The following is a 461373-nucleotide window of genomic DNA, read 5'->3' on the forward strand; positions in this document are numbered from 1 at the left end:
GATGGCATATCTAGATCCGCCCACACTTTTGGTAAATCTTCTTTTTTGACACCTAGAAGGTCAATACGCTGACCGCCAGTCATTTTCACAAGCGGTATTTCATATTTGTCGACGACATCGGCTATTTTCCTCAAGTCATTTGCATTGGTGACGCCGCCGTACATTCGCGGAACAACTGAATAGGTACCATCGTTTTGAATATTGGCATGCATCCGTTCATTTACAAAGCGTGAGCTCTTTTCATCTTTGTATTCAAGTGGATAAAGCATGCCTAAATAATAATTCAGTGCAGGTCGGCATTTTGAACAGCCCTCTTCTGTATTCCAGTCAAGTACATTCATTACTTCTTTGACATGCTGCAAGCCTTTTTCTTTGATTTCATGAATGACTTCATCTCGTGAAAGAGTGGTGCAGGCGCAGATGGTTTCTTTTTGGGCTGTCCGGCTTGCATCCTCACCTAGCGTATGCCAAAGAATCTCTTCGACAACAGGCTGACAGCCTCCGCAAGATCGTGAGGCACTTGTACATTGCTTGACTTCCTGAAACGTTGTTAAGCCTTCTTTCTGAATGGCTTCTACAATCTGCCCTTTTGACACGCCATTACAGCCGCAAACGATATGGTCGTTTGCCATGCTGTCAATCGTGCTTTCTTGCGCCGAATCATTGGAGGTTAAGACAGATACCTTCTCCATATCCGACATATCTATTCCTTCTTTAATGTACGAGAATAAACGAGGTCCGTCGCTTGTTTCTCCAAACATGACGGCGCCTACTAATCGGTTTTGCTGGAAGACGAGTTTTTGATAGATGCCTTTTTGTTCGTCAAAAATTTTGATCGCCTTTTTCTCATCGTTTTCAATAAAATCACCAGCTGAAAATACATCAACTCCAGATACTTTCAGCTGTGTTGACAGAACAGAGCCTTCATATGGAGCAGGGTTCAAGCCGCATACATGCTTGGCAAGTACAGCCGCTTGATCGTATAAAGGAGCAACTAATCCGTACGTTTGTCCCCTGTGTTCCACACATTCGCCGACGGCATAAATGCCCGGTACACTTGTTTCCATGAAATCATTGACAATAATACCTCGGTTCACTTCAAGCCCGCTTATTTCTGCAAGCATTTTACTTGGTTTAATTCCCGCAGCCATGACGACTAGGTCTGTCTCAAGTGTAGTGCCGTCTGAAAATGATAATCCTTCTACTCTTGTATCTCCTAAAATCTCATTTGTCTGTTTTCCAAGCAGGAATTTCATCCCCTGTTCTTCTAATGCTTTTTGAAGAAGCTGGCCTGCAATAGGGTCTAGCTGGCGTTCCATTAAATGAGAGCTGAGATGAATGACATTCACTTCCATGCCTAAGTTTAATAGGCCGCGTGCTGCTTCAAGCCCAAGGAGTCCGCCTCCGATGACTGCTGCTTTTTTGTACATGGTAGAGGCATTGACCATTTCCTCAGTGTCTTGCAATGTACGAAAAGCCGTTACGCCTTTTTTATCACTCCCTGGAATTGGCAGGATGAATGGAAGGGACCCTGTTGCTAAAATCAATCGGTCATAATTCACGGTCCGTCCTTGATCACTGGTGACTGTTTGGTTCTCTGTATCGATCTTCACAATGGTCTCGTTTGTAAACAGCTGAATATCATGCTTTTGATACCAGTTCCAATCGTTTAACGTAATATCTTCGACTTTCGTATCCCCTTGAAGCACTTTCGATAAAAGAATTCGGTTATAGTTAGGATGCGGTTCAGTCCCAAATACCGTCATGTCGAATCGTTCGCCGTCTGTTTTTAAAATGTTTTCAAGGCTTCGAATGCCCGCCATACCATTCCCCACTAATACGAGTTTTTCTTTCATGAATAAACACCCCTCATGTGATCATTTTTTAGAAAATACCATAATCTAAACATAGATGGAAAATACATGTTAAAATTTCTCACATAGTTTTTCATTCACATAGGCTGACAGCTGTACAGGACAATATTTAAAGCCTGGCATTTTACTGTGCGGATCTAGTTGATCATCAATTAATAGATTAATTGATTGATGTTTGCTCCAATGAAATGGGACAAACACGGTATCTTTTCGAATGGTGTCTGAGATGCGGCATCTGATGATGACACTTCCTCTTTTTGACTTGATGGTCACGAGCTCCCCGTGCTGAAGTCCATACGTTTTCGCTGTATCAGGATGAAGCTCTGCATATGCTTCAAACTGTCTGGCAACAAGAGAGGTGCTCCTTCTTGTTTGAACGCCTGTTTGGTAATGAGCCATCACCCTGCCGGTCGTTAAATAAAGAGGGTATTCTTGACTGACGGGTTCCTTTGCAGCCTTTTTTTCGTGTGTGACGACGGCAAACTTCGCTAAACTGTCAGAATGTGAGAATGCATGTTCAAATAATCTTTCAGTTCCCGAATCTTCTAAATGAGTACAAGGCCACCTTATGCCTTGTTCCTTCCTCAGCCTTTCATAGGTTATGCCTGAATAATCAGCCTTTGCACCTTTCGTTACGGCTCTTAATTCCTCAAAGATCTCTTCTGCGGATGAAAAGGAAAAATGGCTTCCTTTGCCTAATACAGCTGCTATTTCACAAATGATTTGCCAATCGTGCTTTCTTTGGTGTTTAAGTGGATATGTTGCTTCTCTAAGCGTAACGCGGCCCTCTACGTTTGTCACGGTACCTTCATCCTCTAAATATGACGAAGTCGGTAAAATTACATCTGCCAGCGCAGCTGTCTCAGACATAAATAAATCAACGGCAACAAAAAAGGACAAGTTCTTGATGGCTTGCTGAATCAAGTGCGTGTTTGGCCCTGATTGGACAGGATTTGAGCACATTAAAAAGAGCGCTTTGATTTCACCTGCCTGCATTTTTTCAAACATTTCAAAAGCAGACACGCCCTTTCCTGGAAGTTCTTTTTCATCAATGTTCCATCGTTCAGCCATTTCTTTTCTGTGAGCAGGGTTTGAGATATCTCGATATCCTGGAAGCTGATCTGCTTTTTGCCCATGCTCTCTTGCTCCCTGGCCATTTCCCTGGCCGGTTATTGCGCCATAGCCGCATCCAAAGCGGCCGATCTTCCCAGTAACAAGCAGAATATTCAGGAAATTACGCACAGAGGCTGTACCGTCTATTTGCTGCTCAATGCCTCTTGCTGTAAAAATCATACCTGTCTTTTCTTGCGCGAATTTCCTTGCTATTTTCTGCATCACATCAATCGTCACGCCAGTTTGCTCAGCAATGTCTGGCAGGGAGATGCGTGAGATGTGCTCCTTTAGTTTTTGGAAACCTGATGTTCGTTGATGAATAAATGATTCATCGATTAAATGCTCATGCAGCATGATGTGCAATATGCCGTTTGCCAGTGCGGCATCAGACCCTGGTTTGAGGCTGACATGTAAATCGGCTAATTGGGCTGTCGGAGTTTTGCGCGGATCAATGACGATGAGAAAAGCGCCATTGTTTTTTGCCTCTTCAATGTAGGGCAGGAAGGTTGGCTGACATTCCGCTATATTCGTTCCAACCAATATCAACACCCGTGCATGCTTGATGTCGCTTAAAGGAAAGGTCAGGCCACGGTCAAGTCCGAATGTTTGATTTGCGGCAGTTGCTGCCGAAGACATACATAGTCTGCCGTTATAATCGATGTATTTCGTTTTCAGCGCCACTCTTGCAAATTTCCCGAGTAAGTACGCTTCCTCATTTGTAATTGATGCGCTTCCGTACACACTGATCACATCATGGCCATGCGACAGCTGAAGGGATTCTATGTTTGTTTTGATTTCTTCGAGAGCCTCCTGCCATGTCGCTTTTACAAATTGTCCGTTTCTTTTGATCAGCGGGTGATTCAGGCGATCTTTATGAAGCGCGTGCTGGTGGGCATGCTGTCCTTTCATACAAAGTCTTCCGTGCGTAGTTGGATTGTGTACACCAATCGTTTGGTAGCGTGTTCGCCCTTCCACATGCTGCTCGATTAATTGCATTTTGCACTGCATACTGCAAAAAGGACATTGGCCTGGGAATACTCGCTTTTGTTCTTCCTGCTTTGATTTTTGCTGGGCATATTGTAAAAAAGATTGACTCATACCTTCACTTCCTTATGTCTTACATTTCCTTGTCTGCTCTGGTCAAATTGCGCACAGAGCTCTTCTCTTATTTCCTCATCAAGTAACTTTTCTCGAATAGAAATGTTTCCTTGCCGTGACAGCCAATCGCCAATAGATTCTTGAAAGTAAGCATTTTTTCTATACTCTTCAAGCAGCGCTTTTAAAAAAGGAATAAGCTCACTTGAATGAGCCAAGGTGTAAAAAAGCTGGCCTCCTATATAAATGTTCCATTCACCCAGCTGCTTTTTCAGACAGATGTCATCAATTGGAGCAAGTTTACACGTGCAAGAAGCACCGGTGATATGAATGGAGGTGACAGCTGGTAAAAGTGTATCTTCCACTTGTCTTTCCAGCTCCATCACAAGTGACGTGACAGCTGGATCGTCACAGTCGCATGAAAGGATATGAGATAGTCTTCTTTTCTCATTAGGCATAATTGGCCAATGATTTTTGACAATTTGTGCCGCCTGTTTTGACACACCGATGAGCCGTATTCGTTTATGCTTTGTCAGCTCTGCCTGCTCAATCAGTCTGTTCTCTAACAAAGACGTAATGATTTTCAAAAAATCCAGATCAAGCCGGCCTCCATATAATTGAGGAATCAACATGTCTTCCTGTTCAGCAGCGCCGATTTTTTCCACCGATCCTTGAAATTGCTCGAGATAGTATTGAATGGCCGGCCGGCAGATGCCGCAGCCGTGATTCGTTTTCCATTGAAAATGTCTTTTTATTTCTTCAGCATTCACCGGCTGCTGCTTTTTAATAAACGAAAAAATGGTCTGCTCCTCTACTTCTGTACATGGACAAAAAAAGACCTGCGATTCCGTTTGTTCATGTGATGGTAGCTGGCAGCAAGCACGGACGAGCTCTTGACAGCCGCCGCACCCAGTTGCTGCCCCTGTCTGTTTTTTCACCTCGTCTAAGTTTGTCAGCTGATGAACCGAAATGCTTTTTAAAATCGTCTCTTTTGTAACGGTTTGACATTGGCAGACGAGGTCTTCCATTTTTAATGAATCTAGTGGGGATGATGGCTTTTCATGAAGGGCTTTCATGACCACACTTTTATCACGTCCCACTTTTACATCTTGCAAAAGCTGATCGGCATTCCCCAGCTCTCCGACGAATAAAATACCTGCCAGCGCCTGACGTTCAAAGACGAATTTTTTATACACCTCTTGCTCTTCATCTAAATAAGTCACAGTTGACATAAACGGAGAATGATGTTCAATACATCCAGCAGAATAAATCGGCAAATCAGGTACTTTTAATTTTGTTGAGTAAATGGGCTTTGGTGTATGTGTGATTTTTTCTCCTAAAAGATGCTTAGCGAGCACGCTTGCTTGTTCATAAATGGGCTGAACAAGGCCATGCACCATCCCTTGGTGCTCTGCACATTCTCCAATCGCATAAATATTCGGGATATTTGTCTCCATCACGTCATTGACAACAATGGCTTTTCTCGTGTGTATGCCATGATTCTCTGCAAGCTGTATATTCGGACGGATACCTGTTGTAAAAACAACAAGATCAGCATCCACGATGTCGCCATTTTTCAATAAAACGCCTTCTACCCTCTCACCGCCTAAGCATGCAATGGTATGGGCATTTGTTTTCACCTGAATGCCTTTTCTTATGAATTTTCGCTGTAATAATCCGGCTGCTGTTTCATCTAATTGGCGCTGCATCAGCCGCTCCGTATAATGAATGATGGTCGTTTCAAGCCCCGCCATCTGCAGACCAGCTGCTACCTCCACACCAAGCACGCCGCCTCCGATCACTGCTGCTTGTTGATAATGCACCGCATCCGCACAAATGGCCTCATAATCATCAATTGTCCGAAAAGCGTATATCCCTTTTTTGGACACACCCTGAATAGGAAGAAAATTCGGCGATGAACCCGTTGCAATGACGAGCTTGTCATAGGGAATTTCCCGTCGCGCATCTGTCATGACACACTTTCGATTTGTATCGATATGTACAACTGATTCTCCTTTGTACAATGTGATGTCATGCGCGGTGTACCATTCTTTTTCCTTTAGTTGAATTTCAGCGAATGATTCGCTTTTTTGTAAAATCGACGAAAGTTTTATTCGATTGTAGGCAGAGTGCTTCTCTTTTCCAATGACTGTTATGGCATAATGTTCTGGCTGCTTTTGAATGATCTCTTCGATACATTTCATACTCGCCATGCCGTTTCCGATAAACACAAGTTTGCGTTTTGCCATCTGAAATCAACCTTTCTAAGCCTCTTGCTCGAGCACATTGTATGGATTGATTATGGCACACACTTGTAAAAAAGTGTTTATTCATGTCAATTTTTCTCACATAATACTTTCATTACATAAGTGAACTCGCTATCTTTAAGTCAGAAAATTCAAAATAGAGGAGGCGTTTTATGAAACTCTCAGAATTAAAATCAAGTGGTCATCCTAAGACATTGTTTGGTTCCTTTTTATATTTTGATGTGAGCTTTATGATTTGGGTTTTGTTAGGGGCGCTGGGTGCTTTTATTGCACAAGATTTTGCTTTATCAACCGTAGAGAAAGGCATGATTGTAGCCATTCCAATTCTATCTGGTTCTTTTTTTCGGATTGTGCTTGGTTTATTCACCGATCGAATAGGACCTAAAAAGACCGCAGTGATAGGAATGCTTTTAACGACTATTCCGCTTATTTGGGGGTTTATCGCTGGTACAACCCTTTCAGAGCTCGTACTAATTGGGATTTTGCTTGGAGTAGCAGGAGCAAGTTTTGCTGTTGCTTTGCCCATGGCAAGCCGCTGGTATCCTCCTCACTTACAAGGAGTAGCCATGGGGATTGCAGGCGCCGGGAATAGTGGAACACTAATCTCCACCTTATTTGGTCCAAGGCTTGCGGAGATTTACGGGTGGCATGCCGTAATGGGGCTCGCTTTGATTCCGTTAAGTCTTGTCTTTTTGTTTTTTATTTTCACTGCAAAAGATGCACCAAATCAGCCCGCTCCTCAGCCGATCCGGTCGTACTTTTCAGTATTTCAAGTGAAATCGACATGGTTTTTCTGTTTGCTTTATGCGATCACATTCGGAGGATTTGTCGGGCTTTCCAGTTTCCTCAGTATTTTCTTTGTAGATCAATATGGGGTTTCGAAGATTCATGCTGGTGATTTTGTGACACTTTGTGTGGCGGCAGGCAGCTTCTTTCGGCCTGTGGGCGGTCTCATTGCCGATAAAATAGGCGGAATGAAAGTACTGCTTGCATTATTCGGAATCATCGCCATCTGCTTAGGAGGAGTGAGCAGTCTTCCAGCTTTACCTGTGGTCATTGCGCTTTTATTTGTGGGGATGATGTGCCTTGGGATGGGGAATGGCGCTGTTTTTCAGCTGGTGCCTCAAGTATTTCATAAAGAAATTGGGATTGTGACCGGAATTGTTGGGGCTGCTGGAGGCATTGGCGGATTCTTTTTACCTAATATTCTTGGCAGTTTAAAAGAATTGACTGGCTCATATACGTTTGGCTTTTTGACCATTTCCCTTTTTGTTCTGATTGTCTTCCTCTGTTTAGTCGTATCGCAGTTTAAACGTAAAAAGGTGTTGATCAACCATACCATTTCTGAATCATAAAAAGCCATGACCACACGTTGGTCATGGCTTTTCTTTATATTGTAACACCCTTTGTTGACCTATTTTGGCAGAACCGAACTCCCCATTAAATAACGGTCTACCTCGTGCGCCACTTGTCTGCCTTCATTAATTGCCCAGACAATCAAGCTTTGCCCGCGTCTTGCATCTCCCGCTGCAAATACGCCTTCTACATTTGTTGTATATTCCCCATATTTTGCGTCAATGCGATTGTTTTTGCTGTCCACGCCAAAGTGTTTCACAAGCGGCTGTTCAGTTCCCTCAAAACCAATTGCAATAAAGACGAGCTGAGCAGGCCATACCTTTTCTGTCCCTGGAATTTCATGAAATTCAAACTTCCCTTGTTCGTTTTTCACCTTTTCCATTTGAATGGTATGAAGCTCTTTTAATTTCCCATTTTTATCTGCCACAATTTTTGTGGTTTGAATTGAATATTGACGCGGATCTTCTCCGAATTTTGCTTGTGCTTCTTCATAAGCATAATCCAGCGAGAAGACATAAGGCTGTTCTGGCCACATGTTATCCCCTACACGTGTATCCGGAAGCTTTGGATGCTTCCCGAATTGAACAACACTTTTTGCTTTTTGGCGAAGTGCAGTTGCCACGCAGTCTGCACCTGTATCTCCTCCGCCAATCACAATCACGTCTTTTCCTTTTGCATCAATGAAGTTTTTGTCTTTAAATCCTGAATCAAGCATACTTTTCGTTGCAAGGGTTAAATAATCCATCGCAAGGTGAATCCCTTTTGCTTCCCGGCCCTCAATCAATAGGTCACGCTGCTTTTGTGCACCTGTACAAAGGATAACTGCATCAAACTGCTCTTTCAGTTCATCAGCAGTAATATCCACGCCGATTTCTGTGTTTGTCACAAAGTCAATGCCTTCTTGTCTTAGAAGTTTGACTCTTCGCTCGACCACTTCTTTGTCGAGCTTCATATTCGGAATCCCGTATGTCAGCAGTCCGCCAAGACGGTCAGAACGCTCGAACACTGTGACAGCGTGCCCTGCTTGGTTTAATTGATCAGCACTTGCAAGTCCTGCTGGTCCTGAGCCGACAATGGCAATTTTCTTCCCTGTACGGCTTGAAGGGATTCTTGGTGTGATCCATCCATTTTCAAAACCTTTATCAATGATTGTGCGTTCGATATTTTTAATCGAAACAGCCGGATCATTGATAGCGACTGTACATGACCCTTCACAAGGTGCAGGACATACTCTCCCAGTAAACTCTGGGAAATTATTTGTTTTTTGCAGTCTTTCGAGAGCTTCTTTCCATCTCCCGCGATAGACAAGATCATTCCACTCTGGAATTAAATTGTAGATCGGGCAGCCAGACACGCCGCCCCTGATCTCCATCCCAATTTGACAAAACGGTGTTCCGCAATCCATACATCTAGCGCCCTGCGTCTTCAATACGTCATCTGTATAAGGAGCTGAATATTCTTTCCAGTCATTTTGACGAGTGAGAGGGTCACGTTCATTTGGCTTTTCTCTTTTATAATCCATAAAACCTGTTGCTTTGCCCATTGTCCTCTCCCCTTTCTTAATGAGCGAGGGCTGCTTTTTGCCCGTTTGCCGTTTCTTGATTTTTCGGTTTTGTGTTTGCTTCAAAGGCAAACATCACCGCTTCTTCATGACTGAGGCCCGCTTGTTTTTGTTCTTCGATGCTTTGAAGCATCATTTTGTAATTTCTCGGGATGACTTTGATGAATTGATCCTTTTCTTGCTCCCAGTTTTCAAGAAGTGCTGCTGCTTTTGAGCTGTTTGTATAATCAAGGTGCTCCTTAATCATTTGTTTCACTTCTAATTCTTCTTCATGATCTGTGAGCTTTTCAAACATGATCATTTCCATGTTACACATTCTTTTGAACTGTTTTGCATCCGATGTATGGATGTAAGCCACACCGCCAGACATACCTGCACCAAAGTTTTTCCCAACGTCTCCTAAAATAACGACACGTCCGCCAGTCATGTATTCACAGCCGTGATCTCCAATTCCTTCAACAACCACATGTACACCTGAATTACGAACAGCAAATCGTTCACCAGCACGGCCGTTAATATAAGCTTTTCCGCTAGTTGCACCGTAAAATGCAACGTTTCCTACAATGACGTTTTCATGTCCATTTTGTACAAAATGATCAGACGTTTTGACAGCAATTTTGCCTCCTGAGAGTCCTTTGCCGATATAGTCATTTGAATCACCTGTTAAATAGAGAGACATGCCCTTTGGCACAAATGCGCCAAAGCTTTGTCCAGCTGAACCAGTGAATCTGAGTGTGATCGTATCCTCTGGCAAGCCCTCTTCCCCGTAGCGCTTAGACACTTCACTGCCAGTAATGGTTCCGGCCACACGGTTGATATTGCGAATGTTCAATGATAGATCAACCGGTGTTTGATGATTCAGCGCCTCTTGCACATAAGGAAGGATTTCATTCATATCCAGCGATTCGTCAATTTTATGATTTTGCGGTGTTCTGAATGTCCGCGCTCCTTCTGGCTGATAAAGCAGTGTTTCAAGGTTTAGCTGGCCTGCTTTCCAGTGAGCTTTTGCTCGTTCACTGACCGCTAGGACGTCCGTACGTCCGATTAATTCATCCATTGATGTAAAGCCAAGTTCCGCTAAGATTTCTCTTACTTCCTCTGCAATAAACATCATGAAGTTCACAATGTGATCAGGGTTACCCATGAACTTTTTGCGAAGCTCTGGGTTTTGTGTGGCAACACCGACTGGGCAAGTATCTAAATGACATGCTCTCATCATCACGCAGCCCAGCACGACAAGTGGAGCTGTCGCAAAGCCGTATTCTTCTGCTCCTAAAATCGCAGCCATCACAACGTCGCGGCCAGTCATTAACTTTCCGTCTGTTTCAAGAACGACTCTCTCGCGAAGACCATTTAACACAAGGGTTTGATGCGCCTCTGCCAATCCAAGCTCCCAAGGAAGCCCTGTGTGTTTAATACTTGTTTTCGGTGAAGCTCCTGTACCGCCATCATAACCACTGATGACAATGACGTCCGCAGTTCCTTTTGCTACACCTGCTGCAATCGTACCAACGCCGGCTTTAGATACAAGCTTGACACTGATGCGTGCATCACGGTTCGCGTTTTTCAAATCATGAATCAGCTGTGCCAAATCCTCAATGGAATAAATATCATGATGCGGCGGTGGTGAAATCAATCCGACACCTGGCGTAGAACCACGTACATCGGCCACCCAAGGATACACTTTATTTCCTGGCAGCTGTCCGCCTTCTCCAGGTTTTGCTCCTTGCGCCATTTTAATTTGCAGTTCATCTGCATTGACCAAGTAATGACTTTTTACACCAAATCGGCCAGAAGCGATTTGTTTAATCGCACTTCTGCGGTCATCACCGTGTTCATCTACTGTAAAGCGGGCAGGATCTTCTCCGCCTTCTCCGCTGTTACTTTTACCGCCAATTCGGTTCATTGCAATCGCAAGTGCCTCATGCGCTTCTTTACTTAAAGATCCAAATGACATGGCACCTGTCTTAAAGCGGCGCACGATGGATTCAGCAGATTCAACCTCTTCCAGACGAACCGGCTTTTGTTTTGGCTGAAATGCAAACAAGTTTCTGAGGAAGCCGATTCTTTCTTCATCCGCTGCTTTTGTATATTGTTTAAATAGATCGTAATCTTCATTACGGCATGCCCACTGGAGCGTATGGATCGTTTTTGGGTTAAAGGCATGATGCTCTCCATTTTTTCTCCACTGGAATTCACTGCCTGATTCAAGTGTCTGGTCAGTTGCTGCTTGATACCCTGCTTCATGGCGGAGTTTTGCCTCATGAGCAATGGTGTCAAGATCAATCCCGCCAAGCTGAGAAGCTGTTCCTGTGAAATACGCTTGAATGACGTCTTCACTAATCCCGACTGCTTCAAAGATTTGCGCGCCTCTATAGCTTTGCACAGTGGAAATCCCCACTTTGGACATGACTTTGACGACACCTTCTGTCACACTTTTACCAAACTTTGTAACAGCTTCATCAAAGCTGATCGAAATCGCTTCGTCTGCAATCAGCTGTTTATACGTTTCATAGACAAGGTAAGGGTGGATCGCATCTGCCCCGTAGCCAATTAGTGCGGCAAAATGATGGACCTCTCTCACCTCTCCAGATTCAACGATCAGACTGACCTTTGTCCGTAGACCTTGACGCACAAGGTGCTGATGAAGTGCACTTAGCGCAAGAAGTGGTGGAATCGGTACTTTTTGTGCTGTCATTTCACGATCTGAAAGGATTAATAAAGAGACACCTTCTCTGATCGCTTTTTCCGCCTCTTCAAACATCGCATCCAGTCCGCGCTTTATATCATCGGTGAAAAGTGTATGGATTGTTTTGCTTTTAAAGGCATTATGAACAATCGTTTTCAAGCCGTTAAATTGTCCGCTCGTTAAGACCGGTGTATAAAGTTTAATTCTTCGGCATGAATATTCATTTGGGTGTAAAATATCTCCTTCGGCACCTAACCAAGTCATGGTCGATGTCACGAGCTGCTCACGAATGGCATCAATCGGCGGGTTCGTGACTTGTGCAAACAGCTGCTTAAAATAATGAAAAAGAGACTGCGCACGATCTGATAACACAGCAAGCGGTGTGTCACTTCCCATTGACCCGATTGGATCCTTGCCTTCCTCTAGTAAAGGAATTAAATACTTTTGAATGTCTTCATACGTATAATGGAACGCACGCTGACGCGTCAATAAATCATCCATTATACTAGAATTTTCTGAATTTTCTTCCGAGCGATTGACGTGGACCATTTCTTCATCGAGCCATTTTTGATAAGGCAGTTCATTCGCAATGGTCGATTTCACTTCTTCGTCAGAAATAATTCGTCCTTCTTCTAGATCAATGAGCAGCATTTTACCAGGCTCAAGTCGATCTTTATACTTCACATCTTCTTCATTTGTGTCAATTACGCCAACCTCAGAAGAGAAAATGATATGATCATCATTCGTGACATAATATCTTGCCGGTCTCAATCCATTTCGGTCTAAGATGGCCCCGATTTGTTTCCCGTCCGTAAAGGAAATGGCTGTTGGTCCATCCCACGGCTCCATGAGAGAACTATGGTATTCATAAAATGCCCGTTTCTCTTTCGACATGTGCGTGTTTTCCGTCCAAGGCTCAGGAATCAGCATCATTGCTGTATGAGCAGGTGTACGGCCTGCAAGCACAAAGAATTCAAAGGCATTGTCTAAAATGGATGAATCACTTCCGTCTGCATTCAGCACTGGCAAAATCTTGTCTAAATCGTCTCCGAAGGCTTCAGATACGAATTGTTGTTCTCTTGCTCTCATCCAATTGATGTTTCCTCTTAATGTGTTGATTTCTCCGTTGTGAATTAAGTAACGGTTTGGATGGGCTCTTTCCCATGTAGGAAATGTATTTGTACTAAATCTTGAATGAACAAGTGAAAATGCAGAAACAAATGTTTCATCCTGTAGATCAAGATAAAAAGCATCGACTTGATCTGATGTTAAAAGCCCCTTGTATACGATGGTTTGACTCGACAGGCTGACAAAGTAAAATTGCTTTTCCTCTCTTGTTCCCCAGTTCTCAGCCTGCTTACGGATGACATATAATTTTCGTTCAAATGACAAACGATCTGTGATGTTGTCGTTTGCTCCGATAAAGACCTGTCTCACAACAGGACAGCTCTTCGCTGCGACAGTACCAATTTTTCCTGGATCGACAGGAACCGTTCTCCAGCCAATTAATGTTTGGCCTTCTTGTTTAATGAACCCGTTGATTTTCTGTTCGATGGCTTGACGCGTTTTTTCGTCATCATCTTTTGAAAAGAAGACCATTCCTACCCCGTAACGGCCTTTTTCAGGAAGTGCAAATTCTTTGCAGTTCTTTCTAAAGAAAGCGTCTGGCAGCTGTACCATTAAACCGGCACCATCACCTGTATACGGATCACTGCCTTGCCCGCCGCGATGATCAAGCTGGCACAGCATTTGTAATCCCTTTTTGACGATGCTATGTGTCGCCTCCCCTTTTAAATGGGCGTACAGTCCGATTCCACATGCATCATGTTCAAATTCAGGACGGTAGAGACCTTGTGGTTGTGGTAGTTGATTATAAGTCATCGTTTCTCTCCCCCGTTTAAAAGATCCGTTTTTTCACAGTAATAAAATCTCACAAACTCTGTAACTTATTTTAAGTTTTCAAATTGATATAAACAATATATAATTTAGATCAAAACAATCTCTTTTTGAGATAGATGGGTGTGAAGTGCAAAAATGGAGCTTCGTCAGTTACGTTATTTTGTAGAAGTCGCAGACCGTGAACACGTGTCAGAAGCGGCTGAAAACTTACATGTTGCCCAATCTGCCATCAGCCGGCAGATTGCGAATTTAGAAGAAGAACTTGGAGTGGCCTTATTCGAACGAGAAGGACGAAATATCAAATTAACGAAGATCGGCAGACAATTTTTAGATCATGTCAGAACTGCACTCAAAGCCATTGATTATGCGAAAGAGCAAATTGATGAATACTTAGATCCGCACAAAGGAACGGTGAATATTGGCTTTCCTACAAGTCTAGCAAGCCAAGTACTCCCTTCTGTCATCTCCGCCTTTAAGCAGGAATATCCAGAGGTCGATTTTTTACTTCGTCAAGGATCCTATAAATTTCTCATTGAAGCGGTCAAAAATCGAGATATCGATCTCGCCTTTTTAGGACCCGTACCGACAAACGATTCTCAAATAGAAGGAAATATTTTGTTTTCCGAAAGCATATATGCCCTTTTACCGGTTAGCCACCCCTTTAGCGGACAAAGGAGTATTCATTTAAGTGATTTAAGAAGGGATCATTTCGTGTTATTTCCTGAAGGGTATGTGCTGAGACAAATTGCGGTTGATGCTTGCAAGCAGGCAGGCTATGAGCCTACCATTTCATCTGAAGGAGAAGATTTGGATGCGATTAAAGGTCTCGTATCGGCAGGTATGGGTGTTACCTTATTACCCGAAAGCGCCTTTTATGAAACAACACCGCGATTTACAGTGAAAATTCCGATCGATTTTCCTCAAGTGAGACGAACGGTTGGCATTATTGCATCTAAAACGCGCGAAATGTCTCCTTCTGCCCATGATTTTTATGTGTTTGTGAAGGATTTCTTTTCTAAAATTGAACAATATAAATAATTCATTAAAAGAAGACATTTCATTTGTAGAAATAATCCCTCTTTGTATATGATGGGTTACAGAACAAAAGACTATATGGAAGAAAGGTATTCGTATGAAATCAATTTTATCGTTTTTAAAGCCGTATCGGCTGTCCGTAGTGTCCATTGTCATTCTCACCTTTTTAAGCAGTATGCTCCAGCTGTATTTACCGACGTTAACAGCAGATATCGTTGATGTCGGTATCGTCCAGGGAGATATTGCTTACATATGGAAGGTTGGCGGCTGGATGGTGGCTTGTTCTTTACTCGCCATTTTGCTCACCATTTGGAAGTCTTACTTGTCATCAAAGACAGCACTTGGCTTCGGCCGTGATATGAGAAGACAGCTGTTTGTGCATGTCGAACAATTTTCATTAGAAGAATTTCAAAAGATCGGCACATCTTCCTTTATTACTAGATCAACAAATGATGTGAAACAAGTCCAAGATGTGACGATTATGATTTTACAAATGATGACGCGGGCCCCGCTCATGCTTGTGGGCGGAATTATTTTGGCTGTTTCCAGGGATGCTGTCCTGTCTCTTATCTTTTTGGCAGCCCTCCCCCTTCTTGGCGGATTCATCTATTTGGTGTCAAGAAAAGCCATCCCTCTATTTGGCCAGCTTCAGAAAAAAACAGACCGGCTGAATTTAATTATGCGGGAATCTCTTTCAGGCATCCGCGTTATTCGTGCATTTAACCGTGTGGATGATGAAAAGGAACGATTCCAAGAAGCCAACACGTCCTATAAGGACACTGGTCTTAAAGTCAACCGATTAATGGCTTACTTGTTTCCATTTATGCTGATCATCATGAACTTCACGAATATCGGCATTGTCTGGCTTGGTGCAAACCGAATTGATGCCGGAGAAATGGAAGTTGGGAATCTCATTGCCTTCATTCAATATGCGATGATGATTTTAATGGCACTGATTATGCTGTCGATGAGCTTTATTATGGTCCCAAGAGCACAAGCGTCAGCTAAACGCATGAATGAAGTGTTAAACATGGAACCGAAGATTAAAGACAAAGAAGAGTCTATGACTGACCTTCACAAGCCCGCTCAATCCATTCGCTTTGAGGATGTGTCATTTTATTACTCAAATGCTGAGAAACCGGCCGTTCAAGGTATCACGTTTGAAGCCAAAACTGGTGAAACGACAGCCATCATCGGAAGTACGGGTTCTGGGAAAACAACGCTTCTCCAGCTGATGACGCGCTTTTATGAAGTGTCAGAAGGCCGGATTACACTAGATGGTGTAGATATTAGAAAGCTGCCACAAGAGAAACTGAGAAACCAAATGGGCTATGTCTCTCAAAAAGCTGTTTTATTCAGTGGAACCATTGCCGACAATGTGCGCTTTGGCAAGCAGGATGCAAGCGATGAAGACATCTGGCAGGCGCTGCGAACTGCGCAGGCCGAAGAATTTGTTTTGCAAAAAGATGGCGGAATTGATGCAGAAATTGATCAGGGTGGTTCCAATCTATCGGGCGGCCAAAAGCAGCGGCTTTCCATTGCAAGGGCGCTAGTGCGAAAACCATCATTCTATCTGTTTGACGATAGCTTTTCAGCACTTGATTACAAAACAGATGCAAAGCTGCGGACATCATTAGAAGCAGAAAAAGCTCATGCAGCCCTCATCATTGTGGCTCAACGAATCAGTACAGTGAAACATAGTGATAAAATCATTGTACTTGATGAAGGGAAAATCGCAGGTATCGGATCACATGAACAATTATTAAAGGACAATCTTGTATACCAAGAGATTGTCGCATCTCAGGAAGGTCAGGAGGTGAGCGAGGATGAGTAAGAAAATGTCTTCCGGCATGGGCCATAAAGGCGGCCACCCTAAAGGGCCAGCCGCAAAACCGAAGGAATTTAAGAAAACACTGCTACGTTTGACAGGCTACTTAAAACCAAGAAAATTTCAGCTGATCATCGTCTTTATTGCAGCGATTGGTTCAACTGTCTTTAACGTCATTAGTCCAAAGCTGCTTGGGGATGCCACCTCTTCCCTATTTGACAGCTTTACGAATGGAACAGGCGTTCAATTTGATGTCATTTCACGGATTTTATTGCTGCTTGTCGTGCTGTACGTCGTTGCTTCCCTCTTTTCATTCGTTCAGCAATATGTCATGGCTGGTGTCTCTCAACAGACCATTGCTGAATTACGGCAGGAAGCAAATGACAAGCTCACACGTCTCCCCCTTCGTTATTTTGATAAAACAACCCACGGGGACACGCTAAGCCGTGTGATGAATGATATCGATAATATTAATACATCGCTTCAGCAGGCGCTCACCCAAGTGATTACATCTGTGATTACAGTCATTGGGATTGTCGTCATGATGCTCTTCATCAGTCCGCTGCTTACGTTGCTTGTATGTTTGACGCTGCCACTCAGCCTGTTTGCGATTCGCGGCATTACGTCATTTTCTCAAAAGCATTTTAAAGCGCAGCAAAAAGAGCTTGGCACGATCAATGGACATATCAATGAGATGTTCACAGGACATCAGACAGTTCGTGCGTATGGCTACGAAAAGAAAGCAATCGATACATTTGATGAATTAAACGAAAAGCTGTATGAATCATCAAGGAAAGCACAGTTCATTTCTGGTTTAATGATGCCAATGATGACCTTTATCGGGAACCTTGGCTATGTGGCAGTCAGTGTAGCCGGCGGGATTCTTGTCATTAACGGGAACATTCGTGTCGGGGATGTGCAGGCGTTTATCCAATACACACAGCAAATGTCTCAACCTCTTGTGCAAGCATCAAGCGTCGCAAACTTAGTTCAATCGGCGATCGCTTCTGCTGAAAGGGTCTTTGAAATTCTTGATGAGGAAGAAGAAAGTACCGAAGAAGATGCGGCAATTGATCTTGCATCACTCTCAGGCGATGTGAGCTTTGAACAAGTTCAATTCGGATATGAAAAAGATCATCCGATTATTAAAGATTTGAATTTAGATGTGCAAGAAGGACAGACGGTTGCCATTGTCGGACCAACAGGCGCGGGAAAAACGACCATCATTAATCTTTTAATGCGTTTTTACGAATTAGATCAGGGCTCCATACGCATTGGCGGTGTCAAAACAACTGACCTCAGCCGTCAGCAAGTACGAGAATTATTTGCGATGGTTCTTCAAGATACATGGCTCTTTGAAGGAACGATTTACGACAACATTGCCTATGGCAGGCAGCACGTTTCCAAAGAGGATGTCATCAAAGCCGCCAAACATGCCTATGCAGATGATTTCATCCGCACGCTTCCAGATGGATATGACACACTGTTAACAGAAGATGCAGGCAACTTGTCTCAAGGTCAGCGCCAGCTGTTAACCATCGCCCGTGCCATTTTATCTGATCCAAAGATCTTGATATTAGATGAAGCAACAAGCAGTGTGGATACACGGACAGAGATGCATATTCAAAAAGCAATGAATGAATTGATGAAAGGCAGAACGAGCTTCGTGATTGCACACAGACTTTCAACGATTAAAGATGCAGACCTTATTTTAGTCATGAAGGATGGAAGCATCATTGAAAAAGGATCGCACAGCGAACTTTTAAAACAAAAAGGCTTCTATGCAGACTTATATATGAGTCAATTTGCTGAAAATCAAGTGGGATAACATCAAAAAAAGAGGATAGACACGCATGTCACATGCTGTCTATCCTCTTTTCAATTGTCATCTGCTCGCTTCTTTACTTTTACACTGAGCTTCGTTATATACTCTGCTTCATCTTTAGACATGAGCGAATGAAGTAAATACTCCTCAAATACATCTCCATCCAGCATCATGCCCTCTTTCTCGATTTCATCTAACAAATGCGAATAAGCAGATTCGATCTCATCAAATGTTCCTTGATCATACATCACCGCATAGAGCCCGCCAGGTTTTTTGACTGCCCCCGGGCCATCCATTCGGCAGAACAGCTGATCTGACTGATGATAGTGCCGCTTACGGAACTGCTCCTTTTTTAAGACAGAACCATTTGCCGCAGCTCCTTTTATGCCAACTCCCTTTAAAAATTCCCCTACAATACGTGATATTTCTTCTACAGGTGTATTGAAGTCGATCGGGTTTGATGCACTTAGTACAACAGGTTCTTCTGGCAGCTCTTGAAACAGGACCTCCCCTATTTTCACATTTGCTAATTCATGTGTCGTCTCCATCACCCGCATAAGAAAAGCCTGGATGTCTTGAAGTTTTTCAATCTCTTGTTTGACCTTTTTTATTTGGTCGGCCGCTAGGCTTTGCAGTCTTTCGCGGGAAGGTTCTGTGAAATATTGTTTTAACTCTTTGATCGGAAATTGAACAGCCCGCAAGGATTGAATCGCAATAAAATGGTCAAATTGCTCAATTGTATAGTAGCGGTATCCATTTTCGTGAACACCAGCCGGCTTAAATAAATCGATTTTATCATAATAAAGAAGCGTATCTTTTTTGACATCAAATAGCTTGGCAAATTCTCCAGTAAAAAACGTTTTTTGCACATCATTGATCATGAGGAAGGCTCCTTTCTTGACTATGGAGTAACTCCATCCTTTATTATAACATCCAGAAACATCACTACGCATGGAAAGGATAAAAAAATGAACAAAATAACTCAACATGAAGTAACATTAGCACAAGCAAATAAAGAGGACTTCCCTTCAATGAAAAAAGAGCTCCAGAAAGCTTTTACAGCTGGCGTGATCGATGCATTTGGCGATGCGCATGGTGGACCAATTCCTCCAGATGAAGTGATTGATGAATCCTTTCATTCAATTGAACACATTGTTTATCATATTATGCTAAATGGTGAAAAGGCAGGCGGCGTTGTGATCAAAATCAACCAAGAGACACATCACAACTCGGTTGATTTGCTATACATTTCATCATCCTTTCACAGCCGGGGCATTGGTCAGGCAGCATGGAAAGCCATCGAGGCGCAATATCCAGAAACGATTGTATGGGAGGTTGTGACTCCATACTTTGAAAAACGCAACATTCATTTTTATGTCAATAAATGCGGCTTTCAAATAGTTGAATTTTATCACTTACACCATCCAGATCCAAACGCACCTCATGAAGCACATCAAGGCAATGAACCTTTAGCACCAGAGGAATTTGAATTTTTTAAATTTGAGAAGGTCATGAAGAAAAATTGTGCAAACGTAGGATAACGTGTATTTCTTTTAAATAAAGTTAAAAACACTACCTCATAAAAAGGTAGTGTTTCTTGAATCTTTCTAGCTTCTAATCTGACCGTCACCACACAGAAGCAGCTTAGTTGTCGTGAGTGCAGGAAGTCCCATTGGCCCTCTGGCGTGCAGCTTTTGCGTGGAGATGCCGATTTCAGCTCCATAGCCAAGTGCACCGCCGTCTGTAAAGCGAGTCGATGCGTTATGATAAACAGCCGCCGCATCGACTTCGTTTAGAAACGTGAGTGCATTTTTTTCATCTTCTGTCACGATCGCTTCTGAATGTTTTGTGCCGTACTGATCGATATGGCTGATCGCTTCCTCAATTGAATCGACTACCTTTACTGCAAGATCCAGACTTAAGTACTCATCTGTCCAATCCACTTCTCCAGCAGGAACCGCGTTTGAAAAGTAAGACTCTGCTGCCTGGTCGCCATGTACAGTGACACGATGCTCCTGCAAAGCTTCATTTAATGAGGCTGCATTCTCTTTCAGCCAATCGCGATGAATGATCAGCGTCTCAAGTGCATTACATACAGCCGGACGATTCGTTTTTGCATTGATCACAATCTCAATGGCTTTTTTCACATTCGCGGTTTGATCAATAAAGACATGACAGTTTCCTGTCCCTGTTTCAAGCACTGGGATAGTGGATTCTTCTACCACTGTTTTGATTAAGGAAGCTCCGCCTCGCGGAATTAAAACATCGATCCATTCTTTTAGTTGAAACATCGCCTGAACCGATGAACGATCTGTTTGTTCAATTAATTGCACCGCATCACGCGGAATTGTTGTTTGATCCAATGCTTCATGGATCACACTGACAATGGCTTTGTTGGAAGAAATAGCGGAGGAACCGCCTTTTAAAATCACTGAGTTGCCTGCCTTTAAGGCAAGGCCTGCTGCATCGACAGTGACGTTCGGTCTCGCTTCATAGATCATCCCGATCACGCCGAGCGGTACTCTTCGGCTTTTTACGTGTAAGCCGTTATCAAGAGTCCATTCATCCAATATTTCTCCAACAGGATCTGTTAATCTCGTCACAAGCCGCAAACTTTCAGCAAACTCATGAATTCTTTCTTCGTTTAACATTAATCGATCCATAAGTGCCTCTGAGAAGCCCTTTTCTTTCCCAGCATCTAAATCCTTTTGATTCTCCTGTAAAATGAAGCGGCTGTTTTGCTCTAACGCCTCTGCCATTTTAAGCAGCGCGTCATTCTTTTCCTCTGTTTGAAGTAAACTTAGTTTTTTTGAAACATGCTTTGCTTTTTTCGCTTTTTCTTTGACCGATGTGACAACTTCAGCTGTCAGTGTCATGGAATTCCTCCCTTTGGTTAACAAACTGGAATGGATAAATCTAAATGACAAACAAATGCTTCAAGATCGACAACATGCACGATTTCATCTTGTAACAAGTCACTCTTACGTGCGAGTTCATCTGATGCATAATTCACAACGCCAAGCCCTATTTCTCTTCCATCTTGATCTAAAATACGGACAACATCGCCTTTTTTAAACGAACCTTTCACATTGACAATCCCATCAGAATCAAGGCTTCCCTCACGGTGCATGAGGAATTCCTGTGTTTTCTCTTGAACCACGATCTCACCCTTTGGTCCTGAATGAAAGGCAATCCACTGCTTCTTATAATTGAGCGGCGCTACATTTTCGTCAGCGGTAAAATAAGTACCGTCCTCTGTCCCATTGATGGCTTTGTCTAAAATGTCAGGCGTATCTGCTTTTCCTAAAAAGCCATTGATCCCTGCGGCCATTGATATTTTAAACGCATCGAGCTTTGATTTCATTCCGCCTGTACCTACGCTGCTGCCTGCGTCTCCAGCAGCTGCTTCGATGTCTTCTGTGATGTCTGTCACTTCGAGAATTCTCTTTGCATTGGGATTTGTATGAGGATTATCTTCATACAAGCCATCAATGTCAGATAAAATGGCAAGGAAATCCGCATCAATGAGTCCAGCTACTTTTGCAGACAATGTATCGTTGTCTCCAAACTTCAACCGATTGATCGTCACTGTATCATTTTCATTAATAATTGGGATGATGCCTCGATCTAATAACACGTTCATTGTGTTACGCACATTTTGATAGCGCGTTTCATCAGAAAAATCACTTCTTGTGATTAAGAGCTGTGAGGCAATATAACCGTGTGATAAAAATAAAGTAGAGTATGATTCCATTAAAAGCCCTTGCCCAATTGAGGCAGATGCCTGCTTTTCCGGCAGTGTTTTGGGTCTATCGATAAATCCTAGTTTTCGGTAACCAGCTGCAACCGCACCAGATGAAACCAAAATGACTTCGTGTCCTTCATCTTTGAGTTTCACAATTTGATTGACGAGGTTTTCTAGTTTTTTCAAACTAATCTCACCTTGAAAGCTAGTAAGAGAGCTGCTTCCGATTTTCACAACAATTCGTTTTCTCTCTTTATCTGCGTACACCTAATCACTCCTGTACCTGAGCTCTATTTATATAGATACTTTTTGTTTTTGCTGATTGCTTATCTCTTTTGATCGATTGGCAGCATGTTTGACAGCCTGCTTGATCGCTTCTCCTCCGCCAAAATCATCTAATGCATTGAGTCCTGCAGCAGTTGTTCCATTTGGTGACGTAATTTTCTCTCTTAGGACAGAAGGATTTTCCTCTGTTTCTTGCAGCATTTTTGCCGCACCGAGGAGTGTCTGCGCGCCAATTTGGCGAGACAATTCCTTTGATAAACCTGCCTCTTCTCCTGCTTCTTCGATTCTTTCCATTAAGAAATAAAAGTAGGCGGGCCCGCTTCCAGCAATTCCAGTGAAAATATCCATTTGCTCTTCCTGAATGGTATAGACTTCACCCATTTCAGATAAAAGAGCCTGGCTTATGCTCATATGGTCGTTTTTCACGTAACGTCCAGCAGATAAAGCAGTCGCTGATGCCCCGATCGTACTTGATGTATTTGGCATGACCCTCATAACAGGCTGGCCTTCGTGCAGCATGTCTTCAATATACGATAGCTTCACACCTGCAAGGACAGACATGATGAGCTGATCTGGCCGAATATGAGGTTTTAATGATTCAAGGGCTGCTTCAGCATCCTTTGGCTTCATGGCCAGGATCAACATATCCATTTCTTCAAAAGGAAATGAATCCATTGCGGCTGTTTGGATTCCGTATCGTTTCGTTAGTTCATTCAATCGAAGTTGATTTTGTCTGTTTGTTGCGTAAATTTGGTCTAGCGGCATCTGTCCTGATCGCACAATCCCTGCAATCATTCCTTCAGCCATAGAACCTGCTCCAATGAAAGCAACTTTCTTTTGATCAATGATATTGATCCTCTCCCTTGTTCGCTTTTTGTTCGTGTTTTTCGCACGTTAGTAATCGTAACATGATGAGAAATCGTGTCAAGAAAGAGCCAGCGCTTTTCAAAAGTCCCGAATGCATAGCCGGCAGCTTGCTACAAGTATGTTAGCCGTGTTTTTCAAATACAGTAATTTAGATCAAAAGAACTATTATCATTTGAATCATAGGACCCTTTCGTTCGACTAGATTCACCATTTTATTTTTGGTTTCGGTGACTTCAATTCTATTTTTTAGAAAGCGCTCTCATTTTAATAACTTTCTATTTTCCTATATAGTGAATGTGCTTGAATCTTTCGATTAGACTATTGACATATTTTAGAAAACATGTCCGTTGAAATGATATTTTACTGGTGATACCGTGAAAGAGAAATCATGTGAAAAAGGAGCGTTCATAATGAAAGTGAAAGAAAACTATGTCAATGTGATTCCAATGAAAGAAATTCGTTCTACCGATGACCTTCTTTTCCCATTCCCTATTTACAATGAGCTGCGTGCAGAAAGTGATATTAGATATGATGAGACAAGAAAGTGCTGGGATCTTTTTCGATATGCGGATATCCAATCTGTTCTAAAGCAGCCTAAAGTATTCTCTTCACAGCGAGGAAGAAGCACGTCTAAAACAAGTATTTTAACGATGGATCCTCCAAAACATACAAAGATGAGAGCGCTTGTGAATAAAGCGTTCACCCCAAAAGCGATCAAACAATTAGAAGATAAGATCAAAGACTTGACACATGATCTATTAAATCAAGTTAAGGATCAACGTACGTTTGATATTGTGCAAGATTTAGCAGCTCCCCTGCCAGTGATGATCATCGCTGAGCTTCTCGGTGCAGAGGTGCAGGATAGAGAGCTGATTAAAAAACATTCTGATGCCCTTGTGGCAGGTGCTAAGGATGAATCAAAAGAAGCCATTCAGGCTGTTATAGATATGCAGAAACGCGCTGAAGAGGAGCTGTCCGTTTATTTTGCTCATTTGATCAAAAAACGAAAAGAAACACCAGCCGATGACTTGATCTCGCTTCTCATTCAAGCAGAAATTGATGGAGAGCGTTTAACGGAAAATGAACTGCTTGGCTTTTGTATTCTACTACTCGTTGCAGGCAATGAGACAACGACCAATTTAATAACCAATGCCGTACGACTGCTGACAGAGCAGCCGCATATCGCTGAATCTGTTCGGCAGGACCCCTCTCTTATTCCTCAATTGACTGAGGAAACGCTGCGGTATTATCCGCCTGTCCAAGCCATTGGCCGAATCGCTGCAGAAGATGTTGAAATTGCAGGTGCGCGCATTGAAAAAGGAGACTATCTCATCAGCTGGGTTGCTTCAGCAAATCGGGATGAACAGAAGTTTGAAGATCCAGATACGTTCCGGCTTGACCGAAAATCAAATCCACATATGAGCTTTGGGTTTGGCATTCACTTTTGTCTCGGTGCACCGCTTGCCCGGCTTGAAAGCAACATTGCGCTTGACGTTTTACTCCATACGTTTCAAGACATCACCTGCGCTACAGATCAGCTAAAACCTATTCAAAGCACGTTTGTTTTTGGGGTAAAAGAATTTCCTGTACAAGTCACCCGTTTTTAAAAGTCCCTTTTCAGGGGCTTTTTTTCATTTTCTTCAATTCATCATCTCTTTCTTACCTTCCTCCTCCGAACATGCTAAAATAAAATCCATACAAAGTGATAACGGAATGCAGAAAGGAAGCCGAAAACTCATGACCGATTATACAGCGATGAAAGACGGAATATTCAAATCAGTTTGTTCGTTAGACTGCCCGGATCAGTGCGGTCTTTTAATACATAAAGAAAATGGAAAGATCGTGAAAGTGCAGGGAGATCCGGACCACCCTGTCACACAAGGAAACATATGCAACAAAGTGCGTAATGTCACAGCCCGTTTATATGATGAAAAAAGACTGACTACTCCTTTAAAACGTGTTGGCCAAAAAGGCGAAGGTCAGTTTACACCGATTACGTGGGAAGAAGCCATTGAAACCATTCGGCAAAAATGGACAAAGCTGATCGAAGAAAAAGGACCAGAAAGCATTCTGCCTTACAGCTTCTATGGAAACATGGGCAATCTCAACGCAGAAGGTATGGACCGCCGCTTTTTTTATCGTCTTGGTTCAAGTCAGTTAGACCGGACGATCTGTCAGTCTGCGGGAACGACTGGCTATAAATATACAATGGGTGCAAGCATTGGGACAGATCCTGAAGACACCATTCATACGAAACTATTTATCTTTTGGGGCATCAACGCCGTATCGACCAATATGCACCAAATCACCTTGGCACAAAAAGCGAGAAAGCAAGGAGCGAAGATCGTTGTAATTGATGTTCACAAGAACCAAACCGGCCGGATGGCAGATTGGTTCATTCCGCTTCGGCCTGGTACTGACAGTGCGCTTGCCCTTGGCATCATGCACGTCCTTTTTAAAGAGGAACGTACAGATGAAGCATTTTTAGAGGATTACACGGTCGGCCATAAAGAGCTGCGCGAGCATGTAAAGCAGTATGATCCAGACACAGTTGAGCGCATCACGGGTGTTCCTAAAGGCGATATCATTACACTTGCAAGAATGTACGCTGAGTCATCGCCCTCTCTGATTCGGATTGGGAATGGTTTGCAGCACCATGATAATGGCGGGATGAGTATTAGAACCATTTCCTGCCTCCCTGCCCTGACTGGTCAATGGCTGCAAAAGGGCGGCGGAGCGATGAAATCAAACTCTTCTTTTCTCAGCTATAATGAAACAGCTCTTCAGCGGCCGGATTTATTAAAAGAACGCACGCCTAGATCATTTAATATGAATCAGCTGGGCAGCGTGCTGACAAGCGCAGAGCCTTCCGTTGATTCTCTCTTTATCTTCTCGTGCAACCCAGCGGTTGTGACACCTGAAGCGAATAAAGTCAGAGAAGGTTTGCTGAGAGAGGACTTATTTACAGTGGTTCATGATTTATTCCTGACAGAAACAGCGGCGTATGCAGACATTGTCTTGCCGGCGACATCAGCCTTTGAAAACGAGGATTTCTATACATCATACTGGCATCATTATATTCAAATTCAGGAGCCCGTAATTGAGCGCTACGGAGAAAGCAAATCCAATACTGAAGTATTCCGCCTGCTTGCCCATGCGATGGGCTTTGAAGATGAAGCCTTCCGCGAGACAGATGCTGAACTGATGGAACAAGCTCTTCATCATGCAGAAAATCCGCATTATGAGGACATTTCATACGAGGCATTAAAAGAAAAGAAATGGATCAAAGCGAAACGTGGACCTTTCGAGGAATTAAAGCTTCAAACCCCAAGCGGGAAAATTGAGCTTTATTCTGAACAAATGAAAAAAGACGGGTATCCAGCACTTCCAACCTATGTGCCCCTTTATCAGGAAAGCGATTATCCGCTTACCTTTATACCGGGACCGAACCATAATTTTCTGAATTCCACCTTCTCACTTCATGAAAAGCATCAAAAGCTTGAGAAATTTCCGAAGCTTCACATGAATGAACAGGATGCAAAGGATAGAAAAATTGAAGATGGTGACATGGTACGTGTGTTGAACGATCGAGGAGAGTGTGAGCTTGTCGTGTCAGTCGGTCAAAATGTATTATCTGGTGTTGTGGTCAGTCAAGGATTATGGGCAGATCAAAAAGGCAAAAAGCATTTAGTGAATGGGTTAACGCCTGATCGATTGGCAGATATGGGCGGCGGCGCGACGTTCTTTTCTGGCAGAGTAGAAGTTGAAAAATTATCATAGAAAAAGTAAAAGCCAGCAAAAACTGCTGGCTTTTTGATAAGCTTTTATCGTCCAATAAACAGCTGGTTGGTCATCACATTCGCACTTCCGCTGCTCTGGTAGCCTTCTACAGTAAATGCTGTTTCATACATTTTGCCCATTGGCATTCCTAAGCTTTCCCATTTATTAAAATGCGCACTGACGGAGACCGTTCCGCTTGTACGTTTTGTTTGACGTACACTCCAATATTGCTTAAAGGTTGCGATCCCGATAATGGAAGGCTGATTGACACGGGTCGTTTCATAAATGTCATATGTGCCTCCATCTGCATAGAATGATCCTTTATACGCTCCTGTTGGACGATATGTGCCCCATGAATCAACAATGTAGTATTCTGCTAATGGAGATTGTGTCCAGCCATAGACACATAAATAGGAATTCCCGCCTGGGTTAAAGTTTGCGTTGTAATTGATGGAGATGTTGCCAAGCTGATGATGAGTTTTAGTGGAATCAAACTTCTTTCCTTTCCGAAATAAAGCATTTCCGATACTGTTCCAGCCTGCAGTAAATGCCCCGCCGTTATTGAGTGTCATTGAGGTGTTTCCATAATCCTTCCATAATTCATAATCGTATCCGCTATGTGTACCCATTTCATTATTATAAATCGTTTTCGCATGAGCTGGCACAGCCGTCAGTGTCAGCACAAATCCAATACACACCACAAACAAAAGCCTCAATCTTTTCAAATTCATTTTCCATCCCTCTCCTTTTTTCATCCGTATTGTTCTGTCATCCCTAAGGTGAAAAACCCATCACCTCCTTTCATGCAGCCTTCTCAGTTAGATGGAACGATACTGCTTTAACCCGGCATGGATATCTTTTGTTTGTGTATAAATCCTTTGATACAAATGAAATAGATCAGCATATACTTCCGCATGCTGCTGCTCTGGTTCATAAACAGCGGCTTGATGGATCAATTGATTAGCACATACTTCAAGTGACGGATACCATCCGCAGCCAACCGCAGCAAGCATGGCTGCACCTAAAGCAGGCCCTTGTTCATTGTCTAACTGGATGACTTCAGCCTGAAAAATGTCTGCTTGCATTTGAAGCCAAGTCCGGCTTCTCGCACCGCCACCAATGGACACAATAGAATCTATGTTTTTTCCTGCCTGCCGGAATAATGTGATAGATTCATTTAGCGAAAAGGTAATTCCCTCTAACACAGCTCTGACAACATGTGCCCTTTCATGCCTGCTGTCTAATCCAATCAAGCTGCCGCGAATGATCGAATCCGCATGAGGTGTTCTTTCCCCGACTAAATAGGGAGTAAAGAGCAATCCTTTCGCTCCTGGCGATACATGAGCCGCACCTTCTAAAAGTGATTGGAACGATTCCTCAGGTGCCAGTAAGTGTTTTGCCCAGTTAAGACTATATCCTGCTGAGAGGGTGACACCCATTGTGTAAAAAGCGTCTTTTTTTGCATGATGAAACAAATGTAAATTCCCTTGAAGCTCCCTTTCATGATCCTCTTCGTAGGAGAGAATCACCCCAGATGTGCCGATGCTGCATAACGTGCGGTCAGAGGACAAGATGCCAGCACCAATTGCTCCGCAAGCATTATCTGCCCCGCCGGCAAAAACCTTCGCGCCGTCTTTCATCCCAACATCACGTGCAATGTGCGGCAAAAGTGTACCAACCTCCGCCTCTGATGTGACAAGCGGCGGGCAAATATGAGGGGAAATATCAAATGCCTGACAAATCTCCTCACTCCACATCTGTTCACCGATATTTAAAAGCAAAGTGCCAGCCGCATCAGAATAATCCATATGGACAGCGCCAGTTAAACGAAATCTGACATAATCTTTTGGGAGTAAAAACATGTCGATTTGCTGATCAATATGTGGTTCATGTTCCTTTACCCATAATAATTTTGGCAGTGTGAATCCTTCTAACGCCTGGTTTTTTGTGATCTTTTGCAGCCGGTCTCCCAGCTTTTTTGTGATGTGTGCACATTGTACTGTCGTTCGTGTATCATTCCATAAAATTGCAGGGCGGAGCACTTCGCGAGATTCATTTAATAGAACTAATCCATGCATCTGGCCGGAAAAGCTGATGCCTTCAACTTGTCTTGAATGAACAGGCTGCTTTGCCATCAGTTCTTTCATCACAGCCATTGTCTGGTTTACCCAATCCTCGGGGTGCTGCTCACAATATCCAGGCTTCTCTTGAATGAGGCGGTACGGCTTAGAGGCTTCACAGCACACCTTCCCGCACTCATCCACTAATATCGCCTTGACCCCGCTCGTTCCAAGATCAATTCCCATCACATATTTCATGTTTTCACTCCTTCAAAACAGGTCAGCCCCTTCAATTAATCTTCTAACAAGTATTGATTTAAACGGGCTTTCAGCTGTTCCTCTCTTCCCGATTCGTTTCTGATCAAAGGATGTTTCAGCGCATATTCTTCTAATGTATGAAAGTTTGCCTTCCCTTCTGAAATGTCACGTCCAATTCCTTCAGAAAAGCTGCGATACCGGTGCTTTATAACATCCTCAAACACACGGTCTTCTATGAGTCTATGAGCGACCCGCAGTCCTTTTGCGAATGCATCCATCCCAGCAATATGAGCATATAAAATATCTTCAAGTTCAAAGGAAGCTCTTCTCACTTTTGCATCAAAATTAAGACCGCCTGCCCCTAGCCCGCCATTTTGCAAAATTTCATACATGGCAAGAGTTGTCGCATACAGATCGGTTGGAAATTCATCTGTGTCCCACCCAAGAAGCGAATTGCCCTGGTTTGCATCAACAGAACCGAGGAGCCCATGTATTCTTGCGACACGTAATTCATGCTCAAACGTATGGCCGGCCAGTGTCGCATGATTGGCCTCGATATTTAATTTAAAATGGGAATCTAATCCGTATTGTTTTAAAAAGGCGATGGATGTCGCTGCATCTGTGTCGTATTGATGAGTGGTTGGCTCCTTTGGCTTTGGTTCGATTAAAAATTGGCCAGTGTACCCAATTTCTTTTGCATAATCAACAGCCATATGCAAGAAAGCCGCCATGTGATCAAGCTCTCTTTTCATATCTGTATTGAGCAGCGTATCGTACCCTTCTCGTCCACCCCAGAAAACATAATTTTCTGCACCAAGTTCTTTGGCGGTTTCGATGCCTTTTTTAACCTGTGCAGCCGCGTAGGCAAAGACATCTGCATGACAAGATGTCGCAGCGCCGTGAACAAATCTAGGGTGCTTAAACATATTAGCTGTGTTCCACAGCAGCTTTACTCCGCTTTGCTTCATGTATTCTTTCATTCTTTCTAAAATGATGTCTAATTGTTGATTCGTCTCTTGAAGCGTCTCTCCCTCTGGCGCAATGTCACGGTCATGGAATGAAAAATACGGAACATCCAATAGGTCAAAAAGCTGAAAAGCGACTTCCAATCTAGCTTTTGCTAAATCCATTCCGCTATAGGAGTCCCATGCTCTTTGCATCGTGCCAGTTCCAAACATGTCTGTTCCATCAGCCGTCAATGTATGCCAATAAGCGACTGAAAAACGCAGGTGGTCTTTCATTGTTTTTCCGCCAATCACTTCGCTTGGATTATAGTATTGAAAAGCGAGTGGATTTTTTGATTGTTTTCCTTCATATTGAATTTTGCCGATTCCTTCTAGACTGTATAATGTTTTCATATTTGATTTAGCCATTCTTCATTCCTCCTGAGTACACTTTGTAAGTTGATACAACAAACTAATGATCAATCTATGAAAAAATCACTTTTAATTTTCCATATTTTTTAGTTTTTTAAAAATATTTTCGTTATAATAAAGTTAAAATCATCTTTCTTATCGAATACATGCGAAAAAAAGCAGCTCTTCTCAACTTAATCTAAAGACGAAACAAATGGAGTGGATAACGTGGATATCGCTGATCAGAACTTTGTCAAAAAAATAAATCAAAAACTATTATTAAAAGAAATTCTCCAGCATGCGCCCATTTCGAGAGCAAAATTATCTGAACGCACTGGATTAAATAAATCGACTGTTTCCTCTCAAGTAAGTACGTTAATGAAAGAACATCTTGTCTATGAAATCGGTCAAGGTGAGTCTAGCGGCGGGAGAAGACCGGTTTTATTGATGTTTAATAAACGTGCTGGCTGTTCCATCGGAATCGATGTCGGCGTTGATTATGTCAATGGCATATTAACTGACCTTGAAGGGTCTATTCTTTACGAAGAGCAGATCAAGCTCCCACCCAGCTCTCCTGAGGTGACGATACGTAAATTAATTGAATTAATACAGCAGCTCATCACACAAATGCCCTCTTCCCCATACGGGCTCATTGGCATTGGCCTATGCATACATGGTTTAGTGGATGCAGGTGAACAAATCGTGTTTACGCCTCATTCAAAATGGAAAAATGTTGATCTGAAAACCACGCTGCAAGAGACATTCCAAGTACCGATCTTCATTGAAAATGAAGCAAATGCCGGTGCATATGGTGAAAAAATCTTTGGTGCCGCTAAACATTATGACCATTTGATCTATGCAAGCATCGGCACTGGCATCGGGATCGGAATCATCATCAATCATCATTTATACAGAGGAGCGTATGGCTTTTCTGGTGAAATGGGACATATGACAATCGATTTTAACGGACCGACATGTAGCTGCGGGAACCGTGGGTGCTGGGAATTGTATGCTTCTGAGAAGGCCTTGTTTCAGTCTCTTCAAACAGATGATCAGCACATCTCCCATCAAGACCTGGAACAGCTGGCCAAGTTAAATGATATGAAAACGCTCAATGCCCTGCGCAACTTTGGCTTTTACCTTGGTGTCGGTCTCACAAACGTCCTGCATACCTTTAACCCGCAAGCCATTATTTTAAGAAACAAAGTGATCGAATCACATCAGGCGGTTCTACATGTGATTAAGGAGGAGGTATCCTCGCGAATGGATACGCAATTCAGCTCACATGTAGAGCTGCTCCCTTCATCATTAGGACACAATGCACCAGTATTGGGGATGACATCTCTTGTCATAGAAGCTTTTCTGCAAGATGCCACCCTCACAACCTAATCTATATATTTTTCAAAAAGAGGCAGCTCGTAGCGAGTTGTCTTTTTTATTCGTCTGTTTCCTCATAGCGAAAATAGTGAAAATCAGCAGGAAGACGCTCGCCGCTCGTATCTTGGCACTGCATACCGACAAATGCCCCTGTAAAAAACCCCCCACCTCGAATAAAATCATCGGATAAATGGATGGATTCAAACGGTACATCAATTTCCTTCCACTCTTTCTGATCAAATGAATAAGAATATTTATATGTCTCTTTCCGAACGGTCACTTTTAAATAGACATAAGTGACCTCGTCAGGAATGATGATTTTATGTGTCAATGGCTGAGAAAAGGCAAGATTTTGACAGACAGATAGTTCAAGCGTGCGGCCAAGTTCCTCATCATATGTCACCTGGAGTGCTGTCCAGTTTTCCGTATTATAATAATTCACAAGACCTGCGGCTTGCTGAAAGTTTTCTGGGAAGAACGAAACAGCTGTCTCTGCTTCAAAATAAAAGCTTTGCCAGCGTCTTGCAACAAATGCTTGGGTAAACTTAGACGTTAAAGATTCGCGGCCGAATAACCTTAAATGCTGAGGTTTCTCTGTTAACGAACCAATCTGATCGGTAAACGGAATTCTTAATGTTTGGAAGTGTCTATTTAGTGTTGATTCTTTAAATTCATCGACTGTATGATAGGTTGGTGCAAAAACCTTTTCTTCGATCTTTGGCGCTTCAACCTCTAGCGTCCCCTCTTTTCCGCCTACAACATAAGGCCAGCCATCCTTCCATTCAAGCTTTTGTATCGCTGTTTCTCTTCCTAAAGGGCACCACCCTCTCTGTTGAAAAATAGATTCCTTGCTTGATTGAATCGGGCGGCCAGTGAGATGAGCGAGATACCATTCATTTGTATGCGTTTGAACGATTGAAGCATGCCCGCATTTTTGAAGCGGATGTTCAGGCACATGGAAGGCACTTAAAATCGGGTTATCAGGATGAACCTCATAAGGCCCTTCAATATGAGAGGACCGGGCGATCGTTGCTGCATGCTCATACCGGGTACCTCCTTCTGCCGTTAATAAATAGTAGTAGTCACCGATACGGTACAGATGCGGCGCTTCTGTCAATTTAATCGGTGTGCCTTTAAAAATGACCTTCCTTTGTCCGATGAGCTTCTTTTCAGCCACACTATATTCCTGCAAGGCAATACCTGCAAACGAATGATGCTTTTCCCTATGATCCCACAGCATATTTAAGACGTATTTCTTCCCGCTGTGATCATGGAATAAAGATGGATCAAAGCCGGAGCTGTTGAGCAGGATCGGTTCACTCCAATCGCCGTCCACCTCGCTTGCCGTGACCAAATAATTATGACCGTCTTTAAATGGGCCATCTACTACTTTGATATCTGAATAAATAAGCCAAAACTGCCCATCAGCATAGCTTAAGCACGGCGCCCATACCCCGCCAGAGTCAGGATTCCCCTTCATATCCAGCTGCGACGTTTTTTGCAATGGACGCGCAGCAAGACGCCAATGGACGAGATCCTTTGAATGATAAATTTGCACCCCTGGAAACCATTCAAATGTAGAGACAGCCATATAATAATCTTCTCCTACACGGCAAATACTTGGATCAGGATTAAACCCTTTGAGCACTGGATTGGTAATCTTCATTGAACTTCCTCCTCTTTCAGAGACCTACATTTTAAAATCGTCCATATGATCGATATACACTTTGTCTCTATTCTCAAGCTCCCGTACGACTTTTTTATGTTTTTCTTCGTCAAGGTTATAAAAATTAATATCCACCATCGCTAAAATCAGTAAGCATACAGGAATCACCGTTGTCGTGATTAAAATGCCAAGTAAAGCTTCTGGTGATTGCATTTGGTTCGCAACATAGCCAAAGCGATCGAGTACAAGCCCTGGCACAATCCCGCCTAATGCCATCCCAAATTTAAAGAAGAATCCGATGATGGCATAGATGAGCCCGCCCATCCTTTTTCCTGTTTTATATTCGCCATATTCAACAGTTTCAGGAATGAGCGCCCACATGTAAGCACCGGCTGTAATACTTCCTGCAGCTGCAACGAGCCTAAAAATCAGTATTAAAGTGATTTGACTCGGCGGTATCACAAGTAATGCAAGAAGACCTACGATATTCAGCAATAATGAATAATTCAGCAGCTTTTTCTTTCCTAACAGCTTGTGCAGTTTTGGAATAAACGGCAGCACCATTAAAGCTGGCAGACTGCCAATGAGTCCGTACCATTTCACTAAATCTTCTCTGCCGAGGTTATACGTCACATAATAGATCCCAACAGAGTTACTGATCGAGTTCACGCCAAAAATAATAATAAAGAAAATGCTTAATACAACAAGCGGACGATTCACACGTAACTGCACAAAGATATCACTGAACTTAATTTTTTCCTCCGGCTTTTGAAGCGTGACACGTTCATTCGTGCTTTTAAAACAGAAAATAAGTAATGCACCGCCAAGAACGCCGAGAAAAGCCATCGTCATCTGCCAGCCGAGGGCTGTATTTCCTGTTTTATCGCTTAAAAAAGTCGCAAGAAAAGGAACAAAAAAAGCAACAACTAGACCTCCGAGATTAGCAAAAAGCATACGAACAGACGTAATACTGACAACCTCTTGGTTATTTCTTGTCATTGCAGATGTTAAAGCACCATAAGGAACATTGATGAATGTGTATGTAAGTGATAAACCAACATACGTGATGTAGGCATAAACGAGTTTACCCATTTCAGAAAGATCAGGTGTTGTAAAGCAAAGGATAGCAAGTACCACAAAAGGAAACGCACCGAATAACAAGTAAGGTCTAAACCTGCCAAAACGGCTGTTCGTTCGATCCACCAATGCACCAATAAACGGATCTGCAAGCGCATCAATGGCGCGGACAACTAAAAACATTGTTCCTGCTGCCGCCGCTGATAAACCATACACATCTGTATAAAAAAATAATAGATACGTAGAGACAGTTGCATAAATTAAGTTACATGCGAAATCTCCTGAAGCATATCCCACTTTTTCAGACATACGAATCTTTTTTAAATTCTCACTTACCATGAGCTTTCTCCCTTCTTCTCTTAGCCTCTTCTAATGAACAGATGATGGAGGGCAGCAACAGTCAATACAAAGAATATAAAGCGCTTTCAATTTGTTGTAAAAATGAAGCTGAACTTCTGATCCTTTCAGCTTAGCCCACATACACAGCAAATGATTTGAATGACGGAATCATCCCCTTTAATGACCGGATCATCACTTGGAATTCATCTTAGTTTATCGACTAAACAAACTAAGATGAATTCATTTTATAAAATCTGATCTGACTTTTCAATATTTTTTGAAAAAATAATCCAAATAATTGATTTCTTGTCATCTTTCTGCTGAAATGACGTGAAAAACTGAAGTAAAGCATTTAATGGTTGCAATTCCGATCACCTCATGCTATATTAATCAAGCGATGAGCTGAATTGTGTAAGTCGGGTAACATGTCTCCTTGAGACACACACGAATGTGGCGTGTGGTTATTCCGCCTCAATACGCAAAAGACATCTTCTCAGGAAGATGTCTTTTTTATTACCCTATTTTTGTTCCATTTTCAACAGGCTCATCTGTGGCTAGTAAAACCACGTCTTCTTTTGACGGCATGCCCCCTAAGACAAGCACTTCTGATTTGAACCCTGCAATTCTTCTTGGCGGAAAATTGACGACTGCTACGATTTGTCTGCCAATAAGACTCTCAGCCGTATAACGTTTTGTCAGCTGAGCACTGGATTGCTTTAGACCAACCTCTTCACCAAAATCAATCTTGAGTTTTAATGCAGGTACTCTTGCCTCTGCAAAGAATTCTGCTTCAATGATCGTCCCAACACGAATATCTAACGCCAAAAACTGTTCAATATCTGCCATCTGATTCTCTCCTCTTCATTCAAGGGTAGGTTCATTTACTAGATTCATCAATTGTTTTTTCATTGTAGCACATTCATTTCGTAAAAAAGTGAGTCAAAAAGCCGATTCACCGCAAAAACTACCCTTTAGTTTACATAATGTTTTTATCGTCATGTATTAAATATTTGCATCCTGAAAATGAATTCAGTAAAATGGCAAATAATCCTACTGCTTCCTCCCAAATATATTGGGGAGGGGTTAACACTTGTTTACATTATCAGATATGTGGACATTTTGCTGGTCGTTTTTCGTCATTCTTCCTATCGTTGCCATCTTGCATCAGCTTGGCCATATTATGGTCGCATGGATGTTTGGTGCAAAGGTTTCTTTTGCTCTTGGCAGAGGCAAAAAAGTATTGAAAATAGGTGTTGTTGAAATTAGACGAATCTATTTTCTAGATGCATTTTGCCATTATGAAGAAATGAGGAAAAATAACCGATTCTCGCACATTCTTGTCTACCTAGGCGGATCATTATGCAACCTGCTCAGTGTTCTCATACTGAATACAATGATCGCCAATGATATCCTGCCAGAACATCAATTTTTCTATCAATTTGCTTACTTCTCTGTCTACTATGTATTTTTTGCTCTGCTGCCAGTCCAGTATGCAGATCATCATCCGAGTGATGGGCAAGCGATTGTGAACATCATTCGGCACGGTGAACCATGTGACATCATTGACTAACAGGGTGACTTTCACTGTCAATTTGATAACGAATCGTTAAAAAGAGAATACCGAATAGCTTCATTTGATGAACGGCTGTGAGACTTTTATCTGTCTCCGGCTTCATATGAAAGCTTTCTTCCATTGGCAGTTTCATGGTGATAAAAGGCGTATGCAAATACAATCCTTCGTCACCGGTACTGCCTTTTGGACATGCACTTTTTAATAGAAAGTCCTCCTTTTCATTAAAAGGTTTTAAAATGGCGGTCATCTGAGAATATGGCAGCGGCAGCGCAATATTCATATAGCCCGCAGCTGCATCGTGATGATGAGCATAAAGTGCAAAAAAGACCTGCTCCCCTTTTTCGTTGTGACGAATCCACGCCCTGACATTCTTTCGCTCTTCTTTCGGATGTTGAAATGTAGTCAGACGTCCCTTCATTTCATACGGCATACGAGATGTTCCCAAATAGAGCTGCCCTATTTTCTTAAAAATGGGCTGAAGTAAAAAAACAAACGGCCTCACCCACCAATGAAAACAGATTGCTGCTTTTAACGTAAATGCAGTCGGATTTTCATAAAACCTTCGAATCACAGGTGACACCTTTTCAGCTGAGAACGTCGTTCCATTTAAATCATCAAGTGAATCGACTAAACCGAGCTTCTCTTGATCATACATTCTTTCCTTTTGAAAAGAGATCAAATGAAAACGGCCATGCACCCTTGATATCGGAAAATCCTTCTGCTTCAATTGATCCTTTGGCCCTTCGATCAACCATCCAATCAAATCTGGTAAAATAACAAAAAAGGCATTAATACTGCCATGAAACCAAATCATCTGATCAATGCTGATGTAGGTCACGCGCATGAGCATGCCAGCGGAATAAAGAAGAGATAGCACGATCGTTCCCATTAAGACGCAGCTAGAAAACACAATCAGCACTTTTGCCACATTCGTTCGAAACCTTGTTTTCATACAGAGAATTCCGTACAAGTAGAGTGCAATGACATATAGCGTGACGCTGAACGTATCAAATAGACGGGAGAAGCTAATCCCAACAGCAATCATCACAGGCGACAGCAAAATCACCCAGCCTGCCGCTTTGTATAAAGCTGTCTCTTTTTTTCTCTGTCTCCCTAAAAATCCATAGAAAAGCGGGATAAAAAAAGCCGAGTAGTGAAAATGAATAGCGGTCAAAAGCACGATGATTGGTGAAAAGGTCATCACCTGTATATCTGCCGTGTACAGCCAAAACCAAAGCCCTCCTAAAGCGAGATACATCCATGCACCATCGATGATCCATTCATGAAGCGGAAAGATTCCCCTTTTCAGCAAACGAGTACAGCCATATAACCCCAAAAGAATCGTATACAAAAACCATCCCGATGCAAACAAAGCAGAATGATAGATGAATGCAGCCGTTGCACAAAGAGTAGCTAATGGAAAGGCTTTCATTAAAAAGCCGAGCAGTATCCCCGGCTTACTCTCCCTCTCTTCCTTCACAAAAAAGGCTAAAATTGCAGGAAGGAAAAACAGAATGGCTATCAGTACAAATAACTCTGCTACCGGACCTGTCATCAAGCGGGTGGCGATAAAACAGCACATGAAGACGAGGCTTGATATCAAATGCCATTTATTCATCATGAGACATCACCCTTTCAGTAAACCGGCCTTTATATGTAAAAAGGGTCCCAAACAATCGGTTTTTCACATGCACATCAATAGTATACACACCCGCGTGCTCCTCGTAGCCTTCTGTGACATCTGACACACCGTAAAGCCATGAAGGCAGCGGCCACTCACGTCCTAACATGAGCAGCTTCTGACGGCCGGATTGAATGCGAAGGAACCCGTGCTTTGTTACTGTAAAATGAAGCTCTGACATAAGAAGTCTAGGCTTTCCAAAATAGTCTAGTACTTTATGACTCTTCTCATCAATGATCATATCTGCATCAAAGTGCCGTTCCTTCTTTGGGAAATAAAACGTACGAAACCAGTGCATGCCTTCCTCTCCCTTATTTGTCATAAAGGGTTTATTCACAATCCGGAAAGGAATGTTTTTTCCTCTCTCAGGGAAAAAACAGCGAAACAGTGGACCAATTTTGAAGAAAAATCGAATGAGCCTCGTTCCGCCGCCTATTTCCTCCATAGTGCCTTCTGCGGTAAACGCACGGTTGTATCTCTCTTTTAATTTTGGATGAAGCTTATCGTAATCCTTTACTTGATGACGATGAACGACCATGTCTACCTCCCCTTTTTCGTTTGATCGAAAATACGTCTATACAATCTTTTAAATTAATCATTCCTGCAATGGATAGGATCAAAAATGCACTCATCACAAGCGGCTCATGGAGTGTCGTTTGGGGGGATAGAATCCCGATACAAAGCATCAGCAGCAGAAACACACTTTGAAGAATGAACAAATATTTCTTTGATAGCTTAGGTATCAGCCATGATACGCCTATAAGGGCATAAAACAACCGAAATCCGGTACTATGATCAAAAGCAGAATGTGAAAAAGGGATAACCGCTTGGCATAGCCAGACGATGGCAAACAGCAAACAAATTCCATAATGGGCAAGTGTTCTCTCCAGTAACAACCGAGGGTGCGTACCCTTTTCAAGCCACGTCTTTAGTGCGCCAAAACTAAAGGCCGTCATAAACCCCATCATCGGGCGAAAAAGAAATCGATCTGCCCACGCCCATCCTTTTCCTTCTTTCGGTTCATAATCAAATTGCGTTTGAAACACAATATGATCGTTCGTTTTCACATATTTCCAATAACCGCCGCCTTCTTTGATAAAAGACAATGGGTGTGACGATTTGAATTTAAGCGAGGATGCCCGTTCATTCCGTTCATCCATCATTCTAGTTCGATATGCTCCTGTCCCTGTGACACTTACACCAAACCCAAGATGCTTTTCATACAAAAAGGTTTGGGGCTGTTCATCTTGAGGTCCATTTAATGAAATGGTTGAAAAGCGCAAATCCCACTGTTCATGAAGCTTTGGATTTTGCGTATATTCCCATACTTTCTCTAAAGGTGCATGAATGGTTGTTTCCACATAAACAGGCTTTCTTTTCATCTGCCTCTACTCCTCTATGTGAATTATTTCACATAATAAGCATACCATGTTTCACAAAACTGTCAAATCTTTATTCGTTTTTCTCGCTAAAAATTGTGCCAGACGGACGCTCCTTTATAATATCGATTTGCTATAAAAAAAGACCTGTCAAATAGACAGATCTTCTTTTTGCAATACACCTGTGATATAGAGCCGAACCGCATAGCTCACACTTTCTTCAAGCTGTTCTTTTCGTTGAAATCCCTTTTTATTAGAAATATCACCGAAGCCGTGCAGTAAGCTTCTCAATCCTCTGACGACATGCGTCATTTCTTCTTCTTTTACACCAAAGCGTGACATAATGGATTGAACAAACTGAACAAGGCGCTCTGCTGCAAGTCGTACTTCTTTTTCGTTCATATGTGAAAAGGCAGCTTCATAAAGACCGGGGTGTGTTCGGACAAATTGCACATATTGTCTGGCAAAGGCTAAAACAGCTTCTTCTTTTTCTAGCCCCTCTGTGACTTGCATCCCTTCCTCACAAAGCATGGAGAGCCCCTTTACTGCGAGTGCTGCCTGAATCTCATGAAGGCCGGATACATGATTATAAAGAGAAGGCGGCCTGATATTCAGTCTTTTAGACAATGTAGCAATAGTCAAAGCGGAGAAGCCTTCTTCATCAACAAATGCAGCCGCTGTATCCATAATTTTTTCTTGTGTAATTCCCATTCTTGGAGACACGGTTTACTGCCCTCCTTTTTTTAGCTGGTGCTGTCTTTTTTTAACGGCAGCTTGAAGCTTTTCATGAGGCTCTATAATAAGGTCACCATGTCCTGCAGCAAGACAGGATATGCGCAGCGCTAGTAATTTTTCAGCGCTTTTTAATGCGGTTTCTGCATCCCATGTGGCAAATGCCGGGAACGGGAAGCTCCACCGAAACTCACCCGTAACCGATAAGCCGCCTTTTGTCACAAGTGCATCCCCTGCAATGACAACTCCTGACCTTTCATCGTATAAAGAAATGCTGCCGGGTGTATGCCCTGGTGTTGCAATCACTTTGAGCGGCCCAATCTCATCTCCTTCTTCGACAAGCACATCTGGTTTTGTATGAATATTTTTCATAAAACTGCCTTTAATTTTTTGCTGAGGTTCATCAGGGAGCAAGGAAAAGTCACCTTCAAAAAGGCGTGCATCTCGTTTTGATAAATAGACAACTGCCTCTGGAAAAGCCTTCTTCACCTCATCTAATGCGCCGATATGATCCATATGGCTATGAGTGAGAATAATCTTATGAATTGGTTTGTTCTTTTTACGGGCAAATTCGATGATCGAGTTCGCCGCCATTTTTAAAGCAGCATCAATTAAGATGAGTCCTTCCTCTTCCTCAAATACATAGCAATTTACCGGAAATAATCGCGGCATCAATGTAAGCTGGTGCAGACGGTCAAAAGTTGTTAATCTCATGATTGCCCTCCTAAAACTAATGTCATTAGTTTTATATTAACTAATAGCATTAGTTTTAGCAATCATTTTTTCATCAACCGCAATATAAATATCAATTTGCGCTTCTTTTGGATCAATAGATCTTTCATCATACCATTCAAAATCACCTGTATAAGTGCGGTATTGACGCCGATCCCACGTCCAAATCTTGTGCCATGTTTCAAGCACGACCTCTTCAATCGGTCCTTTTCTCGTTTGAAATCTTGCGTAGGTGGACGCAGGAATCTCTTTTACATGTTCGATCTGCTGATCCGCGAATTGCCCAGCTGTAAATAAATAAGAACCATGTTCATCTTTTTCATAATCTGAATACAGCCCTATGACGGGAGCTTGTCCCCCATGTAGCTGCTGCGTAAAAAAATCCTGCCAGAGCGGCGCAATCTTACGCTCTTTTGTTTTCTCTATTTCATTTGTTGTTCGAACAGACAACCCTTTGACCCATTGTTTCTCTAATGTGACGATATCGTACATACATTCTCATCTCCTTTTCTCCCATCATATAAAAAGAAACCTGACAACAGTGTGTCAAGTTTCTAATCGCTTCATAAATTGTTTTAATTGGAGATCAAATGCTTCCTTGATGTGCTGAGGTGAAACAATGTCGACGTCCGGTCCTAAATGGAATAGGAAACTGTGCAGCCAATCATCTTGCGGCACAGTCAATGCTGCCAGATAGGTTCCGTCTAAACATATGATCAATTCGTTCTCATCCACCCATTCCTTCACTTTGCCAACTGATGCTTCCGTTAACCTGAGCGTGAGGGTTGTGACTGAAGGTTCTTCATGCCAAGAGTCATTCCAAGGCTTCTCTTCATTTTTGATTCTTTTCGGCCTGAAATATGCTGGAATGGTGATGAGGCCTGTCATTCTGGTCAGCTTGAATAGACGAAAATCATGTTTCACACAACAAAACGCATACAAGTACCAATGCCTTCCTTTTAAGACAAGCGTATAAGGCTCCACTTTACGTGGAAGTGTTTCACCTTTTGCGTTGCGATAAGTGAATTGAATGAATTGATGCGCGGAAGCAGCTGTATGGATCAGCTGAAGCTTCTTTTCTGCCTGGCTGTCTTTCCCCCATGAGCTTAAATCAATAAAGACATGGTGCTGTTTCTCGCTTTCATCGCTTTGTGGCGGAATGAGAGATTTGATTTTTTTCAGTACATGTTCACTTTCTTTAAAGGAGTATGCACTCGTCATGCTTTCAAGGGCAGTTAAAATAAGCTCAATGTCATCATCGGTAAATAATTTTTTCTCTAAACGATAGTCGTCAACAAGCGAAATGCCTCCGCCTGCTCCTTGTGTTGTCACAACAGGAATCCCGGCTTGATTGATGGTCTCAATATCGCGATAGATCGTCCTTACGCTCACTTCGTGAAGTTCAGCAAGATCTTTCGCTTGTATTTGCTTTTTGCTAATGAGCAGCATCACAATAGACAAAATACGATCGATTTTCATGCTTTTCCTCTTTTTCATAAATGTAGGTTTTGATTTGATAAAAAATGAAAGAATGGTAAAGATAAGGAACAGCCAGCATTCGTTTACATCCCTGCACGTGCAGGAGGAGGTTGCATCATGACACATCACGTGTGGCAGTTATTCATAATTGGGGGCATTATGCTGATCTGCATCATCTTTCGAATGAATCGAATGAGACGCTATCAGCTTGTGCGCCCGATCAGTCTTTTGATGAGAATGTATGTATTTGGACTCACTGCCCTTATTCTCTTATTAGAAGGCTGGCAAAATCACAGCATTTTCATCTATGCCGCTATTGGTATGCTCTTTGGAAGCAGTCTGGCCGTTCATGCCTATGAGACGATCCGCATGAAAGAAGAAAATGGCCGTCTTTACGTGAAAACGAGTAAATGGATTGAAAGCTTCATTTTATGCTTATTTTTATCACGACTTAGTTTTAAGCTGGGTGAGCTGACGAACCATTCGCTCACAAAGATTGGTGTCGTTGAACTGTATCAGCATATTGTGAGTGATGATGCCATGACCATGCTCAGCTTTTTTCTGTTAGCTGCTTACTATGTTGTTTTTTCTTATCAAATGATGAAAGCAGGTAAACGATCAACACGTATGCATCATGCGTAAAAACCTTCCTACTCATATAGGAAGGTTTTTATTAGTCATGCTGTGCATGATGAATCATTTGTTCAAGTACTTCCATCACATGCTGATCTTCAGGACTGTAAAAGATTGATGTCCCTGCTCGTCTAGATTTCACGAGACGAAGGTTTTTTAAAAAACGCAGCTGATGAGAAACTGTTGATTGCATGAGATTCAGCGTTTCTGCGATATCATTTACCGAGTATTCACCTTGAGACAAGAGGTGCAGAATACGAATACGTGTCGGATCAGATAAGGCTTTAAACGTTTGGGAGACAAGAAATAAACTTTCTTCATCCAGCTCCATCCGTTCCTGTTCTTGATTTGTATTCAGTTCTTCCTTCATTTCGCTTCACCTTTCTTGTTAGTCAAATCACGACTTATTCTATGTATCATCATATACTAAAACGTTCGGCGTGCAAAGCGGGCACACTTTAAACAAAAGATTTATTCAAATAGCATTGACACTTGGTAGCATTCTTTTTAAAATGAGCATTATTTATTCATTTTTAGAGGAGCTGATAGGCAAATTGACTGAAGAGCCAAGACTAAAACGCAGCCTGACTGTTTTTCCACTTGTTGTGATCGGGCTTGCTTATATGGATCCACTTGTCGTATTTGATTCATACGGCATTGTTGCTCAGCTGACGAAAGGACACGTCGCTGCAGCTTATATATTTACGTTACTTGCATTACTATTGACAGCGCTTAGCTATGGGAATATGGTGAAGGCTTTTCCAAAAGCAGGATCTGCTTATACATATGCGCAAAAAAGTATTCATCCTCATGTCGGCTTCCTTGTCGGCTGGACACTTTTACTGGATTATTTATTTCTGCCTATGGTGAATTTTGCGATCGGAAGTGCTTATTTAACCGCAGCCTTTCCTGATGTACCTCATTACATTTGGATCATCATACTTGCTATCGCCATAACGACTGTCAATGTCATCGGTATACGGCTTACAGCCAACATTACGGCGCTGTTTGTGACGTTTCAGGTCATTGTCGCCGTCACCTTTGTTGGGTTTGTTATTTATGGGCTCACGCAAAACGCTGGCAGTGGAGAGTTATTATCAGCCCGGCCTTTTTATTCAGCGAGCTTAGATCCAGCGCTTATTTTTTCAGGAGCGACCATTTTATGTTTCTCCTTTCTAGGATTTGATGCCATTTCCACAATGTCTGAGGAAACCATTAAACCAAAAAAGACGATTCCGCTTGCCATTTTCTTAACCGTTGCAATTGGAGGCGTACTGTTTACGTTGACGTCTTATTTTTTGCAGCAGGTGTTTCCAAATTTTCAGCAGTTCAAACATCCTGATGCAGCCTCACTTGAAATTGCAGAATTTGTGGGCGGCGCATTTCTCCACTCGTTCTTTTTAGCCGGCACAATGGTCGCTGTCATTTCTTCCTCCTTATCGTCACATGCGAGTGCAGCAAGGCTTTTATATGCAATGGGAAGAGATCAATCGTTACCAAAGCGTTTCTTTGGGTATATTCATCCGAGATTAAAAACCCCTGTTTTTAATATTTTGTTAATCGGAGCTTTCTCCTTAACCGCAGTCGTTGGCGAACTTGAAGTCATTTATTCCTTTATCAGCTTCGGCGCGTTAATTGGATTTACCTTTGTGAATTTGTCTGTTTTTGCGTACTTTTTCGTCAAACAAAAACAAAGAGGTATTCTGAATACATTGAGATATGCCGTGATCCCTCTATGCGGGACGGCGTTTTGCATTTGGCTGTTAACGAGCATCAGTACAAATGCATTAATCATTGGCATGATTTGGCTGATGATCGGTTTTGTTTATTTCTGCTTCAGGCTGAAAACAAGACCTGAATTTACGTTTGGATATGATTGATTATAAGGTTTTCACTTGGTATCCTGCACAGGATATGGCATAATGAAAAGGCTGTACTTCCCTTTTAAAAGCGGGGCAAAACAGGGGTGAACTGACCTTGAAAAAGAAAAAAACAGGATGTTTTGCCATTTCAGGCTGTTTCACGATTTTTCTCTTTGTTTTCGTATTAGCAGCCATTGCCATCTCCTTTAATCAAAAGGAGTTAAAAAAGCTGCCGATTGATACGGAATCAATTGTTTTGTCGAGATTGGATGATTACAAACCGCTTGTAGAAACAGAGTTAAGAGATCAAGATTTAGATCAGTATACCGGGTTAATCCTCGGTATGATGTATCAAGAATCAAAAGGCAGGGGCGGAGATCCAATGCAGGCCTCTGAATCTCTTGGTTTGAAACGAAATGAAATCAATGACCCTGAGAAAAGCATTAAACAAGGAGTCCATCATTTTTCGACTATGTACAAGCATGGGAAGAAAAAAGGCGTTGATTTGGAAACCATTATTCAAAGCTATAACATGGGAATCGGCTATATTGATTTTGTTGCAAAAAACGGGGGAAAACATTCCGAGAAACTGGCAAAGCAATACTCCAAAAAGCAAGTGAAACGAAACCCCGAGGTCTATACGTGCGGCGGCAATAAAGATAACTTCCGCTATCCGTATTGCTACGGTGACTTCACTTACGCTGAAAAAGTAAAAGAAAAAACGAAAACAGTTGAAGAAAAGATGAAATTGGCTTCTTCATCCACACCATCATCGTAAAAAAAGCACTTCCGTATAGGAAGTGCTTTTCATTTTATCGCTGTTCTTTCCCAATTTCCGGGAGGATCGTTTTTGCTAAATGCTGGTCCATTTCCTCATATTCATCATAATGAATCGTTTCATACAGCTCTTTTCTCGTTTGCATATCCCCAAGTATCCCCTGCTGCGTTCCCTTTTCCATGATTTCTGTAAATAAACGCTCATACGCTTTTGCAGCAACTCTAAGTGATGACACAGGGTAAATGACCATTTGAAATCCAAATACAGAAAATTCGTCTGCATGATAATAAGGCGTCTTGCCAAACTCCGTCATGTTTGCAAGGAGCGGACCTTTAATATGGTTTGACGCATGCGTGAAGTCCTCTGCTGTGATGAGTGCCTCAGGAAAAATAGCATCAGCTCCTGCTTCTACGTAAAGATTGGCCCGGCGGATGACATCCTCCATTCCATTTACGGACTTTGCATCGGTTCTTGCAATCACCAAAAGCGTTGGTGCCGCTTGTTTGATGGCTTTGATTTTTGCGACCATTTCTTCTACTGGAACGAGTGATTTCCCGTTTAAATGCCCGCATTTTTTCGGCATTTGCTGATCTTCAATTTGAACAGCTGCCACTTTGCTCTCAACCATTTCTTTTGCCGCTCTTGCTGCATTTAAAACACCGCCATAGCCTGTGTCCATATCGACCAAAAGCGGCAGCTGGGAAGCTCGAATAATCTCCTTCGCTTTTTCAGCCATTTCTGTTGAATGGATCATGCCGAGGTCTGGCAGTCCTTTGCTGGCACAAAAAGCGGCACCTGATAAATAGAGCCCTTGAAAGCCCATTTTTTTCGCATAGAGCGCAGACATTCCATCGTGAACGCCTGGAATTTGAAATAAAGCTGATTTGTTCATTTGTTCTTTAAAGGCTGCGGCTAAATCAGCCTGACTTCTTTCTTCATTCACGATCCACACGCTAGCTCCCCCTTATATGACGAATAAGTCCATAAATGCTGGCACTGTTGTTGTTTTTAATTGATTTGGATTTTGGCAGAGTGACACAATTTGATCCACTTGCTTTTGTGGAAATCTTGTCTTTAAATGATAGAGCCATTTCTTTTCAAGCAGCGGAATGCCTTCCTGTCTTCTTCTGCGATGACCGAGCGGGTATTCAATTTCAATTCGGTCTGTCATCGTCCCGTCTTTAAAGAAAATTTGTACACAGTTTGCAATCGATCTCTTTTTCGGATCTAAATAATCCTCTGTGTAACGTTTATCCTCTTTCACAATCATTCGATCACGAAGACGATCAATGGCTGGATTTTGCGCCGTTTCTTCTTCATAATGGTCAGCTGTTAGTTCACCATAGATCAGTCCAATGGCTGTAATATACTGCAAGCAATGATCACGGTCTGCCGGATTATAAAGCGGCCCTTTCTTATCAATAATCCGAATCGCTGACTCATGTGTCGTAATCTCTACCCGGTCAATTTCATCTAAACGATCTTTTACAGCGTCATGCAGCATCACAGCCGCTTCTGCAGCAGTCTGCGCATGGAACTCAGCAGGATAAGCAATTTTGAAAAGAACATTTTCTATGACGTATGATCCAAGGGGCTGGGCGAGCGTAAGTGGTTTTCCTTTCATCAGAACATCTTCAAAGCCCCACTTCTCTGCACTGAGGGGCGTTTGATAACCCATTTCCCCTTTACGTGTCATCATTGCCAGCCTCACTCCGCGGCTTGTTGCATCCCCCGCTGCCCATGATTTCCTCGATCCTGTGTTTGGGGCATGGCGATACGTCCTAAGCGGGGAATTATCAACAAACGCTTGTGATAAAACATGCTGGACCTCTTCCTTTGTTCCGCCAAGCATTGCACACACAACTGCACTTGTTGCCACTTTGACAAATAACACATGGTCCAATCCATTTCGATTTAGACAATTTTCTAAAGCAAGGACACCTTGAATTTCATGTGCCTTGACGATTGCATGCAGTACATCATTCATCGTTAGCGGCTCTTCTCCGTTTGCAAGGCGTGTTCTGCTGATATAATCACTTACAGCTAATATTCCGCCTAAGTTATCTGACGGATGCCCCCACTCCTGTGCAAGCCACGTGTCATTATAATCTAACCAGCGGATCATACAGCCGATATCAAAAGCCGCTTGAACGGGATCTAGCACAAACGAAGTGCCAGGAACTCTTGCTCCGTTAGGCACAACAGTTCCAGGTACGATAGGTCCAAGGTGCTTCGTACATTCTGGAAAATTAAGAGCCAGCATTCCGCACCCGAGCGTGTCTATGAGCACATACCGCGCGGTTTCAATGGCCTCTTTGCTCGTAATTTCTCCGTCTACTGCATAGGCAGCGATTTCTACTAATAGCTGATCTGTTTGATTGGCGACTGCTGTTTTGTTCATGTTCATTCCCCCGTTTTTCCATCATCATTTGAAACCTTTAATCCTCTTGGCCCTAGATACCGGACTCTCGGTCTAAAAATGCGATTATGCAAATGCTGTTCAATGACATGTGCGGCTAATCCGCTAGCTCTTGCAGCAAAGAAAATGGGTGTATAAAGTGAAATAGGGATTCCGAGCACGTAATAAATCGGTGCAGCATAATAATCAAGATTTGGATAAAGGTTTTTCTGCTCTTTCATATATGCCTCTCCTGCTACACACATGTCATATAGCGTTGTATCTCCCTTCGATTCGGTAAGCGTTTTCAATGAACGTTTTAAAAGAGCGGCTCGCGGGTCCATTTTTCTCATGTATACTCTGTGGCCAAAGCCCATCATTTTTTCTTTTGCGGCTAATTTTCGTTCAATGAGTGCAAGAAATCCTTCTGTTGTTTTTCCTTCAAGAAGCATGTGCATGACAGCTTCATTTGCTCCTCCGTGGAGGTCACCTTTTAATGAAGAGATCGCTCCAGTAAAAGCACCATACATGTCAGAATGCGTGGATGCAATCACTCTAGCCGCAAACGTTGAATTCGGCAGCTCATGTTCGCTATATAATGTGAGTGTTTGGTCAAAAGCAGTAATTTCGTCTTGTGTCGGGGTGCGTCCAGTTAGCATGGATAAAAAGTTTTCAGTGTAGGATTTGGTCTGATCTGGAGAAATAGCGGCGTCTTTTGTGAGAATATAATAGCTTCCAGCAACAATGGCCGGCAGCTGTCCTAGTAATCGAACTGCACGCCTTTTTTGGCACGCTTCAGATCGATCATGTAATGCGTCATCATACCCTGCAAGAGCAGATAAACACGTTCTCATCGCATCCATAGGGTGAGTGGATTTTGGCAGCTTGGTTAAAATGGTTTGGATGGTTGGATGTAAGCTCGTTTGTGAGGATATATCTTGCTGAAATTGGTGATATTCCATCTTATCTGGTAATCTTCCATAAATAAGCAGATAGGCTGTTTCTAAATATGTCTTGTTTTGTGCCAGCTCAATGAGGTCGTACCCGCGAATCACAATTTCCTCTTGCTCCACATCTAAGTATGATATGGACGTTTCGCTTGCCACAATGTCTTCAAGCCCCGGTTTATACTGCAATTGTTCAGTCATCATATAACCCCCGTTTCGTCCAATTGTTGATCTCCAAACGAGCAAACGGCCAGAAATGATGTGAATCTATAGATGGGAAGATACCGTGCTAGTCGGATATCCAATTTCCATTCTATCCAAAGCACTTCATCTTGTAAATAAAAGAACGTATGTCCAATTGGACATACGTTAGCTGTAATATGGAGAAATCATGATATAGACAATGACGCCAGTGAGACTAACATAGAGCCAAAGCGGCATCGTCCAGCGGGCAATTTTACGGTGACGCTCGACCTGCATCTGTGCGCCTCTAAATAGTGTAATCAGTGCAAGCGGTACAATAATAGCTGAGAGCACAATATGTGTAATCAAAATAAAGAAGTAAATCGGACGGATGATCCCTTCTCCTCCGAAGTGTGTATCAGCTGCCATTGAATGATATGTCACATAGGAAATTAAAAAGACAAGTGTTGTTGAAAATGCAGCAAAAATAAATCGTCTATGTGCTTTAATGTTCTTTTGTTTAATCATAATGAGTGCTGAAAGTAAGAAGATAAACGTAAAGCTGTTCATCACGGCATTCAGTAACGGCAGAAATGTAATATCCAGATGACTAAATTTATCTGTTTTTGGCATTAAAAATAATAAAGCGATTAATCCGTTTATGGCAATTGTTAAAATGACAACAATGCCGGTGAAATTTTTCGGTTTTTGATTCTGTTCGTTCATGTTTGAAAACCTCTCTTTATTAGTTCCGACTAAGAGTATGTTATTTAACTTTCTCTATAAAGTCAATGAATTCGCTGTCTTCGTCGAATTTTAGACAAACTTGCCGATAATCGGCATTCTAACGGCTTGAAAGATTCATCCACTTCCTTTAAAATTGGAATTTATGTGATTTTTATCATTTCTTATATGAAAGGAGTAATGGACTTGTCAATCTTACAGGAAACACCCAAAGATGTGAAGACGTTAGAGCAAGAATTACAGCAATTGCAGTTTCAAATGTATCGAATGCAAGAAAATATGAAAGATATTTCGAAAAAGGCAAAGATCATTGGCATTGATCAGGCGAAAGAAGATGAATGGATGATTGTCTCTGCCATTGAAAGTGCTGATACATGTAAAATCATGCTGACCGATTGTGAAAAAGCTTTTCGCGGACAATCTGATTTTTCCTTAATTGCGGAATATCCTGAAGAAGGAAAGATTCATATTGCTGATATTAAAGGCCCTCCCGATAATGGGTACGGCTCAATCTGTATGAAGCATTTAAAAGAAATCGCAAGAGAGCAGAACATTCCAGTTATTACAGGTGATCTCGTCAAAAGAGATTGGAATCACGTGGACCGATTGATTCACTTTTATGAAAAGCACCAATTTGATGTCCAAATCAATTGGAAAGAACAAAGCGGAGAAATTTATTGGGTGGACAGCTAACGACAAAAAAACAGCGTGTATGATGGAATATACGCTGTTTTTTGTCGAAAATGCGAATTTTTCTGAAAAATGTGTGTTTTTTTGACCAAAAAAAGGGTACAATAAAAGCATCAGGCCGCCACCTGATGCTTTCTTCCAAAAAACAATAAGTTACTAGTTAAGTACTTTCACTTTGACTGATTTTACGCCCCAATTTTTTGCTTGGGATTTGCTTGGTACATGAACATCAATTTTGTTACCTTTAATTGCGCCGCCAGTATCTGCTGCGATGGCTTCACCGTAGCCTTCAACATAAACCTTACTTCCTAATGGAATGACATTAGGATCTACTGCAATCACTTTCGCATTTGGGTTTTTGTTTAAGTTTACCCCTGTTGCAGTGATACCTGAGATGCCACCATCATTTGCTGTATAAGCCGTAGCCGTTACAGTCATTTCTTTTTGTACACTTTGACTAGCAGAAGATGATTCTGCTTTAGCTGTTTCCTTTTTAGGAGCAGCTTTTTTCGGTGCTTCCTGTTTAGGAGCAGCTTTTTGTGTTGTTTGCTCTTTTTGGACAGGCTCCTGTTTTTGTACAGGCTCTGAGCTTACCGGAGCTGAGCTTTGACCAGCAACACTTAGTGTTGAACCAATCATAATTATATCTGAGTTTAAGTTATTCCAAGACTTAATATCGCTAATTGACACATTGAATTTTTGAGCGATTTTCCAGAGGCTGTCCCCCTTCTGGACTTTATACTGCTCCTGAGTTTTCTCTTTTGAAGAGATTGTCAATTTATCACCTACATAAATCATGTCTGTTGATAAATTGTTCCAACCCTTTAGGTCCTTTAGAGACACATCATTTTTTTGAGAGATTCCCCAAAGTGTATCACCTTTCTTCACAGTGATTTCCTTTGCAGAAGCTTGCTGTGCTCCAAATGCTGTTGTAGAGATTGCTGCAACAGCAACCAAGGACATAATAGTCTTCTTCATAAAGTAAATCCTCCCTTGTTAGCTTTTTATGGCGGCTAACGAGTGCTATCGTAACATATGTAAATGTCAATTCAATAACAAAACGATATGTTTTAGATTACAGTTCCTTTACATGAAACATCTCTCTCCATTGGTAAATCAGACCACAAAACAGCTCGATTACCCGCCATATCAAGGTTTTGAAAGGATCAGAAACCTCCTGTTGAAAACGTGTCCAAACGCAGCGAAAAAAATTTATTTTTCTTCTTCAATCTTTTTATTTTTCTCTTTTTCTATAAATAAACGGATTTCTTCTAAAAAAACATCCCCGTATTTCTCTCTTTTTTGAGCGCCTATTCCCTTAATATGGAGAAGTTCTTCTTCTGTTTTAGGCTGAACGGCTGACATTTCCTTCAAGGTTTGATCAGAAAATACAACAAATGGCGGAACGCCCTGCTCTCTCGCCAGCTTCATTCTCACCGCTCTCAGCTGCTCAAATAATGCATCGTTTTCTTGAATCGCCTCTCTTTTAACTGCCTGCTTTTTATACACAGCCTCTTGCCCGACTAACACTTTCTTTCCTTTATGTGTCACTTTTAATGTTGGATAAGCTCCTTCAGACATGTGCAAATACTCTTCTGTAATTAAAAATTCGATGAAATCACTAATTTGCTGGGCGGATTGCTGCTTCATTAAAGCGTATGTAGGAAGACGGTCGAAACCGAGGTCAAGCACTTTTTTATTTTTAGAGCCTGCCAGTACTTGAGCAATCATCATTTTTCCAAAGCGCTCGTTCATTCTAACCGTACACGATAAAACCATTTGCGCTTCTCGAGTGACCTCTTCACGCTCTCTTTCATCAAGACAATTACTGCATTTTTGGCAAGGGGCACTTGCTGATTGATCAAAGTAGTCCATCACAAATTGCTGCAGACATTGCTCAGTGTGACAGTAATCGACCATTTGTCTAAGTTTAAGCAGTTCATGCTGAAAGCGCACTTCATCTTCTGTTGACTGTTCAATGAGGAATCGCTGCATTCGTACGCCCTGCGGCGAAAATAGTAAAATGCATTCACTTTGGAGCCCGTCTCTGCCGGCGCGTCCAGCCTCTTGATAGTAGCTTTCAATATCCCTTGGAATTTGATGATGTATCACAAAACGGACATTTGACTTATTAATTCCCATGCCAAATGCAGATGTAGCGACCATGACTTGGATGTCATCGTTTAAAAACAGGTTTTGCTGCTCTTCTCTTATATCGTCATCTAACCCGCCATGATAAATGCCCACTTTGATCTTTTGTTTCTTTAGCCGATTGTAAATATTTTCGGCTTCTTTTCTTGTAGCAGTATAGATAATGCCGGACTCAAGCTTATTTTTCTTCATATAATGTGTGATAAAGCGGTCACTATTTTCTCCTTTGACCACCTGAAAAGATAAATTTTCTCTAGCAAACCCAGTAAAAATGGTTTCTTCTTCGTTCATGCCAAGCTGTTCACATATATCTCGGTGAACCTTTTTCGTGGCTGTAGCAGTTAATGCGACAATCACTGGCCTTTTTGTCAGCCGATTTAAACATTCTTGAATAAAGCGGTAGCTCGGCCTAAAATCATGCCCCCACTCAGATATACAGTGTGCTTCATCAATTGCAATTAAAGGGATCGTTAACCGATCAAGCAGCTGAAAAAAACGTTCATTTTGTAAACGTTCAGGTGTGATATAAAGCAGCTGATATTCCCCATCTTCACATTTTTTCAGCCTTTTATTCATTTCAGCTGCGGAAAGTGTGCTGTTTAAAAAGGACGATCGTATGCCCATCTCATTTAGCGCATCGACTTGATCTTTCATTAAAGAAATTAGCGGGGATACAACGATCGTTGTTCCTTCCATCATCAGGGCAGGAATCTGGTAGCAAACCGATTTCCCCCCGCCTGTCGGCATAATACAGACGGTATCCTTCTGTTTGTTTACAATCGATTCAATGGCTTGCTTCTGTCCCTGCCTAAAGGCGTCAAAGCCAAAGTATTGTTTCAGGAGTGCTTCTGCTTGTTCTAACATCCAATTCCCTCTCCGTCTTTTGTTTTGTCTATTTTAACATACATTCATGCCTCTTCCGGCTGACTGTGCAATTTCGTTTTTTCACAAAATAAAAAGCCATTTTCCAAAATGGAAAATGGCTTGAATCATCCTAGGAAAAGCTGCGGATGCCGTAATCTAAGTAAGAAAGTTTTAAACCACCACTCCTCAAAGTGGGTGTTTGCAGAAACGTTCCTGTCTTCCTCGCTAAGGAGGCATGACATTCCGGCTTCAATATAAAACTCCCTATTACAGCTTAAAGGTTAAAACTTAATTAACATTACGCGCATCGCAGCCTTTAAACTATATTACACGAAAGTTTATTAAATTTCAAGAGATCTTTTTTCTATGAAATACTCATGTATACAAGTTATTTGTTCATGTGTACATAAGAAAAAATTATTCTGAAAAAATTTAACCTTCGCTTATGATCCTATTTTTCCTCATCTACATCAGCATCTTGCTCTTCCTCTAATCTTTCATACGTATCTGAATGCATCTGATCCATTGTTTCTCTATTTGTTAAATCGCGCATTTGATCGGAGAATGAACGGTCAAATTCGTTTGGATCTTGAGTGGTTTCTTCATTTTTCTTTGCATCTATTGAATAACGTGTATATGGAACTGCTTTTAAACGCTCGTATGGAATCTCTTTTCCCGTTTTCTCACATATCCCATATGTTCCGTCTTCCATTCGTTTCAGTGCTGCATCGATTTCATCTTCAAGCTGATCATCGACCTGATCCAGCGTTTGTTCTGTCATACGGTCTAAATAGATGCTCCCATGATCAGCGATATGATTCCCAACACCATTTGAAATCTCACTCGATTCAACGAGCATCGATTCTTCTTTCTTTTTTGATCCCTTCACATCTTCTTTTAATTGAATCAATCTTTCGTATAAATCAGCTTGTTGTTCTTTCGTTAAGCCCACGGCCAATCACTCCTTTCTCATTACCTTCCCGCTGAAAGGGAAAAGAAAACATCAAAAAAGCCGCCGCCTCTTTGGCAGCAGCTTTCTTTTCTTACAGATGGCGAAGTGCTTCTTCAATTGGTTTATCGCCTTTAATCAAGTCAAATGATTTATTTTTCACATTCGATTCTGTTAAGCTCTCCACAAGAACAATGGCTACGTCCTCTCTTGAAATCTCGATGTTTTGATCATCTGGAATATGTTCGGCAGCTTCAATCTTTCCTGTCTTCTCCTCATGCAGCAGGGCACCTGGGCGGACAATCGTATAGGAAAGACCAGACTGTTTTAAGTGCTCATCAGCTTTTCTTTTTGCTTCATAATAAGTTTCCATACTTCCTTGCCCTTTTCCTTGATTCGGATCATCTGCATTATAAGCACTAAGCATAACAAAATGCTGTATGTTTTCTTTTTTCGCTGTATCAACGAGGCGTTTTGCCCCTTCTTGATCGACCGCAATGGTCTTATCTGCACCTGTTTTTGAGCCTGAACCAGCTGCAAAGATGACAGCGTCTGCTTGTTTCACAGCATCTGTCACATCTTTTTCAAGATCACCGATGACAGGTGCTGCACCAAGTTCTTTTAGTGCATCAGCTTGTTTTTCATCTCGAATGAGAGCAAGCGGCTCATGTCCTTTTTCTTTTAAATAACGAACGACAAGTCTGCCTGTATGTCCATTTGCTCCTGCAACTAATACTTTCATTGTTCATTCTCCTTTCTGTATCTGTTTCATCTTTATCCTTTTTTGCTATCATTCAAACTCTTAAGCAGAAAAAAGCCCTTCCCATCAGATGGGAAGGGCTTAGCAATGTGCGATCTATAAAAATAAGAACGAAGAATGAGAAAAGTGCATATGATCTATGTAATCGCAAGATTGATCAGCAAAGATGTTTTGTCAAAATGGCTTGCACATCACTCAAATCCGTCTCTTTGGAAAAGTCGAGTTCAAATACTTTTGAGCTTGTGACAAGCAGCATACCTGTGTCCTGATCAAACACGCCAGCTTCTTGTATGGCAAAACTTTCAATTGATCGATACGGCAAGGAGACCCTGACTTTCTTCTTAGAAAATACGCGGTTATCGCCAAAGATCAGTCGTTTATTGGTAAAGCAAATTTGGTCGTGACGCAGTCTGTAAACAGCCTCAATTCTTTCCCCTTCAATCAATAAGGATTCGAATTTCTTATCATTTTGTTTACTGACAGAAAAAATACCCACGTAAACCCCCTCTTCCTGCATCAAATTCCTTTATGACAAAACGGCCACACGGCTCTGTGGGTACGTTTTATTCTCACTTATAGAATACGCTATAAATGGTTGTTATTCCATTACGAATAGATTAAATTTCATTTAACTTTTTCTTTTTGATCCGATGCTCTTTCCTCTACTTATTTAGACAGTTAAACCAGGAAAAAAGTTTCAGTTCTTTTCGAGAAAAATGCTGAATCATTCCAATAAAAAAACAGTGATTATGCCAAATCACTGTTTTTAAATGACTATTCGTCTTTTGGTGTATCAATCGTTCCCTCGGCATACACATCGGAAATCTGTTCAAGCGTAATCGCCATATCAGCGTCCTCGTGTTCATGCCATGCATTTTGATTTTTCTGCTCGTCATTTTGCTGCTTTTTCATCATCATCACCCTTTACTGTTTTTCTTAGTATGAGTGATGACCATCAAAATCATTCAGCTGAAATATCTTCGAAATACTCCTTGTAATACCCGCCTACTTTACCCGTATTGTCTACGACAAACAGGAATTCTTCTGTTTCATTTTTCACTTCATATGTGCTTCCAACCGTTAATGCCCGGTCGACCATATATTTTTTCGCATTTGTATGTACACATTTTACTTGTTTTAACGTTTGAGCCGTTTGCCAGTTTTGATGGATCATGATTTAAAAACTCCTTTTTTCATCTATACATTTATTGTAGCCAAATTTTCGCGAAATGCAATGAGTGTTATGGATTGCTTTCAAACAGGTCGTGTAATATGATAATTGTATACGTTTACATCTTTGTGCGTATACAATTTCGTTGCATGTCCGCTTTTCCCACCTAGAACTCGCAGAAAACAATCCATATCTTTAAGGAGGTTTGTTTATTTATGAGCTCTACAACACTTCAAATTAGTTCAAAACTCGAATCTTTTCTCCAAGGGACGAAAAAACTCTACATTAATGGTCAGTTTGTCACAAGTCACGATAACAAAACCTTTGCTACTCCTAACCCAGCCACAGGCGAAACCCTTATTGATGTTTATGAAGCAGGTGCAAAAGATATTGATGAGGCCGTAAAAGCTGCAAAAAAAGCCTTTCATGGTCCTTGGCGCTCAATGTCTGCCGCTGAACGCGCCCGCCTCATGTTCAAGCTTGCTGATTTAATGGAAGAAAATCAGGAAGAGCTTGCACAGCTAGAAACTTTAGATAACGGAAAACCAATTAATGAAACAACAAATGCAGATATCCCCCTCGCTATTGAGCACATGCGCTATTATGCGGGCTGGACGACAAAAATGAATGGACAAACCATTCCTGTCAGTCAAGGATATTTTAATTATACCCGCCATGAGCCGGTTGGGGTTGTAGGACAAATCATCCCATGGAACTTCCCGCTGCTCATGGCTATGTGGAAAATGGGCGCCGCACTTGCAACAGGGTGCACCATCGTTTTAAAGCCAGCCGAACAAACTCCACTCTCTGCTCTTTACTTAGCAGAATTAGTGGACAAAGCCGGCTTCCCAGAAGGCGTGATTAACATCGTTCCTGGATTTGGCGAAACAGCCGGAGAAGCCTTAACTGATCATCCTGACGTGAACAAGCTGGCCTTCACAGGGTCAACAAGTGTTGGGAAATTAATTATGGAGAAAGCGGCTAAAACCATTAAGAGGGTCACATTAGAGCTTGGCGGAAAATCACCGAATATTATTTTACCTGATGCCGATTTAAAGAAAGCCATTCCAGGTGCTTTAAATGGCGTCATGTTTAACCAAGGCCAAGTATGTTGCGCAGGGTCCAGAGTCTTTGTTCATCGGAGCCAATATGATGAAGTAGTCGATCAAATGGCCAAATATGCAGGATCCCTCAAACAAGGCGCTGGTCTTCATCAAGATACGCAAATTGGACCTCTTGTAAGTAAAGAACAGCACGAACGCGTGTTAGGCTATATTGAAAAAGGTAAATCCGAAGGGGCAACAGCCGTTGTCGGGGGCGATTGCCCTTATGAGGCTGGCTATTTCGTCTCTCCTACTATTTTTAAAGATGTAGAAGATGAAATGACCATTGCTAAAGAAGAAATCTTTGGACCTGTCTTATCTGCCATTCCTTACGATTCCATTGATGAAGTGGTCGAACGAGCCAACCAGTCTGAATATGGATTAGCAGCAGGACTTTGGACAGAAAACTTAAAGCATGCCCATGATATCGCTGCACGTCTTGAAGCAGGAACGATTTGGGTCAACTGCTATAATGTCTTTGATGCCGCCTCCCCGTTTGGAGGATATAAGCAATCAGGTCTTGGCAGAGAAATGGGATCATATGCCCTTAACAACTATACAGAAGTCAAAAGTGTATGGATTAATCTCCAAGACTAATGACGCCAAGAAAGCCGTGACCCTGTCATCGGCTCAGATCGTTGACAAAGTCTAAAATGATTTTTATTTTAGCACTTTGTCTTCTTTTCAGCGTGATAGAAAACCTTTGCAGTCTAGGAAGGACAGCTACTTTTGCGGAGCGAATTGACATTCGTGAGCACCAGCGCGCAGACCTGACACCGAATGCGAGGGTTTGTCTACACGCTGAGCCGGTGACCCTGTCATCGGCTTTTTTTGTGTTTGCATGTGACAGGCCGGCTCCTGAATATAGTATGAAAGGAAAGGAGCATGGCCGCATATGCAAGATTTTAAATTGAAAGTAAACGAATTTATTGAAGAATTGCACATGCAAATGCAGCGAAGACAACGAGAAGATGGTGCCTTTGTTTTCTGCTTTGAAGGTCCTATGATGACAAATGCTTTTTTGATTATGCTGTTAAAGGCTGTCGGCGATTCGGATCAGGCTTTGGTTCATCAATTAGCAGAAGCGATACGTGAAAAACAAAATGAGGATGGGTCTTTTTCTTTGTATCATGATCAAACGGGACATGTAACAGCCACTGTGCAGGGCTATTGCGGAATGCTTGTTTCAGGCAGGTTTCAACAAGATGAGCCTCATATGGAAAAAGCAGCGCAATATATTCGATCAAAAGGCGGATTAAAGAACGTTCACTTTATGACAAAGTGGATGCTCGCCGTCAACGGCATGCACCCTTGGCCGTATTTCTATGCACCACTTTCCTTTTTACTCATCCCTACATACTTTCCGCTGCACTTCTATCATCTTAGTGCATATGCAAGAATTCACTTTGTGCCAATGATGATTGCACTCAACAAACGATATACCTCTCATGAGAAATTCCCAAGCCTAGCACACCTTGATGCAAACATGACTAAAAATCCATTTGACTGGTTTATGGCAAAAGAAGAACGTTCCACTCATCACTTTCTGACTTACATGCGATCGTATACAGTACTTGACAGCCGGCTGGACTTTTTCGGATATGAAGCAGCAAAGCGATATATGTTTGACCGCCTCGAAAAAGATGGCACACTGTACAGCTATTTAAGTGCAAGTATTTTTATGGTCTATGCACTGATGAGTCTTGGATACTCGCCGGGACATCATCTCATTTTAAAAGCAGTCAAAGGCATGAAAAAGCTAGTCACTGTCTGTCAGGGCAGAATGTATGCAGAAAATTCCACATCCACAGTTTGGGATACAGCGCTTGTCAGTTATGCTTCTCAAAAAGCTGGCAAAAAACAAGAAGACCCAGTCATCACAAAGTCTTTCTTATACTTATTGAACCGGCAGCAAATGAAGAAAGCAGATTGGGCGATTCATAACCGGCATGCTGCTCCGGGAGGCTTTGGTTTTTCAGATATCAATACGAATAACCCTGATTGTGATGATACGCAAATTGTATTAAAAGCCATTCCGAAAACATACGCACCAGTTCAGTGGAAGCGAGGATTTCATTGGCTTCTTTCCATGCAAAACCGTGACGGCGGATTCTCTGCCTTTGAAAAAAATCAAGATCACTTCCTGCTTCGACATCTGCCGCTTGAATCTGCGGAGGATGCAGCAATTGATCCATCGACTCCCGATATTACAGGCCGCGTGCTTCATCTCATTGGTCTTGAACAGAAAAACATGTCACCGCCTATTCAGAGGCAAAAAGATCAATGTGTCAAATGGCTCCTAGATCATCAAGAGAAAAATGGTTCATGGTTTGGCAGGTGGGGTGTTTGCTATATTTATGGAACGTGGGCAGCATTAACAGGTCTAAAAGCTGCCGGCATCCCCTCCACCCATCCTGCTGTCCAAAAAGCATGCCGATTTTTAAAGCAGATTCAACGAGAAGATGGCAGCTTCGGAGAATCGTGTAAAAGTGCAGAGGTAAAAACGTATGTCCCTCTTCCGTTTGGCACAGTGGTTCAGACGGCTTGGGCAGCAGAGGCACTTTTACAATATGAGAAGCCAGATGACAAAACGATTTTAAAAGCCATCTCATTTTTGATCCATCATCAGCAGCATACGAGTGAAGCCTTGCACTATCCAGTAGGCATTGGCCTGCCAAAGCAATTTTACATCACTTATCATAGCTACCCATTTGTCTTTCCGATGATGGCTTGTTCCACATTTTTAGAAGAAATGAGGCGTAAGAATGAATAAGGAAGAGTACCGTTTGCAGCTCAAAGAGTGGCTTAGCTCCATTCAACCCGCGATTCAAGATGACAACATCCGTCAGAAAGTAGACCATTTATGGTTCTCAATGGATGATGAACATTCCAGTGAACAAGAGTGGTACGAACTGGCAGAACGTATTGCTGAGGACATGAACCCACAAGAAGACATGCGAGAGGTAGCAGCTGGAAGTCACAAGTTACCTCCTCTCCCTTACCGGTATGATGCACTAGAACCGTTTATATCAAAAGAAATTATGTATTTGCATCACCAGAAGCATCATCAATCATATGTAGATGGTTTGAACCAAGCTGAGCTTGCATTAAAAAATGCAAGAAGAACCAATGATTTTAAAATGATCAAACATTGGGAACGGGAGCTTGCCTTCAATGGTGCGGGGCACTATTTACATTGTATTTTTTGGTTTTCCATGAGTCCTTCAGGAAAACGAAAGCCTACTGGACAAATGCTTCGTCTCATTGAACAATCGTTTGACAGCTATGATGCATTTAAATCTCAATTTTCAGCAGCGGCCAAACAAGTAGAGGGTGTTGGCTGGGCCATTCTCGTATGGGCGCCCAGATCTCAGCGATTAGAGATTTTACAAGCAGAACGCCATCAATTTTTGTCACAATGGGACGTGATCCCCCTTCTAGCCCTTGATGTATGGGAGCACGCCTACTACCTTCAATATCTGAATGAAAAAGCGAAATACGTAGATCGTTGGTGGAATGTAGTCGACTGGCGTGAGCCAGAAGCTAGGCTTAAGCAGGCACAACAAGTGAGATGGACCCCTTTTTAAAACGATGCTCCATATAGGCTAATGCTTATATGGGGTATTTTTAGTTTACATAATTTTATTATTAACACCTTTATAAAGAATGGGTTGTTTTTTCAGAAAATTCGTTTAAAATAGAAAGGATATGTGAGGAAAGTGAGATGAAGCAATGAATGAACATTCTTTTAACCATTAGTCAATTTGCAGGAAGAACCTTTGCAATCTGGGTCATTATCTTTGCATGTCTTGGATTTGCTTTTCCTGACGTTTTTTCTCAGATTGGACCGTATATCCCTTTTTTACTAGGTGTCATTATGTTTGGGATGGGGCTTACGTTATCTGGTGAAGATTTTAAGGAGCTTTTTCGTAAACCTCTCTATGTGTTAATTGGGGTTTTGGCGCAGTACACACTCATGCCGCTGATCGCCTTTTTATTAGCTTACGGATTACGGCTGCCGTCTGAAATTGCAGTAGGCGTTATTCTTGTGGGCTGCTGCCCAGGCGGTACAGCTTCCAATGTTATGACTTTCTTGGCAAAAGGCAATATGGCATTATCCGTAGCGGTCACAACGATATCGACCCTTCTTGCTCCCTTTTTAACGCCTCTCTTTATCTATATTTTTGCAAGATCATGGTTACCTGTATCACCGGAGGCATTATTTTTGTCGATTGTCCAAGTTGTACTTATTCCTATTATCTTAGGGGTTATCGTTAAGGTATTTTTCAAAAAACAAGTAAACTATGCAGTTCAAGCATTGCCGCTTGTATCTGTTGCTGGAATTGTGTTGATCATTGCAGCGGTTGTCAGTGCAAATAAAGAGCAGATTCTTCAAACTGGATTGCTGATATTTGCCGTTGTTATATTACATAATGCACTTGGTCTCTTATTTGGTTACCTGATCGCAAAGTGGTGCAGAATGGATATCCCTTCTCGTAGAGCGATCTCGATCGAAGTAGGCATGCAAAACTCTGGGCTCGGTGCAGCGCTAGCAACAGCACACTTCTCACCGCTCGCAGCCGTACCAAGTGCCATTTTTAGTGTGTGGCATAATTTATCTGGTTCCTGGCTTGCGACGTATTGGTCAAAACGAGGACAACATGACAGTGAAAAGAAAAAAAGCTAGCACCTTAACAGGTGCTAGCTTTTTATAATTGAAGATTATCCTTCAAGTAATAGCTGCTCAGGATCTTCAAGCAGATTTTTAATCGTAACGAGGAATCCAACTGCTTCTTTACCATCGACAATGCGGTGGTCATAAGAAAGAGCTAAATACATCATCGGACGGTTTTCAAAACGTTCTTCATCAATCGCTACCGGACGAAGCTGAATTTTATGCATCCCCAAAATTCCAACTTGCGGGCTGTTTAAAATCGGAGTTGAAAGCAGAGAACCAAATGTTCCGCCGTTTGTGATCGTGAATGATCCACCTTGTAACTCATTAAGAGACAATTTGTTATCCCTTGCTTTTTTCGCAAGATGACCAATTTCTTTTTCAATCCCCGCAAATGACAATCTGTCTGCATCACGGACAACCGGTACAACAAGTCCTTCGTTTGCAGCAACAGCGATGCCGATGTCATAGAATTTTTTCAAGACAAGCTCATCACCTTGAATTTCTGCGTTAAGTAGCGGATATTTCTTCAGTGCTGCTACAACTGCTTTTGTAAAGAAGGACATGAAGCCAAGCTTGACATCATTTTGTTCTAGGAAGGCATCTTTACGACGCTTTCTTAAATCCATCACCGCTGTCATATCGACTTCATTAAATGTCGTCAGCATCGCAGCCGTTTGTTGAACTTCAACTAAACGTTTTGCGATTGTTTGTCTGCGGCGTGACATTCTTTCACGTTCAATAGGCTTTCCTGGTTGTTCAGTTTGCACCGCAGCATTTGCTTTTGGCGCGGCTTTCGGTGCACTTGCAGGTGCTTCATTCTTTTGATAAGAAGCGACATCCTGCTTTCGTACCCTGCCCAGCGGATCTACGGTTGGAATCTCAGATAAGTCTAATCCCTTCTCTCTCGCTAATTTTCTAGCTGCAGGAGAAGCGATGGTTCTGCCATTACCAGCTTTCGGCTCTTCTTTCACTGCTTCTTCTTTTTGAGCAGCTGCCGGTTCTTCTTTCGAAGCTGGTGCAGAAGCTTGCTCAGGTGCTGGAGCTGCGGACTCGCTTCCGCCAGCTTCACCTGCTGCAATCGTTCCGATGACCTCTCCAACTTGTACAGTGTCACCAGAATCTTTCAGCACTTCTTTTAATACACCAGATTCTTCAGCAGTCAGTTCGACATTGACTTTATCTGTTTCAAGTTCTAGCAGGTACTCCCCCTGCTCCACATAATCGCCCGGCTGCTTTAGCCATTGAGCAATCGTTCCTTCCGAGATTGATTCCGCTAATTCAGGTACTTTAATTTCCGCCATTTTTCATTTCCCCCTTAGTTTTTGCGAGTCAAGCTATCAGATACAATTCGTTCTTGTTCTTTTTTATGCACAGTTGGATCACCCTCAGCCGTACTTGAACGTCTTCTTCGGCCGATGTAACGTACTTTTACTTTTTCAGGCGCAATTTCACGCAAATATGGCTCAATGTATCCCCAAGCTCCCATATTTTGTGGTTCTTCTTGCACCCATACGATTTCTTCTAAGTTTGTCAGCTTTGTTAAAATTCCTTTAATATCTTTGGCTGGGAACGGATATAGCTGTTCCACTCTTGCAACGTGAAGCCAATCTTTCGGCTCTTCCATTTGAGTAAAACGATCACTAATATCAATGGATACCTTCCCGCTAGATAGCACGAGACGCGATACTTTTTCGTGATCATGTACAAGACCTGGCTGTTCAAGAACTGGACGGAACTGTCCATCTGTTAATTCTTGGACTTCAGACAATGTGTTCGGGTTACGAAGCAGACTCTTCGGAGTCATAATCACAAGCGGACGAATCTCTTCACGAAGCAGCATTTTCGCCTGTCTTCTAAGAATATGGAAATATTGCGCTGCACTTGTCAGGTTCGCAACTGTCCAGTTATTCTCAGCAGCTGATTGCAGGAAGCGCTCTGTTCTTCCACTTGAATGCTCAGGACCTTGTCCTTCATATCCATGCGGCAGCAACATGACTAAACCTGATTTTTGTCCCCATTTTGCACGGCCAGCTGAGATAAATTGATCGAAATACACTTGAGCCGCATTTGCGAAGTCTCCGAATTGAGCTTCCCAAATCACTAACGTTTCAGGAGAATAGACATTATAACCATATTCAAACCCGATGACTGAGCCTTCTGACAGTGGACTGTTATGAACTGTAAACGAAGCATTTGCATCACTTAGTTCATGAAGAGCAATAAATTCATCTCCCGTTTGACTGTCGTGAAGAACAAGGTTTCTTTGAGCAAAAGTACCACGCTCTGAATCCTGTCCGGTCATTCGAATTGGCGTACCGTCTTTTAATATAGATGCAAATGCGAGTGCTTCCCCAAGTGACCATTCTACTTTACGGTCATCTGTAAACACTTTTGCACGTTTTTCAAGGATCCGCTTCAGTTTACCAAATACTTGGAAATCATTCGGCCAGCTGATCAATTCTTCATTCAGCTTTCGCAATACATCAAATTCTACTGATGTATCCACTGCTGGGAAGCCGTTTGATACAGGCTCTGGCAGTTCGATTTCTTGAATCGTATGCTCTTTCTTTGAAGGCACCTTTTTATAAGCTTCTTCTATTTTTGCTGTCACAGCCTGCTCGATTTCTTCACGCTGCTCTTTTGTCAAAAGACCTTCTGAGACAAGTTTATCTGCAAAGATATTCTTGACCGTTTTGTGCTTTCTGACCGCATCGTACAGCATTGGCTGAGTTGTAGAAGGCTCATCCATTTCGTTATGACCGTATCTGCGGTAACCGATCAAGTCAATAAGGAAATCCTTCTTGAAGCGTTTGCGGTATTCTACTGCTAGCTGAACAGCCGCTAAACACGCTTCTGGATCATCTGCATTGACGTGAACAATAGGGATCTCAAATCCTTTTGCAAGGTCACTCGCATATTTCGTCGAGCGGGATTCATTGCTTTCTGTTGTAAAACCGATCATATTGTTGGCAATAATATGGATGGTTCCGCCCACTTGATAGCCTACAAGTTGGCTTAAATTTAATGTTTCTGCCACAATTCCTTCTCCAGGGAATGCTGCATCCCCATGAATTAAGATGGCTAACGCTTTTTCAACGTCTTGAACTGGATAGCCTTTTTGAGTACGTGATTCCTGAGCGGCACGCGTGCTTCCTTCAATGATTGGATCAATGAACTCCAAGTGGCTTGGGTTATTAGCAAGCGTAACTCTCGCACTCTTTGTATCTTCGTCTTTAATTTGACGGTCAGCTCCAAGATGGTACTTAACATCCCCTGTCCACCCATAGCTGATGCCAATAGAGCCTTCTGATGGAACCAGCTCTTTATTTGGCGCATGCTGGAATTCTGAGAAAATGATCTCATATGGCTTTCCTAACACATGTGCTAATACATTTAAACGGCCTCTGTGTGCCATTCCAATGTTAATATTTGAAGTCCCTTGTGTAACAGACTCTGAAATAATTTCATCAAGTACTGGGACAAGTGCGTCTAAACCTTCTATAGAGAAGCGCTTTTGCCCAACAAATGTTTTATGAAGAAACTGCTCGAACTGCTCAACTTCTGTTAATCTCTTGAATACAGAAACTAGTTTATCTGCTGGTTTTTTCTTAAATAGTTCACCAGATTCGATTGATTTTGAGAGCCAGTTTCGCTCTTTGAAGTCATGCACGTGATCAAACTCAAATGAAATGGTACGTTTATACGTATTTCTCAAATGGTTAATGGCTTCTATGCCGTTTGAAATGTGTTTTGGTGCATCCGGACTAATAATAGAAATCGGAATATTCTTGACATCTTCTTCTGTTAAACCGTACTCCTTTAAAGGAAACAGCTCTTGTAATTCCTTTTCTTTGCGAAGAGGATTGACGGAAGCATTTAAATGGCCATACGTTCTGATGTCTTCTGCCAGTTTAACGACTGATGCTATCTTTTGGATTTGTTCAGAAGTAACTACGCTATTTTCTTTTTTCCCAATTTCCTCCTTCATTTCACTCGGTGGTGCACCAAGTTCATCAAATATGCCTCTTAGATCTTCATCAACACTAGTAGGATCCTGGACATATTGATCGTAGAGCTCGAGCACATAGCCGAGGTTCGGACCATGAAATTCTTCCCAACTCAACGGTTGTTTCACATCATTTTGAAACATTTTGAACACTACCCCCAACTTTGATCATCAAGTGATTGAACACTATCTCGATATAACTTCCAGAACACAATGACCAAATTTATGTAATAAAACGCTTCCAATAATATTCTACCACTGTTTTGGATTACTTTCTACATTCTTTGTTCAATTAAAGATAAAAAATTCACAGAAAAACAAAAAATTTAAATCATTCCGAAAAATAATTTAAAGAAAGGGGCAAAAGCTTATGCCCCAATGCTTTTATGCAGCAGTTTCTTCAGTAATGGATATAAAACATCTGGCAATGTATCGACATCTGGTACAAAAATGCTGAACTTGCCGTACATATCTTGAATGGTTTTCATCTGCGCTTCTTCTATCGGCGAATTGGATAAAAACACATTGATCACCTCAATGCCCTTTTTCCTCGCTTCAAGAACTGCTTCATGCGTATCGACAATCCCATTTTGTTCGTAGCTGAACGCAGCTGGTTCTCCGTCTGAAAAGACAATCAGAAACTTTTGTTCTTCTCTTCGTTTTAAAATCATCTTTGTCATTTGGCGGATCGCATAGCCATCCCGGTTATCCTCTTCTGGCTCAAGAGACATAATAGAAGGCCCTGCGTCAAATAGAGAATCTTTAAACGACACAACTGTGTTGAAGTAGTTTGGCTGACTCGTTTCTGTTGCATCGTTTGTATCTTCCCAAAACCCAACAATTTGATGTGGGACTTGCACGGATTTTAACGCTTCATGAAAGAGAACAATGCCCTTTTTCGTCTCATCCATCTTGTCAAACATACTCGCTGAACAGTCTACTAATAAGGTGAAAACAGCATCAATCTGAGAAGACGGTGCCTGTTTTTTATAGAAAAGACGCGGGTTAGACTCTGTAAAGTAGCGAATCAGCTTTTTACTGAGACGTCCTGCATGAAGGTCTGTTTTAGGCCATGATTTTTTATGTTCAAGTGTTTTTTGGATCATTTGTTTTAAGCGTTTCTGATAAGGCTCAATTTCCTTCGCATGCTGCTTGTATGCATCGATTTGTTCTGGCTTAGGAGGATCTGGTGAAATCATGACTGGAAACGCATATTTGTTTTCTTTTCCATTCTCATAACCATCTGACCCGCTTTCTTCACCTTCAGCCTCTTCCAGCGCTTCAAGCTTTGAATAATCTTTTCGGTGTGTTTGCTTTGCAGAGCCCTGGACAGTTCCGAGTGCCTGATCTCCGTCATCACCTTCTCTTGCCGCATCCTTACCAAGATCACTTTTACCGCCGTGCTCTAAATCAAATTGAAGGAAGCTTTTGGATGGCGCTTCGGTTTCTCGATGCCACACTTCCATATACTCTTGGTGAATGTCTTCATCGCCTTCTTTTTCACGGTCGACTTTAATGTCCTCACTTAATTTAGGTTTTCTTTTTAAATCATGGAACAGCGGTTCTTTTGCCGCTTGTTCATAGTCCAATTCAGGGAAGAAAAAGTACGTATTCAGCATATCCTTTTCAAGCAGTTCATCGAAGCCTTCCATCAATTCTTTGACAATAGCTGCGATGTCTGATGTTGAACCCGCATCATACACACGTTCAAGACTTGACTCAATAAACGGAATCATTGGGTTGATCTGCTCATGAAGAGGCGGAATCTCTTCGAGCGGAGAATCAGCTGTCAGCTTCACATAAATCGCACAAAAGAGTGCATCTGTTAAAATACTTCGTTCTTGGTTAATCGTTAATTGTGTCTTAAAGTGACGCCGGTACAGCTCTCTTCTTCGTTTAAATACCTTTTTTGTTCCTGGGCGGTCATGTTTAATCCGCTCTTCAATGCGGATATCTTCAAACAGCATAAACAATTGTTTACATACATCAGGAATGGATAATGTATGAGCAAAGCGAATGATCTCCTGAAATACCGTAAGATCACTATAAACCGTGCCTACTGCACGAAGGAACACATCACTTTTCAGCCCTGCTAGCATATCTTCTTGTTTACGATCATCCCAAAAATGACTGATGAAAATTTTCTTTTCAAACGGTTCATAGTAGGACTGTACACCGTATTCAAGCTCGACATCATCACTTTTTGCTAACGTTTTGGCTAAATCCGTTAATTCCATAAATAAAAATGAATCGATTCTGCTGTCATTAAATTTGATGAATTTCAAAAGTCAGAACCTCACTCGAATAATGTTTGAGCGATATTTCTTACCGCTGCTTTTTCCCGGTCATCTTCCAGCTTTTCAACAATGCCTCGTTCAACGGCACGAAGCGGCGGGATGTACTGCGCAAGATCACAAGTATCCAGGAGTGCGCGGATGGATGCTGCTTCTTCACTCACCTGTCCGTTATGAGCTTGTGTAATGAGGTCTGATGAGAGCTGAACGAATTGATCAATTAACCGCTCATCCTTTAAAACAGATTGAGATTGCAGTACATCTTTCAGGATACCGCCGCCGATATATGGAACGTCAATGACAACAAAACGGTTTTTTAACGCTTCATTTAGAGGTACTGTGCCGACATATCCTTCATTGATTGCCGCAATGACGCCAAAGCCTTCTTCTGCTCGAACAACCTCACCTGTAAATGGGTTTGTCATCATTTTTCTGTAGTCGAGTACACCATTTAAAATAGGGAGTGTTTCTGGCTTCGCCATGTTGATTTCATCAATATATAAAAGATGGCCCTTTTTCATTGCTTTTGTCACAGGTCCTTCAATGAATTCAATCGAAGCCACCTGACCATCATTGTGAATGGTTTTATAGCCAATCAAGCTTTCAGCATCAAGATCAACCGAGCAGTTCACACTGTGCATCGGCTGCTGAAAAAAAGCGGATAATGTTTCTGCTAGTTTGGTTTTACCTGAGCCGGTCGGCCCCTTTAAAAGAACGTTTTTTCCTAATGCTAATGCAATCATGGCATCTTGAATGATAGAAGTATCCTGTGATTCATAGCCGCCTGTTCCAATAAGTGGACGAAATTCTTCTTCCAGCACTTTTGCTTTTGCTTCAATCATTGCTTGAATTTCTTCTGGGAGTGATTGTTCGTTAAACATGTATGATTAATTCCTCTCTTCGATCATTTTCCTCACCAAGTATACTAAAAAAACCTTTATGCACTCAATACATAAAGGTTAGACTTCTGTTATTTTACCATTTCTTTTGTGATCGATCCGCAAGCGATGCGTTTCCCTGAGTTTCCAGAAGGATTACTTAAATAATCATCTGCTTCTGCATGAATGATAAAGCTTCGCCCATTTTGATCGATTAATTGATTCTGGCCTCCCTTTAACGTCACATCTGGTACGTTCACAACCACATCAATTTGTCCATCTGCCCCTACCTCTAAATTAGGCATATCTCCAGCATGGTGCCCCTTTGGATTGTCAAAACCATGCTCTCTATGGGTTGGATTAAAGTGAGCTCCTGCCGTTTCAAAATCTGGCGTTTCACATATTCCTGTTTCATGAATATGAAAACCGTGGGGACCTGGCGGCAGCCCTTTCGCTTTCACATGCAGATCCAGCCCATTTTCTGAGGACTCTCTTATTTCAATGCTTCCTATTTTTTGCCCGCTTTCGTTTATGAGTGACGTCGTGACTGGTGCTTGTTTAGGTGCTGAAACTTCGCTTGTTTCTTCTGTCGTTTCTTTTTTCGGCGGTGCATGACATGCTGATGCGGTAAAGATCAAACATATCATGATCATCCACACTGACTTTTTCATTTATGACTGCCCCCTTTTGTTACCAGTATGGACAATCACAGCAGCTGGCAAACAAAAAAAGCCGAAAATCGGCTTTTTTTAGAAGAAACGTTTTGCACCTAAGTAGGCTTTTTTCCAATATGGGTTGCTTAAGTTCGAGATCCCTACTCCATTGTCACTTGCATGAAGGAAATCTCCTCCGCCAAGGTATAGTCCCATATGAGAAGGGCCTGCTTTGTACGTTGTAAAATAAACAAAATCTCCAACTTGTGGTGTGCTTACAGGAGTCATCATATTCCAGTAGCCAGCTGTGCTTAATCTGGATACAGATGAAACTTTGTTAATAAGATAGTAAACAAAGCCGCTGCAGTCAAATCCTGCTGGTGTATTACCGCCCCATCTGTAAGGAACGCCTGTCAGCTTTTTCCCCTCTTGAATCATTGTCGTGATCTTTGCATTCATTGGTACATCATTTTTGTTATTGTCGACTGGCTTTGTTGAACCGTTAGACGTAGAGCCATTCGATCCAGTTGAGCCGGAAGCTGCACCATTAATTTTTAATACTTGTCCAATTCTAAGCACATCACTTTTTAAGTTGTTGGCTGTGCGGATTGATTGAACCTGTACTTTGAATTGATTCGCAATTTTCCATAACGAATCGCCTGATTTTACAGTATAAGATGTTGTTTTCCCGCTAGAAGACTGGTTACTGTTTGAATTGCTTGGTGTAGTAGGTTTTGACTGACTTGGTTTTGATGCAGCCGTCCCTTTTACTTTCAATACTTGATTCGGATAAATCATATCAGATTTTAGTCCGTTCAATGTTTTGATTTCACCAATCGACATATTTAGCGAATTCGCAATTTTCCAAAGTGAATCCCCTAATTTAACCTTGTATGTACTTGAAGATGATGAACTATTTGAGTTCGTTGTCTTGTTGCTTGAGCTGGAATTTGAAGATGAGTTTGAATTTGATGACTGGCTTCCGCTCGTCTTCGTGCTGCCAGATACCTTTAGCTTTTGACCAGGACGAATCAGGTCGCTGTTTAAGCTGTTTAGGCTTTTTAAGCTTGCAACTGACATTTTATGATTTTTTGCAATCAGCCATAAAGAATCGCCAAGCTTTACAGTATAGCTGGAAGTCGTTGAAGCACTTGATTTCTTTGCTTTTGACCCTGTTGATGAACTGGATTTCTTGCTTTTTTCACCAGGAATTTTTAAGCTTTGCCCTGCAAAAATCATTGTCGTTTTTAATTGATTAAGAGATTGAAGCTCCGAAATAGTTGTATTGTACTGTTCGGCAATCTTCCAAAGTGAGTCACCGCTTTTCACCTTGATCGTCTGTGCTTCTGCCGGTGCAGCAAACACAGCTGAGCCAGCGATCGCTGAAACTGTAAGGCCGGTTACTACTTTTTTCTTCATAGAGGAATCTCCGCCTTTCGTGATTTTGTCCATTAAGACGTATGTACTAGTTTTTGAGTTTAGCATTTAATGGTTCTGCTTCTCTTGCACTATTTTATCTTTATTTCTATTATATTACTCGACATGAAGACGTTGGGCAATAACAAATAGGCTAAAGCAGCCAACTCAAAATGCTAAAAAACAAAGCCATATCGTTTCTATCGGCTGTTTGTTGTATTTATAAACATTTTTTAAGGAATTTTTAAGTTGACGTTTAGAAATTTGTCAAAACAAGCACACTGCTAGTTTCATAGTTCTATTCTACATGACAAATTTTTCTGTATCAAATGACTTTTTACTTAATTGGTCGATTTTTCTCCGCAAATAAAAAAGCATCCTTCCGAATGAAGAATGCAGCGTTCGTTTTTATTTTCTTATTTCCGGATCTTTTACGGTAAGCGGGTAAAGCACGCCTTCTTTCGCAAACGACATTTTTCCCGTTTCTTCTGATACGACAAGAACAAGTGCATCTGTCATACCAGAGAGTCCGATCGCTGCCCTGTGCCTTGTGCCAAGCGAAGGACTCACTTTTTTCGATGTAAGCGGCAGCACATTTGCAGCAGAAACAAGTGTATTTTCTTTGACTAAAAGAGCACCGTCATGCAGTGGATTTCCCGGGTAGAAAATGCTTTCTATTAAGGAAGCGCTAATTTTCGCATGAAGGTTTGTCCCTTTTTGAATAAAATCCTCAACCTCATCGCGTCTTTGGATCACAATGAGTGCTCCATGCTTTTGTTTTGATAAATTCTCAATGGCTAAAGAAAATTGAGCAAATCCTGGTGTGAATTCTTCCATATACGCTTGTAAATAAAACGACGAGGCCTCTGCATGCATTTCATTAAACTGATCATGCAATGCTTCGAGATCACAAAGTAAACACTGCTCTGTTTCATCAAGAGAATCAATGATGTCACTTGCATCCTTCATAATGTTCATCAAATGTGTTCTCATCCCGGCTTTAAATATCACTTCTTCGTTCGTCCGATGGATCATCTGATCTTTTCCCTCCTTCTTTCGCTTGTTGTTATAAAATAGCAAATTGTGCACATTCTATTTGTATGGAGGTGAGCTTAATATGACCATTCAGAAAATCATCCAATATGCTTGCAGCATTTTAGGTGTTGTCAGTCTTTCTTTTATTTATGCCCAAATGTTTAAAAAAACGAAGCCATCTAAGAAAAATAATCCGACGGAGAATTGATTTTTTTACATAGCATGATATAATTCCTCTCGTTATTTCTGTTCAGAGAGGAACTTATGATGAGAGAAACGAATAGCATTCGAGCAAAGCTGACACTATTTTTAACCATTTTGATTCCGATTTTAATCACCCAAGCAGGTCTTTCGCTTATTACCTTTTTAGATACGGTGATGTCTGGAAAAGTGAGTGCAGAAGACCTTGCGGGTGTTGCGATCGGTTCTAGTATTTGGACACCTGTTTATACGGGACTTGCCGGGATTTTGATGGCCGTTACTCCGATTGTGGCTCAGCTGATGGGCGCTGGGCATAAAGAAGATGTTCCCCGGGCTGTCTTTCAGGCGATTTATTTATCCTTTCTTTTAAGTATCGCGGTGATTGTCATTGGTACGATCAGCGTTCCTTACATACTAGGAGGACTTGGACTCGAGCACTCTGTAGAGGATATTGCCCGGCATTTTCTCAGCTTTCTTGCTTTTGGCATCATTCCGCTGTTTGGTTATTCGGTGCTAAGGTCATTTATTGATGCATTAGGGAAAACACGTGTGACAATGTTCATCACGCTCACAGCACTTCCTATTAACTTTGTTTTAAATTACGTATTGATTTTTGGGAATTTTGGCTTTCCAAAGCTTGGGGGCGCGGGTGCCGGTCTTGCATCTGCAATGACGTATTGGGCGATTTTCATCATGAGTATTTGTATTGTCATTAATGCAGAACCATTTGCCTCATTTCGTTTGTTTCAAAAACTGCCTCGAATGAATATCTCCCGTATAGGGCAAATACTGAAAATTGGCCTTCCTATCGGGTTTGCGATCTTTTTTGAAACGAGTATCTTTGCCGCAGTGACGCTATTAATGGGGCACTTTGATACCATTACTATCGCCAGTCACCAAGCAGCGATGAACTTTGCTTCTATTCTTTATATTTTACCGCTTAGTATCTCAATGGCATTAACGATCGTTGTTGGGTTTGAAGCGGGGGCTAAGAGGTATAAAGACGCGCAAAGCTACAGCTATATCGGCATTGGAACGGCGGTATTATTCTCATTATGTACGGCGGCCCTCATCTTGCTATTCAGACCAGAGATCGCTGGTTTATATACAGCTGAATCAGCTGTTTTACAAATGACACAGCACTTTTTGATTTACGCGATCTTTTTCCAGCTGTCAGATGCGATTGCTGCACCCATTCAAGGGGCTCTGCGCGGCTATAAAGATGTGAATTATACGCTGATTGCTGCTTTTGTCTCTTACTGGGTCATCGGTCTTCCTGCCGGTTATCTCATTGGCACATATACCTCCTTTGGGGCGTTTGGTTATTGGATCGGACTGATTGCCGGGCTTGCCGCAGGCGCCATCGTCCTCTTTATCCGTCTCAGATTGATTCAAAAACGTCAACTCAGGCATGTATCGAATCACTAAATACAACACAAAAAAGCAGCTGACATAGATCAGCTGCTTTTTTGTTTAGTCATTCCATTGATACGTCCAGAAAATTTCTTCATCAAACCATTTTTGGACAACTGGTTCTTTGTTTTTCAGCTTTTGTTCAAGCTCTCTCAGCATGCCCTCTGTTTGCGTTCTATGCGCTCTCAGTGCATTTAATTTGATATCTGCAACATCTGTAATATCAATCACAATATCCGCATGTCCAAGTACTTCTTCTCTATTTTTCGTAATGGCCATGCAGTATGTGACAGGACGGTCTTCTTTTTTCTTGCGGTAAAGAGCACGAATCACAGCTTCACCTGTCGCATCATGATCAGGATGTACACCGTGTCCTGGATAAAACGTCACAATGAGTGTCGGTTTGACTTCATCAATGATGGTTTCCATCACATCTGCCAAATACTCGTCGTCTTCAAATTCCAATGTTTTATCACGCAGGCCAAGCATACGTAAGTCTGTGATATCCATTTCTTTGCAGGCATTGATTAATTCCTGTTTTCTTAATTCAGGAAGTGTTTCACGGTTCGCATATGTTGGGCTTCCCATATTTCTGCCCATTTCCCCAAGTGTCCCGCATGCATACGTAACGGGAATTCCGCGTTTTCTGCTTTGTGCAATGAGACCAGCAACCCCAAAAGATTCATCATCGGGGTGAGGCAGCATCACTAGTACATGTTCGTTCATGACTTGTCACCCTTTCTTCTACACCTGAAATGGTGTTTCACTAATTTGTAATGAGATCGCTAGTTTGCCGTCTGGCAAGTGTCCAGCTAATAGCAGGCGGCCTTGGTCATCAAACACATAATCGGTTAATCCTTCTGCGTAAATCCAGCCATCTTCTGTTTTCATTCCAACACGGTATGGACCTTGTCCTTTTATTTTCGCCTGTGAATAGACGACTTTCGCGTTGCGGATATACGCAACAACCGTCATATTTTGTTCATTTACATGAGCTGAATAAGAACCAGTTGTCGTTTCAAGATGAACGAAGACTGGACGATTTAAAAACGATTCAAGATGTGCTGTGACATCTTCCGTTTGAATTGGTTTCATGAGTGGTTCCTTCCTTCATTTTGAATTAATTCTCGCAGCTTTTTCGTATGTAAGCTGATCAGCTGCAGCTGATGATCATGCTTAAGCTCACTTTCTAAAATTCTCTCCACAGCAAGCACATACTTTTGGTGTAATGATTTCCTTGCCCGCGGATGAGTTCGTGCATCAAGTAAATCATCACATATGGCCTCGTGTAAAGAAGACATATCATCAACATCAAGCTGACGATTTTTCCATAAAGATTGATAGGCGGCTGCAAGCTCATGAGCTGACGACATATGATCACCTCTACAGTTTTGGTAACAACTTATTATGACATGATCCGCCTGCAAAAAAAAGCAAACTGCTCGTTTGACTTAATGAGAATTCGCTGTTTTTTTCATGCGTAATTGAGAGGTGGTAAACAGTAAAATCGCCACCCAAATACAAAGGAATGTTACAATTTTAGCTGCGGATAAGTGTTCGTGATAGACAAACAGCCCTAAAAACAGCGTAATTGTCGGTGCAATGTATTGCAAAATGCCCACTTGATAAAGTGGAATTCTTTTTGCGCCTTCTGAGAATAAAAGAAGCGGCACAGCTGTAAAAACGCCTGCAAAAAATAAGAGACCGAGCGACCCGAAGCTGTTAGGATTCATAGTCACAACAGGTTCTTTTAAGAAAAATAATAAGTACACAAGTGCAGCCGGTGCGAGAAGCAGCGTTTCAATCGTCAAACCAATCGCGCTCGTGAAGCTCATCCTTTTTTTAATCAAACCATAAAAGCCGAAGCTAAGGGCTAATAAGAAAGCAACCACAGGAAATGACCCGTATTGAACTGTTGAAAGGATCACCCCAAATGCGGCAATGAGGATGGCAATGGTTTGCCATTTATTTAATCGTTCTTTTAAGAAAATAATGCCTAATAGAACGGATACAAGCGGATTAATATAGTACCCTAAACTTGCTTCTAGCATAAGACCATGATTGACTGCCCAAATGTAAACATACCAGTTGACCGAAATTAAAATAGCAGATAAAAGTAATGAAAAAAATGCTTTACCATCCAGTATGAGACCCTTCACTGTCTGCATTGCTGGGCGGACTTGTTTTAAATACAAAAGAATACCGCACATAAACACAAATGACCATAAAATTCTGTGCGCTAAAATTTCGCCTGACGAAATATGCTCCATCAGCTTCCAATATAACGGGAATAAACCCCAGAGTGTAAAAGATGCTGCCGTGTAGAGAACACCTTTTGATTGCTGTTCGTTCAATGTAACCATCCCTTTCTAAATCTAACGTATATTATAGCACGCACGCCGGCGAATGGGCATATACTAATTCAGGGCATTTAGAAAGGATGATTCACATGTTCGACTGGAACCGATTATTCCCTTTTCAAAAGCAGTTCTCAAAAGAAGCCTTAAAGAATTCAGATCCTAAAGACGTTGAGCAGTATGTCAATCAAGTCATGGAAAGTGTATTCGGCTCCAATTATCCTGCTCAGTTCCCATTTCAGGATCCCCTTTCTCAAAATCAAAAAACGAGAGAAAATGATGTCGAAAAAGAAAAAGAGCCAGAAGTCGAAGTGTTCGAGACGACTGATCATGTGTTTGTCAAAATTGAACTTGCTCGTCCGAACACAGAAAAAGTCAAAATCAAACATACAGCCAATCTGCTGTTTATTGATCATTTTCCTGAAGAAGGGACGCAGAAGAAAGTCGTTCTCCCTGCTGCTGTGAAACGAAAAGGAACGAAGGCGTCATATCAAGACGGCATTTTGGAAATTATGTTTTTAAAGCATGATGATCCAGGAATTTCTGAAATTGATATTCCATTATAAAAAGCCTGCTTTAAGAACGGAAGCAGGCTTACTCTTTTTTCTTAATAATATGGTGGATATCCGCCGCCATAAGGTGGTGGAGCAGGCGGTGGTGGCGGCGGGTAATATGGACGGGGATAATTAAAAATCGCACTTCCTAGAAATCCGCCAAGCAGTCCGCCGACTAAAGGAGCGCCAAAACCAAAAAACAAAGGGACTCTGGATTCATATGGCGGAATGCCAGGGGCGCCGCCTCGAAAATACGGAGTATGAGGGTACATGCATTTCTCCTCCTTTGTCATGTGCCTAACATCAGCATATTCATCAGGAGTCAAAATGTTTGGGCAAACCTGAAACTAGGCTTGCTCCTTTTTCCCGTGTGAGTCTGTATACTCCCCTGCCCACCGAGATACCTCATGAAACACATCATGTAACGCATTCCCTTTTTCAGTTAAACTGTAAATGACTTTGACAGGCGTCTCAGGTAGGACAGTCCGCTCTATAATCCCTTCTTGCTCAAGCTCTTTTAAACGCTCTGCGAGCATTTTTTGACTGATCGTCGGGATCGTGTCTGTAAGGTCTTTAAAACGCTTTGGTCCATCAAGCAATACATGTATAATGAGACCGTTCCACCTTTTGCCTAGGAGTAAAAAAGCTTGCTGAATGTGTGGACATAATTGGAATTCCATAAATTTCAGCCTTTCTTTTCATGATTGTTTGACAAACTAACGGTGTACAATTTAAAATAACTCTAGTTACAATAAGTAAGTTTCTCACTTTTTAGTTATTGTACCATATTATTTGCAAAAACGGGAGGAAATATCCATATGGCGACCGATCAAAAAACAATTGACATCTTAAAACAAAGAGCTTCAGTAAAAGAGTATGATACTTCTCATGAAATGACAAAAGAAGAGTTAACAGAGCTTCTTGAAATCACAACAAAAGCACCATCTGCTTGGAACCTTCAGCATTGGCATTTCACTGTTTTCCATAGTGCTGAAGCAAAAGCAAAATTACTTCCAATCGCGTACAACCAAAAGCAAGTATCACAAGCATCAGCTGTTATTGCTGTTCTAGGTGACCTTGAAGCTAACCAAAATGGCGAAAAAATCTACAGTGAACTGGCAGAACAAGGGTTCATTACTGAAGACATTAAAGAAACATTGATGACTCAAATCAATGGCGCATACCAAAGCGAGCAATATGCACGCGAAGCAGCGTATTCAAATGCTTCATTAGCTGCTATGCAATTAATGATTGCGGCCAAAGCAATGGGCTATGATACATGTGCAATGGGTGGTTTCAGTAAAGACGCGTACATCAAAGAATTCAATGTAAGCGGCCGCTACGAGCCGGTTATGCTGATTTCAGTTGGTAAAGCAGCGAAAGAAGCTCATAAAAGCAACCGTTTCGACATCGAAGAAGTATCTGATTTCCTTTAAAAATTGGCAAAGCCTCAGCCTTTATGCTGGGGCTTTTTTATTTGCTTTAAATATTATTTCTACATACTTTCTTTCACCTTCCTCCTCTTTACAACTTCACTCTTTCTCCTCTTTCAAGAATGAAAGCGTTATATTAGTATGATATTCACCAAAATGATTGTTTTTTCTGAAAATGGTCTTGTGATCTAATCTGACAACTGCTATTATTATGAAATTACAAAATATTCAGGAGGAAATCATGAACAAAAAATTGATGCTGGCACTACTAATCGCGATTCCATTCATCGGACAGCTCGCATTGCTGCCTTTTGCGAATCGCATTCATCCATTTGTCATCGGCCTGCCCTTTTTCCACTTCTGGCTCTTGCTATGGATTGTACTCACACCAATTTGCACATTTATCATTTATAAGATGCAACATTCAAATGGAGGAACTGACTAATGCAAGGAAATTTAACAGCTTTATTGATTACTGCAAGTATTATTTTCATCGTCGTGGTCATCGGATTTGCCGCTGGTCGTGACAAATCATCAAGACAGTCAGTAGAAGAATGGTCTGTCGGCGGAAGAAAATTTGGCGGACTGCTCGTCTGGTTCCTCGTTGGCGCAGACTTATATACAGCTTATACCTTTTTAGGGCTTACAAGTACAGCCTATACAGCTGGAAGCGTCGCTTTTTTCGCTATTCCTTATTCAGTCCTAGCTTATTTTATTGCTTATTTCTTTTTACCGAAACTATGGACGGTTGCGAAAAATCACAACCTTACAACACTTGCCGATTATGCACGTGAGCGGTTTGACAGCAAGCTGTTATCCAGTTTGATTGCGATTGTTGGAGTACTTATGCTGATTCCTTATATTTGTCTTCAGCTGAGCGGGATTCAAGATACGTTAACTGTCGCTGGAACGAATTATATTAATGTGAATGCAGTAGTTATTATTTCATTTATTTTAGTCGCACTTTATACATTTTTTAGTGGTATTAAAGGTCCTACATATACAGCCATTATTAAGGATATTCTCGTTTGGGTGATCATGCTGTTTATGGTCGTTTCACTGCCAATTATTCATTTTAACGGCTGGACACCGATGATGAACACGTTAGCCAAAGAAGCCCCTCAGCTTCTAACGATCCCTGAAGGCGGTCCTAAAGGCATTTTATGGTTCATTACTGCTTCAGGCGTTTCTGCTCTTGCTTTGTTTATGTGGGCACACGCAGCAACTGGGGTTTTTACAGCCAAAAGCGCAGATGCCATCCGTAAAAACAGCATGTTTTTGCCTCTTTATAATATTGTATTGATTTTGGTCATCTTCCTTGGATTTATTGCTTTTTTAGTCTTACCAGAAGATACAAATCCAAGATTTGCTCTTCTTCATTTAATTCAAACATCATATGGCGGTGTGATGCAGGGGCTCGCTTATTCAACGATTGCACTGGCTTCCCTCATTCCATGCTCCATCATGGCCATTGGCGCATCGAATTTATTTGCCAATAATTTATACCGTGACTTAATTCATCCGAATGTGTCACCTAAAAGATTGACCATCATTACACGTTCGATGGTGTTTATCGTCATCGGGCTCGCTCTTTTATTCGGGATGCTGTTCCCAACTGCACTTGTCACGCTTCAGCTCATTGGTGTTTCAGGAATGGTTCAAATCTTCCCAGCTATTGCCATCAGCTTATTCTGGAAAAAACAATCGAGAGAAGCAACGATTGCCGGGTTAGTCGTTGGAATCATCGTTACCTTTACAGCGAATATCTCACAAGTTACGTTCGGTCTTTATGAAGGTTTTCTTGGTTTACTAGCAAACGTCGTCGTCATCTTGATTTTGAATCCATTCTTCCAAAACAAGGTCACATCCAATTCTGTCATGAATGATCTATTTGAAAAGGATCATGAAAAAACAGAAGCGATCACAAACGAAGTGTAAGGATAAGAAAAAGCAGTCCCCTGATGAGGACTGCTTTTTTTATTTCATTTCTTTTTTCAAGACTTCAATGGCTTTTTTCATTTGTGTATCGTTGTTCTTTAGCTTATCTTGGATCTTTGTCATCAGAACGGTCGTTGTATCTCCTGTCAGAATACCGTCTGCCTTGAGATCGTTGTCTGTTTGGAAGCTTTTGACGATAGACTGGAATGCTTGATCGTACTCACCGTTTGCTTTTGCTTTGTAGCCAAGCGCTTGGAACATTTTTTGAGCTGCTTTGACTTCATCTCCATTGTCATTTAGCTCATATGATTTTTTCGGGCTTAAGTACGGCAGCTTTGCATAACTTGGGAGAGCTGCTTTCACCTGTGGTTCGATACCTTTTTTGTGAATCCAAGAACCGTCTGGTGTCAGCCATTTTGCAATGGTTAACTTGACACTAGAACCATCATTATAGTTTTGCGCATTTTGAACAGTTCCTTTGCCAAACGTCTTTTCACCCACAATTTGAATGCCTGAAGATTGGTGCAGAGCCGCCGCCATGATTTCAGCAGCGCTGGCTGAACCGCCATTTACAAGGACAACTGCCGGCTGATGGACTTTGCGTTCTTTTTCAGCCTTGTACACTTGTTTCTTCCCTTTTTCTTCAACCTGCATGATGACTTTCCCTTTATCAATAAAGTCATTGCTCATTTCAATGGCTTCTGTCATGATGCCGCCTGGATTATCTCTCAGGTCAATGACAAAACCTTTTGCCCCTTTTTTCTCAAGGTCATCAATTGCTTTATCCAGCTCTTTCGATGTGGTTTCAGCAAAGGACGTAATTTGGATTTCTCCTATTTTGTCTTTTGTGAGTTTTGCATACACCGTTTCAAGCGGAATCGTGTCTCTTGTGATGGTCACATCTACATTGCCGACTCCTTGACGGTTAAGATGCAGCTTAACATCCGTTCCTTTTTTCCCTCTAATGAGAGAGACTGCTTTATTGACCGACATTCCTTTGGTGCTTTTTCCATTCACTTTTAAAATATGATCATGCGGTTTCAAACCAGCTTTTTCAGCAGGAGAGCCTTTAATCGGCGCGACAATTAAAATTTGTCCATCCTTCTCTTCAACTTGTGCACCAATTCCTTCAAATGAAGAAGAAATGGTATTATTAAATCCTTCGGCTTCCTCCTGATCCATATATGTAGAGTATGGATCATCAAGTGATGCAATCATTCCTTGGATCGCACCATCTACTAGTTTTTGATCATCCGTTTTTTCGTAATACTCATCCTTTACCTTCGTATACGCAGCCATGAGTTTACTAAACTTCTCGTCTCCTGAGACGCTGACAGCACCTTGTTTTGTGATCACAAATGTAATCGCTGAGGACAGTGCAGCAGTCACGAGAATGGCTACCACGAACTTCATTTGTTTTTTCAAAAAAACACCACCTTTATCTCCTTTCATTATTATCAAGGACGAGGCTTCATCCGTCAACCAAAGGATCAACTTCTATTTGAAAAGATAAGCCATTTGCCCCTCTATTGCATAATCTTTAGAGAGGAACAGGATAAGGAAAGAAGGGATTATATGAGTGATTATGTAGAAATGCTTGCTTATTTTGGCGTATCAGGTGCCCATCCTGGCGGAATTGAGTTAACAAAAACGATGATTGAGCATATAAAACTGCCGCCTCATGCACGAATACTGGACGCTGGATGCGGTACAGGACAGACCGCCGCCTATTTAGGAAATATTGGTTATCAGGTGGAGGCCATTGATACGCATCCATTGATGATTGAAAAGGCGAACCTGCGATTCAAACGGGAGGAACTGCCGATCCGTGCTTTAGAGGCATCCATTGAGCAGCTGCCCTTTCCAGATCAAGCGTTCTCTCTACTCATCAGTGAATCTGTTTTAAGCTTTGCCAAGCTGCCTGATGCACTAGCTGAAATCAAACGTGTGCTTGCTCCTGGCAGTCAACTGATTGCAAATGAAGCTGTGTTAAAAGCCCCTCTTACCCCTGAAGAGCTGGCAGCTGTTCGAAATTTTTACGGCTTTCACTCGCTCTTGTCGCTTGAAGAATGGAAGGAACAGTTAACAGCAGCAGGCTTCCGTGACATTCAGATTCTTTCATTCGATGAACATATGGTGCAGGAGGAACCGACAGAGATGGAATTATCTGAACACATACCGCCTTCTCTTTACGAGACACTGCAAACACACTACGATCTCATTCAAGCACACCGAAAGCAGCTAAGCCACATTCTATTTGAATGTACCGTATAAAATGAGCGAATCTCCTATATGTTTTGTCCAAACTCTATAAAGTCTCTCGCATAGGATAAGAGTGAAAAGAGTTTGTCATAAGGAGGAAAAACATGGAGCGCTACTACAAGCTTTGTCAGCAGCATATGGGGAAAGTCGCTAGAATTACTGACCGTAATGGCAGAGTACACGTCGGACGCATTGAGCGTGTGACAAACCGCAAAGTTTATATTCGTCCAGTCGGCGGGTCTCGCGGAGGCTTTGGCTTTGGCTATTGGGGCGGATATTATGGCTGGGGTGCAGCGTATGGCATCGGCCTCGGTTTCATTACCGGCTTCGCATTAGCAGGATTGTTCTTTTTTTAAAAGAAGAATAAGAGAAGGCCTCCCGAATAGCTGGGAGGCCTTTAACTTGTTTAGATTTTCTTTACTTTGTTCATGTATTCTTCAAATGTTAAATCATGATCATGCATCGCTTTTGCGGCTTCTTTTCCCACATAGCGCAGATGCCACGGCTCATATTCGTATTTCGTAATGTCTTCTTTTCCTTTTGGATAACGGATGATAAAGCCATATTTATAGGCGTTTTTAGCCACCCATTTGCCATCTGGTGTTTCACCAAACTTTTCAGAGATCTCAAAACCGGCACTTTTTGAGGAAATGTCCATGGCTAAACCTGTTTGATGTTCACTTTCGCCTGGTAAAGCGACTGCTTCTTGTGCTTTTTCTTTGCCTTTTAATTTGACCTCACTATCAAAAATGACTTTTTGACGGTCATAGGAGCGATAGCCAGATACTGCAGCAAGCTCGAAGTTTTCTTTTTTTGCACCTTTGAATAACTTCTCAAGCGCTTCCGCTGCTTCTTTGCGGATATATCGCTTTTCAATATCTTCCGAAAAAGAGAATTCTACTTTTGGTACAACGAGATCAGAAGGTTTATAGGTTCCTGGTAATGCATATTCTTTGTTGACAAGTGCTAGCACATTTTCAGGATTTTGAATGGTTTTCAGACCGCTCACAACCTTGATGTCATTGAAATATTCACTCTTTAACGTCAGCTCTTGATTCGATGAATCTGCCTTATCGTTTGAGTTGTGCTGGGGAGATGAACTTGCTGCGTTTTTTTGTTCGTTTGTTTTGTTTGATTCAGATGTACCGCTTTTTTGATCCAGCAACTGGCAGCCTGATAGCGCGGCTGTCAAACCAAGAATCGATGCGATTGAGAGTATTTTGTAGCTTTTCTTCATGACATACCTTCCTTTTGCTCTTCTAAAAAAATAAAGATGCGCTACATTGTAGCACACCCTTTATACTATTATAAAACGGAGTCTAGCGCAATTAAGATCATTTCATCAAACGTTGTTTGACGCTCTTCAGCCGTTGTTTCTTCTCCTGTTAGAACGTGGTCACTCACAGTCAAAATGGATAACGCTTTTCGATCAAATTTTGCTGCAAGAGAATAAAGAGCGGTTGTCTCCATTTCGATCGCTAGGATACCATATTGAGCCATGAGCTCAAGTGGTTTTTCATTGTAAAATTGGTCTGCTGTAAATACATTTCCGACACGTACAGCGACATTTTTTGCTTCTGCTGTGTCGTAGGCTTTCTTGAGCAGGCCAAAATCAGCGCATGGCGCATAATCAATCGGTCCAAAAGCCACACGATTCATTTGTGAATCTGTTGATGATGTCTGGGCTAAAATGACGTCACGTACATTGACATCTCTTTTGATGGCTCCGCAAGATCCAACGCGAATTAAGTTTTGAACATCATAGCTTTGAATGAGTTCATTCACATAAATTGAAATAGACGGTACGCCCATTCCAGTGCCCTGTACAGAAACACGTTTCCCTTTATAGGTTCCAGTATAGCCATACATTCCGCGCACTTCGTTATAGCACTCAACATCTTCTAAATATGTATCTGCAATATATTTCGCACGAAGCGGATCGCCTGGTAGCAATACCGTTTCTGCAATTTGTCCTTTTTCTGCTCCAATATGTACACTCATTTTTTAGCCTCCACTTACGTTTACTATGTATTTTATCCTATTTATTATAAACGATCGAGCTTAAAAAAGAAAATACCAGCTGGATCTCCAGCTGGCATCATTCATTATCTATTTAACCTATCGTCATTAGTCGTTCACTGCGTTTCCACCCTGCCGGAGAGAGCTGATAATAGCACTTCCCCTTTTTCTTATCATCAATCACAACAATATCACCTGTTGTGATAAACCGCGCATTGTAATCATTAGGGACTGTATCATGTACATTAAATGTCGAGAATGCTTTTTCCAGTACATCAAGGTGTGTTCTGCCGCCAATCTTTGTCCGGTACACAGGCTGATGCCCGCTTGCAGCGCCATATTCAGGTGTCTGATAAATGGTTAAGTGAAATGCTGAAGGTTTCTTTTGAAAAAATCTCAACGTCAATTGCATTCAAATCCCTCCCCTTTTATATAAAATTGGCTGGGATCTGTCCATTTCCTTCTTCTATTTTTGTCGAATGACAGGCAATCTTTCGTCAATCTTTTTACAAATGAGAAATAGAGCGAGTCCTATCGCAAAGCCTCCTGCAACATCTGTCAAATAATGCACCCCGATATACATCCGGCTGATGCCAATGGCCAGAACGCAAAGCCCTGTGATCAAATAGACGATTTTTTGTCTTTCTTTCAGCCATGGGATCATTTCAACTAATAGATAAGCAATAAAAGGGTAGATGGTGGCTGCATTCATCGAATGTCCGCTCGGAAAGCTGTAATACGTTTCAACTACAAGGTGATCAAAGGCCGGACGCTCTCTAGCAAACAGCCCCTTTAATTCATGATTGATTGTTTTTTCTGTGAGATATAGTAGAAAAAGCATCATGATAGAGTAGTAGCGCTTATACATAAACAAGACCACACTAAAAATGAGCATGATTGGAACGAGCAGCGCGCTGATGCCAAAGTCAGTCAAAGCGAGCATGACATCATTTAAAAAAGGGAGTCTGATGCTTTCAAACCATAAGATAATCTGGTTGTCCAAATCTTGAAAAGCCCCAGATGCCATGAGCGCAGCAATAGCGCCAAATAAAATGATAAGAAATAGGATGTACACGCGAAGGATTCCCCTCCCTCTCTCTTCAGAATCTCTTCAAAGTATAGTGCCTACCACGCCTCTTCTTCAACTATCATTGCTTTTTTCAGCATATATTCAAATGTAATGTCAGCCAGCTCAAATGTTTCAAGCTCAGCAGGTATGTACCCTCTTTTGATCAGCTCCACGTAGAAGAACTCCGCAATTTCCTCTGTATCAATCACCAAATCTGCTTCTTTCATTGCATTCCGCCTCCTTTTTTATGATGTATGAACGCCGGCTGTTTTTTATTACAGTTTGTCATAATGGCTCATTCCATACATATAAATGCAGTAAACAAAAAGAAAAGGGGCTTGAAAGAATGAAATGGTTAAGCATATTAGATGGAGAAACTTTTGATCAGGTGATGGGCCGTATCTTGAGGGGATGGTTTTATGTGATTGCATTTTTCTGTGTGCCTTATTTTTTATTCGTGTTAGGACAAGTCTTTCTTTAACCAAAATGTTCGTGTAAACTTTCCAAAATAAAATCCATCATATCCTTATATTCTGGATCTTTGAAAAATTCATAGAGAATTTTATAATCGTTATAAATATCAAGAAGCTCATCCACTATAGATACAGCCAGAAATTCAAGTGAAGATTCGCTTTCTTGTTTCTCTTCTAGCTGCAATAGAGCCGTTTGGACCATATCTTCTTCTAACTCTTTTGAGGTTTCTCCGACGTAATGCACAAAAAGAAGCTGATGAACAAACTGGTCCATCTCATATTTTCTTAGGACAAGCGTTAAATCTTCCTCTTCTGTTTCCAGCCACTCTCCGTCTTTCAGCCTCGTGAGTTCGTAAATGACATCTTCCCAGCCATCTTCAAGATAGCGCCAAATTTCAGTCCGATGACCGATGATTTTAAATAGCTCTTTTCCGTAATCTTTTACATATACAACATCGCCAATGAGGAACTCATATTCAATGTCCAGCTTTTCTGTATCAACAATCACTCCGCTATACTCATCGTAAAGCTGAAGTGATGTTTCAAAATAAAGCACCTCATTATGATTGACCTCATATAAATAGTGCTGGTCAATTTGATGGACTTTTGTAATCGTTCCGACTGTGCCGTACATGACAACGACGACAATATCCCCTACTTGATATTTTGGTGCTTTCGCCTTCATTCTGTCTCCCCCTTGCCCGACTTTTGGTCTTAACGTATCGTATGCCGGCGCAAGGAATTCTGCATGGGCAACCACACCATGCAAAACGCCATTTTATTTCTCATGAAAAAACCGCTTCTCCATTCGGATAAGCGGTTGTGTGTTATTTTTTTTTGACTTCTACTTCGTATTGCTCAAACGCTTCGTCAAATGTTGTCATTGAGCTTAAATAATCACCATTTAATTCTAAATAAGCGCACAGCTCATGATAATCTGTGGAAGCTTTAGGAAAGCTGTGATCCTCATACGCAGCATTTGCGAAATGGCTGATTTCATCTTTCGGTTTTGGATGTCTGAACTTCATTAAATAATGGTAAAACGACTTCACCTGTTTTTCCCTCCGCGACACACTATTTTGTTGTTATATTATACAGCAATTTGATGACTTGTATAGGCGGAGGTACAACTTATGAGGAAAAGTCAAAGTAATTTCGCTTTAATAACCGCTCCATGCTCATTAATTCCTCATAGGAGATTTTTTCTGGAAGTTTTGTCTGATCCACTAAAATTAATTGATCTTCAATCTCTTTGACCGTCTCATCCTTTTGATAGATCATCCCGCAGTGCGTGCAGGAAATGGACGGCGTTTCGATGATTTCAATTGATTGTGTGCCCGTGATCAGTTCCCAATAGACTGTTGTCTGCTCCGCATTTGCTTTGTTTTCCTCACACCAATCACATGTCAGCAAGGCTATTTCTCCTCCTTTACGGTTTGTTCTTTTTTGAGCTGCGCTTGATATTTCTTCTCTTTTAATTCATCTCGTTTTTCACGTTTGTTTTTAAGTGTGTCGTGCTCAGGATTTGTCTCATATGCTTCTCTACGTTTCATTCGGCTTAAATTCTCAGGCGTAAACGATCTTGCTTCATCCTCAAATAGTGCGGTAATACCAATTGCCGGCTCTTTTTTCTCTTCATAAATTTCATTAAAATACGCATCTGCCTGGCCTGCGACGTAATGCTCTGGTTCTGGATAAGAGGTGATGACACCTTCAAAGTTACGAAGGACCACTTTGTCAGGGCTTTGCGATAATAAATAATTTGGCTGTAAGGCTATTTTCCCTCCGCCTCCTGGCGCATCTACAACAAAGCTTGGTACTGCATAACCACTCGTATGTCCTCTTAAGCCCTCAATGATTTCAAGCCCTTTTGATACCGGCGTTCTAAAGTGGCCAATGCCCTCAGATAAATCACATTGATAAATATAATATGGTCTGACCCGAATCTTCACAAGATCGTGCATCAGCTTCTTCATAATCGGCACACTGTCGTTAATACCTGCAAGGATGACGGCCTGATTCCCTACAGGAACGCCGGCATTCACGAGACGTTCGCACGCTTCTTTTGCTTCTTTTGTGATTTCAATACTTGTATTGAAATGGGTGTTCAGCCAAACTGGGTGATATTTTTTCAAAATCTCGCACAGCTCATCTGTAATACGCTGCGGAAAGACAACCGGCGCGCGGGTTCCAATCCGAATGATCTCAACGTGCGGAATATCTCGTAAGTTTTTCAAAATGTATTCAAGCACTTGATCATTGATTAACAGCCCATCTCCGCCAGAAATTAACACGTCCCGCACCTCAGGTGTTTCTCTAATATATCCAATTGCAGCATCTAACTGCTTTTTCGGCACACCCATACCAATCTGGCCGGAAAAACGTCTTCTCGTACAATAACGGCAGTACATGGAGCACTGATTTGTCACAAGAAACAGCACACGATCTGGATATCGGTGCGTGAGCCCTGGGACAGGTGAGTCCTCATCTTCATGCAGCGGGTCTTCCAGATCATATTTTGTTTTATGAAGCTCTTCTGCAATTGGCACAGATTGCATACGTATTGGACATCTTGGATCGTCTGGATTCATCAGTGAGGCATAGTAGGGTGTAATGTTGAGTGGAATGGTTTTGGTGGAAATCTTCACCCCTTCTCGTTCCTCTTCTGTTAAGTTTACGATTTTTTCTAAATCCTCAAGCGTTTTCACGGTATGCGTCAGCTGCCAAATCCAGTCGTTCCACTTTTCCTCAGGTACATCCTTCCAAAGCTCAATGTCCTTCCAGTGACGTGCCGGTTCATACAATTTCTGATTCATATCCATTCCCCCTATCAGCATTCACTTTATACTATGCAAGTTATGTGCCAACATGGGAAAATGCCCCTATTCTTTACAAAAGGAGCTTTTACCCGTCATATTCAATTGGTGTTGTGCCTATATTTCGGCATCTGCATATTTCTTTAATTTATATTGCAGCGTTTGTCGAGGGATTTTTAAAGCAGCGGCGGTTTTTTTAATATTCCCATTATGCTGATGTAAAGCTTCTTGAATCAAAGTTTGTTCAAATGAAGACACTTGATTTTTTAAGGAGGATTCAGATGTTTCTTTTTCCAGCTTTTGCTCACGTAAATGAGCCGGAAGGTATAGAGGGATGATCTCTTCCGCTTCCTTTGGCATCATCAACACAGCATGTTCTATTGTATGTTTTAATTCTCTGACATTCCCAGGCCAGTGGTGCGCCATAAACAATCGTTCCGTTTCTTCAGAAAGGCGTGTAACGTTTTTTGAAAACTGCTGATGATAGGTTTGAATGAAGTGGCGGGATAGCAGCGTGATATCTTGCTTTCTTTCACGAAGCGGCGGGATATGAAAAGATGATACATGCAGTCTATAAAATAAATCTTCTCTTAAAATTTGCTTTTTCACTGCTTCGAATGGGTCCATATTGAGCGCAGTAATGAGCCGAACATCCACTTGAATGGACTTTGCATCACCAATGCGGCGGACAACGCCATCTTCTAACACACGTAATAATTTCGTCTGCAGCGTGAGCGGCATCGCTTGCAGCTCATCAAGAAAAAGTGTGCCCCCATCAGCTAATTCGAAAAGTCCCTTGCGATCAAGCGCGCCCGTATAGCTCCCTTTGACAGATCCGAACAATAAACTTTCAAGTAATGATTCTGGGAGTGCTGCGCAGTTTTGCGGAATGAACACTTGATTTTTTCGATCAGATTCATGGACAATGGCTTGAACGAGCACTTCTTTTCCTGTCCCTGTTTCCCCGTAGACAACAACTGATGATGGATAAGCAGCTGCTTTTTTTGCCCTTTCAAGCATTTCTTTTAAAAGCGGATCATTTGTTAAAAATGAAGCAAAATCATGCATTTGTACGGCCTCAGCCGCATCTTGTGTCCGCTTTTTTTGATCTAAACGATTGGAAAGGGCTGACAGCTTTGAAACATCTTTTGCGACTTCGACCGCGCCTATTAACTCGTTATCTTCGATAATAGGCAATGTCGTGTTCACTGTTTCAATCCTTTCTCCATTTTTATTCAAATAGGTTTGCAGCGAATGATAAATGGGCTTTCCTGTTCGCAACACATGCATGAGCGTACTTGTTTTTTCTGTTAAAGAGGGATACACATCAAGGATGTACTTGCCAATCACCTCTTCTTTTTGTAAAGAGTCAAACTTAGCGGCATTATGATTGTAAAAAATCGTCATCCCTCGATCATCTACAACGTGAATGGCTTCATCAATAGCTTCTAAAATCAATTCAAACCAATCTGCTCTTTCGACAACCTTCCCCATTCTTTCCCCCTCACTTTCAGTGCCAAAAAACCGGCATCAATTGCCAAGTTTTCAGCGGCTTGATCGTTTCTTAAAGGTTCCTGTCCTTTTCATGTTTCGCTTTTTCCTTTCTACTTCCTGCAATCATTGCGAAAAAAGCACTCCTCTTATGAGGAGTGCTTTCGTCCGGATGTTTGATAAAGAGACATATCGAATTCTTGCAGCGATTCCCTATACAGCGGCACAATCGGCTTTCCTTCCTGAAAAAACGCAAATTGTGATGGGTACAGCTTAATCGGCTGATGATAAAAAGCAAATCGCTTCACGACCTCAGGATCAATTCGGCAAAAGGTATGATGCACAAGTAAATAAACATCTTGTTTCCATTTAAACAGGCGCCTGTTTGGCGGACTGAAAACTGGAGAAGCTTGAATGATGCTGCCATCCTCAAATGCCTGGAGCTGATCATTTGAAATCGTATAGATCTCCTTTGGGTGAAACTGAAAATATTGCACGTCACGTTTTGAAGCAAACCGTCTTTTTTTCTGATCTTCAATATAAAAGAACGTTTTCCCATAATCTGCGGTGACAACTGTATAATTGGGTACTGCCAGCTTCTCTTTCATTTCATATTTCATCTCACATAACAGCGGAACACGGATCGCACGCCTGTTCTTTTCATTGATCCAGCGTTTTTCAATTCCATGAAGTTTCCCGTCTGCGATTTGATAATAATCTCCTTCTTTTTCAATGACCGTTCCGTCAATTAAATCATACGGCATACTCGAAAACAGATGATGAAAGGAATGAGGCGTTTTATACGTTGTATCCAGTACATCTTTTAATGGAAAAAACGCAGCGAAGTGATTCAGCCTCATCCAAAATACAGAATCTGCATGATGCCAGTGCTTTGGCTCATCGTCCCAATATTGTCCGTATTTTTCATAAATCAGTGGAAGCAAGCAGCTTCTGTGCATGACCGAACAATGGTCCACTTGAAAGGACGCATGCTCTAAGATTTGATCTGCTTCTCGAATAAAACTCATCGTTTCCACTAAATGCTGATCAACATGCACGACCCGCTGCGAGGAATACACAATATCTATGTGAGGCATCGACCGAAAAACATCCACCATTTTAAGCAAACGATCTTTATGGTACACGGTATCATCGGTTAAATAACAAATGAGCTCACCTGTTATACGGGTTAATGCTTCATTAATAAGCGTCGCATATCGTGCGGTTAACAGCCGTTTTGCCGGATGAACTGTGTGCGAATACAGCTGAATGCGTTCATCACTTAAATAGGGCTGGATCTTTTGAATGGTGCCCTCTTCTGAGCCATCATCCATAATCAAAAGCTCCCAATGCGGATACGTTTGATCTACCATACTCTTTAGCACACGATCAATGAAATCTGGTTTATTGTAGCTTGTTAAAATCACCGATACTTTCATGATCATTATCCTTTTTGATTAGATTAAAAAGCCCCCCAGCTGACAATGTTCACATAAGGAACACTCACTCTTAGCTGATTTGTCGCGTTTTTAAAGACTGCAACCGTATCAAACAATTGCACGACAACCACGTTTTGAAGTACATCTCCATTGACTAAATGAACACGCGGCACTGGAATGCCAAGCTCAAGCCATGGACGAAGTAATTCTTTGATGTCTGACACATTCTCTTCCCCACTTTCTTCTAAAAGACGAAGAAGAAGTAAAATCAAGATAACTTCAAGCACTCCTTCCGACTCTAGTAATTCTTCGTTCCAACCATCTAATAATTGTTCAAATTCCATTCATAATCCCTCTCTCTTCACATTTAATCTTTACTAGAGTATGAGCGCCACTTCATTTAGCCTCAGCATTTGAAAACATTTTTAAAAATGTGTGAAGTGATTAAATGAAAAAAAGATCAGGAATCAGCGTTCTGCTTATGCCAAAAAAAATGAACGGCATATACATAGGGGTGAGTTTGAATTGATGAAGAAAGGATGGGGAAAAAATGAGCGAAAAGCGTGCTGAATTAAAAAAGGAACTATTGAAAGTGTTTTTCAAACCAATTACTCATGCATTAACAGCTAATCTCGAAGAAGGAGGAGTTCAAATGGAAGAAAAATTGAACGATTTATTAAGTGAAGTGGCAGCTGAGGCATCACCTTCAGATTCTGCAACAACACTCGATGTATCTCAGCCAGCAAGATGGATCTTTGCAAGACTTGCACCAGGAACAGTCATTAGCATTGTCACTGACTCAGGAGATTTAATTGGGCCAGTTCAATTTGTATCATTCGATGCTTCAACAGGTGTTGTATTTGTTACACAAGAAAGCTCTGTCACACCTACAGGCTCAGCAACGACTCTATTAGATGTAGATAAAGTTGAAAGTGTTACATTCACATCTTAATGTGAGAGGATCATCATGAAGCTTCTTTATATCAGTTCTGGCTACGGCGGAATCTATCACATGTTTGATCAATGGGTAGAAGAAAGCTTCATTGATTCCCCCTTTTCATGTGTAAAGATTGATAGAGAATCTCTACCCACTAACATGCACAAAATCCGGACATTTTCTCCGGATTTTGTTTTGATGATGATCGGTGATCATGTTCCGAAAGATGTACTTCATCAATTCAAACAAGAAAAAATCCCGATTGTTCTTTGGATGACAGAAGATCCCTTTTATACAGATATGTCAGCTGCTTGCGCACATGAAGCTCAGCTTATATTAACGATTGATGAAGGGGTTTTGCCATTTTATAAACAATTAGGCGCTCTAAATACGCACTACTTTCCCATTCCGGCAAATACACGTGTCTTTCAGAAAAATGAATCGCCAGAAGAGATGTGCGCGTATGACATTGCTCTCATTGGCTACCCTTATCCCAACCGCATCAAAGCCATTGATACACTCTTGCAGCAAAACAAATGGCGTATTCTCGTTGCAGGAAAGGAATGGCACCGTCACTTAAATAAATCACGGAGACATTATCGTGATTTCACACTGATAACGAATTGGCTGAGTCCTCAGCAAATGGCGGACATCTATCAGCAGACAGCCATTGTCCTGAATCCGCATAGGCCGGCTCAATTTGCGTATAACAAAAACAAAGCCATGATTCAAAATATGAGCCTCAATAACAGAGCATTTGACATTGCTGCAACTGGAAGTTTTCAATTGACGGATCTACATCCACCGCCTGCTTTTTCAAGCTTTGCTTTTTACAAAGATGAGGATGATTTGATAAAACAGGTGGAATACTATGGATCAAATGCCGGTGAAAGAAAGGCGGCCGCACTGAACAACTATGAGCAAGCCGTTCGCTGGAATACATTTGATACGATGCCACAAAGGCTTTATGACATTGTAAAAAGCGCCCTATAACTGGGCGCTTTCAAATTGTTGACAAAGGGCTAAAATATTCTTGATTTTAGCCCTTTGTCTTCTTTTCAGCGTGATAGAAAACCTTTGCAGCCCTAGGAAGGGCGAGTACCGGAGCGGAGCGAATTTGACATTCGTGAGCACCGGAGCGCAGACCTGACACCGAATGCGAGGGTTTGTCTACACGCTGAAAGCGCCCTATGACTGGGCGCTTTTTCTCGTTGAATGCCAGCTTATGCATGATCTTCCGCATCTCGGCGAGCTAATAAGATTTTCTCTGCCTCTTTCCGGTCTGCCTCCTGTTTCACCACAAGCGACTGCGTGTGATCCATCATATATGCTCCGACAGATCCTTCTAAAAAGGAATGAATGCATTCTTTGGCATAATGAGCATGAAAAGCATATACCGCACCATTTAGCCGGCCATACGTATATGGCTGCTCATGCCTTGGCATGAAAAAGTAATGATTGTCCTTATATAAAGTAGCTTCATTGTTTTCATGCAGTGTCCAAGTTTCATTTGGGTTTTCTAACGCCTCTGTAAAAGATGCGGTGCAGTCATATCTCCCCTCCACTAAAAGCTGCAAGCACTTCTCGATATCTGCCGGCTGTCTTAGAGGAGACGATGGATGCAGATACAGCACAATATCAAAGGTTTTTCCCTCCCGCTCTAAATAAGCAAGCGCATGCTTCACAGCTAACAGTGACGGCGTTTGTTCTGTCACATGTGTGCTTGGCAGTTCAATCACATTTGCTCCGTAGTGAGATGAAATGATTTGCGTATTGACATCCTCTGAGGAGACGATGACTTCATCTAATTCAATCATTTGCAGTAACGGCTGAATGGTCCAATAGATAAGCGGCCTCTCAGCCAATATGCGTATGTGTTCATCATGCCGGCCGTCGTGACTTCTAAATGCAGGTATCATGGCTAAAATACGATTTCCCCTATACATGTCTTCTCTTCTCCCCTCGCGCACAGCTCCCTACAATTTTCTTCTCTGCCCGAGCTGACCGCAGTACTGAAGTATTCAGGTCTCTCGTTTTTCTAGTTGATCTCTTATCTCTCCATATTCTATTAAGACGACAAGCAGATGGTTATAATTTGTTCACCTAATTTATACATGAAGTGGTTCTTTTCCTCAAACGAATGCCGCTCTTTCACATATGATGCAAAGTAGAGAAATGAGAGTTGGGGGATTAGATATGTCCAAACAGATAGAAACGACTTTGAAGACCTTTTTTCGTGACAAAACGATATTGGTTACAGGCGGTACGGGGTCAATCGGCCGGCAAATCGTGAATAAATTAACAAGTTGCTCTCCAAAGAAGATAATCGTCTTCAGTAAAGATGACAGCAAACAATACATGATGAAAAATGAGTACGCAGATCATCAAGAGGTCGTATTCGCTTTAGGAGATGTCCGGGATGCAAGCCGCGTGAGACAGCTCGTCAAGGGTGTGGATATCATTTTCCATGCAGCGGCCTTAAAACAAGTACCTACTTGTGAAGATAATCCGTTCGAAGCTGTTCAAACGAATATCATCGGCGGGCAGCACGTCATTGAAGCCGCTCTCGAACATGAAGTGAGTCATGTCGTCAACATTTCAACTGACAAAGCGGTTTCTCCAACGAATGCCATGGGTGCAACAAAATTGATTTCAGAAAAACTATTTTTCCAAGCAAACGAAAGTATTCCGAATCAAAAAACGAGGTTTTGCTCTGTACGCTTTGGCAATGTGCTTGGATCTAGAGGTTCCGTTATTCCGATCATGCTCCAGCAGCTATTAAATGAAAAACCTTTGACCGTGACTGATCCTCATATGACACGTTTTTTTATGTCCATTGAAGAGGCTGTTTCCCTCACACTTCAAGCAGCAATCATGATGAAAGGCGGCGAAACCTTCATTCTCAAGATGGAGTCCTTACAGCTTGCCGATCTCCTAAAAGCGTTTCATGAATATGCCGCTCAAATCAATGCTAAATCTCCGGATATTCTTGTAGTCGGAAAAAGACCTGGCGAAAAGCTTCACGAGGAGCTCACATTTCCGCACGAAGCAGATGCACTGTTTGAACATGAACAATTTTATGCCATTTTACCGAGACCACATTTGCACCCTGCCTTTCAAAAAGTCGACTTAACGAATTACACCTCAAAAGAAGCACCGCTCATTACAAAAGAAAAGCTGTTCCACATCATCGAACAATTACATCATACACATCATAAAAAATAAAAAATCGTCACACGGAAGCAGCTGCTTTCCATGTGACGATTTTTAAATGGATCAATCAAATAGATGTTTCAAATCCCCGTAGCCTTCTTTTTCAAGATCATCCTTTGGGATAAACTTTAAAGCAGCTGAGTTAATACAATACCGAAGACCGTTTGGCCCTGGTCCATCAGGAAAAACATGACCTAGATGAGAATCAGCAGTTTTACTGCGAACCTCTGTCCGCACCATTCCATGACTCGTATCAACCTTCTCTGCTACTTCTTCCTCTTCAAGCGGTTTTGTAAAACTTGGCCATCCGCAGTGGGCATCAAACTTATCTAAAGAAGAAAAAAGCGGCTTTCCTGAAATGATATCCACATAGATACCTTCTTCTTTATGATCCCAAAATTCATTTTGAAATGGCGGCTCTGTGCCATTATTTTGCGTGACTTCGTACTGCATGTGATTTAATTCTTTTATACGCTTTTCTTTTTCATTTGCCATTATTTATCACTCCAATGGGACTCAATAAAACCGGCTCTGCCCGAACCGACATGATATCGTTCGTAGTGCATTTTGTTTTTCTTATAATAATGCTGATGATATTCCTCTGCTGGATAAAAAGGACCTGCGTCTAAAATTTCTGTAACGATTGGCTTTTTGAAAATCCCGCTTTGGCTCAGCTGCTCTTTCGATGCTTCAGCTAGCTTTCGCTGCTCGTCATGATGAACATAAATACCTGTACGGTAAGATTCCCCTCTATCGCCAAATTGCCCGCCATCGTCTGTTGGGTCTATTTGCTGCCAATACAGCTCTAGCAGCTTCTCATATGGGAACACGTCAGGGTCAAACGTAATTTGAACCGCTTCTCTATGACCCGTTGTATTTGTACATACTTCCTCATAGGTCGGATTCACTGTATGTCCGCCAGTATACCCTGATTCAACTTTGATAATGCCCGGCTGTTCATCAAAAGGTTTAACCATACACCAGAAGCAGCCTCCTGCAAATGTGGCTAATTCTTGTTTTTCAGACATATTAGTGCCCCCTTCATTTAAAAAATGGTATCATCATATTATAACATGATAAAAAATAATGAAAATGATACGACTTGTATACCAAAATAAAAGAAAGCATTACGTCGTATCTTTAAAATATAATGGGGGTTTAATGATTGGAACAAAGAAAACAAATGATGTACGAAATGGACACTTTACTGAGAACCGTATTTAAGCAGATCCGTTATGAAATTAACAGCCTGCTCGAAAACGAATTATCTCGGAATGAATTTCTTATTTTAAATCTGCTGCGTGAGCAAGGTGCAAAAAAAGTAACGGAATTCGCTTCCATTCTTGGAGTGTCAGCAAGTCATATTACCGCTGTGACTGACACACTCGTAGAAAAAGGCTGGATCACCCGTATCCGCTCAAAAGAGGACCGCCGCATCATCAAAATCCACTTAACCGATAAGGGTAAGGAAATTACTGAGCATTTTGAGAAAAAGAAAACGGAATACTTTATGGAGCGATTTGAATCATTTGATGACGAAGAACTAAAAACCATGATCAAATTATTTAAAAAGCTGGATAAAAGTCAAAAGGATTAAGCATAGATTTTAGCGCTCAGGACATGCTACGGATAAAAAGAGGTGGAAATGAACCATGACAAGCCCTTACCTTTGTCCAAACTGTAAAACAAACAGAACGCGCTTTAATCTCATTGAGCAGCTTTCAGAACCTGTCAAGCTAGATCCAGCAACAGGAGCAGTTGTCGAAAGATACGAAGGAGAACAGCTGTCTCCTTTTCACTTGAGCTATCAAGGTCCTCAAATGAAAGTCCAGTGCGGTGTTTGTGGTTTAATTGAGGATGAAAAAACGTTCATTAAACTAGCTGAATATCATCAATATTCTTCTCCTTCTTAACATGCCGGCCTGACGGAATACGTCAGGCTTTTTTCTATGCTTCTTTTGCCTATACAGATCGTCTTTTTCATGCATACGCTACAAAAAACACCATTGCATGAGAAAGAAGGGATTGATGACATGCAGCAGCTCTTTTATCATGACTTTCCATATCGGCCATTCGCTGACACCTACGAGCATCTTCAAAGCAGCCCTTCATCAAAAGCCTTTATTCGATTATTTCACGCTGCACCAGATCTCAGTGAGCTTGCTGTTTATGTGAACCGGAAGCAGGTAATGAAACCAATGCCTTACAGCCATTTGACCGCTTATATGGAGTGGGATGAGGGAATGTATGAAATAGAAGTGTTCAAACTGGCTACAAATGAGAGAATTCTTCATTCCCGCATTCGATTTAAGAGCGGCGAGGTCTACACATTATGTATCACAGGTGCCCGTGCAGGCTTTGCACTGCTGACTGAGCAGCAGACTCCTTTGATCAAACAAGAAGACCTGTCAGCACTTACATTTGTGCAGCTGTCTCCGGACCTTCCTTCTATAGATATATATGAACGAGACCAAGGGATCATATCGAAGGAGCTTGATTATGTAAACAGCACCCACATTCAACATTTCTCTCCAAATAAATATCATTTTGAATTGAAAGCCGCCGGCACTCAAAGTGTACTGCTTGATATCCCAAAAGTTCATCTGCAAACAAAGCGTGCATACCTGATTCTGCTTCATGGTTTTGCTAACGGAGAACCTGAACTTATGGCAAAGGTGGTCTTGTCTCGGCAACTATAAAAAAGAGCCTTTCCTAAAATGGAAAAGGCTCCTTACGAGACATCTTCAGCTTTTTCTTGCTTTTGAAAATCAAAAGCAAGAATCATCGTGCCAAGAAATAATGCACAGTAGGCAATATTTAAGTAAAACTGATCGATATTTTCTGCTTTTAAAGCATTGGCAGCTGTTATGCCGAAGTACGCAGCAAATAAAAACGACAGTAAACTAAAATATTGATAGACTCGCTTCATGATAACACTCCTGACTCACACGTTCTATTGCTTTGGATGATAATATGAAAATTCAATTTCATCGTTCTGTAGATCAATTTTGTTTGCTTTCACATACATATCATTCGTCAGCGGCATTTCTGAAAGACGCACTTCAACCGTTTTTTGATCCGGTTTTACATGAACGAACTCTGGCAGCTCATAGAACTGACCCATGTAGCTTAAAACAAAACTAATCGGAATGCTCAATTGTCCAATTGAAAAGTCATCCACTTTCAAAAGCACATCACCATTATCTTCAACAGTTGGCGTAAATGAGACGTTTGCATCAATCGTTGAAGAGAAAGCTTTAATTGCGCCTGTTACTTTCACATCTTGATCGATTGCTACATGAAAGTCTGGCATATCATTTGATCCTTGATTTTTCAAATAATCATTCACAAAGCTGGTGAGTGATTCCTTTGAGCTGGATATATTAAAAGCATATTCGCTTTTCACTTCTTTGGTTGAAGCGGATTGACCGCCTGGCAGCAGCATCAAAATACCGCAGCCAATCACAATCAATAGATTGATTGCAAGTAAAATAAAAAATAAGCTTTTCCATTTTTTCATCTGTTTCACCCTATTCCTTCGGCAGTCCTTCTTTTTTCACTTCGGAGAATAAACGATTTGCCATAAGAGAGTACCCCTTTTGGTTTGGGTGGAAATCATCTTCTGCCAGTAATTTTTCATCAGAACCTTCTTCAAATAAATCTGCTACATTGACCATATCCGCATTGCCGTCTTTTTTGAGTTCCTTTTTGGCAGCGGCATTCCAGTCTTGAACGACTTCATCAATATCTCGCAGCTCAGACAAACTGAATTTAAAAGGATTGTACATGCTGACATACATGATTTTCGCATGGTCATTCTGTTCTCTCAGTTGAGCAAGAATGGTTTTAAAGCGCTCTTCAAAAGGACCCTGCTCTTTTTGAAAAGGAGCAAACGTCAAATTAAGCACATTTTGACGGACAACATGCATGAGATCATTCCCGCCGATCGTAAAGAAAATATAGTCAGCGTCTTTCAGTCCGTCCTGCACCTTTTTTTCTTTTAATCTTTTTAATAAATCTACTGTTCTACTGCCTTTAATGGCATAGTTTTTTAATGTGACAGACTGCACGCCGTCCACTGCTTCTATCTTGTCACGGGTCATACCTGCATAGCCTTTTTTATCTTGATCTCCGATTCCTTCTGTTAAGGAATCTCCAACCGCTGCGATGGTAATATGTTCTTTTACTTTTGGTGTGTCTTCTAGTTTATCCTTTATGCCAGCCTCTTGCGCGGAACATGCAGAAAGAACAAAAGCTAGAGACATCACAATCAAAATCAAACGAGCCTTCAAACGATGATGTCCCTCCTTTTTCTGATTAAAAAAGTGTATCATGTTTTCGCCCATTTGAACATCCTTATGCTAGCTTCGGTTCAGCGTTTTGATGTCCTTGATGATGTCATCATAAGGTGTGTTTTGCACCCCATCATAGTTTTTCATCACTTTCCCATCTTGATTGACAAGGAAAAACAGGGACTGATGAATCACTTGGTCTTCATCTTCAGGTTTTTTTACAATGGTTTTAAAACTTTTCATTGCGAATTTTTCAATTTCTGACTGTGAATACCCAGTGAGAAAATCCCAATTTTTAAAGGACAATGGATAGGCTTTTGCAAATTCCTTTAGCTTTTTCGGTGAATCGACCTCTGGGTCCACGCTAAAGGAAATGATATGCGCTTCCAATTTTTCTTCTTTTAACCGTTTTTGCAGCTCTGTCATATGAGCAGTCATCGGCGGACAAATCGTTTCACAGCTTGTGAAAATAAAATCAGCGACCCATACTTTCCCCTTCAAATCATCCAATGACACCTTTTGGCCATCTTGGTTTTCAAACTCAAACGGCTCTATTTGATAATTTAAAGCATCCTTGATTTGTCCATTTGAACATGAGACTAAAAGAAGCACGCTTACCATCATAAGCGCACCAAGTAAGGCTCCCCTTTTTCTATACATGATATGTCCATCCCCTTTTTCTATCAATCGGTATAAAAAGTAAAGCCTATTGCGCCCTTTCCAGTATGACACGAAATAATCGGTGTTGTGTAGGCGATGTCAATCAGTGCTTCAGGTGTGTGATCAAGCAGCGCTTTTTTTAGCTTTTCAGCGAGTTCTAATGCATCTGCATGTGCGATCCCAATGGCTTGAACTGTTTTTCCCTTCACCGCCTGTACATACTGTTTTGTCAGATGGCGGACAAGCGCAGAGTAGCTTCTCACATTCGCTTCTGGCGTATATACCCCGTCTGTTAAGCTGGCAATAGGTTTGATGTGAAGAAGTGAGCCGATGAGCGCCTTTCCTCTTCCAATTCTGCCGCCTTTGACGAGATTTTCTAATGTATCGATCGTGACATATAGCTTTGTTTGATGACGGATTTTATCTAATTCTGTGATAATATCTTCACGGCTTGCACCCTTTTTGGCTAGTTCTGCTGCTTTGATGACTTGAAATCCTAATCCATAGGAAATAAAATTCGAATCAATTACCGTGATATTTCCATCTACCATTTTCGAAGCGCTTTCAGCAGTTTGAACAGTACCACTCATTCCACCAGTTAAATGGATACTGATCACTTCACTTCCATCTACCGTCAGCTTTTCATATAATTCGACGAATTGACCGATCGCAGGTTGAGACGTTTTCGGCAGTTCCTCAGCGGCCTCCATTTTTTCAATAAATTCATCTGGCTGTATATTCACTCGGTCAATATAATCAACTCCAGAAATGGAGATATTGAGCGGAATCACGTGAATGGAAAGATCATTGATTTTTTCTTGCGGAAGGTCCACAGTTGAATCTGTTACAATTTTAATTTGTTTCACTATCGTCTCATCCTTGCTGTCTTAGTCTTTACTTATGATATTACCTTATTTCCTGCACACTTGAAAACAACTGACCTAACGTTTTTGAAATTGTCACATTTTCTTCTTGTCATGAAAAAAATCCTTGCCAAACTGAGCAGCTGCCATTTCAAAATGGCTACCTCCCCCTTTTGACAAAGATTTCTGCTTACGCATTGTGTTTCAGTGTAGGCTCCTGATAGATCTGTTCATATGTGCTCCACTTGACGTTACGTTTCACATCCTCTCTGAAAGAGTACACAGCTCTCTTTCCTTTAGATACATAGACTTTTTTCAAGAAAGCTTCAAGTCTAAAGGTGAGCATGAAACGATACGTCTCATCTCCCTTTAGAACAGGGACTTCTGTTACCTTGATCTGAGCTCCATCCATCCGTCTAAAACATATTGTTTTGAGCAGCACAAACGATCAATCCTCTTTTCCAATTATCTGTTAAGCCTAAATAAATAGGTGGAATAAATCTTGATCTTTATTCACTTCAACATAGTGGAAGCCTTTTTTATCCATCCGCTCAATCAGCGCTGCATAGTCATCTTTTTCTTTCAATTCGATGCCGACTAGCGCAGGACCTTTGCTTCGGTTATTCTTTTTCGTATATTCAAAGCGTGAGATATCATCATTTGGCCCTAACACTTCATCTAAAAATTCACGAAGCGCTCCTGCTCTTTGCGGAAAATTGACAATAAAGTAATGTTGAAGCCCTTCATAGATCATCGAGCGTTCTTTGATTTCCTGCATTCTGCCGATGTCATTATTTCCTCCACTGACAATACAGACAACATTTTTCCCTTTGATCTCCTCGCGATGAGCATCTAATGCTGCGATCGGCAATGCGCCAGCCGGTTCTGCTACAATCGCACATTGATTATACAGCTCTAAAATCGTTGTACATACTTTCCCTTCTGGTACAAGACTGATTTTATCGACAACAGACTGAAGCGATGTAAACGTCTTTTCGCCAATCCGCTGAACCGCTGCTCCGTCTACAAACTTATCAATCGAATCAAGTGTCACAACCTCGCCCTTCTCATGCGAGGCATGCAGTGAAGCTGCGCCAAGCGGTTCGACTGCAATGATTTCGGTTTCTGGTGAGATATTTTTGATATATGTACCAACACCAGATAACAGACCTCCACCTCCGACACTTGCAAATAAAAAGTGAGGCTCCACCTCGATATCATTTAAGATTTCGACAGCAGTCGTTCCTTGTCCTGCCATCACATCCAGATCATCAAACGGATGGATAAATTCGCGCTTCTCTTCATCTCCGCATTTTACGGCTTCATGATACGAATCATCAAACGTATCTCCGGTTAAGATAATTTCAACATATTCTTTTCCGAACAGCTCCACTTGTGATACTTTTTGCCTTGGCGTCGTAGCAGGCATAAAGATTTTCCCGTGGATGCCTAAATATTTACAAGAATAGGCAACACCCTGCGCGTGATTTCCAGCACTTGCACAGACAATGCCATTTTCTAGTTTATCTTTTGGAAGCTGGCTCATTTTATTAAAAGCGCCTCTTAATTTAAAGGAACGAACTACTTGAAGATCCTCTCTTTTTAAGTAGACATTGCATTCATATCGTTCAGAAAGTCGCTCATTTTTTTGAAGTGGTGTATGAATGACTACATCCTTCAAATTTTGATGGGCTTTTAAGATGTCTTTCACTTGAATTAGCGTATTTTCTTTGAGCAACGGTTTCATGTACAAGATCCTTTCTCTTTAACCTTATTTAATTTGTCATTATAACATGAATATTCAAAAAATAAACCAATAGATCACGATCCATCATAAATTTTATAAACTTTTTCGTTTTCCTGTACATTTGTTTTAATTGGGTGTTACAATTGAACCAATTAGAACCACAAAGAAAGGAATCACCCAATGGCCACTCAATCATTCGCATCTATCTATGGAGATCATCAAGATATCAAACATGCAATTCATCTGGCAAAACAATTTTCTAAAAACGAACAGCCGGTCTTGATAACAGGAGACATCGGCACAGGCAAAACGCTATTCGCCCAAGAAATGGCGAACGCATCACTGACACACATGTATTGCCCCATCTTGAATGAAGAAACCTTACAGAAAGCCTTCACAGAAAAAAACAATCAAATTCTTTATTTAGATGAGATCGGTGCATTAAGTATTTCTATGCAGCACCAGGTCATTCACTTTCTAGAAACGTCACCTGCAACAAAAGTAATCGCTTCTTCGTCTTTATCAATAGAGGCACTCAGGGTTTCTTCTACCTTTTTACCCGAGCTGTTTTATCGTCTGAATGTTCTTCATTTGGCCCTTCCAGCTTTAGCCGAACGAAAAACAGATATTCCTGTGTTAACAAATGCTTTCTTTCAAAAGCTGAACTTGGCACCGAATATTGATCCAAGTGTTTGGGAAGCCTTGCAGCAGTATCCATTTGAAGGAAATGTCCAAGAACTCAAAAATATTGTTCATTACGCTGCGTCCATACTCGAGGGCCACACGGTATTTTTACATCATTTACCGCCCTTTGTGTTAGCACCCCTTCCCTCAGCCGTGAAAGGTAAAAAGGAAGAACACCAGCTCACACTAATGGAAAAACAAGAGTTTGTTTTCTTGCTGGAAGCCATTAAATCTCTCAATGAAAAAGGAGAAGCTGCCAGCAGGCGTATCTTGTCTGAATTAAGCAAACAAGGAGACATCCCGCTGACCCCTCAGCAGGTGCGAAACCGCTTAGATGATCTTGAGAAAAAAGCATACGTGACGAAAGGAAAAGGCAGGGCCGGAACGAAGATTACACTTGAAGGTCTTTCATTCCTGAAGTCGCTTGATGGTTATATACCGGTTCAATAAAAGGAGGACATCCATTGTTTACTGTAAAAGAAGAAATTGCAAACGCCATTACACATGGCATTGGTGTTATTTTATCCATTCCAGCTATTGTGTTTCTCGTCTTATTCGCTGTTCAATACGGCACCGTCACAGACATTATCAGCTTTTCGATATTTGGTGCATCCATGCTGCTGCTCTATTTAAGCTCAACCCTGCTTCATAGCATTCGGCACAAAAAAACAAAAGATATTTTTGAAATTCTCGACCACTCGGCTATTTATGTATTGATTGCTGGTACATATACACCCTTTTTACTTGGACCACTAAAAGGTGCACTGGGTTATACACTCCTTGCGATTGTATGGGCGCTTGCTGCTGGTGGGATTGTCTTTAAAATCTTTTTCGTCAAACGCTTTATTATCGTATCTACCCTTGTCTATTTATTAATGGGCTGGATGATCATCATTGCCATCAAACCGCTTTATATCCAATTAACAGGTGCAGGATTTGGCCTCTTACTGTTAGGCGGCATTTTATATTCAGTCGGAACCATCTTTTATATTTGGCGGAAAATCCCCTATCATCATGCGATTTGGCACAGCTTTGTTCTCGGCGGCAGCGCCTCGATGTTCTTCTGTATTTTATTCTATTGTGTGAACGTTCCTGCTGCATAAAAAAAACCAGCATCCACTATTCGGATGCTGGTTTTTTTTATGCACGCTTTTGTGCGTAATCACTGATCATGACAGGAGCTTTAATATGAATATCCACATTAACAGGACGCAGTCTTTTCACGATCTTCCCAGTTAAAAGACGATCCGTTCCGCTAGTTTCAATCGGTACAAGCGGACAATCGTATTCTTCAGCAAGCGCTTCTGCAATGTGACGATATGCTTCTGAAAGCAAGATACTCTGCCCAGACATGACTCTTTCCTTTGCTTCTTCTAATAAGGCCTCATCCGTTTGATTCTGATGAATGACCGCCATTTTTTTGAGCCATTGTTTTAAAATCGGATACCGAAAGAGCTTCGGCTTTGCCATAAAAGCAAATGGCTTCTCAAGGTGGCCGATCAATAATGTCGTCGTGACTGGATTCAGCTCTTTTGTGACATAAATAACCGGGCCATCAGGCAGCTTCTTTTGCTGATGAATGGTCATGACTGATCCTGATTGATCAATACATCCCCGGGCAAACCTTTTTGCATGCTCATGAATGAGATGCATTCGTTTCGTATAGGAAATGCGTGGATCCGTTAATTCATGATCGTACAAATGCCTCATACTTTTTAAAAAGGATACAACAACATAAATCGTTAAAAACCAATAACGAAACAACCGTACTCCTCCTACTCACTTATCCTTTTTTGTCATAGACGACAAATTCATAATTGTAGGGGTTCTTTTCGTCACGATGGCCTTTTTCGCGTGATACAATCGTCCATTCATCTTCATTGTAATACGGGAAATAGCGGTCTCCTTCAAACGCATGGTGAATGTGCGTGATATAGAGACGATCCGCATATGGCATCATTTCTTCATACAGCTTAGACCCGCCAATGATAAATAGCTCTGCCTCACTTTCCGCAATTGCCAAAATGTCAGCAATTGAATGAACAACCTCGCATCCTTCTGCTTTAAAAGAAGAACTTGTGGTCAGCACAATGTTTCGGCGGTTAGGCAGCGCTCGTCCAATCGATTCAAAGGTTTTTCTGCCCATGACAATCGTATGACCGCCTGTGACTTTTTTAAAATACGCTAAATCTGCTGGTAAATGCCAAGGCATTTGATTATCTTGACCAATGACTCTATCTTTACCTGTCGCCACAATCATGGAAATCATACACTGACTTCTCCTTTAATATGCGGATGCGGATCATAGTTCTCAAGCACAAAATCATCAAACGTAAAATCAAAAATGCTCTTTACATCTCTTGTAATACGAAGTGTAGGAAGCGTGCGTTCTTCGCGCTCTAGCTGCATTTTCACCTGTGGAAGATGATTTTGGTAAATATGAGCATCTCCGAGTGTATGAATAAACTCTCCTGGCTCAAGGTTTGTGACTTTGGCAATCATCATCGTTAGAAGAGCATATGAAGCGATATTAAATGGCACGCCTAAAAAGATATCTGCCGATCTTTGATATAGCTGGCAGGAAAGCTTCCCGTTTGATACGTAAAATTGAAACAGACAATGACAAGGAGGCAGCGCCATTTGATCAATTTCCCCCGGGTTCCAAGCACTGACGATCAGTCGTCTTGAATTCGGGTTGTGCTCAATATCATGAATCAGCTTTGCGATCTGATCCACTGTCTCGCCGTCTCCGCTCGCCCATGATCTCCACTGTGCACCGTACACACGGCCCAGCTCTCCATTTTCATCTGCCCATTCGTTCCAAATCCGGACACCATTTTCTTGAAGATATTTGACATTTGTATCACCTTTTAAAAACCAAAGCAACTCATGAATGATTGATTTCAGGTGTAATTTCTTTGTGGTTAAAAGAGGAAACCCTTCCTGTAAATCAAATCTCATCTGGTAACCGAACGTGCTGATTGTACCTGTACCCGTTCTGTCACCTTTTTCATCCCCGTGCTGTAATACATGACGGCATAACTCTTTGTATTGTTTCATTTTTTTCATCCTTTATTTATGTTCTTGTTGTAGTTTACCTTATTTCAGCTTTTCTTGAAACCAAAAAAACATGCCTGCATGATGAGCAGACATGTTTTTCTTTTTATGCTTGATTCACTCGTTCCTGCTCTTCATCCTTAATATCTTGGTGTGAGTGAGCAATGCGGCTTGCAGCTGCTGCGGCAAGTGCAGCGACTAGGTCATCAAGGAAAGTATGCACTTCACCTGGACGGCCTTCATCTAATTCACGAATAATACCAAATTTCTCTTTATCTAAATAACCGAAGTTGGTCAAACCGATTGATCCATATACATTGACAATGGAAAGCGGAATAATCTCATCAATTCCATATAGCGGCTCATCTGTTTCAACTAAGTGCTGTAAAGGTTCTGGCAAAAGCTTTTTTTCTGCAAGCTGATCAAGGGCAAGTCCTGTTAAAACTGCATGGACAATTTCTCTTTTATTCAGCACTTTTTCAACATTTTCAATACAGACACTAAGTGGAAGGTTTGGATGATATTTTTCTTGGAGCTTCAGCACAATGTGTGCGATATCTTCAATTTTCACTCCGCGATCGTTTAACATTTGTTTTGTAATCTGCACCATTTCGTTCATTGTATATTTTTTCAATTGGCATGACATCTCCTTCTAGTGGCTCATCCAGCTCGGCGGGGTGTTTTTATCCCAGTAAATATTACCGAGTTCATGATGCGTCTGGAATCCATCTTCTGCTGTATGGTAATGAAAGTTAAACCAATATCCGCTGTGAGGCGGCTGATCTCTTCTGACATGAAAACGGAGCAAATCTTCTCCAGTCTTGCGGTTGTAAATGTGGAAGATTTTTTCGCCATTTCCGCTTGAAGGCTGATCAGTTATCACAACATCTTGAAATTTTTCGTCATCTTTGAAATTTGTTAAATAGTCGGTTAACACTTGTTCAATCTTCGGCTGAATTTCTTCTCTGTACTCGTCCTCAATGACAGGTGTGATTTTACGGCCAAATTTGAGAAAGGATTGATTTTCTGCACTTGACAGCACCTCTTGCTTATATTGCTCAAAGGAGTCTATCTGCTCTTTGCTTTCCTCTTGCGTTAGTTCCCAGCTGCGCAATTCATCTGATGTATCATAAACAGCTGTATAAGGCGTTTTATCAGATGAAGAAAGTTCAGAGGGCTTGTCTGTCATCAAAGCCGGCGGAGGAGAGACTAAACCAAAAGTTGCAATCGTAAAGAGCACAACAAGCGTTTTTCTCATCCACATCTTCATGATATCTAATTCCTTCCATAAGTTATCATACTGCTATTCTAGCATATAATGAATTTTCAGTCATTCAATTTGGTCACCGATTTAAGACTTTCTTTTTTATAATAAAACGTTTACAATGGCAGTAAAGGCGACTAAAATTTGGGAGGAATGGGTATGCTTGAAGGTTTTTTTATTACGGCTTCCTTGCTGACATTATTTTATTTTGTCTATATGGAGATTACAGATTAAAAGCCCTGAATAAGGGCTTTTTTAGATGCTCGACAAGGAATTAAAAAGAATTGTCTGCATAGCTGAACCTTTAGCGAGGGCTTTTTTCTTTCTCAATATATCCATAATGAAATTGGGCTGTTTTTCGTTTTAAAACGTGAAATTGATAGGAGTCTGCTAGAAATCGGGTGCTTTTCCAATGATCTTTTAAAACCACTCTTTTTCTCGCCACTCTCAGCGCTTCTTGGACGGCTGTTTCGTGGTCAAAGTAGTGCTCTGCCGCATGACGGAGCGGGGCGATACTTGCAGATTCTTGAATCGTCTCCTCAAACATCGGGTCAAAATAGACGACATCAATTGATTCATCAGAGAGCTTTTTTAGTTGCTCGATACTGTCTCCACTTACAACAGATATCCGTTTCATCGCTTCATCTGCCTCTCTTACCCCTGTCTCCCATGTGTTTAATCCTTCTCGGACTAGCAATGCTGTCATGGGATTCTTTTCGATTCCAATGACCTTTCCATTCGGACCTACTCGCATGCTGGCTGTAATGGCATCTGATCCTAGGCCAAGCGTACAATCTAAAAAGGAATCGCCTGGCCGAAGCTCCGTGGCTTCGATTAAAGGATCCTTTTCTCCGCGCATGAGCCGCTTCACCCTGAACATCGCTGAGCTTGGATGGAAGAAGAACTTTTCACCATTTGGCTGATACCATTCGAATCTTTCCTTCCCCACAACAAGGACGTCTCCTCGTTTCATCGCAAGCTGCTTGACGGATTGTTTGCGCCTTTCTACATACTCACCATGTAAATCCTCTGCAAGGGCTTTTGCTATTTCAATTGTTTGTTCATTTGCTCTAAAGCTTGTTGTGATAAGCATGCGGTTCCTCCATCATGATCAAGAAAAAATGCCCTGATTTGTTTACAGGACATTTCAACATGTGTATTAGCAATGTTTTTCGAATGCAGATAAGACGTTGTTCATGATGTCTTCCATTTCATGACCTTCAATTTCGTCACGCGGAATAAAATGAACGAGTTCATTTCCTTTTAAAAGTGCCATAGATGGAGACGATGGCTCTTCCCCTGTGAAGTATTCTCTCATTTTTGCCGTTGCTTCCCTGTCCTGACCAGCAAAAACTGTGACAATTCGATCTGGTGTTTTTTCTGCCTTCATCACAGCTTGTGTAGCAGCTGGGCGTGCTAAGCCGGCAGCGCACCCGCATACAGAATTGACAACGACAAATGTCGTTCCTTCTGCTTCTTGCATCGTTTGTTCTACTTCTTCTTCCGTTGTTAGTTCTTGAAATCCTGCACTTGTCAGCTCTTGACGCATCGGTACAACGAGCTGGCGCATATATTCTTCATATGCCATTGACATAAAAAAGCCCCCTCTATAATCCTTATGTTGTGAATAAAGGATACTATAGAGAGAGCCAATTTTCAAATGTTCGATATCAGATTAAATTTTCATGATGCCGCCTGTATTGGCTGATGTCACAAGTTTTGAATATCTAGCAAGATAACCCGTTTTTACTTTTGGCTCAAAGCCTTTCCAGTTTGCTTTTCTTCTTTCCCATTCTTCCTCTGGAACATCTACGCTTAAAATGCGCTGCTCGATATCGACAACGACATGGTCACCATTTTCAACAAAGGCAAGCGGGCCGCCCTCAGCTGCCTCTGGAGAGACGTGTCCAATAGACAATCCGCGAGAAGCGCCGGAAAAACGTCCGTCTGTAATTAAAGCAACCTTTGGTCCAAGTCCCATGCCGACAATTTGTGAAGTAGGTGCAAGCATTTCAGGCATGCCAGGTCCGCCCTTAGGTCCTTCGTAGCGAATGATGACAACATGTCCTGCTTCTACTTTTCTATTAATGATACCTTCAAGGGCTTCTTCTTGGGATTCAAATACGATTGCAGGTCCCTCGTGGCGTGTGATTCCGTCTTGTACCCCGCCCGTTTTAATGATGGCTCCATCTGGCGCAAGGTTTCCAAATAAAACGGCTAAGCCGCCTTTTTCAGTAAATGGCTTGTCAATTGGATAAATGACGTTATAATCTTTTACCTCATGCCCCGCAATGTTCTCGCCAAGCGTTTTCGCAGTGACAGTCATTGTATCTAAATGAAGAGCTCCTTCTTTTTTAGACAATTCATTTAGTGCTGCTGTAACGCCGCCTGCTTCATGTAAATCCTCAATATAAACGTCTGAAGCTGGAGCAAGTTTTGATAAATGAGGCACACGTTCTGCTACTTCATTGATACGTTCAAGTGAATATTCAACACCTGCTTCATTCGCAATCGCCAATGTGTGAAGAACGGTATTGGTTGAACCACCAAGTGCCATATCTAATGCAAATGCATTATCAATTGCTTTTTCAGTGACAATATCCCGTGGTTTAATATCTTTTTTGATGAGCTCCATGAGTTGTTTTGCAGACTTCTTCGCAAATTCTCTTCGTTCTGGTGATGTCGCCAAAATCGTTCCATTTCCAGGAAGAGCGATCCCGAGTGCTTCCGCTAAACAGTTCATTGAGTTAGCTGTAAACATACCTGAACAAGATCCGCAGGTTGGACAGCCAAACTGCTCTAATTCATTTAATTCCTCTTCATTGATTTTACCTGACTGGTATGCACCAACGCCTTCAAATACAGAAGAAAGAGAAATCTTTCTGCCATCACTTGTTCTACCCGCTTCCATCGGTCCCCCGCTCACAAAGACAGTCGGGATATTCACGCGCATCGCTGCCATCATCATTCCTGGTGTGATTTTATCGCAGTTAGGAATACAAACCATTCCATCAAACCAATGAGCAGATACAACGGTTTCCACAGAGTCCGCAATGATTTCACGGCTTGGCAATGAATATCTCATCCCGATATGACCCATGGCAATTCCATCATCGACGCCAATCGTATTGAATTCAAATGGAACCCCGCCAGCTTCACGAATGGCTTCCTTCACAATCTTCCCGAATTCCTGAAGATGGACATGTCCTGGGACAATATCAATATAGGAATTACATACGGCAATAAATGGCTTGCCGAAATCCTCATCCTTTACCCCCGCCGCTCTTAGTAAGCTTCGGTGAGGTGCTCTGTCGATTCCTTGTTTAATCATATTACTGCGTAGTTCTGCCATCTGTTTAAAAAGCCTCCTATACTACAAGTCTTGTTGACTGCATGATTTTGAGTTGATTTTATTTTACAAATTTTCTGTTTATTTAGCCACCTATGAATGACTGATGACTAACATGGCTGCTGAAGCAAGCGCTCAGCAAGGTTCGTGTCATAAAATCTGACCTCCAATATTCTATATTGGTACTACTATATAGAGTTTTTTCGCATATTTCAACAATATTCAAAATAATTTTTCTAAAAAAATTTTTCTGTCTATCGTTTTTAGAAAAACAAGCTGCTTTCATTGGCAGCTTGTTCATTTTTCTCATCATTCTGATGCATTCTTTCTACTTTCTGTCATTTGCTTCCATACTGAGCCTTTTGCTTCTTCTCCATGCTCAATGCGCTCAATCGCCATTTTCACTTGAAGACTGACTTCAAACTCAGGGTCTTGCTCTGCTTCTTTTAATGCTTCAAGTGCCGTTTCATCCCCTTCTTCATAAAGAAACATAGCTGCACGCCAGCGGACGAGCTTACTCGGGTCCTTTAATGCTGCGATCATGGCTTCGATAGCACTTGGGTCACCAAGGTCAGAAATACAGTCGCCAGCCGTTCTGCGGACCGTCACTGTTTTGTCTTCGAGCCCCTTATATAAAATAGGCAGAATGGCAGGATCTTCAATCATGCCAGCATTCACAACCGCTTGTCTGCGAATAGACGTTTTTGGATCCTCCATTGCTTTCATTAAAACAGGTATGTCCTTTAGCTCTGGCTGCATTTGCTCTAAATGGGCAAAACGTTTTTTCCAATCTTCCTCTTGCAGCATCTCTTCTGTTACATCATATGCCTTTCGGTTCACCTGTCTATCTACAGCTTCCTGACCTTCTTTAACCGCCTCTGTTAATCGGGCTAAACGCTCGTCATCATAGGCTGCTTGCAGCTCCTCTGTGACTTCCTGACCGATATCAGCAAATTCTCCAAAACGAACGCCGTGTTCTTTCCACACACGTTCAAACACGACATTGTCTGAGCTGCTTCTAAGCTTTAAAATGGCTGCTTGAAAACGTTCAGGCATGCCAAACCGTTCTTCTCTTTCACCGTTTGACAGTTTGACCTGCATTGGAATCCCATTAAACATTTGGACAAACACTTTCACTTCACCAAATGTGTCATCGCCTGACTGAGATCCTTCCTGAAGACCTTCTGTTTCTTGTCCAAAGGCTTCTCTGACCTGTTGTAAAATACCCTGCCAGTCAAACTTTGCATTTCGCTCAACCGCTAAGAAATCTGCAACATGATAAACCCCTTTTACACCTTCAATGCTTAAAATACGCTTGATCATTTCTGGTGCTTCGTCTTTTTGATCCTTTTTGTAGTTGTTGCTTTTACCGCCGGCAAGTGCTTCTGTCAAAATCACCTTCATAGTATTCGGACTTGGCGTTGGTTCTATTGCTGTTATTTTCATTGATATATCCTCCTTACACACATAAAGACCCTACTCATCTGTAAGGCCGCATTCTTCTTTCCACTTCTTGATAAATAAACTCATCAATTCATGCCGCTCATCAGCAAGCTGCTTTCCTGCATGAGTGTTCATCAAGTCTTTTAATTTGAGCAGTTTTTCTTCCATATGCTTTAGCACAGAGCCCTGCTGAGTGTCCTCTGTATAATGGGGCTCACCTGTAGCGCCAGCATACGTAAACACTCTAGCGATACCGCTTGCTCCTATCGCATCCAGCCTATCCGCATCTTGAACAATGGCCCCTTCTAACGTCATTGGCCTAAACTGCTTATGCCGATGTCGAAAAGACATCGTTGTAATAATGTCCATGATATAGCGTATATCCCGCGTGTCCAATTCCCACAAAAGGAGCTGGTTCTCAAGCTGCTTCTTCGTAAGCTTCCATTCACTTGACAGCTTTTCATCAATGACATCATGTACAATCGCTGCCATCTCGATGATAAAAAGAGAGCCGCCTTCCTGATTTGCAATACGCACGGCAAGCTGGCGCACACGCGCAACATGAGCCGCATCGTGTCCAGTCGGTTCATTCTTCAGCCTGTCTGAAACAAAGGAGGCTGCTGCCTCCAATTGTTTTCGCTGCATGACTGTCACCATCTTATTTGTTAAGCAGAGCGATGATTGAGCTTTCTAATTCTTTTGGTGGTGTTTTCGGAGAGAATCGTTGAGTGACTTCTCCGTTTTGGTCCACGATAAATTTGGTGAAATTCCATTTCACTGTTTTTGTCCCAAGAACACCTTTCGCTTCACTTGTTAAATGTTTGAACAGCGGGTGCGCCTCTTCGCCATTGACATCTACTTTCGCAAACATAGGGAAGGTCACTCCATAATTCAAAGAACAGAACTCTTGAATGGCTTCTTCTCCTTCTGGCTCTTGGTTCATAAATTGGTTACACGGAAATCCTAAAATTTCAAGGCCCTTTTCATGATATTGATCATATAGCTCTTGTAATTGTTTAAATTGAGGAGTCAGTCCACATTTGCTTGCTGTGTTTACAATAATGAGCACTTTTCCTTTGTAATCTGCCATCGATTTTTCCTGACCGTTAATGGTCTTGACCTGAATATCATAAATTGACATCTCATAGCCTCCTAGGATTCACTTTTTCCTATCGTAACATGCTTCTTTTAGAAAATCGCTTTTTATGCTCCCGTTTAAAAGAGTCCTGTCACACTGCCGTCTTCTAATAAATCCATTTCGAGAGCCGCAGGTTTTTTAGGTAAGCCAGGCATTGTCAAAATGCTTCCGGTTAAGGCTACAATAAACCCTGCTCCTACAGATGGCTTTAACTCTCGAATCGTAATGGTAAAGCCTTTAGGTCTGCCGATTAAAGCTGGATCATCTGAAAGAGAATATTGTGTTTTTGCCATACAAACCGGCAATTGAGCCCAGCCGTTTTCCTCAAGGGCAGCCAGCTGCTTTCTTGCTTTAGTTGTGAGCGTGACCCCATCTGCCCCGTAAACCACTTTGGCCACTTTAGATAACTTTTCTTCGATGGAATCGTTCTCTTCATACAAATAGGTAAAGTTGTTCTTTTTCTTTTCAATGAGTGCTGCTAGTTCCTCGGCAAGAGCTGTCCCGCCTTCTCCTCCTTCTTCCCATACATTCACGGCTTTGACTGGATGGCCATGTTTGCCGCACCAATCTTCTATCGCTTGAATCTCTTCTTTTGTATCCGTTATAAACCGGTTTACCGCCACAATATATGGAAGACCAAAAGCTTGCACGGTTTCAATATGCTTTTCTAAATTATGTATACCTTCTAATACGGCGTGTGCATTCTCTTCTTTGAGTTCGGTTTTCTTCATTCCGCCATGCATCTTTAATGCTCTCACTGTTGCGACAATGACAACTGCACTAGGTTTGAAATCACCAGCTCTTGTTTTAATGTGCAGGAACTTTTCTGCTCCAAGGTCTGCACCAAATCCAGCTTCTGTAACGACATAATCAGCTAATTTTGCTGCCATTTTGGTTGCAATTAAACTATTGCATCCATGTGCAATATTAGCAAAAGGACCGCCATGGACAAGGGCTGGGGTTCCTTCAATCGTTTGAACAAGGTTCGGTTTGAGTGCGTCTTTTAAAAGTAGCGTCAGAACACCTTCATATCCAAGTGCTCCCACTGTGATTGGCTCGCCTTCTTGATTATAGGCAACAACAATAGAAGAAAGACGTTTTTTTAAGTCGTTTAAGTCTTCTGCTAAACAGAGGATCGCCATCATTTCGGAAGCCACTGTAATATCAAATCCGTCTTCTCTAGGATACCCATTTAACTGACCGCCAAGTCCGACAACGACCTGTCGTAATGCACGATCGTTTAAATCAAGCACCCGCTTCCACACAATGCGCCGCGTGTCGATGCCGAGTTCATTTCCGTGATGGATATGGTTATCAATAAATGCAGATAAGGCGTTATGTGCAGATGTAATGGCATGAAAATCTCCTGTGAAATGAAGATTGATTTCTTCCATTGGCAGCACCTGTGAATATCCTCCGCCCGCTGCTCCGCCTTTAATCCCCATTGTAGGACCTAATGATGGCTCACGCATCGCAATGATCGCTTTTTTGCCAATTTTTTCGAAGGCTTGACCAAGGCCGACAGTTACGGTGGATTTCCCCTCACCTGCTGGCGTAGGGTTAATCGAAGTGACAAGAATCACGTGTCCTTCTTTTTGTTTCTTTAAACGGTCAAAAATAGTCAAAGATATTTTCGCTTTTGTGAAACCATAGCATTCTAATTCTTCGTCATGTATTTGCAGCTTTGCTGCGATGTCTTGAATCGGTCTCAGCTTAGCCTTTTGGGCAATGTCAATATCTGATAAATGCTTTGTGATCATAACAAAATGGCCTCCTTTTTTTACAGAAACAGCATTTTTTTTGCTCTATTTTTCATTGTAACATAATTGAAACATTGAAATATCGCCAGAAAGTTCCTATAATGAAGTGAAATTAGCTTTGGTTCAGGGGGTGGCGAGTTGCCTATTAACATACCAGTTCATCTGCCGGCAAAACAAATACTAGAGAGCGAAAATATTTTCGTCATGGATGAGACAAGGGCATTCAAGCAAGATATCCGTCCTTTGAATATCGTGATCTTAAATTTAATGCCAAAAAAAATACAAACTGAAACGCAGCTGCTGAGAATGCTCGGAAATTCTCCTTTACAAGTGTACTTTACGTTTTTGATTCCAAGTACACATACACCGAAGAATACGTCGAGAGAGCATCTAGATGAATTTTATACGACCTTTGAATCGATTCGCCATAAAAAATTTGATGGAATGATCATCACTGGCGCACCAATCGAGCACTTACCTTTTGAAGAAGTCTCTTATTGGAAAGAGCTGCAGGACATTTTGGACTGGAGTAAAACCAATGTGACGTCTACCCTTCATATTTGCTGGGGTGCACAGGCAGGTTTATATCACCATTACGGGATTGAAAAAATCAAGCTTCCCGAGAAAAAATTTGGCGTATTTGAGCATATTGTGAAAGAGAAAAAAGAAAAATTAGTCAGAGGTTTTGATGAAGTATACTATGTCCCACATTCTAGGCATACAGATATTAATACAGAACAATTAAAAAACACGCCGAATTTGAAAGTCTTGAGTATGTCTGAAGAAGCGGGTGTTTGTTTAATTGTTTCAGATGATGATAAACAAGTATTTTTAACTGGACATCCTGAATATGACACAGATACATTGATGCAGGAATATGAAAGAGATTTGTTGAAACATGATACAGTCCAAAAACCTGTCCACTATTTTATAGAAGATGGTGACACATTAATCCCAGTAAATCGCTGGAAAGCCCATGCAACCTTATTGTTTATGAATTGGCTTAATTATTATGTTTATCAAGAAACACCATACGTTTGGGAATAAAATAGACTGTGGTCTGATGATAAATCGTCAAAATGTGTTAAAATACAAATGGCTCTGTCTTCCATTATCAATTGAATCTGTTTGTTTTTTAAAATTAGTTTAATTCTTTCGTAACGAATGATATGCTCTAACTGTTTATATGTTATCTTTATGTATATGTAGACCTATGAGATTAATAGTTTTCGTACGAAGTTTTGTTGTTGTTGATTACATTTGAGGTGAATATTCTTGAATACCAATAAAAAAATATTAATCTTGACCGCAAATTATGGAAATGGACATATGCAGGTAGCAAAAACACTGTATGATGAATGCAAATCCCAAGGGTTTGAACATGTTGTAGTTTCTAATTTGTATCAAGAATCGAATCCCATTGTGTCAGAAGTGACTCAATATTTATACTTGAAGAGCTTTTCCATTGGGAAACAATTTTATCGCTTGTTTTATTACGGTGTAGATAAAATTTACAATAAACGCAAATTTAACATTTATTTAAAAATGGGAAATAAGCGTCTCGATGAATTAATTCAGTTACACAATCCGGACATCATCATTATTACATTCCCAATGATTGTGGTACCAGAATACCGAAACAAAACAGGTAAAGTGATTCCGACTTTTAATGTCATGACAGATTTTTGTCTCCATAAAATTTGGGTACATGAAAACATCGACCGATACTATGTTGCAACCGATTATGTGAAACAAAAATTAGTGGAAATCGGCACACATCCAAGCGATGTCAAGGTGACAGGTATTCCTATTAGACCACAGTTTGAAGCAGACGTGCCAAAATCGATGATCTATAAGAAATATGGATTATCATCAGGTAAAAAAGTTCTTCTCATCATGGCCGGTGCTCACGGTGTACTAAAAAATGTGAAGGAATTATGTGAGGCGCTGCTTCTCGACAGTGAAGTACAAATTGTTGTTGTATGCGGAAAGAACGCCGCGCTGAAACAATCGCTTAGCGTTCTTGAACAAGCACACCCAGATCAATTGAAGGCGCTTGGATATGTGGAACAAATTGATGAATTGTTCAGAGTAACAGATTGTATGATTACAAAACCAGGCGGCATTACTTTAACAGAAGCAACTGCAATCGGTGTCCCGGTCATTCTTTATAAGCCTGTCCCTGGTCAAGAAAAGGAAAATGCTCATTTCTTTGAGGATTATGGCGCTGCCATTGTCATTAACAGACATGAAGACATTTTAGAATCTGTGACCAACTTGCTTCAGGATGAAGAAAAATTAGAAACAATGAAACAAAACATGAAAAAACTGCACTTAAAACAATCTTCTCAAACCATTTTGGAAGATATCGTCGAGCAGTCAGATCTCATCATGAATAACAAAACTTATGCTCGCGCATTATCATAAAAAGGTGTCCGTCAATGACGGACACCTTTTCTTCATCCTTGATTTCCATTTGTTGTGTATACTTCTTCAAACGGCTGAACGACAACAAAGCCGCTTCCGGTAAACTTCATTTGAATGGACTCTCCGCTTCCCCTGCCAATAAAAGTTTTAAAGGAAACATCTGTCACAAATTCAGTTTTTAAATCCCCTGACCACGCAACAGTCGCATTCGGATCTGTATAAACAGAGTCACCCGGCTGAACAATAAGTGTCAACGGCTCATAATGACTTGTGATTGCTACTAAGCCCGGCCCTTCTAATTTGACATTAAATAATCCACCTGCAAGCATGCCAGACACTTTTTTCATCAATTTGATATCCCAGCGGACAGACGGTTCAAATGCGAGCAGGTCGTTTCCATTCACAAAAATGGATTCTCCTTGAGCCAAACGAAGAATCGAGATTTTTTTACCTTGATCTGCCACATATAATTTCCCATCACCTGTCGCCTTCATTAGTGAGGTGCCTTCTCCTGAGAGCATTTTTTTGAACATCTTTGAAACGCCGTGCTCAAAAACACCCTCACGTTCAAATTTGATTTTCCCTCGATAGGAAACCATGGAACCTGTTTTTGCCCAAATCGTGTCAGTCAAATTAATTTCTAAAAGTCTTGGTGTTTCAAGTTCGAAGACCCCTTCTCCTTTATCTTCTTGCTGCGTATTCTGAACAAATTCTTCAAGTGTATAACGATTCATGATTGCACCTCTTTCTGTATTTTTTTTATATACGGACAAGCTGCATGTGAGGTTCCGAAAAGAACGTTCTATATTTCATTGTTATTCACCAAAAAACAAAAAAATCAAACATTCTGCTCAAAATTTGGCTCGCCTGCTTGACGCTTTACTTTTGATGGTGTATAGTGGAACCATCATTTAACAACTGCAAAGTCGTTAGGTGATGAAAATTTTTTTTAGTACGCCAAAAGGTGTGCTACAGTACTAGGAGGAAAAAGCAATATGCAAAACGGTAAAGTAAAATGGTTCAATAATGAAAAAGGTTTCGGCTTCATTGAAGTTGAAGGCGGAGACGATGTATTCGTTCACTTCACAGCTATTGAAGGAGACGGCTACAAGTCTTTAGAAGAAGGACAAGAAGTTTCTTTTGAAATCGTTGAAGGTAATCGTGGACCTCAAGCTGCAAACGTAACAAAAATCTAATCAACTAAATCAATGATGAAACGACAAAATAAAGAGAGGCTTATGCCTCTCTTATTTGATTTTCAGCTGAATTTCAATGGCTAAAATATTTTGCTTCAGTCGTTGTTCAATTTCAGAAATATCTTTTTCGAGAAAAGGTCTTCCCTTCTTTGCTACATCTACTAGCTGCTCTAGATCGCTGTACACCTCTTGAAATGTTCGATGTAATACCGTTTCGAAATCCTTATTATCCATGCCGGCCTTCCCCTTTTCCTCTATTATCCGTCACTTAGTCAAAAAGTAACTCAACCAAAACTTTCTATAGTTATATCGGCTCATTTTTTAGAATATGTTCTTTTTTCACACATTCTCTTCGTGTTTTTTTCATGAACGGATGTTTGAGCAGGGAAAACCGGGTCACAGGTGCTTACTTTTTAAGCAGTGTCTGTCCGTATTCTTTTATTTTCTCTCCTACTGTGCATTGCTGAATACAAAAGGAATGGGCGTATTTTTTGCCATATTCCTTTCGGAAGTGCTTCTTAATCAAACAATCTGAACAATACGTGTCTTGGAGATCCGTCAATTCTTGTACTGCTGTTTTTTTATCCACATTATTCAGCTCCGTCTGCTTCTAATTTCAATTTACTTTCAATTGGAACGTCTGCAAGCATCTGCCTTGCAAGCTGATCCGCTTCTGCATTTTGTTTACGATCGATGACTTCATAGGTTGGCGTAAGCCTCAGCTCTTTTAAAGCCGATTCAATCCGGTCGAGCCATTTGTTATGTATATCATCATAACAAGGCCATTCTCCTTTTAATTGATTCATGACAACAAGTGAATCGCCTCTAATCGTGACAGAATTTCTGCTTGCTCCAAGGTCTTTTAATGCTTTGACTGCCTCAAATAAAGCCGCATACTCTGCTTCATTATTGGTGGTTCCTTTGAAGGGCTGATTTTTTCTCAAACGATAAGCATCTTCTCCGAGCTTATAGTAGACGACAACCCCAAGACCAGAGTCGCCTGTTTCTTTGTGAAAACTTGCATCAAAATAGACCTGAAGCTGATCAGATTCAAGCTTTAGTTCTTCATTTAGCTTTTCAAGTTCTTTAATAGACCACATCGCCCCTTTTTCATCTTCAAATGATAGGAGGGACTGTGGTTCTTTTTTATCGATATGTTTGGCTAAAATCAAGGCCTCTTTTAGCTCCATCCAATCTTCTTGGAAAAAAGCAATGGACCCAATCGATTTCACTTTCATTGTATAGTGTGCTCTTAATTTCATTGATCACATCGCCTTCCCGTGCTTTTAAGGTAAACATACGTTATGCTATAATCAAAAAGTTACATTTTACAATGAGAAAGGAAGTTCATGTCACTTGTTTAATGAAGGTATTTGGATCTTATTTGCGATCATTAATTTTATCATTGTTCTTCTATTTTATAAAGGATTTGGCAAGATGGGCCTTTTCGTCTGGATTGGCTTTGCGACGGTTGCTGCAAATTTACAAGTGGTCAAAACCGTTGAATTGTTTGGCTTAACGGCAACACTTGGAAACATTTTATACGGCAGTGTATTCTTTGCAACGGACGTATTGAATGAAAAATATGGACAAAATGAAGCGAGAAAAGCTGTCTGGATTGGCTTTGCCACCCTTTTAACGCTAACCGTTGTCATGCAAGAGGCTTTACTTTTCCATCCCGCTCCATCTGACATTTCTCAAACATCGCTGGAAACCATATTTGGCTTTATGCCAAGGGTCGCACTTGGCAGTCTTGCTGCTTATATCATCAGTCAAATGTTAGATGTTTATGTATATTCGTTTATTCGCCGGATATTTCCTTCTGATGGTGCGCTCTGGGTGCGCAACGCTGGAAGTACGATGATCAGCCAGCTGCTTGATACACTGATCTTCACAACCATTGCCTTTCTTGGCACCTATCCATTTCATGTATGGATCGAAATCTTCATCACGACTTATGTGATTAAATTTATCGTCGCCGCGATTGGGACACCATATGCGTATGCAGCGAAAAGAATGGTTCCGCTTGATGAAAGGGTGAAATAAATTGCCAGCTGAAATATACATTGATGGTGCTAGCGCAGGTAATCCAGGTCCTTCCGGCATCGGCGTTTTCATTAAATATGATGGAAAGGCAGAATCTTTCTCTATTCCTCTTGGATCAATGAGCAATCACGAAGCAGAATTTTCCGCTCTCATTGAAGGGATGAAAATCTGCGTAGAAAAAGGACTGCGATCCGTTTCGTTTCGAACAGATTCACAGGTAGTTGACCGTGCGGCCAATGCAGGATTTGCAAAAAATCCAGCCTTTCAGCATTTTATCAAAGAGATGATCGAGCTTCAAAGCCAGTTTGATTTATTTTTCATTAAGTGGATTCCAAGCAAGGAAAATCAAGTAGCAGATCAGCTTGCTAGAAAAGCGATTCACCTTTCTAAAGGATGAATCGCTTTTTTTCGGTTATGCTAATGTATGAGGTGATACTGATTGGATAAAGAAAATAAAGGTCGTGTCACAAATGGGACAACCCCTCAAGGTGATGCGCAAACAAAAGATAAACAACCACTATCTGAGCTCGAAAATAGAGCGAAGAAAAGCAATACAAAAAGATGACCTTAGAGATCGGCTTAGCTGATCTCTAACAAAGGGCTAAAATGATTTTTATTTTAGCCCTTTGTCTTCTTTTCAGCGTGATAGAAAACCTTTGCAGCCCTAGGAAGGACGAGTACCGGAGCGGAGCGAATTTGACATTCGTGAGCACCGGAGCGCAGACCTGCGGGCGAATGCGAGGGTTTGTCTATACGCTGAGAGATCGGCTTAGCTGATCTCTATTTTACTTAATCGATTCACCATCGGTTCAATCCCTTTGATTTGATGGTATCGCAGCATGGCAGCAGCCCGTTCTTGATTGATGTTCACCTTCGTCTCATCAATTGGACAGCTCAGCGGGACATCACATTTGATCTCTGCCAATAGACGGGAAAGCTTCAAATCTTTTAATCCTGCTTGCATTTTCTTTTGCTGTGCAGCCGTTAGTTCATGAACATTTTCTAATAATCCGTCAATGGTTTGATATGTTTGAATAAATTTTAATGCTGTTTTTTCTCCGATTCCTTTGACGCCTGGATAATTGTCACTTGAATCCCCCATAAGTGCTTTCATATCGATCAGCGCCTTTGGAGAGATACCCATTTCCTCTTCAAATAAGGCTTTTGTATAATGTTTATAGTTCCCGATTCCTTTTTGCATTAGAGCAACAGTCACTTGCTCATTCAAAATCTGAAGCAAATCTTTGTCTCCAGTTAGGACAGTCACACGTGCTTCATTCTGATAGAGTGCCGCCAGCGTGCCGATACAATCATCTGCCTCAAAGCCCTTTATACCAATGTTTACAATTCCTAGTTCCTCTGTCGCTTCTTTTGCTAAATCGAATTGTGGAATGAGCTCGACAGGTGCCTCTCCTCGATTTGCTTTATAATCTTGAAACAATTCATTTCGGTATGTTTGGCTTCCCATATCCCAGCAGCAAACAATATGAGTTGGCTCAAATGTCTGAACAGCGGTTAATAAATGCTTCAAATAGCCATTCACTCCATTTGTCGGGACACCGTGATCATTTATCATAAAATTGCGATGGACAGCCGTTGCATAAAACGATCTGAACAGAAGTGCCATGCCATCAACAAGCAGTACGTGTTTATTCATTCTTATAAACTCCCTTTTTCAAAACAATACTCCTATTCTATCATAGAACATCGAATTCGACATAAAAAAGGCGCCTTCTTCTTTTGGAAAGAAGTGGCACCCGGGGGATTACTTTTGACCGTATTGCATTTTTTTCGATTCTGCTTCTGCGTAGGACGGCATCTCTTTTTGTTTAGGGTGACGCTCATCCTGCTTTTTTGCATGCTGCTTTTTTGCATGCTGCTTTTTTTCCATCATCATTCCCCTTTCTCGGTTCACTTGTTAAGATGACCAAAAAAGAGAAAGTTACTCTTTACTTCTGTTTTCGTTCGACATACTCCCTGACCATATCAATCGTGACATGCTTACGCAGCGGAACAATTCCGCCTCGTGCAAGCTCATTCATCTTCGACGTAATTTCATTGATCTCGTCAGTTGTAAATGGTTCGTTTTGCTCACACTTCAAAACAGCAGTCTCTATTGCCTGCTCTCTTTTCTGCTCAAGCGCAAGAAAAGACTTGATATGAGCATTCTGTTTTTGTGAATGTGCGGAAATCTCTTCGTGTACGCTCGTCATTTTTTATCAACTGCTTTCTTTTTTATATAGTCTATCATGAATCAAATGGTTTTCAACTGGTTCTTCCATTCATTTGTTTGCTTGTATACTTGTTCTATCATCGCCTGCTCTTTCGCATCTGTCGTTAAGCTCATGATAAATGTTTGTTTTTGTTCACTTAGCTGCTTAAGCGCTTCTGATTCATATCTTTCAGTAAAGGTCTTCACCATCATATCGTATCTGCTCTGTAATTCTTCTTTTTCTTTATCTGCCCATTTCGTCGTTAACTGGAAAAGGACATCTCGAATCGCTTCAATAAACGCTGCCTTCCCGTTCTGTTCAAAGAAAGCTTTCGCTGATTTTTGCTTCTTTAAGAGCGGCTCAAACGGCGTCAGGTCCGCTTCCACTTCAATTTGTTTCAGCTCGGCATTTTTCTCATCTGGCGGCGACAAACGTAGAGAAAAGTAAGGATCTTCTGCACACGCAGCCTGTAATCCTTTCTCCCACTCCTCTTTGAAGTATTGAGTGATAAACGATTCCATTCGAATATCAAGCGCCTTTATCTCTTGTACAAATTCAAATTCATAATCCTTTAGCGCCTGTTCAAGCGCTTTTTTCAACTCCTGCCTGAAGTCCCCTTGAGATATTCCAGGATAAAAGGCTGTCTTTAACAGATCATTTGCATAAAGTGACAAGCGCTGAACAATGTGGTAAAGCTGTTCGTGCAAGTCCTTTTTCACACTTTCTGTCACTAGCTTAGATCGTTTAATATGGCTCATTTGATCAACGATCGCTTCATAGGATGTGTTTATCTTTTTCTTTTCTGCTTGCTTTTCATCTTCCGACTGATGTAGCGTCTCATGCAGCTTGTCGACTGTTCTACATAATGTACTCGCTTCAAAATACAGCAGCTCAATCGCATCTTTCGTTAATTCTTCCTCAATAAAATAGTCGAGCTGTGTTCTAAGCTGTGCATACTGGTTATAAGGCGACTGTCCCTTTCCTTCGATCTCTTCCTTGCTGGATACGTGATGAAGGTTTGGATGCCGGATGCCTTCTTTTGTGAGCTCATTTTTCACATAGTCAAAGACGGTTTCAAGCTCTGTTTGATCCTTTGCGAGGTCAGCTGCATTGATAATAAAAAACATTTTATCCATGCTAAAAGAATCTTTTACAAGCCCGAGTTTACGTAAAAATGACCGGTCTGCTTTTGAGAAAGAATGCTGGTAGTAAGTTAAATAAAGAAGGGCATCAGCATCCTTCATATATTGAAAGGCAATCTCTGTGTGACGTTTATTCATACTGCTGGCGCCTGGTGTATCAACAATCGTCAGTCCTTTATCTGTTAAAGGTGTACTTAAATAGACCGTCACTTCCTTCACCACACAAGAAACAGCCTCTTCTGCCACATATGGCTTTAATTCTTGCAGGGTGACATTGAGCGGCGTTTGTTTTTGAATCGAATCACGGAACTTTTCATGAGCGTTTAAAAAATGATCAACAATGATGCGGTGATCCTGTTCAAGCTCTCTTTTTTTCAGCGTTCGCTCGAGTTTCGCTTGAAACGTATCTCCCTTTTCTTCTGTTATAGAATAACCGAGAATTTGATCGAGCTCTTCTAATATTTCCTGCTCGGTTTTAAACACCACTTTCACACTTTCATGCGGATGGTCTTCTGTCGGCCGGGTCAGCTTATTGATCGTGGCCGTCGTTGGTGTAGGAGATGATGGCAGCACCTTTCTCCCAACAAGGGCATTGGCAAACGAAGATTTCCCCGAGCTAAAAGCACCGAATAAGGCGAGTGTAAATTCCTTCGCTTGCAGCCGCTTTGTTCGTTTTTCAAAGGACTTTCTTTGAGATTGAAGCGCGTTTAATGGCATTAAAATTTGAGAAAGCTGCTCAAACTGGTCAATCGACTGCGCTGTCGGGATATGCTGTGATTGTCGCATTTGATCAAGCTTTATCTGCGGCTGATTTTCATTTTCGCTTTCTTCCGTATGAGTTGATGTTTGATTCTGATTTAGCTCGTCATGCTGCATCCGGTGTTTTTTCACATAAAACCAATCTTCTTCGATCTGCTCATTTGTTCCGTTTTGCCATATATCCCATACATGCTCAATATCTTTTCTGATTTGATCATTTTTTTCCATGCATTGCTCCAGCGCTTGGAGCTCCTGTGCTGCCTGAACCCATTTATCTTGCTGCTTTCCCTTTTCATTCAGGAGCTGGGTTTTCAGCATCTCGGCCATTTGTTCAATCAATGGTATTGCTTTTTGTTTCGTCTGTCTTTTCAGTGCTTCACCAGCATCTTTTGCATATTGCAAAACGTATTCATTTGAAAATGTCGCACCGTGATGGATCACGTTTTCAAGCAGTGATTCTTCTACAGGCGTTTCAAACGCCATCACTTGATTTAATAATTCTTCACCAAGCTGATGCTTCTTGACTTCTTTTTTGAGCAGTTCAGCAATATGCCAGTCTACTTCTGCTTTCATTCTTGCTTTGACATCTGCTAAGAACTCGTTCGCCCGCTTTTCTTTTTCCTGCTCGGTTTTATTTTTCGCGAACAGCAGACCTACCTTAAAGCCAGGTGCTTTTGATTCAATATAATCACTTGCGAGCTCCCTCATTTTAAATGGGGTTAGATTTGCATTTTTTAAAATGTTCTCGACTTCAGAAGACACTTCATCTTCTAACTGTTTTGCTCCATTTTCAATGAAGCTACTTTTCGCTTCAAGTTCCTTCACTTCTTTTCTTTTTTCTTGAAGCTGTAAATCAAGACCCTCTTCCTGCAGCTCTTCTTTTAATGAGTCGATATGTTCTTTTAAAACGTGCTCTATTTTCTGCTCGGTATAGGCGCGAAGCGATGCTTTCGGCAATGTTTGTAATTCTTGCAGTTTCTCGATTAAACGAATCATTTCGTTTCTTGGATGCGCCTCATCGGTTACAGATGTAAAGTATAGGTGTTCTTCTTCAATGCCTTCTTTTTGAAGCATATCAACTACTTGATTTTTGTAGTCTTCAAACGCTGTCTCATGCTCATCATGTCGATCGACTTGATTTACGATGAAATAAAGATTTGGCACTTTCTCTTTAATGGAGCGAATGAAACGAATGTTTTCCTCTGAATGAACATGGTTGTAATGAACGACATAAAAAAGAGCATCTGCTTGATGAAGAATAGACGTAGCAGATAAAAAGTGAGTATGATCCGTTGAATCAATTCCGGGTGTATCAATCACTGCCACCTTTTCTTCCAGTCCTCTATAGTCCCCGCTAATTTCCACCATTTCAATCTGTTCTCCATCCTTACAAAAACGCTGAACTGCTTCTTTATCATAAGAACCGCTCATTTTTGCAAAACGGCCATCCGAGGTGTGTAGCTTTACTTCACTCTCCCCTTTCCTCACGACGACCAAGTTTGCACTTGTTGGAATTGGACTCGTTGGCAGGATGTGATCATGAAGCAGATGATTCACAAGTGATGACTTTCCAGCTGAATAGTGGCCGGTAAATGCGATATACACTTCTTCTTCTGCTTCCTTTTTGATAATCGATGCAAGTTTGGCTGCGCGTTCATGATCATCCCTTTTGAGAAGGCTTTGATATAAAGCACCTGTAGTTTGAACGAGCGAATCTCGAATAGACAAGTCTTCCATGACGATAAACCCCTTTGTTTTTAGAAAAGTCAGTTATGTATGTGATACCATTTTACACAAAATGAAGAGATTTTTCTTCTGATCTGAGGAAATAAAAAAAATCTGCTACCCGATCAGTCGCAATTGACTGCGATCAGGAAGCAGATTTTTTAGAAACACCTTTTAATACGAAGCCAATTAATAGGCTGTATACACAGACCGTACCGAGTAAGAAAACCATTGTCATGTGATCACCGTCCATCCTTCGTGATTGAGAATGCTTATCATTAATGAAAGTGTATCACAATTGATAATGATTTTCAATATTAATTTAACAAATACTGATTGAGCGCTTTCTCTTCTGTTTGAATTCTCACAGCCATCATCCATGCATTTAAACATGTGAACAAAATGGCGGTAAAATAAGCATTAAACAAAAGTGGGATCAGCATAAGCTCAATCGCCACCACTACATAGTTAGGATGCTTTAACCAGCGATAAGGTCCTTTTTTCACCATCATCGCATTTGGTACAACTAAAATCTTTGTATTCCAATACGTCCCAAGAGAACATAATGCCCAGTATCGAATCACCTGTGTGGCCAGCAGAAAAACGAGCAGCACAAGAAAATAGCGCGACGGCGTCTTGTTTAACCCCCATACCTCAACCATGAGTGAGAGAAAAAAGCCCGCATGCATTGCGACCATATAAGGATAATGACTAGCACCAAATTCTATGGCACCGATCGCTTTCACTTTCTTTTCATTTCTTTTAGCCACAAGCATTTCAATAAGCCGCTGACAAACGAAGAAACCAATGATCAGCCAAACGATCATGACATGACCTCCTCCCATTTCATGAGCAGAAGTTCTGAGGAAAAGCCAGGGCCAAGCGCTCCGCAAAGACCCATATCTCCCGCTTCAGCGGATTGACGTTCAAGATAATGCTTGATGACATACATAACTGTGGCAGAGGACATATTCCCGTGTTGTTTGAGTACTTCTTTTGATGAAAAAAGCTGATCCTCTTGTAAGGATAGACTATCAATATAAGCATCAATTACTTTTTTTCCTCCAGGATGGGCAAGAAAAACCGATAGGTCTTCTGCCGAATACCCTTGCTGCTCTAAAAATTGATCGACTTGCTCCTTTAACCAGCCTGAGATAATGGAAGGGATGTCACGGGAGAAAATAACCCGAAAGCCGTCACTTGTAAATTCCCAGCCCATCACATCCTCAGACTGTTTCATTGTGACGGATTGTGTACCAATCACTTTAGGAACTGTTTTTAGATCGGCGTATTCAGATACACCTTTTTCTCCAGTTAAGAGTACCGCTGCTGTCCCGTCTCCGAACAAAGATGTACCGATTAAATTGCTTTTTGATTGATCTTGCGGCTGAAAGGTTAAACTGCACAGTTCACAGGTGACAACCAGCACCTTTGCTTCTGGAAATGCCCTTATGTATTCGTAAGCCCGGGACAATCCTGCCGCTCCGCCCCCGCACCCTAATCCCCAGATCGGCACTCGTTTCGTATAAGGCGAAAAAGGAAGAACGTTCATCAGTTTTGCATCAAGACTTGGTGTCGAAAGTCCGGTGCTTGAAATAAAAAACAATGCATCGATCTCTTCAAACGGAATCGGTTTTTTCAGGAACGCCCTCTCATGAAGACAGTGTATGACCGCTTCTTTTGCATGAGCCAATGCTTTTTCCAAATAGAGATTGTTTTTCTCCTCAAAAGAGTGGTGCGTCTGATACCATTCAATTGGCTGCACAAATTGTCTGCTCTCGATTTCTCCGTTTTGAAAAGCTCTCAGCAGCCGGTCGATATCTTTAAACGATCGTTTAAATTGGGATCTAGCAAAATCAGCCGCCTTTTTCTGATCCACATGATGTTTTGGCAGACTCGTTCCAACAGAAAGAATGTACGCCATCGGCTTCACCTCTTTTTCCGATTAATATCCCCTATCGAAAAAAGGATATACATGCCAAAACGTCACAATTCAGTCAAAATATTTTCCTCCGGCTAACTTTTTGTCTTGACGACAATTGATAAATATTGGATAATATAGGTGAAAACATGATGTAGTTTTCCTCCTTCACAGGTTCGTTCTAAGCCAAGCGAACCTGCTTTTTTATGCAAAAAAACACTTCTAAAAGAGAAGTGTTCAGACCGTAGAACCCCCCCCTTTACTTTAAATAAAAGTGGGGTTTTCACTTTAATTATAAAGGGTTTACGCTGGACATAGTGTTTTCCATGTATGATTTTGACTTTGTGTACAGTTATCTAGAAAAGAACAAGTTTTACAAACCTCTGAACCGGACACATATTGTTTAAATCCTTCTCTAGTCGTTGTACGGTAAGCGAGAATTTGCCGATATGGGCACAATATGCGTCCATACACGCATTCATTCTTTTTAAAATAATCTGCTGCTATTCTCGGACGAATGTAAGGCTTGACAGGTTTTATCTCTTGATCCGTAAAAACTTAGCTCTGATTCAGTTGTACTGACTTTGATTTCTTTTGTTTCTTCTTTATTTTGTAGTGGTAAGAACTTTTCTCTATGTTTTTTTGAGATTAATCGCCTCTGTCTCCACTTTCCACATGAGCACCCTTTTTTCAATGAAATCGTCATTATACAACACTTTCATAAGGAATCTCCCTTTCGCTTCAAATTAATGGTCAAATCTGCTGCTATCTTAGCGTATAAATATTAACGTTTCGATCATTTTTCAGAATGATTTTATTTAAACATGAATGGATCACCTTTTTTTGCTGATCAACACAAAGTTCATTTGAATTTTCTATATAAAAAGGATTTTTTCCACTATATACATAATCAATATGAGTACCAGAAAAACAGTGAAAAAAGAAAGGATCTACAACATGGTTCAGCTCAAAATTTAATTGACTGGAGTGATTGTAATGAAAAAGGTTTCCAAAAAAAAGACACCCTACAACACGATACTTCTCTCAAAGGTAATTGGTTTAGTGCTTCTTACACTGTTTCTCTTTTTTATCTGGGATATGTCTAAACCCCATTTGCAGGCGACAAATGGGCAAGCAAAAAATGTTGCCAGCAGTGACTTCCGTGACACAAGCATCAGTCTGAAAGCAAAAGATCAGTCTACAAGAACATTGGATACACATTTTAAGACCAATCCAAACCAACAGGCAACGAATAAAACGGTCTTTTTAACATTTGATGATGGTCCTTCTGCTACATCAAATCAGCTGTTAAATGTATTAAAAGCACATCACGTGAAGGCGACGTTCTTCATGCTTGGACCGCAAATCCAAGCACACCAATCAGCTGTGAAAAGACTTTATCAAGAAGGACATCAATTAGGTCTTCATGGCATGACGCATGATATAAACCTCTTTTATCAGAACAGCGAGTCTCCCGCAAATGAAATGAGAGAAGCTCAGCGTATTCTTGCCTCTGTTACTGGCGTCTACAGCCGTCTTGTAAGAACCCCCTTTGGCAGTGTTCCAAATTTAACATATCATCAAAAAGTACGTTTAAACCAAAATGGCTTTATTTACTGGGACTGGACGATTGATAGCCTTGACTGGAGATATAAAAACTCACAATATGTTCCAGAGGTATTGAATCAATTGCAAATGTTTGAGAAAAATAAACCATGGGAACCAAAAGTTATATTAATGCATGATCAACCCTCTACCACAAACTATTTAGATAGCTTGATTATACAGCTAAAAGCAAGGGGCTATACATTTGCAGTCATTAACGAAACAATGCCGCCGGTACAACATGAATAGTGCTAATCACAAAAAGCCCGTATCCAAAAGATGCGGGCTTTCAGCTTGTAGACAAACCCTCACACGCTCCTTTCTAGGGTCCCTAGGACTTCAAAGGTTTTTTATCAAGCTAAAAAGAAGACAAAGAGCTAAAATAAAAGATCATTTTAGCTCTTTGTCCATCATCTGAACCCTTCTCCAAGAGAGGGGTTTACATAACAGATTGCTTAGGTTCTTCTGCCAGGTCATGCCCGGCTTCTTTTTTAAAAGGAATCATGTGATAAATAATATGAAGCAAAATAGCGGTAAAGCTTCCGGCCACAATGCCGTTACTTGTTAATAATTTCATCGAATCTGGCAGATGCTCAAACATTTGCGGTACGACAGTAACTCCTAAGCCGATTCCAACGGAGCAAGCGACGATCAGCAAGTTCTCCTGCTTTGCAAAGTCCACGCGCGAGAGCATTTTAATACCGTATGCAATGACCATGCCAAACATGGCAACCATTGCACCGCCAAGAACTGATTTTGGAATAATCGTCGTAAAGGCAGCGATTTTAGGAAAAAGACCAAATAACATGAGCAATGCTCCTGTGACGACAATGACTTGGTTTTTCTTAACGCCTGTTAACTGGATCAATCCAACATTTTGCGAGTAGGCTGTATACGGAAAAGCATTAAAGATTCCGCCTAATAACACAGCAATCCCCTCTGCCCGATAGCCTTTAGCCAAATCCTTCTCTTTTAATGACCGGTTTGTTAAATCACCTAGTGCAAAATAAACGCCTGTTGATTCAACTAATGACACAATCGCAACTAACGTCATGGTCATAATCGGTGCAAATTCAAAGGTCGGCATCCCAAAATAAAATGGCTCAATCATACGGAAAACCTGAGCTTTTGCCACCTCAGCTGTTTCCACTTTCCCCATAAACGCAGCAACTGCTGTCCCAAGAAGAATACCGATTAAAATGGCGATCGCCTTCATAAATCCTTTCGTGAATCGATAGAGCAGTACAATGATAAACAGTACAAGGAAAGCGAGTCCTAGATTTTCAAAAGAACCATAGTCTGCACTTCCTTCTCCTCCTGCCATATTGTTCATCGCTACTGGAATGAGGGTGATACCAATAATGGTGACGACAGAACCAGTGACAACAGGCGGGAAAAATTTCACAAGCTTTCCAAAGAAAAATGAAAGAAGAATGATAATACATCCTGAAGCGATAATACTTCCATAGATAGACGAAATTCCATACTTAGAGCCAATCGCAATCATAGGCGAAACCGCAGTAAATGTACAGCCTAATACAACAGGCAGACCGATCCCAAAGAAGCGGCTTTTCCATACTTGAAGCAATGTGGCAGCCCCGCACATGAAAATATCCGCCGAGATTAAGTAAGTCAGCTGTGCAGGCGTGAGCCCGAGCGCATCTCCAACAATGAGCGGCACAAGAACAGCACCGGCATACATCGCCAGCACATGCTGAATACCTAGTGAGAGCGTTTTGACTTTTTTAGCGGTACTCATGATTGTACCTCCCGTACAAACGTGACTTTCCCTTCCTCAAGTGATTCAATACGTGCGAGCGACTCAACGCGGTAGCCCATTTGCACAAGCGCATTTCTTCCAGGCTGGAATGATTTTTCAATGACAATGCCAAATCCGGCTACTTTCGCCTTCGCCTGCTTTGCAATCGCAGCAAGTCCTTTCGCAGCTTCACCATTCGCTAAAAAGTCATCGATGATTAACACACAATCATTTTCACTAAGATGCGTATTTGAGACAGCAATCGTGCTTTCTACTTTTTTTGTAAAAGAGTACACACTGGCTGTTAACAGGTTATCCGTTAATGTGAGTGATTGACGTTTTCTTGCAAACACAACAGGTACTTGAAGAGCAAGCCCAGCCATCACAGCAGGTGCGATGCCAGAAGATTCAATTGTGATGATTTTTGTAATGCCATCATGCTTAAATAATCTAGCAAACTCTTGCCCGATCTCATGCATTAACACAGGATCAATTTGATGATTTAAAAAAGCATCTACCTTTAATACTTGATTTGACAGAACGATTCCTTCGTTCTCAATTTTTTGACGTAACAATTCCATCATTCTTCCCCCTAGCATTTTGGCAAACATTCGATTTTTTGCATAAAAAAAGCATTGCTGTCCATGAGGAGCAAGCAATGCGAAAACGATCAACGGATCTTCAGCTCAAACAAGAGCTGTTTCATTTTGCTCACTCATAGTCGGACCGTATCGGTGTCCGGTAGAAACTTGCGTGCCATCATCACGCGATTATATGAGTGTTATAGTGTTCAAATTATAACAAGATTTCAGACGCTTGGAAAGCACTTTTCTAGAAAAATACCGAACTTAAATAATAGATCAGAACAAAATGTTCGTTTTTAGAATATTCAAGCATCAAAAAAGCACCCCTCTCATGAAAGGGTGCCCTTCTTTTATGATAAATACAGTTTCGTATATTTATCTGTTAAGTAGTCGATTAAATATTGCACATTTAATTCTTCGCCTGTTGCATCTTGAATGATTTCAGATGGCTTTTTCCGTTTTCCATGCTGATGAACATGTTCCGTCAGCCATTCTTTTATCGGTGCAAAAGACCCATTTTGAATGAGCTCATCAAAATTTGGTAAATCTTTGATCATTTGCTGCTTTAATTGCGCTGCATACATATAACCAAGGGCATATGAAGGGAAATAGCCAAAGCTTCCATCAGACCAGTGAACATCCTGCAAGATACCGAGTGCATCATTAGGAGGCGTAATACCAAGATACGCTTGATATTTTTCATTCCAAAGTGCAGGCAGATCTTCAACTGCTACTTCTTCATTGAAAATCGCTTTCTCAATTTCATAGCGGATGATAATGTGAAGCGGATATGTCAGTTCATCGGCTTCAATTCGAATGTAAGTCGGCTTCGATTCATTCACTGCATGCACAAAGTCTTCTAAAGAAACATCTTTAAATTGCTCAGGTGAAGCTTCTTGCAGCTTTTGATAATACGTTTTCCAGAAATCTTCGTGTCTGCCGATAAAGTTCTCAAAGAAAAGAGACTGTGATTCATGGATACCCATCGAAGTCCCATCACATAAAAGTGTTCCGCTCAGTGCTTCATCAATGTTTTGCTCATAAATCGCATGACCACATTCATGAATCGTGCCAAAGATCGCCATTCGAAAATCATGCTCATCATAACGAGTCGTCACACGTACGTCACCTCTGCTTAACGTTACAGCAAATGGATGGACTGTTGTATCAAGGCGGCCTGCGTCAAAATCATATCCTAATTCTTTTAAGAAAAAGAGACTCAATTCCTTTTGTTTATCGATTGGGAAGCTTTTCGATAAAAATGAAGTATCCGGCTTATTAGGTGAGTCTTCGATTTTTTTCACAAGAGGAACAATAGCGTCACGAAGTGCACCAAATTTTTGATCAAGCTGTTCAACCGTCATATCTGGCTCATAGTTATTGAGCAGCACATCATAAGGCGTTTTTTTCACGCCCCAATATTGGATGAAACGCTTGTTAAAGTCAATAAGCTGTTTTAAGTATGGTGCAAAGAGTGAAAAGTCTGATTTCTCCCTTGCTTCTACCCATACATGCTCCGCTTTTGATTGCAAAATCGAGTATTCTTTAAATTCTTCTTTCGGAATTTTACTGTTTTCATCATACTCTTTTTGTGATAATTCGAGCGCCTTCTGTGTATCTTTTGACAGCTCATCTCGATGTTTGTTTAATGCGAGAAGAAGATCTCTCATTTCATCAGAAGTCTTCATATTAAAAATATCACTTGATAATTGACCGATCGTTTCAGCTCTAAAATCCGCACTTTTTTTAGGTGCTTGTGTTCTAGAGTCCCAATAAAGTAAATGGAGCGCCTCTGTATAATGGGCGATTTTCCCTAGTAATTGATAAAACGCTTTCTCAGTTGCTTCAAGACTCATGCGTTTGTTCCCCCAATCAATAAAATATGTATGTACGTTTCAAGGCTACTTCAATGAATGTTCTTTTGTCAATGAAAAAGGAGGATACACCGTAGTATCCTCCTCATTTGCAAGCTTTCACCTATTTAAGATGTGATGATGGGCTTCACTGGCAGGACAGATTCAATTTTACTTTGAAGCTTAGTATCTTCCTGACGATCAAAGTAAATATGAATGCTTCCTGCGTCTTGGCTTGTCCGGATCAGTCTTCCGATCCCTTGGCGTAAGCGAAGCAGCATATACGGAAGGTCAACTTCAGCATGTGCATCCTTTGCTTCATTCCGTTTCGCTTCAAATACTGGATCATGCGGCGGATAAGGAAGTCCCCAGATGATCACATTCGTTAATGATTCACCTGGAATATCAAGCCCTTCCCACAGATGAACTGAGCATAACACGGATGTTTCATCAGCTTGGAACTTTTGAACAATCGTGCTGATTTCCTCGTCTCCCTCAAAATATACGTCAAACGGCAGTGATTCATTTGCTGCTTCAAGTTGTTTTCTAAAGAAATGAAGTTCATCAAATGAAGGGAAGAGAATCAGAGATCGTCCTCCATTTTCTTTCAGCTGAGTGATCACTTGCTGTGCTTTTGCCTCTTGCTCAGCGAGCTGCTGAATTCCATGGAAATAAATCTTCATTTGTTCATCGTAATCATACGGCGAAGCGACACTCATTGATAAGTAATCTTTAATCCCAAGACTTTCAGCTAAATAATCAAAGGATTGATTCTCAGACAATGTAGCGGAAGAGAAAATATATGGTCTTTTTTGCGAGAATACTTTTTCGCCAAGTACCTCTGCGACCGTCTTCGGCATCACAACAAATGTTGTATCTAATTCCTGTTTTTCCAGCCAGCTAATGGCATTTTTTTGATAAAGCGATAAAGAATACGCCATTTGTTCAATGTATTCTTCCACAACAGATAATTCGTATTGATCGATCGTATACATCTCAGATTCAAACACGAGCGCTTCTCCGATTTTTTCAAGCAAGTCACACAATTCACTTGCAGAACGCTTCACCTCATCGACACGCCCAATTTCAAGCCGGTGCGAGCCTTTGACTTCTTTGGCATGCGTTTTTAAGAGATAAAAGAACTCATCGTTTGTTGCAAGTGCATCTTCAACAAGCTCTGCAAATTCTTCGCGTATGTCGTTTTGCAAAAGACGTTCCAAAAATGTTTCGAGCGTTGATTGCTTCACTCGGTACGTTAACGCTTTTTGTGCGGCAAACTCGAGAAGATGTCCCTCATCAAATACGACGGAGCTATGCTCAGGAAGCAGCGGAAGCTGACCCTCACGTTTCCGGGATTCCTTCGTCCACACATGCTCCATGTAAAAATCATGTGAACAGATGATGAGATCTGTCGCTTTCCGGTAATGATCTCTTGATAAATTCAGACCGCAGCGATGACGCATATCGCACGTCAGGCAGTCCTGAAACGAGTCATAGCCAATTCGTGACCATTCATCATTTGATAACTCTGGATACTCTTTTCGATCGCCATACGGATAAAAGGTTTGCATGCCATGTGATTCATGGACAAATGAAGGCAGTGATTCATAAATATCGAGCCACTTTTCATCATCTTCACGCTGCATCGTTTTCTCCAGCTTTTTTAAGCATAAATATTGATCATGCGATTTACTTAATCTCGCATCTATTTGAATATCAAGGTGATTGGCAATTTTATAGATATCACCTTCTTGTTTAACAAGCTGTTCAATTAACGTTTCGTCTGCACATGCAATAATCGCAGGCTTCCCTGTATACCTTGCATATGTGACGGCAAATAATAGATAGACGATGGTTTTGCCTGTGCCTACCCCAGCTTCGGCAAACATCACACTTTTTTCTTTAAAGGCTCTTTCTAGTTGAAAAGCCATAAATATTTGTTCATCTCGAAGATCAAAGCCCTTTTCTGGCAAAATGTCATAAAACACATCACCAATCCAGTTGCCCAGTTCTTCGTAAAAATTGTGTTCTTTTGATAATGAAAAAGGCAAACGAGATGCTGTCACCTGCTTCAACCCCCAACTTTTGAATCATTCAGACATTCAATAGTACCATTTACGCTGGGGAAAAACAATCTTTTTTTATGAGCGCAGGCGATGTTGATAGCTTTCCTTCATTAAAAATGCATGCTCAGAACGTTCTATGTATGCCTGAGCCAGCGCCAAATCTTCAATGGCTGCCGTAAGCTGAGCAGATTGTCCACCTTCATGCCCTTCAATTTCTTGAGCAGTCGAAGCGAGTGCTTTTTGGATTAACTGAATTTGATCATAATGAATCATGAAGACACCTCTTTTTTTAAAATCAAGTTCAGTTTATTCCGCCTTGCTGAGAGTTATACCTTTTCTGCATAAAAAAGCCGCACCCCTCTTTCGGTGCGGCCATTTCTTACGATTCGGTTGGTTGCTTTCTAGGCGGGCGTTTTCCCCAATATTGATAATAGTCTGTTTTAATAAATCCATTAAACAGTTTTCTCTTTTTCGTCGCTTTTCTTCCGAAGCACTCTTCGAATTTTTCGTGTGACGTTAAGATGTAAATGGACCATGTATCTAGGTTCTTAAACGCTTCACCCATTCCTTGATACATTTTTTCAACTGCTGGTTTATCACTCAGTCGTTCACCATAAGGAGGATTTCCGACAATCACACCGTACTCTTCTTTTGTTTGAAAGTCTTTTACTTGCATTTGTTTAAACTCAATCAGTTCACTCAGTCCTGCTTCTTCTGCATTCATTTTTGCGATATCTATCATACGATGGTCGATGTCACTTGCAATAATGCGGAGCGGCTGATCATAGTTTGCTTTTTCTTCTACTTCCACACGCGCTTTGTTCCATACGTCTTCACCGATCCATTCCCATGATTCAGACGCAAAATCCCGGTTAAATCCTGGGGCAATGTTTTGTCCTATCATCGCTGCTTCAATGGCGATTGTTCCTGATCCGCAGAAAGGATCAACAAACGGACGGTCAGGTGTCCAGTTCGTTAATAAGACGAGCGCAGCAGCAAGCGTTTCTTTAATAGGTGCTCCGCCTTGATCCATGCGGTATCCGCGTTTATGAAGACCTACACCAGATGTATCAAGCGTAAGAACCGCTTTATCTTTTAAAAGAGCGATCTCGATTTTATATTCAGGTCCCGTCTCTTCAAGCCATTCAGACTGAATGTTGTAGGAGGATTTAAGCTTTTGCGCAATGGCTTTTTTGACGATGCGCTGACAGTCCGGCACACTGGCAAGCTGAGATTTAACAGATTTCCCGATGACAGGAAACGTACTGTTTTTTGGTAAAAAAGCAGCCCAGTCAATCGCTTTCGTCCGTTCAAAAAGCTCATCAAATGTTTTAGCCGAAAATTCAGCAACTTGTACCTTGATCCGGTCTGCTGTACGCAGCCAAAGGTTTGCACGGCAAATCGCAAAAGCATCCCCCTTGAAAATCACTTTTCCGTTGTCGACTGTGCACTCATAGCCAAGGTCTCTTACTTCTTTTGCAACAATTGCTTCAATTCCCATTGGAGCTGTTGCGATGAGTGTATAGGTTTTCATTGATTTATCACCTGTTTTCTCGTCCTTTTATGTATTCAAGATAAAAGCTCTCCATATGTTGAAATAGGAGAGCTTTGTTTCATTATGTTTATTATAACGGATTTAACGTTCTGTAAGCCATGTTTTGTTCCATCGTACTGCAAATGGCAAATGCCTCGTACTCAGGTGGTAATCATCTATCTACAGAATTCTCTGTCCTTCTCTCCGTTTGGTTCCTTTGAGAAAGTTCCCCTACCAAGTTTGGGTTTCTCGCTCGAGGGGTTTACCGCGTTCCACTCTCACCATTTCTAGTGAGACTTCGTCACTGTGGCACTTTCAAGGATACTTTGCCATATCCTAAAAAGGACGTAGGCATTTTTCCTGCCGTCAGCCTTTCCCAGGCTGCCCTGGCTTATTTTTTCGCCAGGCACGAACACTACGGGCATCTCAGCACCGTGCGAGCATGGACTTTCCTCTGCAATGCCCTAAATAGCATTACAGCGATTACCCGAACGTTAATCAATAAGCGTTATTATAAACGACAATGACATCTGACACAAGCTTTTTCAGCAACACTCAATCATAAAGTTTGCTGCCAAATACGTGTTTCTCAAGGTTCGATAGTCTTTTTAAAATATCAAAGTTTGTTGTATTAGACTGTGCAGGCTGTCTTTTCCCTTGTTCAACAGCTTCTTCAAGCTGTTTTGACAAGTGGAGGTTTTCTTGTTGAAGTTTTTCGATTTCTTGGTTGAATGTCTCATAGTCTTTAATGACCATATCTAAAAATTTATCGACTTCTTCTTGTTTGTACCCTCTGACACCTGTTTTAAATTCTTTTTCTAAAATTTCTTTCGCAGAAAGCTTTACTTTATCAGCAAGCATCTTTTTCACCTCATATCGTGAATTCATAGTATATTTTTTCAGAAATACGTGACGTTGTCAAATTTTCTCTTGCTTTTAATCAAAAAACGGATCTTCCGCCTCAACCTGTGCTCTTAGATCATCCATCGTGATGTACATAATCGGGTAATCGGTATAGGCTTCCGCCTCCCTGATCATATACTTCGGCGATCCCTCATGCTCGGGATCATATAAGACGAGAAGACCATCTGTTTTTTCAATAAAAAAGCGGTTCTTTTGTTTAAATTGTGCCGGACTTTCGTACGGTCTATGCGTGACACTTTCTACAAAATCGGCCTGTGCAAGAATTCCTTCATACAACTCTTTGTTTTGTTCATTCCAGCGCTCTTCCTGTTCATAAAATGGCGTTATGACTGCAAGTTTTAACGCTGGATATTCCTCCTGAAGCTCAAACACCACTTCGGCTGTCCAAATTTCTGCCCCAAGCTGGCCTGAGATGAGAACCCATTCCAGACCTTCTTCGATAAGGGCTGTCAGCCTTTTTTGAAGCTCCGCTTTTATGTATTGAAGTGCAGGCTCGTCTTGTTTGAATATCCCAAGCTCAAACGGCTTGTACCCTGTGACAGCAATAATTTTCATTTTTTCACCTGCTTTTAAAAAATGGGACTTATAAAAGTCCCATTCACTTTATCTGTTACAGCAAGGTCCACCGCAGTTAAAGTGTTGATGTGTTGTCGGGTCCACCTGAGAAAACGTATGCGGGAAGTAGTGAACATGTTTGAAATTATGGTGGTGAACATTTGTCACATGCTGCGGGTGGATATGCGGCACAATTGTTGTTGACTCGCTGTGTGTACAGCAATGATTCGTCGGATGAACAATTGGCTGTGTAACATTCGGATGGCAATGATGGTGATGATGGTACATGTAGCATTCCCCTCTCCTTTATTTTCTTACATTAACAATGTATGAATTAAGAGGTGTACATGTACTAATGCATTAACCTATTTTAAAAGTTGGCAAGAAAAATATCTTTATAGTTTGAAAACACAAAAGCGACCAAAATGACCACAAGAAAAAACAAGTAGAAAAGACCCTTATACATGCTATACGCTCCTCATTCAATATCTAACGTTATTTTACAGGATTCGCGGACTTTCTACAATAAAAGTGCTAAACAATTTTTATTTTCGGCCGAGAGCCGAACGTTGTCATTTTTTGCGCTTTCCCGGGTAATAATATTTCATTGCCCAACTTTTCTCAATAGCCGTTTTTTTCGCTTCTCAAGCTCTTTTGTGTCTCGCTCGCTTAACGATGAGAAAGATAATAAAGATTCCGTGATGGAAAGAGCTGACCTTGCATCTTTTTGGCGATGCTCTTTACACTTCGCAAGCTCTATACCCGCTTTTAATGCTAAATGGACATCACTTGATTCAAATAATGTTTCCCAAATTCGAACTGCTTCATCCCACTCGTTTAGACGTTTATATTGTAAGGAGAGATCAAAAGCCGCCTGATTGGCATGTTCAAAATCAGCACCTGTTAATTCCCGCAAATGCTTTGTAGCTTCCTGTACATCACGATGCGCGAGATGCCACCTAGCCAGTGCGTATTTCTCATCGTGCTCCTTTACCGCATCCATAGATAGAATTTTTTTGGATAGATGAATGTAGAGGCTAATTAACGAAAGGACGTCTAATTCATTATGAGTCAAAATCCCTTCAATGAGCTTCGGATTTTGTTCCTTTAAAAAATGAAAATAGATCATCGGTGCCAAAAAACCCGGTGTGTCTCCTTCCCGGTGAACGTGCAGCTCTTCTTTTTCAACCACAGATAGCGCCATTCGTTCATATTTATGCTTCCACAACCGTCTTGACCCATGCAGAAGATCAAAGTGGCCAAACTCTGGAAGCGCAGGGATTTGATCTCGTAGCAAAGTATGTCTCGTTTTCACTTGCGGCCAATCGAATGATTTTCCATTATATGTAACGAGCGATTCTACGTTCACTTCATCGAGAAAGCTTTTATAAAGAGCCGCTTCATTTCCCGGATTTGTGAGCAGGTGCTGTTTCACCACTACTTTGTCAGCAAAGACCCGCGCATGTCCTAGCAAGAAGATCATATTTCCCGTTCCACCAGATAATCCAGTTGTTTCTGTATCAAAGAAAAACAGTTCATGCGGCTTGTAACCTTTAGCCGATAGAGAATGCTGGATGCTGCTTTTGTTCCATGCCTCGATGATCTTTGGCAGTTCCGCAAACGAGTAGAGTCCATGCTTATCATCTAATGAATAGGTGACTTCTCGAATGAGACAAAAAGAATCCTCAAAGTGATAAGGAGCTGCACCCAATTGCTCCCATTCCTTTAAAAATGGAATGTTTTCGGCCGTCACAGGCAGAGGTTGCCCTTCCACTGGTTTTGGCCGTTTTTCGTTTGCCTGGTTGTGCGATAGGTGCTTCTTCATTCGATTTAATTTCCCTTTTAAAGACATGAGTATGTATCTTCCTCCTTCCCCTTAAAATACAGACATCAATTCTACAATGCTGCTTTTTCCGCTCACCTCTTTCATTTCCATGCCAATGCAGGATGGACAGCCGTTCTCACAGCGGCACCGCTCTATCAGCTGAATGGCTGCACCTGCTATTTCATCGAAACGAGCTTGGACTTCTTTGCTTAAGCCGATTCCGCCAGGGTAGTGGTCATATAAAAAGACTGTCGGTTTACCGGTATGTGCCGCTTTAATTTGTGAAACAACATGAATATCTGAGCGGTCACACATCACAAAAGCAGGTACAATGTGCTGAAGAACATTTGCGATGCCAAGCAGCAGCTGTTCAAGTGTTTTCTCTTCAAATCTCCGCTCTGCCTCGTGTAATTCAAACCAAGCCGCACTCGTATGAATTTCTTCTTCCGGTAAGTGAATCGGTCCAGACCCGATATTTTCACCAGTACTCAGACGGATTTTTTTAAATATCGTAGGCATTGCGTTGACAGTCACATCACCGTAGTGAACAGATACTGCTTCTTTCTCTGTCGTCTGATCGATTTCCAGTACCTTGAGCTGAACAGCTAAATTAGCATCTGTATAGTATTCTACATCTACTTGTTTCACATAAGCCTTCAAATGCTCGTAATCTAGCTTTTCTACTTGATACTGAACCCCTTCATGTAAATAAATCGCCTCATCATGAAGCAGTGTCATTGCACTGAATCGATCCATCTCTCCAATAATCCGAACATTCGCTACGTCGGATTGATCCACAATTACCACATTTTCTTGGCTTGCAGACCGCAGGCTGATGCCATGCGCTGGGAACGATTGATCTGACCAATAATACCGGTTCCCGCTAAAATGAAGAACCCCTTCCTCATGTAAGTATTGCAAAATGTCTTCTACTTCCATGCCGCCAAACTGTTCATCCGTCCGAAATGGCAGCTCGTAGGAAGCACATTTTAGATGATCCACTAAAATAATGAGATTTTCAGGATTGATTCTGGCTGCTTCAGGCGGTCTATTAAAGAAATATTCAGGGTGTCTGACAATATATTGATCAAGGGGTGAGGAACTCGCCACCATGATAATGAGCGCCTCCTCATGACGCCTTCCAGCACGTCCTGCCTGCTGCCATGTACTCGCTACACTGCCAGGATACCCCGTCATAATGCATACCTTTAGCTGACCTATATCTACCCCTAATTCTAGTGCGTTCGTGCTCACGACACCTAGAATGTCTCCTTCTCTTAACCCCTTTTCAATCACGCGCCGCTCTTTTGGCAAATAGCCTCCGCGATACCCGCGAATCGATTTTGGACCGATTTCTTTTTTCACAAGCTCTTGAATATGACTTAAAATCACTTCTACTCGTACTCTGCTTCTAGCAAAAACGATCGTTTGAATTTTTTCTTTTAAAAATGTTTTAGCCAATTGGTTGACGACAGTGGCAGCGCTTTGTCTAATATTTAATGGTTTATTCACCACTGGCGGGTTATAAAACACAAAATTCTTTTTACCGCTAGGCGCTCCGTTTCGTTCAATAAGATGCACTTTGCTCCCTGTGAGCTGCTGCGCCAGGTCTTTTGGATTTGCAATCGTTGCTGAAGTACAAATGAAAATCGGATCACTTCCATAAAATGCACAAATTCGTTTTAACCTGCGAATCACATTAGCCACATGACTGCCAAATACGCCTCGATATGTATGAAGCTCATCAATGACAATATACTTCAAATTCTCAAATAAACTGACCCATTTCGTATGATGAGGCAAAATAGCTGAATGCAGCATATCTGGGTTTGTGATGACAATATGTCCTGCTTGTCTGACTCGCTGCCGAATGGCCGGGGAGGTGTCCCCGTCATATGTTTCACTATGAATCGGAACATCCATCTCGTGGATGATCTCGTTAAGTTCACTCTTTTGATCCTGTGCGAGCGCTTTTGTTGGGAATAAATAAAGAGAGCGGTTTGTCTGATCTTCTGCAATCGACTGAAGAACAGGCAGATTGTAGCAAAGCGTTTTACCTGAAGCTGTTGGTGTAACCGTTACTACATGCTCACCATCCATTACTCGTTCAAAGGCTTCTTTTTGATGAATATACAGCTCTTTCACGCCTCGTTTTTCAAGCGCCTTTTTTAGCCTGTCGTCCACTCTTTCAGGAACGGGTGAGGTCTGTGCAGGCTTTGCTTCAATTTCATGCCAATGTTCTATCTGTTCGTCTTTCTTTAATTCTTCTATCAGTTCGTTCATTGTTTTCTTTTTCATATTGCGTCCACCTCTCATTCTAGTGTACCGAATATTTGTTTGCATGACTAGGCGGCAATTTTTTGATGCGGACTTATGAGCAAATACTTTGAACTGTTGTAACAGTATCGATTACACTTCTATAGTGAAATGATTTTATCAAGGAAGAAGATGATCAGATTGAAAAACGAATTTAAGCCTTTATTTGAACCTTTTACGTTTCCAGGAGGCGCCTCTATTGATGGCCGGTTAGTGGTTGCTCCAATGACACACTTCGGTTCTCATGACGACGGCACCATTTCAAAAGACGAAATTGACTTCATTACAGCTAGATCAAGTGACATGGGCATGGTGATTACAGCATGTGCGAATGTGACTCCAGATGGGAAGGCATTTGAAGGACAGCCTTCTATCGCAAGAGATGAAGATATCCCTGGCCTGAAAAAACTGGCTTCAGCTATCCAGGCAAAAGGAACAAAAGCCATCATTCAAATTCATCACGGCGGCTCTCAGGCTCTCCCTCATTTAGTTCCAAACGGTGATGTGGTTGCGCCAAGTGATGTGTTTAAAGATGGAAAACAAATTGCACGCGCTTTAAAAGAAGAGGAAATTACGCATATTATCGACTCCTTTAAAGAAGCGGCAAGACGAGCGGTTCAAGCAGGGTTTGACGGCGTAGAAATTCACGGGGCAAACGGTTATTTATTACAGCAATTTTACTCACCGCATAGCAATCAGCGTACAGATCAATGGGGAGGAAACGAAGAAAAACGTCTAGCTTTCCCTATTGCTGTTGTAGATGCAGTTAAAGAGGCCATCAAAGAGCATGCGGCTAAACCGTTTATCTTTGGATACCGGTTATCTCCTGAAGAGCCAGAAACTCCTGGTTTAACAATGACAGAGACGTTTACATTAGTGGATGTTCTCAAAACAAAAAGCCTCGATTATTTGCATATCTCTTTAATGGAGATTGGCTCTAAAGCAAGACGAGGCGCAGATTCTAATAAGACACGTATGGAACTGCTAAAAGAACGCTGCGGCGATGCTCTTCCGCTTATTGGAGTAGGCAGCGTCATTACAGCTGAAGATGCACTCCATGCTTACAATCAAGGAATTCCTCTCATCGCTGTCGCACGAGAGCTGATCGTCGACCCAGATTGGGCAAAGAAAATTAAAGAAGGCAGAGAACAAGAGATTGAAACCGTCATTAAACGCAGCCAAAAAGACAAGTATCTTATTCCAGAAGGATTGTGGTCTGTCATGGAAGCGAGTCAAGGCTGGGTTCCAATGGAGGATTAATGTTCTCACCTCAATAAAAAACTACCCTATCAATGGGTAGTTTTTTTCATGAACTATTTCATTTTCACTGTAAAGAGCTTGGACGTCTGCTTTTCTACAGAGCCTTTTGGTTCTTTATCAAGTCGTTCGATAAGGTCACCGTTCATAATCACAATCGGTGTCACTGTACTTGACGCTTTCTCTTCAATCAGTTCTAAATCACACGTAATAAGAGGATCCCCGATTTTCACCTTATCCCCTTCTTTCATGTGCGCTTCAAATCCTTCACCATTTAACCCAACTGTTTCAAGTCCGATATGAATCAGAAGCTCAAGCCCCGAGAGTGTTCGAATGCCAATTGCATGTTTTGTATGGAAGAGCTGAATGATTTCACCCTCTACTGGTGACACAATCGTCCCACTTTTTGGTTTTACTGCTACGCCGTCTCCCATCATCTTTTGAGAAAAGACGGGATCTGGTACATCAGTCATATCCATTAACTCTCCATCAACTGGAGAATAAATGACTTCTTCCTTTACATCATCTTGGTTTTTTCCGAAACCGAATAATTTTTTCAGCAATGTCAATTTGCTCCCTTCAAGCTTTGCTTCCTAAATCTATTTCGTGTATGAAACTTTACGCCCATACACCTTGCTTCATTCAACACTATTTAATCATAATTTTTTCCTCTCATCAATTGATAACCGCCTGAGCCCCCTCTGCATAGGCTGTAGATGAGAGGTGATTCAGATGAAACATGAAGGCGAAAAAAAACATGAAATGCTGGCAAATGAAGATATGATATATGAAGCGATTGAACAATTTTTTGCATCCTCCCCGTTTCACGAGATATTAAATAGTGCAGAGGCACTCATGACCACATCGCATTCACTTGTATCCATTACGACCGATGTGACAGAGGATGAACAGAATGTGTATATCGAGATTCAATTTCCAGACCATTTTGTCGAAGGAGACATTGCGCTAGAAGTAAAAGCCCAATATTTACACTTATCAGTACAGGAAAAAATCAAAACGAATACGACTACCTCGTATTCAAGTTTTACTAAAACGATTTTAATGCCGGCAAAAATAGATGAGACAAAAATGAAGAGTGTGTGGAAAGATCAATCGCTTCATGTGTCTGCGCCAAAGCAAACAACCCAATAGTTCAATCTATTGGGTTTAGCTATGCTTTAAAAATGCTTGTAAATCCTTTCGCCAATGAGCCTACTTGATTCATTGTACTCATCATTTGGCCAGCTGTATCAAACATTTTGTTAAAATCGTATTGCCCATTCGTCTTTTTGAATTGTGACAGCACACTTTTAAATTGAGATGGCTGCTGTTTTTGCGGCCTTGGCAATGGATAAGGGTTCATAGGCGGCTGCATGGGCATCATGCCTGGAGGCGGCTGCATTTGGGGTGGATTCATCGCTTCAGGCGGCTGCATAAGCGGCACGTTTTCTTGGTATCCATAAGGCGGCTGATAAACAGTAGATGGTGCCTGATTCATTCCCCCTCCACCTTGATACGGCGGCATGAAATAGTCTGGAGGCTGCGGAGGCTGCTGCATTTCTGGATACGGAAAAGGCCTTTGCGTGAATTGATTGAATTCATAAGGCTGCTGGTTTGAATAAGGGAACATCTATCTCGCTCCTCTCGCTCTCAACACATATTGATGTCACTCATATATTATGACCAAGAGCAGAAGATGTGCCTAAAGAAGCCATAAGAAAAACGCAGCATCATGTCTTTAGCTGCGCTTTTTGATTTCTTCTATTAAAAGATTCAGAGTGTAAACCACTGACTCAACTAAATTTTTTACACGGGGTGCGTGCTGTTTACCAAAATAAGATTGCAGGACAACCTCTTTACCATTTTCTTTTACGGCTTCAAGCTGTTCTTGGTGTAAATATCTAGGTTTGGCCTGCTCAATAAACGAGATCGCAGCGGTGAGCCACTCCTCTATTTTCTGATCAAATGTAACAACGGCCGGCTGAATATCCGTATAAAAATCATACGATGGGTACTCCTCTTCAGCCTTTCCCTTTTGGTACTGCTCATATGCTTCTTCGATCCATATTCTCAAGTTTTGTGTATGTTCAAGTAATGTTTGATTATCCAAAGTGTTCACCTCTATGAACCATCCTATCAAACGTTTACCTATTGCTCAAATAGAAAAGCTATCCGGCGTGATATGCCGGTCTTACTGCCAGTTTATACTCGGCTGCATGAAGCTTCACTTCACAGTCCTTTACTTCTGATTCAAGCCGGTCAATCATTTGTTCTTGCTCTTCTATCGCTGCACGTTTCGTCTGCTTCACAGCAAGAGACAGCTCTTCCTCCACTGCATCAATTTTTCGCTCGATTTCCTCTAACAACTGCATAATGGATTCTTTTGATACAAATTCGCTCATCATCAGATTCCTCCTTTATTGTCTCTCGTTACATTCTCTTTTCTTTCTCCCCCTCCTTCACACATGACAAAACTAGAAGCAAATCGCCAATCTAAGTGTAGATAAGCGCTATTTCTTCCTTTTCGACAGATGCTTGTCCTTCTTTGTATGATTGCGTCCGATTGTGTAAATTCTAAGGACAAAAGGAGGTAGATTTCATGAAAAAGCAGCCAGCACCAAAAGAGCAAAAGCCAAAAGGGAAAGAAAACAGTCCAGATCAGCTTGATAAAAAGCTCGGCGGTCCTAATCGTCCATCTACGTAAAAAAAGCAGGCACCCCCTGCTTTTTATTTATGCAAAAAATAATGCTCTAATGAGAAAAGAAAACGAAGCTGTCTTTTTTTATGGAAATACCAGTCGGTCAGATCAATCTGCTTTGGTAGCGGCTCTGCCTCAAATAAAGATGAACTCAATTTCTTTTGAAACCAATCTTCCCTTTGATCGTCTAATGAATGTGTCATCACCGGATAAACCGTCCGAAGAAAAGGTGTTGACCTTCTAGCGATCCCTAAAAACGGCTCAAAATCAAACCGAGACCCCGTATGCGGAACGGTATGCAAAAAATGATAAAAATCCGAAAACAAATCGGCTCGAAATAATAGTTTCGCTAGTTTTTTACCTAATGTAATGCGCTCCTTTACATTGGAAAACTTCCGTATGGTTAAGCCATACAAATGGCCGTCCACCGTTGGAAAAACAACGGTTTGGAAATGTCCCCACTCGCTGAAAAGATATTGAATCGAGTGAAAAACATTCTTTTTCAGAAGAGGATTTTGTATAATAGGAGATTGTATAGTATATTGTTCATTTATGATGAGTGCATATAGCAGACGCTCTGTGTCACGCTTTAGCCAGAAACGTTCCCACTCAGCGCTCATAAAACGAGACACGGAGAAATAAGGAAGCAGATGAAACAAAGGTTGACTGCACCTTTTAGACCATTCATACAAAAGAAGCTGAGGGTAAGCATCCGAAAAGATCAGCCAATTCGCTCTTTCATATGCTGTGAAAAAAAGGTGCCCCTGCTGATCCGTTAAACCTGGATGGAAGAGCTCGCCCTTTAAATCCGTCATGGACCACCCAGCATTTCTCGAGACAAAGGAAGCGAGCAGCGACCATTTCATCTCTGGATGCCGGTCATAAAAGCGCTTGTAAGCATTTGTCCTCGTCAGGTTGTCTTTATTTTTTGCTTTCGTTTCACGCAAAATTTGCTGAGTGATGATGTGCTCTTCTTGGGACAACATGGTGATCTCTCCAATACAAAATGCATTAAAAGGAGGCTGAAACTTGATGATTCGGTATCCAAACGGAAAATCGTATCAGCCCATTCAACAAATTGGGACAAAAAAAAGAATCAGCGGCGAATCCTCTTATAGTAACCGCGGGATGACGCTTGAGGCTGATTTAAATGAAACGAACCAATACTATTTGGTCAACGGGATCGCAGTCATTCATAAAAAGCCTACCCCAGTTCAAATTGTGAATGTGGATTACCCAAAAAGAAGTGCTGCTGTCATTAAAGAAGCCTATTTTAAACAATCATCCACAACAGACTATAACGGGGTGTATAAAGGCCGCTATATCGATTTTGAAGCAAAGGAAACCAAAAGCACTACCTCGTTTCCGCTCAAAAATTTCCACGACCATCAAATTGAGCATATGAAACAGGTTGAAAAGCAAGGCGGCATTTGTTTCGTTATTATATCCGCTTTTGGCTCCGTTTATTATTTGCCCGCTTCAGATCTCTTTTACTTCTGGGAGCGGCAGAAGAAAAACGGCCGTAAATCCATTAGCAAAGACGAATTAATGGAAGCTGGCCACATAATGACACTTGGATATTCGCCAAGAATTGATTATATTAAAGTAGTGGAGACACTTCATTTTTCGGATGAAAGCAATCAGCAATTACGTTCGAAAAAGGTTTAACACGAAAGGTTGAGATGTGATGTCTGATCAATTTACAAGTCGTGAACAGCGACGTAAAGCAAGTCAAGTTAACAATAAGAAGCAAAAGAACAAAAAAGGCAAAAAGAAAGCAGGTCTATTTAAAAAAATATTTTTATCTTTACTCGTGATCGGTCTACTTTGTTTAGTTGCCGGAATCACAACTTTTGCCGTTTTTGCATCAAGCGCTCCTTCTATTGATGATAGTAAGCTTAAAACACCATACTCTTCAAAGCTTTATGATAAAGACAAGAAAGTGTTTGCAGAAGTTGGTGCAGAAAAAAGAACGTATGTCTCGATAAAAGATATACCCGATGTGGTAAAAGACGCATTTATTGCGACTGAAGATGCACGTTTTTATAAGCACCACGGGATTGATCCAATCCGTATCGGCGGTGCCCTTGTCGCAAACGTTGAGGACGGCTTTGGTGCTGAAGGCGGAAGTACCATTACACAGCAGGTTGTGAAAAACTCCCTCCTAACCAATCAAAAGACGTTAAAACGGAAAGTACAGGAAGTATGGCTCTCGATTCAGCTTGAGCAAAAATACTCTAAAGATGAAATTTTGGAAATGTATTTAAACCGGATTTTCTTCTCTCCTTATGCTTATGGAGTTGGGAAAGCAGCTGAACAATTTTTCGGAGTCACAGATTTAAATAAACTAACCGTTGCACAAGCTGCTACACTTGCAGGTATGCCGCAGAGTCCTTCTGCCTATAACCCAGTGAAACATCCCGAGGCAGCGGAAAAACGCCGTAATATCGTTTTAAGCCTTATGAAAAAACAAGGCTACATTTCAGAAAAAGAATATGACGTTGCAAAAGCAACCCCTGTCAGCAAGACAGTTGTTTCAGCTAGTAAATATAAGAGCCAAAACTCTAGTAAGTACTCTGCCTACATTGAAGAAGTAATGGAAGAAGTACAGAAAAAAGCCAAAGTGGATGCATCAACTGACGGATTAAAAATCTATACTTCCCTTGATCGAAATGCACAGGATCATCTAAATGATATCATCAATGGAGATTCAGTTGGATTTACGAAAGGGATGCAGGCGGGTGTGACCCTGCTTGATACGAAAAATGGTGAAATACGCGCCATTGGCGGTGGACGTGATGTACCAGCCGGCGGCTTTAACTATGCGACGGATGCAAAACGCCAGCCAGGGTCCACAATCAAACCGATCTTAGATTACGGCCCAGTCATTGAAAACAAAAAATGGTCAACATATCAGCAAATTGATGATGCGCCGTATACGTACTCAGATGGTACACCGATTAACAACTTTGACAGAAGACATTTAGGTAAAATGTCGATGAGAAGTGCTTTGGCACAATCGCGTAACATCCCTGCACTTAAAGCATTCCAAGAAGCTGGTTCAGCCAATGCCGCTCAATTTGCTAATAATTTAGGCATGGACTTACCTTCTGATATTCCAGAATCTTATTCCATCGGTGGATTTGGAGATGGTGTGTCTTCATTAAAAATGGCAGGTGCATTTAGTGCATTCGGTAATAACGGATACTATAATGAACCGCACGCTGTCACATCTGTTGAATTTAATGACGGGACAAAGCTTGACCTTACGCCGGACTCAAAAGCAGCAATGAGTGATTACACAGCATTTATGATTACAGATATGCTGAAAACTGCTGTCCAATCTGGTACTGGTACACTTGCACAAGTACCGAACGTTCAAGTAGCTGGTAAAACAGGTACAACGAACTTCACACAAGACGATATTAATAAACACAATATCCCTTCTGGCGGTGCGAAAGATTCGTGGTTTGTCGGTTATACTCCGCAATATACAGCAGCCGTTTGGACTGGAATCGGCAATTCAAAAGATGCAGACGGCAAAATATGGCTGAATGATTACGAGCAGCGTGTGGCCAAAATCGTCTTCCAGCGATTGATTTCTCAAATTGACGATGGAAGCGGCTCATTTGAAAAACCAGACAGTGTCGTTGAAGCTACGGTTGAAAAAGGATCCGATCCTGCAAAATTAGCCGGACCGAATACACCAAGTGACAAGAAGACAACAGAATACTTTGTTAAAGGAACGGTACCAACAAAAGTCTCTGACACATACGAGAAAAAAGAAGCCGATAAGCCTTCTGATTTAAAAGCGGTGTATGATGAAGAGAAAAAATCCATCACACTGACTTGGGGCTATTCTGACGACGCTGATGCTACATTTAATGTCAAGCAAGCAGTTGATAATGGCGGCTATAAAGAGATTCAAAACAGCTCTGCTAAAGAAGCGGTTATCTCTGATGTGAAGCCTGGCTCCACTTATAAATTCCAAGTGACAGCCACTGTAGATGATGTCACGAGTAAAGCGGCTTCTACCTTCCTCACCATTAAGGATGACGCAGATGAGGAAGAAAAAGCGGATGATGAGAATAAAGAAGAAGAAGAACCGCAGCAGCCTGACGACGAACAGACAGACCAAACAGACGATAACAAAAATCAGCCCCCTGGCACTGATGAGCAAAAGCCTGATGACAAAAAAGATCAAGATAAGGATAAGGATCAGGACCAAGGTGGAAATACAGAAAACGGAAATAATGGTTCTTCAGAAAATGGCTCAGACAGTACAAATGGGAACAGCAACTCGCAAACTGATAATAAAGATAAAAAGAAAGATGATGAGAAAGCCAACTCTCAAAGTTCCAATTCGCAATCAAATGCTACTTCTCGAAAAGAAGATGAATAATGAAAAAGCACTTGCCTCCTTGGCAAGTGCTTTAAGATTGTTGACAAAGGGCTAAAATGATCTTGATTTTAGCCCTTTGTCTTCTTTTCAGCGTGATAGAAAACCTTTGCAGTCTAGGAAGGACGAGCATCGGAGCGGAGCGAATTTAACATTCGTGAGCACCGGAGCGCAGGACTGACAACGAATGCGAGGGTTTGTCTACACGCTTGAAAGCACTTGCCTCCTTGGCAAGTGCTTTTTTTAACGCTGCTGTCTGATTTTTTTTAGTGCTTCATATTTTCCATACTGCTTTTTTAATTCCGTGTATAGCTCGTCCAATTGAATAAAGCAGTGATATTGAGTTGGTTTTAGCAAAATGAACTCTATACGTTCCGTCCAATTAATCGGAGCAACAGGAAATGTCTCTTGCTTGATATGTTCCCATTCAAACGTTTGGACACTCTCCCCTTTGATCCAGTAAAACAACGCAATCATACTGACGATTCCTTGCAGCATATCATCTTCTTCACAGCGGGATTTTCTTGTTTGGAAACGAGGAAGCATTTTTTCTTTTAATTCGTCCCACAGCTCAAACATCACAGGAACAAATTCTTCCGTTTCCTGCCATGGAAACTCGTCTGTTAAAACTTCTGAAGATAGATCATATGCGAGCGGATTGGCTCTCAGTATATCTACTCGATCACCTTTAATCTCTACCTTTTTTTCTTTTAGCTTTTCGACATATGAGATGAAAACAGCTGCCCCGCTCATGCCAGCTTCACCAATCCTTTTTTCAGCCTCTTCTGCCCTTCTCTGCACATATCAAGAAGTGGACACGATTCGCACTGCGGCCGCTGCGCCTTACAATGATATCTCCCAAAAAAGATCAGACGGTGATGCGTCACAGACCAATCTTCTTTTGGCACCTTTTTCATCAAGGTTTGCTCTACTTCAAGCACAGAATCCTTCCAGCGGCAGATGCCTAGACGCTTGCTGACTCGTTCTACATGTGTATCTACTGCTATTGCCGGTACCCCAAAAGCGACTGAAACGACGACATTTGCTGTTTTCCGGCCAACCCCAGGAAGCTTAACAAGCTCGTCCCGGTCCTTTGGTACTTCACCGCCATATTCTTCAATCAGCATTTTGCTCAACTTTTGAATGTTTTTAGCCTTATTTCGATAAAGACCAATCGAGCGAATATCTTGCTGCAGTTCTTCAAGCGGTACACTTAAATAGTCTTCTGGTGTTTTATATTTTTGAAATAACGTTTTGGTGACCTTGTTTACAAGCACGTCCGTACATTGAGCAGAGAGCGCAACAGCAATCACAAGCTCAAATGGATTGGCATGAACAAGCTCACACTCAGCCTCTGGAAACATATCTCCTATAATATCTAAACACTCATTGATTTGTTTTTTTGATAACATGCCTTCTCCTTTATTGGTTATTGTTCCAGCCAATTATAAAAAGGAACTTGTCGTTTATAAGTGGACGTCTCTTCGTTTGAAGGTGGCGTTTTCTGCTGAGAACGGAAGTGCTGGCTATGTTTTTTTGCTTCTTTCGCTGTTTTCAGCCCTTTCTTTTTCCACTCAAATAAAATTCGATCAATATAACGGAAATTTAATTTCCCTGATAAAACGGCTTCTCTTAGTGCTAGCCGTATCATCTCAGCATCATGATGGTCTTGATCCATCCAGATCGAAAGTGTTTCTCCTTCAAGGGGTGACAGCGGTCTGCCGAATTCATCTTCAAATAAAGCATATAAAGATTTTTCAGCCTGCACCTGTTGTTTTTGAACTTCTTTCGCCTGTTTTGTTTCTAAAAAGTCATACAGAACGCCCCATAAAGGTTCTACCGAGTAACGGTCATGCTGAATACCAGACCTGTCTTCAAATGGCTGAATCGAGATAAATCCTTTTTGAATCAGATGCTGAACCATATACGCGCACTCTTCCGCTGAAATGGTCATGCCTTGAGAAAGCTCTTCAAATGTTTGAAAGAAAACGCCTTGTTCTTCATTCATTTTAATCTTGAGCATCACCATCATCTGTGATTCATTCAGTCCTAACTGCTCATAATGAGCAATCAGCAAATTAGGCAAACTTGTCGACCCCATTTGCTGCATATTAATAAATTGCTGCCTATTCATCGGATACACCTCTTCACTTTAAGTATATCACGTTTTATTTCACGTGCCTCTCTAAAAAGACGTTTGAAAAAGCCTCCATTTGTTGGAGGCTTTCACGTCTTAAGGGTATAAACGGTTTAATAATCTTGGGAAAGGAATGGTTTCACGCACATGCGGCGCTCCGCTAATCCAAGCAACTGTACGTTCAAGTCCAAGACCAAAACCTGAATGCGGTACAGAACCGTATTGTCTTAATTCTGTATACCATTTGTAAGTTTCCTGATCAAGCCCATGTTCTTTCAATCTTGCTTCAAGAAGCTCTAAATCATGAACACGCTCAGAACCGCCAATAATCTCTCCGTAGCCTTCTGGTGCAATCAAGTCTGCACAAAGGACAACATCTTCACGATCCGGTGCTGGCTGCATATAAAACGGTTTTAATGATGTTGGGTAATGAGTGATAAACACTGGTTTATCATAGCTTTCGGCGATCGCAGTTTCGTGAGGCGCTCCGAAGTCATCTCCCCATTCGATATCATCAAAGCCTTTTTCCTGCAAGAATTTAATCGCTTCATCGTAAGTGATGCGCGGGAATGGTGCTTTGATATTTTCTAATTTTGCTGTATCACGGCCTAATGTTTGCAGCTCCACTTTACAGTTTTCAAGTACACTTTGCACAACATGAGTCACATAATTTTCTTGATACTCAAGGTTTTCATTGAATTCGACAAAAGCCATCTCCGGCTCGATCATCCAAAACTCAATTAAATGACGTTTTGTTTTAGATTTTTCAGCTCTAAATGTTGGGCCAAATGAGAATACTTTTCCGAGTGCCATTGCTGCAGCTTCCATGTAAAGCTGGCCACTTTGAGAAAGGTATGCATCTTCATCAAAATATTTCGTAGCAAACAGTTCCGTTGTGCCTTCAGGTGCACTTCCAGTTAAAATTGGCGGATCTACTTTCACGAAACCTTCTTGATGGAAGTATTCATATGTAGCACGAATAATTTCGTTACGGATTTTCATAATGGCATGCTGTTTTTTAGAACGAAGCCATAAATGACGGTGATCCATTAAGAATTCTGTTCCATGCTCTTTTGGTGTAATTGGATAATCTGTCGCTTCATGAATCACTTCAATGGATTTCACTTGCAATTCAAAACCTAGCGGTGAACGCTCATCTTTTGTCACTTGACCTGTCACATAGACAGATGTTTCTTGAGTGACTGATTTCGCAAGCTTAAAGACTTCCTCTTCCACTTCTGCTTTTACTACGACTCCTTGAATAAAGCCTGTCCCGTCACGCAGCTGCAAAAATGCAATTTTTCCGCTTGAACGTTTATTGGCAATCCATGCGCCGATGGTTACTTCTTGATCGACGTGTTTGAACACTTGATTAATCGTTGTTTTCAACATAATTCCCTCCAAAGCCAGAAAGAAACTCACCTTTAGACAGGTGTGAATCTTTTTTCATACATTTTATTATAACCGTTCTAAATCAGCATGGTCAACGCAAGACAGGAGAAACTACGGTGTTAAATTTTTTTCCACGTGTCCTGTCGAGAAGTCGACATAGCTGAAGCTATATTGATTGTTTTCATTTAAATATGTCACTTCCCAAAGAAGTACGTCACCTTCTCTCGCTAATTTGACTTCTTTTAGCTTAGAGACCGTGTTCTCTTTTTGAACGGCTTGTACTGCTTGATTCGAGGTAATGCCTTCTTTTGCTTTTTTTGCGATCACTTTTTCTTTTTTGCTGGCAGGAACCCAAACGTAGGTCGTTTCATTCTGTTTGTTTTTCCCTTCAACAATAAATTGTTTTTCTTTCCCGACAAAGGTTTCCACTTGCTCCACTTGTACGATGTTTGCTTGTTCTTTTGCTCGTTCGATCGCTGCTTCATGCCCTTGTTCTCTTTGTCCCATGGCAATTTGATAAATCCACGTAAAGCTGATGATGCCAATAAGCAGAACGAGAGCCACTACAGATGAAATAATCCAGACTATTTTTTTCATGTCAAGCTTCCCCTATGTGCGATATATCGTAAATACCGCTTGATTTTGGTCTTCTTGATCTAATGCTAATCCAAACATGAGATCTTCTCTTTTAAGCGTTCTGTTCAATAAATCAACGATTTTGTATAGGTCTTCTGAATGCTTAATTTGAACAGTTGAAAGTACCTCTATTTTACTTTCCACTTCTAATTCCTCCTCGGTACGTAAATATTGTTAGTCATACTTTTCTGCACGGGAACCGATACTATTTTTACAACGGAACACAAAAAGCCGTTACGATAAATTAACTCCAAACCCACACCAGCTAAAGGCCGCTTATGACAGCGGCTTTTCGTTGTTAAGGTTTTCTATATACGCCTCAAGTGACTCTTTTGACATCTCGTGAACCGGCGCATGAGGGAGTGATTCTAAAAATAGTTTTCCATATGAAGCTGTTTTCACTCGGCGGTCTAAAATCAGCAATGTGCCTATGTCTTTTTCAGAGCGCAGCAAGCGTCCAGCTCCTTGCTTAAAGGTTAACACAGCTTCTGGTAAAGCGACGGCTTTAAACGGGTTTTTCCCTTGTTTTTTAGCTGCATCACATTTGGCTTCAATGAGAGGAGAATCAGGCGGTCTGAACGGAAGACGTGCCATGATGACTGTTGTCAGCTCTGAGCCCGGAAAATCAACACCTTCCCAAAAACTACCCGTACCAAGTAAAATGGCTTGTTTTGCTAATTTGAACATTTTCGTTAATTTTACAGGGCTTCCACCTGTCAAACCTTGAGCAAAAAGGGCTGACTGCATCCCTTCTGTTTTTAGCTCTTCATATACTGCTTTTAACATCTCATGTGAATTAAACAAAACCAATATTTTTGCATGCTGCTGCTTTTCCATAACCTTAATATATTGCGCAGCCTGCTTTACATAATCTCGTTCATCACGGTTTGTAATCGGCGGCATGTCTGCTGGAACAATGACCTTAAGCTGTTTTTCAAGTTCAAAAGGTGAATCAATTTGCACAAGATGAGGATAAAAATCTTGCAGGCCAAACCGTTCCAAGCAATAATCAAAGCGGTGATTGATGGTGAGTGTCCCTGATGTGAGGACAACACTCTTTTTGTTCATAAAGAAACGATCAGCCAAAAGCTCCCCAGTATCTAACGGCTGTGCATGCATAAAGACTGCGTTTTTGGCACCTTTTGCATCAATTTCAATCCAAACCGTTTCATCGTTTTTCGGTTCAAAGATAAACCGGTACAGTGTACTGCAAAAAGTATGCATAAACGACATGACTTGGTCGTATTCCTCTGCTTCAAAGGCAAAGTGTTCTGTCAGCTGATCACTTTTTTGAAGAAGCTCATTTTTTTGCTGTTCATACAGTTTCTCACAAGCAATTAACAAGGAACAAAGCTTACTTGCCGTTTCTTTAATCCGTTTCCACTGAGCATGCTTTGAATGATGACGTACTCTATGAATGAGACGATTGATGTCGGCTTTTGGTTTTGTCCTTTTCACAAATGAATGGACGGTGCTAAAGAAAGCGTCACTTTCCATTTGAAGCTGATTGAGATACTCATCCATTTCAATAAAGGTGTCTGTCTGTAACCCTGCATGATGAAATCTCTTTTTCAGTTTCTTTAACAGTCCGCTTTGCAAGGAGCCAAGCTGCGTTAATTTCGCGTGAAGCTGGATATAAGACGCACTATCCCCTAGTGCTTCATTGGCTGTTTTCTCAAATTGATGGGCTTCGTCTATCACATATACGTCAGCATGCTGAAAGATAGACGATGCCTCCGTTTGTGATAAAAGCAGACGATGATTCGTTAAAATTAAATCAGCTGTTTTTGCCCTTTTTTTGGCGCGCTCATAAAAGCAATACTCTTTAAAACGGCGCTTTTTCGATGTAAACGGCATATGCACACAGGAAATGCGGTCTTTTATATTGGCAGCTCCTGACGGTAAATTCAGTTCAGATAAATCACCTGTTTCTGTTACAAGGAGCCACATTAAAATTTGCGCCTTCGTTAAGACGACATCATAGTTATCATCTTCCTCATGAAGAACATGCTCAAACTTATCTAAACAAATGTAATGCGCCCGACCTTTAAATACACAGGCAGCAGGCTCAAACGGGAGCAATTGATTCAACATCGGCACATCGCGCTGAAGCATTTGCTGCTGCAAAAGGATGGAATATGTACTAATAATGACAGGTTTTCCTGATTTCCTCGCTTCTAGAGCAGCTGGGATGAGGTAAGCGAGCGTTTTCCCAATACCCGGTGCCGCTTCAATTAATGCATAGGCTCTTTCATGAAACACGTCTCTCACTTTATTCATCATTGTAAGCTGGCCTTCTCTTACCTCATACCCTTCTACCGTTTGCGGAAGCTTCTTTTTGATTTCCTCAAACAGCTGTTCATCATCTTCACTTACTGAATGTGTCGCCCTACTGATAGGATTGGTGACATCTTTTACAGAAAAAGAGCCGACTTCCACTAAAGAATCTTCCCGGCTATCATGGCTTGTTTCAAGCTGCTTAATTAAAAGTCCTATATCACTTAGGAGATAAGAGGATAATCTGCGCAGCTGCTTCAGCACATTTTTCGGTGTATGTTTTAATTGATGTAATAAAGTTAAAAATAACATGGCAGTAACTTCCGCATCACTATCCGCCCTATGCGGGTGGTCATGTGGAAGCATGAGCTCTTCACTTAATTCAGTGAGCTTATAACCTTCAAGCTCAGGATAAAGAATTCTAGAGATCTCAACTGTATCAATTGCTAGCACATCCAGCTCATTTTTCCCGCATGCTTTTAGTTCATCATTTAAAAAATTCAAGTCAAAATGAACATTGTGCGCAACAAAATAAGCACCCTGTATGAGATCATACACCTCTTGGGCAATGTCCTCAAAAAACACCGCATCGTCAACCATGTGCTGCTGAATGCCTGTCAGCTGTTCAATAAATCCTGGGATTGCTTTTCCCGGGTTCACATATTTTGAATACCGTTCGACAATTTGTCCATTTTCAATGACCACCGCAGCTATTTGAATGATTTTATCACCCTTTTTAGGTGAATTCCCGGTGGTTTCAATATCAACGACAACAAACCTTTGATCGGTCATAAAATGGACACCTCAATTCCTCGTTTCACCCTGAAGTGAAACACGCTCTGGACAAAATAGATGAAACAGAACAGCCTCTCTTCTGAAACTGTTCTGTTTCCACGGAGTCTGCGTTATAAAATCGTTCTCGCAGGCTCTTGCCCAATCATTTGTTCAATTTGATTTTGTTTATTTAACACGACCACTTTTGGTGTATGTGTCTTAGCTTCTTCTTCTGACAGCATCCCATAAGCGATAATAATGACTTCATCCCCTGGCTGAACGAGTCTCGCCGCCGCCCCATTTAGACAAATGACACCGCTCTTTCTTTCGCCGGGAATAATATATGTTTCAAGTCTTGCGCCATTATGATTATTGACAATTTGTACTTTCTCATTTGCCATCATACCTGCCGCATCAAGTAAATCTTCGTCAATTGTAATACTTCCTACATAATGTAAGTTTGCTTCTGTTACCGTTGCTTTATGAAGCTTAGATGTCATAAAGGTTCTATACATGTTTTTCACCGCTTTCAGGAACATGGAAAATCACATTATCAATCAGTCTTGCCCGTGAGAATTTGACCGCAACCGCCATAATGACTTGACCTGCTAACTGCTCAAGCGGCTCAAGTTCTGGATATGAGTAGATCTCAATATAATCTATTTCTCCGCACGTCTGAACAAGTTCCTCTTCAATCAGCTGGTACACACGACTGACATCATGTTCACCTTTTTCAACAGCTGACTGGCCTTTTTTTAATGCGCGGTATAAAGCGGGTGCTTCTTGTCTTTCTTTTTCTGACAAGTACACATTCCTTGAGCTTTTCGCTAAACCGTCTTCTTCTCTGACTGTCGGTACAGATACAAGGTGAAGATCAAAGAAGAAATCCTTGATCATCGCATCGATCACAGCGACTTGCTGTGCATCCTTTAGTCCAAAGTAGACATTTGTTGGTGACACAAGATGAAACAGCTTTGTGAGCACAGTGACAACACCGTCAAAATGTCCTGGACGTTTTTTTCCGCATAAGACATCTGTCCGCTTTTGAACCGTCATCGTAATAGATGGTTCATTTTGGTACATTTCCTTCACATCAGGTGTAAATAAAATATCCACCCCTGCTGCTTCTGCCAGACGCTGGTCTCTTTCCATATCCCTTGGATAGGATTCAAAGTCTTCATTTGGTCCAAATTGCAACGGATTGACAAAAATACTCATCACGACAATGTCATTTTGACCTCTTGCCTCTTTCGCAAGCGTCAGATGTCCTTCATGAAGAAAACCCATCGTTGGAACAAAGCCGATGGAATGCTGGTTTTCTTGATGCTGCTTGATTAACTCTTTTAGCTCGTGAATATGGGTGACAACGTTCATTTTTTGATTCCCCCATATAAGCCATCAAGGACTTCTTCTTTGATATGAAACGTGTGCATGTCCTCTGGAAATGTGCGTGCTTTTACTTCTTTTGTATATTGAATGAGCGCTTCTTCTAAAACAGTATCAATTTGCGCGTATTGTTTCACAAACTTAGGTGTTCTAGACACCCCGTATCCTACCACATCATGGTAAACGAGAACTTGTCCGTCTGCCTCAGCTCCTGCACCAATTCCGATCACAGGAATCTTCAGCATGTCGGTAATTCGTTTTGTCAGTTCGCCAGGTACACATTCCAGCACAAGAGCGATTGCACCGGCTTCCTCACATTTCAAGCTGTCTTCAATCAATTTTTGAGCACTTTCGTGGTCTTTACCTTGTACTTTATATCCGCCAAGTACACCAACTGATTGAGGTGTAAGGCCTAAATGACTGACGACAGGAATTCCGCCTCTTGTTAGAGCTTGAATGGATTCAAATACTCCATCTCCGCCTTCTAGCTTTAAGGCATCGGCACCACTTTCTTGCATGATGCGTGCAGCATTTTTCATTGTTTCTTCTAACGAATAATGGTAAGACATAAATGGCATATCAGTCACAACAAATGTGTCTTTTGCGCCTCTTTTCACTGCTTTTGTGTGATGGATCATATCATCCAGCGTGACTTGAACTGTGGAATCTAGTCCAAGTACAACCATCCCAAGTGAATCACCAACTAAGATCATGTCGACTTCCGCTTTTTCCGCTTGCTTTGCAGCTGGATAGTCGTATGCGGTCAGCATCACAATAGGTTCGTTTTGTTCTTTCATTTTGAAAAAATCTAGCTTTGTCTTCATTTGTTCCTCCTCATTCTGGAGAGGAGATGGCTTGCCTCACATCACATGCTTTGATTTCTCATGTGCGGCGAATCATCCCTCTGTCCAAGTCCCTTAGGATCAAGGCAGAAATTTATCGAATTTTTCTTCATAACAGGTACAGTTCTTTGCAGATACTGCCCACACGAAGTATATCAAAAATGTGCCGGGTGTTCCACTCAAGTTGACTTGATCTCAATGTCTGCGGAGTAGATTTTTTGGATACCGTCCTCCGTTTCAAGCAATAAAACACCTTCTTCATTGATGCCAAGCGCCTTCCCCGTATATTGCCCATTGACGGTGCGGGCCACAATATGTCGACCGATCGTCATCGCAAACGATTCCCATAAATGTTTAATCGGCGCAAATCCTTGCTTCATATAATCATCATATCTTTTTTCAAAAGTGGACATGATCTGTTGTATAAGTGCAGCACGATCCACTTTTTCATTCAGTTCCATCCGCAGACTTGTGGCGACATCCTTTAGGTCATCCGGGAAGTCATCAGCTGTTTGGTTCACATTTATGCCCGGTCCAATAATGACCGCATGAACCTGGTCAGCTTCTGCTTTTAATTCAGTCAGAATGCCAACGACCTTTTTTCCATTCAACAAAATATCGTTTGGCCATTTAATAGATGGACTGAGTCCTGTTTGCTGCGCAATCGCTTCTGCGATGGCTACAGATGCCAAAAGTGTCATTTGCGGCGCTTTATGCAGCGGAATTTCAGGCCTGAGAATGAGACTCATCCAAATGCCTGTCCCGTTTGGTGAATGCCACGTTCTTTGAAGACGCCCTTTTCCGTTTGTCTGATGATCGCTGACAACGATCGTGCCGTGGGGCGCACCTTCATTGACAAGATCATGGGCAATCAACTGAGTTGAAGCGACTTCTTTCTGAAAGTAAATATGCCTGCCGAAGCTCTCTGTTTCCAGACCAAACAGAATTTCGTCCTCACTAATTTTGTCCGGTTTACGAAGCAGACGGTATCCTTTTCTTCTAACTGCTTCTACCTCATACCCCTCTTTTCGCAAGTCCTCCATATGCTTCCACACAGCTGTTCGGGAGCAGCCAAGTTCATCACAAATCTGCTGACTTGAGACAAAATCCTCACTGGATGCTGTAAATAGTTCAATTAATCGTTTTCTAATTGCGGATCGCATGCTTTAAGCCACTCCTCTATGGCTTCTTTTCGGTTTTCTAAACGGTTTTGCAAAACGGCTTTTTTCACAAAATTGAGCTCCTCTGCAATCCATTTCCCAGACGTCTTTTGCCGAAAGGCCATTAAATCTTTTCCTGAAACAGCGAGGTCTTGGAGCTTTTTAATCGGCAGTGCATCATAAGAACGTTTCGCTGCCTCCAGCTCATCAAAGAAAATGCGGCGCTCATGTTTTAGCTGTGTGATCTTCAAACTAGATAAGAGCACGTGTTCACCAGCTTCAAACATGTTTTCCGCATCCCAGTCACAATCAACGTATTTACTAATGGCTACTGCTTCTTTCAAAAGCTTGGTTGACAGCTTCCATTCTTTTAAGAAGGCCGCAGCCTCCGCTTCATCTAGGCCGAGCAAATGGATGCAAGCCCCCCATACCTCTTCTAGTCCATCCAGTAAGTAATATGGAAAGGCTTGAAAGGATTCATGAAGACGCTCCTCTTTAAGACCTGGCAATTCTTCATATAATTTGGTTGAAATGAGCACTTGAATGGCCTGCTCGCAATGACGGCCTTTTAAAAGCTTCTCCATTTCAATTTTTTTGCGCTCAACTGATATGTTGGCAAGCAGATGCTTATCCTTTTTCATAGCTTCAGCCGTTTCATCAGCGAGTTCAAAGCCAAGCTGGCTTAAAAAACGGACAGCTCTCATCATGCGAAGCGCATCTTCTTGAAAGCGGCACGCAGGATCTCCAACAGTTTGAATTCGTTTCCGCTTAATATCCTGTTTACCACCTACATGATCAATAATTTCTCCATTTATATCCATGGCCATTGCATTAATCGTTAAATCTCTTCTTAAAAGATCTTCCTTAAGCGACGTAATAAACGCCACTTCTTTCGGTCTGCGAAAATCTTCATATTCTGATTCCGTTCGAAACGTCGTGACCTCATAGCTGACACCATCATGCAACACAATGACAGTGCCATGCTCCTTACCGACATCTACTGTTTTTTCAAATAAAGACTCAACCTTATCAGGTGTTGCATCTGTCGCAATATCGATATCACCGATTTCCCGTCCTAATAGAACATCTCTCACCGCTCCGCCGACAAAGTAAGCCTGATGCCCATGTTCGTGCAGTGTATGTAATATAGGGATCGCATGTGTGAATGGTTCATTCATCTTCATCATCACCTTCGATCAATTCTAGGTAAAGCTTCTCATATTCACTCACAATCTTATCAGAGGAGAAATGAGCCTGAACACTAGACTGAGCTGCCGCTGACACTTTTTCATGAAGCGCTTCGTCTTTCAGCAGAGACACTGCGTGCTTTGCTGCTCCGTCTATATCGCCGAGCGGGACAAGAAAACCTGTTTCTCCATGTGTAATGACCTCTGGAATACCGCCGACATCCGTACCGATACAAGGAACACCGCACGCCATTGCTTCAAGAAGCACAAGCCCAAAGCTCTCCTTCTCTGAAAGAAGCAGCTTCAAATCACTTATTGAATATAGCTCCTCAACCTTCTCTTGCTTGCCTAAAAACAACACGCGGTCTGTCAGTCCTAATTTTTTCACGAGTTCACATACAACCGATTTCTCAGGACCATCACCAATGAGCAGCAGCTTTGCCTGCACCTGTTCAGCAATCTTTTGAAACACATGAATCACGTCATGCACCCGTTTCACCTTTCGAAAGTTTGATACATGGATGATGACCTTTTCGTTCGGTAAAAGACCATAATGTGTCTTTAGCAAATCGTGATCTTCACGCAAATACACCCGTTCATCTACAAAATTATGAATCGTATCAATCTTTTTATCTGGTTTGATGAGATCGTATGTCTGCGCAGCTAATGAATGCGACACCGCTGTTACGCGATCTGATGATTCGATGGCGAACCGAATCACTTCTTTTAATGATGGATCATAGCCTAAAACCGTAATATCCGTTCCATGAAGCGTCGTAACGACTTTCACAGAGTGTCCAGTCATTTGTTTGGCTAAGAACGCACAGACAGCGTGCGGGACTGCATAATGCGCGTGAATAATATCAAGCTTTTCTCGTTTTGCGACTTCTGCCAATTTACTTGCCAGCGCAAGGTCATAAGGTGGATATTGAAAAACTGCATATTGATTCACATCCACCTCATGAAAATAAATATTCGGATATACTTTATTAAGCCTAAACGGAATGCTAGAGGTAATGAAATGAACATCGTGCCCTTTTTCAGCTAAACGTTTTCCAAGCTCCGTGGCTATAATGCCTGAGCCGCCGACACTTGGATAACAAGTAATTCCGACCTTCAGTTTTTTCATAATTACCCCCCAAGTAAGTCATCGTCCAACAAAAGTGGTTTCTTTGTGATAAACCCTTCTGCATAAGCTTTGTTGACTTCTCTTCCATACATAGACTCTCTCATTTTGACAAAATCAATATAACCGTTCACAAGAGGTGTCTCTACTGAGTTTACCGATTTAACAAATTGGCTTTTATACGCATGCAGGCTATCAATTTTTTGGTGCATTTCCTCAGAAATATCGATCACAAAATCTGGACGATGGTGCCCATTAATCATGTAATAATACATTTGGCTTATTTTATGCGCTGGCTGCTTGTATGAATCTTCAAATTTATGTATACCTGCAGAAAAAGCGGCCTCTTCTACAAGTGAGCCCGCATGGCCATGATCTGGATGCCGATCTTGGTGGTACGGAGCGAAAATCAGTTTCGGTTTGTAAGTTCGAATCACGCCCGCAATTTCCTTCATCGCTTCATCATTTAGATACAGCCCTCTATCTGGCAGTGTGAGCTGGATTCTCGCTCTGACACCTAAAATAGCGGCGGCGGCTTTTGCTTCTTCTTTGCGGCTCTCGACTGTTCCATTTGAAGATAATTCGGCCTGGGTCAAGTCGCAAATCCCGACGCGCGCCCCTTTTTTTACGTATTTTGCAATCGTTCCGCCCATTCCGATCTCTACATCATCGCTATGGGCACCGAATGCAAGGATATCAAGTCGTTTCATTTGTTCCTCCGTTTTTTGCTACATCTCGAAAATCAAACGTACCTTTATTTAAATTCCTGACTAAAATTTCAGCAGTTCCCATATTGGTGGCTAATGGAATGGTATACACATCGCAAAGCCGGATGAGTGCAGATACATCCGGTTCATGCGGCTGCGCAGTTAGCGGGTCTCTAAAAAAGAGCACAAGATCCATTGCATTATCAGCAATTAAAGCACCGATCTGCTGATCTCCCCCAAGTGGTCCTGATTGGAAACGATGAATGGGAAGCCCCGTCGCTTCTTTCACTCTCAAACCTGTTGTCCCTGTTGCGTAAAGTGTATGATCTGCCAAAATATCACGGTACGCAGTGGTAAACTGAATCATGTCACTTTTTTTCTTATCATGAGCGATTAAAGCAATGTTCATCAGGAATCCACTCCTTATTAGTCGATGATATTTTCTAAACCATAAACGAGCTGATCAATGTGCATGACCTGCTCTACTGAAAGCTTCACGCCTGACATAAAGGATGCACGGTTATAAGAATCATGACGAATGGTGAGCGTCTGTCCGTCCATTCCAAACAGCACTTCTTGATGTGCAATCATGCCAGGAAGTCTCACGCTGTGCAGACGGATACCATCATAATCAGCTCCTCGTGCCCCTTCGATCAATTCTTTCTCTTCTGGATGTCCCTGCTTTTTGCTTTCTCTTACTTCTGCAATCATTTCAGCCGTTTTTAAGCCCGTACCGCTTGGGGCATCTAGTTTTTTATCATGGTGAAGCTCAATGATTTCAACGTCAGGAAAATAATTCGCTGCCATTTTGGCAAATTTCATCATTAAGACCGCACCGACAGCAAAGTTTGGTGCAATAATACAGCCTATGCCCTTTTCTTCTGTTAATTGCTGAAGCTCTTTTAGGTCATCTTCTGAAAATCCAGTTGTTCCGACGACTGGACGCACGCCATGTTCAAGTGCTTTTTTTGTATGTACTTTCCCGATTTCTGGTGTTGTTAAATCAATTAATACATCTGGTGCTGTTTCTGAAAGACACACATCAATATCCGTATAAATTGGCGCATGAGATGTCGTATGAATCACATCAGATAATTTTTTTCCTTCATGCGTGTGATCAAGTGCTGCCACCAGCTCAAAATGGCCTGTTTCTTCCGCCAGCTTCACAGCCTCTATCCCCATTCTTCCTCTTGCTCCAGCGATTACTACTTTGATGGTTTCGTTCGTCATCGTCTCTACTTCCCTTCTTTTTTCGTCCAGCGGTCTTTATCTCTTGTGTTGAATTTATGCATCACACGATCATGTGCTTCTTCTAGTGAAATATCAAGTGAATTAGCAAGGCATGTTAACACAAACAAAACATCGCCAATTTCTTCTTCCATGCTTTTTTCTGTTTCCGTTGTTTTTTTCGGCTTTTCTCCATAGTAATGGTTAACCTCTCTTGCCAGCTCCCCTAATTCTTCTGTCAGGCGGGCCATCATGGCAAGCGGGCTGAAATAGCCTTCTTTAAATTGTCCTATGTAATCATCTACTTCTTGCTGCACGTGACGCAGCGTTTTTTCTTTCGTCATGAAGCTCATCCTCCTATCCATCTCTTACATGTTAGCGAAATCATAAATATTTGACAAATGTTTAAGACTCAGTTTGCTTGTTTCTCTCCCATACCATATAATATTATCGCTGTCTAAGCAAAAAAAGGAGTGGTCTCTTGCTAAAAGAAATTCGTCTTAAAAATATCGTATTTATTTTAATAGGATCTGCGATTTTTTCTTTCGGTCTTGTTCATTTTAATATGCAGAACAATTTGGCGGAAGGCGGATTTACAGGTATTACACTGCTTTTATATTTTCTATTTCACATTGACCCATCTATTTCAAACCTTGTCTTAAACATTCCGATCTTTTTTATAGGCTGGAAAATGCTCGGCAGAACGATGTTTACTTATACAATTGTAGGAACAGTGAGTCTTTCTGTCTTTCTTGCCATCTTCCAGCGCTTTCAAATACATATGCCTCTCCAGCACGATTTAGCCTTAGCCGCCCTCTTTGCAGGTGTATTTATCGGAACAGGCCTCGGAATCATCTTTAAATTCGGCGGTACAACAGGCGGTGTGGACATCATTGCAAGACTGATTAACAAGCATTATCAGGTGGCAATGGGACGAACAATGTTCATCTTCGACGCATGCGTCATTACCATCTCTCTGACCTACTTAAATTATAAAGAAGCGATGTATACACTTGTCGCAGTGTTTGTGGCTGCGAAGGTCATTGACTTCATGCAAGAAGGCGCTTACGCTGCCAAAGGCGCCATGATTATCTCTGAAAAAGACGACATCATTCAAAAGAAAATCACAGATGAAATGGAGCGCGGTGTCACCATCTTAAAAGGGGTCGGTTCCTATACGAAACAGGAGCGCAACGTTCTTTATTGCGTCGTTCCGAAAAACGAGCTTGTCCACCTTAAAAGCGTCGTGACCTCAGTCGATCCTCATGCGTTTGTATCTGTCAGTGACGTGCATGATGTACTCGGTGAAGGCTTTACATTAGATGAACACAAAAAGCCGCTCAATCCACATTAAAAAAGAAGCACCAGTTTTGGGCTTCTTTTTTTATGATTTAGGATAATCAGCCTGACGTTTTTGCTTCTTTTCTTTTTCTGCACGATATTTCCGAAATCCAACATACGTTAACGTTAATAAAATGATACTCCCGGTTGTTAAGATGACCCATAAAAGCGATGGATCCGCTTCATCTTCATCGACGTGAGCAAATACATTCGATAAATCCTCTTCCAGCTTCGTGAGACGTTCAAGCTTTGTCCCACTTGATGCTTTTAAAAATTCACCTTGCTCAATCACTTCCATGTGCTGCTTAATCGTCTGCAGCTTTTCAGGCGAAATATCAATGGTTAAACTTGGATAGATCATATCGTATAAAGAAACCAGCTCATTCCAAGTTTCATAAAATGTCGTCGATTCTGGATCTTTTACTTCTTTTTTCAAAGTAGGAAAAGAGCCCATAATAGGCTTCTCCAGCGAACCCCAAAGAGGCTCAGAATCCGACTGGATCGCATCAAGCAGCATTCTAAATTGAGAGGCATAACGAAGCTTTTCGCGCTCATTCAATTCTTCCTGCGGCAGCCCTTTTATCATATCTTGATAGCCAAGTGTAATTTGCCGAATCTGCGTATTCGTCAAAGTTCCACGCCAATTCTCAGCTTTAAATGTCTTTTCAACATACAATGCGACTTGTAACGCCTCATCATATTTAGCTTGTCTCGTTAATTGAAAGATGGAATCTGATAGTTCCGTTAATTCTTGCAGCGTGTTAGCAGCTGTTTCCTCACCTTTGACAACTGCTGGCTGTAATACGAGAAAAAATAATAGAATCATCGCGATTGGCTTTCGTTTCATGCAAGTCCCTCCTAGCCCTTCTCCTTACAGCGTATGAAGAAAAGGACAAGGTTAGACCAACATTGTTAAGGGAGTTCAAGCTTGACCGATTTTTTCGATAGAACGAGATAATACGAAACAAGAAGAACCGCAATACTTAGCCAAAACGTCACGTAGCCGATCTCGTTTGAGTAAGCAGACAGCATAGAATAACGGGGCATCATACCAAATACATAATCAATTACATCATTATGTAAGATCCAAATGCCTGCTACCACGAGATGACGCATTTGAAAACGATAGTATGGCGCAAACAATACAGCCTGAACCGCCATCGCAAAGTGAGACCCAATCAGCATGTATCCTTCCCACGGAAAATCATCAACAGAAAAAAGCACAAAGATATTCATTCCTACCGCCCATAACCCATATTTAATCAAGGTCACAAGAGCAAGTGCTTCAAAATAAGGAGCATTTCGTTTCATCAAAAACGCAAGTAATACAAATAAAAAGAAAAAGCTGGCCGTTGGACTGTCTGGTACAAAAGCTAAAAAGACAGCCGGTGTCTCTACGAGCTGCGGAATATACCAATAGTAGCCGTACACAGTGCCAAGGAAATTGATCATAAGCACCAGCACAAGCATGTAGCGCGTCGCTAGCAAATATTGAATCCATCTCATATGTCTCTTCACTCACGATCTGTTAAAATCAGAAAAAAGCTGACAGCGCCAGCTTTTTCTCTTTTGAGTATATCCTTGTACTTGCATTTAAACAACTGAATTATTTTGATTTGACCTCAGATAAATATTTAGAGAGCTTTTCAAGTTCTTCATCACTGCCTTTAAAGACACCCTTCGGCATGTTGCCTTTTCCTTCTACAGCGATTTTAGCGATCTCCTCAGGCGCAAGACCGTTGTCAACGAGTGACGGTCCGGCTGCTCCGCCCTGCATGTTATCCCCGTGGCAGGAGATACATGTCTGCTCTTGATAAATTTTATACTCTTCAGCTGAAGTATCAATCTCTGCTTCTTTCTTAATCTCACCTTGTTTTGCCGCTGCTTCCCAATCATGAGTTGCAACAGACTCCCACGTTAAATATGTTGCTGCGCCGACTGCAAGAATCATCATCCCGACTGCAATTGGTCTTCTATACGGTCTGCGTTCTGGACCTGAATCAAGAAATGGTGCGAGCAAAAGTGCACCAAACGCAATTCCAGGCATAATCATCGCGCCGACGACAGTGAAGTTTCCTGCAGCAAATTCATATTTTAATAACTGGTACAAAAATAGGAAATACCAGTCTGGCAGCGGAATATAGCCAGTATCTGTTGGATCAGCCATCCGCTCAAGCGGAGGCGCATGAACAACAGTTAGGACAAGAAATCCAATTAAAAAAACGGCACCTACAAGCCATTCCTTTAAAAGAAAGTTCGGCCAAAAGGCTTCTGTTTTTCCCGGATATTCGGAATAGTCTTTAGGTATGTTAGGTTTTCTTTCTGCCGGTATTCTGGAATCTCCGACAAACTTCATCCCTTTTCCCCTATGCAAAGTCATCCCCTCCTCATTGAACATTCATCAAACGCAGCATTTTATAGCGGTCCAGAAATTCCTTGCTTACGAATCATAATAAAGTGGGCAGCCATCAGCCCAAATAATGCCGCTGGCAAGAAAAAGACATGGATAGCGAAAAATCTCGTCAGCGTTTGTGCCCCTACAATGTCAGGATGACCTGCAAGCAGCGTTTTGATCTCTTTACCAATGAAAGGTGTTGCTTCTGCAATTTGAAGACCAACCTTCGTCGCAAACAACGCCTTCATATCCCATGGTAAAAGATAACCTGTAAAACCAAGTCCAAGCATCACAAAGAAAATGAGCACACCAACAATCCAGTTCAGCTCTCTAGGCTTTTTATACGCCCCTTGGAAAAAGACCCTTAGCGTATGTAAAAACATCATCACAATGACTAAACTCGCACCCCAGTGGTGCATCCCTCTGACAATCTGGCCAAATGCCACTTCATTTTGCAAATAATAGACAGATTCCCAGGCATTTTTAATATCCGGCACGTAATACATCGTTAAAAACATGCCCGAAAGGACTTGAATGACTGTCACAAAAAACGTTAAACCGCCAAAACAATACACAAAAGCGGAGAAATGATGTGCTGGGTTGACGTGCTCTGGCACCTCGTGATCCGCAATATCTCTCCATATTGGTGTAATGTCCAGCCGCTCATCTACCCAATCGTAAATCTTGTTAAGCATCGTTACCCTTCCCCTTTCGGCACAGCTTTTCCAAGATAGAGGTATCCGTCCTTCACTTGCTGCTTATAATGGTCAAGCGGTGCAAGCGGTGGAGTTCCGGGTACGTTTGTACCATCCTTGTCGTACAGCCCATAATGGCACGGGCAGAAAAATTTGTTTGGATTTTTCGGATCACTGTTCCAGTTCACTGTACATCCTAAATGTTTACAGATTGGCGATAAAGCGACAATTTCATCCCCTTCTTTGTACACCCATGCTGACCTAGATTCCTTTGACTCGTACCATGCATCTACTTGATCAATTTTAAAGTCAAAGCGCTTCGGTTCCTTTGTCAGTTCATCTACACTGACAACTTGAACCATATCCTGATCCTCTGTTCCTTTTAGCACAGGGTCAAGCGCAAAGCGAACCATAGGCATGAGCATTCCAGCGGCCATAAATCCCCCCACGCCGGTCAACGTGTAATTCAAAAATTGACGCCTGGACACTCCATGTCTCTTCTCGCTCATTTTTTTCTCCCCCCCTCAGGTCGTCAGCTACTTTATAACTGAATTAGAAAAAATTTCATAAAACTAGGACACCCTCATAATATATCAATCTATTCACAAGGTCAACATCCTAAAAAGCTATGTACAATGCAAATGTAAGGGTTTTTATGAAGGGTTCCATTTTTGTAACAAAAAGTTCAAAATTTGTTCTACACTGTCTTGAATGACTTTTTGCTTTAATTCAACCTTCAAATGCTCCAGCGGAACCGGCTTGAGCAAAAATAGCGATTCACTGATCTCAGTATGCTCTTTCCACTGGTGATCAGATGTGATCAATACGACATGCTGAAAATGATCCTTGAGCGACTGCTTCATTATGAGTATATCTTCTTGTTTCCGGTCACTCACTTCCAAATATGTATGTGGCGGAAAAAGAAAAACCCGCCCTTTTAATTGTCTTTCAAGTTCATCTGCTACAAGAATAGTAAACTCTCCTAAAGACACGGTTTGTTTCATTTGATCCGCATCAATCCCAACTAATGGAATGATAGCGGTATCAATGTAAGCTTTAGATTGCAAAAAGCGATCCGCGTCCTCTGCTTGAAACCTCATCAATTTCCCCTCTTTCATGACATAAGCCCTGCCTGTATAGGGCAAGGCTTATTCGTTCAGTTTATGACAATAGGCTTAATTCTTTTGCCAGCTTATTAAATGTTTCTTGATCATGACGGTCAAGTGCTTCATCTATCTCTTTCATGAGCCGTTCTTTTTGGAAAGTTGCGATTGAGTGCTCAAGCACTTTCTCAGCAAGATCCTTATCTTTTTCGTTCTCATAAAGATCCTTTGGAATATGAGGATTTGTTTCAAGAACAGCTGCATATTCCGGCGAACGATAAGCAGAACGGAAATTCAATTGAATAAACAAGTCCTGCTGTTTATTCAAACGAATATCATGAAATGACTTTTCAGCATCTGTCGTCATGATGTTTTCTTTATAAAATCTAAAGGGAACTTCATCCACACAGTGTGTTGACATGATGATTCCCCTTGGGCAAAATTCTGCTTGCTCTACAAAATGAACCTTTTCCATCAAAGAGTCGTGGCTCATTAAATAATTTAATATCCAAACACACTCTCTTCTCTTTAGCTGATAATGGTTTAAGAACCACCGGATAAATTCCTTTTTTTCATTGACAGAAACAGGGGTCTGCATGTTATTCCCTCCTCTATCGTAAATTAAATTGCTATACATGAATTATTCAACAAACCAGTTCTTCATTCCTGCAAACTATAAGGAAATTTCGTCTTCAATTCTTAAAATCGTTTCTTCAATTTCTTCATTCGTGCCATCTTTCTCTAGAACTTTGCGTAATAACGGCAATGCTTCTTTTTGTCTGCCCTCTTCTAAAAGGAACGAAGCGTATTCATATAAAAAGTCACGCTCCTCATCAAAATCAGGCAGGGCAAGCTTGAAATACTCGGCAGCTTCTTTGTATTCTTCTCGCCCGACAGAAGCAGATGCAGCATACCAATTCCATTTTGGGTCATCTTCCCCAAAGCTTTTTACCTCTTTAATAACATCCAGAATTTCATCAAACAGCTCTTCATTTAAATAGATCGCCAGCAATGTTTGAACTGCTTCAATATAACCCGGATCGAGAGCAAGTGCTTCTTGAAGCAGTTTTTTCGCATCTTCTGAATCCCCATTTTTCAAATCAATCTTGGCACCATATAAATATAATTCTTTGTTATACTCATCAACTTTAATACCCTCTTTTACTACCTCTAAAGCCTCGTGATATAGTCCTTCTTCCTCATAACTTTTCGCTAAAGGCATATAAAGTGACGAATAGGACGGATCAATATCTTTCAGTTCTGTAAGCTGCTGAATGGCTGTTTTCGTTCTGCCAGCCCTCATTGCTGTAAATCCGTAGCCAAAAAGAGTATTCGGGTCTGCTTGATCTTTTACTGCCTTTTCGTACCATTCAAGTGCATCCTCAAATTCTCCAGCTGTGCTGAGCGATTCAGCGAGCCGCTGATACACATTGACACCGCCAACCTCATGCTGCTGATCTGCCACTTTGTAGAAATAATCGGCCGCTTTTTTTGAAAGGCCTTGAGAAAAATACAACTCACCTAATGCAAAATCGATGATGGCTTCATTCGGAAGTAGTTCTTTCGCTTTTAAAAGCTTTTGTTCACTGACTTCAAATAGTCCTTGCATTTGATACAAATCTGCCATTAACAATAAACTCTCTGGGTACGCATCATCATCTTCAGGAATCGTTTCTAATACTGCAATCGCCTTCTCTTCTTCATCAGAGTCAATCAACAGCTCTGCATAAAAACACGTTAAACCTGTTTCCTCTGGATATAAATCATGTAAATCACTGATGAGATTCCGTGCTTTATCGATATCTCCCCAATCATAATATAATTGAGCCGCTTGCGCCTTTTCTTCATCATGCAAATACTTCTCTGCTTGAGCAAGTGTTTGGAGTCCTTTTTCAGTCTCACCCGCCTCAACTAATTTTATGGCTTCTTGTAATGAACTATTCAAATCAAACCGTTCCTTTCTGTTTCCAAAAACCTAAACTATTGTTACTTCATATCATAATCGACAGGTACACATCCAGCAAATATGTTGCTCTTTTAAAATGAACCCATTTTTGTGTTTTAAAGACTGTTTTTCATTTCATCCTATACGAAACTGATGATTTGTAAACTGCAGACACTATTTTTATCGGACAAAATGTTTTTTTTCAAGGTTTCACCTTGAGACAAGCTATGCTATATTTCTGACAAATATGCAAAAGGAAAGAAAAAGCCTGAGGACCTCCTCAGACTGTTTTCGTTAAATATTCAATGTGTTCAAAGAAATTCGGGTATGAGACACGAACAGCATCTGTATCTTCAATCTCAATTGCTTGCTTTGTCACACATGCGGCAATTCCCAGCATCATACCGATACGGTGATCTCCGTAGCTTGAGACGACTGCGCCGCCTTGAAGCGTTGTTTTACCATGAATTTTCATACCATCATCTGTTGCTTCAATATCAGCACCGAGTTTTTTAAGTTCTGATACGACTGTATCAATTCGATTGGTTTCTTTAACTTTTAACTCAGCAGCATCTTTAATGATCGTTGTTCCTTCTGCTTGGGTCGCAAGAAGCGCAATAATCGGAATTTCATCGATGAGTCTTGAAATCATGTCACCAGAAATTTCAATCCCTTTTAATGATGAAGTAGAAATCGTTAAATCACCATACGGTTCTCCGCCTTTGGCTTCTACTTCATTGATCTCAAGGTTTGCACCCATAAGTTTCAGCACATCAATAATACCTGTTCTTGTTTTGTTTAGCCCGACATTTTTTAAGACAATCCGGCTGTTAGGAACGATTGATCCAGCTACAAGGAAAAATGCAGCTGAAGAGATGTCTCCAGGAACAAATATATCGGTTGCTGTTAATGTCTGGCCGCCTTCAATGGAAACACTTTGTTCATCTTCATCTAGTTTTACACCAAACATAGAGAGCATTCTTTCTGTATGATCTCTTGATTTATGTGGTTCAGTTAATGTTGTTGTACCCTCTGCTTGCAGCCCAGCTAAAAGGACAGCCGACTTAATTTGTGCACTTGCCACCGGAGACTCATAAGTTATGCCTTTTAAATGACCGCCACGAATAGACAGTGGTGTATACTCGCCATTTGCTCTGCCGTCTATTTTGGCTCCTAGTTGTTTCAGCGGACCCGTCACACGTTTCATTGGTCTTTTGGCAATACTCTCATCACCAATTAGTGTACTGTGAAACTCACAACCAGCTAATATTCCCATCATTAATCGAATGGTTGTACCAGAATTGCCAACATCAAGAATGTCAGACGGCTCCTTGAGCTCTTTCAGTCCTTTACCATGAATGACAACATCTGTCCCTTTTTGTTCAATTTCAACGCCCATCTTTCTAAAGCAATCAATCGTACTTAAACAGTCAGCTCCAGGAAGAAAGTTTTTCACTACTGTGGTCCCTTCAGCAATTGCACCAAACATCACTGATCTATGTGAAATAGATTTATCACCTGGGATATGAATTTCTCCATTCATAGGAGCATTTTTATGAATTTTCATGTTTGTCACCTCAGTCAGCATAAAATGTATCGTAATTCGCTCTATTTTTTATACAGATTTCTGCACGCTTGCGGTCGTCGTCTGTTTGAAAACTAATGCGTAAAATCCCATTAATGTCTTCCCGCGTCTCAATAATACGGATATTTGTAATACTAATGTTTTCACTTGCTAGATGCCCTGTAATCTCCGATATGACCCCAGGGTGATCCGGAACATCGACATACAGATCATAAAAAGCAGGAATGGCACCTTTTTTCCTTAGAGGCAGTCCATCACGATATTCCTTTGCATCTTGAAAATAAGAGAACAATCCTTCAGCATCTTCTTGCTCTACGAAGGTTTCAATGCGGTTAATCTCTTTTTTCCATTCATGAAAACGGTCTAAAATCTTGTGTTTATTGTGCAGCAGGATATCCCGCCACATTGCAGGATTGCTTGAAGCAATTCGTGTGATATCACGAAAGCCTCCAGCAGCAAACCGTTTAACAAGTGGGAATTGTTCTTCAAAATGATGTGCTTGATGCACAAGGCTGGCTGCAACAATATGAGGAAAATGGCTAATTACACTCGTCACAGCATCATGTTCTTCTGGTGTCATCTCTATGAAATGAGCATTTGTCCCCTTTAGCAAATCCATCAACCGATCAACAGCTTGGCGGTTTGTTTCCTTTGCAGGCGTTAAAATGTAGAACGCATTTTCAAATAAAAAGTCTTTTGCTGCAATAACACCTGACTTATGAGATCCTGCCATTGGATGTCCACCAATAAATTGGTACTGCTCAGGTAGCGCTTTTTCAGCAAAATGGACAACCTTTTGCTTTGTGCTGCCGACATCAGTAATTGTGAGCTCTCTTTCAATTCCAGAGTCTGCAATATCACTAAGCATCTTTACTGTTTGCTGGACAGGTGTTGCCAAAATAATGGTCGAAGATTCTTCTAAACCAGCCAGAAACGAATCAGCTGTTGCATCAATAATTCCCAGCTTTGTTGCAGCAACCATTTGCTCTTTGGAAACATCAAATCCTACAATTTTTTTATGAGGATACTCTTTTTTAATCGAGAGTGCAATGGATCCCCCAATTAAACCGAGTCCAGCGATTAATATTGTTTCGTTTGCATCATTCATATTCATCACCTGATTTTTCGCGAAAATTAAACAACTTATTTCAACAGCTTATATGTATTGAGGTTGGTACAATGAAAGCCATATCCTGCCTTAGGATATGACTTTATGGTTATGCTACGCACGAATGCCTTGCAGTAAATCGGCAAGTGTACTTAGAATGTCTTCATTTTGCTCTTTTGTTCCGACGGTAATACGTAAAGAAGTCGGAAAACCAAGTGCTTTCCCGGAACGAACAATGTAACCTTTTTTCAATAATGCATTGAACAATTCATCTGCATCTCTTTTAAAATCAATCAGCACAAAGTTTGTTTGAGATGGATAGATATATAGTCCAAAACGGTCTGCAAAATCTTGATATTGCTTGAGACCTGCTTCGTTTTTCTGTCTGCATGATTGTATGAAATCTTGATCTTTGATCGCTGCACGAGCAGCTGCCTGAGCGATACGGCTGGTATTAAACGGCTCTCTCGCTGGTTCAATGGCAGTAATCAGCTCTTCTGATGCAATTCCGTAGCCTACTCGAAGCGCTGCAAGTCCATATGCTTTAGAAAACGTTCGAAGTACAATGACATTTTGATAATTGTGTAATAAAGATAAACTGTTTGGAAAATCTTCCGCACGAACGTATTCAAAATACGCTTCATCTAGAACAACAAGCACGTGAGCTGGCACTTCGTCTAAAAACGCCACAATCTCAGATTCTGACAAATGATTTCCTGTCGGGTTATTTGGATTACATACCCAGACAACCTTCGTGTTTTCATCGATCGCATCCAGCATGCCCTTCAGATCGTGAGCTCCTCCTTCTAAAAGAGGCACTTCTCGAATTTCAGCATGTTCAATCACTGCATTGTGACGGTATTGCGGAAAAGATGGAGATGGGATGACGGTATTTGTATGTTGGTCAAGGAAAGCTCTCGCAATAATTTGCACAAGTTCATCTGAGCCATTCCCGAAAATTAATTGCTTTTCACTTACTTGAAGAAACTCAGCAAGCTCCGTTCTTAAACTTGCGCTGTATCCATCAGGATAAATCGCTAAATGTTCGAGCTCAGCTTGTATTGCCTCTCTTGCATGTACAGAACATCCAAAAGGGTTTTCATTTGAAGCCAATTTCACAATTTTGTCTAATTGATATTCTTTTTTGACCTCTTCAATTGGTTTCCCAGGTTGATACGGTTTTAGCTGTTTTAATTGATCTTTGATTTGCAAAATGTTTCACCTCATTTGAATGAATAGAGGGGACTAAATGTTTTTGCATATGTTTCAAATTCTCTTAAAGCCTCTTGACGTGTATCACTTGCCAGCAATTGTTCTTGAAGCTCTTCAATTTTTTTCACAAGTACACTTCCGACAACAACACCGTCACTCAGTTTATTCATTGAATCTACCTGCTCTCTTGTTGAGATTCCAAAACCGACCGCAACCGGTATGTGACTCAGCTGTTTCACTTGTTGAATAAAATCTGTAATTGACGCGTCAAAGGATTGTCTGACACCTGTTACACCAAGAGATGAAACACAATACACAAAACCTTCTGCCTGCTCTACAATGTTTACTAATCGTTCCTTGCTTGTTGGTGCAACGAGTGAAATATATGAAATGTCATGTGTTTGACAGTTCTTTTGCAGCTCGCTGCTCTCTTCAAACGGCAAGTCGGGTGTTAAGAGTCCCGAAATATGATTTTTGCGCAGTAAAGCGAAAAAGTATTCTGTGTCTAATTGTAACACAGGATTATAATACGTAAATAGAATTACAGGAATTTTTACACCGTTTTTTTTCATCTTCCCTGCTAATTCTATCGCTTTTACGATATTCATGCCATGATTTAGAGCTCTTTTGGAGGCTCTTTGAATGACAGGACCGTCTGCTAATGGATCGGAATAAGGAACACCGAGTTCAATCGCATGTGCACCGGCTGCTTGAAGGGAGATAGCTAAATCAATCGTAATGTCTTCTGACGGATCTCCAGCTGTGATAAATGGGATAAATAATTTTTCGCCTTGCTCTAATTGAAATCTAATCATTTTGTTTTCCCCTCACTTTCGAGCACGTTCATTAATGTATGCACATCCTTATCGCCTCTTCCTGAAAGGCAGACAAGGACGATTTCGTCTTCATTCATCGTCTTGCTTACCTCAAATGCTTTGGCTAGCGCATGTGCAGATTCAATTGCTGGCAGAATTCCTTCTTTTTCAGTCAGCAGCTTTAGTGCATCTAGTGCTTCTTGATCTGTCGCACTCACATATTGAACCCTCCCGCTCGCATGTAAATATGCGTGTTCTGGTCCAATTCCCGGATAATCTAAACCAGCGGAGATAGAATATGGCTCAATAATTTGGCCAAATTCGTCTTGGATTAAATAGGTCAAAGACCCGTGGATCACACCTTTGGTTCCTTTCGTGATGGTTGCAGCATGGAGCGGCGTATCGATTCCTTTTCCAGCTGCCTCTACACCAATGATATCTACTTCTTCATCTAAAAATGCCCGGTACATTCCAATGGCATTACTTCCGCCGCCAACACAGGCAATGACTTTATGAGGAAGCCTTCCTTCTTTTTCAAGCAGCTGCTCTTTTGCTTCATCACCAATCATGCGCTGGAACTCGCTGACGATTTGAGGATACGGATGAGGGCCTACAACGGAGCCAATCATATAAAAATGATCACTGCAGTGCTGAACCCAATAGCGGATGGCTTCGTTAGTTGCATCTTTTAGTGTGCCATTTCCGCTTGTGACAGGTATGACTTCAGCGCCAAGCAGTTTCATTCGGAAGACATTGAGTGATTGTCTTTCCACATCTTCTTTTCCCATAAATACCGTGCAGGATAACCCGAACTTAGCGGCCACCGTTGCAGCAGCTACTCCGTGCTGGCCTGCGCCTGTTTCTGCGATGATGTTTGATTTCCCCATTTTTTTCGCAAGCAGGGCCTGCCCAAGCGCATTGTTAATTTTATGAGCACCTGTGTGATTTAAATCTTCTCTTTTTAAATAGATTTTTGCGCCGCCGAGGTATGCTGATAATTGGTCAGCATATGTAAGCGCAGTTGGTCTGCCTGAATAGTTTCGAAGTAGTGATACATATTCTGCTTGAAAAGCAGGGTCTTCTTTTAATTCACGAAATGCCTGCTCGATTTCTGCAAGTGGCTGCATGAGCGTTTCCGGGACAAATTTCCCTCCGAATTCTCCGTATCTGCCAATCTCATTTGGATATGCGTACATCATTTAACATCCTTTCTTCGAGCGCTTCGATCTTAGCGCTGCTTTTCTTTCCGTTTTCTTCTATTCCGCTTGAAAGATCGATCGCTTCTGGACCATAGGCAAGGAGCTCTGCTATCGTTTCTGGTGTGATGCCGCCTGCAATTATGCAAGTTTTCTCCAGCCGTTTTGCATGCTGAACGTATGCAGGCACCGCCTCCCAAGCAAAAGCTGTTCCAGAGCCGCCTCTCATCCCTTTTACTTTCGCATCAATGAGGAAGCCATCGACAACAGGCGCAAATACCGTCATTTTTTCAAGCGTGTTTGTGATATTGGATTCGTGGTGGAACACTTTCCAAACGACAGCCCCTGTTTGTTGTTTGATTTCTTTAGCGTCATCCTGCGTTTCATCTCCATGAAGCTGTACGATATCTAAAGGTATATGTTTTGTGATCTCACACACTTTTTCGATCTTTTCATTTACAAATACACCAGCAATTTTTTTCTCACACTTTGTTTGGATGAGCCATTGTTTCACTTGATCTGGCTGGACTTGTCTTTTACTTGGAGCAAAAATAAATCCAATGGCATCTGCGTGAGATTGCGCAATACATTCCACATCATCTTGTGATACTGCCCCGCAATATTTTACATAAGGCTTCACCCTGTTCATTCTCCAAACAATGTCTGAACGGCTTTTTCTTGTGATTGTTCTCTCATTAATGATTCTCCTACAAGAACTGCACCCGCTCCATGTTTCTTCACAAAGGCCAGATCATCAAATGTTTGAATACCGCTCTCACTCACTAGTAAAACATCGTTTGGAACAAGGGGTGCGATCTCTTTTGTTTGTTCGACTGTTGTTGTAAATGTATTTAAATTCCGGTTGTTCACTCCAATGATTTCAGGAGTGAACAACTTTAAAATATTTTCCAGTGTATCTGCTGCATGTACTTCGACAAGGACATCAAGGCCTTTCTCTTTCGCTTCAGCATAGAGCTCTTGCAGCTTTTGCGGCTCAAGTACTTCTCCAATTAATAAAATGGCATCTGCCCCTATACGTCTTGACTCTTCTACCTGTATGGAGTCAATGATGAAATCTTTTCTTAGAATTGGACGATCTACGTGTTTTTTAATGAGGGATAAGTATTCGTTTTTCCCTTGAAAGAACGGTTCATCCGTTAAAACAGATAAGCAATCAGCGTTTGATTTTTCGTAAGCTTTTGCTGTTTGTAAAGGATCAAAATTCGGTTGAATGATTCCTTTGGAAGGAGACGCTTTTTTCACCTCCGCAATGAGACCAATTGAGCGATGAGGATTCATGAGTGCTTCTTTAAATGATCGTCTTTCAAAGTGTCCATCTACTGGTAACTGCAATGTTTGAATATGTTCTTTTTTGCGGGCAATGATTTGATTAAGCATAGATCTCTTCCTCTCTCGTTTTTTGTTTTAAACGAGCCAATTGTTCTTTGGCTGCGCCGTTTTTAATCGTTTCAATCGCTTTTAATGTCCCGGCCATGAGGCTTTCTGACTTCCCTGCGACATATAAAGCCGCTCCAGCATTCAGGGCTGTAATATGAAGCGGCGCCCCTTCTGTTTGATGATTCAATATATTCTGAATCAATTTAGCACTCTCTTCCGGTGATTGGACCTGAATTTCTGATAAATATCCTTTTTGCAGCCCAAAGTCTTCTGGATTGAGTGTATATTCTGTCATGACATCTTTTTTGAGTTCAATCACATATGAATTTGCTGTAATCGTTAATTCATCCAGTCCATCTTCTCCGCAAACAAACAGCACATGTTCTGGCTCTAACGGTGCAAGGGCTTCTGCCATTAATTTTGCCTTTTCCTTTGAGTAGACACCGATGATTTGCTTTTTGGCTTGCATTGGGTGGCAAAGCGGGCCTAAGAGATTAAATACCGTCCGGAAGCCGAGCTGCTTGCGGACTGCGGCTACTTGTTTCATAGATGAATGATACAATGGTGCAAATAAAAAGCCCATGTTTTTCTCTTGTATTTGTCTTCTTGTTTCTTCTGGTGTGGATTGAATATGAATCCCAAGACATTCTAGTACATCGGCACTCCCGCTTTTAGAAGAAACTGATCGATTTCCGTGTTTGGCGATTTTGGCTCCAGCAGCGGAAGCGACAATGGCAGCGGCAGTTGATATATTAAAGGTGGAGAGTCCATCGCCTCCTGTGCCGCAAGTATCTACAACATCAAGCGCTTGTTCCATTGGTGCTGCATTTTGCCGCATGGCTTTCACAAAACCCGTCATTTCTTCAGCGGTTTCTCCTCTATGCGCTAAAATCGAGAGACTCGCAGCGACTTCAGCATCTGTTAAAAAGCCGCTCATCATATCATGCATGAGTTTATTTGCTTCATTTTCTGATAGAAAGCCTCCATTAACAAGAGCTGATAGTCGGTGATTCATCCTGCACACTCTCCTTTTCTGAGAAAATATGTTCCGCAAGCTGAATGGCTTTCAGAAGTGCTCCTGCCTTGTTACAAGTCTCTTCCCATTCATTTTCTGGGACAGAATCAGCCACAATGCCGGCGCCTGCTTGTATAGAAGCGGTATGATTTTTGACGCTCATCGTACGAATCGTAATACAAGAGTCGATATTGCCGTCGAATCCAATATAAGCAATACAGCCGCCATACGTTTCCCTAGGCTCAGGCTCCATTTCATTTAATAATTGCATCGCTCTTATTTTCGGGGCACCTGTTAATGTGCCTGCTGGGAATGCGGACATGAGCGCATCAACTGGATGTGTATCCCGCTTTAGCTTTCCTGTCACAATGGAGATGATGTGCATGACATGAGAGAAGTTCACTACTTTTGTAAAGGTTGGTACGGACACACTGCCGTATTCTGCCACACGGCCTACATCATTTCTGGCAAGATCCACTAACATGTAATGCTCGGCTTTTTCCTTTTCATCTTCAAGCAGCTCTCTTGCTAGTTCAGCATCCTCTTCTCTTGTTGTTCCTCGTTTTCTTGTGCCAGCAATAGGATGAATTTCTAAATGCCCATTTTTGGCATGGATTAATCGTTCTGGCGAGCTACCGACTAAATCACGATCTTTTAATTTCATAAAATACATATAAGGAGATGGATTCACAATCCGAAGCACGCGGTATAACTCAAATGAACTCACTGATACAGGGATATCAAATCGTTGCGAGAGTACGCCTTGAAAAATGTCACCCGCTCGAATGTATTCTTTGATTTTTTCTACGTCTTTTAAAAATTGCGCTTTTTCATAAGTTGACGTCACATGTTCAAAGGATGGCGGCTCATTCATATTCCCTGATAAAATCAGTTCTTTCATATCAACCTTTGAATGGAGCTTGTGAATCATCTGTTCAAGCTGTTTTTGATTTTCTTTGTAAGCTCGAATTTTTTCGTCTTCTCTTTCATGTCCGGCCAGCTGAGTGTATTGGATAAAATGAACATGATTTGTTTCATGATCAAAGGCAATCATCGTTTGGCAGACAAATAATGTGCAATTTTCTACCAGCGATGCGCTGCGGTGAGGCCTGACAGAAGGTTCAATGTTTGGGATCAGATCGTAGCTTAAGTACCCAACAGCCCCGCCTGTAAATGGGATATCAATATCTGGCGTTTTGATTTGATATTGCTCTTTCATCCAATCCAGCAGTTCTTTCAGCTCTTGCTTTTGCATGACTTCCTGCCCCGCAGCGTTACGTGCAACGTATTTGTTTTGGTCATCATGTAAGGTTAAAAACGGGTGTAATCCAATAAAGGAATATCTCGACCAGCTGGAAGACTCATCTTTGCTTTCTAGCAAATACACAATATCTTGTTTGAGTTTTTCAACAATTTGAATCGGTGAGAGCGTATCGACTGTAATGGTTTCAACAATTGGGATCGTTTTGTAGGACTCACTGTCCTTTAAAAATTGGGTCAGGTTTGATTGGGAATTCATAAGCACACTCCTTAAATGGGATTAAGGAGAATGAGGGGACATATAGAGGGTTTGTATGAGTATACGAAATAAGCCTAAAAGAGGGTTGCTCTTTTAGGCAGTATGATTAAATAGAAGTATCGTATCTCTGCTCAACTCTACTCATCTCAACTACCCTAGTCTCATTCTCATCTTCTCTAAGCTTGCAATGCCGTTTACACCTGTGTGTAAACTTCGGCTGTTCATATCGTATTATAATTCCTTGTTTTTTGTCAACTGTAAATCAGGGCGAAGCGTCACAGCTTCTTCCAAGTATACATGCTGTATGTCTTCCTGCTTTGTATCCGTCTGGACAGTCATTAAGACACGAATACATTGCTTTAAACCGCCATCAATGTCCAGTTCCTGCATGCAAGTAACTGGTACATATGTCCATCCTTCAAACTGACGAAGTGCTTTTGCCGGAAAAACGGAGTGAATATCTTGTGTAGCTGAAATCAAGATCTGCACGACACGTTCTGGATCTACTTGGTTTCTTGAAATGATCGCTTCTAACAGCTGTTTCGTTTTGTTTAACACTTCTGTTTCTGTATCTTCTATTACAGTTGTAGCCCCACGTATCCCGCGAAACATCATAGACATCCCTCCTCCCGTTTCCATTCTTCGAGCCAGTAGTGCAGCTCATCTTTTGTGAAAGACTGCAAGGTGACGTCTCCAACCTGTTTTAATAAAACAAATTGAACACTACCGCCCCTTGCCTTTTTATCTCCAATCATCCGGTCAACAAAAGTTTTTGTGGAAATATCTTGTGTGACTTGTACAGGGAACCCGAGCTCTTTCATCCACTCTTTTAGTTCCAAACGATTAAGGCTGAGCCCCAACTGCTTTTCGCTCACATACAGCGCAAACTGCATGCCGATTGCAATGGCATCTCCGTGCGTGATGGCGCCATATCCATACTCTGCTTCAATGGCATGCCCGAGTGTATGGCCTAAATTCAAAAATGCACGCACTCCTTGTTCTTTTTCATCTTCTTGAACGATTGACGCTTTGACTTGAATGCCTTGATACAGCATATGTGCCAGCTCGCTTTTTGATAAATCCGTCAAAGAACGAATGGCCATGAGTTCTGATAAAAATGCTTCACTTGAAATCAGTGCATGTTTGATGACTTCTGCAAAACCTGATCTTCGTTCAATTTGCGATAGTGTCTCAAGCATACTAGTATCATAGATCACAGCTTTCGGCTGATGAAACGCACCGATTAAATTTTTACCGAGCGGATGGTTGATCCCTGTTTTCCCGCCAACTGCACTATCATGTGCCAGCAGCGTCGTCGGCACTTGGATAAAATCAATGCCTCTCATATAAGTGGCAGCAGCAAAGCCAGCCAAATCTCCAATTACGCCGCCTCCCAGTGCAATGATGCAGGAGGAACGATCAAGCTGAAATTGAATGGCTTTCGTATGAATATGCTCAAATTCGGCAAAGGATTTTGACTGCTCTCCGCTTGGCACAACCACTTTGTTCACAGGCCACTTCTGCTGAAGTAAGCGAACCATCTCATCACCATAAATGGCATCAACAGCTGCATCTGTGACGATTAAGAGCTTCGTATAGGAATGCCCAGTGGAAGTTATCAAGTCGACGATATTGCGTTTAATCCCATCACCGATAAATACAGGATAAGTGGCTGAAGACGTCTTAACTTCCAGTGTTTTCATTAAAATTCCCTCTGAAGCTGGCGCATTTTCTCAACATTTTCTTTAATGCGGTCGATTTGGTCAAGGCCAAACTGCTCTACTACTGCATTGGCAATTTCCCATGCAACGACTGCTTCTGCAACAACACTTGCAGCAGGAACAGCACAGCTGTCAGATCGTTCAATACTTGCAGAGAAAGGTTCTTTTGTTTCAATGTCAACGCTTTGAAGCGGCTTATAAAGCGTTGGGATTGGTTTCATAACCCCTCTTACGACAATTGGCATACCCGTTGACATTCCGCCTTCAAGACCACCTAGGCGATTTGTTTTTCTCGTATAGCCCTTTTCTTCATCCCAGATAATTTCATCATGGACCTCACTGCCATTTTTAGAGGCTGCCTCGAAGCCAATACCGAATTCAACCCCTTTAAAAGCGTTGATACTAAGTACAGCGCCAGCAAGCTTGCTGTCCAATTTACGGTCGTAATGAACATAGCTGCCAACCCCAACCGGCATCCCTTCAACGATGACTTCAACAATTCCGCCAATTGAATCGCCGTTTTTCTTCGCTTCATCAATTGCATCCATCATTTTCTGACCCGCTTCACTGTCATAGCAGCGAACAGGTGATTCTTCTGTTACCTTCTGCAAATCTTCAATAGACTCATATGCTGTATGAGCTGCTTTCACTCCGCCAATTTCAAGAACATGGCCAGCTACTTTAATCCCTAGATGCGCCAAGATTTGTTTGGCAACTGCGCCTGCTGCTACGCGAACAGTTGTCTCGCGGGCTGATGAGCGCTCTAATACGTTTCTCATATCACGGTGTCCATATTTGATCGCCCCATTTAAATCCGCATGTCCTGGTCTTGGACGGGAGATTTGACGCTTCATTTCACTTTCTTCTTCTTCCGTGATCGGCTCTGCCCCCATCACCTTTGTCCAATGCTTCCAGTCGTTGTTTTCAACAACAAGTGCGATTGGGGAACCTAATGTTCTCCCGTGGCGAACACCACTTAACACTTTCGCCTGGTCTTTTTCAATCTGCATTCTTCTTCCGCGGCCATGACCTTTTTGTCTTCTAGCCAATTCATAATTGATGTCATCCTGCTCTATGTAAAGTCCCGCTGGAACTCCTTCAATAATTGTGGTCAGTTGTGGACCATGTGATTCACCTGCTGTTAAGTACCTCATGACTCAATCTCCCTTCATCGCATTAACGCTTTTAAGTAAAAATATAATAACACACTTGCTACTAAAAAGTCAGCTACATACCCTTCTTTTGATAAAAGAAAGTATCAGCAGATGTCAGTCCAAACTTTTCTGGGTGAAAAATTTGCTCTGTAGAACCAACAAATAATACGCCATTTTGTTTTAAACTGCTGCTCATTTTTAAGTAAATTTCTTCTTTTGCCTCTTCAGTAAAGTAAATCAGTACATTTCGGCAGACGATGAGGTCAAGCTGTTTTTCATATGGATCTGCTAAAAGGTTGTGCTTCTTAAATTGAATATGCTTTCGAACCTCATCCTTCACAGTGTAAAATGAAGAATCTTCTTTTGTGAAATATTTTTGCTTGATATGATCTGGCACCTCTTGCAGAGAGCGTTCATGATATCTGCCTTTTTGAGCTGACTGCAGAACTTTATCATCAATATCAGTTGCAATAATTTGGAAGTCTTTCACAAGAGGATGGCTTGACAGCAGCATGGAGAGTGTATATGGCTCCTCTCCTGTCGAACATGCTGCACTCCAAATCTTTAAGGTGCCGCCATTTTTCGAAAGCAGCGGCAGGATTTTTTGATCAAGTACTTCCCAGCGCTGATAGTTTCGGTAAAATTCTGACACATTTATCGTCATGCGGTCCATCGTCTCATCTAATAATGCTTTGTCCTTTTCAAGCGCGGCCGCGAATGCTTCAAAATCTTTATATCCTTTTTTATCATAAAGTGAGGTTAATCTTCGTTTCATTTGTGCTTCTTTATATAAATTCAGATCAACCCCGGTTAGTTTTTTCCATTTTCCAACAAATACTTGATATGGATCCATCAATGTCCTCTCCTGTCTCATCTATCTTTGTCCTAGTATAGCTGTTTTTATCGAAAATTTGTATCTTCTCATGAGAAATTTCGTGTAGAAAGTTCAATATAAAAAAAGCCAAAGTGCTCATTAGATGAACACCTTGGCTTGAATCTTAATAAATCCAGCTTGAGATGGTTTGATCCCAGCTTGTGAGTTCTTCTTGTTTGAAGAATAAGTTAATTTCTCTTTCAGCACTTTCTGGTGAGTCTGACCCATGGATAATGTTTTTCCCAACAGTCAATCCATAGTCTCCTCTTATTGTGCCTGGAAGCGCTTCCTTCGGATTTGTTTTGCCGATAATCTGTCTTGTCACGTCTACTACCTGTTCACCTTGCCATACCATTGCAAATACAGGTCCTGACGTAATAAAGTCAACCAATTCCCCGAAAAACGGTTTTTCTTTATGCTCTCCGTAATGGGTTTCTGCTACTTCCTTTGGAATACTCATTAGTTTTGCACCAACAAGCTGAAGCCCCTTTTTTTCGAATCTTGACACAATGTCACCGATTAATTGTCTTTCCACACCATCAGGTTTGACCATAAGAAATGTTTTGTCCATATACGTTTTCCACCCCGTCGTTATGTATGTATAGGCTTACATTGTTACAAAGTGATCGTATCATTTTTTTTTATAATAATCAATTTTTGACAAAAAATTTCACAAAAAAACCAATCAACATCACGTTGATTAGAATTTTCGTTTCCCAATATATTTTGCAATGGAGGCGAGTGACGTTCTCGCACGTCCTCGAGGAAGTTTGTCGAGCTGTTCAAAAGCTTTTTTCAAATACATTTCACTCACTCGAATCGAGCGGTCGATCGCATCTGTTTGTTTGAGGCTTTCAATGACAGGCTCCAGCTGCTTCTCCGTCGTTTCACTATTGATCAGCTTCAATTGACCTTGTAGCGTCGGATTTTTCAGTGCATATAAGACTGGGAGTGTGACATTCCCTTGTAAAAGGTCTCCTCCGACAGGCTTGCCCAGCTCCTCTTCAGTTGATGTGAAATCAAGGACATCATCAATGATTTGATAGGACATGCCGACATAGTATCCAAACCAATAGAGGGCTTTATGTGTTTTTTCATCTGTACCTGCTGCAATAGCGCCTAATTGACAGCTGCCTGCAATGAGCAAGGCTGTTTTTCGTTTGATTCTTCTTAAATATGTACGGAGGTTTTGATCCATATTATATTTATCTTTCACTTGCTCTATCTCACCAAGACAAAGCTCGACGACCATTTTTGACAAAATTTCATGTGCCATTGGGTGATTGATTTTTGTCATGTATTCAAGTGATCTCGCAAACATATAATCCCCTGTGTACATGGCAATTCTGTTATCCCATTTTGCCTTTATCGTTGGTTTGCCTCTTCTCAGCTCTGCATCATCAATGACATCATCGTGAACAAGTGATGCCATATGAATCAGCTCGAGGGCAACGGCAACATATTTAATTTTATTAATGTCATAGTCACCAAACATGCCTGAAAGGAGAACAAAAACGGGGCGGATTCGTTTTCCGCCCGCTTGCAGCAAATGAAGACCTGCTTCACTTAATAATGCATAATCAGAGCGAACTGTTTGTTCAAGCTCTTTTTCAATTATATCGATATCATGATTTAAAAAAGAGATCATTGCTTTTAGTTTCATTATCTTCACCCAAATATCGTTTATTCAAAGCTTCTTTCCGATATGTGTTGCTGCTACACCGCCTGTAAATGGATGATACGAGACATCAGACAACCCGGCCTCTTCGAACAGAGCCGCCAGCTCTTTCATGCCAGGGAACGTTTTGGCTGATTCTTGAAGCCATGAATACTCCTGATAGCTTTTGGCAAACAGTTTACCAAAGAGCGGCATAATGTATTTGAAATAGATGTAGTAGCCCTGTTTAAAGCCGATCATCTCAGGCTGTGAAGTCTCCAGACAGACAACCATTCCGCCAGGCTTCACTACTCTTGTCATTTCCTTGAGCACCGTTAAATAATCAGGAACGTTTCTAAGTCCAAAACCGATGGTGACATAATCAAATGAGTTGTCCTCAAAAGGGAGCTCCATCGCATTGCCATGAAGCAATTCAATTTGTTTGTAGCCCCCAGTCTTCACCTTCGTTTCTCCAACACTCAGCATGTTTTTACTGAAATCAAGGCCTTTGACCTCGCCTTTTTCTCCAACAGCATCTGCAAGCGCAATTGTCCAATCGGCTGTCCCGCAGCATACATCTAATGCTTTAGACCCTTTTTGCACATTCATAAGTTTCATTGTTTTATCGCGCCATTTTTTATGCTGTTTAAAGCTGATGACAGAGTTCATTTGATCATAGTTTTTATAAATTTTTTCAAATACACCGTGTACTCGCTGTTCTTTTGATTGCTGCATGACTTACCCTTCTTCCACTTTCTGATGGTACGCAGGCTCATTTTTCATATGATCCAAGCGATTTAATAGCTCTTTTTGAACGACCGGAGATGAAACAAGGTGCTCCTTGATCGTTCGTTTGGCCTTTTCATAGCCTTCATTCTCAAAATTGTCAAAGCACGAATAGGCGTCCGTATAACGATCGTTCAAAAAAAGTTTTAAATGTTTGTCATTTTCTGCTTGTTTCATGAAGCGTTTATAAACAAGAAAACGACTTGCAATCTCATTCCAATGCGTTAATTGAAAATGCTCAGAAATCCTTTGGAAAAGCGCAGATTCAACTGTAGCTACACTTTTGTAAAAGTGCGCTGCATCTTGAATGGACCGGTCATACAGTCTAATTTTATGTTCATTGATCTCTTTGATCGCCGTAGCGAGCGTGCGGATCATATAAATGTCTTTCATGTCAGAGAGAAGAGAATAATAGAGACCGCTGAAATAGTCTCCTGCCAGGATGGTCAGCTGACGATTTTTGAATTCGTCTTGCTTGATGGCTGCAGCAGTTGTGACTTCGTCATGGGTATCAAGGGCAATTTGCACAAGCATCGCCGTTAAAATATAATTTTCTTTTTTCTCTGCATCAATTTGAGCTTCTTCAAACATTGCATGAAAAAGAAGGAGCTTATCTTCATCGATGAGTGGTGCGCGTAAATGCTTCGCCAAATAAGGATGAGAAAGCTTTTTATTTAATTTTATATTTAGATTAGATAAAATTCCGTAGATGTCTTGCAAAGATATCACCCTTGTCCCAAAAATTACAGTTTCATATGTAGACCTGCACATTGTATAGAGATTTATTATACCATATCAGCTCTCACTTTTATGCTATCAAGTGCTACAAGTTCTTTATTTCTTTGCTTCGCTTTGAATTTCGCCGAAGCTTGTTTGAATGACAGCATCGCCTCTTACTTTGATCGCTGACGTATGCTCAGTAAATTGTGCAATGATCACTTCACCTTTATCGAGTTTCTCGGAATGGTGAAATCTTGTATCAGAGCCTCTTGTTAGGCCGATGACGTTTACACCATTATCAATGGCTTTAATCACCACAAAATCAGATGCTTTATTTTCACTCATTTTGTTCACCTTCCATCTATTGAATTAGTCGTTTTTAATAAAGGAAAGCACTTCTGCTCTTGCGGCTGCATCATTTGCAAATGTGCCGCGGACGGCTGATGTGACTGTTTTAGCGCCTGGCTTTTTCACTCCGCGCATCGTCATACACATATGCTCTGCTTCAACGACAATCATCACGCCATGCGGATTAAGTGTTTCCACCATACTATCTGCAATGGTTGATGTAATGCGTTCCTGAAGCTGCGGGCGTTTAGCCACGGCTTCTACAGCTCTTGCCAGCTTACTAAGTCCCGTTACTTTTCCTCCGCGCGGAATATAAGCAACATGGGCTTTCCCGTAGAAAGGTACAAGGTGGTGTTCACACATTGAATGGAAAGCAATATCTTTTACAAGGACGAGTTCTTCGTGGTCTTCGCCAAAAATGGTTTTAAAATGTTCTTTTGGATCTTCATTTAATCCCGAGAACACTTCTTCATACATTTTTGCGACTCGTTTTGGGGTATCAAGAAGTCCTTCACGATCCGGATCTTCTCCGATTGCTTTTAATATATCGCGTACCGCGTGTTCAATTAATTCTTTATTTATTTCACTCATGTATTATATCCTCCAAAGGCGATTACATTTCATTCAGATTCTAGCACACTTCAGATCCTAAAAGCAAAGGAGAGCGTTCTAAACGAACCTTTTGATTCAAAAGGAAAAGCCCCTTATGAAAGGGGCTTTTCTAGACCAGTGTGAAACTGTATATGTATAACTCCTTCAACAGGATCATTACACATAACGATTATTTACCTGCCACCGCGTCTTTAAGTGCTTTACCTGGTTTGAAAGCAGGTACTTTGCTTGCAGGGATTTCGATCTCTGCACCAGTTTGTGGGTTACGTCCTTTACGAGCTGAACGCTCACGTACTTCAAAGTTACCAAAACCAATAAGTTGGATTTTGTCACCATTTTTAAGTGCATCTAAAATTGTATCAAAAACAGAATCAACTGCTTTTGTCGCGTCTTTTTTAGATAACTCGCTTGCTTCAGCAACCGCGTTAATAAGTTCTGTCTTGTTCATGCCTTTCACCTCCTCCCAAAAATATGCATTCAATAGATTGTTATCATTTCTTCACAATTCATCTTCTTTCTATACCCTTTTTTAGAAAAAAGAGCGTCCTAGAAAGCGTTATACATGGCTTTTCATTAGAAAACATCTCTTTGAAGGAATGTTTGTCCAACAAAGTGAAGATTTTCTGTAAGTAGATTAACACATATGAAATACCATATCAAGCATTTTAAAGGGTAGAATCCTTATTCGTCAAGGATTAAGGGCACTTTTGCGAACGAATATTCCTAATTTCAACCTGAATCTGACTAATCTTTATACAATTGTCTTTTTATGACTCATTCAATACGCAAAAAAAGACCCCTATCAATGAGAGGTCTCACTTGCTATAAAATAATCGCAATCAAACCGCCGGATCCTTCGTTGATGATTCTTTCAAGTGTTTCCTTCAGCTTATATCTTGCATTTTCCGGCATGAGAGACAGCTTAGCTTGAATGCCTTCTCTAACAAGGGAGCTGAGGGAGCGGCCAAATATATCTGAATTCCAGATCGAAAGTGGATCATCTTCAAAGTCTTGCATTAAGTAGCGGACAAGCTCTTCACTTTGTTTTTCTGTTCCGATAATCGGTGCAAATTCGCTCTCTACATCTACTTTGATCATGTGAATAGATGGAGCGACCGCTTTTAATCTCACGCCGAATCTTGATCCCTGCCTAATGATTTCTGGCTCATCTAAACTCATATCTGATAACGCTGGCGCTGCAATCCCGTAACCAGTCTGCTTCACCATTTTTAATGCGTCTGATACTTGATCATATTCTGTCTTAGCATGAGCAAAGTCTTGCATGAGCTCTAGAAGATGGTCTTTTCCTCTAATTTCTACACCAACCACTTCTTTTAAAATATGATCATATAGATCATCTGGCGCATACAGGTCAATCTCCGCAATCCCCTGACCCATTTCAATTCCTGCTAAACCCGCTCTTTCGATAAAATCAAATTCACTGAATTGACCAACGACACGGTCGACATCTCTTAATCTTTTAATATCCTTTACAGTTTCCTTTACTGAATCCTGATAGCTCTCTCTCAGCCAGTGATCTTCTTTTAGCACCATCACCCAGCTTGGCAGGTTCACATTCACCTCTAGAACTGGGAATTCATATAATGCTTCACGAAGAACGCTGAGTACGTCTTGCTCTCTCATACTTTCTACGCTCATGGCGAGTACTGGAATATCATACTTTTGGCTAAGTTCTTGCCGGAGCGCTTCTGTTTCAGGATGATATGGCCTCACAGAGTTAATGACCATAATAAACGGCTTTCCAACCTCTTTGAGTTCATCAATTACACGTTCTTCAGATTCAATATAATCATGTCTTGGAATTTCTCCAATGGAACCATCTGTTGTAATGACTACACCTATTGTTGAATGCTCTTGAATGACCTTGCGTGTACCAATTTCCGCTGCTTCATGAAACGGGATTGGCTCTTCATACCACGGCGTATTGATCATTCTTGGGCCATTTTCATCTTCATACCCGCGCGCACCAGGGACAGTGTATCCCACACAATCGACAAGTCTGATGTTGACATCAAGGCCGTCACTCACGTGAATTGATGCTGCTTGATTCGGTACAAATTTTGGCTCTGTGGTCATAATGGTTTTTCCTGCTGCGCTTTGTGGCAATTCATCCTGTGCTCTTGCACGATCTGCCTCATTATTGATATTCGGGAGCACCACGAGCTCCATAAACTTTTTAATAAACGTAGATTTCCCTGTACGAACAGCGCCAACGACTCCTAAATATATATCGCCTCCTGTTCGTTCAGCGATATCCTTGAAAATATCGACTTTTTCCAAGTGATCCCCTCCCGGACTTGCTATCCTCGTTTTCAAATTAAATACTCTATTCTTCAATCAAACTGTGCTTGAAAGGTGTCTGGACAATATATGTGTATGACGTTGTCCTATTTGAATATGACACCTTTTTGTTTTGAGAGTATGTTTAGCCATAAAAAAACCTTTCTCCTCATTTATATGCAGAGGAAAAAGGTTCATTCTTGTTTATGACGTCTTTTTTTCTAAAAAGGCAGGCTCACCTTTTTTGTTGATGGTATATGGGACAGAAAACGCGGGTACAAACGGGGTTTCCTGCCAATATACATCTTGAATGTTTTCACCTGGTTTCAGCTTTTGCTTCGAATTCTTCAAAATATGAGCAAAATCACTGCGGTAGTCCACATAGATGTCACCGTTTGATGAAATTAGTAATGGGAGGGAATTCCCTGTCACAGGACTCATGACCGCAGGCGGCGATTTTAATCCTAATTTTTTTTCATTTAACGTATATAAATTGGCTGATACGACTTTGCCGTATGGCGGATATGTATGTTCATCTTGATACATCTTGATCCTAAGACGTAATTCATTGATGGTCTGCGTCATTTTGACATCAAGCAGTTTCACAGTGGGTTTCTTTTCGACGTCTGTAAGGACATAAATATATTCGCCCCCGCCTTCATAAGATGTAGACGGTACGTCGTGTAAATATCTTGGTGACAAGCGCTTAAAGTCGATGACATATTTCTGATAAACCGGCGTGTCTGCTTCTTTCGTTTCTATAGGCAAAAGACCATTTGTTGCTTTTTGAAATTCCTCAATCGCTGTCTGTACACTTTGCAGCTGCTCTTCATATGGCACCCGGTTCTCAGCTTTGCGATTTTCTGGATACAGACATCCTGTTAATAAAATAAGTGCTAACAGTGTGACACTGACTTTTGCTTTGATCATCACATTCTTCCTTTTTCTTTATTCATTGACCGGTCCGCTAAAGACAACTAAAAACACAATGATACCTGATATCAGCATCAAGCTGTATGCAACGGTCGAGGCCGTTATTTTAAGAAATTTGCTTTTCAGCTTAAACCTGCTGAGATAAATGGTTACTACGGCTAAAAACATGAGCCCCATTGAACCAAGCGCAAACCACATCTTGATTAAAGCAAAACTCATCGTGCCTGTCCCCCTTCAAAACGAACGAATTGTAAGCGTTTATATTTCATTTTAAACCAAAAATAAGGTAAATATCAATCATTTTTCCAATCATTCAGAAAAAAGCGCATAAAAAAACTGAAGCAAAGAGGGGGACTCTGCTTCAGTCATTGGATCGACTATTTTCCTCATTCTGTAGAGGCAAAGCTCTATTCAAACTTCATTGCTATGTTATGCAAGTCTTCCCCTTCTTGCATCCTCTACATGCCTAAGTTCAGTCTTTCCTTTTATTTTGTTTGGTTTTCAAACATGTTCACAAGGTCTTCCATCTCATGTGTTTTCACACGTGCCATCAATGATTCTACAGCATCGTCCACCTTTTTCCCTTCAAACAGGACGCCGTAAAGAGCCTCTGTGATCGGCATGCTGACCTTGTATTCTTTGGAGAGCTGATAAGCGCCTTTTGTTGTGCGGACGCCTTCGACAACCATGCCCATTTTTTCAAGCACTTCTTCGAGCTTATATCCTTTACCGAGTAAATTCCCGCAGCGCCAGTTACGCGAATGAACACTTGTACATGTCACAATTAAATCGCCAACGCCTGTTAATCCGGCAAATGTAAGGGGATTCCCTCCCATTTTTGTGCCAAGACGTGCGATTTCAGCAAGTCCTCTTGTGATAAGCGCCGCTTTTGCATTGTCACCATATCCAAGTCCGTCTGTAATACCAGCCGCAAGAGCAATGATATTTTTCAATGCGCCGCCAATTTCCACCCCAATCACATCAGGGTTTGTGTACACTCTAAAATGATTGTTCATGAATAAATCTTGAACAAATTGAGCTGCTTCAATGTTTTCTGACGAGACAGTGACAGTTGTCGGATGACGCAGACCTACTTCTTCTGCATGACTCGGTCCTGATAGGACAACGACAGCCTCTCTTTTCTCAGATGGGACTTCTTGTTCAATCATTTGAGAAATTCTAAGAAGTGTATCTGGTTCAATTCCCTTACTGACATGGACAAATGGCACCTTCGATGAGATCAGCTCATTTGCCTGCTTCAATACCTCACGAATGGCTTTTGTTGGCACAGCGACAATAACCGCCTCTGTCCCCTCTAAAGCCTGCTTCATATCGGTTGTCGCCTGAATAGACGCTGGCAGTTCGACATTTGGCAAGTAATCATGATTTTCATGTTTCTCATTGATTTGATCAATGAGCTCTTGTCTATGTCCCCACATGTGTACATCATGATGATTATCAGCTAATACAAGCGCAAGAGCTGTTCCCCAGCTGCCTGCTCCAAGTACTGAAATTTTCTTCATCCTGCTCACCCTTTTTATTTTCTCGCTCTCGCAAATATTTTAATTGGTGTTCCTTCAAAACCAAATGCATCTCGAATGCGGTTTTCTAGGAAACGCTCATAAGAAAAGTGCATAAGCTCTGGATCGTTGACAAACACAACGAAGGACGGAGGCTTAATGGCCACCTGTGTTGCATAGTAAATCTTTAGGCGCTGTCCGTTATGGGTCGGCGTTGGATTCATCGCCACCGCATCCATGATGATATCATTTAAAATATTGGTTTGAACGCGCATTGCATGGTTTTCGCTTGCTGTGATAATGGACGGCATTAATGTATGAATTCTCTTTTTCGTAAGAGCAGACATAAACAAGACAGGTGCATAATCAAGGAATTGAAAATGCTCGCGGATGTTTTGCTCAAATTCCTTCATCGTACGCTCATCTTTTTCAACAGCATCCCATTTGTTCACAATGATGACAACAGCTTTACCAGCTTCGTGTGCATAGCCAGCAATTCGTTTATCCTGCTCAATAATGCCTTCCTCGCCGTCAAGTACAACAGCGACAACATCAGAGCGGTCAATGGCTTTTAATGCACGAAGTACACTGTATTTCTCTGTTGTTTCATATACTTTCCCTTTTTTCCTCATACCTGCTGTATCAACAATGACAAAGTCACGCTGATTGTACGTAAACATCGTATCGACAGCATCTCTTGTTGTACCAGCGATGTTGCTGACAATGACGCGGTCTTCTCCGAGCATCGCATTCACTAAAGAAGATTTCCCTACATTCGGACGGCCAATTAAGCAGAACTGGACAACTTCTTCATCATATTGCGTATCCGGCAAATTCTTAAAATGTTCTGCCACTGCATCAAGCAGGTCACCAAGACCTAATCCGTGTGTTCCAGAAATCGGATACGGCTCGCCAAATCCGAGTGCATAAAAGTCATACACGTCGCTTCTCATTTCAGGGTTGTCCAGTTTATTGACAGCAAGTACAACTGGCTTTTTCGTGCGATATAAAATTTTTGCGACTTCTTCATCCGCAGATGTCACGCCATCTCGGCCATTCACCATAAAGATAATGACATCCGCTTCGTCCATTGCGATTTCTGCCTGATGGCGAATTTGCGCCAAGAATGGCTCATCTCCAATATCAATTCCACCAGTATCTATTAAATTAAAGTCATAATTTAACCATTCAGCAGAGCTATAGATTCGATCTCTTGTTACACCAGGTGTGTCTTCTACAATCGATATTCTTTCGCCTGCGATTCGATTAAAAATTGTAGATTTTCCAACGTTGGGCCTTCCAACAATGGCTACGACAGGTTTACCCATAGTACCCTTCCTTTCAATCCAGCCGCGATTCAATATGTTCATCATCATGTTTCAACCGGGATTTATAATTTTCATTCAGTTTTATGAAATAAACCCTTCAAACATGAAGGGTTCAACTTATATATTATATCAATTTTTAATCAGACCACAATGAATAACTTAAAAATGTTTGACAATCAAGTAAAGATCTTCTCCAATGCCGTGTGCAATTCCATCTAAAATGGCCTCTAAATTCATGGCATACATGTCGAGCTCTTCTTTATTTTCACAGAAAAAAACCGCTGTTCCGCCAATGACCCGCTCTTTATTAGTTGTTGCCACAGCCAATATAAATTGTTCAATAGTGTTCGCCATGCCCTATTACCTCACTTTCTTTTTAATGAAATCTGTCGGCATTCTTATGGCATTTTCTAAAATAGGCACCTCTTCTAATACACGGACAGCCAAATCTTCACGCTGCCATTGCGGTAAAATGAACACACCAAGTGTACCGGTATTCAGATCACGTTTTGCGAGCGGACAGAGCGATGGTTCACCAGAATCGCGGTACACGCCAAGCACGTTCGATAAATCAAATAAAATGGCTTGCCGCTGTCCAAGGTTAGCAATCGTTGTAGCAGAGTTGAAATTTTTCGGTGTCAAAATAAAACCCATACCATGCTCTAAAATGAGCTTTTGCTTTTCAGGCAGCCCGATATTCATAATGTATATATCATTCACATAAAGCCCTGCCCCATCAAAGCGAAGTTCCCCTTTTTGAATGCTGACGATATCCTTTAATTGACTGCCTGACATTAATAGCTTTGCCATGAAAAAACAAAGAATACCGACTACTGTTCCAACAACAAGCGAGAAGAAAATACAGGCTGTCGTTGTAATAAGTGCAGTGAGAATCGCAATATAATTTCGACTTTCAAAGGCAATGGCAATGCCCTCTATATATGTACTGCCTCGTGAGACAAGCTCATACGAATCCATTTGGGTTAACGTATTTCTTTCCATATTTCGGACATCTCGAAATTGCGTGGCTGCCAAAGTGAGAAAGGTAATCGCTGTAAATTCCTCCTGAATTAGTGCAGGCATAATGATCGCACCTAATCCTGACGCAATAAAACCAAGTGCAATGTGAATCACTTGTCCATGAATATACGTAGGGTATTGCCGGTAATCCGTTCTTAACATGTAAAGTCTGGCCGCCATCCCAAAGATGACACCAATAATCACAGGAAACGTATAATCTGTCATGTTGATTTTGCAGCCCCTTTTACTGATTTTCTTGATGAACGGGCGTTCAAGAGCTTTTCAAACTGATCGACACCTAATAGGAAGACGGCTCCTTGTACAACGAAGGAAAGAAAAGAGAGATCCCCTATGACAATTGATGATGTGAGGCGGTGAATCGTCAGCGCATAAAGGGCTTCGCCGAGACATACTGACATCATCCATAAGGTGATTCTTTCCGTTAACGGCTGTCCATATGTCATACACATTAAGATCAGCAGGGCAAATACGACCCAATCCACCTTTATTATCGTGAACCAAACAGGGTCATATAATGCAAATATCATAAAAAAGGCATACGCGCTCACCATCGAGCCCAATTGCATGATTCTCATCATTCGGTAACTAGGCCTGAATATGACGAAAGCAGCACATGCATATAAAAAAGTCATCAAGAAACCCGCATTGATGCTTATATCTAAAACGGATATCATGACATGACTGAATATAATATGGACAAGTACACAGATGCCCAGCACGGTGCGCCACAAACTTTTTTCCATGATAAATGTCACCATAATCCAAACGAACCATATAGACCAATAATAGTACAAAGCCTCCAACGCCTCATCACCTCAATTACATTATGGGAAAATCTCCATTTTTTAAACATGCGGATCGTTACCGGCTCTGTATGAAATAAACAAGAGGTGACACCCTAATAACCTGAGGAGGGATACATGATGGGAAAAGATAGACAGGAAAAGCGTTTAAAGGCGTCAAGAAGAGTGGAATCTGACCGCGATCAATCCATTCATCATAAGGGTGCAACAGCATTAGAAGGTCCAGAAAGCGCTCGAAAAAGAAATCAATAAAAAAAGGCATGTGATCATCACATGCCTTAGATTTGTTGACAAAGGGCTAAAATGATGTTTATTTTAGCCCTTTGTCTTCTTTTCAGCGTGATAGAAAACCTTTGCAGCCCTAGGAAGGACGAGTACCGGAGCGGAGCGAATTGTACATTCGTGAGCACCGGCACGCAGGACTGACGCCGAATGCGTGGGTTTGTCTACGCGCTGAGGCATGTGATATCACATGCCTCTCTTACTATAGTACGTTGTGTCAACGCCTCTTTCTTTGAGCCAATGACTTGTTTCCCCTGAGATCACAACTTGAGCCTGTCTCAGTTCTTCAATCGTCTTCACGCCAAGCACTGTCATCATCATCTTGATATCTTCTTGAAGTTCCATGATATCTGCGATGAGGCCGCTTTCTCCTCCACTGGTCAATGATTTTAAGAAAAATCCAGCTAGACCAGCAGCAGATGCGCCAAGAGCCATTGATTTGGTTACATCAAGAGCATCTTGAATACCTCCGGAAGCTAAAATCGTTTGATTCGGAAAGGCAGTATGTACTTCAGCAAGACTCGCTGCAGTTGGAATTCCCCATTGATCAAAATAACGAAGTGCTTTTTGGCGGCGGAGATTTTCAATCTTAGAAAAGTTCGTTCCACCAAATCCGCCTACATCAACGGCTGCAACCCCAGCATGGAATAACTTTCCTGCCGTCTCCTTGCTCATGCCAAATCCGACTTCTTTTACAACAACAGGCACACCAACAGATTCAACGATAGCTGCAATCCGCTCAAGCGCCCCCCTGAAATCGCGATCGCCTTCAGGCATGACAATCTCTTGGATGACATTCAGATGAATTTGGAGCATATTTGCCTCGAGCATGTTGACTGCTTCTTGAGCTTGCTTCATTGTCGCTTCACTGCCTAAATTCGCAAATACAATTCCATCCGGATTGACTTTACGAACGACTTCATATGTTCGTCTTTCTTCTTTATCTTTCAGTGCAGCCATTTGTGATCCAACTGCTACTGGTATATTGGTCTCCTTCGCTGCGATCGATAAAGAGCGGTTGATCTCATAGGTGGATTCTCCGCCTCCGCCAGTCATTGCATTGATAAAAATTGGCGAACCGAAAGTCAGTCCGCCAATTGTCGTATGTGTATCAATTTGTGATGTCGCAAGATCTGGTAAACTGGCGTGAACGAAGGAAACATCATCTAAACCTGTTGCTGCATGCTGGCCAGTGGACAGCGCATGCTCAATATGCTGCTTCTTTCTTTCTGCTCGCGTCAATTTTGATCACCAAATTATTTTAGTTTATTGAGTTTATCGCCGATCAGGTCACCAAGCTGGAATCCGCTTGTGTTTTCTTCTTTCGCCTGATATTGACGATAATCCTCTTCGATTTGTTTTTCAGGATTTTCTTCTAAATCACGGATGCTTAGTGAAATGCGCTCTTCGTCTTCATTCACATCAAGCACTTTCACTTTCACAGTCTGCCCTTCTTCAAGGACTTCTTGCGGCGTGCCGATATGTTTATGAGAGATTTGGGAAATATGCACAAGCCCTTCTACACCTGGCAGAATTTCAACAAATGCACCAAAGCTCACAAGACGTTGAACGGTTCCTTCAAGCACATCACCTTGTTTTACCTTTTCACCAATTTGGCTCCAAGGTCCTGGTAATGTTTCTTTAATAGATAGTGAGATACGTTCGTTATCACGATCAACAGCAAGTACTTTGACCTTGACTTCCTGTCCTTCTTCTACTACGTCAGATGGCTTTTCAACATGCGCATGGGATAGTTGAGAAATGTGAACTAATCCATCAATGCCGCCAATGTCAACAAATGCACCAAAATCAGTAAGCCTCTGCACTTTACCATCAATCACACTGCCTACTTCAAGCTTTTGCAGGAAGTCTTGCTTTTTGTCTAATTGCTCTTGCTCAACGACTGCACGGTGCGAGAGAATCACGCGATTTTTTTCGCGGTCAAGTTCTACCACGACAAGTGAGAGTGTTTTCCCTTTGTAATCTGTGAAGTCTTCTACATAGTGTGCTTCTACAAGAGATGCAGGAATAAATCCGCGCACACCAATGTCAACGACAAGACCACCTTTTACAACGTCTTTTACTTCAGCTTCAAATACCTCTTTTGTGTCAAACTTTTTCTCTAGGTCTTCCCAAGCGCGGTCTGCATCAACAGCACGTTTAGATAAAATCAAAGCATCGTCTTCGACCTTTGTTACTTTAAGCTCTAACTCGTCGCCATCTTTCACGACATCTGATGCTTTTTCAACGTGAAGACTTGATAATTCACTGATTGGGATGATACCAGGTTGTTTCACATTGACGATATCTACATTGACATGCTTGTCCTCAACTTTAGAAACAATCCCTTTCACTACATCTCCAACCTCTGGTACCTGAACATCGATTTGATTCATTTCCTCTGTCATTTCGATAACCTCCTTGGTCCAAACCTACACAGCTTAGTTAAAACGACTGGGCGAATATGTGTCTTAAGCATGATGATTGCCAGCCGAATATGTATTATAGAAACATTCAAATCAATATAATTGCTTGAATGATCAATAAAAATAGTATTAGTATAAACTTCTAATAAAAGACCTTGTTTGTCAAGAGATAAACCTCTAACTTATAAAAGTTTTCTAAAATTTCTTACTGTTTCTCCACGCGGTCTGCTGCATCTAAAATTTTCCCTGCCACCTCTTGAATAGAAAGGGAAGTGGTGTCAATCTCAATGGCGTCATCTGCTTTCTTCAAAGGTGAAACTTCGCGCTCAGAATCAAGCTTATCGCGTCTTGCAATCTCTTCGATCAGCTGATCGTAATTGACATCGTAGCCTTTTTTCTGATTCTCTTCAAAGCGGCGTTTTGCTCTTTCTTCTACTGATGCAAGCAAGAAAATTTTCACTTCAGCATCTGGAAGTACGTGAGTGCCTATGTCTCTTCCGTCCATAACGACGCCGCCTCGTTTGCCAAGCTCTTGCTGCCTGCGGACCATTTCTTCCCGAACAGCTCTGTGCTTTGCAACAACCGATACTTGGTTGCTTACGCGGTCTGTGCGAATATCCTCTGTGACATCCGTATTGTTTAGATGGACTTTTTGACCCTCGTCTGTTGTGACTAGTTCAATGACCGTTTTTTTCAGTAATGAATCAAGTGCCTGTTCGTCTTCAAGGTCTACACCTTGATTGAGTGCCGCAAGTGTAATCGCGCGGTACATAGCACCTGTATCAATATAAATATATGATTTTTTGGCTGCGACAATTTTTGCCACAGTGCTTTTGCCTGCTGCTGCAGGACCGTCAATTGCAATAGATAATTTCTTTTTCATAATACCTCTCCTTGATTGAATCTCCCTTATGAATTGTAACACGATCACCGCTCAAACGGGGGAATTTTCTATCAATCCTTCTGCTTAAACGTTTCAATCCATTCTTCAATGCTCATGTTGTTCACACCCTCATACTGCACGACTTTTGACAAAAAAAGTTCTCCTTTCGTCAAATGAAGTGTGATCTGAACGGTAAGCAATAAAACCAGCTGAATGAGCACCACTTTCAATAACCATCTTTCCATTGTCTTCATACAAAAAGCCTCCACGCTAGATTCTTCCCTCTCTAGTATGGAAGCTTTTTACACCCTTTATTCTTATGCTTTTTTCACACGTGTTAAAAGCTGCTGCTGGAAGCAGTATTTCATGATGTGCTGCTGGTGATCATTTGTGATCTCTGAAAACTCCATGATCGCTCTTTTTTTGCCAGACTGTTCATCTTCATATACTCGATTCATCTCTGCAACCGCTTTTATTTTCACAGGCTCTTTTAGGGGAAGTTCAAACTCTGTGACCACTTCTCCATATTCTTTCAATGACACGCCCTCAGGAACAGAGATCGCTACGCCGCCAGCACTCATATTTACAATAAACGTCTCAAAGGCCTCTTCGTCCGTTTGCATGATAGTAGCTTTGACCATCGTATCCACTCTCAGATATTCTCTTCGCTGAAGGCGAATCATTTCTTCCTTTGGCGGAATGGAAATAACAATCATCGGAATATCTTCTTTTCTTTTTCCGATGACTTCGCTTGTACATTTGTATGGAATTTGATTTTCGTCAAAAAAGAAGACGGTGATTTCTGTTTGCTGGTTTAAGTAGATGGTGCGTCCCGTTTCTTTATCCGCTGGATAATTAATGCAAATATCATCGTTATTATTTTCCAAAACCTTCGATTTTGCTGTTTTCACTTCTTTGTTCTCATTGACATATTCAATTGTGATTGCATCCCCTATTTGTAACATTCCTCATCACTCTTTTCATCTGTGAAATCGTATCCTCTCCTATATTAAACCATGTCTAAAACAAAAGGAAAAGACTTATTAGCCTTTTCCTCGTTTCCTTTTCTATAGGTCTTTATATATAGGTTCTGCGTTTTTTAGTTTATCTACTCGTTCTTCTTTTCCAGTATCTGCATTAATGAACATGCGATACGTATCGTTTTTTATCGTTCCGAGGAACTCATAGCACAGAACTTCCTCTGACATATCATTTTGCACAATCGCTAAATGAGTATCTTCGATCTTTACATGCTGATTTAATGTTTTTTTCGCTTCTTTTTGCGAGATTTTAGGTGCTTTAATGTCTCGTGTTTTATGATTCGTTAAGTAATCCTTCGCTGAAAACCCAACAACCTCACCATCGTCCAATGCGACTTTCATGCGTATACTATCTGGATAAAGCAGAACATTTTTCTGAAGAGGAACATAGGTAAATACACCGATATTATCAAATTGTGCACTTTCATCTAAATGGAACGATTCTGTGTCAAACCCTTGCTTCTTTAGGAAGCTGAGTGCTTTTTCTGATGCCTCATTCAAACTGATTTTCTGTTTTTTCACGTCACGATTCTGAAGTAGGTAGACTGGGTGTCCTCCTTTTTCAGTTAAGTCTAGATAAAAGTTTGCATGGCTGTCTGGATCAGACATCGATAAGCTGTACACGTCGCGATTGGTTTTGCTGCCGCTTTTTCTCACTTTAAAATGTTGATTATGGTCTGGTGTGAATTGCTGTGCAATGCGGATCGCTTCTTTTTTTGAAATCTTATCGCCTTTTAAATGATTGTAGCCTTGTGTTTCTTTTTCTGTGGACACATTTGTAGGCCCAAGATCGACATCTGCAAATGCATCTGCATTTCTCTCGACCGTTTTCAGCCCGTCAATGATGGTGTTGTCGTTCTTTCGATCGCCGTCAGCGAGCGCCATTTCAACATCCATCCATTTTAAGTTTTTATTAAGTACGAGGTGCTGCACTTGTCTAAGTTCGTTTTGGATATCTGACGCTTGATTATATAGAGCTGTAATGGTTTTGTGCGTATCTTTATTTAATGGTTCATCTGATAAAGATTTGACTGATGATTTGTAGCTAAAATCTCCGACATTCGCCAGGAATTCTTCCGTTTTATTAAAAGGCATCAATGTAAGTGGGAGCTGGCTGACATTGTTATGCGCTTCTGATGACATTCTCCATACATCTGCAAGTGCTGGTGAGATGGATGTTTGGCTGTTCATCGCAAGTGTTGCGCCCAGTTTATCATGTAGCTGATCCACCTGATACGTTAAATCATGGAATGCTCTTTGGTAGTTGTTCTCAGCATGAAGCAGTACGGCGTCTTTTTCTTGATGTTCTTTATAGCCCCAGTAACCTGTTGAGATGACAGCAATTCCTAAAATAGCAATCAATATTCCTCTGATCATTTATTTACACCTCTTTTTATTCGCAGAATATATGTTTCCCGATTCGTTTAATTTGTGGTCTTCCCCAAATCCATGGACTTGTTGCTGTATCAGGATTAAAGTAATAGATGGCGCTCTCAGATGGATCCCAGCCATTGATTGCATCAAATACAGCTTTTTTTGCCGTTTCATCTGGCGTCATATAAAATTGCCCATCTGCTACAGCAGTAAACGCAAGCGGTTCAAAAATGACTCCTGCGATCGTATTTGGAAAGGTCGGATTGTTCAAACGGTTTAAGATAACGGCCGCGATGGCCACCTGTCCTTCATACGGCTCACCTCTTGCTTCACTGTACACAGCTTGCGACAAGAGCTGAATGTCATTACTAGAAAAACCACCAGGCATGTTGGCTGCTGTTTGTTTTGGTGTTTGATTTCCCTGCTGGCTGCCTGACTGATTGCCAGACTTCCCAGATGATCCACTTTGACTTTTTTGATTTTCGTTTGTACCTTGGGCTGTCTTTTTTTGCGAACTTCTTTGCGCAGGAGCCTTTGTTTGCTGATCAAGAGGCTTCCCGCCATAATGAGTAAACTGGTTCCCTTCCTGCAGCTGCTTTTGAACAAACTCTTTGTAGTATTTCGTCTTTTGAACTAATAAGCTTTTTGTTTTCTCACCTACAAGTCCATCGACCTTCTTCATGCCGAATTGGCTTTGAAAGTTGCGAACGGCCCAGTACGTCCCCCAGCCATAGACGCCATCGATTTTGCCATTGTAAAAACCATTGTATTGGAGCCGCGCTTGCAGCTCGACTACATCTTCTCCTGTTGCCCCGCGCTGAATGACTTGGGCGGTGAAGGCTTCACTTTTACTGGATGTCAAAAGTGAAGACGCAAGAAGAACGATTGAGAAGATAAGAACAATTTGTTTCATGAAACGAGCTTTATCCATATTTGATCCTCCTGTACTTTTGATGTTTGAATATATGTTTCTTCCGATCCCTATTTTTATACATTCAACACAGGAGAGAATTGGATGGAAAAGACAAAAAAACGCCCTATAAACAAAAAGGACGTTTTCCAAATTAAATTTGCACCATTTTTACCGCACGGGCTTTTTTTGCTTTCCTTAAACCAAACCACCATAAAAAAATCATGAACGGCACCATGATATATCCCCAATTTTTCATCCCTAATAGAATGAAATCATACAGGCCGTGAAACAGCACAGGGAGCGTTAAAGAAAGGAACAGCCATTTGCGCTGCTCTTTTTTATCAGAGAAGCGGGCTTTTCCGATATAAAAACCCATCACAACACCAAATAATGCGTGACTTGATACAGGTAGTAAAGCACGGGTAAATGCATATTCGACCCCATGACCGACTAAGTAAAGGATATTTTCAAGTGTTGCAAAACCAAGTGAGACACTCGTTCCATACACAATTCCGTCATAGTGTTCGTCAAACTGGGCATGTGCATAAACGCTGACCATTAAAATAAACCATTTTAATGATTCCTCTAAAAAGCCCGACGTCACAAATGAAATCAAGATAGGGTTTGTTGCGATATTTTCCTCTTGAAGGACATATTGAATAAACATGGTTGGAAACACAAGTATGACACCTAGCATAAAAGATCTGATGACCATGTGAACCGGCTCATTGTCGTACTGATCTTTCAAATAAAAATAACTTAAAAGTGCGATGCCGGGAGCTAAACCTGCTGAGATGATTGCGATCATAACCAGACCTCTTTCCCTACATTATCCTTCATTATCGTACCATGATTTACCCTTTTTTTATATGACTCGGGCCTATTTTTCTAAAAATACCTTTCTATATAATCCCAATTTATATAAAAAAGAACCGAACCCCTTTGAAGGATTCAGTTCATTTTTTATCCGTTGATTCTTTTGTTGATTTCTTCTGCAATGAGTCTCCCATGAAATCTTCCATTTTCGATGAAAATTTCATTGGCATTATTTCCAGCAGCAATGACTCCCGCAATGAAAATACCTTCAACATTCGTTTCCATCGTCTGTTCATCAAATGCTGGACGGCCTGATTCTGGATCAATCGTGACACCCATTTTTTCTAAGAAAGAATGATCTGGATGATAGCCAGTCATAGCAAATACATAGTCACTTTTCACTCGATCTGTTTGATTTTGCTGGTTTGTAAAGATCACATCTTCTTCTGTGATTTCTTTCACCTGCGCACCAAACTCCATTCGAATTGTTCCATTACGGACAAGCGCTTCAAACTCTGGTAGTATCCAAGGCTTGATGCTTGATGAATATTCAGTTCCTCTATACAGCACAGTGACTCTGCTTCCGCATTTCACAAGTTCTAGCGCAGCATCCACACTGGAGTTCTTTCCGCCGATCACCGTCACATCTTTATCAAAATATGGATGTCCTTCTTTAAAATAGTGATATACGTGAGGAAGGTCTTCTCCTTTGACGTTCATATAGTTTGGATGATCATAGTAGCCAGTCGCAATGACGACGTAATCACATGAATAGTTGTCTTTTGATGTATTTACCGTAAAACGGCCATCTTGTTTCGTCACGGCGTTTACTTTTTCAAAAGCATGTACACGCAGTTTTTTTCGTCTGACGACCTCTCGGTAATAAGAAAGTGCCTGAATACGAACGGGCTTACGGTTCTCAGTAATAAAAGCGACATCACCGATTTCAAGCTTTTCACTTGTACTAAAAAAGGTTTGATGTGTTGGGTAATGATAAATACTGTTCACGACATTCCCCTTTTCAATCACAAGTGCATCAATCCCAATTTGCTTGAATGCGATGGCAGCTGATAACCCGCATGGGCCGCCTCCTATTATGATCGCTTTTTCTTGTTTCATTTGTTCCACTCCTGTCATTTCACTGCAATAACAATTGCTGGGCTGTTTGATTCTTTGTTCCATTCCATAAAAAAATCTCCTATTTAAGGATAGGAGATTTTAAGGCGCGATGCAAATCAGCCGCTTAAATCCAGCCTCTGAATCGAGAAGCTTCAGCCATTTTACGTACACCGACCATATATGCAGCAAGACGCATATCGATTCGGCGGTTTTGCGCCATTTCATAAATATTATTAAATGATTTCACCATCATATCTTCTAAACGAGTTTCAACTTCTTCTTCAGTCCAGTAGAACCCTTGGTTATTCTGAACCCATTCAAAGTAAGAAACAGTTACACCACCCGCACTCGCAAGTACGTCTGGAACAAGCAGTACACCACGATCTGAAAGAATTTTAGTTCCTTCCAGTGTCGTTGGGCCATTTGCTGCTTCTACGACAATTTTGGCTTTAATGTTTGCCGCATTATCTTCTGTGATTTGGTTTTCAATGGCTGCAGGTACTAAGATATCACAATCCAGCTCAAGCAGCTCTTGGTTTGTAATTGTATCGTTAAATAGTTTAGTGACGGTTCCAAAGCTGTCACGTCGGTCAAGCAAGTAGTCAATATCTAGACCATCTTCATCGTATAATCCGCCGTATGCATCTGAAATCCCTACGATTTTTGCTCCAGCATCATACATGAATTTAGCTAAGTAGCTTCCTGCATTTCCGAATCCCTGTACGACAACACGAGCTCCGTTAATGTCAATTCCTTTTTTCTTCGCCGCTTCTTTGATGCAGATCGTCACACCTTTTGCTGTTGCAGTATCACGTCCGTGTGATCCTCCAAGAACAATTGGTTTTCCTGTAATAAATCCTGGCGAGTTAAACTCATCAATTCTAGAATATTCATCCATCATCCATGCCATAATTTGAGAGTTTGTAAACACGTCTGGTGCTGGAACATCTTTTGTTGGTCCAACGATTTGACTGATGGCGCGAACATAGCCGCGGCTTAGTTTTTCAAGCTCTCTGAATGACATTTCTCTTGGATCACAGATAATACCGCCTTTTCCTCCGCCATAAGGAAGATCCACAATTCCACATTTTAAACTCATCCAAATTGAAAGCGCTTTTACTTCTTTTTCCGTAACGTTCGGGTGGAAACGGATTCCGCCTTTTGTTGGACCGACAGCATCATTGTGCTGTGCACGGTAACCAGTGAAAATTTTCACCGATCCATCGTCCATACGTACTGGAATTTTGACCGTTAATAGACGAATTGGCTCCTTCAGCAATTCATACACTTCCTGCGGATACCCTAATTTGTCAAGCGCTTTATGTATGACGGTTTGAGTTGACTTTAAAACATCTAGCTTATCTTCTGCGTTATGAGCGGCGTTTTGATCGGCTGCCATTAAAATAAACCCCCTAGAAATCTTTCATGATCTACTGCTCCCTTTCAAGCAATAGTATACACCTTCGTACTGGTAAAGCAAAGGTAAAAAGCGTTTTTTATCAAAATAAAATATCAGCGTTTATAAATATAAAAAAGGATATAAAAAAATACTGTTGTTTCATCACAACAGTATTAAATATAATAGAAAAAAGTGATTAAAAATACATTTGAATCGTTTTCACAGCATCGTCTTGCATGATCACTTTTCCATACTCTTTTAGCCGGTGAATGGTGAGTGTCGTAGGTGAACCAAACTCTGCTAAAATCGAAATGACTGTATCAGCAGATAATTCTCCAACATCATCCAGGCTGAGGTAATATTGACCTTCATAATGGTAAACTGTACCCCCTAAAAGTCCAATACGACTTAAACTATGGGACAGTTGAATCACATCTTCAAACGAGGCAAATTGATAGAGCACATGCTTACTCTCGTCGAGCTTGACTTGCATCTCAATGTAATCTTCATCAAACTCATCATCAGCATCTTCCTGCTGACTTTTTGTGACAATGACGACCATCCCCTGCGCCTGAAGAGAAAATACTTCAACAGCAATCGGTCCATTCGCTTCAAAACCGAGCTCCTGATTCGCTTCGTTCATCATGTCTTTAAACAGCTGATGGACTTTGAACGAATCTTTCCAAAGGTCTTCTTTCGTAAGACCTCGGTCTGTCAGGTCATCTAGTGTGAGAAAAATTTTGATTTTATTATAATTCAGACGCTCCAGTCGCATAACGTTCCCTCCTGCCTCTTCTAAACACACATCATACTGTAGTATATGAGATGATGAGTCATAGGTTCTTAATTTTGTATTCAGTTTACACTGTGTCAAGACGGAAGACAAGCATGAAGCTATGCTTACGGTGACTTTTATGGAAAATATTGAGGGTGCCGCAAGTTAACGCGTTTTTAGAGGCATTAAATAGATCAGATGGGTTTCTGGTTCTGCTCCGAGACGCATGGGAATTTTTGTTGTCCCGTAGCCATTACTAATGAGAAAGAACGCACCTTTGACCTGGCCTGTTCTTCCTTTTTCATATGGACCAAATTTCCCAATTCGGATCTGTCCCCCATGCGTATGACCGCTCAGGACAAGGTCGATTCCCTCTTCTTCACTCATCAAATGATGTACATCTGGATTGTGTGATAAGAGAATATTGACATCATCTTTCACAAACTCAGGCCGTATCGCTTCATAATCTGCTTTTTCAAGCCGAATATCATCAATTCCTCCGATTTTGATTCGCTGGCCATCGAAATTCCATACAGCCGTTTCATTTTGCAAAGTCGTGACATCGTATGCATGAAGAATCTCTTTAAACCTTTGCTGATGCAGCTCATGATCATTATTTCCCCAAACAAAATAAACCGGCGCAATTCTTGATAAACGTTTCACATTTTCTTCAATCCTTGCGTAGGGCACACCTTTTTCTGCTAAATCTCCGCCAATCATAATCACATCTGGCTCTTCCTGTCTGATTTCTGCTAATAAAGTGTCACTGATGAGACGTCTGTGTGTATCAGAAATAAAGAAAATGACAGCAGGCCGGTCTGATTGAAGTGCTTCTATTGTAAAGTAATGCTTTTTGATGTTGTTTTGTTTTGCCGTTTTCACCATTTTTGCCGTTACACACACACCTGTTGTAACAGCCGCAATGGCGGCAGTAAATCCGATGGCATATTTCATCACAAATGGCTCCCTTACATATCTTTCTTTCATAAGACGCTTGAATGAAAAAAGACGTTTCAACTGTTAAACGTCTTTTTTTCTCATTTATTTACTTTCATAATAGAGATTAATGTCAAATTGCTTCTGCATATAGTGAAAAACCGCCTCGCGCTCTTTCCACTGATTTGATTGCGGCCATAAGTCTGTGCTCTTTTGTATAATTTCACATCGAAGCCGATGATATTCATCCTCAGCCTTTTCTTCTTTTTTCTTATAGTAATAAGATGCGTAAAAAGCAAAGACCTCGGCCATGATCCAAAACAGAAATACTTCATGACCAAGCAGTGTGGCAATCATGGCTTCCGGCTGAAGCGAGCCGCCTCCCGCATTTGCCGTGATCACAAAATAGAACAAAAGAATAGCCAGCGATAGAAGGGCTGTCCATTGCCATCTTTTGCACTGCTTGGCAAAGCCCTCATATTTATGCTTTCTTTTGATCAATGTTTCCATCATCTTCTGTGTCGGCTGATCCATATATCGGCTGATTGTGTGCAATGTCATCACATACACCCTGTCCCTTTTTTCTACATATGTATGTGCATGCTTCTTCGTTCATGTCAGGTGATTAGTTTTCTAGTGGAATATTCAGCACTTGACCACTGTACACGCTGTTACCTTTTAAATGATTATAAACTCTAATTTTCTCTTCACCCGAACGGTTTTTGTAATACTTCATTGAAATTCGATACAGGTTTTCCTCTGGACCAACAGTGTGCTGCACGACACGGACTGGCTTTTCTTCCTGCTTCTTTTTCTCTTCGGCTTCTTTTCTTTTTTTCTCTTCCTGTTGCTTTTGCAAGGCTAGCTGCTGCTGTTCACGCTTTTTGGCAGCTTCAGCTCTCTCGCGTTCTTTTTCTTTCGCTGCTTGTTCACGCTCTTCTTTCTCTTTAGCAGCTTGTTCTTTTTTCTTCTGTTCAGCTTTTTCTTTCGATCGCTGTTTTTCTTCCTCTTTCTTTTGCTTCTCATCATCAGACGCATCCGCTTTATTAGCGCTTGAATCATTTTTCGTTTCGGCAAGTGCTGACGGGACTGGGTCTGTGTCAGCACTTGATGTAGAATCAATATTATATACATCTTGATTATTATTATGGTTGATTTCCTTTGATGTGTAGTAGATCAAAAGGAAGAACACTGTGACAACGATAATAGGAAAGATAATAGCCAGTGTTGTAAACAATGGATTGCGTACCTTTTTCGTGCGCTGTTTTTTATATTCATGAAAATCTTCTCGTGTAGGAAAGTGAGAGTCATCTGAAGGCTGAACTTCTTCTTCAAAAATTTCCTCTACATCATCATGGATGTTTGTCAGCTGCTCCTTCTTTCTCTTCATTCTCGACATTTCTTCCATGTTCATCCCTCCCCCTATATTTCAAACGAATTTGACAAGCAAAGACTAAGTCAATGACAAAATGGGTCATGACAGGAACAAATAAATTCCCCGTCCACTCGTATAAAAGTCCTAAAAAAATACTAATAGAAACCACAAGGATAAACAAGAGTATTTTTGATAAGTAGCGAAAGTGAAGGAGCGCAAACACAATACTGGCAATCTCCAGTCCAAATTGCTGCTGGACGATCCCTCGGAATAGAATTTCCTCTGAAAAGGCGATGAGCAGTGTTAACCAAACAATATGCGGGATGCTGCGGTTTTTGAACATTTTTTCATTTAATCCGCCATCATCATACATATGAGCAGGAAACACCTTCATGACAATCGCATCCACAATGATCACAACCGCAGCGCCGCCAATTCCATAAGTCAGTATCCGCGCATCTTGGATCTCCCAAAGAGATGTGAAATCTGTCCAATGATCAAACATAAATATACCTAGTAAAAAGGAAATGACCAGCATCAGCAGCTGCGTGAAATACAGCTGTTCTACTACTTGTCGATCGGTTAATTTTTCGATGATCCGGCGATGTTGTTCAATCAATGCTGCGCCTCTTTTGTCAGATGAAACATACGATTCAGCACGGTCTTCCAGTGTTTCATTTCATTCAGCTCCAATGGTTGATCTTTTTTTTCATAATCAGACAGGTCAAGTCCGCAAGAAGAGCAGCAGCTGCCAGAGGGTTCGCTCTCTGTTTGATCAAGCTGTTCGTAAAAGTATGATAACAGAGATTGTCTAAAGCAGCCATGATCTGTGATCCGCTCCTTAAATTGCCACACTTTTCTCAGTTTTTCTGTTTGTCTGTCCTGCAATTTCTCTTTCAGTTTCATCAGGAGCACACGCGGCTCGTCAGACTGATACATCCTGTAATAATGGATCAGCATTCTTGCACGTGTCTCCTGAAGCCCTGATTCCATTAATTGTTCACGTAATTTCTTTTCATCATTTGTCTGCATTTGTGTCAGCCTAGCTAAGAAGAAATCAATTTCCGGATCATCAAAGCCTTCTGCTTGTATTAAATGCTGTTGAATATCTGCATCTTCTTCTGTATATAAAAGAATGCTCACACTATTTTCCCCGTCCCGTCCTGCTCTTCCAATTTCCTGCATAAATGCTTCAATTGACTGCGGCGGGCTCATATGAATAACAAATCGTATATCTGCTTTATCAATTCCCATTCCAAAAGCACTTGTACAACAAATGAGATCAAGCTGTCCGCTGATAAATTGCTGCTGAATAAGCATGCGGTCTCCTGGATCCATCCCGCCATGGTAATACTCTACACGCTGATGGGTTTTTTGTTTCATAATGAGCGCCATATCTTCTGTCATTTGCCGGGTTGGGCAATAAATCAGGCCGGGGCCTTGCAGATATTCAACAAGCTCAATAGCCCGTTTCTCTTTTGCTTCTTTCGTTTCGTGCGCTTCTTTGACCAATGCGATGTTTGGCCGGTTGACAGAATGGATATGAAAGTCTGGATGCTGCAATCTTAACGTTTGCACGGTATCTTTCAGTGTTTGTTTCGTTGCAGTTGCCGTCAGCGCTAAAGCGACAGGTTGACCTAACGCTTCTCTCCATTCTCCCAGCTTGGAATATTCCGGACGGAAATCATGCCCCCACTCAGATATACAATGGGCTTCATCGACGACAAACAGACCAATATGCATCGATTTGAGCTGTTCTAGCAGCACCTCTGACATTAATGCCTCAGGGGCGACGAATAAAAATTTATATGATGGCAAATGCCGAATGATATGTCGTCTCTCCTGAAAAGACAATGTGCTGTTCAGTGCCGCCACTCGTTTTTCTCCGCGCATTTTCATTCGTTCGACTTGATCCTCCATAAGCGATAACAGCGGCGAAATAATGAGAACTAATCCATCTGTCATATAGCCGGGAATTTGATAGCAGATGGATTTCCCGCCGCCAGTAGGCAGCATGGCCACCGTATCCTTTTGATTCAGTACACTTTGAATAATGTCCTCTTGACCTGCTTTAAATGAGTCGTAACCAAAATATCGCATGAGCGTCTGATGAAGCTTATCCATTTGCTTTCACCATCCTTGTCAGAGCCAATCGTATTTGAAAATAAGTAAATCGATGTTCGAGTTTTTCTTTAATCAGCTTCATCTTATTTGTCTGAAGCTCTCTGGCTACTGCATGAATGGTCTGCTGCTGTTCTTCGCTCACATACGGCTCTATTGAGAAGCTCGGTTCATGTATAGAAAGCTCGACAATATGGTCTTCGATCGTTGCCTTTTTTAAAGAGCGAATGTGAGCAATTTGATCAATATCAAAGCCTTTTTGCACAAGCTCGAGCGTTTTGTGCGTAGAGGTTGTTAGCACGCGTTTGAATTCAAGGTCACCTACGAGCTTTTGCATGAGCTGCGCCTCACCTTTTTGGGCAGCATGAATAAAATAATGGAGGACATTCCAAAAAAGCAGGTACACATACCACACATCTTCTTTTAGCCACTCTGCCATTTGCTGATACGTACGCCCAATTCTTTCATTTGAGGTCAATGAATAAACAAATATCAGCGCCTCTTGATCACTTATACGGCTAAGGAGCTTTTCGAGTTCATGATGGAGCTCTTCCGAAAGCTTATTCTTCTCGTGATGCTGTTTTAAGAAGGATTTCGTCCAGCTTTGTACAGATACATCTCTTTGTATTGGGACATATTGATGCGATCCAGCCAGATGGTGAGACAGCACTTGTACAAGTAACGAGAGCCTCATCCATAACACCTTTGCTTTATCATGATATTTGGCACCATGAAAATAAGCGGGCATCGGTTTTTCTGAGAAATACTGGTTTAGCATTTGCTGTCCTGCATCTGTAACAATGAATGTCTCCCCTGTTTTTTTGATGTAGTGCTTTTCGTCAAGCTTTATAGTAGAGCAATTCAGCTGATCCCTCGTAAACCCCGGGTAACAGCCGAAATACTTTGAAAGCTGAAACAAACTGGCATCCTGTATGGTTTGTGATGATTTTTTTCCTTTAAAAAGATGGTAGACAGCACTTATGGAGCGTTCGCCGTTCAATTTATATACGCTGTCCATTAACATGACATCCAAGTAATGAAGAGTCATTCGCCAAAGCACCTGTCTTCCTGACAAAATTCGAATATTTTCTCCCTTTATTTTAACAGATTTCATAGAAGAAGAAATGTTTAAACTCAATTTGTGGGGGAAAGTTATGAACAAACCCTTATGTGATAAGCATTCTCAATCACTTTACAGTTGAAATGTGAAATTAAAATCATTACAATAAGGTTTGAGGAAATTGTTTTTTATCGGTGAAACTAAAAAGGTTAGACCATTTGTTCCATCGAACAATCTGGGAGGTATTTTTTTAACATGGCAAAATATACAATTGTAGACAAAGACACATGTATTGCTTGCGGCGCATGCGGTGCAGCTGCTCCAGACATTTATGATTATGATGATGAAGGCATTGCATTTGTTACGCTTGATGACAACCAAGGGACTGTAGAAGTTCCAGAAGTACTTGAAGAAGATATGCTTGATGCATTTGAAGGATGTCCAACAGATTCTATCAAAGTTGCGGACGAATCTTTCGATGGTGACCCGCTTAAGCATGAATAGTATAAAAGCCCCTTATGCAGGGGCTTTCAGCATGTAAACAAACCCTCGCATTCGGTGTCAGGTCTGCAAAGGTTTTCTATCACGCTGAAATGAAGACAAAGAGCTAAAATAAAGATCATTTTAGCTCTTTGTCAACAATCTAAAAGCCCCTTATACAGGGGCTTTTTTTAAATTAACTATTTTGAAGTCGGCGTTTATTTTCAAACCATGGACGCATTTTCACAAAAATGAGGCTAAACACGATGGTAATGATGATTCCTTTAATAAAGTTAAATGGTAAGATCCCTGCTGTAATGGTCGTCTTGAGCGCATGATCAGATAGTTCTGGCGCGTTTAAGAACCATGTGTAAGCTGGCAGGAATAAGAAGTAATTTAAAATACTCATCATCACAGTCATAAGCAATGTACCCGCGATCATAGACCATGCCATCCCTTTTGCTGATTTGATTTTTTTAAACATAAAGGCGACTGGCAAGATAAATAGTGTGCCTGCAATGAAGTTCGCGACTTGCCCAACTGGAACGCCGGACATACTGCCTTGAATGAGGTAATGCAGTACATTTTTTAATGCTTCCACAGCAATCCCTGCACCCGGTCCATAAATTAAAATTGCAATAATTGCCGGGATATCACTAAAATCAATTTTCAAATACGCTGGAAGACCCGGGAAAGGAAAATCCAATAAAATTAACACAAACGAAATACTGCTGAGCATACTGGTAACAACTAAACGCTTTACTTTACTTTGATTCAATATTCTCTCTCCTTTTCGATCAAATCTTTCGAAAAGAGGATTGTTCCATTTTAGCCACAAAAAAACCGCCCTTGAAAACAGGAGCGGGGAAATTGGGCTAGACAAATAAACGTGTGAACATCAATGTTTTCAACGTTTATGAACCTCCATCTTCTCCCATCCAGACTATACTGTCGGCTTCGGAATCACACCGAATCCTGCCAAAAAGGCTCGCGGGCTTAGAGACTATGCTCATCACCGCCGGTAGGGAATTGCACCCTGCCCCGAAGATTGATCATTATTCAATTCGACATCATTATATATGATATATGAGCATTTGTACAGATAAAAATCCTGAGCAAATTCATCAGTTTTAAGAAATCGTAAAAAACACAAAAATTCTAATGACAAATGCGCAAAAATTGGTTATCTTTTGTTTAAAGGTGTTCATTCTTTATAAAGACACAAAGAAATGTTCGTGTTTCCTTTTTCACTTTACTGCTTTAATTTGATTGACACAGTGAAAAGGAATATGGTAAATTATCAGATATTTATGACGTTTATTTTAGGAGGAAATCTAACGATGTTTCGAGTATTAGTCTCAGATAAGATGAGCAATGATGGTCTTCTACCACTTTTAGAATCAGATTTTGTTGAAATTGTCCAAAAAAATGTAGCAGAAGCAGAAGATGAATTACACACGTTTGATGCCTTACTTGTCAGAAGTGCCACAAAAGTAACGAAAGAGCTTTATGAAAAAATGACTTCATTAAAAATTGTCGGCCGTGCCGGTGTGGGAGTAGACAATATTGACATTGATGAAGCGACCAAGCATGGCGTCATTGTAATCAATGCACCAAACGGTAATACGATCTCGACAGCTGAGCATACGTTCGCTATGATTTCATCACTTATGCGTCATATTCCACAAGCCAATATTTCTGTCAAATCAAAAGAATGGAACAGAGGGGCATATGTTGGTGCTGAGCTTTACGGAAAATCTCTTGGGATTGTCGGTTTAGGCAGAATTGGAAGTGAAATCGCCCAGCGTGCAAGAGCATTTGGCATGACAGTCAACGTGTTTGACCCATTTCTCACAAAAGAACGTGCAGAAAAAATTGGCGTCAATGCGAAATCACTTGATGAAGTACTCGAAGTATCAGATATTATTACGGTACATACGCCATTAACAAAAGAAACAAGAGGACTTCTCAATAAAGAAACGATTGCAAAAACGAAAAAAGGTGTTCGCCTTGTAAACTGTGCGCGCGGCGGCATTATTGACGAAGCTGACCTTCTTGAGGCACTTGAAAGCGGCCATGTCGCAGGAGCTGCACTTGATGTATTCGAGGTAGAACCTCCAACTGATAATCCGCTTGTGGATCATCCACACGTCATTGCAACTCCGCATCTTGGTGCCTCTACAAAAGAAGCACAATTAAATGTAGCCGCGCAAGTATCTGAAGAAGTCCTTCAATTTGCAAAAGGCCTTCCTGTCATGTCATCTATTAATCTACCAGCGATGACAAAAGACGAGTTCAAAAAGATCCAGCCTTATCATCAATTTGCAGGAAAACTTGGACGTCTTGTCTCTCAATCCATGAGAGAACCTGTAAAAGAAGTAGGCATTTCTTACGAAGGCTCTATTTCAAAACTCGAAACATCCTTTATCACCAAAAGTCTCCTGTCAGGGTTTTTAAAAGAGCGTGTTGATTCGACTGTGAATGAAGTAAATGCTGGAATGGTCGCAAAAGAACGAGGCATTAGCTTTAGTGAAAAAATTTCTTCCAGCGAATCTGGTTACGAAAACAGTATTTCTATTGAAGTCAAAGGTGATCTTTCAACCTTTACTCTTAAAGCGACTTACATTCCGCATTTAGGGGAACGCGTCGTTTCTATTAATGGCTTTAATATTGATTTTTACCCAGATGGACACCTTGTCTATATCCAGCATACAGATGCACCTGGTGTGATTGGAAAGGTTGGACAGATTTTAGGCGACCATGATGTCAACATCGCAACAATGCAGGTGGGACGTAAAGAAAAAGGCGGCGAAGCCATTATGATGCTTTCTTTCGACAAGCATCTAGAGGACGAAATTGTGAAAAAATTAACTGAAGTGCAGGATATTCTTTCTGTCCGCCTGATTGATCTATAAAAAACAGTGATAAACCTCATGCTTTGCATGAGGTTTTAGATTGTCGACAAAGAGCTAAAATGATTTTCATTTTAGCTCTTTGTCTTCTTTTGAGCGTGATTGAAAACCCTTACAGCCCTGACAACGAATGCGAGGGTTTGTCTACACGCTGCCCTCATGCAAAAGCATGAGGTTTATTTAGTTGAAACCATTAAACGGTCTCCTGTTCGAATGAGGTGAGTGGTCAGCTCATTGATCTTTTTCAACTGTTCCACAGTCATTTCATGCGCCTTTGCTATCGACCAAAGGGTATCCCCTTGTTTAATGACATATGTATTTTTTTCATGTCCATTTACATGAAGAGCCGGCTCTCGGAAGCGTTCCACAGCAATCATTTTGAGCGGATCTATTGCATCCTCTTTGCTGACTGACCAATTGCCCCGATGTACTTCAAAATGCAAATGAGTGCCTCTGGAGGCCCCTGTGTTGCCAATTATGCCAATCGGCTGTCCCGCTTGTACATGGTCACCCTTTTTCACAAAACGCTCGTGTAAATGAGCATAGACAGTTTCGTATCCATTCGGATGCTGAATAAATACAACTTCTCCATATGTAGCCGATACATACGAACGCGTGACCACACCTTCACTTGCAGCAAAAATGGATTCTCCTTCTGGCGCAGCTATATCTAATCCCTTATGCGAACCGCCCCTTGTCCCAAACAAGTCAGTGACTTCTCCTTTCACTGGTTCCACCCATTCGGTTGTCTTCTGTGCATGGGCAAATGGCGCTAAGATCAAGAGCAAAAAACAGCTGGCACCTATGAAGCAATACCTTTTCATCAGTGACTCCCCTTCTTTGAGGTTCTTTTCATGACAGCTTAGTATACAGCAAGAAGATCATTTTCTATACATCAAAAAAGAACGCAATGAAATGCTTGCGTCCTTTAACGTTCTTTGATGACAACTGGATTCGGCAGAGCCGGCACCTCTATTGGTTCATTTAATTCATATGGTCCTACTTGATCTGTTCCTGCATATTGAATGGTGACATCTGTAAAACCAAAATCTTTCGCTGTGAGCAGCAGACCTTCAATGAGTAGAGTATGATCAATTGAGTCCGATAATTGTGCTGATGCTCCAAACGTGATGGTTACATGCTTACCTTTTGATGTCACTTCTTTAATGGGTTCTTCTTTAATTAATGGTTCAAGTCCAGAATCACTCGTGCGTTTCATGGCCTCTACCGCATCTTCATAAGTAGAATAATGTGTTTTTGAGGGCACCAAAAAAGTCCCGCTCTTATTTTCTAACACGTAATAAGCTTTCTTCGTTTGTTTATCAATGGATATCGTGCCAAAGCTGCTAGTCCCTAATTGAAGATGAGAACCTTTGACTGACCTGACCTCCACTTGTTTATACCTGCTCCATTTGAGCGTTTCTTTGACCATATCTTTAAATCGATTGGCTTCCTTTATCGTATCAAGGGACAAATCATTTTTTAACTGAAAAACAAGTGTATTCCCATTTTCACGAAGGTCCACCATCTCAAGATAAGATTGAAGAGGCTTTGTCATTTCAGGCAGCTGCACCTGTTCATATGTGTTCATCATTTCCTGCAAATGGCCATGTTCATTCTCTTTTTCAATACTTATGGGAACCACTTGAGATGTCGATTCATCTATGTATGCAACCGTCATATACTTTTGCTTGTCTTCATGAGAAACAACGTGTGTGGTACCATTTGCCTGTTTGACCGGCTCTAATGTGGCATTTGCCTGTCCTTTGTCAGCACTTGATTCCATTTTCATCTGTTGATGCTGTTCTTGAGCAGCCGGCTGAAATAAATGAGGAGAAATTAAAAACGCCATAAATAAAACCACAACGGTTGCCACCGCTGGACCGATCCATTTGACACTTTTCTTTTTCTTCCCGCTTGCCATCAGCACCTGCTGGTATATCTGCTTAGATGAACGGTTGTCCTCCACCTTTGGAAGCTGACTTAGTAACACCTTGATTCGTTCTTCGCTCCAATCGGACCTGTTCGTTTTCATTCACTAGCTCCTCCTTCAAAAGCTCCATATGTTTTCGGAGCACTTTCAGGCCTCGGTGCTGCGTTGTTTTGACTTTGCTTTCCGAGAACTTTAGCGCCTTTGCCGTCTCCATGATTGAGTAGCCCTGGATAAACCTTAAAATGATGACAGCTCTTTGATCAATCGTGCAGTGATCAAGCGCGGCATAAATTTCTTTAGTATTTTCATCCTGTACAGCCAGTTCGTCTGGGAGCAAGTCTGGGTCTTTTACATCCTGCTTATCCCAATCAAACGTGCCGAGTACCCGTTGTCTAATGGTTTGCTGCTTGCGAAACCAGTCAATCGCCACATGCCTTGCAATTGAAAACAGCCATGTTTTCTCGCTGCTTCTTCCTTCAAAAGTTTTATATGAGTGAAGTACCCGAATGTAAACCTCCTGTACGAGATCCTCTGCCTGATTTTTATCTTTAACCATGTAAAATAAAAACTGGTACAAATCTTGATGGTACGAATCATATATTTTTTGAAAGGTTTCATGCATAGGAAACCCCTCCGTTCACTTATTTTTGTCGAGTGACTCTTATAAAACGTTACATTACAACTTTATGACAAATATATTACAAGTTCGACAGTTTGGGAAGGGCTTTTTGTTTAACTTCTCCTTAAAAATTTGAAAATAGAAAAAACACTTCATTTTCTTTACGAAAAGAAGTGTTTCTCATGTAACAAGATTCTTCGTCAAGATTAGACGAGTTCCTGCTTTTTTCTCGGAATATAGAATGTGAAGTGTGTACCTGCACCCGCTTTGCTGTGAGCATGTATAGAGCCTTGATGTGCCTCGACGATGTTCTTCACAATCGCAAGGCCAAGTCCAGTACCAGAACGTCCTCTTGTCCTTGCTTTATCGGCTTTATAGAAGCGTTCGAAAATAAAGGGCAGATCCTCTTCCGGAATTCCGCTCCCCGAATCTTTTACATCCATTTTCAGTCCGTTCTCCACCGATTGAACCGAGAAGTGAACCTCGCCGCCCTCTGGTGTATGACGAATGGCATTATCAATGAGATTCGTAAACACTTGCTCAATCTTATCTGGATCGAATACAAAGTTCGGTTCATCCACTTGAATATCATACGTAAGGTCGATTTGTTTTTCTTTCGCAATCCCGAGAAACTTGCGGTAGATCTTCTCAGTCAGCTCTTCTGTATCTGTTGATTCAAGATTCAGTGTAATATGACCTGCTTCCATTCTCGCTAGATCTAGAAGGTCATTCACAAGACGTCCCATTCGAAGTGATTCATCATAGATAATTTGCGCAATCTCTTTCTTTTCTTCTTCTGATCCTGCAATATCATCTACAATCGCTTCACTGTACCCTTGCAGCATGGCAATTGGTGTACGAAGTTCATGACTGACATTGGCAATGAAGTCTTTTCTCAGTTTATCAAGTCTTCGTTCTTCCGTCATATCACGAAGGACTGCAACTGCTCCCCTGACATCCTGCTGATTATACAGCGGAGACATGAGAAGAACCCAGGTACGCCCTTGCAGCGTAACTTCGATCATTTGCTCTTTTTCTGTGCTGACAGCTGTATGAAATAGCTCGCGCGCTTCTGGCGGCAGTTCATCTCCATCTTTGATCTTCATATTTTGCTCATAATACCATGCCTGTAAAAATCGTTCTGCTGGAGGATTTGTCATCAAGATCGTTCCATCAATATTGATGGTGATGACGCCATCAGCCATACTGCTTAAAATATTAGATAAATGTTCTTTTTCTTGATTTAAGGCTGTGATATGAAATTTTAGCTGCTTCCCCATTTGATTAAAGGCGATCGCCAGTTCTCCAATTTCATCTTGCGTTAAAATAGGAATCTTTGTATCAAATTTCCCTTTCGCCAAATCTTGTGCACCCTCTCTCATCTTTCTGAGAGGATAGGTGACACGTGTTGACAAGAAGAAAGCGAATATAGTGGTCAGTACAATCGCAATTCCGGCGGCTAAAAAGATGTAGCGTGTCGTATGTTTCGTTGTTTGTTCTACAGCGAGGAGTGACTGAGAAAGAAAGACCATGCCTTTTTTTCCGTTCGCCTCATATGGAACACCGACTACAATCCGTTCATCTTTTTGATTGCCTGCATCAGGTTCTGCACGTTTACTGATTTTTTTACGATCTTTCAGTGCTTGATTTAAATCGCTGTCTGCTTCAATTTGTTTCTTTGTAATCGCAGGAAGCTTCCCGTCTTTTTCAGACGAATACCACTCTAGCCCGTCCTCTTGGATGATCGCAATACTCGTCAATTTGTCAGCGAGCTCTGATGTAATCGACCTTGCAAGCGATTGATCCTCATGGCTTTCTAAAATGACCGCTACTTTGTTTGCCATTTGTGTTAAATCAGATTTTGCTTCTTCTACATGATAATTCTCAATGAACTCTAAAAGAAGCACAGTTAAAATAGATAAAACGATCAAGACAAGGAAAAGAATGGTTAACCATAGCTTTCCTACAACACTTTTCCACAGTTTCATTCAGCGCCGACCTCAAATTTGTACCCGACACCCCATACAGTTACGATTTTTTTCGCTGCTTCTGGTGACACTTTATTCAGTTTTTCACGAAGTCGCTTGACATGAGTATCAACTGTTCGTAAGTCTCCAAAGAATTCATATTGCCATACTTCTTTTAGCAGCTTTTCTCTGTCATAGACCTTATCTGGTGTTTTTGCAAGGAAATATAAAAGCTCATATTCCTTCGGCGTGAGGCTGACTTCTTTGCCATCAGCCGTCACTCTATGTGCATCATGGTCAATAGAAAGATGAGAAAACACAAGAACATCCTTTGTTGTTGTCCCAGTATTCAAATAAGACGTTTGAGACGATCTTCTAAGCAATGCCTTTACACGTAAAACCACTTCACGCGGGCTGAAAGGTTTGACGATGTAGTCATCCGTTCCTGCCTCAAATCCTTGAACGCGGTTGGCTTCTTCTCCTTTTGCCGTCAGCATAATGATTGGAGTCGCTTTTTTGTCTCGAATTTGATTACACACTTCGATTCCATCTGTACCAGGCATCATTAAATCGAGCAAAATGAGGTCGTAATCGGTTTGAAGCCCTTTTTGAATCGCCTCATCTCCATTTTCCGCTTCATCGATTTCATAATTTTCACGTTCTAAATACATTTTTAAAAGGCGGCGAATTCTTGCCTCATCATCTACGACTAATATTTTCGTTTGAGTTGTGTGTTCCATTAGACAGTCCTCCTGCTTTCTCCGTTGTTACATTCATTTTAACAAAAAGCCGAATTGAATCATAAAAGTTGGCTTTTCCTTGTGATTATGCGTAAGAATGAAGCCCCGCAATGACAAGGTTGACAAAGATGAGATTAAACATAATAATGGCGAAGCCGATCACAGCAAGCCATGCGGACTTTTCACCATGCCAGCCTCGCGACAAGCGAAGATGAAGATAGGCAGCATAAAAGAGAAACGTAATCAATGCCCATACTTCCTTCGGGTCCCAGCCCCAAAACCTAGTCCATGCAATTTGCGCCCAGATCATGGCAAAGATCAGCCCGCCTAACGCAAATACAGGGAAACCAATCGAAACCGCCCTATACCCAATTTCATCAACTAAATCTAGGTTCACCTGTTTCACTAGCGGTTGAAGCAGTGCGCTCAGTCGTTTGCGAATGATCAATCGAATGAGTCCGTATATGATCAGCCCTACGCCAAATGACCATAACACCGTATTGACCTTTCTACCTGAAAAAACAGGCGGCAGCTCAACAAACGGTTCCAAACGATCTTCCGTCACAAGCTCCCCTTTATGAGGTCCGACAAGAGCTGGCAGCTCATAGACCATCTCACTTTTTTCTTTATTTTTATCGATCCAATGAAATGTCGCTTCATATCCTGTCATTCTAAAGATAGACGTGACAGCGATAAATGCAAGTGTGACCACAATCATAAACATGACAAGCTCTAAACCAAACGTCTTCTTCCCTGGCTTTGTTTGATCCACATGCTTTAATAGAAAGATGACACCTGCCACAAAGCTGATGGCTAAAATGGCTTGGCCAAGTGCTGCTGTTGTCACGTGAATATAAAGCCAATTACTTTGAAGTGAAGGAATCAGCGGTGAAATATCTGATGGGAACATACTTGCATAGGCAATAATCAATAAAGCGATTGGAAGTGTGAATAAACCAAGTACAGATACTTGATACACAAAATATAAAATGATGAATGCAAGCACCAGCATCATGCCAAAAGCCGTTGTGAACTCAAACAAATTACTGACTGGTGCATGGCCAGATGCGATCCATCTTGAAATAAAATAGCCCAACTGGCTCAAAAAACCAATGATGGTAAGCGTAATGCCAATGAGTGCCGCCTTATTCCTGCGCGGTCCTTCTTCTTTCTTTTTTCCCTTAATGGCACCACCAAAAAAAGGAACTGCCGCTAAATAAAATAGAAAAGCTGCAAATAACAGATTTTCACTGACTGCCGCCATCTAATCCTTCCCCCTTGCTTTTGCTGATACTTGTTGTATCAGGCAGTTCTTTTTGATCAACTGGCTGTTTGATGCCACTACCATTCAGTAACACTCCAATATCGGACTTTAAGCCGAACCAGTTTTTGTTTGTATGTCCTGCCACCAATACTTTTCCATCCTTTGCCGACAGCCAGATTCTTCTATGCTGCCAATACATCCCCTGCACGACACCAATCATGAAGATGATTCCGCCTACTATGAGCACGCCAAGTGTTAAATCCTTTCTAACTGTTAACCCTGTGACGTTTTTCGTTTCAACCCGATCAAACTTCATTTTATATAAATTATTATCAGAACCCTCTACTGTCTCTTGAATGGCGACAAAGCTTTTTTCACCTTTAGGTTTTTCAGGAGAAATCATTTCAAACACGAAAGCAGGATTATTCGGATTCCTTGTTTTCGTACTCGGCGTTCCATCATCGTCAAAATAAAAATCAGGCAGATATCTCATCACCTTGACTTTGTAACCGCTACCAAGATCATATTCTGACTTAGGCTCCAGCAGATTAATCTTCACTGTACCGAAAGATTTTTCTGTATCTTTACGAATCAGCTGAAAGACCATTTGATCGAGTTCATTTTGTTTAAAATCCACTTGATATAATGAGAAATTGTCAAACTTGAGCGGTTCATTCACTTTGATATCGTGTTCTGTTACCTGCTTCAGCTTGGGCTTTTCACCAAATACAACTTCTCCTTCACGTTTGTATAAAATGGCATCCGTTTTATAACTTTTCACCACTTGACCGTCGCCAGCTTTTTCAATGGCATTCTCAAACACTTCTTTTTCATTTCCAGTTTCATAGCGATCAATTGAAAACGCATTATTTTTCAAGAAGTATTGACCATCCGTACCTGGAATTGGTGCAGTTTCCCCTTCTCTGACCCAAAGCGTTTCATCCACGTACATGCCCGGGACAAACCGGAGCATCGCTCCAATGAGAAAGATGATTAGTCCAATGTGATTGACGTAAGGTCCCCAGCGTGAAAAACGTCCTTTTTCGGCTAAAATATGCCCATTTTCTTCTCGCACGCGGTAACGCTTTTGTTTCATTGCTCTTATGATGCCTTCATATGTATGCTGATCTAATGTTTTGTCTGTCTCGCTAAACAGACGCTGTCTTCTCATAAAGCCTTCTTTTTTGATAACCCCTTGGTTTTTGAGTGCTCGATAAAGAGGAATAACGCGGTCGAGACTGCAAATGACAAGGGAGATTCCGATTGATGCGACAAGAGCTAAAAACCACCAAGAATTATAAAGATCATGGAATCCAAGTGTGTAATACAGCTTGCCAAACGATCCATATTGCTCTTCATAATACGTGGAAGCAGAGGCACCTGGCGGAATAAATCGCTCCTGCGGAAAAATCGTTCCAAGCGAAGAAGCGAGCAGTGTAATGACAATCAGCCACACACCCACTTTAACGGAAGAAAAAAAATTCCATACTTTATCAACAATCGTTTTGTTGTATGTTTGCGAGCGTCTTGCACTGCCGTCATATCTCATATCAAGCAGCTTTGAAGAGTTCTTCTCTTTAGCCTCAATAGGATTCCCGCATGATTCACATAGAACAGTACCGATTGGATTAATATGTCCACACTCGCACTTTACCTCTTTCATTCTATGACCCCTTTGGTTTAATCAAATTCATATACTCATAGATTTGACGTTCTGTCATTGTTCCCTTTATGACTTTGATTACCTTGCCTTCAGGATTAAGTAAAAGCGTAGTTGGCAACTGCCCAATATCATACGCCTCTGTCACTTGTCGATCTTTGTCCATGGCAACAGGAAAATTCACGCCATAGGATTCCATAAAATTTTTCACGGCAATCTTGGATTCCGCAACATTGACTGCAACAATTTCCACACCGCGATCCTTGAACACTTCATATTGATTCGCCATATAAGGAAATTCTTGTTTACACGGCCCACACCATGTACCCCAAAAATTAAGAAAGACACCTTTGCCTTTTAAGTCCTTTAACTCAATCCGATCCCCATCGACAGATTGAAGGACAAAGTTTGGCGCAATAGATCCTTCTTTGACTCGATCCTGTTTGGCAAATACTGAGTTATACATTGTATAACATAGTGCAGCAAGCATCACGAGGAGAATGCCCGTCCGTATGAAAAACCGTCTTTTTTTCATCTGAAGTACCCCTTCCCCATAGACATTCAGGTAAATTATAGCATTCTCCTTCTTTTGATGCTTCTTCATTTTTTGAAGTTTATGTGAAAATTAAAAAGCGCTTTTCCCATGATCAGCAATTGCTCTCAGGCGCTTTACTTCATGCGGAGACAATTCTCTGCGGTCTCCTGGTCTCATACCTTCAATATGAAGGAACGAATATTGCTCCCTTTTTAGCTTTAACACATCATGTCCAATCGCTTCAAACATGCGGCGCACCTGTCTGTTTCTGCCTTCGTGAATGGTTAATTGAACAATACAAGTTTGTTTTCGTTTATCAATAGAAAGCATTTTCGCACGAGCAGGTGCTGTTTTTTTATGATCTAACATGATCCCTTTTTCTAGCTTTCTAAGCAGTTCCTTTGATGGAATGCCTTTTAGCTTCGCTGCATACGTTTTATCAATTTCGTATTTCGGGTGCATGAGCTTATGGGCAAATTCCCCATCATTTGTAATCAAAATCAAACCGCTCGTATCATAATCTAACCGCCCGATTGGATAAAGGCGCTGCGGGACATCATCAAAGAAATCTGTGACGACCTTGCGTCCTTTATCATCCTCGGCAGCCGAAATGACGCCGCGCGGTTTATAAAGCATAAAGTAAACCGGTTCTTCTCTTTCAAGCTTTAATCCATTGACTTCAATTTTATCTGAAGAGCCCACCTTCACTCCGAGCTCTGTCACTGTTTGACCATTAACGGTAACTCGTCCTTCTTTAATTAATTCTTCAGCCTTTCGTCTTGAAGCGACGCCGGCATGTGCAATTACTTTCTGTAAACGTTCCATTTGTCTTTCACCTCATGTACTATCTTACTTGCTTGACTTAAAACAAACAAGCATTCGTGGAAAAATAAGCGTTTCGTCTGTCTAATTTCAGCTAAAAAGCGATTTTCCATCCATGAAATACAAAAAAGCGCCTGATTAGGCGCCGCTAAATAACAAACTGACGATAATCACAGAGGCAATGACACCAATGAGATCTGCTAGCAAACCTACTTTCAGCGCATCTCCCATTTTTTTAATCCCGACTGCTCCAAAATAGACCGTTAAAATGTAAAGGGTGGTGTCTGTTGACCCTTGCATGACAGCTGCAAGCTGGCCAATAAAAGAATCTGGGCCATACGTCGCTATTAAGTCAGATGTCATTCCAAGTGCAGCCGTTCCTGATATCGGGCGAATAAACGCAAGCGGCACGACTTCTGGCGGGAAACCAATCGCTGTAAAGACTGGTTTTAATAGTCCCATAACAAAATCAAGCGCACCTGATGCACGAAATATCGTAATGGCTACAAGCATACCGACTAAATAGGGAATGATTGAAAAGGCAATTTGAATGCCCTCTTTTCCTCCCTCCACAAATGTTTCATAGGTTGGTACCTTTTTAATGGTTCCAGCAATCAAAATTCCTGCGATGATCAGTGGAATCAAAGCAAGTGACAGCCAGTTAATAAATGCCACAAGATCACCCCCGCCTGCTTCTGCGATAGTGGAAATAACGATCGATGATAATTGCACCGATTCCTGAAATGAGTGTTGCTAAAATGGTTGGCCCTACAATGTCTGTTGGCTGATCTGCCCCATAGGTCATTCTTATTGCAATGACGGTTGTTGGCACAAGTGTGATAGAGGATGTGTTGACCGCTAGAAATGTAATCATAGAACGGCTTGCCTCATTTTTTCCGCCGTTTAATGCTTTCATCTGCTCCATCGCCTTAATCCCAAGCGGTGTAGCGGCATTCCCGAGACCAAAGAAATTCGCCATGAGATTGGATAAAATATATCCCATCGCAGGATGATTAGGCGGAATATCCGGGAATAGCTTTGAAATAAAGGGCCGGCACAATTTACTAAAGAAATTTAACAGCCCTGCCTCTTCGGCAATCTTCATGAGCCCGAGCCAAAAAACGAGGACACTAATCAAACCAATTGAAATGGTAACCGCTTCTTTTGAGCCTTTAAATACAGCCTCGTTCACTTCCTGCATCGTTCCATTAAACATCGCATAGACAAGACCGATGACAGTGAGAAATACCCAAATTAGATTGACCATGAAGATCCGCCTATAGATGTCTGAAAGACAGACTTAAACATTTCTTGAAAGCTTTTTTGAGGCATGCGGTTTCGTTTATTTTCATAAAAAATCGGTAATTGCTCGATCACCTGTCCATCTAATAAAATCGTCATTTTTCCTACAACATCTGGGATGGCTTCGGCGTTTTTTTTCCATTTCTTTTTAGGGGTGAGCATTTCCGTTTCAATTTTGACAAGTTTTTTCTCATCTTCATTTAAAAAATAGTCCACATCACGCTTGATAAACGCTTTTTTTTCGTAAAAGGTCCCTTTTAACGAAGCAAGCCTTCCTTTTTCAGCAAGCACATACGTTTTATAGTGATCAAATGCATATTCAAACATAGAAATATGATCCTTCCAGTCGTCAGGTGCATTAATGGTCACAGCGATCAGCTGAGCATCACCCTTTGCAGCGGTGGAGACAAGTGTTCGTTTTGCAAGCTTTGTATATCCTGTTTTCCCTCCAGTGGAATATTCGTATAAACCGGTAAGCAGCTTGTTTTTATTTTTCCAATAGCCTTCCATTGTCTTCGCTTTATAGAAAGTTGTACCGGCAATTTTTTGATATTGTTTATGTTTCATCGCGTATTTTGTTAGGATCGCCATGTCATAGGCTGATGAATAATGATTTTTATGATCATCGAGTCCGTGCGGATTTTGAAAATTCGTATTCTCCATTCCTAGTTCAGCCGCCTTTTGATTCATCATAAAGATAAATCCTTCTAAGCTGCCGCCAACATGCTCTGCAATGGCAACAGCTGCATCATTTCCAGAACGCAGCATGAGCCCGTATGTCAAATCTTCTAAGCTCACCTTCTGCCCTTCCTTTAAATAAATGGATGAACCCTCCGCCTGAATCGCACGTTTTGATACTTTGACAGTATCTTTCATTTTTCCTGATTCAATGGCTAATACAGCCGTCATGATTTTTGTAATACTGGCGATTCTTCTTTTTTCGTGCTCGTCCTTTCCAAATAGGACTCTGCCTGACTGTCCATCTATTAAAATGGCGCTTCTTGCACTCACTGATAATGAAATGTCTGCTTTGGCATGTGAGGAAAAAGGCAGTAAGAGTGTAAATAGAAGAAGGACTGCTGTTCCAATTTTTAAATAGGGCATGTTCATTCACGTCCTTGTCCGTTTTGTACAAGTGTATGCTCAGCTGAAAAAGTTATGATGCCTCGTCCATAAAAAAAAGCGCCTCTACATATAGAGGCGCTTCTTCGACTTACTTATACCATTTTCACTTGCTGATGAGAAGTCGTATATTCCAGCTCTTCTCTCATCGCTAAAAAGTCTTTTTCTAATGAAGAAAATAATTGTTTCATATCAGCGGATACTTCATGGTGAAAAACAATGCTGCTTTTTCCTGTATAGGCCGAACGGCTGTCTTCATACCATGTATCCTTTTTAGGCGTGAAAAATTCTTCAATACATTGATGATAAATACGGTGGAGCATCTGCTGTGCGGCTTGCTGCGGGAATGTCTGCTGCTGGCCTATTTTCCTGCAAACTGCTGCTGCATCCTCGCTGTACACTGCAAGCTTCCGTAATGTACTCAATATGTCACAATAATAGGCTTCCGCTTCGGGGTTTAATCGTTTCAAGCTTGATAAGGTGGTTTCGTTCAGAAAACCATTCATTTCAATTGCAACCTTTGATAAAAAGACGCCTGCTTGATCAACTTGAGCCTTTACATTCATATGTGCCATTTGTTTCGTGTTTACCTTCCCCTCATGGCTTTGTCACCATTTTATCTGTCATCAAAAGATTTTAGACCTAAAATCTTTTTTATATTTTATCATACATTTTTCATTCTTTTGAACTATTTTATGTCTTCAAATGTTTGATTGAAGTTTTCAAAAAATAGATCGGCCTCTTCTTGTACTCCATCTGCTTCTACATTCTCTGGAAGCGGCGGTAATTCATCTAAAGCTTTTAAGCCAAATTGCTCTAAAAAGGTAGGGGTTGTCCCATAAAGAATCGCTCGTCCCGGACCATCGGCACGTCCTACTTCACAGAGCAGTGCTTTGGCTACTAAGCTATGAAGTACCCGCTCTGATTTGACTCCTCTAATCTCCTCTACCTCACTGCGTGTAATCGGCTGTTTATAAGAAACAATGGCAAGCACCTCCAGCGCTGCCTGCGACAAACCCTTGGATGGTGTCTCGACTAATTTTTTTAAATACATGCTGTATTCTTTTTTCGTCAGCAGCATATATGAATCTGCATATTCAATGAGCTCAATCCCTCGTTCTTGTTTTTGATATTCTTCCTTTACGGATGACATAATGTCGAGTAATACCGACTCATCTACTTCAAGAACAGACATGAGCTGTTTTCTTGTTAAGCCTTCGTCACCTGCTGCATACAGCAGCGCTTCTAAGATGGCTTTCCAATTCACGATATCAAGCGTCATGAATCGTTTCACTCCCTATGATATAAATGTCTTCAAAGTTCCCTTCCTGCTCTAGCATGATTTGATGACTTTTCATCAATTCGAGAACAGCAAGAAACGTCACGACAAGGTGTTCCTTTTGATCATGTTGAAATAGAGTCATGAAATTGGTCCGCTTTTTTGTTTTTCTTAAATGGTTCATAATCTCATTCATTTTGTCTTCAATCGGGATTTCTTGTCTTGTAATCTTTGATGGTGCTGGTTTCGTTATTTTCTTTCGATTTAATACCTTTTGGAACGCACCTAACATATCATACACCGTTACGTGTAAATTTGTGTCCTTCGCTTCTGATTCTTTTGCAAATTCGCTTAAATCACTCGGTGGTTTTGTAAAGGCATTTTGCCTTTCTTCTTCGCGTTCCTTTAGTTCTTGTGCTGCATTTTTATACTTGCGGTATTCAATCAATTTGCCAATCAGCTCTTCGCGAGGGTCTTCTTCCTCTTCGAGCAGGTCTTCATCAAACAGCTCTTCCTCTTGTTTCGGAAGAAGCATTCTGCTTTTAATACTCAGGAGGGTTGCAGCCATGACCAAATATTCACTCGCAACATCGAGCTCAAGCTCCCTCATCGTGTGGACATATAATAAATACTGCTCCGTAATTTTAGCGACGGGAATATCATAAATATCAATTTCCAACCGGTTAATTAAATGTAAAAGCAAGTCCAAAGGACCCTCAAACGAATCTATTTTCACCTGATATTCCAGCATCTTTTTCTCACCATTTCTACTGTCTTCTAAGTACCGTTTCACCGGCTAACCTTTAGTATAAGACAGGATAAAGCTCTCGTCCAATATAATTTCGGCCATGATGCCTTAGGCAAATCGAGAAAAACAGTGGATCCGCCCATACCAATAAGGGCATTTATACATAGAATACCATTGTAATCAGAACTGATGAAAAAGGAGGCCGTATCATTATGGGAGATGGCTATAACTTCGGCGGAGGATTCGCGCTTATTGTCGTGCTTTTCATCTTGCTGATCATCGTTGGCGCGGCTTGGGTTTATTAAAGAAACAGAGCGTCCTTTTCACTAAAGGGACGCTCTTTCTTCTTTTCTTTTCGATATGTTAGACTGAGAGTGGAAAAGGAGATGACCGCTGTGTATCCTGAAGCGTACGTGGCTTTTTTACACGAATTTCATACGACAAGAGATTATTTTGAGTGTCATGAAATTTTAGAGGAATATTGGAAAGAAGATCCCCCTGAGCAGCGCAAAGAATATTGGGTCGGGCTCATTCAGCTCGCTGTTGCTTTGTATCATCAAAGGCGGGGAAATGGAAAAGGAGCAAAACGGCTCATTTCTAACAGTCTTCATTTGTTAGAAGCAAACCGTTCAGTATTATCGAATCTCGGTCTGGATGATGAGGCATTTCTGATGCTTCTGAGAACGCTGAAAAAGAAAATGGATGAAGATACGCCCTATGAAAGTGTGATGCTGCCAATCAAAGATGAAGCACTTCTTTCTTTATGCCAAGAAATGGCCCAAAAAGAAGGACTGCTCTTTGGACAGGAAAGCAACTTATCCCATACATTTTTAATCGAAAAACATAGACTCCGTGACCGGACAGAAGTTTTGCTGGAACGAAAAAAGCAGATTGAACGTAAAAAAAGCAGAGGACTGTAGCCTCTGCTTTTACATGTGTGATATTTAATTTGATTCGCTGTGACACTTATGAAAGAAGCCTTGCGTTAATTCATTTGGAATGAGTGTTTTGGTTTTAAATATTTCTTCCACGGCTAAAACCATTTCCTTGCCGATTCCTTGATCACGATGGGATGGATTCACACTAATATGCTCAATTTGTACTTGGTCGTCTGTTTTCAACACACCAATAGCACCTACAATATCCTCGCCATCTTTCCATAGGAACAGCTGCCGATCTTCATCCATTTCATATGACTTCATCGTCTGCTGAAGCTGTTTGACGTCTTTCTCACCCGGCATAAAGGACAGAAGTCCCATGGCAATTTTTTCAAAAGACCTCTTGTAACGAATTAACATATATACCCCTCAATATTCAAATTATCCTAATTTCCAGCAAATGTCTTATGATTCATTTGCTCATCACACATTATAAACATTTTTATACCGTTTTTAAACTCTTTTTCACTAAATTAAGAGAATGTTCGATTGAGATTCGCCATTTCAATAGCAGCTGCAGCCGATTCGCTGCCTTTATTTCCTGCTTTTGTACCAGCTCTTTCAATGGCTTGTTCAATAGATTCTGTTGTGAGTACACCAAAGATAATCGGTACCCCTGTTGACATAGCACTCTGAGCAATTCCTTTAGCAGCTTCATTACAAACGTAATCATAGTGAGTCGTTGCGCCTCTGATCACGGTTCCAAGTGTGATGACTGCATCATATTTTTTGGTTTCTGCTAATTTTTTTGCCATGTACGGGATTTCAAAAGCGCCTGGTACCCACACAACATCGATATCATCACCATTTGCTCCGTGTCTGAGTAATGTATCTTCTGCTCCATCTAACAGTTTACTTGTAATAAAATCATTGAATCTCGCTACAACGATTGCAAATTTTAGTCCTTCTGCTACTACATGGCCTTGTATTGTATTCATATGTTGATCATCCTTTTTTGTGATTTTTATTTTGTTTCAATAGCGGCTGTTCGATTGTTGTTTAAATATGACTGTAATGCTTCGATTGTCAGCATCTTTAAATCATGCTGTTTTTGGATCTCCTTTAGTTCAGGGACGCGCGCCATTGATCCATCTGCATTCATAATTTCACATATGACACCCGCTGGCTCTGAGCCTGCCAGTTTAGCAAGATCAACCGCCGCCTCTGTATGACCTGGTCTTTCTAGTACGCCGCCCTCTTTTGCAATAAGCGGAAAAACATGACCTGGTCGGGCAAACTCTTCTGGTTTTGCGTCTTTATTTAACATGGCCAGCATGGTCGTGGAGCGCTCAAAAGCACTAATACCAGTCGTCGTTGTCACATGGTCGATGCTTACTGTAAACGCTGTATGGTGTGCATCCGTATTATGTTCAACCATTGGATGCAGATTCAGGTGTTTGGCGATCGACGCATGGACTGGCGTACAAATGAGGCCTCTTCCATGTAAAGCCATGAAGTTAATCACCTCAGGTGTGGCATGCTCAGCAAGTGCCACAAAGTCTCCTTCATTTTCTCTGTCTTCATCATCCACTACGATAATGATTTCTCCTTGTTTAAGGGCATTTACTGCCTCATTAACGGAATGATACATACAATCGCCTCCTAGAATCCGTGCTCTTTTAGAAATGATGGGGTCAATCGAGATGGCTGTTTTTCGCTCTGCTCTTTTGTTAAAAAGCGATAAATGTATTTACCGATCATGTCACACTCTATATTCACGATATCCCCCATAGATTTAGTCGGGAAAATAGTTCCTTCAAGCGTGTGAGGAATAATAGAGACTGTGACATGTGAATCTCGCAAATCGAAAATGGTCAAGCTGACACCATCTATTGCGATCGAACCCTTTTGGGTGAGCATATCTGTGAGGGTCTTGTTCATCTTTAAATCATAGTAAATGGCATTACTCTTCTTTTCTATCCGGGTAATGACAGCCGTTCCATCAACATGGCCTGAGACAAAATGGCCGCCAAATCGTCCATTTGAGGACATGGCTCGCTCTAAATTCACTGGACTGCCTTTTGTCAGCTGATCCAGCGATGTCGCTTTGACCGTCTCTGGCATCACATCTGCCGCGAACTGTTCTTTTGTGAAGCTAGTGACTGTGAGACATACTCCATTAATGGCAATACTGTCTCCGAGGTGAACATCTTCCAGCACACGGCTGCATGTAATGACAATTTCCATGGCATCTACTGACTTTTTACTTAATGACTGAACGGTGCCAACTTCTTCAATTATCCCCGTAAACATGTGATCCTCCCTTTCGTTTCATTTGTATTTCTCACTTTTAAAAAAAGCGATGTTAGGGACATGTGATCGATTGAGCACCTTCGTCGCTTTTTATGGTCCATACAAGGTAGATGAGGGATCACCTAATAAACACTGCATGCAGTCTATTAACGACAAAATCATACAGAAAGCCCCGGAAAAAATTCCGGGGCTTTGGTTTTTTTGCATCAGAAATAAGACTATGATCAACAAATATTTTTCGTTCATAGCTTTCTTTATCCTTCTCCCATCCAGACTTTCACTGTCGGCTTCAGCTTTTCACTGAATCAACCGTTAATAAATTAACGGGTCACGGGCTGTAAAGCATTTGCTTTATTACCGTCGGTCGGGATTTTCACCCTGCCCCGAAGGATACAATCGATATTTAGCTGTCCTTGGGGCTATTATAGCGATCCTTGTTGTCAAATGCAACAATCAAGATTTCTTCACACAAAAAAAGCCTCCTTATAGGAAAGGAGACATGTTAATTAACGACTTTTACTACTTTTATCAGTCCATCTATTCTTTTTTCATTACTAAAGTAGGCTTTAATACGATCGCCTTTTTTCAGATCGGCCACATCATCTTCAAATTTCTTACCATTAAAAATGATTTTTGTGCCATTCTTCGCTTGACCGTAATATTCATCTCCATCAATTTTCGTAATGGTATATTCATAGATGGTGTAATCTTTATCATTATTTGTTAAGCTTTCGCCAATAGCTGTTGGCACATCTTCAATTTTCATGCCATTCATGTATAAATAACCTGCGCCTAAACAAAGCAGTAAAACAAATAAGATCGCCATTTTTAATTTAATTTTCCCCATATTTAGAACCTCCATCATCTGCACTTCGCCTATTTGTATGTTTTATTCCTTCTTTTATTGAAATAAAACCAAAAAAGCTGATTTTCATTAATGGTTATTTATATAACGATTCAGATGGCCTTTTGGTTCCACCTCTTAATCATTACATATGATACGAATATGCGTTCTTTATTAAGGGGGTCTTTTTCCTGTTTATTAGTTCGTAACACACCATACTGCAAGCTTTTCATTATATTCTTTTTTCGAGTGCAAATAAGTCTTCCTCTAATAATTGTGACCGCTGAACAGCGATGCTGCGGCTGTCGCGAACCCCTTGATTATAGTAGTAGCTTCCAAGGTTTTTTGTGATAAATTCTAGTATATTAATGGCTGCTAATTCACCAATCTCTTCTTCTCGTTCTTCGGCAAAATAACGCTGAATGGCCATCGTCATTTGATTTTTCTCTTCTTTTGTGAGTGGTTTCAAAGTATCCCCTTCTTTCTTTCCGATTTCTTCATTTGCATCTGATGTGCTGGCACCCCGCAAATACGAATGTTTGTTCTCCTATCATATCATAAAAATACATTCTGCGCATGACTGCCCTATAAGAAAAAGCGTATTTTGATGTAATGGATCAAATACGTTTTCACTATGCTGTATGATTTTTTCATGGAAGCTGTCATAGCGTGTTGTCCATTTTATTTTAAAATGGATAGGATCGTCGCTACAGAATGATCTACAAATGAACGCTCTGGACGTGACTTCATGAGGACGGTAAGCCCGATGAAAGAAACGACCAGTGTCTGTGCTAAGGCTTTAGCATTCAAGCTGCTTTCAAGCTCACCCGAGCGAATACCTTGCACAATCTTTTCTTCAAATATGACCGAAAGATACATCTGATGCTCTCTTGTCAGAATTTCAAATTTCTCTTCGTGTGGAGCAAGTTCCACTATCGTATTAATGCAAAAACAGCCTTTACTCGGGCCATCTCTATATTCCTCTTCCACTACATCTGTAAATAAAGTATGAAATGCTTTCTTTACAGATTGATTGTTTTGAAGTTTTGTTCGAATATGGGCTGCATGCTGCTTTGTATATTTACGTAATGCAGCCTCAAATAACTCCTCTTTATCTCCAAAGGCTGAGTATAAGCTTGGCCGCTGTATTCCCATTTTTGCAGTCAAATCGCTTAACGTTGTAGCTCTATACCCCTTTTCCCAAAAAAGCACCATTGCATCATCCAACGCTTTTTCCTCATCAAACTCACGCTGTCGAACCATCCTCAATTCCTCTTTTCAACAATAAAATCATTTCACCAAAACAATTATTCATTTATTTGTAAGGATATCATTTTTTATTACCAATCAGTACATTATAATTTTATTTTATTCATGTAAGATTGTCAAACTGTCTTTCTGCTTTCAAGATCAACTTAGAATGACTGGATTAAACTCTTGACTTCAAAACATTTTGTTCGTTATCCTTAACAGGAATCATTTTATACTGATCGATATATTATACTTTTTAGTATAAAAAGGAGAGGGTGCAATGAATGGGCAAAGATAAAATAACTCCAAGAGATCATCCTGATATGAATTTTCGAATAAAACCTGAATCAAAGATGAGTCACTATATGGCACTACTTTTTGCAGCAGCGTGCGGGATGGCTGTTGCAAACATATACTTCGCACAACCGTTACTAGATTCACTGGCAGACGAGTTCGGTATCACGTATTCATCCATTGGTATTGTCATTACGATTACTCAGCTTTGTTATGCGGCGGGGCTGCTACTGATAGTACCGCTTGGTGATCTGTTGAATCGACGACGGCTCATTATCAGTCAGATGCTTTTATCTGTGCTTGCCCTCATTCTAGTCGGCATCGCTCCTATCGTCACCGTCCTATTTCTAGGATTAGCAGTGGTCGGACTGCTCGCTGTAGTCACTCAGGTACTCGTTGCGTTTGCAGCAAGTTGGGCTGCTCCAGAAGAACGCGGCCGTATCGTCGGCTTGGTGCAAAGTGGAATCGTAACCGGCATTCTTCTCGCTCGAACCTTTGCTGGTGTATTAACCGATTTTGCTGGCTGGAGGTCTGTTTATCTTGTTTCTGCCGTCATCATGCTTATCCTAATTGGCGTATTGTTCCGAGTGCTCCCGCGTGATGACAGCAAAAGAGAGTCATTATCCTATGTTCATCTGCTTCGTTCAATGTTTATATTGTTCATACAAGAACGAATCCTGCGCATCCGGGGGATTTTGGCTCTTCTGATTTTTATCGTCTTTGGTACGTTATGGACTTCACTCGTACTGCCTCTCAGTACTGCGCCATACTCTCTTTCACATACTGCAATTGGCGCATTTGGTCTTGCTGGAGCAGCCGGAGCGTTAGGGGCTGCTCGGGCTGGCAGCCTTGCTGATCGAGGTTTTGGACAGTTCACAACTGGTATAGCCCTTGTCCTATTATTCATTTCATGGTTTTTCATCAGTTTGACTGAACATTCACTTATTGCATTAGTCATTGGCATTATCATTCTTGACCTATCTGTGCAGGCAGTTCATGTGACCAACCAGAGTATGATTTTTACAGTACGGGCTGAGGCGAGAAGCCGGCTTACTGCGGCTTACATGATTTTTTACTCCATCGGCAGTGCGACCGGTTCAATTGTTTCAACCAGTATATACGCGACCTATGGCTGGGGCGGAGTATGTCTCTTTGGTTCCTCTATCAGCGCTTTAGCCATTTTGTATTGGTTCATCACCTACCGCCTAACGAAACAAATCACAGTCGTCTCACAAACAAAATAAAAAAACACCGCGATTAAGCGGTGTCTTTTATTGTTGACAAAGGGCTAAAATGAACTTGATTTTAGCCCTTTGTCTTCTTTCAGCGTGTTTGAAAACCTTTGAAGTCTAGGAAGGGCGAGCACTGGAACGGAGCGAATTTAACATTCGTGAGTACCGGAGCGCAGACCTGACACCGAATGCAAGGGTTTGTCTACACGCTGAAACACCGCGATTAAGCGGTGTTTTAGATTAAGCATCTACAACTTCAACTTTTTCCATGCCTTGGCCTTGCTCCATATCAAGTACAGCCTCGATACCAGATGTTACCTTGCCAAAAACAGTGTGAACACCGTTTAAGTGCGGCTGCGGGTCATGTACGATAAAGAATTGGCTGCCGCCTGTGTCTTTACCAGCATGTGCCATTGATAATGAACCTCTTTCGTGCTGATGAGGATTTCCTTCTGTTTCACATTTAATTGTGTAACCAGGACCACCCGTTCCATTACCGTTTGGGTCGCCGCCTTGGCTGACGAAGCCTGGGATCACGCGGTGGAATTTTAATCCATCGTAGAAGCCTTCATTCGCTAATTTTTCAAAGTTTGCTACTGTACCTGGAGCAGCCTCTGGGTAAAGTTCAAACTCAATTTTCTTTCCATTCGTTAATTGTATGTATCCTTTTTTCGCCATTTTTCACATTCTCCTTTCAGGTTAAACAACGCTCATTATAGCACATTTTCGGTGATGTTAAACATCCCCTGCTCTTCGATTGTCATTTACCTCTTAATTGATGATTGATAAAATAGGGTTGCTTGATTCTTTTTTCCTAATAAAATGATATTTGACTAAATGACATGTCTTCATTTATCGGAACAGGAACACATCTTAAAAAGAAAATTGAAACGTCAAGCCAATTTGTTACGTCTATATGATGGAGTGCACTACTTTACGTGTACTCAAAAGCTAAAGTTTCTCTTGAAAGGGGAACGCTTTCGACTTGAAGGAGGTCAACATGTTTAAAAAAATGATGCTTGGTATGATGGCAGCGCTCCTTTTCCTAATTGGTGCGCCAAAAGTCAGCTTAGCGGATGCAGCTGTCGGCGATGTCATCGTCACACTCGGGCAAGACCTAACACCGGCTGATCGCCAGAAGGTGCTTGACGAGTTGAATCCACCTGAAAATGCGACAAAAATTGAAGTAACCAATAAAGAAGAGCACGAATATTTAGGAAAGTATATCCCTCGTTCTCAAATCGGGACGAGAGCATTATCATCTTCATCGATCACCATTGAAAAATCAGGTACAGGTCTCACTGTGGATACACACAACATCAAGACCATTACAGATGAGATGTATTTAAATGCTTTAATGACAGCAGGTGTCAAAGATGCCAAGGTTGTCGTGACTGCTCCATTTGAAGTATCTGGTACAGCCGCACTGACAGGCTTACTAAAAGCGTATGAGGTGTCAAGCGACAAAGCCATTCCAGAAGATGTGAAGCAGGTGGCAAACGAAGAGCTTGTGACAACTTCTAAATTGGGTGACTCTATCGGGAAAGATAACGCTTCTGCCCTTATTGCAAAAATCAAAGATGACATTGCAAAAAATGGTGTCCCTAAAACCACAAAAGAAGTAGAAGAAAAAGTGGATCAGGCTGCTTCTGATTTGAATTTAAATCTGACGCAGGATCAAAAAGATCAGCTTGTCTCGCTATTTGATAAAATGAAAAACATCAATATCGATTGGAATCAAGTAGGATCTCAAATTGATAAAGCAAAAGACAAGATTACTAAATTCATAGAATCGGATGAAGGGAAAAACCTTCTTCAAAAGATTTGGGATTTCTTTGTCTCCATTTGGAATGCGATCGTTTCTGTATTCACTGGAGGAAAATAATTCATGAAAAAAAGCTGCCTGAACTCCAGGCGGCTTTTTTTAAGTAGATGATTTCACTTTTGATTGATACGGTAAATCAAGTTTCACAATGTCCTCATATGTTTCACGCTCAACCACAAGCTGCGCTTCCCCGTCTTCTACAAACACAACAGCTGGGCGCGGGATACGGTTATAGTTGTTTGACATACTATAGCCGTAAGCTCCGGTACAAAAGACAGCTAATAAATCCCCTTGTGATAATTCTGGCAGATCGATATCCCAAATGAGCATATCTCCGCTTTCACAGCATTTCCCGGCAATTGAAACCGTTTGATCATGCGTTTGGCTCATTTTGTTGGCACTTGCGGCTTCATATTTCGCTTGATATAAAGCTGGACGAATGTTATCACTCATTCCGCCATCTATCGCTACATAATCACGGATGCCAGGTACATGTTTTGATGATCCGATCGTATAAAGAGTCGTCCCTGCATCTCCAACAAGAGAACGGCCTGGTTCTATCCAAATCTCTGGCATATCGAACTGGTAGCGGGCCACGTTCTCTTTCACAGCTTGGATAATTTTTTCGACATATTCTGTCGCAGGAAGTGGTTCATCCTCTTCTGTATAACGAATCCCAAAGCCGCCGCCTAAGTTTAATACCGTAGAAATAAAACCAAATGATTCTCTCCATTCATCCAGCTTCAAAAAGATTTTATCGGCTGCAAGGACAAAACCAGCCGTATCAAAAATTTGTGAACCGATATGACAATGAACACCTAAAAGCTCGATCACTTCTGAACCAAGCACTTGTTTCACCGCTTCATCTGCTTGTCCATTGTGAAGATCAAAGCCAAATTTTGAATCCTCTTGACCTGTCGTAATGTAATCATGCGTATGCGCTTCGACACCAGGCGTGATGCGGAGCAATACTTTCACTTTTTTTGACAGCTCTTGACCAAGCTGTTCAATGAGCTTCATTTCATAGAAATTATCCACAACAATACAGCCGATCCCATGCTCTAAAGCCATTTTTAATTCTTCTCTGCTTTTATTATTGCCATGGAAATGAATTTTTTCTACTGGGAATCCAGCGCAAATGGCTGTGTGAAGCTCACCTCCTGATACGACATCAAGAGATAATCCTTCTTCTTTGGCAAGCTGAAACATGGCGATGGAGGAAAATGCTTTACTCGCATATGCTACCTGCGCCGTTAATTCTTCTTCTATAAATGCTTTTTGAAAGCTTTTTGCGCGCTCCCGTATTAAAGCCACATCATATACATAAAGTGGTGTCCCATACGTTTCAGCTAAAGAAACGGCATCAACACCACCAATTTCTAAATGACCAAGTTCATTTTGTCTGCAAGTGCCGTGTAAATACAATGTCATTCCCTCTTTCTCCGCTTCGGCTGAAAAAAGGCAGCTGCGTGAGCTGCCTTTTGCCGTGTCTCAAAGTTAAAAATACAATATCACAATCTTCAGCCACTTTCAATGAGCGTTAAGAATTTGGCGGAATTTTTGATCTGTTTTGAGGGTGAACGATGCTCGGCCTTACTTTTGAGCCAGGAACAGACGTCCGAATCAGCACTTGCCACAAAGCCTTTCCATTAAAAGGAATGAATGGCCACATATAAGGCGTCTGCAATGAACGAATAGATGTTAAATAAATGATTAACAACGTAAAACCAATGATGAGTCCATTCAGCTTAAAAATTGCCACTAGTGCTAGAATGATGAGCCTTACAATCTTATTGGCGACACTCAGCTCATAGCTTGGCGTTGTAAAGGTACCGATCGCCGCCAGCGAGACGTATAAGATGACCTCTGGTGTAAACAAACCGACATCAATAGCGATTTGTCCAATTAAAACAGCCGCGATCAATCCCATGGCGGTCGACAATGCGGTTGGCGTATGAATGGCTGCCATCCTTAAAAACTCCACCCCGAAATCAGCAAGAAATACTTGGAGAATGACAGGGATATGAGAAGGTTTGTTAAACCCAATATAGCTTAAATTGTCAGGCAGGAGATTTGGTTCGAGAATAAAAAGAAACCAAATCGGCAAAAGAAAGGTAGAACATAAAATGCCTAAAAAGCGTACCCATCTTAGGAACGTACCAACAGCAGGCGCCTGGCGGTATTCTTCTGCATGCTGAACGTGGTGAAAAATAGTGGTTGGTGTAATGATGACACTAGGGGATGTATCCGTAATGATGATGACATGCCCTTCTAATATGTGGTTAGCGGCGACATCCGGACGCTCGGTGTAACGCACTAGCGGAAAGGGATTATATCCTTGCTTAATTATAAATTCTTCAATCGTTTTATCAGACATCGTCAGCCCATCGACTTTGATTCCTGATACTTCTTTTTCTATAATATCTACTAAGTCAGGGTCTGCAATATCTTCAATATAGCAAACACAAACATCCGCTTTTGAACGTTCACCTACTTTGAGCATTTTGTATCTCAGCTTTTCATCCCGCACTCTTCTTCGAATAAGTGCTGTATTCACAATAATGTTCTCAACAAAGCCGTCCCTTGCTCCCCTGACCACCTTTTCTGTATCCGGCTCTTCAGGCATTCTGCCAGGATAGCTTCTAACATCAATGATAAAGGCGTAGTTTTCACCTTCTACAACGACTGCTACAAGCCCAGACAGTACTTGATCCACTGCTTCATCCAGCGTTTCTACCTTGGAGACCTGCTGATTGACAAGGCGGTTCTCGACTACATGTGCAAGATCATCGGATTCAGGCTCGTTGTCATTGATTTCGATTAGCTCTTTTAATAAGTAGATAATATACTGTGTATCACACAATCCGTTTACATAGTAAAGCTGGATTTCCTGATCGTGTATATAAATTTTCCGAACACCAAGGTCAAAGCTGAGACCCATTCCGACATTTTCCTTGAAGTAATCTTCATTTTTCTTCGGGTCTCGGTACACGTTTACCTTGTCTTTCTTCATGGAAACCACTCCTTTCTAATATTAATTCCACTGCTTTCATCGTGATTGGAGATCCCTTGCTCAGATCATCTTTCCGTCCCATCTTGCCAATATCTCCAATACCGACAACTAACGGAAGATTGAGGGAGTCAAGACAATACACTGTATCACCGCTCATTTTATGGGGCTCCATTTCGGGAAGACCGTGTTTGTCGACACCGTATTCTGTCAGTTCACCTTCCCTGTCAATGGAGACATGGACCTTTGTCCATTCGGCTTGGTGCGTTTTGGATGCAACTGCAATCGCTCCAATGACTTCGATTTCAGGGTGGCGCGCCACATGTTTCATCGCTGTCTCACCTGTTCCTTCACCTGTCAGTCCAGAATCATCAAACATCACAAAGACTGGATCATACGGCGTTTTTAAAATCATCTGAACAAGTTCAGGTCCTGTCCGTTTGCTTGGATTTCCTTTTGAGCTAGAAATACATCGTCCGCCAACGTTTTTAGCGGCAAGCTCAATGGTTTTGGCAGCATATATATCTCCGTCTGTCACTAAAATGACTTTCCGTCTTTGCCCCATATTCGGTTATCCTTTCGGTTTAAAGATAAGTGCGATAATAAATGAAAATAAAATCGCAGCTGATATTCCAGCAGAGGTTAATTCAAAGATACCGATACCGATGCCGATGAATCCGTGCACATCTGCCTGATGCATGGCCCCATGAAGCAAGCTATGACCAAAGCTGACAATTGGTACGGTTGCGCCCGCGCCTGCAAATTCAATAAACTTATCATAAATACCGAATCCGTCTAAAATGGTACCTGCCACAACAAAAGTAGTCATGACATGTGCAGGCGTGAGTTTGAGTACATCTAGCAAAAGCTGGCCAATGACGCAAATAAGTCCGCCTGCCACAAAAGCGATAAGATAATCCATTAGCTCTCTCCTCCTGCACGCTCAAATACGACACCGTGCGCAATGGTTGGAATGGTCTCTTTTTGCTGAACCATCATTGGGCTGAGTAACGCCCCGGTTGCCACAACGAGTACTCTTTGCAGATTCCCTGCTTTCATTTCTTGAAAAATATGACTAAATGTCACAACCGCTGAACAAGCACAGCCGCTGCCTCCAGCGAATACGTTTTGGTCGGGTGTATAGATGATTAAACCGCAATCATCGTGCTTTCGCCCAAGCTGAATGCCTTCTTCTTTCAAGAGATCCTTTAAGATCGGTGAACCAATGCCTGATAAATCTCCAGTTAAAATCAAATCGTAATCATCTACTGTTCTGCCTAAGTCTTCTAAATGCTGCTTGATGGTATCTGCCGCTGCTGGTGCCATGGCCGATCCCATATCAAATGGATCTGTAATGCCAAGATCCATGACCCTGCCTACCGTTGCGCTCGTAATTTGAATTTGAGAGGGCTCTTGGCTGATAATAACGGCTCCGCCACCAGTTACTGTACTTGTTGCTGTATCTGGCTTTTGTCCCCCGTATTCTGTCGGATTACGAAATTGGCGTTCTGCAGTCGCATTGTGACTGCTTGTTGCTGCGATGGCTCTATTTGCAAAGCCGCCATCAATGAGTGCTGACGCAATGGCGACCGATTCCATTGAAGTCGAGCATGCCCCAAACAAGCAGAGAAACGGGATCTTCAGCTCTCTTGCCACATAGTTTGCTGTGACGTTCTGGTTGAGTAAATCTCCAGCCAGCAAAAGATCAATATCGCTTTTTTGTAAATTTGCTTTTGATAAAGCGGTTGATATCGCATCATCCATGAGCTTCCTTTCAGCCATTTCCCAGTTCTTTTGATCACAGTGCATTTCATCGTACGTTTTATCAATTAAATGACCAATCGGGCCTTCTTTTTCTTTCGGTCCTGCAGCAGTTCCTTCTGCATTGACATAAAGCTTGTGCTCAAATACCCAAGATTGTTTACCTGTTAGTTTCACCTTTCATTCCTCCTACGAAAACATCTTTTCCAAGACGTATCGAATGATCCCTACGACATATGCCGAAACGACACCAAATACAATGACGTTCCCAGCGAGTTTAAACATATTTGTGGCAACACCTAAAACAAGCCCTTCACTTTTATGCTCAAGGGCAGCACTTGTCATACTGTTAGCAAAGCCTGTCACCGGGACAGCTGATCCGGCTCCAGCAAACTGGCCGATTCTATCGTAAATACCGATACCCGTTAATAGAGAAGAAATTAAAATGAGGGTCGCCACTGTCGGGTTCCCTGCTGTCTTTTCGTTAAAATCAAAAAAGTGGATATAGAAATGTTGCAGCCCCTCACCTATCAGACAGATTAAACCGCCAACTAAAAACGCCTTAATGCAGTTGAGGACATAAGGAGGTTTGGGCTGATATGTTTTCACCTTAGATGGATAGTTCTCTTTTAAACTCGACACGTGTTGTTCCCTCCAATTGATTAAATATAAATAAGCCAATGAAATAGTGAACCAAATACCTTTCCTAAGACGATGGCCATGAGCAGCAAAACAATTTTCCCGTCCATTCCAATTCTTTTCGTTAATATAGGAAGTACATTTAATACTTCAGTGAGTGCAGCTGCAAGCATGCCGACGAAGATGCCTGATAAAAGACCGACCGGCATCGCCAGCCATTTGGTTAAATGAAGATGTATTTGACTTAAGGTGGCCCAGCCCCCAACAACCGCCCCGCTAATAACAGCCGCCTCGTACCCTTGTATGAAGCGCTGCGTTTTGGTTAATTGCATTAAGCGGGGAATGATGCCAAGCACTGTAAGAAAAGCCACAAATCCTGCTCCGACCGTTAAACCGCCGCCAAGTCCAACGAGTACGACAAAAAGCCACTTACCGATCATGGATATCCTTCAATGTTTCTTTATTTTCATTGAGTGCGACATAATGATCGAGATCGAGCTGATATTTAAACATTTCCACTTCGAGCGGACTTGGTTCTTCATTTAAACGCTTTTTAAATACATGATTGAAAAACAAAATCATGCCAAAACCGAGTCCAAAGCTATATGGAATTTGTAATAAATACGGATGCTCAACCGTTTTCCCTGTGATCATTTCATATAGGCGGATATGAACGAGCCGCATACTGACATCCTCGTGGAAATTCATAATGGCAAGCGCCGCTCCAACAAATAATAGGAGCCATACAAACACAAATAAAACGGGAGAAAGCTGGCGTTTGCCTGTATCAATTTCAACAATGGCCTCAGAGCCGCCAACGGTTTGAATGTCGATATCTGGCCACGTTTTTTTGATCGTTTTGACGACATGCATGATATCAAGAACGGCGATGTGACGATCCTTTTTGCTGACATGATACACCGGCATTTTACTAAGCTTTTGCACAGCAAACTCATCACCAGTGATTTGGGCGATATCCTCTAAATAAATGAGCTGATCAATACCGGTCTTGATTCGATGGCGCAGCCGAATAAAGATTTGTCCGTCCATCCAAGTCACTTCCTATACGATGGGTTAAAAATAGTATGTGGTGAAAAATGGTTCTCATACTGATAGAACTTGATTTACCGGTAATTACCACACAAAAAAAGCCAGCCGAATTGGCTAGCTGTCTTTTTGATCCATTTGCATTTGGATTTGTTTTAAAATTTTCTTTTCAAGCCGTGAGACTTGTACTTGTGAAATGCCAAGTCTCTCTGCAACCTCAGATTGTGTCTGGTCTTTATAATACCTTAAATACACAATGAGTTTTTCCCGTTCTTCTAATTCCTTGATCGCTTCTTTCAGTGCGATTTTGTCAAACCATCTTTCCTCAGAATGATCGGCAATTTGATCAAGCAATGTAATCGGATCCCCATCATTTTCATACACCGTTTCATGAATGGATGAAGGGGAGCGCACCGCTTCTTGTGCGAGGACGACATCCTCTGGTGTGATATCAAGATATTCGGCAATTTCCTGAACAGTCGGCATTCTTCCATGAGACTTAGACAATTCATCCCTTGCCCGCCGAATTTTATTTCCGAGTTCCTTTAATGACCGGCTGACTTTGACCGTTCCATCATCCCGAATGAATCGCTGAATTTCTCCAATGATCATGGGGACGGCGTACGTTGAAAATTTTACATCATATGACAAATCAAATTTATCAACAGATTTCAGCAGTCCAATACAGCCAATCTGAAATAGATCATCTGGTTCATATCCCCTATTTAAAAAGCGCTGAACAACGGACCAAACAAGACGCATGTTTTTTTCTACGAGGAGGTCTCTTGCTTGCTGATCACCGTCTTGGCTTTTTTTGATGAGCTCTTTGACTTCATCATTTGACAGCTGGGCTTTTTTAGCTTGCTTTTTTACCTCCACATCCATATGAGCAGCTCCTTTAATTACAAAGCGCTTTGCTTTTTGATAGATGCTTTGTTAAACGGATGGTCGTGCCCATTTCTGGAGATGAGTCCACCATGACATCATCCATAAAATTCTCCATGATGGTAAAGCCCATTCCAGAGCGCTCTAAGTCTGGTTTTGTGGTGAAAAGCGGCTGTCTTGCTTCCTCAAGATCGGTAATACCCATCCCTTCGTCACGGATGGTGAGGTAAACGACATGATCATCTAATGTGACATGGATGTGCACCTTGCCATCTGGATTCCCATCATAGCCATGGATGATGGAGTTTGTCACTGCCTCAGATACGACGGTCTTGATTTCTGTTAATTCATCTAAAGTCGGATCAAGCTGAGCGATAAACGCCGCGACTGTCACCCTCGCAAACGATTCATTTTGGCTTAATGCCGAAAAAGTCAGGTTCATTTCATTTCTCATGATGCCACCCCCAATGTTTGCAAAGCCGTTTGCTCAGAAGGCTCCATCCGAATAATTTTAAACAAGCCAGACATATCAAATAACCGGTTCACTGCTGGCGAGATGGCACAGACGACCATTTCCCCGCCAAGCTGCTTAATTTCTTTATATCTTCCTAAAATCACTCCGAGTCCAGAGCTGTCCATAAACGATAAATCAGCCAGATTCAGCACAATGTGGCGAATGTCCTCTGTTTCCAAATAATTCGTCACCTTTTGTCTCAATGTTTCTGCGGAGTGATGATCGAGCTCTCCTGTTAACCGAATGCAAAGTACGCTCTCTTTTACTTGAAAATCAATACCAAGGCTCATTTTTTATTCCTCCTTGCTCTAATTTCGGATAATGAATGTTTCTCTTTTATATGAAGTAAATCCTTCACCATGACAAAACTAGTGACCATTCGTCACATTTAGATGTTCTTTTCTTTTTACTCATAGCAAAAAGACTGCCAATAACAGCAGCCTTTCGCCTTTTATTTCCATTTTACAAAATCAGCCATCGCCCGTTTGAAGAAAGTCCAAACGCTTGCCTTTTCCATTCCTTCTTTTGCTTCTACAGGACTTTCATGCAGCACTTTTCCATCTTTTTTCAAGACGATCGTACCAAGTTCCGTTCCTTTTGAAAATGGAGCCTTGACATCATGAGACAATTTGATTTCTTTTTTGATCTGATCCACATTTTCGCCTTTTTTCGTTAAAAGGGAGATCGGTTCAGAAGTAACGAGCTGAATGTTTTTCTTTTTCCCTTTGCTCACTTTGACCTCCGCCACATCTTGCCCTCTTTTGTAAAGCGGATGAGTCGTATATTGACTAAATGCGTAATCTAACATTTTGACTACCTGAGCGTTTCTGTCTTTCGGCGTGCTTGCGCCGAAGACAACTGCAATGACGCGCATGTTACCTTTTTTAGCAGATGCAGTTAAACAGTATTTCGCTTCACCTGTAAAACCTGTTTTCACCCCATCGACCCCTGGATAAAATTTAATTAGACGGTTTGTGTTGACAAGCCAGAATTTTTTATCTGTGTTTTGCCGTAGATAGTCTTCGTAGACACCTGTGAATTTGGTGATTTGTTCGTATTTCAACAGCTCTTTTGCCATTATTGCCATATCGTGAGCTGTGCTGTAATGGTCTTTTTCAGGAAGTCCTGTTGGGTTTTGAAAGACTGTTGAGGTGAGGCCAAGCTCTTTCGCTCTTTTGTTCATCTGCTCTACGAACTGTTCTTCAGATCCTGCAATATGCTCTGCCATGGCAACTGAAGCATCATTTCCTGAAGCAATCGCAATGCCTTTCAGCATTTCTTTCACGGTCATTTCTTCTCCTGGTTCAAGGAAGATTTGTGACCCTCCCATGGACGCTGCATAGTCGCTCGTTCTGACCTTGTCTGTCATTTTCAGTTTACCCTGATCAATGGCTTCCATGATGAGAAGCATCGTCATGATTTTGGTCATACTTGCGGGTGCAAGCTTTTCATCGCTGTTTTTGTTGTAAAGCACCTTTCCCGTGTCTCGTTCTATTAAGATCGCTGATTTGGCTTCGTGTGCCAATTCTGATGTTTGCTTTTCTCCTGGTTTTTCAATCTTTTCTTTTGCTATCGCTGATGGTGAAACCATTGAGATAAGGATCATTAAAATAAACAATGCACATATATGACGTTTCAAGTGGCAGACCTCCATTATCGTAATCCTTTCTATTTTTTCCTCATACAGGCTGTTTTATTCAGAGATCGTATGATTGCAAATAAAAAAAGCCTTCTGCTTGGGTAGCAGAAGGCTTCTGGACACATGCTATGAAAGTTGTTTGACAATATCTTTTACTAAATCAAGAAAACTTGCTTTCACTTTTTCCGTTACTTCGATCACTTCATCATGAGACAGCGGCTGATCCAAAATACCAGATGCCGCATTGGAAATGCATGAAATACCAAGCACTTTCATTCCTGCATGACGCGCAACAATAACTTCTGGAACAGTCGACATGCCAACAGCATCTGCTCCAAGTGTTCTTAAGAAACGAACTTCAGCAGGTGTTTCATATGAAGGACCAGTCATCCCTGCATAAACCCCTTGCTGTACAGATATGCCTAAACGCTGGGCTGTTTCTTCTGCAAGTGCCAGCAATTCTTTATCGTACGGTGCAGACATATCAGGGAAACGAACGCCTTGACTGTCATTTGGGCCAATTAATGGATTGGTCCCCATCATATTGATATGATCTGTGATCAGCATGAGATCTCCTGGACGGAATGACGTATTCACTCCGCCGGCTGCATTTGTGACAATGCATGTGTCAATGCCAATTTCTTTCATCACACGGACAGGAAACGTCACTTGCTTCATATCATATCCTTCATAGAAATGAAAACGTCCTTGCATCGCGCAAACGACAGTGCCTTTCAGCGTTCCGATCACGAGCTGCCCTGCATGTCCCTCTACTGTTGAAACAGGGAATCCAGGAATATCTTCATATTTTATTTTGATTGGATTTTCAATCTCATCTGCTAAAATGCCAAGCCCTGATCCTAAAATCAATCCAACTGTTGGTACAAATGTCGATGCTTGTTTAATGTATGCCGCCGCTTCTGAAAACTGTGCTCCCACGAGATTTCCCCCTATTTGAGTTTAGATAAAAAGCTTGTTCCGTATTTTGGCATCGCTATCTTGAAATTATCTGCAACGGTTGCCCCAAGATCAGCAAACGTTTTTGCTGTTGGCAGTTCATTTGCTTCCTGATGCTTTTTGCTGTAAGCAATGAGCGGAACATATTCTCTTGTATGATCTGTTCCGTGATGAACCGGGTCATTACCATGATCTGCTGTGATCACAAGAAGATCATCCTCTTTCAACAGGTCAAACACTTCAGGAAGACGTGCGTCAAATTCCTCTAGTGCTTTTCCATAACCCTCTGGATCTCTTCTATGTCCGTAAAGAGCGTCGAAATCAACAAGGTTTAAAAAGCTGAGTCCTGTAAAGTCTGTTTTAAGTGTATCGACCAGCTTGTCCATTCCATCCATGTTTGATTTTGTTCTAAGAGATGATGTGATCCCCTCGCCGTCATAAATATCAGAGATTTTTCCGATCGCAATGACATCGAGTCCATCATCTTTCAGTTCATTCATGACTGTACGGTCAAATGGTTTTAAAGCATAGTCATGACGGTTTGGCGTTCTAACAAATGCGCCAGGCTCTCCGACAAACGGACGAGCGATAATCCGTCCAACCATATATTTTTCATCTAATGTAAGTTCACGGGCAATTTCACAAATACGGTAAAGCTCATCTAATGGCACAACTTCTTCGTGCGCAGCAATTTGCAGCACAGAATCCGCAGATGTATAAACGATTAAATCACCTGTTTTCATGTGCTCTTCGCCAAGCTCATCTAAAATTTCCGTACCAGACGCAGGTTTATTTCCAATAATACCTCGGCCTGTTTTTTCTTTTAGTTCATTTAATAGTTCATCTGGGAATCCGTCTGGAAAGACTTTGAACGGTGTGTCTATGTAAAGACCCATTATTTCCCAGTGTCCTGTCATTGTGTCTTTACCATTTGATGCTTCTTGCATTTTTCCATAATACGCAAGCGGTTTTTCATCCGCTGGAATTCCTTTGATTTCTTTAATATGACTCAGCCCAAGCTTCGCCATATTCGGCATATGAAGCCCGTTCATTTTTTCAGCAATATGTCCAAGTGTATCTGCACCTACATCATTAAAATCAGCAGCATCTGGTGCTTCCCCAATTCCTACTGAATCCATGACGACGAGGAAAATACGTTTATACTGATAATCAGGCATTAAAAAGCGCCTCCTTCAATATTCTTGTCTTTTGACCTTACAAACAGTGAGAGGTCAGACATCTCAAGTATAAACCGTTTACAAGCCAGTTGACAACCATAAACGGTGTAAACATGAAAAAGCATGACACCCGTTCACTGTGTCATGCTTTACTTATGCCCTTGGATGGAATTTGTGATACACATCTTTCAGTCTTGTTTTCGTCACATGTGTGTAAATTTGTGTTGTTGAGATATCGGCATGTCCGAGCATCTCTTGTACGGCTCTTAAGTCCGCACCGTTTTCAAGCAGGTGTGTAGCAAATGAATGTCTGAGCGTATGAGGCGTCAGTTCCTTTTGAATCCCTGCTTCGATGGCTCGTTTTTTTAAGTTCTTCCAGAAGCCCTGGCGCGACATTTTTTTCCCGTGATGATTGAGAAATAGGGCATCGGACGGCTGTTTTTTTAACAGCTTGCTTCTTCCCTTTTCGAGATATTCTTCAATCGCGCTTGCAGCAGCTTCACCGATTGGCACAATACGCTCTTTTCTTCCTTTTCCAAAACAGCGGACAAAGCCCATTGTGAGGTGTACATCGGCAAGGGTCAGATCCAGCATTTCACTGACGCGAATGCCTGTTGCATATAAGAGCTCAAGCATCGCTTTGTCTCGGTAGTCAAAGGGAGTGTGCTGATTTGGTGTATCAAGCAGCTTTTCGACCTCTCCTAATGATAAAACTTTCGGTAAAGTCCGCTCTGTTTTTTGCGTTTCAATATTCCAGGACGGGTCATCCGTTGTCACTTTTTCCCGAAGCAGAAATTGATGAAAGGAACGGATCGATGATAGATGCCGTACAGATGTTTTGCTCGATTTCCCTTCCTCTTTTAGCTGCTTTAAATAATGAATGATATGCAGGCGCGTGACATCATTGATATCCGTCAGCTGTTCATGTGTCATTAAAAAAGACAAGTAGTTCTGTAAATCTCTTTTATAAGAAACAATGGTATTTTCAGAGAGTCCTCTCTCTACGGTCATAAAATGAATAAAGTCGGATAATTGATCGTTCAATGATTTCTACTCCCCGTTTTGATAAAAATAAATCAATCGATCTTGCCAGTTGTCTTGATTCGGCTGATCCATTTCCATCACTTTAATTGCTGCACCCTCTGGTTTATCATAACGATGGTAGCTTTCATATTCTGAATTTATCCATATCATAGCATAATAGAACAGGACGGTAAAACCAGTGAACAAGATAAATACTTTGATCACTTCACCTGTTGTTTTGAGCCATTTTCGCATGATCTTCAAGTCCTTTCTCACCTTCTCATTACTTCAGCATATGCCAGGTGGGACAAGGAATATACAACGAAAATGCAAAAAACCTCTTCATCTTAAATGAAAAGGTTCCAATTCGGATTATTTGCCGGATTCATCATCATGACACCTGTGGCAAATGCCGTGAAATGTCAATCTATGATCCTTAATTTTAAATTTCCAGTCACGTTCAATAATCTCTTCGACATCTTCTAATAAATCTTCTTCTATCTCATCGACTGTTCCGCATTCCATGCAGACAAGATGATGATGGAAGTGAGCGGCTCCTTCTTTGCGAAGATCATATCGCGAAACGCCGTCTCCAAAGTTAATTTTATCAACAACTTTCAGTTCAGTGAGCAATTCTAACGTCCGATAAACAGTAGCAAGACCAATTTCAGGAGACTTCTCTTTTACGAGGAGGTATACATCTTCTGCACTTAAATGGTCTTCTTCATTCTCAAGCAGTACTCTTACTGTTGCTTCACGCTGTGGCGTGAGCTTGTAGCTGGAAGAATGAAGCTGTTTCTTAATTCGATCAATCCTATTTTCCATTGACTTTCCCTCCTACGCCACATTACTTGATCATTATATCAAATGATGTGCTGAGAGCCAACTATAATCATTTTAAATTGATAAATAAATTGATTATTAATTAAGAACAATTATAAAAGAAAACCTGCCAGCTTTTTCATCAGCATGAATGATATGTACGATTCAAAAAAAGACGAAAGTGCAGCAAGCGCTAAAATCATCAGCAGAACAGATGCATACCGGCCAAACCACTGGACGGGTGCTTGACTGATGGTTTTTTTCATGAAGAGCTGTCCAATGAGACGGATGGAAAACGCAATCGCACAAGTGCCAATCACTAAATAGGCTGGAATGAGCAAAATGTTTTGCGGAAGCACCGATACGAATGAGAGAAAAAATCCACTCAGCCCCATTTGATTCACGAGAAAACCAACAGTAAACCCCACAACAATTCCTTTTAAAAAGATCATAAGAAAGATAAGCGGCAGACCAACGATGGAGATTCCCAGAATCCACATAAGGCCTAAATATTTCATATGATGCAGGAAGCTTTGTAAAAACATTTCTTTTGATTCTGCCGCTTTCTCATTTGTCAGCTGACCAAAAAATTGATTTAAATAATAGAATAAATCCTCTTTCTGGCTGAATGTCATGCTATTGACAATGATGGCCCCGAAGATCACACCCATTAAAAAGAGTACAGAGACAAATAAATAAATCGAGAGATGATCTTTTACGTGCTGAAGAAGATGCTCCTTCCAAGACTTTTTCCGCATGTGTCTTCCTCCCAAATAGTAAGGTTACTAGATTCTATGAGAGAGATTACGAAACATGACAGTTTTATTGAAAGAAAAAAGAGAAAGCAGCCTGCTCACTGCTTTCTCTTTTTCATTTATCGTGCGGCTTTTTGTACGTTCACAAGCCCGGCACCATAATAAAAAGGTTCTCCAAGCTTTGTCGCCGTTTTTGACAATCTCTCGCGTACTTCATCGTTTGTCAGATTCGGATGTTTTGATAGAATGACAGCCGCAGCGCCCGCTACATGCGGTGATGCCATTGACGTTCCGCTCATGTAGCCGTATTCGTTATGAGGAATGGTGCTCAGCGTTGAAACGCCTGGTGCTGAGACTTCGATTTCCTCGCCAACTGATGAATCAAAGGCTCTTTGCTTTTTTTGGTCAACAGAAGCAACCGCCATCACTGAGCTGTATTTAGCCGGATAGTCAATCGTATTGAGAGAGCCATAGCTTCCTTCATTCCCTGCAGAAGCCACAATGAGAATCCCTTTATCATACGCTCGATCTACCGCTTCTTTCAGCGCCTCAGATTCACTTGCGCCCCCCATACTAATATTGATGACATCCATGTCATTCTCAATGGCCCATTCAATCCCTTTTATGATCCAGCTATAGTAGCCGTCACCATTTTCATCTGCCACCTTGACAGCATAGATAGAAGCTTTTGGCGCAACACCAACAACACCTACCTTATTATCTAATGCAGCAATTGTGCCTGCCACATGCGTTCCATGTTCATGCGGATCAACAAGCGGATCAGACTCTGCCGGTACAAAGCTCACCCCGCCGGCGACATGTAAATCCTCATGTTTACCGTCGATGCCGCTGTCAAGAACGGCTACTTTGACATTCTGTCCAGCGTATCCTTGTTTATGTACCTTTTGTGCTTTGATGCTTTTGATGCCGTATGGAACAGTTTGACCGCTAGTTTTTGCTTTTTGGTCTTCCTCGATGAAGGTCACTTCTTTTGCTTCATTCAGTTTCTTTTTCGAAGTCTCATTCAATGACACTTTCATCATATCTATTTGCTCTATGGATTCTTTCACATGCCCGCCAGCTTCTTCTACAAGCTGTTTTTGTGTTTTGTCTTGAACGGAAGAAGAAAAGCCGATCATGTACTCTTTTTTTGCTTGCTCCTTTGCAGAAATATCTGACGCGCCAAACATGACCGATGCCACAAGCACACTTGCCATACAAAGCCCTGCTCCAAATGACTTGACGTTCACGATACTCACTCTCCCTTTCGTTTCTTTTTGTCATTTAACTACATTTTTAGACAAAAAGAAACGACCGTTTGTCCTATTTTTTAAAATTTTTCCATTTATTTGATCTAGTTGTCACAAAAAAGCAAAATAAAAATGCTTATGATCCTCTTGATAGTGATCATAAGCATTTCGTCCTTTATGTTTTTTCATCATATGCTGCAAGGCTTCTCGTTTTGTTTTTGTCTTCCTTTCGTGTGTGCTAAAATGCGGCATGTTTCCTCTCGACAGTTCTGGATTTCGGCTGTGCTGCCTTTGGATATGCTCTCGTTTTTTCTTTGCTTTGCTTTTTCCCATTTGGCAAAACCCCTTTCGTTGACGTTATGATACACGATGTTCCATAAAAAAGATAGACGTATACACGTCTATCTTTCTGTTTTCACCATATCAAGATGCGGAATCCCATCTTCATCATAAACATCTGAGACGGCCTTGAAACCAAATGATTCGTAAAATGACTTCAGGTAGGCTTGCGCCTGTATTTTGATACTTGTTTCACCTAATTCACTAAGCTTTTCTAACGCCTTGATGAGCAGCAGCTTTCCATAGCCTTTTTTCCGGCCGGCCTGCGTCACAAGAACGCGGCCGATGGACGCCTCTTTGTACATGATCCCGTTTTGGAAAATTCGGCAATACGCCACAATGACGCCGTTCTCTTTTGCGATGAGATGAAGCGCCTCTTGGTCCCTGTGATCAATTTCAGGGTAAGGGCATGTTTGTTCAACAACAAACACGTTGACTCTTTCCATGAGAATCAAGTAAAGATCCTCTTTTGACAATTGTTCAAATGTGTGACATGTCCATTTAATGTGACTCATGATTGATATCCACCTTACCGTACACTCCGCCTCCACCAGCGATGAGTCCGACTTCGCCCTTCCTTGCTTTGATGATGTAGCCTGCTGTCTTTTCTGGCAGAACGGCTTTTAGTTCTTGTTCTGTTGCTTGATGTAAAATATTCATCTCTGTGTGAAACACGGCTTTTAGCTTCTCCAGTGTTTTAGGTCCAACTCCCGGAATAAACTGAAGCGGAAGCTGATGAACATAAGGAGGTCTCGTTCTTTTTTCACTTTCTTGGTCAGCAAGCTCTTCTAAACGTTCACTTACTCCTTTTGTCATCCGTGTATGTCCGCATACATGGCACTCTTTTTGATCTGGTGCGTGAGGTCTAACCCCGCATTTCTCGCAGGTCGTATGATAATACTTCCCAAGCCGCGGAGCAAGTCCATAATTTCCTGTGACAGCTCGGCCATCTTTTTCTTCAAGGGCTAGCTTGAATTCGGCAAAAGAGGCATGATCCATTTTGATTTTTGTATATTCTCGCGCGATTTTCCCTAAAGAATGAGCATCTGAATTCGTTAAAAAGGGATACGGGTTCAGCTCACTCAACTGGGACGCCATTGACGTATCACAGCTAAGACCAAGCTCAACAGCATCAATAAGGTCAGGATCAAATACTTCCGTTAAAGAAGTGTTGACCCCTTTGCCGTATAGACTTTTATGCGGCGTAAAAATATGAGCAGGAATAAACAAACCTCCCAGCTCCTTAACCTTGCGCTGAAGTGTTTTCCCATCAACATAGAGGCGCTGTGAACTCAAATGCACATTTTTCATATGAAGCGAAAGCCAGGCGGAAAACTCAGACATTTTGTGTAGTGTGGGCATAAATGCCAGCACATGAATCGGCCCCTTTGAATGGTCATCATTGATTTCTAATTCACTGCCTAAAAGCAGCACTGTCTCTCCAAATGATAGACCGCCGTCATTTAGTTCAGTGTACCTGCCTTCCTCTACACCTTCTATTAATTCTTCTAGGACTTCTGGAGATTGTGCATCAATCACACCAATCATCCCCATCCCTTTACTTTCTGCTGCTTCAATAAGAATTTGATCAATTGTCAGTGACCTTGCACCTGTAATTTTGACAGCTCTGCCTGTTCTTGTTCTGCCAATATGGATATGGATGTCTGCAAAAAATTCCTTCATTTTGTTGACTCAAGTACCTCTTGCAGTTGTAAGTACTGAATGGCATAGGCTGTTTTTGCATCATAAATATGCTGCTCTTCAATGAGGTGCAAGGCTTCTTCTAATGAAACTTCCATTACTTCGACAAATTCATCTTCATCCAGTTCTCTTTTTTCTTCAAGCGGAACTAGCTGATCTGCTAGATAGATGTGAACAATTTCATCTGCAAAACCAGGTGATGTATAAAAGGCCGTCAGCTTTTGAAGCTGCTGAGTTGTATATCCTGTTTCTTCTTCTAATTCTCTTAATGCTGTATGTGCCGGCTCTTCCCCTTTTTCTAGTTTTCCGGCCGGAATTTCAACGATGGCTCTCTCTAGTGCTTTACGGTATTGTTTGACCAAGATAATTTTATTTTCGTCTGTACGTGCAATGACGGCTACTGCACCAGGATGTTTAATGATTTCGCGTTTGCCTTGTTTTCCATTAGGCAATTCTACATCTTCAAGAACCAAATCAATGATTTTTCCGTTATATAATTCTTTAGACGATAATGTTTTTTCTTCAAAGTCCTTCAATTTTGTCAGCTCCTCGTTCTACTTTCACTTTTTACTTCATTTATTTTAACATAGATGATTTAAGAGAAGCGAAAAGCGAAACGCTTGCTTCAATGCGCCATTTGAAATCACCTAGCTTGAATTCCTGATTTTTTTCACTTAATGTGAAAGGATAGGAGTGTGATGGAATTGAAAAAAAGACGAATTGGCACCTCAGATCTCTTAGTGAGCGAGGCGTCACTAGGATGCATGTCTCTTGGGACGGAAAAAGAAAAAGCGCTCTCTTTATTAGATGAGGCCATTGATCTCGGAATTAACTATTTGGATACAGCCGATTTATATGATTTTGGGACAAATGAGGAAATTGTCGGGGAAGCCATTAAAAACAGACGGCAGGATTTGATTTTGGCGACAAAAGGCGGCAACCGCTTTGAAAAAGGCAAACCAGGCTGGGACTGGGATCCTTCAAAAGCGTACATAAAGGAAGCAGTAAAACAAAGCCTCAAGCGGCTTCAAACAGATTATATTGATTTATATCAATTACACGGAGGCACGATTGATGACCCCATTGATGAAACGATTGAGGCTTTTGAAGAATTAGTAGAGGAAGGCGTTATTCGTTATTATGGCATTTCATCTATCCGTCCAAATGTCATTAAAGAATATGCCAAAAAGTCCAATATCGTAAGCGTGATGATGCAATATAGTTTACTCGACCGCCGCCCAGAAGAATGGTTCTCTCTACTTGAAGAACAAAGCATTAGTGTCGTCGCAAGAGGCCCTTTAGCGAAAGGATTATTAACTGAAAAGCCACTTTCTCAGGCAAGTGCAGCAATTCAAAAAAACGGCTATCTTCAATATTCATTTGAAGAGCTTCAGCAGATCATTCCTTCTTTAAAGAAAGTCGCTTATGACCTATCACTCACTGAACTGTCCATTCAGTATATACTAAAACATTCTGCGATCAGTTCCGTTGTATTTGGTGCAAGCTCAGTGGATCAGTTAAAAGAAAATATAGCAGCAGCAAATGCACGTTCTTTAAGTGATCAAGAAATCAAAGCATTGACATACTATACAAAACCATTTGTGTATGAGGCGCACCGGTTCAAATAAGAAAAAAGATCACATGATGTGATCTCTCAGATTGTAGAAAAACTCATGTTTTTCTACAATCTTTTTATTTTAGCGTATGTATGATACTAGTGTTTCTCTATTAAAAATGAGGAGGGGCTAAAAGCCCCGTTGTCCTTATCTTGCACTTTCATAATATGCATAATTTCCAGATTTGCCTTTAAGATAAAATGTAGTACCAAAGCGACTGAAACTATTTGCAAAAGAACCATTATCTGAATACATACATAGTCGATTACTTGCGCCTTTAAAAGGGGTTACAGAACAATCTACAATTGAAGTAGCCTTTGTACTCAAATCAGCATTCGTTAAATCATTTGTAGCAAGAGCTTGTCCAGAAACAGGTAAAAGCAATCCTAAAGATAAAGCGACTCCAGCCATTGTTTTTCTCAATTTCATGTGAATCATCTCCATTCCCAAATTTTGTAATACACCTTCATTATAAGGAGAATGATCCTCTATCAAAAGGGTCTTAATGACCATATTTTCAATAAAAAGGAATTTAAATAATTCAATACTCACTTTTTTACTTCTATCTTAAACATAAGTTATGGGATTTCGTTTCGTTTGACTGTAGATATCATACTGTCACGATTCTGAAATGAAGTGATGTGAAGGGGGAAGAAGTGCTTTTCTCTATTAGCACTTCTATGTTTCTGCTGTAGATCTATCTTAAAATGATGGTATGAAAAAAAGAGAGCATCATCGCCCTCTTTTTTAGCTTTTATACTTTCTCCAGTCTAAATGGCTTTCATCTAGCAGCTCTGAAAAACTTTTGTTTTTTTCTTTTTCTTTCTGCTGCCGAAGGAGGTCTTGTCGTTTTTGTTCTTCTCTTTTTTCTGTTTCGACGGCAAGGTTCTGCTTCATTTGAAGAAGCTGCTGTTTGACATCATCGTTTATGCCGTACTTTAATTTCGCTTGATCTTGTTTGGTCTTTTTCATTGTGCCTCTCTCCTTTTGACTTAGTGTATCATCCGTTTTATTTTCTGAGCAAGAGGCACGCCAATCTCCCAAGATGTGGTATGATCGTCATAGAAAAAACTCCGGAAAGGAAGAATCGGCTAGATGAAGAAATGGATCGCTATATTTGCCTTCATATTATGTCCACTCGCTGCAATCGGCATTTTTTTCACCAATAAAATGATGTATATTCGAAAATTAACGGATGAAGAGCTCATCAAACGAGAATCAGATGGAGGCCATTATCATCATGAGGAATTTCAACAGCTTAAAAAAGAGAAAGTGTGTATTCCTTCAGCATTTGGTTATGATCTCCATGGCTATTTTGTGCCGTATCCACATACAACACGCACAATCGTCCTTTGCCACGGTGTTACAGTCAGTTTGATTAACTCCGTTAAGTATATGAAATTATTCCAAAAGCTCGGATGGAATGTGATGCTTTATGATCATAGAAGACATGGAATGAGCGGCGGGAAAACCACAAGTTATGGATATTATGAAAAAGAAGATCTAGCAAAGATCGTAAAGTGGCTCAGACAAAAACTCGGAGAAAGTGCCATCATTGGGATACACGGAGAATCAATGGGTGCAGTCACGACCTTGTTATATGCTGCAAAGCCGGAAGCAAACGCCAATTTTTACATAGCAGACTGCCCTTTTGCTTCTTTTGAGGACCAGCTTCTTTATCGATTAAAAACAGATTTTCGCCTTTCAGGGCAATGGATTCTTCCACTAAGTGATCAAGTGTTAAAATGGCGGGATGGATACCGCATCCGGCAAGTTTCCCCTCTTGATGTGATCGACCAGGTGAAAGAACCTGTACTTTTTATTCATAGCCGCCATGACGACTATATCCCCTGTGAGCAAAGTCAGCAGTTATATACACGAAAAAAGGGTGACAAACAGTTATTTATTGCGCCACACGGTGCGCATGCAATGTCTTTTAGCGAAAATAAGGAAGCTTATGAGCAAGAAATTCAAGCATTTCTTCAAAGATTTGAATTGAATAAAAATAAAAGAGGAGAATGAACAGCAGTTCGTCCCCTCTTTTTGAGCTAACTTATACGATAGTCACCACTGTTGTATGGTGTCTGCCCGCAAGCTCCATATGGCTCTCTTCCGATTGCTGCTGACTCATGACCGATAATCCTGCAGTTGCTGCCAATAAAAGAACTATCAAACTCGTTTTCATATAAATGACCCCCATTTTGGATTTTTGATATGGCTTGAATTTTCCTTTCGTAAAACCGGGTAGATACTTCAAACAGTCCAAGCTCATTGTAATAATGAGCCGCATCAAGTGCCAATTCCTCAATATCTGGGTATAAGCGCTTGTCCTCGAGCAGGTCTAATGTATCGTCTATGATTGTTATGTCTGCATCAACGTATAATGCTTTTAAGAACTGAAATTTGCAGATGTAAATTTCATCTTCTAATTCACAGGCCTTCATAATACCTTGTTGATAGAGGGTTAACGACTCTTTTATTTGTTTTTGTTTAAACAGGATTTGTGTCAGCATAAATAGTGGGTCTAGAGAGCGATTAAGATGGGTTAAATTCTCCTTTTCAAACACTTCAATAGAGTCTTTCAGATAACGGCTTGCTTCCGCAAGATCGTTCATTTGATAATAACAGTTACCTAAGTTGAAAAGGGCCGAACCTATGACTCGAGGGTTTCCAATTGAGCGTGCTCGCTTTAGAGCATTTTTAAAGTAGGGCAATGCATGTTCATAGCATTTCAAATCATCATAGTTTGCACCAATGACAAATTCACAGTGGATGATTCTCAGCGTGTACGTTCTGTAGGCAGAATACGTATCTAACGCTTGCAAGGCATAGTGCATCGAAAAGTGGGTTTGTTTCATGTGGTAGTAAATTTCTGCTAATTTAAAGTAAAATTCTGCTCTTTCTATATCATCTGATATGAGATTGAGCTTTTTTTCTGCTGAGCGGTAATAAGCAATGGCACTTAAATAGTTTCTCTGTTCAAATTCAAACATTCCTGTGAAAAAATGAACATAGTATTCAAGCATATCCGTTAATTTCGTTTGTGAATGTTCAATCGTTTCTAGCAAATTCTTAATCTCTTCATCATTCGAGGCTTTCTTTGCCGGTTCAAAATATTCAAGCATCACCTTGTGGCGAAAATCCATCAGCTGGTAAAACAATAACAAGTTTTGATCCTGCTCCATCTCCAGGATTTCCTGCTCGATCTCCGCCTTCAGCTTCTCTGCTTTCATCACATGAAATCCGCAAATCTGCCTATACCATTCGTTTATTTTGATTCCAACCTGAGGCGATGACAGCTTGAGCTTCAATTCACTTTAGCACCTCCCTTCTCATATACGATACATGTTGTATTCTATCACATTTCCTCGAATGGAAGAAATATGAAATGTCAATTTTCGCAAAGTTTTCGGTATCCCGCAATTAACGCTGCAAATGCCTATTTTTCGGCATTTACAGCCATTATTTTTTTATTTCCAGCTTGCTCATTTTGTCGAATTGTTTGTTGAAAAACGGCTTTTTCCGTTCCCAAAAGATCATTTTCCGGATTAGACAGCCATGCGGTTTGATGAGATGATGAACGCACTAAAAAAACCCTTTCGAAAAAGGGCTTTTATAATACATCTGTTACTTGGTCCATATTCTCTTTGATCCAATTGACAGCTAATTCGAGCGTTGGAAATTCTTCTGTTTCAAATGTGACTTCATCTTGAAGAAGCCAAACGTCCTTTTTCACCGAATCCATTCCACCTATTGACCAGTGCAAAAGGCTATAGGGATGATTGTTATTTAAAAACGACACCCATGTTTTATTTTGTGCCGTATTTTGTATCACTTTTAGCTTTTGATCCACTACATTTCCACCTTACTTTACAAGTATACCCATTCTCGGGCTGAGTATTTGTTGAGGACTTTTCAACATGAGTGTGTTGGCTTTTTCGTTAAAATCAATCGTCATTTCCTCGTCAAAAAAGACCTTTTGTACTGTGTGTATGTACAGCTTAAAGAGCTGATTATGCTTGAGTTCTTCCCATTCGCCTGTTCTTTCACCTGTGAGCCAAATCATTGGGACACCGCTTACCGCACAGCCGCACCCATCTGAATCATATCGAAGGAGCAGTTCTTTTGATTCATGCCCTGCTTGTTGTTTTGTAAGGAACGCTGCTGCTTGTTCTGTTATATGAATATACATGCCGAACATCCTTTTTTCGTTGATTGTTACATTGTAACATATCAGTCATCAATTAAACATGTTCACGCCCTGTTAGCTCTTATGTCTGATCATTTGTCTTTAATTGGTCTGACCAATTGTACGCTTCTTGTTCAATTTCTTTAATGAGCTCATCTTTTCCTTTGATATAACTTGCCATATCTTCAGGATAGGCTTTTGCCAATTGACGCTTTTTATCTGCATAGGCTTTGGCACGATCAGGTGCAGCTCTTAAATAATCTCGGAACACCAAATGCCTTTTTACATCATCATGTCCGGCTTCATAGGCGTGAACGTGATGTGTTCGGTTCAAGCCACCTTTTCTAAAAAAACGTCTTCCCTTGAGTCCATTTTCTCCGAGCGGTTCATATCCAAGCTGGCGAAACAGGTGGTTACACTCATCTAAGGTGCTGATATGCTTCACCTCTAGCAAGATATCAATAATTGGCTTAGCCGCCATTCCTATGACTGACGTACTGCCAATATGGTGGCCATATACCCAGTTGTCGCCAACTATCTTTTTCAGATTGTCATGCTCATCTTGAAATTGTTTTGGCCAGCTCGATTGGTATTCAATCACTTCCACCTTTCGAAGCATCAAACGTTCCATCTTTGTTAACATCAGATTGTTTTCCACCTGCAAACGGGCCTTCTGTTTAAACCCTAGTTTTTCATAAAGCTTGATTGCTGGTGTATTTGCCTCTGCTGTTGTGAGCTCGATTGTTTTTTGATACTGGATAATGGATTGCAGGAGCGCTGTCCCGATTCCTTGATTGACATGTTGTGGGTGCACAGCTAACCGGCTGAGGATGATCCGATCATCATGCAGTTCATATGAAGCGATTCCTAACAAATGCCCCTCTTTTTCAAAGCCTATGAAAATCTCATCTGTTTCTATTATGTCTTGAACCGTTTCTTTTAAGGGCGGTAAATCTTGATAGCCAATTTGTTCTGCCTCCCGCTGATATGCAGCCAATTGGATATGTAACAGCTCTTTCGCTTGTTCTTCATTTTTTTGATCCAGTCTGATGATCATGTTTTCGCCTCCAGCTTTTTTACAAATAGCACCCGGTCTTCATGAATGCCGTCGTAATCTGAAAAAACTGAAATGCCATCCACTGTTTTATCTCCCTTTTCTATCTGAAAACCGAGCTTTGTATGGTAAGCAATCGAGACTTTATTGACAGGAGCTGTAATAGCCTTAATCGTTGTTCTTCCTTCCTTTTCAGCCGCTTCATAAAACGCTTGATAGAGAATTTTGCCAATCTTCAATTTCCGGTGGTCTGGATGTACCCCAACAAAGTGAATATACGCTTCATCTGAATGCGATTGCGATAAAAAACCGACTAAAAAGCCGATCAGTTCACCTTTTTCAACAACGACAAAACTTGTTTGCTGAAAATGTTCGAAAAATAGCTTTGGCAATTTCGCTCGTAAATCTCTGCCTCCCCACCAGCTTTGAATGACGGATGTGACCGCATAAAAATCTGACGGCTTCACTTGACGTATCATGATGGCCTCGCCCCTTTTCATTTTTAGCTGTACCGCTCTTTTTTCACAAAAAATCAACTGTTTCAATAGTCTACCTGTCTGATCAATTGTTTGTAAAGGTGATGTATCAGCCTTTTTTCCTTTCAGCTTTGTTGGTTCTTCGTTCTTTTGCTATCATCTCCTTTTAAATCTTCACACTTATTTCAAAAAGTTCACTTTTTATGCGAAAGATCCATTCTTTTGTTATGTTAAGATGGTTCATATAGGAAATGGAACAAACGTTTATTGGAGATGATGATATTGGTTTGGATTGTTACTTCACTTGTTGTGTTTAGTCTTTTAAAGCTGCTTGTCACTTCGCTGCCTTCGGGTGTTGTTGAACGCCTTTTTAGTCGTTATGCGGTGCATGCAAAAGTAACAAGTGATCAAACAACGATGACGTTTCAAGGACGTCCACTCGATGATCAGCAAACATCCGAAATTATTCAACATTTTAATGATGCGATCTTTATTGAACGCTATTATATTTATCCTGGTGACGAAGAGCGTTTTCTTCATCCGCAGGAAGGGCCGGCGCCGCTTACCATGCAAACAAAGCTTGGCAAGCATGATGTAACCCTTTATCTGTATCATTACGATGACCATGTGGATGTGGTGCGGCAGTTTACCCATAAGCCTAAGAAAAAACTAACGGCCTATCGTTTGCGTTCTGAGCCGCTCCAAACATCCAATAACTTAGCACATGCTTAAAATGACTCATTTTACCCAGATGAGACGAAGTGGAGACACTTCGTCTTTTTTGTATGGATTTACACTCTTCTCTTTGAATGATTTACCAGTATCAATTTCACCTTCTGGCGGTTAAAATGTATACAGAACATACGTTCTAAGAGGTGAAAATCATGAATGAACGAGCCATTCTGCTTGTGGATATGCAGTCGTTTTATGCGTCAGTCGAAAAAGTGGAGGCTCCCCATTTGAAGGATGTGCCGCTCATCGTCTCAGGAGATCCCGAGCGGCGGAGCGGGGTCGTACTTGCGGCCTGCCCGCTCGCTAAAAAACGGGGCGTACAAAATGCATCAAGATTATGGGAAGCAAAGGAGAAATGCCCTGAAGCCGTCGTCGTACGTCCACGTATGCAGCGCTACCTTGATGTTTCTGTCATGATGACAGAACTGCTTGAACAATACACGGATCTTGTCGAACCCTATTCAATTGATGAACAGTTTCTCGATATTACGGGAAGTGTGACACTACTCGGTTCGCCGCGCGAGATCGCTCAAAATATACAAACAACCATTATGAACCAGACAGGCATTTACGCACGTGTTGGCATTGGTCCTAATAAAGTGCTCGCTAAAATGGCCTGTGACCATTTTGCTAAAAAAAACAAATCTGGCATCTATGAACTTCGTGCAGACCGGGTTGCGGCTGATTTATGGCCGCTTCCGATTGGAAAATTATTTGGCGTCGGCAAACGGATGGAGCACCACTTAAAACGAATGGGCATCAGTACCATCGGGACGCTTGCTGCTTATCCGTTAGACCGGCTAAAAAAACGCTGGGGAATCAACGGGGAGCTTCTGCAGCGAACAGCTTTAGGACACGATCCCTCCCCGGTCACTCTTCACACACATGATCAGCAAAAAGCGGTTGGGCATCATATGACCCTTCCCCATGATTATGCGTCCTTTGAGGACATCAAAGTCGCCCTTCTTGAATTGAGTGAAGAAGTGGCAAGACGTGCGCGCTTTAAGCATTATGTTGGGCAAACGGTGTCTGTTGGCGTAAGAGGCGCTGATTTTTCTCATCCGACTGGATTTCATAGACAAATCAAGCTCCATTCCCCCACACAATACGGGACAGATATTGCAGACGCAGCTATTCAGCTATGTCAGCAGCACTGGGACGGCCAGCCCATTCGCAGTGTAGGTATTACTCTCTCGCAGCTGCAGCCTGACAGCCACTATCAGCTGAGTTTATTTGATCACCATTTCAAAAAAGACAGACTCAGCAAAGTATTTGATGCGATCCATATGAAGTATGGACCTGCTGCACTCTTGCACGCCTCGTCACTAACAAGCGCAGGGCAGGCGTATCACCGCGCCGAAAAAATTGGTGGACATTACAAATAACGGAGGCGAACAGCCATGAATCCCAATAAATTAACACCTGGATACAACATCATGTGGGAATCAAGCCGAATGATGCTCCCAGAGCACCGTGAACAGCTGCTTGCTCAAAAACGGAAGAAAAAAGAATACACGCCTCCTTCGCTGAGTACTGACCAGTTAGAGGAAATGAATTTTTTGATCACACAGTCGATTACAGAGGACCAAGCGATTTGCGTGACATATGCTGCAGCAGGTATGAAACAGCAGTTTTGGGGCTGGGTGAAAACCATTCATTATGAAACGCAGCGCATAAAAATCGTCAATGATGAAGATGTTCTCCACCTGTCCTTGCAGCAAATTGTCGCGATTGATCTTGATTAAATTGTCTTTAAGTGATCGTACGAATCAGCATACTAAAAGACATAGAAGCACCGGGAGAAAAAAATTGCTCTCCAAATTTGCGAGCTATTCGGGCCTCCTCTGCCATATGACGGATGTCTCCTCCATCAAATTGTGTATTTAATTTGCACAATTTTTCATGTATGATTGGAACATCTTAACACTCAGGGGAGAAACATCATGAAAAATAACTTACGTACTTTACATCCACTTAGTTGGACGATCATCATCGGCACCATATTCGGCCGAATGGCGACGTCCATGAGCATTCCTTTTTTGGCCGTTTATTTGACACAAGTCAAAGGGGCTTCAGCTTCTTCAGCTGGGTTAATCATTGCCGTCAGCTCCCTTATTGGGATCGTGGCGAGTTTTTACGGCGGCTATGTTTCTGACCGAATCGGCAGGAAAAAGGTCATGCTTCTATCCATCTTCGGCTGGACACTTGTGTTTGTTGGCTTTGCGTTTGCAGATGCCATTTGGGTCTTCTTTCTCATGAACGCTTTAAATGGACTGTGCCGGGCACTGTTTGAACCGACGTCTAAGGCACTCTTATCTGATGTCACCCCATCAAGTATTCGGTTGTTTGTTTTTAATTTACGGTATACGGCCATTAATATCGGGGTGATCTTCGGCCCGCTGCTTGGCTTATATCTCGGGTCATCGAAAACAACGTTTCCATTTCTTGTCGCTGCCTTCATTTATTTGTTATATGGATTAACACTGGCCTGGCAATTTCAGAAGCATCCAGTTGCTGCTCCAGAAAGTACGAAACAAATCAGCGTCAAAAAAGCCCTTTCCATTATCCAAAAAGATACGGTCTTTAGCATCATCCTCATCGGCGTTACCTTATGTTCGTTCGGGTATTCGCATTTAAGCTCAACGCTGCCTCAATACTTATCAGCGTCACCTATGATTGAGGATGGTCCTAAACTGTTTGGATATCTTTTATCTTTAAATGCAGTGGTTGTCATTGTCGTACAATATCCGCTCATCATGATTGCGAAGCGCTACTCCACCATTTTGTCGCTGACCACCGGGAATATTCTTCTTGCCGGCAGTTTGTTTGCCATTGCTTTTTCACAAAGTCTCGGCATGCTTGCTTTCATCATTGTCGTGTTTACGATTGGGGAGGTTCTGCTGTTTGCGATGATGGATCTTTTTGTAGACAATATTGCAAAGCCTGAAGTGAAGGGATCGTACTTTGGGGCGATGGGATTTTCTCAGCTCGGCAGTGTCATCGGACCATTTGTCGGCGGACTGTGCATTGACTATTTTGGCGCAGCCCATCCCCTCTCCATTTTTACGGTCTTGTCAATGATCACCATCGCAGGCGTTCCATTCTTACTCATTGGATATTACCGTCTAAAAAAGCGATCGGCAGCAGCCGTAGCTGTTAAAGTAAGTGGAGATCATTAAAAAAACCGCTCTCTCGTTTGAGCGGTTTTTTCTTTATACCCGGCGGATGGCGATCTCTTCCACCTTATGCTGATCCCCTTTTTTCAAAATGAGATCAGCCCGATATTTTGTCGGTAAAATATTTTGATATAAATTAGGGCGGTTCACGGTATTCCAAATGGTGCTTGCCATTTGATCTGCCTCTTCATCCGTCAAATCTTTATATTGATGAAAGAAGGATTCAGGGTCTTGGAAGGCTGTTTCCCTTAACAAACGAAATCGTTCTTTATACCATGATTGAATTTGCGTTTCAGCGGCGTCTACATAAATCGAAAAATCAAAGAAATCGGATACAAACACACGCGGTTCATCCTTCAGATCATCCAGCGCTGGTGATTGGAGCACATTGATTCCTTCAATAATGACAATATCCGCATCCTCTACTGTTTCATACACCCCTTCAAGCCGGTCATAGGTCAGATGCGAATATACCGGGGCATGCACAGTTTGTTTACCTGATTTTAATTCATTCAAAAAAGACAGCAGGGCTTTGACATCATAGCTTTCCGGGAAGCCTTTCTTTTCCATCAGCCCTCGATCCTTTAATTCTTTTTGAGGATATAAAAAGCCATCTGTTGTCACAAGACTCACCTTCAGCCCATCTCCAAGCCTAGATAAAAGCGTTTCAATGATACGAGCCGTTGTGCTTTTCCCGACAGCTACACTTCCAGCAATCCCAATTAAAAAGGGAATTTTGGCATGATGCGGGTAGTTTAAAAAGGCATTCACATGCTGGTTTTTTTGTTTTTCTGCAAAGACATGTAATGTCAGAAAACGAATAAGCGGTATGTAAATATCTCGAACTTCTTCAAGCGATAAATAGTCATTTAACCCTTGCAGCGCTCTTGCTTCCTCTTCTGAAACAGATACCGGCATATATTCTCCAAGAGCTGACCAGGCCTCTCTCGTATGGCGCGTATATAGCGTATTAAAATCTAGTCGCGTGTCACTCAAAGTCTTTCCCACCAATCTTCACTAAACTCGTAACCCAAAAAGACGATAATCCGATTGTAGCTTAAAATGAAGGCGCTGTCTTTATTTTTCAACGAAAGTTTGTTTGTTTTGCGAAAAAAAGCATTAAAAAAAGGAATATGAGGGTAAATAAGAGTATTCAGTACGATAGATAGAAGGGAGCACACTAAATGAAATATGTGATGATTGGCGGAGATGCAGCTGGAATGAGCTGCGCTATGCAAATATATAGAGAGGATCCAAATGCATACATTGTCGCTTTTGAAAAAGGAGAGATTTTCTCATATGGACAGTGCGGACTCCCCTACTTGATCGGCGGTCTCATTGATGATCACAGAAAGCTGATCGCACGCAGTGCTGAAACCTTTCGTGAGAAATATGGAATTGACGCCAGATGCTTACACGAAGTGACCTCCATTGACCCAGAGCAAAAAACAGTGTCGGGTCATCATACGAAAACAAAAGAACCCTTTACAGAACGCTACGACCGCCTCTTAATTGCGACAGGAGCAAGCCCTGTCACACTGGATTTAGACAGCCAGCCATTAGAAGGCGTACACGTATTAAAAACCATCCCGCATGCGCTGTCCATTTTAGACCATTTAGAAAAGGACATCACACATGTCACGATCATTGGCGGTGGATATATCGGCCTTGAAATGGCTGAAAATTTAAAAGCGCTCGGAAAAAACGTACATATCATTCAGCGGGGAGCAGCACTCGGCCCGGGCTTTGACTCCGATATGGCAAAATACCTTAAAGAAGAGGCTGACGCCAAGGGCATTCACGTATCGCTTGGAGAAACGGTACAGCAATTAGAAGGCAAGTCACATGTCACAGCTGTTATCACAGACAAACAAACCATTCAAACAGATATGGTCATCATGGCCATCGGTGTCACTCCGCAAACCTCCTTTTTACATCATACCGGAATCAAGCGTCTTCAAAATGGCGCTATTGCAGTAAATGAATACATGCAAACCAATATAAAAGACATTTATGCTGCCGGTGATTGCGCGGCAACCTATCACCGCATCAAAAAATCACTGGATTATATTCCGCTCGGCACAACTGCGAATAAACAAGGGAGAATCGCAGGCTTTCATATGACAGGGACAAACCGGGCGTTTCAAGGCGTGACTGGAACAGCCGTCATGAAATTTATGGACGTGACAGCGGGACGAACAGGCTTATCAGAAAAAGAAGCAAAAGAGGCGGACATTCCTTTCTCCGTCATCACCATTGATAGTACAGATCACGCGAAGTATTACCCAGAAGCGCAGAAAATGAAAGTGAAACTGATTTACAGAAGCGATGACCATACCTTGCTTGGTGCCCAAATCATCGGCAGAAACGGTGTAGATAAACGGATCGATATCGTGGCGGCTGCCCTTTACCAAGAGCTGACCATAACAGATCTTGAAGATTTAGATATTAGCTATGCACCGCCGTTTAACAGTGTATGGGACCCGCTTCAGCAAGCGGCAAGACGGATATAGAAAGTGTCACAATGAAGCCATACCTCAAAAAAAGAAACCAGTTCAAAACCGGTTTCTTTTTTGTTATTTTTTCATCATCGCTTTTCGTGCTGCTTTTTCAAATAAAAATGGGAATAACTGATACAATTTGCTGCCAGCGTTCATCCAGCCAGGCAGATTAATCTCTCTCTTTTTCGTCATCATGGCAGATACGACCTTCCCTGCCACCTTGTCCGCACTCAGCATCATAAAATCAACGTTCTTCACATATTCACCGCTGCGGTCAGCGATGGTAAAGAAGTCTGTGGCAATTGGTCCTGGGTTGACCGTCGTCACGTGAATGCCTGAGTCTGCCAGCTCCATTCTGAGGCTGTTTGAAAACCCAAGAACGGCATGCTTTGATGCGGAATAAATAGCTGATTTGGGTGTCGCAATCTTTCCTGCCTGGGATGCGATATTGATAATATGTCCCTGCCCTCTTTGTTTCATCTCAGGGATGACCTTTTTCGTGCAGGCGATTAAGCCAAACACATTCACCTCAAACATCGACACCATTTCCTCTATGGAGGCATCTTCGACGAGATCGAATACGCCAAAGCCGGCATTGTTGACCAAAATATCGACCGGCCCCACTTCTTCATACGCGCGATCAATGTCCTCAAGCTGGCTGACATCAAGCTGAGTGATGTGACACACCCCGCCAGCACTCATAATTTTTTCTTTCACACTAGTAAGCTTTTCCACTCGTCTTGCTGAAATAATGACCTCTGCGCCTTCTTCTGCTGCCAAGTACGCCATTTTTTCACCAATGCCCCCAGATGCGCCAGTAATCCAAATCCTTTTTCCTGTCAATCGCCCCATGTGTCTCACTCCTTAGTTTGCTCTGTAATAGACGATTCCGTCTTTTTGCATTTCTTCAATTCGCCCAGCCTCTAAGAGCACATCCAGCTGCCCGACTGTCTCAGACATCGTTAAAAACAAGGCCTCTTCATACATCACAGGAAATAGCTTGCGGCAAAGATGAAAGGCCGTCATTTCTTTTTGTTTAAGCAGCTGATACATCGTATTTGCTCGTTTCTCTTGTTTCTTAAATCTTTCTTCAATCAATTCATGGTGGGACGTGATGAGCTGACCGTGTCCTGGATAAATCGTCTTGATTGGCAGACGCAATAACCGATTGAGTGATGCTTTATATTGAAGCAGTGATTTTTGACGTTCCTCACCCTCATAAGGTGCTTCCATTAACGGATTTGAAGAAATGGTCGTCAAAAGCAGGTCACCGCCAATAAAATTCCCCGTTCTTTCATCTAAAAAGGAAAGATGAGACTGTGCGTGTCCGGGTGTTTCCATCACAAAGAAGTGTTCATGCCCGCTTAAACGATCACCTTCTTTTATGATCTCATCTACATGTGAAGTACAAGAATATGTATAAGATTGCTTCACCATTTTTTCACACTCATTTTGCCGAAGCGGGACACCTAACTGCTGAAAAAAAGGAATCATAAAGTCCACTTGGCGCTGCTTAAACACTGGATCCTGACTAATATACGGCTCATTTAGCTGGTGTCCGATCACACGGACATGAGGTTTCATCAGATTTAACAGACCGACATGATCTGCATGATGATGGGTCAGCACCACCTGATCAATATCGTCTATCGATAAACGATGTTCTTTTAATTGCGTGACAAAAGCATGCTCTGCCTCTTCTGTCATCGGCCCGCAATCTACTAAGGTTACGGCCTCTCCTTTTAATACATATGCATACACATCCCCAACAGCAAACGGCGTCGGGATGGATAATTGAATGATGTCTTCTTTCACTTTTATACGTCATCTCCTGCTTTTTGACTCATGATTGTGGGTACTTAAGCCTTCTTACTTCATTGTATCTTGCAAAAGGCAGACTGTCATGCGGTTTAGACGGGCAATTTTTTTAACTGCCCCTATTGACATAAACTTGTCCATCGTTGCATAATGAACAACAAATATATGATGCGCGATGACAAGGATTAGTAAGCAAAATAATGATGCAAGAGAGTGAGGTCCGCCGGCTGAAAGACTTCACCATCCTCTTATTTGCTGAACCTGCCCTTTGAGCTGTTAGGCAAACCTAAACGTTTCCCGCGTTAAGGGACTAGAGCTGAGTATGCATGTTTGCATGCTAATTGAGGGTGGTACCGCGAAAAACCTTTCGTCCTTTTCAGGCGAGAGGTTTTTTTATTTTCTACAAGGAGGAGCAGCTTATGAGTAAAATTGGATTTATCGGTGCAGGCTCAATGGCAGAGTCTATGATCAAAGGTTTATTAAAAAGCGGCATGATGTCGAATGAAGATATCATTGTGACAAACAAAACGAATGAAAAACGATTAGAGGAATTACAGGCGCGTTATGGGGTCAAAACGGATTTCGCTCGGTCCTTTATTTATGAAGAAGCGGATATTCTCGTTTTTGCCTTAAAACCGAAGGATGCAGAAAGCGGAATTTCTGAAGTCCGTCCTCATTTACATGGACAGCTGATCATTTCTATTTTAGCGGGTATTTCTATTGAAACGATTCAACACTATGCTGGCGGAAAGAGTGCAGTCGTTCGTGCGATGCCAAATACATCAGCGGCGATTCAGCAGTCAGCAACTGGTATTGCCGTAAGTCATGAAGTGACAGAGGAGCAAAAGAAAAAGGCCGTCGAGCTGTTTGAAACGATCGGGCATGTCACAGTATTAGATGAATCGCAACTAAATGCTGTGACAGCCATCGCAGGCAGCGGCCCTGCCTTCATTTATCATTTGATTGAAGGAATGGAGCGAGGTGCTTCAGAACTTGGAATGGACCAAGCAACTGCGAAATTACTCATTTGCCAAATGATTGCGGGCGCCGCTAATATGCTTCAAGACAGCGGAAAAGAGCCGGCCGAACTGCGCAAAGAAATCACAAGTGAAGGCGGAACAACAGAAGCCGGCCTGAACACACTGGCTGCCTATCAATTTGAAGAGGCCGTTGTCGATTGTGTCAAAACAGCCACTAAACGCGCAGCAGAATTAAATGAAATGTTTTCAGCAAGTACGTATAAATGAAATTGAAAAGCACCTGTTTTGATGACAGGTGCTTTTCACTGCCTCATTGACATGATGGCTTTGATTTGATCCAGATGATGTTGTTCATGTAAAGCGATGGTTTCAGCTAATACTTGGACGGTCATCACTCCTTCTTCCGGATGCAGACCGGATTGTTCCCATATATCTTTTTCTAATAGCCGAAGCGTGTTGTTTCTTCTCTCTTTCATCCGTTTGATCAATGCTTTGATCTCCTCTGCGTTATACCATTCATACGCTCTTTCTTTCACATACATTTCAGGATCATATGATTGAAAAGGCGTGTGATGATCTGATATCGCCTGCTCTATCCGCTCTGACCAGACTTCTTCTGTGTCATACAAATGCCCGGTGAGCTGCTTAATTGACCATTTATCCTCCCCTAAAGATCGATCCAGTGTATAATCATCACAAGCCTCCACTAGCTTCTCTAGTTCACTCATACTTTCCTGAAGCGATGTGATGATGTCTGTTTTTGTTAATTTCCCAGTTTCCATTTAATTTTCTTCCCCCCCTTCAAATAAATGTAAGTCTTCTTTAATATCATCTTCTATTTATTAAATAGAAGCCCTATCATCAAGATAGAGCTCTTCATTACATCTACTTATTTTTTCTCTAATAAAGCATGAATCGTTGATTCTAGCAATTCTGGCAAAATGCCAAAAGAGAACGAGACGTGCAGCCGCTCTGTCCATTTGTGCGGGTCCTTTCCTAGTGGACCTACGTTGATGACTGGAACGTAAAGGGCTTCCTTTTCTCCTTGCGGTAAAGAATAGCCTTTTTGGTAAAGCGGCATATTGGTTGTATAATGACCTACTTCCTGCTTTTCGAGCTGTAAGTAACTTAAATCAGACAATCCCGGGAAATATTTCACTTCCTCTACTTCAAGTCCATATACCTCTTTTGCCTCTTTTTGAATCTTCTTGAATGTCTTCTGAATATGCGGATCTTCTGTTGAGGACACCGAAGGGTAAAATGGCGGACTATAAAATAGAACAATCAGCGGTCCTTCTTCCTTACATAGCGTCGTCAGCTCCGAGACAATTTTCGTTGAAAAATCACGATCTCCAAGTTCACCTCGGTTGGCGAATGCATAGTTGACAATGCGCTCGACTTCCTGTTCACCAGAGCGTTCTGCGGCTTTTTGATACAGCTCGTGATACGTAAGAACCGTCACCTGAGTGTCAATTGGAGTAAAGTGTTTAAAGCGCTGAAAGTCCGCTGTTTTTTGCTGAAGATTGGCCTCGATTTGGTCTGCTGCTTGTTTCGCAGTTTCATAGAGAAGTCCGTGCAGTTCTTCACTTGAACGTTTCATCATGAGCACATTAAATAAAGATACGGCTGTGTGAGGTGTTTGAACGGAATAGGCTTCTTTCAAGTCCTTTTGCATTAAGTTCGTTGGAGGCGGTGTTACTTCACCATCTACTTCCTCACAATAATCACTATTGAGCTCTAACAGCCTGTTTAGTTCAGATACCATAAAATTCGCATTTAAGCCTGAGAAAGGCTCTCCTACATGTGTTTCAATCCCTTTACAGAAAAATCCAGCTAATACCTTTCCTATGCTGCCTGTATACATATAATGATGTTCATCCCCTGGATACTTTTCAAACATCGGCTCACTGTTTAAACACGCGGTATAGTCAAGATCATGTTTTTCTTTAAGCTCTTTTAATTTCGGCACAGCCTCAAGCATTCCTTGTGAATTCACTTCTTCATCAGGAACTGTGACGAGCAGGATATTTCCATCAAATGTTCCTGTCATCGCCCTTTCCAGCATAGAAAGCTGTACGGTGAGACCTGCTTTCATATCCATGGCCCCTCTTCCAAACAGCCAGTCGCCTGAAGCAAGGTCCTCTCTTGCCCTCTTTGGAAGAAGCTCACTTTTTTGCGAAAAGGAAGCCATTAACTCTTCAGGCTTGCATGCCATGTTTTGAAATTCGCCGTAATCTTCTGTATCGACTACATCAAAGTGACTAAGAAGCAGCACGGTACGCCGCAGCGTACTGCGCTTCACAAGTGCCGTTAAATAATACCGGCCATCTTTCATCGGATGCAAAGCCAAATGATCAGGGTTCTGCTCAAAATAAGGCCGCTCCCTTAACAAATAATATAAATATTCCGCTAACGCGACTTCTCCTGTTGTACCTGATATGCTTTCATACTGCATAAGAGCTGTCAGGAGCTCCCTTAGTTCACTCTCTGTTTGCCATTTCATCCGTTCTCCCCCTTTGATGTCTCTATCTCTCCATTATACAAAAACGTGTATAAAAGCTATATTCTTTGAGCACCTTTTATGACGAAAGTTTGAATGGCTGTTATAATCGGCTATACAATTCCATGAGGAGGCGAAGGTATTTGGAAACAAAACTCTTTTCACCTTGGACATTAAAAGGTGTTACACTGAAAAACCGCATCGTGATGTCCCCGATGTGTATGTATTCATCCTATGACCGTGATGGGAAATTACAGCCTTTCCACTTCACACATTATATTTCCCGTGCACAAGGTCAGGCTGGTCTCATCATGGTGGAAGCAAGTGCTGTATCTCCTGAGGGAAGAATTAGTGATCAAGACCTCGGTATTTGGAGCGATGAGCACATTGAAGGATTCGCTTCATTAAACGAACAAATCAAAGCATACGGAACGAAGACAGCCATCCAGCTAGCCCATGCAGGACGTAAAGCTGAACTTGATGGAGACATTCTTGCACCATCAAGCATCCCATTTGATGAAACATCTAAAACCCCTGTCGAGATGTCTGTTGATCAAATCAAAGATACCATTCAGGCGTTTCAGGATGCAGCTGTACGGGCAAAAAAAGCGGGTTTTGACATCATTGAAATTCATGGTGCACATGGCTATTTGATCAATGAATTTCTTTCACCGCTGGCGAACCACCGAACAGACGACTATGGCGGTTCACCAGAGAACCGTTATCGTTTCTTAAGAGAAGTCGTAGACGCAGTCAACGCCGTATGGGACGGACCTTTATTTGTCCGTGTGTCGGCTTCTGATTACACGACAAAAGGACTTGATATTGCAGATTATATTGGGATTGCCACTTGGCTCAAAGAGCAAGGTGTCGACTTAATTGATGTCAGCTCAGGTGCTGTCGTGCAGGCGAAAATCAACACATTCCCCGGTTACCAAGTAACATTCGCAGAGAAAATAAAAGAAGGAGCCGGCATTCAAACAGCAGCTGTCGGTCTGATTACATCTGGTATACAGGCAGAGGAGATTTTACAAAATCATCGTGCGGATTTGATCTTTATTGGCAGAGAATTTTTACGGGATCCATACTTCCCGAAAACAGCTGCTCAAGAGCTCCGTACATCCATCGAAAGCCCGCGTCAATATGATCGCGCTTGGTAAAAGCTCTTAGGAAAAAAGGTGTCTATTTTTCGAAATAGGCATCTTTTTTGTTTTTAAGAGAAACATATCTGCCTTTTGTGCCGTCTTTTAGCTAAAGAACCACTTAGAGGAGATGGAAGAATGAATTCGGCAATGATTGAAAAAATGTATCATATAGATGGACACCACTTTTATACAAAACATCGTCAAGGCAAAAGGCAAGCCACGATTATCTTTGAAGCAGGCTATGGCATTTCTAGTGATACGTGGTCGAATATGGCACGTGATATTGACCCAGAGCTTGGGGTTTTCTTATACGACCGTTTAGGAAATGGAAAGAGCAGTGAGAGCGGTGAAGGAAGAACCTTGCATGACCTCGCTGATGATTTAGATGCACTGCTGAAAGAAGCCAATATTCAGCCGCCATTTCTTATTGTCGCTCACTCATTTGGCTCTCTTGTCAGCCGGTTATGGGCAAGCCGCAGAGGAGATGATGTCATTGGTATAGTGCTGTTAGACCCGGCAAGTGAGGAGCAAGAGCAGGTGATCCTGCCGCTTTTATCAAAGGAAGAACGCACTTCATATATGGCGCAGTTTACAGCAGAATGTACGCATGAGGACTTTCAGCAAATGTTAAGCACAATCAAAGAGGAGCAAACCCATTATGGAATGATGCCGCTTCTTGTCATTTCATCAGGTAAGAGCCGATTGTTTCACCCAGCTCACGAAGCTTGGCTCAGACTTCATAAACGCATGCTGTCTTTGTCATCCCAAAGCGGATGGATTCAGGCGCAAAACAGCTCGCACTATATTCATCATGATGAACCGCATATTGTACAGCTTGCTATCTATGATGTATGGTGCGCAGCCAAACAACCTGTCTCCTATTATCAAACTGCTAATTAAAATAAAAAACTCCTTGACCCGTTATGAGTCAAGGAGTTTCTTTTATTTATGCCGTTGGAGCAGATTGACTTTTTTCTGAAAGCAGCTTTTCAATGCTGACAAGCTGAACACATAATGTAAAGATGTCGATCGCTTGCTCTAGTTCTTCAAGAGCCGGAAATGTTGGTGCAATGCGAATGTTACGATCAAGCGGATCTTTTCCATATGGGTATGTTGCACCTGCACCTGTCATTGTGACACCTGCTTCTTTTGCTTTTTGCACAACAGCTTTTGCACAATGATCAAGTGTATTTAAACTAATGAAATATCCGCCATTTGGCTTGTGCCATTCAGCAATGTCTTTCCCGCCAAGTTTTTCATCAAGAATGGAAAGAACGAGGTCAAATTTCGGCTTAATGATCGCTGCATGCTTTTTCATATGTTCCTTCAAGCCTTCTGGATTCTTAAAGAAACGAAGATGTCTTAGCTGATTAATTTTGTCTGGTCCGATCGTTTGAATCGATAATTGCTTTTGAGTGAAGCTTACATTGTCAGGGCTAGACGCCATCAGTGCAACACCTGAGCCTGGGAATGTAATTTTAGACGTAGACGCAAACATAAATACACGGTTCGGGTATCCTGCCTCTTCAATTGCTTGAAAAATATCTTTTAACGTATCAGGTGTATCCGTTAGATGGTGGACTGCATATGCATCATCCCAAAAAATGCGGAAGTCGTCTGCTTTTGTTTTCATTGAAGCTAGGCGGTCAACGACTTCATCTGAATACGTAATGCCGTCTGGATTGCTATATTTAGGTACACACCAAATGCCCTTAATCGCTTCATCTTCTGCGACCAATTTTTCTACCTGATCCATATCAGGTCCATCAGCCTTCATATCGATAGTGATCATCTCTATGTTAAATAGCTCACAAATGGCAAAATGACGATCATACCCTGGGCTTGGTGCAAGGAATTTTACCTTTGGCAGCTCTCCCCAAGGTGTTTTGCTGTCACATACGCCGTGAGTCATCGCACGTGCAATGGTATCATGCATCATATTCAGGCTTGAATTACCGCCGATGATAATTTGTTCTGGCTTTAAATTGAGTACATCTGCAAAAAATTTCTTCGTTTCAGGAAGGCCTGTCAAGCCGCCATAGTTTCGCACATCTGTGCCATCTTCAGCTGTCATTGCATCCTTTGATGTCACAACATCGAGCATGCCCATAGACAAATCGAGCTGTTTTGGTGAAGGCTTCCCTCTAGACATGTCTAAGTGCAAGTTTTTACTTTTGTAAGTTTCATACTCATTTTGTAGTGCCACATATTGGTCATTCAATTCTGCTTCACTTAATGCTGTAAAACCGCTCATCTTTGATTGTGCCTCCCGTATTCTTCATGGTTTAATTCGTCATTTGTTTTTCTTCACCATTTTACCACTACCTGAAAAAGAGCGTCATCATAAATATCAAAAAAATCACACAACTTTTTTTGACGATTCATCCAATTTTTACAGGGTGCGTTCAATGGGGAAAGAAGAGAAATCATGTGCAGCTTCTGTCAGCGGGAATATATCGCGGGCTTCTTTCAACAGTTGTTTCAGTGCCTCTTCTCCTTGGTACCGTGCACTTATATGGGTCAAAATGAGCCTTTTTGCGCCTGCTTCCTCTGCTGTTTTCGCTGCTTGTTCTGTTGTACTGTGATAATAATTGTAGGCTAAATCTGCATCTTCTTTACCGAATGTTGCTTCATGGACTAACACATCCGCATTTTTGGCAAGCCTTGTTATATTCTCGCACAAACGGGTATCTCCTGAAAATGCAACGATTCTCCCTTTTTTAGGGGGTTCCAAATAATCGGTTCCATCAATGGTTCTTCCATCTTCGAGTGTCACGGTTTCCCCATTTTTCAACTTCTGATACAAAGGTCCAGGTTTTACACCGATTTCTTTTAGGTCTTCAGCTTTTAATGAACCAGGCATATCTTTTTCCACAACCCGATAGCCGTAAGCTGGAATCCCGTGAGAGACTCTTCTTGCTTCTACTTGAAAGGTATCATCTTCAAACACGACCCCTTCATCTATTTCTATGATATGCAGCGGATATGTCAAATGCGTTTGCGAGGCTGAAAGTGCTGCGTTCACAAAGGCCTTGATGCCCTTTGGTCCATAGATCGTCAATTCATCCTCCCCGCCTTGAAAGGATCTACTGCCAAGGAGTCCCGGAAGGCCATATACATGATCACCGTGCATATGTGTGATAAATATTTTCTCGATCTTTCTCGGTTTAATCGTTGTATGTAAGATTTGGTGCTGCGTTGCTTCTCCGCAATCAAAAAGCCACACTGCATTTCTTTCTTCTAAAAGCTTTAGCGCTGTGCAAGTGACGTTTCTTGTTTTTGCAGGAATGCCTGCACCTGTTCCTAAAAAGAGCAGTTCCATTACTTTTCCTCCTAAAGCCGGTATACAATATCTTCATTCATATAGAATACATGAAGACAAGGTAAATGTGAATTCAGCGGAATTTTTGAAAAAAGTGAAACGAGAGCAGAAAAAGTCGAATCAAATGTTTGCTTTACGAACAATGAACCTTTAAAATAAAGAAAATGTACATACAATCTCGGTTTTTACAACAATGCTACGAATAAAGTGAGGTACTTCTCGTGAATACAGAAACTAACAACCCTAAAGCAGTCATTGTCATTTTTGGCGCAACAGGAGACCTTGCCAAACGCAAGCTCTACCCTTCTATACATAGACTTTATCATAGCGGAAAGCTAGGTGATCAATTCGCTGTTGTCGGAGTTGGACGCCGTCCGTGGTCTCATGAGGACCTCAGAGCTGTGGTAAAGGAATCTGTTTCTTCTGATGATGCAGAAGCGAAAACAGAGGAATTCATTTCACATTTCTATTATCACGATTTTGACGTATCAAGCCCTGCTTCCTATCAAGCGCTTAACACGCTTTTAACAGGCCTTGAAGATACGTACAGTATTCCAAATAACCGCATGTTCTATTTAGCCATGGCACCGGAATTCTTCGGAACGATTGCGAAGTTCCTAAAGAGTGAGGGCGTATCAGAAACAACCGGCTGGTCACGACTTGTCATTGAAAAGCCATTTGGGCATGATCTGCCAAGTGCCAAAACATTAAATGAAGAAATTCGTGATGCATTCACAGAAGATCAAATTTATCGTATTGACCACTATCTTGGTAAACAAATGGTTCAAAACATTGAGGTCATCCGCTTTGCGAATGCTATCTTTGAACCACTTTGGACAAACCGCTATATCTCAAACATTCAAATTACATCCAGTGAATCATTAGGGGTTGAAGACCGGGCTCGATATTACGAAAATTCTGGTGCACTAAGAGATATGGTCCAAAACCATATGCTTCAAATGGTTGCCCTTTTAGCAATGGAGCCGCCAATTAAACTCAATACAGAGGAAATCCGCAGCGAAAAACGGAAAGTATTGCGCGCTCTTCGTCCTTTTTCTAAAGATGAGGTCGATCAATTCTTTGTCCGTGGACAGTATGATACTGGTACGATTGATGGCAGCGAGGTTCCTTCTTATCTGAAAGAGCAAAATGTTGACCCGAACTCAAACACAGAAACGTTTGTGGCAGGGAAACTGCTGATTGATAACTTTAGATGGGCCGGGGTGCCATTTTACATTCGGACAGGAAAACGGTTAGAAAAGAAATCTACTCAAATCGTAGTTCAATTTAAAGACATTCCAATGAACCTGTACTATGGAAACGGAAATGCCATGCATCCAAACTTACTTGTCATTCACATTCAGCCAGATGAAGGCATCACCCTTCACCTGAATGCCCGCAAGCTGGATGGCGGCACGTATGCGAAACCGATTAAGCTTGACTACCAAACAAACTATAACGACATCATGAATACACCAGAAGCATATGAAAAGCTGATTCATGACTGCTTGCTAGGCGATGCAACTAACTTTGCTCACTGGGACGAGGTGGCACTTTCTTGGAACTTCGTTGATCCGATTTCTGAGAAATGGGCAGAAAGCAAAACATTAAAACCAAACTATCCTGCTGGTTCTATGGGGCCGAAAGAAGCTGATGAGCTTCTAGAAAAAGATGGATACCATTGGTGGAATATATAAAATCATATGAAAAAAGAGCAGTCTCCCTTGGGGGTTCTGCTCTTTTTTTAACGTCCTGTTTTCGTGATTTCAACCGTTGAAAAGTCAAATTTATCATAGCGATGATGGCTAAATGAATATTCAAACGGCTGCCCTGCGTTTAAATAAGCAACCTGCTCGACTTCAAGCACAGGATCTGTTGGGTCACACCCTAAATACTGCTGATCCAGCTGATCTGATTTAGCCGCTCTAATTTTCTTGTGCGCACCTGCTATTTTTAAATGAAGCTGATTTGAAATGTAGCCATAGATAGAACCCAGTAGAACTTCTTCATCTATGCCCTTAATGAGATTGACAGGCATAAACGTTTTTTCTAATACGTAAGGCTCTTCATCCACAAGACGGAGCCGGATGATATCATAAACAGGTGTGGTTGAGTCAATAGACAGATGGGCTGCCACCTCTTCGCTTGGAAAATGGACATCAAAATGAATGATTTGAGTCGTGACGTTTTTATCCGCCATGACTTTTGTGAACCCTTTATTTTCATGGCCCGATACATTGATTGCCCCTTGATTGAGCGCTGCCTTTACAATAAATGTACCATGGCCTCTTTTTCTAAAGAGCAGACCTTCTGCAACGAGAAGATCAAGCGCACGTTTCATTGTCATTCTGCTGCATTGAAATTCGGCGGCAAGCGAGTTTTCATCTGGAATGGGTTGATCTTCTGGATAATAGGCTGTTCCTATTCGTTTTCTGATTTCTTCTGAAATGAGTTCGTACTTCTTCATCTCACACCACCAACTGACTTGTTTTTTCATAGCGCTTTATTCTAGAAGGAAATATGGCGTTTTTTAGCCTTCCTCTCATTTTACACTAAGGGATGTGAGCTTAAAAGGTGCCAGCCATTTTTGTTTCATCCACTTACCATCACATAAGAAAAATACTTGCTCTTTTCAAGGAAAGAGCAAGTATTTGGATTAAAAACCGTTATTCTTTGAAACGGATTGAAACCAGTATCCGCTTTTCTTAATCGTTCGTTTCCCGTCTTTTTGAAGATCAACTGAGACAAATCCATAACGATTTTTATATGCATTCGACCAGGACCAGTTGTCCATAAAGGTCCATAGATGATAGCCTTTCACATTGCTTCCTTCTTGAATGGCTTGATGCACCCATTTGAGATGCTCAGAAATAAAGTCAATGCGGTAATCGTCATGAATCATTCCTTCTTCATCCTTAAACCGCTCTTCTCCTTCGACGCCCATTCCATTTTCAGAAATAAAGCATTCAATATTATCATAGTCTGTTTGGACTTTTTTCAATATATCGTAAATGCCCTTTTCATAGATTTCCCAGCCTCGATACACATTCATTTTTCTTCCCGGCATCTCAAAAGAATCAAAATAATGATTCGGCATAAATGGTGCTTGAGGATGCGGCATATGCTCTTTCGCTTTCACTCTTCTTGGCTGATAATAGTTGATGCCAAGAAGATCAATCGTATTCTCTCGAATGAGCTCAAGGTCCCCTTCTTCCATACTTGGCATAAAGCCTTCTTTCTTTAAGACTTCTACTAGCTTTTCCGGGAAATGACCCTTCACCGCAGGATCTAAGAAGGAACGGTTAAAGAAAGCATCGGCCATCTCTGCTGCTTCTACATCGCGCGGATGCTGGCTTCGCGGGTACGAAGGAGTCAGGTTTAGGATGATGCCAATCTTACCGCCTTGCTGCAGCTTTTTATAAGCCGCAATCGCCTTCGCATTTGATAAAAGTTCATGAAAACCGACCTGTACAGCCTTTTGGAAATCGACTTCGTTTGGATAATGAAAGCTATACATATATCCGCCTTCTACAGGAACAATCGGTTCGTTATGGGTAAACCATTTTTTCACCCGGTCGCCAAATAATTGGAAGCATAATGTTGCATAGCTCACATAATCATCGACCACCTGTCTGTTCACCCAGCCGCCTTTCTCCTGCAGTGCCATTGGCATATCGAAATGGTACAGGTTCACAAATGGCTCGATATCATGTGCAATCAGTTCATTGATCACATCATTATAAAAAGACACCGCTTCTTCATTCACAGCACCTGTTCCTTCTGGTAAAAGGCGTGACCATGAAATCGACAGCCGAAATGAATTGTGGCCAATTTCTTTCATGAGACGGATATCCTCTTTATATTTTCGATAAAATTGAGATGTCACGTCCGGTCCTACGCCATCAAAAAAACGAGTCGGCTCTTGTTCAAACCAATGATCCCAAATGTTCGGTCCCTTTCCATCGCCGGGGACGCTCCCTTCTGTTTGCGTCGCAGAAGCAGATGATCCCCACCAGAAACCTTCTGGAAATGTATATGATTGCTTGTTAGTTTCCATCGACATGTATTGAGTCTCCTTCACCTTTGATGTTTGCTGCCTTCGTTTTTTCTGTTGTCGTTATTTTTTCATTTTTCACATTCATACGGTCAATAAATTTCAGGAACGGGAACCAAATGACAAACACAATCATCAGGTTAAACAACTGAAGCAGACCGCCCGCTAGTGAATTTGTTGCCATCATTCCGCTAATAAAGATCGGCACTGTCCATGGGATATTCACGCCTGTCGGCGGCGGTACAATCCCTGATGCCATCGCAAAATAAGTAATACATGTAATGACCATTGGCGCCAAAATCCACGGAATGAGAATAAGCGGATTCATGACAATCGGTAAACCAAAGATAATCGGTTCATTGACGTTAAATAATCCTGGTCCTAAGCCAAGCTTGGCTACTTGTTTTAATTGCTTACTTTTCAGGAAAATTAAAATCGTAAACACAACAGCAAGCGTCATACCGGTTCCACCCATTCCAACCGTATAGATTTCAATAAACTGCTTGCTGATGATATTAGGAACCTCACCTGTTTTTGTGTAGCTCTCTAGGTTTTGAATGGACAATGTATTCCAAATCGGATCCATGACAGAGTTGATAATAATTTGGCCATGAAGCCCAAAGAACCAAAGAATTTGTATAAAGAAAACAGCGATCAACGTCGGAATAATACCGCTTCCAAGACCGACAAGCGGCGCCTGAATGGCATGATAAATCAAATCATGCATATTTGTTTTGAAGCCTTGTGTAATGATGATATTAATGAGCAAAAAGGTTGTAAGTGTCAAAGTAGCCGGGATCAGTGCAGCAAAAGACTTGGAAACAGCTGGCGGAACCCCTTGCGGCATATTGATCACAAATTTCTTTTGGACAAAATAACGATAAATTTCAGCAGACAAAAAGCCTGTGATCATTCCTAGGAACATCCCCTTTGCCCCTAAACGATCAACTGGGATAACGCCTGCAATCGTTGCACCGCCTTCTTGTTCTAGTAAAAACGGAGTTAGAAGCAAGAAAGAGGCTAAAGCAATCACGCCGCCAAAGACAGCTTCTACATCATAGCTTTTTGATAAATAGTAGCCAATCCCAAATACAACAAACACACTCATAATGCTGATGGTCGCACTTGGTGCGATATTCAGTGCAGACTGGACGCCCTCCAGTACGGTTTTACTCATGATTTTATCTAAAAATGGCAAATTCATCAGCACAACCATAATGGAACCAAAGATGGTGAGCGGGAACGCAAGCATAAAGGCATCACGTAATACGCCTAAATAGCGGTTGTTGTTCAATCTCCCAGCAATCGGAACCAAAATGGCACTTATTTTATCAAACATTGGTTTCCCCCCTTGTTTACACCCTTTATTGTTTAAGCGATTGGAATATCGGCAGAAGCTCTCCCACAAGCTCCTTGATGGTAATGGTCGACATTAAATGATCTTCAGCGTGCATGAGCAATAAGGAAAAGGATGTTGTTTCTCCGCCTGCCTCTTTCTGCACGAGTTGAAAATGGATGTCATGTGCAAGCCGTAAATCTTCTTCCGCTTCTTTCATATGACTAAAAGCTTCTTCTTCTAGACCTTCTCGATATTGTTTCAGAGCCTGAAGCAATTTGCTGCGTGCATTCCCGCTGTGTAAGATCAATTGAAAGCTCACTTGTTCCTCCGTGAGCCCTTCGAGTGTTTTCTTTTCCATCCTTTAAGATTCCCCCATCAATGTAAGTGCCTGTTCATATGCTTTTTGTCCATCGGCAAGCCCGTATGCCTGCATATCAATGACTTCTACCTCAATCCCGTATTTTGTTGCTTCTTTTTGGAGGTCTCCTTTTAAAAAGCTCATTTGCGGTCCGATTAACACAACATCTGCATTCGCCATTTCTTTTTTTGCTTGATCTTGACCAACTGCCCAAATTTCTGCTTCGTCCCCAATTGAATCGGCATGTGCTTTCATCTTTGTCACTAGTAAACTCGTAGACATTCCCGAACTGCATGCTAATAAAATACGTTTCATTTCTCTCACCCCATTGTTGTAATAAAAGCGCTTCCAATTAATATTATATATTTTTATTTTTATATGTCTAGACATTTAATTTCATTTGTCTGTATTTAATATAAAAAAGAGCGTACAATACGCTCTTTTTCTTAATTATCTTATCCTTTTCCTGCCTGGAACCCAGGATACTTTGTCATGCCGCCGTCTACATATAACGTCAGGCCTGTGACATAGCTCGCCTCTTTTGATGCCAGCCAGACAGCGCATGCTGCCACTTCTTCTGGCTTTCCAATATAGCCGATTGGAATCAGCTCAATCACGCCTTTTTTCAATGCTGGATCATCGAATTTCTCCGCATTAATCGGGGTATCAATAGCGCCTGGTGCAATGCTGTTTACACGGATTTTTTTAGGGGCATATTCAAGCGCCAATGTTTCTGTCAAAAGCTTTGCGCCTCCTTTACTAGCTGCATAATGAACAAAATGAGGCCAAGGAATTTGCTGATGAACCGACGACATATTAATGATCGAGCCTTCTATTCCATGATCCGTCATATACTTCAGTGCATCACGGCACCCTAGAAACATGCCTGTTAAATTGGTAGACATTACTTTGTTCCAATTATCCAGCGTCATTTCTGTAGAGGGTACTTCATTTTCAATGCCTGCGTTATTGATCATCACATCAAGACTGCCGAATGTATCAACGGCTTTATCAATCATCGCCTGCATATCCTCTTCCTTTGATACGTCTCCCTTGATTTTCACAGCCCGTCCACCATGTTTTTGAATTTCTGCAATGGTATCATCCGGATTTTCTTTATCAGAGAAGTAATTAATCACCACATTGGCTTTTTCTTGTCCAAATCGGCGGGCCATCGCTTGACCAATCCCTGTACCTGCACCTGTAATCAGAACTGTTTTTCCTTCTAAATCTGGATACATTCGTGTAACCTCCTATTTTGTAAAGCCTAGCAGCACACCGCCTGCAATAATCATCAAGCAGCCTGCAATGACAAAGCTTGTTCTAGATGCTTTCTCTTTTAATAAGTAAATGCCGCCTAGTGTTGAGATGACAATCCCTGTTTGTGACATCGAAAAGCTTACGGCTACGCCGATTAATGGAATGGCCAAAAGCAGACCAAGATTTCCTGTTGACCAAACAAGACCGGCAATGATATTTCTAAACGTATATTTACTAAATGGGTCCTGCTTTAAACTAATCGCTAAGGATGAAAGCAGCATACCGACGGATTGCGGGACAAGTGCAGACCAGCCATCAATATCAAACCATCTTAAAATGACGACATATCCGACGTAGCCAACGGTTGAGATAAGCAGAATAATGATCCCTTTTTTAAAATTGCCTCTGCCATTCCCGCCGCCATTCTTTTTTTGACCGAGCGATGTCATGACAACCCCTGCAATGATCAGTAAAATGGCGCAGGAACCAATGAGTATGACCGTCATCGTCTGCCATTCTTTGAAGACCATGACGCCAAATAGCGTTGTGCTCACTAGCTGCATGCCCGTTGATAAAGGAACCGCTTTAGACACACCGAGAAAAGCAACACTTGAAAGCTGATTCATTTGTCCAATACTCCAGAAGATGCCTGAAATGACGGAAACCGCAAAAATAAGCGGTGTCAGCTCTGGCATTTTGATGAAAAAGGCAGCAATCGAAAATAAAAACGCGCCGAGCGTAATGCCAAGGGTTTGCTGATACGCATTCCCGCCTAGTTTGACACTGATGAGAACAATACTTCCCCAAAATATCGCTGGGAGAAGTGCATATAAGATGCCCACTTCTATCCCTACTTTCTTGTCTTTTTTACATAGCATCCCTCTTTTTCACATTTTTAGCCGAAAAGATGCAAACAAAAAAACCTTACCAAAGGTAAGGTTTTTCAGTCGTTCTCTATTTATTTCATCCATTCAGTATGGAATACGCCTTCTTTATCTGTGCGCTCATACGTATGTGCACCGAAATAGTCACGCTGTGCTTGAATTAAATTCGCTGGAAGGACAGCTGTGCGATAGCTATCAAAGTAAGCAAGTGCACTTGAGAATGAAGGAACAGGAACTCCTTGTTCCACTGCAAGCGAAATGACTTTACGAAGTGATGATTGATAGTTTTGAGCAATATCCTTAAAGTATGGATCAAGCAATAGGTTTTTCAGTTCAGGATTACGGTCATATGCTTCTTTAATTTGTTGTAAGAAGGCTGCACGAATGATACATCCGCCGCGGAAGATCATCGCAATTTCACCGTATTTCAAATCCCAGTTATATTCATCAGACGCTGCTTTCATTTGAGCAAAGCCTTGTGCGTAAGAGCAGATTTTACTCATGAATAGGGCTTTTCTAACTGCTTCGATCAGCTCTTGTTTATTCTCAGCTGATTGCGCCGGCGCTGGACCTTCGATCAATTGACTTGCTTCCACACGTTCATCTTTCATTGCTGAAATGTAGCGCGCAAAAACAGACTCAGTAATGATTGGAAGCGGGACACCTAGATCAAGTGAGCTTTTGCTTGTCCATTTTCCAGTTCCTTTTTGACCAGCTTTATCTAAGATCACATCCACAAGCGGCTGGTTTGTTTCCTCATCCACTTTTGTGAAAATGTCAGCTGTAATTTCGATTAAATAGCTGTCAAGCTCGCCTTTATTCCACTCTGAGAATACTTCATGAAGCTCCCCTGCTGACAATCCAGCAACATGCTTCAAGATAAAGTATGATTCAGAGATCAATTGCATATCTCCGTACTCGATACCGTTATGAACCATTTTGACATAATGTCCTGCTCCATCTGGGCCGATATACGTTGTACAAGGCTCACCGTCTACTTTCGCAGAGATTGCTTCTAAAATTGGTTTCACTAGCTCATGCGCTTCTTTTTGACCGCCTGGCATGATGGAAGGACCTTTTAGCGCGCCTTCTTCACCGCCGGAAACACCTGTACCAATGAAGTGGATACCACTTTCTGCAAGCTCTTGGTTACGTCTTTGTGTATCCTTGTAATATGTATTTCCACCATCAATTAAAATGTCACCTTTCTCTAGGTGAGGAAGTAATGATTGAATGGTTGCATCTGTTGCTGCACCAGCTTTTACCATTAAAAGAATTTTACGCGGTGTTTCAAGCGACTGAACAAATTCTTCGATGCTGTATGTGCCAACAACGTTTTTTCCTTCTGCTTCTTGAAGAAACTCTTCTGTTTTGCTGCTAGATCTGTTATAAACGGATACGGAGAAACCGCGGCTTTCAATATTGAGGGCAAGGTTTTTCCCCATAACGGCTAGTCCAACCACACCGATTTGTTGTTTTGACATAATTCTGACGTCCCTTCTAACACACTATATTGATTACTGCTGAAATGATGTACCCTTTGAAATTACCACAACATCACCTCTTTTATCAAGTTTTCAGGCTAGTCATTTCCTCTTTCGTCCTGAAAAAAATCTTTATTAAAACTTGTCCCGCTTGTTTTGCTCTCTTTTTCCTTAATAGTGATTCCTCTTTGCACCAATGACTTTCCATATTTTTCTTTCAGTCCATCTAAAATGGTTTGGAGAGGCTCTTCTTTTGCATCTTCTGTATATGAAAATAAATCAAGCTGTTTAACAGCTGCTTTTCGTTCGACAAGGTCTGTCCCCGTCACACCTAAGAGCCTCACTGGCTGGTCATTCCAATGTTTAAGGAATAACTGCTTTGCCGCTTCAAATATGTCTTCCTTTCGATCCGTTGGATTCGTAAGCATGACACTTCGCGTGATATTTTTCCAGCTTGCATACCGAATCATGATGAGCAGCCGATTCGCCATCACTTCTTTTCTCCTTAACCTTGCACTCACAGATTGTGACAGCTTATCAATTAACGTGACAAGTTCATCTGAATCATCAGAATCATGAGGCAGAGTAGATGAATTGCCGACGGATTTAAATTCGTATATTCTTTCTGGGTCCACGATGCCGTCATGTTCACCATTCGCCTTTTGCTTTAATCTCGGTCCATTAATGCCAAGCAATTCTTTTAGCGTATACTCATTCGCTTTCGCTAAGTCTTCAATGGTATGAATTCCGATTTTTTTTAATTTCTCTGCCGTTTTTTGTCCAACCCCGTGCATGTCACCAGCAGGGAGCGGCCAGAGCATGTTCGGAACATCTCGTTTACGCAATATGGTGATGCCCATTGGCTTTTTCCAATTTGACGCCATTTTCGCTAAAAATTTATTCGGTGCAATGCCGATACTTGAAGGAAGCATCAGCTCCTCTACAAGCCTTGTTTGAATATCATGAGCCGTTTTTACCGCATGCTCGGCATATGGCGTATGTGTTAAATCAATATAGCCCTCATCAATCGATACAGGTTCGACTAAATCACTGTATTCTCTTAGTATTGTAAACATCTCTTGTGAGGAGCTGCGGTACCGGTCAAAGTTCGGTGTGCGGACAATGAGTCCCGGACATAGCCGCTTCGCCTCCCACAAGGGCATCGGGGGCTTCACACCTAGTGCTCTTGCCTCGTAGCTACACGTCACAACAATCCCTTTACGCTCTTTTGCATTTCCGCTGATGGCTAAAGGTTTCCCTCGCAAAGAAGGATCATACGCCATTTCTACATTGGCATAAAAAGCATTCATGTCTATATGAAAAATAATATTTGACATTGGCATAACCCCATTTTCTTGTCTACCTGTATTTTGATCAGCTGTTTCCTTATATATCAAACATGATGGATTCCTTTTATGCTCAATTATACATTGATTTATTTCATCTTTCCTCAAAAAGACCTTCTCCAAAAAAGAGAAGGTCAGACTGTTGACAAAGGGCTAAAATGTTCTTGATTTTAGCCCTTTGTCTTCTTTTCAGCGTGATCAAAAACCTTTGCAATCTAGCCGAATGCGAGGGTTTGTCTGCGCGCTGGGTTCCACGTTCATTTACACTTTTTCTTCAAGTATACCATGTTGATATTGAATGTCCTCATATGTGAACACTTCATTTTTTTGATGATGTAAATGTTTCACAACCGGATTGGGCTGCTGATGAAAATTCATACTCAAACTTTGATTGGAGTAGTGTCCAGCCGGATCAATATAATACTTGTAATCAATGACTCTTTCTACATCAATTTCAGCGTAAGCAATTCCTTCCGTTTCAGCAGGAACCATATCACTGATCGGTTCTCCGTCCGGCCCGTAAATGCACGTATGCCCGCTTTTAAATGTTTCAAAGTAATCTCTTTGCTCCTGCGTTAAACAAATCATCTCTTTCATTTCTTCCGTATATATAGATGATGTCATCAGCACAAATGTCTGTGTCGCGATGGCATAATATCTGCTTGAAATTTCATCGTCAAAATAACCTGGCCAAGAGGCTACATGTACCTGCTCATTTTGAGCATTCATCGCCATAAGATCAAGCGGGACTTGATGCTCCCAGCACATCAATCCGCCAAGGTTTCCAATGTCAGTTTGAAAGACTGGCATCATACTTCCACTTCCATCCCCCCAAATAAGTCTTTCTGCTACAGAAGCTCTCATTTTCCGATGTTTTCCTATTAAATCCCCATTTGGATTAAACCAAAGCTGAGCTAAATAGAGGGAGCCGCCATCTTTTTCACTGCATGATATACAAACGTACGTTTCATTTCTTTTTGCAGCCTCACTGATTTTTTGAATGGCTAAGCTAGGGATTTCAACTGCATTTTTATATAATTCATGATAGAACTTTCTCGTATATTCTGGATGACCAATAAAAGCAAACCAAGGATAACCAGGTAAAAATGCTTCTGGGAATGCCACAAGCTTTGCACCATTTGAAGCTGCCTCGTCGATCAGTTCACATGATTTCTCAACGGTTGCTTCCAAATTTAAGTAGACAGGTGCTGCTTGTACCGCCGCTGCTCGAAACTTTGGATAAATACTTGTCATATTCAAAACCTCCATTTCTTTTCATCTCCCTCATTATAGGATAGGAAATATGAAGTTTGGATGACATTTACTATTTTATACAAAATAAGGAATTTTATTTAATAGAGAAAACACGTGGTTGTGTTAGACATTTAACCATGTGTATAGTACACTGTGAGTAATGAAATGGATGTGATAATCATGATTATTGATACATTCAATGAAGTCTTTTTCCTTGTTGAATTCTTTACGATTATTCTTCCAGCGCTGACGGCCATCGGCATTGCGTTTTTGCTAAAAGACTGCCGTATGAACGAACATCTTGGTGGACATCGTTTGGAAGAGTTGGACGCATCTTGCTTGAATCGAACAGACTTTCTGTTTATCATATATGATCGCATTACAACTTGGATTAGTAAAGTCATTCGAATGAAACGATCATCTAATGATGATGAAGACCATTCGCTTCCTCTCACTAATTAAATTTTTTTAATCATGAGGAGGAAACGAATTGAAACGTTTATTGACTGTTTTTACGACTTTTTGTTTGATGATGATTGCGTCACCTGCATTTGCAGCGAGTGCGCAAACGAATACGAGCTCTGATGGGTTTTTCCATCATTATTTTGTTCAGCCTTTTTCTGAGCTGATCATTTGGCTTGCGAACTTTTTCCATGATGATTATGGTTTATCCATTATGTTTGTCACCTTGATTGTCCGCCTGCTGATTTTCCCGCTTTTTGCGAACCAATTTAAGAAGCAACGAGTCATGCAGGAAAAAATGGCACTGGTGAAACCTCAGATTGACCAAATACAAAGCAAACTGAAGAAAACAAAAGATCCTGAAAAACAAAAAGAACTGCAAATGGAAATGATGAAAGTATATAAAGAGAACAATGTGAACCCGCTGGCAATGGGCTGTCTGCCTATGCTGATTCAAATTCCAATTGTTCTTGGCTTTTACTCAGCGATCCGCTCAACACCTGAGATCGCAACTCATACGTTCTTATGGTTTAACTTGGGACAAACCGATTTATTGGTGGCAGTCTTTGCAGGGGCTATGTATTTCTTGCAATTTTATGTCACACAAAAATATGCGAAGCAATCAGGCACCCAGACAGAGGCTGCGCTGAAGCAAGCGAAAGTAATGGGCATGATTTTCCCAATCATGATGCTGTTTCTTTCAATCAATGCACCCGCTGCTCTTCCTTTATACTGGATGACAAGCGGACTACTACTCACGATTCAAACGATTATTTTAAATGTCATGTACCAAAAATCAAAAACGAAAGCTGCGGCTAACGAACAAGCCAAACCAGCTGCTGAATAAAATTAAGCCCCTTATCTAAAGGATAAGGGGCTTTTCATTATGCCAATTCTTCTTTCAACCGGTCTGGCAATTGATCAAGGTCCTCAATTTTCCCAAGGAACTTATTTGGGTCCACTTGTAAAATCATTTTGTTTTCTCTCTCCACAACGCCGAAGAAATATTCAGAGGCCTTCGTGTTCATATGAAATGGCTTGATCTCGCTTTGCTCGATATCAATGATATCTTTTGCATCTGAGACAAGACAGCCAATCATTTGATCGTTTACTTCAAATAGCAGCACCTTGGACTGCTCGTTCACATCAAGAGGCTTTCCGTGAAGCATCACGCCTGTATCACTGACAGGAATGACCTCTCCTCTTAATGACATCAGGCCTTTAATTTCTTTTGGAAGATTCGATACTTCTTGTAAGTAAGGGACCTTCTCAATCGAACGAATATGCTCTACACTGATGCCAAACTCCTCTTGCCCCACCTGAAAAATAATAATCTTTTGCGTGCTCACAGAGTCTCCTGCCTTTACGATGGATTTGTCGTTTCTTCGATAATGGCGAGAACCATTTCAGCTGTTTTGACTAATTCTTCAATCGGCATTTTCTCATTTTTCGTATGAATATCTTCATATCCAACAGCTAGGTTGACAGTTGGGACGCCGTTGCCTGCAATGACGTTTGCATCACTGCCTCCGCCGCTCGTCTGCAGTTCTGAAGGACGGCCAATTTTTGCTGCCGCTTTTTTCGCCACTTCTACGACTTGATCGCCGTGTGAGAATTTGAAGCCTGGATACATGATGTCAATTTGTACATCGGCACTTCCGCCCATTTCTTTAGCGGTTTTTTCAAAGGCTTCTTTCATCTTCGCTACTTGAGCTTCCATTTTTGCTGGTTCTAAAGAGCGTGCTTCCGCCAAAATATCGACTTGATCGCACACAATATTCGTTTGTGTTCCGCCTTCAAAACGGCCGATATTCGCCGTTGTTTCTTCATCAATCCGGCCAAGCGGCATGCTGGCAATTGCTTTTGATGCAATGGTAATCGCAGACACACCTTTTTCTGGCGCGACACCTGCGTGAGCGGTTTTTCCGTAAATCGTTGCGCGTACTTTTGCCTGTGTTGGTGCAGCTACAATAATCGTGCCAACCTTGCCATCTGAATCAAGGGCATAGCCGTATTTCGCTGTCATCAAATTCGGATCTAACGCTTTTGCTCCAACAAGTCCTGATTCCTCGCCTGCTGTGATCACAAATTCAATTGTTCCATGCGGTAAATTTTTCTCTTTCAGCACACGGACCGCTTCAAACATAGCAGCAAGTCCTGTTTTATCGTCAGCACCAAGAATCGTTGTTCCATCTGTTTTCACATAGCCGTCCTCAATGACTGGTTTTACGCCATTCCCCGGTACAACTGTATCCATATGGGAAGTGAAATAAATTGTATCTGCCTCTTGATTCCCTTCTAAAGTACAGACAAGATTGCCTGCACCGTGGCCTGTTGCCACTTTTGAATCGTCTTCAATCACTTTTAGACCAAGCTGCGAGAATTTTTCTTTTAATACTTCAACAATTTTCTCTTCGTGTTTTGTTTCTGAATCAATCTGAACTAATTCTAAAAATTCGTCTAGTAAGCGTTTTTCATTGATCATGATGATGCTCCTCCTCTTATAGCGGCATGTTGCCATGCTTTTTTAACGGTCTATCTTCTTCCTTACTGCGAAGCACATCAAATGAGCGGATCAATCGTTCTCTCGTTTCAGCTGGCATGAAAATATCATCTATCAGACCTGCCTGAGCCGCTTTCCATACACTTGGTTTGTTTTCAGACTTGCGCGAAGCAGGATGAACGATTTCGTCTGCGAACGTTTTCCCCATGACATCAATTTCTGCTTCTGGCCATGCATAAACAAAGTCAGCTCCTAAGCCCTTGCTATTCATCGCGACATATGCACCGCCAAACGCCTTTCTTAAAATCACAGTGATTTTTGGAACAGTTGCTTCAGCGTACGCATATAAAAGCTTTGCCCCATGGCGGATAATTCCCGCATGCTCGGCTTTTTCTCCTGGTAAAAAACCAGGAACGTCCACAAGGGTTAAGATCGGAATATGAAACGCATCGCAAAATCGAATAAATCTGGCCGCTTTATCGGCAGCGTCAAGATCAAGGCTGCCTGCCAGCACCTTTGGCTGATTGGCAACAACACCAATGGAAGCTCCTTGTAATCTGGCAAAACCTGTGACAATATTTTTTGAGAAACAAGGCTGCGTTTCAAAGAATGAGTCTGGATCGGTTATCGCTGTCACCACTTGTTTGACATCATAAATTCGTGAGGGATCCTTTGGCAAGATGCTGCCTGGATCGGCGGTATCATGCTTTCGCGTCCCAGCGCGTGTGACAGCCTGCTGTTTCGTTTGTATGTACGTTAAAAGAGTTCGAACCGCTTCTAACACGTCCTTCTCATCTTTCCCAGTATAGTGCACATTCCCGCTCGTCTGATGCTGAACACTTGCACCGCCAAGACGGTCAGGACAGACCGTTTCTCCTGTTGCCTTTTCTATTACTTTCGGACCAGTTAAAAACATGTGAGCTGTTTGCTCTGTCATAAAGACAAAATCAGTCAATGCAGGAGAATAAACTGCACCTCCAGCACATGAGCCTAAAATAACAGATATTTGCGGGATTCGACCAGAGTACAGCACATTCCGTTTGAAAATCTGTCCGTATCCTTCTAATGATACCACACCCTCTTGAATTCTCGCACCACCTGAGTCTTTTAGACCGATGACCGGCATCTGATTTTTAGCTGCCAGATCCATTAAAGAGACAATTTTTTTTGCATGCATTTCGCCTAATGAGCCCCCATATACGGTTGCATCTTGTGCATAAACACAGACAGGCTTACCGTGAATGAGTCCCGTTCCAATGACGACGCCGTCACCAACATGCTCTGACAGACCGCCTGTTGCAAATGACTGAATTTCCATCAAGCTGCCCTCGTCAAGAAGTTCATGCAGCCGCTCTCGAACCGTCAGCTTTCCTTTGTTTCTGTGAGCCGCTGCTCGTTTTTCGCCGCCGCCCATTAACGCTTTATTCCGCCATTCAGACAAGTCATTGAACGATTCATTCATCGCAATATTTCTCTCCTTTCAAGGACCCGCATAATTCAAATAACACACCTGACGTTTCTTTAGGTGAAATAAAGGCAATCTGCTTTCCGCTGGCGCCCATCTGTGCTGTTTTTTGGAGAAGCTGCACGCCAAGGTGATCGAGACGGCTAAGATCCGTTTGAATGTCATCTGACTTTAACGCAATATGATGAAGGCCCTCTCCTCTTTTTGTTAAAAAGGTATGTAGTTTACTGCCGGCTGAGATGGGCTCAATTAATTCAATGTGCAGATCATCAAGTGAAGCGAAGGACGCTTTAATCTCCTGCTCAGGAATCTCTTGTATGTCTGAAAAATGCCAGTTAAATAGCTGATGAAGCGTTTGAGATGTTTCTTTAATAGAAAAGACGGCAATGGCAATATGATCGATTTGGTTCATCCGTTCACTTCCTTTGCTGATCACTTGTCGCATATGAAAAAACCAGATAAAATAAAGACAAGTGCGCTTGTCGCAAAAATCTTCGGTTATAGGGGTGCGATATGTCTCAAAAATTCATGAAATTTATGGTATTGCTTATGATTAGCCTGCTGTTAGTTTCTTCACTTTTAGCAGGAGCAGCAGCCTTTTTATAAGGTTTGAATAAAAGCAGACAAGCAGGTGATTCGCGATATCAACGAATGGCCTGTTTGTCTTTGGCAAGCTTTTCAAAGGAATCGCTTGATGTTGTAATCCATACCTTGGTGCCAATTGGAAGCTGATCAAACAAAAGCTCTACATCATGATTATGAAGCCTTACACAGCCTGCTGTGATAAATTTCCCAATCGATGTTTCGTCACTCGTTCCGTGAATTCCGTAGGTTCTGCCATCTGTTCCTCGTGCATCAAATCCAATCCATCTTCGCCCAAGAGGGTTATTCTTTGCACCCCCTTCAATATTCTTTCTTCTATAATAGGGATCTTTCGCTTTGATCATAATCGTAAATTCACCTTCTGGCGTTAAATCCGCTGTTTTTCCTGTTGAAGCAGGATATACTTTTTGGATTTTTCCTTGATCAATGAAGGCAAGTTCATTCGTTTGTTTATTAATAATGACAAACGGGTCACCTGGAAGCGGGTTTTGTCCAAGCGGCCAGATAGGTGAAAGGGACATGGTCAGTACGGTATAAAATAAAAGACGCATAGGCTCCTCCTTTTTCATTAGATTGACCAATGAAGGAGGAACTCATGCGTCTCTATTCTTTCATCCCTTTAAAATAGCTTTTCAGTACTAAATATTGTTCCATTTCACCGAGGAAATGAAAGAGTGCCGCTCTTGCCTCAAATTCTTCTCTTGTTTGCGGGAGCGGAAGTGCATCGAACTCTTCTTTCATATCAATGAGACGTCTTAAAAACTTATGCGCTGTGTTCCCCGGGTGAATATGTTCGCGTAAGTCTCTAATGTATTCTGCAATGATTTGTCCATGCTCCGTTGTGACGGAGATCGACGTAATTTTGGGCAGCACACGCTCAATGATTTCAAATTGCTTTTGTCTCATGTTGAAATAATGGTAATACAGGTTTTCATGTCTTAATACATGGTTTTCAACATCACGATATGCAAGAGCTTTCGCTTCTTTGATCAATTGATGTGTCTCTGGTATTTCTTTTCCTGTCCAGTCTTGTTTCCCTGTCATTAAGTATTGCTCGATTTCCTCAAAGATTTTAGCAAAGTTGGCTTCAATCTGTTCGCTGTAGCGTTTAAGTTTTTTATCAACACTTGGCATATAGAGGTTCATAATCAGCGCTACCCCAACACCAATGGTAATCAGCAGCAGTTCATTCCAGATGAGATGCAGGGTAATCCCGCCAGACATGTATAAATGGAGAATGATGACTGAACTTGTGACAATCCCTTCTTTAATTCGAAGCAAAACCGTTGTCGGAATAAAGACAAGTAGCATCAAACCGATCACAAAAGGATGATACCCAATCAGATCGAAAAATAAATAAGAAAATAAAATAGCAAGACTGCATGCTGCAAAGCGAGCTCCCGATGCTAAGAGGGATCTTTTCTTTGTCACCTGAATACACAGGATCGTAATAATCCCGGCAGCTGAATAATTTTGCAAGCCAAGCAATTGTGCAATATAAATAGCGATCGCTGTTCCTAATGCTGTTTTCAGCGTTCGGTAGCCGATTTTAAACATGATGTGATTCACTCTTTTCTGTCTTGTTTCCATTCACTTTTGTGAAATGATGAACTTTTTTTACTTTCCCCATTATAATCAAAAAAAGAAGGAGATGTTAAGTCTCCTTCTCTTATTTCTTTATAATATTTTTTGTAAAAAGTCTTTTGCGCGCTGTGAAGACGGTGATTCAAAAAATTGCACAGGGTTTGCATCCTCTACAATTTTCCCATCATCCATAAAGATCACGCGGTCAGCCACTTCTTTTGCAAAGCCCATTTCATGTGTGACGATAACGAGTGTCATTCCAGATTGAGCCAGCTCTTTCATGACCTCTAATACTTCCTTGACCATTTCTGGATCTAGAGCAGACGTTGGTTCGTCAAACAGCATAATGTCTGGTGTCATCGCAAGCGCACGCGCAATCGCTACACGCTGCTTTTGACCGCCTGACAGACGGTTCGGGAAATCATCTTTTTTCTCTAAAAGCCCTACCTTTTTGAGCAGGTCTTCAGCTTGCTTGATGCTGTCTTCCTTCGATTGATTCTTCACATTCATTGGCGCATACGTGATATTTTCCAGCACCGTTTTATGCGGGAACAGATGGAAATGCTGAAACACCATTCCGATGTTCTCACGCACTTTTAGTGCATTCGTTTTTGGATTGGTGATTTCGGTGTCCTTAATCGTAATGACACCAGAAGTCGGCTTTTCAAGTAAATTCATGCAGCGGAGGAACGTCGATTTTCCTGAACCAGATGGTCCAATAACCGCAACAACTTCCCCTTCTTTAATGGTGGTGTCGATCCCCTTTAAAACTTCGTTTTTACCAAAAGATTTTGTGAGTTTCTCTATTTTAATCATTTGATTTTAACTTCCTTTCCACCGATTTGCCGACAAAGGTGAGAACAAGCACGATGACATAATAGATAAGACCCGCAAAAATAAGCGGTTCAAGATAATTATACGTGACGGCCCCTGCTTGATAGGCTCGTCTCATGACATCACCCAGTCCGATGACTGTTACAATCGCTGATTCTTTTGTCAGTGTAATCGTCTCATTCACAAGTGCAGGTGAAATATTTTTAAACGCCTGCGGAAGCAATAGGTCCTTCATCATTTTAGCATAAGGGATGCCTAAAGCAACGGCTGCTTCTTTTTGACCTTTATCAATGGCATTAATACCCGCACGAATAATTTCAGATACGTATGCCGCCGAGTTGAGTGAAAATGCCGCTACAGCAGCCCAGTATTGGTCGATTTGAAACCCAAGAAGCTGAGGCAGACCAAAATAAATAATGAGCAATTGAAGCACAAGCGGTGTGCCTCGGAAAATTGACGTATAAAAATCTGCAAGCCAAATGAGCGGTTTAAACACACTAATTTTACAAAGCGTTAATAAAATTCCTAAGATAAATCCAAGTAAAAGGGATACCACTACTATAGAAAGCGTGACCTTAAGTCCTTCTAGAATAAAGGGCATCTGAGGTATTACATCTTTAAAATCAAACATGACATTCTCCTTTTTTCTGCCTTTATACAAAACAGGAAAAAAGTTCAACATGAGTTGAACTTTTCAGCGCTTTTCTACTTGATTTTCTGGAATGACGCTGATCCTTTTCCTGACTTACTTTTCATCAGCAAACCATTTTTTAATTAATTTATCAAGTTCGCCATTATCTTTCATTTCTTTTAATGATTTATTAAATTTCGCTGTTAAGTCGCTGTTTTTCTTGAATGCAATGGCTGAACCTTCGTTTGAGCTGTTCAATCCAAATGCTTGGAAGTCTTTTTCCTTTTTCAAGTAACCAGCAGCTACTTTATCTTCAATAATTGCTGCATCAAAACGGCCTGCTTTAATCTCTTGAATGATATCAGAAATTTTATTACGGTCTTCAACTGTTAGGTTATATTTCTTTTGCAGTCCATTTGCTTCATCCTGTTGAATGGAACCTAATTGAACGCCGACTGTTTTGTCTTTTAAATCTTTCTCTGCCTTAATACCGCTAGATTTCTTTGATACAACCAAGTTTTTAGCATTGTAATAAACATCAGAGAAATCAACTTGCTTTTTACGTTTTTCTGTAGGTGTCATTCCTGCAAGGACAATATCAGCTTTGTTTGTTTTGAGGGCTGATACAAGGCTAGCAAAGTCCATATCTTGAATTTCTAGCTTGTAGCCGTTCTTTTTCGCTAGTGCTGTTGCAAGATCTACATCAAAACCGACAATTTTATCTCCGTCTTTTGATTCAAATGGCGGATAATCTGCTGATGTCGCCATAACGAGTGTCTTGTCATCTCCTGATGCGTTTGAATTATTAGAAGAAGTTCCGCATGCTGCGAGTGCAGCTGCAAGACCAGCTGTCATAAGTAATAATAACCACTTTTTCATATGATGATGCCTCCCAGTATTTAAAATCATGTATTGATTTGAATATTTATTCACTATAATGTATTTTAAACACTTTCTTTTTAAGATGCAATAGTATTTTGCTAAAATTATTTTGATTCTTTTGTCTTATAAAACAAAAAGCAGACCGATCTAAAGACCGGACTGCTTTATATTTATTCAACCAAAAGTCATATGTTAGATTTCTTCGCAATGCTCATCAAAAGCGGCTTGTAGTTTTGAAACGACTTCCATTGGCTCGTGCCCTTCAATTTCATGACGCTCGACCATTTTGATGATTTTTCCATCTTTTAATAAGGCAAAAGATGGTGAAGATGGCGGGAAGCCTTCAAAGTATTCACGCGCTCTTGCTGTTGCCTCTTTGTCCTGCCCAGCAAACACTGTCAGCAATTGATCTGGACGCTTATCGTAATGAACAGAATAGCCGGCAGCTGGTCTTGCAATACCGCCTGCACAGCCGCATACTGAATTCACCATGACAAGTGCCGTTCCTTTTTTAGTCAGTGCTTCGTCAACTTCTTCAGCTGACGTGAGCTCAGTGTAGCCTGCCTGCTTAATTTCTTCTCTCGCTTGTTTCACAATATCATTCATAAATAAATTAAAATCAATATTCATGTCCGTCCACTCCTTTTGCGTACCAAAACCATTTTAAATCCATCATATCAAGGAAAACGCCTGCGGGCAAATGTGTTGTCTTTTCCTCCCGCCTCTTTTTCCAAACATCGTTTATGAGCTTTCAAATTGGGGAAAAGTGATGATAAAGAGACGAAAGGGAGAACTGCGTGATGGCACAATTCAAAAAAGCGATGCTCATTTATAATGGAAATGCTGGACAAAAAAACATGGAAAAAACACTCGGTCAAACAGTGCCTCTTCTTTCTCTACATATTGATGAACTCATTTTGAAACCAACAAAGCAGCCAAATGATGCTTATGATTTCTGCCGCCAAATTGATGAGACGGTGGAATTGCTCATCATATTAGGCGGAGATGGTACCGTGCATGAATGCATGAACGGCATTGGCGGTTTAGAAAAAAGGCCCACTGTAGCGATATTACCAGGCGGGACATGCAATGATTTTTCTAGAACACTAGGTATTCCTCAACAAATGCAGAAAGCCGCTCAAATGATTGTAGACGGCAAAGAGAAAAAGGTCGACTTAATCAAAGCAGAAGATCGATACGTGTTAAACTTTTGGGGAATTGGGCTGATCGCAGATACGTCCAACAATATTAACGACAAGGAAAAAGCCGTACTCGGCAAAATCAGCTACTTCACAAGTGCGCTGCGCACCTTGCAGCAAACAGATCCTTTTCACGTACGTATTGAGACAGAAGAGGAAAGCTGGGAAGAGGAAGCCGTCATCGTTCTTGTCATGAATGGACATTTTATCGGTACAAATAAAATTGATTTGCCTCATGCAGCCATTGATGATGGAAAAGCAGAAATCTTAATTTGCAGAAATACGAGTTTCTCTGCTTTAAAAGAAATCTTCTCAATGAACCGGGAAGAGCTGGAGGATTTCACCGGCGATCTGTCTCTCATTCAATCGTCCAGTATTCATATCCACACAAAAGAGGAAATGGATGCTGATACAGATGGTGAAGTTTATATGACGGCCCCCTCTTCTTTAGAAGTGTTAAAACAACATTTGACCTTTATTGTTCCAGCAGAATAAAAAAATGCCCGACATTATTTTGATTCGGGCGTTTTTTTGATATAGCGTCTGTATAAATATTCAAGTGCATATCCGAGAAGTGTCCCGGCGAGAAGTGATATTCCTAAAAAGCTATTGGCTGCTCCCTTAAACCCGCCGACAATCAGCAGACAGTACACGATTTGAATGATTGAAACGATCGATATGATAAGCAGTAATCGTTCAGGATGATTGCGTGATTTAGAAATGTACCGCAGAAAAGCGAAGGCAATCGCTGTGATAAACATGAGACCAATCGTGAGAAAAGCAAAAAAATCTAGTCCAGACATATCATCGCTCCTTTCTCCTAGATGTGGAAATCCCCCTCTCATACCGGGAGGGGGAAAATATTGTTTTAATAAACAGATGTCTGCTCGTCGATGCCTTCAAGGATTTGTTTAATTCGCTGAAGGAATCTGCCGCATACAAGACCATCTAGTACTCTGTGATCTAATGAAAGACAAAGATTGACCATGTCTCTTGCCGCAATCATTCCGTTTACTATCATTGGACGCTTCACGATCGATTCTACTTGTAAAATCGCCGCTTGCGGATAATTAATGATTCCCATAGATTGTACTGAACCAAATGATCCCGTGTTGTTGACAGTGAAGGTACCGCCTTCCATATCACTTTGCTTGAGCGTTCCTTGTCTCACCTTAGACGCCAGCTCATGAATTTCTTTGGCAATGCCCTTAATGGTCTTTTCATCCGCATCCTTAATGACTGGAACAAAAAGCGCGTCATCTGTAGCGACAGCAATCGAAACATTGATTGCTTTCTTTTGCACAATTTTATCTCCGGCCCACATGCTGTTCATTTCAGGGAATTCCTTTAAGGCCTGAGCCACTGCTTTGACAAAGAACGCAAAGAACGTTAAGTTAAAGCCTTCTTTTGCTTTAAACTGATCCTTCAGCTGATTTCTTCTTGTCACTAGATTTGTCACATCGACTTCCATCATCGTCCAAGCATGCGGAATTTCATGTTTGCTTCTCAGCATATTGGCCGCAATTGCCTGACGGATCGGCGTGACTGGCAGCTCAACATCACCAGGCATAGAAGGGACGGCAGGTGCCGCTTTTGCTTGAGAAGACTGCGCAGGCTCCGGTTGAACGGCACGTTCATTGACAGGTGCTGTCTTCTCTTTAACGCCGCCGTTTTCAATGAGCTGCAGCAAATCTTTTCTAGTGATTCGGCCGCCTGCTCCCGTACCTTGAACAGCCGCTAAATCAATGCCATGTTCATCTGCTAAACGAAGAACGGCTGGAGAGTAACGTTTCTTTTGGCTTTGATTCTCATTTGTTTGATCTTCTTCAGGCGCTTCGCTTTGCTCAGGTGCTGCTTCTTCTTTCTCGCTCTGCTGCTCGCTTCCTTCTATCTCAATTTCACAGAACACTTCTCCTACTTGCAGCGTTTCGCCTTCCTCAGCCGATAGCTTTGTAATCGTTCCTGTAAAAGATGACGGAACTTCTGCGTTCACTTTATCTGTCATGACTTCCGCAATCGGATCGTATTTATTCACATGATCGCCAGGTGAAACGAGCCATTTGCTAATGGTTCCTTCTGTTACACTTTCACCTAGCTGAGGCATTTTCATTTGTTCAATTGCCACTTTGAAACCCTCCTCTTTCTTAAAACGCCGCCAGCTCTCTCATTTCAGCTTCTACCTTATCCGGGTTGACCATGAAGAATTTCTCCATTGTCGGCGCATAAGGCATTGCCGGAATATCTGGTCCTGCCAGGCGTTTGATTGGTGCGTCTAAATCAAATAAGCAATGCTCCGAAATGATCGCCGCAACCTCACTCATGATGCTGCCTTCTTTTGTATCTTCTGTTAACAGAAGCACTTTACCTGTTTTAGAAGCCGCTTCTATAATCGCTTCCTGATCAAGCGGGTACACTGTTCTCAAATCGAGAATATGAGCGGAAATGCCGTCTTTTGCAAGGCGGTCTGCTGCTTGTAGCGCAAAATGGACACAAAGGCCATATGTAATGACCGTGATATCATCGCCTTCACGCTTCACATCTGCTTTTCCAATCGGAAGAGTGTAATCCTCTTCAGGCACTTCTCCTTTAATCAGACGGTATGCACGTTTATGTTCAAAGAACAATACAGGATCTGGATCACGCACTGCAGCCTTTAAAAGACCTTTGACATCATAAGGTGTAGAAGGCATCACAATCTTCAAACCAGGCTGGTTAGCAAAAATGGCTTCGACCGATTGTGAATGATAAAGTGCCCCGTGTACTCCGCCCCCGTAAGGTGCGCGGATGACCATTGGACAGCTCCAATCATTATTTGATCGGTATCTAATTTTTGCAGCCTCTGAAATGATTTGGTTGATTGCAGGCATAATAAAATCCGCAAATTGCATTTCTGCAATTGGGCGCATTCCATACATCGCTGCCCCAATACCTACACCCGCAATGGCTGATTCTGCAAGAGGTGTATCCATGACGCGCGCTTCTCCGAATTGCTCGTAAAGACCCGCTGTCGCTTTAAATACGCCGCCTTTTTTCCCGACATCCTCTCCGAGCACAAACACTTTCGGATCTCGCTCCATTTCTTCTTTCATCGCCAGTGTAATAGCGTCTATATATGACATAACAGGCATTTTTCTTCCCCCTTACTCCGCATACACGTAACGAAGTGCGCTTTCTGCATCAGCATAAGCCGCGTTTTCCGCTTCATCAGTAGCTTCGTTTACGATTTGCATGATTTCTTTTGTCATCTCTTCTTTCATTTCAGAAGTCATGACGTTTCCTTCGATTAAATACGTTTCATATTGGATGAGCGGATCTTTCTTTCTTGCTTCAAGCACTTCTTCTTTTTCTCGATAGCTTGAATCATCGTCATCACTTGAATGCGCAGTTAAACGGTAAGAGATTGTTTCAATCAATGTCGGGCCTTCGCCTCTAGCCGCACGGTCTCTCGCCTCTTTGACAGCGGCATATACTTCAAGCGGATCATTTCCATCTACAGTGACGCCTGGCATCCCATATCCTACCGCACGATCTGAAATGCGTTCGCAGGCTACTTGTTTATCATATGGCACGGAAATCGCATACTTATTGTTTTCACACATGAAAATAACAGGCAGTTTATGCACAGCAGCGAAGTTAGCGCCTTCGTGAAAATCTCCTTGGTTTGATGAGCCTTCACCGAACGTGACAAAGCTGACAAAGTTTTTCTGCTCTAATCGTCCAGCAAGGGCAATTCCCACCGCGTGAGGAACCTGCGTTGTTACAGGCGAAGAGCCGGTCACAATTCGATTTGCCCTTTGCCCAAAATGCCCTGGCATTTGTCTTCCGCCTGAGTTTGGATCGTCTTGTTTTGCGAAACCAGACATCATTAAATCTTTTGCTGTCATCCCAAAAGCAAGGACAACCCCCATATCACGATAGTAAGGTAAGACGTAATCTTCTTCTCTATTAAGAGCAAATGCAGCACCGACTTGCTGCGCTTCCTGCCCTTGACAAGAAATGACGAATGGAATTTTCCCGGAACGGTTTAAAAGCCACATCCGTTCATCGATTTTCCTTGCTAGAAGCATTGTTCTGTATATATCAATTGCTTGTTCATCTGATAATCCTAATTCCTGATGACGCATGTTACTCATCATGTTTCCCTCCTTGATTAAAAATGGATCGCCTTCCCGTCAACAGCAAGGGCTGCCTCGCCAATCGCCTCTGATAAGGTCGGATGCGGGTGTATCGTCTGCCCCACTTCCCACGGGGTTGCATCAAGTACTTTGGCTAATCCAGCTTCAGATATCATATCTGTTACATGAGGACCAATCATATGAATTCCTAAAATATCATCTGTCTTTTGATCGGCAATGATTTTGACGAATCCATCAGACTCCCCGTACACAAGTGCTTTTCCAATCGCCATAAATGGGAATTTCCCTATTTTGACTTCAAAGCCCTGCTCTTTTGCCGCCTGTTCAGTGAGTCCAACACTAGCGGTTTCTGGGTGAGAGTAAACACATTTAGATACGAGCGTTTCATCGAGCGGCTTTGGATCTTTCCCAGCCATATGTTCTACAGCAATCATCCCTTCGTGAGAAGCGACATGTGCCAGCTGAAGCCCGCCGATGACATCTCCTATTGCGTAAATATGTGATTCTTTCGTTTGATAATGTTCATTTACGACAATGCCTTGTTTTTCGGTTTGGATGTCCGTGTTTTCAAGACCTATGCCTTCGATATTAGGTACTCTGCCGACTGAAAGAAGGAGTTTTTCCGCTTCAAACGTCTGAATGTCTCCATCCTTTTCCGCTTGAATTGTCACGAGATTTCCCTGCTTTTCTACGCTATCTGGCAGTACCTTCGCATTAGTCACAAAAGTGATGCCTTTTTTAGATAATAGCTTTTCCATTTCTTTAGAAATGTCATGATCCTCTGTTGGCAAAATGCGGTCTGCAAACTCAAGCACAGTGACGTTCACACCAAAATCATTGAGCATGGAAGCCCACTCGATTCCGATCACTCCGCCCCCCACAATTAGCATTGACTGCGGAAGCTCTGGCAGTTCAAGTGCATCATCTGAAGTGAGGATGTGTGTTCCATCTGCTTCAAGCCCTGGCAGCACACGCGGTCTTGATCCTGTCGCGATGATGACCTGCTTTGGAATGAGCATTTCATTTTCCTCTCCATTTGCCATTTCTACGGAGATCGTTCCTGGCATTGGCGAAAAGATAGATGGGCCAAGAATACGGCCGATTCCTTCATATACATCAATTTTTCCTTGTTTCATTAAATGTTTGACGCCGCCTGCTAGTTTTTCGACGATCTCTGTTTTTCTTTTCTGCACATTGGCAAATTGCAAGGCAACGCCTCCTGCCTCAACACCAAAATCAGCTGCGCGTTTGACGGTTTGATAAACTTCTGCACTTCTGAGCAGCGCTTTAGACGGGATGCAGCCTTTATGAAGACATGTTCCGCCGAGCTTTTCTTTTTCTACAACTGCTGTTTTCAATCCAAGCTGTGAGGCACGGATGGCCGCTACATAGCCGCCTGTGCCTCCACCAAGAATGACGAGGTCATATTCAGTTGCCATGACTTGTCACTCCTTTCTTTTCCTGTTGATCATTTGGGTATTCTTTCGGTGATTCTTCTTCTTTTAAAATGCGAAGCGCACCTTCTGCTAACGATTGCAGCTCATTTTCACCTGGAAACACGACAACATCTGAAATCCAGTCAATATAGCCGCGAATACTTGACGTAATTTGTTTGCTGTATGCAAGTCCGCCTGTTAATACAATGACGTCAACTGCTCCTTTTAAGACAGCGCTAGCCGCACCAATTTCCTTGGCAATCTGATAGCACATCGCTTCATAAATGAGCGTCGCCCGCTCATCACCCGCTTCAATCATGCGTTCCACTTTCACAGCGTCTGTCGTGCCAAGATAGCCCGCAAGCCCGCCTTCACCAATAATGCGTTTGAGCATTTCTTCTTGGGTATACTCCCCCGAAAAACAAAGATTCACAAGATCACCTGTCGGCAGGGTTCCCGCACGCTCTGGGCTGAAAGGACCTTCGCCATGCAGACCGTTATTCACATCGATGACTTTTCCTTTTTCATGAACACCAATGGTGATACCGCCGCCCATATGAGTAATAATCATGTTCAAATCTTCGTAACTTTTTCCAAAAGAAGCCGCTGTTTTTCTTGCGACTGCTTTTTGATTTAATGCATGAAAAATGCTTTTTCTTTCGATCGTTGGCAGCCCTGAAATACGAGCAATTGGTTTTAGTTCATCCACTACAACTGGATCGACAATAAAAGCCGGGATATTCAGGCCAAGTGCAATTTCTCTCGCGATGATTCCACCGAGATTGGATGCGTGCTGGCCGGCATATCCTTCTTTTAGGTCTTTCACCATTTGCTCATTGACTTCATATGTGCCTCCTTCAATCGGACGAAGGAGACCGCCGCGCGCACAGACTGCATCAAACTTTGAGATATTCATCCCCTGTTCATGAAGTGTTTTCAAAATGGTTTCTTTACGGAATGAAAATTGATCAATGATATGAGGAAACTGCTTTAATTCCTCATCTGTATGTCTAAGTGTCGTTTCAAAAATAGAACGTTCATTATGAAACACACCGATTTTTGTTGAAGTAGAGCCAGGATTAATCGTGAGAATACGCCATTCTTTTGTCAGCAAAAACAAAACCTCCGTTTCAACTCATTCTTCAAATTAGCGACGGCTTAAAATATGTTGACCATTTTGCAAGAATTGACTTCTTGATTTGCGCATTCTTTCAATTCGCTCTTCAGCCAATCGGTCTGCCGCTTTATAAGTTGGAATGGCATCACGGTTTGAAATTTCAATTACACGTTCAATATTTTGATAAATGCCTTCGACCTTTTTCATCGCACGATCTGCATTATAGCCATAAAGCTCATCAGCAACGTTAATCACACCGCCTGCATTGATCACATAGTCAGGAGCATATACAATACCCATCTCATGGATAAGGTCTCCGTGATGCGTTTCTCTTAGCTGGTTATTTGCAGCACCTGCAATTACCTTTGCTTTTAACTTAGGAATGGTCACATCGTTAATGGTTGCACCAAGTGCGCACGGTGCATAAATATCACATGCTTGATCATAAATATCGTCAGGGTCAACTGCTTTTGCGCCAAAGTCTTCAACAGCTCGTTTGACAGAGTCTTTGTTGATATCTGTGACAATGAGCTGCGCGCCTTCTTCATGCAGATGTTTACACAAGTTGTAAGCGACATTTCCTACGCCTTGGACGGCAATTGTTTTTCCTTCTAATGAATCGGTCCCAAATGCAGCTTTGGCAGCGGCTTTCATCCCTTTGTATACACCGTAAGCAGTGACCGGAGACGGATTTCCAGAAGAACCAAATGCAGGAGAGATCCCTGTAACAAAATCGGTTTCTTCATGAATGAGATCCATGTCTTCTACCGTTGTACCGACATCTTCTGCTGTAATATAGCGGCCATTCAGCCCTTGAATGTAACGACCAAATGCACGGAACATTTCTTCATTTTTGTCTTTTCTCGGATCACCGATGATGACCGTTTTTCCGCCGCCAAGATTAAGTCCTGCTGCCGCGTTTTTATAAGTCATTCCTCTCGCTAGACGCAGTGCATCCTCAATGGCTGCTTCTTCGTTTTCATACGTCCACATTCTCGTTCCGCCTAGTGCAGGTCCAAGTGTTGTATCATGAATCGCAATAATGGCTTTTAAACCAGACTGCTCATCCTGACAAAATACAAGCTGTTCATAATCGTATCGTTCCATATATTTAAAAAGTTCCATCGTGTTATTCCTCCTATTACTTCCGCTTAATTTGATGTACAGATGGCAAGCGCAATTGAATAAAGCTTACTTTCGGCTGAATCAGACCGGCTTGTTAAAGCAATCGGCGCCTTCGCTCCTGCCACCACAGCTCCCACCTTCGCATGTGCAAAGTAGATGAGAGATTTATAAAGAATGTTTCCTGCCTCAATTGTTGGCACAAGCAAAATATCTGCATGGCCGGCTACATCACTCGTAATATTTTTATGAGAAGCTGCCGTTTGAGAAATGGCATTATCTAAAGCAAGAGGCCCATCAATCAGGCAGCCAGAAATTTGCCCGCGCCGATTCATTTGCGCAAGACTTGCCGCAGTCAAAGTTGAATCCATTGCCGGATTCACGACCTCCACCGCAGAGAGCACTGCAACCTTTGGCATGTCGTTTCCGACAGCTTGTGCTACTTGAACAGAGTTGATCGTAATCTCTTTCAGCATATTTAAATCGGGCGCGATGTTCATCGCAGAATCCGTGACATAAATAAAGCGGTCAAAGCCCGGTACTTCAAATGCCGCAACATGCGATAGGACACTTGTCGTCCTGAGCCCATATTCTTTATTCAGTACCGCTTTTAAAAGAACGGCTGTCGGGACATGCCCCTTCATCAAAATATCTGCATGCTTCTCGCTCACTGCCTGAACGGCAATTTTGGCAGATTCTTCGGGAGAATCTGAATGAATAATATCGATCCAGTCCTCATTGATTTCATGCTGCTTCACTAGCTCCTTCAGGTTGCGTTTGTTCCCAACCAGGAGAAAGCGAGCGACCTTTCGCTTAATTGCCATCTTGATGGCATGAAGCACTTCTTCGTCTTCTGCATGAGCCACAGCCGCCGTTTTATTCTGCAGCTGGGCGGCTTTCATAATCAGATCGTCAAGCTTCATATATGCCCACCTTTCCTTGTGCTCGGTTCATATTTTATATGCAAGTTCCGTGCCAGTTTGAAATGCAGTGAATATGAGGCAATTCGCATGACATTCGTGCAATCTTTTGCAGGTAACATGCATTTTATTGCATGCTATCTTTTGCAAGTTGATATTTGTCCATTTTATAGTAAAGGTTCCGAATGCTGATCCCTAACGTTTTCGCTGTTTTCGTGCGATTGAATTGATGCTTTTCAAGGGTTTGTTTAATCAGCTGCGCTTCAAATGCCTCAACAGCATCCGAAAGCGCCTCTCCCTCAAATTGACTGACAGTCAGTTCCTGCTGCTCTTTTTCTTCCTGATCTTCTGACTCCATGAAAGAAATATGCCCTTCATCAATCCATTCTTCTTGCGGGTTCAAAAAGATCATGGCTCGTCCAAGTACATTTTCAAGCTCTCTTACGTTTCCTGGCCACTTATATGATCGCAGTCTATTAAGTGCCTGTTCCGTTAACCCGCTCACGTTCCGTCCATAGTCTAAATTGATCTTTTGGATGAGACGTTTGCTTAACGAGTCAATATCCTCAAGGCGCTGCCTTAGCGGCGGGATGGAGATCGGGTATCTGTTCATTCGATAATATAAATCTTCTCTGAACTTTCCTTCCGCCATCGCTTTTTCAATATTGACATTTGTCGCCGTGATCACACGAACATCGACCGGTATAGCCTTTGTTCCGCCTACCCTTACTATTTCTTTCTCCTGCATCACACGAAGCAGCTTCGCCTGTGTACTTGGCGTCATTTCGCCAATTTCATCTAAAAAAATGCTGCCTTGATTCGCCTCTTCAAACAGCCCTTTTTTCCCGCCTCGCCTTGCACCAGAAAACGCTCCTTCTTCATAGCCAAAAAGCTCTGACTCTAAAAGGGTCTCAGATAAGGCTGCACAGTTGACCCGTACAAAGCGATTATATTTCCGGTCACTTTCATTATGAATAGCGTGCGCAAACAGCTCTTTTCCAGTACCTGATTCTCCCCGGAGTAAAATGGTGGCTGGCGTTTTCGCGCCTAGCTTCGCCTGCTCAAGCGCCACAAGCATTTGCTCACTCTCTCCAATGATGTCTTCAAATGTGTACTTTGCTTCAAGTGTACGGATGAGCTGCCTTGCTTTATTTAATTCATTTGTGAGTGATTGAATTTCTGATACGTCATGAATGACCCCGACACTGCCTTTTAAAATGCCATCAACAATGACTGGCGCTACGTTGACAATCACATCTTTTTTATTCGGTCCGACTTTCATTCTGACGCCTCGAACGGGTCTCCTTGTTTCAAGTACCTTCAAATGCATGCTTTCTCCTTCAGAAATATCTGCACCTGCTGGTTTCCCCACAACTTCTTTATCTGTTAATCCAGTCATTTTCGTATAAGCCCGGTTGATTAAGATCCCTTTTCCCTGCTCATCAACAACTGATATGGCTTCATCCGACGATTGAATGATCGCCTCCAGCATCGTTCGCACTTCTTTAAGATTGGTTACTTCCTCCGCAAGCTCAACGGCATCTGTAATATCTTTAAAGATGGATAAAGCACCTAGCATTCTCCCCGCGTCATCAATAATTGGCAAACGCGTTGTAACAATTTGTATTTGCTGATTCAGAAATTGTTTTTGATTAAATTCTGGCTCTCTCGATCTTAAAATGTCGGGAAGCTTTGTATTTGGGATCACTTCTCGTATATGACGGCCAATCGCATCTTTTTGCGAACATCCAACCATTTTGGCCGCTGATCGATTAAACAGGACGACTTCTTCATTCATGTTTATAAAAATCATCCCGTCGTTCGTTGCATTAAAAATGCGGTCATGCTTATAGGTTTGTTCCTTTAACATTTGGATTAGCTGCTGTTTTTCTGACATTAATTCTGATATCACGTAAGCCATTGAACTTGGAACAATGACTGCGTGTTCTGGCTTTTTTTCAATCAGTTCTTTCAGCACTGCTGAACTGCCTGTTGTTTCAATGATGATATCAATGTCATCTTTTATGTATTCTTTCCAATCCGTTGTCGTATCAATTCCATTCTTTTTCGCTTCTACCATCCCCGGTGCCTCAAGATCAAGGTCGGCAATCGCAATGATTTGAATCGTATTTGTTTTCAGCAATGTTTCAAGCAATGCTGATCCACCCTGTCCTGCACCGACAATCAAGACTCTCTGCATCCCGTTACCCCTTTATATGAAAAAATTTGCACACCATATTTTTCCGTTGCAAAAAATTGCACAACTCTTATATTACCACGTTTTCCTTTCTTGACAAAATATTTTTTGAATTAGACAATGGAAGTAAATGACGTTTAAGGGGACATTTGATGGGGAGAATACTTGCACTAGTGATTATTTTAATACCTGGCGCGCTTGCAGCACTTGGGATTAAGCTGCTGCGTGACACTGTTTTCGGCATCATCATTGCACCATTTCCATATTTATGGCTGCAAGGAATTGCAGGGTTGTTATTTTTAGGGGGAGGTCTTTATGTAGTGGCTGGCTTTATTTTATATAGAGACCGTAAACGAAATAAAGTGACTGCTCGCTTTAAGCAGAGATAAAACGTGAAAAAAGACCCGCTGATTTAGAGCAGGTCTTTATTTCATTTCTTCTCTTATTTTTACGGCTCGGTCAGGAAAATCAGTAAAAATGCCATCGACACCTAAGGAAAACATGTTTTTCATTTGCTTTTCACTATTTACTGTAAACGGTCTGATCACTTGCTGAGATGCATGGAGAGCTGCCACAACCTCCTTGGTCACGCCTGCCCCCTTAATATTTGGATGATAGCCTCTTGCTGGTACTGTTTTTATATACATCTCCGGCTGATGAATCACATCCATTGTGAGAACAGCAAGTTCAACATGCGGCATGAGTTTGTGAAAAAGAGCTAAACTGCCGTGATGAAACGATGAAACAAGTACACGGTCTTCTATTTGAAAATGCTCGATTTGTTTTTTTACTTTCTCTTCGATCCCCGGATATCGATAAATGGAGTTTTTTAGTTCAATATTGATAATCAATGATGATTGCTGCGTCACTAGCTCTAATACTTCCTCCAAAAGAGGAATGGATACAGCACCGGTTTCTTCGTAGAAAGAATGACTCGCATCTCCCGCTTTTAATTCTTCATATGTATGGTCTTTCACTAAACCTTTCATGTTCGTTGTTCTGTTCAATTTCTCATCGTGAATGACAGCAAGTCTGCCGTCTTTCGTCAGCTGAACATCCAGCTCAATTCCGTCAGCTCCCGAATGGAGTGCATGCTCGAAGGCTATCATGGTGTTTTCAGGATAAATGCCTTTAAAGCCTCTGTGTGCAAAAATTTTCGTCATAGGTCACCTCTAAATATGATGCTTCCTTACATTATGACGTGTCTTTTTTCGTTTTTCCAGTTTTGAGCGCATAAAAAAACCTCTTCTGATTCATACGAAGAGGTTGACAGATAAATTCGATCACGTAATCGCTCTGATGGCTTGCTCTGTCGTCTCTGCGTCAAGAGCAAAAAGGGAAGAAACAACTGCGACTGCTGTAACAACGGTTACACCTAACAACAACTTTTTCATAAGATAACCTCCACTTTCTTTTGAAGTATTTGTGCATCGAATTTCTTTTCAAGAAAACGAATGGCATTTTGATAATCATTTCGTTCCTTGAAGTATTTCGATATTTGTTCAGACAAATCCTCAAGCTCCACATATAATCTATTTTTTTCTATGTAGTCTAATTTTTCTGAGAATACGTCTGCTGCCCCACTATTCTCGCACATCAAATCCAAAATTTCAAATTTTACTATATATTCATTATTTTGGATATCGCAACTATACAAAATACCCTCTTTAATATATTCCCTCGCCTCTTGATCTCCTAAATGAACCAAGGCATTGGCCAGAACATATAAAGATTGGATGTAATAATGGCTATTGTCACGATGAATTTGAATGCCCATTCCTTTTTTGGCATAATGTGCGCTTTTTTCATAATCATGCTTTGCATAATAAAGAACCGCTAAATTGTGATAGCATTTCCCAATCAGCACTTCATTGTTAATGCGCTTACTTTTCTCAAGTGCTTCTTTATACTTTTTCTCTGCTTCATCGAATTGGAACAAATCAATGCAATTACTTGCATGTAAAATTAAGCTGTCAATCGCCTGCGCTGTGTACTCTTCATGCGCTTTGAATGTATCGATGGCTTTTTTAATATGATTAATGGATATGAAATTTTGTTTCAGTTCGTAATAGATCGAAGCAACCTTATGGTGAAAAGTTCCTACTTCCAGGTCTTCATTCACACGTTTTAGCCGCTGTTCTGCAATTTTGTAAAAGCTAATGGCTTCATCATACTTTTTCACATATGCAGCATATTGGCCTTTGTAAAAGTAAAAATAAAAATTAATAATGTCATCTGCCTTCTCATCGAGCGTTCCGACACTTTTCATAATTTGATTGGCTTTTTCGATATTTCCAAGTAACATTTCATGTCTGCCGTCAACAAGCTGATAATAAAGGAGAACTTCACGGTCTTCATCTGTATTTTTTAGCAAATTCTGAATTTTCTCTTTATAGACAGCAGATTTTTCTAAGTCATTCTGAGAAATGACCCTCGTCCACTTGCTAATTTCGTTCGCTACCTCAGCAGAGTGGATTTTCAGCTTTCCCATAACCTCACCCTCTTCTTTTCATTATTATAGCATAGTAAAAGAATGTGAAAATTATTAAATTCGACAATGGGAATATTCAGTTCAAATGGCACAATCTCTAAGAAGCCAGTGACTTTAAAACGCCAACCAATCAGGTCAATAGAAATAGAACTTTCGATCTCGTTTGCTTTAATTACCAAATCCATAAGACCTTTTCCTCTCATCCTTTTTCTTACGAATGAGCGTTTTCTTCTTCTATTTTGAAGACTTCATGATCGATTGGCGCAGCTGATTACCACTACTTTATGTCTTTTTTATTTTTTTCATGCTTTATTTTTCATTTTATTCTGAAAATAAAGCAGCCCGTTTGTCCAATTTAAACATTAAGATGATTTTATCAACCTAACCAATTTTTGACAACATGTTTCAAAATAAAAAAACGTCTCAATGAAGAAACGTTTTTTCATGAAAAAGATACTAGCTTGCTCTATGCTCTAATCGCAAACGATCAGCTACCATGGCAATAAATTCTGAATTGGTTGGTTTCGCTTTTGACATGCTGACAGTATAACCAAAGAGTGAGGAAATGGAATCAATGTTTCCTCTGCTCCAAGCGACTTCAATGGCATGACGAATCGCTCGTTCTACCCTGCTGGCAGTCGTGTTAAATTTCTTTGCAATGTCTGGGTACAACACTTTAGTGATGCTTCCGAGAAGCTCAATGTCATTGTACACCATAGAAATTGCTTCTCTTAAGTATAAATAGCCTTTAATATGGGCGGGCACGCCAATTTCATGAATAATGGTCGTAATGCTCGCATCTAAGTTTTTACGTTTCGGTTCAGGTTTGTTACGAAGAACACTGTTTTAGATTGATGAAGAGCGATGGGTAACTTGTGTGCCGTTTCCACTGACTTGACGAATATGACCTACTAGGTTTTCCATATCAAATGGCTTTAAAATGAAATAGGATGCGCCCAAATCAACTGCTTTTTTCGTGACATCTTCTTGTCCAAATGCCGTTAGCATAATCACACTTGGCTGTTTTGTCATTTCATTGTTTTCACGGAGGCGTTCTAGTACAGCAAGACCGTCTAAATGAGGCATAATAATGTCTAAGAGGAGAACGTCGGGCTCTTTATCTTTAAATAATGTCAGGCATTCCTGACCATTATACGCCACACCAAGTACTTCCATATCTTCCTGTCCCTCAATATACTCTGTCAAAAGGCCAACAAGCTCTCGATTGTCATCAGCTACACACACTTTAATTTTCTCCACGTTCTTTCCTCCCCAATGTCGATTCCTTTAGTCTTTTGCATTTCTCTTCTGAGTGTTCAATTCGACAAAACCATGCTATCCCCTTTAAAAAACTTTAATTTTCCGAATAATAGAGCATTATCTAGCTTTTTCTACGTTTTTCTTAACGAATCGACGATTATTGCAATTTGACAACATGCTTTTTTCCATTTTGTCGAAAAATCTCTTTTTCCTTATTTTATAACATGATGGAAGAGAAAGAAAGGGTAGAAAAAAACTGCCGGAAGATTCGCGGCAGTTTATGATCAGCTTGCTTTTTTGTTTTTTTGATAAAGGTCGATTCCTGCTTCTGACAGCATCCATTCAATGTGTACGCCGTACCCGCTTGTCGGATCATTGACAAATACGTGTGTGACAGCTCCAATGACTTTGCCATTTTGGATGATGGGGCTTCCGCTCATTCCTTGGACGATTCCGCCCGTTTTGCTTAGGAGCCGCTCATCTGTTACCTTCAATACCATTCCTTTGGTTGCTGGGAATTTCTGCGGTGTTGTGCTGACGATTTTAATATCAAACTTCTCCACTTTATCATGATCCACAACGGTTAAAATTTCTGCTGGGCCCTCTTTTACTTCATTTGATAAAGCGACTGGAAGTGGTTTATCTGCTACATGATTTTCAAGCTTTTCGGTTAACGTACCAAAGATACCAAAAGGGCTGTTGCGGGAGATATCTCCTATTGTTTTTCTTTCGGAAGAGAATCTCGCCAATTTTTCTCCAGGATTGCCTCCTGTGCCTTTTTCAATCGATGTCACGGTTGATCTAACAATTTCACCATTGTCGACAACAATTGGTTTTTTTGTATCCATGTCAGAAATCACATGCCCAAGGGCACCATATTTTTTAGATGAAGGTTCAAAAAAGGTCATCGTGCCGATTCCTGCTGCAGAATCACGAATGTAAAGACCAATTCGATAGATGCCTTCACTTGCATCTTTTGCGGGTGTTAATGTTGTTTGAAAAGTTTTATGATCTCTCTTTATGAGCAAACGAAGCGTTTCACCCGTTTTCCCTGCTTTCTGAATAAATGGGGTGAGGTCATTCATTTTCTCCATTTTTTGACCATTGATTTCAATGATCATATCCCCTGATTGAATGCCTGCGGCTTCACCTGGTGATTTTTTGCCGTCTGCTGTTGTGATTTGATGAAAACCTACAACGAGAACTCCTACAGAGTGGAGCTTGACGCCAATGGATTGACCTCCAGGAATGACTTTTAATTCAGGGAGAACGTCAACTTTTGTTTTCTTAATAGGAAATCCTTTAAAATCATAAACAATTTCGGCTTTTCCCGCCTTTTGTCCTGTAATATCCAGCTGATTCTTTTTCTCTGAAAGGCTAAAGGCTGGTGAAGAAGCATTGGCTGACGCTTCAATCGATGTGTCAATTGAGTGCTTCTGTTTTTCAAATACAGCAACATTTGTTGGAATGCTGATGTATTCCTTCACTATGCTCATAAACCCTGTACTTATTAAAGAAACAAGGAGAATCACACCAATGGCTTTTCTCATCTTTTCGGGCATTCATTTTTCACTCTCCTCGCTCCTTACCCACACCAGAACACTCATGTTTTGGCTACATCTTTACTTTTGCCTTCTTCGAGAGGATTTATAACCGGCAGCTTTAGAAAATGATTGGATAAATTGATAAAAGAAAAAGACGATTTTATGGGTATATACGCCGGCTTTTACACAACATATAAAAAAGGCAGCCGATGATTCAGCTACCCTGTTGTTTTGACATCATTTGCTTGGTGCAATAGTTCTTTTGCATGCTGTTTTGTCAGCTCAGTCACTTCCACACCGGCAATCATCCGGCCAATTTCACTCACTTTTTCTTCATGACTTAATGGTTTGACACTCGTCAGTGTTCTGCCCGCTTTCGAGCGTTTCGAAATGAAGAGATGTGTGTCAGCCATTGCGGCTACTTGAGGCAGGTGTGTAATACAGAGCACTTGTGATCCAGACGCAACTTTGTAAATTTTCTCAGCAATAGCTTGTGCCACTCTGCCGCTGACGCCTGTATCAACTTCATCGAAAATAATGGATGTGACGTCTTGTTTAGCTGAGAAAATACTCTTCACAGCGAGCATGACACGTGAAATTTCTCCACCTGAGGCTACTTTCGATAAAGATTTCATCGGTTCGCCTGTATTTGTAGAAATGACAAATTGTGCTTGGTCGATTCCATTTTTCCCGAGCTGGACAGGTTTTCCGTCTATTAGCGGACAATCGGTGCTGCCAAATGGCGCATATCGAACAGAAAAAGCTGTGTCAAATGATGACTTCTCCATATACAAATCCTTGAGCTCTGTTTGAATTTGCTTCGCTAGCTTTTTGGCCCATTTTTTACGCAGCTCCGAAACGTTAAGTGCTTCGAGCAGGGCATCACGGCTCATCGCATCTAATTTATTTTTGAGCGTCTGCAGATGGCTGTCTCGATTTTGGATTTGATCTATTTCTTCTTCAATCTTCGCCGCATACTCCAAAATTTCCTCAACGGTTGTGCCGTATTTTCGTTTTAGCTGCTTCATTTCATTCAGCCTGGATTCAATAAAATCAAGACGAGCCGGATCGAATTCTAATTGATCCAGCATGCTTCGCATTTGGAAGGTTGAATCCTCTAATAAGTAGTAGGAGTTCGACACTTGTTCAGATAACTTTTTCAAATCATCGTTGATCTCAGACACCTGATCAAGCTCGCTTGAGGACATACCGACCCAATCTAGTCCTCCTTGCTCATTACGCAAGGCGTTATACGCGTTTTGGAGTGAGGAATAGATTTTTTCGTAGTTGCTGATTTGATGTCGCTCTTCCTGAAGCCTCTCATCTTCTCCCGGCTCTAATTGTGCCGCCTCAATCTCCTCTAGCTGAAATTGCAGTAAATCTAAGCGGTGCACCATTTCCTGCTCATTCTCGGACAGCTGCTTTAGCTTTTGAGCCGTCTTCATATATTGATCATATGCTTCTTGATACTGCAAGAGAGCCGGTGCAATGTCTTCTACTCCAAATTGATCGAGCAAATGCAGATGATTTTCATCTTCCATGAGCAGCTGGTTATCGTGCTGTCCATGTATATCAAGCAAAAGCCGTCCTACCTCCCGTAAAAGTGAGATGGTGACAAGCTTTCCATTAATCCGGCAAATGCTTTTCCCGCTGTTATTAATATCACGGCGGAGGATCATCATTTCATCTGATGCGTCAATTCCCTGCTCTTCGCATAGAGCAAATACAGGGTGATCGGCTGGTACAAGAAAAAGCCCTTCCAGCTCTGCCTTTTTTTCACCGTAGCGGACAAATTCAGATGATCCTCTTCCTCCCACTAGAAGTGAGACAGCGTCAATCATGATGGATTTTCCGGCACCTGTTTCCCCCGTTAGAACCGTGAGTCCTTTTTCAAATGAAACCGTTAACTCTTCAATGATTGCAAAGTTTTTAATGGTTAGTTCTGCTAACACTCATTTGACACCTCTTTTAGTAAACCTGATTCTTTATAGAAGCTCTAAAATTTTGCTCGAAACTGTCTCTGTATCATCTGGGGTGCGGCAAATGATTAAAATGGTATCATCCCCGCAAATTGTTCCCATAATTTCTTCCCAATCTAAATTATCCATTAAAGCACCAATCGCCTGAGCATTACCCGGCATTGTTTTCAGAACAATTAAATGACTGGCAGCATCCATTTTAATAAATGCATCCATTAGAGATCGCTTCAGCTTTGACAGAGGATTAAACCGCTGATCTGCCGGAAGACTGTATTTATATGTTCCATTGTTCGTCGGAACTTTCACTAAATGTAATTCTTTAATATCCCTAGAAACGGTCGCTTGTGTGATGTTATATCCATCGGCTTTCAAAATATCGACCAATTCATCTTGTGTTTCGATCTCTTGGCTTGCAATGATTTCTCTTATTTTAATATGCCTTTGACCTTTATTCATATTTGACCCCCCTAGGCGTTTTATTCTCAGTTTGTCTTTACGTTCTATGTTATATGATGCACACTTCAAAAAACAAGCATTACGTGAGATACGGCCAATTCTTGTCTTTTGACCATGTAAAAAGGAATAATAGCGAGCTATTATTCCTTTTGTATCAATCATCTCATGTGTCAGCCGGCTCAGGGCTGTTTTTCTTTTCTTTCAATACGGAATGGGCTTCCTTCACGACCTTCTCAAGTTCTGAAGCAGGAAGTGCCGCATTTTCTTCTTGATCAGGATGAAGCACTAAATGAAGCAGAAATTCAATATTTCCATCTCCACCAGTGATAGGCGAAAATGAGACATCCTTTACATCATAGCCTTCTTTTGCAGCAAATTGATTCATCTCTTCTAGTACACCAAGGTGGACAGACGGCTCACGCACGATGCCTTTTTTCCCAACAAGCTCTCTGCCTGCCTCAAATTGAGGCTTGACGAGCGCAATACAGTCACCACCCGGAACAAGAATATGCTTTAAAGCCGGCAGAATGAGTTTGAGTGAGATAAAAGATACATCAATCGATGCCACTTCTGGCAATCCTTCAGTAAAATCAGCTGGAACGGAATGGCGGAAATTGGTGCGCTCCATGACGATGACCCTGTCATCCTGCCTTAATTTCCACGCAAGCTGATTGTAGCCAACGTCTACAGCATATGATTTGACTGCTCCATTTTGAAGAGCACAATCTGTAAATCCGCCTGTCGATGAGCCAATATCAATCAGCAATTTCCCTTCAACTGTCAGATCAAATTCTTTAAGCGCTTTTTCAAGCTTTAACCCGCCTCGGCTTACGTATTTGAGAGGGTTCCCCTTCACTGTAAGCGGCGTATCACGAGCAATTTTCTCGCCCGGTTTATCCAAACGGGTTTCATTTGAGTAAACGATCCCTGCCATGATGGCACGCTTTGCTTTCTCTCTTGTTTCCATTAGTCCTTGTTCGACTAATAAAACGTCAAGTCGTTCTTTCTTTGATGTCATGATCCAATTCCTTTTCTTGGTGCTGCTGGAAGCAGGTCGCGTAAAGTCTCAGCAACCTGTGCTTTCGTCAGTCCAATTTCTTCAAGCAGGGCATCAACACTTCCATGCTCAATAAATTGATCTGGGATACCCATACGTTCTACTTTGATATGTGATGCTTTCTTGTCGTGTAGATATTCTAATACACTGCTGCCAAACCCGCCTTGAAGCACAGCTTCTTCAATCGTTAAAATCGGAATCCCTTCAGAAAGAATGTCATGTAGCATCGCTTCATCAAGCGGCTTAATAAACCGAGCGTTGACGACACGAATTGATTTCCCTTCTTTTTGAAGCTCCTCAGCTGCTTGCAGCGCCATTTTAATCGTCGTACCGAATGTTAAGATGACGGCATCCTTCCCTGGACGAAGAACCTCCCAGGACCCAATCGGAATGGTTTTCAGCTGTTCATCCATTTTCACGCCCAGCCCATTTCCACGCGGGAAACGCATGGCAATAGGACCGTTATCATACTGAATGGCTGTATTGACCATGTGCTGGCCTTCATTTTCATCCTTCGGCATCATGAGCACCATATTCGGCATATGACGCATGAAGGCAATATCAAACACACCTTGATGCGTTTCTCCATCTGCACCGACAAGACCCGCACGGTCAATTCCGATAAATACATTGAGGTTCTGGCGGCAAATATCATGCAGCACTTGATCATAAGCTCTTTGCAGGAATGTTGAATAGATCGCTAAAAATGGCTTCATATCCTGCGTCGCAAGTCCAGCTGCCATAGTGGCTGCATGCTGCTCAGCAATTCCTACATCAAACATTCGCTCTGGAAATTCCTTTGCAAAGCCTTCAAGTTTTGAGCCTACAGGCATCGCAGGCGTGATGGCCACAATTCGCTCATCTTTCCGCGCAAGCTTTCTGACTGTTTCACTGACAAGACCACTCCATGACGGTGCAGCAGCTGCTGGTTTTACAAAATCACCTGTATCAATTTTGTATGGACCTGTGCCGTGCCAAGTCCCGATTTTATCGGATTCTGCCGGCTGATAGCCTTTTCCTTTTTTCGTGATGACATGCAGCAGGACAGGACCTTTTGTTTTCTTTGCATATTCAAGGTTTTCAAAAAGATCTTCATAAGAATGTCCATCAACAGGACCTAAGTAAGTGAATCCCATTTCCTCAAAGAACATGCCAGACACTAGTAAATACTTGAGGCTGTCTTTAATACGCTCTGCTGTGGCAGCAAGCTTTCCGCCTACAGCTGGGATCCGCTTAAATAAATATTCGAGCTCGTCTTTTACCCATTGGTACTTGCCTGCTGTGCGCAGTCTGCCAAGCATGGTGTGAATTGCACCGACGTTTGGTGCAATACTCATTTCATTATCGTTTAAGATGACGATCATGTCTTTCTTTTCATCACCGATATGATTCAGAGCTTCAAGCGCCATACCTCCGGTTAATGCACCGTCTCCGATAATCGGCAGGATATATTCATCTGTCCCTTTAATATCCCGCGCGGCCGCCATACCCATCGCGCCAGATAATGACGTTGAGCTGTGGCCTGTTTCCCAAACATCATGCTCACTTTCATTTCGTTTAGGAAAACCGCAAAGTCCTTTAAATTGACGAAGTGTATCAAACTCCGCCCCTCTTCCAGTTAACAGCTTGTGAACATAAGACTGATGTCCAACATCCCAAAGGAATTTGTCTTTCGGGCTGTCAAATACTTTATGAAGGGCAACTGTGAGTTCAACGACACCCAGGTTCGGACCGATATGCCCGCCAGAGTTAGCCAAGGACTCAATTAAAAACATGCGAATGTCAGCACTAAGCTCCTCTAATTCTGCATTTGACATTCCTTTTAGAAACGTTGGATTTTTTATTGATAAAAGATCCAATCAGGATCAACTCGCTTTCAACAAAATTTCTATCTACATATATAATGCCTTATTCCTATGAAAACCAAGCAGGAATAAGAGTTGTCTTATCATAATAAACTGTTTACAGTTTACCACAATTGCTCGAAGACCCTCAAATCTAGGCTGTTTTTAATGATCTCTTGAGGCGATCAGATCACATAACTCATGCAGCAATTGCTGCTCTAATTCAAGATTTGAGACAATTTCTTTTGCACGTGTGATGTGCTCGTGCAGCTTTTCTTTTGCTCCTGAAAGCGTTAATAAAGAAGGATATGTCGACTTTTCATTCGCTGTATCAGAGCCGACCCGTTTTCCTATTTTTTCTTCGCTTCCTTCGAGATCTAAAATGTCATCACGAATTTGAAAAGCAATGCCAATATGATAGCTGAATTCTCTTAGTTTTTCGATATCGTCATCTGATGCTCCTGCCAGCATTGCACCTGCTGTGACGCTGAATGTGAGAAGCTTTCCTGTTTTCCGGGCATGAATGGATTCTAGTTCAGCAAGCGGGACTTGTTTTTGCTCTGCTTCCATGTCATCAAATTGACCGCCAACCATTCCTAGTGCACCTGCTGACCGCACAAGCTCATCTACGATTCTAAGCTTTTGATCAGGAGAGACGCTGCTAGATAGCTGCGATGTAATCAGGCGAAAGCTTTCCGTTAAAAGTGCATCACCAGCGAGAACCGCTGTTGCTTCCCCGTATGCTTTATGGTTAGTCGGCTTTCCTCTGCGAAGGTCATCATCGTCCATACAAGGAAGGTCGTCATGTATCAATGAATACGTATGAATCATTTCTACAGCACAGCCAACCGGTATGCCATCTTCTTCGTTTTTTCCGTAAGCATGTAATAAAGCAAGAACGAGAACAGGGCGAAGTCTTTTCCCTCCAGCTTCAAGAGAGTAAAGCATCGAAGATTTTAGTTCTTCTGGAATCTTCAATTCCTGAACATATGTAAATAAATACTCTTCAATGGCCTGTTTTCGTGTTGTTAAAAAATCCTGCAAATTACTTGTCACCAGCATCTGCCTCCTTCACCGAGAAAGGAGCCAGTTCACCGTCCTCTTTTAAAATGAAATCCATCTGCTTTTCAACGTGCTGTAATTTTTCATGACAAAGCTTTGAAAGTGTCATGCCTTCTTGGAAATAATGAATGGCTTGCTCAAGTGGTACATCTCCTTCTTCGAGCTTCCCAACGATCTCCTCAAGACCTTTCATCGCTTCTTCAAATGTCATTTGTTCTTCTTTTTGTTTATTTGATTCTGTCATGATGATTGCCCCTCCTTCTCAATAACCTCACAAATCAGACGTCCATCCTTCATGGTGATAGCCAATTGATCCTTCGTATCAACTTGGTTCACACTTTTAATCAGTTCATTGTCTTTATAGGCTAAACTGTAGCCTCTTTCCATCACTTGAAGTGGATTTAATGCATTTAGTTTACCAAGAACAGATTGGAACTGCGAATGAATTGTTTTCATTTGCACATTCATGCTGCGGATGAGCTGTTCTGTTTCATTGGCATGGCGTTTTTTCGCCTGAAGCAGCTGCTCTTTTGGATGAAGCGGCTTCAGCCTGTATGTCTGGCGGTCTAGTTGACTGCGTTTTTGTTCAATTTGTCTCGTCAGCTGTTTTTGAAAACGGTCAAATACCAAATCGAATTGCTGCTCTTTTTGCTCCTGCAATCGTTTTGGAAAACGGAAGGCATAAGAGGATTGCAGCGCCATAAGACGGTCTTTCGCTTGTGATGTTCGATTCTTCACGGCCCTTGTAAGCCGAATGTCGATGGATTTGATTCGTTCTATTAAATCGGCTGTGCTTGGAACAGCGAGCTCGGCTGCTCCTGTTGGTGTGGGTGCTCTCATGTCTGCAGTGAAATCACTGATCGTAAAGTCCGTTTCATGCCCCACTGCAGAAATGATTGGAATGTCTGATGCGAAGATTGCTCTTGCGACAGCTTCTTCATTAAAGGCCCAAAGCTCTTCGATCGAACCGCCTCCTCTTCCGACAATTAAGACATCACAGATCTGTTTTTCATTTGCTTCTTTGATCCGCTCTACGATTGAACGGATGGCATTTTCACCTTGGACAAGCGCCGGAAGCACAATGATTTTCGCCTGCTGATAACGCCGGTTAATCGTTGTGATGACATCTCGAACAGCCGCTCCTGTTGGAGATGTAATGACACCAACAACCTCTGGATATTCAGGAATTGGTTTTTTATAGCGCGCATCAAATAAGCCTTCACTTGCCAGCTTTTTCTTCAGCTCTTCATAAGCGAGATGAAGAGCACCAACACCATCAGGCTGCATTTCTTTTGCATATAATTGATAGTTACCGCTTGGTTCATATACTTGAATCCCGCCGCGTACAAACACTTTCATTCCGCTTTTTGGTGAAAAAGGCAGCTTTGCTGCGGAACGCTGGAACATGACAGCTTGCATGCGTGCGTTTTCGTCTTTTAAGGTGAAGTACACATGACCTCTTGAATGAATCTTCACATTGGATAACTCACCTTTGATCCAAATATCTTCTAAATGCGGATCAACATCAAATTTTCTTTTTATGTATTTTGTAAGGGCTGTGACCGTCACAAAGGCTTTTTCACTCATGACGTATTCCTCCTCTTCAAAAACGCACATTCATCCACCGGCAGCATGCAGGTGGATGAATGGATAAAGCTTATGCTAATGTACGTTTTGCTGATTTAACCGTATTGTGTGCAAGCATCGTAATCGTCATTGGACCGACTCCGCCAGGGACTGGTGTGATGTAAGAAGCTTTTTCTTTCGCTTCTTCAAAATCAACATCCCCAACAAGCTTCCCAGTATCCAAACGATTGACTCCTACATCGATGACAATTGCGCCTTCTTTGATTTGGTCAGCTTTTATAAAGTTTGCTCGACCGACGGCAACAACTAAAATGTCCGCTTTTAACGTATGTTCTGAAATATTCGCCGTTCTTGAATGGCAGTAAGTAACCGTTGCGTTTTCGTTTAACAGCAATTGTCCCACTGGTTTGCCGACAATATTGCTGCGCCCTACAACAACCACTTCTTTTCCAGAAAGACTGACACCCGTTTTATTCAGTAATTCAACAATGCCTGCTGGTGTACAAGGTAGGAATGTATCTTCTCCAAGCAGCATTTTCCCGATATTTAATGGATGGAAACCATCTACATCTTTCTCAGGTGAAATACGTTCAATGACGGCTTTTTCAGAAATATGTTTTGGCAGTGGAAGTTGAACAAGAATCCCGTGGAATTGATCGTTCGCATTGTACTGATCAATCAGCTGAAGCAATTCTTCTTCTGTTAAAGAAGCATCTAAATGATCAAGCTGAAAGTGCATGCCCATTGCTTCTGCTGCTTTTTTCTTCCCGCGTACGTAAGAAAGTGAAGCCGGATCATCACCGATTAGAATAACGGCAAGACCAGGTGTGACTCCTTTTTGTTTTAGCTCTTCTACTTCTTTTGCTAATTGTTCACGTTTTTCTTTTGCTGTTTCTTTCCCATCGATGATTGTTGCTGTCATGTCGAATCCTCCTATTGCTGCTTTAGGTCGTTTTTAATGTTCGAAAGTACACCATTTACAAATTTCGGTGCTTTATCATCGCCGAATAATTTGGCGAGTTCAATCGCTTCATTCATTGAGACACTAACTGGGATGTCTTCTTGATACACCATCTCGTACACAGACAGCCTTAAAATGGCTCTGTCTACGTTTGCAATACGATCGAGTTTCCAATTCACTAGATGCTGTGAGATCATGTCATCAAGCTTGTCCTTTTGTTCAAGCACACCGAAAACCAGTTCCTCGAAAAAAGGATCTGATTCTTGTTCATCCAGCGCATGTGTAATGGCCTCTTTCGGATCAATATTGCTCACATCAATTTGAAATAATGTTTGTAGCGCCTTTTCTCTTGCAGTTCTTCTTTTCATTATTTACTCCTTTAACCACTTTATCCGCTTGTCGTTAAGCCATACAGAGATCATAACATATTTTGACCGTGGTCGCACCAAGATCCATGCGAGCTGTGACGAAAAACGAATCAATCCACGCGTCACGTTATCAATATTCGGAAATTACTCAAAAATGGGCTTTAAAAAACCAAAGAGGCAATGCCTCCTTGGTTTCACTTGAACCCTTTTTTACATTTCTTGATCTACTTCAGCCTCAGGTGCTTTTGTTTCAAATTGAATGCCAACGACATGAATGTTAATTTCATTAATCGTTAAGGCAGTCATGTTCAAAAGGGTTTGACGGATATTTTCTTGTACAGCAGTGGATACCTTTGGAATGGATAGGCCAAATTCAACCACACAATACACATCGATTGTGATGCCTTCATCAGAGACATCTACTTTTACACCTTTACGGTGATTTTTCTTACCAAAGCGTTCTGCTACATCAGCAGCGAAATTGCCGCGCATTTCGGCAATGCCTTCGACTTCTGAAGCGGCGATCCCAGCAATGACTTCAATCACTTCTGGTGCAATTTGCACTTTTCCCAATTGATCTTCATCAAGGTTCATTTCAAGCAAATTGTTTTCTGACACGATCATTCACCTCCGAAAGCTGTGATTATTTCATGATTTGGTATGTTTCTAAAAACTTCGTATTAAAGTTACCGCTCACAAATGTTTCATGCTCGAGCAATCTAAGGTGGAATGGAATCGTTGTGTAGACTCCTTCAATGACGAATTCTTGAAGCGCACGTTTCATTTTCGCAATCGCTTCTTCTCTTGTCTTACCATATGTGATCACTTTTGCAATCATGCTGTCATAATATGGCGGAATCACATAGCCCGGATAAGCGGCAGAATCAACACGTACACCTAAACCGCCTGGCGGAAGATACATTTTAATTTCACCAGCTGAAGGCATGAAGTTTTTCTCTGGGTTCTCTGCATTGATGCGGCATTCGATCGCCCAGCCTTCATATACGACATCCTCTTGTGTAAGAGAAAGCTTCTCACCTGATGCAACCTTGATCTGTTCTTTGATCAGGTCTACACCTGTGACCATTTCTGTCACAGGATGCTCTACTTGAATACGAGTATTCATTTCCATGAAGTAGAACTTCTCTTCATTATAATCATAAATGAATTCGACTGTTCCAGCACCTGTGTATTCAACAGCTTCTGCTGCTTTTACAGCTGCTTCACCCATTTGCTCACGGATGTCTGCATTTAGTGCTGGTGATGGCGTTTCTTCAAGAAGCTTTTGCATTCTTCTTTGGATCGAGCAATCACGCTCTCCTAAATGAATCGTATTGCCATGCTGATCTGCAAGCACTTGAATTTCCACATGTCTAAAGTCTTCAATGAACTTTTCTAAATAGACACCAGGGTTCCCAAAGTTTTGCGCTGCTTCCTGCTGCGTGATGGTGACTCCGTTAATAAGCTCTTCTTCTGTACGAGCCACACGGATCCCTTTACCGCCTCCGCCTGCAGTTGCTTTAATAATCACAGGATACCCAATACTAGCTGCTGTTGAAACAGCATCATCAAGATCTTTTACAATTCCTTGAGAACCAGGAACGATCGGGACGCCTGCATTCTTCATAGTTTCTCGCGCGACATCTTTCGTTCCCATTTTGGAAATCGCTGACGCAGTTGGTCCAACAAAGATCACATTACATTCCTCGCAAAGCTCTGCAAAGTCTGCATTTTCTGCTAAAAAGCCGTATCCTGGATGGATGGCATCTGTCCCTGTTAATTTTGCTACGCTGACAATATTCGTGACATTTAAATAACTATCTTTAGAAGCAGTCGGTCCGATGCAATATGCTTCATCAGCCATTTGTACATGCAGCGCATCGCGATCCGCTTCAGAAAATACCGCAACAGTTTCAATTCCAAGCTCTTTACAAGCGCGGATAATTCTAACTGCGATTTCTCCTCTGTTTGCAATTAATAGCTTTTTAATCATGATCGTACTCCTTACTCTGCTTTCACTAGAAAGAGGGGTTGTCCGAATTCTACAAGCTGACCGTTTTCAGCTAATACTTCGACGATTTCACCTTTTACTTCTGCTTCGATTTCATTAAACAGTTTCATCGCTTCCACGATACATACAACTGAATTTTCCTTCACCTTAGAGCCTGTTGTCACGTATGGATCTGCTTCTGGTGAAGAGGAAGCATAAAATGTGCCAACCATTGGGGATGTGATTTTATGCAGATTTTCAGACGCAGCTGCCTCTTGTGCAGGGGCTTCGGTCTGAGCTGGAGCTTGTGCTGTAGGAGCTTGTTGAGCTGGAGCTGCTTGGACTGGAGCCACTGGTGCTTGTGCCGCAACTTGCTGAACGACTTCTTTATTTTTCTTCAGTTTGATTTTTGCACCTTCGTTTTCGTACGTAAACTCATCGATAGTAGAGTCGTCAATTAATTTAATCAGTTCATGAATTTCTTCGATTTTTAACATGGATTTGCACCCCTATGTATGGATTTATCTTTTTATTATAGGCTAGTACTAAAAGTACATACTATAACCATCTTACAGGAGGATTTCGATGAATTCAACTACTATTGTGGTGAAGCGCCTCGCGTAAGCACCTTGGAGAGGGCGTCAAGCCGCATCAAAAAACGCCCTTTTCCGCAAAGGGCGCCAGTTCATTTTTTATTGATTAGTGGGCTCAAAAGTGACAGCTACGTTATCAAGACCTCGCATTTCTTTTGTGACCATATCAATAATATCGGCCGCTTGAGATTTTGATTTTTTATCAGAACGAACCGTGATGCTCACTTTATCCCCTTCAGCACTTACGAGCGCATCTTTATAGCCTTTTGTTTTGATCAAGGTCTCAAGCTGACGCTCAGTTCCTTCTGCTTCACTGAGCGCTGTCATTTGATCGTATGCTTCACTTTTTTCTTGTGCTGTTGCATCGTCACTGGAGACAATTTCGTTGTATTCTTCGCGCTGCTTGCTTCGTTTATCTTCAAGCTCTAGTCTGTATGTTGTAAAAAGCTCATCGTCTGTTTGCTCTGACACAGCCTTTCCTTCTTCACCGCTTGTTTCGATATCCTCTTGCTTGCCGTTTGTTTCTTTGTCAGTGGATTTCTTATCAGCGCCTTTTTCCATGCCTTTGTCCGTCCCTTTTTCTGTTTCAACTTTTTTCTCTTCAGTGCCTTTTGATTTCGTATCTTCTACTGTCACTGCATTTTCACCCTGTGGAGACATGATATAGTACACACTTAATACGACAACTAAACTTAGCATCGTTAATAGCCAAACCGTTTGTTTTTTTAACATCATTCCGAATCCTCCTTGATTTTTTTAGGGGCAACAGCCACTCTATGGCTCGGTACATCAAGCACTCGTGTAACCGCTTCAATGATGGTTTTCTTTATTTGAACGTTGTCTACTCCTTGAGCAACAACGAGGACACCTCGGATTTCTGGTTTTTTCGTTTGAACAACGACTGGTGTTTCTTCATTGCCATTTTTGATGATGACGACTTCTTCTTCTTTTGTTTGATCGGTGACACTTCGTACGCCGCCTTCTTTATCTGTTTCCTCGGTCGTTGTACTTTTATTGGATTTGTTTTTTTCAAACACTTTTAAAGACGTTGCATCTACATTGACCACAATGGATACATCCTCAACGCCGATGATGGTCTCTAAAATTTCTTTCAGCTGATTTTCGTATTCTTGCTCCACATCCTCAATTGAATTTTTTGGTTTACCTGAGGATGCCGGTTTGAATACCTCCTGCTCTTCTGAGGATGTTTTTTTAGAAGCAGGAACAGCAGCTTGTTGTTTGCTTGATGGCGGTGACAAGATCTGACTGACTAACATGAAAGATACGCCGATAATGAATACAAGCAGCAAGTAATGGTGCTTCGTTAATTTGGGTTTCCCTTCACCTTTTTCAGGCGGCTGGAAGAATGATTTCAGCTTTTGTTTCCAGTCCTTGTTATTCATGATCTGCTGCGTCACCTCCCTCAATGTTCAGCGCGATGTGCTCAGGACTCGTATTCCAAACATCAGCAAGTGTCTCTTTCACCCTCGTGACCTCTTTGCTAGAAGATCCAGCGCTTTCCTCCTTTTGCTTGGAGAGATCAATGTCCACCTTTGCCACCGTTTCTACAGCATCACCTGTGAGCGGGGAAAGAACTGCTTTGATGCGAAATTGATCCGCCTCCATATTCTGATCCAGATGCTCCTCATCAGCCAGCACTTCTACGTGTTTCATTACATAGCTCTCCTTCTCCAGTGGCTCCTTTGCGCTTTTTTCTAGTTGGACAGCCATTTGCTTTAAAATATATGCACGCTGAGAGGCTTGTATTTCTTTTTTTTCTAAATTCATCTGATTTTTTATTTCTTCTGACTGCGCTTCTTCCTTCCCTTTCATCAATTCTGAAAAAATTTGATCAGGATCTGCTCGAAATAAAGCAAAAATCGGATTGAGCATGACCACGATGAGCAGCAGGCTGACGACCATTTTTGCATACTTTTGCATGCTCGAATTGGGAAGCAGAAGATCAATAACAATCGCAAATAAGATAAAAAGAATAATACTTGTGATCCATTCCGTGAGAAAACTCAAAAGGTGTCCCCTCCTTACTTCATCATCATGGTCAGGTTACCCGCAGTGATGATGACGGTAATGCTTAAAAAGAACATGAGCGACACAACAGCAAGTGCGGCAAATATATACAGCACACTTTTTGAAATGACATCAAGACAGCTGATGATGGGTCCGCCCCCTAACGGCTGAAGGATGGCAGCAGCAAGCTTATAGATAAGCGCTAACGAAAGCACTTTAATCGCCGGGAAAGCGGCAATTGAAATCAAAATGGCGACCCCAACTAGTCCGACTGTATTTTTGAGTAAAACAGAGGCGCTGATCACGGTATCGGTCGCATCTGTAAACATTCTGCCTAGGACAGGGATGAAGTTTCCGGTAATGAATTTGGCTGTACGAAGGGCAATTCCATCAGTAACCGCCGCAGATGCACCCTGAACGGAAATGACGCCGAGAAAAACGGTTAAAAAAACGGCAAGCCCACCAATTGCCACATTTCTTAACAGCTGGGCCAGCTGGGTGACCTTGTATTGTTCGGTCAGCGTACTGATAATGCTCAATATTGCAGATAAAAAGATGAGCGGGAGAACGACATACTGAATGAAAACACCGCTCGTGTTCATTAAAAATATAATAACGGGATGAAAGAATCCGGCTGAGACAAGCCCGCCTGATGAAGCAATAAGCGCTAGTAAAAGAGGAATAAGAGCAAGAATAAAACTGGTCATCGTTTGAATGGCTTCTGTGGCATAAGAAATCGCCACATGAAAGCTGTTAAGTGCAATAATAATCAGCACCATATAAACAAGAGCATATGCGACTTTGCTGACGGTGCTTTGTTCAAAGGCATTTTGTAAAAGCTGCAAAAGCGAACAAAAGATGGTGAGTAAAATCAGAGTACCTAGGAGCTTTCCGTTTGCAATGACCTCGTGAAACAGATAATGTACAAAGGCTTTCAGCCATGTTTGGGGAGACAGCTCTTTATCGCCGTCAATCATTTCCTTCACTGTGCCCTTTTGGCTTTCTGGCAAAAAGCCGCCATACTCGTCCAAAATGGTTTCCCAAAAGTCACTGATGGAATGAAGCTCAAGTGCATCAGCCTGTCCATTCGCCACTTCCTGTGCTGCTGGCTGTTCATTAGATAAAGGTTCTTTTTCTTCTGCCCCTGCATGCGGAGCAATCAGCCAAAAGAAAAGCATCAATCCCATTACAGCGGTCACCCGTTTCATTGTCATCACCTCTTTTCATTTACGTCATGGACGGGATCATTCCTAAGATTGTCTCAATGATGACTGTTAAAATCGGGACTGCCATCACCAAGATGAGAATCTTGCCGCCTAGCTCTATTTTGGATGCAATGGCGCCTTGTCCAGCATCCTTCGTCAGCTGAGCGCCAAATTCCGCAATATAGGCAATGCCAATAATCTTCAATATGGTTTCAACATACTTCATATTGACGCCGGCACTTGCTGCAATTTTTTCAATCATCGAGATAATGGCATAGATTTGATCAATTAAATAAAGAAAAATGACACATCCGGTAAAAACAACAAGCATAAAGGCGAAGGTTGGCTTTTGTTCTTTGACGATTAATGCTAAAAAAGTAGCGATTAAACCAAGTCCAACAATTTGTATGATTTCGATTTGTAAGCCCTCCCCTATCCTTGAAATAGAAATACGGCTTTAATCTTTTTAAACAAATCGTCTACAATGGTTGCAACCATAAACAAAATGTAGATAAACCCAAGCAGCGTCACCCACTGAGCGTACTCTTTCTTCCCCATTTGGTCTAAAATCGTATGGAGAAAGGCCACGACGATGCCTACTCCGGCAATTTGAAAAATGACGTTTACATCAACGCCCATGCTCTCGACTCCCTTCCTCTCACATCAATAAAAGAATCAGTAGTAATCCGCTTAAAAATCCGAGGCTTCTGACCATTTTTTCATTTTTCGCTTGGGCGATTTCAGCTTCTTTCTCCTCTGATTCCAAATGGCCTAAAGCAAGCTTGATATACTTTTGCTGAGAAGTGACATCATGCTGGCCAAGTGTTTCTCCAAAGTGCTTCAACGCCTCATATTCGCCTTTTTTCAATACGGTTTTTTTCCATACATCTTCAAGACTTTCGTTCCATGCATGGCGTGCAGAAAAGGTCCCCACTTTCAGCTTTTCTGCAAATTGTTCAAACAGCTGATTCACAGGTGGACCTACCTGCGCTGCAATTTGCTCTGCCGCCCGTGCTAAAGGGGTTTGACCATACATAATTTCAGCTTCAAGAGACTGGAGAGCAAACCGCAGCTGCCGAATTTGTTTAGGTCTGTCACTATATCGTTTGGCAAACTCGAATCCTCCCCAAGTCGTGGCCGCGACAATGAAAATAGCGCCAATGAGCTTTAACATACGTCCACTCCCCGCCTCCATTTCATCTCTTGGCCGTCCCCGCCGTACATCCGCCCGATCGTGCCAGGCCCATTGTTTCGATTTAATTCAACATATCGTTCAAACACACGAAGCTCCCATAACGGTTTAAAAGAAGGTCGTTTATATACATCTTCAAGTGAATAGCCATGAGCTGAGACGATGATGTTGACTCCGGCATGAATCGCTTCTAAAAGTGCCTCGACATCCTCACTTTTTCCGATTTCATCGACAATCATGACCTCTGGGCTCATAGACCGAATCATCATCATCAATCCTTCAGCCTTTGGACACGCATCGAGTACATCAATCCGGTGGCCAAAATGATGCTGCGGCACTCCTCTGATACATCCGGCGATTTCAGAACGCTCATCAATAATGCCTGTTTTTCTAGGAGGAATGGTTTTTGTGCCTGTACTAGCAAGACGTGCTATATCCCGGAGCAATGTGGTTTTCCCCGTTTGCGGGGGACCGATGATGAGTGTATTGTGCCAGTGCTCTTCATATAAATAAGGAAGAAAAGGAAGCGCAATCCCGATTTTTTCTTTGGCAATGCGGATATTAAATGAAGAGATATCTCTTAACCCTTTGACAAATCCGTTTTCAACGATCACCTTTCCAGCAAGTCCTACCCGGTGTCCGCCAGATATCGTGATATAGCCCTGTTTTAGCTCTTCCTCAAGTGTGTACATGCTGTAATTGCTCAGTCTGCCTAATAGCTGAGACGCATCTTCCCAGGTGGTGCGATAAGAAAGGAAACGTGGTTTTCCTCCCTGCATTAATTCAATAGGACGATCCGTGCGAATGCGGATTTCTTCTATTTGCGCCCATTCTGCCTCTTTTAGCAGCCTGAGTTCTTGTCCAATCGAGTGCGGGAGAATATCCAGCAAACTCCGCAACGAATTCCCCTCCTTTTTTTCTTCTCTAAAATGTATGATGTGAGCCGTTAATTATGCCAAGCCGTTTCACTTATAGATCCCAACAAGAATAAACACGACACCAATGAAAATGAACACGAGCTTTGCATAGGATAGCTGCCCGGCAATTTGATAGATTCCAATCGTCATCGTGATAATAAAAATGAGCGGTCCAATGATCGCCAATATACTATTGATGACTACCGCTTTCCGTACATCATTTGTAATTAAAATAAGGATGGCTGCCGTCAGTTCAATGGCGGCAGATAAGAACCTCATGCCTGCCATTGCAGCGACTGACGGGTGTAGACCTGGGAGAAATTGTTTCATATAGAACCTCCAGCTTTTTTTACACTATATGCTTGACCAGCTGGAAGTAGTCTTGTTTTTCAGGAAGGAAGAGAGATGAATGAGAGAATTGAGAGAAGGCCTGCCTTGAGGAGTCATTTTTCCAATAAAAAAAGACTGTAAACACGAGGTTTACAGTCTTTTTTCGTTCATTACGCTCTTGAAACGTATGAGCCGTCAGATGTATTAATCACTAGTTTATCTCCTTGGTTCACAAAGAAAGGAACGTTGACGATTAAACCAGTTTCAGTTTTTGCAGGTTTTGAGCCGCCTGATGTTGTGTCACCTTTAATACCAGGCTCTGTTTCTACTACTTCTAGTTCTACTGTGTTTGGAAGTTCTACTCCAAGAGTTTCAGCACCATACATCACGATTTGAACAGACATATTTTCAAGCAAATATTTCAGCTCATCTTTAATTTGTGCTTCACTTAGTTCAAGCTGCTCATAAGAACTTGTATCCATGAAGACATGCTGATCGCCATTTGCATACAAGTATTGCATTGTTTTTGTTTCGATTTGTGCTTTCGCTACTTTTTCACCTGCGCGGAATGTTTTTTCTTGAATGGCACCTGTACGCAGGTTACGCAGTTTCGAACGAACAAACGCTGCGCCTTTCCCTGGTTTTACGTGCTGAAAATCCACTACTCGCCAAATACCGCCGTCTACTTCAATTGTCAGGCCAGTACGAAAATCGTTTACTGAAATCATTTTGTCATCCTCCTACATTTCACCATCATAATATGATAAGTTCTTTCGGTGAGTGGGTCAATCGTTTATTGCCGTCAGCTGTCAGGACAATATCATCCTCAATTCTCACGCCGCCGACATCTGGCAAGTAAATCCCCGGCTCAACTGTGACGACCATTCCCTCTTCTAAAACGACCTCTGATCGTAAGGAAAGGCCTGGCGCTTCATGTACTTCCATACCTAGCCCGTGCCCGGTTGAATGCCCAAAGTATTGACCATAGCCATACTTTTCAATGATGTCTCGTGTGATGCGATCAGCTTCTTTTCCTGTTAAGCCTGGCTTGATTCTATCCACACCAGCGTTCTCTGCTTCTAATACGATATGATAAATTTCCTTTAGCTTGTCGCTTGGTGTTCCGACAGCAATCGTTCTTGTCATATCAGAACAATAGCCTTTATAGTAAGCACCGAAATCGAGTGTCACTAAATCTCCAGATTCGATCACCTTTTCACTCGCTCTTCCGTGCGGCAGGCTTGAACGAACACCTGAGGCAATAATCGTATCGAATGAAGATCCTTCAGCCCCTTCTTTTCTCATGAAAAATTCAAGCTCGTTCATGACAGCAATTTCCGTCAGGCCCGGCTTGATGTAAGTGAGAATATGATCAAAGGCGTGATCTGCAATCTTCGCAGCTTCCTCTAATATCTTAATCTCTTCACTAGACTTAATCAAGCGCAACTTTTCAACTGATTCAGAGACTGGAACAAGCTCTATACCGTCTGCTTTGGCTGCGTATTGCTGATACGTGGCAAATGTCATATGGTTTTGTTCGAACCCAAGGCGTTTCACCCCAAATTCCTTTGCCGTTTGGGCAGCCGTTTCCGCAATGTTTCCTTTATGTTCAATGATGTCATAGCCTTTGACTTGATCCTTCGCTTGCTCTGTATAGCGGAAGTCCGTGATAAAAGCTGCCCGGTCCTTTGAAACGACAGCAAGACCGGCTGATCCGGTAAAGCTGGTCATATACTGTAAATTAAAACTGCTCGTAATGACAAGGCCATCGATCTCTAATTCACTTAAAAGTGCTCTTAGTTTTTCAAGTTTCATGATACTGCTCCCCCTTCACTGACTAAATAACGAATCGCCAATTTATACCCTTCTAAGCCAAGCCCAACGATTTGTCCTTGGCATACTGGCGCAAGTACAGAATGATGGCGGAATTCCTCTCTCTTATGAACATTTGTGATATGTACTTCAATGACTGATAAAGAAATACTTGCAATGGCATCTCTCAGCGCATAGCTGTAGTGGGTAAATGCACCCGGGTTAAACACGACACCATCGTATTGATCTTCTGCTTCATGGAGCGCATCAATCAAATCCCCTTCGTGATTTGATTGAAAGAACGTTAGTTGGATGTTTGCTCGTTCTGCGAACTGGAACAAATCCGTCTCTAAATCTGTCAGCGTCTTACTTCCATAAACAGCAGGCTCTCTTTTGCCAAGCCTATTTAAATTGGGTCCATTCAGTACAAGAAAATGAGGCATATGACCACTCCTTCACCCTAATTCAATCTATATCGAGATCTGTTTCTTTTTCCTTAGAAACCTTTCGTTTCCAAAAATATTTTATCATATGAATAGGTGATTTACACTTTATTCTGGCTTTTTCCCGAGTGCCCTCGCAAGCTTCTGACTCGTCAATTCATTATATTCAAACGAAATGCTGTACCCGACAAACATGCCATATAAAATATATAGGCAAAATGTCGTAACAATGGTGCTTTGCTGCAACTCTTGTACTTGCTTTACATCTGGGAAAATGGGATTAAATACGTAAAAAACGAGCAGCCATAAAAGCCCGCCATATACTAAACCCATCCAAAAGCCTTTGATCCTTTTTAAAAGCCCAAAATAAATAAAGGCGGCTCCAATCGATAAAACTCCTAACAGCACAATACTGATAAAAGTACCAAGTCCTCCCTTTTTCCATTCTCCAAGCACAAATGGCTGAAGCAGCATATTGGGACTCACCTCTGAAAAATGAAACACATAGGCCAGAAACCCGATAAAGCCCCAAAAAACACCGCCGACAAAACCTGTAGCAGCTGCTCTTGCCACAAGTGATGTCGTTTGCACGGACTGATTTTTTTCTTCTTGGTTTTTCTTTTCATCACGTTTCATTTGTGAACACCTCCAGCAAGTAGTATGTCCAAAATGTCATAAAAAAAAGGATTTCCATGCATGAGTGTAAAATTTTTAAAACAGGGTATACTGGCTAAAAAGAGGTAGATAGAATTCTAGTAGATAATCGACCTGTGAGCTAGTGATTTCCCCTCATTTCCTGTACAATAAAGGTATAAGGAAATGCATGTAAATTACAGGAAACAGGCAGGTTGATGAAATATGTCCAATCAAACAAAACCTCCAGCTTATGGAGGACAGGCAGTTGTCGAAGGTGTCATGTTCGGAGGTAAGAAGAACTATGTGACAGCGATTCGGCGAAAGGACCAGTCCATTGAGTTTTTGAAGCTTCCCCGGACCTCCAATAAACGAACCGCCTTTCTCAAGAAAATCCCCTTTGTCAGGGGTGTTGCTGCACTTGTTGAAGCAAGCGCAAACGGCAGTAAGCACTTAAACTTCTCCAGTGAGCGATATGACTTAGATCCTTCTGAAGATCATACTCTTGAAAAGGAACAAAAAAGCTCGAAATTATCCATGATCTTCGGCATTGCTGTGATCGGAGTTCTCTCTCTACTCTTTAGTAAATTTGTCTTTACCCTGGTACCTGTCTTTTTAGCAGAGCTTGTGCGTCCCATCTTTTCAGGGAATTTCGCACAAATCGCAGTGGAAACATTCTTCAAATTGGTCCTTTTATTAGGCTATATTTACTTTATTTCCATGACCCCTTTAATTAAAAGAGTATTTCAATATCATGGGGCAGAACATAAAGTCATAAACTGCTATGAACAGAACCTTGACATCACAGTGGAAAATGTCCAAAAGCAATCCCGTCTGCATTATCGATGCGGCAGCAGCTTTATTTTATTCACTGTCATTGTCGGGATGTTCGTCTATTTACTCGTACCGACAGATCCTTTATGGGTGAGAGTTCTGAACCGCTTGGCACTTATTCCGGTTGTTCTGGGCATTTCATTTGAAGTGCTTCAATTCACGAACAAACTCCGAGAAGTGCCTGTGCTTAAAGCGCTTGGCTATCCTGGCCTTTGGCTGCAATTGCTCACAACAAAAGAACCTTCTGACGATCAAGTCGAGGTAGCCATTGCAAGTTTTAATGAACTTCTTCGTTTAGAGGAAGTATCTCTGAAACAAGCGTCAGATTCTGCTCATCAAGTGATCTAACTTATAAATCCGGTAAATTCCTTCGGAGGTGGACAGTTATGAATCGCCGAGTACATCCTGCTTTTACCATTATTTTCGCTTTAGGTGTTTTGGGATTTGTGTACTTACTCACAACGAACCCAGGCAGACTTTTTACCATGCTGCTGTCTGTTGTGATCATTGGAGCGGTTTTGTTTTTCCTATTTAGATGGCTGATGAATCGAAGAACTGGAACAGAGGGCAATCTTTATCGTAAAGCAGTCAAACAATCAAAACGTCGCTACCAGCAGCCTAAACCAAAAACGAAAAGCCAGATGAAAAATCGGGTCACTCATTTGCGAAGCGTGCCGACTGACCACAAGTCTAAGCCCGTCCTTCTCAAAAAGAAAAGCCAAACACATTTGACTGTGATTGAAGGCAAGAAAAACAAAAAGAAGAATCGCGCCTTATTTTAAAATGTCCAGCTTTTTAAAAATTGCTCGGCCTTCTGTCTGCCTAGATCGACGAGCGCCTTTTTCTTTTCTGTCATGAGTTGAAAATCAGTGGCAATGACGTGTTCTACAGGAATAAAAATAATATGACGTTCGTGTTTTGTGGCGATATGTCTTTCGTCATGAGCACCACGCATCGTTTCAAAAAGAGCGCCAAACAGTTCAAACGCATTGCGGATGGAGTGTTGTGGGCGTTCTTTTTCGTTTGGCGTTAATGTGACACCGACGAACGGTCTTTTTTTCTCTTCAGCAAACAGCCAAATTGGAAAATTGCTCAGCACTCCTCCATCTACAATGGTACAAATGCCTTTTGATGACTTCAGTTTGACAGGTTCGAAAAAATACGGCAGGCTGCAGCTCATTCGAATAGCCCTCGCAACGGAAAACCGCTCTGGATTTAAGCCATATGAAGGAAGGTCGTCTGGCAGCACAAGGATTTTTCCATTCGTTAAATCGGACGCAACGATTTTCAGCGAATCTTTTTTGAGGTCTCCAAACACGGTGACCCCTTTTCGTTTTAGCACATCGGTCAGCCATTTTTCCAGCCGGTCTCCTTTATAAAGACCGAGACGCCAGTAAATAGATACCCACCTGAGCATTTTAAACGGGATGAATTGACATCTCCTATCAAGCAATTGATGCTCATCCATTTCATCTAAAAGCGTGCGAATTTCCTGGCTTGTAAAACCTGCTGCGATGAGTGAAGCAATGATTGCTCCAGCACTTGTACCAGCAAGGCGAACAAATTGAAATCCTCTCGCTTCAAGCGCTTCATAGGCACCTGCAAGCGCTGCCCCCTTAATGCCTCCACCTGAGAACACACCATCTATCTTCATCAAGGAGCCCCCTTTGATTTCACGCTAATAATAGTGTAGGAGCTTTTGCTTTCAATTAGAACTTTAATCAAAAAGGACACCCATGCTGAGGGTGTCCTTTTTGATTAAGATTCTTGATTTGTTTGTTCGTTTTTCTTTTGAATCGCTTTCAGCTGAACAGATCGCTCATCGTTTTCTTCAAAAAATTGAACGAGATCGCCGATGCGGTCAATACTGTTCCAGCTGAGATGATGTTCAATGCCTTCTACATCATCATAAATTTTCTCTTCATCTACACCAATGATTCTTAAAAATTGCTCTAGCAGTTCATGTCTGTATACGAGACGTTTTCCAATTTTTTTGCCTTTCGGGGTTAAAATTAGACCACGATACTTCTCATAAATGAGGTATTCATCTTTATCTAGCTTCTGAACCATTTTTGTTACAGAGGAGGGATGGACAGCGAGTGCTTCTGCAATATCAGAGACTCTGGCATATCCTTTATCTTCTATCAGCATATAAATTTGTTCAATGTAATCTTCCATACTAGGTGTAGTCATAAAACCCCTCCATAATGCACCTTTACTTAATAATCAACCCAATTCTACACCATCGTTCATTAAAAAACAAGGAGTGTCCTTCGGCTTAACGCTTGTAATTCCAATCATCTGAGGCATATTTCGTTTTTGCGAGATGATGGACAAACGCTAATTCTTCATCTGTCAGCTCATAAGGTTCAAGCTCAATATTTAATCCTTTTTCAAACCCTCTTTTAAACGCAGCACGCGCATCGTCTATTGTACATGTTCGGTCTGAGATTTCATTGATGGCAACCGCTTTGTTTTTAAAGCTTCGCTGCATCCGCTCTCTCACCCGGTCGTTTGGATAAAGGAACAAATCGAACAATTTGTCCTCATCAAGGTCAATTAAAATAGATCCATGCTGGAGAATGACACCTTTTTGTCTCGTCTGAGCACTGCCCGCTACCTTTCTGCCTTCTACAACAAGCTCGTACCAAGAAGGGGCATCAAAGCATACAGATGATCTTGGGTTCTTTAAGCTTTCCTTTTCTTTATCTGTACGAGGAATGGCAAAATACGCATCGAGTCCCAGCTCTTTAAAGCCTTCTAAAATGCCTTCTGAAATAACGCGGTACGCCTCTGTCACCGTTGCTGGCATTTCTGGATGTTCCTCTGACACAATCACGCTGTAGGTCAGCTCCTGGTCATGAAGTACTCCCCGTCCTCCGGTTGGTCTGCGGACAAATCCAAGACCATATCGCTTGACGGCTTCTAGGTTGATTTCTTTTTCAACGTTCTGAAAATACCCAACAGATAATGTCGCCGGATTCCATCCATAAAAGCGGATAACAGGCGGAATGAGCTTCTCGCTATGCCAATAAAGCAAGGCTTCGTCCATTGCCATGTTAAAGGCAGGGTCTTGGTTTCCTGAATCAATGAAACACCATTTCTCTTTTTGCATATAAAATCCCTTCTCTTTTACGTAGTCAATGTTAGATGATGGTGGTGACCACCGGTTTTCTCTCTTCATCAGTCTATCAAATAGGGACGGAATTGAAAATAATTCTTACCATTTATGATGACAAGTTTCTTATGCTTTACTATAATAGTATTTGTCTAAAACGTACCATCAGACAGGCTACTGTGCTGATGCTCAAGAAGGAGTCGAGTTGTATTGTCAATATTCAACTATATCGTCCTCTCACTTTGTGGACTTTTCGTTCTTTATTCCATCGGTAGCTACATTTATCAGCAGCGCATTATGAAAACGCTGACGGAAGAAGAATTTATTAAAGGTTACCGCAAAGCCCAGCTCATTGATGTGAGAGAGCCAAATGAGTTTGAAGGCGGACATATTTTAGGGGCAAGAAATATCCCCCTTTCTCAACTAAAGCAGCGCAAAAATGAAATACGTCCTGACAAGCCTGTTTATCTCTATTGTCAAAATAATTTTAGAAGCGGAAAAGCAGCCCAAACTTTACGTAAAAACGGCTGCCGTGAGATTTATAATTTAAAAGGCGGCTTTAAAAAATGGGGCGGCCGCATTAAAACGAAGAACTAACTAAAAAGACTCTGGGAGCATGATTCCCCCTGAGTCTTTTTTCTTTATTTTCTTTCAAAAACGAGAACTGGATTCCGTGCGGCCTTTGTTTCATCCATACGTTTGACAACCGTTGTATGCGGCGCTTCCTGCACCACTTCAGGATTCTCTTCTGCTTCTTTCGCTATCTGAATCATTGCTTCGATGAATGCATCAAGTGTTTCTTTTGATTCTGTTTCAGTCGGTTCAATCATGATACATTCCTCTACATTGAGCGGGAAGTAGATCGTTGGCGGATGGTAGCCGAAATCAAGTAATCGTTTGGCAATATCCAGTGTCCGCACACCTAATTTTTTCTGACGTTTACCTGAAAGGACAAATTCATGCTTACAGTGACGATCAAACGGCAAATCATAATGAGCACTTAAGCGGCGCATCATATAGTTCGCATTTAACACGGCATTATCGGTTACAGCCTTTAAACCGTCTGGCCCCATAGAGCGGATGTACGCATAAGCTCTGACGTTAATGCCAAAGTTGCCATAGAATGGCTTCACGCGCCCAATTGATTCTGGACGGTCATGATCAAAGTAAAAACGGCCTTCCTTCTTCACAAGCACTGGCTTTGGCAAATAAGGAATTAATTCCTTTTTAACGCCAACAGGACCTGAGCCAGGACCTCCGCCTCCGTGCGGGCCTGTAAAGGTTTTATGAAGATTTAAGTGGACAACATCAAATCCCATATCTCCTGGTCTTGCTCTGCTTAAAACAGCGTTCAAGTTGGCTCCGTCATAATAAAGCTTACCGCCCGCTTCGTGAACGATTTCAGCCATTTCTAAAATATTTTCTTCAAAGAGGCCTAGTGTATTCGGGTTTGTAAGCATTAAAGCAGCTGTTTCTTCATTAACAACGCGGCGTAAATCTTCTAAATCAACAAGCCCGTTTTCGTCAGATGCGACGGTAATGGTTTCAAATCCAGCGACTGTCGCAGATGCCGGGTTCGTTCCATGAGCAGAATCAGGCACAATGACTTTTGTACGCTGATGATCTCCCCTTGCTTCATGATACGCACGGATCATCATGAGTCCCGTCCACTCACCGTGTGCTCCTGCCGCAGGCTGTAATGTCACAGCGTCCATTCCCGTAATTTCTTCAAGATGTTCACCTAGATCGTATAGTAATTCTAATGCACCTTGCACAGTGTCTGCCTCTTGTAGCGGATGAACCTGCGAGAACCCTGCAAGGCGTGCAACCTTTTCATTAATCTTTGGATTATATTTCATCGTGCATGAGCCAAGAGGATAAAATCCGGAATCAACCCCATGATTGCGTCTTGATAATGCTGTATAATGGCGCATAATATCAAGCTCAGATACTTCAGGAAGCTCAGCATCTTCATCACGGATATACGTCTCATCAAATAAAGACGGGATCTCCTGTTCAGGTACATCTAAATCAGGCAGACTGTACCCTATTCTTCCTTCTTTAGATAATTCAAAAATAAGCGGCTGATCTTGTTTATTCATGGCGATCCCCCAATTCCTTGATAAACGTATCAATTTCTTCTTTTGTTCTTAGCTCTGTCACGGCTACAAGCATGTGCTGCTGAAGCTCTGGGTAGTCTAGCCCCAAGTCGTAGCCGCCGATGATTCCTTTTTCAAGCAATCGTTTATTGGCTTCTTTCACAGGCTCCTGTAACTTGATCACAAATTCATTAAAATGCGCCCCTTCTACATCCGCCTGCAGTCCATATTTTTCTGCCTGCGTCTTGGCATAATGGGCTTTTTGCACGTTTTGATAGGCGATATCTTTTATGCCTGTTTTTCCTAGTGCCGTCATGGCAACAGAAGCAGCTAATGCATTTAATGCTTGGTTTGAGCAAATATTTGACGTCGCTTTATCTCTTCGAATGTGCTGCTCACGCGCTTGAAGGGTCAGGACAAATCCACGAACACCATTTTCATCTTCTGTCTGCCCGACTAAACGACCTGGCACTTTTCTCATCAACTTTTTCGTCACAGCAAAATATCCGCAGTGAGGTCCGCCAAATGCAGCCGGGATGCCGAACGGCTGCGCATCACCAACGACAATATCTGCCCCGAGTTTTCCAGGCGGCGTCAATAGTCCGAGTGCGAGAGGATTGCTAGAGACAATGAACAGGCTTTTTCCTTTATGTGCAATGGGTTCAATGTCTTTTAACGGCTCGACTACACCAAAAAAGTTTGGATATTGCACGAGAACTGCTGCTGTATCATCGCAGACCGCTTTTTCCAATGCAGCTATATCTGTCTGCCCTTTTTTCGCAGGCACTTCAATAACTTCAATGTTTTGTCCTTTGGCGTATGTTTTCAGTACCGCTCTTGATTCAGGGTGAACCGTTTCAGAAACAACCACTTTTTTCTTCTTTGTGTGTCCCGCAGCGAGCATTGCCGCTTCAGCCAGTGCCGTCCCGCCATCATACATCGAGGAGTTGGCAAGATCCATACCAGTCAGCTCAGCAATCATTGTTTGAAATTCAAAGATCGCTTGCAATTCACCTTGCGAAATCTCCGGCTGATAAGGTGTATACGCTGTATAAAATTCAGAGCGTGAGATCACATGATCGACAATGACAGGCTGGTAATGATCATATACACCTGCACCAAGAAACGATGCATAGGAAACTGTATCCTTATTCTTTGCAGCTAGTCGGGATAATTCCCTGACAAGCGCTGTTTCAGATGCGGCTTCTTTGATGTTGTATGCTCCTTTGAATCTAATTTTCTCTGGGATATCTGAAAAAAGCTCATCAATCGACTGAACGCCGATGACATCCAGCATTTCTTTTTGATCTTGCTCTGTTTGCGGCAAATACCTGTGCTTCATCCTCTATTCCCCCTCGTTATTTGGCTCTTTTATAAAATGGTGTTGCGACGATTTTGGCTTTTAAACGTTTTTTGCGAACTTGTACTTCCACCTCTGATCCAAGCTCCGCCTCTGAGGTTTCGATCAAAGCAAGCCCGACATTTTTCTTTAATGTTGGGGATTGAGTGCCCGTTGTGACAATCCCAACCTGCTTTTCTCCTGAAAAGACTGGATAATCTGTACGCGGAATCCCTTTATCAATCATTTCAATGCCGACAAGCTTTCGCTTCAGTCCCTCTTCTTTTTGTTTTTTAAGTGCAGCTTTTCCGATAAAATCAGCTTCTTTATCCGTTTTGACAGCAAAACCAATGCCGCCTTCTAATGGAGAGATATCCTTTGTCAGCTCCTGGCCGTAAAGCGGAAGTCTTGCTTCAAATCTCAAGGTGTCACGTGCACCGAGTCCGCATGGAATGAGTCCTTTTGGCTGCCCCGCTTCTAATAAAGCTGACCAAAGGTGGACCGCATCTTCTGACTGGCAGTAAATTTCAAAGCCATCTTCCCCTGTGTAGCCTGTTCTGGAAACGAGCACTTCTTTATTTGCGACCTCAGCTTTTGATAAAAACGTAAATGGCTTAAGCGATGTCACCTCTTCACCCGCCACCTCTTTGATGATGTCAGCTGCAAGAGGTCCTTGAAGCGCTAGCAAGGCGGTTTGATCAGACATATTTTTGATCAATACATCATCCTTCTCTTGGTGCTTCAAAAGCCAATCCACGTCTTTATCGATATTTGATGCATTGATGACAAGCAAATAGTGATTCTTTTCTTTTTGGTAGACGAGCAGGTCATCTACCGTTCCGCCATCTTCATAACACATGGCTGTATATAGTGCCTTACCGTCTGTCAGCTTAGACACATCATTGGTTAATAACCTTTGTAAAAATGGAAGGGCATCTTGACCTTTGACGTCCACCTCACCCATGTGAGACACATCAAAAAGCCCTGCTTTTGTTCGAACAGCTTCATGTTCTTCTTTAATGGAAGAAAATTGGACAGGTAATTCCCAGCCCCCGAAGTCAATGGTTTTTGCGCCAAACGTTTCATACGCATGAAAAAGCGGTGTTCGTTTCAACATCAATCGTTTCCCCCTTTTTTCTCACAGTGCAAATGCAAGCTGAATTTTCAGAAAAAATCACAGCAAAAAAGGACAGAGCGCTCCCTTTTATCAAAAAGAAGTCTCTGTCCTTGCACCTGAAAGTTTACAGCACAATATCATTGTGCGTTTTCCCCTTTGGTGGTTTGCTAAAACCCTTAAGCAAACACTCTCCAGAGTTGCGTCCGGTAAGAGTACTTTTGCCTGAGAGATTCACTGAATCATTCAGCTTGCTCCTTCGGCGCCTGCCAGTGCAAAATAACCGCCAAGTCTCTCCCCATACCATCATCCGCTCATATTTTTCACATTTATTGGACATACTATCAAAATGGGTGACTTATTTTCTAGATCACTTATCAACATCCTACCATTAGAAATGGATGAAGAGCAACAGAAAAATCATTAACATTTTTAAAATAATCCTTCGATATCGTTCGCTTTTATTCATATATCTAGTCTTTTAGAGACCTCCAAAAAAATGAAGCGTTTAAAAACAGAACAATTTTATCAGATCCTACTAGAAAGAAAGGCAGGCGACCACATTGAATATTCAAACGATTTTTGATCAGGAATGGGCAAATGAATTTCAGCAGCGGCTTTCAGCAGACGGCCCCTGGGCGAACTGGGATATGTATCGTTTAGCGACGCAGGTTCAAAAAGTCACAGCCATTGATTCATTCGAGGGACTGCAAGCTCCCGCGCACCTGCCTGCATTCACACCTTTAAAGCACCAGCTTGAAGTAGCCAGAAGAGTCGTAGAAGAAATGAATGGGAAAGCCATTCTAGCAGATGAAGTGGGACTTGGAAAAACCGTAGAAGCAGGACTCATTATCAAAGAATACATGATTCGTGGACTTGCCAAAAAGATTCTCATTCTCGTCCCCGCCTCGCTTGTGTCTCAGTGGGTACAGGAGCTGCGGACGAAATTTTATATTGATGCTGTTGAACAAAAAAAGAGCTATGTGTGGGAACAGTGTGACGTAGTCGTTTCCTCTATTGACACAGCCAAAAGACAGCCGCATCGAGACACGATTTTATCGATTGCCTACGATATGGTCATTATCGATGAAGCACACAAACTGAAAAACAATAAAACGAAAAACTATGAATTTGTGAGAAACCTGAATAAGAAGTTCTGCCTGCTGCTGACAGCCACACCTATTCAAAACCGGATCGGAGAAATATTTAATCTTGTTTCCCTTCTGAAGCCAGGCCACCTAGGAAATGAACATCAATTTAAAGATATCTTTGCCAAAAAGGACTTGCAGCTTGAAGACCATGACCGATTAAAACAGCTCGTCAATAAAGTGATGATTCGAAACCGAAGACAAGACACAGGCATCGAGTGGACAAAACGGCATGTCAAAACGATTTCCATTGATTTCTCTCCGACAGAACAAGCTTTGTATGATGAAATCTGCAAGCTGAAAGAGAATCCGTCTTATACAAAGCATATGTTTTCCATTATGACCTTGGAACGAGAATGCTGTTCAAGCCGTGAAGCAGTTTATATGACGATTAAAAAAATGCAGGAAGAAGAAAAGCATATTCTCGGATCTTCTGCAATAACGCAAATCATGGAGAAAATCAATCAAGTGGAGCAAAACTCAAAGGCGCTTGAAGTGGTCAAACTCATTCAGCAGTTAAATGAGAAGGTCATTATTTTCACCGAATACCGCGCCACACAAATTTATTTACAATGGTTTCTACAGCAAAATGGTATCAGCTCTGTGCCATTTCGGGGCGGCTTTAAGCGGGGCAAAAAAGATTGGATGAAAGATTTATTCAGAGAACGGGCGCAAGTGTTAATTGCGACAGAAGCTGGCGGCGAAGGGATCAACCTTCAGTTTTGTAACCAAATCATTAACTACGACCTCCCTTGGAACCCGATGCGTTTAGAACAGAGAATTGGACGTATCCACCGCCTTGGCCAAGAGCGAGATGTCCACATTTACAATATGGCAACGAGCGGAACAGTTGAAGAGCATATTTTAAAGCTTTTATATGAAAAAATTCAGCTGTTTGAAAACGTCATAGGCGATTTAGATGATATTTTAACAAGAATTGATATTAAAGATGTCGAAACAGAATTGCATCAAATCCTCTTCCAGCATGAACCAGGCGGAGACATGAAAAAGAAATTAACCCAGTTTGCTTCTTATTTAACTGAAGCACAAACACCACTTTTAGAAAAAAGACAGCAAGGCTCATAAAGGAGAGTTGATCAATGGAGCAGCATGACATTCACACCTTTCTTCTCCGTTTTTTCAAGACGAATCAATGCAGCATATTAGAAGAAAGTGCAGGACATATGACCGTACAGCTGACAATTGAAATGGATAAATTGATTATGAACCGTCCTTTTTATTGGCACTGGCTTGAAAAAACTGGCGGTGTACCTGAACCGCGGCAATTGACTTTGATCACAGATCAAAAAAAAGCGGGTGATACGATCAGTGGTGAATTTATCCATTTCGGCTCCCCCCGGTTATTTCAAATATTTGAGGCGGTCAAAGAGCAGGGCCGTTTTATCAGGCTTTATGAACGAGTCAGCCCGCTCACGAACAACCAGATCGCCCTTGAGCCATGGCTTGGTCTCAATGTAAAAATTTCTTACCTTGCAGACCGGAAGAAGGATAAGCTTTTATCATTAGGCCTTCATCTCATTCGCGGAGAAGTCATTGAACAATTTCAAGAGAAGCTGGAAGCTCGTGAGCTGTCGTCTCAAATTCCCGATTATTGCTTTACGATGAGCACAATGATTAAGCCAGAGAGCGGAATCAAACGGCTCTACAGCCTTATGGAGCATTATGCCCATGAGGAACCGGACGACTGGGCAGTGCGCGCCGTTCAAAAATGGAAGGAAGACTTCGAACTTTTAAACCAATTTTATGAAGGGACTTCAGACACATCTGTAGAATATGAAATAGAAAGACAAGCACTCAAAACTTTATACGAACCAAAAATCAGTCTTACGATTGAAAATGGCGGACTTTTTTACTTACAGCAAAAAAGAGGAGGTTGACTCATGGTCCCCTCCCTTTTATGTGACATACGATTTTCGATCAGTCTAAAGCTAAGTTTGTCTGTTTGTATTGGGCGGAAACATGACGCAAGCAAACTATGAGGTCTTACCACCTATGTCTTTCCATTTCATGCGTTAAGTGCCTGAAATACATGATTCAGTATTTTAGGAGGGTATTTGTATGGAAAAGAAAACGAACAAATTAGACAGTGAATGGGTTCAATTATTACGCGAAGCTCGCAAGGCAGGACTAACAGTTGAAGAAGTCCGTCATTTCCTCAAATCAAATGAAAAGTCCTCTGAGTCTCCCCCTCTGGTAAGAAGTCATTCTATCAAACCTTTCTGAATGTGCTATAATATCGAAAGGAAGGTGATGACATTGATTGGCCAGCGTATTAAACAATACCGCAATGAAAAAGGCTACTCACTATCAGAACTGGCCGAAAAGGCTGGGGTAGCGAAGTCTTATTTAAGCTCAATAGAAAGAAACTTGCAAACAAACCCCTCCATTCAATTTCTTGAAAAAGTCTCCGCTGTTCTGGACGTCTCGGTTCATACACTTTTAAACGAAAAAGATGAAACCGAATACGATGGTCAATTAGATAGTGAATGGGAAAAACTAGTTCGAGATGCAATGACATCAGGGGTTTCGAAAAAGCAATTTCGTGAATTTTTAGATTATCAAATCTGGAGAAAAAAGCAAGAAGAGGAGTAAAGCGCACGTTTTAGCGCATACTCCTCCAATTGCTATGCAGACCTTGATATCAGCCTAAAGACTGGCTTTATTTTTTATCTTCGCTGTGTGCTTTTTCGTTTTCTTTCACGTAGCCTTTTTCATCCGTATGCTTTTTTGGATTGATCGTTAAACCATTCCACTGAGTCGCTTCGAAGGAAAGATCAATTTGAATCGCATCGCCTTGGTATTTATTTTGGATATAGTGACCAGCTTTATCCTTCGTCTGGTCATTGATAAATTCAATGATCATTTCCATTTTATCGTAATCAAACGGATTCTTTGGAATGCCGTCATACTCTGGAGCCACTGTTCCATCAACAGTTGCTACATTAATTTTCCCACTTTCATGTAAAAACTTCTCATCGACGGCATGACGAAGCTTTTCAAATGCGGTCTGATCCTGTTTTGACGTTAATTGATGCAAGTCAAGCAGGTTTGCATGGTCTAAAATAATATTTTTCGGATAACCATTTCCACCTTCGGCTCCAACCGTAAGAACACTCACCTGAAACTGGCTGAGAAATTCTTCAGCTGTATTTTTACCGCCATTCTTCGCGGAAGATCCATCTGTAAACTGGCTATAATCAAGACTCATCAGCACTTGGTTTATTGCTAGTGATCCCTTATTATCAAAATGAAATTCTTTCTTGATCCGATCACCAGGTTTTAAGTTCGAAAGGTTGATGGCGCCGGAGTTCTCTTTAGCAGATAAATCCAGCTCTCCTGTCGAGTAGACCGCGTTTGCCTTTTCAATATCATTAAACGCCGCCCATGTTCCCCCGCCAATTAATGCAAGACCTAAAGCCCCTGATAATACACCTAAACGAATTGATTTCTTCATTGCCATGAATAAACCCCCTAATATATTGTTTTATTGAAACCTGATTAGGTTACAAACGATTTAAGCTTGTTCCTCTGAGATATGTACATCAGCCGTGTGTCTACGATGTTTTGCTGCGCCCACAAAATGAATGGTTGAATAAACGAGCAGCATGACACCTGGTATAATAAGGAGCAAAGCAGTTCCAGCTGATGTCCCTGCATACGAAAGAAGCTTTCCTGCATAAGGAATGTTCACTCCCATATACTGCGCAGTTACCTGATCCGCTTTTACCAGCGTACCGTCTTGATACATATTATTGTCACCCTTCGTCTCAAACGCTTTATTTGCACCCTTTCCCTTCACCCCAACAATTCGGTGGGTCACAAAGGACTGATCCTGCTTTGTTTGAAACGTAATAATATCTCCTTTTTTGAGCGTCTCAGGTGAGGCAACCTGTTTTACGACAATCAGTGACCCAGCTGAAAATTCTGGTTCCATCGAACCTGATAATACTTGCTTCAATTGATAACCGAAGATCTGAGGTTCTCCTCCTGTTGTTCTTGATGACAACACGACAATAATAGAGGCTATCATCACCGTGAACACCATCACATAAAGAATACTCCCAGACATCTTCATCCATTTTTTCATAACCCCTTCTCCCCTTCGCCTATCATTTTTTCACTTTAAATGACAGCTCCATTTAGGACGCCTTTTCTTGACACTTTGAGAGCACCATCGGTTTAGACCAAAAGTACGCCTGATCAGATGCGCTAAACCCTTTAGGATAATAGATTTTAAATGCATAGCTTCCATTTGTTTTTGCTTTATCTGTCGTGACAGTCGCTGTTTCTTGCGATAACAGGGACTTTATGGAGCCCTTTTCAAGAATATGACCATCTTGTAATGGCTTCTGACCATTTCCTATTTTATGTAATTCCCACTTCCATTCAGAGTACGCAATAGGCTGTCCACTATTTTTTAGTGTCATGCTCAGCTTTTGAGGTGCGCAGACTGTTCCTTCGATCATCGTTTGATCGATAAGCTCCAATTGACTTTGATCCCATTTTTTAGGCTGACAATGCTGATCTGTCTGTTCAAAATTTTCACATGTTTTCATGACAAATTTTTTGTGCTCAACATCGTTAAAAGAAGCATTCGTTGGTGTCATGATGGAAGACGTCAAAATCAAACAAATGGCACAAAAGAGTACAAAGAGCGACTGTTTCATTCATTCCTTCAACTCCTTGAACAACTGTTCTTTAAAAAGAACGATTATATACAGTATAAGGAAATACCTATAAAACCCAAAACGTCAAATTAGTCCATTTTGTTCTTAAACAAGAACCATTACGAGAAAATTCTCCCATTTTCTCATTTTTTCACCATATTCAATATTTTTTTGTGTGACATTTGTACTTCTTAAAACTTACATAAAAATGTAGGATTTGGTCAGGATATGAAGAGGTGAGGTGATGTTAAGTGAAATATGGAAAAATCATAATCATGCTCAGTTTACTGCTGAGTTCTATGATTCTAGAGGTCAAACCCGTTGATGCGAGAGGTTTGACTGCCGCCGCAGATCAATGGGAAACGCGGGCAGTCAAAGAAGCAAAAAAAAGATACCCGCTAACGCAAGTATTATTTAAACAAAAAGTATGGGACCGCCACCGCGATAAGGAATCTGTGAAACAGTATCATATTACGTTAAAAGACCATACAAAGGAATTTGGGGTATTCGTCACCATTTCCTATAACCCTTACTCAAACAAGGTGAATAAAGTGATTGTTGTGGAGGAATACAGCTAAAGTGGCATAAAAAAACCGCCTGCTGGGCGGCTTTTTACTTTCGTCGATGGCGCTGACGTTTTTTAAGCATCATGGATAAGCCAAACGGCAGAACCCCAAATAAACGCTGTGAAAACGGCGGTTTCGTTTCTATTTTTTCTTGTTTGTGTTCCTTCCGTTCGTCACGTGGTGTATTCATATATTTAATGATTTCCTGCGTCATATATTTTACATAGTCATTTGTTTTCAAGCACTTTCACCTCTTCTTCCTTCAAGTCTTACCAGGAAGAGGATGATTTTATACACTGGCTAATCAGGATTTGCCCATCTCATGATTTCACCAGTCTTCCAATCCAGCATCAGTTCACGCTCATCGGATAAACCATCTTTTGTTTTCACCTTCACCAAAACAAGGACAAGTTTTTTCTTAAGATCGCATTTCATCCGCTTCAGTGTCACACGGCCTTCTTCAGTATCAATATGGGTTTTCTGTTTCGCACAAATACGTTCTACTGTGCTGGCAGCTTCACTCACACCCACCCTAAAAAGCTGCTGTTTTTTATAAAAAGAAATCGTCAGCTCTGCACTTTTCAGTTCTTTTTGAAACCCCATCGTTATCGCCCCTAGGATCAAGAGAAAAAATAAAATCGCCGCAAGCACATGCGGATAGATAAACCCTTCCTCTCTTTTCACGATTTACGAACCACCCCTTTATATGTGAAAAAAACGGCTTCATACACTTTACCAGATCCATCTGTGACTTTTAGAATCGCTCTATGCTGACTCGTTCTCACGTGAAATTGTTTCACCTTATGCAATAAAGGAAGATGTCCAGCTTGATCCGTTCGTTTTCGAAGCATCTCTTGATATGGCTCAATTGTTACCACTCGCCCTTGATCAGAAATATACTCTAACGCTTTTCCATCTTTCACTGATTTCACAGCATCGGCACGACTTAATTCCTCATCTAATTGCAGGACAGTCTGTTTCCACTCCATTTGGGAAAATCCGTTGATGTTTTCAAATGGACGAGCTTTCTCAGCTGCTGAAAAGATCAGTCCACAGCCAAAAGAAAGAAATAGAAAGAGCTTCAATTGCCACAAAGCTTGTAAAAGGGTAAAAGCTTTGTCATCGCTCCACATGCTGAAAGCATATGGTCTCTTTTTTTTGTACTTTGTATGAAACACATCCCTTCTGTTTACGCCAATTGAAAACATACGTGATCTCGCCTCTCTTCTTTTTGATGGAAGGTGTTGACCCATTTATGAATGCTTCATTCATCTGTTCATGTAAAACCTGATAAGCTTCAAGCTTGGCTCTCACTTCCTTTTTCCCCATCATGAGTTTTTCATAGGCTGGCATGAGCATTAGGGCAGCAAATAGAAAGAGATGACAGGCAAACAGTGTCTCAAACGTACTAAATCCTCTATTGTTTTTGAACATGGATTCGCCCGCTTCCTAAATAAATCGTGAGTTTATACGTTTGACTGCCAAATTCGACAATGAAAGATCCACCGCTGCTTGGATGTCCGTTTGCATTAAAATAGATACCTTGCGAGAATGTAGAAGTTTTGATGCTGCCCTTTTTATGTTGATAAGAAGCAATGACTTCGTTACTCTTTTGATCTATTACCTGATAAGATACATGCGGCGGATGGATCCCAACATGTACACGTGTTTTTTTGATAAATGCAGTATATGATGCCATTTGAAGATCTTGTTTCATGATGTTTACTTGTCTTTTGGCTTCAGCGTTTTCTATTATATTTGGGATTTTCCCTCCCATGATCGACAATACAATCGATAAAACAAGTAAGATCATCAGCTGTTCAATCAGGGTAAAACCCTTCTCATGTAAAAATAATTTATTCATGCTTCACGTTGCCGTTTTGAATGACAATCGCTTTTCCATTAGGACAAGTTAACCCCTTTTTGACATAACCTTCTTTTTCTAATTCAGCTAAAGATGGCGTCTTCCCATCATGCTCCAATTCATATGCCATCACTTGTGTGCTGACCATTGATTTAAGCCCTTCACAGCCCTTTGCCTGAATCGCTTGGTGATGACGTGTGATATTCGGTATGGTAATGAGTAAAAGAATGGATATTACGAGCATAACTATTAACATTTCTAACAGGGTAAATCCTTTATCATTCATATCTCTGTCCTCCTTCTTACACTTGCTCCATTAGTTGATACATTGGTAAAAGAATAGATAAATACACGATGAGTATAAGAAGTGCTGTTACCCCATAAATAACTGGCTGCAGCCAAGACATCCATTTTTCAATTTTTAGCTCTGCATTCTCTAATAGAAATTGGCTGTACGTGTACATTTCTCTCGCAAGCATTCCGCTGGCTTCACCATGCTTGATAATGGCTGCAAAATGTTTTTCGAAAAAAGGAGACACGCTTACTTGATGGGCCATGCTTTCTCCTTTTCTTAACTCTTCCATCATTTGTTCACCTATTTCTTGAAGAAAAGGCAGGTAGCTTTGCTGTTTAAAAGCTTGCAAACCTTCGTACATCGATAATCCAGCTTGAAGCAGTCCGCTGAGCTGAAGAGAAAAAAGGTACGTATGCATCAGCTGCATCCCTTTATATAAAAAAGGCAGCTTACTCATCACCCTCAATTTCTCAAGGGTCGACTTTTTCCTAAAAAAAACAGCATAATATCCAATAAGACAGATACACAGACAACTAGTGATGAGCAGAAAAGCATGAAGGAATTGAAATAGTCCAAACATCCCTTGAATCAGCCAAGACATGCGGGTATCCATCGATGAGTACAAAACAGAAAATTGAGGAATGATCATTTGCTGAACGAGTACCAGCACGACCAAAACCGTGAAGATGAGGAAAAGCGGGTAACGTAACATACGTTTAAACGTGTCTAACTGTTTGATTTTTTTCTCTAAAAAACGGGCGCTTTGTTCTAAAGCACGGGCTAGACTGCCATGCTTCTCAGAAAAACATAGTATAGCGATGACTTCCCGCTGAAAATGGAGTCTCTCCAGCACTACATAAAAAGGCTCGCCTTCGTGAAGCCACTGAATACCTAGTTTTAATTGCTGCCGCTGTTGTTTTGATAACTGGATATTCACCATCACTAATGCCTCAATCAATGTATATCCAGCCTGAATTAATTGAGCCAGTTTTGATAGGCATTCAGCTTGATCCTTTTTAGACCATACTTTAGAGGCTCGCTTCTTCATAAACCCAGCGATGGTAAGTGTTTTTTGATAAATAGCCGAGTGCCACTCCTTTACGAATTAATCTTTGCAGTGTTTCATATGACGAGTGAGCATATTCTCCTTTAGCCTCCTTGATACACTCACCAAGCTCTTTTCCGAACAGCAGTTCAAATACATTTGTTCGTCTGATCGGTCGATTTAATTTACAGTAAAGCTGACATCTTTCTCCGCAAAAAGGACAGGTGAGCTCGATTAATCGCTGCGCAGCAATCGCAACCATCGTTTGCTCAAGTTCATTCATCGTGACACCAAATTCAAGCATACGATAAAGGGCTCCTTTTGCGTTTTTTGCATGGAGCGTACTCAATACTAAATGGCCTGTCAGTGCTGCTCTAATCGCCGTTCTAGCCGTTTCAGCATCTCTTATTTCTCCTAGCACAATCACATCTGGATCATGTCTTAAAATAGCGCGTAATCCTGCGGCATATGTGATGCCGGCTTTTTCATTCACTTGAACCTGCAGCACTTCTTCATTCCTTGTTTCGACAGGATCTTCAAGGGTAATAATATTTCGGTTAAAATTCTTTTTTGCAAACTGGATCAATGAATATAGTGTTGTCGTTTTCCCTGAATTTGTTGGCCCAGTAAATAAAATGAGTCCATGCGAGTGGTTTAAAAAGGATAATAATCTGGCTGAGGCTTTCGGAAATAATGATAGATGTTTTATTTTCGGAACATGATCCTGCGGCAATATTCTAATCACTAAGCTCTCATCATTTACTGTCGGCAAAGTAGACATCCGAATAAATACTTGACCTTTTCTTAGCATCACAGCTAGTGAGCCATTTTGCGGCCTCCTTTTTTCACCGATATCCATAGAAGATAAAAACTTAAAATGTGCAATAAGCCGCTCTCCGCTTTTTTTATCAATCATTCGCTGCTGGATTAAATCTGAATCAACACGAAATGACACCGAAGCTTCCTTTTCTTTTGGCACAATATGCACATCAGAAGCCCTCATGCGGCATGCTTCTTCTAGCAGCTCTTGCCTTAAATATTCAATCCCATACAAGTGGATCACTCCTTTCTGTGATCACATTGTAGAATGGCGGAACGTGAATGACAAAAGAGCAATTTATGATTTTCATGACTAATAAATGATGAAAACCCTCAACTCACGATGCATTACATCATTTTTTAGAAAAGAGCATATAAAAAAACCTGACTTTTACAAGTACAGGTTTTTTGGTCATGATGTGGCTTCTTGCGGCTGCTCTTCAAAGATACGAAATCCTCTTTTTTCTAACGCTTTTGCAAGGCTATGCTCAGTATTTACTTTTGAGAAATCAATGCCCAGTTTCACTACAGTTTGAGCGATCTCTGGTCGGATGCCTGAAATAATCGTCTCAATTCCTAGCAGTTTCGCACTATCGACCACTTTAAACAGCTGATAAGCCACCATCGTATCAACAACGGGAACACCAGAAATATCAATAAATAAGTGCGTTAGACGCAGTCTTGAAGCCTGTTCTAGTACGGATTCCAGAATGATTTTGGCCCGGTACGTATCGATCTCTCCAATCAGCGGCAAAATCCCAATTTCCTTTGATACTGGAATAACTGGGGCACTTAGTTCTTGAATCATCTCTCTTTGTGCATTCAGCTGACTAAGTGTCACGCGGTCATATTCTTCTGATAAACGCTCAATCATGTCATCAAATGTGGCGTGAAAGTGCTGATTCCACTGACACACATCTTGCAGCGTCACTTCAAGCTCGGTTTCTTGGGTGAATGTCTCAATTCTCGAACAGAAAATGTGGCGGAAAATCTTAAACTGTCCAATGATTTCATATAGCGGCACCTCGTGCACTGCTCGATCACGTGCAATATCAACAGACCACTTTTTCAAATGGTTTTCTACTTTGTCAGACAGTGTCACAAGCGTGGCTGCAATGGTTTGAATAAACGCTGTGTTCTGTTCCTTCAGCTTCTTTTCCGTTTCCTCTGAAGCATGTTTAGAATATAATGAGCCTTCTTCTGTTCTTGTTTTTAGCCATTCTTCGGTCATGACAGGGGCTTCTTTTAGGATAAATTCATATAATTGCTTAGATTTTTCATTTTTCATTTACTTCTTTCGCTCCTTTTTCACTAAAATTCGTGACATACAACTTTTATGTATAAATGACCGCAGATGGTGAACAATATCATTACACGTTTGATATTGGGCTATAGCCAAGTGGTAAGGCAATGGACTTTGACTCCGTGATCGTTGGTTCGAACCCAGCTAGCCCAGTTCAGCACAAAAACGAAGACGGCTGAAGCATGTTTCAGCTGATCTTCGTTTTTTATTAGGAAACTGATTGATGAATCGCTTTCTTTTTTGATATTTTCATGAGTTCTCCTGGATTATAACCTACTACCAGTTTATTTCCATCAATAATGATTGGTCTCCGTAGCAGCTTTGGTTTTTCAATGAGAAGCTGTAAGACCTCGTTTACTTTTAAGTCATTAATATTTAAATTTAAGCTTTTAAAAGCCTGACTTCGTGTGGCTAAAATTTCATCCATTCCTTCAGTTGTTAAAGAAAGAATCTTTTTTAATTCATCTAGTGTTGGCGTTTCTCTGAAAAGGTGACGCTCTTTAAAATCAATTTGATTCGCCTTTAACCAATGTTTTGTTTTGCGGCAAGACGTGCAGCTCGGGTATGAATAAAAAGTAATGTCACTCATTAGTCTTCCTCCTTAGGTCGTTAACCTTTTCTCTTATGGAGTAAGTACCCTCATGTTTTTCAGCATAAACACTTTTTCATCATTTTTTCAAAAAAATTTTTTCTACATTCAAAATAAATTGTTCACATGATGTCAAAAATGTAAATGTTTACATAACAAGTGATGATCAGCTATAATATGAATCAAAGGGGTTTTTAAGGGGAGGGAAAGAAATGAATCGCATGTTCCGCGTGCTTGGCTTTTGGACGGGTATTTTTGCTGTCATGTTCTATTTAGGACATATGAAAGATGCATCGCTGCTGTTCTTCGGTCAAACCGTTCTTTTTGTATTTTTATCCTACTTGAATTTATCCGAAAGAATGTATATTTACATTTTCGGAGCGTACTTGACGATTTTCTTTGCCGGATTTACATATTATTCGATTTTCATCATGGTTCCCGGTACCGGACATTAATTGAAAAAAGCATCTCTTTTAAAGAGATGCTTTTTTCATGCCTGCAATTAAAGAGAAAAACCATTAATAAACGGATTTTGCTCCTGCTCCGTCAGCACAGTCGTTTCCCCGCCATGTCCGCTTAAAACAAGAGTTGATTCTGGCAATGACAATAATTTTTGATGGATTGATTGTAGCAGCACTTCCTGACTGCCGCCTACTAAATCTGTTCTCCCGATGCCGCCTTCAAATAGCGTGTCACCAGAAATAACAAAGCCCTCTTCCGCCGAATAGTAAGACACACTGCCTGGTGAATGCCCTGGTGTATGGAACATTTCTAATGTAAACGATCCAATTTGAAGCGTTCCTTCTGACGTAATCAATTTTTCAGCTTCTTTGACCGTAATTCCATTCCCAATCAATCGAGCTGAACCGTTTAATTCAGCGTTCGTGAGCCATTCTTTTTCATTTTCGTGTACATACAGCGGCACTCCCCACTCTTCGCGCACCTCATCTGCCGCGCCAATATGATCAAAATGAGCATGTGTCAATAAGACAGCAAGCGGTGTAAGCTGTTTTTCTTTTACATAGGAAATCAGCTTTTGCGCTTCACCGCCTGGATCAAAAATTAAGCATTCTCCCTGCTCATTTTTCCAAATATATGCGTTCGCTTGTACATAGCCTAGTGGCATTCTTCTCCAATTCATTTTCATCACCTACTTTATTCATTCTTTTTTATTATGAAGGCTATTCAATAAAAATTCAAACAATCGTCAACTGGAATCTACTCGACAAGCTTTATGAAAACGGTTAAAATGAAAAGAAAGGAAATCAAGGGGATTGATGACAAAGGGGGACTTTCACATGATGCTCGTCATTATTTTTGGTCTAGTCACGATTTTAGCTGCGCTCGGTATCTATCGCTCACTAAAAAAAGTGAACGTACTTGCCATCGCTTTTGCAGGCGCTACATTTTTGGTTTTTGGATGGTTCACTGTCATGACCATCATCTATAGCGGTTATCCAACTGCACATTAAAAGCCTGCTTATAGCAGGCTTTTTTTTATTGATTTAAATGCTTATTCACGCTTTCTAATTTGCTTGTAAGTGTTGTGGTTTGATCCCGTCTGTCATCGATGCGAATATTGGTCGCTACTCGGTGCAATCCCTTTTCAAAAGGGGCTTCATGAATGCGCTGAATGACCTCAAATAAAACGGATAATTCGCCTTCAATTAACGTATTCATCGGTGTTAATTGATATTTGATTTTTCCTTCTTGTTGAAAACCTTCTAAAATTCTTTGTACATCTGCTACGTAAGCACTGACACTTGGTGTTTCAGTGCCTATTGGAATGATGGTGACGTCTGCTATAGCCATAATTTTTCCCCTTTCAATTAAATTCTCATGTTTTCTCGTCCTCATTGTAACCTATCCTCATTCAATCATGCCATGCTTACGTTGCGTTTACGGCAGGTTTGTCTCGTTCTATCGTCAAATCCGCTCTCTCTACCTTCCCGATCTTTGTAAACAGAAGCAGGCATATACCTGAAACAGCTTCAATGATACCGCCAGCCGCAATGACATACCCAGATCCAAATAGGGTTGCCATATAACCGCCAATGAGGGCGCCTAACGGAATCATCAAATAGGAAATCATGTTAATGATCGCATACACTTGCGGCTGATCCTCTGCCTTAACTGACAATTGAATCATCGTATGTTCGGGTACGTTAACTGCACTAATGGCTGCTCCTAAAGCAAAAGCTGATATAAACACAAGTGGTAACAATGCGTTCATACCTGTGATAAAGAAGGCAATTCCATCAACAATCCCAGCACCTATAAACAGCAATCCATACCGATTCACTTTTATCTTTGTCAAAACAAATCCCATCAAAAATGCCCCTAGTGCGGTAGTGACTTTGATGAACGAATAGACGACCGGTCCACTATGTAAGTCTTCCGTTAAATAAATAACAGACAATGCTTCCCATGGTGCCGCAGCAAAGTTTGAGCAGACACAAAAAATCGCTAATGGAAACAAAATATGATGGCTTTTAACAAGTGAAAAACCTCGAATTAATCTTTTGCCGTAAGATAACCCTTTTTTGGCTTTATCGATGATGAATTCTGTTTGATATGAAATCATGAACACCAATAAAGCGGACAAAAGGTAAAGAGGAATGATCACAAGCATTGTATAACCTACGCCTACAAACGCAATCATGACACCACAAATCGTGACCGTCACAAGTCTTACTACATGACTTGCTGATTGGATCGTTGCATTCGCTTTTTGTATGAGGTCCTCATGAACAAGCTTTGGGATAATCGATACAGATGCCGGTTCATAGGAGCCTCCTGTCGCCGAATGCAGCAGCATACAGCCAATGATGAGGACTAATGGTGTGAAACCATAAAAGTAACTAACCACGATCACAAGGATAATCGCTCCTCGTGTTAAATCAGCAAAACACATCCAAAATTTCAATTGATGCGGCTTCATCATAGGCGTAATAAATGGTCCAACAATCGCTTGAGGAACAAAGCTGACTGCAATAAAAAAAGCTGTCCCTATGGCCCCTTTCCCTCCTAGTACTAAAAGCCACAAGATGGTGTTGAAAGATAAACTATCAGCCGTAATTTTGCACATTTTAGAAACAAATAAATAAGTAAAATTTCTTTTCCACAGGCTTTGAGCACTCAATGGTCGACATCTCCCTAAATCATATCCTTTTTTTTACATCCATATCTTTCACAATAGCTTACAAGGAGGCCTTCGTCAATTGCTTCAACATTGTTTTTATTGACCATAAGCAATTGATTTTCTCAAAATATGAAAAAGCACCAGACAGGTGCTTTTAACACTTACACGCTTCCCACAAAAGCCGCTTTGTTTTTTCATAGATCGAATCAAATTGATCCATGGAAAGAGGATTTTTCCCTAGACCAAGCTCGACTGTATAGCCCTCACTATGAAATTGATAAATAAACCAATCGCGATAGCCTGCATAGCTGTCGAGATATTGGACCGGTTTGTAGCCGCTCACTCGTTCGAATCGTTTGACCGTTTCTTTTGAGATGGCTGGCTCATGGCCAAGAAACCCCCAATAGATCTCTTCTCCTTGTGTATGAAGGGCGATCAGCCGGTCAAATCGTTTTCGCAACGCAAGATTGGCCATCGCTTTCGCTTCTGGTTCTGTTAATGGCTCGCGCCCAGGATAATCCCGGTAGGACGGTGCCTTCGACTGATGACGATAGTACTCGATCTCCCAATAAGCAGGGAATTGATTGTTTAAATCCACCCCTCGAATATTTGCTTTCCATTCCCGGTAATCGGAATATCCCTCGTTTAGCAGTGTGAATTCTTCACGATGAAGACCTAGTGACTCCGGTCCATTACGAACCAAATCCACTCCATCTGGATTGACCATTGGCACGATGGATAAAGCGGTGGTCTGCAGGATATGAACCGCTTCATAATGTCTTGCCTGAACCGGATCTGACGCTGCTAAGCAAAGCGATTTCAACCATTTTAATAAAACAGACGTCGTGATCCATTCATTTGCATGAAATGAGGCATTGAGATGAATAGAATGTAAATGCTGAACAGGCTCTGTTCGGATCTCATAAATAGGTGTATCAAGCACTGAATGGCCAATAACGCTGATATGAAGAAAAGGAAATACGGCTTTCAAGCGGCTCAGCTCTTCTTCTAATCGAGCGCTATCATATTCAAATGTTCCATTAATCCAATCATCGGATTGCTGCAGTCTGTAAGGTGCAATAAATCTCTGCACATCACCTATCGAATCAAATACATGGACTCCTTCTGGAAGTCTATATCCCGGTAAAAGAAGGTTATCAGTGCTTGATTGATTAGATAAATGAAAAGCAGCTTTACCAATACCAAGCTGCTTTGCCACAGCATCCCTCCCTGTTTCATCCAGCTGCCATTCAATTTTTCCAAACGACGTTGTCTTCATTTACATCCCTCCTCTCATACTATATGAGCCGTCAGACAAAAAAAGAAAACCTCTGCTTCTAAAATAGCAGAGGTTTTTCATCTATTAGGACGCCTTTTTCAGCTCCGTTTCACCTTCTTTTTTGGATGGTGAATGGTCCGGGCTGTTTCGATCATAAAATCTAAGGAGATCTCCGTAGATGATTTGATCAGAGAATTGAAGCTCCTGCTTCGCTTTCTCTTCATAAGACTGACACACATTTTTATCATCTGCTGGCTCGCCTGTCTCTTTATTGTAGCAAACACCATCTGTAAAAATGCTGTCCTTCGTAATAAAGCTTCCATCACGGAGTACTGTAAAGTCATTCGTATCTTTTGATAAAAGGTCATGACCAAATTGAATTTGTTTACTTGTATCAATCCCTAGAAGATTGAGTACAGTTGGACGGATATCGACCTGACCGCCTACCGTATCAATTTCTTTTGGATGTTGATCCGTTACCCCTGGAATGTGTACAACAAACGGGACTTTTTGAAGCTGCACTTCTTCAAATGGCGTAATCTCTTTATTTAAGAATTGTCCCATGGCTTCGTTATGGTTTTCAGAAATTCCGTAGTGATCCCCATACAAAACAAAAATGGAGTTATCGTATAACCCAGCTTCCTTCATCTTCTTAAAGAAAAGCTTAAGGGCTTCATCTTGATAACGCACTGTAGGGAAGTACTTGTTCAGTGTTTTGCTCTTTGAATCATATTCATCAATGAGCTTATCTTCTTCATCTAAATCAAAAGGGAAATGGTTCGTTAATGTAATCAATCTCGTATAGAAAGGCTGCGGGATCGATTTCATTAATTCAGCGGACTGCTCAAAAAACGGACCATCTTTCAGTCCCCAGCCAACTGAGTTTTCTTCATTCACATCAAATGATTTAATATCAAAGAACTTATCGTAGCCAAAGCTATCGTAGATAAGGTCACGGTTCCAGAAGCTTTTGTTATTCGCATGAATAACAGAAGAGTGGTAGCCCTCATCCTTTAACAGCTCAGGTGTCGCTGTAAACTCATTACTTGGATTTGTGAAGAACACAGCCCCTCTTCCAAGTGGATAAAGAGAATTATCTACAATAAATTCTGAATCAGATGTTTTCCCTTGACCTGTTTGATGATAAAAATTAGTAAAGTTATAGCTCTTCTTGATCAATTTGTTTAAAAACGGAGTAATTTCTTTCCCGTTTAATTTTTCATTGATCACGAAACTCTGTGTAGATTCAAGTGATACAAGAATGACATTTCGTCCTTTTGCTTGACCAAATGTCTTTTCATTACGGTCCGTTTGATTTGCGCTTACATAGTTTTCAATTTCAGTTAAGCTATTGCTGTCAGCAAGAGCTCGTTGGGCGGACTGCTTCGATTGCAATACCCCATCATAAATATGGAAGTTATATAAGCTGATATTTTTCACCAGCATCTCACGGTCAAATGAGCGAGTAAGCAGTTCTGGTCTTTCTGTTTCAGCTAAACCAAGGTTAAAGAAAAATGTAGCTGCCACAAATAAGTAATATGCTGCTCGTTCTTTTCGTGAAACGGTGACATCTGTTCTAAAGGAAGGCTGTTTTTTATAGAGCCAAATTAAAATGATGATATCAACAAACATCAGTAAATCGACTGGTTCAATTAAAGAGGTAATACTGGACCCAAGGTCACCCATATTGTTTGTTTGAAATAGGACGGGGATGGTTAGAAAATCACTATAGAATCGATAAAACACAATGTTGGCTAACAAAACGAATGTTAGGATAAAGCTTGTCACGATGATGTATCGATTGCGATTTTTTTCTTTGAAAAATAAACCGATACCGAAGATAAACAAGAGAAAGCTAAGCGGATTTATAAACAGGATAAACTCCTGCATGAAATTTTCAATTTTAATATTGAAGCTAGATTTATAGATAACATAGGTTTTGACCCACATCAGCAATGTCGCAATCAGTAAAAATGAAATCGCCTTTAATCTATTCTTTCGCATTGTAACCTCCTTATGCTAAGCGCGCACCCAGGCTCTAGATATACCCTAATTATTGGTGCTTCTAGAAAAATAACTAAAGTATATCTTATCCTGTATATGATGGAAAATCAATGTCTTTTTCCTCATGACAAACTTATGAATATGCTAAACATCCAATTTCATGCCTATCTATCGCTTTTTTTAATAAAAATGACATCATTATGACTTTTTTGTTCAAGACAGCCATTTGTTTTTTGCCATCCATGCACCGCCGATAACACCCGCATCGTTTCCGAGTGATGCAATTACCACTTCAACATCGTCAGCGCAAGGCGGGAAAGCATGTTGTTTCACAATGCGCTCTACTTTACTGCGAAGAAGCTCACCTGCTTTTGAAACACCGCCGCCAATTACAATTTTTGTTGGGTTTAAAGCACTAGCAAGATTCGCTAGGACAAGTCCAAGATGTGTCGTCACTTCTTCTACGACACGCATTGCAAGATCATCTCCATTTTCTGCCGCTTCAAATACATTCTTTGCCGATAGCGAAGCGAGCTTGCCAAGTGAAGATGTATGCTGCTCGGTTTCTAATTTATCCTTTGCAATCCGGACGATGCCAGTTGCAGATGCAATCGTTTCAATACAGCCTGTTCTTCCGCAGTTACACGGTGCTCCTTGAAATGGAACGGCACAAATATGGCCAATTTCTCCGCCAGCACCTGTCTCCCCTTGAACAACTTCACCGTTGACGATGATGCCGCCGCCAACCCCTGTTCCAAGTGTGACCATCAGGATATTTTTTGCGCCATCGCCTGCACCCTTCCACATTTCACCGAGTGCAGCAATATTCGCATCATTTTCAATGACAGATGGAAGTCCCGTCTCTGCCTCTAGGTGATCTTTCAAGGGGTAGTTTGTCCAGCCCAGATTCGTTGTTTTATAGACAATGCCAGATACTTTATCTACAGGTCCAGGTGCACCCATTCCGATCCCAATAAGTGCTGATTTCGGCATACTGATCTCAACCAGTTTATGGTCAATTGATTTGGCAATATCGACTGTGATCGTCTGCCCGGATTTATCCGTAGGAATCTCCCACTTATGCTGAATTTCACCATATAGATTAATGAACGCAAGCTTAATTGTCGTACCGCCAAGATCAATACCTACAAACCAATCCCCTGTCATATGCCCTCCACCTTCACATTGTTTTTCGATTTAATTTGGCTAGCTCCATTTGAAGAATCGTCATTGCGTTTGACCATTCGGTCCGGTCAATGATGCCCGCTGTATACATTTCCTTCAATTCGTCTGCCATAAATTCTAATTCTACTTCACGATCTCCGAAATACACATAATTTCCAAATCTCATGAGCAGCTGCTGTACATCATATAACGTTTTCATTGTTTCCACCATTTCTTTTCATCAACAGATAGGATAAGCGTATTCATAAATGCGCTTTCAGTCAAGTCATTCAACGTGTTTGACTATTTTCGATATATTGTTTCAGCTTTAAAAATTGATCATTTTGAGGATCTTGTTTTAACGCTTTCGCTAATAGATCCTCTGCTTTCGCTGTCTCTCCTTTTTCTACGTATAAAAGCGATAAATGATACAGTTTATTTGGATCATCTGGATCTTTTTCAAGCGACTTTTGTAAAAATTGAATAGCCTTATCAAGTTGGCCCTGCTGCGCTTCCGATAGTGCATAGATATGAAGTGCCTCAGCTGATGCATCTTTATCGTGCACATATTCCTCTAGTCGTTCACTTGCTTCGCTATACTTTTTCTCATCAAATAAACTTGCTGCCTCACTTGTTGCCGCTGCTTCCTTTTGATTGTCAGAATGAAACCCTGTATACAATCCAAAACCACCAATAAAGAGCAAAGCAGCACTCGCAAGAAGCATTTTGACAGGCTGGATCTGTTTAGGCAGACGGACAGCTAATGCCGTGAAAAAACCGCCAACCAGGCCGCCAAGATGCCCTGCGTTATCAATACCTGATACAGTGAAGCCTATTCCTAGGTTGATGAGGATAATGACAATAATATTTGTCCCCATCGTCCGAAAGAAAAGCTTTCGGTTTGAGATGGCTAAATATAACAGTGCGCCTAAGCAGCCAAAGATCGCGCCAGATGCGCCGGCAGCAATTGCCGTATTAAACACAAAGCTCGCTATAGAGCCAAAAATGCCGGAAATCAAATAGATGAGCAAAAATCTTCCCGACCCATAAATTCTCTCAACAGCCGCTCCAACGGACCAAAGAGCAAAAGTATTAAAGAGTAAGTGCGTCAAGCCAATATGTAAAAACATTGGTGTCATCAGGCGCCACCATTCACCCTCTAAAATCAGCACATTATTTTTAGCACCAAATGCTGTTAAAGTTGCGGTATTGGTACTTCCGCCTGACAGCTCAAGTAAAAGAAACATCACCACTTGGACAGCGATCAGCAAGTAGGTGAAAATGGGTCTGCCATTTTGAAAAACGGCCAATTCTCGTTCACGCTGCTTTTCCTGATCATCAAATGCCTGAAGCACGTTCCTTTTCAGCTGCATTGCATCCTCAGCTGTATCTTTCTTCGCTTCTTCTACATCAACTGCAAGCGATGTATTCAGCCATTTTTGCAGTTCGTTTACATCGTTTTGAAGCGTGTCTGCATTGAGTAATACAGGAGTAACTGTCACCTTATTCTCTTTTTGCGGCTGACCGTTTAGGTCTTCCCAATCATCTACTGGAACATCAGTTGTAAATTGCAGCTGCAGGAGATGAAGAGATCGTTTACGCATAGCTTCTCTCAGCTGATTGATCCGATATGTTTGCTCTTCGATATCTCGAACGATCTCCTGCCTGAAATTCACATCTTTTCTATATAGACGGATGAGATCATAACCTGAGTTTCGTGGTGCTTCAAAAAATATTTCATCTTCTGGGTACGGACTTTGAATCATCTCGTATCCTTTTTGTCTAAGTTCATCAACAACTCGCCAAAATAAACTATCTATGACATTCATACATTCGCGCTCCATTTTTTACATTATTATAGCAAGAATCGTTCTTATCCGCATTTCTAAACAAAAAAATCCCGGCTTTTGCGGGATTAGAATGCTTGGCGAATAAATTTCGTCCGAAAATATGGGATTTTCATCAGCCATTTAATCAAAAAGTGCCGGACTTGATTTTGCCCTAAAACCAAATTCATGAGCCGATAACGATTTTGCACGAGAACGAATGCAAACAGTGTGAACACAATGCTCCAAATCATTTTATTCATCATATTCCCTCCTATGTTCGTATCGTGGCTTAAATAGGATTTGTTTATGCATGAACCATCGTTTTTATCGCTTAAAAGGTTCCTTTCATAAAGAGGCCTTCACAATCTAATCCCTTGTTCTTTTGATTGAATATAATAGACCTCTCCGCACTCTGATTGATCATAAGAAACATCAAATGGATGAAGTTCGATTAAATCCTTGAAAGTATGAGGCAGCTTACAATTCTGCTCTAACTCCTCCACCTTGTGCGGGAAGTAACTGTCGTATGGATTTGGTGTATGAACATATACAGCGTCTAAACCAGGGTCATGTTCGTGAATACAAATCCAAGTTTGGTATGGCTTTTAAAGCTTTCAAGCTGTTTTACACGCCTATGATATAAAGCGATATGAGCTTTGATATGCTCTCTTCTTATTTTATAGCTATTTTCCCCGACTCCAAAAAAATCAAGGTGCGTATGCCTAAAATAAAACCATAAATCACGATCAAGTTTTAAGTCACAAGTATTCACTTCCTCCCACATATTACGGAAGTATCTTTTCTTTCCACGAAATTTTTTCAAAACATATCCCCCGTCAGCTAAAATGCCTTTTAATGAAGAATGTTGATCGCTATCGTGCATGTGACTTTTGATCATAAGCAAGCACCTTCGCTCAACAAAAAAAGCCCGTTCATATGTATATGCAGCGGACTTTATTTTAGATATATGGTACCTTTCTCACTGACCATGATTGAGACCGGGATGTCGTGCGTTTCAGCCGGAATATGCTCGGTTTGCTGTACTGTTAAACAAAGGGCAAGCGTTTCGCCGTGATAGTCAGCTAAGTAGCGGTCATAATAGCCGCCCCCATATCCGATACGGTAGCCTTTTCGATCGAAGCACACACCAGGCACAATGATCAAATCGATTGATTCTTTAGATGCAGTTGCCGACGTCAGAGGATCTGGCTCCAATAGCCCAAAGTAGCGGGAGATCATTTTCGTTTCTGGTGTATATTTATAAAACGTCATCTCTTTTGTTTCCGGAAAACAGGTGGGTACACATACTGTTTTCCCCTCCCGCCATGCTTTTTCAATGAGAGGCATTGTCGGTACCTCTTTTCCTCTAGACATGGTAAGTGCAACCGTATTCGCTTGTTTCCATGCTGGCAGTTGAAACAAGCGCTCATGAAGTAAAGCGGTGCTTCGCTTGAATTCTTCGGCACTCATCTGGTCCAGCTTGGCTAATGTTTGAAAGCGAAGTTCCTTTTTCACACAGATCATCTCCCATCATAAAAAAACAGCAGGAAAATTCCCTGCTGCTTACTTTGTTTCACGATGTAAAGTTTGTTTTTTATCACGTGAGCAATACTTTTTGAATTCAACGCGATCTGGATTGTTTCGCTTATTCTTTTTAGTAATATAGTTACGCTCACCGCATTCAGTGCAAGCTAGAGTAATATTTACGCGCATGTTTTTCCCTCCAAACTAAAATCAATTCACATTCAGACCTAACTATAATACCACTTCTAGCTTAGGAATGCTAGAATGTTTTTTCACCAATTTGAATTTCAGTGCAATCCCTCCACGTTCTGATCCATATCGCACGGTCAATTCATGAAAAATAGCCTGCTCCCCTATAAAACCTCAATCTTTGTCGTACTGTATACATGAGAAACCCTCTTTTATTTTGACAGCGAGCAAGATTTTCATACTCGTTTTTCATATAAAAAGAAAAAAGATGAAAAAAAGGTGATTTTTTCAGCAATTCCTTTTGAAACTAGCTTTTTTATGGTATAAAAAAGAAGGGTCGAAAACTGTCTGAAACAATCATGAAAGCCTTTTATGGCTTTCAGCATTAAAATATGAATAAAAGGTGATGAAACATGGAAATTGCAATTATCGGATTGCTTGTTGTCAGTATCGTACTGATCGCATTCTCATATTTTCAAAGAGAGCCGATTAAAGAAGTCGAGCAGGAACTTGAAACACTTCAACTATCTGCAATGCAAGAAATCTATAAACTGAAAAAGAAAATGAAGGTTCTTGAAGAAGAATTGCTTGAAACAAACATTGTCGTCCGCAAACATTCAGAAATTGATCCATCTATCGCAAGACAAATCATTTCAAAGCATCAAAATGGCATGTCTCCTGAGGCCATTGCGCGCGCTGAGCATGTATCTGTAGATGAGGTCAACATGATCATTAAAGACAATGAGAAGGTGCTTGTATGACGAAAAAAAGCATCCAAACGTTTGCGGCAGGTATGATTCTTGCAACTGGTGTTCTGGCGATCGTTTTTTTCCTCACTGGAAAAGATGAAGCGGCGGCTGATACAACCACAAAAGAAACGCTCGCAGCGAAAGTAACAGACACCGATGTGAAAAACTATTTAGACTCTAAAAAAGAAGTCTCTGTCAGCCGTGAAACATATCAGCAGCTTCTTGATTATAAAGAAAAAGCACTGAAAGCAAATGAAGACGGCGATTCTAAAAATGATAAAGAAACATCGGACAAGCCTAAAGGCAAATCGGTCAAATTTGTTATTAAAAACGGGATGAGCACAAGTGACGTTTCAGACATGCTTGAAAAAGACGGAATTATCAACTCGTCTAAAGATTTTAATGATTACGTGATTGACGCCGGCTACCATAAAGAAATTCGTGCAGGCAAGTTCAATTTAAAAACAGGGATGACGTTCAAACAAATCGTCAAAGCCTTAACAAAATAACAACAATACCCCCTGGCGGCGCTGACCTCCAGGGGGTTTTATTATCCAAATCGACCAGATATATAATCATTTGTTCTTTGATCATTTGGCTCTGAGAACATCACATTCGTATCATTGACCTCAACAAGCTCTCCCATTAAAAAGAAGGCTGTTCTATCTGATACCCTCGCCGCTTGCTGCATGTTATGCGTCACAATGGCAATCGTGTATTTCTCTTTTAATTTCATAATTAATTCTTCAATCTTTAATGTTGAGACAGGATCAAGCGCTGATGTTGGTTCATCCATTAGTAAAATGTCTGGGCTTGTAGCAATAGCTCTTGCGATACAAAGACGCTGCTGCTGACCGCCGGAAAGACCTAATGCTGGTGCATTTAATCGATCTTTCACTTCATCCCAAAGGGCAACATCACGAAGCGCTTTTTCAGCGATTTCTTTCAATTGCTGCTTGCTCTTCACGCCATGAATTCTTGGTCCGTAGACGACATTATCAAAGATAGACTGAGGGAATGGGTTTCCTTTTTGAAAGACCATCCCGACGTTTTTACGCAGTTCCACTAGATCAACGCGGCCTTTTAAAATATTGTCGCCGTTATACATCATATCTCCGGTGATTTTCACACCTGGCACTGTTTTGACCATAAGATTTAAGGTTTTGATAAACGTTGACTTTCCGCAGCCTGACGGACCGATAATTGCTGTGACTTCATGCTCTTTAATGTCTAAATCAATATGCTTCAGTGCGTGATGCTGTCCGTACCAAAGGTTCATATCATTCACACGAAACACTTCTTTTTTTGCTGTTTCAGTTGCTACTGCATTCATCAAAATCCACCCGCCTTATCCAAATCGACCATTGATATAGTCTTCTGTTTTTTGCTGCGCAGGACGTGTAAAGATACGTTCAGTGGCATCATATTCTACTAGATCACCGTTCAGGAAAAAGGCCGTATGATCAGATACACGTAACGCTTGCTGCATGTTGTGTGTCACAATGACGATCGAATAATCATTTTTCAAATCTGATAATAGCTCTTCAATTTTTGCATTTGAGATCGGGTCTAGGGCAGAAGCAGGTTCATCTAACAAAAGAACGCTGGGCTTCATCGCAAGTGTACGCGCAATACAAAGGCGCTGCTGCTGACCGCCGGATAATGACAAAGCCGAGCGGTGCAGACGATCTTTGACTTCATCCCACAGCGCCGCTTTTGTTAAGCTTTCCTCTACCGCATCATCAAGCACTGATTTTCTTTTTTCACCCGCATACTTTAACGCATGGGTAATGTTATTGTAGATCGATTTAGGAAATGGGTTTGGTTTTTGGAAAACCATGCCGATTTCTCTTCTTAAATTCACCACATTAATGCGGTCATCCAAAATATTGAGTCCTTCGTACATGATCGCACCTTCACTTCTCGCACCTGGGATCAAGTCGTTCATGCGGTTAATGCTGCGTAAAAAGGTTGATTTCCCGCAGCCAGATGGGCCGATTAATGCGGTAATTGCGTTCTTCTCAATTTCAAATGAAATGTGATTGACCGCTCTTTTTTCACCATAATAAATGCTTAAATCCTGCACCTGTAAAATCTGTTCCGCTTGAAGTGGAGCCTTTTTTGCTGCAATCTCTTTTTTTTCTGCTAGCATTTGAACCATATCCCCTTCACACCTCTCTCACATTATTTTGACGTAAGCTTTTTATGAATAAATGAACCAAGCCATCTAGCTGCTAAGTTAAATACTAAAACTGAAAGCACAAGTACGGCTGATGCACCATTTGCAATGGCCTCTGCATCTGGAATGATTCCTTGTGTATTGACGTTCCATATATGAACGGCTAATGTTTCTGCCGGTCTAAAAATATTCAGCGGTGACGTATCAGAAAATGGACTCCAGTTTGTAAAATCAAGACGCGGTGTGGTGAGACCTGCTGTGAAAAGAAGCGCTGCTGCCTCCCCAAAGACTCTTCCTGATGCTAAAATCGCACCGGTAATAATAGAAGGAATCGCACCTGGAATCAGGACTGTCTTCACTGTATGCCATTTCGTCACACCGAGCGCAAGTGATGCTTCCTTTTGGTCCTTCGGTACAGAGCGAAGCGCGTCTTCTGTCACCCTGACCATCACTGGCAAGTTAAATACCGTGAGCGCAAGAGCTCCTCCGATGATCGTATAGCCCCAGCCTGTTAAATTGACAAACATGAGTAAACCAAACATACCAATGACAATAGAAGGAAGTGAAGACAACACTTCAATACATGTGCGAATAAAATCAGTGACTTTGTTTTGAGGCGCATATTCAGCCATGTACACTCCACCGCCGACACCAAGTGGTACTGTGATCAACATTGTTATAAACAAAATGTAAAACGAGTTAAACAGCTGATCCCTAATACCGCCGCCAGAGCCAATTGCACTTGAGCGGGTTGTCAAAAAGTCAAAATTTAATTCTTTTGCACCGTTGAAGATGATATAAGAAAACAAACCAATTAGGATCGCCGTAATAATGGCGGCACATAATCCAAAAACAAACGTGGCAAAACGATCGGTCATTTTGCTATTCATTAAATCTTCCTCCTAGACGACAAGTATCTGATAATGAGTATGAACATAAACGATACAACTAGAAGGACAAGACCCATTGACCAAAGTGTATTGTTTTCAACACTTCCATACGTTGTGTGACCCATGTTTAACGTAATAATGGTTGTTAATGTACCAGCTGTATCCATAATGCTCTCTGGTAAATTACGCGTGTTTCCAATGACCATCTGAACGGCAAGGGCTTCACCAAATGCTCTTGCCATTCCAAGAACGACTGCTGTCATTAATGTTGGAAGAGCTGCCGGTACAAGCACACGTCTAATCGTTTGCCATCTTGTAGCGCCAAGTGCATAGGATCCCTCACGTAAGCTTTTTGGAAGGGAAGCCATTGCATCAGTTGCAATAGATGTAACGGTTGGCAGAATCATAATAGACAGGACAATCGTTCCTGCTAACACACTGTGCCCTGAGCCGCTTGACTTGAAATGTCCGATAAACGGCACCAATACTGTAAGACCTATGAATCCGTAAACAACGGATGGAATCCCTACAAGCAATTCAATGACTGGCTGGAGAATTTTCCGGCCCCATGCAGGTGCAATTTCGGTCATAAAGATCGCTCCTGCTATGCCTAGCGGCGCTGCAATAAGTGCCGATAGAAGCGTGACGGCGATCGATCCAAAGATAAAAGGAAATGCGCCGTACTCCGGGTTTTCTGCTGTTGGGTTCCAATTGATACTGGTTAAGAACTCAATTGGGCTTACACCATTTACGATGAAAGATTGTAAACCCTTAATGCCAAGGAATATTGTGATGGCGATGGATACTGCAATCATTAAGAATGCGCAGAATTTCACCAAAATACTTCCTCTTACTTCATCCATTTGCCTATTTTTCTTCGAGCTGATCAGCCGATCGCTCGCTTCTGTATGTTCTATCTGCTTCATCTTTTTCTACACTCCTATGAATGTCATAAAAGGAAAAGTGAAATGCTCCACTTTTCCTTCATCAGCAATTCAAGACCTCTTACTTATCCGATTGTTTGCCTGTTGCGTCTCTTTCTACTTTCATATTAGAGACTGAGATGTAGCCTTGGTCTTTGACGATTTCTTTTTGTACTTCATCACTCATAAGGTAATCTAAGAATTGTTTTGCTAGACCTTCCGGCTCACCTTTTGTATAAGAGTGCTCGTATGCCCAAATTGTATATTTACCGCTTTCTACATTGCTTTCTTCTGGTTTCACACCATCAATGCTAAGCGGTGTAATTTTGTCATCTGTTAAATAAGAGAATGCTAGGTATCCAATCGCACCTGGTGTTTCTGCAATCAGCTTTTTCACTGTGTTTGAAGAATCTTCTGTGATTCCTTCTGCAGGTGTTGCACCATCAAGTGCATATTTCACAAATGTTGCACGTGTTCCTGAAGAATCAGGTCTGTTAACAAGCGTGATTTTTTGGTCTTTCCCGCCAAGCTCTTTCCAGTTTTTGATTTTACCAGTGAAGATTTTTTTCAATTCGTCCTTTGTGATGTCTTTGACACCCACTTCAGGGTTTACAGCTGCGGCCATTCCAACAACTGCTACTTTGTGGTCTTTTAAAGCTTTTGCGTCGACTCCGTCTTTCTCTTCAGCGAATACATCTGAGTTACCAATTTGTACAGATCCTTCTGAAACTTGAGAAAGTCCTGTTCCTGAACCGCCGGCTTGTACTTGAATATCGGCTTTTGGATGTTTATCCATGAATTTTTCTGCTGCCGCAAGAACTAAAGGCTGCATCGCAGATGATCCTGAGATGGTAATGGAACCTGATGCCTCATCTTTGTTTGAAGCATTTCCTTTACTGTCTTTTGAATCTCCGCTTGAGCTGCTGTTTCCGCATGCTGTGACGAATGCTAACAATGCGATAGTAAGGAAAGTAAGCAGCCATAATTTGTTCTTTTTCATTTCAAGAATACCCCCTGAATAATTTGTCCTACGAGTAATACATTAAAGGTTCTTTATTAATTTCGTTTAAATGGAATGTTAAGGTTTTGTAAATGTCGAAATTTTGTAGAGAAATTGCGGCGTTTTTTATGAATTTTGTCAATTTATATCGGAATTTTTGAAGAAAACGTAAAAAAACGCCCACAAAAAGTGAGCGTTTTTACCTATGAAAGGTCTAGTTATTTGTTTCTGCTTCATTTTCAATTTTGTTTTTGTTTTTCGCCTGTGTATCATTGCTTTCCTGTTTTGATTTCAGTTCAAAATACTTATCTAATACTTGTTCACCAATATCATTTGTAATTGGATAGCGCTGGTTGTAGTCTTGATACACCCATGGCACGACAACGGAAATAGCCACTTCTGGATTATCAGCTGGCGCATACGCAACAAGAGTTGTGTTATACGTCGATGTACCGCGCTTGCTTTTAATTGGACCGTCATAGAATGATTGAGCGGTTCCTGTTTTGCCGGCTGGATTATACTTTTTGTTGCCAAAGTTTGAATAGGCTGTCCCTCTTGGGTTCTGCATGACAAGCTTGAAGCCTTGCTGAACGCGTTTGATCTCATCACTTGTCATGTCTAGCTTATTCAATACATCCGGTTTGACGGATTCCGTCACAGCTCCAATGCCTCGCTGCGGGTCTGACTCTCTCACTTCTTTGACAAGCTGCGGACGTAAACGATACCCGCCATTTGCAATGGTTGAAACGTATTGCGCCATTTGCAGCGGTGTAAACGTATCATACTGTCCAATCGCATAGTCAAGTAAGAGACCCGATTGTGTAGACGTTCCTCTGTAGCCCGTTGCTTCGTTTGGCAGGTCAATACCGGTTTTGACGCCAAGGCCAAATTTACTGAAATTGTAGCGGAACGTATCAAATGCTTTCGGATCAATTGGGAGCGGCTGCTTTTTACGATATTCGCTTTTCCCAATGGCGATCGCTGTTTTGAACATATATACGTTTGATGAACGCTCTAGTGCTGTTAAATCATTAATAAGTCCCATATTTTGATAGGATTTCTTCGGCGGTGAATTGGCGATATAAAGAGGTTCATCGTATTGGGTACTTCCAATATGAATAGCGCCTGTTTTATATCCAGTCAGTACCGTTGCCCCTTTTACGGCTGATCCCATCGCATATGAGGAGGTCATCGTTCCTAATGCGTAGTCATCGAATTTGTATTTTCCGTTTTTGTTTGAAATCTGCTTACCCGCAACAGAGAGAACCTCTCCATTTCTCGGGTCCATCATGACAACAAATGCGCGGTCAAGAAGCTCAGTTCCCCCTCTTTGTTTCGCACTTTTCAAGTTCTTTTCAATAATTTTTTCAACCGCTTTTTGCAGCTGAATATCAATGGTAAGCACAAGGTCTTTCCCGCTCTTACCTTCTGTTAACACTTTAGAGCTTGTGACATTGCCCTGTTTATCAGTTGTACTCTGTTCTTTTTCCTTTTGGCCCTGCAGGACATCTTCATATTGATATTCGAGATAGCTTTTTCCTACACGGTCATTTCGGCTGTAGCCGAGTGATAGATAATGCTCAAGAAGTGACTGCGGAAGACCTTCATCACTCGAAGAAACACTGCCGAGCATACTGCGGAGCAGTCCTTTATACGGATAGCTGCGTGACCAGTCTGTCGTCACATCAACACCTGGCAGCTCGTCCAAATGCTCAGAGACGTAAGCAATTTCGCTTGGCTTTACATCTTCATTTTTAATAAATTGAGGCGTAAGTGCATAGCCTCCATCCATCTGCCTTTTAATGGCAAGCACTTGTAAATCTTTTTTCGTCAGTTGATTTAATTCCTTGTCTGTGATGCGTTTTAGCTGAAGCTCATATAGTTTATCATCAGAGACCTTATCGTCACCCTTTAATTCTGATTCCTTTTGAACAAGCTTTTTCGCTTCATTTGGATGCGTTAAGATCCAGAAATCTTTTTTGTCACGATCTGTGATTTTTTTCGTACTCACATGAATCATATCCGCTAATTTTGATGCCACTTTGAGCCGCTCTTCTTGTGAAGTCGTCGAGGTTCTCGTATATGTAATGGCATTTAGCGCTTTATTGCTGACAATCGTATTGTAGTTTCGATCATAAATTTTTCCGCGCGGAGCAGATGAGCTGACATTCACATCCTCTTGTTTTTCTGCCTGCTTTTTATAATCTTCTCCATTGACAATTTGCACAAATCCGAGCCTAACGACAACGCCGGTAAAAATAATAAAGGCAGCTAAAAATAATAAATTCAGCCGGATCGGAAGTGTTTTGCGCCCTTCCTTCGCGTCTTTTTTGTTTTTCTTGTTTCTCATCACATCACCTTTTCTATCAAGAAAGAAATGGCACCCCTTTTTGTGTATAAAAGGTGCCATCATCATTTTAGCGGTTTTTCTATCATTTATCTAGAAATTTGATGTTCCATAGGTAAGAAATTTTACCTTTCTCCCTTAATAAGGTTCGTTTGAGAAACTGGCTTTTGACCGTCAGCCTCTTTCATATCAGCTGTTTTTTCTTTCAAATGAATATCTTTTACAAAGTAATAAATGAGGGTGTGCCCCGCTCCGAGCACAACAAGTGATGCCGGGATTCCGAGCTCATCACCTAGTAAGGTGACAGACAGCAGGAACAAAACAATCGAACAAATACGGCCGGCATTTAAAAATAGCTCTCTGACCACAATATATTCAATTCGGGCCTTTCTGGCGTACCTTGCATGGCCAATGACATCATATGTTAAGGATACATAAGGAACAAGCAGGAGCGGATATCCTATTGCAATGGCTACCGCATACATCAGAAGTGATACATAGGACAAGTGGAAAACGATTAAAAACAAGGCGCCGTATAAAATCAGCCCGCCAAGCATGATGGCCTTCTTACGCCACTTTTTCTTAATCAAACGTGTAGCGAAGAAATAAGCAAAAAAGGCAACACCTGAATTCACTAAACCAAACGTCCCTAGAGCAAGCTCACTGTTTGTTGCAATAAACACAAAGACACTGATTAAGAAGACAAAGACCCCTTCACGAAGCCCTTGAAAAAAATGAGCTGTTGTAATCCTACGCCAATTCTCGTCTGCATGACGTTCTTTCCAAATTTGTTTGATCATAAATTTGCCTTTAGACTGCCTTCTTTTGAGGAAAAAGCTCATCACAACCGCTAGTGAAAACAAAAAAAGCGATAATGTGAAAATGACTGTGTAGCCTGTATCATCCGTTAACTGAGAAATGACAATCCCCGCAATGAGAGGACCGATCATGCCGGCAGTTGAGGAAAGCACCCCGAGAAATCCATTAAAGAAGTCTCTTGTTTCAGGCTCGGTGATCTCAAAGGTGAGTACATTAAAAGCAAGCCAGTAAAAACCATAGCCGATCCCAAGGACACTTCCCAATAAAACTAGCCGTGCGGCCGCTTGTTCTCCTGCCATTAAGACAATTAAATAAAAAGCGGCTAAAAAGATGACACCGAAACGAAGGACAAACGCCCGGTCTATTTTTTTTGCGAGCCGGCCAGCGAATAAAAACGTAATGGGCTGAAGCACCACAATGGCCAAGTTATAAATCGCAAGATCCGTGAATTTCCCAGACTGTTTCCATAAGTACACATTTACAAACGTATTCGAAAGCGCAATGGCAAGTGCGTATAACCCGCCAATCGTGAGGAGGAGCAATAAATCTTTTGTAACATCCATGTCCCCGAACATTTTCTTTAATCTGCTCATACCATTCATTCTCCTTTTCTACACAATAGTCTGTCTCATCAAAAGGCAGATATGTAAAAAAAGGAGGGAAAATATAAAAAGACCTGCTTCTCTTGAAAGCAGGTCTCAGCGTGTAGACAATCCCTTGCATTCGTTGTCAGTCCTGTGCGCTGGTGCTCACGAATAACATATTCGCTCCGCAAAAGTAGCCGTCCTTCCTAGACTTCAAAGGTTTTCTATCACGCTGAAGATGAAAGAAGACAAAGGGCTAAAATAAAGATCATTTTAGCCCTTTGTCAATAATCTAAGACCTGCTTCTCTTGAAAGCAGGTCTTTTCAAATCAAATCATTATTTTGCTTCGCTGTAAAGGCGAGCTACTTCATCCCAGTTCACAACATTCCAGAATGCTGAAATGTAATCAGGACGACGGTTTTGGTAGTTTAGGTAGTAAGCATGCTCCCAAACGTCTAGTCCTAGAATTGGCGTTTTGCCTTCAGTTAAAGGAGAATCTTGGTTTGGCGTGCTTGTGATTTCAAGTTTTCCATTGTTCACAACAAGCCATGCCCAACCAGAACCAAAGCGTCCTGCAGCTGCTGCAGCGAAATCAGATTTGAATTTTTCAAATCCACCTAGTTCTTTTTCGATTGCATCTGCAAGTTCACCAGTTGGTGCGCCGCCACCGTTTGGTGAAAGAAGCGTCCAGAATAATGAGTGGTTCGCATGTCCTCCGCCATTGTTACGTACAGCTGTACGAATGTTTTCAGGCACTGAGTTTAAGTTAGCCACTAGCTCTTCAATTGATTGATCTTCAAGAGCTGATACACCTTCGATTGCTTTGTTTAAGTTTGTTACATATGTGTTGTGGTGTTTTGTGTGGTGAATCGTCATTGTTTCCTTGTCGATATGTGGTTCTAATGCATCGTAAGCATATGGTAATTCTGGAAGTTTAAAAGCCATGGTTAAATTCCTCCTTAAAATGTATGTACTGAAATGCTTCCTCTGTAAGTCAGCAATTCACCCTACTCAAAGAGTATCAAAAGACACAGCTTGTTTCAACGTTATTGCTCATGTTCTGAAACATTTCAGTGTTTATTTTGTATTTAACCCTTTTGAAAAAGTTTTAAACACCCTTTTTTACTTAGCGAAGGACATAAACTAAAAAGATCCCTAGCATCAGCGCTTGAATCAATCCTTTTGCAAAAACACCTGATACAAATCCAATTAATGAGCCTAATCCGACTTTCACACTTGTCTTCAGATCTTTTTGATGAACAAGGAGCTCTGCAATGACACTCCCAAGAAATGGACCAATAATAATTCCTGCAATGGGTATCACAAAAGGACCAGCTAATAACCCAATGGTGCTTCCCCAAATAGCTGCCTTGCTGCCTCCAAAGCGCTTTACCCCAATAAGGTTTGAGACATAATCTGCCGCAAATAAGACGGCAGTAAACATGGCTTGAATGAGCCAGAACGTCAGGGTAAGCGGCTCGAAGCTAAAGAAGAAGCCATATAGAATAAATCCGAGAACCATAAAGACCACACTCGGAATAATTGGATAAACCAGTCCAACAAACGCAATGATAAATGCACAGCCAATCAGTATCCAATACAGAATGTCCAAGACCGTGCCGCCTCCTTTTTATATGCTGTATACATTATGCCTCATTCCCACTATCTTAACCAGTGGTGAAGGCCATACTTGTACTTGATGGATAGACATTGATACAATATGAGAAATAGAAAAGAATGTAGGAAGTGAATGGGTATTGAACGTATTTAATCTATTGTTAAAAGGAATTTATTCACCAAAAGATATTGCTAAAGCACGGTTTACAGGGATCGGTAAAGCGATTTTATTCATTTTTATCCTCTCAATTATCGCAGCAGTTCCTCAGGGGTATCATATGAGCCAAGAGATCTCGAATGCGATGTCAGGATTTCAGCATGTGATCAAAAAAGATTTACCCGACTTTTCAATCGAAAAAGGAAAGCTTCAAGCGGATCAAAGTGAACCAATAGAAAAAGAAGAAAACGGCATCACGATTATCTTTGATCCTGCTGAAAAAATAAAAGCAAGTGAGCTTGAATCAAAGCAAACGGCCATCGCTTTGTTAAAGGAAAAAGCAGTGATTGCTATTGATGGACAAATGACAGATATTCCATACCAGCTCCTTGGTGGAACGCTGACAAAAGATGAACTCGCCCGCGTCACAAATCAGAACCAAGCGATTATCATCCCTGTCATCTGTGTACTGCTATATCTATCAACTGCGGCTCTCATGTTTATCAGCGCAACATTCCTTGCGATGCTTGGTACATTTATTAAACGAATGCAGCAAAAAGAGCTGTCCTTCCAAATGCTTTGGAAGCTCTCCGCTTATTCACTCACATTAACAACGGTCTTTTTCGCCATTATGAGTGCATTAAACACGCCTGTTGCAAACTCATTTTTATTAAATTGGGTCATTAACTTTATCTTTTTATATCTTGTTGTGAAAGAAATTCCTGCAAAAAAAAGCAAATGATCCATCGAACATGGATTTGTCTACACAATGAAAGCTCCCCCGGCTCGGAGGAGCTTTTTATGTCTATTCATGCTAGGACTCATTTGGATGGATGATCGCAAACAAATAGTGATCCTCCCACACTCCATTAATCTTTACTTTTTTACGATTTAGTCCCTCATTTTCAAAACCTGTCTTTTCAAGTACACGAATGGAACCCTTATTACTTGGCTTTACTCCAGCCTCAATACGATGGAGATTCAACTCAAAAAAGGCATAGTCAATGATTAAACGAATGGCTTCTGTCATATATCCATTTCCGCCCTGCCTTTGATCGAGAACATACCCGAGCCAAGCTCCTTCTATCGGACCTCTTACGACAGAACTTAATGAGATCGTCCCAATTAAGGCACCTGTTTCATTTAAGAAAATACCATGCATGTAAGATTCATCTTGTGCAATTCTTTGCCTACTCCGCTGAATTCGTTCAATTTGACGAGGTAACGTGAAGAAATCATCTTTGACCAAAGGTGTAAATTCCTGAAAATATGAGCGATTCTCAAGCTCTAATGTTAACAGTGATTCTGCATCATTTTCTGTTAGTGTTCTCACATATATATGCTGACTAACTTTCTTCATTAAATCTCCCCCTTTCTTATTTTATCATCATCGTCATATGAGCTTGCCCTCCTATTTTCACCAACGAACCAAGCAGTTTTATTACAAGAGACATACTAGAACGAACTAGAACCACCCTTTCCAGCTTTTCTCCTCTTTTTGGTTCTATCATTTCAGGACATGCATAGACTGAAGTAAACTCTTAAAAGCGGTGAGTAAAATGCGGCGAATTCTTTTTTTACTAATCAGTTTGTTTGTCCTCTTTATTATCTTTTTTGATTTGAAAAATGGAACCATCCCTGTTGAGGGAAACCAAGCTGTCCCAGCAAGTGCGCTTCAAACAGCTGAGAAAAAGACTTATAAGAATGTCACTGTTAAACAAGGTGAAACGGTCCTCTCCATCGTACATACAAGCAAGCCACTTGATGATGTCATTAAAGATTTCGAGGAGCTGAATCAAGGTGTTAAGGCGAACGAAATCAGGGCAGGCAGCACATATAAGTTTCCTGTCTATAAGAGATAAAACGTTAATTCCTTGTCATTCATACAAAGAGACTGTTACAATATGAACTGTAAAACACGACGTACACGGCAAAGGATTGCTTGTACACTAAGGAGCGATTGACAAGTGAGTGAAGTCACACATCGTACTAAAACGCGTCCCGTCAAAGTGGGACCTTTAACTATAGGTGGAAATAATGAGGTTGTCATTCAAAGTATGGCAACAACCAAAACACATGATGTCGAAGCGACAGTCGCTGAAATTAAACGTTTAGAAGAGGCAGGCTGTCAAATCGTGCGTGTCGCATGTCCAGATGAGCGTGCAGCAAATGCAATTGCGGACATTAAAAAACAAATTAACATCCCGCTTGTTGTGGATATTCATTTTGACTACAAGCTTGCACTGAAAGCAATCGAAGCAGGCGCAGACAAAATCCGAATCAATCCAGGAAACATCGGAAGAAGAGAAAAAGTCGAAGCGGTTGTCAAAGCAGCAAAAGAAAAAGGCATTCCAATCCGTATTGGCGTAAACGCTGGTTCATTAGAGAAAAAGATTCTTGATAAATACGGCTATCCAACAGCAGATGGTATGGTCGAAAGTGCACTGCATCACATTAAAATTCTAGAAGACCTAGACTTTCATGACATCATCGTCAGTATGAAAGCATCTGATGTAAACCTTGCAATTGAAGCATACGAAAAAGCGGCTAAAGCCTTTGATTATCCTCTTCACCTTGGGATTACAGAATCAGGTACGTTATTTGCAGGTACAGTCAAAAGTGCAGCTGGACTTGGCGCTATTTTGAATATGGGGATTGGGAACACCCTCCGTATTTCATTAAGTGCTGACCCAGTTGAGGAAGTAAAAGTAGCACGTGAATTGTTGAAATCATTTGGTCTTGCATCAAATGCAGCAACACTGATCTCCTGCCCAACTTGTGGACGAATTGAAATTGACCTCATCAGCATTGCAAATGAAGTCGAAGAATATATTTCTAAAATCAAAGCACCGATTAAAGTTGCTGTTCTCGGCTGCGCTGTTAACGGTCCAGGTGAAGCACGTGAAGCGGATATCGGAATCGCAGGTGCTAGAGGCGAAGGCTTATTGTTCCGTAAAGGTGAAATTGTTCGTAAAGTACCGGAAGAAACAATGGTCGAAGAACTGAAAAAAGAAATCGATAAAATCGCTGAAGAACATTATGCGAAAATGGAAGCTGAAAAAGAAAAACAAGCGAATGCCTAACAAAAAACGCCTGACGTCATAGTCAGGCGTTTTTCTGTTCTTGTTAAAAGAACGGGGTGATAAATATGCCTAGGATAACGGAAACAATTCCGATCCCAATTGACCACGCGCCAAGCGCATGTGCTCCTTTTCTTCTTGCAATATAACCAACGACGATTGCCGCTACCCCTAATAGCACCGGCAAGACAAATAATGAGATAATCGCAATCGCGAGTGCTGTATAGCCTATCCCTTTACTGCCTGAATCGTCACCTGCTTGGTCACGTCCTCGTCTATCTTCTCGATCTCTTGAAGCTTGATATGGCTCTGCAATTTCAGCAGCTGTTTCCTCTAAATAGCCATCATCATTACTAAAATGTGTGTCGATTTCACGATCATTTCTTCTGAAATCCTCGTCTCTTTCCATGATCAATTCCCCCTTTTGGTTAATAGAAAGGAGCTTTTTTAGTATGAGCAAAAATGTCTGTTTCATGATTGCTAAAACTTGCTGGAATTGTGAATTGATTATGTTACACTTTAAGAGTATAAAAATGAGGAGTGTGGGCATGTTACGTTTAGGAATTGATATTGATGGTACAGTGACGGCACAGGACACCTTTGTTCCCTACTTAAATGAGTCGTTCCAATGTGCCATGACACTAGATGATATGACAGAGTATGATTTGACGAAGCTTTTAAAGATTTCTCAAGAAGAATTTTGGGGCTGGATGGATCAACACGAGCCTCTTATTTATAAACAGGCAAAGCCTGCTGAGGGTGCAAAAGAGATCCTCGACGAAATGAAGCTGCAGCACAGACTGATTTATATTACCGCAAGAAGGCAGCAGCATTCGGATATCACCTACAAGTGGTTTCAAGAACATGATGTGCACTATGATGCTATTGAGCTGGTTGGCGGTCATCATAAGCTGGAAGCCGTTCAAAAGCACAAGATTGATGTATTTTTTGAAGACCATCATGGCAATGCCACAATGATTGCAAAAGAAGCTGACATTCCGGTTATTCTTTTTAACTCCCCTTATAATCAAATGCCAATTGACGACAGAATTATTCGCGTGAACAACTGGCAGGAAGCGTCTCAATGGATCAAACAATACGAACAGCGTCTGCAAACTGCTTATTAATGTAACTGAGCGAGCACCGAAGCGGATTATTCGCGAGTCTACACGCTGAAGCCGATACATTTAATGTATCGGCTTTTGTGATGGAGCAAGCTGCCCTTCTTTCATGAGAAAATGGTACAGTGCCCCCTTCATGCCTGCCTGATTTAAGTAGTAGCAAGTTTCCAGCTTCACCTGAATGTTCTTCCACGCATGCAGTGTATGTAAATGTTTTTCAATGTTTTGTAATAAATCTGCTCTTGCACTTACGCCTCCGCCAATGAGGATTTTTTCTGGGTTAAGAACAGTTGCTACATTGTAAACGCCTATGGCTATTCGCTTGTACCATTGATCCATCAGCTTCTCAATGGCCGGATCATGCTTCGCCTTTTCAAAAATTTCTTGACCGTCTATTTGAGCACTTTGCGGAATTCCTTGCTTTTCTTTATAGCTCCGAATTAATCCAGCCGTTGAAGCGCTGCTGTTAAGAGTTGTAAACTGGCCATTTTCCGTCTCTGTCAGCATCATGCCAAATTCACCACCGCGGAAGGATGCACCGCGCACAAGCTGACCATTAGCAAAAATACCCCCGCCGACACCCGTGCCAATTGTCATACAAATAAAGCTATCACAATCTTTCGCATGACCGCTGTATTTTTCTGCGAGAGCTGCACAGTTCGCATCATTTTCCACTTCTACACGAAGAGACGTTTTCTCTTCTAAAAGTGTTTTTACATTTTGACCATTTAAGGCGATGATGGCGCCTGCAAATTCTGTATAACCTGATTCACTGTCCACAAAACCTGGAAGACTGATGGCGATACCGCTGACATCCTGCATCCTTTGATATTGCCTGACCACATCCGCCATGGCTTCTAAAAACGGTTCAAGCTGCCGGCAGTTCGTTTCATAGTCACCACTTGTGACAAGCTCCCCATCCTGATCCATTAATCCATGTTTTGTTCTCGTCCCGCCTACATCAAACACGACGTAATAGGCCACTTTTACCCCTCCTTTTACTTTAAAAAGTAGTACCTTAATCTCATTTTAATGAAACAGCCTCTCTTTGTAAAACGTTTTCAAAAGACAAAACAAAAAAGTCAGCTCCATGGCTGGCTTTTTCATGAGTGAACTTCCTTCGGTTCGCAAGAAGGACATGTTCCATATATTTCAAATTTATGTCCACTAATATGATAATCCTCTAAATCAGCGTCGAGCTTGTCCATAGGGCAGGCATCGATCTCTTTTGTTTTCCCGCATGTAAGACAAATAAAGTGATGGTGATGATGGGAAAATGAACATTTAAAACGGAAAAGTTTCTCCCCTGACAATTCCGTTGTTTCTAATATTCCAAGGTCTTCATATAGTGACAAGTTTCGATAAATTGTATCAAAGCTGAGACCCGGGTAGTCTTCACTTAGTGCCGTCAGCACATTTTTAGCGGTCAAGTATTTATCAGAATCAGAAAACAATTGAAGCATGTCTTCACGTTTGCTTGTATATTTGTAGCCTTTTTCCTTTAATAAATCAAGCGCTTCTTGTACGTTCATGTTGATTCCCCCTTCTGAATTTCCCAATACTAATACACCCGATTAAAATCAAGATCGACAGCATCACAATGGTTCCGCCTGGCGCTAAATCAAGATAATAGCTTAAAATCAATCCGGCCAATACAGACAATTCACCAAACAAGATCGAAAGGAAAATCGCCTGTTTGAATCCTTTGGCAATGCGGATACTTGCCGCAACAGGAAGCGTCATGAGCGCCGACACAAGCAGTGTACCGACGATACGCATCGATGCCGCAATGACAAGTGCAACAACTAAGATAAAAATAAAATGAATCCATTTTGCTGAAATACCAGAAGCCTTTGCATGCTCTTCATCAAAAGAAAGCAGAAACAATTCTTTATATAAAAGCACAACAACTAACACAACAACGAGTGAGATCCCTACAATAATCCAAAGATCAAGTCTTGAAACCGCACTGACACTTCCGAATAAATAACTAAACAAATCTGTATTAAAGCCATTCGCCAGTGAAATGAAGATGACGGAAATCCCAATACCACCTGATAAGATGATGGGAATGGCAAGCTCCTGATAATGCTTATACACGGAGCGCAAGCGTTCAATAAACAATGAACCTGCAACAGAAAAAGCCATCCCTAAGTAGAGCGGGCTTACCCCTGTCAAAAGGCCAAACTTTTTATCAAGAAATAAACTTGCGGCAATACCGGCAAGTGATACGTGACTGAGGGCATCTGCAATAAGCGAAAGCCTTCTTACGACAATAAATACACCAAGTAAGGGTGCAATAAAACCAATCAGTAACCCTGCGATAAACGCATTTTGTAAAAATTCATAATGAAAAAATGGAAATAGCATTATTCATGTCCCCCATGATGGTGATGATCGTGATGAATCACTTGAATGTCATGCCCGTAAAATTGGGATAGCGCCTGATCATCCATTGAATCAAACGCTTCTGCATCCCCGTGAAAATGCAGTGTCTGATTTAAACAAGCCACATGGGTGACTTTATCAGAAACGGTGCCAACGTCGTGTGTGACGAGAATTAAAGACATTCCTTTTTCTTTGTTCAATGTTTCGAGCAGCTGATAAAAGCCTTCTACTGTCCGCTGGTCTACTCCAACCGTGGGCTCATCCAAAATGAGCAGCTTCGGCTGACTGACAAGCGCACGGGCAATAAATGCACGCTGCTGCTGCCCGCCAGAAAGCTCACCGATGTTTTGATGCTTTAAATCCTGTATGCCAACTGAGCGAATGGCATCTTCCACTTGCCATTTATCCTGTTTGCTCATTCGTTTAAACAAACCAATTTTTGCGGTCAGTCCGCTTGCGACGACCTCATATACAGAAGCAGGGAAACCTGTATTAAAGCTATTCGCCTTTTGAGAAACAAATCCAATTTGATCCCAGTCTCTAAATTTTGAGACAGGCGTGCCAAATAGCTTTAATTCACCCTGCTGCGGTTTAATGAGCCCAAGCAGGCATTTTAATAAGGTTGTTTTACCAGAACCATTCGGTCCAACAAGTGCTAGAAAGTTTCCTTCCTCTACTGTTAAATGAATGTGATCAATGACATTTCGCTGTCCATACGAGTACGAAATGTCCTTCATTTCAATAATTGGCTTTGCCATGAATCTTTCCACCTTTAATCAATATAAAAAGAATGATTACGATTTATACAACAAAAAGAAAATGGCTTTTGCCATTTTCTCTGTCCATACATACATTTCATTATATAAAAGAAAGATAAAAAAGTAAAATAAAAGCTAATGAATGGCTGTTTTGAACTTACCGCCTTTTGTTTCATGCGTATCCATAATCGTGATAAATGCTTGGTCATCAATTTCAAATACAATAGATTTCAGCTTTGTAATTTCAAGCCTTGTGACAACGGCGTAGATGACATCTTTTTCTTCATCTGTATAGCCGCCTTTTCCTCTCAGCTTTGTCGTTCCCCTGCCGAGTCGATGCAGAATCGCATCTGAAATTTCATCATAATAGTCTGAGACGATAATGACAGCTTTTGTTTCATCAAGCCCTTGAATGACAGCATCAATTGTTTTCATTGCCAAATAATATGTCATGACAGAATACATAGCCTGCTCTGGTCCAAAAACAAAGCCCGCCCAAATAAAAATGAACACATTGACGATCATGACAAACTCACCGACGGAAAAAGGAATTTTTTTCGTCAGAAGAATTCCCAAGATCTCTGTTCCATCCATTGAACCTCCATTACGGATGACAAGTCCAACACCAAATCCAAGTAATAGTCCGCCAAATACAGTGGCTAAGATCGGCTGTGTTGTAAATGCCTCCACATGATGAAGTGAAGATTCAATCACGGCTAAGCTGACAATCCCAATCACAGTGGAAATCAGAAAGGTTTTCCCAATATGCTTGTATCCTGATATCATAAATGGAATATTTAAAATGACAACAATCGTCGCAAAATTAATAAACGGGTTATCTGTAAAGAGATAATCCAAAATAAGCGAAATGCCGATGATGCCCCCATCAATAATATTGTTTGGCACTAAAAATAATTCAATGCTGACTGCTGCACATGCAGCTCCTACTAGAATCAGAAAAATTCTCAAAATAAAATGAGGCACTGATTCCTTTCTATGCTGTTTACTATTTGCCATACGTTCTCCCTTCTACACAAGTTAAATTTTCAATGAACATTTTATCCACTTTACTATTTTATCATTTCACAGAATAAAATAAAATTTTTTGCACATTTTCCGTTTTCGCCCATACATTGTTACAGAGGGGAGGAATGGAATTGATTTTAATTCAAAAAATTGTCCTGCAGCGGCTCAATCAGATCACAGCAAATGATCTGTTAAGGTATGCGAAACAGTATGGCGTCAGTTTAACGTCTCATCAAGCTGCTGAGGTGGCCAAACTCATGAACGGGAAAAACATCAATATTTTTAATGACTCAGAGCGCAACCGGCTTCTTAAGCAAGTAGAAGCGATTACTTCTAAACAGACAGCACAGACTGTGAATGATTTGTTTAACCAGTTTACAAGTTAAGCAAAAAAGGGCCGCATTTAGCGGCACCTCAACATGTTGCATCCTTTTTTACTGACCCGTAATTTTATCTAGTAAGCCTTCATCAAATTGCTTTTCTTTCAGCATGGCAATTTCGAATTTGTAAGGTGGTTTTTTGTTCTTTTTATCTTCACCTACATAAGGCGTTTCTAGAATTTTCGGCACATCTTGAAGCTGCGGATGATGCACAATATAGCTCAGTGCATCGAAACCAATTTCACCAAAACCGATATTTTCATGTCGGTCTTTTCTTGCGCCTTGCACATTTTTACTGTCATTAATATGAAGAACTTTGATTCGGTCAATACCAACAATTCGATCAAATTCTTCTAATACACCATCAAAGTCACTCACAATCGGATAACCAGCATCGTGCGTGTGACACGTATCAAAGCAGACAGAAAGAGCTTCGTTATGTGTCACTCCGTCGATAATTTGGGCAAGCTCTTCAAAGCTTCTTCCGCACTCTGATCCTTTTCCCGCCATTGTTTCAAGTGCAATTTGAACCTCTTGACCTTTCACAATGACTTCGTTTAAACCTTCAATGATTTTTTGAATTCCTGCTTCTGCTCCTGCTCCGACATGCGCACCCGGGTGGAGAACAATTTGTCTTGCTCCCAGCGCTTCCGTACGCTCAATCTCAGAGCGAAGGAAGTCTACACCAAGCTCAAATGTCGCTGGATTCACTGTATTTCCAATATTGATAATATACGGAGCATGCACGACGATATCCGTCATGCCATGCTCTTTCATATGCGCTTGTCCTGCTTTAATATTGAGGTCTTCAATTTTTTTACGGCGCGTATTTTGCGGTGCACCTGTATAAATCATAAACGTATTCGAACCATAAGAGACAGCTTCCTCACTCGCTGCAAGAAGCATATGTTTTCCGCTCATGGATACATGTGAACCAATCTTTAACAATGTTTCCCCCTACTTTCCATTACGCTTTGACTTTCTACGTTCCTGTCTTTTGATTTTATCCATCTCACGTGTCATTTTCTTTTTATATCCAGGTTTGACGGCTTTCGGTTTTCTCACAAGACGTTTTGCTTTTTCTTCAATTTCATTTGGGGCTTTTTTACGTCTTTGACGCTTCAGACGGTCATCTGCATCTCGCCATTCGCCATGAACAATGGTTTTGTTTTCAAACACAACGCCCATTTTCTCAATTTGAATGAGTGCATCCTCATCAGCCAGCTCATAAATGGTCATGGCAATTCCAGAAGAACCCGCACGAGCTGTTCTTCCAACGCGGTGCACATAAAAATCAAGATCAGATGGAAGTTCATAGTTAATCACGTGGCTGACGCCTTTAATGTCAATCCCGCGAGCTGCAAGATCAGATGCCACAATATAAGTGAACTCCAAATCTTCAATTTGTTTCATGACTTTTTTACGTTCGCGCGGCGTCAATCCGCCATGGAGCACACCGATTTTCATTCCTTTTTCTTGTAGAAACGATGCGATTTCATCAACAGTTGTTTTTGTATTGGCAAAAATGATCCCTAAATATGGCTGTACATTCGTCACCATTTCATGGAGCAATTTTAATTTATCACGCTGTTTAGACGGAACTAAAATATGCTGAATGTTTTCAGCTGTAATCCGTCTTGGTTCAACATGTGCATACTTTGGATTGTCCATATATTTTTTCAGGAAAGGCTTTAGTTTTTCTGGGATGGTTGCAGAGAACACAAGCATTTGCAGCTGTTCTGGCATTTGTGCACCGATACGGTCCACATCTTCTAAAAATCCCATATCCAACATTAAATCAGCCTCATCAATAACAAGAGAGGTCGCTTTGTAAACATTCAGCGCCTGCTCATGAATGAGGTCAGCAATACGTCCAGGTGTACCGACAACCAAATGCGGCTGGTTTTTTAGCTTTTGAATTGATTTCTGCTTGTCCGTTCCGCCAATGTAAAGCTTTGCTTTGATCTCTTCTTCTGGAGAAGCATTCTTTAAAATCGTTTGAGCTTCTTTGAAAATTTGATTGGCTAATTCTCTTGTAGGTGCAGTAATCACCACTTGTACCTGTTCTTTGCTTGGATCAATTGAATGAATCAGCGGCAGTAAGTAGGCATGAGTTTTTCCTGTTCCGGTTTGTGACTGGCCAATCACGCTTTCTCCTTTTAAAACAGCAGGGATGATTCTTTTTTGAATATCAGTCGGCTCATAAAAGCCTAGTTCATGAATAGCATCTATAATAAAAGGCTTTAATTCATATGTCGTAAATTTCGTTTCTTTCATGTTTTCACTCCTTAAGGCAATGCCTTTTTGCTCATCTCCTCATTATAGCTGATTTTCAGTAAAAAAACCATGTCCGCTTTTCCTACAGGAAACCAATTGGTGCTTCCTTGCATAACCTATGAAGAGAAAGAGAATGCAGTAAGGGAGGTACAAGTATGTTAGGGCAAAGGCCTATGGGCGATTTTCAGCCGCGCCGTCCCTCACGCCGGCACCTTGGAAATGGCGGACAGCCCAGAATGTTTCAAAGAGGGCAGCAGCCTCCTATCCAGCAGCCTTTTCAAGGGCAAGGCAATCCATTTCAGCAAATGATGCCTCGCTCCCCATCTGTACAGGGAGGCGGTTTACCCGGGATGGGCGGAATTCCAGGAGGTGAGAGCCGTGCACTAGGCGGCGGCGCAGGAATTAAAGGCATGCTCTCTAAATTTCTTCCTGGCGCAGGAGGAGCTGGAGTCTCTGGAGGTGGTGCGGGATTACAAGGAATCCAGAGCTTCACAAATCCTGCGACCCTCTCAAGCATGTTAGGAAATGTTCAAAAAGTGCTCGGGATGGCGCAGCAATTTACGCCAATGATTCAGCAATACGGTCCTTTAGTGAGAAATTTGCCGGCGATGATTAAACTGTACAGCCAGCTTGGCAGTGCGGATGATGATGAAGAAAGTGCAAATGATGCTGATGTAGAATCAACGGAGACCAGCGCGGAAACAGAAGTGCACGAGGAAGAAGCACAAACTGACAAAATAGAAAAAAATAAAGAACCAGAAGACATCCTCGTCAAAAAAACAGCACCTCACACATCATCTGTTCCTGAAGCAAAACCGAAAAAAAGATCTGGCAGCTCTGTTCCAAAACTATATGTCTAGTGATCTTTTAACGGCGAAGTGTTCACTGCGTATAACAATCTTTGATATATACGCTTACTTTGGCTATAATGGAAGCAAGAGAATGATAAAAAGCCGTTTTTTACGGCTTTTTATATTGTTCTTCTCTAGCAGCACTTCCCTACAGGAGGACGAATAAATGAATGTAATTAAAATATCGCCGCGTGGCTATTGCTATGGCGTTGTAGATGCAATGGTCATTGCTAAAAATGCCGCACTTGATAAGAACTTGCCACGCCCAATTTATATATTAGGTATGATTGTGCACAACAAACATGTCACTGATGCCTTCGAAGAAGATGGTATTTATACACTGGACGGACCAAACCGCTTAGACATTTTAAAGCAGGTTGAAAGTGGAACAGTCATTTTCACAGCTCATGGCGTTTCTCCTGAGGTCCGTCAAATCGCAGAAGAAAAAGGCCTTGTCGCCATTGATGCGACCTGTCCCGATGTAACGAAAACACACGAACTCATTTCAGAGAAAACAGCCGATGGCTATGACATTATTTATATTGGGAAAAAGGGTCATCCTGAGCCAGAAGGAGCTGTCGGAGTAGCCCCTGACAAGGTACATCTTGTCGAAACAGAAGCTGACATTGAGGCACTCGATTTAACATCAGAAAAACTGCTCATCACGAACCAAACGACGATGTCTCAATGGGATGTCCACGACCTGATGGAGCTGATTAAAGAGAAATACCCTCACGTCGAGTATCATCAAGAAATTTGCCTTGCGACACAGGTGCGTCAGGAAGCTGTATCGCAGCAAGCTGGCCAAGCCGATTTAACCATTGTTGTCGGCGATCCAAAAAGTAATAACTCTAACCGTCTCGCACAAGTGTCAATGGAGATTGCCGGAACGCAGGCTTACCGTATTGGCGACTTAAGTGAACTCAAGCTGGAATGGCTGCAGGGCGTCAAAACCGTTGCCGTTACTGCTGGTGCTTCAACACCAACACCTATTACAAAGGAAGTCATTCGTTTCTTAGAAAACTATGAACCAGATGATGAAACAACTTGGAAGATTGAACGAACCGTCCCTCTTTCTAAAATTTTACCTCGCGTCAAAACAAAGAAATAAGAAAACGTCAGAGCGGATATGCTCTGACGTTTTTTGTTTACATAAATTGAAATGGGTTTGTGTTTGATTCAGAAACAAAGAGCTGTACGTCATATTTTTTATCCGCACATAGCGATTGAAGCTTCGCCTTTACGCCCTCTTTCATAATCTTTTCAGCATAATGTCCTGGGTCCACAACGTTCAGCCCTAGCATCATGGCATCGTGCGCAACATGGAAATAAAGGTCTCCTGTCACATACACATCTGCACCCATTCTTTTCGCTTGATGGATATATTTATTTCCGTCTCCGCCAAGCACCGCCACTTTTTTCACAACAGCGTTTTGGTCTCCTACAAAACGAGCACCATTCACATCTAGCTTCGTTTTCACAAATTGCGTGAAATCTCTTAGTGTCATTGGCTCATTTAGCTCTCCAATACGGCCAAGACCTTTTTGAATAGGAGGAAGGTCTGTCGTGTGTACACTATAGGCGACTTCTTCATAAGGATGTGCTTTGATCATTTCGCGAATCACTTGTTTTTCTATACTTGCTGGGAAAATGGTTTCAATCCGCACTTCTTTCACAAATTCTAATTGACCCGACTCACCAATAAACGGCTCAGCTTCTTCTGATGGCAGAAAGCTGCCTGTCCCTTCATTTGAAAACGCACAATGGCTGTAGTTGCCGATATGGCCGGCGCCCGCATTTCCTAAAGCTGTCCGGATGGCCTCTTCAAATTCCTCTGGGACATACAGAGCAAGCTGTTTGATCGGATCTTCATATGTCGGCACTAACACTCTTGTTTCTTCGAGCTCTAAGGCCTCAGCAAGCAGGTCATTGACTCCGCCATCAGCTACGTCTAAATTCGTATGTGCCACATATACCGCAATATCATGTTTGATGCATTTTTCAATGATCCGTCCAGCCGGCTGATCCGTCGCTACATGTTTTAATGGTCGAAAAATCGGCGGATGGTGAGCAATAATAAGATCCACTTTTCGCTCGATCGCCTCATCTACTACATTCTCTAATACATCCAAGGTGATCATCACATTGGTTACTTTTTTATTTAAAGTCCCAATCTGAAGACCAATTTTATCCCCTTCCATGGCGTACGCCTTTGGTGAGAATTGTTCAAACAATTGGATGATTTCATGCCCATTTACTGTTTTAGCCAACAGTCAAAACCTCCTTTAGCATCTTTATTTTCTCATTCAGCTCTTCAAGGCGTTCTTTATTTTCTTCTGTCCGCGCCGCCTGCTGAATTTGACTTTCTATCTTCTCCATATGCTGAAGCTCTTGCATCCACTTGCGCTGGAAAACGTCATTTTGCTCTTTCGCAAGAAACGGACCTACCAGTATGCCTGCTTCAAGTGACATTCCTTTATAGGCTTTATCTTTATCGCCTTTTTCTGCGATGATGATTTCGTATATTTTGCCGTCCTCTTCTAAAATGACTTCATCTATCAATTCATACCCCTCTTGATAAAGCCATAAACGAATATGGTGGGCATGGATATTCGGCTGTAGAATGAGCCGCTCATGGCCGGCGAGCTTATGTCTTCCTTCATTTAGAATGCTTGCGATGAGTGCCCCGCCCATACCTGCAATCGTCACTGCATTCACTTCGCCTTTTTCAATGACTTCAAGGCCATTTCCTTTTCTGACCGATATCTGTTCATCTAATTCAAGTCTATGTACTTGCTGCTGCGCCGATTGAAGCGGTCCATCAGTAATTTCACCAGCAATGGCTTTCACTGCTTTTTGATGCAGAATCGCATAGCATGGCAAATAGGCATGGTCTGAGCCGATATCAGCGAAGACTGCCTCATCTGGTAAAAAGTCCGCGACTTTTTTTAATCGTTTCGATAAATTCATTTCATTCATACGTATCACTACTTTTCTTTAATGTTCATACTTGTCTATCTTATATAAATTATGGACTTTTTAAAAGTCGTTTTCAAATGAAAAAAGCTCTTCTTTTGAAAAAGAGCTTTTTGTGTAAGATTATTTAATTTTAGACACCCATTCCGCCATTTCATCGAGCTTTTCATTTGGAATCAGCCCGCCTGGCATCCCGTTGCCGCCTTCTTGAATTTTCTTCTTGATGTCAGCTACTTCAAGCTTGTCTCCAACACCTTTTAATGCAGGACCTGCGCCGCCTTCATAGTTTTCCCCGTGACAGCTTATGCAGTTCTGCTTATACAATTCTTCCGGCGTTGCATTTGCTGTCTCTTCTTGCTTTTGCTCTTTGCCCCCAGAGGCAATTTTTTCTTCATCTTTCAGCCCCTTCATTGATAAGAAAAAAGTGAGTCCAATACCTAAAATGGCAATCAATAAAAATGGTATAAGTGGATTCCGTTTCATTTCTTTCATCCTCCCCTTTGTGAAAACCCCTTTGAGACTATGCAAACAATTCTAATTCTACTTTAATTTTACAAAAAGTAAACGAATTATGATACAAAACTTTGGTCAAGTTCACAGATTAGACAAAAATGATTCTAGATGAGAAATGAAGTCTTCAGCACATTTAGATGTATTTTTTATACATCTTTTCTCTAAGAACGTTGCAAATTCATTTGTTATTCAGTAAAATATAATCAGATTGAAAAAAGCGTTTTCATTTTTGATAAGAAAGAACGGATCTCTTTCAAGATCCGTCCGGTTTCTACTCTAAGAAGTCTTTTAATCGTTTACTTCTGCTTGGGTGTCTTAATTTACGAAGAGCTTTCGCTTCAATTTGTCTGATACGCTCTCTTGTTACGCCGAACACCTTTCCAACCTCTTCTAACGTGCGAGTTCTTCCGTCGTCTAGTCCGAAACGTAGTCTTAGCACATTTTCTTCACGGTCCGTCAGCGTGTCTAATACATCTTCAAGCTGCTCTTTTAAGAGTTCGTACGCAGCGTGGTCAGATGGAGATGTCGCCTCTTGGTCTTCGATAAAATCACCAAGATGCGAGTCATCTTCTTCACCAATAGGTGTTTCTAAAGATACAGGCTCTTGCGCAATTTTAAGGATCTCTCTTACCTTTTCTGGAGTTAAATCCATGTCTTCAGCAATTTCCTCAGGCGTTGGTTCTCTGCCTAGGTCTTGCAGAAGCTGTCTTTGAACACGGATCAATTTATTAATCGTTTCCACCATATGAACCGGGATCCGGATTGTTCTCGCCTGATCGGCAATCGCACGTGTGATCGCCTGTCTAATCCACCAAGTCGCATATGTTGAGAATTTATATCCTTTGCGGTAATCAAACTTCTCAACCGCCTTCATCAGACCCATGTTTCCTTCTTGAATCAAGTCAAGGAACAGCATACCACGACCGACATAGCGTTTCGCAATGCTGACAACGAGACGAAGGTTCGCTTCCGCTAATCTTCTTTTTGATTCCTCATCGCCCTCTTCGATCTTTTGAGCATACGTAATTTCTTCTTTAGCAGATAACAAATTGACGCGTCCGATTTCTTTTAAGTACATACGAACAGGATCATTGATTTTGACACCTGGTGGTACGCTTAAATCATTCAGGTCAAATTCTTCTTCTGCTTTAGCCAGCTGCTGAACATTTGGGTCCTCTGTCTCTTCGTTTTCACTAATGAGCTCTACACCCTGTTCGCCTAAGTATTCATAGTATTCATCCATTTGGTCTGATTCAATTTCAAAGCTAGACATACGCTCTGCAATTTCTTCGTATGTTAAAACGCCCCGTTTTTTACCCGTTTCAGTGAGCTTATCTCTCACCTGTTCAAAGGTTAATTCAGTTTCGGTTTCGTGGGCTTGTTTATCAGCCATTATGGATCCCTCCTTCCAAAGCTTGCAACGAATTCTAAAGTAACTTGCGATTTACTTCCGTCCTGCTTTTCTCTCTCTATCAAACAGCTGACGAAGCAAATAGGAAATAAAATAAATAATGATGAAGGCAAGATGCTTGCGGTCTTATGCTCCTCCCGTAAAGGATTCATTGCCAGCCGTAAGTCCTGTCATTAATAATAGACGTATTACTTCAGCGAACGGTTCAACTGAATAATTTCTTTTGCAAGTGTTGCCGCTTTGAAGAAATCTTTTTGCCTCTCCGCTTCTGCACGTTCTAGTTCTTTTTCCTTTATCATTGACAAATTCCGATGATTCAACACTTTTTTTACATAATCACTTAATTCAGCTTCACTTAGTTCGTCTCCGACTTGAATCATCAATATATCCGTCAACAGCTGATTCATGACATCATCTTCTATCCGGTTCATCAGGTGCTGCGGCGTTGGTTCTTTGCCTTCTTCATACAAGGCATAAATGTACGTTGCCAGCGCCCTGTGCGAATCTATATTAAATTCAATCCCGATTCTGTCAAGTACTTTGCGGATCACGTCATCGCTTTTTAACATATGAGCAAGCAGCATTCGCTCTGCATTTTCATATGCCGGCCGCAGACGCTTTCTTCTCACTTGTGTTGACAGATGTGCACGACGTTTTTCAAGCCCGTTTTCTTCCTGCGTGCTTTTGGTTTCTTGCCGCTGCTGTTTTTCAAACAGCTCCAGTTGTTCTTTTAATGAATCAAGTGAGATCGAAAACTCCCCAGCAAGCTGTTTCATGTAAATCTCTTGCTCCAAAGAGCCGTTTAACCGGCTGATTTCTCGGAGAACCTGCTTCATATAAGTAAGACGGTCTCCTTCGTCTGATAAGTTTTTTCCTCTTCGGAAAAAATTCATCTTAAACGTCATTAATGTCACACTTGCATCTATGATGTCATTCCTAAATTTCTCGCCGCCATATTTACGAATGTAATCATCTGGATCAAGTCCATCTGGTATCATGGCAACGCGAACTTTACATCCTCTTTTTCCAAGCAAATCTGATGCTTTCATGGTCGCTTCGTATCCGGCCGTATCAGAGTCATAGCAAAGGATGATCTCTTCTACGTTCCGCCTGAGAAGCTTTACGTGCTCTTCTGTAAGAGACGTACCCATTGTTGCAACACTTTCACCGACACCTGATGTAACAGCTGAGATGACGTCTGCAAATCCTTCAAAAAGAACCGCCCGTTCGCGTTTACGAATATGCATACGTGCGTCATGAAAGTGATAAAGCAGCTTACTTTTATGAAAAAGCGGCGTTTCAGGACTATTCATATATTTAGGCTGCTGATCACCAAGCGATCTTCCGGAAAAAGCGATGACCGTTCCATGATGATCATGAATGGGAAACATGACACGATCTCTAAAGCGGTCAAAAAAGCCTGTGCCGTTTTCACGTTGAATCAAAAGACCAGCCTTCTCCATCATCACAGGATCAAATCCTCGTTTTTCTAAAAACTTGGTCACGAAATCCCAAGAATCAAGAGCATACCCGATCTCAAACTTGGCAATTGTTTCATCCGTAAAGCCTCTGGACCGTAAATAATCGAGTGCGTTTTGACCTTCCTTTGTATTTACCAGCAAATGGTGGTAAAATTTCTTAAGAAGCTCATGGGCCTCAATCATTTTATGATCTGCAGTGTCCTCTTGCTGAGAGGAACTCATCTGAGCATTCGCCACCTGATCAGGCAGATCAATATGGTACTTATCAGCCACATGTGAAACGGCTTCAATAAATGAGTAGCCTTCCATTTGTCTGAGGAAAGAAAACACATTGCCTCCTGCACCACAGCCAAAACAATGGAAGATTTGCTTATCTGCTGAAACAGAGAATGAAGGAGTATTTTCACCATGGAATGGACAAAGACCGAAGTAATTTCGACCTTGCTTTCTAAGCTGTACGTATTCTCCAATCACTTCGACAATGTCTGCGTTTTTTTGGATCTGCTCCAAAAGTTCATCTGGTATACGTTTGCTCATCCTAATAACACTCCGTCGTACATTATTCGCCTTTTAATTTAAAAATCCTTCATGATTCGACAGGATTTTTTGTAGTTGCGCCATAAATCGCTTCTTATCCTCTTCTAAAAGCTTTTTGGGACCTTTTCCGTATACACCTTTTCTTCGCTGTTTGCTGGAAACATGCCTGCGTTCCAAATCAAAATCAATTGTTTCGTTTGTGTACATTCGTCCTCTTTCAGACAGAACAATGACCTGTCTCGGAAGCAGTAAGGAGGCAAGACCAATATCTTGGGTGACGACAATATCATGTGCGGCAGCTGAGTTTGCAATGACTAAATCCGCTGCTTCCTTATGTGTATCAACAAACCGCCAATCTTCAAGTGGAGATCTTTTGGTTTGAAAATGCTCATATGAAGCAATGAACGTCACTGGTACTTGAAATTGAGATGCGACAGAAAGGATTTCGTCTTTTACAGGACAAGCATCTGCATCGACATAAATCGTCCTCTCTTTTTTACGTTCATTCAGGTGACTAATTCTCCATCCCTCCACCTTATTCCTGCTTTAGAGAAGCAAAAAGACCATACTTTTCCCCTATAAAGCAATCAACAGTAAAACTCATTTTGTCGAAAAGTTATGTTCAGAATCACTTGACTTCTGCCAATATTAGTTTATTCGTTCTTGACTTAACTTAAACCTAAAATCAATCATTTTATCACAATTTTTTATTATAATACAAATGCAGCAAATATGCCATTGTTTTTGTTTACCCGTTTCCCACCATAGGAAAAACCCAGGAGGAGCATCCTGAGTTTATTCGGAACCTCTTTTGGTCAGCATTTGATGAATGACATTTGCCGTTTCCTCAACTGCTTTATTCGATACATCAACGACTTGACAGTTAATGCGGTCAACCACTTTTTCAAAATACTCTAGTTCCTCTTTAATCCGCTCAATGTTCGCATAAATAGCGCGATCATTTAAACCAAGAGATTTTAAACGCTCTTTGCGAATATGATTTAGTTTGTCTGGACTAATTTTCAAACCGATACATTTCTTCGGATCAACTGAAAATAACTCTTCTGGCGGATCAACTTCAGGTACAATTGGAACGTTCGCTACCTTCAGCCGTTTATGTGCCAAATATTGAGATAATGGTGTCTTAGACGTGCGCGATACACCAATGAGTACAATATCAGCCTTTAGAATACCTCTAGGGTCTCTGCCGTCATCGTATTTCACAGCGAACTCGATGGCTTCTACCTTTTTAAAATAGTCCTCATCTAATTGACGTACACGACCCGGCTCATGTTTCGCTTCATTTCCATATGCCGTCTCCATTTTATCAATGAGCGGACCGATGATGTCATAATAAACGACACCGTTTGCTTCTGCTTCCTCGATTAAGAATTGGCGCATTTCTGGCACAACAAGAGTAAAGCAGACGATCCCATTATCTGCTTTCGCCAGTGAAATGACTTCTTTAATCGTACCAACATCCTCTACATACGGGATTCTTCTAATATTTGAATGGTCTGATGAGCCGCCATCAAATTGGCTAAGTGCCGCTTTGACCACGAGCTCTGCCGTTTCTCCAACTGAATCTGATACCACAAAAATTACGCGATTACTCATAACATCCCCTCGCAGTCTTCTGTCATTAGATTATTTCGTTCTCCGATAAGCTGACAAGTATTTTCGTCATGTTTGTTTTCGTAATTCTTCCGACCACTTCAAAACCTTTATCCGTATCTTTTATCACAGGAAGTGCATCTATTTGCTTTTCAATCAAGTGCTTCGCCACATCCATAATGAAATCTTCCTTGCGGCAAACGGTAATGTTCGGCATTCTTGTCATAATAATATGGACAGGGATAGATGGAAGCTCCTGTTTCCCTATACTTGCACGAAGGAGGTCTTTTCTTGATAACACGCCTGTTAAAATAGAGTGATCGTCCACAACGAATAATGTGCCCACATCCTCTAAAAACATCGTACAAATCGCATCATAAACCGAAACATTCTCATGTATCACCACTGGAATGGATTGAAAGTCTTTCACTTGAAGTTTTTTCAGCTTATCTGCGAGAAGCTGCGTGCCTGTTTTTCCTGTGAAAAAGTAGCCGACCCTTGGTCTTGCTTCTAAAAAGCCTGACATTGTTAAAATGGCTAAATCCGGTCTGAGGGTCGCCCTTGTTAAGTTCAGCCGATCGGCGATATGCTCTCCAGTGATCGGACCATTCTCTTTGACAATCTGTAAAATCTGCTCTTGCCGTTTATTTAACTCGATTGTACTCACCACCTTTAAATAGAGAGAGCGAAATCTTTATTTTATGTATATCATTTTCATAACTCATCATATTATAGCGCATCTTTGTCCGAATGAAACAAAAATCCACTCAAAAACCGTGAATTAAATGAGTAAAAAACGATTGCCCTTCGGAAAAGGCAACCGTTCTTAGGTATTTATTTTACAATTAAATTGTTCATATTCGCAAATGATTGAATGACTTTGGCTAGTTTGACCATTTGTGCCAAACGATTTCGCTTCAGTTTTTCATCATCCGCATGAACCATTGTATGATCGAAATAATGAACGATCGGTGTTTTTAACGTATCAAGCGCCTCAAGTGCCAAGCTGTATTGTCCTGCTGCTACATGTTTCTTTACAGCTTTCTCTACTTGCTGATACGCCTCAAACAGCTTTTGCTCATGTTCATTTTCAAACAGTTCAGGCTGAATCTCTGCGTCTTCCCCTTTTTTACTGATTGAAATGACGCGACCCAATGCTTCAGCCGTTTCTTTGAAGCTTTCTTGTTTCACACTCTCTTCAAGAACAGCTGCTTTTTTGACGACTGCATATGGCTCAATATTTTCAACATCCAGCACTGCATCAACAACATCATGGCGGATATGCTCTGCTTGAAGAACATATTTTAAACGATGCGTTAAAAATTCAATCAGAGCAGCTTCATGTTCTGCCTTTACTTGAGCAAGGGCTAACAGCTCTTTAAATGAAATATTCCAATGACGGTCGAGCAGGATTTGAACGATACCGCTCGCTTGTCTTCTAAGTCCATAAGGGTCTTGAGAACCCGTTGGGATCACATCAATTGAGAAGAATGAACAAATAGAATCAAGCTTATCTGCTACTGCCACAATTGCACCAATCAAAGTGGATGGCGCCTCGTCACCAGCAAAGCGCGGCATATAGTGCTCGTTGATGCTTCTTGCTACTTCTTCATGTTCACCAAGAGCTCTTGCATATTTCTCACCCATGATTCCTTGTAATTCTGGGAATTCATAGACCATTTGAGTCACAAGGTCAAACTTCGAAATACTTGCTGCTCTCGCCACACGTTTAGTGGTTTCGTCATCTGCTCCGACATGCACCGCTAGACGAGTTGCAATGTCTGTCACTCTCTTCAGCTTGTCGCCGATTGTTCCAAGTTTCTCATGGAATACCACTTTATCAAGCTTTTTAATATTGTCTTCAATCACTAGTTTTTCGTCTTCTTTATAGAAGAATGCAGCATCTGATAAACGCGCACGAAGTACTTTTTCATTCCCTCTTGCGACATTTTCCAGCGCCTCACTGTTTCCATTTCTGACTGTAATAAAGTGCGGCAATAATTCCCCTTGCTCATTTTTCACAGGGAAGTAGCGCTGATGCTCTTTCATTGTCGTCACCAATACTTCTTCCGGCAATGCAAGAAACTCTTCTTCAAAGGAACCAGACAGCACAGTTGGATATTCTACAAGGTCGTTCACTTCTTCTAAAAGTTCAGGATCAACAGGAATGACCCAGCCTTTTTCTGTAGATAGCGCATCTAGCTGTTCAGTAATGAATTGTTTTCTTTTCTCTGAGTCTGCAATCACAAATTGATCGCGCAATGTTTGTTCATAGGAAGCAGGTGTGTCAATGCTGGCTGTCGTTCCAAGAAAACGGTGTCCTCTAGTCTCACGGCCGCTTTTCACCCCAGCAATTTCAACAGGTACAATCTCTTCTCCAAATAAACAAACAATCCATTTAATCGGACGGATATAGCGTAAATCCTCGCTTCCCCATCTCATGTTCTTTGGAAAGCTTAATGAAGCAGCAATTTCACCTAACGCTGGCAGAAGGTCTTTGACTTGCTTTCCTTCTTGAAATTTTTGGACATGGACATAATCCACTCCTTTGATCTCTTTGAAATAGAGATCATCTGTTGAAGCACCTTGGCCTCTTGCAAAGCCTTCAGCTGCTTTTGTCCAATTGCCTTCAGCATCTTGGGCAATTTTTTTAGCCGGGCCTTTTGCTTCTTCTTTGATGTCTTCTTGTTTTTCTGCGACACCTTTCACAAGTACAGCAAGACGTCTAGGTGAGTTAAATAAAGCAGTTTCTTCGAATGAAATATTTTGCGTTTCAAACCATGCTTTTACTTTCTCACCTAGCTGTTTTGTGCTCTCTGGCATGAAACGAGCCGGCATCTCTTCTAAGCCGATTTCAAGTAATACATCTTGTTTATTCATGAGAAGCCGCCTCCTCTTTTAGCATAGGGAATCCCAGTTTTTCGCGTTCTTCATAATAGGTTTTGGCTACTTTTCTTGCTAACTGACGCACTCTTCCGATATAGCCAGTTCGCTCAGTCACAGAAATAGCACCCTTTGCATCGAGCAGGTTAAACGTATGAGAGCATTTGAGGACATAATCGTATGCCGGGTGAACAAGCCCTTTGTCCATTTGGCTATGTGCTTCTTTCTCATAGGTTGTAAATAGCTCAAACAGCATGTCAGTATTAGATGTTTCAAATGTATAAACAGAGTGCTCATATTCAGCCATTAAGAATAAATCTCTGACCGTAAATCCGTCTGTCCATTCAAGATCGAAGACATTTTCTTTGTCCTGGATGTAAGAAGCAAGACGTTCAATACCGTATGTGATTTCAACAGAAACGGGCTTACATTCTAAGCCGCCGACTTGTTGGAAATACGTGAACTGCGTAATTTCCATCCCATCAAGCCATACTTCCCAGCCAAGTCCTGCACAGCCGAGAGATGGATTTTCCCAGTTGTCTTCCACAAAACGAATATCATGTTTCAGCGGGTCAATGCCAAGTGCCTTCAATGATTCAAGATATAGCTCTTGAATATTGTCAGGTGATGGCTTAATGATCACTTGAAATTGGTGATGCTGATACAATCTATTTGGGTTTTCTCCATATCTGCCATCAGCCGGGCGTCTTGAAGGCTCTACATATGCTACCTTCCACGGCTCTGGGCCAATGCTTCTGAGGAACGTGTATGGACTCATCGTTCCGGCACCTTTTTCTGTGTCATACGCCTGCATTAATACGCAGCCTTCGTTTGACCAATGCTTTTGCAGCGTCAAAATCATGTCTTGAATATTCAATGATCGCACCTCCATCTTTTCTAGACCAACCGCTATGTATGGCGGGTGGGATTAGAACCTTGTAAGAGAACACAAAAACTCCCGTCTCTATGCTCGCAAGGTTCTTGCAAACATAGGGACGAGAGTTTTTTCCCGCGGTTCCACCCTATTTGCTGGTGTCGTAGCACCCAGCCGCTTTGTTTTACGTTGCTCAAGAATGCCTTTCGTTACGCCTCCATCCTTAGCTCACACCGCCCTAAGGTCGCTTTTATGGATTTTACGTAAGTACTTCTTTCTGTCAATGCAACATATTTTATCTTAGATGATCTTACAAAAAGTCATGGGAGATGTCAACTTTTGTTTTCGTCACCCATTAGCTTTTTCATGGATTCCATCTGATTCATGAATTTTTTTGATTTTAAATAGAGGCCGGAATATTCGTCATAGTAGTGATCAAGCACTTGACGAATTTCTTGTTTCGTCTGCTGTTTCACATCAACCTGACCAAGCCTTGATAAATCAAAATAATGAAACAAACGGAGTAGCCTTGCAGCTGCGGGGGATAAGGGCAGTTTATATGGATCTTTCGAAAAACAATTTTGGCAAATGAAGCCGTTATCTCTTATCGAGAAATGGAACTGCCCTTCTTTTTGACCACAGTGGACACATTGATCAAGTTCAGGCTTCATCCCCATCACTGATAACATTTTGACCTCTACGATAAATAAAATAATATCAGCATCTGTGCCTTCGTTGAGATGACGCAGAGATTGAAGCAGAAGCTCAAACAAATAAGGGTTTGGCTTTTTTTCTTCTGTCCCTTTATCCATTAATTCCGTCATATATGCGGCATATGCGGTCAGAAATAAGTCTTCCCGAATGGTCCGCATACTTTCAATCATTTCGCCTTGCTGGAGCGTTCCAAGTCCTGTTGATGATTGGATGAGAAAGGTGCCGTATAAAAACGGCTGGCTTATGGCTGACAGGCGGCTGTTTGATTTTTTAGCGCCTCTGGCCATCACGCCAATTTTTCCATGTTCTCTAGTGAGCAGCGTGACAATTTTGTTTGTTTCGCCATAATCTGTTGTTCTAAGGACGATTCCTTCACTTTTAATGAGCATTTGTCTACACTCCGAGCGCTGGAGGGGGTCAAGAATTATAAGATTGGAAAATCAAATCGTGCTATTTCTTCTTCAAGTACATCGGGTCTTTCCAGGTTCTCCTTTTCTAACTCTTTGAAAAGCAGATACGTGTCAACGCTTCCTGTTTGTGAAAATACGTTCCATGTAAAATTCAACATAAAAACCCCACCTTTCTTTATTAGAAGCAGCAACGCTACATCCAACATATTAATTTTATCTTGACCAGGCTACCTCCATTTCATGATAAACAATTTTTACTAATCGAACCGCACCATTGTCAGATTTGCTGACAAATGCAGCGATTTTTTAATATTCGTCTTCTCTAAATCCGAAGTCACGCAGGTGAGTGGATTTATTACGCCAGTCCTTCTGAACTTTGACCCAAAGCTCTAAATACACTTTTGAGCCTAGAAGTGCTTCAATGTCTCTGCGCGCTTTTTGTCCCACTTCTTTTAACAAGCTGCCTCGTTTACCAATGACGATCCCTTTTTGCGAATCTCGTTCTACGACAATGGTCGCCGCGACATGGATCTTGCCATTTTCATCTGGCTTAATCGATTCAATCGCAACCGCAATACTATGCGGAATCTCTTCTCTCGTTAAATGCAGCACTTTTTCACGAATTAATTCAGAAATAATAAACCGTTCTGGATGATCTGTTACTTGATCTGCCGGATAAAATTGAGGGCCCTCTGGAAGATAACCTTCAATCTGCTGAAGAAGCGTGTCGATATTGTTTCCTTCAAGAGCTGAAATGGGCACAATTTCCTTGAATGGATAACGTGTGCGGTATTCATCAATTAAAAGGAACAGTTCATCTGGATGAATTTGGTCAATTTTATTGACGACTAGGAACACCGGTGTAGATGTTTGCTTTAGTCGTTCAATGATGAATTCATCCCCTTTGCCATAGCCTTCCTGTGCGTTGATCATAAACAAGATCAGGTCGACTTCCTTCAGTGTATTTTGAGCCACCCTCATCATAAAATCACCAAGCTTATGCTTAGGTTTATGAATCCCCGGTGTATCGATAAAGATCGTTTGTGATGTGTTTGTTGTCAGAACACCTTGCACTTTGTTTCTCGTCGTTTGGGGCTTATCGCTCATGATGGCGATCTTTTGTCCAATGACACGATTAAGAAAAGTTGATTTCCCTACATTTGGTCTTCCAATAATTGATACAAATCCTGATTTGAAGCTTTCGTTAGTCATTTAAATCCTCCGGTGAAAATGCGCCTGGCAATAGTTCGTTTACTGTTGTTTCGTATATATGTCCTTTTAAGTTCGTTAGAATCACTGGCATATCAGGTGCACATAGCTCTGAAATGACCTGTCTGCATGCGCCGCACGGCGAAACAGGCCGGTCTGTATCAGCCACCACTGCTAACATTTGAAAAGATGTAATGCCTTCTGAATAGGCTTTAAAAAGTGCTGTTCTTTCCGCACAATTACACATACCATATGCTGCATTTTCAATGTTGCAGCCGCCATACACTTTTCCATCATTCGACAGTAATGCTGCACCGACTTTGAATTTAGAATAGGGTACATATGCAAAATCTCTTGCTTTGATTGCTTCTGAAATCAACTCTTGTTTGTTCATTCCTAGTTCCCACTTTCAGAAGAAATGGTACCACTGTCACATTTATATTTTACATAATTCACGTGACATTTTCACGCCCATTTCTAAAAATGTTAATAAATAGTAATATTGTTCTATTGCATGATCTTCGGTAAGAAGATGATCAACCCAATCATAACCGAAATCGCGGCGTAAACGCAAACAGCGCCTGCCGCAGCGTCCTTCGCTCTCTCTGCAAGCGGGTGCCTTTCTTCTGTCATCAGATCCACTGTATGTTCAATGGCTGTATTGACAAGTTCAAGCGCAAACATCCCCCCGCAAAGAAGAAGAACGATCAGCCATTCAAATGGGTCAATGCGGAACCAAAAGCCGCAGATCACCACGATGATGGCTGCGACTGTGTGAAATCGAAAATTCCGTTCATTCAAGAAAGTTCGCCATATTCCTCTAAATGCATAGTAAAAACTCCAAAAAAAACGGGCGAGCGGCCTTCTTTTCTTACGATGATCTCGAAAGGCCATAATCATCCAAGATTTTTGTCTGTTTGGCGAACATTTCTTTTTCATCTTCCTCTGTCATATGATCGTACCCGAGCAAATGGAGGAAGCCATGAATCGTTAAGAATCCAAGCTCTCTCATAAAGGAATGTCCATATTCCTCTGCCTGCTCTTTCGTTCGATCCACACTAATGATAATGTCACCAAGTACAGGCGGGATATCATCCGCTCCTATGATTTCAATCTCCCCTTCTCCTTCTTCCTCAAGTGCAAAGGAGATCACATCCGTTGGTGCGTCTTTTCCGCGGTATTCTTTATTGATTTGATGAATCTCTTCATTCGAAACGATCGTCACTGATACTTCCGCTTGATCCTTGACCTCAAGTTCGTCCGCAGCAAACTGAAGAAGCTTTTCCACTTCTTCAAGCTGCTCTTTTGATACTTGTCCTGTTTCATCTATTAAATCGATTAACAATGTCATTTACTTCACCTTCTGCTTCGGGGCATCTGGATATTCAATCCGAGAATGGAAAATCCCCTTTAATGTTGTACAAATCGTTTGGCTGATAATATTTAATTCTTTAAATGTGAGGTCACACTCACTAAATTGCCCGTCCTGCATTTTATCTGAAATAATGCCTTTGACAAGCTTTTCAATCCGCTCTGGATTTGGATTATGCATGGAACGAACCGCCGCTTCAACGCTGTCAGCCACAGAAATAATCGCTGCTTCTTTTGACTGCGGCTTTGGACCAGGGTAACGGAATTCTTCTTCTGTCACCTGATCATCACGCTCTTTCGCCTTATAGTAAAAGAACTTTAAAAGAGACTTCCCGTGATGCTGTTCGGCAATGTCGACAAGTTCTTCAGGAAACTTCTTTTCTCTCAGCATATCAGCGCCATCTGTCGTATGGGCAATAATAATATTTTTACTCAGCTGAGGAGAAAGCTTGTCATGCGGATTATCAATGTTCATTTGGTTTTCGATAAAGTATTGCGGTCTTTTCGTTTTCCCAATGTCATGATAATAAGCGCCGACTCTTGCTAAAAGACCATTTGCGCCGACTGCTTCACATGCAGCATCCGCTAAATTCGCCACCATGACACTATGATGATATGTACCTGGTGTCTCGGTTAAAATCTTTTTGAGTAGCGGATGATTTGGATTGGATAATTCAATCAGTTTCATTGTGGAAAGAATACCAAACATGCTCTCAAAAACAGGCATTAGCCCAATGACCAAGATAGATGATGCAAACCCTGACACAATCGCCATCATGAGGTTCACACCGATTTCAAGCCCTGATGGTGAAGAGTTTTGGATCAGTGTAATGGATAAAACCACAAGTACATTCACCAAAGCCACCAAAAGTCCGGCCTGCAATATTTTTGATCTTGCATTATGTTTTCTTAAAAATAAAATACCAGCCATCCCGCTCACAAGATAATAAGCGCAGATCACATAGTTAAAGACGCCGGTTACTCCTTGATTAAACATCATACTGCCGCAAAGAGCAAATACAAGGCCGGAGAAGATCGCTAATCGCTCATTAATGAGCAGCTTGATCAGCATCGTGCCAAGTGCCACTGGCACGACATAGCCTATCGTCGTATACTTCGTTTCCTGGAAGAGGCTGAACACTTCCATGATAATTAATATAATCGTGAAAATAAGCGAGTAAAGCAGTAATGACTTATTCTTATGGACAAGCGATTTTTTCCTCGATTCAAGGGAATGAATAATCGCCGCTAAGAAAAGTCCAATTAATATGAGAAGACCACTTACAGGCTTAAATAAATTTGAGCTGTTTAACAAACCCGTCAGTTCTAATTTGCGATAAACTTCCCGGTCGATGAGCTCTCCTTCTTCAACTAAGATTTGCCCCTGCTTAATTTGCACAGGCTGAATATTGTCAGCCGCTTCCTGTCTTTTCTTTTCTGTTGCCACTGGGTCAAATACATAGTTTGGAATGATCGCAAATTCACCGATTTCTGTCGCTGCATTTAAGTATTTTGATGGAATTGAATTGTTTTTAAGCTCTGTTTTGACTTGTTTTTTCTCATCTTGTAATTTCGCTGCTGTAATTTCTTTACTCATCAGTGAATTCACCACTGTGATGATGGAATCCTTAGTAAATGAGAGATTTTCATCACTTGCCTGAAGCAGTGCTTTGATGGATTGATCCGAAACAGCCTCCTGCATATCTGTTGTGAGCTTTTCTTTGACACGCTTGACCATTTCTTGATCTGATGGCGCGTTCTCTTTATCATCAGCTGCTTTCTTCTCTTCTTTAATGGCTTCAAAGAGGGATGAGATGAGGTCTACGCGATTATCAGAATACGCTTTTTTGAGCGTATATTGATCTTCTACCTGATCTGTTGCTTCTTGTTTCTTTTCTTCTGTCGCTTCTTGATCATCAACGGTTGACGGAGAATAGATGGTCTGTTCGCTCACTGAAAATAAATCTAAGTCGAGCGATTCAGGCTTTACATGGAAGAAGAGCACCACGAATAAAATGGCTGCTAAACCAGCGTACAGCAAAACATTTAAATAACGTGAGCGCTCCATTTTCTGAGGTTCTTTTTTAGACAGCATTCTTTTGCGCTTACTGCCTTTTTGATTCTTTCTCAAGGAAAGTACCTCCTTTTTTACTTTAAACCACGATCGAAACAAAATGACCCGATGAAGACGATCGGGTCACTCAGTTCATTTTTGCTTTTCGTATGCGCCAATGATCTTCGCCACAAGCGGGTGTCTGACCACATCTGTCTGGTCTAATTCAATAAATGAGATGCCCTTGATCTCTGCAAGCATGTCCTTTGCAGCCGCAAGACCTGACTGCATGCCCTTTGGCAGATCGATCTGTGTAATATCTCCTGTAATGACCATTTTAGAGCCAAACCCAAGTCTCGTCAAAAACATTTTCATTTGGGCAGGTGTTGTATTCTGCGCTTCATCTAAAATCACAAATGCATCATCAAGCGTCCGGCCTCTCATATAGGCAAGGGGCGCTATTTCAATCACGCCGCGCTCGATTAAACGTTCCGTATGATCACTGCCAAGCACATCATGCAGGGCATCATATAGTGGTCTTAAATAAGGATCTACTTTTTCCTTTAGATCACCTGGTAAAAAGCCAAGACTCTCTCCTGCTTCAACAGCTGGTCTTGTCAGGATAATCCGTTTTACATGTCCATTTTTCAGTGAATGGACCGCATTGACGACTGCCAAATACGTCTTCCCTGTACCAGCGGGTCCAATTCCAAAGACCAGGTCATCTTTTTTCATCGCCGCAGCATATTCCCGCTGGCCGATTGTTTTCACCCTGATCGATTTTCCTTTGGCATTTTTCGTAATTTCATCTTCATACATATTTTCAAAATAATTCAGCTTGTTTTTTTGCGCCATTTTAATGGCATAAACGACATCCCGTTCAGATATCTCGATTCCTTTACGGATGAGATGTAAAAGAGATGTGATCAAACGGCTTACTGTATCTCTTGATGCTTCCTCACCAGAAACATACACTTTTTCTCCACGCGTAATAATGGAGACGTTCAGCTCGTTTTCCATTAGTTTCAGATAAGCATCTTGATTGCCAAATAAAGCAATCGCTTCGTTTGGGCTATCCAATTTTTGTTGAATCTCAAGTAAATGTTCTGTCATTCTCTAGTCTCCCTGAACAATAGGTGTTGGTTGAACAATATCTTCTATTACTTGGTAAAGGATGATTAACTTAACTTTACCATTCCCTGTTGTCTCGTGCAAAACTTTTTCACTTTTCACCTCTCCTGTTTGACCTAGCTTCTCTTCTAATTCTTTTTTACCCATTTTAATCCCTGCTTGAACCGCTTCTTTATTTGTGTATTCTCGATTTATTTTCTCACTTTCGCGTGTGATTTCCTTTTCATAAGAGAACGGGAGCTGCATGTTTAAGAAATGAAGCGGATGAACTTCTGTTTCTGTTTTTGGCTGCTTAAAATCATCCTTTTTAAAAGAAAAGCCCCAAAATGGCAGTGAGCCTCCAAATGCGGAGAGCTTGTGCTTTGTCTTCATTTTACCCGTAAAGACGTCAAAAGATGTTCGAAGAGGGACAGAAACTTCAGACCGATACCACGTTTCACCATAGATTTTCGCTTTGGCTCCTACCGTTTTTTGCTGATCTTCGCTGCCAATAAGTCCAGAGACAAGCATCTGTCCTTTCTTTACATGTTCATCAACCGCGGCGAGCGGCTCTCCTTTTTCTACATACATTCTCGTGATGACAGCCTTTTTCTTGGCAACGATATGCTGAGGACTCGTGTATTTTTCTTTTTCGGGTTCATTTTTTTCCACAACTTTCATTTGAAAGGTTGTGCCGTTTAGTTCTACACCGACCCATGTGATGCTTGGAATATTGGTTGTCAGGGATTTTTGAATTTTTTCAGGTGTTCCCATTAGAAACTGAAAACGTCCTTTTTGCACCCCGATGTCGTCTAAATGCTTTCTCATTTGATGTTCAGTTTCTGGATTGGCTCCTTTAATATCAATTTTCCATACCATGTTTGAAAGCGCCAATATCGTCACTAGAAAGCATACAATCCCAAGGGTAAATCCGATATTCTTCCTTGACCATAGGAGTAGAAATGGAAAGCCCTTTTTTTGATGAAATGAACATGTCACGTCATGATGTCTACGTACCTTTCTGAAGGCATGTACATCTGATAAGCGAATAAATAAGCGCACGCTGTCTTGACGGCGGCTCACTTGAAACATTGTGATCCCCTGCCTCGTGCACTCATTAATGAGCCGCTCAATGCCATTTCCTTTGATCTCCACTTCCACTCTGCCAATAAAATAGGCGAACCATTTATTCTTCACGCTTCTCCCCTCCGTCAGTTAAGAATCAATATAACGGACCTCATCGATTTTCCCTTCCAATAAAATCTCTTCTGGCAAAATCGTTTTAATCACAAAATCTTTCCCTGAAATAATGCATTGTCCCTGTTTGAGCATCAGCCTTACCTCTTGATCACTGAAAAGCAAAAGCCCTTTATGGTTCTCTATGTAAATGTGGAGTCTGCCAACCATCGTAATACGGGGAAGATCCATCATCACGTCTGGAGGGATTTCAAGTGTTCTTGTCAGCCATGCTTTAAGTCGATTTTTTCTTTTTCCCATTCAATAAGAACCCCTTCCCACCTCATGTGTATGAGATCAAACTGAAAGATGGTGAGACTGATGAGAAAGCCTCTGTATCATCCTATTCCTCAGGGGTTCATATCATGCTAATGAATCCCGTAAAATAGCCTTTTAAGGATTTTCCTTAAGTAAAATCGTCCTCAGGCAAAAAAAGCCCCCTTTATGAAAAAGGGGGCTTTCTTCTTTATCTTTTATATGGCCGTTTCATCGTTCTGTGCGGCTTTTTCGCGCGCGGCTCTCCAAATACTTCTCCAAGGATCATTCCTTGAACAATTGTATCTTGGTTCACCTTCTCAATGAATTTTGGCCTCATTTCAGCAGATGCAGCCTTTGGCCTTGTCAGCTCTCTTTCAAGCGATTGGAACTCTTTGTTCAGCTCGTTTTTTCTTTCTTCCATTTCGGCAAGTGTAGCCGTATAGCGATCTTGTAAGGACTGAGAAATTTTTTTCTTCATCCCGCCATGATCATGTACATCGCCGAAATCGTCCAGCTGATCAGTCACGACTGGATCTGGACTTGTTTGCTTTTGGGGCACCTGCTTACGCTGAGGAGCGGGCTTCTTTTGCTGATTCTGCTCTTCGTTCTCCTCTTGTTTACCGATCTTCCCAAAGACGGCAGAGATGATACCGATGATAATCGCAATTAGTAGCGGATTTTCAAATAGAATGTCCAATGGGCTCCCTCCTTAAAGCGTGAGAGGATGCTTATTTGTTTTCATTATCAGATGGACCTTTTGTCATTTTGCCAAATGAATCTCTCATATCCGTATCAGCATCGATATTCTTAATGTTCATGTAGTCCATGACACCAATATTGCCTTCACGTAATGCTTCAGCCATTGCAAGTGGTACTTCAGCCTCTGCTTCTACGACTTTCGCGCGCATTTCTTCAACTTTCGCACGCATCTCTTGTTCTTGTGCAACAGCCATTGCGCGGCGTTCTTCTGCTTTCGCCTGTGCAATGTTTTTGTCTGCTTCTGCTTGGTCTGTTTGCAGAATTGCCCCGATGTTCTTACCGATATCAACATCTGCGATATCAATCGAGAGAATTTCAAATGCAGTACCTGAATCTAATCCTTTACCAAGAACCGTTTGAGAAATCATATCAGGATTCTCAAGAACCTTTTTATGATTATCTGATGAACCGATTGTAGAGACAATCCCTTCACCTACACGGGCAATAATTGTTTCTTCCCCTGCACCACCGACAAGTCGGTCGATGTTTGCACGAACGGTAATACGTGCTTTTGCTTTGACTTCAATCCCGTCCATCGCAACACCAGAGATAAATGGTGTTTCAATGACTTTAGGATTTACACTCATTTGAACTGCTTCTAGTACGTCACGGCCTGCTAGGTCGATGGCTGCACAGCGGGCAAAGTTCAATTCGATATTCGCGCGTTGAGCTGCAATTAATGCGTTCACCACTCGGTCCACGTTACCACCTGCAAGATAGTGGCTCTCCAGCTGGTTAATCGTCACATCAAGACCTGCTTTATGTGCTTTGATGAGCGGGTTGACCACTCGGTTTGGAATCACTCGGCGCAGTCTCATTCCTACAAGTGTAAAAATGCTCACTTTTACGCCAGCCGCTAGGGCAGAAATCCACAGCATCACCGGTACAAAGGTGAAAAAGATCGATAGAACAATCAAACCTGCTGCGATAATCACAAATAATAGTAAAGTAGATGGATCCATTTTATTCCTCCTCTAAAATCAGTATATCTATACTTTCCTCACGACAATGCGTGAGCCTTCCGCTTTCACAATTTTTACTTGTTCATCTTTATCGATAAATGCACCTTCTGACACCACATCAATGCGCTCATCTCCGAGTACGATCGTACCAGATGGACGAAGTGCAGTGGCTGTCACTGCGATTTGTCCAACAAGATCCTCTCTTGTTTCATTTGAGACATAACCGCTTTCCTTATTGGTTGAATCGGTTAAAATGAACTTTTTAAAGAATTTCATACGTTTCCCCAACACCTTTGTCAATAAAATAACTGCTATGATTGAAACAGCAGTGGCAATCAAGATGGAAATCGCCATTTCTGTAAAGCTTCCAGCTGCTAAAAATAAGCTGACAACGACACAGATCAGTCCAATGACACCTACGATTCCCCCTGGCAAAAACAATTCCAGAATGATGAGTGCAATCCCTGCTAAAAACAGGAACAACGTCTCATATCCTGCAAAACCTGCCACGAGATGACCATAAAAGAATAGAAGAAGCGCTGTCACTCCCATGGTGCCCGGGACTCCAAAGCCAGGAGAATAGAGCTCAACAACTAACCCTAAACTTGCAATGGATAAAAGGATTGGAATGACAATTGGGTGCGTAAGAAAACGCGCAACCTTTTCAGCAAAGCTCACTTCATCGTATTGAACAGAAGCATCTTTTAATTTCAGCTTTTGAAGCAAGTCATCCATATTTTTTGCTTCTCCTTCTGCATAACCGAATTTAAGCGCCCGGTCTGTGTTGAAGGTGAGCAATTCTCCTTTTGGTGCACCGGCTTCTTTTGCGTCTATATCTATATCCGCCATGGCAAGAGCATACTTTGGATCACGCCCCTGTTTTTCGGCAGCATCACTCATTTCAGCAAGCCATAGAGATTCAGATTTTTGATCGGCAGCATTGCCTTCTCCATCAATGATCGCAGCAGCCCCCATCTTTCCATTCGGGGTCATATAAATTTGATCGGCATTTAGCGCGATGAAGGCCCCGGCTGAAAGCGCTCTATGATTGACAAACGCTGTCACTGGGATATCAGAAGCACGAATCGTATCTGCGATCTCAAGCGCTGCATCGACTGCACCACCTGGTGTATTGATGTCGAGAATAATATGCTTTGCCCGTTCGGATTTTGCCTGCTCAAACGATCGTTCAATGAATTTAGAAAGTCCTTTTTCTACTGTATCTTCAATTGGGATAACATGTACTTTCTGATCTGCTGATTTCGCGGTCAATTGAACCCCTAATAACAAGCATATTATAAAACAACTGAAGAGAGCAATAGAAATTTTTATTTTTTTCATCTATTTGGTGATCCCTCCTCTCTTTCTTCCATTTTACTGTTCCTTTACATACGTTACAAATGTATCATAGGTTTCATTTTTATATGACAGAATCACGAGGGCATAAAAAAAGTACCCTTCTAACAATAGAAGGATACTTTTTTATTGAGACAGCTGCTCGCTGACAAGTCTGTTAATGACAGCTCCATCAGCTTTACCTTTTACTTTTGGCATAATAGCGCTCATGACTTTACCCATATCAGCCTTCGAGGAAGCACCTGTTTCAGTAATCGTTTCTTTCACGATCGTTTGCAGTTCTTCTTCAGAAAGCTGTTCAGGTAAATAAACGTCTAATATGTCAATCTCTTTTTGAACTTTATCTACTAAATCTAAGCGATTAGCTTTCGAAAATTCATGGAGGGAGTCTTTACGTTGCTTAATCTCGCGGGAAAGGACGGTTAGTTCCTCATCGCCGGTCAAACTGTCTTTCTTAAGCTTAATTGCTTCATTTTGCAGCGAAGCCTTTACCATACGAATGACAACAAGCTTGTCTTTCTCACGGTTTTTCATCATAAGCTTCATATCAGAATTTAATTGCTCAAGAAGACTCATAAAATCCACCCTCTTTAGAATTTACGTTTTCTAGCAGCTTCAGACTTTTTCTTGCGCTTTACGCTAGGCTTTTCATAAAATTCACGCTTTCTTGCTTCTTGCAATGTTCCAGTTTTGGATACACTGCGTTTAAAGCGACGAAGAGCATCTTCAAGCGATTCGTTTTTTCTAACGACCGTTTTTGACATTCTCTTTCCCTCCCTCCGAATACACCAATCGACTGCATTAAAAAAAGATATACATGCAAAACATGTACCTAGACATTATAATATAAGCCTAGTGTGAGGTCAACTAAGTGATTTGGAAATATATTTTCGTCATGAGCAGGTAGACAAGTCCATATATTCATTGGTAAGAGGAGGACTTTTCTATGATGGCGATCATTTATTTTTGTGCACTTATTTTCATTTTTTTATGGTCAATGGGCTTGCTGAGAAAAGGATTAATGGCACTTGCGTCGTCTCGTATTGAGAAATCACTTCTTCTCTTTACAGATCACCCGGTCAAAGCATTCTTGGTCAGCATTGTGTTTACAGGGGTTCTACAAAGCAGTTCTGCTTTTATGGTTATCGTCATTGGCTTTGTCAGTACTGGCATTCTCTCTTTTAAAAAATCGATCCCAATGATTCTTGGAACCAATATCGGCTCAACGTTTACGACAGAATTTATCGCCATTAAAATGGACGTGTTCATGTGGGTTTTAATCATAGCCGGTCTTGTATTTATCCTTTTTGGCAGGACATCTTTTAGACATGCAGGAAAAAGTTTATTTGGGCTCGGGATGATCTTTTTTTGCATACAAGGCTTTTCAAAAATTGCAGGGATGATGACAAGCCAGCCTGAGACATTGCGTTTTCTTGAAATGATGCAGCATTCAGACTGGACAGCGCTGCTTTCGGGTACCATTTTCACAGCAATTGTTCATTCGAGCTCCGTCTGTATCGGTATTTTAATGGGATTTATGAATGAGGGAACTGTGGCACTTCAGGAAGGTATCAGCTTTGTGTTGGGATCCAATATTGGGACATGTATTACGGCTGTGATGGCTGCGATATCTGGCGGCTACGCAGCACGTCAAACGGCTTATGCACACGTCGTGTTTAATGTGCTTGGGGTTCTTTTATGCCTGCCGTTTCTCGCCCTGATCACAGAGGTTGTCGCCCTTCTCGCAAGCTCTCCTGCCCAGCAGATTGCGCATTTCAGCCTGCTATTTAATGTGGCAAGCTCTCTCCTCTTCTTTCCGTTCATTCGCCCTTTTCACGGATTGATCTTGTGTCTCATGCCGAATCAGTCAAAATAAAAGAAACCGGCCTGCCCTTTTGGCTGCCGGTTTTTTATCTATTATGAGGTCATTCTCACTTTGTCTGGCTGCACATCATCGCTGATGCGAACAAATTGTCCTTCGTTATAAGGATAGCCCGCTTTCGTAATTTTTACTTTGACCAGACGGCCGATCATGTCCTCTGTCCCTTCAAAAACAACTTTCATGTAGTTATCGGTATAACCAACATAAAGATTGTGGTTTCCTTCTTGTTCTTTGAAGGATTCTTCCGGAATAATCTCTAGCACATCACCTTCGTATGCTGATGCATACTCTTTCGCAAGCTGGTCAGAAAGAGCGATCAAACGGTGGACACGTTCGTTTTTCACATTCTCATCCACTTGATCTTCCATTCTTGCAGCCGGGGTACCTGTACGTTTGCTGTAAGGGAATACGTGCAGCTCAGAGAATTGATGGTCTTTGACAAAATTGTACGTTTCCAAGAACTCTTCTTCTGTTTCCCCAGGGAATCCCACGATTACATCAGAGGTGACAGCAAGTCCTGGCAATGCTTTTTTCAGCTTTGTTAAACGCTCTGCAAAGAATTCCATCGTATATTTACGGCGCATTCTTTTTAGCACAGTATTTGAGCCAGATTGAAGCGGGATGTGTAAGTGTCTGACAATTTTATCTGACTGATCAAGCACTTCAATCACTTCATCTGTAATTTGACTTGCTTCAATAGATGAAATACGGATTCGTTTCAAGCCAATAACACGTTCATCTAATTCTCTCAGAAGCTTTGCAAAGTTATAATCCTTTAAGTCTTCTCCGTATCCGCCTGTGTGAATACCTGTAAGCACAATTTCTTTATAGCCCGCATCAACAAGCTGCTGCGCTTGATTGATGACCTCTTCTGGATCACGAGAACGAAGAAGGCCGCGCGCCCAAGGAATAATGCAGAATGTACAGAAATTGTTACAGCCTTCTTGGATTTTTAATGAAGCGCGCGTTCTGTCTGTGAAGGCAGGAACATCAAGTTCTTCAAACACACGTGCTTTCATGATATTGCCAACCCCGTTGATCGGCTGTCTTTCTCTGCGGTATTCTTCAATATAGCCTAGTAATTTATGTCGGTCCTGTGTTCCAACCACAATATCAACACCAGGAATCGCCATGATTTCTGCTGGTGATGTTTGCGCATAGCAGCCTGTTACACAAATGACACCATCTGGGTTATGACGAATGGCTCTTCTAATGACTTGGCGGCTTTTCTTATCGCCTGTATTCGTGACCGTACATGTATTAATGACATATACGTCTGCTTTTGATTCATACTCTTTTCTTTCATAGCCAGCTTCTTTAAACAGCTGCCAGATCGCCTCTGTTTCATAGTGGTTGACCTTACAGCCAAGTGTATGGAACGCTACTGTTCCCATCATGATTCACCTCTTAATAACTCTGTTTGATAAGATATAGCAGAAAGCGCATATAAAGGAGCAGTTTCTGTTCTTAAAATGCGTGGTCCAAGCCCGCAAATGACTGCACCAAGCGTTTCAAGCTCTTCAATCTCCTTTTCTGCCAAACCGCCTTCAGGGCCAAAAACCACTAGCAAGGTTTGTCCGCCTTTCATCTGTTGAAGCACAGTTTGAAAACGGCTTTGCTCTCCTTCTTTCGATGATTCTTCGTATGCAACGACACATTTATCGAATTCACCAGCTAATTGCGTCAGCTCTTTAAACGTTGATACTGAATAAACACGTGGAATGATATTCCGGTAGGACTGCTCGGCTGCTTCTTTCGCGATTTTCTCCCAGCGCTCTCGTTTTTTATGTGACTTTTTTTGGTCAAGCTTTGTAATAGAACGAGCCGCTTGAAACGGAATAAAAGCACTTGCGCCAAGCTCTGTGCCTTTTTGGATAATGAGCTCAAGCTTATCTCCTTTTGGAAGACCGCTTGCAATCGTCACCTTAATCGGAAGTTCTCTGTTCTGATTTGTCCAGCTTTCAAGGTGACAAATCACTTCTTCCTTTGTTATTGTATCAATTTTACTGAGCGCTTCAAAGCCGTCTGTCGTTAAACAAAGGATTTCCTGCCCTGCTTTCATCCGCATGACATTGGAAAGATGATGTACATCTTCACCTTTTATAACGATGGCTCCCTTTAACGTCACTTCTTCTTTCGTGAGGTCGATAAAATATCGTTGCATACGTGTCCTGACACCTACTCGCTTTATTTTTTCGCTATAATGCTGACCCAATCTTCCATTGACAGCACTTCAACAATGTCAAAACCTGCTTCTTCTAATGCTGTTTTGACTTGTAATTTCTTCTGTCCAATGATGCCTGATGTAATGAAATAGCCATCTTTCTTCAATAGGTCATAGGCTTGATCTGTAAAGCGCAAAATCACTTCTGCCAGAATGTTGGCGACAATCACATCACGCTCACCTGAAATTCCATCAAGCAAATTGTTTTGTTTGACCGTCACTTGGTCACTTACACCATTTAGTTCGATGTTTTGCTTCGCACTTTCTACCGCAACGGTGTCGAGATCAAAGGCTTGAATGTCCTTTGCACCAAGCATCGCTGCTGCCACACTTAAAATTCCAGAGCCTGTTCCAACATCAATCACCGTATCGTTTTCCTTCACGTAGCGCTCAAGCGCCTGAATGCAAAGGACGGTTGTTGGATGCGTACCTGTTCCAAATGCCATTCCAGGATCCATTTCAATAATCAGTTCATCAGAATGAACCGGTGTATATTCTTCCCACGTTGGAACGATGGTGAATTTTTCAGAGATTTTCACAGGATGATAGTATTTCTTCCAGGCGGTGGCCCATTCTTCTTCATTTACTTCACAAATTGACAGTGTATTGCGTCCAAGGTCAATATCGTATAGAAGAAGATTGTTGATGGCTTCTTTGATCTCATCTACCGTTTCCATCAAAAAGCTGTTCATTGGAAGATAGGCTTTCACAATAACACCTTCATCCGGATAGTCATTCGGATCGAGCTGGTAGATCTCACCGTATACATTTTCACGTTCCTTGACTAAATCAAGCGGGTCCTCAATCACGACACCACTTGCACCTGCTTCATGCAAAATATTGGTGATCGGTTCCACCGCTTCATTTGTTGTATGGACGCTAATTTCTGACCACTTCAATACTACCAACTCCTTATCCGTCTTACTCGCCTTTAAATGCGCGTTTTACCTTATCGAAAAAGCTCATTTCTTGTTCGTCTGGTTTATTTCCGCTCACTTCAGCAAATTTTCTAATGATATCTTTTTGATTGTCTGTTAAATTTGTCGGTGTGACAACACGTACAACGATATGCTGATCGCCTTGGCCGTAGCCGCGTACATTTTTCACGCCTTTACCTTTGAGTCTAAACTTCGTGCCAGTTTGAGTGCCAGCAGGAACTTTTAATTTTACTTTTCCGTGTAATGTCGGCACTTCAATTTCGTCACCTAATGCAGCTTGGGCAAAGGTGAGCGGCATCTCGCAGTAAATGTCATCTCCATCACGTTCGAAGAATTCATGTGCACGCACATGGAACACAACGAATAGATCGCCTGGAGGGCCTCCATTTACACCTGGTTCACCTTGGCCAGACACTCTGAGCTGCTGGCCATCATCAACACCTGCAGGAATCGTCACGTTAATTTTCTTACGCTTACGCACTTTGCCAGAGCCGCCGCATGTTGAACATTTATGGTCGATTTGTTTCCCTGTTCCGCTGCAGTAGTTACATACTCTGCGGTTGACCACTTTACCAAATGGAGTGGATTGCTCAACATTTAATTGGCCAGAGCCGCCGCAATGTGAACAGGTTTTTGCCTGCGTACCAGGCTTTGCACCTGATCCATGACATGTTTCACAAGATTCTTCACGAGGGATTTCAATGGTTGCTTCTTTTCCAAATGCCGCTTCTTCAAACGAAAGCGTCATTGTATATTGCAGGTCCGCTCCTTGGCGCGGTGCATTTGGATCTCTTCTTCTGGCTCCGCCGCCAAAAATACTAGAGAAGATGTCATCAAAGCCGCCGAAGCCGCCAAAGTCTCCTCCTCCGCCAAAACCGCCGCCGCCAAAGCCTTGGTTTGGATCGGTATGACCGAACTGGTCATAATGCGAACGTTTTTGATCATCAGAAAGGGTTTCATAGGCTTCTTTTACTTCTTTGAATTTCTCATCTGAGCCAGCTTCTTTATTAATATCAGGGTGATACTTTTTTGAAAGCTTGCGGTATGCCTTTTTGATTTCGTCCTTTGAGGCGCTCTTACTTACGCCAAGCACTTCATAGTAATCACGCTTACTCATCTCTTCACACTCCCGATTTTCTCACATAAATACGATTGTATCATTTTGATTTAACCTTTTTCAATTCCTTTCATCGTTGAAAAGAAAAAAAGTCAAAGCCAAGAGATCCTGACTTTGACTTTCTGACGAGTACGTTTCAGCAGTCTTTTTCAAAAGTAAAGGTGATTATTTTTTCTCTTGATCGTCGTTTACTTCTTCGTATTCTGCATCCACTACATTGTCATCTGCTTTTTGAGCACCTTCAGCGCCTTCTTGCTGAGCTTGTGCTTGTTTTGCAGCTTCTTCATAGAGCTTTGTCGTTAATTCTTGAACGATTGTTTGCAGCTCATCTTTTTTCGCTTTGATGTCTTCAAACTCGCCTTTTTCGATCGCAGCTTTTAGCGCATCTTTCGCGTCGTTTGCTTTTTTCACTTGCTCTTCATCGATTTTGCCTTCTAGATCTTTTAATGTTTTTTCAGTTGTAAACACTAATTGATCTGCTTCGTTGCGCACTTCGATTTCTTCTTTTTTCTTCGCATCTGCTTCAGCATTTTCTTCTGCTTCTTTGACCATTTTTTCGATCTCATCATCAGAAAGACCTGAAGAAGATTTGATTGTGATGTTTTGCTCTTTGCCTGTACCCATATCTTTCGCACGTACGTTGACAATACCGTTTTTATCGATATCAAAAGATACTTCGATTTGCGGTACGCCGCGTGGTGCTGGCGGGATATCAGTCAATTGGAAGCGGCCTAATGTTTTGTTATCTGCAGCCATTGGGCGCTCACCTTGCAGGACATGGATATCTACAGCAGTTTGGTTGTCAGCAGCTGTTGAGAATACTTGAGATTTACTTGTTGGAATTGTTGTATTGCGTTCAATCAGCTTCGTGAATACGCCGCCCATTGTTTCAATTCCTAAAGAAAGTGGTGTTACGTCAAGAAGAACAACGTCTTTGACATCCCCTGTGATCACTCCACCTTGGATCGCTGCACCAAGTGCAACTACTTCATCAGGGTTTACACCTTTATGAGGCTCTTTGCCTGTTTCTTTTTTGATTGCTTCTTGTACTGCAGGAATACGAGTTGATCCACCTACAAGGATGACTTTATCAATCTCGCTAGCAGATAAACCAGCATCTTTCAGTGCTTGACGTACAGGTGTCATTGTACGCTCTACAAGATCTGCAGAAAGCTCTTCGAATTTAGCACGCGTTAACGTTAATTCAAGGTGAAGAGGTCCTGCTTCTCCAGCTGTGATAAATGGCAGTGAGATTTGTGTAGAAGATACACCAGAAAGATCTTTTTTCGCTTTTTCAGCAGCATCTTTTAAACGCTGAAGCGCCATTTTATCTTTAGAAAGATCAATGCCATTTTCTTTTTTGAATTCAGCCACTAGGTGATCAATGATGACTTGGTCAAAATCGTCTCCACCTAGACGGTTGTCCCCTGCAGTTGAGCGCACTTCAAAGACGCCGTCTCCAAGCTCAAGGATCGATACGTCAAATGTACCGCCGCCAAGGTCGTATACAAGAATCGTTTGATCTTCTTCTGTTTTATCTAAACCATACGCAAGTGCAGCTGCTGTTGGTTCGTTGATGATACGTTCTACTTCAAGACCAGCAATTTTACCAGCATCTTTCGTTGCTTGACGTTCTGCATCGTTGAAGTAAGCAGGAACTGTGATAACAGCTTTTGTTACTTCTTCGCCAAGATAGCCTTCAGCGTAAGATTTAAGGTGCTGAAGAATAATCGCTGAGATTTCCTGCGGTGTATAGTTCTTGCCTTCAACTTCTACTTTATAATCAGTACCCATATGTCTTTTAACAGACATGATCGTGTTCGGGTTTGTAATTGATTGACGTTTTGCTACTTCACCTACTTGGCGCTCTCCGTTTTTAAAAGCGACAACAGATGGTGTTGTACGTGCTCCTTCAGCGTTAGCAATGACTTTTGGCTCGCCGCCTTCAAGTACTGCAACACATGAGTTTGTTGTTCCTAAGTCAATCCCAATGATTTTACTCATATTCGATGACCTCCCATTATGTAGTTATTGATTTACTTTTACCATTGATGGACGAATAACTCGGTCTTTGAGTTTATAGCCCTTTTGCAATTCTTCTACAACGATATTTGAATCGTAGTTTTCATCTTCAACTTGCATGACGGCTTGATGAAGGTTTGGATCGAACTCTTTGCCGACAGCTTCAATTGGTTCAACGCCTTCATTTTTCAACGCTTCTACCAGCTGGCGGTAAACCATTTGCATTCCTTCTAACAAACTTTTCGTCTGCTCATTGTCTGGATCAATTCCAAGCGCTCTTTCAAAGTTATCAAGAGCTGGGAGAAGATCACTGACAACATGTTGAGAACGATATTTTTGCACGGTCTCCACTTCAGTTCGAGCACGGCGTTTATAGTTTTCAAAATCTGCTTGAACACGCAGAATTTTGTTTTCTTTTTCATCTAGAAGCTGCTGCAATTCATCGATTTTTTCTTGGAAGGCAGACTGTTCATCATGTGTTACTTCCTCAGTATCTGCTTGAACTGCTTCTTCTTGTGCTTCAACCTCTGCTTCTTGCTCAGGTGTCTGTTTTTCTTCTGACATTGTGTTCACCTCCCTCAAAAGATTCAAAAATACGAAGGGGCTGTGCCCCTATCTTTTATCACCCTACTCATCATACAAATTGGAAAGTGCGTTTGACAAGTCTTTTGATACATGATGCAAGAGACTGACAACCCTGCCATAATCCATACGGGTTGGACCAATGACGGCAATGGAGCCGAGTGATTTTTGATCAATCGAATAAGTAGCTGTGATTAAGCTGCAGTTCTCCATCGCTTCCAAATTGTTTTCTGAACCGATTTTAATGGTGATTCCTTGCTGATTTGGATGAAACAGCTGCATGACATCATTCTTTTGCTCAATAAGCATCATGAGTGAACGGATGCGGTCAATGTCATGAAACTCCGGCTGATTCAACATATTAATCTTCCCGCCAAAGAAAAGTTTTGATTCATTTTGAGTCGATGTAAATGTATTGCCGAGCGCATCTAAAATATGATCATAATCTTTTAAATGCGTACGAAGAAGCATCACAACTTCTTTATACATTCTGTCCTTCAGCTGATCCATCGGGACTCCGGCTAGGCGGCTGTTTAAAATATTCATCAGCTTCTCAATATCGGAGACATCGAGATGCTCAGAGAAGGTAATGGTTTTGTTTTCAACATGTCCGCTGTCTGTAATCATGATCGCCACTGCTTTGTTTGGCTGAACAGGGACAAGCTGAATTTGCTTTAATCGATTTTCACTTAGCTTTGGACCAAGCACAATCGATGTATAGTTTGTGAGATCTGATAAAATTTCCGCCGATTTTTGAACTGTCTTTTCCAGCTCAAAAATTTTCTCCTGAAAGGCCGACTGGATGAGCACAAGCTCTTTAGACGACAGTTTTCGCGGAGAGAGCAAATGATCTACATAATAACGATATCCTTTTTCGGAAGGAATTCTTCCTGATGAAGAATGGGTCTTTTCAATAAAACCAAGTTCCTCCAAATCAGCCATTTCGTTTCTAATCGTCGCAGAGCTGAATGTAATGTCTTCTTTTTTAGAAAGAGTCCTTGATCCAACTGGCTGCGCCGAACGAATAAAGTCATTAATGATGACTTGCAGAATCAAAAGCTGACGATTTGTTAACATCATCATCACCCCTGTTAGCACTCTCTTTCAACGAGTGCTAATTGTATAAACAAAATTACCAAACTCAAATTAAAATGTCAATTATAACTCACCGAGAAACGCTTGAAATACTTCATTGCCTAACAATTTTCCTTTTCTTGTTAAACTTATCCCCTTGTCATCTTTTACAATGAGGCCTTTTTCTTCTAAATCTTCAAGAACAGTGGAAAAAAGTGCTTCTGGTGCAGCTCCATATTTTGCTTGGAAATCAGCGCTTTTCACCCCTTCGATTTTTCGAAGACCTAAAAACATTTCTTCTTCTATTTGCTCTGCTTTTGTGACCTGATGTGTTTCCTTATACGGGAAACCTGTTTGGTCAATCAGCTCCAAATAATGTTTCACCGGCCCTGCGTTCACATTTCGGATGCCATCTACATACCCGTGTGCGCCTGCACCAAAACCGAAGTAATCTTCATTGCTCCAATAGGTCAGATTATGCTGGCTTTCAAAGCCAGGTTTGGCGTAATTGCTAATTTCGTACTGCTTTAATCCATGGCGCTCCATTTCATCCATCACAAGCTCATACATTTCAGCCTCACGTTCTTGCGGCGGTAAATGAAGTTTTCCTTTTTGCATTAAGTTGTAAAAAACGGTTTTCGGCTCGACGATGAGTGAGTAAACCGAATAATGCTCTGCCCCCAGCGAGAAAGCCGTCTCAAGTGAATTCATCACATGATGCTTCTCTTGATGCGGCAAGCCAAACATAAGATCGAGGCTAATATTGTCAAATCCAACCGCTCTAGCTCGCTCAAAGGATGTAAGGACATCCTTCTTTTGATGAACTCGTCCAATTTTCTTGAGCAAATCGTCTTCAAAAGTTTGAACGCCAAAGCTCAGCCGATTCACGCCGGCTGCTTTAAGCACATGCAACTTCTCAAGCGATAATTCATCTGGGTTTGCTTCTACTGCAAATTCAATCAGATTTTTTGTCGGCTTTAATACGCTGTGAATGCTGTTCATGAGCTTGTCTAGCTGACTGACAGTCAGTGATGTCGGGGTTCCCCCGCCAATAAAAATTGTCTTTAGTTCCTGCTCGCCTTTTTGCTCGATCGTGTGCTGCATCTCTTTCTCAAGAGCCGCTAAGTATTCGTCGACTGGCTGCGTTTTGATGAAAAATTTATTGAAATCACAATAGTGGCAAATATGCTCACAAAATGGAATGTGAATGTATGCTGCTTTCATTAGATGACACCTTCTTTACAGGTAAAGAGCCGCAGTTTATCGCTGCGGCGTCTTTGTTTGTTATCGACTATAAACGTCAAGGCAGACATTGTAAAGCAGGTAGCCTTGAGGATGTTATTTTTTTGGTGTGCTGTCGTCCATCTTCAGCACAGCCATAAATGCTTCTTGTGGGACTTCAACAGAGCCCACTTGCTTCATGCGCTTTTTCCCTTCTTTTTGCTTCTCAAGAAGCTTTCTTTTCCGGGAAATGTCTCCACCATAACATTTAGCAAGTACGTTTTTACGCATCGCTTTAATGGTGGAACGTGCAACGATTTTTTGACCGATTGCTGCTTGAACCGGCACTTCAAAGTGCTGGCGTGGAATCAATTCTTTTAGCTTTTCTACGATGATCTTGCCTCGTTCATATGCATAATCGCGGTGAACAATAAAGGAAAGGGCATCGATTTTTTCGCCATTCAGCATAATATCCATCTTCACCAGCGTCGAAGGACGATAGCCAATCAGCTCATAATCAAAGGACGCATAGCCTTTTGTGTTGGACTTTAGCTGATCAAAGAATTCGTATACGATCTCTGCCAAAGGAATTTCGTACACAATGCTCACGCGGTTCGCATCAAGATACTGCATATCAATGAAATTCCCGCGTTTTCCTTGGCAAAGCTCCATCACAGAGCCTACATAGTCATTCGGCACCATCATTGTTGCTTTTACATACGGTTCTTCAATTCGCTCAATCTTTTGCGGATCAGGCAGATTGGATGGGTTATCTACGACAATTTTTTCTCCATCTGTCATATATACATCATAAATAACACTTGGCGCTGTCGTAATCAGATCAATTTTAAATTCACGTTCAATCCGTTCTTGGATGATTTCCATATGAAGCATTCCAAGGAAGCCGCAGCGGAAACCGAAGCCAAGTGCTTGGGATGTCTCTGCCTCATATTGAAGTGAAGAATCATTTAATTCAAGCTTTTCTAACGCTTCACGTAAGTCGTTGTATTTCGCTGTATCAATTGGATAAAGTCCGCAGTACACCATTGGGTTTAGCTTTCTGTATCCTGGAAGTGCTTCTTTCGCAGGGTTTTCCGCGCTTGTGATCGTATCCCCTACACGTGTATCACCGACATTTTTAATCGCAGCGGTTAAGTAGCCAACATCTCCAACGGTGAGTTCGTCTGTTGGCATGGCTTTTGGTGTGAAAACGCCAACTTCAAGTACTTCAAATTCTTTCCCCGTCGCCATCATTTTAATTTTCTGACCAGGTCTGACGGTTCCTTCGACAATTCGTATGTACGCAATAACGCCGCGATACGCATCGTAAAGAGAATCAAAAATAAGGGCTTGAAGTGGTGCTTCTGGATCTCCAGCGGGAGCCGGCACCTTTTCAACGATTTGTTCTAAAATATCCTCGATTCCAATACCCGCCTTAGCAGAGGTGAGAACAGCTTCAGACGCATCCAACCCGATGACATCTTCAATTTCTTCTCTTACACGCTCAGGCTCTGCACTTGGCAGATCGATTTTGTTGATAATCGGAAGAATTTCTAAGTTGTTATCAAGAGCTAAATAAACGTTCGCAAGTGTCTGTGCTTCAATTCCTTGTGCTGCATCTACTACAAGAATCGCACCCTCACAGGCAGCTAGGCTTCGAGATACCTCATAGGTGAAGTCGACATGCCCTGGTGTATCAATCAGGTGCATGATATATTCTTCCCCATCCTTCGCCTTATACTTCAGCTGGACAGAGTTTAATTTAATCGTTATGCCGCGTTCACGCTCTAAATCCATGGAATCAAGCAATTGTTCTTTCATTTCCCGTTGAGTAATCGCCGCTGTTTTTTCCAAAATACGGTCTGCCAATGTGGATTTCCCATGATCAATATGGGCGATAATGGAGAAATTTCGAATTCTTGATTGCCGCTCTAATCGTTTTTCTTTATCTGTCACAATCTATCACTCCTACTATAAAACGCGGGTTGCGCTAGGTTAGATTATATCAATAGGGCTGTAAAGATTCAATCGAAATCAAGAAAAGCCGCTTATTGGTCAGCGGCTTTGATCAAAAGGGTGATATCTCATGAAATTCGTTTATTTCCCATTCACCCAATCATAAAGAGAACGGGCTGCATGTGTCATGCCATCAGACAGGACTTTTCCTGCCTTGGAAAAGGCATTAAAGCCCTCTATTTCCTCCAGCTGTTTTTGTTTTTCGGCAAGATCCTTTTCTGTAACAGCCGTTCCTAAGATAGAAGCTTCCTTCTCTTCATTGTCGTTCATTTGAATGGAGAAAGCTCCTTTTAATTGCGGATCATGGTAGCCCTTCATTTGCAGCATGCCATTATTCGCTTGCTGCATTCCTAAAAAGACACCAAACAGCAAGACCAATCCTAAAATAATGGTTTTTCCAATAAATGAGCCCATCCCCGTCACCACCTTAAGAGCGTTTTTTCTCATCCTTTGCTTTGCCGTCCACCTTTTCCGCGTCCCAGAAAATGTCGCTGAATACATCAGCTGCCGCATTGGATGCATTTCTTAATTCTTCCATATTATTATCTACTCCACCAAATTCTAAAAGAAGGGCTTTGTCGGATAAATCTTGATTATAGATTCCATTATCGCCAATTTCTCCTTTGGCAAACACACCGACACTAAGACCTTTATATTTTTTCTCCATCAAATGGTGGAACTCTGTCGCAAGCTTTAAGTTTTTCTCATAGCTTTGATTCTTCTTCCCAACAACAAACGCAATTCTCGCATATTTCTTCCCTTTGATTTCGACAGTCGTATCTTTCTTTCTTCTTGAGTCCCGGTGAATATCAATTAAATAATCGAGGTCATCATTTTTCGCTAAGGCTTCTTTCACGACCAATCTTGATTCATTATAAGACTGCGGATATTTTAATCCTTTTTTCACCAGTCTTTTTTCAATTTCCGTTTTGTCGACTGTATTGCCGATTCCTTGCTGATCAAGCGCCTTTCCAAACATGTCGCCGACAAGGGTGACATTCACTTTTGAGTGCCGTGCATTATTTGGATTCGTTTCTCCTTTTAAAAATGGTAAATATGATTCCGTATTATGTGTGTGATAAATGTACACAGCTTTTCGTTTTCCTGTTGACCGGTCCGGTTCTTTGGTAGGCTTTTTCGGCGCATCATCATCGAGCTTGTCCAGCTCAGCCAAATTTGCTTCTTTTTCATCTTGGATCACTTCACTAGGCGGCGGCGATTCCATTGGCATATTGGTATAGTCTGTTCCTTCACCCGCTAAGATGATTTTTGTATCAAAATGTTCAAAGCCTGGGAGCTCTCTTCCTAGGAAACTGCGCGGGTCTTCTAAATTAATACTGGTTGCAAGCTTCAGTGACAGCCCAGAGAAATGAAATCCTTTTTGAGCTTCTGGAACTGCTGAGGCGAAATATTGGTTTTCCATGCCCATTAATGTGGCAAAAAATGCGCCAGAGAGCTCATCTGCTACACCATATAACGAGGCTTGCGGCCTCAGCTCGGGTTTTAAAGAGGTCAAAGCCCCTGACATCACAAACACCACAACAAGAGAGGCAATAAATAAGAAGATGCTTTTGACTACTTTCGTTCCATTAATCGCAACGACCAACTGTCGAGGACGGCGGGGTCTTTTTTTCATGATTTACTCCCTCCAGCACGCTTTCTAGTAATTACACTATGAGCGAGCTAGAGAAAGTAGAACAGATTAATGATTATATGAACCCATATTATCTTGAGTGATTTTTTGATGAAGCGCTGTGTTTAATCCGTTGGCAAGTACGTTTGCCATGTCATCAATGAATGTATCGACTTCCTTAGGCGTGACCATTAAATTTTGCCCCAGGGGCGCAAGCACTTCGTGGATCAGCTGCCTTTTTTCTTCTTCAGGAAGGGTTCCTACAATGCCTAAGAATGACTGACGCGTTTCTTCATCTGGCAAGTCTTCTTCGTTAAGTACTTTTTTCTTCCCGAAAGTCAAACCAGCCGGCACAAGAGAGCGGGATGGTCTATCATCTTTTAGTTCTCTACCAAAATGCTTTAAGACATAATCAATTGTGTCACTAGCAATCGTTACTGCATCCACCACTGTCGGAACGCCAATCGCAATCACTGGAATGCCCAATGTTTCTTTGCTTAATTCTTTGCGCTTATTCCCTACACCAGAGCCGGGATGGATACCTGTATCAGAAATTTGAATGGTTGTATTCACTCGTTCTACCGCTCGAGCAGCAAGGGCATCGACCGCAATGACAAAATCAGGCTTAGACCGCTCAATCACGCCTTGGATAATGTCACTTGTTTCAATACCGGTCAGTCCCATCACCCCTGGTGACAAAGAGGAAACCGGGCGATAGCCTTCCTGAACATTTTCCGGCTGCAATTCAAAGAGATGGCGGGTCACAAGCAGATTTTCAACCGTGAGAGGACCTAGTGCATCTGGCGTAACATTCCAATTTCCCAGCCCTACTACAAGGCAGCTTGCATCAGCCTGAATGCCTCTGTCTTTTAGAAACTGAGCAAAATGATGGGCAAAGACTTCAACGACTTTTTCTTGCATCTCAGAGTCTTTCTCCCGAATGCCTTGTGCCTCAAACGTCAAGTATGTCCCTGCCTTTTTGCCTGTCAGCTCCTCCCCTTCTTTCGTGATTTCCACAGTACGTATGCGGATGCCTTGCTCTTCTTTTTCCTTTTCGACAATCCCTTGGATCCCGTCCTTTTTGACGACATTCGGATCGTTCTCTTGTTCTAGTATCTCTTTTGTTTCAACAGCGAGGTCTGTCCGGATTTGATAAACGCTTAAATCGAGTTTCTGTTTCTCCATAAAAAGACTCCTTCCACCAAGTAATTAACAGTAGTCTTTCCATCTCTTGAAAGAAACATTCGAGCACGTCATCAATGAAAAATACTTTACATTTATATTGCATTCTAAAGGTGTGTTTGATAGAATACAATTTGTTCTATTGTGAAGATTTAACCTTAAGACAATTGTGTTTAGGTTGTATCTTAGGAGGTGAAACACATGCCAAATATTAAATCAGCGATCAAACGTACAAAAACGAATAACGAACGCCGTGCACATAACGTAACAATCAAGTCTGCGATGCGTACTGCGATTAAACAAGTTGAAGTTTCTGTAGCTAACAACGATGCTGAGCAAGCAAAAGCTGCTCTTGCTTCTGCTGCAAAACGCATTGACAAAGCCGTTAAAACTGGTCTTGTACACAAAAACGCAGCTGCGCGTTACAAATCAAGACTTGCTAAACAAGTAAACGGACTTTCTGCATAATGCTCGCAACGCCTCAGTGATGAGGCACCTGTTTAACTGTACGTCCGTCCTGACCGGCCGAGCCTTAAGGACAGACTGGCAATTATACATCTAAACAAAAACGACCCTCTTTTTAGAAGGTCGTTTTTTTATATTCATGCGCCTAACAAACGAAGCAGGAACAATTCTAACAGCAGCTGCTTGTCCTTTTTACCCGTTTTCATTTCGTAATCAATCGTTGAAAGCTCTTTGACGATCTGCTTGAGTTCTTCTTCTGAAAACAGTCTTGCCTGATCCATCGCAAGTTTGACCCGGAATGGATGGACTTTTAGATTTGAAGCAATTTGTTTTTGTCCATAGCCTTGCTGAGCGAAGTACTTCGTCTGCAAAATCAATCGAAATTGAGTTGTAATGAGTGCTAATATTTTAATGGGTTCCTCATTTTGCTTCAGCAGGTCATAAAACATCTGCATGGCCTCAGAGCGGCGTCTGTTTACAATTTGATTAATCAGCTCGAAAATATTTTGCTCTAAGCTTCTTGCAACGAGCTGATTGACATCCGCTAACTCAATTTCCTCCCGCTCTCCAATATATGTACTTAGCTTCCGAACCTCTTGGAATAGAGAGGAGAGACTCCCGCCGCATAGCATCACAAGCTGCTCAGCCCCTTCAGATGTAATCGCCTTTCCTTCTGTCTTCACCAGTGTGATGGTGAAATCAGTTGTTTCTTTTGGGTTTAACTCTTTCGCCTCAACGACAGCAGCTTTCTTTTTTAGCAATTTGGTGATTTTTTTACGCTCATCCAGCTTTTCATATGGTGCCAATAACACGAGAATGGTATAGGGCGCTGGCTTTTCTAAATAAGCTTCTAATACAGAAAGCTCATGCTCAATCTTTTCCTTTTTCTTTTCAGCTGTAAGAAAATAAGGATTCTTGATCACGACGAGACGTCTTTCTCCCATAAACGGAAATGTTTCTGCATCCGTCACAGCCTGTTCAAGCGGCACTTCTTCCATATCGAAGACGGAGTAATTAAAATCCTTCGTTTCTTCGTCTACTACAGCTTGTCTCAATTTAGCAGCGGTTTCTTGCAGTAAATATGTTTCTTTCCCATATAAGCAATAAACGGGATGGATATCCCCTCGTTTTAAATTGTTCCACACATCAAAGACCATCAATTGAATCCCTCTCTTTCACTTCCTCTTCTATCCTAAAGTGTGTGAAGACATTAGTAAAGAGGAAGCTGAAAGTGCCGCCTCCTCATTTATAGTAAACGTCCGGCGCAAGCTCCCGGGTCAGCCTGCTGTCAGACGATATTCATAAAATGATCATAAAATGGAAAACGGTTACTTTACCTTCTAGCAATTCCAAATGAGTTCAAGTATACTAAAATTAGCCAGGAGGGATGAAAATGAATGAATTTGAAAAAAATGTTCAAAGCAAGCGGAATGATGTGACCGACTCAGCCGTTGGTTTTATCGTCACATTCGGATTTTTCGCCTCAATGTTTATTTTGGCAACCATTATACACCTCGTTGGATCTTAACTTCATGAAGGTTACATGACTGCCGTTTTGGCAGTTTTTTTATTGAGTTTGTAAGATATCATATGGAGGGTGTGTGTAAAACGTTCCTTCCTCATTGAGAAATTCATATGTCACGCTCCCGTTGATATCTGTACGATACACCTTCATTTGCTGGTCCTTTAATTTCTTCAAAACTTCCTGATGTGGATGCTGATAACGATTGCGTTCACCTGCTGAAATGAGTGCATGTGAGGGCTTGAGATGTTGAAGCCATTCTTCGCTTGTTGACCCTTTACTCCCGTGATGTCCAACCTTTAAGATATCTGCCCGCAGATGAGGAAAGGCTTCTATAATGTCTCGCTCCCCTTCTTGTTCAAGGTCTCCAGTGAGCATAAACCGCTTCCCGCCTAGAGTAAATGTCAAAACGAGTGAATCATTATTCTTACTTGTCACTTGATCACGCGATGGATGAAGAACTTCAAATATTTGCTCTCCAATCTGAAGCTGATCTCCTCTCTCTAATTCATCAATCATGATCCCTTGATCAGCTGCTTCTTTTAACAGCTCCGCATCCTCTGGACTCCGTGCAAAGCCTTTCGGAATAGCCAGCCGCTTTACTTTATTTCGTTTGATTAAACGAGCTGCTTCTCCCATATGATCTTGATCCGCATGTGTAAGAATAAGAACATCAAGTTTTGCTATACCTTTAGAATGCAGAAACGGGATCAGCGTTTGATCACCGATCGAAGACACTTTACGCCTTTTTTTCCACGGTTCTTCTTCAAAAGAAAGTCTGCCTCCTGTATCCACAAGCAGGTGCCCCTTTCGATAGGGCAGCTGAATAAACAAACTATCCCCCTGTCCTACATCCAGCATCGTCACTTCCCCTTTTTCGAAAAAATTCGGGGTGAAATAGTGTGCACTCAAGACACCAATAAGAAAAAGGATCGGCAGTGCATAGGATTTCACAGAAGTTTTGCACTCCATCACAAATAACAGAACAATTAACGCGCTTACCTCAAGAAGAATATGCCACCAAGCAGACTTCATAAAAATCAAGTTGAATTCATCAAAAACAGCCATATAGGCTGACAATTGATGACTAAGCTGAATCACCGAATCAAGCAGTTGAAACAATGTTTGTCCAAGCGGAAGATAAATGGTAGTGAGAATAAAAAAGAGTAAGGATAGCGGCATAACGACCGTCGTATATAAAGGAACAAATATCATGTTCAAAGGTACGCTCAGTAAAGAGAATTGGTGAAAATGATATAAAAGAACAGGAAGTGAAGCAAGCTGTGCAATAAAGGAAATCAGGAATAATTGCATGACTGAACTTTTTGCTTTTGATAAAATCCTAGTCGATAACAAAATAAAAAACGTGACCGCGAATGAAAGCTGAAATCCGATATCAAATAAATAAAGAGGATGAATTGCTAATAAGAGTAAAAACGTTGCACTTAATACCACAGCAGAAGGCTGTTTCATTTCTTTTGGCAGACTTGTCATCACTAAATAGATTCCTGCCATGAGGCAAGCTCTTAAAACAGATGGTGCAGCACCTGTCAAACAAGCATAAATAGGAAGAAAGCATAATAGAAGAATACGTGCTGTCTCTCTTGTCACGCCCGCACGAAGGAGACACCAAAATAAACATGCAAGAAGCGTTTGTACATGCAATCCTGAGATCGCTAGTAAATGAATAATGCCAAGCATTTGATAATCTCTTAATGTGTCAGGGTCTATCAACTCACGATCGCCAAAAATAAGTGCCTGTACAATGCCAACAGAGTGTTTAGGCACATGATCTTCTAAAAATTTCAAACCCTTTTGCCTTATCACTTGAAGATAATAGGAAGAACTGTCTGTTTTTGTACAGTTTTTGATCGACTGTGGCAGAAAAATGGCGTCAATGCCTTTTGATTTTAAAAATTGATCATATTGAAACCCGTTAGGAATGGTTGCGTGCTTTGCTGGACGAACATCACCTGTCATGTGACAGCTCATACCAGGTTCTACCTCTTTTAATGCCTCCTTTTCACGCTCTGTTTGAATTGTATACAAAGTGGCTAGTTGTTCATGGTCTGTTGAAACAGTCGCTGAAAAACGATTACCATCTGTTTTCGGAATACTTTCAATCACAACGGAACCAGATAGGAATTTTTCCAGTACGGGTTGATCTGTTTCAAGAGACTCATGAATCATATAAATGAGTATATAGACAGCACCGCATAGGCTGACCATTAAAAAGAGCTGAGGCATTTTTTTCAGTAGGCTGAGAAGTAATATGATGAGAAGAAAGAGAAGGAAATACATATGAAGATGATATGCAGCCAGAGCAATTCCAACAGCTGCTGAAATTGCCCCAAACGGCAAATATTTAAACATAGGAAGTAAATAATTGATTCGCCTTCTCATGCATATCGCGAATTTCTGTTTCGCTAAGTCCTGATTCACTCAGCTTCCCAATTAAATCTGCAACAAAGGCCAATTTTTCTTGATTTTTTAAGTCGATGATCATTTCATCTAATTCAACTTGCTCTGTTTGAACACCCGCCTGCTCGAATAAATCAATCGCATATGGATGATTTTTATAATCCTTTGCATAGTACACTGTTCGTATGCCCGCTTGAATGATGGCTTTACAGCACTGTAAACAAGGAAAATGTGTGACATATATTTCAGCATCAGCTGTAGGTGCACCAAATTTGGCACATTGTAAAATAGCATTCATTTCCGCATGGATGGTGCGAACACAGTGATGATCAATGACATAGCACCCTACATCCGCACAATGAACATCACCGGCAATGGAGCCATTATACCCCCCTGCAATGATGCGCTTGTCCCTTACGATGGTCGCCCCAACAGCTAACCGCTCACAGGTGCTTCGTAAAGCAAGCAAATGGCTTTGTGCCATAAAATATTGATTCCATGAAATTCTTTCCACGAGCTGATCCCTCCAGAATGATGGTTGATATTAAGTGTACATGCCTTTCTTCTCTACCGTCAATTCTACTTCACGGTCAATTGACTTTTCAGTCGTTCAATCGTCTTTTCCCCAAAACCTGAAATGTTTCGCAAGTCTTCAATTTGTTGAAATTCTCCGTGTTCCTCTCTATACGAAATGATGGCTTCGGCTTTAGCTGGTCCTATGCCGTTAATGGTTTGCAATTCGGCTGCATCGGCCTGATTGACATTCACACCCTCACTCTTTTCAACGCCCGTTGATGCGTCAGCTGATGCTGTTTGCGTTTCTCTTTCCGCTTCCCCCTGCTTCCGAACATAAATCATCATACTATCCTCTAATTTAGCTGCTTGGTTGATTTCAATCGAGTCTGCTTTGCTGGTAAAGCCTCCTGCCCTTTGAATCGCTTCCTCTACCCGAGCATCAGATTGAAACGTATAAACACCTGGCTTCCTTACAGCTCCTTTGACCTCTACAAAAATCGTCGATGGCTCTTTTTCTGTCTTTTCTTGTTTGTCTTCTAATGTGACTTGTATGTCTTTATTTTCCTTCAATACACTTGGCTCTCTGCTGTCCTCTCCTTTTCCAGTGAAAAAGAAGAAACTGAAGATGATCACGACTATGAGTCCAGCGGCGATATAAAGACTGTATTTTTTTAATGAAATGAGTCGTTTCACTTACTCACGCTTCTTTCAATCATATTTTTCTACTGCTCAACATACTGTTTAGAAGATAACAGATCCTATGCGTCTAAGGAGGGAGAACTTTTGAATATAGGGTTAATCGGTACAGGAAACATGGGTACCATACTTACTGAGGCATTTATTGAATCAAAGGCAGTCAATCCCTCATCAATTACCATTACAAACCGAACCATTGAAAAAGCGTTCAATATAAAAAAGAACCATCCAGAGCTTGAAGTAACGAAACAGCTTTCAGGGGCTGTCACGAATAAAGATTTCATTTTTGTTTGTGTCAAACCACTTGATATTTATCCACTTTTAAAAGAGCTGAGCCCTCTTTTAACGGAGCAGCAAACCATTGTCATCATTACAAGTCCGGTTCATCCTGAACAGCTTCAGGATATCGTTCCTTGTCAAACAGCCAGGCTGATTCCAAGCATTACAAACCGCGCTTTATCAGGCGCATCACTTTTAACTTTTGGTTCATCATGCAATGCCGCGACGAAAACTGCGTTAAGACAGTTAGCTTCGTGCATTTCAACACCTATCGAGATCCATCATTCAATTACTAGAGCGGCTTCCGATATTGTCAGCTGCGGACCTGCTTTTATCAGTTTTCTCGTTCAGAAAATGATTGAAGCAGCCGTAGAAGAAACGGATATTTCCAAAGAAGAAGCCACCACCTTATCAGAGGATATGCTTGTTGGTCTTGGCCGTTTGATTGAAAAAAGAGTCTATACCCTTCCGACACTGCAAGACAAAGTATGTGTGAAAGGCGGCGTCACTGGTGAAGGCATTAAAGCACTTGAAGCAGGTGTGCAAGATATGTTTCACCGTCTCTTTCAAAATACCCATGAAAAATTCGATGAAGATCTAGAAGCAGTTGCGCATCAATATCCGCCAAGTGTGTTCACTGATGATCGCAGAAATTAATCATCTTTGCAACAAGCGAAAAAAGGGTTTTAAAAAACCATCGTTCTATTAAACGATGGTTTTTGGTTTCTTAGCTGAGATGAAATATCTTTCGGCGAATTCACCGGGGGCTTCATTTGTAAAATCAGCAGTCACTTCTATTTGTTCAAAGCCAGCGGACTCAAGGAACGCTGCATATGTTTCAAATGGAAATGTGCGCTGTTCATGTGTCTCATCATAACGCTGATACATGTCTCCGTCTTTTACAAAAAAGCTTAAATCATGTATGACCGAATACATGTCATCCCCTTTATCACTCTGCCAAATATAGCTGATCTCTTCATCTTGATCTGCATAAGTCGAACCTGGGAATACCTCTTCCATTTTATAAGGCGTATGAACATCAAAAAGTAAAACCCCATCTGCCTCTAAAAGCTGAAACATGTTTTTAAAGGTTTTTTTGACGTCATTTTCGTTTTTTAAGTAATTCAAGGAATCACAGCAAATAACGGCTGCCTGGAAGGCTTGCTCAAAGCCCGTAACCTCTCTCATATCTTGATGTAAAAATTGAATCGACTGCTTTTTCGCCTGCGCTTTTTGCTGCGCAAAGGCCAGCATTTCTTCACTGATGTCAATTCCTGTGACCTTGTGTCCCTTTTCAGCTAACCGAAGAGAAATCTCTCCAGTTCCACAGCCTACATCGATGATGGCAGCATTCGGCTTCATATACTGCTGGATCCACTGAACCCATTCATCATAAGGTGCATGTGTCATGAGCTCGTCATACACACCTGCAAACCCTTGATAAATCATGAGTTAATGCCAAGTGAAAGCGTTTCTCTCGGCGCATCTCCCCATAGCTTTTCTAGATTGTAGTATCCTCTTTCTTCTTTGTGGAACACATGGGCAATGACATCACCTAGGTCAATCAATACCCATCTTGCTTCATCAAAGCCTTCCATCTTCTTCACTTCGATTCCGCTTTCCTCTGCAAGATGTTTTACTTCTCTTGCAATGGCTTGCACTTGTTTATCAGAATTCCCGTGACAAATGAGAAAATAATCCGCAACAAGTGAGATTCCTTGCATATTAAGGGCAATAATATCCTCAGCCCGTTTATCATCGCATGCTCCAGCTGCGACGTTTAAAATTGATGATGAATCCATCCAAAATTCCTCCTTAGTTGTTCTTATGCACAAGCGAATTGTAAGTAGCAAGCGTATCTGGAAAGACTGGCTGATTCTTTTTCATTAGAAAACTGATGGTGTTTTTTAATGATTGGATCAGTGCACGATCTAGATCATTTTCTGCTAATTCCCTTACTTCTTCGACACCAGGGAAATGACGTCCTGGTTCAATATAATCTGCGACATAAATGACTTTTTCAAGTAAGGTCATGTCTGGTCTGCCGGAAGTATGAAATTCAATAGCTGTTAACACATCTTGATCGTCAATTCCAGCTTCTTTTTTGACCAAATAGGCACCAACCGGGGCGTGCCAAAGCTCGGGCGAATATTCAAGCAATAAAGGGTTCATCTGTTCTTTTTGGATAATCCCCTTCATTTCTTCTTTTGGCCTAAATTTCGCATAATCATGAAAAATAGCGGCGATCTCTGCTTTTTTCACATCTGCACCGAACCGTTCCGCTAATGAAATGGCTGTCTCCATGACTCCGAGTGTATGTGTATATCTATGCTCTGTTAACTGCTCTTTGACACAGTTCAATGCTTCTTCACGATTCATATAAATGATGCTCCTTTATATAACGCTCAACAGCTTTCGGAATCAAATAATCGACAGGGTTCCCCTGCTCTATTCGCTGCCTAATCAATGTCGATGATACATCAAAAGCTGGAACATCTGCAAATAAAAGAGGATATGCCGTACTTCCAACGTAACCCGGCCTTTTCATCCCAATAAAGGTGATCATTTGAAGCAAATCATCGATCCGATGCCATTTTGGCAAATACTCGACCATGTCCGCTCCTATCATAAAAAAGAACTGATCTTCTGGATGACGCTTCTTTAACAGATCGACTGTATCTACCGTATAAGACGGACCCTCCCGCTCCATTTCAATAAGCTCGAGCCGAAAATATGGATTTGCTTGAATCGCCGCCTCCACCATTTTTATGCGGTGATGACTATCTGCTCGTTTCCGTCCTGTTTTATGAGGAGGCATATGGTTTGGGATAAACCAAATTTCATCAAGCCCCACTTGAATCCGCACCTCACTTGCCATCAGCAAATGCCCATTATGCGGAGGATCAAACGTACCGCCGAACAACCCTATTTTTTTCATATCGCATCCACCTTTACGGCAGCTTAATTTGTTTATTTTCCTTAGATTCTTTGTAAAGGACAATCACATTTCCGATCGTTTGAACGAGCTCAGCCTTTGCACCTTTTACAAGTGCTTTCGCAACTTCTGTTTTGTCCTCGTCACAATTTTGCAATACGCTGACCTTTAATAGTTCTCTTGCTTCAAGCGCCTCGGAAATTTGCTTGACCATATTGTCATTTACCCCGCCTTTTCCAACTTGAAAAATAGGTGATAAATGATGTGCCTGTGCACGTAAAAAACGTTTTTGCTTACCTTTTAACATGGTGTTCCTCCTAATTTCTCTATGACAATTGACTTCATTTTTCCGGCGTCAGGTGTAATGCCTGTCCACAGTTCAAAGGCTCTTACTGCTTGTCCGACAAACATGCCAACCCCATCCACTGTTTTCAAGCCTAAACCTGTTGCTTCCCTAAGCAGTTTTGTTTCTATTGGATTATACACAATATCACAAACGACCGCTGTTTTTTTTGCGTTCACTAAAGAAATCGGGGTTTCTTCAACATTCGGATACATGCCGATCGAGGTCGTATGGATGATGACATCATATTCCCCAAGCCGCTCTTCTGCTGCATTTAATGTGATTGCTTGAGATGTGATTTTTCCCTCTGCACTTTCAATTAAAGCTTCAGCTTTTTCAATGGTGCGGTTCGTAATATCAAAGCTCTTCGGTGCATACTGAGCAATTGTCGTATAAATCGCTCTTGCCGCTCCGCCAGCACCAATCAAGAGAAATGACAGCTCTGATAACGGCTGATCCAAGGCTTCAAGCAATGAATGAAGAAAACCTTCTCCATCTGTATTGTACCCAACGAGCTGATCCCCTTCGCGCCGCACCGTATTGACGGCACCGAGCCGTTCAGCTGTCACATCAATTTTGTCAAGGTACTTCATGATTTCTACCTTGTGAGGAACAGTGACGTTTATGCCGCTTATTCCTAACGCCTTCATGCCGCTAATCGCATCTTTCAGGTCATCATTTTCTACTTGAAAGCCATGATAATGTCCATCAATTCCAGCGTCCTTTAGTGCTGCATTATGAATATCCGGAGACATTGAGTGGCCAACAGGGTTACCGATTACTCCGTATAAAGGTTTCAAGGTCTCTCCCCCTTTGAACATTTAAATTAACGAACGTCTCATAAACACATGAACGCCTTTTGGCGCATAAACTTTGATTTGCTTGCCCGCATCATTTGCAGTAACCCAGCCTAAACCTGAAAAGACGATGTCCATTTTTGGCTGATCAATGGTAAAGGTATGCGGAACGAGCGGCGGGAAATCTTCCATTCCCTCTTTTGATGGCGGTGACAGCAGTTCCCCTGCATGTTTTTCATATAAATCATCTGCGTTCTCGAGCTTTGTCCGGTGAATGTTCAGCTCATTTGGCATATAGCAGACAAATGATGTTCTGCCGCCTTTTACATAATCAAATCGAGCCAGTCCGCCAAAATAAAGCGTTTGTGCTTCATTTAATTGGAACGTTCTCGGTTTCAATTCTTTTTTCGGCGTTAAAATCTTCAGGTCATTTTTGCTGACATAGTGCGCCATTTGATGGCGGTTGATGATGCCCGGCGTATCGAATAAAGCGGACCCGTCATCAAGCGGGATTTCAATCGCATCAAGTGTAGTACCTGGATATTGGGATGTAGTAATGACGTTCTCTTCGCCAGATACTTCTTTGATGATTCGATTGATAAATGTTGATTTTCCAACATTCGTACAGCCGACGACATAGACATTTCTTCCCTCGCGGTAATGATCGATCGCTTCCATCACCTCAGGCACACCCTGGCCTCTGCTTGCACTGATCAAGAAAACATCGATAGGGTTTAATCCGTTTTCCTTTGCTTCCCGTTTCATCCAATGAATTAGACGATCTTTTTTCACGGATTTCGGTAAAATATCCACTTTGTTGCCGACAAGTAAAATCGGATTACCGCCGACGATACGGCTCAGCCCGTTGATCCAGCTTCCGTTAAAGTCAAAAATATCAACGACCTTCACAATGAGAGAATCTGTCTCTCCAATGCTGTGCAATATATTTAAAAAGTCGTCTTCTGTTAAAGAAACATCTTGAATCTCATTGTAGTTCTTTAACCTAAAACAGCGCTGACAGATCACATCTTCTTTCAATAGAGATGCTGCCGGCGCATATCCTAATTGATCTTTATCTTCCGTCTGAATGGCTACACCGCAGCCAATACAAACAACCTTTTCCATTATTACTCTTCCTCCCACTGAATGTGGCCCTTACGCTTTAAGGCTCCTAAAATTCTGCGTTCAATCTGCCTGTTAAACTTTGTGAAAAATCCGTCCGAGGCAGCAACAGGAACGACCAAAATCGTATGGAAGCCATGACGATTCCCGCCAAGAACATCTGTCATGAGCTGATCCCCAATGACAACCACATCTTCTTTTTTCAACTGCATATCAGCGACTGCCTTATTAAAGGCTCTTCCCATAGGCTTTCGCGCTTTATAAATAAACGGGATATGAACCGGTTCAGAAAAAAGCTTGACCCTTTTTTCATTATTGTTTGATACAATCGTCACTTGTATCCCGTGATCTTTCATTTCTTGAAACCATTCAATTAAGCGCGGTGTCGCACTTGGACGGTCCCATTCTACTAGTGTGTTATCTAGATCGGTAATAATTCCTTTTACATTTCGTTCTTTTAATTTTTGCGGTGAAATGTGGAAAATACTTTTCACAAATTCATCCGGTAAGAAATACTTCTTTAGCACAATTTGCACCCTTTCTTCCATTGGTTTTCAGCGATTGTGTCGAATCAAATCACAATTTGTCTGTCTATCGAATACAATGAAAAAGTTTTCGACATATGATGAGGACCTTCAACAGGTGTGGATAATTTTACACACATTATCCACCTATATTTCATCATGCTTTCATTCAATTATAAACACTCTACCCACAAGTTATCCACTTAACCATGTGGATAACAGAACGATTGTTCTTGTTTCCCATTCATGGTAGATTAAAGGTACTTCAAAGACAGTCGATCAACCTATGATGATATGTCTTTTCCTCAAATTTTATGCCAACTTTTTCAGGGGAGGTGTTTTTCCCATCATATGGGTTTCTAGTATGAAAAAGCTGTCAGATGATTTACTTATAGAATCGTATTATAAAGCAAATGAAATGAACTTAAATCGCGACTTCATTGAATTAATTGAGACAGAAATGAAAAGACGTTCGCTCGGGCATATGCTCTCTGTTTCCTCTTAATTCCATATCACAGGAACCATGCCTCCCGAGCACTCTCCTTTTTTAAACTCAGGTGACTGATATTATATCACTTGCGCTATAGGCTTACTACTATTTTCCGTAAAAAACACCCCTTCTGATGAAAGAAGAGGTGTCTTAATTGCAAGGCTGTTCATTCCAAAACCATAACCCTCCGCCTACGACTAAAATGACCACAAGGAACACAACAAGAAAAGCGTAACCGATTCCTGCTCCTTGTGCTGGATAAGGCGAACACGCAGGGTAAGGATAAGGACATCCCCACATATCAGTTACCTCCTTCTAGGAAGATATACTGTTAGACTATGCTGGATGAATGGTCTTGTTTAGGCAGATAGCCATCATTTAAAAATGTTTGATGACATCACGCTCTTTGATTTCGTTATAAATAATTCTCGCCCCTTTTGGTGTCATATGATTGCCAGAAGGGTCGATCAAACCTGACTGAATCAGGGCATGATCACTATCTTCTCCAGCTTCTCGGATGAAAGCTTTCCAGTTGTCGACAAGCGGTACCTGCTCATCCTTCGCTACTTCTCTTGTGATGTCATTATAAGAGTTTTGCCAAGCTCTTGCCCCGCCTCTCCCGGCAAAATAAGATGACTTATATCTGGAGTAATAATACAAGCCCTTTTTCCCGCCTTCTACAACAGGCACACAGGTCATGAGAATCGGGGTAATGCCTTCTTTTCTACTTTCAGAAATGAAGTAGGTTAAATTTTCTTTAAACCGTTTTTTCGTCACTCGGGGATGTTTCCCGTCTAAAATCGCCGCATCATTCGTACCGAACATGATGAGGACGTAAGTTGGTTTCTGTTTTAAAATATCCTGCTCAAAGCGCAGTTTCGCGTCTTCAGTCGTCTGCCCGCCAATGCCTGCATTCTTCACTTGAATTTGGCCGCGCTCGACGTTTTTCATGAGATTCACCCATTTTTCAGATGTTGGATAATCTCGAAAGTCCCAGTTTGATCCTCTTGTATTGCTGTCACCAAATGCAATAACGCTTTCTTGTACTGGCTTAGAGCACCCAGCAGCAACACATAATAGGATGAAAAGGAAAACATATTTCTTCACAACATTCACCTCCAAAAGCCCTCTTCATATAGTAAACGACAAGACTTTTGGTTTCAATGAATGAATGTTTTTGACGAATGCTGCCTATTGCATCTGAACAGGCATATATGCTTTGTCATGATGCAGCAGTTCACTTACTTTTACAAATTCATAGCCCCTCTTCTTCAACTCAGGAATCACTTGTTTCAATGCTTCTACCGTTTGCTTGCGATTTCCCCCGCCATCATGTAAAAGGATAATATCGCCGCCTTGAATATGATCAATAATTCGGCTTGCAATTTTACGTGCGCCTGGTCTTGACCAGTCCTTCGGATCTTGCGTAAAGGACCACATGACCACATCGTACCCTTGCTTTGACAGAATGCGGAATGATTTCATTGTTAAGCGTCCACCAGGAGGGCGAAATAATAAGGGACCACCAGGCTGGAGTGAAGCGATATGAGCCGCTGATTCTTTTAATTCCCGCTTGATCTCCTTTGACGACAAAAGGTCAAAATACGTATGATTCATCGTATGATTGCCGAGTTCATTCCCTTCGTCCACAATCCGTTCTGCGATCATTGGATAAGCATGGATTCTGCTCCCTATCACAAAAAAGCTTGCATTCACTTGATGCTCCTTCAGCACATCTAATATTTGATTTGTATACACTGGATGAGGTCCATCATCAAAGGTGATCGCAATCTTTTTCCGTTCCGCTCTCATGTCCCAAAAGGCACGTCCCGTTTTTTCAAGATCGACTCGTTTTAATGTATGTGCCTCTACTTCATTAGGAACAAAAGCACATAGCAGCCATATACACATCAAGATATGCAGCCCTCTCATTCGACCGCCTCCTCCACCGAACATCATTACCGATAAATTGCCCGCTTTCGCATCAATTCATGCAAGCTTCATGGTGATATCTGCTTCTTTTTCAAATAAAAAAAGCCGGCCATATTGGCCCGCTCTTTGTTTCACGTTTGGTTTCTCTCTTCAACTGTCGAACGTTGCTTAGAATTCATACAGACACTCTCCTTCTTGGATTTGATTTTGAGCCCATAATAATTTCTGATAATACTGGTTGGACTTTTTGTATTGTTGAGAGGCTTCTAAGGCTGTCGCAATTTCTAGTGAGATATCCTCTATATAAGAGTATAGGCTAAGTTTTTCCAAATAATCAATGGTTTTTTGCAGTTGGTCTTCATTGATTTCCTGAACATATAAAGCATCCAGATACTCAAACATATGACAGAACAGCTGGTCTTCATGCTTCTTTGCAGCCAATTTCCCATCTTCTAATATGCGCAGGGCATCCGCCTGTTCATTCTGTCTAAAAAGCAGCTTCGCCAGCGTATAAAGCGTATGCGGAAGCGTTGGGAGCAGCTCTTTGCGGGCAAGATCAGCGGATTCCGTTAAATATCGTTCCGCTTCCTCTCTATAGCCAAGCTCGCCATAACATTTTCCTAAATTATAGAGCGCTGAACTGTAAATGCGCGGGTGATCAATTTGAGATGCGAGCTGTTTTGCCTTTTTTAAATGAGGCAGTGCCCGGTCTTTTCGTTTTAAATCTTGATAATTTCCTGAGATGACAAAGAGACATTGAATGATGCGAATCGTATACGCATCATGCTGATCGTATATTTCCAGCGCCTTTAAAATATGGTGCATGGAGACATGTGTTTGTTTCATTATATAGTAGGCTTCTGCCACTTTAAAATGAAACTCTGCCTGCTCAATATCATCAAATACCATGGACAGCTGCTTTTCTGCGACTCGATAATATTTGACGGCTTCTAAATATTCTTTTTGACTAAATTCATGCATGCCACGAAAAAATGCATGGTAATAATGCAGCATATCAGATAACTCATGATTGGAGTTTTCGATTTTATCGACTAGATTAGATACTGAGAAAGGTTGATATTTTGAAGGGTGTATATAGTCAAGCATGATTTGGTGCCGAAAACACATGAGCTGATAATAAATCAGTAAATGCTGGTCCTCTTCCATCTGTTCAATTTCCGCTTCAACTTCCGCTTTCAAGATTTCCGCATCTGGAACACTGAACTGCCGTATCATTCGATACCATTCATTAATTTTCATACCTACATGTGAAGATAGAACCTTCCCCATGTTCCGAAATTACCCCTTCCTTTTCGGTCTAATATTACATATTTTAGCACGCTTCTTGACCGCCAAGCACCGCAAAGAAACCGCAAACATAAAAAAGAGACGAACTGAAGCACGATTTTTTTGAAAAAGATGATTTTTTCATCGTACAGACACAGACAATCCTTCCTTTACATACATTTGAGGATATAGGCAGCGGCCTAAACAAGGTGGAGGTGAAAATCGTGGCAGGAGTATTTACAGCGATGGGATTGATGGTCAAAGAATTGGTGTTTTTAGTGTCCTATGTCAAAAACAATGCCTTTCCACAGCCCCTTTCGGGAGATGATGAAAAAAAATACTTAGCCCTCATGGCACAGGGCGATGAACACGCAAGAAACATGCTGATTGAACATAACCTTCGGCTCGTCGCCCATATTGTAAAGAAATTTGAAAATACCGGGGAAGACGCTGAAGACCTCATCTCCATCGGGACGATCGGACTCATTAAAGCCATCGAAAGCTATTCCTCTGGAAAAGGAACAAAGCTGGCAACGTATGCGGCGCGGTGTATTGAAAATGAAATTCTCATGCACTTACGCGCGCTCAAAAAAACGAAAAAAGACGTCTCCTTGCATGACCCAATCGGTCAGGATAAAGAAGGCAACGAAATTTCATTAATTGATGTCTTAAAATCCGAAAATGAAGATGTGATCGATACCATTCAGCTCAACATGGAGCTTGAAAAAGTAAAGGAGTATATCGACATTCTCGACGGCCGAGAAAAAGAAGTGATCGTCGGCCGGTTCGGCCTTGATTTAAAGAAAGAAAAAACGCAGCGGGAAATAGCCAAAGAGCTCGGGATATCGCGGAGCTATGTGTCAAGGATTGAAAAGCGCGCGCTGATGAAGATGTTTCATGAGTTTTACCGGGCGGAGAAGGAAAAACGGAAACGGGAGAAAGGGAAGTGAGCGAAAAACTTCATAGAGGACTACTTTTCAATAAAAACAGGCCCTCATAAGGTCTGTTTTTATTTTGCCCTTCAAATCTGAAAAGTATATAATTAATATACTTGTATGACAAATAACAATACCTATTGAAAGGAGTGATTTTTATGAAATTCAATCCTGTTTCTAATAAAAAATTATATATACAGATTTATAATCAAATCCTTTCAGAAATACAGTTAGGCTCTTTTAAAGTAGGAGATAAACTTCCTTCTGAAAGAGAACTATGTGAACAATTTGGCGTCAGCCGTGCACCGGTCAGGCAAGCTCTCAGTGCATTAGAAATGAATGGTGTCATTTACTCCCGTCAAGGAGAAGGTGTGTTCGTTAAAAATACGACCATCACCACTGAAGGGACTCTTTCTATGAAATCAGCATCTCCTGAAGATATTGTGGAAGCCCGAATGCACATTGAACCTTTAATTATCCATTTTGCCGCTTTGAGAGCGACCGATCAAGAGATTGAGGAGCTTAAACAGACGATAAAAAAAATGGAAGAAGAAACACGGTCGGGTGTATATGTTCCTGAAACCGACGAACAACTACATATGGGCATTGCAAGAGCGTCACATAACGATTTATTTGTTACCTTTATGTCTTCTATTACGAATGCTATGAAACAACAGGAAATGTGGAGATTTATTCGTGATCGGACTGTTACTCGTTCAGATTATCGAGAGATCAACTTTCAAGAGCACAAAATGATTATAAAAGCACTAGAAGAGCGGAACGCATCAGAAGCCGTAACACGGATGACTGACCATATGCAAAATTTATATGATCGCTACTGGAAAAGCTAATCTCTCCGCATATACACATTTTTAAAAAAAGTTCTTTTAAAACAAATAAAGGCGTCTAACCGCAAGTCGAACTTGTGAGTTATGCGCCTTTGTTTTTCATTTCAACGTTTTTTTGATTCTAAGCATTTTTCGCATATTCCGTATAAAACCTTAACACCTTCACATCCATGAGCTGTATCAATCATTTCCTCACATTCTTTGCACACAATCGTGTTTTGCGGCACATTTGATTTCTTTTCCATCCTCATATCAGCTCCTTCGTTTTGATATTGTTTTTCGCTTAAACACTTTTACCATTGTTCTTTGTGAATGAAATGGACTCTTCGATGCTGGATTTGTTGTTTGCTTTGACGACCAGTGCTTTTCCTGACTGTTTCACTAAGAGTACAATAATAAGAGAAGCAAATATCATGCTGATACCTAAGAAAATCATACTTATGTGAAAAGAACCTGTTACATCTTTAATATATCCGACTATATAAGGTCCAAAAAATCCACCAAGATTTCCAATACTATTAATCAATGCGATGGCCCCACCCGCTGCTGCGCCTGTTAAAAAAGATGGGGGGATTGCCCAAAATGGAGAATAAGCGCCAAAAGCTCCACACAATGCGATTGTTAAAAATACAAATGACAAGATCACACTTGTGCTAGCAATAAAACTACTTATGATCATAGCAATCGCACTAACAGTTAAACAGGCAGATACATGCCAGCGTCTTTCATTTTTCTTGTCAGAATGATTCCCAACTAGCACCATGACCAAAATGGCAAAGGTGTACATAAGACCCAAAAGCCACCCCATCCCTTGAGTACTCAAAGAAATTGTGTCAGATAACCCCTTTGAGATCGTCGGTAAGAACATGTTAATACCGTAAAACCCAACCATCCAGCAGAAATAGCCTGCCGATAAAATGAGTACATCTCGATCTTTTAAAGCTTGGGCGAAAGTATACCGCTTGACTTGTTCCTTTTCAAGTCTTTCTTTTGTTGTGACATGAATAAGCCACTCTTTCTCATCATTATTCAACCACTTTACTTCTTCAATTTTGTCATCTAGATAAAAAAAGGCAATGACACCAAGAATAAGAGCTGGGATGGCTTCTAAAATAAATAACCACTGCCAGCCGGACATATCCAGCCAATTCACCCCTAAGAGGAAGGTTGAGAGCGGAGCGCCAACTGCATTTGCCCCTGGGATTGCCAGCATAAATCCAGCGATGGCTTTGGCGTGGTGTTTTGTTTGATAGAAACCGCTCAAATAAAACACCATACATGGATAAAAACTGGCCTCTGCTGCGCCTAATAAGAAACGCGCCGTGTAGAACTGCCATGGTTCTTGTACAAAAGCCATTAAAATCGCAATAATTGCCCAAGTCACCATAATTCTGCTGATCCATTTTCTAGCACCTATCTTCGACATAATCGCACTGCCCGGAACCTCTAGTAAAAAATAACCTAAAAAGAAAATTCCCGCCCCGAGTCCAAATACAGCATTTGAAAATCCTAAATCTTCATTCATTTGCAGAGCAGCAAATCCGATGTTCACACGATCTAAAATGGCGATAACAAAACATAATGACAAAAACGGGATTAGTCGAAGTGTAACCTTACGAGTCGTAGATCTCTCCAATGCTTGTTGATTCAAGCTGATTCCCCCTTAACATAGCTTTGTCTGACTATACTTGTGAGCTCTCACGTTATAAAGCGCTTACAAATATGCAACTGATAGAAAAGAGTGAGGCATAGTCTATGCCCAACTCCATTCATATCACTAGTCCATATGCGAACCACCATTAATATCTATCTCTTCCCCTGTGATATAGGAGGCTTCTTTCGCCGCTAGGAACGCAATAGCAGCCGCAATTTCTTTCGTTTCACCTGGGCGGCCAATCGGTATACTGTCAATCACCTTTTTTGCTTCGCCATTAGAAAGCGACTTCCAGATATCAGTATTCACTAGACCTGGAGCTACACAATTGACAGTGATTCCATCCTTTCCTACTTCACGGGCAAGGTTTTTGGAAAAGCCTAGGACGGCGGCTTTGGAAGCAGAGTAATGCGCACCGCCAAATACACCGCCTCCTCTTTTGGCTGATACAGAAGACAGGTTGATAATACGGCCATATCTTTGTTTTTTCATCGTTTCTAGAACTGCTTGTGTACACAAGAACAAACCGAACATATTCACACTGAATATTCTTGTCATATCCTCTAGTGTCATGTCCTGAACTGTTACTTTTTGAGAAATACCTGCGTTATTCACTAATATGTCAATTCTGCCGAATGACACAAGTGTTTCTTTCACCATCTGGTCAATCGATTCTTTATTTGTGACATTTACTTCTATACCGATTGCTTTACCACCGGCATTTTTAATCGCTTCTACAGTACACTGAATTCCCTCTTGATTGATATCTGCTACAACGACTGAAGCGCCCTGCTCGGCTAGAGTGAATGCGATGGTTCTCCCAATTCCCTTTTCAGAACCGCTGCCTGTTACGATCGCAACTTGATTTTTTAGGGTAAACATGGCTAATTCCTACTTTCCTATGAAATTGTTCAGCATTTCTTTAGCTGTTTTGATTATATTTTCGATGGTAATGCCATTGATCTCCAAAAGCTTTTCATAAGGTGCGGATTCTCCAAAACGATCTTGCACACCGATTCGTTTGACTCTCCCCCGGCCTTCCTCTGCCACTATCTCACATACAGCACTGCCTAATCCGTTTAGAATATTGTGATCCTCTATAGTAATAATAGGTCCAATATTCAGACACTCCATGACAGCTTCTCGATCTAAAGGCTTGATCGTATGCATATCTAAGAGGGTTGCATAAATACCTTGTTTTTCTAATTCCTTGACTGCTTCTAAGGCAAGATGTACTGTATCTCCATTCGCTATAATTGCGATATCTTTACCAGACTTTACTTTCTTTGCTTTGCCGATGATAAATTCTTCATTTTCATCATATATCATCGGCACAGCATCTCGGGTGAAACGCAAATACATCGGGCCATATGTTTCTGCTGCCTGTTTGATCAATTTTCTTGTTGAGTAGTAGTCAGCTCCCATGATCACTGTCATATTGGGAAATGATCTTAAAACGCCCATATCTTCTATCGCTTGATGACTCCCCCCATCATTTCCTGGTGTTAATCCACCGTGGGAGCAGGCGATCTTTACATTCAAATTGGGATAACATACTTCTTGCCGAATTTGTTCTGCCATACGCAGCGAGCCGAAAACTGCATAGGTGCTGATAAATGGGATTTTGCCAGTTGTTGCAAGACCAGCTGCCAGGCCGGCACCATTTTGTTCAGCAATTCCGACGTTCACATGCTGATTAGGAAGCTGCTTTATAAATTCTCCTGTTTTGCATGACTTTCCGATATCAATATCTATGACATAAATTTGTTGATTCTCTTTTCCTAATGTAACTATTTCATCACCGAAAGCTTCACGTGTCGCTTTTTTCTTAGTTACTGCTTTTTCAGTTTGACTCATGATTTTAAACCTCCTGCTAGTTCCTCTAATGCCTGCTCATATTCTTCTTCATTTGGCGCAACACCGTGCCATGAACAGATATCTTCCATATAAGAAACGCCTTTGCCCTTAATGGTATCGGCAACAATACATTTTGGCTTTCCATTTTTCGTTTTTGTTACTTCATTCAGTGTTTCTACAATGTCTTCCATTGAGTGTCCGTCAATTCGTTTTGTTTCAAATCCGAATACTTCAAACTTCTTTTCGATGTCTTGAAGCGGCATAATTTCTTCGCAGAAGCCATCAATTTGCAGGCGGTTATTGTCTACAAACACAATTAAGTTATCCAAGCGATATTTCACTGCGGTTTGGACGGCTTCCCATATTTGCCCTTCCTGACATTCTCCATCTCCCACCATGACAAATACCCGGTAATCTTTTTCATCCCTTTTGCCTGCAAGTGCCATACCAACGCCGCAAGAAAGTCCTTGACCTAATGAGCCTGTGGAGATATCAATTCCCGGACATTTCTTCATATCAGGGTGACCTTGAAAAGGTGAACCGTACTGCCGTAATTTGTATACGTTTTCAAAAGAGACATAACCTTTTATAGCTAGAGCTGCATATTGAATAGGTGCCACATGTCCTTTCGATAAAACAAAGCGATCTCGATCTTCCCAATTTGGTTTTTGGGGATTGATATTCATTTCTTTAAAATAAAGGGCGGTAATGATATCAGCAGCTGATAAGGAACCTCCTGGATGACCCGATTGCGCTTCGTAAATCATCGTTATCGCCGTTTTTCTAAGCTCGATGGCTTTTGCTTTGAGTTCTGCCACACTTCTGTCTTTCATTCCGATCACCTCGATTATTTTTTAAGTTATAGCTTGAATTCTTAGTTACTTGTTCACTTGTATGACAAGTGGTTTATGAGATCACTATACAATTCTTGAAAGCGTTTGTCTATCTATTTTTTGAATTTTTAAATAAAATATTGCTTTTCTCGATACTTAGATTCAGCACTCTATTTTAAATGAAATAAAAACACCACCCTATCATCTGGTGATGTTTTACATTTCAACTATGCTATTCTCTTTTAGAAAACGCTCAAAAAGCTTATGGCCTTCCTCTTCAATCAGTTCATCTTCAATCAAATATTCTCCAATCAATAACCCAAGATCCTTCCACTTCTCATATTCTTTTAAAAGCGTTATCCCGTAACTTTTTTGATCAAAAAATAATAACCATCTTCCTGTTTCTAAACTCTTAAAAAACACGCCTTCATAATCAAAACCTTGCTCATAATATCCTACATGTAAATGCATACTCTCATCTAAACTATGTATTCTTTCATATGTACACACTTTATCTTGCTCCCTTAGCTTCTCATATCTTACTGATAATCAATATTCCTCAACTCGACCCATTCAACAGAGTCCGGTACCTTTTTTGTCGTCACAAAATGTTGAACGATTTCATACGCCTGATTACGATCAACATAGCTGCATGATGGCACATACAATGGTGATCCAGCGATCAAATGCTCGATCGTTTCGATCTTTTCTACCTTTTGAAAAGGGACTAAAAAATCTGGATATCTGATGATAAAGAATCCATACGGTTCAGTATAAAAGAAAACTAGACTTTCACTTTCCCCATCTTCCTCTATCTCAATGGAAGATTCCCCGTTACCTTGTTTCCAATACTCTTCACCCTCCTGAAAGAAGATTCTTTTCATGAATTCTTCTCCAGGTTTTTCTATCGGAGCTCCTGTAGGCCCGTAGTATAAAAACATCAATATCGCTCCTTCATGCCTATATCAATTTGGATTTAACCAATTGTTCTATTCCCCTCAAAATCATAAAAGGCTTGTGTTTGTTGGTTTAATTTTA

502 protein-coding genes, 1 tRNA gene, 2 other RNA genes, 2 pseudogenes, 4 riboswitches and 1 other annotated feature (2 of these 512 running past the window's edge) are annotated in these 461373 nt (G+C 41.5%); of the genes and pseudogenes, 96 read left to right on the plus strand and 411 right to left on the minus strand.

The window, feature by feature from the left end; translation table 11 throughout:
- The 3 genes from nirB to MHB67_RS09400 form a co-directional block, all read right to left on the minus strand.
- A protein-coding gene (nirB, locus tag MHB67_RS09390) for a nitrite reductase large subunit NirB (RefSeq protein ID WP_283859448.1) crosses the window boundary here: on the minus strand, positions 1-1856 show its 5' portion. It extends 556 nt beyond the left edge of the window; 1856 of the gene's 2412 nt are visible here — the first part of the coding sequence; it begins with the start codon at positions 1854-1856; its stop codon lies beyond the left edge, outside the window.
- Between the two features lie 69 nt (positions 1857-1925).
- Positions 1926-4085 (minus strand): molybdopterin oxidoreductase family protein, encoded by a 2160-nt coding sequence (locus tag MHB67_RS09395; RefSeq protein WP_283859449.1) that lies wholly within the window; start codon positions 4083-4085, stop codon positions 1926-1928.
- A complete protein-coding gene (locus MHB67_RS09400) occupies positions 4082-6331 on the minus strand; it encodes an FAD-dependent oxidoreductase (protein ID WP_283859450.1) in 2250 nt (749 codons plus the stop codon). The genes MHB67_RS09395 and MHB67_RS09400 overlap by 4 nt, the downstream gene beginning before the upstream one ends.
- Positions 6332-6501: 170 nt before the next feature.
- Between MHB67_RS09400 and MHB67_RS09405 the strand changes: the two genes are divergently transcribed.
- On the plus strand, positions 6502-7704 hold the full coding sequence (locus MHB67_RS09405) for a nitrate/nitrite transporter (protein ID WP_283859451.1): 1203 nt from the start codon (positions 6502-6504) through the stop codon (positions 7702-7704).
- Between the two features lie 59 nt (positions 7705-7763).
- On the opposite strand, the gene gltD is transcribed toward MHB67_RS09405, so the two are convergent.
- Both gltD and gltB read right to left on the minus strand, forming a co-directional pair.
- Positions 7764-9248: a glutamate synthase small subunit gene (gene gltD, locus MHB67_RS09410; protein WP_024422646.1), complete on the minus strand. Its 1485-nt coding sequence runs from the start codon at positions 9246-9248 to the stop codon at positions 7764-7766.
- 16 nt (positions 9249-9264) lie between these two features.
- Complete coding sequence (gene gltB / locus MHB67_RS09415; protein WP_283859452.1) at positions 9265-13836, minus strand: glutamate synthase large subunit; 4572 nt, start codon at positions 13834-13836, stop codon at positions 9265-9267.
- A gap of 153 nt (positions 13837-13989) precedes the next feature.
- Here gltB and MHB67_RS09420 point away from each other — a divergent pair, with 153 nt between their 5' ends.
- The 3 genes from MHB67_RS09420 to MHB67_RS09430 all read left to right on the plus strand — a co-directional run bounded on the left by MHB67_RS09420 (position 13990) and on the right by MHB67_RS09430 (position 18545).
- Positions 13990-14892, plus strand: a complete 903-nt coding sequence (locus MHB67_RS09420) for a LysR family transcriptional regulator (RefSeq protein WP_024422648.1) — start codon at positions 13990-13992, stop codon at positions 14890-14892.
- Between the two features lie 94 nt (positions 14893-14986).
- On the plus strand, positions 14987-16723 hold the full coding sequence (locus MHB67_RS09425; RefSeq protein ID WP_283859453.1) for an ABC transporter ATP-binding protein: 1737 nt from the start codon (positions 14987-14989) through the stop codon (positions 16721-16723).
- A complete protein-coding gene (locus MHB67_RS09430; RefSeq protein ID WP_044332971.1) occupies positions 16716-18545 on the plus strand; it encodes an ABC transporter ATP-binding protein in 1830 nt (609 codons plus the stop codon). The genes MHB67_RS09425 and MHB67_RS09430 overlap by 8 nt, the downstream gene beginning before the upstream one ends.
- Before the next feature lie 50 nt (positions 18546-18595).
- On the opposite strand, the gene MHB67_RS09435 is transcribed toward MHB67_RS09430, so the two are convergent.
- Positions 18596-19423 (minus strand): MerR family transcriptional regulator, encoded by an 828-nt coding sequence (locus MHB67_RS09435; protein ID WP_044332968.1) that lies wholly within the window; start codon positions 19421-19423, stop codon positions 18596-18598.
- A gap of 87 nt (positions 19424-19510) precedes the next feature.
- Here MHB67_RS09435 and MHB67_RS09440 point away from each other — a divergent pair, with 87 nt between their 5' ends.
- Positions 19511-20083: a GNAT family N-acetyltransferase gene (locus MHB67_RS09440; RefSeq protein ID WP_133744101.1), complete on the plus strand. Its 573-nt coding sequence runs from the start codon at positions 19511-19513 to the stop codon at positions 20081-20083.
- Positions 20084-20149: 66 nt separating this feature from the next.
- On the opposite strand, the gene MHB67_RS09445 is transcribed toward MHB67_RS09440, so the two are convergent.
- From MHB67_RS09445 to proC (MHB67_RS09455), 3 genes are read right to left on the minus strand one after another with little or no spacing between them, the layout of a single operon-like run.
- The gene (locus MHB67_RS09445; protein ID WP_024422651.1) at positions 20150-21418 is read right to left on the minus strand and encodes a glutamate-5-semialdehyde dehydrogenase; all 1269 of its coding nucleotides are present in this window, start codon (positions 21416-21418) and stop codon (positions 20150-20152) included.
- A gap of 17 nt (positions 21419-21435) precedes the next feature.
- Positions 21436-22554 carry a glutamate 5-kinase gene (proB, locus tag MHB67_RS09450; RefSeq protein WP_024422652.1) on the minus strand — a complete coding sequence of 373 codons (1119 nt, stop codon included), beginning with the start codon at positions 22552-22554 and terminating at the stop codon, positions 21436-21438.
- 27 nt (positions 22555-22581) lie between these two features.
- On the minus strand, positions 22582-23427 hold the full coding sequence (proC, locus tag MHB67_RS09455; protein WP_122630982.1) for a pyrroline-5-carboxylate reductase: 846 nt from the start codon (positions 23425-23427) through the stop codon (positions 22582-22584).
- 422 nt (positions 23428-23849) lie between these two features.
- Between proC (MHB67_RS09455) and MHB67_RS09460 the strand changes: the two genes are divergently transcribed.
- Complete coding sequence (locus MHB67_RS09460; RefSeq protein WP_342492484.1) at positions 23850-25046, plus strand: cytochrome P450; 1197 nt, start codon at positions 23850-23852, stop codon at positions 25044-25046.
- Positions 25047-25176: 130 nt separating this feature from the next.
- Positions 25177-27219: a molybdopterin oxidoreductase family protein gene (locus MHB67_RS09465; protein WP_342492485.1), complete on the plus strand. Its 2043-nt coding sequence runs from the start codon at positions 25177-25179 to the stop codon at positions 27217-27219.
- Between the two features lie 44 nt (positions 27220-27263).
- On the opposite strand, the gene MHB67_RS09470 is transcribed toward MHB67_RS09465, so the two are convergent.
- From MHB67_RS09470 to xylA, 3 genes are all read right to left on the minus strand, one after another.
- The gene (locus MHB67_RS09470; protein WP_341082008.1) at positions 27264-27950 is read right to left on the minus strand and encodes a glycoside hydrolase family 11 protein; all 687 of its coding nucleotides are present in this window, start codon (positions 27948-27950) and stop codon (positions 27264-27266) included.
- A gap of 87 nt (positions 27951-28037) precedes the next feature.
- Positions 28038-29537, minus strand: coding sequence for a xylulokinase (gene xylB, locus MHB67_RS09475; protein ID WP_342492486.1), 1500 nt, complete (start codon positions 29535-29537; stop codon positions 28038-28040).
- Positions 29538-29572: 35 nt separating this feature from the next.
- Complete coding sequence (xylA, locus tag MHB67_RS09480; protein ID WP_206533775.1) at positions 29573-30910, minus strand: xylose isomerase; 1338 nt, start codon at positions 30908-30910, stop codon at positions 29573-29575.
- Between the two features lie 210 nt (positions 30911-31120).
- Between xylA and MHB67_RS09485 the strand changes: the two genes are divergently transcribed.
- Positions 31121-32281, plus strand: coding sequence for an ROK family transcriptional regulator (locus MHB67_RS09485; RefSeq protein ID WP_024422659.1), 1161 nt, complete (start codon positions 31121-31123; stop codon positions 32279-32281).
- A gap of 46 nt (positions 32282-32327) precedes the next feature.
- Here MHB67_RS09485 and MHB67_RS09490 read toward each other — a convergent pair whose 3' ends face one another.
- The 3 genes from MHB67_RS09490 to csaA form a co-directional block, all read right to left on the minus strand.
- A complete protein-coding gene (locus MHB67_RS09490) occupies positions 32328-33935 on the minus strand; it encodes a glycoside hydrolase family 43 protein (protein WP_044332949.1) in 1608 nt (535 codons plus the stop codon).
- Between the two features lie 24 nt (positions 33936-33959).
- A complete protein-coding gene (locus MHB67_RS09495) occupies positions 33960-35351 on the minus strand; it encodes an MFS transporter (RefSeq protein ID WP_034621364.1) in 1392 nt (463 codons plus the stop codon).
- A 513-nt stretch (positions 35352-35864) separates the two neighbouring features.
- Positions 35865-36197 carry a chaperone CsaA gene (csaA, locus tag MHB67_RS09500; protein WP_034621362.1) on the minus strand — a complete coding sequence of 111 codons (333 nt, stop codon included), beginning with the start codon at positions 36195-36197 and terminating at the stop codon, positions 35865-35867.
- A gap of 244 nt (positions 36198-36441) precedes the next feature.
- Here csaA and MHB67_RS09505 point away from each other — a divergent pair, with 244 nt between their 5' ends.
- On the plus strand, positions 36442-36921 hold the full coding sequence (locus MHB67_RS09505) for a hypothetical protein (RefSeq protein WP_024422662.1): 480 nt from the start codon (positions 36442-36444) through the stop codon (positions 36919-36921).
- Here the strand turns inward: MHB67_RS09505 and MHB67_RS09510 are convergent.
- The 7 genes from MHB67_RS09510 to MHB67_RS09540 all read right to left on the minus strand — a co-directional run bounded on the left by MHB67_RS09510 (position 36911) and on the right by MHB67_RS09540 (position 42927).
- The gene (locus tag MHB67_RS09510) at positions 36911-38542 is read right to left on the minus strand and encodes a YndJ family protein (protein WP_342492927.1); all 1632 of its coding nucleotides are present in this window, start codon (positions 38540-38542) and stop codon (positions 36911-36913) included. The genes MHB67_RS09505 and MHB67_RS09510 overlap by 11 nt on opposite strands.
- Entirely contained in the window at positions 38535-39143 is a 609-nt protein-coding gene (locus tag MHB67_RS09515) for a DUF4166 domain-containing protein (protein ID WP_122630987.1), read from the minus strand. The genes MHB67_RS09510 and MHB67_RS09515 overlap by 8 nt, the downstream gene beginning before the upstream one ends.
- A complete protein-coding gene (locus MHB67_RS09520) occupies positions 39106-39987 on the minus strand; it encodes a hypothetical protein (RefSeq protein ID WP_024422664.1) in 882 nt (293 codons plus the stop codon). Before MHB67_RS09520 ends, MHB67_RS09515 begins: the two co-directional genes overlap by 38 nt.
- Before the next feature lie 147 nt (positions 39988-40134).
- Positions 40135-40707, minus strand: a complete 573-nt coding sequence (locus tag MHB67_RS09525) for a TetR/AcrR family transcriptional regulator (RefSeq protein WP_024422665.1) — start codon at positions 40705-40707, stop codon at positions 40135-40137.
- Positions 40708-40710: 3 nt separating this feature from the next.
- Complete coding sequence (locus tag MHB67_RS09530; RefSeq protein WP_024422666.1) at positions 40711-41430, minus strand: MBL fold metallo-hydrolase; 720 nt, start codon at positions 41428-41430, stop codon at positions 40711-40713.
- Positions 41431-41466: 36 nt separating this feature from the next.
- On the minus strand, positions 41467-41940 hold the full coding sequence (locus tag MHB67_RS09535; RefSeq protein WP_342492487.1) for a GyrI-like domain-containing protein: 474 nt from the start codon (positions 41938-41940) through the stop codon (positions 41467-41469).
- Between the two features lie 54 nt (positions 41941-41994).
- A complete protein-coding gene (locus tag MHB67_RS09540; RefSeq protein ID WP_342492488.1) occupies positions 41995-42927 on the minus strand; it encodes a YafY family protein in 933 nt (310 codons plus the stop codon).
- A 117-nt stretch (positions 42928-43044) separates the two neighbouring features.
- Between MHB67_RS09540 and MHB67_RS09545 the strand changes: the two genes are divergently transcribed.
- Positions 43045-43569 carry a hypothetical protein gene (locus MHB67_RS09545; RefSeq protein ID WP_024428348.1) on the plus strand — a complete coding sequence of 175 codons (525 nt, stop codon included), beginning with the start codon at positions 43045-43047 and terminating at the stop codon, positions 43567-43569.
- A gap of 31 nt (positions 43570-43600) precedes the next feature.
- On the opposite strand, the gene czrA is transcribed toward MHB67_RS09545, so the two are convergent.
- The gene (czrA, locus tag MHB67_RS09550; protein WP_024422670.1) at positions 43601-43930 is read right to left on the minus strand and encodes a Zn(II)-responsive metalloregulatory transcriptional repressor CzrA; all 330 of its coding nucleotides are present in this window, start codon (positions 43928-43930) and stop codon (positions 43601-43603) included.
- A 184-nt stretch (positions 43931-44114) separates the two neighbouring features.
- Between czrA and MHB67_RS09555 the strand changes: the two genes are divergently transcribed.
- A complete protein-coding gene (locus MHB67_RS09555; protein WP_342492489.1) occupies positions 44115-45440 on the plus strand; it encodes an APC family permease in 1326 nt (441 codons plus the stop codon).
- Between the two features lie 97 nt (positions 45441-45537).
- Positions 45538-46200 carry a lysozyme family protein gene (locus MHB67_RS09560; protein WP_024422672.1) on the plus strand — a complete coding sequence of 221 codons (663 nt, stop codon included), beginning with the start codon at positions 45538-45540 and terminating at the stop codon, positions 46198-46200.
- Between the two features lie 34 nt (positions 46201-46234).
- Here the strand turns inward: MHB67_RS09560 and prpB are convergent, their stop codons facing one another.
- The 4 genes from prpB to MHB67_RS09580 all read right to left on the minus strand — a co-directional run bounded on the left by prpB (position 46235) and on the right by MHB67_RS09580 (position 50454).
- Positions 46235-47152, minus strand: a complete 918-nt coding sequence (prpB, locus tag MHB67_RS09565) for a methylisocitrate lyase (protein ID WP_044332931.1) — start codon at positions 47150-47152, stop codon at positions 46235-46237.
- A gap of 12 nt (positions 47153-47164) precedes the next feature.
- Positions 47165-48601, minus strand: coding sequence for a bifunctional 2-methylcitrate dehydratase/aconitate hydratase (locus MHB67_RS09570; protein WP_149126541.1), 1437 nt, complete (start codon positions 48599-48601; stop codon positions 47165-47167).
- Between the two features lie 2 nt (positions 48602-48603).
- Complete coding sequence (gene mmgD, locus MHB67_RS09575; protein ID WP_073205944.1) at positions 48604-49746, minus strand: citrate synthase; 1143 nt, start codon at positions 49744-49746, stop codon at positions 48604-48606.
- Positions 49747-49914: 168 nt separating this feature from the next.
- Positions 49915-50454, minus strand: coding sequence for a DUF420 domain-containing protein (locus tag MHB67_RS09580; protein WP_024422676.1), 540 nt, complete (start codon positions 50452-50454; stop codon positions 49915-49917).
- A 198-nt stretch (positions 50455-50652) separates the two neighbouring features.
- Between MHB67_RS09580 and MHB67_RS09585 the strand changes: the two genes are divergently transcribed.
- Positions 50653-51165, plus strand: coding sequence for a hypothetical protein (locus MHB67_RS09585; protein ID WP_342492490.1), 513 nt, complete (start codon positions 50653-50655; stop codon positions 51163-51165).
- Between the two features lie 153 nt (positions 51166-51318).
- Here the strand turns inward: MHB67_RS09585 and MHB67_RS09590 are convergent, their stop codons facing one another.
- The 8 genes from MHB67_RS09590 to MHB67_RS09625 form a co-directional block, all read right to left on the minus strand.
- A complete protein-coding gene (locus MHB67_RS09590) occupies positions 51319-52140 on the minus strand; it encodes a 3D domain-containing protein (protein ID WP_024428343.1) in 822 nt (273 codons plus the stop codon).
- Positions 52141-52374: 234 nt separating this feature from the next.
- Positions 52375-54177 carry a DNA helicase RecQ gene (gene recQ, locus MHB67_RS09595; RefSeq protein ID WP_342492491.1) on the minus strand — a complete coding sequence of 601 codons (1803 nt, stop codon included), beginning with the start codon at positions 54175-54177 and terminating at the stop codon, positions 52375-52377.
- A gap of 133 nt (positions 54178-54310) precedes the next feature.
- Positions 54311-54496: non-coding RNA, 6S RNA (gene ssrS / locus MHB67_RS09600), on the minus strand.
- Between the two features lie 132 nt (positions 54497-54628).
- Complete coding sequence (locus MHB67_RS09605) at positions 54629-55129, minus strand: TraR/DksA family transcriptional regulator (RefSeq protein WP_342492492.1); 501 nt, start codon at positions 55127-55129, stop codon at positions 54629-54631.
- Between the two features lie 91 nt (positions 55130-55220).
- On the minus strand, positions 55221-55868 hold the full coding sequence (locus MHB67_RS09610; RefSeq protein ID WP_025093125.1) for an SDR family oxidoreductase: 648 nt from the start codon (positions 55866-55868) through the stop codon (positions 55221-55223).
- Positions 55869-56043: 175 nt separating this feature from the next.
- A complete protein-coding gene (locus MHB67_RS09615) occupies positions 56044-56382 on the minus strand; it encodes a PH domain-containing protein (RefSeq protein WP_024422682.1) in 339 nt (112 codons plus the stop codon).
- A gap of 278 nt (positions 56383-56660) precedes the next feature.
- On the minus strand, positions 56661-56798 hold the full coding sequence (locus tag MHB67_RS09620; RefSeq protein WP_075611524.1) for a DUF4025 domain-containing protein: 138 nt from the start codon (positions 56796-56798) through the stop codon (positions 56661-56663).
- A 49-nt stretch (positions 56799-56847) separates the two neighbouring features.
- Entirely contained in the window at positions 56848-57060 is a 213-nt protein-coding gene (locus MHB67_RS09625) for a DUF6501 family protein (protein ID WP_024422683.1), read from the minus strand.
- Between the two features lie 212 nt (positions 57061-57272).
- On the opposite strand from MHB67_RS09625, the gene MHB67_RS09630 reads away from it, so the two are divergent.
- The 4 genes from MHB67_RS09630 (at position 57273) to MHB67_RS09645 (ending at position 62847) form a co-directional block, all read left to right on the plus strand.
- A complete protein-coding gene (locus tag MHB67_RS09630; protein WP_024422684.1) occupies positions 57273-58757 on the plus strand; it encodes an aldehyde dehydrogenase family protein in 1485 nt (494 codons plus the stop codon).
- A gap of 298 nt (positions 58758-59055) precedes the next feature.
- Positions 59056-60933: a prenyltransferase/squalene oxidase repeat-containing protein gene (locus MHB67_RS09635; protein ID WP_342492493.1), complete on the plus strand. Its 1878-nt coding sequence runs from the start codon at positions 59056-59058 to the stop codon at positions 60931-60933.
- Positions 60926-61747 (plus strand): superoxide dismutase, encoded by an 822-nt coding sequence (locus tag MHB67_RS09640; protein WP_025093123.1) that lies wholly within the window; start codon positions 60926-60928, stop codon positions 61745-61747. The genes MHB67_RS09635 and MHB67_RS09640 overlap by 8 nt, the downstream gene beginning before the upstream one ends.
- 149 nt (positions 61748-61896) lie before the next feature.
- Positions 61897-62847 carry a bile acid:sodium symporter family protein gene (locus MHB67_RS09645; protein ID WP_024422685.1) on the plus strand — a complete coding sequence of 317 codons (951 nt, stop codon included), beginning with the start codon at positions 61897-61899 and terminating at the stop codon, positions 62845-62847.
- A gap of 35 nt (positions 62848-62882) precedes the next feature.
- Here the strand turns inward: MHB67_RS09645 and odhB are convergent, their stop codons facing one another.
- The 7 genes from odhB to cdaS form a co-directional block, all read right to left on the minus strand.
- Positions 62883-64139: a 2-oxoglutarate dehydrogenase complex dihydrolipoyllysine-residue succinyltransferase gene (gene odhB, locus MHB67_RS09650; RefSeq protein WP_024422686.1), complete on the minus strand. Its 1257-nt coding sequence runs from the start codon at positions 64137-64139 to the stop codon at positions 62883-62885.
- A 14-nt stretch (positions 64140-64153) separates the two neighbouring features.
- Entirely contained in the window at positions 64154-66988 is a 2835-nt protein-coding gene (gene sucA, locus MHB67_RS09655) for a 2-oxoglutarate dehydrogenase E1 component (protein WP_342492494.1), read from the minus strand.
- Between the two features lie 224 nt (positions 66989-67212).
- Positions 67213-69129, minus strand: coding sequence for a VWA domain-containing protein (locus MHB67_RS09660; RefSeq protein ID WP_133744117.1), 1917 nt, complete (start codon positions 69127-69129; stop codon positions 67213-67215).
- 11 nt (positions 69130-69140) lie between these two features.
- Positions 69141-70019: a MoxR family ATPase gene (locus tag MHB67_RS09665; RefSeq protein ID WP_024428332.1), complete on the minus strand. Its 879-nt coding sequence runs from the start codon at positions 70017-70019 to the stop codon at positions 69141-69143.
- Positions 70020-70108: 89 nt separating this feature from the next.
- On the minus strand, positions 70109-70687 hold the full coding sequence (locus MHB67_RS09670) for a superoxide dismutase family protein (RefSeq protein ID WP_103132029.1): 579 nt from the start codon (positions 70685-70687) through the stop codon (positions 70109-70111).
- A 78-nt stretch (positions 70688-70765) separates the two neighbouring features.
- Positions 70766-72088, minus strand: a complete 1323-nt coding sequence (locus tag MHB67_RS09675) for a peptidoglycan endopeptidase (protein ID WP_024428330.1) — start codon at positions 72086-72088, stop codon at positions 70766-70768.
- Between the two features lie 405 nt (positions 72089-72493).
- Complete coding sequence (cdaS, locus tag MHB67_RS09680) at positions 72494-73120, minus strand: sporulation-specific diadenylate cyclase CdaS (protein ID WP_024422691.1); 627 nt, start codon at positions 73118-73120, stop codon at positions 72494-72496.
- A gap of 82 nt (positions 73121-73202) precedes the next feature.
- Here cdaS and MHB67_RS09685 point away from each other — a divergent pair, with 82 nt between their 5' ends.
- Together MHB67_RS09685 and MHB67_RS09690 are read left to right on the plus strand one after the other, a co-directional pair.
- The gene (locus tag MHB67_RS09685) at positions 73203-73328 is read left to right on the plus strand and encodes a hypothetical protein (protein ID WP_008359993.1); all 126 of its coding nucleotides are present in this window, start codon (positions 73203-73205) and stop codon (positions 73326-73328) included.
- A 59-nt stretch (positions 73329-73387) separates the two neighbouring features.
- Positions 73388-74749: an MATE family efflux transporter gene (locus tag MHB67_RS09690; RefSeq protein WP_103132028.1), complete on the plus strand. Its 1362-nt coding sequence runs from the start codon at positions 73388-73390 to the stop codon at positions 74747-74749.
- A gap of 45 nt (positions 74750-74794) precedes the next feature.
- Here the strand turns inward: MHB67_RS09690 and bshB2 are convergent, their stop codons facing one another.
- From bshB2 to rarD, 4 genes are all read right to left on the minus strand, one after another.
- A complete protein-coding gene (gene bshB2, locus MHB67_RS09695; protein WP_024422693.1) occupies positions 74795-75460 on the minus strand; it encodes a bacillithiol biosynthesis deacetylase BshB2 in 666 nt (221 codons plus the stop codon).
- 18 nt (positions 75461-75478) lie between these two features.
- Positions 75479-75829, minus strand: coding sequence for a YojF family protein (locus MHB67_RS09700; RefSeq protein ID WP_008359999.1), 351 nt, complete (start codon positions 75827-75829; stop codon positions 75479-75481).
- Positions 75826-76107: a hypothetical protein gene (locus MHB67_RS09705; protein ID WP_024428326.1), complete on the minus strand. Its 282-nt coding sequence runs from the start codon at positions 76105-76107 to the stop codon at positions 75826-75828. Before MHB67_RS09705 ends, MHB67_RS09700 begins: the two co-directional genes overlap by 4 nt.
- A 78-nt stretch (positions 76108-76185) precedes the next feature.
- Positions 76186-77097, minus strand: coding sequence for an EamA family transporter RarD (gene rarD, locus MHB67_RS09710; protein WP_029705997.1), 912 nt, complete (start codon positions 77095-77097; stop codon positions 76186-76188).
- An 86-nt stretch (positions 77098-77183) separates the two neighbouring features.
- Between rarD and MHB67_RS09715 the strand changes: the two genes are divergently transcribed.
- Entirely contained in the window at positions 77184-77657 is a 474-nt protein-coding gene (locus tag MHB67_RS09715) for an Hsp20/alpha crystallin family protein (protein WP_044332887.1), read from the plus strand.
- 41 nt (positions 77658-77698) lie between these two features.
- Here the strand turns inward: MHB67_RS09715 and MHB67_RS09720 are convergent, their stop codons facing one another.
- Together MHB67_RS09720 and MHB67_RS09725 are read right to left on the minus strand one after the other, a co-directional pair.
- Positions 77699-77917, minus strand: coding sequence for a hypothetical protein (locus tag MHB67_RS09720; protein WP_024422697.1), 219 nt, complete (start codon positions 77915-77917; stop codon positions 77699-77701).
- A gap of 75 nt (positions 77918-77992) precedes the next feature.
- On the minus strand, positions 77993-78325 hold the full coding sequence (locus MHB67_RS09725) for a winged helix-turn-helix transcriptional regulator (protein ID WP_024422698.1): 333 nt from the start codon (positions 78323-78325) through the stop codon (positions 77993-77995).
- Between the two features lie 138 nt (positions 78326-78463).
- Here MHB67_RS09725 and MHB67_RS09730 point away from each other — a divergent pair, with 138 nt between their 5' ends.
- The 3 genes from MHB67_RS09730 to MHB67_RS09740 all read left to right on the plus strand — a co-directional run bounded on the left by MHB67_RS09730 (position 78464) and on the right by MHB67_RS09740 (position 81016).
- A complete protein-coding gene (locus tag MHB67_RS09730; RefSeq protein WP_024428323.1) occupies positions 78464-79081 on the plus strand; it encodes a nitroreductase family protein in 618 nt (205 codons plus the stop codon).
- A gap of 238 nt (positions 79082-79319) precedes the next feature.
- Entirely contained in the window at positions 79320-79523 is a 204-nt protein-coding gene (locus tag MHB67_RS09735; RefSeq protein ID WP_024422700.1) for a DUF3311 domain-containing protein, read from the plus strand.
- Positions 79523-81016, plus strand: coding sequence for a sodium:solute symporter (locus MHB67_RS09740; RefSeq protein WP_024428322.1), 1494 nt, complete (start codon positions 79523-79525; stop codon positions 81014-81016). The genes MHB67_RS09735 and MHB67_RS09740 overlap by 1 nt, the downstream gene beginning before the upstream one ends.
- Positions 81017-81055: 39 nt before the next feature.
- Here MHB67_RS09740 and MHB67_RS09745 read toward each other — a convergent pair whose 3' ends face one another.
- Positions 81056-82441, minus strand: a complete 1386-nt coding sequence (locus tag MHB67_RS09745) for a S41 family peptidase (protein WP_149126534.1) — start codon at positions 82439-82441, stop codon at positions 81056-81058.
- A gap of 150 nt (positions 82442-82591) precedes the next feature.
- Between MHB67_RS09745 and MHB67_RS09750 the strand changes: the two genes are divergently transcribed.
- Both MHB67_RS09750 and MHB67_RS09755 read left to right on the plus strand, forming a co-directional pair.
- Positions 82592-83290 (plus strand): class I SAM-dependent methyltransferase, encoded by a 699-nt coding sequence (locus MHB67_RS09750; RefSeq protein WP_286098599.1) that lies wholly within the window; start codon positions 82592-82594, stop codon positions 83288-83290.
- Between the two features lie 92 nt (positions 83291-83382).
- A complete protein-coding gene (locus MHB67_RS09755) occupies positions 83383-83634 on the plus strand; it encodes a hypothetical protein (RefSeq protein ID WP_024422704.1) in 252 nt (83 codons plus the stop codon).
- Positions 83635-83684: 50 nt separating this feature from the next.
- On the opposite strand, the gene MHB67_RS09760 is transcribed toward MHB67_RS09755, so the two are convergent.
- The 12 genes from MHB67_RS09760 to cgeC form a co-directional block, all read right to left on the minus strand.
- Entirely contained in the window at positions 83685-84515 is an 831-nt protein-coding gene (locus MHB67_RS09760; RefSeq protein ID WP_024422705.1) for a M15 family metallopeptidase, read from the minus strand.
- Between the two features lie 68 nt (positions 84516-84583).
- Positions 84584-85279 carry a purine-nucleoside phosphorylase gene (deoD, locus tag MHB67_RS09765; protein WP_012010274.1) on the minus strand — a complete coding sequence of 232 codons (696 nt, stop codon included), beginning with the start codon at positions 85277-85279 and terminating at the stop codon, positions 84584-84586.
- Positions 85280-85391: 112 nt separating this feature from the next.
- Positions 85392-85709: a hypothetical protein gene (locus tag MHB67_RS09770; protein WP_024422706.1), complete on the minus strand. Its 318-nt coding sequence runs from the start codon at positions 85707-85709 to the stop codon at positions 85392-85394.
- Between the two features lie 54 nt (positions 85710-85763).
- Positions 85764-86372, minus strand: coding sequence for a phosphatase PAP2 family protein (locus MHB67_RS09775; RefSeq protein ID WP_103132026.1), 609 nt, complete (start codon positions 86370-86372; stop codon positions 85764-85766).
- 50 nt (positions 86373-86422) lie between these two features.
- The gene (locus MHB67_RS09780; protein WP_065214722.1) at positions 86423-86593 is read right to left on the minus strand and encodes a YozD family protein; all 171 of its coding nucleotides are present in this window, start codon (positions 86591-86593) and stop codon (positions 86423-86425) included.
- A 250-nt stretch (positions 86594-86843) separates the two neighbouring features.
- On the minus strand, positions 86844-87524 hold the full coding sequence (locus MHB67_RS09785; RefSeq protein WP_024422708.1) for a hypothetical protein: 681 nt from the start codon (positions 87522-87524) through the stop codon (positions 86844-86846).
- A 142-nt stretch (positions 87525-87666) separates the two neighbouring features.
- Complete coding sequence (locus tag MHB67_RS09790) at positions 87667-87891, minus strand: YozE family protein (RefSeq protein ID WP_024422709.1); 225 nt, start codon at positions 87889-87891, stop codon at positions 87667-87669.
- A gap of 79 nt (positions 87892-87970) precedes the next feature.
- Positions 87971-88252, minus strand: coding sequence for a YokU family protein (locus MHB67_RS09795; protein WP_024422710.1), 282 nt, complete (start codon positions 88250-88252; stop codon positions 87971-87973).
- A 2-nt stretch (positions 88253-88254) separates the two neighbouring features.
- The gene (gene ablA, locus MHB67_RS09800; protein ID WP_044335164.1) at positions 88255-89655 is read right to left on the minus strand and encodes a lysine 2,3-aminomutase; all 1401 of its coding nucleotides are present in this window, start codon (positions 89653-89655) and stop codon (positions 88255-88257) included.
- 117 nt (positions 89656-89772) lie between these two features.
- Positions 89773-91149: a sigma 54-interacting transcriptional regulator gene (locus tag MHB67_RS09805; RefSeq protein ID WP_197172706.1), complete on the minus strand. Its 1377-nt coding sequence runs from the start codon at positions 91147-91149 to the stop codon at positions 89773-89775.
- A 146-nt stretch (positions 91150-91295) separates the two neighbouring features.
- Positions 91296-92591, minus strand: coding sequence for a glycosyltransferase family 2 protein (locus MHB67_RS09810; RefSeq protein WP_056767079.1), 1296 nt, complete (start codon positions 92589-92591; stop codon positions 91296-91298).
- 17 nt (positions 92592-92608) lie between these two features.
- Positions 92609-92929 (minus strand): spore maturation protein CgeC, encoded by a 321-nt coding sequence (cgeC, locus tag MHB67_RS09815; protein WP_024422713.1) that lies wholly within the window; start codon positions 92927-92929, stop codon positions 92609-92611.
- A gap of 206 nt (positions 92930-93135) precedes the next feature.
- Here cgeC and MHB67_RS09820 point away from each other — a divergent pair, with 206 nt between their 5' ends.
- Both MHB67_RS09820 and MHB67_RS09825 read left to right on the plus strand, forming a co-directional pair.
- Positions 93136-93537 (plus strand): hypothetical protein, encoded by a 402-nt coding sequence (locus MHB67_RS09820; protein ID WP_024422714.1) that lies wholly within the window; start codon positions 93136-93138, stop codon positions 93535-93537.
- Positions 93538-93552: 15 nt separating this feature from the next.
- Positions 93553-94515 carry a DUF3880 domain-containing protein gene (locus tag MHB67_RS09825; protein WP_342492495.1) on the plus strand — a complete coding sequence of 321 codons (963 nt, stop codon included), beginning with the start codon at positions 93553-93555 and terminating at the stop codon, positions 94513-94515.
- A gap of 230 nt (positions 94516-94745) precedes the next feature.
- On the opposite strand, the gene MHB67_RS09830 is transcribed toward MHB67_RS09825, so the two are convergent.
- On the minus strand, positions 94746-95468 hold the full coding sequence (locus MHB67_RS09830; RefSeq protein ID WP_342492496.1) for an acylneuraminate cytidylyltransferase: 723 nt from the start codon (positions 95466-95468) through the stop codon (positions 94746-94748).
- A gap of 250 nt (positions 95469-95718) precedes the next feature.
- Between MHB67_RS09830 and MHB67_RS09835 the strand changes: the two genes are divergently transcribed.
- Positions 95719-96747, plus strand: coding sequence for an SDR family NAD(P)-dependent oxidoreductase (locus tag MHB67_RS09835; RefSeq protein ID WP_034623517.1), 1029 nt, complete (start codon positions 95719-95721; stop codon positions 96745-96747).
- Between the two features lie 51 nt (positions 96748-96798).
- On the opposite strand, the gene msrB is transcribed toward MHB67_RS09835, so the two are convergent.
- Together msrB and msrA are read right to left on the minus strand one after the other, a co-directional pair.
- Positions 96799-97230: a peptide-methionine (R)-S-oxide reductase MsrB gene (msrB, locus tag MHB67_RS09840; protein WP_073205983.1), complete on the minus strand. Its 432-nt coding sequence runs from the start codon at positions 97228-97230 to the stop codon at positions 96799-96801.
- On the minus strand, positions 97230-97763 hold the full coding sequence (gene msrA / locus MHB67_RS09845; protein ID WP_024422720.1) for a peptide-methionine (S)-S-oxide reductase MsrA: 534 nt from the start codon (positions 97761-97763) through the stop codon (positions 97230-97232). Before msrA ends, msrB begins: the two co-directional genes overlap by 1 nt.
- A 137-nt stretch (positions 97764-97900) precedes the next feature.
- On the opposite strand from msrA, the gene MHB67_RS09850 reads away from it, so the two are divergent.
- From MHB67_RS09850 to MHB67_RS09860, 3 genes are all read left to right on the plus strand, one after another.
- The gene (locus tag MHB67_RS09850) at positions 97901-98332 is read left to right on the plus strand and encodes a MarR family transcriptional regulator (protein ID WP_007500780.1); all 432 of its coding nucleotides are present in this window, start codon (positions 97901-97903) and stop codon (positions 98330-98332) included.
- Between the two features lie 55 nt (positions 98333-98387).
- Positions 98388-98648 (plus strand): hypothetical protein, encoded by a 261-nt coding sequence (locus tag MHB67_RS09855; RefSeq protein WP_024422721.1) that lies wholly within the window; start codon positions 98388-98390, stop codon positions 98646-98648.
- Between the two features lie 69 nt (positions 98649-98717).
- The gene (locus MHB67_RS09860) at positions 98718-99434 is read left to right on the plus strand and encodes a DUF4397 domain-containing protein (protein ID WP_235356883.1); all 717 of its coding nucleotides are present in this window, start codon (positions 98718-98720) and stop codon (positions 99432-99434) included.
- Between the two features lie 32 nt (positions 99435-99466).
- Here the strand turns inward: MHB67_RS09860 and ypmT are convergent, their stop codons facing one another.
- The 7 genes from ypmT to ilvA all read right to left on the minus strand — a co-directional run bounded on the left by ypmT (position 99467) and on the right by ilvA (position 104297).
- The gene (ypmT, locus tag MHB67_RS09865) at positions 99467-99664 is read right to left on the minus strand and encodes a protein YpmT (protein WP_024422723.1); all 198 of its coding nucleotides are present in this window, start codon (positions 99662-99664) and stop codon (positions 99467-99469) included.
- A 24-nt stretch (positions 99665-99688) separates the two neighbouring features.
- The gene (locus MHB67_RS09870) at positions 99689-100255 is read right to left on the minus strand and encodes a YpmS family protein (RefSeq protein ID WP_024422724.1); all 567 of its coding nucleotides are present in this window, start codon (positions 100253-100255) and stop codon (positions 99689-99691) included.
- A gap of 10 nt (positions 100256-100265) precedes the next feature.
- On the minus strand, positions 100266-101027 hold the full coding sequence (locus tag MHB67_RS09875) for an SGNH/GDSL hydrolase family protein (RefSeq protein ID WP_024422725.1): 762 nt from the start codon (positions 101025-101027) through the stop codon (positions 100266-100268).
- Positions 101028-101096: 69 nt separating this feature from the next.
- Positions 101097-101651 carry an SCO family protein gene (locus tag MHB67_RS09880; protein WP_234107926.1) on the minus strand — a complete coding sequence of 185 codons (555 nt, stop codon included), beginning with the start codon at positions 101649-101651 and terminating at the stop codon, positions 101097-101099.
- A gap of 59 nt (positions 101652-101710) precedes the next feature.
- The gene (locus MHB67_RS09885; RefSeq protein ID WP_044335180.1) at positions 101711-102553 is read right to left on the minus strand and encodes a DegV family protein; all 843 of its coding nucleotides are present in this window, start codon (positions 102551-102553) and stop codon (positions 101711-101713) included.
- 187 nt (positions 102554-102740) lie between these two features.
- Positions 102741-102992, minus strand: coding sequence for a YpmP family protein (locus tag MHB67_RS09890; protein WP_024422728.1), 252 nt, complete (start codon positions 102990-102992; stop codon positions 102741-102743).
- 36 nt (positions 102993-103028) lie between these two features.
- Entirely contained in the window at positions 103029-104297 is a 1269-nt protein-coding gene (gene ilvA / locus MHB67_RS09895) for a threonine ammonia-lyase IlvA (RefSeq protein WP_044335204.1), read from the minus strand.
- 180 nt (positions 104298-104477) lie between these two features.
- On the opposite strand from ilvA, the gene MHB67_RS09900 reads away from it, so the two are divergent.
- On the plus strand, positions 104478-105431 hold the full coding sequence (locus MHB67_RS09900; RefSeq protein WP_342492497.1) for a sigma 54-interacting transcriptional regulator: 954 nt from the start codon (positions 104478-104480) through the stop codon (positions 105429-105431).
- Between the two features lie 14 nt (positions 105432-105445).
- Complete coding sequence (locus MHB67_RS09905; protein WP_041109539.1) at positions 105446-106084, plus strand: hemolysin III family protein; 639 nt, start codon at positions 105446-105448, stop codon at positions 106082-106084.
- Between the two features lie 37 nt (positions 106085-106121).
- On the opposite strand, the gene MHB67_RS09910 is transcribed toward MHB67_RS09905, so the two are convergent.
- From MHB67_RS09910 to MHB67_RS09965, 12 genes are all read right to left on the minus strand, one after another.
- Entirely contained in the window at positions 106122-106745 is a 624-nt protein-coding gene (locus MHB67_RS09910) for a 1-acyl-sn-glycerol-3-phosphate acyltransferase (protein WP_342492498.1), read from the minus strand.
- 19 nt (positions 106746-106764) lie between these two features.
- Positions 106765-107250 carry a dihydrofolate reductase gene (locus tag MHB67_RS09915; protein WP_234107183.1) on the minus strand — a complete coding sequence of 162 codons (486 nt, stop codon included), beginning with the start codon at positions 107248-107250 and terminating at the stop codon, positions 106765-106767.
- A complete protein-coding gene (locus MHB67_RS09920) occupies positions 107247-108041 on the minus strand; it encodes a thymidylate synthase (RefSeq protein WP_024422734.1) in 795 nt (264 codons plus the stop codon). The genes MHB67_RS09915 and MHB67_RS09920 overlap by 4 nt, the downstream gene beginning before the upstream one ends.
- A gap of 103 nt (positions 108042-108144) precedes the next feature.
- Complete coding sequence (locus MHB67_RS09925; protein ID WP_024428140.1) at positions 108145-108672, minus strand: phosphatidylglycerophosphatase A; 528 nt, start codon at positions 108670-108672, stop codon at positions 108145-108147.
- A gap of 18 nt (positions 108673-108690) precedes the next feature.
- Positions 108691-109308 carry a YpjP family protein gene (locus MHB67_RS09930; protein WP_122631012.1) on the minus strand — a complete coding sequence of 206 codons (618 nt, stop codon included), beginning with the start codon at positions 109306-109308 and terminating at the stop codon, positions 108691-108693.
- A 298-nt stretch (positions 109309-109606) separates the two neighbouring features.
- On the minus strand, positions 109607-110395 hold the full coding sequence (locus MHB67_RS09935) for a class I SAM-dependent methyltransferase (protein WP_133744125.1): 789 nt from the start codon (positions 110393-110395) through the stop codon (positions 109607-109609).
- A gap of 66 nt (positions 110396-110461) precedes the next feature.
- Entirely contained in the window at positions 110462-110896 is a 435-nt protein-coding gene (locus MHB67_RS09940) for a BrxA/BrxB family bacilliredoxin (protein ID WP_024422738.1), read from the minus strand.
- 81 nt (positions 110897-110977) lie between these two features.
- Entirely contained in the window at positions 110978-112654 is a 1677-nt protein-coding gene (gene ilvD, locus MHB67_RS09945; RefSeq protein ID WP_024422739.1) for a dihydroxy-acid dehydratase, read from the minus strand.
- Positions 112655-112960: 306 nt separating this feature from the next.
- Positions 112961-114097 (minus strand): conserved virulence factor C family protein, encoded by a 1137-nt coding sequence (locus tag MHB67_RS09950; protein WP_342492499.1) that lies wholly within the window; start codon positions 114095-114097, stop codon positions 112961-112963.
- A 30-nt stretch (positions 114098-114127) separates the two neighbouring features.
- On the minus strand, positions 114128-114739 hold the full coding sequence (locus MHB67_RS09955; RefSeq protein WP_342492500.1) for an HD domain-containing protein: 612 nt from the start codon (positions 114737-114739) through the stop codon (positions 114128-114130).
- Between the two features lie 13 nt (positions 114740-114752).
- The gene (locus tag MHB67_RS09960) at positions 114753-115235 is read right to left on the minus strand and encodes a glutathione peroxidase (protein ID WP_281237097.1); all 483 of its coding nucleotides are present in this window, start codon (positions 115233-115235) and stop codon (positions 114753-114755) included.
- 74 nt (positions 115236-115309) lie between these two features.
- The gene (locus tag MHB67_RS09965; protein WP_342492501.1) at positions 115310-116992 is read right to left on the minus strand and encodes a formate--tetrahydrofolate ligase; all 1683 of its coding nucleotides are present in this window, start codon (positions 116990-116992) and stop codon (positions 115310-115312) included.
- 138 nt (positions 116993-117130) lie between these two features.
- On the opposite strand from MHB67_RS09965, the gene metA reads away from it, so the two are divergent.
- Both metA and MHB67_RS09975 read left to right on the plus strand, forming a co-directional pair.
- A complete protein-coding gene (gene metA, locus MHB67_RS09970; protein WP_212048470.1) occupies positions 117131-118039 on the plus strand; it encodes a homoserine O-succinyltransferase in 909 nt (302 codons plus the stop codon).
- A 228-nt stretch (positions 118040-118267) separates the two neighbouring features.
- The gene (locus tag MHB67_RS09975) at positions 118268-119419 is read left to right on the plus strand and encodes a diglucosyl diacylglycerol synthase (protein ID WP_133744128.1); all 1152 of its coding nucleotides are present in this window, start codon (positions 118268-118270) and stop codon (positions 119417-119419) included.
- A 32-nt stretch (positions 119420-119451) separates the two neighbouring features.
- Here MHB67_RS09975 and MHB67_RS09980 read toward each other — a convergent pair whose 3' ends face one another.
- The gene (locus MHB67_RS09980; protein WP_034280509.1) at positions 119452-120153 is read right to left on the minus strand and encodes an AIM24 family protein; all 702 of its coding nucleotides are present in this window, start codon (positions 120151-120153) and stop codon (positions 119452-119454) included.
- A 261-nt stretch (positions 120154-120414) separates the two neighbouring features.
- On the opposite strand from MHB67_RS09980, the gene cspD reads away from it, so the two are divergent.
- Positions 120415-120615 carry a cold-shock protein CspD gene (gene cspD, locus MHB67_RS09985; protein WP_003215784.1) on the plus strand — a complete coding sequence of 67 codons (201 nt, stop codon included), beginning with the start codon at positions 120415-120417 and terminating at the stop codon, positions 120613-120615.
- A gap of 51 nt (positions 120616-120666) precedes the next feature.
- On the opposite strand, the gene MHB67_RS09990 is transcribed toward cspD, so the two are convergent.
- The 3 genes from MHB67_RS09990 to MHB67_RS10000 form a co-directional block, all read right to left on the minus strand.
- Positions 120667-120849 (minus strand): hypothetical protein, encoded by a 183-nt coding sequence (locus MHB67_RS09990; protein ID WP_008346368.1) that lies wholly within the window; start codon positions 120847-120849, stop codon positions 120667-120669.
- A 172-nt stretch (positions 120850-121021) separates the two neighbouring features.
- Entirely contained in the window at positions 121022-121204 is a 183-nt protein-coding gene (locus MHB67_RS09995) for a zinc-finger domain-containing protein (protein ID WP_024422748.1), read from the minus strand.
- Position 121205: 1 nt separating this feature from the next.
- Complete coding sequence (locus MHB67_RS10000; protein WP_342492502.1) at positions 121206-121877, minus strand: ribonuclease H family protein; 672 nt, start codon at positions 121875-121877, stop codon at positions 121206-121208.
- Positions 121878-121971: 94 nt separating this feature from the next.
- On the opposite strand from MHB67_RS10000, the gene MHB67_RS10005 reads away from it, so the two are divergent.
- The 3 genes from MHB67_RS10005 to MHB67_RS10015 are packed head-to-tail and all read left to right on the plus strand — an operon-like array spanning position 121972 to position 123226.
- A complete protein-coding gene (locus MHB67_RS10005) occupies positions 121972-122661 on the plus strand; it encodes a queuosine precursor transporter (RefSeq protein ID WP_041085802.1) in 690 nt (229 codons plus the stop codon).
- A 1-nt stretch (position 122662) separates the two neighbouring features.
- Entirely contained in the window at positions 122663-123058 is a 396-nt protein-coding gene (locus MHB67_RS10010; protein WP_073206018.1) for a reverse transcriptase-like protein, read from the plus strand.
- Positions 123059-123100: 42 nt separating this feature from the next.
- Positions 123101-123226 (plus strand): small, acid-soluble spore protein L, encoded by a 126-nt coding sequence (locus tag MHB67_RS10015; protein ID WP_122631021.1) that lies wholly within the window; start codon positions 123101-123103, stop codon positions 123224-123226.
- Positions 123227-123430: 204 nt separating this feature from the next.
- Here the strand turns inward: MHB67_RS10015 and MHB67_RS10020 are convergent, their stop codons facing one another.
- The 8 genes and pseudogenes from MHB67_RS10020 to MHB67_RS10055 form a co-directional block, all read right to left on the minus strand.
- Positions 123431-124318 (minus strand): 5'-3' exonuclease, encoded by an 888-nt coding sequence (locus MHB67_RS10020; RefSeq protein ID WP_171464342.1) that lies wholly within the window; start codon positions 124316-124318, stop codon positions 123431-123433.
- Between the two features lie 108 nt (positions 124319-124426).
- Positions 124427-124552 (minus strand): hypothetical protein, encoded by a 126-nt coding sequence (locus tag MHB67_RS10025; RefSeq protein WP_276568659.1) that lies wholly within the window; start codon positions 124550-124552, stop codon positions 124427-124429.
- A gap of 58 nt (positions 124553-124610) precedes the next feature.
- Positions 124611-124874 (minus strand): YpbS family protein, encoded by a 264-nt coding sequence (locus MHB67_RS10030; protein ID WP_024422753.1) that lies wholly within the window; start codon positions 124872-124874, stop codon positions 124611-124613.
- Positions 124875-124915: 41 nt separating this feature from the next.
- On the minus strand, positions 124916-128512 hold the full coding sequence (locus MHB67_RS10035) for a dynamin family protein (protein ID WP_171464343.1): 3597 nt from the start codon (positions 128510-128512) through the stop codon (positions 124916-124918).
- 133 nt (positions 128513-128645) lie between these two features.
- Complete coding sequence (fbpC, locus tag MHB67_RS10040; RefSeq protein WP_306299200.1) at positions 128646-128753, minus strand: Fur-regulated basic protein FbpC; 108 nt, start codon at positions 128751-128753, stop codon at positions 128646-128648.
- A gap of 64 nt (positions 128754-128817) precedes the next feature.
- Positions 128818-129327 (minus strand): isoprenylcysteine carboxylmethyltransferase family protein, encoded by a 510-nt coding sequence (locus MHB67_RS10045; protein WP_171464344.1) that lies wholly within the window; start codon positions 129325-129327, stop codon positions 128818-128820.
- Entirely contained in the window at positions 129324-130424 is a 1101-nt protein-coding gene (locus MHB67_RS10050) for a 3-oxoacyl-[acyl-carrier-protein] synthase III C-terminal domain-containing protein (protein ID WP_213405092.1), read from the minus strand. The genes MHB67_RS10045 and MHB67_RS10050 overlap by 4 nt, the downstream gene beginning before the upstream one ends.
- Positions 130425-130748: 324 nt before the next feature.
- A pseudogene (locus MHB67_RS10055) lies at positions 130749-131116 on the minus strand (hypothetical protein); the annotation flags it as partial.
- Positions 131117-131417: 301 nt separating this feature from the next.
- Here MHB67_RS10055 and MHB67_RS10060 point away from each other — a divergent pair.
- Positions 131418-132275, plus strand: coding sequence for a polysaccharide deacetylase family protein (locus MHB67_RS10060; protein ID WP_024422757.1), 858 nt, complete (start codon positions 131418-131420; stop codon positions 132273-132275).
- 190 nt (positions 132276-132465) lie between these two features.
- Here MHB67_RS10060 and pbuX read toward each other — a convergent pair whose 3' ends face one another.
- From pbuX to MHB67_RS10120, 12 genes are all read right to left on the minus strand, one after another.
- Entirely contained in the window at positions 132466-133785 is a 1320-nt protein-coding gene (gene pbuX, locus MHB67_RS10065) for a xanthine permease PbuX (protein WP_024422758.1), read from the minus strand.
- Positions 133782-134366, minus strand: coding sequence for a xanthine phosphoribosyltransferase (gene xpt, locus MHB67_RS10070; RefSeq protein ID WP_024422759.1), 585 nt, complete (start codon positions 134364-134366; stop codon positions 133782-133784). The genes pbuX and xpt overlap by 4 nt, the downstream gene beginning before the upstream one ends.
- Positions 134367-134483: 117 nt before the next feature.
- A riboswitch (purine riboswitch) is annotated at positions 134484-134583 on the minus strand.
- Positions 134584-134719: 136 nt separating this feature from the next.
- Entirely contained in the window at positions 134720-136225 is a 1506-nt protein-coding gene (locus tag MHB67_RS10075; protein WP_185854498.1) for a carboxypeptidase M32, read from the minus strand.
- A gap of 125 nt (positions 136226-136350) precedes the next feature.
- Positions 136351-138288: an ATP-dependent DNA helicase gene (locus MHB67_RS10080; protein ID WP_185854499.1), complete on the minus strand. Its 1938-nt coding sequence runs from the start codon at positions 138286-138288 to the stop codon at positions 136351-136353.
- A 75-nt stretch (positions 138289-138363) separates the two neighbouring features.
- Complete coding sequence (locus MHB67_RS10085) at positions 138364-138561, minus strand: hypothetical protein (protein WP_024422762.1); 198 nt, start codon at positions 138559-138561, stop codon at positions 138364-138366.
- 106 nt (positions 138562-138667) lie between these two features.
- Positions 138668-139822 carry a class I SAM-dependent RNA methyltransferase gene (locus MHB67_RS10090; protein WP_342492503.1) on the minus strand — a complete coding sequence of 385 codons (1155 nt, stop codon included), beginning with the start codon at positions 139820-139822 and terminating at the stop codon, positions 138668-138670.
- Between the two features lie 108 nt (positions 139823-139930).
- An RNA gene (rnpB, locus tag MHB67_RS10095) (RNase P RNA component class B) lies at positions 139931-140317 on the minus strand.
- Positions 140318-140377: 60 nt separating this feature from the next.
- Positions 140378-140683 (minus strand): cell division regulator GpsB, encoded by a 306-nt coding sequence (gene gpsB, locus MHB67_RS10100; protein ID WP_012010336.1) that lies wholly within the window; start codon positions 140681-140683, stop codon positions 140378-140380.
- 75 nt (positions 140684-140758) lie between these two features.
- A complete protein-coding gene (locus MHB67_RS10105) occupies positions 140759-141301 on the minus strand; it encodes a DUF1273 domain-containing protein (protein ID WP_029706022.1) in 543 nt (180 codons plus the stop codon).
- Positions 141302-141349: 48 nt separating this feature from the next.
- Positions 141350-141589 (minus strand): CotD family spore coat protein, encoded by a 240-nt coding sequence (locus MHB67_RS10110; protein ID WP_073206049.1) that lies wholly within the window; start codon positions 141587-141589, stop codon positions 141350-141352.
- A gap of 316 nt (positions 141590-141905) precedes the next feature.
- Positions 141906-143153 carry a ribonuclease H-like domain-containing protein gene (locus MHB67_RS10115; RefSeq protein WP_206533740.1) on the minus strand — a complete coding sequence of 416 codons (1248 nt, stop codon included), beginning with the start codon at positions 143151-143153 and terminating at the stop codon, positions 141906-141908.
- Between the two features lie 24 nt (positions 143154-143177).
- On the minus strand, positions 143178-145424 hold the full coding sequence (locus MHB67_RS10120) for a DEAD/DEAH box helicase (protein ID WP_342492504.1): 2247 nt from the start codon (positions 145422-145424) through the stop codon (positions 143178-143180).
- 159 nt (positions 145425-145583) lie between these two features.
- On the opposite strand from MHB67_RS10120, the gene MHB67_RS10125 reads away from it, so the two are divergent.
- The gene (locus tag MHB67_RS10125; RefSeq protein ID WP_235356863.1) at positions 145584-146702 is read left to right on the plus strand and encodes an NADH-dependent flavin oxidoreductase; all 1119 of its coding nucleotides are present in this window, start codon (positions 145584-145586) and stop codon (positions 146700-146702) included.
- Between the two features lie 53 nt (positions 146703-146755).
- On the opposite strand, the gene MHB67_RS10130 is transcribed toward MHB67_RS10125, so the two are convergent.
- Positions 146756-147262 carry a PTS glucose transporter subunit IIA gene (locus MHB67_RS10130; protein WP_024422767.1) on the minus strand — a complete coding sequence of 169 codons (507 nt, stop codon included), beginning with the start codon at positions 147260-147262 and terminating at the stop codon, positions 146756-146758.
- A gap of 169 nt (positions 147263-147431) precedes the next feature.
- Here MHB67_RS10130 and MHB67_RS10135 point away from each other — a divergent pair, with 169 nt between their 5' ends.
- Complete coding sequence (locus MHB67_RS10135) at positions 147432-147851, plus strand: Hsp20/alpha crystallin family protein (RefSeq protein WP_342492505.1); 420 nt, start codon at positions 147432-147434, stop codon at positions 147849-147851.
- 19 nt (positions 147852-147870) lie between these two features.
- Here MHB67_RS10135 and MHB67_RS10140 read toward each other — a convergent pair whose 3' ends face one another.
- The 3 genes from MHB67_RS10140 to MHB67_RS10150 all read right to left on the minus strand — a co-directional run bounded on the left by MHB67_RS10140 (position 147871) and on the right by MHB67_RS10150 (position 149101).
- Positions 147871-148329 carry a YppG family protein gene (locus MHB67_RS10140; RefSeq protein WP_225315529.1) on the minus strand — a complete coding sequence of 153 codons (459 nt, stop codon included), beginning with the start codon at positions 148327-148329 and terminating at the stop codon, positions 147871-147873.
- Between the two features lie 108 nt (positions 148330-148437).
- Positions 148438-148818: a YppE family protein gene (locus MHB67_RS10145; protein ID WP_342492506.1), complete on the minus strand. Its 381-nt coding sequence runs from the start codon at positions 148816-148818 to the stop codon at positions 148438-148440.
- Positions 148819-148867: 49 nt separating this feature from the next.
- Positions 148868-149101 (minus strand): DUF5446 family protein, encoded by a 234-nt coding sequence (locus MHB67_RS10150; protein WP_225315530.1) that lies wholly within the window; start codon positions 149099-149101, stop codon positions 148868-148870.
- 197 nt (positions 149102-149298) lie between these two features.
- On the opposite strand from MHB67_RS10150, the gene sspM reads away from it, so the two are divergent.
- On the plus strand, positions 149299-149403 hold the full coding sequence (sspM, locus tag MHB67_RS10155) for an acid-soluble spore protein SspM (protein ID WP_024422772.1): 105 nt from the start codon (positions 149299-149301) through the stop codon (positions 149401-149403).
- Positions 149404-149426: 23 nt separating this feature from the next.
- Here sspM and MHB67_RS10160 read toward each other — a convergent pair whose 3' ends face one another.
- A complete protein-coding gene (locus tag MHB67_RS10160) occupies positions 149427-150383 on the minus strand; it encodes a DUF2515 domain-containing protein (RefSeq protein ID WP_212048483.1) in 957 nt (318 codons plus the stop codon).
- 46 nt (positions 150384-150429) lie between these two features.
- Between MHB67_RS10160 and recU the strand changes: the two genes are divergently transcribed.
- Both recU and MHB67_RS10170 read left to right on the plus strand, forming a co-directional pair.
- Positions 150430-151065 (plus strand): Holliday junction resolvase RecU, encoded by a 636-nt coding sequence (gene recU / locus MHB67_RS10165; protein ID WP_024428112.1) that lies wholly within the window; start codon positions 150430-150432, stop codon positions 151063-151065.
- Positions 151066-151084: 19 nt separating this feature from the next.
- Complete coding sequence (locus MHB67_RS10170; protein ID WP_133744138.1) at positions 151085-153799, plus strand: PBP1A family penicillin-binding protein; 2715 nt, start codon at positions 151085-151087, stop codon at positions 153797-153799.
- A gap of 240 nt (positions 153800-154039) precedes the next feature.
- Here the strand turns inward: MHB67_RS10170 and MHB67_RS10175 are convergent, their stop codons facing one another.
- From MHB67_RS10175 to MHB67_RS10255, 17 genes are all read right to left on the minus strand, one after another.
- Positions 154040-154549, minus strand: a complete 510-nt coding sequence (locus MHB67_RS10175) for a YpoC family protein (RefSeq protein ID WP_073206063.1) — start codon at positions 154547-154549, stop codon at positions 154040-154042.
- Positions 154546-155208, minus strand: coding sequence for an endonuclease III (gene nth / locus MHB67_RS10180; RefSeq protein WP_024422776.1), 663 nt, complete (start codon positions 155206-155208; stop codon positions 154546-154548). The genes MHB67_RS10175 and nth overlap by 4 nt, the downstream gene beginning before the upstream one ends.
- A gap of 17 nt (positions 155209-155225) precedes the next feature.
- On the minus strand, positions 155226-155930 hold the full coding sequence (locus tag MHB67_RS10185) for a DnaD domain-containing protein (protein WP_285708735.1): 705 nt from the start codon (positions 155928-155930) through the stop codon (positions 155226-155228).
- Positions 155931-156029: 99 nt separating this feature from the next.
- On the minus strand, positions 156030-157322 hold the full coding sequence (gene asnS / locus MHB67_RS10190) for an asparagine--tRNA ligase (RefSeq protein ID WP_024422778.1): 1293 nt from the start codon (positions 157320-157322) through the stop codon (positions 156030-156032).
- A 114-nt stretch (positions 157323-157436) separates the two neighbouring features.
- Positions 157437-157922, minus strand: coding sequence for a cell wall elongation/penicillin-binding protein regulator TseB (gene tseB / locus MHB67_RS10195; protein WP_024422779.1), 486 nt, complete (start codon positions 157920-157922; stop codon positions 157437-157439).
- 12 nt (positions 157923-157934) lie between these two features.
- Positions 157935-158105 (minus strand): YpmA family protein, encoded by a 171-nt coding sequence (locus MHB67_RS10200; protein ID WP_065214698.1) that lies wholly within the window; start codon positions 158103-158105, stop codon positions 157935-157937.
- A 132-nt stretch (positions 158106-158237) separates the two neighbouring features.
- Entirely contained in the window at positions 158238-161030 is a 2793-nt protein-coding gene (gene dinG, locus MHB67_RS10205; protein WP_133744140.1) for an ATP-dependent DNA helicase DinG, read from the minus strand.
- Positions 161031-161143: 113 nt separating this feature from the next.
- Positions 161144-161527 carry an aspartate 1-decarboxylase gene (panD, locus tag MHB67_RS10210; protein WP_024422780.1) on the minus strand — a complete coding sequence of 128 codons (384 nt, stop codon included), beginning with the start codon at positions 161525-161527 and terminating at the stop codon, positions 161144-161146.
- Positions 161520-162386 carry a pantoate--beta-alanine ligase gene (panC, locus tag MHB67_RS10215; RefSeq protein ID WP_044333243.1) on the minus strand — a complete coding sequence of 289 codons (867 nt, stop codon included), beginning with the start codon at positions 162384-162386 and terminating at the stop codon, positions 161520-161522. The genes panD and panC overlap by 8 nt, the downstream gene beginning before the upstream one ends.
- The gene (gene panB, locus MHB67_RS10220) at positions 162383-163222 is read right to left on the minus strand and encodes a 3-methyl-2-oxobutanoate hydroxymethyltransferase (RefSeq protein WP_044333241.1); all 840 of its coding nucleotides are present in this window, start codon (positions 163220-163222) and stop codon (positions 162383-162385) included. Before panB ends, panC begins: the two co-directional genes overlap by 4 nt.
- 197 nt (positions 163223-163419) lie before the next feature.
- Positions 163420-164403: a biotin--[acetyl-CoA-carboxylase] ligase gene (locus MHB67_RS10225; protein WP_073206078.1), complete on the minus strand. Its 984-nt coding sequence runs from the start codon at positions 164401-164403 to the stop codon at positions 163420-163422.
- Positions 164376-165578, minus strand: coding sequence for a CCA tRNA nucleotidyltransferase (locus MHB67_RS10230; RefSeq protein ID WP_024428104.1), 1203 nt, complete (start codon positions 165576-165578; stop codon positions 164376-164378). Before MHB67_RS10230 ends, MHB67_RS10225 begins: the two co-directional genes overlap by 28 nt.
- Entirely contained in the window at positions 165571-166716 is a 1146-nt protein-coding gene (gene bshA, locus MHB67_RS10235; protein WP_024422784.1) for an N-acetyl-alpha-D-glucosaminyl L-malate synthase BshA, read from the minus strand. Before bshA ends, MHB67_RS10230 begins: the two co-directional genes overlap by 8 nt.
- A 2-nt stretch (positions 166717-166718) precedes the next feature.
- Entirely contained in the window at positions 166719-167423 is a 705-nt protein-coding gene (gene bshB1, locus MHB67_RS10240; protein WP_044333236.1) for a bacillithiol biosynthesis deacetylase BshB1, read from the minus strand.
- Complete coding sequence (gene mgsA, locus MHB67_RS10245; RefSeq protein ID WP_024422786.1) at positions 167410-167829, minus strand: methylglyoxal synthase; 420 nt, start codon at positions 167827-167829, stop codon at positions 167410-167412. Before mgsA ends, bshB1 begins: the two co-directional genes overlap by 14 nt.
- A 17-nt stretch (positions 167830-167846) precedes the next feature.
- Complete coding sequence (gene dapB / locus MHB67_RS10250; RefSeq protein WP_041109607.1) at positions 167847-168650, minus strand: 4-hydroxy-tetrahydrodipicolinate reductase; 804 nt, start codon at positions 168648-168650, stop codon at positions 167847-167849.
- 5 nt (positions 168651-168655) lie between these two features.
- Positions 168656-168991, minus strand: a complete 336-nt coding sequence (locus tag MHB67_RS10255; RefSeq protein ID WP_024422788.1) for a nucleotide pyrophosphohydrolase — start codon at positions 168989-168991, stop codon at positions 168656-168658.
- A gap of 137 nt (positions 168992-169128) precedes the next feature.
- On the opposite strand from MHB67_RS10255, the gene MHB67_RS10260 reads away from it, so the two are divergent.
- Positions 169129-170001, plus strand: coding sequence for a YitT family protein (locus MHB67_RS10260; protein WP_024422789.1), 873 nt, complete (start codon positions 169129-169131; stop codon positions 169999-170001).
- A gap of 30 nt (positions 170002-170031) precedes the next feature.
- Here the strand turns inward: MHB67_RS10260 and ypjB are convergent, their stop codons facing one another.
- The 36 genes from ypjB to MHB67_RS10440 all read right to left on the minus strand — a co-directional run bounded on the left by ypjB (position 170032) and on the right by MHB67_RS10440 (position 201712).
- Entirely contained in the window at positions 170032-170835 is an 804-nt protein-coding gene (gene ypjB / locus MHB67_RS10265) for a sporulation protein YpjB (RefSeq protein ID WP_342492507.1), read from the minus strand.
- 65 nt (positions 170836-170900) lie between these two features.
- Positions 170901-171494 carry a DUF1405 domain-containing protein gene (locus tag MHB67_RS10270; RefSeq protein WP_342492508.1) on the minus strand — a complete coding sequence of 198 codons (594 nt, stop codon included), beginning with the start codon at positions 171492-171494 and terminating at the stop codon, positions 170901-170903.
- A 100-nt stretch (positions 171495-171594) separates the two neighbouring features.
- Positions 171595-172362: a menaquinol-cytochrome c reductase cytochrome b/c subunit gene (locus MHB67_RS10275; protein ID WP_073206084.1), complete on the minus strand. Its 768-nt coding sequence runs from the start codon at positions 172360-172362 to the stop codon at positions 171595-171597.
- 41 nt (positions 172363-172403) lie between these two features.
- The gene (gene qcrB, locus MHB67_RS10280; protein ID WP_003215804.1) at positions 172404-173078 is read right to left on the minus strand and encodes a menaquinol-cytochrome c reductase cytochrome b subunit; all 675 of its coding nucleotides are present in this window, start codon (positions 173076-173078) and stop codon (positions 172404-172406) included.
- 2 nt (positions 173079-173080) lie between these two features.
- Positions 173081-173587 (minus strand): ubiquinol-cytochrome c reductase iron-sulfur subunit, encoded by a 507-nt coding sequence (locus tag MHB67_RS10285; protein WP_007500911.1) that lies wholly within the window; start codon positions 173585-173587, stop codon positions 173081-173083.
- A gap of 144 nt (positions 173588-173731) precedes the next feature.
- A complete protein-coding gene (locus tag MHB67_RS10290; RefSeq protein WP_024428101.1) occupies positions 173732-174178 on the minus strand; it encodes a YpiF family protein in 447 nt (148 codons plus the stop codon).
- 61 nt (positions 174179-174239) lie between these two features.
- Positions 174240-174779 carry a ReoY family proteolytic degradation factor gene (locus tag MHB67_RS10295; protein WP_008344562.1) on the minus strand — a complete coding sequence of 180 codons (540 nt, stop codon included), beginning with the start codon at positions 174777-174779 and terminating at the stop codon, positions 174240-174242.
- A 75-nt stretch (positions 174780-174854) separates the two neighbouring features.
- Positions 174855-176126 (minus strand): tetratricopeptide repeat protein, encoded by a 1272-nt coding sequence (locus MHB67_RS10300; RefSeq protein ID WP_283859480.1) that lies wholly within the window; start codon positions 176124-176126, stop codon positions 174855-174857.
- A 280-nt stretch (positions 176127-176406) separates the two neighbouring features.
- The gene (aroA, locus tag MHB67_RS10305) at positions 176407-177693 is read right to left on the minus strand and encodes a 3-phosphoshikimate 1-carboxyvinyltransferase (RefSeq protein ID WP_073206090.1); all 1287 of its coding nucleotides are present in this window, start codon (positions 177691-177693) and stop codon (positions 176407-176409) included.
- A 10-nt stretch (positions 177694-177703) separates the two neighbouring features.
- On the minus strand, positions 177704-178819 hold the full coding sequence (locus MHB67_RS10310; protein ID WP_024422796.1) for a prephenate dehydrogenase: 1116 nt from the start codon (positions 178817-178819) through the stop codon (positions 177704-177706).
- A gap of 114 nt (positions 178820-178933) precedes the next feature.
- The gene (gene hisC / locus MHB67_RS10315) at positions 178934-180031 is read right to left on the minus strand and encodes a histidinol-phosphate transaminase (RefSeq protein WP_024422797.1); all 1098 of its coding nucleotides are present in this window, start codon (positions 180029-180031) and stop codon (positions 178934-178936) included.
- An 11-nt stretch (positions 180032-180042) separates the two neighbouring features.
- Positions 180043-180846 carry a tryptophan synthase subunit alpha gene (trpA, locus tag MHB67_RS10320; RefSeq protein ID WP_342492509.1) on the minus strand — a complete coding sequence of 268 codons (804 nt, stop codon included), beginning with the start codon at positions 180844-180846 and terminating at the stop codon, positions 180043-180045.
- On the minus strand, positions 180843-182042 hold the full coding sequence (gene trpB, locus MHB67_RS10325; protein WP_122631040.1) for a tryptophan synthase subunit beta: 1200 nt from the start codon (positions 182040-182042) through the stop codon (positions 180843-180845). The genes trpA and trpB overlap by 4 nt, the downstream gene beginning before the upstream one ends.
- The gene (locus MHB67_RS10330) at positions 182023-182691 is read right to left on the minus strand and encodes a phosphoribosylanthranilate isomerase (RefSeq protein WP_133744147.1); all 669 of its coding nucleotides are present in this window, start codon (positions 182689-182691) and stop codon (positions 182023-182025) included. The genes trpB and MHB67_RS10330 overlap by 20 nt, the downstream gene beginning before the upstream one ends.
- Positions 182688-183440: an indole-3-glycerol phosphate synthase TrpC gene (gene trpC / locus MHB67_RS10335; protein ID WP_073206099.1), complete on the minus strand. Its 753-nt coding sequence runs from the start codon at positions 183438-183440 to the stop codon at positions 182688-182690. The genes MHB67_RS10330 and trpC overlap by 4 nt, the downstream gene beginning before the upstream one ends.
- Positions 183433-184455: an anthranilate phosphoribosyltransferase gene (gene trpD, locus MHB67_RS10340; protein ID WP_133744148.1), complete on the minus strand. Its 1023-nt coding sequence runs from the start codon at positions 184453-184455 to the stop codon at positions 183433-183435. Before trpD ends, trpC begins: the two co-directional genes overlap by 8 nt.
- Positions 184427-185974, minus strand: coding sequence for an anthranilate synthase component I (gene trpE / locus MHB67_RS10345; RefSeq protein WP_133744149.1), 1548 nt, complete (start codon positions 185972-185974; stop codon positions 184427-184429). The genes trpD and trpE overlap by 29 nt, the downstream gene beginning before the upstream one ends.
- A gap of 231 nt (positions 185975-186205) precedes the next feature.
- A complete protein-coding gene (gene aroH / locus MHB67_RS10350; RefSeq protein ID WP_024422804.1) occupies positions 186206-186589 on the minus strand; it encodes a chorismate mutase in 384 nt (127 codons plus the stop codon).
- The gene (gene aroB, locus MHB67_RS10355) at positions 186586-187677 is read right to left on the minus strand and encodes a 3-dehydroquinate synthase (RefSeq protein ID WP_133744150.1); all 1092 of its coding nucleotides are present in this window, start codon (positions 187675-187677) and stop codon (positions 186586-186588) included. The genes aroH and aroB overlap by 4 nt, the downstream gene beginning before the upstream one ends.
- Positions 187677-188849: a chorismate synthase gene (gene aroC / locus MHB67_RS10360; protein WP_024422806.1), complete on the minus strand. Its 1173-nt coding sequence runs from the start codon at positions 188847-188849 to the stop codon at positions 187677-187679. The genes aroB and aroC overlap by 1 nt, the downstream gene beginning before the upstream one ends.
- Positions 188850-188922: 73 nt before the next feature.
- A complete protein-coding gene (locus MHB67_RS10365; RefSeq protein WP_024428089.1) occupies positions 188923-189702 on the minus strand; it encodes a protein-glutamate O-methyltransferase CheR in 780 nt (259 codons plus the stop codon).
- A 145-nt stretch (positions 189703-189847) separates the two neighbouring features.
- The gene (gene ndk, locus MHB67_RS10370) at positions 189848-190294 is read right to left on the minus strand and encodes a nucleoside-diphosphate kinase (RefSeq protein WP_024422808.1); all 447 of its coding nucleotides are present in this window, start codon (positions 190292-190294) and stop codon (positions 189848-189850) included.
- Between the two features lie 129 nt (positions 190295-190423).
- Positions 190424-191386 carry a heptaprenyl diphosphate synthase component II gene (gene hepT, locus MHB67_RS10375; protein WP_044333210.1) on the minus strand — a complete coding sequence of 321 codons (963 nt, stop codon included), beginning with the start codon at positions 191384-191386 and terminating at the stop codon, positions 190424-190426.
- A gap of 24 nt (positions 191387-191410) precedes the next feature.
- Positions 191411-192115 (minus strand): demethylmenaquinone methyltransferase, encoded by a 705-nt coding sequence (locus MHB67_RS10380; protein WP_024422810.1) that lies wholly within the window; start codon positions 192113-192115, stop codon positions 191411-191413.
- A 3-nt stretch (positions 192116-192118) separates the two neighbouring features.
- Positions 192119-192886: a heptaprenyl diphosphate synthase component 1 gene (locus MHB67_RS10385; protein WP_024422811.1), complete on the minus strand. Its 768-nt coding sequence runs from the start codon at positions 192884-192886 to the stop codon at positions 192119-192121.
- Positions 192887-193000: 114 nt separating this feature from the next.
- Complete coding sequence (gene mtrB, locus MHB67_RS10390; protein WP_008344541.1) at positions 193001-193231, minus strand: trp RNA-binding attenuation protein MtrB; 231 nt, start codon at positions 193229-193231, stop codon at positions 193001-193003.
- A gap of 24 nt (positions 193232-193255) precedes the next feature.
- Positions 193256-193825, minus strand: a complete 570-nt coding sequence (folE, locus tag MHB67_RS10395) for a GTP cyclohydrolase I FolE (protein ID WP_003215789.1) — start codon at positions 193823-193825, stop codon at positions 193256-193258.
- Between the two features lie 190 nt (positions 193826-194015).
- Entirely contained in the window at positions 194016-194294 is a 279-nt protein-coding gene (gene hbs, locus MHB67_RS10400; protein WP_003215863.1) for a non-specific DNA-binding protein Hbs, read from the minus strand.
- Positions 194295-194668: 374 nt separating this feature from the next.
- The gene (gene spoIVA / locus MHB67_RS10405) at positions 194669-196147 is read right to left on the minus strand and encodes a stage IV sporulation protein A (protein ID WP_008344534.1); all 1479 of its coding nucleotides are present in this window, start codon (positions 196145-196147) and stop codon (positions 194669-194671) included.
- A 204-nt stretch (positions 196148-196351) separates the two neighbouring features.
- Entirely contained in the window at positions 196352-197077 is a 726-nt protein-coding gene (locus tag MHB67_RS10410; protein WP_342492510.1) for a hypothetical protein, read from the minus strand.
- A gap of 18 nt (positions 197078-197095) precedes the next feature.
- Positions 197096-197299: a DUF2768 domain-containing protein gene (locus MHB67_RS10415; protein ID WP_024422813.1), complete on the minus strand. Its 204-nt coding sequence runs from the start codon at positions 197297-197299 to the stop codon at positions 197096-197098.
- Positions 197300-197565: 266 nt separating this feature from the next.
- Positions 197566-198603: an NAD(P)H-dependent glycerol-3-phosphate dehydrogenase gene (locus tag MHB67_RS10420; protein WP_024428086.1), complete on the minus strand. Its 1038-nt coding sequence runs from the start codon at positions 198601-198603 to the stop codon at positions 197566-197568.
- Positions 198604-198617: 14 nt separating this feature from the next.
- Positions 198618-199928, minus strand: a complete 1311-nt coding sequence (gene der, locus MHB67_RS10425) for a ribosome biogenesis GTPase Der (RefSeq protein ID WP_024422815.1) — start codon at positions 199926-199928, stop codon at positions 198618-198620.
- Between the two features lie 159 nt (positions 199929-200087).
- Complete coding sequence (locus tag MHB67_RS10430; protein ID WP_008344527.1) at positions 200088-200282, minus strand: hypothetical protein; 195 nt, start codon at positions 200280-200282, stop codon at positions 200088-200090.
- Positions 200283-200288: 6 nt separating this feature from the next.
- Positions 200289-201173, minus strand: coding sequence for a YIEGIA family protein (locus tag MHB67_RS10435; RefSeq protein WP_024422816.1), 885 nt, complete (start codon positions 201171-201173; stop codon positions 200289-200291).
- Entirely contained in the window at positions 201170-201712 is a 543-nt protein-coding gene (locus MHB67_RS10440; RefSeq protein ID WP_133744152.1) for a hypothetical protein, read from the minus strand. Before MHB67_RS10440 ends, MHB67_RS10435 begins: the two co-directional genes overlap by 4 nt.
- A 180-nt stretch (positions 201713-201892) precedes the next feature.
- Here MHB67_RS10440 and MHB67_RS10445 point away from each other — a divergent pair, with 180 nt between their 5' ends.
- Complete coding sequence (locus MHB67_RS10445) at positions 201893-202024, plus strand: YpzI family protein (RefSeq protein WP_073206119.1); 132 nt, start codon at positions 201893-201895, stop codon at positions 202022-202024.
- Between the two features lie 216 nt (positions 202025-202240).
- Here the strand turns inward: MHB67_RS10445 and fni are convergent, their stop codons facing one another.
- The 17 genes from fni to MHB67_RS10530 form a co-directional block, all read right to left on the minus strand.
- Complete coding sequence (gene fni, locus MHB67_RS10450) at positions 202241-203296, minus strand: type 2 isopentenyl-diphosphate Delta-isomerase (RefSeq protein ID WP_024428084.1); 1056 nt, start codon at positions 203294-203296, stop codon at positions 202241-202243.
- Between the two features lie 14 nt (positions 203297-203310).
- Positions 203311-204462, minus strand: coding sequence for a 30S ribosomal protein S1 (rpsA, locus tag MHB67_RS10455; RefSeq protein WP_056767151.1), 1152 nt, complete (start codon positions 204460-204462; stop codon positions 203311-203313).
- Positions 204463-204685: 223 nt separating this feature from the next.
- Positions 204686-205363 carry a (d)CMP kinase gene (cmk, locus tag MHB67_RS10460; protein WP_024428083.1) on the minus strand — a complete coding sequence of 226 codons (678 nt, stop codon included), beginning with the start codon at positions 205361-205363 and terminating at the stop codon, positions 204686-204688.
- A 71-nt stretch (positions 205364-205434) separates the two neighbouring features.
- Complete coding sequence (locus MHB67_RS10465; RefSeq protein ID WP_024422820.1) at positions 205435-205617, minus strand: DUF5359 family protein; 183 nt, start codon at positions 205615-205617, stop codon at positions 205435-205437.
- Between the two features lie 63 nt (positions 205618-205680).
- A complete protein-coding gene (locus MHB67_RS10470) occupies positions 205681-206328 on the minus strand; it encodes a flagellar brake domain-containing protein (RefSeq protein ID WP_041117839.1) in 648 nt (215 codons plus the stop codon).
- Between the two features lie 102 nt (positions 206329-206430).
- On the minus strand, positions 206431-207780 hold the full coding sequence (ypeB, locus tag MHB67_RS10475; RefSeq protein ID WP_024422822.1) for a germination protein YpeB: 1350 nt from the start codon (positions 207778-207780) through the stop codon (positions 206431-206433).
- A gap of 16 nt (positions 207781-207796) precedes the next feature.
- Entirely contained in the window at positions 207797-208708 is a 912-nt protein-coding gene (sleB, locus tag MHB67_RS10480) for a spore cortex-lytic enzyme (RefSeq protein WP_073206125.1), read from the minus strand.
- 133 nt (positions 208709-208841) lie between these two features.
- On the minus strand, positions 208842-209498 hold the full coding sequence (gene prsW, locus MHB67_RS10485; protein WP_073206127.1) for a glutamic-type intramembrane protease PrsW: 657 nt from the start codon (positions 209496-209498) through the stop codon (positions 208842-208844).
- Between the two features lie 155 nt (positions 209499-209653).
- Positions 209654-210625, minus strand: coding sequence for a YpdA family putative bacillithiol disulfide reductase (locus MHB67_RS10490; RefSeq protein ID WP_073206130.1), 972 nt, complete (start codon positions 210623-210625; stop codon positions 209654-209656).
- Between the two features lie 124 nt (positions 210626-210749).
- Positions 210750-212024: a Glu/Leu/Phe/Val dehydrogenase gene (locus MHB67_RS10495; protein WP_007500982.1), complete on the minus strand. Its 1275-nt coding sequence runs from the start codon at positions 212022-212024 to the stop codon at positions 210750-210752.
- A gap of 196 nt (positions 212025-212220) precedes the next feature.
- On the minus strand, positions 212221-212799 hold the full coding sequence (locus tag MHB67_RS10500; RefSeq protein ID WP_024422826.1) for a genetic competence negative regulator: 579 nt from the start codon (positions 212797-212799) through the stop codon (positions 212221-212223).
- Positions 212800-212964: 165 nt separating this feature from the next.
- Entirely contained in the window at positions 212965-213753 is a 789-nt protein-coding gene (locus MHB67_RS10505) for a metallophosphoesterase (RefSeq protein WP_073206131.1), read from the minus strand.
- Between the two features lie 87 nt (positions 213754-213840).
- Positions 213841-214296 (minus strand): DUF2663 family protein, encoded by a 456-nt coding sequence (locus MHB67_RS10510; RefSeq protein WP_073206134.1) that lies wholly within the window; start codon positions 214294-214296, stop codon positions 213841-213843.
- 64 nt (positions 214297-214360) lie between these two features.
- On the minus strand, positions 214361-215143 hold the full coding sequence (locus MHB67_RS10515; protein ID WP_073206136.1) for a LysM peptidoglycan-binding domain-containing protein: 783 nt from the start codon (positions 215141-215143) through the stop codon (positions 214361-214363).
- On the minus strand, positions 215088-215729 hold the full coding sequence (locus MHB67_RS10520; protein ID WP_024422830.1) for a CPBP family intramembrane glutamic endopeptidase: 642 nt from the start codon (positions 215727-215729) through the stop codon (positions 215088-215090). The genes MHB67_RS10515 and MHB67_RS10520 overlap by 56 nt, the downstream gene beginning before the upstream one ends.
- On the minus strand, positions 215726-217234 hold the full coding sequence (locus tag MHB67_RS10525; protein WP_073206138.1) for an ATP-dependent DNA helicase RecQ: 1509 nt from the start codon (positions 217232-217234) through the stop codon (positions 215726-215728). The genes MHB67_RS10520 and MHB67_RS10525 overlap by 4 nt, the downstream gene beginning before the upstream one ends.
- Positions 217227-218279: a helix-turn-helix domain-containing protein gene (locus MHB67_RS10530; RefSeq protein ID WP_073206140.1), complete on the minus strand. Its 1053-nt coding sequence runs from the start codon at positions 218277-218279 to the stop codon at positions 217227-217229. The genes MHB67_RS10525 and MHB67_RS10530 overlap by 8 nt, the downstream gene beginning before the upstream one ends.
- Before the next feature lie 267 nt (positions 218280-218546).
- On the opposite strand from MHB67_RS10530, the gene MHB67_RS10535 reads away from it, so the two are divergent.
- A complete protein-coding gene (locus MHB67_RS10535; protein WP_008361239.1) occupies positions 218547-218795 on the plus strand; it encodes a ferredoxin in 249 nt (82 codons plus the stop codon).
- Positions 218796-218967: 172 nt separating this feature from the next.
- Here MHB67_RS10535 and MHB67_RS10540 read toward each other — a convergent pair whose 3' ends face one another.
- On the minus strand, positions 218968-219549 hold the full coding sequence (locus MHB67_RS10540; protein WP_041109656.1) for an ECF transporter S component: 582 nt from the start codon (positions 219547-219549) through the stop codon (positions 218968-218970).
- Positions 219550-219693: 144 nt separating this feature from the next.
- Positions 219694-219824: riboswitch (FMN riboswitch) on the minus strand.
- 287 nt (positions 219825-220111) lie between these two features.
- Between MHB67_RS10540 and serA the strand changes: the two genes are divergently transcribed.
- Positions 220112-221686: a phosphoglycerate dehydrogenase gene (gene serA / locus MHB67_RS10545; RefSeq protein ID WP_024422834.1), complete on the plus strand. Its 1575-nt coding sequence runs from the start codon at positions 220112-220114 to the stop codon at positions 221684-221686.
- Positions 221687-221859: 173 nt separating this feature from the next.
- On the opposite strand, the gene MHB67_RS10550 is transcribed toward serA, so the two are convergent.
- The 15 genes from MHB67_RS10550 to MHB67_RS10620 all read right to left on the minus strand — a co-directional run bounded on the left by MHB67_RS10550 (position 221860) and on the right by MHB67_RS10620 (position 235677).
- Positions 221860-222507, minus strand: coding sequence for a M23 family metallopeptidase (locus tag MHB67_RS10550; protein WP_073206143.1), 648 nt, complete (start codon positions 222505-222507; stop codon positions 221860-221862).
- A gap of 104 nt (positions 222508-222611) precedes the next feature.
- Positions 222612-223718, minus strand: a complete 1107-nt coding sequence (locus MHB67_RS10555; protein WP_029706041.1) for a hypothetical protein — start codon at positions 223716-223718, stop codon at positions 222612-222614.
- Positions 223630-224238 (minus strand): RNA polymerase sigma factor SigX, encoded by a 609-nt coding sequence (gene sigX, locus MHB67_RS10560; protein ID WP_024422837.1) that lies wholly within the window; start codon positions 224236-224238, stop codon positions 223630-223632. Before sigX ends, MHB67_RS10555 begins: the two co-directional genes overlap by 89 nt.
- A 203-nt stretch (positions 224239-224441) precedes the next feature.
- Positions 224442-226223 carry an ATP-binding protein gene (locus MHB67_RS10565; RefSeq protein ID WP_034623436.1) on the minus strand — a complete coding sequence of 594 codons (1782 nt, stop codon included), beginning with the start codon at positions 226221-226223 and terminating at the stop codon, positions 224442-224444.
- Positions 226220-226942, minus strand: a complete 723-nt coding sequence (locus tag MHB67_RS10570) for a response regulator transcription factor (protein WP_003215596.1) — start codon at positions 226940-226942, stop codon at positions 226220-226222. The genes MHB67_RS10565 and MHB67_RS10570 overlap by 4 nt, the downstream gene beginning before the upstream one ends.
- Before the next feature lie 85 nt (positions 226943-227027).
- Positions 227028-228206 carry a c-type cytochrome biogenesis protein CcsB gene (gene ccsB, locus MHB67_RS10575; RefSeq protein WP_073206146.1) on the minus strand — a complete coding sequence of 393 codons (1179 nt, stop codon included), beginning with the start codon at positions 228204-228206 and terminating at the stop codon, positions 227028-227030.
- The gene (locus tag MHB67_RS10580; protein ID WP_073206149.1) at positions 228190-229869 is read right to left on the minus strand and encodes a cytochrome c biogenesis protein ResB; all 1680 of its coding nucleotides are present in this window, start codon (positions 229867-229869) and stop codon (positions 228190-228192) included. The genes ccsB and MHB67_RS10580 overlap by 17 nt, the downstream gene beginning before the upstream one ends.
- Position 229870: 1 nt before the next feature.
- Positions 229871-230401, minus strand: coding sequence for a thiol-disulfide oxidoreductase ResA (locus tag MHB67_RS10585; protein WP_047204114.1), 531 nt, complete (start codon positions 230399-230401; stop codon positions 229871-229873).
- 90 nt (positions 230402-230491) lie between these two features.
- Complete coding sequence (gene rluB / locus MHB67_RS10590) at positions 230492-231226, minus strand: 23S rRNA pseudouridine(2605) synthase RluB (protein WP_024422842.1); 735 nt, start codon at positions 231224-231226, stop codon at positions 230492-230494.
- 135 nt (positions 231227-231361) lie between these two features.
- Positions 231362-231898, minus strand: coding sequence for a spore maturation protein (locus MHB67_RS10595; protein WP_024422843.1), 537 nt, complete (start codon positions 231896-231898; stop codon positions 231362-231364).
- Positions 231899-231902: 4 nt separating this feature from the next.
- Positions 231903-232490: a nucleoside recognition domain-containing protein gene (locus tag MHB67_RS10600; protein WP_024422844.1), complete on the minus strand. Its 588-nt coding sequence runs from the start codon at positions 232488-232490 to the stop codon at positions 231903-231905.
- On the minus strand, positions 232478-233629 hold the full coding sequence (locus MHB67_RS10605) for a D-alanyl-D-alanine carboxypeptidase family protein (RefSeq protein ID WP_039179629.1): 1152 nt from the start codon (positions 233627-233629) through the stop codon (positions 232478-232480). The genes MHB67_RS10600 and MHB67_RS10605 overlap by 13 nt, the downstream gene beginning before the upstream one ends.
- Before the next feature lie 113 nt (positions 233630-233742).
- Positions 233743-234222, minus strand: coding sequence for a YpuI family protein (locus tag MHB67_RS10610; protein WP_103131988.1), 480 nt, complete (start codon positions 234220-234222; stop codon positions 233743-233745).
- 113 nt (positions 234223-234335) lie between these two features.
- Entirely contained in the window at positions 234336-234929 is a 594-nt protein-coding gene (gene scpB, locus MHB67_RS10615; protein WP_024422847.1) for an SMC-Scp complex subunit ScpB, read from the minus strand.
- Complete coding sequence (locus tag MHB67_RS10620; protein ID WP_024422848.1) at positions 234919-235677, minus strand: segregation/condensation protein A; 759 nt, start codon at positions 235675-235677, stop codon at positions 234919-234921. Before MHB67_RS10620 ends, scpB begins: the two co-directional genes overlap by 11 nt.
- 209 nt (positions 235678-235886) lie before the next feature.
- On the opposite strand from MHB67_RS10620, the gene MHB67_RS10625 reads away from it, so the two are divergent.
- Together MHB67_RS10625 and MHB67_RS10630 are read left to right on the plus strand one after the other, a co-directional pair.
- Entirely contained in the window at positions 235887-235979 is a 93-nt protein-coding gene (locus tag MHB67_RS10625; RefSeq protein ID WP_012010430.1) for a YjcZ family sporulation protein, read from the plus strand.
- 90 nt (positions 235980-236069) lie between these two features.
- Complete coding sequence (locus MHB67_RS10630) at positions 236070-236594, plus strand: DUF309 domain-containing protein (RefSeq protein ID WP_122631059.1); 525 nt, start codon at positions 236070-236072, stop codon at positions 236592-236594.
- Between the two features lie 24 nt (positions 236595-236618).
- Here MHB67_RS10630 and MHB67_RS10635 read toward each other — a convergent pair whose 3' ends face one another.
- From MHB67_RS10635 to MHB67_RS10665, 7 genes are all read right to left on the minus strand, one after another.
- Positions 236619-236972: a GNAT family N-acetyltransferase gene (locus MHB67_RS10635; protein ID WP_024422850.1), complete on the minus strand. Its 354-nt coding sequence runs from the start codon at positions 236970-236972 to the stop codon at positions 236619-236621.
- 113 nt (positions 236973-237085) lie between these two features.
- Entirely contained in the window at positions 237086-237550 is a 465-nt protein-coding gene (gene ribE / locus MHB67_RS10640; protein ID WP_029706184.1) for a 6,7-dimethyl-8-ribityllumazine synthase, read from the minus strand.
- A gap of 26 nt (positions 237551-237576) precedes the next feature.
- Positions 237577-238203 (minus strand): 3,4-dihydroxy-2-butanone-4-phosphate synthase, encoded by a 627-nt coding sequence (ribB, locus tag MHB67_RS10645; RefSeq protein ID WP_122631060.1) that lies wholly within the window; start codon positions 238201-238203, stop codon positions 237577-237579.
- Positions 238204-238214: 11 nt separating this feature from the next.
- A complete protein-coding gene (gene ribE, locus MHB67_RS10650) occupies positions 238215-238865 on the minus strand; it encodes a riboflavin synthase (RefSeq protein ID WP_122631061.1) in 651 nt (216 codons plus the stop codon).
- A gap of 253 nt (positions 238866-239118) precedes the next feature.
- Positions 239119-239260: riboswitch (FMN riboswitch) on the minus strand.
- A 107-nt stretch (positions 239261-239367) separates the two neighbouring features.
- Positions 239368-239712: a hypothetical protein gene (locus tag MHB67_RS10655; protein WP_034623431.1), complete on the minus strand. Its 345-nt coding sequence runs from the start codon at positions 239710-239712 to the stop codon at positions 239368-239370.
- Between the two features lie 229 nt (positions 239713-239941).
- Entirely contained in the window at positions 239942-240178 is a 237-nt protein-coding gene (locus MHB67_RS10660) for a DUF2164 domain-containing protein (protein ID WP_024422853.1), read from the minus strand.
- Positions 240179-240390: 212 nt separating this feature from the next.
- Positions 240391-240972 (minus strand): TetR/AcrR family transcriptional regulator, encoded by a 582-nt coding sequence (locus MHB67_RS10665; RefSeq protein ID WP_122631062.1) that lies wholly within the window; start codon positions 240970-240972, stop codon positions 240391-240393.
- 311 nt (positions 240973-241283) lie between these two features.
- On the opposite strand from MHB67_RS10665, the gene MHB67_RS10670 reads away from it, so the two are divergent.
- On the plus strand, positions 241284-242498 hold the full coding sequence (locus tag MHB67_RS10670; RefSeq protein WP_249365988.1) for an MFS transporter: 1215 nt from the start codon (positions 241284-241286) through the stop codon (positions 242496-242498).
- A gap of 228 nt (positions 242499-242726) precedes the next feature.
- Here the strand turns inward: MHB67_RS10670 and MHB67_RS10675 are convergent, their stop codons facing one another.
- Positions 242727-243164 (minus strand): peptidylprolyl isomerase, encoded by a 438-nt coding sequence (locus MHB67_RS10675; protein ID WP_008359679.1) that lies wholly within the window; start codon positions 243162-243164, stop codon positions 242727-242729.
- A gap of 322 nt (positions 243165-243486) precedes the next feature.
- Between MHB67_RS10675 and MHB67_RS10680 the strand changes: the two genes are divergently transcribed.
- Complete coding sequence (locus MHB67_RS10680) at positions 243487-244371, plus strand: DUF1002 domain-containing protein (RefSeq protein ID WP_024428065.1); 885 nt, start codon at positions 243487-243489, stop codon at positions 244369-244371.
- A 39-nt stretch (positions 244372-244410) separates the two neighbouring features.
- Here the strand turns inward: MHB67_RS10680 and lysA are convergent, their stop codons facing one another.
- The 23 genes from lysA to MHB67_RS10795 form a co-directional block, all read right to left on the minus strand.
- Positions 244411-245736: a diaminopimelate decarboxylase gene (gene lysA / locus MHB67_RS10685; protein ID WP_024428064.1), complete on the minus strand. Its 1326-nt coding sequence runs from the start codon at positions 245734-245736 to the stop codon at positions 244411-244413.
- A 115-nt stretch (positions 245737-245851) separates the two neighbouring features.
- Positions 245852-247333 carry a spore germination protein gene (locus tag MHB67_RS10690; RefSeq protein ID WP_024428063.1) on the minus strand — a complete coding sequence of 494 codons (1482 nt, stop codon included), beginning with the start codon at positions 247331-247333 and terminating at the stop codon, positions 245852-245854.
- Positions 247278-247886, minus strand: a complete 609-nt coding sequence (locus tag MHB67_RS10695; RefSeq protein ID WP_024422859.1) for a stage V sporulation protein AE — start codon at positions 247884-247886, stop codon at positions 247278-247280. The genes MHB67_RS10690 and MHB67_RS10695 overlap by 56 nt, the downstream gene beginning before the upstream one ends.
- A 6-nt stretch (positions 247887-247892) precedes the next feature.
- Complete coding sequence (gene spoVAE, locus MHB67_RS10700; RefSeq protein ID WP_007501045.1) at positions 247893-248243, minus strand: stage V sporulation protein AE; 351 nt, start codon at positions 248241-248243, stop codon at positions 247893-247895.
- Complete coding sequence (gene spoVAD, locus MHB67_RS10705) at positions 248243-249259, minus strand: stage V sporulation protein AD (protein WP_024428061.1); 1017 nt, start codon at positions 249257-249259, stop codon at positions 248243-248245. The genes spoVAE and spoVAD overlap by 1 nt, the downstream gene beginning before the upstream one ends.
- A gap of 12 nt (positions 249260-249271) precedes the next feature.
- Positions 249272-249724, minus strand: coding sequence for a stage V sporulation protein AC (gene spoVAC, locus MHB67_RS10710; RefSeq protein ID WP_024422861.1), 453 nt, complete (start codon positions 249722-249724; stop codon positions 249272-249274).
- A gap of 20 nt (positions 249725-249744) precedes the next feature.
- Positions 249745-250161 carry a stage V sporulation protein AB gene (locus tag MHB67_RS10715; RefSeq protein ID WP_024422862.1) on the minus strand — a complete coding sequence of 139 codons (417 nt, stop codon included), beginning with the start codon at positions 250159-250161 and terminating at the stop codon, positions 249745-249747.
- The gene (locus MHB67_RS10720; protein ID WP_024422863.1) at positions 250151-250771 is read right to left on the minus strand and encodes a stage V sporulation protein AA; all 621 of its coding nucleotides are present in this window, start codon (positions 250769-250771) and stop codon (positions 250151-250153) included. Before MHB67_RS10720 ends, MHB67_RS10715 begins: the two co-directional genes overlap by 11 nt.
- A gap of 114 nt (positions 250772-250885) precedes the next feature.
- Entirely contained in the window at positions 250886-251653 is a 768-nt protein-coding gene (gene sigF / locus MHB67_RS10725) for an RNA polymerase sporulation sigma factor SigF (RefSeq protein WP_024422864.1), read from the minus strand.
- A gap of 13 nt (positions 251654-251666) precedes the next feature.
- A complete protein-coding gene (spoIIAB, locus tag MHB67_RS10730) occupies positions 251667-252107 on the minus strand; it encodes an anti-sigma F factor (RefSeq protein ID WP_024422865.1) in 441 nt (146 codons plus the stop codon).
- Positions 252104-252457 carry an anti-sigma F factor antagonist gene (spoIIAA, locus tag MHB67_RS10735; protein ID WP_024422866.1) on the minus strand — a complete coding sequence of 118 codons (354 nt, stop codon included), beginning with the start codon at positions 252455-252457 and terminating at the stop codon, positions 252104-252106. The genes spoIIAB and spoIIAA overlap by 4 nt, the downstream gene beginning before the upstream one ends.
- Positions 252458-252618: 161 nt before the next feature.
- Positions 252619-253806 carry a D-alanyl-D-alanine carboxypeptidase family protein gene (locus tag MHB67_RS10740; protein WP_024428060.1) on the minus strand — a complete coding sequence of 396 codons (1188 nt, stop codon included), beginning with the start codon at positions 253804-253806 and terminating at the stop codon, positions 252619-252621.
- 126 nt (positions 253807-253932) lie between these two features.
- The gene (locus MHB67_RS10745; protein ID WP_103131981.1) at positions 253933-254745 is read right to left on the minus strand and encodes a purine-nucleoside phosphorylase; all 813 of its coding nucleotides are present in this window, start codon (positions 254743-254745) and stop codon (positions 253933-253935) included.
- Positions 254746-254756: 11 nt separating this feature from the next.
- Positions 254757-255941 carry a phosphopentomutase gene (deoB, locus tag MHB67_RS10750; protein WP_058837987.1) on the minus strand — a complete coding sequence of 395 codons (1185 nt, stop codon included), beginning with the start codon at positions 255939-255941 and terminating at the stop codon, positions 254757-254759.
- A 153-nt stretch (positions 255942-256094) separates the two neighbouring features.
- Positions 256095-256985, minus strand: coding sequence for a site-specific tyrosine recombinase XerD (gene xerD, locus MHB67_RS10755; RefSeq protein WP_056767212.1), 891 nt, complete (start codon positions 256983-256985; stop codon positions 256095-256097).
- A 6-nt stretch (positions 256986-256991) separates the two neighbouring features.
- Positions 256992-257219 carry a YqzK family protein gene (locus MHB67_RS10760; RefSeq protein ID WP_024428058.1) on the minus strand — a complete coding sequence of 76 codons (228 nt, stop codon included), beginning with the start codon at positions 257217-257219 and terminating at the stop codon, positions 256992-256994.
- 117 nt (positions 257220-257336) lie between these two features.
- Positions 257337-257789 carry a ferric iron uptake transcriptional regulator gene (fur, locus tag MHB67_RS10765; RefSeq protein WP_024422872.1) on the minus strand — a complete coding sequence of 151 codons (453 nt, stop codon included), beginning with the start codon at positions 257787-257789 and terminating at the stop codon, positions 257337-257339.
- 110 nt (positions 257790-257899) lie between these two features.
- Positions 257900-258544 carry a stage II sporulation protein M gene (gene spoIIM, locus MHB67_RS10770; RefSeq protein ID WP_172880491.1) on the minus strand — a complete coding sequence of 215 codons (645 nt, stop codon included), beginning with the start codon at positions 258542-258544 and terminating at the stop codon, positions 257900-257902.
- A gap of 116 nt (positions 258545-258660) precedes the next feature.
- Positions 258661-259791, minus strand: coding sequence for a S8 family peptidase (locus tag MHB67_RS10775; RefSeq protein ID WP_081372084.1), 1131 nt, complete (start codon positions 259789-259791; stop codon positions 258661-258663).
- 111 nt (positions 259792-259902) lie between these two features.
- Positions 259903-260124: a hypothetical protein gene (locus MHB67_RS10780; RefSeq protein ID WP_073206184.1), complete on the minus strand. Its 222-nt coding sequence runs from the start codon at positions 260122-260124 to the stop codon at positions 259903-259905.
- A gap of 68 nt (positions 260125-260192) precedes the next feature.
- Entirely contained in the window at positions 260193-260645 is a 453-nt protein-coding gene (locus MHB67_RS10785) for a GNAT family N-acetyltransferase (RefSeq protein WP_073206188.1), read from the minus strand.
- A complete protein-coding gene (locus MHB67_RS10790; RefSeq protein WP_342492511.1) occupies positions 260632-261813 on the minus strand; it encodes a TIGR00375 family protein in 1182 nt (393 codons plus the stop codon). Before MHB67_RS10790 ends, MHB67_RS10785 begins: the two co-directional genes overlap by 14 nt.
- On the minus strand, positions 261810-262367 hold the full coding sequence (locus MHB67_RS10795; protein ID WP_024422878.1) for an NUDIX hydrolase: 558 nt from the start codon (positions 262365-262367) through the stop codon (positions 261810-261812). Before MHB67_RS10795 ends, MHB67_RS10790 begins: the two co-directional genes overlap by 4 nt.
- 168 nt (positions 262368-262535) lie before the next feature.
- On the opposite strand from MHB67_RS10795, the gene MHB67_RS10800 reads away from it, so the two are divergent.
- Positions 262536-263459: an aldo/keto reductase gene (locus MHB67_RS10800; RefSeq protein ID WP_342492512.1), complete on the plus strand. Its 924-nt coding sequence runs from the start codon at positions 262536-262538 to the stop codon at positions 263457-263459.
- A gap of 135 nt (positions 263460-263594) precedes the next feature.
- On the opposite strand, the gene MHB67_RS10805 is transcribed toward MHB67_RS10800, so the two are convergent.
- Both MHB67_RS10805 and MHB67_RS10810 read right to left on the minus strand, forming a co-directional pair.
- On the minus strand, positions 263595-263999 hold the full coding sequence (locus MHB67_RS10805; RefSeq protein ID WP_224426704.1) for an antimicrobial peptide LCI: 405 nt from the start codon (positions 263997-263999) through the stop codon (positions 263595-263597).
- Positions 264000-264194: 195 nt separating this feature from the next.
- Complete coding sequence (locus MHB67_RS10810; RefSeq protein WP_342492513.1) at positions 264195-264419, minus strand: YqkE family protein; 225 nt, start codon at positions 264417-264419, stop codon at positions 264195-264197.
- Positions 264420-264542: 123 nt separating this feature from the next.
- Between MHB67_RS10810 and MHB67_RS10815 the strand changes: the two genes are divergently transcribed.
- Complete coding sequence (locus tag MHB67_RS10815; protein ID WP_342492514.1) at positions 264543-265469, plus strand: alpha/beta hydrolase; 927 nt, start codon at positions 264543-264545, stop codon at positions 265467-265469.
- 26 nt (positions 265470-265495) lie between these two features.
- Here the strand turns inward: MHB67_RS10815 and MHB67_RS10820 are convergent, their stop codons facing one another.
- From MHB67_RS10820 to MHB67_RS10840, 5 genes are all read right to left on the minus strand, one after another.
- Positions 265496-266758, minus strand: a complete 1263-nt coding sequence (locus tag MHB67_RS10820) for a tetratricopeptide repeat protein (RefSeq protein WP_024422883.1) — start codon at positions 266756-266758, stop codon at positions 265496-265498.
- A gap of 302 nt (positions 266759-267060) precedes the next feature.
- Positions 267061-267300, minus strand: coding sequence for a YqkC family protein (locus MHB67_RS10825; protein ID WP_024422884.1), 240 nt, complete (start codon positions 267298-267300; stop codon positions 267061-267063).
- Between the two features lie 12 nt (positions 267301-267312).
- Positions 267313-267639 carry an iron-sulfur cluster biosynthesis family protein gene (locus MHB67_RS10830; RefSeq protein ID WP_024422885.1) on the minus strand — a complete coding sequence of 109 codons (327 nt, stop codon included), beginning with the start codon at positions 267637-267639 and terminating at the stop codon, positions 267313-267315.
- 79 nt (positions 267640-267718) lie between these two features.
- Entirely contained in the window at positions 267719-268693 is a 975-nt protein-coding gene (locus tag MHB67_RS10835; RefSeq protein WP_073206204.1) for a GNAT family N-acetyltransferase, read from the minus strand.
- Positions 268690-269169, minus strand: coding sequence for a GNAT family N-acetyltransferase (locus MHB67_RS10840; RefSeq protein ID WP_024422887.1), 480 nt, complete (start codon positions 269167-269169; stop codon positions 268690-268692). The genes MHB67_RS10835 and MHB67_RS10840 overlap by 4 nt, the downstream gene beginning before the upstream one ends.
- Positions 269170-269448: 279 nt before the next feature.
- Here MHB67_RS10840 and MHB67_RS10845 point away from each other — a divergent pair, with 279 nt between their 5' ends.
- The 4 genes from MHB67_RS10845 (at position 269449) to MHB67_RS10860 (ending at position 273077) form a co-directional block, all read left to right on the plus strand.
- A complete protein-coding gene (locus tag MHB67_RS10845; protein WP_024422888.1) occupies positions 269449-269898 on the plus strand; it encodes a YfmQ family protein in 450 nt (149 codons plus the stop codon).
- 152 nt (positions 269899-270050) lie between these two features.
- Positions 270051-271283 carry a DNA polymerase IV gene (locus MHB67_RS10850; protein ID WP_073206206.1) on the plus strand — a complete coding sequence of 411 codons (1233 nt, stop codon included), beginning with the start codon at positions 270051-270053 and terminating at the stop codon, positions 271281-271283.
- Positions 271284-271298: 15 nt separating this feature from the next.
- Positions 271299-271643 (plus strand): YolD-like family protein, encoded by a 345-nt coding sequence (locus MHB67_RS10855; RefSeq protein ID WP_041117889.1) that lies wholly within the window; start codon positions 271299-271301, stop codon positions 271641-271643.
- 198 nt (positions 271644-271841) lie between these two features.
- The gene (locus tag MHB67_RS10860) at positions 271842-273077 is read left to right on the plus strand and encodes an MFS transporter (protein ID WP_103131979.1); all 1236 of its coding nucleotides are present in this window, start codon (positions 271842-271844) and stop codon (positions 273075-273077) included.
- A 33-nt stretch (positions 273078-273110) separates the two neighbouring features.
- Here MHB67_RS10860 and coaA read toward each other — a convergent pair whose 3' ends face one another.
- Positions 273111-274070 (minus strand): type I pantothenate kinase, encoded by a 960-nt coding sequence (gene coaA, locus MHB67_RS10865; protein WP_044332772.1) that lies wholly within the window; start codon positions 274068-274070, stop codon positions 273111-273113.
- Positions 274071-274258: 188 nt separating this feature from the next.
- Here coaA and MHB67_RS10870 point away from each other — a divergent pair, with 188 nt between their 5' ends.
- Entirely contained in the window at positions 274259-275587 is a 1329-nt protein-coding gene (locus MHB67_RS10870) for a CoA-disulfide reductase (RefSeq protein WP_103131978.1), read from the plus strand.
- Between the two features lie 63 nt (positions 275588-275650).
- Here the strand turns inward: MHB67_RS10870 and MHB67_RS10875 are convergent, their stop codons facing one another.
- Positions 275651-276427, minus strand: a complete 777-nt coding sequence (locus MHB67_RS10875) for an SDR family oxidoreductase (protein WP_025093017.1) — start codon at positions 276425-276427, stop codon at positions 275651-275653.
- A gap of 12 nt (positions 276428-276439) precedes the next feature.
- Positions 276440-277390 (minus strand): MBL fold metallo-hydrolase, encoded by a 951-nt coding sequence (locus MHB67_RS10880; protein WP_025093016.1) that lies wholly within the window; start codon positions 277388-277390, stop codon positions 276440-276442.
- Positions 277391-277559: 169 nt separating this feature from the next.
- Positions 277560-277771 (plus strand) — a binding site (T-box leader).
- A gap of 41 nt (positions 277772-277812) precedes the next feature.
- On the opposite strand from MHB67_RS10880, the gene proC (MHB67_RS10885) reads away from it, so the two are divergent.
- Positions 277813-278640, plus strand: coding sequence for a pyrroline-5-carboxylate reductase (gene proC, locus MHB67_RS10885; protein WP_024428040.1), 828 nt, complete (start codon positions 277813-277815; stop codon positions 278638-278640).
- 35 nt (positions 278641-278675) lie between these two features.
- On the opposite strand, the gene MHB67_RS10890 is transcribed toward proC (MHB67_RS10885), so the two are convergent.
- Complete coding sequence (locus MHB67_RS10890) at positions 278676-279155, minus strand: DinB family protein (RefSeq protein WP_073206218.1); 480 nt, start codon at positions 279153-279155, stop codon at positions 278676-278678.
- Between the two features lie 107 nt (positions 279156-279262).
- Positions 279263-280876 carry a M20/M25/M40 family metallo-hydrolase gene (locus tag MHB67_RS10895; protein WP_073206220.1) on the minus strand — a complete coding sequence of 538 codons (1614 nt, stop codon included), beginning with the start codon at positions 280874-280876 and terminating at the stop codon, positions 279263-279265.
- 140 nt (positions 280877-281016) lie between these two features.
- Between MHB67_RS10895 and namA the strand changes: the two genes are divergently transcribed.
- Positions 281017-282033 (plus strand): NADPH dehydrogenase NamA, encoded by a 1017-nt coding sequence (gene namA, locus MHB67_RS10900; protein ID WP_080780811.1) that lies wholly within the window; start codon positions 281017-281019, stop codon positions 282031-282033.
- A 120-nt stretch (positions 282034-282153) separates the two neighbouring features.
- The gene (locus MHB67_RS10905) at positions 282154-282918 is read left to right on the plus strand and encodes an alpha/beta hydrolase (RefSeq protein WP_103131974.1); all 765 of its coding nucleotides are present in this window, start codon (positions 282154-282156) and stop codon (positions 282916-282918) included.
- Between the two features lie 46 nt (positions 282919-282964).
- Here the strand turns inward: MHB67_RS10905 and MHB67_RS10910 are convergent, their stop codons facing one another.
- Both MHB67_RS10910 and rnz read right to left on the minus strand, forming a co-directional pair.
- Positions 282965-284272, minus strand: a complete 1308-nt coding sequence (locus MHB67_RS10910) for an aminotransferase class I/II-fold pyridoxal phosphate-dependent enzyme (protein WP_342492515.1) — start codon at positions 284270-284272, stop codon at positions 282965-282967.
- A 138-nt stretch (positions 284273-284410) separates the two neighbouring features.
- Positions 284411-285340 (minus strand): ribonuclease Z, encoded by a 930-nt coding sequence (gene rnz, locus MHB67_RS10915; RefSeq protein ID WP_056767266.1) that lies wholly within the window; start codon positions 285338-285340, stop codon positions 284411-284413.
- Positions 285341-285561: 221 nt separating this feature from the next.
- Between rnz and zwf the strand changes: the two genes are divergently transcribed.
- On the plus strand, positions 285562-287037 hold the full coding sequence (gene zwf / locus MHB67_RS10920) for a glucose-6-phosphate dehydrogenase (protein WP_024422901.1): 1476 nt from the start codon (positions 285562-285564) through the stop codon (positions 287035-287037).
- Positions 287038-287084: 47 nt separating this feature from the next.
- On the opposite strand, the gene MHB67_RS10925 is transcribed toward zwf, so the two are convergent.
- The 10 genes from MHB67_RS10925 to MHB67_RS10970 all read right to left on the minus strand — a co-directional run bounded on the left by MHB67_RS10925 (position 287085) and on the right by MHB67_RS10970 (position 297319).
- A complete protein-coding gene (locus tag MHB67_RS10925; RefSeq protein WP_024422902.1) occupies positions 287085-287807 on the minus strand; it encodes a GntR family transcriptional regulator in 723 nt (240 codons plus the stop codon).
- Positions 287808-287996: 189 nt separating this feature from the next.
- The gene (locus MHB67_RS10930; protein WP_029706057.1) at positions 287997-289403 is read right to left on the minus strand and encodes a glycoside hydrolase family 1 protein; all 1407 of its coding nucleotides are present in this window, start codon (positions 289401-289403) and stop codon (positions 287997-287999) included.
- Positions 289387-290733 (minus strand): PTS cellobiose transporter subunit IIC, encoded by a 1347-nt coding sequence (gene celB, locus MHB67_RS10935; protein WP_034622356.1) that lies wholly within the window; start codon positions 290731-290733, stop codon positions 289387-289389. The genes MHB67_RS10930 and celB overlap by 17 nt, the downstream gene beginning before the upstream one ends.
- Positions 290734-290758: 25 nt before the next feature.
- Entirely contained in the window at positions 290759-291091 is a 333-nt protein-coding gene (locus tag MHB67_RS10940; RefSeq protein WP_024422904.1) for a PTS lactose/cellobiose transporter subunit IIA, read from the minus strand.
- A 3-nt stretch (positions 291092-291094) separates the two neighbouring features.
- Positions 291095-291406: a PTS sugar transporter subunit IIB gene (locus tag MHB67_RS10945; RefSeq protein ID WP_024422905.1), complete on the minus strand. Its 312-nt coding sequence runs from the start codon at positions 291404-291406 to the stop codon at positions 291095-291097.
- A gap of 140 nt (positions 291407-291546) precedes the next feature.
- The gene (locus tag MHB67_RS10950; RefSeq protein WP_024422906.1) at positions 291547-292332 is read right to left on the minus strand and encodes an SDR family oxidoreductase; all 786 of its coding nucleotides are present in this window, start codon (positions 292330-292332) and stop codon (positions 291547-291549) included.
- Between the two features lie 12 nt (positions 292333-292344).
- Complete coding sequence (locus tag MHB67_RS10955) at positions 292345-293193, minus strand: GRP family sugar transporter (RefSeq protein ID WP_025093008.1); 849 nt, start codon at positions 293191-293193, stop codon at positions 292345-292347.
- A 116-nt stretch (positions 293194-293309) separates the two neighbouring features.
- On the minus strand, positions 293310-294719 hold the full coding sequence (gene gndA, locus MHB67_RS10960; RefSeq protein WP_024422907.1) for an NADP-dependent phosphogluconate dehydrogenase: 1410 nt from the start codon (positions 294717-294719) through the stop codon (positions 293310-293312).
- 98 nt (positions 294720-294817) lie between these two features.
- The gene (locus tag MHB67_RS10965; protein ID WP_024422908.1) at positions 294818-296062 is read right to left on the minus strand and encodes a DNA polymerase IV; all 1245 of its coding nucleotides are present in this window, start codon (positions 296060-296062) and stop codon (positions 294818-294820) included.
- Between the two features lie 264 nt (positions 296063-296326).
- The gene (locus MHB67_RS10970; protein ID WP_024422909.1) at positions 296327-297319 is read right to left on the minus strand and encodes a carbon-nitrogen hydrolase family protein; all 993 of its coding nucleotides are present in this window, start codon (positions 297317-297319) and stop codon (positions 296327-296329) included.
- A 180-nt stretch (positions 297320-297499) separates the two neighbouring features.
- Here MHB67_RS10970 and MHB67_RS10975 point away from each other — a divergent pair, with 180 nt between their 5' ends.
- Together MHB67_RS10975 and MHB67_RS10980 are read left to right on the plus strand one after the other, a co-directional pair.
- Positions 297500-297781: a hypothetical protein gene (locus MHB67_RS10975; RefSeq protein ID WP_024422910.1), complete on the plus strand. Its 282-nt coding sequence runs from the start codon at positions 297500-297502 to the stop codon at positions 297779-297781.
- 67 nt (positions 297782-297848) lie between these two features.
- Positions 297849-298628 carry a membrane protein insertase YidC gene (locus MHB67_RS10980; RefSeq protein ID WP_046312291.1) on the plus strand — a complete coding sequence of 260 codons (780 nt, stop codon included), beginning with the start codon at positions 297849-297851 and terminating at the stop codon, positions 298626-298628.
- 37 nt (positions 298629-298665) lie between these two features.
- Here the strand turns inward: MHB67_RS10980 and MHB67_RS10985 are convergent, their stop codons facing one another.
- Genes MHB67_RS10985 through mce form a run of 4 tightly spaced genes read right to left on the minus strand, consistent with a single transcriptional unit; the run spans position 298666 to position 302161 of the window.
- Positions 298666-299130, minus strand: coding sequence for a chemotaxis protein CheW (locus MHB67_RS10985; RefSeq protein WP_024422912.1), 465 nt, complete (start codon positions 299128-299130; stop codon positions 298666-298668).
- Between the two features lie 14 nt (positions 299131-299144).
- The gene (locus MHB67_RS10990; RefSeq protein ID WP_024422913.1) at positions 299145-300266 is read right to left on the minus strand and encodes a M20/M25/M40 family metallo-hydrolase; all 1122 of its coding nucleotides are present in this window, start codon (positions 300264-300266) and stop codon (positions 299145-299147) included.
- A gap of 16 nt (positions 300267-300282) precedes the next feature.
- Positions 300283-301746 carry an acyl-CoA carboxylase subunit beta gene (locus MHB67_RS10995; protein ID WP_081372085.1) on the minus strand — a complete coding sequence of 488 codons (1464 nt, stop codon included), beginning with the start codon at positions 301744-301746 and terminating at the stop codon, positions 300283-300285.
- Complete coding sequence (gene mce, locus MHB67_RS11000; RefSeq protein WP_024422915.1) at positions 301739-302161, minus strand: methylmalonyl-CoA epimerase; 423 nt, start codon at positions 302159-302161, stop codon at positions 301739-301741. The genes MHB67_RS10995 and mce overlap by 8 nt, the downstream gene beginning before the upstream one ends.
- Positions 302162-302262: 101 nt before the next feature.
- Between mce and prli42 the strand changes: the two genes are divergently transcribed.
- The gene (prli42, locus tag MHB67_RS11005) at positions 302263-302355 is read left to right on the plus strand and encodes a stressosome-associated protein Prli42 (protein ID WP_149126490.1); all 93 of its coding nucleotides are present in this window, start codon (positions 302263-302265) and stop codon (positions 302353-302355) included.
- A gap of 38 nt (positions 302356-302393) precedes the next feature.
- Here prli42 and MHB67_RS11010 read toward each other — a convergent pair whose 3' ends face one another.
- From MHB67_RS11010 to MHB67_RS11035, 6 genes are all read right to left on the minus strand, one after another.
- Positions 302394-302903 carry a L,D-transpeptidase gene (locus tag MHB67_RS11010; RefSeq protein WP_024422916.1) on the minus strand — a complete coding sequence of 170 codons (510 nt, stop codon included), beginning with the start codon at positions 302901-302903 and terminating at the stop codon, positions 302394-302396.
- A 52-nt stretch (positions 302904-302955) separates the two neighbouring features.
- Complete coding sequence (locus tag MHB67_RS11015; protein WP_024422917.1) at positions 302956-303909, minus strand: aromatic acid exporter family protein; 954 nt, start codon at positions 303907-303909, stop codon at positions 302956-302958.
- A 120-nt stretch (positions 303910-304029) separates the two neighbouring features.
- On the minus strand, positions 304030-304752 hold the full coding sequence (locus MHB67_RS11020) for an amino acid ABC transporter ATP-binding protein (protein WP_024422918.1): 723 nt from the start codon (positions 304750-304752) through the stop codon (positions 304030-304032).
- Positions 304745-305401, minus strand: coding sequence for an amino acid ABC transporter permease (locus MHB67_RS11025; protein WP_024422919.1), 657 nt, complete (start codon positions 305399-305401; stop codon positions 304745-304747). Before MHB67_RS11025 ends, MHB67_RS11020 begins: the two co-directional genes overlap by 8 nt.
- A gap of 114 nt (positions 305402-305515) precedes the next feature.
- The gene (locus tag MHB67_RS11030; RefSeq protein WP_024422920.1) at positions 305516-306280 is read right to left on the minus strand and encodes a transporter substrate-binding domain-containing protein; all 765 of its coding nucleotides are present in this window, start codon (positions 306278-306280) and stop codon (positions 305516-305518) included.
- A 195-nt stretch (positions 306281-306475) separates the two neighbouring features.
- Complete coding sequence (locus tag MHB67_RS11035) at positions 306476-306913, minus strand: BrxA/BrxB family bacilliredoxin (RefSeq protein WP_024428021.1); 438 nt, start codon at positions 306911-306913, stop codon at positions 306476-306478.
- A gap of 170 nt (positions 306914-307083) precedes the next feature.
- On the opposite strand from MHB67_RS11035, the gene MHB67_RS11040 reads away from it, so the two are divergent.
- A complete protein-coding gene (locus MHB67_RS11040; RefSeq protein ID WP_212048519.1) occupies positions 307084-307977 on the plus strand; it encodes a YegS/Rv2252/BmrU family lipid kinase in 894 nt (297 codons plus the stop codon).
- Positions 307978-307991: 14 nt separating this feature from the next.
- On the opposite strand, the gene MHB67_RS11045 is transcribed toward MHB67_RS11040, so the two are convergent.
- The 9 genes from MHB67_RS11045 to MHB67_RS11085 form a co-directional block, all read right to left on the minus strand.
- Positions 307992-308285: a YesK-like family protein gene (locus MHB67_RS11045; protein ID WP_024428019.1), complete on the minus strand. Its 294-nt coding sequence runs from the start codon at positions 308283-308285 to the stop codon at positions 307992-307994.
- Between the two features lie 65 nt (positions 308286-308350).
- On the minus strand, positions 308351-309607 hold the full coding sequence (locus tag MHB67_RS11050) for a dihydrolipoamide acetyltransferase family protein (protein ID WP_212048521.1): 1257 nt from the start codon (positions 309605-309607) through the stop codon (positions 308351-308353).
- 19 nt (positions 309608-309626) lie between these two features.
- A complete protein-coding gene (locus tag MHB67_RS11055) occupies positions 309627-310610 on the minus strand; it encodes an alpha-ketoacid dehydrogenase subunit beta (protein ID WP_024422925.1) in 984 nt (327 codons plus the stop codon).
- A gap of 12 nt (positions 310611-310622) precedes the next feature.
- Complete coding sequence (locus MHB67_RS11060; protein WP_024422926.1) at positions 310623-311615, minus strand: thiamine pyrophosphate-dependent dehydrogenase E1 component subunit alpha; 993 nt, start codon at positions 311613-311615, stop codon at positions 310623-310625.
- A gap of 17 nt (positions 311616-311632) precedes the next feature.
- Positions 311633-313057: a dihydrolipoyl dehydrogenase gene (lpdA, locus tag MHB67_RS11065; RefSeq protein WP_024422927.1), complete on the minus strand. Its 1425-nt coding sequence runs from the start codon at positions 313055-313057 to the stop codon at positions 311633-311635.
- A complete protein-coding gene (buk, locus tag MHB67_RS11070; protein WP_029706064.1) occupies positions 313047-314174 on the minus strand; it encodes a butyrate kinase in 1128 nt (375 codons plus the stop codon). Before buk ends, lpdA begins: the two co-directional genes overlap by 11 nt.
- Before the next feature lie 27 nt (positions 314175-314201).
- Positions 314202-315296: a branched-chain amino acid dehydrogenase gene (gene bcd, locus MHB67_RS11075; protein WP_003215658.1), complete on the minus strand. Its 1095-nt coding sequence runs from the start codon at positions 315294-315296 to the stop codon at positions 314202-314204.
- A gap of 26 nt (positions 315297-315322) precedes the next feature.
- Entirely contained in the window at positions 315323-316216 is an 894-nt protein-coding gene (gene yqiS, locus MHB67_RS11080) for a phosphate butyryltransferase (protein ID WP_024422929.1), read from the minus strand.
- A gap of 124 nt (positions 316217-316340) precedes the next feature.
- On the minus strand, positions 316341-318413 hold the full coding sequence (locus MHB67_RS11085) for a sigma-54-dependent Fis family transcriptional regulator (RefSeq protein ID WP_342492516.1): 2073 nt from the start codon (positions 318411-318413) through the stop codon (positions 316341-316343).
- A 149-nt stretch (positions 318414-318562) separates the two neighbouring features.
- Here MHB67_RS11085 and MHB67_RS11090 point away from each other — a divergent pair, with 149 nt between their 5' ends.
- Positions 318563-318799, plus strand: coding sequence for a DUF2627 domain-containing protein (locus MHB67_RS11090; RefSeq protein ID WP_024422931.1), 237 nt, complete (start codon positions 318563-318565; stop codon positions 318797-318799).
- 36 nt (positions 318800-318835) lie between these two features.
- On the opposite strand, the gene MHB67_RS11095 is transcribed toward MHB67_RS11090, so the two are convergent.
- From MHB67_RS11095 to MHB67_RS11235, 29 genes and pseudogenes are all read right to left on the minus strand, one after another.
- A complete protein-coding gene (locus MHB67_RS11095) occupies positions 318836-319573 on the minus strand; it encodes a glycerophosphodiester phosphodiesterase (protein ID WP_024422932.1) in 738 nt (245 codons plus the stop codon).
- A gap of 227 nt (positions 319574-319800) precedes the next feature.
- Positions 319801-320901: a Rap family tetratricopeptide repeat protein gene (locus tag MHB67_RS11100; RefSeq protein ID WP_024422933.1), complete on the minus strand. Its 1101-nt coding sequence runs from the start codon at positions 320899-320901 to the stop codon at positions 319801-319803.
- Positions 320902-321357: 456 nt separating this feature from the next.
- Positions 321358-322161: pseudogene (gene spo0A / locus MHB67_RS11105) on the minus strand (sporulation transcription factor Spo0A).
- A gap of 284 nt (positions 322162-322445) precedes the next feature.
- Positions 322446-323723: a SpoIVB peptidase gene (gene spoIVB / locus MHB67_RS11110; protein ID WP_025092993.1), complete on the minus strand. Its 1278-nt coding sequence runs from the start codon at positions 323721-323723 to the stop codon at positions 322446-322448.
- A gap of 200 nt (positions 323724-323923) precedes the next feature.
- Positions 323924-325657 carry a DNA repair protein RecN gene (gene recN, locus MHB67_RS11115; RefSeq protein WP_342492517.1) on the minus strand — a complete coding sequence of 578 codons (1734 nt, stop codon included), beginning with the start codon at positions 325655-325657 and terminating at the stop codon, positions 323924-323926.
- 33 nt (positions 325658-325690) lie between these two features.
- Positions 325691-326140, minus strand: a complete 450-nt coding sequence (argR, locus tag MHB67_RS11120) for a transcriptional regulator ArgR (RefSeq protein ID WP_024422938.1) — start codon at positions 326138-326140, stop codon at positions 325691-325693.
- Positions 326141-326303: 163 nt separating this feature from the next.
- Positions 326304-327158, minus strand: a complete 855-nt coding sequence (locus MHB67_RS11125) for a TlyA family RNA methyltransferase (protein WP_025092991.1) — start codon at positions 327156-327158, stop codon at positions 326304-326306.
- Positions 327155-329056, minus strand: coding sequence for a 1-deoxy-D-xylulose-5-phosphate synthase (dxs, locus tag MHB67_RS11130; RefSeq protein ID WP_342492518.1), 1902 nt, complete (start codon positions 329054-329056; stop codon positions 327155-327157). The genes MHB67_RS11125 and dxs overlap by 4 nt, the downstream gene beginning before the upstream one ends.
- A gap of 150 nt (positions 329057-329206) precedes the next feature.
- Complete coding sequence (locus MHB67_RS11135; protein WP_342492519.1) at positions 329207-330097, minus strand: polyprenyl synthetase family protein; 891 nt, start codon at positions 330095-330097, stop codon at positions 329207-329209.
- Positions 330087-330347 (minus strand): exodeoxyribonuclease VII small subunit, encoded by a 261-nt coding sequence (locus tag MHB67_RS11140; RefSeq protein ID WP_003215880.1) that lies wholly within the window; start codon positions 330345-330347, stop codon positions 330087-330089. Before MHB67_RS11140 ends, MHB67_RS11135 begins: the two co-directional genes overlap by 11 nt.
- Complete coding sequence (gene xseA / locus MHB67_RS11145) at positions 330344-331690, minus strand: exodeoxyribonuclease VII large subunit (RefSeq protein ID WP_342492520.1); 1347 nt, start codon at positions 331688-331690, stop codon at positions 330344-330346. Before xseA ends, MHB67_RS11140 begins: the two co-directional genes overlap by 4 nt.
- Positions 331691-331760: 70 nt before the next feature.
- Positions 331761-332612, minus strand: coding sequence for a bifunctional methylenetetrahydrofolate dehydrogenase/methenyltetrahydrofolate cyclohydrolase FolD (gene folD / locus MHB67_RS11150; RefSeq protein WP_024422943.1), 852 nt, complete (start codon positions 332610-332612; stop codon positions 331761-331763).
- Positions 332613-332623: 11 nt separating this feature from the next.
- Positions 332624-333019 carry a transcription antitermination factor NusB gene (gene nusB, locus MHB67_RS11155; RefSeq protein ID WP_012010530.1) on the minus strand — a complete coding sequence of 132 codons (396 nt, stop codon included), beginning with the start codon at positions 333017-333019 and terminating at the stop codon, positions 332624-332626.
- Between the two features lie 210 nt (positions 333020-333229).
- Positions 333230-333637 carry an Asp23/Gls24 family envelope stress response protein gene (locus MHB67_RS11160; RefSeq protein ID WP_024422944.1) on the minus strand — a complete coding sequence of 136 codons (408 nt, stop codon included), beginning with the start codon at positions 333635-333637 and terminating at the stop codon, positions 333230-333232.
- 25 nt (positions 333638-333662) lie between these two features.
- Positions 333663-335012 (minus strand): acetyl-CoA carboxylase biotin carboxylase subunit, encoded by a 1350-nt coding sequence (gene accC, locus MHB67_RS11165; RefSeq protein WP_024422945.1) that lies wholly within the window; start codon positions 335010-335012, stop codon positions 333663-333665.
- An 11-nt stretch (positions 335013-335023) separates the two neighbouring features.
- Positions 335024-335506 carry an acetyl-CoA carboxylase biotin carboxyl carrier protein gene (gene accB / locus MHB67_RS11170; protein WP_061109343.1) on the minus strand — a complete coding sequence of 161 codons (483 nt, stop codon included), beginning with the start codon at positions 335504-335506 and terminating at the stop codon, positions 335024-335026.
- 195 nt (positions 335507-335701) lie between these two features.
- The gene (locus MHB67_RS11175) at positions 335702-336334 is read right to left on the minus strand and encodes a SpoIIIAH-like family protein (protein ID WP_024428006.1); all 633 of its coding nucleotides are present in this window, start codon (positions 336332-336334) and stop codon (positions 335702-335704) included.
- Positions 336334-337005 carry a stage III sporulation protein AG gene (gene spoIIIAG / locus MHB67_RS11180; protein ID WP_024428005.1) on the minus strand — a complete coding sequence of 224 codons (672 nt, stop codon included), beginning with the start codon at positions 337003-337005 and terminating at the stop codon, positions 336334-336336. Before spoIIIAG ends, MHB67_RS11175 begins: the two co-directional genes overlap by 1 nt.
- Positions 336998-337630 (minus strand): stage III sporulation protein AF, encoded by a 633-nt coding sequence (spoIIIAF, locus tag MHB67_RS11185; protein ID WP_342492521.1) that lies wholly within the window; start codon positions 337628-337630, stop codon positions 336998-337000. Before spoIIIAF ends, spoIIIAG begins: the two co-directional genes overlap by 8 nt.
- Before the next feature lie 14 nt (positions 337631-337644).
- On the minus strand, positions 337645-338838 hold the full coding sequence (gene spoIIIAE / locus MHB67_RS11190; RefSeq protein ID WP_024422950.1) for a stage III sporulation protein AE: 1194 nt from the start codon (positions 338836-338838) through the stop codon (positions 337645-337647).
- Positions 338839-338857: 19 nt separating this feature from the next.
- Entirely contained in the window at positions 338858-339271 is a 414-nt protein-coding gene (gene spoIIIAD, locus MHB67_RS11195) for a stage III sporulation protein AD (RefSeq protein ID WP_087978339.1), read from the minus strand.
- Positions 339268-339474, minus strand: a complete 207-nt coding sequence (gene spoIIIAC, locus MHB67_RS11200) for a stage III sporulation protein AC (RefSeq protein WP_003153142.1) — start codon at positions 339472-339474, stop codon at positions 339268-339270. Before spoIIIAC ends, spoIIIAD begins: the two co-directional genes overlap by 4 nt.
- A gap of 19 nt (positions 339475-339493) precedes the next feature.
- Positions 339494-340009: a stage III sporulation protein SpoIIIAB gene (gene spoIIIAB, locus MHB67_RS11205; protein ID WP_024428003.1), complete on the minus strand. Its 516-nt coding sequence runs from the start codon at positions 340007-340009 to the stop codon at positions 339494-339496.
- Positions 340003-340926, minus strand: a complete 924-nt coding sequence (gene spoIIIAA, locus MHB67_RS11210) for a stage III sporulation protein AA (protein WP_025092985.1) — start codon at positions 340924-340926, stop codon at positions 340003-340005. The genes spoIIIAB and spoIIIAA overlap by 7 nt, the downstream gene beginning before the upstream one ends.
- 66 nt (positions 340927-340992) lie before the next feature.
- Positions 340993-341274, minus strand: a complete 282-nt coding sequence (locus MHB67_RS11215; protein WP_024422953.1) for a YqhV family protein — start codon at positions 341272-341274, stop codon at positions 340993-340995.
- Between the two features lie 170 nt (positions 341275-341444).
- Entirely contained in the window at positions 341445-342002 is a 558-nt protein-coding gene (gene efp / locus MHB67_RS11220) for an elongation factor P (RefSeq protein WP_024422954.1), read from the minus strand.
- A 25-nt stretch (positions 342003-342027) separates the two neighbouring features.
- The gene (locus tag MHB67_RS11225; protein ID WP_241257926.1) at positions 342028-343089 is read right to left on the minus strand and encodes a Xaa-Pro peptidase family protein; all 1062 of its coding nucleotides are present in this window, start codon (positions 343087-343089) and stop codon (positions 342028-342030) included.
- The gene (aroQ, locus tag MHB67_RS11230) at positions 343086-343529 is read right to left on the minus strand and encodes a type II 3-dehydroquinate dehydratase (protein WP_024422956.1); all 444 of its coding nucleotides are present in this window, start codon (positions 343527-343529) and stop codon (positions 343086-343088) included. Before aroQ ends, MHB67_RS11225 begins: the two co-directional genes overlap by 4 nt.
- Positions 343530-343637: 108 nt before the next feature.
- A complete protein-coding gene (locus tag MHB67_RS11235; protein WP_073206260.1) occupies positions 343638-344165 on the minus strand; it encodes a YqhR family membrane protein in 528 nt (175 codons plus the stop codon).
- Between the two features lie 222 nt (positions 344166-344387).
- Here MHB67_RS11235 and MHB67_RS11240 point away from each other — a divergent pair, with 222 nt between their 5' ends.
- Together MHB67_RS11240 and MHB67_RS11245 are read left to right on the plus strand one after the other, a co-directional pair.
- A complete protein-coding gene (locus MHB67_RS11240) occupies positions 344388-345344 on the plus strand; it encodes a DUF1385 domain-containing protein (protein WP_034621616.1) in 957 nt (318 codons plus the stop codon).
- 38 nt (positions 345345-345382) lie between these two features.
- Positions 345383-345778, plus strand: coding sequence for an SA1362 family protein (locus tag MHB67_RS11245; RefSeq protein ID WP_024422959.1), 396 nt, complete (start codon positions 345383-345385; stop codon positions 345776-345778).
- On the opposite strand, the gene MHB67_RS11250 is transcribed toward MHB67_RS11245, so the two are convergent.
- The 3 genes from MHB67_RS11250 to MHB67_RS11260 form a co-directional block, all read right to left on the minus strand.
- Positions 345775-346650 (minus strand): patatin-like phospholipase family protein, encoded by an 876-nt coding sequence (locus tag MHB67_RS11250; protein WP_024422960.1) that lies wholly within the window; start codon positions 346648-346650, stop codon positions 345775-345777. The two genes, MHB67_RS11245 and MHB67_RS11250, sit on opposite strands and share 4 nt — an antisense overlap.
- 104 nt (positions 346651-346754) lie before the next feature.
- Positions 346755-347189: a transcriptional regulator MntR gene (mntR, locus tag MHB67_RS11255; RefSeq protein WP_024422961.1), complete on the minus strand. Its 435-nt coding sequence runs from the start codon at positions 347187-347189 to the stop codon at positions 346755-346757.
- A gap of 85 nt (positions 347190-347274) precedes the next feature.
- Positions 347275-348111, minus strand: coding sequence for a biotin/lipoate A/B protein ligase family protein (locus MHB67_RS11260; RefSeq protein WP_024422962.1), 837 nt, complete (start codon positions 348109-348111; stop codon positions 347275-347277).
- 219 nt (positions 348112-348330) lie between these two features.
- Between MHB67_RS11260 and MHB67_RS11265 the strand changes: the two genes are divergently transcribed.
- A complete protein-coding gene (locus MHB67_RS11265; RefSeq protein ID WP_024422963.1) occupies positions 348331-348711 on the plus strand; it encodes a rhodanese-like domain-containing protein in 381 nt (126 codons plus the stop codon).
- 44 nt (positions 348712-348755) lie between these two features.
- Here the strand turns inward: MHB67_RS11265 and gcvPB are convergent, their stop codons facing one another.
- The 3 genes from gcvPB to gcvT are packed head-to-tail and all read right to left on the minus strand — an operon-like array spanning position 348756 to position 352669.
- The gene (gene gcvPB / locus MHB67_RS11270) at positions 348756-350216 is read right to left on the minus strand and encodes an aminomethyl-transferring glycine dehydrogenase subunit GcvPB (RefSeq protein ID WP_034621614.1); all 1461 of its coding nucleotides are present in this window, start codon (positions 350214-350216) and stop codon (positions 348756-348758) included.
- Positions 350209-351555, minus strand: coding sequence for an aminomethyl-transferring glycine dehydrogenase subunit GcvPA (gene gcvPA, locus MHB67_RS11275; RefSeq protein ID WP_103131954.1), 1347 nt, complete (start codon positions 351553-351555; stop codon positions 350209-350211). Before gcvPA ends, gcvPB begins: the two co-directional genes overlap by 8 nt.
- Positions 351556-351571: 16 nt before the next feature.
- Positions 351572-352669, minus strand: a complete 1098-nt coding sequence (gene gcvT, locus MHB67_RS11280) for a glycine cleavage system aminomethyltransferase GcvT (protein ID WP_024427995.1) — start codon at positions 352667-352669, stop codon at positions 351572-351574.
- 200 nt (positions 352670-352869) lie between these two features.
- A riboswitch (glycine riboswitch) is annotated at positions 352870-352976 on the minus strand.
- A 253-nt stretch (positions 352977-353229) separates the two neighbouring features.
- Between gcvT and MHB67_RS11285 the strand changes: the two genes are divergently transcribed.
- The 4 genes from MHB67_RS11285 to sinR all read left to right on the plus strand — a co-directional run bounded on the left by MHB67_RS11285 (position 353230) and on the right by sinR (position 356427).
- A complete protein-coding gene (locus MHB67_RS11285) occupies positions 353230-354900 on the plus strand; it encodes an SNF2-related protein (RefSeq protein ID WP_024427994.1) in 1671 nt (556 codons plus the stop codon).
- 14 nt (positions 354901-354914) lie between these two features.
- Positions 354915-355712, plus strand: a complete 798-nt coding sequence (locus MHB67_RS11290; RefSeq protein WP_103131953.1) for a YqhG family protein — start codon at positions 354915-354917, stop codon at positions 355710-355712.
- 181 nt (positions 355713-355893) lie between these two features.
- A complete protein-coding gene (locus MHB67_RS11295) occupies positions 355894-356058 on the plus strand; it encodes an anti-repressor SinI family protein (protein ID WP_073206269.1) in 165 nt (54 codons plus the stop codon).
- Between the two features lie 33 nt (positions 356059-356091).
- Entirely contained in the window at positions 356092-356427 is a 336-nt protein-coding gene (gene sinR / locus MHB67_RS11300) for a transcriptional regulator SinR (RefSeq protein ID WP_024422969.1), read from the plus strand.
- Positions 356428-356494: 67 nt separating this feature from the next.
- On the opposite strand, the gene MHB67_RS11305 is transcribed toward sinR, so the two are convergent.
- From MHB67_RS11305 to tapA, 3 genes are read right to left on the minus strand one after another with little or no spacing between them, the layout of a single operon-like run.
- Positions 356495-357295, minus strand: coding sequence for a TasA family protein (locus tag MHB67_RS11305; protein WP_024422970.1), 801 nt, complete (start codon positions 357293-357295; stop codon positions 356495-356497).
- A 54-nt stretch (positions 357296-357349) separates the two neighbouring features.
- Positions 357350-357922 (minus strand): signal peptidase I, encoded by a 573-nt coding sequence (locus MHB67_RS11310; protein WP_024422971.1) that lies wholly within the window; start codon positions 357920-357922, stop codon positions 357350-357352.
- A 52-nt stretch (positions 357923-357974) separates the two neighbouring features.
- Entirely contained in the window at positions 357975-358502 is a 528-nt protein-coding gene (gene tapA / locus MHB67_RS11315; RefSeq protein ID WP_103131952.1) for an amyloid fiber anchoring/assembly protein TapA, read from the minus strand.
- 299 nt (positions 358503-358801) lie between these two features.
- Here tapA and MHB67_RS11320 point away from each other — a divergent pair, with 299 nt between their 5' ends.
- Complete coding sequence (locus MHB67_RS11320; protein ID WP_171464609.1) at positions 358802-359080, plus strand: DUF3889 domain-containing protein; 279 nt, start codon at positions 358802-358804, stop codon at positions 359078-359080.
- Between the two features lie 34 nt (positions 359081-359114).
- Here MHB67_RS11320 and MHB67_RS11325 read toward each other — a convergent pair whose 3' ends face one another.
- The 9 genes from MHB67_RS11325 to MHB67_RS11365 form a co-directional block, all read right to left on the minus strand.
- Positions 359115-359309, minus strand: a complete 195-nt coding sequence (locus tag MHB67_RS11325) for a YqzE family protein (RefSeq protein ID WP_024422974.1) — start codon at positions 359307-359309, stop codon at positions 359115-359117.
- Positions 359310-359368: 59 nt separating this feature from the next.
- Positions 359369-359752, minus strand: a complete 384-nt coding sequence (gene comGG / locus MHB67_RS11330) for a competence type IV pilus minor pilin ComGG (protein WP_103131951.1) — start codon at positions 359750-359752, stop codon at positions 359369-359371.
- Positions 359749-360276: a competence type IV pilus minor pilin ComGF gene (gene comGF / locus MHB67_RS11335; RefSeq protein ID WP_258011119.1), complete on the minus strand. Its 528-nt coding sequence runs from the start codon at positions 360274-360276 to the stop codon at positions 359749-359751. Before comGF ends, comGG begins: the two co-directional genes overlap by 4 nt.
- Entirely contained in the window at positions 360188-360502 is a 315-nt protein-coding gene (comGE, locus tag MHB67_RS11340; RefSeq protein ID WP_073206282.1) for a competence type IV pilus minor pilin ComGE, read from the minus strand. The genes comGF and comGE overlap by 89 nt, the downstream gene beginning before the upstream one ends.
- Positions 360486-360932, minus strand: coding sequence for a competence type IV pilus minor pilin ComGD (gene comGD, locus MHB67_RS11345; RefSeq protein ID WP_103131949.1), 447 nt, complete (start codon positions 360930-360932; stop codon positions 360486-360488). Before comGD ends, comGE begins: the two co-directional genes overlap by 17 nt.
- Positions 360925-361218, minus strand: a complete 294-nt coding sequence (comGC, locus tag MHB67_RS11350; RefSeq protein ID WP_024422977.1) for a competence type IV pilus major pilin ComGC — start codon at positions 361216-361218, stop codon at positions 360925-360927. The genes comGD and comGC overlap by 8 nt, the downstream gene beginning before the upstream one ends.
- A gap of 16 nt (positions 361219-361234) precedes the next feature.
- On the minus strand, positions 361235-362275 hold the full coding sequence (gene comGB, locus MHB67_RS11355) for a competence type IV pilus assembly protein ComGB (RefSeq protein ID WP_103131948.1): 1041 nt from the start codon (positions 362273-362275) through the stop codon (positions 361235-361237).
- Positions 362256-363326: a competence type IV pilus ATPase ComGA gene (comGA, locus tag MHB67_RS11360; RefSeq protein ID WP_103131947.1), complete on the minus strand. Its 1071-nt coding sequence runs from the start codon at positions 363324-363326 to the stop codon at positions 362256-362258. The genes comGB and comGA overlap by 20 nt, the downstream gene beginning before the upstream one ends.
- Before the next feature lie 177 nt (positions 363327-363503).
- Complete coding sequence (locus MHB67_RS11365; protein ID WP_024422979.1) at positions 363504-364379, minus strand: STAS domain-containing protein; 876 nt, start codon at positions 364377-364379, stop codon at positions 363504-363506.
- A 97-nt stretch (positions 364380-364476) separates the two neighbouring features.
- Between MHB67_RS11365 and MHB67_RS11370 the strand changes: the two genes are divergently transcribed.
- Positions 364477-364547: transfer RNA gene (locus MHB67_RS11370), tRNA-Gln, on the plus strand.
- Between the two features lie 55 nt (positions 364548-364602).
- On the opposite strand, the gene MHB67_RS11375 is transcribed toward MHB67_RS11370, so the two are convergent.
- Positions 364603-364983 carry a Spx/MgsR family RNA polymerase-binding regulatory protein gene (locus MHB67_RS11375; RefSeq protein WP_007501232.1) on the minus strand — a complete coding sequence of 127 codons (381 nt, stop codon included), beginning with the start codon at positions 364981-364983 and terminating at the stop codon, positions 364603-364605.
- A 212-nt stretch (positions 364984-365195) separates the two neighbouring features.
- Between MHB67_RS11375 and MHB67_RS11380 the strand changes: the two genes are divergently transcribed.
- The gene (locus tag MHB67_RS11380; RefSeq protein WP_003217440.1) at positions 365196-365438 is read left to right on the plus strand and encodes a DUF2626 domain-containing protein; all 243 of its coding nucleotides are present in this window, start codon (positions 365196-365198) and stop codon (positions 365436-365438) included.
- 47 nt (positions 365439-365485) lie between these two features.
- On the opposite strand, the gene MHB67_RS11385 is transcribed toward MHB67_RS11380, so the two are convergent.
- Positions 365486-366124: an MBL fold metallo-hydrolase gene (locus MHB67_RS11385; protein ID WP_024422981.1), complete on the minus strand. Its 639-nt coding sequence runs from the start codon at positions 366122-366124 to the stop codon at positions 365486-365488.
- A gap of 157 nt (positions 366125-366281) precedes the next feature.
- Between MHB67_RS11385 and MHB67_RS11390 the strand changes: the two genes are divergently transcribed.
- Positions 366282-366455, plus strand: coding sequence for a DUF2759 domain-containing protein (locus tag MHB67_RS11390; RefSeq protein WP_003217333.1), 174 nt, complete (start codon positions 366282-366284; stop codon positions 366453-366455).
- A gap of 25 nt (positions 366456-366480) precedes the next feature.
- Here the strand turns inward: MHB67_RS11390 and MHB67_RS11395 are convergent, their stop codons facing one another.
- From MHB67_RS11395 to rpmG, 11 genes are all read right to left on the minus strand, one after another.
- The gene (locus MHB67_RS11395; RefSeq protein ID WP_024427984.1) at positions 366481-366795 is read right to left on the minus strand and encodes an MTH1187 family thiamine-binding protein; all 315 of its coding nucleotides are present in this window, start codon (positions 366793-366795) and stop codon (positions 366481-366483) included.
- A gap of 76 nt (positions 366796-366871) precedes the next feature.
- Positions 366872-368125 (minus strand): MFS transporter, encoded by a 1254-nt coding sequence (locus MHB67_RS11400; protein WP_133744200.1) that lies wholly within the window; start codon positions 368123-368125, stop codon positions 366872-366874.
- 154 nt (positions 368126-368279) lie between these two features.
- Positions 368280-369404 carry a M14 family metallocarboxypeptidase gene (locus tag MHB67_RS11405; RefSeq protein WP_342492522.1) on the minus strand — a complete coding sequence of 375 codons (1125 nt, stop codon included), beginning with the start codon at positions 369402-369404 and terminating at the stop codon, positions 368280-368282.
- An 84-nt stretch (positions 369405-369488) separates the two neighbouring features.
- Complete coding sequence (locus MHB67_RS11410) at positions 369489-371408, minus strand: LTA synthase family protein (RefSeq protein ID WP_024427981.1); 1920 nt, start codon at positions 371406-371408, stop codon at positions 369489-369491.
- Positions 371409-371621: 213 nt separating this feature from the next.
- Complete coding sequence (locus tag MHB67_RS11415) at positions 371622-372575, minus strand: ROK family glucokinase (protein WP_024422986.1); 954 nt, start codon at positions 372573-372575, stop codon at positions 371622-371624.
- 13 nt (positions 372576-372588) lie between these two features.
- A complete protein-coding gene (locus MHB67_RS11420) occupies positions 372589-372792 on the minus strand; it encodes a YqgQ family protein (protein ID WP_025092967.1) in 204 nt (67 codons plus the stop codon).
- A 70-nt stretch (positions 372793-372862) separates the two neighbouring features.
- Positions 372863-374401 carry a rhomboid family intramembrane serine protease gene (locus tag MHB67_RS11425; RefSeq protein ID WP_342492523.1) on the minus strand — a complete coding sequence of 513 codons (1539 nt, stop codon included), beginning with the start codon at positions 374399-374401 and terminating at the stop codon, positions 372863-372865.
- An 86-nt stretch (positions 374402-374487) separates the two neighbouring features.
- Positions 374488-374661, minus strand: a complete 174-nt coding sequence (locus MHB67_RS11430; protein WP_162176177.1) for a hypothetical protein — start codon at positions 374659-374661, stop codon at positions 374488-374490.
- A gap of 296 nt (positions 374662-374957) precedes the next feature.
- Positions 374958-375299, minus strand: coding sequence for a hypothetical protein (locus tag MHB67_RS11435; RefSeq protein ID WP_234107219.1), 342 nt, complete (start codon positions 375297-375299; stop codon positions 374958-374960).
- A 56-nt stretch (positions 375300-375355) separates the two neighbouring features.
- Entirely contained in the window at positions 375356-375916 is a 561-nt protein-coding gene (locus MHB67_RS11440) for a 5-formyltetrahydrofolate cyclo-ligase (protein ID WP_342492524.1), read from the minus strand.
- Positions 375917-375964: 48 nt separating this feature from the next.
- Positions 375965-376114 carry a 50S ribosomal protein L33 gene (rpmG, locus tag MHB67_RS11445; protein WP_008360061.1) on the minus strand — a complete coding sequence of 50 codons (150 nt, stop codon included), beginning with the start codon at positions 376112-376114 and terminating at the stop codon, positions 375965-375967.
- A gap of 413 nt (positions 376115-376527) precedes the next feature.
- On the opposite strand from rpmG, the gene MHB67_RS11450 reads away from it, so the two are divergent.
- Both MHB67_RS11450 and MHB67_RS11455 read left to right on the plus strand, forming a co-directional pair.
- On the plus strand, positions 376528-376875 hold the full coding sequence (locus tag MHB67_RS11450; protein ID WP_024422989.1) for a hypothetical protein: 348 nt from the start codon (positions 376528-376530) through the stop codon (positions 376873-376875).
- Positions 376872-377372 (plus strand): endolytic transglycosylase MltG, encoded by a 501-nt coding sequence (locus MHB67_RS11455; protein WP_024422990.1) that lies wholly within the window; start codon positions 376872-376874, stop codon positions 377370-377372. The genes MHB67_RS11450 and MHB67_RS11455 overlap by 4 nt, the downstream gene beginning before the upstream one ends.
- A 41-nt stretch (positions 377373-377413) precedes the next feature.
- On the opposite strand, the gene pstB (MHB67_RS11460) is transcribed toward MHB67_RS11455, so the two are convergent.
- The 9 genes from pstB (MHB67_RS11460) to MHB67_RS11500 form a co-directional block, all read right to left on the minus strand.
- Entirely contained in the window at positions 377414-378196 is a 783-nt protein-coding gene (gene pstB / locus MHB67_RS11460; protein WP_024422991.1) for a phosphate ABC transporter ATP-binding protein PstB, read from the minus strand.
- A 15-nt stretch (positions 378197-378211) separates the two neighbouring features.
- Entirely contained in the window at positions 378212-379015 is an 804-nt protein-coding gene (gene pstB, locus MHB67_RS11465) for a phosphate ABC transporter ATP-binding protein PstB (protein WP_169510668.1), read from the minus strand.
- A 32-nt stretch (positions 379016-379047) separates the two neighbouring features.
- The gene (gene pstA / locus MHB67_RS11470) at positions 379048-379932 is read right to left on the minus strand and encodes a phosphate ABC transporter permease PstA (protein WP_024422993.1); all 885 of its coding nucleotides are present in this window, start codon (positions 379930-379932) and stop codon (positions 379048-379050) included.
- Positions 379932-380858 carry a phosphate ABC transporter permease subunit PstC gene (pstC, locus tag MHB67_RS11475; protein ID WP_024422994.1) on the minus strand — a complete coding sequence of 309 codons (927 nt, stop codon included), beginning with the start codon at positions 380856-380858 and terminating at the stop codon, positions 379932-379934. Before pstC ends, pstA begins: the two co-directional genes overlap by 1 nt.
- A 79-nt stretch (positions 380859-380937) precedes the next feature.
- A complete protein-coding gene (locus MHB67_RS11480; protein ID WP_024422995.1) occupies positions 380938-381855 on the minus strand; it encodes a phosphate ABC transporter substrate-binding protein in 918 nt (305 codons plus the stop codon).
- A gap of 214 nt (positions 381856-382069) precedes the next feature.
- Positions 382070-384205: a penicillin-binding protein 2 gene (locus MHB67_RS11485; RefSeq protein WP_041106887.1), complete on the minus strand. Its 2136-nt coding sequence runs from the start codon at positions 384203-384205 to the stop codon at positions 382070-382072.
- Positions 384206-384327: 122 nt separating this feature from the next.
- Positions 384328-385614 carry an MFS transporter gene (locus tag MHB67_RS11490; RefSeq protein WP_024422996.1) on the minus strand — a complete coding sequence of 429 codons (1287 nt, stop codon included), beginning with the start codon at positions 385612-385614 and terminating at the stop codon, positions 384328-384330.
- Positions 385615-385942: 328 nt separating this feature from the next.
- A complete protein-coding gene (gene sodA, locus MHB67_RS11495) occupies positions 385943-386551 on the minus strand; it encodes a superoxide dismutase SodA (RefSeq protein WP_007501264.1) in 609 nt (202 codons plus the stop codon).
- A 181-nt stretch (positions 386552-386732) separates the two neighbouring features.
- The gene (locus MHB67_RS11500) at positions 386733-387218 is read right to left on the minus strand and encodes a DUF456 domain-containing protein (protein WP_212048541.1); all 486 of its coding nucleotides are present in this window, start codon (positions 387216-387218) and stop codon (positions 386733-386735) included.
- A 145-nt stretch (positions 387219-387363) separates the two neighbouring features.
- Here MHB67_RS11500 and MHB67_RS11505 point away from each other — a divergent pair, with 145 nt between their 5' ends.
- Positions 387364-388122: a DUF1189 domain-containing protein gene (locus MHB67_RS11505; RefSeq protein WP_025092961.1), complete on the plus strand. Its 759-nt coding sequence runs from the start codon at positions 387364-387366 to the stop codon at positions 388120-388122.
- A 72-nt stretch (positions 388123-388194) separates the two neighbouring features.
- On the opposite strand, the gene MHB67_RS11510 is transcribed toward MHB67_RS11505, so the two are convergent.
- A complete protein-coding gene (locus tag MHB67_RS11510) occupies positions 388195-388740 on the minus strand; it encodes a GNAT family protein (protein ID WP_151862655.1) in 546 nt (181 codons plus the stop codon).
- Between the two features lie 199 nt (positions 388741-388939).
- Here MHB67_RS11510 and MHB67_RS11515 point away from each other — a divergent pair, with 199 nt between their 5' ends.
- Together MHB67_RS11515 and ispG are read left to right on the plus strand one after the other, a co-directional pair.
- Positions 388940-389242 (plus strand): hypothetical protein, encoded by a 303-nt coding sequence (locus tag MHB67_RS11515; protein WP_151862654.1) that lies wholly within the window; start codon positions 388940-388942, stop codon positions 389240-389242.
- A gap of 105 nt (positions 389243-389347) precedes the next feature.
- A complete protein-coding gene (gene ispG / locus MHB67_RS11520) occupies positions 389348-390463 on the plus strand; it encodes a flavodoxin-dependent (E)-4-hydroxy-3-methylbut-2-enyl-diphosphate synthase (protein ID WP_024423001.1) in 1116 nt (371 codons plus the stop codon).
- A 43-nt stretch (positions 390464-390506) separates the two neighbouring features.
- On the opposite strand, the gene MHB67_RS11525 is transcribed toward ispG, so the two are convergent.
- Positions 390507-390869, minus strand: a complete 363-nt coding sequence (locus MHB67_RS11525; protein ID WP_024423002.1) for a DUF308 domain-containing protein — start codon at positions 390867-390869, stop codon at positions 390507-390509.
- A gap of 139 nt (positions 390870-391008) precedes the next feature.
- On the opposite strand from MHB67_RS11525, the gene MHB67_RS11530 reads away from it, so the two are divergent.
- Entirely contained in the window at positions 391009-391587 is a 579-nt protein-coding gene (locus MHB67_RS11530; RefSeq protein WP_024423003.1) for a nucleotidase, read from the plus strand.
- Between the two features lie 60 nt (positions 391588-391647).
- On the opposite strand, the gene MHB67_RS11535 is transcribed toward MHB67_RS11530, so the two are convergent.
- The 5 genes from MHB67_RS11535 to MHB67_RS11555 form a co-directional block, all read right to left on the minus strand.
- Complete coding sequence (locus tag MHB67_RS11535; protein WP_257802623.1) at positions 391648-392565, minus strand: ROK family protein; 918 nt, start codon at positions 392563-392565, stop codon at positions 391648-391650.
- Between the two features lie 119 nt (positions 392566-392684).
- Entirely contained in the window at positions 392685-393113 is a 429-nt protein-coding gene (locus MHB67_RS11540; protein ID WP_003217433.1) for a Fur family transcriptional regulator, read from the minus strand.
- Entirely contained in the window at positions 393091-393951 is an 861-nt protein-coding gene (locus MHB67_RS11545) for a metal ABC transporter permease (RefSeq protein WP_024423005.1), read from the minus strand. The genes MHB67_RS11540 and MHB67_RS11545 overlap by 23 nt, the downstream gene beginning before the upstream one ends.
- A complete protein-coding gene (locus tag MHB67_RS11550) occupies positions 393951-394727 on the minus strand; it encodes a metal ABC transporter ATP-binding protein (protein ID WP_024423006.1) in 777 nt (258 codons plus the stop codon). Before MHB67_RS11550 ends, MHB67_RS11545 begins: the two co-directional genes overlap by 1 nt.
- A gap of 135 nt (positions 394728-394862) precedes the next feature.
- On the minus strand, positions 394863-395744 hold the full coding sequence (locus tag MHB67_RS11555; protein WP_024427967.1) for a YitT family protein: 882 nt from the start codon (positions 395742-395744) through the stop codon (positions 394863-394865).
- Positions 395745-395884: 140 nt separating this feature from the next.
- Between MHB67_RS11555 and MHB67_RS11560 the strand changes: the two genes are divergently transcribed.
- Complete coding sequence (locus MHB67_RS11560; RefSeq protein WP_024423008.1) at positions 395885-396139, plus strand: DUF2624 domain-containing protein; 255 nt, start codon at positions 395885-395887, stop codon at positions 396137-396139.
- Between the two features lie 48 nt (positions 396140-396187).
- Here MHB67_RS11560 and MHB67_RS11565 read toward each other — a convergent pair whose 3' ends face one another.
- Positions 396188-397081: a deoxyribonuclease IV gene (locus MHB67_RS11565; protein WP_342492525.1), complete on the minus strand. Its 894-nt coding sequence runs from the start codon at positions 397079-397081 to the stop codon at positions 396188-396190.
- Between the two features lie 9 nt (positions 397082-397090).
- The gene (locus MHB67_RS11570) at positions 397091-398410 is read right to left on the minus strand and encodes a DEAD/DEAH box helicase (protein WP_024423009.1); all 1320 of its coding nucleotides are present in this window, start codon (positions 398408-398410) and stop codon (positions 397091-397093) included.
- A 155-nt stretch (positions 398411-398565) separates the two neighbouring features.
- On the opposite strand from MHB67_RS11570, the gene vrrA reads away from it, so the two are divergent.
- The gene (gene vrrA / locus MHB67_RS11575) at positions 398566-399270 is read left to right on the plus strand and encodes a VrrA/YqfQ family protein (protein WP_342492526.1); all 705 of its coding nucleotides are present in this window, start codon (positions 398566-398568) and stop codon (positions 399268-399270) included.
- A 157-nt stretch (positions 399271-399427) separates the two neighbouring features.
- Positions 399428-400372: a 4-hydroxy-3-methylbut-2-enyl diphosphate reductase gene (locus MHB67_RS11580; RefSeq protein ID WP_024423011.1), complete on the plus strand. Its 945-nt coding sequence runs from the start codon at positions 399428-399430 to the stop codon at positions 400370-400372.
- Positions 400373-400409: 37 nt separating this feature from the next.
- Here the strand turns inward: MHB67_RS11580 and MHB67_RS11585 are convergent, their stop codons facing one another.
- From MHB67_RS11585 to rpsU, 25 genes are all read right to left on the minus strand, one after another.
- Positions 400410-401531 carry a Nif3-like dinuclear metal center hexameric protein gene (locus MHB67_RS11585; RefSeq protein WP_025092953.1) on the minus strand — a complete coding sequence of 374 codons (1122 nt, stop codon included), beginning with the start codon at positions 401529-401531 and terminating at the stop codon, positions 400410-400412.
- Positions 401524-402240, minus strand: coding sequence for a tRNA (adenine(22)-N(1))-methyltransferase TrmK (locus MHB67_RS11590; RefSeq protein ID WP_044332048.1), 717 nt, complete (start codon positions 402238-402240; stop codon positions 401524-401526). The genes MHB67_RS11585 and MHB67_RS11590 overlap by 8 nt, the downstream gene beginning before the upstream one ends.
- 120 nt (positions 402241-402360) lie before the next feature.
- The gene (gene cccA / locus MHB67_RS11595) at positions 402361-402720 is read right to left on the minus strand and encodes a cytochrome c550 (RefSeq protein ID WP_024423014.1); all 360 of its coding nucleotides are present in this window, start codon (positions 402718-402720) and stop codon (positions 402361-402363) included.
- Positions 402721-403021: 301 nt separating this feature from the next.
- Positions 403022-404143, minus strand: a complete 1122-nt coding sequence (gene rpoD / locus MHB67_RS11600; RefSeq protein ID WP_008342392.1) for an RNA polymerase sigma factor RpoD — start codon at positions 404141-404143, stop codon at positions 403022-403024.
- 206 nt (positions 404144-404349) lie between these two features.
- On the minus strand, positions 404350-406179 hold the full coding sequence (gene dnaG, locus MHB67_RS11605) for a DNA primase (protein ID WP_024423015.1): 1830 nt from the start codon (positions 406177-406179) through the stop codon (positions 404350-404352).
- Positions 406180-406212: 33 nt separating this feature from the next.
- Positions 406213-406713 (minus strand): YaiI/YqxD family protein, encoded by a 501-nt coding sequence (locus MHB67_RS11610; protein ID WP_024423016.1) that lies wholly within the window; start codon positions 406711-406713, stop codon positions 406213-406215.
- A gap of 261 nt (positions 406714-406974) precedes the next feature.
- Positions 406975-407796: a pyruvate, water dikinase regulatory protein gene (locus MHB67_RS11615; protein WP_008342399.1), complete on the minus strand. Its 822-nt coding sequence runs from the start codon at positions 407794-407796 to the stop codon at positions 406975-406977.
- Between the two features lie 25 nt (positions 407797-407821).
- Positions 407822-408460, minus strand: a complete 639-nt coding sequence (locus MHB67_RS11620; protein ID WP_024423017.1) for a helix-turn-helix transcriptional regulator — start codon at positions 408458-408460, stop codon at positions 407822-407824.
- 167 nt (positions 408461-408627) lie between these two features.
- The gene (gene glyS / locus MHB67_RS11625) at positions 408628-410673 is read right to left on the minus strand and encodes a glycine--tRNA ligase subunit beta (RefSeq protein WP_342492527.1); all 2046 of its coding nucleotides are present in this window, start codon (positions 410671-410673) and stop codon (positions 408628-408630) included.
- Positions 410666-411553, minus strand: coding sequence for a glycine--tRNA ligase subunit alpha (gene glyQ, locus MHB67_RS11630; RefSeq protein WP_012010611.1), 888 nt, complete (start codon positions 411551-411553; stop codon positions 410666-410668). The genes glyS and glyQ overlap by 8 nt, the downstream gene beginning before the upstream one ends.
- Positions 411554-411882: 329 nt before the next feature.
- Positions 411883-412653: a DNA repair protein RecO gene (recO, locus tag MHB67_RS11635; RefSeq protein ID WP_044332056.1), complete on the minus strand. Its 771-nt coding sequence runs from the start codon at positions 412651-412653 to the stop codon at positions 411883-411885.
- A 35-nt stretch (positions 412654-412688) separates the two neighbouring features.
- Positions 412689-412832, minus strand: coding sequence for a YqzL family protein (locus MHB67_RS11640; protein WP_003217288.1), 144 nt, complete (start codon positions 412830-412832; stop codon positions 412689-412691).
- Positions 412833-412980: 148 nt separating this feature from the next.
- On the minus strand, positions 412981-413886 hold the full coding sequence (gene era / locus MHB67_RS11645) for a GTPase Era (protein ID WP_007501305.1): 906 nt from the start codon (positions 413884-413886) through the stop codon (positions 412981-412983).
- Entirely contained in the window at positions 413879-414277 is a 399-nt protein-coding gene (locus MHB67_RS11650) for a cytidine deaminase (RefSeq protein ID WP_008356263.1), read from the minus strand. Before MHB67_RS11650 ends, era begins: the two co-directional genes overlap by 8 nt.
- A gap of 113 nt (positions 414278-414390) precedes the next feature.
- Positions 414391-414777, minus strand: coding sequence for a diacylglycerol kinase family protein (locus MHB67_RS11655; protein ID WP_073206342.1), 387 nt, complete (start codon positions 414775-414777; stop codon positions 414391-414393).
- Positions 414755-415234 (minus strand): rRNA maturation RNase YbeY, encoded by a 480-nt coding sequence (gene ybeY, locus MHB67_RS11660; protein ID WP_024423021.1) that lies wholly within the window; start codon positions 415232-415234, stop codon positions 414755-414757. The genes MHB67_RS11655 and ybeY overlap by 23 nt, the downstream gene beginning before the upstream one ends.
- On the minus strand, positions 415235-417349 hold the full coding sequence (locus MHB67_RS11665) for an HD family phosphohydrolase (RefSeq protein WP_164512169.1): 2115 nt from the start codon (positions 417347-417349) through the stop codon (positions 415235-415237).
- Between the two features lie 111 nt (positions 417350-417460).
- On the minus strand, positions 417461-418420 hold the full coding sequence (locus MHB67_RS11670) for a PhoH family protein (protein ID WP_024423023.1): 960 nt from the start codon (positions 418418-418420) through the stop codon (positions 417461-417463).
- A 3-nt stretch (positions 418421-418423) separates the two neighbouring features.
- Positions 418424-419614: a sporulation protein YqfD gene (yqfD, locus tag MHB67_RS11675; protein ID WP_024427959.1), complete on the minus strand. Its 1191-nt coding sequence runs from the start codon at positions 419612-419614 to the stop codon at positions 418424-418426.
- An 18-nt stretch (positions 419615-419632) separates the two neighbouring features.
- Positions 419633-419914, minus strand: a complete 282-nt coding sequence (gene yqfC, locus MHB67_RS11680) for a sporulation protein YqfC (RefSeq protein ID WP_012010618.1) — start codon at positions 419912-419914, stop codon at positions 419633-419635.
- A gap of 205 nt (positions 419915-420119) precedes the next feature.
- Entirely contained in the window at positions 420120-420608 is a 489-nt protein-coding gene (locus tag MHB67_RS11685) for a hypothetical protein (protein ID WP_122631104.1), read from the minus strand.
- 31 nt (positions 420609-420639) lie between these two features.
- Positions 420640-421632: a flotillin-like protein FloA gene (gene floA, locus MHB67_RS11690; protein WP_024423026.1), complete on the minus strand. Its 993-nt coding sequence runs from the start codon at positions 421630-421632 to the stop codon at positions 420640-420642.
- Positions 421633-421659: 27 nt separating this feature from the next.
- Entirely contained in the window at positions 421660-422973 is a 1314-nt protein-coding gene (locus tag MHB67_RS11695; protein ID WP_039180060.1) for a nodulation protein NfeD, read from the minus strand.
- Between the two features lie 141 nt (positions 422974-423114).
- Positions 423115-423564 carry a GatB/YqeY domain-containing protein gene (locus tag MHB67_RS11700; RefSeq protein WP_024423028.1) on the minus strand — a complete coding sequence of 150 codons (450 nt, stop codon included), beginning with the start codon at positions 423562-423564 and terminating at the stop codon, positions 423115-423117.
- 14 nt (positions 423565-423578) lie between these two features.
- On the minus strand, positions 423579-423752 hold the full coding sequence (rpsU, locus tag MHB67_RS11705) for a 30S ribosomal protein S21 (RefSeq protein WP_003152957.1): 174 nt from the start codon (positions 423750-423752) through the stop codon (positions 423579-423581).
- A 182-nt stretch (positions 423753-423934) separates the two neighbouring features.
- On the opposite strand from rpsU, the gene MHB67_RS11710 reads away from it, so the two are divergent.
- The gene (locus MHB67_RS11710; RefSeq protein WP_024423029.1) at positions 423935-424864 is read left to right on the plus strand and encodes a Na/Pi symporter; all 930 of its coding nucleotides are present in this window, start codon (positions 423935-423937) and stop codon (positions 424862-424864) included.
- Between the two features lie 41 nt (positions 424865-424905).
- On the opposite strand, the gene mtaB is transcribed toward MHB67_RS11710, so the two are convergent.
- The 12 genes from mtaB to gpr all read right to left on the minus strand — a co-directional run bounded on the left by mtaB (position 424906) and on the right by gpr (position 438882).
- The gene (gene mtaB, locus MHB67_RS11715) at positions 424906-426264 is read right to left on the minus strand and encodes a tRNA (N(6)-L-threonylcarbamoyladenosine(37)-C(2))-methylthiotransferase MtaB (RefSeq protein ID WP_024423030.1); all 1359 of its coding nucleotides are present in this window, start codon (positions 426262-426264) and stop codon (positions 424906-424908) included.
- Positions 426264-427034 (minus strand): 16S rRNA (uracil(1498)-N(3))-methyltransferase, encoded by a 771-nt coding sequence (locus tag MHB67_RS11720; RefSeq protein WP_024423031.1) that lies wholly within the window; start codon positions 427032-427034, stop codon positions 426264-426266. Before MHB67_RS11720 ends, mtaB begins: the two co-directional genes overlap by 1 nt.
- A 23-nt stretch (positions 427035-427057) precedes the next feature.
- A complete protein-coding gene (gene prmA / locus MHB67_RS11725) occupies positions 427058-427993 on the minus strand; it encodes a 50S ribosomal protein L11 methyltransferase (protein ID WP_024423032.1) in 936 nt (311 codons plus the stop codon).
- Positions 427994-428015: 22 nt separating this feature from the next.
- Positions 428016-429149: a molecular chaperone DnaJ gene (dnaJ, locus tag MHB67_RS11730; RefSeq protein ID WP_024427952.1), complete on the minus strand. Its 1134-nt coding sequence runs from the start codon at positions 429147-429149 to the stop codon at positions 428016-428018.
- A 165-nt stretch (positions 429150-429314) separates the two neighbouring features.
- Positions 429315-431153, minus strand: a complete 1839-nt coding sequence (gene dnaK / locus MHB67_RS11735) for a molecular chaperone DnaK (RefSeq protein ID WP_024423034.1) — start codon at positions 431151-431153, stop codon at positions 429315-429317.
- A gap of 24 nt (positions 431154-431177) precedes the next feature.
- Complete coding sequence (grpE, locus tag MHB67_RS11740) at positions 431178-431735, minus strand: nucleotide exchange factor GrpE (RefSeq protein ID WP_041086263.1); 558 nt, start codon at positions 431733-431735, stop codon at positions 431178-431180.
- Positions 431736-431798: 63 nt separating this feature from the next.
- Positions 431799-432830 carry a heat-inducible transcriptional repressor HrcA gene (gene hrcA, locus MHB67_RS11745; protein ID WP_003217350.1) on the minus strand — a complete coding sequence of 344 codons (1032 nt, stop codon included), beginning with the start codon at positions 432828-432830 and terminating at the stop codon, positions 431799-431801.
- Positions 432831-432911: 81 nt separating this feature from the next.
- Positions 432912-434051 (minus strand): radical SAM family heme chaperone HemW, encoded by a 1140-nt coding sequence (gene hemW / locus MHB67_RS11750; RefSeq protein WP_234107232.1) that lies wholly within the window; start codon positions 434049-434051, stop codon positions 432912-432914.
- Between the two features lie 114 nt (positions 434052-434165).
- Positions 434166-436004: a translation elongation factor 4 gene (gene lepA, locus MHB67_RS11755; RefSeq protein WP_024423038.1), complete on the minus strand. Its 1839-nt coding sequence runs from the start codon at positions 436002-436004 to the stop codon at positions 434166-434168.
- 141 nt (positions 436005-436145) lie between these two features.
- The gene (locus tag MHB67_RS11760; RefSeq protein ID WP_133744217.1) at positions 436146-436478 is read right to left on the minus strand and encodes a YqxA family protein; all 333 of its coding nucleotides are present in this window, start codon (positions 436476-436478) and stop codon (positions 436146-436148) included.
- 13 nt (positions 436479-436491) lie between these two features.
- Complete coding sequence (locus MHB67_RS11765) at positions 436492-437700, minus strand: stage II sporulation protein P (RefSeq protein ID WP_133744218.1); 1209 nt, start codon at positions 437698-437700, stop codon at positions 436492-436494.
- A 66-nt stretch (positions 437701-437766) separates the two neighbouring features.
- On the minus strand, positions 437767-438882 hold the full coding sequence (gene gpr / locus MHB67_RS11770; protein WP_024423041.1) for a GPR endopeptidase: 1116 nt from the start codon (positions 438880-438882) through the stop codon (positions 437767-437769).
- Between the two features lie 198 nt (positions 438883-439080).
- On the opposite strand from gpr, the gene rpsT reads away from it, so the two are divergent.
- Positions 439081-439347 carry a 30S ribosomal protein S20 gene (gene rpsT / locus MHB67_RS11775; RefSeq protein ID WP_024423042.1) on the plus strand — a complete coding sequence of 89 codons (267 nt, stop codon included), beginning with the start codon at positions 439081-439083 and terminating at the stop codon, positions 439345-439347.
- Positions 439348-439481: 134 nt separating this feature from the next.
- Here rpsT and holA read toward each other — a convergent pair whose 3' ends face one another.
- Positions 439482-440501, minus strand: a complete 1020-nt coding sequence (holA, locus tag MHB67_RS11780) for a DNA polymerase III subunit delta (protein WP_234107930.1) — start codon at positions 440499-440501, stop codon at positions 439482-439484.
- A gap of 236 nt (positions 440502-440737) precedes the next feature.
- Between holA and MHB67_RS11785 the strand changes: the two genes are divergently transcribed.
- Complete coding sequence (locus tag MHB67_RS11785) at positions 440738-440872, plus strand: YqzM family protein (RefSeq protein ID WP_012010638.1); 135 nt, start codon at positions 440738-440740, stop codon at positions 440870-440872.
- A 39-nt stretch (positions 440873-440911) separates the two neighbouring features.
- Here MHB67_RS11785 and MHB67_RS11790 read toward each other — a convergent pair whose 3' ends face one another.
- From MHB67_RS11790 to MHB67_RS11800, 3 genes are all read right to left on the minus strand, one after another.
- Complete coding sequence (locus tag MHB67_RS11790) at positions 440912-443239, minus strand: DNA internalization-related competence protein ComEC/Rec2 (RefSeq protein WP_206534462.1); 2328 nt, start codon at positions 443237-443239, stop codon at positions 440912-440914.
- Positions 443232-443801 (minus strand): ComE operon protein 2, encoded by a 570-nt coding sequence (locus tag MHB67_RS11795; protein WP_024423045.1) that lies wholly within the window; start codon positions 443799-443801, stop codon positions 443232-443234. The genes MHB67_RS11790 and MHB67_RS11795 overlap by 8 nt, the downstream gene beginning before the upstream one ends.
- Positions 443802-443866: 65 nt before the next feature.
- Complete coding sequence (locus tag MHB67_RS11800; RefSeq protein WP_185853694.1) at positions 443867-444496, minus strand: helix-hairpin-helix domain-containing protein; 630 nt, start codon at positions 444494-444496, stop codon at positions 443867-443869.
- Between the two features lie 90 nt (positions 444497-444586).
- Between MHB67_RS11800 and comER the strand changes: the two genes are divergently transcribed.
- Entirely contained in the window at positions 444587-445435 is an 849-nt protein-coding gene (comER, locus tag MHB67_RS11805; RefSeq protein ID WP_024423047.1) for a late competence protein ComER, read from the plus strand.
- Between the two features lie 48 nt (positions 445436-445483).
- Here comER and MHB67_RS11810 read toward each other — a convergent pair whose 3' ends face one another.
- From MHB67_RS11810 to MHB67_RS11845, 8 genes are read right to left on the minus strand one after another with little or no spacing between them, the layout of a single operon-like run.
- Positions 445484-446227, minus strand: a complete 744-nt coding sequence (locus MHB67_RS11810) for a class I SAM-dependent methyltransferase (RefSeq protein ID WP_234107234.1) — start codon at positions 446225-446227, stop codon at positions 445484-445486.
- Complete coding sequence (gene rsfS, locus MHB67_RS11815) at positions 446224-446580, minus strand: ribosome silencing factor (protein ID WP_003217467.1); 357 nt, start codon at positions 446578-446580, stop codon at positions 446224-446226. The genes MHB67_RS11810 and rsfS overlap by 4 nt, the downstream gene beginning before the upstream one ends.
- A 13-nt stretch (positions 446581-446593) precedes the next feature.
- On the minus strand, positions 446594-447157 hold the full coding sequence (gene yqeK, locus MHB67_RS11820) for a bis(5'-nucleosyl)-tetraphosphatase (symmetrical) YqeK (protein WP_087975784.1): 564 nt from the start codon (positions 447155-447157) through the stop codon (positions 446594-446596).
- Positions 447147-447716: a nicotinate-nucleotide adenylyltransferase gene (locus MHB67_RS11825; RefSeq protein WP_213404634.1), complete on the minus strand. Its 570-nt coding sequence runs from the start codon at positions 447714-447716 to the stop codon at positions 447147-447149. Before MHB67_RS11825 ends, yqeK begins: the two co-directional genes overlap by 11 nt.
- 13 nt (positions 447717-447729) lie before the next feature.
- Positions 447730-448020 carry a ribosome assembly RNA-binding protein YhbY gene (gene yhbY / locus MHB67_RS11830; protein WP_008342507.1) on the minus strand — a complete coding sequence of 97 codons (291 nt, stop codon included), beginning with the start codon at positions 448018-448020 and terminating at the stop codon, positions 447730-447732.
- Positions 448014-448856, minus strand: coding sequence for a shikimate dehydrogenase (gene aroE / locus MHB67_RS11835; protein ID WP_234107235.1), 843 nt, complete (start codon positions 448854-448856; stop codon positions 448014-448016). The genes yhbY and aroE overlap by 7 nt, the downstream gene beginning before the upstream one ends.
- 21 nt (positions 448857-448877) lie before the next feature.
- Positions 448878-449978, minus strand: a complete 1101-nt coding sequence (gene yqeH / locus MHB67_RS11840; protein WP_034661381.1) for a ribosome biogenesis GTPase YqeH — start codon at positions 449976-449978, stop codon at positions 448878-448880.
- A 2-nt stretch (positions 449979-449980) separates the two neighbouring features.
- A complete protein-coding gene (locus tag MHB67_RS11845) occupies positions 449981-450502 on the minus strand; it encodes a YqeG family HAD IIIA-type phosphatase (protein WP_008356191.1) in 522 nt (173 codons plus the stop codon).
- Between the two features lie 361 nt (positions 450503-450863).
- On the opposite strand from MHB67_RS11845, the gene MHB67_RS11850 reads away from it, so the two are divergent.
- A complete protein-coding gene (locus MHB67_RS11850) occupies positions 450864-451004 on the plus strand; it encodes a sporulation histidine kinase inhibitor Sda (protein WP_003217327.1) in 141 nt (46 codons plus the stop codon).
- Positions 451005-451139: 135 nt separating this feature from the next.
- Here the strand turns inward: MHB67_RS11850 and MHB67_RS11855 are convergent, their stop codons facing one another.
- The 4 genes from MHB67_RS11855 to MHB67_RS11870 form a co-directional block, all read right to left on the minus strand.
- Positions 451140-451289: a hypothetical protein gene (locus MHB67_RS11855; protein WP_162842499.1), complete on the minus strand. Its 150-nt coding sequence runs from the start codon at positions 451287-451289 to the stop codon at positions 451140-451142.
- Positions 451290-451367: 78 nt separating this feature from the next.
- Entirely contained in the window at positions 451368-452096 is a 729-nt protein-coding gene (locus MHB67_RS11860; RefSeq protein WP_024423053.1) for a GDSL-type esterase/lipase family protein, read from the minus strand.
- An 84-nt stretch (positions 452097-452180) separates the two neighbouring features.
- On the minus strand, positions 452181-452921 hold the full coding sequence (locus MHB67_RS11865; protein ID WP_025092934.1) for a polysaccharide deacetylase family protein: 741 nt from the start codon (positions 452919-452921) through the stop codon (positions 452181-452183).
- Positions 452922-453089: 168 nt separating this feature from the next.
- Positions 453090-454211 carry a tetratricopeptide repeat protein gene (locus tag MHB67_RS11870; RefSeq protein WP_024427938.1) on the minus strand — a complete coding sequence of 374 codons (1122 nt, stop codon included), beginning with the start codon at positions 454209-454211 and terminating at the stop codon, positions 453090-453092.
- Between the two features lie 218 nt (positions 454212-454429).
- On the opposite strand from MHB67_RS11870, the gene sigK reads away from it, so the two are divergent.
- Positions 454430-455158, plus strand: a complete 729-nt coding sequence (sigK, locus tag MHB67_RS11875; RefSeq protein WP_034738387.1) for an RNA polymerase sporulation sigma factor SigK — start codon at positions 454430-454432, stop codon at positions 455156-455158.
- Positions 455159-455292: 134 nt separating this feature from the next.
- Positions 455293-455994, plus strand: a complete 702-nt coding sequence (locus MHB67_RS11880; RefSeq protein WP_024423055.1) for a FadR/GntR family transcriptional regulator — start codon at positions 455293-455295, stop codon at positions 455992-455994.
- A gap of 101 nt (positions 455995-456095) precedes the next feature.
- Here MHB67_RS11880 and MHB67_RS11885 read toward each other — a convergent pair whose 3' ends face one another.
- The 8 genes from MHB67_RS11885 to MHB67_RS11920 form a co-directional block, all read right to left on the minus strand.
- Positions 456096-456236: a GapA-binding peptide SR1P gene (locus tag MHB67_RS11885; RefSeq protein ID WP_117590472.1), complete on the minus strand. Its 141-nt coding sequence runs from the start codon at positions 456234-456236 to the stop codon at positions 456096-456098.
- A gap of 38 nt (positions 456237-456274) precedes the next feature.
- Positions 456275-457642: an MFS transporter gene (locus MHB67_RS11890; protein ID WP_234107236.1), complete on the minus strand. Its 1368-nt coding sequence runs from the start codon at positions 457640-457642 to the stop codon at positions 456275-456277.
- A 126-nt stretch (positions 457643-457768) separates the two neighbouring features.
- Positions 457769-458527 (minus strand): 3-oxoacyl-ACP reductase family protein, encoded by a 759-nt coding sequence (locus MHB67_RS11895; protein ID WP_044332162.1) that lies wholly within the window; start codon positions 458525-458527, stop codon positions 457769-457771.
- A gap of 9 nt (positions 458528-458536) precedes the next feature.
- On the minus strand, positions 458537-459502 hold the full coding sequence (locus tag MHB67_RS11900; RefSeq protein WP_024423057.1) for a transketolase C-terminal domain-containing protein: 966 nt from the start codon (positions 459500-459502) through the stop codon (positions 458537-458539).
- Entirely contained in the window at positions 459499-460335 is an 837-nt protein-coding gene (locus MHB67_RS11905) for a transketolase (protein WP_234107237.1), read from the minus strand. The genes MHB67_RS11900 and MHB67_RS11905 overlap by 4 nt, the downstream gene beginning before the upstream one ends.
- Positions 460336-460551: 216 nt before the next feature.
- The gene (locus MHB67_RS11910) at positions 460552-460845 is read right to left on the minus strand and encodes a DUF3986 family protein (protein ID WP_025092863.1); all 294 of its coding nucleotides are present in this window, start codon (positions 460843-460845) and stop codon (positions 460552-460554) included.
- 29 nt (positions 460846-460874) lie between these two features.
- On the minus strand, positions 460875-461276 hold the full coding sequence (locus MHB67_RS11915) for a hypothetical protein (protein ID WP_034667561.1): 402 nt from the start codon (positions 461274-461276) through the stop codon (positions 460875-460877).
- A 35-nt stretch (positions 461277-461311) separates the two neighbouring features.
- A protein-coding gene (locus tag MHB67_RS11920) for an NUDIX hydrolase (RefSeq protein WP_122631114.1) crosses the window boundary here: on the minus strand, positions 461312-461373 show its 3' portion. It continues 364 nt past the right edge of the window; 62 of the gene's 426 nt are visible here — the last part of the coding sequence; the start codon falls outside the window, past its right edge — the gene reads right to left on this strand; the stop codon is at positions 461312-461314.

The organism is Bacillus sp. FSL H8-0516 (assembly GCF_038635285.1).
Taxonomy (GTDB): Bacteria; Bacillota; Bacilli; order Bacillales; family Bacillaceae; genus Bacillus; species Bacillus safensis.

What these genes read in the sequence shown, in the direction of transcription:
- MHB67_RS10940 (WP_024422904.1), bottom strand. Translation starts at nt 291,091, where the DNA reads ATGGAAAAGAAAACACTCGAAGGGCTCACGGAGGAACAAGTGAGCTTT.
- MHB67_RS10860 (WP_103131979.1), top strand. Translation starts at nt 271,842, where the DNA reads ATGAAAAATAACTTACGTACTTTACATCCACTTAGTTGGACGATCATC.
- MHB67_RS09685 (WP_008359993.1), top strand. Translation starts at nt 73,203, where the DNA reads ATGACCATTCAGAAAATCATCCAATATGCTTGCAGCATTTTAGGTGTT.
- spoIIIAE (WP_024422950.1), bottom strand. Translation starts at nt 338,838, where the DNA reads ATGAAACGGGTGACCGCTGTAATGGGATTGATGCTTTTCTTTTGGCTG.
- MHB67_RS09900 (WP_342492497.1), top strand. Translation starts at nt 104,478, where the DNA reads ATGGCCACTCAATCATTCGCATCTATCTATGGAGATCATCAAGATATC.
- MHB67_RS09950 (WP_342492499.1), bottom strand. Translation starts at nt 114,097, where the DNA reads ATGAAAATAACAGCAATAGAACCAACGCCAAGTCCGAATACTATGAAG.
- MHB67_RS10930 (WP_029706057.1), bottom strand. Translation starts at nt 289,403, where the DNA reads ATGTCGATGGAAACTAACAAGCAATCATATACATTTCCAGAAGGTTTC.
- rsfS (WP_003217467.1), bottom strand. Translation starts at nt 446,580, where the DNA reads ATGGATTCATCATCAATTTTAAACGTCGCAGCTGGAGCATGCGATGAT.
- MHB67_RS09435 (WP_044332968.1), bottom strand. Translation starts at nt 19,423, where the DNA reads ATGATCAATGATGTGCAAAAAACGTTTTTTACTGGAGAATTTGCCAAG.
- MHB67_RS10020 (WP_171464342.1), bottom strand. Translation starts at nt 124,318, where the DNA reads ATGAATAAACACGTACTGCTTGTTGATGGCATGGCACTTCTGTTCAGA.
- MHB67_RS10780 (WP_073206184.1), bottom strand. Translation starts at nt 260,124, where the DNA reads ATGGGAAAAAGCAAAGCAAAGAAAAAACGAGAGCATATCCAAAGGCAG.
- MHB67_RS11590 (WP_044332048.1), bottom strand. Translation starts at nt 402,240, where the DNA reads ATGAATGAAATGAATTTATCGAAACGATTAAAAAAAGTCGCGGACTTT.
- qcrB (WP_003215804.1), bottom strand. Translation starts at nt 173,078, where the DNA reads ATGCTTAACAAGATTTACGATTGGGTAGATGAGCGGCTGGACATTACA.
- MHB67_RS10255 (WP_024422788.1), bottom strand. Translation starts at nt 168,991, where the DNA reads ATGACGAAAGAAAAAACGCTGCGTCACGTGCAGCAAGAAGTAGATGAT.
- MHB67_RS09725 (WP_024422698.1), bottom strand. Translation starts at nt 78,325, where the DNA reads ATGGAATTCCAATTATGTCCACACATTCAGCAAGCTTTTTTACTCCTA.
- MHB67_RS11885 (WP_117590472.1), bottom strand. Translation starts at nt 456,236, where the DNA reads ATGGAAAAGAAATCAAATGTGCCGCAAAACACGATTGTGTGCAAAGAA.
- MHB67_RS09675 (WP_024428330.1), bottom strand. Translation starts at nt 72,088, where the DNA reads ATGAAGAAAAAAGTAGTAACCGGCCTTACAGTTTCAGCGATCGCTGGC.
- MHB67_RS09940 (WP_024422738.1), bottom strand. Translation starts at nt 110,896, where the DNA reads ATGTCAATGGCATATGAAGAATATATGCGCCAGCTCGTTGTACCGATG.
- recQ (WP_342492491.1), bottom strand. Translation starts at nt 54,177, where the DNA reads ATGTTAGAACAAGCAGAAGCACTCCTGAAACAATACTTTGGCTTTGAC.
- MHB67_RS10905 (WP_103131974.1), top strand. Translation starts at nt 282,154, where the DNA reads ATGAATTCGGCAATGATTGAAAAAATGTATCATATAGATGGACACCAC.
- MHB67_RS11240 (WP_034621616.1), top strand. Translation starts at nt 344,388, where the DNA reads ATGTCCAATCAAACAAAACCTCCAGCTTATGGAGGACAGGCAGTTGTC.
- czrA (WP_024422670.1), bottom strand. Translation starts at nt 43,930, where the DNA reads ATGAAGGAAGAACTGAATACAAATCAAGAACAGGAACGGATGGAGCTG.
- MHB67_RS10875 (WP_025093017.1), bottom strand. Translation starts at nt 276,427, where the DNA reads ATGGGGCGATTGACAGGAAAAAGGATTTGGATTACTGGCGCATCTGGG.
- comGD (WP_103131949.1), bottom strand. Translation starts at nt 360,932, where the DNA reads ATGAATAAATTATTTTTACATGAGAAGGGTTTTACCCTGATTGAACAG.
- MHB67_RS09955 (WP_342492500.1), bottom strand. Translation starts at nt 114,739, where the DNA reads ATGCAGCGAAAACAATTGGAGGCAGCAGCCTCCTTTGTTTCAGACAGG.
- MHB67_RS10635 (WP_024422850.1), bottom strand. Translation starts at nt 236,972, where the DNA reads ATGTTAATTCGTTACAAGAGGTCTTTTGAAAAAATTGCCATGGGACTT.
- rarD (WP_029705997.1), bottom strand. Translation starts at nt 77,097, where the DNA reads ATGGTTACATTGAACGAACAGCAATCAAAAGGTGTTCTCTACACGGCA.
- MHB67_RS11490 (WP_024422996.1), bottom strand. Translation starts at nt 385,614, where the DNA reads ATGAGCAGATTAAAGAAAATGTTCGGGGACATGGATGTTACAAAAGAT.
- MHB67_RS09570 (WP_149126541.1), bottom strand. Translation starts at nt 48,601, where the DNA reads ATGAACAAAACAGCAGTCGCCAATCAAACAGATCAGCTATTAGTAGAA.
- MHB67_RS10790 (WP_342492511.1), bottom strand. Translation starts at nt 261,813, where the DNA reads ATGAAGGAATTTTTTGCAGACATCCATATCCATATTGGCAGAACAAGA.
- MHB67_RS11415 (WP_024422986.1), bottom strand. Translation starts at nt 372,575, where the DNA reads ATGACAGGGGATTGGTTTGTAGGTATTGATCTTGGCGGTACGACAATT.
- gpsB (WP_012010336.1), bottom strand. Translation starts at nt 140,683, where the DNA reads ATGCTTGCTGATAAAGTAAAGCTTTCTGCGAAAGAAATTTTAGAAAAA.
- rpsA (WP_056767151.1), bottom strand. Translation starts at nt 204,462, where the DNA reads ATGACAGAGGAAATGAATCAAATCGATGTTCAGGTACCAGAGGTTGGA.
- hrcA (WP_003217350.1), bottom strand. Translation starts at nt 432,830, where the DNA reads ATGTTAACAAATCGTCAGCTTTTGATTCTGCAAGTCATCATTAATGAC.
- yqfC (WP_012010618.1), bottom strand. Translation starts at nt 419,914, where the DNA reads ATGGGAAAAAGAAAAAATCGACTTAAAGCATGGCTGACAAGAACACTT.
- pstA (WP_024422993.1), bottom strand. Translation starts at nt 379,932, where the DNA reads ATGAATAGCAAAATGACCGATCGTTTTGCCACGTTTGTTTTTGGATTA.
- MHB67_RS10890 (WP_073206218.1), bottom strand. Translation starts at nt 279,155, where the DNA reads ATGGAAACTGGGAAATTAACAAAAACAGACATCATCACATCGCTTCAG.
- MHB67_RS11045 (WP_024428019.1), bottom strand. Translation starts at nt 308,285, where the DNA reads ATGTCTGGACTAGATTTTTTTGCTTTTCTCACGATTGGTCTCATGTTT.
- dnaK (WP_024423034.1), bottom strand. Translation starts at nt 431,153, where the DNA reads ATGAGTAAAATCATTGGGATTGACTTAGGAACAACAAACTCATGTGTT.
- aroC (WP_024422806.1), bottom strand. Translation starts at nt 188,849, where the DNA reads ATGAGGTACTTAACAGCAGGTGAATCACATGGTCCACAACTGACCACA.
- comGF (WP_258011119.1), bottom strand. Translation starts at nt 360,276, where the DNA reads ATGTTTTCAATTGGCGTAAACAGAAGGGATGTGTTTCATACAAAGTAC.
- MHB67_RS09860 (WP_235356883.1), top strand. Translation starts at nt 98,718, where the DNA reads ATGCATACGCTACAAAAAACACCATTGCATGAGAAAGAAGGGATTGAT.
- MHB67_RS10665 (WP_122631062.1), bottom strand. Translation starts at nt 240,972, where the DNA reads ATGGTTCGACAGCGTGAGTTTGATGAGGAAAAAGCGTTGGATGATGCA.
- MHB67_RS11380 (WP_003217440.1), top strand. Translation starts at nt 365,196, where the DNA reads ATGAATCGCATGTTCCGCGTGCTTGGCTTTTGGACGGGTATTTTTGCT.
- MHB67_RS10445 (WP_073206119.1), top strand. Translation starts at nt 201,893, where the DNA reads ATGGGAAAAGATAGACAGGAAAAGCGTTTAAAGGCGTCAAGAAGAGTG.
- MHB67_RS09830 (WP_342492496.1), bottom strand. Translation starts at nt 95,468, where the DNA reads ATGTATAGGGGAAATCGTATTTTAGCCATGATACCTGCATTTAGAAGT.
- MHB67_RS11865 (WP_025092934.1), bottom strand. Translation starts at nt 452,921, where the DNA reads ATGAGAGGGCTGCATATCTTGATGTGTATATGGCTGCTATGTGCTTTT.
- MHB67_RS11695 (WP_039180060.1), bottom strand. Translation starts at nt 422,973, where the DNA reads ATGAAAAAAATAAAAATTTCTATTGCTCTCTTCAGTTGTTTTATAATA.
- MHB67_RS11525 (WP_024423002.1), bottom strand. Translation starts at nt 390,869, where the DNA reads ATGGAAAGAGACGAGGATTTCAGAAGAAATGATCGTGAAATCGACACA.
- MHB67_RS11030 (WP_024422920.1), bottom strand. Translation starts at nt 306,280, where the DNA reads ATGAAAAAGTGGTTATTATTACTTATGACAGCTGGTCTTGCAGCTGCA.
- MHB67_RS11095 (WP_024422932.1), bottom strand. Translation starts at nt 319,573, where the DNA reads ATGACGAAAATTTTTGCACACAGAGGCTTTAAAGGCATTTATCCTGAA.
- MHB67_RS11710 (WP_024423029.1), top strand. Translation starts at nt 423,935, where the DNA reads ATGATGGCGATCATTTATTTTTGTGCACTTATTTTCATTTTTTTATGG.
- accB (WP_061109343.1), bottom strand. Translation starts at nt 335,506, where the DNA reads ATGTTAAAAATCGAAGAAATTCATGAACTGATTAAATTAATTGACGAC.
- MHB67_RS10585 (WP_047204114.1), bottom strand. Translation starts at nt 230,401, where the DNA reads ATGAAAAAAAGACGGTTTTTCATACGGACGGGCATTCTCCTCGTGATG.
- MHB67_RS11670 (WP_024423023.1), bottom strand. Translation starts at nt 418,420, where the DNA reads ATGACAGAACATTTACTTGAGATTCAACAAAAATTGGATAGCCCAAAC.
- MHB67_RS09670 (WP_103132029.1), bottom strand. Translation starts at nt 70,687, where the DNA reads ATGAAAAAGTCAGTGTGGATGATCATGATATGTTTGATCTTTACCGCA.
- rpsT (WP_024423042.1), top strand. Translation starts at nt 439,081, where the DNA reads ATGCCAAATATTAAATCAGCGATCAAACGTACAAAAACGAATAACGAA.
- MHB67_RS10060 (WP_024422757.1), top strand. Translation starts at nt 131,418, where the DNA reads ATGAAAAAGGTTTCCAAAAAAAAGACACCCTACAACACGATACTTCTC.
- MHB67_RS10430 (WP_008344527.1), bottom strand. Translation starts at nt 200,282, where the DNA reads ATGGCGAACACTATTGAACAATTTATATTGGCTGTGGCAACAACTAAT.
- MHB67_RS11235 (WP_073206260.1), bottom strand. Translation starts at nt 344,165, where the DNA reads ATGAAACGTGATGAAAAGAAAAACCAAGAAGAAAAAAATCAGTCCGTG.
- MHB67_RS10110 (WP_073206049.1), bottom strand. Translation starts at nt 141,589, where the DNA reads ATGTACCATCATCACCATCATTGCCATCCGAATGTTACACAGCCAATT.
- sigF (WP_024422864.1), bottom strand. Translation starts at nt 251,653, where the DNA reads ATGGATGTGGAGGTAAAAAAGCAAGCTAAAAAAGCCCAGCTGTCAAAT.
- MHB67_RS09750 (WP_286098599.1), top strand. Translation starts at nt 82,592, where the DNA reads ATGAGTGATTATGTAGAAATGCTTGCTTATTTTGGCGTATCAGGTGCC.
- MHB67_RS10310 (WP_024422796.1), bottom strand. Translation starts at nt 178,819, where the DNA reads ATGAATGATGCAAACGAAACAATATTAATCGCTGGACTCGGTTTAATT.
- MHB67_RS09990 (WP_008346368.1), bottom strand. Translation starts at nt 120,849, where the DNA reads ATGGATAATAAGGATTTCGAAACGGTATTACATCGAACATTTCAAGAG.
- yqiS (WP_024422929.1), bottom strand. Translation starts at nt 316,216, where the DNA reads ATGAAGCTTGACGATCTGATTATGAAAGCCGCCCAGCTGCAGAATAAA.
- folE (WP_003215789.1), bottom strand. Translation starts at nt 193,825, where the DNA reads ATGAGTGAAATAAATAAAGAATTAATTGAACACGCGGTACGCGATATA.
- MHB67_RS10085 (WP_024422762.1), bottom strand. Translation starts at nt 138,561, where the DNA reads ATGATTCATTATGATCAAATTCAGTTAATCCAAAAAGCACTCGCTTCG.
- MHB67_RS09585 (WP_342492490.1), top strand. Translation starts at nt 50,653, where the DNA reads ATGGACTTGTCAATCTTACAGGAAACACCCAAAGATGTGAAGACGTTA.
- cdaS (WP_024422691.1), bottom strand. Translation starts at nt 73,120, where the DNA reads ATGATCCATCGGACGAACGAAGAAGTGATATTTAAAGCCGGGATGAGA.
- der (WP_024422815.1), bottom strand. Translation starts at nt 199,928, where the DNA reads ATGGGTAAACCTGTCGTAGCCATTGTTGGAAGGCCCAACGTTGGAAAA.
- gltD (WP_024422646.1), bottom strand. Translation starts at nt 9,248, where the DNA reads ATGGGCAAAGCAACAGGTTTTATGGATTATAAAAGAGAAAAGCCAAAT.
- MHB67_RS11785 (WP_012010638.1), top strand. Translation starts at nt 440,738, where the DNA reads ATGAATGAATTTGAAAAAAATGTTCAAAGCAAGCGGAATGATGTGACC.
- MHB67_RS10720 (WP_024422863.1), bottom strand. Translation starts at nt 250,771, where the DNA reads ATGGACGGACAAATCTTTATTCGGCTGCGCCATCGAATCAAGACCGGT.
- trpA (WP_342492509.1), bottom strand. Translation starts at nt 180,846, where the DNA reads ATGATTAGATTTCAATTAGAGCAAGGCGAAAAATTATTTATCCCATTT.
- MHB67_RS10680 (WP_024428065.1), top strand. Translation starts at nt 243,487, where the DNA reads ATGTTTAAAAAAATGATGCTTGGTATGATGGCAGCGCTCCTTTTCCTA.
- MHB67_RS09395 (WP_283859449.1), bottom strand. Translation starts at nt 4,085, where the DNA reads ATGAGTCAATCTTTTTTACAATATGCCCAGCAAAAATCAAAGCAGGAA.
- MHB67_RS11655 (WP_073206342.1), bottom strand. Translation starts at nt 414,777, where the DNA reads ATGGCCTTTCGAGATCATCGTAAGAAAAGAAGGCCGCTCGCCCGTTTT.
- aroH (WP_024422804.1), bottom strand. Translation starts at nt 186,589, where the DNA reads ATGATGTTTCGCGGGATACGTGGGGCTACAACTGTAATAGAAGATACA.
- MHB67_RS11765 (WP_133744218.1), bottom strand. Translation starts at nt 437,700, where the DNA reads ATGAAAAAAAGACCCCGCCGTCCTCGACAGTTGGTCGTTGCGATTAAT.
- MHB67_RS11430 (WP_162176177.1), bottom strand. Translation starts at nt 374,661, where the DNA reads ATGAATAAAATGATTTGGAGCATTGTGTTCACACTGTTTGCATTCGTT.
- lpdA (WP_024422927.1), bottom strand. Translation starts at nt 313,057, where the DNA reads ATGGCAACTGAATATGACCTCGTCATTCTTGGTGGAGGCACAGGCGGC.
- ybeY (WP_024423021.1), bottom strand. Translation starts at nt 415,234, where the DNA reads ATGACATTGTTAATCGATTTAATAGATGAAACAGGACAAGTATCAAAA.
- MHB67_RS11035 (WP_024428021.1), bottom strand. Translation starts at nt 306,913, where the DNA reads ATGAATATTGATTTTAATTTATTTATGAATGATATTGTGAAACAAGCG.
- MHB67_RS10910 (WP_342492515.1), bottom strand. Translation starts at nt 284,272, where the DNA reads ATGAGCGGTTTTACAGCATTAAGTGAAGCAGAATTGAATGACCAATAT.
- gndA (WP_024422907.1), bottom strand. Translation starts at nt 294,719, where the DNA reads ATGTCAAAACAACAAATCGGTGTGGTTGGACTAGCCGTTATGGGGAAA.
- MHB67_RS10500 (WP_024422826.1), bottom strand. Translation starts at nt 212,799, where the DNA reads ATGCGACTGGAGCGTCTGAATTATAATAAAATCAAAATTTTTCTCACA.
- gpr (WP_024423041.1), bottom strand. Translation starts at nt 438,882, where the DNA reads ATGGAGAAACAGAAACTCGATTTAAGCGTTTATCAAATCCGGACAGAC.
- MHB67_RS09460 (WP_342492484.1), top strand. Translation starts at nt 23,850, where the DNA reads ATGAAAGTGAAAGAAAACTATGTCAATGTGATTCCAATGAAAGAAATT.
- MHB67_RS11570 (WP_024423009.1), bottom strand. Translation starts at nt 398,410, where the DNA reads ATGAAAGAAACGAAATTTACGACATATGAATTAAAGCCTTTTATTATA.
- aroA (WP_073206090.1), bottom strand. Translation starts at nt 177,693, where the DNA reads ATGAAAATTCATAAAAATGCTCCTATGAATGGAGAAATTCATATCCCA.
- fur (WP_024422872.1), bottom strand. Translation starts at nt 257,789, where the DNA reads ATGGAAAATAGGATTGATCGAATTAAGAAACAGCTTCATTCTTCCAGC.
- MHB67_RS10185 (WP_285708735.1), bottom strand. Translation starts at nt 155,930, where the DNA reads ATGAATAGGCAGCAATTTATTAATATGCAGCAAATGGGGTCGACAAGT.
- MHB67_RS10965 (WP_024422908.1), bottom strand. Translation starts at nt 296,062, where the DNA reads ATGCCAATGTCAAATATTATTTTTCATATAGACATGAATGCTTTTTAT.
- MHB67_RS11580 (WP_024423011.1), top strand. Translation starts at nt 399,428, where the DNA reads ATGAATGTAATTAAAATATCGCCGCGTGGCTATTGCTATGGCGTTGTA.
- gcvPB (WP_034621614.1), bottom strand. Translation starts at nt 350,216, where the DNA reads ATGAATAAACAAGATCAGCCGCTTATTTTTGAATTATCTAAAGAAGGA.
- MHB67_RS11140 (WP_003215880.1), bottom strand. Translation starts at nt 330,347, where the DNA reads ATGACAGAATCAAATAAACAAAAAGAAGAACAAATGACATTTGAAGAA.
- MHB67_RS10655 (WP_034623431.1), bottom strand. Translation starts at nt 239,712, where the DNA reads ATGGGGAAAATTAAATTAAAAATGGCGATCTTATTTGTTTTACTGCTT.
- sspM (WP_024422772.1), top strand. Translation starts at nt 149,299, where the DNA reads ATGAAAAAGCAGCCAGCACCAAAAGAGCAAAAGCCAAAAGGGAAAGAA.
- mgsA (WP_024422786.1), bottom strand. Translation starts at nt 167,829, where the DNA reads ATGAACATTGCTTTAATCGCTCATGATAAGAAAAAAAGTGACATGATT.
- MHB67_RS10810 (WP_342492513.1), bottom strand. Translation starts at nt 264,419, where the DNA reads ATGAAAAAGACCAAACAAGATCAAGCGAAATTAAAGTACGGCATAAAC.
- MHB67_RS09405 (WP_283859451.1), top strand. Translation starts at nt 6,502, where the DNA reads ATGAAACTCTCAGAATTAAAATCAAGTGGTCATCCTAAGACATTGTTT.
- MHB67_RS10490 (WP_073206130.1), bottom strand. Translation starts at nt 210,625, where the DNA reads ATGAAACAAGAAAAAGCGATCATAATAGGAGGCGGCCCATGCGGGTTA.
- MHB67_RS11385 (WP_024422981.1), bottom strand. Translation starts at nt 366,124, where the DNA reads ATGAATTGGAGAAGAATGCCACTAGGCTATGTACAAGCGAACGCATAT.
- MHB67_RS11100 (WP_024422933.1), bottom strand. Translation starts at nt 320,901, where the DNA reads ATGGGAAAGCTGAAAATCCACTCTGCTGAGGTAGCGAACGAAATTAGC.
- MHB67_RS09980 (WP_034280509.1), bottom strand. Translation starts at nt 120,153, where the DNA reads ATGAATCGTTATACACTTGAAGAATTTGTTCAGAATACGCAGCAAGAA.
- MHB67_RS11665 (WP_164512169.1), bottom strand. Translation starts at nt 417,349, where the DNA reads ATGCTGTCTAAAAAAGAACCTCAGAAAATGGAGCGCTCACGTTATTTA.
- MHB67_RS09610 (WP_025093125.1), bottom strand. Translation starts at nt 55,868, where the DNA reads ATGAAAGTATTAGTTGCAGGAGCAAATGGACATACAGGCAGACTTGTC.
- MHB67_RS11900 (WP_024423057.1), bottom strand. Translation starts at nt 459,502, where the DNA reads ATGAGTCAAACTGAAAAAGCAGTAACTAAGAAAAAAGCGACACGTGAA.
- MHB67_RS10000 (WP_342492502.1), bottom strand. Translation starts at nt 121,877, where the DNA reads ATGAAATTAAGAGCACACTATACAATGAAAGTGAAATCGATTGGGTCC.
- MHB67_RS11510 (WP_151862655.1), bottom strand. Translation starts at nt 388,740, where the DNA reads ATGAAGAAAGTTAGTCAGCATATATATGTGAGAACACTAACAGAAAAT.
- MHB67_RS10090 (WP_342492503.1), bottom strand. Translation starts at nt 139,822, where the DNA reads ATGAAAACCTATACACTCATCGCAACAGCTCCAATGGGAATTGAAGCA.
- MHB67_RS09425 (WP_283859453.1), top strand. Translation starts at nt 14,987, where the DNA reads ATGAAATCAATTTTATCGTTTTTAAAGCCGTATCGGCTGTCCGTAGTG.
- holA (WP_234107930.1), bottom strand. Translation starts at nt 440,501, where the DNA reads ATGGTCTTTGATGTGTGGAACAATTTAAAACGAGGGGATATCCATCCC.
- MHB67_RS11055 (WP_024422925.1), bottom strand. Translation starts at nt 310,610, where the DNA reads ATGCCTGTTATGTCATATATAGACGCTATTACACTGGCGATGAAAGAA.
- MHB67_RS10115 (WP_206533740.1), bottom strand. Translation starts at nt 143,153, where the DNA reads ATGTCTTTAAAAGGGAAATTAAATCGAATGAAGAAGCACCTATCGCAC.
- MHB67_RS09835 (WP_034623517.1), top strand. Translation starts at nt 95,719, where the DNA reads ATGTCCAAACAGATAGAAACGACTTTGAAGACCTTTTTTCGTGACAAA.
- MHB67_RS10270 (WP_342492508.1), bottom strand. Translation starts at nt 171,494, where the DNA reads ATGAGATGGATTCAATATTTGCTAGCGACGCGCTACATGCTTGTGCTG.
- MHB67_RS10225 (WP_073206078.1), bottom strand. Translation starts at nt 164,403, where the DNA reads ATGCGATCCGCAATTAGAAAACGATTAATTGAACTATTTACAGCATCC.
- MHB67_RS11365 (WP_024422979.1), bottom strand. Translation starts at nt 364,379, where the DNA reads ATGAAAAATGAAAAATCTAAGCAATTATATGAATTTATCCTAAAAGAA.
- MHB67_RS10295 (WP_008344562.1), bottom strand. Translation starts at nt 174,779, where the DNA reads ATGCAGACCCCTGTTTCTGTCAATGAAAAAAAGGAATTTATCCGGTGG.
- folD (WP_024422943.1), bottom strand. Translation starts at nt 332,612, where the DNA reads ATGACAGCAACAATCATCGATGGGAAAGAAACAGCAAAAGAAAAACGT.
- MHB67_RS10170 (WP_133744138.1), top strand. Translation starts at nt 151,085, where the DNA reads ATGTCTGATCAATTTACAAGTCGTGAACAGCGACGTAAAGCAAGTCAA.
- mmgD (WP_073205944.1), bottom strand. Translation starts at nt 49,746, where the DNA reads ATGACTGAACAATTGCAGTATAAACCGGGGCTTGAAGACATTGTGGCA.
- MHB67_RS10950 (WP_024422906.1), bottom strand. Translation starts at nt 292,332, where the DNA reads ATGTATCCAGATTTAGAAGGAAAAACAGTTCTGATTACAGGTGCAGGT.
- MHB67_RS10505 (WP_073206131.1), bottom strand. Translation starts at nt 213,753, where the DNA reads ATGAAATATGCCATCGGATTTACTGCCGCCATTGCGGCTGTTACAACA.
- pstB (WP_024422991.1), bottom strand. Translation starts at nt 378,196, where the DNA reads ATGAATGCAGTAGCAACTGAAACAGCAAAAAAAGAAGTGTTTCGTGTG.
- MHB67_RS10815 (WP_342492514.1), top strand. Translation starts at nt 264,543, where the DNA reads ATGAAGAAATGGATCGCTATATTTGCCTTCATATTATGTCCACTCGCT.
- MHB67_RS09420 (WP_024422648.1), top strand. Translation starts at nt 13,990, where the DNA reads ATGGAGCTTCGTCAGTTACGTTATTTTGTAGAAGTCGCAGACCGTGAA.
- MHB67_RS10035 (WP_171464343.1), bottom strand. Translation starts at nt 128,512, where the DNA reads ATGGAAGACTTGTCTATTCGAGATTCGCTCGTTCAAACTACAGGTGCT.
- grpE (WP_041086263.1), bottom strand. Translation starts at nt 431,735, where the DNA reads ATGTCAGAAGAAAAACAGACACCTGAGCAAGAAGCAGAGGTTGAAGCA.
- MHB67_RS11085 (WP_342492516.1), bottom strand. Translation starts at nt 318,413, where the DNA reads ATGCAGAGAGTCTTGATTGTCGGTGCAGGACAGGGTGGATCAGCATTG.
- MHB67_RS11245 (WP_024422959.1), top strand. Translation starts at nt 345,383, where the DNA reads ATGAATCGCCGAGTACATCCTGCTTTTACCATTATTTTCGCTTTAGGT.
- comGB (WP_103131948.1), bottom strand. Translation starts at nt 362,275, where the DNA reads ATGAAGAAGCGAGCCTCTAAAGTATGGTCTAAAAAGGATCAAGCTGAA.
- MHB67_RS11040 (WP_212048519.1), top strand. Translation starts at nt 307,084, where the DNA reads ATGGCACAATTCAAAAAAGCGATGCTCATTTATAATGGAAATGCTGGA.
- MHB67_RS10785 (WP_073206188.1), bottom strand. Translation starts at nt 260,645, where the DNA reads ATGAGTCACATTAAATGGACATGTCACACATTTGAACAATTGTCAAAA.
- MHB67_RS10605 (WP_039179629.1), bottom strand. Translation starts at nt 233,629, where the DNA reads ATGCCCTATTTAAAAATTGGAACAGCAGTCCTTCTTCTATTTACACTC.
- MHB67_RS09645 (WP_024422685.1), top strand. Translation starts at nt 61,897, where the DNA reads ATGAACATTCTTTTAACCATTAGTCAATTTGCAGGAAGAACCTTTGCA.
- ribE (WP_122631061.1), bottom strand. Translation starts at nt 238,865, where the DNA reads ATGTTTACGGGGATAATTGAAGAAGTTGGCACCGTTCAGTCATTAAGT.
- MHB67_RS11640 (WP_003217288.1), bottom strand. Translation starts at nt 412,832, where the DNA reads ATGTTGAATTTTACATGGAACGTATTTTCACAAACAGGAAGCGTTGAC.
- MHB67_RS09930 (WP_122631012.1), bottom strand. Translation starts at nt 109,308, where the DNA reads ATGAAGATGTGGATGAGAAAAACGCTTGTTGTGCTCTTTACGATTGCA.
- MHB67_RS09755 (WP_024422704.1), top strand. Translation starts at nt 83,383, where the DNA reads ATGGAGCGCTACTACAAGCTTTGTCAGCAGCATATGGGGAAAGTCGCT.
- MHB67_RS10840 (WP_024422887.1), bottom strand. Translation starts at nt 269,169, where the DNA reads ATGATACGTCAAGTGAAGCCGTCAGATTTTTATGCGGTCACATCCGTC.
- ribB (WP_122631060.1), bottom strand. Translation starts at nt 238,203, where the DNA reads ATGTATCATTCCGTTAATGAGGCAGTAAATGCCCTTAAACAAGGAGAA.
- MHB67_RS10855 (WP_041117889.1), top strand. Translation starts at nt 271,299, where the DNA reads ATGAATCCCAATAAATTAACACCTGGATACAACATCATGTGGGAATCA.
- MHB67_RS09920 (WP_024422734.1), bottom strand. Translation starts at nt 108,041, where the DNA reads ATGAAACAATACAAAGAGTTATGCCGTCATGTATTACAGCACGGGGAT.
- MHB67_RS11375 (WP_007501232.1), bottom strand. Translation starts at nt 364,983, where the DNA reads ATGAGTGACATTACTTTTTATTCATACCCGAGCTGCACGTCTTGCCGC.
- MHB67_RS10365 (WP_024428089.1), bottom strand. Translation starts at nt 189,702, where the DNA reads ATGGATCCATATCAAGTATTTGTTGGAAAATGGAAAAAACTAACCGGG.
- recO (WP_044332056.1), bottom strand. Translation starts at nt 412,653, where the DNA reads ATGCTCATTAAAAGTGAAGGAATCGTCCTTAGAACAACAGATTATGGC.
- MHB67_RS11295 (WP_073206269.1), top strand. Translation starts at nt 355,894, where the DNA reads ATGGAAAAGAAAACGAACAAATTAGACAGTGAATGGGTTCAATTATTA.
- pstB (WP_169510668.1), bottom strand. Translation starts at nt 379,015, where the DNA reads ATGCTAGCAGAAAAAAAAGAGATTGCAGCAAAAAAGGCTCCACTTCAA.
- MHB67_RS11700 (WP_024423028.1), bottom strand. Translation starts at nt 423,564, where the DNA reads ATGAGTCTTCTTGAGCAATTAAATTCTGATATGAAGCTTATGATGAAA.
- deoD (WP_012010274.1), bottom strand. Translation starts at nt 85,279, where the DNA reads ATGAGTGTACATATTGGAGCAGAAAAAGGACAAATTGCAGAAACGGTA.
- MHB67_RS10285 (WP_007500911.1), bottom strand. Translation starts at nt 173,587, where the DNA reads ATGAGCGAGAAGAGACATGGAGTGTCCAGGCGTCAATTTTTGAATTAC.
- MHB67_RS10975 (WP_024422910.1), top strand. Translation starts at nt 297,500, where the DNA reads ATGATTATTGATACATTCAATGAAGTCTTTTTCCTTGTTGAATTCTTT.
- MHB67_RS11615 (WP_008342399.1), bottom strand. Translation starts at nt 407,796, where the DNA reads ATGAGTAATCGCGTAATTTTTGTGGTATCAGATTCAGTTGGAGAAACG.
- tapA (WP_103131952.1), bottom strand. Translation starts at nt 358,502, where the DNA reads ATGAAACAGTCGCTCTTTGTACTCTTTTGTGCCATTTGTTTGATTTTG.
- MHB67_RS09490 (WP_044332949.1), bottom strand. Translation starts at nt 33,935, where the DNA reads ATGAAGATTACCAATCCAGTGCTCAAAGGGTTTAATCCTGATCCAAGT.
- MHB67_RS11515 (WP_151862654.1), top strand. Translation starts at nt 388,940, where the DNA reads ATGCGGCGAATTCTTTTTTTACTAATCAGTTTGTTTGTCCTCTTTATT.
- MHB67_RS10120 (WP_342492504.1), bottom strand. Translation starts at nt 145,424, where the DNA reads ATGAAAAAGAAAACAATGAACGAACTGATAGAAGAATTAAAGAAAGAC.
- tseB (WP_024422779.1), bottom strand. Translation starts at nt 157,922, where the DNA reads ATGAAAAAAATAGTCTGGATTATTTCATCTGTAGTGGCTCTCGTTCTG.
- sodA (WP_007501264.1), bottom strand. Translation starts at nt 386,551, where the DNA reads ATGGCTTTTAAACTTCCAGAATTACCATATGCTTACGATGCATTAGAA.
- MHB67_RS11855 (WP_162842499.1), bottom strand. Translation starts at nt 451,289, where the DNA reads ATGTGGGGATGTCCTTATCCTTACCCTGCGTGTTCGCCTTATCCAGCA.
- MHB67_RS09440 (WP_133744101.1), top strand. Translation starts at nt 19,511, where the DNA reads ATGAACAAAATAACTCAACATGAAGTAACATTAGCACAAGCAAATAAA.
- argR (WP_024422938.1), bottom strand. Translation starts at nt 326,140, where the DNA reads ATGAATAAAGGTCAAAGGCATATTAAAATAAGAGAAATCATTGCAAGC.
- bshB1 (WP_044333236.1), bottom strand. Translation starts at nt 167,423, where the DNA reads ATGAAACGACTTGATATCCTTGCATTCGGTGCCCATAGCGATGATGTA.
- scpB (WP_024422847.1), bottom strand. Translation starts at nt 234,929, where the DNA reads ATGACGCTTGATATCGTGAATTGGAAAGCCATCTTAGAAGCGCTGCTG.
- prli42 (WP_149126490.1), top strand. Translation starts at nt 302,263, where the DNA reads ATGTCTCAAAAATTCATGAAATTTATGGTATTGCTTATGATTAGCCTG.
- MHB67_RS09730 (WP_024428323.1), top strand. Translation starts at nt 78,464, where the DNA reads ATGGCGACCGATCAAAAAACAATTGACATCTTAAAACAAAGAGCTTCA.
- MHB67_RS10970 (WP_024422909.1), bottom strand. Translation starts at nt 297,319, where the DNA reads ATGACAAGTATTTATCCAAAGTTTCGAGCAGCGGCGGTACAAGCAGCA.
- yqeH (WP_034661381.1), bottom strand. Translation starts at nt 449,978, where the DNA reads ATGGAAAAGGTTGTTTGTATTGGCTGCGGTGTAGCCATTCAGACGGAA.
- nusB (WP_012010530.1), bottom strand. Translation starts at nt 333,019, where the DNA reads ATGAAAAGAAGAACTGCAAGAGAAAAGGCGCTACAAACATTATTTCAA.
- rpoD (WP_008342392.1), bottom strand. Translation starts at nt 404,143, where the DNA reads ATGGCTGATAAACAAGCCCACGAAACCGAAACTGAATTAACCTTTGAA.
- MHB67_RS09665 (WP_024428332.1), bottom strand. Translation starts at nt 70,019, where the DNA reads ATGTTTAACGAACAATCACTCCCAGAAGAAATTCAAGCAATGATTGAA.
- MHB67_RS10380 (WP_024422810.1), bottom strand. Translation starts at nt 192,115, where the DNA reads ATGCAGCAATCAAAAGAACAGCGAGTACACGGTGTATTTGAAAAAATT.
- MHB67_RS11555 (WP_024427967.1), bottom strand. Translation starts at nt 395,744, where the DNA reads ATGGCAAATAGTAAACAGCATAGAAAGGAATCAGTGCCTCATTTTATT.
- MHB67_RS09625 (WP_024422683.1), bottom strand. Translation starts at nt 57,060, where the DNA reads ATGATCCATCAAAACTGGCAAACGGCTCAAACGTTAAAACAAGTAAAA.
- MHB67_RS11250 (WP_024422960.1), bottom strand. Translation starts at nt 346,650, where the DNA reads ATGAAGATAGATGGTGTGTTCTCAGGTGGAGGCATTAAGGGGGCAGCG.
- cspD (WP_003215784.1), top strand. Translation starts at nt 120,415, where the DNA reads ATGCAAAACGGTAAAGTAAAATGGTTCAATAATGAAAAAGGTTTCGGC.
- cccA (WP_024423014.1), bottom strand. Translation starts at nt 402,720, where the DNA reads ATGAAACGGAATCCACTTATACCATTTTTATTGATTGCCATTTTAGGT.
- ypmT (WP_024422723.1), bottom strand. Translation starts at nt 99,664, where the DNA reads ATGAAGCGAGTCTATCAATATTTTAGTTTACTGTCGTTTTTATTTGCT.
- cmk (WP_024428083.1), bottom strand. Translation starts at nt 205,363, where the DNA reads ATGAAAAAGAAATTATCTATTGCAATTGACGGTCCTGCAGCAGCAGGC.
- MHB67_RS10025 (WP_276568659.1), bottom strand. Translation starts at nt 124,552, where the DNA reads ATGGAAAAAAAGCAGCATGCAAAAAAGCAGCATGCAAAAAAGCAGGAT.
- MHB67_RS09400 (WP_283859450.1), bottom strand. Translation starts at nt 6,331, where the DNA reads ATGGCAAAACGCAAACTTGTGTTTATCGGAAACGGCATGGCGAGTATG.
- ilvA (WP_044335204.1), bottom strand. Translation starts at nt 104,297, where the DNA reads ATGAAACCGTTGCTCAAAGAAAATACGCTAATTCAAGTGAAAGACATC.
- MHB67_RS11025 (WP_024422919.1), bottom strand. Translation starts at nt 305,401, where the DNA reads ATGTTTGATTTTAAAGATGTAATACCTCAGATGCCCTTTATTCTAGAA.
- serA (WP_024422834.1), top strand. Translation starts at nt 220,112, where the DNA reads ATGTTTCGAGTATTAGTCTCAGATAAGATGAGCAATGATGGTCTTCTA.
- MHB67_RS09520 (WP_024422664.1), bottom strand. Translation starts at nt 39,987, where the DNA reads ATGAAAAGAAAGCCTGTTTATGTGGAAACAACCATTCATGCACCTTTA.
- MHB67_RS10530 (WP_073206140.1), bottom strand. Translation starts at nt 218,279, where the DNA reads ATGACTCTTCATTACTTGGATGTCATGTTAATGGACAGCGTATATAAA.
- spoIIIAC (WP_003153142.1), bottom strand. Translation starts at nt 339,474, where the DNA reads ATGGGCGTTGATGTAAACGTCATTTTTCAAATTGCCGGAGTAGGCATC.
- MHB67_RS10830 (WP_024422885.1), bottom strand. Translation starts at nt 267,639, where the DNA reads ATGTATATTCATATAACAGAACAAGCAGCAGCGTTCCTTACAAAACAA.
- MHB67_RS11720 (WP_024423031.1), bottom strand. Translation starts at nt 427,034, where the DNA reads ATGCAACGATATTTTATCGACCTCACGAAAGAAGAAGTGACGTTAAAG.
- MHB67_RS11905 (WP_234107237.1), bottom strand. Translation starts at nt 460,335, where the DNA reads ATGAAAGACAGAAGTGTGGCAGAACTCAAAGCAAAAGCCATCGAGCTT.
- MHB67_RS09690 (WP_103132028.1), top strand. Translation starts at nt 73,388, where the DNA reads ATGAGAGAAACGAATAGCATTCGAGCAAAGCTGACACTATTTTTAACC.
- MHB67_RS11225 (WP_241257926.1), bottom strand. Translation starts at nt 343,089, where the DNA reads ATGAAACTTGAAAAACTAAGAGCACTTTTAAGTGAATTAGAGATCGAT.
- MHB67_RS10565 (WP_034623436.1), bottom strand. Translation starts at nt 226,223, where the DNA reads ATGAAACTGTGGAAAAGTGTTGTAGGAAAGCTATGGTTAACCATTCTT.
- mce (WP_024422915.1), bottom strand. Translation starts at nt 302,161, where the DNA reads ATGAACCAAATCGATCATATTGCCATTGCCGTCTTTTCTATTAAAGAA.
- ccsB (WP_073206146.1), bottom strand. Translation starts at nt 228,206, where the DNA reads ATGGCGGCAGTCAGTGAAAATCTGTTATTTGCAGCTTTTCTATTTTAT.
- MHB67_RS11395 (WP_024427984.1), bottom strand. Translation starts at nt 366,795, where the DNA reads ATGGCTATAGCAGACGTCACCATCATTCCAATAGGCACTGAAACACCA.
- MHB67_RS10580 (WP_073206149.1), bottom strand. Translation starts at nt 229,869, where the DNA reads ATGAAAGAGGTAAAGTGCGAGTGTGGACATATTAATCCAATCGGTACT.
- MHB67_RS09580 (WP_024422676.1), bottom strand. Translation starts at nt 50,454, where the DNA reads ATGAACGAACAGAATCAAAAACCGAAAAATTTCACCGGCATTGTTGTC.
- MHB67_RS09770 (WP_024422706.1), bottom strand. Translation starts at nt 85,709, where the DNA reads ATGCAATTGACGTTGAGATTTTTTCAAAAGAAACCTTCAGCATTTCAC.
- spoIIAA (WP_024422866.1), bottom strand. Translation starts at nt 252,457, where the DNA reads ATGAGCCTTGGTATTGATTTTCAAGTAAAAGAGAGCGTACTTTGCATT.
- spoIIIAG (WP_024428005.1), bottom strand. Translation starts at nt 337,005, where the DNA reads ATGAATAACAAGGACTGGAAACAAAAGCTGAAATCATTCTTCCAGCCG.
- comGC (WP_024422977.1), bottom strand. Translation starts at nt 361,218, where the DNA reads ATGAATGATAAAGGATTTACCCTGTTAGAAATGTTAATAGTTATGCTC.
- ribE (WP_029706184.1), bottom strand. Translation starts at nt 237,550, where the DNA reads ATGAATACAATACAAGGCCATGTAGTAGCAGAAGGACTAAAATTTGCA.
- MHB67_RS10075 (WP_185854498.1), bottom strand. Translation starts at nt 136,225, where the DNA reads ATGAGTCTTGAAGCAACTGAGAAAGCGTTTTATCAATTACTAGGGAAA.
- panB (WP_044333241.1), bottom strand. Translation starts at nt 163,222, where the DNA reads ATGAAGACAAAGCTAGATTTTTTCAAAATGAAAGAACAAAACGAACCT.
- MHB67_RS09705 (WP_024428326.1), bottom strand. Translation starts at nt 76,107, where the DNA reads ATGTCGTCAGCTCATGAGCTTGCAGCCGCCTATCAATCTTTATGGAAA.
- MHB67_RS11485 (WP_041106887.1), bottom strand. Translation starts at nt 384,205, where the DNA reads ATGAGAAACAAGAAAAACAAAAAAGACGCGAAGGAAGGGCGCAAAACA.
- MHB67_RS10420 (WP_024428086.1), bottom strand. Translation starts at nt 198,603, where the DNA reads ATGAAGAAAATTTCAGTACTTGGAGCAGGCAGCTGGGGAACAGCTCTT.
- xseA (WP_342492520.1), bottom strand. Translation starts at nt 331,690, where the DNA reads ATGAGTGAAAAAGCCTTTGTGACGGTCACAGCCCTTACAAAATACATA.
- pstC (WP_024422994.1), bottom strand. Translation starts at nt 380,858, where the DNA reads ATGAAGCAGATAGAACATACAGAAGCGAGCGATCGGCTGATCAGCTCG.
- MHB67_RS11320 (WP_171464609.1), top strand. Translation starts at nt 358,802, where the DNA reads ATGATTCTAGAGGTCAAACCCGTTGATGCGAGAGGTTTGACTGCCGCC.
- hepT (WP_044333210.1), bottom strand. Translation starts at nt 191,386, where the DNA reads ATGAAACTAAAAGCAATGATCTCTTTTTTAAATCATGATATCGATATA.
- MHB67_RS09760 (WP_024422705.1), bottom strand. Translation starts at nt 84,515, where the DNA reads ATGAAGAAAAGCTACAAAATACTCTCAATCGCATCGATTCTTGGTTTG.
- MHB67_RS11825 (WP_213404634.1), bottom strand. Translation starts at nt 447,716, where the DNA reads ATGAAAAAAATAGGGTTGTTCGGCGGTACGTTTGATCCTCCGCATAAT.
- MHB67_RS10555 (WP_029706041.1), bottom strand. Translation starts at nt 223,718, where the DNA reads ATGAAAACGAACAGGTCCGATTGGAGCGAAGAACGAATCAAGGTGTTA.
- MHB67_RS09785 (WP_024422708.1), bottom strand. Translation starts at nt 87,524, where the DNA reads ATGAAGGCGAAAGCACCAAAATATCAAGTAGGGGATATTGTCGTCGTT.
- gcvT (WP_024427995.1), bottom strand. Translation starts at nt 352,669, where the DNA reads ATGTTGAAACGAACACCGCTTTTTCATGCGTATGAAACGTTTGGCGCA.
- MHB67_RS10600 (WP_024422844.1), bottom strand. Translation starts at nt 232,490, where the DNA reads ATGGTCAATCTAATTTGGGTATTTCTCACTGTCATCGGTCTTGTCTAT.
- ypeB (WP_024422822.1), bottom strand. Translation starts at nt 207,780, where the DNA reads ATGATCAGAGGAATATTGATTGCTATTTTAGGAATTGCTGTCATCTCA.
- MHB67_RS10160 (WP_212048483.1), bottom strand. Translation starts at nt 150,383, where the DNA reads ATGTTGTCCCAAGAAGAGCACATCATCACTCAGCAAATTTTGCGTGAA.
- trpD (WP_133744148.1), bottom strand. Translation starts at nt 184,455, where the DNA reads ATGAATCACCGACTATCAGCTCTTGTTAATGGAGGCTTTCTATCAGAA.
- MHB67_RS11790 (WP_206534462.1), bottom strand. Translation starts at nt 443,239, where the DNA reads ATGTTTAAATATTTGCCGTTTGGGGCAATTTCAGCAGCTGTTGGAATT.
- MHB67_RS11550 (WP_024423006.1), bottom strand. Translation starts at nt 394,727, where the DNA reads ATGGCAAAGCCAATTATTGAAATGAAGGACATTTCGTACTCGTATGGA.
- MHB67_RS11870 (WP_024427938.1), bottom strand. Translation starts at nt 454,211, where the DNA reads ATGGGGAAGGTTCTATCTTCACATGTAGGTATGAAAATTAATGAATGG.
- MHB67_RS09635 (WP_342492493.1), top strand. Translation starts at nt 59,056, where the DNA reads ATGCAAGATTTTAAATTGAAAGTAAACGAATTTATTGAAGAATTGCAC.
- hemW (WP_234107232.1), bottom strand. Translation starts at nt 434,051, where the DNA reads ATGAAAGCAGCATACATTCACATTCCATTTTGTGAGCATATTTGCCAC.
- MHB67_RS10030 (WP_024422753.1), bottom strand. Translation starts at nt 124,874, where the DNA reads ATGACGAGCGTACACGAAGAGATTTCCGCACATTCACAAAAACAGAAT.
- era (WP_007501305.1), bottom strand. Translation starts at nt 413,886, where the DNA reads ATGACTAACGAAAGCTTCAAATCAGGATTTGTATCAATTATTGGAAGA.
- pbuX (WP_024422758.1), bottom strand. Translation starts at nt 133,785, where the DNA reads ATGAGTACCGCTAAAAAAGTCAAAACGCTCTCACTAGGTATTCAGCAT.
- mtrB (WP_008344541.1), bottom strand. Translation starts at nt 193,231, where the DNA reads ATGAGTGAAAATAAAGCATCTGATTTTGTGGTGATTAAAGCCATTGAT.
- MHB67_RS10440 (WP_133744152.1), bottom strand. Translation starts at nt 201,712, where the DNA reads ATGGAAAAAAGTTTGTGGCGCACCGTGCTGGGCATCTGTGTACTTGTC.
- MHB67_RS11425 (WP_342492523.1), bottom strand. Translation starts at nt 374,401, where the DNA reads ATGAATGTCATAGATAGTTTATTTTGGCGAGTTGTTGATGAACTTAGA.
- bshA (WP_024422784.1), bottom strand. Translation starts at nt 166,716, where the DNA reads ATGAAAAAACTGAAGGTCGGAATTACTTGTTATCCAAGTGTCGGCGGC.
- ndk (WP_024422808.1), bottom strand. Translation starts at nt 190,294, where the DNA reads ATGGACAAAACATTTCTTATGGTCAAACCTGATGGTGTGGAAAGACAA.
- MHB67_RS09620 (WP_075611524.1), bottom strand. Translation starts at nt 56,798, where the DNA reads ATGAAAAAGCAGCAAAATGACGAGCAGAAAAATCAAAATGCATGGCAT.
- MHB67_RS11435 (WP_234107219.1), bottom strand. Translation starts at nt 375,299, where the DNA reads ATGATCAAAAGTCACATGCACGATAGCGATCAACATTCTTCATTAAAA.
- nth (WP_024422776.1), bottom strand. Translation starts at nt 155,208, where the DNA reads ATGTTATCAAAAAAACAAATCAATGAGTGTTTAGATATTATAGGAGAT.
- MHB67_RS10870 (WP_103131978.1), top strand. Translation starts at nt 274,259, where the DNA reads ATGAAATATGTGATGATTGGCGGAGATGCAGCTGGAATGAGCTGCGCT.
- MHB67_RS09880 (WP_234107926.1), bottom strand. Translation starts at nt 101,651, where the DNA reads ATGATGGTAAGCGTGCTTCTTTTAGTCTCATGTTCAAATGGACAAATC.
- MHB67_RS09630 (WP_024422684.1), top strand. Translation starts at nt 57,273, where the DNA reads ATGAGCTCTACAACACTTCAAATTAGTTCAAAACTCGAATCTTTTCTC.
- MHB67_RS11175 (WP_024428006.1), bottom strand. Translation starts at nt 336,334, where the DNA reads ATGTTAAAAAAACAAACGGTTTGGCTATTAACGATGCTAAGTTTAGTT.
- dnaG (WP_024423015.1), bottom strand. Translation starts at nt 406,179, where the DNA reads ATGAGCAAACGTATACCAGATGAACTTTTGGAGCAGATCCAAAAAAAC.
- MHB67_RS09825 (WP_342492495.1), top strand. Translation starts at nt 93,553, where the DNA reads ATGAAGCTTCTTTATATCAGTTCTGGCTACGGCGGAATCTATCACATG.
- odhB (WP_024422686.1), bottom strand. Translation starts at nt 64,139, where the DNA reads ATGGCGGAAATTAAAGTACCTGAATTAGCGGAATCAATCTCGGAAGGA.
- MHB67_RS11850 (WP_003217327.1), top strand. Translation starts at nt 450,864, where the DNA reads ATGAAAAAGCTGTCAGATGATTTACTTATAGAATCGTATTATAAAGCA.
- MHB67_RS10510 (WP_073206134.1), bottom strand. Translation starts at nt 214,296, where the DNA reads ATGACATTGCACACAATCAGCCGATATATGGATCAGCCGACACAGAAG.
- proC (WP_024428040.1), top strand. Translation starts at nt 277,813, where the DNA reads ATGAGTAAAATTGGATTTATCGGTGCAGGCTCAATGGCAGAGTCTATG.
- MHB67_RS10625 (WP_012010430.1), top strand. Translation starts at nt 235,887, where the DNA reads ATGGGAGATGGCTATAACTTCGGCGGAGGATTCGCGCTTATTGTCGTG.
- vrrA (WP_342492526.1), top strand. Translation starts at nt 398,566, where the DNA reads ATGTTAGGGCAAAGGCCTATGGGCGATTTTCAGCCGCGCCGTCCCTCA.
- dapB (WP_041109607.1), bottom strand. Translation starts at nt 168,650, where the DNA reads ATGACGAACGAAACCATCAAAGTAGTAATCGCTGGAGCAAGAGGAAGA.
- MHB67_RS09735 (WP_024422700.1), top strand. Translation starts at nt 79,320, where the DNA reads ATGAACAAAAAATTGATGCTGGCACTACTAATCGCGATTCCATTCATC.
- MHB67_RS09820 (WP_024422714.1), top strand. Translation starts at nt 93,136, where the DNA reads ATGAGCGAAAAGCGTGCTGAATTAAAAAAGGAACTATTGAAAGTGTTT.
- msrA (WP_024422720.1), bottom strand. Translation starts at nt 97,763, where the DNA reads ATGTCTGAAAAACAAGAATTAGCCACATTTGCAGGAGGCTGCTTCTGG.
- MHB67_RS09780 (WP_065214722.1), bottom strand. Translation starts at nt 86,593, where the DNA reads ATGAAAGAAGCAGATTTGGTGATTGATACAGAGGAAATTGCGGAGTTC.
- MHB67_RS09915 (WP_234107183.1), bottom strand. Translation starts at nt 107,250, where the DNA reads ATGATTTCCATGATTGTGGCGACAGGTAAAGATAGAGTCATTGGTCAA.
- MHB67_RS09430 (WP_044332971.1), top strand. Translation starts at nt 16,716, where the DNA reads ATGAGTAAGAAAATGTCTTCCGGCATGGGCCATAAAGGCGGCCACCCT.
- MHB67_RS09965 (WP_342492501.1), bottom strand. Translation starts at nt 116,992, where the DNA reads ATGATCACAAAGCATTTATCAGATATTGACATTGCCCAAAAGGCTAAG.
- MHB67_RS10290 (WP_024428101.1), bottom strand. Translation starts at nt 174,178, where the DNA reads ATGAGGTTTCAAGCAGAGGACGCGGATCGCTTTTTGCAATCTAAAGCT.
- MHB67_RS10670 (WP_249365988.1), top strand. Translation starts at nt 241,284, where the DNA reads ATGAATTTTCGAATAAAACCTGAATCAAAGATGAGTCACTATATGGCA.
- comGE (WP_073206282.1), bottom strand. Translation starts at nt 360,502, where the DNA reads ATGTTCAAAAACAATAGAGGATTTAGTACGTTTGAGACACTGTTTGCC.
- cgeC (WP_024422713.1), bottom strand. Translation starts at nt 92,929, where the DNA reads ATGGAATTTGAACAATTATTAGATGGTTGGAACGAAGAATTACTAGAG.
- MHB67_RS09740 (WP_024428322.1), top strand. Translation starts at nt 79,523, where the DNA reads ATGCAAGGAAATTTAACAGCTTTATTGATTACTGCAAGTATTATTTTC.
- MHB67_RS11015 (WP_024422917.1), bottom strand. Translation starts at nt 303,909, where the DNA reads ATGTTTAAAATCGGCTACCGAACGCTGAAAACAGCATTAGGAACAGCG.
- trpE (WP_133744149.1), bottom strand. Translation starts at nt 185,974, where the DNA reads ATGAATTCCCAATCAAACCTGACCCAATTTTTAAAGGACAGTGAGTCC.
- MHB67_RS11290 (WP_103131953.1), top strand. Translation starts at nt 354,915, where the DNA reads ATGGAGCAGCATGACATTCACACCTTTCTTCTCCGTTTTTTCAAGACG.
- sucA (WP_342492494.1), bottom strand. Translation starts at nt 66,988, where the DNA reads ATGTTTCAAAATGATGTGAAACAACCGTTGAGTTGGGAAGAATTTCAT.
- MHB67_RS10980 (WP_046312291.1), top strand. Translation starts at nt 297,849, where the DNA reads ATGATGATTGCGTCACCTGCATTTGCAGCGAGTGCGCAAACGAATACG.
- MHB67_RS09960 (WP_281237097.1), bottom strand. Translation starts at nt 115,235, where the DNA reads ATGTCAATTTATGATATTCAGGTCAAGACCATTAACGGTCAGGAAAAA.
- MHB67_RS11480 (WP_024422995.1), bottom strand. Translation starts at nt 381,855, where the DNA reads ATGAAAAAGAACAAATTATGGCTGCTTACTTTCCTTACTATCGCATTG.
- MHB67_RS10945 (WP_024422905.1), bottom strand. Translation starts at nt 291,406, where the DNA reads ATGAAACGTATTTTATTAGCATGCAGTTCGGGAATGTCTACGAGTTTA.
- prsW (WP_073206127.1), bottom strand. Translation starts at nt 209,498, where the DNA reads ATGATCGCAATCATCTCAGCAGGTTTAGCTCCCGGCATCGCACTTTTA.
- MHB67_RS09545 (WP_024428348.1), top strand. Translation starts at nt 43,045, where the DNA reads ATGACACATCACGTGTGGCAGTTATTCATAATTGGGGGCATTATGCTG.
- yhbY (WP_008342507.1), bottom strand. Translation starts at nt 448,020, where the DNA reads ATGTTAAAAGGTAAGCAAAAACGTTTTTTACGTGCACAGGCACATCAT.
- MHB67_RS09495 (WP_034621364.1), bottom strand. Translation starts at nt 35,351, where the DNA reads ATGGTAAGTGAGAATTTAAAAAAGATTCGTATGTCTGAAAAAGTGGGA.
- spoIIM (WP_172880491.1), bottom strand. Translation starts at nt 258,544, where the DNA reads ATGCGGAAAAAGTCTTGGAAGGAGCATCTTCTTCAGCACGTAAAAGAT.
- MHB67_RS10535 (WP_008361239.1), top strand. Translation starts at nt 218,547, where the DNA reads ATGGCAAAATATACAATTGTAGACAAAGACACATGTATTGCTTGCGGC.
- MHB67_RS10675 (WP_008359679.1), bottom strand. Translation starts at nt 243,164, where the DNA reads ATGGCGAAAAAAGGATACATACAATTAACGAATGGAAAGAAAATTGAG.
- MHB67_RS10410 (WP_342492510.1), bottom strand. Translation starts at nt 197,077, where the DNA reads ATGATCAAAGCAAAAGTCAGTGTCACACTGTTAGCACTTATTTTATTA.
- MHB67_RS09810 (WP_056767079.1), bottom strand. Translation starts at nt 92,591, where the DNA reads ATGATCATGAAAGTATCGGTGATTTTAACAAGCTACAATAAACCAGAT.
- MHB67_RS10695 (WP_024422859.1), bottom strand. Translation starts at nt 247,886, where the DNA reads ATGGGGCAAAGACGGAAAGTCATTTTAGTGACAGACGGAGATATATAT.
- MHB67_RS11530 (WP_024423003.1), top strand. Translation starts at nt 391,009, where the DNA reads ATGTTACGTTTAGGAATTGATATTGATGGTACAGTGACGGCACAGGAC.
- MHB67_RS10465 (WP_024422820.1), bottom strand. Translation starts at nt 205,617, where the DNA reads ATGAAGACAATGGAAAGATGGTTATTGAAAGTGGTGCTCATTCAGCTG.
- hbs (WP_003215863.1), bottom strand. Translation starts at nt 194,294, where the DNA reads ATGAACAAGACAGAACTTATTAACGCGGTTGCTGAAGCAAGCGAGTTA.
- MHB67_RS10610 (WP_103131988.1), bottom strand. Translation starts at nt 234,222, where the DNA reads ATGGCACATATGAATGTAAAGGCTCAAGTTGATCAAGCAGGCGTCTTT.
- MHB67_RS09530 (WP_024422666.1), bottom strand. Translation starts at nt 41,430, where the DNA reads ATGAGATTAACAACTTTTGACCGTCTGCACCAGCTTACATTGATGCCG.
- MHB67_RS09640 (WP_025093123.1), top strand. Translation starts at nt 60,926, where the DNA reads ATGAATAAGGAAGAGTACCGTTTGCAGCTCAAAGAGTGGCTTAGCTCC.
- spoIIIAB (WP_024428003.1), bottom strand. Translation starts at nt 340,009, where the DNA reads ATGTTAAAGCTCATTGGCGCTATTTTCATTGTCGCGGCCACGACTTGG.
- MHB67_RS10525 (WP_073206138.1), bottom strand. Translation starts at nt 217,234, where the DNA reads ATGGATAAGCTTCATCAGACGCTCATGCGATATTTTGGTTACGACTCA.
- ilvD (WP_024422739.1), bottom strand. Translation starts at nt 112,654, where the DNA reads ATGGCAGAACTACGCAGTAATATGATTAAACAAGGAATCGACAGAGCA.
- MHB67_RS09700 (WP_008359999.1), bottom strand. Translation starts at nt 75,829, where the DNA reads ATGAAACCAATTCAAACGGAAGATGTCACAGCACATCTTGAATCGTTT.
- aroB (WP_133744150.1), bottom strand. Translation starts at nt 187,677, where the DNA reads ATGAAAACACTGGAAGTTAAGACGTCTTCAGCCACTTATCCTGTATTT.
- MHB67_RS11540 (WP_003217433.1), bottom strand. Translation starts at nt 393,113, where the DNA reads ATGAACGTACAAGAAGCGCTTGATTTATTAAAGGAAAAAGGCTACAAA.
- MHB67_RS11215 (WP_024422953.1), bottom strand. Translation starts at nt 341,274, where the DNA reads ATGAAACAATTTCTCCCAGGTCTACACCCGTCAGTCGCTGCAATGGCA.
- deoB (WP_058837987.1), bottom strand. Translation starts at nt 255,941, where the DNA reads ATGCCTGATTATCAGTATAAACGTATTTTCCTCGTCGTCATGGATTCA.
- MHB67_RS11305 (WP_024422970.1), bottom strand. Translation starts at nt 357,295, where the DNA reads ATGGCAATGAAGAAATCAATTCGTTTAGGTGTATTATCAGGGGCTTTA.
- MHB67_RS11125 (WP_025092991.1), bottom strand. Translation starts at nt 327,158, where the DNA reads ATGACATCAAAGAAAGAACGACTTGACGTTTTATTAGTCGAACAAGGA.
- rpmG (WP_008360061.1), bottom strand. Translation starts at nt 376,114, where the DNA reads ATGCGCGTAAATATTACTCTAGCTTGCACTGAATGCGGTGAGCGTAAC.
- MHB67_RS10135 (WP_342492505.1), top strand. Translation starts at nt 147,432, where the DNA reads ATGAAACATGAAGGCGAAAAAAAACATGAAATGCTGGCAAATGAAGAT.
- MHB67_RS10105 (WP_029706022.1), bottom strand. Translation starts at nt 141,301, where the DNA reads ATGAAAATTATTGCTGTCACAGGGTACAAGCCGTTTGAGCTTGGGATA.
- bcd (WP_003215658.1), bottom strand. Translation starts at nt 315,296, where the DNA reads ATGGAACTTTTTAAATATATGGAACGATACGATTATGAACAGCTTGTA.
- floA (WP_024423026.1), bottom strand. Translation starts at nt 421,632, where the DNA reads ATGGATCCATCTACTTTACTATTATTTGTGATTATCGCAGCAGGTTTG.
- xylB (WP_342492486.1), bottom strand. Translation starts at nt 29,537, where the DNA reads ATGAAATATGTGATGGGAATTGATCTTGGAACGAGCGGGGTCAAGGCG.
- panD (WP_024422780.1), bottom strand. Translation starts at nt 161,527, where the DNA reads ATGTATAGAACCTTTATGACATCTAAGCTTCATAAAGCAACGGTAACA.
- MHB67_RS10850 (WP_073206206.1), top strand. Translation starts at nt 270,051, where the DNA reads ATGAATGAACGAGCCATTCTGCTTGTGGATATGCAGTCGTTTTATGCG.
- MHB67_RS09510 (WP_342492927.1), bottom strand. Translation starts at nt 38,542, where the DNA reads ATGAATAAATGGCATTTGATATCAAGCCTCGTCTTCATGTGCTGTTTT.
- ypjB (WP_342492507.1), bottom strand. Translation starts at nt 170,835, where the DNA reads ATGAAACGAAAGCCAATCGCGATGATTCTATTATTTTTTCTCGTATTA.
- MHB67_RS10415 (WP_024422813.1), bottom strand. Translation starts at nt 197,299, where the DNA reads ATGAGTTTTGCTTTAATCAAGATGTGGTTTGCGCTTGGTTCAATGGGG.
- msrB (WP_073205983.1), bottom strand. Translation starts at nt 97,230, where the DNA reads ATGGCAAATGAAAAAGAAAAGCGTATAAAAGAATTAAATCACATGCAG.
- MHB67_RS11895 (WP_044332162.1), bottom strand. Translation starts at nt 458,527, where the DNA reads ATGTTTACCCTAAAAAATCAAGTTGCGATCGTAACAGGCAGCGGTTCT.
- MHB67_RS09535 (WP_342492487.1), bottom strand. Translation starts at nt 41,940, where the DNA reads ATGTACGATATCGTCACATTAGAGAAACAATGGGTCAAAGGGTTGTCT.
- MHB67_RS11420 (WP_025092967.1), bottom strand. Translation starts at nt 372,792, where the DNA reads ATGAAAACGTTATATGATGTACAGCAGCTGCTCATGAGATTTGGAAAT.
- aroQ (WP_024422956.1), bottom strand. Translation starts at nt 343,529, where the DNA reads ATGCCTCATTTTCTTGTACTGAATGGACCCAATTTAAATAGGCTTGGC.
- MHB67_RS10515 (WP_073206136.1), bottom strand. Translation starts at nt 215,143, where the DNA reads ATGGAAGAAATGTCGAGAATGAAGAGAAAGAAGGAGCAGCTGACAAAC.
- accC (WP_024422945.1), bottom strand. Translation starts at nt 335,012, where the DNA reads ATGATTAAAAAGCTATTAATTGCAAACAGAGGAGAAATCGCAGTTAGA.
- MHB67_RS09590 (WP_024428343.1), bottom strand. Translation starts at nt 52,140, where the DNA reads ATGAAGAAGACTATTATGTCCTTGGTTGCTGTTGCAGCAATCTCTACA.
- MHB67_RS09805 (WP_197172706.1), bottom strand. Translation starts at nt 91,149, where the DNA reads ATGGGGAAGGTTGTCGAAAGAGCAGATTGGTTTGAATTGATTTTAGAA.
- gcvPA (WP_103131954.1), bottom strand. Translation starts at nt 351,555, where the DNA reads ATGAAGCACAGGTATTTGCCGCAAACAGAGCAAGATCAAAAAGAAATG.
- MHB67_RS10925 (WP_024422902.1), bottom strand. Translation starts at nt 287,807, where the DNA reads ATGAAGAAGTACGAACTCATTTCAGAAGAAATCAGAAAACGAATAGGA.
- spoVAE (WP_007501045.1), bottom strand. Translation starts at nt 248,243, where the DNA reads ATGGATTATCTTATCGCTTTTGTGGCAGGCGGACTTATTTGCGTCATT.
- MHB67_RS10995 (WP_081372085.1), bottom strand. Translation starts at nt 301,746, where the DNA reads ATGAATGAATCGTTCAATGACTTGTCTGAATGGCGGAATAAAGCGTTA.
- MHB67_RS10330 (WP_133744147.1), bottom strand. Translation starts at nt 182,691, where the DNA reads ATGAACAGGGTGAAGCCTTATGTAAAATATTGCGGGGCAGTATCACAA.
- glyS (WP_342492527.1), bottom strand. Translation starts at nt 410,673, where the DNA reads ATGAATAAACAAGATGTATTACTTGAAATCGGCTTAGAAGAGATGCCG.
- MHB67_RS09540 (WP_342492488.1), bottom strand. Translation starts at nt 42,927, where the DNA reads ATGAAAATCGATCGTATTTTGTCTATTGTGATGCTGCTCATTAGCAAA.
- sigX (WP_024422837.1), bottom strand. Translation starts at nt 224,238, where the DNA reads ATGCATGAAACCTTTCAAAAAATATATGATTCGTACCATCAAGATTTG.
- MHB67_RS11410 (WP_024427981.1), bottom strand. Translation starts at nt 371,408, where the DNA reads ATGCGAAAGAATAGATTAAAGGCGATTTCATTTTTACTGATTGCGACA.
- rpsU (WP_003152957.1), bottom strand. Translation starts at nt 423,752, where the DNA reads ATGTCAAAAACGGTCGTTAGAAAAAACGAATCGCTTGAAGATGCTCTT.
- MHB67_RS10050 (WP_213405092.1), bottom strand. Translation starts at nt 130,424, where the DNA reads ATGGCGTACATTCTTTCTGTTGGAACGAGTCTGCCAAAACATCATGTG.
- MHB67_RS10230 (WP_024428104.1), bottom strand. Translation starts at nt 165,578, where the DNA reads ATGAATGAACCATTCACACATGCGATCCCTATATTACATACACTGCAC.
- xpt (WP_024422759.1), bottom strand. Translation starts at nt 134,366, where the DNA reads ATGGAATTGTTACGTCAAAAAATTGAGAACGAAGGAATCGTTCTGTCA.
- MHB67_RS10175 (WP_073206063.1), bottom strand. Translation starts at nt 154,549, where the DNA reads ATGAGCGGGGCAGCTGTTTTCATCTCATATGTCGAAAAGCTAAAAGAA.
- rnz (WP_056767266.1), bottom strand. Translation starts at nt 285,340, where the DNA reads ATGGAACTGCTCTTTTTAGGAACAGGTGCAGGCATTCCTGCAAAAACA.
- MHB67_RS11405 (WP_342492522.1), bottom strand. Translation starts at nt 369,404, where the DNA reads ATGAAGACAACGTCGTTTGGAAAAATTGAATGGCAGCTGGATGAAACA.
- mntR (WP_024422961.1), bottom strand. Translation starts at nt 347,189, where the DNA reads ATGACTACACCTAGTATGGAAGATTACATTGAACAAATTTATATGCTG.
- MHB67_RS09870 (WP_024422724.1), bottom strand. Translation starts at nt 100,255, where the DNA reads ATGAAAAAATGGAAAAGCTTATTTTTTATTTTACTTGCAATCAATCTA.
- trpC (WP_073206099.1), bottom strand. Translation starts at nt 183,440, where the DNA reads ATGCTTAATCAAATCATTGCCCGCAAAAAAGAACATATTCAAACATTG.
- gltB (WP_283859452.1), bottom strand. Translation starts at nt 13,836, where the DNA reads ATGACTTATAATCAACTACCACAACCACAAGGTCTCTACCGTCCTGAA.
- MHB67_RS10835 (WP_073206204.1), bottom strand. Translation starts at nt 268,693, where the DNA reads ATGATCATCAGACTGGATCAAAAAAATGAAGAACAAGCGAAAGAGCTG.
- MHB67_RS10470 (WP_041117839.1), bottom strand. Translation starts at nt 206,328, where the DNA reads ATGTTACAAATAGGGGATGCAATCACAATTGAATATGTCAATGAGAAC.
- MHB67_RS10550 (WP_073206143.1), bottom strand. Translation starts at nt 222,507, where the DNA reads ATGAAAAGGTATTGCTTCATAGGTGCCAGCTGTTTTTTGCTCTTGATC.
- yqeK (WP_087975784.1), bottom strand. Translation starts at nt 447,157, where the DNA reads ATGAATCGTGAAGAAGCATTGAACTGTGTCAAAGAGCAGTTAACAGAG.
- MHB67_RS10435 (WP_024422816.1), bottom strand. Translation starts at nt 201,173, where the DNA reads ATGACAGATTATACGTTTCCTGTGATTATTGGTGTCATCTTTGGGATG.
- sleB (WP_073206125.1), bottom strand. Translation starts at nt 208,708, where the DNA reads ATGGATAAAGCTCGTTTCATGAAACAAATTGTTCTTATCTTCTCAATC.
- MHB67_RS11260 (WP_024422962.1), bottom strand. Translation starts at nt 348,111, where the DNA reads ATGCAAAAAGAGAAATGGTGTTTCATTGATTCAGGAAACCAAGACCCT.
- MHB67_RS11020 (WP_024422918.1), bottom strand. Translation starts at nt 304,752, where the DNA reads ATGATTAAAATAGAGAAACTCACAAAATCTTTTGGTAAAAACGAAGTT.
- MHB67_RS11810 (WP_234107234.1), bottom strand. Translation starts at nt 446,227, where the DNA reads ATGATTTATCAAGGGTTTGCAGGTGTGTATGACGAGCTCATGACACAT.
- rluB (WP_024422842.1), bottom strand. Translation starts at nt 231,226, where the DNA reads ATGGAACGTTTACAGAAAGTAATTGCACATGCCGGCGTCGCTTCAAGA.
- efp (WP_024422954.1), bottom strand. Translation starts at nt 342,002, where the DNA reads ATGATTTCAGTAAACGATTTTCGTACTGGCCTGACAATTGAAGTAGAC.
- MHB67_RS11010 (WP_024422916.1), bottom strand. Translation starts at nt 302,903, where the DNA reads ATGCGTCTTTTATTTTATACCGTACTGACCATGTCCCTTTCACCTATC.
- spoIIAB (WP_024422865.1), bottom strand. Translation starts at nt 252,107, where the DNA reads ATGAGAAATGAAATGAACCTGACTTTTTCGGCATTAAGCCAAAATGAA.
- ablA (WP_044335164.1), bottom strand. Translation starts at nt 89,655, where the DNA reads ATGAATCAGAAATTGTATGAACCGGCACGTCACTGGAAGGACATTGAG.
- fbpC (WP_306299200.1), bottom strand. Translation starts at nt 128,753, where the DNA reads ATGGACGGTGATCACATGACAATGGTTTTCTTACTCGGTACGGTCTGT.
- MHB67_RS10760 (WP_024428058.1), bottom strand. Translation starts at nt 257,219, where the DNA reads ATGCGAAAATGGCTCAAAACAACAGGTGAAGTGATCAAAGTATTTATC.
- recU (WP_024428112.1), top strand. Translation starts at nt 150,430, where the DNA reads ATGATTCGGTATCCAAACGGAAAATCGTATCAGCCCATTCAACAAATT.
- MHB67_RS09935 (WP_133744125.1), bottom strand. Translation starts at nt 110,395, where the DNA reads ATGCTTATCACAACAAGCTTTAGAGCAAATGAACAAACAATTGAAATA.
- MHB67_RS11310 (WP_024422971.1), bottom strand. Translation starts at nt 357,922, where the DNA reads ATGAAAAAATGGATGAAGATGTCTGGGAGTATTCTTTATGTGATGGTG.
- MHB67_RS11760 (WP_133744217.1), bottom strand. Translation starts at nt 436,478, where the DNA reads ATGGGCTCATTTATTGGAAAAACCATTATTTTAGGATTGGTCTTGCTG.
- MHB67_RS10140 (WP_225315529.1), bottom strand. Translation starts at nt 148,329, where the DNA reads ATGTTCCCTTATTCAAACCAGCAGCCTTATGAATTCAATCAATTCACG.
- MHB67_RS11650 (WP_008356263.1), bottom strand. Translation starts at nt 414,277, where the DNA reads ATGAACAAACAAGAGTTGATTTCAGAAGCAATCAAAGCAAGAGATTTT.
- bshB2 (WP_024422693.1), bottom strand. Translation starts at nt 75,460, where the DNA reads ATGAACGAACATGTACTAGTGATGCTGCCTCACCCCGATGATGAATCT.
- trpB (WP_122631040.1), bottom strand. Translation starts at nt 182,042, where the DNA reads ATGTACGCATATCCAAATGAGATTGGCAGATACGGAGAATTCGGAGGG.
- MHB67_RS11545 (WP_024423005.1), bottom strand. Translation starts at nt 393,951, where the DNA reads ATGCTATTTCCATTTTTTCATTATGAATTTTTACAAAATGCGTTTATC.
- csaA (WP_034621362.1), bottom strand. Translation starts at nt 36,197, where the DNA reads ATGGCAGATATTGAACAGTTTTTGGCGTTAGATATTCGTGTTGGGACG.
- MHB67_RS10495 (WP_007500982.1), bottom strand. Translation starts at nt 212,024, where the DNA reads ATGGCAGCCGATCAAAACGCCGCTCATAACGCAGAAGATAAGCTAGAT.
- spoIVB (WP_025092993.1), bottom strand. Translation starts at nt 323,723, where the DNA reads ATGCCCGAAAAGATGAGAAAAGCCATTGGTGTGATTCTCCTTGTTTCT.
- MHB67_RS11090 (WP_024422931.1), top strand. Translation starts at nt 318,563, where the DNA reads ATGGGGAGAATACTTGCACTAGTGATTATTTTAATACCTGGCGCGCTT.
- MHB67_RS11450 (WP_024422989.1), top strand. Translation starts at nt 376,528, where the DNA reads ATGGAAATTGCAATTATCGGATTGCTTGTTGTCAGTATCGTACTGATC.
- MHB67_RS09470 (WP_341082008.1), bottom strand. Translation starts at nt 27,950, where the DNA reads ATGAATTTGAAAAGATTGAGGCTTTTGTTTGTGGTGTGTATTGGATTT.
- MHB67_RS11455 (WP_024422990.1), top strand. Translation starts at nt 376,872, where the DNA reads ATGACGAAAAAAAGCATCCAAACGTTTGCGGCAGGTATGATTCTTGCA.
- MHB67_RS09445 (WP_024422651.1), bottom strand. Translation starts at nt 21,418, where the DNA reads ATGACACTGACAGCTGAAGTTGTCACATCGGTCAAAGAAAAAGCGAAA.
- mtaB (WP_024423030.1), bottom strand. Translation starts at nt 426,264, where the DNA reads ATGGGAACAGTAGCGTTCCATACACTTGGCTGTAAGGTCAACCACTAT.
- panC (WP_044333243.1), bottom strand. Translation starts at nt 162,386, where the DNA reads ATGAACGTTGTCACCCATATTCACGAGCTAAAAGAGTTAATCAAGCAG.
- MHB67_RS09515 (WP_122630987.1), bottom strand. Translation starts at nt 39,143, where the DNA reads ATGGTCGTTCATCGTCATCAAGTAAAGGATTACGATAAGCTTCATCCA.
- MHB67_RS11915 (WP_034667561.1), bottom strand. Translation starts at nt 461,276, where the DNA reads ATGTTTTTATACTACGGGCCTACAGGAGCTCCGATAGAAAAACCTGGA.
- MHB67_RS09465 (WP_342492485.1), top strand. Translation starts at nt 25,177, where the DNA reads ATGACCGATTATACAGCGATGAAAGACGGAATATTCAAATCAGTTTGT.
- MHB67_RS10715 (WP_024422862.1), bottom strand. Translation starts at nt 250,161, where the DNA reads ATGATCGGTAAGTGGCTTTTTGTCGTACTCGTTGGACTTGGCGGCGGT.
- dinG (WP_133744140.1), bottom strand. Translation starts at nt 161,030, where the DNA reads ATGACCGATCAAAGGTTTGTTGTCGTTGATATTGAAACCACCGGGAAT.
- MHB67_RS10895 (WP_073206220.1), bottom strand. Translation starts at nt 280,876, where the DNA reads ATGAAATGGCAAACAGAGAGTGAACTAAGGGAGCTCCTGACAGCTCTT.
- MHB67_RS10990 (WP_024422913.1), bottom strand. Translation starts at nt 300,266, where the DNA reads ATGATCAATGAAAAACGCTTACTAGACGAATTTTTAGAATTAGTTCAG.
- celB (WP_034622356.1), bottom strand. Translation starts at nt 290,733, where the DNA reads ATGTTTGATAAAATAAGTGCCATTTTGGTTCCGATTGCTGGGAGATTG.
- MHB67_RS09720 (WP_024422697.1), bottom strand. Translation starts at nt 77,917, where the DNA reads ATGTACCCTCATACTCCGTATTTTCGAGGCGGCGCCCCTGGCATTCCG.
- MHB67_RS10045 (WP_171464344.1), bottom strand. Translation starts at nt 129,327, where the DNA reads ATGATCGTTTGGCTGATCATTGGTTTCTTCGTTTGTCAGCGGCTTATT.
- MHB67_RS11060 (WP_024422926.1), bottom strand. Translation starts at nt 311,615, where the DNA reads ATGAGTAACATGCGTCATCAGGAATTAGGATTATCAGATGAACAAGCA.
- xylA (WP_206533775.1), bottom strand. Translation starts at nt 30,910, where the DNA reads ATGGCTAAATCAAATATGAAAACATTATACAGTCTAGAAGGAATCGGC.
- MHB67_RS09855 (WP_024422721.1), top strand. Translation starts at nt 98,388, where the DNA reads ATGACAAGCCCTTACCTTTGTCCAAACTGTAAAACAAACAGAACGCGC.
- MHB67_RS10620 (WP_024422848.1), bottom strand. Translation starts at nt 235,677, where the DNA reads ATGCTGGAATATCAGGTGAAAATAGATTCGTTTGAGGGTCCTTTGGAC.
- dnaJ (WP_024427952.1), bottom strand. Translation starts at nt 429,149, where the DNA reads ATGAGTAAGCGTGATTACTATGAAGTGCTTGGCGTAAGTAAGAGCGCC.
- MHB67_RS09715 (WP_044332887.1), top strand. Translation starts at nt 77,184, where the DNA reads ATGTTCGACTGGAACCGATTATTCCCTTTTCAAAAGCAGTTCTCAAAA.
- MHB67_RS11390 (WP_003217333.1), top strand. Translation starts at nt 366,282, where the DNA reads ATGATGCTCGTCATTATTTTTGGTCTAGTCACGATTTTAGCTGCGCTC.
- MHB67_RS10150 (WP_225315530.1), bottom strand. Translation starts at nt 149,101, where the DNA reads ATGAGCGAATTTGTATCAAAAGAATCCATTATGCAGTTGTTAGAGGAA.
- MHB67_RS10570 (WP_003215596.1), bottom strand. Translation starts at nt 226,942, where the DNA reads ATGGAACACACAACTCAAACGAAAATATTAGTCGTAGATGATGAGGCA.